Genomic DNA, 454538 nt, shown 5'->3' with positions numbered 1-454538 from the left:
TGCCGAGTCGCGCGCCGAGCAAGAGGCGATTGCGCGCGCGTTCCACGTCAGCCGGCTCGAGCGGCGTCTCCAGGAAGTCGGCGAAGGCCGCCTTCATTTCGCTTTCGAGCGCTTCTGGGGTTATACCTTCCGCGGCACCTGCCTCGAAAGTGAATCGGCCACCGAGCAGCCCACCCGTCCAGCTAGCACTGGCATAGGTGGCGATGCCCTTCTGCGAAACCAGCCGGTTGCGCAGGAAGCCGTACTCGCCATTGCCGAGCAGTTCTGCGGCGATGCTGAGGGCGCCATTGTCAGGTGACTGCGCCACCGGACCGCTGAAGCCGACCACCACGATCGGGCTCGGCACACGATCCTCGATCACCAGTTTGAGCCTGGCTTGCGTCGCCTCGGGCACTGCCGGCCGCGCCACGTCGGCGCCGCGCGGCACCCTGCCGAACGTGTCGGCAATCAGCGTCTTGGTTTCGTCGACCTCGAGGTCGCCGACCAGAACCAGCACGGCGTTGTTCGGTAGATAATAGCTGTTGAAGAAGCCGCGCACGTCGTCGAGCGTCGCGGCATCGAGGTCGGCCACCGAACCGATGACCATGCGGCTGTAGGGATGCGGCTGTGGAAACAGCCCTGACCAGAAGGCTTCCCAGCCGGAGGCGCCCGCTCTGTCGAGCACGTTCTGGCGCATCTCGTTCTTGACCACGGAGCGCTGCAGGTCGAGCTTGGCTTGCGATACCGAACGGCCGAGATTGGCCATGCGGTCAGCTTCCAGCGATAGGATCATCGGCAGCGACGACGACAGTCCGTCGACATAGTAGACGGTGCCGTCTTCCGTGGTCCAGGCGTTGATCTCATTGCCGAGCGCGGCGTGTGCACCGAACACGTTCGGCCATGCCGGCGTGCCGGAAAACATCAAATGCTCGAACAGGTGCGCGAAGCCCGAGCGGCCGGCCGGCTCGTTCATCGAGCCGACGCGGTACCGCAGGTTCATCACCACCTTCGGCGCGCGGTGATCCGGGACCAGCACCACCTGCAGCCCGTTGTCGAGCGCATAGGTGACAACAGGCTCAGCCTTGGCCTGCTCTGCCGCCGACGCGCTGCTCCAGAGCGCAAGCGCCACCGTGAATGCGAGGAAAATCCGCACCATCATCAAACCCCATCTCGATGGCCACGAAAACACGCGCCGCCAATATCGCCCAAGAATCGATCGAAAAGGACGCCCATCCCTTCCAGCCGCCGTAACCTATCGGAATCGATCGGCCGCCGATACGGCACGCTTGCAACAAGGTCTGGCTTTTTCGTGTCGGCATCCGTGGTCGAGGCGCTATCGAAGCTCCCGAAAATCGGCTCTGAGTCGCAACCCGAGTCCAACGGATTCGATTTTGTCAAATCGCGTTTGATGTCGGATTCGACTGCGAGTAGATTAGACCCGAATCAGCCGGTCCTGGGGGGCGCGGCGACCACCCAAAGTCTCACGTTCCGGAGTTTTCCCGGGGCCAGACGCGGACGGCTTCGCGTTCCCTAGAAGGATTCGGTTCGATCCGCGCGACCCTGCGCCATGCGTGTGCTTCGTAAACGTAAATGCGTATCCAAGTTCGGCTGCTGGTGACGCCAGCATCCGGGCACAAGAATAGATTCCGGCCAAGAAATACAACCCAAAGCCAAATGAGCAGTCCCGCCGCGCTTTTTCAATCCGACACATTAGGCTCGCGCCTGGCGTCTCGCGGCGATCTGACCAGCTTTTTCATGCACCTTGCCGCCGAGATCGGCGCCGACAGCTACATGCTCGTCGCCATCGTCCACGACCAGGATCGCAACGACGCGCGCATCGTCTCTTCCAACTGGATCTTCGACGCCATCGAACTCATCGGCAAACGGCTGATCGCCGGCCTTGCCCAGGGGCCGCTGACCGCCGCGCCCGGCATCCGCCCCAAGCCATTGGTGGCCGCCCAGGCGCCCGACGTCGGCGGACTGCTCACGAGCGAAGAGGCCCGCCTTCTCGACGTGCTCGGCCATGCGGAAGTCTATTCGCTGCGGCTGAATGTCGGTCGCCAGCGCCTGTTCGCACTGTTCTCGGCGGCCGCGGCAGGCAAGATCGACCAGCCGGCTTTGATGAAGGCCCAGTTGAAGTGCTGTTATGCGCTCTCCAACATACCGCAATTGATCGCCGCCGCCGCCATGCAGGATCCGCTGTCCGACCGCGAGCGCGAATGCCTGTTCTGGGTCTCCGAAGGCAAGACCACCGACGAGGTCGCGGTCATCCTTGGCGTCTCCTCGAACACCGTCAACAGCTACATCACCCACGCCATACAGAAATTCGCGGCCAGCAACCGCGCGATGGCCATCGCCACGGCGATCAGGAGTGGCATCATTTGAAACACGCGCACATCAAGGAGGCAGCGGAGGCCCTTTTCAGCGAGCAGCGCAATCCGTTCGGCGCCTTCTCGCTCGGCTCCGAAACGCATCACGCCGTCACCATTCCTGATGCCGTGCGCCGCTGCCGCTGGATTGCCGTCGACATCAATGCCTCGGCCTTCGGCCTGTTCTTCGTCAGCCCGTCACCGGAACGCGCCCGTCTCGTCCCCAACTTCGATTCCGACTATCCCGGCACGGCCGTCGCAACAAAATTCATCTCTGGCGCCAATGGCGAGGAGATCGTACGACACAGCCGCACCTCGACGGCGCCGCGCTGGTGGGTGGATGACGGCATGGCCGGCTCGGAAGCGGTCTTCCAGAACCTCACCTGGTCGGAGCAGATGGCGCCGCTGGCGCCAGGCTCCAACGGCATCGCCTTTCCCGTCCATGCCGATCGCGGCCATTGCGGGCTGGTCGTTTTCCTGGGATCGGAAATTGCCTTGCCGGAAGACGCGCTATACGAAATCCACGCCCGCTGTTTCTCGCTGTTTGCCGCCGTTGCCCGCATCCGTCCAAGCGATGCCGGCAGGATGCGGTCGATTTCCAAGCGCGAACTCGAATGCCTGAAGCTGACCGCCAACGGCAACACCAGCGAGGAGATCGCGCGGCTGCTCAAACTGTCGGTCCATACCGCCAACCAGTATCTAACCCAGTCCACCCAGAAGCTCAACGCGGTCAACCGCAACCAGGCGGTGGCCAAGGCGCTGCGGCTGGGACTGATAGAATAGCTGCTAAAATGCCAGCGGCTCGGTCTTGCGGATGCGCGCCTGCTCGATCACCGCCTCCAGCAAGGCCGTGTTGCGTTCCGGATCCTCGCCTGGCTTCTCGAACGACACATAGTTGACCACCACCGATGCCTTGTGTTCGCTGAGGGTCAACTGGAAATAGACGGTAACGCCGGGCGGCCTGAGTTCCAGATCAAGCACGATGCGCGGACTGCCGCTCCAATCGACATGCGCCTCGCCGCCATGGCCGAGCCGCAAGGTCCCCGGCAGGAAGAACAGCTCCACAGCTGAATCCACCAGATCCGCCAGGCAAGCGAAATGCTCAAGCCGGATGAAGGCGATGTAGTCGGCGACATCTATCAGCCGCAACTCGGCCACCACCTGCTCGATGGCGCTGGCGACGATGATCTCGCGGGAATTTGCGTGTGGCTGTCGGTTCATGGGGTCGGTCTGCGCTCAGCCTTTTTCGAGTAGACGATCCGCACCAGTTCGGCGACGGCCTGGTAGAATTGCGACGGGATCACACTATCGACCGAAACTTGCTTGTACATGGAGCGGGCGAGCGCCACGTCCTCGAAGACCGGGATGTTGTGCTCCCTGGCGATCTCGCGGATCTTGAGCGCCACCAGATCCTGCCCCTTGGCCAGCACCATGGGTGCGGCATCCTCGTCGCGGACATATTTCAGGGCGATGGAAAAGTGCGTCGGATTGGCGATAATCAGCGTGGCGCGCGGCACCGCCGTCATCATCCGCCGCCGCGCACGGTCGCGCGCCAGCGACCGTAGCCGCGACTTGACGATCGGGTCGCCTTCCGACTGCTTCAGCTCGTCCTTGACCTCCTGCTTGCTCATGCGCAGGTCCTGCCGCCAGTGGAAGCGCGACCAGACGAGATCGACGGCCGCGATCAGGCCCATGACGAAGACGATCGCCACCAGGATATCGACGGCGATACCTCTGATGACGAGACCGAAGGCGACCGGGTTGGTGATCATGCCGGTCAAGAGCTTGCGGTGGTCTTCCGACAGCGTGAAGACAAGCACGATGATGGCAAAGCCAAGCTTGCCCAGCGATTTGAGGAACTCGACGAAGCCCTGCACGCCGAACAGCCGGTTCCATCCTTTGGCTATCGAGATGCGAGAGAATTGCGGCCTGATCCGCTCGCCGACGAATTGCGGCATGTTCTGGAACACCGAGGCGCCGACGCCGGCGACGACCAGTAGCACCAACAGGCTGACGAGGGCGCGGCCGACCTCCATCATGACGGTCTTGTAGAGCGCGATGACGTCGGTCTCGGTGTCCATCGGCCAGGCTTCCGGCTTCTCCAGGAACATCGACAGGAACATACCGAGGTCGACGATGGCATCCTTGGCGTAGAAGACGGTGAACACCAGGATGGCGACGAAGGAGGCGAGGATCGCGGTTTCCCGCGAATGGGGCAGCTTGCCCTGTTCGACGGTGTCGCGGATCTTCTTTTCGGTCGCTTCTTCGGTTTTCGAGTCTTTGTCGACTGCCTCAGCCATTGTGCGCTCGATTGTTCAGCGTTAGGCAGCGACGTTCTGGGTTGCGGGGAGCTCGAAGGCTCCCTCGCGCGAAAGACGGATCGTCGTGACCGCGACGGTCTTGCGTGCCGTCATGATGTCGGCAAGGGCGATCCCTTCCGAGCCCTGTCCGAGTTCGGCTTCGATCATGCGCCGCGACCGCGCGCCGATCGCCGACAGTACCGATTCGGTCAGTCCGGGCGGCGCGCCGCGCAAGGCCAGCGTCACCAGTTCGGTCGACAGCCCGTCGAACAGAAGCACGCGTGCCTTCTGGGTGAGCAGCGGCAGGTCGTCGAAAGCAAACAGTCGGGACCTGACGCCGCCGAGATCGGGCGTGCCGGCCTCTTCCAGGTCCTGCATGACCTCTTCGAGTTGCGGCTTGTCCATCTCGTTGAGCAGACTGGCGACGCGCGCCTGTCCGGCGGAAATGTCCTTGCTCGAGGTTTGCGCCAGCACGCTGGTGCGCAGTTGGTTTTCGACGATCTTGGTGGCCGCTTCCGGAATGGTCACCATCGTCACCATGCGCTTGATGATCTCGCTGCGCATCGGCTTGGTCATGATCAGCAGCACATTCGCCGCTGCCTGGGGCGAAAGCCTGGACAACACCATGGCCGCGGTCTGCGGATGTTCGGCGGCCAGGAACGCACTTAGGCGCTCGGGTTCCAGCTTTTCCAGATCGGGCCAGATCGGCGGCGGTCCTTCCGGCGCGACTTCGAACCTCTTGTCGCCCATGATGGCGCTCATTTCTTCCGGCGACAGCGATTCATTGAGGATGGTGTCCATCCTGTCGGCGGAATCGAGCAACCCCGCGCCTTCTGTAAATTCGGCTTCGAATTCGGCGACGATGCGCTCGAGATCGCTCTGTGGAATGGTGCGCAGCAGACGGGCACCCTCGATCAACGCTTTCAGTTCTTCCTGCTTGAAGAATTTCAGCAGCCGGCTGGCCGACGGCTTGCCCATCGCCACCAGGATAGCGGCAGCCTTCTGCGGGCGCGTCAAGGTTACCGACGTCGTCATGCCGTCCGCCCCCGCCGCCGGTGACAATGCGCGCCGCCCATGCCTACGCGTCCTTCGTCGCTGCGATGATTTCGGTCAGCCTGATGCCGAAGCGCGATGGATCGCTCTCCAGCACTGTGATCTCGCCGCGTGCAATCTTGCGGCCGTTGACCACCACGTCGACAGGTTCGCCAATGCGGCGGTTCAGCGCCACCGTCGAACCCTTTTGCAGGGCCATCAACTCGGACACCGGCATCTCGGTGCTGCCAAGGATGATCTGCACATCGACGGGGATGGTCATGATGATGTTCGAATTGGCGCCGGAGGCGGTCCGAAAGGCCGCGTCCGGACGCTTCTCCTCTTCCTGGAGAACGCCGCGCAGTTCTTCGATCGCGCGGTCGAGCTGTTCGTCCGGTTGATCGAGATCGGCTTCCACGTTGGTCTTGGCCATGCATCGTCTCCAAAAAGCTCAAGCTCGCCCGGCGTCAGCCCGGCATAAGCCCGTCGATGAAGTCCTGTCCGGCATCGTAGGGATGCCGGATCCGGACGGTGTAATTCTGTCCAAGTTTGCCGAACTCACACACGAACAGCGTCTTGTCGCGCGCGCTCAGCCGTGCCTGCGTCTGCGCGGTCTCCTCGAATTCGATGACCTGGCCTGCCTCGAAGCTGGCGAGGTCGCCAAGCGTCAGCCGGGCCAGCGGCATGGTCGCTTCGAGCGTCACCGTCGAGCGCATCACCTCTTCCGAAAAACGCGCCCGCCAGTCGGAACTCACGCCGTCCTCGTTGGCATTGGCGGCAACGCCGCGGGTCGCAAGGAGAATGCGCTGCGGGATCATCACCGTGACCGTTCCGGTGTCGGTTGGCGTCGAGATGCCGAAGACGATGCGAACCGCAGCACCGTCGCGCAGCATGCGCCGCTTAGCCTCCATGCCCGAGATCGCCCGCGGCACCGGCAGCCGCAGTTCGAGCGACCGCCTGCCCGATCCGTTGAGTGCCTGGGCAACCTCCTGGAACACCATGGTCGCCACATCCGTCTCGATCTGCGACAGCTCGCGCTCGATCGGCGAAACCGCCAGATCCGGATCGCCTCCGAACAGCGCACAGACCATGACTGCGATCGCCGGCGAATCGATCACCAGCGTCATCGCATCCGAGGACGTCGGCGAGGCAATGATGGTCAAGGCAAATGTATCGCCGGCGTTTGCGCGCGCCTCGGGGACACGACTGACTTCGACCGCCCGCAGGTCGACGGTTACCGGAGCGCCAAGCTCGCCGGCCAGGCTCTTCTGCAGCAGCGGCACGGAGCGCTCGCCCATCGACCGGCCGGTTCCGATGACATGAGCAGCCTCGCCGCTGTCGCCGACCAGACGCTCGATGATCAGGGTACGGGTTTGCGACGGGCTGCCGGGGCTGGTCATGACGGCACGCGGCCCCGTCTTTTGTCATGCATGTGTCTGTTGTCGCGCATGGCTCAGGCCGCTTTCTTCTCGGCTGAGGCGGTGTTCATCGTGCTCTGCTCGACGGCGTCGATGGTCGGCCGCTCATAGGACGAAATGGTCTTGCGGCCGAATTCGATCGCCACCTGCGGCAGCGCGCCGTTCATGTAGGCCAGCAGCGTCTGCTTGACGATGATGTAGAGGCGGTTCTTTTTCTCGCGCACCGTCTTGATCTTGGTGGCGACCGGCCCGACCACCGAATAGGACAGGAAGATGCCGAGGAACGTTCCGACAAGGGCTGCGCCAATCAGGCCGCCGAGGATTTCCGGCGACTGGTCGAGCGCGCCCATCGCCTTGACCACGCCGAGCACAGCGGCGACGATGCCAAGCGCCGGCAAGCCGTCGCCCACCGCCACCAGCGCATGATAGGCCTTCATCTTGTCGGTCTTGATGGTTTGGATTTCTTCGTCCATCAGCGCCTCGATCTCGTGCGAGCGCGCATTGCCGATGATGATGATGCGGCAGTAGTCGCAGATGAAATGCGTCAGGTCATGGTTATGCAGCACGGTCGGGAACGCCTGGAAGATCGCCGATTCCTCCGGATTGTCGATATGCGCCTCGACCTCGCTGCGTGACTTGGACCGCAGCTCGCGCATCAGGCTGTGCAGCACGCCGAGCGTTTCGAGATAATCCTGTTCCTTCGGCACAGCCTGCTTGAACGCCTCGAGAATGCCTTTGCCGGTGTCCTTGACGGTCTTCATCGGGTTGGCGACGAGGAAGGTGCCAAGTGCCGCGCCGCAGATGATCACGGCTTCCCATGGCTGTATCAGCACCTCAAGATGCCCGCCCATGGCCATGAAGCCGCCGAGAACGCAGCCGAGCGTCACCACCAGTCCGATCAGAATGCCCACGCAAGGTCCTTCCGCATTTCACGTCAGCACCAACGGATAGTCCTCGTGCCTTGTGTGAGGCTTGAATCCGGCGCGTAGTGAAACCGATTCAGCTTCGCGCAAGGAAGTGGGCGTATTGTCCCGGGATAGCTTCGGCCGGAGGCGCGACAAAGTTGAACACCCTTACGAGTTACCAGCTCATCACCAAGGACATCACCAAGTCGCTTGACCAGGTCGAGGCGCAGCCGGTCGTGCAGCGCGATACCGACTATTATCTTGCCAACATCGGCAAGGTGAAAACCATCGACGACTTCGTCAAGGACAGCCGTCTGTTCAACTATGCCATGAAGGCCTATGGCCTGGGCGACATGGCCTATGCCAAGGCGTTCATGGTCAAGGCGCTGAAGGAAGGTATCGAGGCCGACGACAGCTTTGCCAACAAGCTCTCGGACAAGCGCTACGCCACCTTCGTCAAGGCGTTCAATTTCGAGGCCTATAGCGAGACCGCGACACTCTTTCCCGCCGCCCAGCAAGGCACCGTCGACAGCTACATGCGTCAGACGCTGGAAGAAAACGCCGGCAAGACCAATGAAGGCGTGCGGCTGGCACTCTATTTCGACCGCAAGGCGCCCGAGATCACCAGCTGGTATGACGTGCTGGCCGACACGGCACTTGCCAGCGTCGTTCGCACCGCGCTCGGCCTGCCGGATTCCTTCGCCTCCGCCGACATCGACAAGCAGGCGCAGTTGTTCGAACAGAAGCTCGACATCGCCGATTTCACCGATCCCGCCAAGCTGAGCAAATTCCTGACGCGCTTCACCAGCCTGTGGGAAGTCAATCATCCGACCTCGACCGCCCAGTCCTCGATCAGCGTGCTCTTCGCCCAACCGACCACGGTCGGCATATCGACCGATCTGATGATGGCCATGCAGAAACTGAGGTTCTGAGAACACCATGCAGGACAGCCTCTACGTCGCCCTTTCATCGCAGATCGCGCTCCAGCGCCGCCTCGACACCATCGCCGACAATGTCGCCAACGCCTCGACCATCGGCTTTCGCGCCACCGGCGTGAAATTCCAGGATGTCGTCTCCGGCACCGGACCCAGATCCGTGTCTTTCACATCGACGGGCAACACCTATCTTTCCGGCGCCCATGGCGCGATGACGCAGACCGGCAACCCGTTCGATTTCGCCATCCAGGGCGACGCCTGGTTCGCCATCGACACCCCGGCCGGCACCGTGATGACCCGAGACGGGCGTTTTTCGATGAACGAGAACGGCGAACTGATGTCGATCGAAGGCCATCCGGTGCTGGATTCCGGCGGCGCGCCAATCCAGCTCGATCCTCGCAACGGTCCGCCCAAGGCGGGAGCCGACGGCTCGCTGCGCCAGGGCGACCAGCTTGTCGGCGCCATCGGCCTCTACGATTTCGACCCGGGGCCGAATTTCGTCCGCTATGGCAATTCGGGCATCGTTCCGGCGCGTGCGCCCGAGCCGGTCACCGACCGCTCCGATGTCGGCGTCGCGCAAGGCTTTGTCGAAGAGTCGAACGTCAATCCGGTGCTGGAGATGACCCGCCTGATCATGGTTCAGCGTGCCTTCGAGAACACGGCGGCGCTGATGCGCCAGACCGATGCTTCCACCGACGACGCGATCAAGACGCTCGGCTCCAAGTAGCGGCATGTCCACCGGCCAGTCATCCATACGTGCGCTCGAAAGGCTGCCCGAAACAGCGCCGGAAGACCCGCTTGCAGCGCTGGAACGGATCTGGCGTCGTTTCGATGACGGGGAGACATTGCTGCGGCGCGGCGGCCGCGTCTGCGAAGTCTCGCCCACGCATTACAAGGTGCGCGGCCTTTCCGAAGTCGCCAGGCTGGGCGATCTCGTCGAGCAGCGGGGCCATGCTGGCACGCGCCGCGGCGAGATCGTCAAGATTGGTCGCGACGAGGTCGTCATCGCGCCTTTCGAACGCAGTGCCGATGCCGGCATCGGCGATGCCGTGTTCCGCCGCGGTCCGCTGACGGTGACGCCGCACGCCTCGTGGCGGGGGCGCGCCATCGACGCGCTCACCCGCGTGATCGACGGCGGTCCGCCCCTGATCAGGATCGAAGGCGCTGCGAGCGGCGATGGGACGACACCAGGTGCCATGTCGCGGCAGCGCGTCGGCACCGCGTTCATGACCGGCGTGCGGGTCATCGACATCTTCACCCCTCTCTGCCTTGGCCAGCGCCTCGGCGTTTTTGCCGGCTCGGGCGTCGGCAAGTCGACACTGCTCGCCATGCTGGCCGGCGCCGACGCCTTCGACACCGTCGTCGTGGCGCTGATCGGCGAACGCGGCCGCGAGGTGCGTGAATTCCTCGAGGACACGATCGGCGCCGAAAGCATGGCCAAGACTGTCGCTGTCGTTTCCACCAGCGACGAGAGCGCCATGATGCGCCGGCGTGCGCCTGATACCGCCATGCGCGTCGCCGAACATTTTCGCGACCAGGGTCACCGCGTGCTGCTGGTGCTCGATTCGATCACCCGTTTTGCCCATGCGCTGCGCGAGGTGGCGACGGGAACCGGCGAGCCGCCGGTCGCGCGCGGCTATCCCGCCTCTGTATTCACCGACCTGCCCAAGCTGCTGGAGCGTGCCGGACCCGGCGTCGAGGGCCCAGGGGTTAAAGGCCAGGGCTCGATCACCGCCATCATTTCGGTGCTGGTCGACGGCGACGACCACAATGACCCGGTGGCCGATTCGGTGCGCGGTATCCTCGACGGCCATGTCGTACTCGACCGGGCCATTGCCGAGCAGGGCCGCTATCCACCAGTCAATCCGCTGTCATCGATTTCCCGTCTTGCCGACAAGGCGTGGAGTGCCGAGCAGCGCATGCTGGTGACCAGGCTGAAGTCCATGATCTCGCGTTTTGAGGACACGCGCGACATCCGCCTGCTCGGCGCCTACCAGGGCGGCGCCGATGCCGAACTCGACATCGCTGTGCGCCAGGTGCCGCTCATCTACGAAGCGCTGACGCAGTCGCCGAAAGACCGCGCCTCGACCGACCCGTTCTCCGACCTCGCGCGTCATCTCAAGGGTAAGCAGAATGCCGACGCAGGAGACTGAGCTCCAGTATACCGAGCGCCTTTTGCGCGAGATGATCGCCGAGGCCACCGCGGCGGAAGAAGCCCGGGCTGGCGAAGCGAGAGTTGCCAAGGCAAAGGCCGCTCGCGCCAAGGCTGCCAAGATCGAGGCGGTTCTGGCCAGAGCAGCAAAGCCATTCTTACCGAGAGTGGCCCAGCCTGCGTTGCCCGAGCCTGCGTTGCCCGGGTCTGCTTTGCCCAGCCTGCCAGAGCCTGCCTTGCCGGGCGCTGCCAACCTTGCCTTGCCGGGCCGGGCCGGGCCATCCATGCCCAGCGTAGCCAAGCTTGCCTTGCTCAGTGCGCCCAAGGCTGCTTTGCGCGGTGTGACCAAGCTCGCATCGCGCAGCGTCGCCAAGCTGGCCTCACGCAGTGTAGCCAACCCTGCCTCGCGCAGCGTGACCAAGGCTACGTTACCCGGAGACGCCAAGCTGGCTTCTCGCAGAATAGTCGAACCTGCCTTGCTCGACGTCGGCAAGCCTCCATTGCCCCGTGCAGCCAGGCCCTCCCCTCCCATGCCCTCATCGCCGAGGGCTCCTCATGCCGAGCTTGTCGACGCGATCGCCGCCAGTCGTGACTCGCTTCTCGACGGGCTCTTTCCAGTCACCGAATGGCCGCAGCCGCCAAAGCCGCAATTTCCCAGGTTGGGCAAGAAAGTCGACCGTCGCAGCGATTTCGTCGTCGCCGCACTCGGCATCACGCTCGGCCTGATCTGTGCGCTGTTTCCCTGGTATATCTTCTTCAACCAGGACCAATTCGGCGTCCAGGCCATCAAATTCGGCGGCAGCGGCACCAATGATGGACGCACCGCCGGCCGCTCGCAAATGGAAAATGCAGGTGCGCCGCTGACGGCAAACGATGTCCCTGATGTTGATCTGTTCGCCACCGGGACGCTGCAGGATCCAACCGAGAACCCTCCAGGTCTCGATCAGCAGCCCTTCCCGACCGACGTCGAAGAAATCCGCGTGGTTCATGTCGCCAACGGCCGCGCCATGATCGAGGACGACGCCGGCCTGTGGGTCGTCCAGCGTGGCTCGAAGCTGCCGGATTCCAGCGTCGTCTCGTCGATCGAGCAGCGCGGCGGCAAATGGGTTCTGGTCACCAGCAACGACCAGGTGATCGAACTCTCCAAGTAGCGCCGCGCGCCGTCCGGCCCCGCGCAAGGCCCGCGCAAGACTGGCAGCCTAGTCTCTGGAACCTGCCCGGAGATTCCCATGGAGCCCGTCAACCTTTTCGATCTCGCCACCAAGCAGTCGCAATGGCTGGCCGTGCGCCAGTCCGCCATTGCCGGCAACATCGCCAACGTCAACACGCCGGGCTACACCGCCGGCGATGTCGAGCCATTTGAGAAGGTCCTCGACCGCACGGCCGTATCGCTGACCGCCACCCAGGCCGGACATCTCGGCAGCGCGGCCACCAATGCCGGCTTCACGATCAAGCCGGAGGAAACAACCGGTTCGATCATGCCGTCGAAGAACACGGTGGTGCTGGAAAACGAGCTGATGAAGGCCGGCGAAGTCCGCCGTTCCTTCGAGCTCAACACCGCGATCGTCAAGGCATTCCATTCGATGATGATGATGGCTGTGAAGAGCTGACCATGGACGCATTGACCGCAGCCCTCAAAGTCGCAGCATCCGGCCTCGGTGCCCAGTCGGAACGCTTGCGTGTGGTTTCAGAAAACCTCGCCAACGCCCAGTCGACCGGCAATTCGCCCGGCGCCGATCCGTATCGCCGCAAAACCATCAGCTTTGTCTCACAGCTCGACCGATCTTCCGGCGGGTCGCTGGTCGAGGTCGGCTCGATCGCCCGCGACCCGGCAGACTTCCCCGTCGAGTTCCAGCCCGGCAACGAAGCCGCCGACGACAAGGGTTACGTCAAGATGCCCAACGTCAATGTGCTGATCGAGATGGCCGACATGACTGAGGCCAATCGCTCCTACGAGGCCAACCTGCAGGTCATCAAGCAGGCCCGTGATCTGATTTCCATGACCATCGACCTGATGAGGAACCAGTGATGATAGGCGGCATTGGCGGCATCGGTGCACTTCAACTCAAATCTGAAATCGGCGGCGCCGATGCGGCCACGGGCCTGTTTCAGGGCGGCGCGGCACCATTGGCCGGCACCGACATCGGCACCACTTTTGCCGAAGCGCTGAGCCAGGCCGCCTCGAAGACAGTCGGCACCTTGCAGAACGCCGAACAAGTATCGCTTCAGGCACTCAAGGGCGACGCCGACACCCGCCAGGTCGTCGATGCGGTCATGAGCGCCCAGCAAGCCCTGCAGACCGCCGTCGCCATCCGCGACAAGGTCATTTCCGCGTATCTCGAAGTCAGCCGCATGGGCATCTGAGGAACCTTGCAATGAAAGCACTCGCCATCGCCGCCACCGGCATGAATGCCCAGCAGACCAATCTGGAAGTCATCGCCAACAACATCGCCAACATCAACACCACCGGCTACAAGCGCGCCCGCGCCGAATTCTCCGATCTGCTCTATCAGGTCGACCGCACGCAAGGTGTGCCCAACCGCTCCAACTCGTCGCTGGTGCCGGAAGGCGTCTCGATCGGCCTCGGCGTCAAGACCACGGCCGTCCGTAACGTCCACACCCAGGGCGAGTTGACCAGCACCGGCAACAGCTTCGACATGGCGCTGACAGGCAGGGGCTGGTTCCAGATCGAGGGCGCCGACGGCGGCACGCTCTACAGCCGCGCCGGTGCCTTCAACACCAACGCCACCGGCCAGTTGGTGACCGTCGACGGCGCCAATGTCATCCCGGCCATCACCGTGCCCGCCGATGCGATCGAAGTCATCGTCAACAAGACTGGCCAGGTCTTCGCCCGCATCGATGGCCAGACCGATCTTCAGCTTCTCGGTCAGCTTCAACTCGCCAACTTCGCCAATGAAGCGGGTCTCGCGCCGCTCGGCGACAATCTCTTCCAGGAAACGGCGGCTTCGGGCACTGCAAATGTCGGCGTGCCCGGCGATCCCGGCTTCGCCACCGTCCAGCAAGGCTATCTCGAAGCGTCCAACGTCGATCCGGTCAAGGAAATCACCGAGCTGATCTCGGCGCAGCGCGCTTATGAAATGAACTCCAAGGTCATCCAGGCCGCCGACGACATGGCCTCGGTCGTCTCCAAGAACATCAGGTAGTGAATGATGTTCATGCCGGTCTACTGCTCCGCACTCCGCCGCGCCGCGCTGATCCTCGCGTTGGTGGCCGGCGGCATGCCGGCTTTCGCTCAGGAGACCGCAAACCAGTCGGCCAACCAGATCGCCAGCAACCAAGCCACCGGCGAAGTCGTGCTGATCCCGAACCGGGTCATCTATCCCGGCGAGACGATCGAACCGGCGGCGCTGAAGCAGGTGACGCTCATTCCAGGCAAGCACAAGCCGGATGCCATGGCGACGCGCGCCGACGAACTTGACGGCAAGGTCGCCAAGCGCACGCTGCTGCCCGGCCGCTACATCCCGGTCGCCGCCATCCGCGAAGCCTGGCTGGTCGAACAGGGTTCGGCCGTACAGGTCTTTTTCATCGCCGGCTCCCTCACCATTTCGGCCACGGCGGTGACGCTGCAGCCGGGTGCGGCCGGCGATCTCGTCAAGGTCCGCAACATCGATAGCGGCAAGATTTTCTCGGGCACGGTGATGGCCGACGGCTCCATCAGGGTCAGCGCTTCATGATGCGCGGACTTGCTCTTGTGCTTGCGGCGGTTCTCGGCGTGCAGCCGGCGCTGTCTGACGGGCTTACCCCCAAGGCCAAGCGCGACCTCGCAGCCAGGAATGGCGGCGCGTTCAACGACCCGGAATACGACCCGGCAACCACCACCCGCATGTTCAGGGTATCGAACGGGCCAAGTTCGCTGCCGCCCGGTCAGGTCGCGGCGCGCATCAAGGACATCGCGCAACTGCAAAGCTCGCGCGACAACCAGCTCGTCGGCTACGGTCTGGTCATCGGACTGGCGGGGTCGGGCGACAGCCTGCGCAACTCGCCATTCACCGAACAGTCGATCCGCGCCATGCTCGAAAATCTCGGCATTGCCACCGAGGGCGGCAGCGCCCGCGCCAAGAACGTCGCCGCCGTCATCGTCACCGCCAACATGCCACCCTACGTCCAGTCGGGAGCCCGCATCGACATCGATGTCTCCTCGATGGGCGATGCCACATCGCTCGCCGGCGGCACGCTGGTGATGACGCCGCTGAAGGCGGCGGATGGCGAAATCTATGCCGTGGGGCAGGGATCGGTCATCGTTTCGGGCTTCACTGCCCAGGGTCAGGCCGAGCAGCTGACGCAAGGCGTGCCGACGGCCGGGCGGGTGCCGAACGGCGCTATCGTCGAACGGGCCGTGCAGGCCGAGTTCGAAGACCAGGCTTCCCTGACCTTGCAACTGCGCAATCCGGATTTCTCGACCGCCATTCGCATCGCCGACGCCGTCAACGACTACACCTCTCAGCGCTTCGGCATGCGCGTGGCGGCCGAGCGCGATGCGCGCACCGTACAGATCAGAAGACCGAAAAACGTTTCGGCCGCGCGCTTCTTTGCCGAGATCGAGAATCTGGTGGTCGAGTCGGACACACCGGCTCGCGTCGTCATCGACGAGCGCACCGGCACCATCGTCATCGGCAACGAGGTCAAGATCTCGAGGGTGGCCATCAGCCACGGCACGCTTACCGTGCGCATCACCGAACAGCCGAAAGTCGTCCAGCCGGAACCATTCTCCAAAGGCGAGACCGCGGTCGAACCCTTCACCACCATCGAGGCCACCCAGCCCGACGCCCGTGTCGCGGTGCTTGACGGACCGGACCTCGAGACACTTGTCTCCGGCCTCAACCGTCTCGGCGTCAAGCCAGACGGCATCATTGCCATCCTGCAAGGCATCAAGTCGGCCGGCGCCCTGCAGGCCGATCTGGTTCTCCAATAGGCCGTGCCGATGATCAATCTCTCCCAAGAACAACACCACAGCAACGCCAGGGCAGTCCTGGCGGCCTGCGCGCTGGCCGTCATGTTTGTTGCCAGCAGCCCGGCTCGCACGGAAGAGACGGTTCGACAGGTATTGCCGGAAGGGCCGCCGCCGTCAGCACCGCAGCAGCTGACGCGCCACAAGGCGCCGGACGAAAGCGAAATCCAGCGCTTCTGCTCCAACATTGCCGACGCCGCCCGCGACCGCCGCTATATCCTCCAGGCTGAGGAGATGAAGCAGCTGCAAGCCGGCATCGACCAGCGCATAAAGGCGTTGGAGGACAAGCGCGCCGAATACGAGCAATGGCTGAAACGGCGCGAAGTCTTCCTGGCGCGCGCCGAGGACGGCGTCGTCAAGATCTACGCCGGCATGAAACCCGATGCCGCCGCCGAGCGTCTAGCGATGGTCAATGTCGATCTCGCCGCCGCCATCCTGATGAAGCTCGACGCGCGCAAGGCCGGCGTCATTCTGAACGAAATGGACCAGAAGTCGGCAGCAGCGCTCACCGGCATCATGGCCAGCGCGGCCCGAAGGGTAGATCCGTCATGATCCGCAGAACGCTCATCCTGCTCGGCGTCGCCGCGCTGTCCGGCTGCGGAACCGATCTCAGGGAGGTCGGCAGGGAGCCGGCGCTGTCGCCGGTCGGCTCCGGCATCACGGGCAGCACCAATGCCCCCTACAGCTATCCCGAAGCACCGCCGGTGCCGGTGAAAAAATTCTCGCTGTGGGACGACCGCCAGAGCCGTCTCTTCACCGATCCGCGTGCACTGCGCGATGGCGACATCCTGACCGTCAGGATCAAGCTCAACGACAAGGCCAACTTCAAGAACCAGAATGACAGGAGCCGCACCGCCGGGCGCAAGCTCGGTTATGACGTCAATGTCGGTTGGGAAGGTGCCAGCACGAGCGGCAAGGGCGACGCCGGCTTGAGCTCCACCACCGAGACCAACGCGGACGGCGAGATCAAACGCTCTGAAAACCTGGAACTCAACGTCGCCGCCGTCGTCACCGAAGTGTTGCCCAATGGCAATTTGCTGATCAAGGGCTCGCAGGAAGTGCGCGTCAATTATGAGCTCCGGGTGCTCACCATCGCCGGCATGGTGCGACCGTCCGACATCGGCGCCGAGAACACGATCTCCTATGAACGCATAGCCGAGGCCCGCATCTCCTATGGCGGCCGCGGTCGCGTCAGCGAGGTACAGCAGCCGGCATACGGCCAGCAGATCCTCGATCAAGTCCTCCCCTTCTAGGACTGGAGAACGGCGCCGTGGCGAATGTCGAACAGGTCCAGCCCAAAAAAGGCCCCTCCCTTGTCATCCAGATGGCCATGCTTCTGGCGGTGACGGCCGCCGCGATCGGCATGGGCTGGGTGTCCGGCGGCTATCTGAAAGGAGCCGGAGGACCTGTATCGGTGCCGGCCGCGCCAGAGAACGAAGGCGCAGTTGAGCAGCACGACAGCACCGCCACGCACGAGCCGAGTGCAGGACCGACGCTTGTGGCGCTGGCGCCGATCACCACCAACCTGGCGTCGCCCGCCGGTATCTGGCTCAGGCTGGAGGCATCGGTTCTGTATGATGCGCCCCAACCGCCGACGGTTTCCGAGGAGATCCACCAGGATCTGCTGGCCCTGATCCGTACGCTGAAGATGCACCAGATCGAGGGCGCCAGCGGCTACCAGCATTTGAAAGCCGACATTGAGGAGCGCGCCGCAATCCGCAGCGGCGGCCACGCCAAACAGGTTCTCATCAGGACGTTGCTCGTAGAATGAGAAAGCTCCTCGTCGCCTCGGCGCTCGTCATCGCCGCCACATCTGTCGCCGGCGCCCAGCAACTGGATCTTGGCGGCATCGGCAGGGCCGACGGTACGACGGTCGGCTACATCATCCAGATGTTCGGTCTGCTCACCGTGCTTTCGGTGGCGCCGGGTCTGCTCATCATGGTGACGAGTTTCACCCGCTTCGTCATCGCCCTCTCCATCCTGCGCGCCGGCATCGGCCTGCAATCGACACCGGCCAACCTGATCCTCATCTCGCTGTCGCTGTTCATGACCTTCTACGTGATGGCGCCGACCTTCGACCAGGCGTGGAACACCGGCGTCAAACCACTGATGGACAACCAGATCAGCCAGACCGAGGCTTTCGACAAGATTTCGGACCCGTTTCGCACCTTCATGGTGCGCAATGTGCGCGACAAGGATTTCGACCTGTTCGCCGACCTCGCCCGCGAGCGGGGCCAGACCGTCTCGCGCGAGACTGTCGACCTGCGCATCCTGGTGCCCGCCTTCATGATCTCGGAGATCCGACGCGGCTTCGAAATCGGCTTCCTGATCGTGCTGCCTTTCCTCGTCATCGATCTGATCGTCGCTACCATCACCATGGCGATGGGTATGATGATGCTGCCGCCGACCGTCGTCTCGTTGCCGTTCAAGATCCTGTTCTTTGTCCTGATCGACGGCTGGAACCTTTTGGTCGGCAGTCTGGTGCGATCGTTCAACTGAACGGAAGCCGCCCTTGCGGTGTTTAGCTCAAGTTTTAGCCAATATATTTTCGATTAACCGTCCCGTTTAGCCCTTTGGTAGGGACTTGCCCGCATATTGCTCGCAGATGGCGGGTGATCGGGTCTCAGCGATCATTGGCATGATGCCGCACCGTCATACCGGAAAAGCCGGTATGTCAAAAAAACACGTGTAAAAATAAGGTACGAGTAGCCATGTCCAGTATCATGACCAACACCTCTGCGCTTACCGCTCTGCAGAGCCTCAACGCCACCAACAAATCCCTCGAAGCAACCCAGTCGCGTATCTCGACGGGCTACCGCGTTGCCGACGCTTCGGACAACGCCGCTTACTGGTCGATCGCCACCACGATGCGCTCCGACAACCAGGCGCTGTCCACCGTTTCGGACGCCCTCGGCCTCGGCGCCTCGAAGGTCGACACCGCCTACACCGGCATGAACAAGGCCATCGACACCGTCAATGCGATCAAGGTCAAGCTGGTCGCCGCCAATGGTGCATCGGCTGCCGACAAGGAAAAGATCGACATCGAAATCAAGGCGTTGCAAGGTCAGATGAAGAGCTACGCTGACTCCGCAACCTTCTCCGGCGCCAACTGGCTCTCGGTCGATACAACCACTGGCCACACCGCCGCAGGCACTTTCGACGACGTCAAGATCGTGTCGTCCTTCAACCGCAACGCGGCCGGCACGGTCTCGCTCGGCACCATCGACATCAAGGTTCAGGACATCAAGCTGTACGACGCCTTCGCCACCGCCACCGGCCTGAACGACGGCATCCTTGACGCGACCCGCCTGGGCACCACCGGTGCCCGTCAGGCGGCGGCTTCTGCCGCGGTCGCCGGCACTGACGCCGCGACCGATACGTATACGGTGTCGACGCTCTCGGTGAAGGGCTTCAGCGACGCCCAGATCACCAAGCAGTTGGGCGTTGTCGAAGCCGCTCTCAAGGAAATGACGACCGCCGCGACCAACCTCGGCGCGTCCAAGACCCGCATCGACGGCCAGAAGACCTTCACCTCGAGCCTGATGGACTCCATCGATCGCGGTGTCGGCCAGCTCGTCGACGCCGACATGAACAAGGAATCGACCCGCCTCCAGGCGCTGCAGGTCCAGCAGCAGCTCGGCATCCAGGCGCTGTCGATCGCCAACAGCTCGACGCAGACGATCCTGTCGCTCTTCCGCGGCTAATCGCCTACGCCTTAACGCGATCATTTCAACATCGGGCCGCGCCACCAGCGCGGCCCGATTTCTTTTGTGCAGACCGACGACCCGCAAACATTACCGCTTCCCTTTCACCAGGCGCTGCTTTTAAGAAGGCATTAACCATATCGCGCTACTCATGGTTAACCATTCGCTTATGACGGACAGACCAGTTGGTCGATTGGCATGACGCCACCGTCGAACAGGTTGACCGGGCATGTGCGAGGCATGCCAGCATTGAGAGGGGTGTATCTTGGCCAGCATCATGACGAACGCTTCGGCGTTGACCGCGCTTCAGAGCCTCAACGCTACCAACAAGTCGCTCGAGCAGACACAAGCCCGCATCTCGACCGGCTACCGCGTCTCCGAAGCCGCCGACAATGCCGCCTACTGGTCGATCGCCACAACGATGCGTTCCGATAACCAGGCGCTGTCGACCGTGCAGGATGCGCTCGGTCTCGGCGCCTCGAAGGTCGACACCGCCTACACGGCGATGAACAAGGCGATCGAGACGATCAATGCCATCAAGGTCAAGATCGTTGCCGCCACCGGCGCCTCGGACTCCGACAAGAGCAAGATCGATGTCGAGCTCAAGTCGCTGCAGGCCCAGCTCAAGAGCTATGCCGATGGCGCCACCTTCTCGGGCTCCAACTACCTCTCGGTCAATTCCACCGTCGCTTCAGGCAGCCCATCGGCCGGCGTCGCTATTGACGGCAAGATCGTCTCCGCCTTCAATCGCAACGCGGCCGGCACAGTCACCCTGGCGACGATCGATATCAAGGTCGACACGATCAAGCTCTACGATGCGGCGGCCACGACCAACACCACCAAGGGAATCCTGGAAGGCGTCCGGCTGGGCACCACCGGTCTGCGCGACAACACCGCGGTCACGCCGGCTGCCAACGCCGCCATTGCCGCGACCGATGGCTACGCAATCTCCACGCTTTCGGTCAAAGGCTACAGCGACGCCCAGATCGCCCAGATGCTGAAGGTCGTCGACACGGCCCTTGGCGAGATGACCGACGCCGCCACGGTGCTCGGCTCCGACAAGAAGCAGATCGATCTGCAGAAGACGTTCACCCAGAGCCTGATGGACTCCATCGACCGCGGTGTCGGCCAACTCGTCGACGCCGACATGAACAAGGAATCGACCCGGCTGCAGGCACTGCAGGTCCAGCAGCAGCTCGGCATCCAGGCGCTCTCCATCGCCAATGCCAATGCCCAGCAGGTGCTTGCCCTGTTCAAGAGCTAGCATACCGGCTGATCTTCCGATTTCGTCGAAAGGCCGCGCCTCGAGCGCGGCCTTTTCGTTTGTGCCTATCATCTTCGCACAAGCTTCGCGGTCTAGTGTTCCTGCGGAAAGTCATGCTGGGAGCGATTGAATCGTGCCGGAACAGATCCAGAGCATCATTTCAAATCTCCAGGGATTTGGCGTCAAGCGCCTCGCTATGCTGGCTGGCATCGCCGTGTTGGTGATGGCCGTCATCGGCATCGCCTCGGTCTATCTCAACCGCCCGGCCTACGACACGCTCTATGTCGGGCTTGAACGCTCCGACGTGAACCAGATCGGCCTCGTGCTCGGCGAGGCCGGCATCGGCTTCGACGTTGGCTCCGACGGAACCACCGTGCTGGTGGCGGCCGGCACCACTGCGCAGGCACGCATGCTGCTCGCCGAAAAGGGCCTGCCGACCAGCGCCAATGCCGGCTATGAACTGTTCGACAATGTCGGCTCGCTTGGCCTGACATCCTTCATGCAGCAGATCACCCGAGTACGCGCGCTCGAAGGCGAGATCGCCCGCACCATCCAGTCGATCGCCGGCATCAAGGCGGCGCGTGTCCACATCGTCATGTCCGAACGCGCCAATTTTCGCCGCGACGAACAGCAACCCTCCGCCTCGGTCGTCATCCGCTATTCCGGCATCGACGCCGAAAAGAGCGCCATGTCGATCCGCCATCTCGTCGCCGCCGCCGTTCCCGGCCTTGCGGCCGACAAGGTCACCGTGCTCGATTCCAACGGCAATCTCCTGGCTGCCGGCGACGACCCTTCCAACACCAGCGCCGCCCGCACGCTCGGCGTCGAGCAGACCGTCGAGGCGCAGATCGGCGACAACATCCGCCGCGCCTTGACCCCCTACCTCGGCCCCGACAATTTCCGCGCCAGCGTCAAGGCCGACGTCAACACCGACACCCGCCAGACCGAAGAGACGATCTTCGATCCGGAGTCCCGCGTCGAGCGGTCGGTGCAGTCGGTGCGCGCCAACGAGAACAACAACCAGAAGCAGGCGTCGACGCCGGCCAGCGTCGAGCAGAACCTGCCCGAGACCCAGACCACCAGCACCGACGGTCCGCAATCCTCCTCCCAGAACGACCGCAAGGAGGAGATCACCAACTACGAGATCAATTCGAAGAAGATCGCTACCGTCTCCAACGGCTATTCCGTCACCAAGATGTCGATCGCCGTCGTCGTCAACCAGCAGCGCCTGCTGACCATCCTCGGCAAGGACGCCACGCCGGAGCAGATTGCCAAGCGCGTCGCCGACATCCAGAAGATGGTGGCGTCGGCCACCGGCCTTGACGAAAAGCGCGGCGACGTCATCGATGTCTCGGCGGTCGAGTTCATCGACGGACTGGACGGCGAGCCGATCGAGCAGCCGGGCATGCTCGCTTCGATCGGAACACATGTCGGCACCCTCATCAATGCAGGGGCGTTCATCGTCGTGGTGTTCCTGGTGGCCTTCTTCGGTCTCAAGCCGATGGCGGCCGCGCTGACGGCGCAGGCCACCCCCGCCCTTGCCGGCCCGAGCTTCGACGACGTCCAACGCTCGTTGCCGACGCCCGAAGCCAGCGCCGCTTCCGAAGCATCTGCCGCTCCCGTCGGCGCCTTGCCCGGCGCTCGGCCGGGCCCCACCCCGCTTGACGATCTGCGCCAGAAGATCAGGCCCGCACCGCAGGAGCGTCTCGCTCGCATGGTCGACATCAATGAGGAGCGCACCGCGCAGATCCTGCGCAAATGGGCTGCCCAGGAAGTCGCGGGATAGACCATGCCGTCAGCAGCGCTTTTCGACCTCCTGCCGGATTTCGGCACGCGCGCCCAGCGCATCGGCCAGCCTCAGGCCGCAACCGAGCCCCAGCGCAAGCCGGATGCACCCACACCGCAGGCCGATATCGGTGCGCTGATCGCCGAAGCGATTGCCGATGCCGAAGCCGCCCTCGAGGCGCGCCTTGCGATTGCCCATGAAGCGGCGCTCGAGGCGGAGCGCCAGGCCAACGCCGACGAGGCGAAGGCCTTTCTCGAGAGCTTCGGCGGCGATGTCGGCAGAGCCGTCGCCGCGCGCGTCGACGCCATGGAGGCGCAGGTAACCGAACTTGTCAGCGCCACCGTTGCCCGCATCATCGGCGGCATCGTCAGCGACGATTTGCAGAAACGCTCGCTTGACGCTCTTGCCCGCACCATCCGCGAAGCCGTCGGTGACACCGAAGCGGTGCGCATAGGCGTTCGCGGGCCGCTGTCGCTGTTCGAAACCCTGAAGACCGCGCTCGGTCCCCGCGCCGCCAATCTCGACTTCGTCGAAGTGCCCGGCTTCGACCTCACTGTCGCCATCGACGAGGCCGTGTTCGAGACGCGCATCGCCGAATGGTCGGCTGCCCTGTCAGAGGCCCTGTCATGAGCATTGCCGACGCCGCAGAAGCCAGGCACGAGATCATCATCGTCCGGCGCAGCCATGACGACCACGACGAAGGTCACCATGGCGGTGTCTGGAAAATCGCCTTCGCCGATTTCATGACCGCCATGATGTGCTTCTTCCTCGTCATGTGGTTGATCAACGCTGCCAACGAGCAGACCAAGGCAGCCGTCGCCAGCTACTTCAATCCGGTCAAGCTGGTCGATCGCAATGCGAGCCGCAAGGGCCTGGAAGATCTCGGCGACGGCCCGAGCAAGGTTGCGCCCACGGCCGACGACCTGCATGACAAGACCAGCAAGTCCGGACAGGACGCTGCCGGCGCAGCGGGCTCCGCGGACAAGCAGCAGTCGAACCAGTCGGCGCCGAAAACGGATTTGTCCGACCAGCATCTTTTTGCCGATCCCTATGCGGTTCTTTCAGAGATCGCCACCGACACCGGCGTCATGCAGAACGTCAGCGAGAAGGGCGATGGCGGCGCGCAGAATGCCGGGCCGGCCAACGGCGCGTCGGGCGGCGAATCCTATCGCGATCCCTTCGCACCGGACTTCTGGTCGCAGCAGATGGCAGCCCCTGGCGCCGAGGCAAGTGCCGAACGCACCAAAATCGAAGGTGAACCGGTCAAGCCGGGCGACAAGGTCGCTCAGTCGCAAGTTCCTGAGGTGAAGGCCGTGCCGCCAGCACCGCCGGTGACGGCAGCACCACTCCAAACGCCGGCGGAATCCGTGCCGGACAAGGCGGCATCGAAGACGGCCTCAGCGGCAATAAAAGCCGAAGCCGCAGAAGCCCAAGCCGCAAAGGCCGAGATCGCAAAGGTCGAAGCTGCAAAGGCCGAAGGTGCAAAGGCGGAAGAAGCAGCCAAGTCCGACGCCGGGGAAAAGGCGCCGAGTGCCGCCGCCGTCAAGGCCGCGGCTGAGGTCAAGCAGCAATTGGCTGCTGCCTTCAAGCCCGGCGACAAGCTGCATGATGGCGTTTCGGTCGAGGCCACCGACAAGGGTGTCGTCATCTCCATCACCGACCAGCTCGATTTCGGCATGTTCGAGATCGGGTCGGCGCTGCCGCGCCGCGAACTGGTGCTGGCAATGGAAAAGATCGGCCGCATCGTCAACAGCCAGAAGGGCACCATCAGCATCAACGGCCATACCGACGCGCGACCGTTCCGCAGCGACACCTACGACAACTGGCGGCTGTCCACCGCCCGTGCCCATTCCGCCTACTATATGCTTGTCCGCGGCGGCGTCGACGAGCGCCGTATCACCGAGGTCGCAGGCTTCGCCGATCGCCGGCCGAAGGATGCAGCCAACCCCATGTCGGCCGCAAACCGCCGCATCGAAATCCTGATGTCGACCGACGGATGAGACCCACCGCCATCATCGGCCGCGCGATCGGCCTGTTGTTGCTGACCACCGGGCCGGCGGCCTTCGCGCAGGACGCCTTGCAGCCCTACCAGCTGGTCCGCTCGCTGCAGCTGGTCCAGGACAGCATCGCCTCCGGCGATCATGCCGCGCTGCCAATGCAGGCCAAGCTGCTCGAAATGACCGACAAGCGGCTCCGCGCGGCAGACGCCGAAGATTTCAAGGATCCAAAGAATTTTCGCGCCTTGCTTGTCTATGGCATGAGCGGCGGCAACCCCGTCACAGTCGCGGCGGCGGCATCGCGCGCCGAGACCGATCCGCAAAGCCTTGCCATCGCCAAGGGCATCATCAGCTATCTGAGCGGCCGGCCGGCCGAAGCGATAGAGACGCTGAAGCCGATCGATCCGATGACGCTGCCAAGCGACCTCGGGGCCTTCCTGGCCCTGGTCAAGGGCTCGCTGCTCACCACCGAGGAACCGGCCACGGCGCTCGAGCTGCTCGACGATGCCCGCCTGCTCAGCCCCGGCACGCTGGTCGAGGAAGCGGCATTGCGCCGTTCAGTCGGCATTGCCGCCGCGCAAGGGGACGCGGCGCGCTTCGCGCTCGCCTCCACCCAATATGTCGAGCGCTATCTCTATTCGCCCTATGCCAGCCAGTTCGCGGACTCCTTCGTCTCCGGAGTCATTGCCTTGCATATGGCAATCAGTGTCGACAAGCTCGCCGACATCACCTCGATGATGGATCCCGAGCGCGAAAAGGTCATCTATCTGCGCATTGCGCGCCGCGCCGCAATCGACGGGCTGACCGACCTTTCCGCCTTTGCCTCGACCAAGGCCGAACAAGGCCGGGACGGCATCCACAACGAGGACGATCCGCGTGCCTTGCTCTATTCCAGCCTTTCAACGGTGACGTCCAGCACCATCGACGACGTGCGCGCGAAGCTGGGCAAGATCGACCGCAGCAGGCTTTCGCAGGGCGACCGCGACTTGCTCGATGCCGCGCAGGCCATCGCCAGCGAAGTGATCGCACCGCCGGCAGCGCTTCCCGTCGAAAAGCCCGCCCCTCCCGTCGTCAAACAGGAGCCGGCGCCCGAGGCCGCCACCGCGGAAAAACCCGATGAAACCGGCCTGCCGCCAGTTGAAGGCGTGATGTCCGAGCAGCCGGCGGCCAGTGCATCCAGCGAGCGCTCCGCCGATGCGCCTGCCGCTTCCGCGCCGGACATGCCGGCCGCTGCCACTGCCGATGCGGCTTCTGTCGTGCCCGTGTCGGCGCCCGCGCCCATTGCCGGTCTCGACCCGACCGACCCCACCGACGCGGCCATGATCAAGGCGCGCCGCCAGCTCGATATGATCGACCAGATGCTTGGAGCAGCCCCGAAATGACCACCAGTGTTGGCCAGGCCCTTCCGGGATTTGCTCCCACGCGCGCGCCGTCGACGCAGAACGGAAAGAGCGAGGAGACAAGTTTCGACGACATGGTGCGTAGCGCCGAGAGCCCGTCCGGATCGGAAAGCCCGCAGGCAAAGGAAGCCGGCCTGCGTGACCCGCGATGGCCCAAGCGCGCCTCCGCCAGCTTTGGCAAGGGAGAGCCTGACGCTGGCCAGGTGGCTTCGCCGAAACTGCCCACCGGAAAAACCGCGAGGGACGATGCGGATACCGGTTCGGACAAGACATCTGTCGATGCCGAGGAGACCGGGCAAAGTGCAAAGGCAGCATCGCTTCACGATCATTTGCCATTGCTGATCGCATTGCACGACATGCGCCATTTCTCGGCATCGGCCAAGTCGGACGGAGGCAACACCGTCACGGACGAACAAGCATCGGATCCCGCGCTCAACGGCCAGCCTCGCTCTACGGAACAGCCGCCTTCACCCTCGAAAAAGTACCGCTCGGCATCCAGCGCGGATGCCGACGCCCTCGGGGCCTTGTCGCGATCCGAACGCGCCTTGGCTGCTGCAGCCCTTTCAGGGCAGAACCAGACGCGACAGGCCGTCGAGATCGAGCCTGTCTCCAAAGAGACCGTGCATCAGGATGATCTGGCCTCGCACCTGCTGAAGGATCAGCCGGCAGCCGATATTCCAGCGCCGGAAGGCAAGCGATCGGCGTCGGCGATGAAGGGCCTTGAAGCCGTCCAGGCTGCCATGCGGTCCGAATCCGGAAAGCAGGCGTCCGCCGGGCGCATCGAAATCGTCACCGAACAGAGTTTCCCTGCGCCGTCTCACAACTCGATGAGCCAGACCACATCCGCCGTGATTGACGCGATCGCCTCGGACGGCTTGAGGCAGGCTGCTTCGACGCCCTCTGCGGCCTCTCAAACGGCCAGCGCTGTTGCCGTTCCGACACACATATTGAAGATCGAGCTTCATCCGGCCGAACTCGGCATGGTCACGGCCAGCCTGCGGCTTGCCGGGGAACAGCTTTCGATTGAATTGAAGCCCGAAACCCATGAGGCCTACCGCCGTCTCACCACCGACAGCGAGGCCATCGTCAAGTCGCTGCGCGGCCTCGGCTTCGACGTCGACAAGGTCACCATCCTGCAACCCTCGATAGCAGTCCCTGCCCCGACCCGTGCCGATGCAGGTAGCTCCCTGCCGATGTCGACGGGTCGCGACCAGCCGTCCTTTCAGCCCGGGAATTCAAGTGGCAACAATGCCGGTTCCGGCGGACAGCAACCGGGAAGGAACCACAGCAATGACGCACAAGAGTTTGGCCGCCCGGCTTCACCCGCTCGCGACCGCGCTGGCGACGATATGTTTATCTAGCCTGGCCGTCGGCGCTGTGAGCGCCGCCACCAACCCTTGCGAACCGGAGATCCTGCGCGCCGCCGATCGCTACGGCGTGCCTGCCGGTATCCTCTATGCCGTCGGGCTGACCGAGACCGGCAACAAAGGAAGCCTCCAGCCAAACGCATTGAATATACAGGGAAAATCTGTCTTTCCAAGAAGTAGAAACGAAGCCTTGGCGACGTTCGAGACTGCCCGACGCGAGGGCAAGACGCTGATCGATCTCGGCTGCATGCAAATCAACCACCATTACCATGCCTCACATTTCCGCAGCGTAGGCGATATGCTCGATCCGCGTCAGAATGTCGACTACGCGGCCCGGTTCCTGGCCAGTCTGCATGCCCGTCATATGACCTGGTCGATGGCCGTCGCCCGCTACCATGCCGGTCCCGACAACGATCCCGCACAGAAGATCTATGTCTGCCGCGTCATCGCCAACATGGTCGCCACCGGCTTCGGTAAATGGACTTCGAACGCTCGGGCTTTCTGCAACCCATAGGTGTCCTAGCGTTTGCCGGCAACTAACCCTGCACGACCCTGTCAGCGCCCGAGATGTCATCTGCGCATGCGGTCGTCGACACATATGCGCAACCGCTGTTATTTCGGTTCTCAAAAAAACTCCCAAGAAAATAGCTACAAGAAATGACGGTTGTTCAGGATTCTCGCCACCGGTTACGGCTCTTCCCACGGGGCAAATGAGCTGATTCGGAGGGCGGGCCGATGATTGTAATCGTTGACGAGCGAGAGCTCGTAACTGAGGGATACAATTCACTTTTCGATCGTGAGGGCGTCGCCTGTGCAGGCTTCGCGCCCGGCGAGTTCGGCGAGTGGGTGACCTCGGCGGCTGACACCGATCTCAGGTCGGTCAGAGCCTTCCTCATCGGCGACTGCCGGGAAGGCGCCATCTCGCCTCGCCAGATCCGCGACCGAACCGGCGCACCGGTCATCGCGCTCAGCGAACAACACTCTCTGGAGAATACGCTTCGGCTGTTCGAGAGCGGCGTCGACGATGTCATTCGCAAGCCGGTTCACATCCGCGAGATCCTGGCCCGCATCACCGCCATCCGTCGCCGTGCCCATGAAGACGTGGCGTATACCGAGATCGGCGCCATGCGCATTTTCATGGACGGCCGCGATCCAGAGATCGACGGCCAGCCACTGCCTCTGCCGCGTCGCGAGCGCCGCATCCTCGAATATCTGGCCAGCAATCGCGGACGCCGCGTCACCAAGACCCAGGTCTTCAATGCCATCTATGGCATCTTCGACGAAGAGGTCGAGGAAAACGTCGTCGAGAGCCACATCAGCAAACTGCGCAAGAAGCTGCGCGAGAGGCTCGGCCACGATCCGATTGATTCCAAGCGCTTCCTCGGCTACCGGCTCGTCTATTGATGCCGACCTCCGCCAGCTTCGCGCAAGACAGAAAGCGTACCCTCACGGCCAGTGACATGAGCTTTGAGGAGACGTTTCGATGAGCCTCTACGGAATGATGCGGACCGGCGTTTCCGGCATGAACGCACAGGCAAACCGCCTGTCCGCCGTGGCCGACAACATCGCCAACTCCGACACCACGGGTTACAAGCGATCCTCAGCCGAATTTTCGACACTGGTCATGCCAACCGTCGGCGGCGCCTACAATTCCGGGGGCGTCACCACGACGATCCGCTCGGCGATCGGGACGCAGGGCGTGCTCCAGTACACCACCTCGGTTTCCGACCTGGCGGTCAATGGCGATGGCTTCTTTGTCGTCCAGGATCCGAGTGGAACGCCTTTTCTCACCCGCGCCGGCGCCTTCGTTCCCGACGCCCAGGGCAGGCTGGTCAATGCCGGTGGCTACCAGTTGATGGCATACAGCTACGCCAACGGCACGCCGGCCGCCACGGCCAACGGCTTCGAGGGACTTGAGCCCGTCCAGATATCCGACCAGGAAATGACCGCGACCCCCAGCACCGAGGGCAACTTCAACGGCAACCTGCCCGCCGGCGCGACCCCAGTCGCTGCAGGCAGCCTGCCCACGACCAACAGTGCCACGGCTCAATACACCTCGAAATCCTCGCTCGTCGCCTATGACAATCTAGGCAACAAGGTGCTGCTCGACGTCTATTTCACCAACACCGGCGCCGGCACCTGGCAGGTCGCGGTCTTCGATCAGTCCCAGGCCACCGCCGGCACGTCGTTCCCCTATACGGGCGGCGCCCTCGGATCGGCCAACCTGACCTTCGACACCACGACCGGCAAGATCACCGGCGCCGTCGACAGCGTTTCACTGACGGTGCCGAACGGCGCCAGCCTCAATCTCGACCTGTCCAAGCTCACCCAGCTCGGCACCGGCTTCACCGTTTCCGACGCTGAGGTCAACGGCAACGCGCCAAGCACCATCGAGAAGATCCAGATCGGCCAGGACGGCATCATCTACGCGCAGTACGAGGACGGCTCCACCAAGCCGCTCTACAAGATTCCGCTGGCCGATGTTCAGAGCCCTGACCGCCTCACCGCATTGCCGGGCAACGTCTATTCGCAAAGTTCGGACTCCGGCGCCGTGCGCATCGGCTTTGCCAATGAGGGCAAGCTCGGCAGCGTCGTCTCCGGCGCACTGGAAAATTCCAACGTCGATATCGCCGAGGAATTGACCAACATGATTGCGGCGCAGCGCAGCTACACCGCCAATTCGAAAGTATTCCAGACCGGTTCCGACCTCATGGATGTCCTTGTCAACCTGAAGAGATAAACGACGGGCACCAGCCCGTGAAAGACCCGCATGTCGCTGACCTCCGCATTGAGTATCGCCCAGTCGGCGCTTCTGACCACGTCGAAGCAGACCAGCATCGTTTCCCGCAACGTTGCCGATGCCTCCAATCCGGACTACGCCCGCCGCACGGCCGTCGTCACCAGCACGGCGCCCGGCGCGCGCTCGGTGGAGATTCAGCGCTCCACCAATGCCCTACTCTTCCGCCAGAACCTCAGCGCACTCTCGGCATGGAGCGGCCAGAGCACGCTTTACAGCGGCATGGATCGGCTGGGGCTTTCCGTAAACGGCGTCGACAACGCCTCCTCTCCTTCGACCGCGATCGGCAATCTGCAGCAGGCGTTGCAGCTCTATGCCACCTCGCCGTCCAACCAGAACCTCGGCGCCAGTGTCGTCGATGCCGCCAAGCAGGTCACGCGCTCGCTGAACGACGGCACCAAGGCGATCCAGGATTTCCGCACCCAGACCGACGGCCAGATCGCCACGGCGGTCGATGATCTCAACTCGCTGCTCAGCCAGTTCCAGGATGCCAACAAGGCCATCATCTCCGGAACGCGGTCCGGCAGCGATGTGTCCGATGCGCTCGACCAGCGTGACGCGCTGCTGAAGAAGATCTCGGAATACGTCCCCGTCTCGACCTTCACGCGCGGCGACAACGACATGGTCATCACCACCAAGGACGGCACGACGCTGTTCGAAACGGTGCCGCGCTCGGTGAGCTTTACGCCATCGCCCGGCTACACAGCCGGCGTTGCCGGCAACACCATCTACATCGACAATGTGCCGGTCTCCGCAGGCGCTGGCGGCAACGCCGCCGCCGACGGCAAGCTCGCCGGCCTGATCACATTGCGTGACGGCGTCGCTGCAACCATGCAAAGCCAGCTCGACGAGACCGCGCGCGGGCTGATCACCGCCTTTGCCGAGACCGCGCCGGCACTGCCCAATGCAGCCGGCCTGTTCACCTGGTCCGGCGCGCCCGCCGTGCCGCCGGCTGGCACGCTGGTCAACGGCCTTGCCGGCTCGATCAGCATCAACGCAGCGATGGATCCGAGCGTTGGCGGCAATCCGGCGCTGCTGCGCGACGGCGGCGCCAATGGTGCCGCCTATGTCGCCAACACCGGCGGCGGCGCGTCCTACGCAGACCTTTTGATCGGCTATGGCGACAAGCTCGACCAGCCGATAGCCTTCGATGTTTCCGCCGGCATCACCACCGCATCCAGCGTCGCCGACTACGCCGCCAATGCCATTGGCTGGTTCGAAGGCGTGCGCCAGCAGGCTTCGACCAACGCCGACACCAAGGAAGCGCTGGCCACGCGCACGGCCGAGGCGCTGTCCAACGACACCGGCGTCAATGTCGATCAGGAAATGTCGCTGCTGCTCGACCTCGAACACACCTACCAGGCCTCGGCCCGCATGATGAAAACCGTCGACGAGATGCTGGCGGCTCTGTTCAATGCCGTGGGATAATCCATGAAAGCGACATCCGTCTCCTCAGCCGCCATGTCAAACGCTCTGCGCTACTCGCAGATGCGCATGCAGAGCGACCTCGTCAAAGCCCAGAAAGAGGCGACGACGGGCACGGTCGCCGACGTCGGCCTGGCGCTTGGTGGACGCACCGCTCAGGCCGTGACCTTCTCGCGCGATCTCGACCGGCTGAATGTCATCATCGATTCCAACGCACTGGTTGCCGCGCGGCTTTCGTCGACCCAGAATTCGCTTGGCCAAATGACCAGCGTCGCGCAGAGTCTGCTCTCAAGCCTGACCAGCGCCGCTTCCGGCGACTCCTCGGCCAGCATCACGCAGTCCGCGGGCAAGACAGCAGTGCAACAGCTGACCTCGATCCTCAACACCAGCGTGAATGGCGAATACCTGTTTGCCGGCACCAACACCGACGTCAAGCCGATCGATGATTTCACCGCCGCCGGCTCACCTGCCAAGGCCGCATTCGACGCGTCCTTCGTCGCCTATTTCGGTTTCACGCAGAACGACCCGGCCGCGGCCAACATCACCGCCACCCAGATGAACAGCTTCATCACCGCCAATGTCGAACCGCAGTTCCTGGGTTCGGGCTGGCAGGGCACATGGTCCAATGCCACCGACCAGCAGATCGCCAGCCGCATCGCGCTCAACGACACCACCCAGACCTCGGTCAGCGCCAACGAGGACGGCGTTCGCAAGCTCGCCATGGCAGCCGCCATGGTCACCGGCCTGCTTTCCAGCAACATCAGCCAGGCGGCGAAGAATTCGGTCGTCACCCGTTCCGTAGCGCTGGTCGGCGAAGCGCTGGGCGGACTCGGCCAGCTGCAGTCGCAGACCGGCCTCGTCCAGAAACGCGTGTCCGACGCCAGCGACCGCATGAAGACGCAAGTCGATCTTTTCGAACGGCACATCCTCGATCTCGAAGGTGTCGACCCAGCCGAAGCCGCCACCCGCGTCGCCGATCTGACGACGCATATCGAGACGTCTTTCGCGCTGACAGCGCGCCTGCAGCAACTCAGCCTGTTGAATTACCTGACCTGACAACTCTGAAACGGAACGGTAGAGCCCCAACGATGTACCAATTCTCCTACGCCGACATCCAGACCGACTCCGTTGCCGACGCGAAGGACCGCGAGCGGCAGCTTTTGACCCGCTCGATCGACATGCTGTCTGCAGCGGCGGCCGTCGGCCACGACTCGATGGAGGCGATCGAGGCGCTGCACTTCACCAACCGCGTTTGGACCACCTTCGTCGAGGATCTCGGCTCAAGCGATAACGCCTTGCCGAAGGAACTGCGCGCCAACCTGATCTCCATCGGATTGTGGCTGCTGCGCGAGGCCGAGGACATCCGCCAGGGCCGCACGGACAATTTCGAAGGGCTGATCGAAGTGTCCCAGATCATCAGGGACGGCATTCAATGAGCAACACGCTGAAGATATCGCTGAAGCCGAACGAGAAAATCTACATCAACGGTGCCGTCATCCGCGTCGACCGCAAGGTCACCGTCGAACTGATGAACGACGTGCAGTTCCTGCTTGAAAGCCATGTGATCCAGCCCGAGGACGCATCGACGCCGCTCAAGCAGCTGTATTTCATTCTCCAGGTCATGCTGATGAACCCGCCTGGCGCCGCCGACGCGCGCGAGATGTTCCGCCGTTCGCTGCCCTTGCTGCTGGCAAGCTTCGCCGACGAACAGATTTGCGGCGCGCTGAAGCAGATCGACCGCATGGTCGGTGAGGATCATATCTACGAGGCGCTGAAGGCGATCCGCGCGCTCTATCCGCTCGAACGCCGCGCGCTTGGCGGCAATGACGATATTCCGGGTGCGCAGCGCCCGCTGGCTGTGGGAGCACGATACTGATGAACGTGGACATGACGACGACGATACCGACCGGCGCCAACCAGGCCAGCCAGTCGACCTCCAAGACAGCGGTCGACTACCAGTCGTTCCTGAAGCTGCTGATCGCCGAAATGAAGAACCAGGATCCGACCAAGCCGATGGATTCGACGCAATACGTTGCCCAGCTCGCCACCTTTTCGCAGGTCGAGCAATCGGTGCAGACGAACACCAAGCTTGACCAGATCATGCAGTCCTCGGCATTGTCGCAGGCGGATGCCCTGATCGGCCGTTCGATCACCTCCGCCGACGGCAAGACCACCGGCACGGTGGCATCGGTGCGACTCGCCAGCAGCGGCCTCATCGCGGTGCTGCAGAACGGGACGGAAGTCGCGGTCGGCCCGGGCGTCTCGGTCAAGGCGGCAAGCTAGGGCCGATCTCAAGCCAGGGTCCCATCCCATGAACGAGGCTGATGCTCTCGACATCGTCCAGTATGCGGTGTGGACGGTACTGACCGCTTCCGCCCCGGTGGTGCTGGTCGCCATGGTCGTCGGCATCGGCATCGCTCTGATCCAGGCCTTGACCCAGATCCAGGAAATCACGCTGACGTTCGTGCCGAAGATCGTCGCCATCATGCTGGTCGTGGCCCTGACCGGCCCGTTTATCGGCAGCCAGATATCGGCGTTCACCAACGTCATCTTCGAGCGCATCGAGAACGGCTTCTAGGCACCGGCCTTGGGCAGCGCTTGCGACCCACGGGGTTCCGGCTAGATTGTGCACCTTCGTGGCAAGGCGCTGCTCTGCCCGCGGCGCCATTTGTCCCGATGATTTCTTGGAATGCCATGAAGCAGGCAAGACCGACCGGCAGGCCATGTGCGGAATAGCTCTCGGCCGGCACACACGGCTTGCTGCGCGGTGGGTTTTTGCGCGATGCCATGAAATGGCCTGCGGCGTCCGTGGAAGATCTTGTCGATCTGGCGCGGCGGGATGAACCGTCATGGCTGCGGCTCGTCGGCATGGAGCCTTTCCTGCGCCTTCACGTCGGCGACGCTATGGGCCACCCCACCGAAGCGCTGCATGCGACCCGCAGAGACGCCCTGACGTGGACCAATGAGAACCTTGCGCTGGGCAAGAGACTGTCACGTCCTGACGTATTTTTGCCTTCGCTATCCTGTTGCTGGATCATGATCTTTTTCGAAGAGGGGTTCGCCCTTTGCGGCGCCGTGCTGTACTTGGAAGGGACGGTATGACGGTCGAGTGAGCAGACGAAACCAGCACGTGAAGGCGGACAGTATTTATGATCGATGACGAGCCGGCCAGCGAACGCGTCTCGGCGCTGGCACCGTTCAGGCACGGCATTTTCCGTGCCGTATGGTCGGCCAGCCTGGTGTCGAATTTCGGTGGCCTGATCCAGGGCGTCGGTGCTGCCTGGATGATGACCACCATCGCCACCTCGTCCTACCAGGTCGCGCTCGTCCAGGCGTCGACCACCTTGCCGATCATGCTGTTTGCGCTCCTCGCCGGCGCCATCGCCGACAGCTTCAACCGGCGCAAGGTGATGCTGGTCGCCCAGATCTTCATGCTGGTCGTCTCGGTGCTTCTGACCCTGTTCACCTGGTTTGGCCTGATAACGCCATGGACGCTGCTTGCCTTCACCTTCCTGATCGACAGCGGCACGGCTCTGAACAGCCCGTCGTGGCAGGCTTCGGTCGGCGATATGGTTCCGCGCCCCAAGCTGCCGGCGGCCGTCGCCCTCAACTCGCTCGGCTTCAACCTGACGCGCAGCGTCGGCCCGGCGATCGGCGGCATCATCGTTGCCGCAGCGGGCGCGGCCGCAGCCTTTGCCGCAAACGCGCTGAGCTATGTCGGCCTCATTATCGTGCTCGCCCGCTGGAAGCCGGACCTGCCGGCGTCGACACTGCCGCGCGAGACGCTGGGCGCGGCGATGGGCGCCGGCCTGCGCTACGTCGCCATGTCGCCCAATATCGGCAAGGTGCTGGTCAGGGGTGCGGCTTTCGGCTTCAGCGCCGGCGCGGTGCTGGCGCTGCTGCCGCTGGTCGCGCGCGACGTCGTTAGGGGTGACGCCTTGACCTACGGCATCATGCTCGGTGCTTTCGGCATCGGCGCGGTCGGCGGCGCGCTGATCAGCGTCCGGCTACGGCAGATCCTGTCCAGCGAGACGATGGTGCGCATGGCATTCGCCGGCTTCGCGCTCTGCGCCCTCAATGCCGCCATCAGTGACAATGCCTGGCTGACGTCGCTCGGACTGCTCGTCGGCGGCGCCTGCTGGGTGATCGCGCTGTCGCATTTCAACATCACGGTGCAGATGTCGACGCCGCGCTGGGTGGTCGGCCGGGTGCTTTCGGTCTACCAGACGGCGACCTTCGGCGGCATCGCGCTCGGCAGCTGGGTCTGGGGCGTCGTCGCCGACGCGCATGGCGCCGAGACCGCGCTGATCGCCGCCAGCATCGCGATGCTGGCCGGCGGCGCGATCGGCCTGCTGCTGCCTCTCCCACAACAGGCGGTGCTCAACCTCGATCCGCTCAACCGCTTCAAGGAACCGCATCTTGCGCTCGACCTCAAGCCGCGCAGCGGTCCCATCGCCATCATGATCGAGTACATCATCCGCGAAGAGGACGTGCCGGAGTTTCTCGCCACCATGGCCGAACGCGGCCGCATCCGCCGCCGTGACGGCGCCCGCAACTGGACACTGGCGCGCGACCTCGAAAATCCCGCAATATGGATCGAGCACTACCACACGCCGACATGGCTCGAATATATCCGCCACAACAGGCGGGCCACCCATGCCGACGCCGTCGTCAGCGAACGCGTGCGGGCGCTGCACAGTGGCGACGAGCCGCCGCGCGTGCGTCGCATGATCGAGCGCCCGACGACCGCCGGTACGGCACTCGTTCTGCCGAAAGGACCGATCGAGCACTGACGCTATCGGGGCGACTCTAACCTTCGCCCGACAGGTCCCGCCGCGCCTTGTCCAACTCCTCGGCATAGCGCCGCATCAGATGGCCCTCGGTCAACAGCCCGACGACGACCTGATCGGCGAAATCCTCGACCACCGCCAGTTCCTCGGCGCCGGCGCGCTGGAAGGTCTCGGCCGCGGACTGGACGTTCATGCTCGGCACCAGGACGGCATCCCTAAACTTCGCCAGCGATAGCACCGGCGTCTCGCCATCGGACTGGTCGCTGTGCAGTTCGGCGACGATCAGCACGCCCATATAGTGCTGCCCGGTATCCACCGCGATGACGCGCTGCGCTGAACCCAGCGGCACCCCCTTGCGAAAGTCCGCAAGCGTCTTCGAGGCGTCGATTGTGCGGACATCCTTTCGCATCATCGAGCCGACCGTCAGGCTGCGCATCCAGCCGACATCATGGGCGCTGCGGATCGTCTCGCCACGCAGGTGGAAACGCCATGTCGAGAAGGAATAACCGAAGGTTTCGCGCACCAGGATCGCCGCCATGATCGAGGCCGCCAGCACCACACCGGTGAGCGTCAGGTCGCGGGTCGATTCCAGCGCCAGGAACGTCATCGTCAGCGGACCGCCGACGACGCCGACGGCCAGCGAGGTCATGCCGACGACGGCAGCAACGGCGGGGTCGATGCCGGTCGCCGGCGAGACCAGGGCCATCACACCGGCGAACATCTTGCCGAGCAAGGCGCCGAGGAACAGCGAGGCGAAGAACAATCCGCCGCGAAAGCCGGAGCCGAGCGAGATTGCCGATGCCGCCAGCTTCAGCACAAAGACGCTTGCGACCACGGCCAGCCCGTAATTCATCGCGAACTCGCGGTGCAGTGCGCCATGACCGCTGGACAGTACCTGCGGCGTGACCAGCCCCAGCAGCCCGACGAGCACGCCACCGATGAAAGGACGCAGCGAGGCATCGATCGACAGCCGCGCGAAACCGCGCTCGATCAGGCTCACCAGATGCATGATGGCAATCGAGGCAGCACCGCCCAACAACCCGAGCAGCAGGAACGGCAGATACTGGCTGACAGTGAGTGCCGGCAGGCCGGAGAGCTCCAGCGGAAACGGAACCACGCCGAAGATTTCGGCGGTCAGCGAGGCGCAGATCGCGGCGGTCATGACCGGCGCAACATTGGCGACCGAATAGATGCCGATAACCAGCTCGAAGCCGTAGAAGGCGCCGGTCAGCGGCGCGTCGAAGGCAGCGGCGATCGCGCCGGCGGCACCGCAGCCGACCAGGATGCGGACATCGTTGCGGCGCAGCCTGAAGGCGCGCGCCAGCCGCGAGGCCAGTCCGGAACCGACCTGCGTATAGCCCGCCTCCAATCCGACCGAGGCGCCAAAGCCGCTCGAGATCATCGTCTGCCCGGCGATGATGAAGGTGTCGGTGAGTGACATGCGCCCGCCATAGAGCGCGTTGGCCTCGATTGGATCGACCGGGGTGCGGAATTTCCACTTTCGCAGCCAGATCACCGTCAGCCCGAGCAGGATGCCGCCGATCGCCGGTATCAGCGCCTGCACCGGGCTCTGCAGGGAAAACATTGCCGAAAGCCGGCCGCCGGGCTGAACGCCGAACAATAGCCCATGCATGCTCAGCACCAGCTGGCTCATGGCTGTGACGAGCACGCCAGCCATCACCCCGACGATACCAGCCAGAATGACCACGACGATGCCGCGCGCTTCGAGCAGCGGGATCGATCTGACGAGCACCGCGCGAAGCCGGCGGGCATAGACTTGCGGTTGGTTTCTGGAAGGCACCGGGGCGGCTCGCCGATATCCAAGGGAAGTGAAGCCTGATACGCCCGGCGACGGAGCATGGCAACCACGACGCCGGCAGTCCAAAGCAGCCATGTGGCGCGACCTGGCGACGAAAGCGAAAGGCCGCTGCCGATCAGATCGGCTTGGGCTCACCCGCCTCATAGAGCACGAGATTGCGGTCGCGGATGCCAAGCCCCGGCCAGCTTGCACGCCAGCTTTGAATATGTGCCGAGCGGAAATGCGCATCCAGCGCGACCCTGTCGCTCCAGACCTCGGTTACCCGAATGAGCCCCGGGTCGAGCACATCCTGCGCGTAGGAATATTCAATGCAGCCTGGCTCGGCGCGGCTGCCCAGAATCATCCGCTCCATCACCGGCTTTGCCTCCTCAAGCTTGTCCGGCGGCAAGCGGACGGTGCCAATGATCAACAGCATGGGGTTTCCTTTCGAAGGCTCGGGGCACGGTGCAGTAGCCAGTCTCCCACCCTCGCGCAAGCTTGGTCGCTTAGGCTCACCAGGCTGCCGCACGGGCAGGCTTGTGATTTGGGGAAGACATGGCGATCAGCGAAAGCATTCAGCCCGGCGCGGTTGCCAAGAACGGCCGCGACGTCTTCTTCGCGATCGGCATCGTCATCATCCTGGCCGTGCTGTTCCTGCCGATCCCGGCCTTCCTCATCGACATCGGCCTTGCCTTCTCGATCGCGCTGTCGGTGCTGATCCTGATGGTGGCGCTGTGGATCCAGAGGCCGCTCGACTTCTCCTCGTTCCCGACCGTCCTGCTCATCGCCACCATGCTCAGGCTATCGCTCAACATCGCCACCACGCGCATGATCCTGGCGCATGGCAATGAAGGCACCCACGCCGCCGGCTACGTCATCGCCGGTTTCTCCAAGCTGGTAATGGCGAGCGATTTCGTCATCGGCCTCATCGTCTTCATGATCCTGATCGTGGTCAACTTCATCGTCATCACCAAGGGCGCCACCCGCATCGCCGAGGTCGGCGCGCGCTTCACGCTCGATGCTATCCCGGGCAAGCAGATGTCGATCGACGCCGACCTGTCCGCCGGCATGATCGACGACAAGACGGCACAATTGCGTCGCCGCGAACTGGAGGAGGAATCGTCCTTCTTCGGCTCCATGGACGGTGCTTCGAAATTCGTGCGTGGCGACGCCATTGCCGGCCTCATCATCACCGCCATCAACATCGTCGGCGGCATCGCCATCGGCTATATCCGCCATGGCATGGGCATGGGCGAAGCCGCCGACGTGTTCATCAAGCTGTCGGTCGGCGACGGCCTCGTCACCCAGATCCCGGCGCTGATCGTCTCGCTCGCCGCCGGCCTGCTCGTCTCCAAGGGCGGCACCCGCGGCTCGACCAACCAGGCGGTGTTCGGCCAGCTCGGCGCCCACCCGCGCGCGCTCTACGTCGCGGCATCGCTGCTCGTCCTTCTTGGCCTGATGCCCGGCCTGCCGTTTTTTCCGTTCTTCGCGCTCGCCGGCGGCATGGCCGGCCTCGGCTACATCATCCCGATGCGCCACAACCGCGCCGTCGCCGCCGCCGAAGCGGTCAAGGACCAGGAGAAGGCCACCAAGGTCGAGGAGGAAAAGAACTCGGTCAAGGCCTCGCTCGCCACTGCCGAGATCGAACTTCTGATCGGCAAGCAGCTGTCGACAAGGCTGCTGGTGTCGCATCAGGAACTGGTCTTCCGCATGGCCAAGATGCGCAAGAAGTTTGCCACGCAATATGGCTTCGTCGTGCCGGAAGTGCGTGTCGCCGACGATTTCGCCATTCCGCCGAAAAGCTACCAGATCAAGGTGCACGGCACCGTCGTCGCCGAATACCAGATGCGCGTCGGCGAGATCATGGTGCTGCTCGGCACCCGCGACGTGCCCGACATGCCCGGCGAGGAGATCCGCGAGCCGGCCTTCGGCATGCGCGCCTTCTCGGTGCTCGAAACCTTCGCCGAGGATCTGAAGCGCGAGAACTTCACCTTTGCCGACAACATGTCGGTGCTGCTCACCCATCTCTCCGAAGTCATCCGCAACAACCTGCCTCAGCTTCTGTCCTACAAGGACATGAAGGCGCTGCTCGAACGCCAGGACCCGGAATACCGCAAGCTCGCCGACGAGATCTGCACCTCGCACATCTCCTATCCCGGCCTGCAGGCGGTGCTGAAGCTGCTGCTGGCCGAACGCGTCTCGATCCGCAACCTGCATTTGATCATCGAGGCCATCGCCGAGATCGCGCCGCACGTGCGTCGCACCGAGCAGATCGTCGAGCATGTCCGCATCCGCATGGCCCAGCAGATCTGCGGCGACCTCTCGGAGGGCGGCGTGCTCAAGGTGCTGCGCCTCGGCAACCGCTGGGACCTCGCCTTCCACCAGAGCCTCAAGCGCGACGCCAAGGGCGAGGTGCGCGAATTCGACATCGACCCACGCCAGCTGGAGGAGTTCGGCCAGGACGCGACCAAGGCGATCCGCAAGCATCTCGAAGCCGGTGAACGCTTCGTGCTGGTTACCGCGCCGGATGCGCGCCCCTATGTGCGCATGATCATCGAGCGCCTGTTCACCACGCTGCCGGTGCTCAGCCATGTCGAAATCGCCAAGGGCGTCGAGATCAAGGTGCTCGGGACCATATCGTGACCGCGCTGTCGCAAGGCGTCGTGATCGCCGCCTTCCTCGCCTTCTGCCGCATCGGCAGCTGCTTCATGCTGATGCCCGGCCTGTCCAGTGCCCGCGTGCCGGTTCAGGTCAGGCTGTTCGTGGCGATCGCCGCCACCGGCGGCCTGCTCACCTTCCTCTGGGACCGCATCTTTCCTTTCGTCGATCCGCGTCCGCAAATACTGGTGCCGATGATCATCTCGGAACTTCTGGTCGGCGGGCTGATCGGCGCCATGACCAGGCTCTACATGGAGGCGCTGCGCTTCATGGGCGCGGGCATCGCCACGATGATCGGCTATGGCGGCGCCGGCGGGCCGGCCATCGAAGAACCCGAGCCGCAGGCAGCACTTGCCGCCATCATCTCGTTTTCGGCACTGCTTTTGCTCTTCGTCTTCGATTTCGACCACGAGATCGTGCGCGCGCTCGTCGCCTCCTACACGGTCGCGCCGGTCAATATCTTCTTCAACCCGCAAGCGGCCCTCGTCGATGTCACCGACACGGTGTCGGACGCCTTCTTCCTGGTCATCCGCCTCGGCAGTCCGTTTGTCGCCTATGCCCTCCTCGTCAATCTGACCATCGGCTTCGTCAACAAGCTGACCCCGCAAATCCCGGTCTATTTCATCTCGCTGCCCTTCGTCATCGCCGGCGGGCTGATCATCTTCTACTTCGCCATAGGCACCTTGCTGTCGTTGTTCGCCAACGGCTTTGTCGATCTCACGCTGGCGCGATAGACAAGATGAGCACGCGCAAGGATCGCCTCAGGAAATTGGTACTGGTGCAGGAACAGCTGAAGGCGCTGCACGAGACCCGCCATGCGACGTTTCTATCCGCAGCCGCCACGGCTGAGGCCGAGGCCAGGCAACTGGTCGAGCATTTCGACGCGGCCGACTCGCTGGCAGGCCTGTTTCCCGACCTTTACCATCGCCGCATCGCCAATGCCGTCGTTCGCCAGGAGGCGAGCCTGGAAAGCGCCAGGCAGGAGGCCGGTCTGATCGCCACCGCCACCGCGCGCACCAACATGGTCGAACGCGCCTACAAGGACGTGCGCCGCCGCGACGACCGCGAACGCTCAGACCGCGACCGCCTCGACCTCATCACGCAGAAGCGGGAGCAGGAGTAATTCTGCTTTTGACCCCGGTTCTCTTTTCGACCTCACTATTTTCAGAACAAGATGCATGGGGATATATTGCGGGTACGTCCTTGGGCTACCGTTCATTGAAGGGGAGGTCATGACATGCAGGCAATGCCGATAGCTCATCAAGCAGAGCAACCTGCCGTTGGCTCCACATCCTCCATGACCGGCTATCCGGCCGCCGTCCTATGCTGGCTTCTTTCGGCTGGTGTGTATATCGCGGCCAAATGGGTTGCGCCTGAAATGCCGCCCTGGGGCCTCTGCTTCTGGCGGCTGACCCTGGCTTTCGCCATCCTGCTGCCGATCGTGCACCGGCATCATGACGCGATGATAGGGCTTCTACGATCCCGAGCCCTGGAGATCGTCGTCGTCGGGGCGATCGGCCTCACGCTGTGCCAAGGCATGATCTACCATGGCCTCAACGACACCGACGCGACCACGGCCGGCATCATCATGGCGCTATCTCCTGTCATGACGATGGTGCTCGCCCGTTTCGTGCTCGGCGAGCCCCTCGGGCTTTGGAAGTCGCTTGGCGCGCTGGTTGCGCTCGCCGGCATGATGGTCATCGTCGCGCACGGCAACCTGACGGCGCTGCTTCAACTCCGCTTCAACCCTGGCGAGTTGTGGATTGTTGGCAGCGCGTTCTGCTGGGGTCTTTACACGGTGCTTTTGCGCCGTTCCAAATTCGGCATCGAACTCCTGCCGATGGTCGTGCTCCTGCTTGGAGCCGGCGCGCTGGTCGCCTTGCCCTTCCACCTGTGGGAATTGTTCAACGACGAACGCTCGGCGATGAACGTCAATGGCTTCCTTGCACTCGCCTATGTGGCAGGCCCGGGTGGCGCCTTGATGTACTATCTCTACAACCGAAGCGTGGAAACACTCGGCGCGAGCAGGGCGAGCATGCTGCTCTATTTGCAAACAGTGTTCGTCGCCGTGCTCGCCTATTTGCTGCTCGGAGAGGGTTTGCACGACTACGATCTGGTCGGCGCTGCCTTTATCGTAGCCGGCATAGTGCTCGCCACTGTGCTCAAGCCGAAGCCGAGTCCTGCACGCGTCGCGTAGAAATCTGCCGCGCGACAGGATGAGGAATTGGCCATCCTGGAATGTCCGCCTCTGGCGCGTAGCAGACGAAAAGTCCCCATTCCGCCTCCCTCTCCCTCGCAAGCCTGCCACAAGCTTGTTGGGGCATTGTGCAGCCACGGAAACCCGGCAAAAGGCGGACTTTCTTGGCGATTTCTCCACCCAGCGACATCGTTCTTGACGTCGCCCGCGCCGTCGAGCCCGCGGGCATCGAGGCCGCCCGCGCCGCGCTGACGAAACGGGCTGGTGGCGCATCGGGCAGCTTTTCCGTCAACGACATCTCGCCGCTCTCACGCGCCACGGCGGACGCGGCCGAGCAGGCCGGGCCGGAAAAAAAGTTCCAGCGCTTCGAAGCGATGGTGCTGCAGACCTTCATCCAGAACATGCTGCCCAAGGACACCGAAGGCGTATACGGTAAGGGCCTGGCCGGCGACATGTGGAAATCGCAGCTTGCCGAGCGGCTGGCCGACGTCATGGCCGCACGCGGTGGCATCGGCATCGCCAAGTCGATGCTGGCCGACCATTATCTCGACGGCAAGCGAACGGTGCCGGTCGGGCCGGTTTCGGGCGGCCCGGAGAAGACCGAGAGCGACCAGCAGAGCCGATTGTCCACATCTCTCGTCCAGGAATTGCAGCGCAAGGCCGCGCGGTCGATGACCGGCGACGAGACGACAATCAAAACCGACATCAAAATCTAGACCAGGATTCTCATGGCCGACTATTCGGAATTCTCTTCCAACCTGCCGGCGCGGACGACAACGTCGGAAGCACCAATCCCGTTCGCGCGGCCTGGAAACCTTGCCGCCATCATTGGCCGCATCGAGGAAGCCGTCGAGGAAGAGACGGCCGGAATCCGCAACGATACCGGTTACGACCTCAAGGCGTCGAACACCCGCAAGAGCCGCTATCTCTATGAGCTGACCCGCGCCATGAAGGGCGGCAGCGAAGCCGAATTCCTCGAGCAGCATCGCGAAGGCCTGACACGCCTGCGCCAGAAGCTGGCGAAGAACGAGGCGGCGATCCTCGCGCACCTCAACGCGGTCAACGAGGTCGCCAATCTGTTGAAGAACGCCATCCAGCGCGCCGAAGCCGACGGCACCTATTCGGCCGGGGAATTCGGATGGGCCAGGGCATGATCCCGAATAGGATTGGCCCCAGCAGAACCGGGAATCTCCGGTGATCAAATTCATCGCGGCAGCGATCTGGATCTGCGCCGCCACGCTCGGTGCGGTGTTCTATTCGTTCCAGGCCGCCGGCGAGGCCGGCGTCGGCGAAACACCGAAGCCGATGCTGGGCGGTCTCGATTACGTCAAGACCGAAATGATTTCAGTGCCGCTGATCCGCGATTCCAAGATCGACGGCTATTTCCTGACCAAGCTCGTCTACACGGTCGAGCCCGACCAGATAAAGAAGCTGTCGATCCCGGCCGATGCACTGCTGACCGACCAGGTCTATTCCTATCTCTATTCCAATCCGCAGATCGACTTCACCAAGAAGGAAACGATCGACCTCGACGCCTTCCGCGCCGCCATCCGCGACACCATCAACACCCGCGTTGGCGCCGAACTGGTGCATGAGGTGCTGATCGATCAGGTCAACTTCCTGACCAAGGACGAGATCCGCGACAACGCCATGCGCCGCCGCAAGGATCCGGCCACGCCGGCAGCGGAAACGCCTGCGGCGCCCGCGGGGCATTGACCTGCCAATAGGCGGATTCACCCCGTGTGTGGGGCTCTGCCAATCATCGAGCTGCCAAAGTTGACGGCTTGCTCCAGTCGTCATCGGAAAAATGACGCAGGCAAACTGCGTTGACGTAAACGTCAACCCAAAGCTATATGCGCCAGCGACCGTGATCGCGAAGCGCCAATGCGCATCAACGCAACGAGACGAGGAGAACGGCCATGAGCGTTCAGGAGATTGCCGACAAGATGAGGTCGCGCGTGGCGAGCGCCGGGTTTGAGCATTCGGTGAAGTTCGACACCGGCAGCGACGGCGTCATCGTTATCGACGGTGCAACCGTATCGAACACCGACGCACCGACCGACTGCACCGTGAAGCTTTCGCTCGACGATCTGGACTCCCTGATCGCCGGCGACCTCAACCCGACCATGGCGTTCATGTCCGGCAAGATAAAGGTCGAAGGCGACATGACGGTCGCCATGGCGCTAAGCCAATTGCTCGGCTGACCCCATCCGCGGATAAGAGCAAAACGCCGCCCGATGGGCGGCGTTTTGTTTTTCAGGCTGCGAGCGACAGCTTCTGCGCCTTCAGCTTGCGCCCTGCAGCCCTTAGCGTGCCCTGCACGCCATCGAGCGCGCCACCGGCCAGTTCCAGCGCCAGCAAGCGGTGCCGCTCATAGGGGCCCGGCATGGCGAGCGAGCCGGTCTTTTCCGAAGAGAAGCCGAAGCGCTCGTAGTAAGGCGCATCGCCGACCAGCAGGATCGCGGCATGGCCGAGGCGTGCCGCCTCAGTGACCGCATGGCGCATCAGCGCCGAGCCGATGCCGGCGTTCTTGACCGCCGGATCGACAGCGAGCGGACCGAGCAGAAGCGCCGCCGGGCCGCCCTCGCCCAGCACCACGTCCCACAGCCTTGCGGTACCTGTCACAGTGCCCGACGCGTCGCGAACGACAAAGGCAAGGCCTTCGGAAGGCCGGCGGCCGCGCCGCAGTTTTTCCGATGACTTCTTCCGGCGCTTCGGCCCCATGGCACGATCGAGCAACGCCTCACGCGCTGCCACATCAGCAGCGGTCTCGGCGACGATGACAAAGGCCGGCGAGCGGCCCACGATTTCAACTGGCATTTCCATTTCCGCGATTCCTTCACGAGCGGAGAGTCCACAGGCGAGCCCGGGCAGGCGACTGGGCGCCCACCTGGGATGATCTGAAGGCCGAAGCCTTCAGATCACGTAGGATCGGAGAGGCTCGAAGCCGTTGAAGGCGACCGAAGCGTAGGTCGTCGTGTAGGCGCCGGTGCCCTCGATCAGCACCTCGTCGCCGATGGTCAGCGACAAGGGCAGCGGGTACGGCGTCTTCTCGTACATCACGTCGGCCGAATCGCAGGTCGGGCCAGCGAGCACGCAAGGCGCGGTCTCGGTGCCGTCATGCGCGGTGACGATCGGGTAGCGGATCGCCTCGTCCATCGTCTCGGCGAGACCGCCGAACTTGCCAATGTCGAGGAACACCCAGCGCACATTGTCGTTGGCGGCCTTCTTCGAGATCAGCACGACTTCCGACTTGATGACGCCGGCGTTGCCGACCATGCCGCGGCCCGGCTCGATGATGGTCTCGGGCAGCGCGTTGCCGAAGTGCTTGCGCAGCGCCGAGAAGATCGCCTGGCCATAGGCCTGTGCCACCGGCACGTCCTTCAGGTAGCGGGTCGGGAAGCCGCCGCCCATATTGACCATCTTCAACACGATGCCTTCGTCGGCGAGCGTCGCGAACACCTGCTTGGCGTCGCCGAGCGCGCGGTCCCAGGCGGTCAGGTCGGTCTGCTGCGAGCCGACATGGAACGACACGCCATGGGCATCGAGGCCCAGCACCTTGGCATGGCGCAGCACGTCGACCGCCATCGCCGGCACACAGCCGAACTTGCGCGACAGCGGCCATTCGGCGCCTTCACCGTCGGTCAGCACGCGGCAGAACACGCGGGCGCCGGGAGCGACACGGGCGATCTTTTCGACCTCCTCGACGCAGTCGACCGCGAACAGCCGGATGCCGAGCTGATAGGCGCGCGCGATGTCGCGCTCCTTCTTGATGGTGTTGCCGAAGGAGATGCGGTCCGCCGGCGCACCGGCGTCCATCGCCATCTCGACTTCGGCAACGGAAGCGGTGTCGAAGGACGAGCCCATCGCAGCAAGCAGGCGCAGGATTTCCGGCGCCGGGTTTGCTTTCACCGCATAGTAGATCTTGGAATCGGGAAGCGCCTTCTCGAAGGCGTGGAAATTGTCGCGCACGACATCGAGGTCGACGACGAGGCAAGGGCCGCTCGGACGTCGGGTGGCGAGGAAGTCAAGGATGCGCTGGGTAGCCATCGGGGTCTCTCCATCAGCGCCTTTCGGCGCGCACTAAGGCTGCGGACGCGGGCTGTCGGCCTCGCGAACACGCGGTGGACAAAGGCGGGACGGAAATCCATGGAACCAGCCGGTGGAGACCCCGGAACCATGAAGCGCCGTCTCGCGGCGGTGAACCTTGGCCTTGCCCGGCCTCGGTTCGCTTTGTCTGCCTTGGCTTGGATGGGAGACCCGTCCGCACTGCCGGCAATGAAGGTGTGCCTCTTCAGTAACCCCGGTCTTTGGACGACCGGCAGAACACCAGAAAGGCCCGCACCGTCGTTGCTTCAAGGTGTCCTCGGTCTGGCGGTTGGCCGCTAAACCGACTGGAGGGGTTGGCTCCAGTTACCTTACCGATATCCCTCACCATTCGAGGATCGGCGGACACCCACAGGCACGTGCGACTTTGGGCAAGCGCGATATAGGGTCGAAAGACTTCACAATCAATAAAAATCGTATCCCAGGTTGTAAAATTTGCGGCATCGAACAATGTTTGCACAACCGTATCCGGATATCGAACGATGACAGCGACTCACGGTCCGCTCAACGCTTTTCTCGACCTTGGCCAAGTGCCTGTTTCCAATGCGGAATTGGGACCGCTTGCTGGCATGCGGCTGGCCGTCAAGGATATCTATGACGTCGCCGGCTATCGCACCGGCTGCGGCAATCCAGGGAAGTTCGCCGAGAGCCCCGCCGCCGCGAAAACCGCGCCGGCCGTCCAGATGATTCTCGACGCCGGCGCGCGCTTCGTCGGCAAGACCCAGACCGACGAGCTTGCCTTCTCGCTGATGGGTCAGAACGCGCATTTTCCATTCCCGGTGAACCCGACAGCCCCCGATCGCGTTACCGGCGGCTCCTCGTCCGGATCGGCGGCAGCAGTGGCGGGCAAGCTGGCCGACATCGCCACTGGCTCGGACACCGGCGGCTCGATCCGCGCCCCGGCGAGCTTTTGCGGGCTGATTGGGCTCCGCACCACGCATGGCCGCATTTCGCTCGACGGCGCCATGAAGTTGGCGCCAAGCTTCGACACATTCGGCTGGTTCGCCGACGATACCGAGACCTACGAGACAGCAGGCAAGTTGCTGCTCGGCCGCGACCCCCATCAGCATCCCCTCAGGCGGCCGCTTTCGATCGGCTGGCTGGACGCGCTGGTCGCCGGTCCTGCCGAAGCTGCCGAATACGCTGGGATGAAGGCGCAGGCAGCGGCCGTTTTCGGCGAGCCGGCTCCGGCATCACTTTCCTTCACCTCCACTTCCGGCGAGCTCTACTGGTGCTTTCGCCGACTGCAGGCGCACGAAGCCTGGCAAGAGCACGGCGACTGGATCGAGAGTGGCGACCGCGATCTCGGGGCAGGCGTCGAGGAGCGCTTCGGCTTTGGCCGGGCGGTCGACGCGAGGACGGTACAGGCCGAGACGGTGCGTCGTCTGACCTTCCGCTCGGAACTGGCTGATCTGCTCGGCCAGGATGGTTTTCTCGTCTTGCCAACGGTCCCCGGTGCCGCACCGCTCATCGGCAGCACGCCGGAACAGTTGCAAACCTATCGCGAAAAGGCCCTCCACCTTTTGTGCCTTTCCGGCCTATCCGGCTTTCCGCAGATCACGCTGCCGCTCGGCCATGTCGACGGTGCGCCCTTCGGCCTTTCGCTGCTTGGCCCTTCCGGCAGTGACATCGCCCTGATACGGCTCGGCCGCAGACTACTCGACTCGGCACGAAAGGCCTGACGATGGACACTCTCACCCGCATGCGCGCCTTCATCGACGTGGTCGAGGCCGAGGGCTTTTCGGCCGCTGCGCGCAAGATCGGTCGCTCCAAGGCGCTGCTGTCGAAATACGTGCGCGAGCTGGAGGACGAGCTCGGTGCTCTGCTGTTGAACCGCACCACCCGGCAGTTCTCGATGACCGAAGCCGGCCACACCTATTACCGGCGCGCCTCCGAAATCGTGCGCGAGGTCGACAGCCTAGCCGATGCGGTGCGCGAATCCTCCGGCGACGTGCGCGGCCGGATCAAGCTTTCGGCGCCGCGCACCTTCGCCGATGCGCCGATCGGCCAGTCGCTGATCGACTTCGCCAAGCAGCATCCCGACATCGTGCTCGACATCCAGCTCGACGACCGCTTCGTCGACCTGGTCGAGGAAGGCTTCGACCTCGCGGTGCGCATTTCGCGGCTGGAAAACTCCTCGCTCATCGCCAGGCGTCTCGCGCCGTTTTCGGTGCGGCTGTGCGCCTCTCCCGAACTGATCGCCAAACACGGCATGCCGGTGCGGCCTCAAGACCTTGCCCGAATTCCCTGCATCGTCGACACCAACGGTCGTGGGCTGAACAACTGGCAGTTCAAGGGCGACGGCAGCGATACGGTGAGCGTTTCGGTGTCCGGTCCGATCGAGGTCAACAGCCCGATGGCGGCAAGAGCTGCCGCCGTGTCGGGGCTGGGGTTCACCATATTGCCGGATTTCATCGCTGCACCTGACCTCGAGACCGGCCGACTGGTGACCGCGCTGGATGATCGCATCCTGTCGGGGGCTGGCATTTTCGCCGTCTACCCGCATCGACGCTATCTGCCGGCAAAGGTCCGCGTTTTCGTCGATTTTCTGGTACAGTGGTTCAAGACGCGTGACGCCGCGTGACGCGCTTCAGCCCCGTTGCGGTCCCAATTTCGCCCCGTTTCTGGTAACTGTCGAAGCTTCTCCGAAGTCGATGGAATCGCGACCGAGAATGCACCTGAAACGACAAGCAATCATGCTGGCTTCGGCCATGGCGGCGACATTTGCCACTATCGAACCTGCCGAGGTGCATCCTCATGTCTTCGCCGAGGCCCGCCTCGACGTGATCCTCAGCCCGGATCACCAAAGTGTGAAAGCGCTGCGCCATCTCTGGCGCTTCGACGATTTGTTTTCCAGTACAGTGATGATGGAGTTCGACAAGAACTCCGACCTGAAGCTTGACGACAAGGAGCTGAAGGATGTCGCCGACACCGTCCATGCCTCGCTGGCGGAGTTCAACTATTTCCAGCTCGTCACCGTCAACGGCAAGGACGTGGCGATGACGCCGCCGCCGCATCTGATGGCCAATTTCGACAACGACCAGCTCATCATCCTGTTCGAATCCGAACCGAAAGAGCCGATCAAGTTGACCGGCAAGATCGATTTCGGCGTCTATGATCCGACCTTCTACACGGCGATCGATTTCACCGAAGATTCCAACATCACGGTCGAAGGCTTGCCGTCGACATGCACAAAAAAGGTCATTCGTCCCGATCCCGACGAGGCGATCGCCGAGAACCAGAAGACCCTGACGGAAGCCTTCTTCAACGATCCGACAGGCACCGACATGAGCAAGATCTTCGCCACCAAGCTTGAACTGAACTGCACGCCAGAAGGATAGATCCGGTGACGAAACCGTCCCTGCGTTTGGTACTGGCTCTTTTGGCCGCCGCTTATGTGATGACGCACTTCCTCGGCTCCGCCCACGCCCAGAGTTCGCTCGGCATCGGTACCAATGACGGCATGGCCCCCACGGCCAGCGGCCCGTTCGCCCACATTCTGATGTGGATCAATCTGCGACAGCAGGAATTCTACCGCGCGCTGGCAACCGCCATGAAAGCGATGCGCCAGGACGGCAGCAAGCTGTGGCTGCTCATCGGCCTGTCCTTCGCCTACGGCATTTTCCACGCCGCCGGCCCCGGCCACGGCAAGGCGGTGATCTCGTCCTACATGGTGGCCAACGAGGTGGCATTGCGGCGCGGCATCCTGCTGTCCTTCGTCTCGGCACTGCTGCAGGGGCTGACGGCAATCGTGGTCATGCTGCTGGCCTTTTTCGTCCTGCGCGGCACCACCATCTCGATGACCGATGCGGCATGGTTCCTCGAAATCATGAGCTATGTCTTCGTCACCCTGTTCGGCGCCTGGCTTTTGTGGCGCAAGGCCGGCCCCGCCATCCTGCGCCTGTTCGGTGCAAACCCCGCCTACAGCCTATCGGCCGCTCATGCCGGGCACTCGCACGCTGGCCATTCGCATACGGGCCATTCGCATTCTGGGCATGCTCACGCAACGCATTCCCACGCGCTTCACGCGCATGGCCATGATGAAGACGACCATGCGGCACATGACCATTCCCATGCACGCGACGATCACGGCGCGCATGATCACCACCACGATCATGCTGAGCACGATCACCACCATCATGGCCACGTCCATGCGGCGGGCGAGGTCTGCGACACCTGCGGGCACTCGCATGCGCCCGATCCGGCGCTGCTTTCCGGCGACCGCTTCGACTGGCCCACCGCCTGGTCGGCGGTGGCTGCCGTCGGCATCCGCCCCTGCTCCGGCGCGCTGATCGTGCTGAGCTTTGCCTTGCTCAACGGGCTGTGGTTCGGCGGCATCCTGTCGGTGCTGGCCATGTCGCTCGGCACGGCGATCACCGTCTCGGCCCTGGCGACAATTGCGGTAACGGCCAAGAACTGGGCGGTGTATTTCGCCGGCGATGGCCGCATGGGCAACCGCATCCACTCGATCGTCGAGATCGGCGGCGCGGCCTTCGTCTTCCTGTTCGGGCTGCTGCTGCTTTCGGCCAGTTTGACGACCGGTGCGGTGCTTTAACCGATTTTACCGCCCAGTTCATCCTCGATATGGGCGCGGATGATGTCGTCGAAGCTGGTTTCGGCGGCGAAGCCCAGATCCCTTGAGCGTCGTGCCTCGAACCGGGTCGGCCAGCCCCTGACGATCGCCCAGATCGTGTCGTCGGGCTCTTCGCGGATCAGCTTCACCGCCTTGGTGCCGGCAATGCGTTCAAGCGCCTCGATCTGCTCGCCGACCGTGACGGCGACGCCGGGCATCGTCAGATTGCGGCGCGGCCCGACGGCGCTGCCGTCGAGGCCCGCCGCATGGATCAAAAAGCTCACCGCCGAGCGCGGGCTGGCATGGGTGTGCACGACGGAGCGCGGCACCGGCAGTATCGCCTCCTGGCCGCTCAGCGGTTCGCGGATGATGCCGGAGAAGAAGCCCGAGGCCGCCTTGTTCGGCTTGCCTGGCCGCACACAGATGGTCGGCAGCCTGATGCCGATACCGTCGAAGAAGCCGCGCCTGGAATAGTCGGCGAGCAGCGCCTCACCCATCAGCTTCTGCGTGCCGTAGGAGGTCAGCGGCGTCGGGTGGAATTCATCCGGAATGATATCCGGGAATGGCGCGCCGAACACGGCGATGGACGAGGTGAAGACAATGCGCGGTGAAAACGCCGCCAGCCTGACGGCATCGAACAGCGCGCGGGTGCCGTCGAGATTGACGCGGTAGCCGAGATCGAAATTGGCCTCCGCCTCGCCCGACACCACGCCGGCGAGGTGGAAGACGACGTCGGGGCGCGAAGCCACCAGGCTTGCCGTAGCACCTGGTGCTGCGAGATCGCCGGTGTGGATGGAGACGCTCACGCCTTCCATCGCCGGTGCTTGCGGCGGCACGATATCGTGAAGGTCGAGCGCGGCGATCTTTCGTCCGCTCAGCGTTCCGTTCTTTGCCAGCCGGGCGATGAGCTTGCGGCCGACCATGCCTGCAGCACCGGTTATCAGAATACGCATGTCAGTCACCCTTTTTGCGCTGGTTGCGGCCCCGCAGCCAGAACACCATGAAAAACGCCAGCACGAAGGCGACGCCCACGATACCGGCAAGAACGGTTGAGACATTGCCGACAGCCAGCATCACGGTCGGCAGGTAGAACGCACCAACACCGAACAGCAGCAGGATCCAGAGTGCTGCGATCGCAGCATTCCTCGTGTCGCGATCCATCAATGTGTCCCGACGCGGCGCGAGCTCATCAAGTTCGTTAGCAAAGCCATGAAGTTCCCTGCGTCAGTGATAGTGGCCATGATGCGGAGCCGCATCGTGATCGTGATCGTGATCGTGATCGTGTTCGTCACGGCCGTCGGCGCACTGGCCGAATTCCGGTTCGACAGTGGCATGGCTGATGCCATGCTCGGCGGCAAGCCGTTTCTTGATGGCGCTGACCGCCGTATAGGCATCGACACCTTCGTTGAGGCAGGCGTGCAATGTCGCCATGTTGCTTGACCCGTCGATCGACCAGACGTGCATGTGATGCACCTCGCGTACGCCTTTCACAGTCCCCTCGATATCCTTGGCGATCAGGTCGCGGTCGAGGCTTGCCGGCACGCCTTCGAGCAGGACATGGGCGGCTTCGCGCATCAGTGACCATGCCGTGGACAGGATCAGCAGCGAGACCAGGACGGACAGGATCGGATCGATCGGCGTCCAGCCCGTCGCCAGGATGACCAGGGCAGCTACGATGGCCGCCGCCGAACCGAGCAGATCGCCGAGCACATGCAGGATGGCGCCGCGCATGTTCAGGCTGTCACGGTCGCCGCCATGCAGCACGAAGAAGGAGCCGATGTTCACCAGGAGACCCGCGATCGCAACCACCAGCATCGGTCCGCCGAGCACCGGCGCCGGCGTCAGCAGGCGCCCCCAGGCCTCGTAGACGATCCACAGCGCAATGGCGAAGATAGCGATGCCGTTGGTGTAGGCCACCAGGGTCTTGACCCGGCCAAAGCCATAGGTGAGCCGGCCGGTCGCCGGCCGGCCAGCCAGATGAAATGCATACCAGGCAAGGCCGAGCGCGATCGAATCGGCGAGCATGTGGCCGGCATCCGCCAGCAGCGCCAGCGACCCTGTGAGGAGGCCGCCAAGCGCTTCCACGACCATGAAGCCAGCGGTCAGGCAAGCTGCGATCAGCACCCGTTTCTTGTCGGTCGAGCCATGCGCATGGCCAGCGCCGTGGCTGTGCCCTTGCGCAGCATGATCGTGGCTATGTGCCATCCATGAGCTCCTGCTACGCGCCGAACTCAGCGCGGAAATCCTCGAGCCGCCGCTTCTGCCGGCCCTCGCCATCGAAATTGGCCGGATCGAGCCATGCCTCATAGGCTCTGCGCAGCGCCGGCCATTCCTTGTCGATGATCGAGTACCACGCCGTATCGCGGTTTTCACCTTTGACCACAAGATGCTGGCGGAAAATGCCTTCGAACTTGAAGCCGAACCGCTCCGCCGCGCGCTTCGACGGCTCATTGCGGTTGTTGCATTTCCATTCGTAACGGCGATAGCCAAGCTCATCGAAGGCGTATTTCGTGAACAGGAATTGCGCCTCGGTCGCTGCAGGTCTGCGCGAGATCAGCGGCCCCCAATAGATGTTGCCGATTTCGATGACGCCAAAGGTCGCATCGATGCGCATCAGTGTCTGGCGTCCGGCGATCTTGCCGCTGGCCTTGTCGATGACCGCGAAGAACAGCGGATCTTCGCTTGCTTCGGACTTTTCCAGCCATGGTTGGAGAGCCGCGCGGTTCTCCGGCACGGTGTCGAACAGCCAGCGAAACCGCGTGTCGCCGTCGGCGACGGCCGACGCTTCAAACAGGCCATCACCATGCTTTGCCGCGATCAGCGGTTCCAGCCGGACGTAGCGGCCTTCCAGCGCTTTGCGTTCGGGCCGTGGGCGCGGCTGCCAATTCTCGAGATTTTCCGACACGCAAAACTCCAATCCGTTTGACATTTGCGAGCAGACGCTCACAAAAACGCACGCCTAGGGAAAGAACCACACGGACGGGAAAAATGCTCCACACGATTTCGGCCTTCGACCGTCTCGGCGAGGAAAATGCCTTCGCCGTGCTGGCGCGCGCCACCGCACTTGCCCATGAGGGCCGCGATATCGTCAATCTCGGCATCGGCCAGCCCGACTTCAAGACGCCGCAGCACATCGTCGAGGCGGCGATCAAGGCGCTGCGCGACGGCCACCACGGTTACACGCCGGCCAACGGCCTGCTGGCGACGCGTGAAGCGGTGGTGCGCCGCACGCTGACCACCACCGGCGTCGAGGTGTCGCCTGAGGCGGTGATGATCCTGCCAGGCGGCAAGCCAACCATGTTCGCGGCGATCCTGATGTTCGGCGAACCAGGCGCCGAAATCCTCTATCCAGATCCCGGATTTCCGATCTACCGCTCGATGATCGAGTTCACCGGCGCTGCCCCTGTTCCAGTGCCGATGCGTGAGGCAAACGGCTTTGCCTTCTCGGCTGAGGAGACGCTGGCGCTAATCACGCCGAAGACCAGGCTCTTGATCCTCAACTCACCGGCCAATCCGACCGGCGGGGTGACGCCGCGAGCCGAGATCGAGAAGCTGGTCAAGGGACTGGAAGCACACCCGCACGTCGCCATCCTCTCCGACGAAATCTACGATGTGATGACCTATGACGGCGAGACGCATTGCTCGTTGCTTGGCTTCCCCGAAATCCGCGACCGGCTGATCGTGCTGAATGGCTGGTCGAAGACCTGGGCGATGACCGGCTGGCGCATGGGCTGGTCGATCTGGCCGAACGGCGACAAGGGCGCTCACCTCTACGACAAGGTGCGCAAGCTGGCGGTCAATTGCTGGTCCTGCGTCAACGCGCCGAGCCAGTATGCCGGCATCGCCGCCATCGACGGCCCGCAGGACGATGTCGACAAGATGATGCGCGCTTTCGATCGCCGCCGGAAGGTCGTGGTCGAGGGTTTGAATGCCTTGCCCGGCGTGTCCTGCATCACGCCGAAAGGCGCCTTCTATGCCTTTCCAAACGTCTCCAAAACTGGCTGGAAGGCCAAGAAATTGGCCTCGGCGCTGCTCGAGGATGCCGGCGTGGCGCTGATCGGCGGTCCAGATTTCGGCATTCTCGGCGAGGGTTACATCAGGCTTTCCTACGCCAACTCCGAGGAGAACATTTTGCGCGCGCTGGAGCGGATCGAGGCGTTTCTGGCGAAGTGACGCTCAGCTGTCCAGATAGGCTCTTGCAATCGATCGCAGTTCGTTCTGGTCGATCACTTCGCCATGTCCGCAACATGCGCGGCTGAACTCTATCTGCAAAAGCCGCTGCATGGTTTTCCGATAGGCCTGCACGTCCGAACCAGGAAGATCGTCGACCAATCGCCCGCGATAAATCGCATCGCCGGCCAGAAAGTCGCCGTTGCGTTCATCGAGAAGCCCGAGCGACCCCGGCGAATGACCCGGGAGATGAAGGACCAGAAACGACCTGTCTCCAGTCTCTATGGTGCAGCCTTCGTCCAGAATTCGAGACAATGGTGCCGGCCTGATCTGGAAACGCTGCGGCGACCATGCCTCCTGGGGTGACCTGCTGACGGCGTCGGGCTGCGCGCGAAAGAGGTGAGCCAATGTGTGCTCATCCGCCATGTCTTCGAAAAATGCCGACTCCTCGCGATGGCCAACTCTGGTCTCGAACTCGCTCAATGCGCCGACGTGATCGACATGGATGTGCGTTGCAATAGCCACGATCGGCTTGCCGGGCAAGAGGTCCAGCATCGGTCTGAGATGCACGAGACCCATGCCTCCGTCGATGACGAGATCGACGTCGCGCCCGCGAACATGAAAGACATTGCTTCTGAAATAGGGATGGACGTGCGGCTCCCATATCCGCGTGATGCCTTGTCCCAGAGCTTCGCGTGAAAACCAGTCGGAAGCCTCGCCTGTCGCGGTGAGCGACATCAGCGATGTCCCCGCGCAAGCATCCGCTCGATCTTCATCTGAAAGACCGTCAAAACCGAAACCATCGACATGTAGTAGATCAGCGCAGCGCCATACCATTCCAGGAAACGAAAGCTGGTGGCGATCGCGAACTGGGTGACGGTCATAAGTTCCTTCAAGGAGATCACTGTCGCCAGCGAAGTTGCCTTGAGCAAGGAAATGAACTCGTTGACCAGGGACGGCAGCGCGACGCGAAGCGCCTGCGGCAAGATGATCAAGAAGAATATCTGACCTCGGTGCAGGCCAAGAGCCGCCGCCCCTTCCGATTGTCCCTTGCCGACGGATGCGTAGGAACTGCGAAGGATCTCGGTCAGATAGGCAATCTGGATCAGCGTCAAGGCAAGAAACGCCGCGAGGAACGGAGTGAACCAGCTCGATCGGAAGACCGTCGAGATTTGCGGTAGCCCGTTCCACACGAAGAGCAGCACGAGCAGCGCCGGCGCACCGCGAAAAAGCCAGACAAAGGCGGCGATCAAGAGACGGACCCAGCGCCGCTTCGACGTCGCCAGCGCCGCTGTTGCCAGGGATATCGCCAGGGCGACAGACATCACGAGAAGCGAAAGGGTCAAGGTCAGCAAGGCCCCCTTGGCAAGGGGCCAGCCGAACAGTGCCGTCAGGAAGAGCTTGGTGTCGAACACGGCGGCCCTTCCCTCAATTGGTGTCGTGCTTGACGTCGGTGGCAGTGACCGGGAGGTTCCACTTCTTCAGCAGCGTCGCCATCTCGCCACTCGCCTGCATCGCTTCGATCGCCTTGACCAGTTGCTGGCGATCGTCGCCGCCTTTTCTCAGGTAGATTCCGTAGGTTTCACCGCCACCATAATTGTACGGAACTTGCAGCCGGCCCGGCATCTGCTGGATGCGGAATGCCGCCGTGGTGTCCTGGGTGATTGTTGCGGCAGCCCGACCGACCAGGATCTGCTCGATGACGCCAGAGGCTGAAGGATAGGTCTGTATCTCGGCTGGCGCCTTGCCGGCCTTCGTCAATTCGGCGTTCAGATCCGCGGCTGTCTTTTCGTAGTTGGTGCCGGCCTCGATCGCCAGCACCTTGCCGCTCAAATCCTGCGGGGTCTTGGTTGCCTCATCGTTGACAGCCGTCACCATGACGACGTTGGAGATGAAGTAGGGAACGGCATCGTAGGCCTTGAGCCGCTCGGCGGTGACCAGAATGCCGGAAGCCACGAGATCGCAGCGCTCGGCGCCGAGCGACGGCAACAGCCCCTTGAAATCGCCAACGACATATTTCGTGGTGGCGTTCCACTGCTTGGCGATCGCGTCGACGACATCGACCTCGAAACCGACAAGCTTCTCGTCACCCGGGTTCTCGTAATATTGCATGGGTGGGAAATCACCACCGGTACAGACATTCAGCACGCCGTCCCGGACCAGATTCGAATCCGTGGCCTGTGCCGTTGGCATGGCGATGGAAAGAGCCATCAGGACCGTTCCGCCAAAAGCGAATCTGGCTGCGGTAGAGATCGGCGCATGAAACATATCGAGGTCCCCTTGTTCTTTGTGACGGCCGGATGGCAGCGCGGAGAACGTTATGTTGCTAGTTTTCTTCAAACAAGCTAAATCTTTGAAGGAAGATCAGAGCAGTTTTTCTAAACTATTCGAGTCAAAATGAGCCTGCCATCCCTTCATTCGCTCCGTGCCTTCGAGAGCGTTTCGCGGTTGGGCAACATTGCCGCCGCAGCCGCCGAACTGCACGTGACGTCAGGCGCCATCAGCCAGCAATTGCGCGCGCTGCAGCTATCGCTCGGCCTCGACCTGTTCGAGAAACGCGGCCGCCGCCTCGTGCTGACGGACCGCGGGGCCGCGTTGCAGAAGAGCGTGGGTATAGCCATGCAGCAGATATCGGAATCGATCCGCGAAATATCGGCGGATGCTTACAGCACTGCCGCGAAGGCGACCCTGACCGTATCGGTGCCATCGGTTTTTGGAACGACCTGGCTAGCGGCGCGGATTTTTCGGTTTCTTGACGCGAACCCGGACATTCGCATGCGGATGCGCACGGCGGTGGACTTCGAAGAGGTGGACTGGCGGGAAATCGATGTCGCCATCGTCTATGGCAAACCGCCATGGACCGGATTCTGGTGGCGGTTACTGCATAGTATCTACGCGGCACCAGTGTGCAGCCCGCAACTGCTTCGCGGCCCAAACGGCATTCGCGAGCCGCGCGACGTGCTGCATCACCGCCTGCTCCACGAAGACGATGGCGACCAATGGAGGCGCTGGTTAACGGAAGCGCGTGTACCACACACCGTGGAGTCCGATATCTATTTCGACAACTTTGCCATGGTGCTTCAGGCCGCGCGGGACGGCCATGGCGTCGCCCTCACAAACGATATCATTTCGTTCAGGGACCTCGACGAGGGTCGTCTTGTTCGACCCTTGACGCTCGGTGTCGCGTCTACCCGAAGCTACTACTGCATATGCCATGAGGAAGGTTTGGCAAATCCGGCAATCGGCCGGTTCGTCGACTGGTTGGTCGACCAGGCGTCGAGACCGTCAGGCTGACGGCACAATCGCACCGCGCGCTTGGGTTATTCGATCGGCGCGAAAACCTTCGTCAACATCCCTACCCTCTGCCGACGAACGGCATCTTGGTCGCCATCACGGTCATGAACAGCACATTGGCGTCGAGCGGCAGGCTGGCCATGTGCACGACGGCATCGGCGATGCGCTGGACGTCCATCACCGCTTCGGCGGCGATGCTGCCGTTGGCCTGCGGCACGCCGACCGTCATCGCTTGGGCCATGTCGGTCAGCGCGTTGCCGATGTCGATCTGGCCGCAGGCAATGTCATAAGGCCTGCCGTCCAGCGCCAGCGTCTTTGTCAGCCCGGTGATGGCGTGCTTGGTCGCGGTGTAGGGTACCGAGCCCGGCCGTGGCGCATAGGCCGACACCGAGCCGTTGTTGATGATGCGGCCACCCATCGGCCGCTGCTTGCGCATGGTGCCGAAAGCGGCACGGGCACACAGGAACGAGCCGGTGAGATTGACCCCGACGATGTCGTTCCAGACCTCGACCGGGATCTCGTCGATCGGTGTCGACTTGTAGCTCATGCCCGCATTGTTGAAGAGCAGGTCGACGCGCCCGAAAGCCGCCACCACCGTCTCGAACATATCGTCGACCTGATCGGCCTTGCTGATGTCGCAGGCGACCGCCAATGCCTTGGCTTGCGTCGGCCCGGCTTCAGTGATCGCTGCATCCAGCACCGGCTTGCGGCGGCCGCAGAACACTGTGTTCCAGCCGTCCCTGAGCAACGCCGTGGCAACGCTTTTGCCGATACCCGTTCCGGCGCCGGTGACGATAGCGGTCTTCTCTGTGATGGCTGTCATCGCCGTCCTCCCTGATCATGGCTGGAAGACATCTGCCATCGCAAATGACGGCGACTATGGCAAGCCGGCCTAGAGCATGATCCCGAAAAGTGGAACCCGGTTTTCGGAAAAATCATGCTCAAACAGTGAGATAGAGCCCTATCCCGATTCCATCGGGATGGAACGGGCTCCAGGCTGGTGCCGACAAAAAGGGCGGTCATTGGCGACCGCCCTGATCTGAACCGGGCTTGGGAGGAGGATAGCCGGTCCGACTGTCTAGAATCATGCGCTTCCTCGGTTAACGAGACGTTAACTCGAAATGACGCCGGATTCTGGTCTCCTGGGTGCCGATGGGCTCTTTCGGCGCAGTCCCGGCCTTGGCCTTGCCTGACGCCGGCACCTTTGCCGCCGACACGGTCGCCTCGACATGGTCGACCAGCGCGTCCGGCAGCCCGAGGCGGCCGGCAAGCAGGTCGAGATAGCCGCGTTCGGCGCGTGTGTCGGGATCGATGGCGAGCCGCGACGCCGTGTAGAGCTCAAGCTTCTGCGCGTCGGTCTGGGCGCCGGCAACCAGCGTGTCCAGGTCGAGCGGGCTCTCCAGTTCCGACATCAGGAACTGCTCCGCTTCCGCGCCGATGCCTGCGACGCTGAGCTTGCCGGCAATCTTCTGGCGTTCCTCGTCGTCGACATGGCCGTCGGCCTTGGCCGCCGAAATCATCGCTCGCACCAGCGTCAACGTGAATTCGTCCTCGCCTTGCGGAGCCTGTGAGGGATGGAAGGCGGTATCGGCGGGCGGCGGCAACAGTTCCGGCTCGCCGGCAGCCGGCGTTTCGGCCGGCGCGTTGCCGCTCTTGTAGTTCTGGTAGGCCTTGTAGGCGAGGCCGCCGATCGCCGCCAGTCCGCCGAGCTTTACTGCGGTGCCGGTGACCTGGCGGCCGGCTCCTGTTCCAAGCAGCACTGCGGCCAGTGCACCGGCCGCAAGCGGATTGTCCTTGGCCATCTGTACGGCCTGCCCGGCCTTGTCGCGGACGGTGCCGCTGGTGCCGGGAATTTGCGAGCCGAGCAGATCGTCGAGAAGCTTCTTGGGGTCGAACATCTATGCCTCCAGAATTTTGCCCGCCAAACGGACAGGTTTCGAACGCCGAAGAGGTAGGGCCCGCACATTGACATTACAATGACGGGCGGGCGCTTTGCCGGCCGTGCCGGTAACGTCTCAAATTAAATCGACGTGTCGAAACCGGCCTCGGCGTCGAGTAAAGACTGACTGAATTGCCGCCACAGGAGGTGTCGCGATGAACGACGAAACAAGCCGTGAACCCGCGCGTGATCCTCAGGATCTGGAGCGCCTGCTGATTGCCCGACAGTGGGTGGGAGATGTCGACGGAATGGCGGCTCTTTTTGAGCCAGATGCCGTCGTCGATGGCGGTGAAGGCCAATTGACGCGTGGCCGGCAAGCCATCCGGGCGTTGTTTGCGGAGATCACCGCAACGGGCCGAAAATTTGCGTCCGGAGATCGGCGCCCGGCTGTCATCAATGGAGATTTGGCGCTGACCTCAACGAAGCTTCCCGATGGCACCATTACCACCGAGGTCGCGCGCCGGCAAAGCGACGAAACATGGCTTTGGGTTATCGATCGGTTCTCGGTTGCCTAGCCCAAAGCTAGCGTCCGATATGCGGGCCCCTGCCCTGCGCTTGTGCCAGCTCGACCTGGCGCTGGCGCTCTGCATAGCGGGCGCGATCCTCGTCCGAACGGGCATCGTAGCAATGCGGGCATGAGACGCCGGCGGCATATTTCGGCGACAGCCGATCCTGCCCTGTCAGCGGATGCCGGCAGGCGCGGCAGAGTTCGGCATCGCCCTCGGCCAGGCCGTGCGACACCGAAACGCGCTCGTCGAAGACGAAGCACTCGCCTTGCCAGAGGCTTTCCTCGGCCGGCACCTCTTCGAGATACTTCAGTATGCCGCCCCTCAAGTGAAACACATCCTGGAAGCCGAGCGACTTCACATAGGCCGTCGCCTTCTCGCAGCGTATGCCGCCGGTGCAGAACATGGCGACCTTGCGGCCGTCGAGTTCGCCGCGGTGCTGCTCTACCCAGGCCGGGAATTCGCGAAAGCTTGTGGTGTCGGGATCGACCGCGCACTTGAAGGTGCCGATCGACACTTCGTAGGCATTGCGCGTGTCGATGACGATGGTGTTTGCATCCGAGATCAGCGCGTTCCAGTCGGCTGGCGCGACATAGGTGCCGGCGCTTGTCGTAGGATCGATATCCCAAACGCCCATGGTGACGATCTCGCGCTTCAGCCGCACCTTCATGCGGTGGAACGGCATCTCCGCGGCACTGCTGTATTTGACCTCGAGGCCGGCGAGACCTTCGATGGACTCAAGGTGATCGATGAGTTGAGCAATGGCCTGCTCGCTGCCGGCAACCGTTCCGTTGATGCCCTCATGCGCCAGCAGCAGCGTGCCCTTGATGCTGCGTCCGCAGCAGAAAGCAGCGAGCGGCGCGCGCAGCGCCTCGAAGGTGTCGAGCCGAGCGAACCTGTAGAGCGCCGCAACGCGAAAAGGTTGATTGGACGAAGTCATCGCCAAAGCCACTAAACGCTTGCGAAAGCCGATTCAAGGCAAAGCCGGCGAGACAGTCTTTGCCTGGTTGCGTTGAGGTGCCGGTTTCTGGCCATACGTGACATCGCGACACGGCTCGTTTCGTGGACAGAAAAACTGCCTTCTGCTAATCGGTTGAATTGATCAATACCGGAGAGACAAAAATGCCCAGCAAGACCGAAAAGCTCCTGTCGCTCCTCAACGGCCAGCCGGTTATCCCGGTGCTGAAGATCGCCAATGTCACCGATGCCGTGCCGCTCGCCCGCGCTTTGGCCCGCGGCAGCCTGCCAGCGATCGAGATCACGCTGCGGACCGCCGATGCGCTGGAGGCGATCCGGCGGGTGGCCGGCGAGGTCGAGGACGCCATCGTTGGCGCCGGCACCATTCTCGACGCCAGCCAGTTCGACGAGGCGGCTGCGGCCGGCTCGAAATTCATTGTCAGCCCCGGTATCACCCGCGAGTTGCTGGCGGCGGCGAAGGACAGCGACGTTCCGTTGCTGCCCGGCGCCATCACACCCGGCGAGATCATGGCCGCCCGCGAAGCCGGCTTGCGTTTCCTGAAATTCTTCCCGGCCGAACAGTCGGGCGGCATCGCCTCGCTCAAGGCATTCGCCTCGCCGCTCGCCGATGTGAAATTCTGCCCGACCGGCGGCATCACCGGCAAGAACGCCGCCGACTATCTCAGCCTGCCCAACGTCATTTGCGTCGGTGGCTCCTGGGTGGCGCCGGACGACTTGGTCAAGGCAGGCAAGTGGGACGAGATCGAGGCACTTGCGCGGGCCGCGAGCAAACTCGGGAAGTAGGCGCTTTCGCAAGGCACGAAAAGGCCCGGTCGGCTTTTCGCTGACCGGTCTTGCTGCTTCGAATGCCATCAGTGGCAGACTTTGACCTTCTTGACGATCTTGTGGTGATGCCGCCATGTGGTGACCAGCTTGGTCCGGCAATGCTTTTTCATATGCATGTGATTGTCGGTTTTGACGACGATCGTTGCAGCCTGGGTCGGGGCGACGGCGGCAGAAGCCGTTGCCAATGCGATAACCGACGCCAATAGAATGTTCTTCATGGATATCCCCGTGTTTGAAGGTACCCACCGTAACCCGAAAAAGGGGTAGGTGTTCCTCCATCACGAGAAGTTTTGTCTTCCGTGATCTTGCAGGTTCGGGCCTGCGTCTGCGACGGCGATCGTTGATCGCCATTTGGTTCCCGCTCATGGGCTCGAACCACGATTCACGCCTTCAAAGGGCGCGTTTCACGTGATTCTCTCATTCGCCACCATTCGCATAAAGGCGTGAAATCCCTCGCTTTCTGGTTGACGCGTTCGCTGAAATACGTTGTCGTGCGCATGTGTATATTTGACGAATAGTAGACGAATGGTGCAGCGCAATGGCAAGAACGCTAGTCGAGTCTTCAATCACGACCAGGAATGCGCGCGCGGCCCTTGAAATCGGCATTCACTGGCGAGGGATCGATCCAGAGGTTCATCTTGGATATCGCAAAGGAAAGCGAGGCGGTGCTTGGTTGGTGCGCTGGCGCTGCGGGCGCGGATACAGGCAGAGCCCACTTGGAACCGCCGACGACGAGCTGCAGGCCGGAACCCTGAGCTACGAGGCCGCCCGGAAGGCCGCACGGGTGTTGGTCGAAGGGGCACGGATCGAAGTTGCCGCTACGGCCGGCAAACCCGCTCTAGATGTCCGCCACGTCGTCGAGGACCATATTTCCATGCGGGATGCGCGCGAGAGCAAGCGCGAGGGTCGAGCGGTCCGTTCTGACGCCAGCCGGCGGCTGGCGCGCCATATCTTGGGCCAGCCCGGGCGCGGAAAGCAGCTGCCAATCTTGCCGGCGCCACTCGCGTCGATATCTCTCTATTCGCTAAAGGAATCGGACCTTCTGGCGTGGCGCGAGGCGTTGCCGGTGGCGATGAAATTCGCGACCAGGCAGCGGCTCATCAATGACCTCAAATCGGCTCTGAACGGCGCGTATGCGACGCACCGAGAACGCCTCGATCCGATGCTGCCCGCAGTGATCAAGCATGGCCTGAAGCTCCAGCACGAAGATGACGAGCTCGCCCCGGTGGCGCGCGAAAACCAGATCCTTTCAGACGAGACTATCGGGCGATTGCTAACGGCCGCGCGCGATGTCGACCTAGAACAAGAGTGGGACGGTGATCTGTTTCGGTTGATGGTGATTCTTGCGGCGACCGGCGCTCGTTTTTCGCAAATTCAACGGATGCGGGTTGCAGACTGTCAGGCTGCAGGCGGGCGCCTTCTGGTCCCCTGTCAGCCGCAAGGGCCGCGGCGGAAAGACTGGTGTGATTCCTGTTCCTGTAGGCCATGATGTTTTCGATGCGCTGAAATCCGTGGCGACTGGACGCCACGACGACGCCAGACTTCTGGAGCGCTGGCATCATAGGCAGATCGCCGGCAGCATTTCATGGGAACGAGCGGAGCGCGGTGCTTGGCGATCGGCCAGCGAGTTGGCGAAGCCATGGCAGGCCATCCGTGACCGGGCAGAGCTTCCAGGCGTCATACCCTACGCATTTCGCCACAGCAGCATCGTGCGCGGGATCCGAGCCAATCTGCCCATTCGCTTGGTCGCCGCGTTACACGACACGTCGGTTCCTATGATCGAACGGCATTATGGCCGCTGGATCGTCGATGGCCTTGAGGAACTTGCGGCGCGGGCAGTCGTGCCGCTGGTCCCGTTGCAGCGAGCCGGTGCCAAGGTGATCTCGATCAAGGCCGGCTAGATCGACTGTCCTGCCCTTTCACAAGTATCGTATCGTAACCGAACCGGTTACTTTCGACGGTGGTGGCCATCTCGGCGACCGCTAACGAACAGTAGAAAATCTCAAATCGTTCAAAATAGGCCATGACAAAAAGGGGGGGTGGCGCTAGATTTTGCTGTAGGGCTTGAGTCGTGTGACCGAGGCCTGACCACCGAAACATGAGAATTGACGGCAAAAAGCGTCCTTCTTGGGCTAGCCGTCTGTTGAGCCGTGTCGAGCTAACGCTCGCCGCGGCTTTTTTGTTGCCGTGAAAGGGACGACGGTGAGAGCCCACTGAAACCCCAAGCCGTCGCGCCCATCGAGCCAACCTGCCAATCCGCTAGTCCCACTGAAGCGGTGACTTCGGACCACAATTCCTGATCTGACCCAGCCTCGTCGCACCCTGCGCCGGGGCTTTTTGTTGTTCCCTCAAGGCCGTGTCGAGCTGAGCGCTCGCGGCCTTTTCCGTTCCCCAGAAAGGGCACTACCATGCAACATGGCGACAGCCTTGCAACTCCGCGCGGCTACACGATTGAAGCGTTTTGCGCCGCCTTTGGCCTTGGGCGCACTTCCGCATTTGGTGAGATCAAGGGTGGGCGGCTGAAAGCCCGTAAAGTCGGCCGGCGCACTATCATCCTCGCCACCGATGCCGAGACCTGGGCAGCCTCTCTCCCCGAAAGAGCGGTCTAGGAGGCGGGAGGGCGCTATGATGTGGTCTCTGTCGATCTCCACGAGCGAAAAGAAGGGCCTCTACGCCTGGGCAAACACTGCTGCTCCCGCGAAGAGCCGAGACGCATGCGGGCTGTAATCGAATTCTGCGACGAGAAGGGTGTAACCCACCTCGGCACGCGCGACCTGGCGATGCACATCCCTTGTTCGAAGAGGGCCTTCCGCCGGGCCTTGGCCGGGCTCGAGCATCTCGGCCTCGTATCGCGGCTGCGCCGGCACGACAAGCGCGGCACGCGATATGTGATCCAGATTCTACCGATCACGGCCATGACGTCATGGGCGAACCTGGTGGACAGCGCTTCGAGATCGCGATGAGTGCTGCCGAGGGAAAGACCTACGCCGCAGTTCCTGCCCGTGCAATCGGCGACAAGCGACTATCTGCAGAGGATTGCCGAGTGCTTATGGTTGTTGCGATTCACGATCGGCTTGGAGCCAATGGTATCGGTTGTTATGCCGGCCATCCCCGGCTTGCCGACTTGGTCGGATGCCACGAAAAGAGCCTCTCACGCTCCCTGGCGTGGCTCAGGCAGTGCGGCTACATCGAGATCAGCAATCACCCACTGAACGGAAGGCAGCGTGTTTACCGTGTTCTCTACACCGAGTGGGACAACGACTATTTCCGCTCGAAGCCGGAGAAGGGTAGCAAATCTGCTACCCAAAAGTCGGGACCTAAGCAGGTAGCAGAATTGCTACCTAATACAGCGTGGAACGGTAACAGCCTCGTTGCGGGAAAGGTAGCAAGCGAGGACAAGAACTCAAAAGAAAATCAACATGTTAGCTCTGGCAATATATTCAGTGAAACTGAAATAGATCCCGTAAAACGGGAAATACATCCTGCCGAAGCAGCGAGGCTGCCAAGGGGCAGCATCTCGGATGCGGTCCCGGGAAAAAGCTTGGGAGCGATGCTGGGCATCATCGAACGCAAGTTGCAGCACGGGATGAATGGAGGCGAGGCCAAGCGCCAGCTGGCGTGGATAGACCGGCAGCTCGACAGCGGCAACATCACTCTCGACACCGATTATCAGCGGGCCATTCGGCTTCGGAACTCGCTCACGGGGCGCTCGGATGCAGCTTGAACTGGATTTGCGGGCCAAGCTCCTGGCGTTTCCCCTCTTGAGGCAGGCGGCCGAGGTCCGCCAAGTCGCACGCCGGCTGGACGCGATCCACGGCGTCGAGGCGGGAGCCTACTGGCGCAGCGTGGTGGAGGACCTCGATCGCCGACTGTCGAGTTTTGGCCTTGCTCGCGAGCAGATCGACATCGAGCTCTGGGCTTTCTTCGATGCCGTGCAGACCGAGTTGCTGCGCCAATGCGACGGCGGCTCGCCGCAGAAAGGGCTTACCAGGTGAACCAGGCTGAATTTATCCGCTACGCCCGCGAGCGGGCCATCCAGCGCCAGCGAGATGGCTTCGAGGAGCGTGTGGCCTCCAGGACGCCGGAGCAGAAGGCGCGTGTCCCGCAGCCTATGAGAGATTTTGCCAAGAGCACACTGCGGCGAAACAGGCAGAGGCAAATCGCCCGTACAGAGGTTTTCCGCACCCCCGGCCTTCACTCACTACCGGCGAAGGGCTCCGCGCGATCCCTGCGTTGAACTGATAGCATCGAGAGGGTTTCCAAACCCGTCAAATGTCGCTGGCCTCATTTCGAGGCGGTGGGCGCTTCGCAGAAAATGTTCCATGCCGGGAACAGTTTTCATTGCTGCTGGCGAGCCGGATCTGGGGCTGCATAAATTTATGAAGCCCCCACAGGCAGACACTTCGCAGCCTGAAACCGTTCCATGCCGGGAACGGTTTTCAGTCTGGTCACCAGCCGCGACCTCGAGCACCCATTCGGCAATGGTGGTCAACGGCGTTGACCACGCTGGCATTCATCACAACGCCGTACCAAGGCGTAAATTGAATGTTGGCGAACGCCAATGAACTAATGAAATCAATGCGTTAAGCCAAATTTCGTGCTAATAATGGTGCACCACCAATTTGCCTCGCGCGCGCCTGTGAGTGTCGCGAAATGTCGTGAAATTGGAGGAATGGTGATGGCGAAGCGCGGACGGAAACCGAAGCTCTCAATCGCGAGAGCAAAGCAAGCCCTTGAACAGGCCGGGGCTATACGAACGATCGCTGCCAAAAAGCTGAGCGTGCATCGGTCCACCCTTTGTTCATTCATGAACAAGCATCCAAGCCTTCAGGCATTCGCTGACGAGATTGAGGAAGTCCTGAAAGACGATGCCGAGAACCAGGTGGTCCTAGCGATCCGTGCCGGCGATATGACGACAATCAGATGGTACTTGGAATTGAAGGGCAAGGATCGCGGCTACGTGCGGCGCGTCGAGAGCACGGGCAAGGATGGCGGCCCGGTTGAGACGTTGCCGAAGATGGACCTGACCGTGCTGACCGACGAAGAGCTCGAAATCATGTTGAGGGCGGCCGAGCGGCGCGAAGCAAAAGAAGCCGAAGCCAAAGCCCACCTGAAAGCGGCTTAGAGGCCGAAAAAGATATCCGGAAGGAAACGATCATGACGTGCCGAATGCTGACCGAAGAATTGACAACGCCACCCGCTAGACCGCCAAAGGATCATCTCCCCCTTTGACGGTCTACCTGCTGCAGCCTGGCACCTGGCAGCCGCTTCATTTCGTGAGGTTGATCTGGACGCCAGGCTTGGCCGTGGCGCGCACCATCGTCGTGGGCGCCGAACGTTTCTTCACCGATACAGGCCACGGGTAAGCGGTTCGCGACCGCGGTGGCTACCATGCCGCCGTAGCTATGGCCAAGAAGGACGATGTCGTGAAGATCCTCGACTTCGATCACGGAGAGGATGTCCTTGATGTGGAGGTCGAGACCAAAATGCGAACCAGTCAGATGCGCCCGCTCCCCAAGACCAGTTGAGCGTGGGCGTCACCAGTTCATGTCCAAGGTCGTGCATCCGGCCGCGCATCTTTTGCCACGCCCAGCCCGCAGACCACGCGCCATGAACACAAGAACAGTGCTCATTCGCTCCTTCCTTGGTGGCGAGCGGCTGCCAGAATGACCGACACGATCACTATAGCATTTCACCCAAAGCCGCCCCAGACCGGATGTCCAAATCAGTGCCAGAAGCCGAATTGAGGAACCGGAAAGCGAAGCCCAAGTTGAATTTGCATGGTCCAGGATCGTAGATTGGGCCGGATAACGTTCGAGCAACACATGAGCACCTCCCCATCACTGATTGCCGAGTGGCCGTTATCGCCATCAGCGACGCTTGGGTCCGCGGTGCGCACGAAAGGGATCGAGCGCGAATTGCGCGCCCGCCTGCCGTGGGCGGTAAGGAAGTACGTCAAAGCCGAGACGGGTCGCATTGCATTACGCATGGGCGAAGACGACGCAGAAGAGTTCGATGCCGCCTCGGACAAGATCGCGAAGACGCTTGAAACCATTGAGGTGCTGCCGGTTCTGCCGCGCGAGGCAGAGGATGTCCTCACGATCTCTTCACGCGAGCGGCACAAGTGGCTCAAAGATGGTCGATTGCAAAGCATCGGCACGCGCACAGTGAAGATGCGGGGGCGGTCGAAGGCCGTCACCTTCCATGTCTTCGACCCGCGGCACATCGAAGACGTTCTCCACCGTGACCTGGCGACCGTCTGGAGAGATGAGGATGCGCAGGAGGTCGCCGAAAACAGGCGACGCGGTGCGGGCAAGGCCGCACTGACGCGTGCTGGAACGGGCAACGCCGCGATTGCCAGGAAGGTCCGGAAAGGAAGTGCTTCACAGCCAAAGTTGGAAGGCTGGGACGCGTTCGAAGAAATGGGATTGCTTCGCTAACATTGCGATAGTGAAGCGTGACGGATAGTGGGCCGGAAGCGGTCCGACCGGTTCTAGTAAGAACGCGGGAGAATGCAGACATTAAATCCGGTGGGTTCGAAGTCTCGAACTGACCCGATGCTGCCGGCTAAGGCGATGACGACGCTTTGCGCCAGGAGCTGCCATTCCCGGCGCTTCTCCAATGCTGACCTTCGCGCTACGCTTCCAACTCATAAGGCGGATCTAGCGATTGATGACGCCTTCGCGCCACGAGCGGCCACCGACTCAAACGTGAATATCGCGACCAGCCCCTTAGGGCAGCTAAGCCGCCCCTTTTCAAACCGTTGCTTACCTCCCTAACTGACATATTGCCTCGCTAGGCGACTGTAAGGTCGGACCGTGTCGGGCTCGCCCGCCGCGCCGCCGAAACCGGGCGCCCGCTATTTGTGCTGTGGCTCGACGCGCATTCGGACTTCCACACGCTCGAAACCACCGCCAGCGGCAATCTGCATGGTGTTCCGCTCGCTTACGCTAGCGGCCAGCCGGGTTTTAGCGGCTATTTTCCGGATCTACCCGTGGCGGTCGATCCCACGCGCATCGTAACCCTCGGTGACGGCCGCCTTACCAGGAGAGCGGCTATCGCTCCGGACGGTGCGACAGAGTCTCAAATTCCGGGACTAAAAGCCTATGATGGACCGGATACATACTGCCGCCAGTTGTGACGTTCCTTGAAGCCCAGGACCTCGCGGATCTTGCGATTGGAGAGCGGAGCCTCCGAGGCCTCCAATTTCCGGGAGAGGGGAGTATCGGGCGCCCATTTACGCAGGAATTCCGCCGTAGGCTCATATGCGGTGATTTCGTCGTTGACGGCATTGAATACCTGAAAGCCGAGACCGTCCCTACGGACGCCAAGATCGACGATCTGACCCAAATCGCGCGCGTCGATGTAGCTCCAGGCATTTCGTTTGCGCGATGGCGGATCAGCCAGAAAACCCGGGAAGCGCTCATACTCGTGCGGTTCGATGACATTGCCGATGCGCAAGGCGTAGATATCGGCGCCTGAGCGCATGGCAAAGGCGCGGGCGGTCTTCTCGTTGACGACCTTAGACAAGCCGTAGCTGTCCATCGGGTCGACGTCATAGTCTTCCTCGAGCGGGAAGGTCTTGTAATCCTTATCCCCTTCCGCGAAGCAGACACCATAGGTCGTCTCACTGGACGCGATGATGATCTTGCGGATGCCGAGCTTTGTCGCCGCCTCGATGACATTGTAGGTCGAAGCGACATTGGCCTGGAAGGTGACGTTGTCGGGGCGCAGCAACAAGGCGGGAATGGCGGCAAAATGCACGATAGCATCCACCGGTGCGGGCCCCTTGCCGGTGGTGAGCCCGCTGCTGTCGAAATGCATCGACAGCGCGTTGAAGGTCTGCCCGCTGTCGGTGAGATCGGTGATCAACGTCCTGACACCGGGATGGGCGAACGGTACCAGATCGAGGTTGAGTACGTCGTGGCCGCGCTCCAGCAAGTAGGGAATTGCGTGCCGGCCGGCCTTGCCGGTGCCGCCGGTAAAGATGATGCGCTTGCCTGGGGTATCGGATGCGGACATGCTGAGACTCCTTTGATGTTTATCGATGCGGTTGGCGTGCCGCCAAAGTCAGCGGCCACCCTCGATCTTGCGGTGGCGCTGGCTTATGCCGCCCGTTCCATAGGGATATTCCGACATTTCCGGTTTGCTCGCCGCGTTGAGTTTGGCAATGTTCTCGTCCGTCAGCCTCAGCTTGGCCGCACCGAGATTGTCGGCCAGTTGCTCTCGTGTCCGGGCCCCGAGAACAACCGACGTGACCGCTGGCTGTGCGGCGACCCATGCCAGCGCGACCTGCGCCATGCTCGCCCCAAGCGCTTTTGCGGTATCTTCCACCGCCCCAATCACGTTCCAGGTGATTGGCTTGGCGTTGCGGGCGTCGAACGCTTCCATGCCGCGTTTGGGATTTTCGCCAAGGCGCGTGGCGCCCGCCGGCATCTGGTCGCGCTTGTATTTGCCTGAGAGCCATCCGCCGCCCAGCGGCGACCACGGCAGAAGGCCTATACCGGCGTCGAGCGCGGCCGGTACAAGCTCATGCTCGATGTCGCGGACCAGCAGGCTGTACTGTGGTTGTAGCGTCACGGGTGGCGTGTAGCCATTGGCTTTGGCCAGCCACACCGCCTTGGTCAGATGCCAACCCAGGAAGTTCGAGAACCCGTAATAGGCGATCTTGCCGTTGCGGATCGAGTCGTCGAGAAAGCGCAGCGTCTCCTCCAGCGGCGTTAGCGCGTCCCAGGCGTGCATCTGGTAAAGATCAACCTGCTCGACGCCCAGGCGTTTGAGCGAGGCATCGAGCGCCGCCCCAAGATGCTTGCGCGACAGGCCGAGATCGTTCGGCCCCGCGCCCATGGGAAAACGACCCTTGGTGGCGATCACCAGATCCTTGGCGGTTCCTGGCTTGCTCTTGAGCCAACGGCCGATGATTTCCTCTGACACGCCGGCGCTGTAGACGTCGGCCGTATCGATGAAATTGCCGCCGGCCTCGACATAATCATCCATAAGCGCGAACGATGTGGCTTCGTCGGACTCGTGCCCAAAAGTCATGGTGCCGAGGCAATAGGCCGAGACGACGGCGCCACTATTGCCGAGCTTGCGATAGTCCATGTTCTTGCTCCTTCAGGGATCTCAATCGGGCCTATCGCGTTGCCGGCCCGATGCCATCGTCTTCTGGCCATCAGCGCGCTATGAAGGCGTTGTTTTGTTTGCTTTCGCCTTGTTCAGACGTTGCGTCCGTCAGCGACTGCCCGGTTCGGCACCGAGAATATCGCGCACCATCCGATCGTTCAGGCTGCCTTTGATTGAGCCCGCCAGAGGTCGACCCCGCCCTCGGTTGCGTACCCGTCGATTTTGCGGAGTTCTTCGGCATTGAATTCGAGATTCTCTAAAGCGCCGAGGGAATCATCGAGTTGGGCCACGTTGCGCGCGCCTACCAGCGCGCTTGTTATGCGCGTATCTCGCAAGGTCCACGCGATCGCCATCTGGGCAAGTGTCTGCCCGCGGTCGCTTGCGATCGCGTTCAGTCCGCGGACACGCTCTATGTTTGCATCACTCAGCAACTTTGTGTCGAATGAGCCGCCACGCGCTGCACGCGCGCCGTCTGGGACGCCATTCAGATACTTTGATGTCAACAACCCCTGAGCCAAAGGCGAAAATGCGATACAGCCGGCACCAAGCTCTTCCAGCGTATCGAGCAACCCGTCCTCAATCCAGCGATTCAGCATGGAGTAGGAGGGTTGGTGGATAAAGAGCGGAATTCCTTCCGCGCGCAGGACGCGCTCGGCTTCCCTGGTCCGATCTGGCCCATACGATGAAATGCCGACGTAGAGCGCCTTGCCTTGCCGCACCATCTGCACGAGCGCGGCGATGGTTTCTTCGAGCGGAACATCTAATGTCGGGCGGTGGGAATAGAAGATATCGACATATTCGACACCCATTCGCTTCAGGCTCTGTTCGAGCGATGCAAGCAGGTGCTTGCGGGATCCACCCGCGCCATAAGGCCCCGGCCACATATCCCAACCGGCTTTTGAGGAGATGATCATCTCGTCGCGGTGGCTCGAAAAATCCCTTTTGAGGACCAGTCCGAAATTCTCTTCCGCCGACCCGTATGGCGGGCCATAATTGTTCGCCAGGTCGAAATGAGTGACGCCCTTGTCGAAGGCACGCCGGATCACCGACCGGCCAGTCTCGAAGACATCTTGACCACCGAAGTTCTGCCACAGCCCCAACGAAATCGGCGGGAGCTTCAGCCCCGACCGACCACAGCGGCGGTAGGCAATCGCGTCGTATCTCTTGGCATCTGCAACGTACATTCAAGCCTCGTATTTGCATTGCATGCGCCATTCCGGTCCTTCGGCCGCGCAGCATTCGAGAGATTGAATAGCATCGTCGATTAATGAATCAATAGGTGATAGGTAATCGGATCAATGATCTGTGCTCATCGATGACCGCTCGATTGTCACCCATCTTCCGACCTCAGCCACTTCATTTCAGTGGATTGATATCGCGTATCACCTGAATGAGGGCACTGATCCCGAAGGGTAGTTGTCGGCGACTCGAGTAGTACATGGACAATGGTGGGCCGATTGAAGACCATTGCGGCAGTGCCACTTCCAGCCGTCCCGCCGCAAGGTGAGGGCTCGCGAGCTTTTCCAGGCAATAAAACAGACCAATACCGTCGATCGCAGCATTGATGGCGAAAGCCGACTCACTTGAGATGAGCGAGCCAGGAACGTCGATCTCGCGCCGATCGTCGCCGTGCTCGAATTCCCATTTGTAAATCTGCCCTCGCCCCGTGCGGATGCGGATACATTGATGAAAATGAAGATCGTCAGGCAATTCCGGCCGACCGTGGCGCTCGAAGTAAGCCGGTGCACCGACGACCACCCACTTGAGTGGTGGCGTCAATGGAATGGCGATCATGTCCTCCGGTATCGTGCCACCATATCTGAGACCGGCGTCGAAGCCTTCCGCTGTCACGTCGACGAAGTGATCGTCGACCGCAATCTCCAATTCAATGTTGGGGAAGCGCTGCACGAAGATCGGCAATGCCGGGCGCAGGAGTAAAGTCGACGCATCGCGCAGTACATTCAACCGCACACTACCGGCGGTCCCTTCGTGGTGCCCGTGCAGTTCTTCCAAGCCGGAATTGATAAGATCGAGGCCAGCACTCACTTTTTCGGCAAGCGCGCTTCCTGCCACTGTTGGAGCAACACTTCGGCTTGTACGGTTTAGCAGTCTTACACCAAGTCGCTCTTCAAGCGCTTTCACCCGGTGGCTGAGTGCTGATGCGGTTACGCCGAGATTGTCCGCCGCCTTTCTAAAACTGCGATACTGTACGATGAGCAGGAATATCGAAAGGTCGTACACTTCAGCGCGACTGAGCGGCATCACAACTCCCAATACTTAGATCGCCACGGCCTGAGCGTTGGTGCAGAGACAAAAAAATCACTGATGTGGCATCAAGCGGACGAGATCGAAATCCTCACGATCGATCCACTATGCTACAGAAAAATAACGCCGCCGCCGCGGGTGTGCCGGTCAGATCCTCAAACGACTCCACGAGCACCCGGGGCGTTTCCGGCGCGCCCGAACTGGCTGAGGGCCACCACCATGCCAATACAGATGCTCCTGCCGCGAGAAGGGCCACAAGGGCGGCCGGCAGCAGCAGTCGCGACGTCAACCGCCGAACCCGAGGTTCAGCGATAGCTGCAGAACCAACGGGCCCCCGTGGGTCTGGCAACACCGGTTGCGAGCGGAGCGAGAAGACAGGAACGTAGCCACCCTTAGGAATCGTGATGAGAATTGGGTCGGTGTGTCCGGACGTCAGATAATAACGCTCGAGCGCACGCCTGAGGTGGCCAGCCTCGATGCGGACGATCGGATCCGTCTGGGGGTCGAACGATTGACTGCGGCCGAACACTTCAACCGCAATCGAATAGGCCTTGATGCGATCGCCTCGTCCCGCCAATGTCTCCTCAACCACATGGCTGAGGAAGCGCGGCTTACGGCCAGTGGCATCGAAGTCCGTGCTGTAGAGGATCAGGGCAAGTTGGGCGCGACAAGCATCGGCGGGGAGCACATCCTCCCCAGGTGGCGACGTTTCCGCCTCGATCGCCATGTCTTGTTCCCCCGCAACCGCTTGTTGTTGTGCGGTTACATGCTTGTCCACGTAACTTACCTTCTGCTGCGGTCACTTTGCAATACGATTGCGTCAGGTCGATGAACTGGCGTCATGAACACAAACGACGGATGTCTGACAGGTACCAAGCGGTCTCGGCGGCAGTGCGCCGGTTCCCTCAGTTTGAACTGACGATCCATCGGCTGATGGACCGAAGTGAGAGCTTTCTCGACATTTGCGAGGAACTCGCGGATGCAGAGTACGCGCTTTCGAAGGTCGCCGAGCCCTCGCCGGCATTGTGCGCGGCCAGACGAACCGAATGGCAAGAACTCATAGACCGATTGGTCGGTGAGGTAGGAGCAGAATTGCTGAACAGCGATGCCGCCGTGAGATCGCGTCTGAATCCTTCGCCACCACGGTAAGCTGGCGGTCTTTCGGCGCACTAGGAGTCGGTGGCCCCATGATCTAGATGATCTGACTATCACACAGAAAGGTATTTCGGGGCAGGAGTACGCCTGCAAAACAACAAAGTCCAAGAAGAGCAAGGGCGGCTGGAATCTCACCCTATCGTGCGCCGGCGAGGGCGAAGAATACACAACCAACGCCACCTTCCTCTTGCTGAGGAACGGACGTCTCCGCCAAACCATCAAAGGTCAGGCAACGGAATTCCGGCGTTGCCGCAGCGCGTCTTCGGAAGTGCCGCCAAAAAAACTGACCGGAGCCAAGTTAGACACCCCGTGGGGTCGCCTCACGCCCAGACAATTCACCTTAAGATGCGTCGAGTGTTTCAACGAGGCTCAAGGTATGGGCCGCAGCATCGGAGGTTACTGTCCGGGCGATTGCGTCGAGATATTCTCCACACAGATGACCTGCGATAACCAAGGAAAATGCCGTGCGAACCCTTGACGGGTTACCCGGTCGCAAATGCGTCATGGGAAATCCTTCGTCCTATTATTGTTGTTGCTTGAATGAGGATCAGGCGGTCGGCGCGGCCGCCACTGACGCCAGCGAATTCAGGGTCGTCATGTCGTTTTCGGACAACTCGACACCAGCGGCGCCCATATTTTCTTCGAGGTGGGCGACCGAGGACGTACCGGGTATGGCGATTGTCGCCGTCGAGCGCTTCAGCACCCATGCCAAGGCTATCAGTCCCGGCGTTACGCCTTCGCGGGCGGCAATCGCCTTCAAAGGTTCGGCATCGCCGAACTCTCCGACCTTTTGCGGGTAGAACGGGATGAAGCCGATTGCCTCGCGCTCACAATACTCGAGCACCGCTTCGTACTTGCGCGTGGCAAGATTGAATTCGTTCTGCACTGTGGCGATGTCGACAACCGTGCGCGCCCTTTCGATCTCGTCGATGCTCACCTGAGACAGACCTACGTGGTGGATTTTACCCTCGTCGCGAAGCCGCGCGAGTACGCCCACCGTTTCTTCAATCGGGATATTCGGGTCGACCCGATGAAGCTGGTAAAGCTGGATCTGTTCAATGCCGAGGTCATGGAGGCTGCCTTCGACGCCTTGGCGAAGGTGCGACTCGCTGCCGTCGACCTCGATGCCCCAAGAGGTCGCGGTTGAGGGGCCGGTTTTCCTCATCCCCCCTTTCGTGGCGATGATGAGTCCCGCTGGATATGGCCGCAGAGTGTCGCGGATCAGGCGCTCATTGTCGCCAGGACCGTATGCAGCCGCCGTATCGATGAAATTGACTCCCAGTTCTACCACGCGGCGCAGAACCGCTTGAGCCGCCGGCACATCGGCTGGTGGTCCCCAGACGCCCGGCCCCGTGAGGCGCATTGCGCCAAAGCCGAGTCGGCGGACTCGTAAGTTTCCTCCGATCTGGAAATCGCCGATCCTGTTTATTGTGGTCATGGTGCAATCCTTCAAGCGAGCGTTTGTGAAAGGGACTGCAGCATCATATAAGTGCGTAGTGCACTACATGGTCAAGACATGCTGATTTCCGAATTTTGCCGTCGCACCGGTCTCGCCAGGGAAACGGTGCGTTACTACGTGCGGCTTGGGCTGCTGCAGCCGCAGGAGGGGCAGAAGGGCGGACGCCACCCCTATCTCATGTTCGGCGAAGCCGATGTGCATTCCGCCGATGTCATTCGCGTCGGCCAGGCGCTCGGTCTCTCACTGCGGGAGATCGGCGACTTACGAGAGGCGCGTCGCAAAGGCGAGCTGCCGATCGAGGACCGGCTGGCGATGATGAAGGATCAGCTCACCCGGCTAGAGGCGAAATCGGCCGAACTGGATAAACTCAAAGCTTATGTCCGGGCCAAGATTGCATGGCAGGAGGCCGGAGAAAGAGGAGAGGAGCCGTTGCTTAGTGATTTTGTGAACGCCACTGCTAGTGGTTAGAACCTGAAGCTTGGTACCGTGTGTAGGTCGGCTCGGGGTGGGGAGCGAGCGCCAACGTCCAGGCCAAATCCCACCCTAGGTCTTCCGGTCGATGCCCGTCACTTACGGATTGGGCGGGCTGAATTCCTGAACCACTTCGTACATGCCGGGATCAAACCGGGCGATAGAAAGCGCCGCTTCGAGAAATGGGCGCGGAGCCGGGTCCTGGCGCATGGCCTCGTAATCGGCGAGACTGCTCCAGCGGGCGTACATAGTGACCTTGGCACCGTCCGTGCTGCGGTGAAGTGTGGACGAGACGAAACCCGTCGCCTTGCTGACGATCTCTTCCGTAACCTGGGTCAATATATCGACAAGCCGCTGCTGATTAGCGGGATCGACATGGAAAACGTTGATGAAGACGATCATTTTCATCTTAAGACTTTGAAGCCAAGGGTGCGGGAGACTTAACCCGACCGCGACGCCGACGCAAACCGCTTCGAGTGCGAACTGGACCGAAACCGCACAGCAGCCTGGCAACTAGCATGGCCACGCCGCCCCCTCAGCGGACATTCTCAAACGCCGCCAAGGGTCGTCTCCTGCCATTTGCGTCGGGTACCAAGCGTCAGATTTTTACCACTAGGAGGCCTCACGTCTCATCTTAGCCGTGCGCAGGTCCAGAATTGCGTACTCAATCGTGATGGGGCGGGCGTTGCCGCGTGCTTAGTTGAAAGGCAGAAGTCCGCTGTTGGCGCGAAGTAGCCGTTAGCGCCTGGACGGCCGATGTCGGCTTTTGGTGGACGGCGATAGCTGATGGAATGACCGAGATACGGCGCAAAGCTGCCGTTGGGAACCTGTCGAATAACCACGAGGGAGCGACATTCGACTGGACTCCATACGGCAACGAAGCATTGGTGTTCCAGCGCTGCGGAAGAGCAGCGGATTAAGACCGAACATAACCTCCAGCCCGCCAGGACAGCGGGCTTCGGTCAGTACAAGCGCCGGAATGGGTCCGGGCTTCGAACTGACGGAGATTTGAAATGTCTATCCTCAACGCCATTGTGAAGGCCGACAATGCAGAAGCCGCTGACACGGCGTCCAGCGTCGACAACGGCACCCCAACCCAGAAGCTCCGCGCGAAATCGGGGCGCTGCCAGAACCGACATTGTCCTCAAGAAGCTGAAGTCGGCCAAAGGTGCTACAATCCAAACCCTGATGGATGCCACGGGATGGCAGGCGCATTCGGTGCGGGGTTTCCTCTCCGATACCGTCAAGAAGAAGCTCGCCCACGAAGTCCTCAGCGAAACCGGCAAGGACGGACAACGGCGATACCGTATTGCCGAGGCGAAGACCGCCGGTTGACCTTGATGCGCAAGAGACAGGATTTGGATAGTGAGATCACCGGGGTCGGCGATCTCACGCGTGATGACCTCACAGCAGCCTGGACAAAAACCTATGGCTGCCCGCCGCCCAAAGGAGTCAAACGTGGGTTGCTTGAGCGGCCGGCTGCCTGGCACCTCCAAGCCAAGCGATTAGGTGGCTTGACTTCGACCGTGGAGAAAACACTGGGGACATTCGTCCCGGATCGGCCGACCCGCAAACCAGCATTCGAGAACCTCGAAAAAAGCGCAAACACACCCCGACGGCCGCAATTTTGAACAAGCAAAAAAAGATCTCGTTGCTTAGGTTGAAGTTGGAACCGTTCGACACGGAGAGTCGATCAGCAGCGCAAGCGTCGACCAGGGACTGAGCAGAGACCTTATGCGGCATAGACTACCTCCGCGAGCACCCGGCAATTCGCGGCTGCTGGCGCCCCTGGCCGTCCTCCTGGCCGGCGGGATATTCACTGTCGACACAATCGATCCATTTTCTGGAGCTGTGTCGGTCCTCTATGTTGTCGTTCTCATGCTCGCAGCCGCCATCTTGCGCAGGCGTGGCATTCTCCTGTGTTCACTTGCCTGTGTAGCGCTCACTCTATTGAGCTTCTGGCTTGTTCATGGGGTCGAAATTAGTGGGGGCGCGCTCAGTCGCTGCCTCATGAGCATCGCGGCCATTGCCATCACCACCCTTCTTGTCCTTAAGAATCGGGCGGCCTCGACGGACTTGGCCGAAAAGGCCCAACTGCTCGATTTGACGCATGATGCGATTTTCGTACGCGGGATGGACGATCTTGTGACCTACTGGAATCGCGGTGCTGAAGCGATCTACGGCTGGCCGGCCGAAAACGCGCTCGGAATATCCACCCATCAGCTCTTGCAGACGGTTTTTCCAGCCGGCCTGGATGAGATCAATCGGGAGTTGCTGAGGTCCGACCGATGGGAAGGCGAACTCGAGCACACGAAGCGGGATGGATCCACTGTTGTCGTCTCCAGCCGCTGGTCGCTGAAGAAGGATGCCGACGGCAGACCGCTGTCGGTTCTTGAAACGAACACCGACATATCGCAGCGCAGGGAGGCCGAGGCCGAGGTCCTGAAGGCACAGGCCGAACTCACCCATATGACACGCCTCACCACATTGGGTGAATTGACGGCCTCGATCGCGCATGAGGTGAATCAGCCGCTTGCCGGCATCGTCTTGAACGGCGAGGCGTGCCTGCGGTGGGTCGATCGAGACCAGCCCGATCTGGATGAAGTCCGCAGCGCGGTCAGGCGCAGTATCGCAGACGCGCAGCGCGCCAGCGATATCGTCCGTCGAATTCGGTCGCTGTCCAAGAAGGGCGACATCGAGATGTCTCTTATCGACATGAACGAGATCGTCAACGACTCCCTCGTGCTGGTGCAGCGTGAACTGGTTACCAATCGCATCACCCTGAAACTGAGCCTGGCCAACCAGCGGCTGCCTGCACTTGGCGACCGTATCCAGCTTCAACAAGTCCTGATCAATCTCTTGGTCAACGGGATTCAGGCAATCACTTCTGGCGACAACGATTTGCGGGAAATTGTCGTCACGAGCTCGATCGATGAATCGAACCAAGCGAACGTCAGGGTCGAGGATTCGGGGACGGGTATCGATCCCGACAATGCGCGTCAGTTGTTCAAGGCCTTCTTTACCACCAAGGCGAACGGAATAGGTATGGGACTGTCGATCTGCCGGTCGATCGTTGAAGCACATGGAGGCCGTGTTTGGGTCGTGCCCAATCCGGGACGCGGCGCGATACTCCAATTTTCCCTGCCACGCGTCGAAAAGGATGCCGAGTCATGACCCAAGGCCCTGGCTCTACCTCCCAGCCACAATTCCACAACGGCACAGTACTTCCGACTGTCCTGGTTGTGGACGACGATCCGTTGTTGCGCGAAGCCTTGAGCAGTCTCTTCCGATCTGTTGGCATGCGTGCCCAGCTTTTCGGTTCTGCTCCCGAGTTGCTGAACGGCCAGCTTCCCGATGGTCCAAGCTGCCTTGTACTGGATATCCGGCTGCCGGAAGTGAGCGGACTCGAATTTCAAACGCAGTTGGCTAACGCTGGCATTCGCCTCCCGATCATTTTCATGACCGGACATGGCGACATTCCAATGTCGGTGAGAGCTATGAAAGCCGGCGCGGTCGATTTCCTCACCAAGCCATTTCGAGATCAGGATATTCTGGATGCGGTCAACGGTGCTCTGGATCGCGACAGGCAACGGCGAGAGCGAGACGGGGCTCTGTCGGAGCTCCAGACGCTTCTGCGCACCTTGACACCCCGTGAGCGTCAGGTGATGGCATTTGTCGCCACTGGGTTGATGAACAAGCAGATCGCCGGCGAGCTCCAACTCAGCGAGATCACCGTCAAAATCCACCGGGGTCGTCTGATGAAAAAAATGGGCGCCAGAACTCTAGCCGATCTGGTGAGAATGGCAGGCGCCCTCGGGATAGCTGCTCCCAAGAAATAGGGTTGTTACACCTCTGTATAACTTTCGTTTTGACGACCGAGGCGCAATATACCGTCTCGAAACGGTCGTTGAAACAGCAATGCTTGCGTCATCGGCAAGCACCAAGGAATAGTGCAATTGATCCGCAAAACAGTGATCGCGATCGTCGACGACGACGAATCCGTACGACTTGCAACTGCAGGCCTCGCTAGATCGTTAGGTTTCATCGCTTTTGCATTCGCATCGGCCGAGGATTTCCTGAGATCATCTAGCATGAAAGATACGTCGTGCTTGATCTGCGATATCCAGATGCCGGGAATGACAGGGCTGGAGTTGCAGGATCATCTGATCGCAGGTGGCCATCAGATACCGACCATTATGATCACAGCCTTCCCCGAAGAACGCGTCCGCAAGCGCGCTCTGGAGACAGGCGCTATCGGTTTCTTCGGCAAGCCGTTCGATAGCCACGCCATGATCAGCTGCATCGATTCTGTGCTTGGAAGACCTAACTTGCGCTAAATGCAGAGATCGTATGCACATCGAACAGATGCGCATGCTAATCAATACGGCGCACCGCAGATAGTACTTAAGTACGCGTGAATACATAGAGCACGCATAGCGGCAAGAAATGTGGAACCGAACAGAAGTAAATGTCGAACACCTATGGGCGTCGATAAATACCTGACCGCCTACGTGAATAAGGAGTGCTTCATGGCCCGCGCAACAACAACATTTTTGGCAAGCGAAGGTGGGCTTATCCGCTATCTCGAAAAGATCAAACATCTCCCTATGCTGACGCCAGAGCAGGAACAACAGCTGGCAAAACGCTGGCGCGAGCACAATGACCCGGAAGCCGCTCACCAACTGGTGGTGTCGCATCTTCGCCTCGTTGCCAAGATTGCGATGCGTTACCGCGGGTACGGACTGCCGATGTCGGAGGTAATTTCGGAAGGCAGCATCGGTCTAATCAAGGCGGTCGATCGCTTCGAACCGGAGCGCGGCCATCGTCTGGCGACCTATGCGATGTGGTGGATCAAGGCGTCCATTCGGGAATACGTCCTGCGCTCCTGGTCGCTGGTGAAGATGGGCGCGACGCCCAGCCAAAAAAAGCTGTTCTTCAATTTGCGGCGGCTCAAGGCTCGCATCTCGGCGATTGACGATGGTGACTTGCATCCAGATCAGGTGGAGCTGATCGCAAGCAACCTTGGCGTGACCGAGCAGGAAGTGGTTTATGTGAATCGCCGCATGAGCGGGGACACCTCGCTCAACGCACCCCTGCGGGGTCAGGAACAGGGCGAATGGCAGGATCTGCTGGTCGAGGGGGAGGACAACCAGGAGTACAAGCTCGTTCAGCTCGAGGAAGTCTCTAGCCGGCATAGGGCTCTGATGGACTCGCTTGGCGTGCTCAACGCACGCGAACGGCGCATCCTTGAGGCGCGGCGACTTGCGGATGATCGAAGGAGTTTGGGAGATCTGTCCTGCGAATTCGGCATTTCGCGCGAGCGCGTGCGCCAGATTGAGATGCGTGCCTTCGAAAAATTGCAAGATGCCGTGAAGGTGGTCTATGCGAAACGGGGCGAAGCCCGGGCGCTTTCAGCATGAGATTGAGACCGATTTTGACGAAGGCGCGGCGTCATTCTCCCAGGACCGGGGCCACTTTGGGCGACATGCATTAGGGCGATCTTGCGCCTCCTTCAGGCTGCAGAGATCGGCTTCCGATTCATCGTGAACTGCCGGAGCGCTTGCATCAAGGCGTGTAGTCCCAAGCCATCCCCGGGTGCTTGGGAGGACGAGCAGTTCCAGGAAAAGTGTGAAACGGTTTTCCCGTTCGGAATTGCGTCAAAGCAATGAGATAGAGCGGTTTCGCGTTTCCGTGAAACGACATCGGCGGGCGCCGCCATGTATCCACTCATTGACCCTGCAAGCTCAATGATCCGACCACCGGGTACCGCAACGCGGCGCGCTGCAGAAACTTTGCCGTCCATCTCACATCGCGATCGCTGCTTGCTCCTTAGGGTGTACTTGCCAGCACCGCCATGCAATCAACAAGTAACATCCGTACTTACAAGATATACCCGTATCAACCAAGCGTATTATACTGAGGAATATCTCCTGTATCTATATCACTGTTTCCTTCAGTAAATAAGGAACTTAAGCAGTAGGAGTGTACTATGAAAAGATCAACAACAATCTTGGCGACTATCGCTTTGGGCGCAATGCTGGCAACCGGCTCGGCCACGGTCTCGATGGCGCGCGGTGGCGGTCATGGCGGGGGAGGCTTTGACTTTGGCGGCGGCGGTCATGGCGAAAACATGGGCGGTGGCGGCTATGTCGGAGGCTTTGGCCGTGGCGACGGCGGAGACTTTGGCAGCCATCCCGTAACCGTTCGTGGTGGCAACCATTTCGGCGGTCATGAGTTCGGAAGGAGACACGGCCGTGGAAGTGATTTCTATGACGACGGCTACTGCGGTTACCCCTACCCATATTATGAATATCGCGGGCTTTTCCCATATTGCCCGTGATCACCGCAACCTCATCGAATCCGGGCTCCACAGCAGGTGGGGGCCGGGTTCGAACCCCGAAGGGTGACTGCACGTCTGCTAACGATTCCGGAAGCAGCAACTTTTAGGAGTTTATTGTGAGAAGATCAGCAACAATCCTGGCAACGTTCGTTTTGGGCGCAATGCTGGCGACCGGCTCGGCGACGGTCTCCATGGCGCGCAGCGGTGGTGATGGCCGTGCTACGGACCTTAGCGGCGGCAGTCACAAGCGTAAGCTGGACCACCAGCACGGCAGGGACTTTTTCAGCGATGGCGGATACGGCCATCAGCCTTGGCGGAATTACAATACCGATTCGGCGTACTGCTCATTTGATGCCGTAGACCCGAGCTACTACGGAGCCAACGGAATCTGGCACTCCTGCTTATGATCCGCCCTCGCCAATATGAACCTCTTGTGGTTTGGACCGAAGCAGTCCTGTTTCGGCAGTGGCGACGCGATCCGCTGAAGGTGTCGCATGCCTATTTGGTTCATCCGGCAGACCTGCTGACAACGCGGGCGTCCGAGACCGGCGGCACCAAAACAAACATCGACATGGTCATGTCGGTTTTCTTGCTCTTGAGGGTCCTCGAGCAATGACCGGTGGCTCGGGCCGCGCGCTCGGGTATGTTAACTCCCACCCGCCACCGAGCGCTTTGTACAGTTGGACGAGATTGATCGAGATGTTGGTCGTGCTCTGCGCGTGATCCTGTTCGGCCTGCAGCAGCGTGCGTGAAGTGTCTAGCACGGTGGTGAACTCGGTCACTCCGTCATTGTAGCGGTCACGGGCCAGCGACAAGGCTTGCCGCAAATGCTCGACCTGGCTGGCTAACCGGGCGCTGCGCTGCCGTTCGGTCCTGTAGGCGACGAGGCTATTGACAACCTCGTGCCAGGCTTCCAGCACCGTCCTGTGATAGGCGATCGCCGCCTCCACCTGCTGCGCCTTGCGAAGCTGCAATGTCGCCTTCAGCCGACCACCCTCGAAAATTGGTATCGAAATGCTCGGACCGAAACTGGTTGGGATCGCATGGGCCGTCAACTGGCTCGCGACCTTGAGGGCGTCGAAGCCCACCGACCCATTCAATTGGATGGATGGATAGAATTCAGCGACCGCCACTCCGATGTCGGCGGTGGCCGCGTGAAGCCGGGCTTCCGCGGCGCGGATATCCGGGCGCCGCCGCGCCAGCTCGGAGGGAATGCCGATCGGAACCCGGGCAGGCCTCGGCACCACTTGTTTCCCGGTGGCGAGTTCGACGCGCAGCGCATCCGGAGGCAGGCCGAGCAGAAAGCTCAAGGCGTTGATCTGCTGCGCTTCCTGCTGCTCCAGGCTGGGCAACTGGGCACGAACGGCTTCGACCTGCGCTGCGGCGTTCTCGACGTCCACACTGGTCGTCAAGCCCTGCTGCTGACGCGTTTGCGTCAGCTGCAAAATGTCCCGCTCGATCTTCAGATTGTCATTGGTGATCCTGATCAAGGTTTGCGTGCCGCGCAGCTGGATATAGTCGCGTGCGGTTTCGGCGAGGCTCGAGAGCAGCGCGTCGCGCCGCTGTTCCTCCGATGACTGAACTTGCGCATCCGCCCCTTCGACCTGACGGCGAACATGCCCCCAAAGATCGAGCTCCCATGATGCATCGAAACCGCTGGTAAACAAGTCGCTCGGCTTTGTGGAAGAAATGGTGCTGTTCGGCGAACCAAGCAAACCGTCGATCAGGGTGCCTTTGGCACTCACATCGCTAAGATTTTGATGTTGGTATCTGGCACTGCCGTTCAGGCCGGGCAGTTGGGCGGAGGCCACGGCACCGCGCTGAAAACGGCTTTCCGCGAGCCGAACGGTCGCAGTTTGCACATCGAGATTGGCGTCGGCAAGGCGCCGCACCAGCGAGGTAAGGGTCGCGTCGTGAAAGGCCTGCCACCAGGCGGGGACGACGGGCTCGTGAACCGTCGCGCTGCCTGCGGAACGCACCGTCGCAGCTGCCGAGCCGTTCGCAAACCAGCGATTTGGCAACGACGGATCCGGCTGGACGAAATCCGGGCCGACTGTGCAGGACGCCAGCGCGAACGTGAACGAAATCGCTGTTATGGTGCGTAATTCATGGCCCATGATCAATCCACGTGACGGGTGCCCACCCCGCCGGCAGCCTTCTTGCCGGAGAGCAGAAAGCAGAAGGGGACGGCGAAGAAGGCAGCGAGGGAAAAGAACAAAAAAACGTCCGAATAGGCGAGAACCGCAACTTGCGTTCGGAAGACCTGGTAGACCTCTCCAACCGCCAGCCCATGGACCGACCCCGCGGCATGGCCGGTCGCCAGCAACGAATGTTCGTATTGAGCCACCAGCGCATTGTAGGGTTGGTGAAAGGGCGAGGCCCATTCCGACAGATAGGACTGCTCAACCTGGCTCCGCCGGGTAACGAGCGCTGTCGCGGTGGAAATCCCGATCGACCCGGACACGTTGCGAGCCATCGAAAACAGGGCAGCCCCATCGCCGCTCAGCTCGCGTGGCAAGGTGAGATAGGTGATCGTGCTGATCGGCACGAACAGAAACGCGAGCGCGGCCGCCTGCCAGCTGCGCATCAGCACGAGTGTCGAGAAATCGATGTTCGGCGCCAGGTGGCTCGAGCAGAAGAGCGCACATCCCATCACGAAAAAGCCGGTAGCGACGACGAACCGCGCCTGGACGACGGTCATGAGGCGCCCGACCAGTGGAATGAGGATGATGACGACGATGCCGCCTGGCGAGAGAATGAGCCCTGCCCAAGTTGCGGTATAGCCAAGCACCTGCTGCGCGAGTTGTGGAATGACGACGGCGCTGGCGTAGAGGACGGCGCCGGTCACCCCGATCATTGCGCAGCCGGCAGCAAAATTCTTGTCCTTGAAAACGTCGAGATCGACGATCGGTTTCTTGGCAATAAGCAGCCAGCCGATCGCGCCGGTGATACCGAGGAAAGCGAGAACCGCCATGACCACGATGAAGGATGACCCGAACCAATTGTCGTCTTCGCCGCGGTCCATCATGATCTGCAGGCATCCTAGCCCGAGCGTGATGAGCGACAGGCCAATGTAGTCGAGCCCCCGTCGCCTCCTGTTTTTCACCCATGGCGGGTCCTCGACGAGAAGGAAGTTCACGAACACCGCGAGGATGCCGATAGGCACATTGATGAAGAAAATCCACCGCCAGGTCGTCTGATCGGTTATTAAGCCGCCGAGCGTTGGACCCAGGATCGGTGCCACGATCGTAGCGATCGCCGTGACGCCGAACGCGGCGGCGCGCCTGGCCGGCGGAAACGTATCCAGGATGATCGACTGCTGGTTCGGTTGCAGGCCGCCGCCGAAAAAACCCTGCATCAGGCGAAAGACGACCAGCTCACCGAGACTCGTCGCTATTCCGCACAGGAACGAGCAGACGGTGAACATCGCTATGCAGATCAGAAAATAGCGTTTGCGCCCTAAGAGATTGCTCAGCCAGCCGGAAATGGTCAGCACGATTCCGTTCGCCACCAGATAGGACGTGAGCGCCCAGGTCGCCTCGTCATTGCTCGCCGAGAGACTGCCCGCAATGTGCGGCAAGGCAACATTGACGATCGTCGTATCGAGGATTTCCATGAAGGCGGCAAGTGTCACCGAAATGGCGATCAGCCATGGATTGTAGCGCGGCTTCCAGTCCGTGCCGGCGTCGGCTGGAGGGTTGGTCATCGAACCGTCACCGTCGGAACCACCGATATCCCGAGAGGCAGCGGAACCTTGGGATCGAGCCCGCTGTCGATGACGATCTTGACCGGCACGCGTTGAACGATCTTTACGAAATTGCCGGTGGCGTTTTCGGGGGGAAAGGCGGTGAACTTCGAGCCGGATCCCATCTGCACACTGTCGACATGACCACGCAGATCGAGCCCGGGATAGCCATCCACGTCGATCTTCACGCTCTGGCCGGGCCGCAGACCGTCAAGCTGGTTTTCCTTGAAGTTGGCGGTGATCCAGACGTCCGGCGAAACGATTGAGAAAATCTGCTGCCCGGGCGTGACATAGTTGCCCATTTCCACGTTGCGCCGGGTTATCCAGCCATCCTGCGGCGCCGTCACGACCGTCCAGGAGAGGTTGAGCGCTGCTTGGTCAAGCTGCGCTTGAGCCTGCTCGACTTGCCCGGCCAGTTGGTCGACCTGCGCATCACTCTGGCCGATGTGCTGCTCGACCGGTGAACTTAGCTGAACCTGGGCTTCGGCTTGCATAGCTTGTGCCTTGCTCTGGCGCAGCGCGGCCAATGCCGCGTCGACCTCCTGCTGCGTCGTCGCGGCTTTCGGCAGACTGCTCTGCCGGTCATAATCGGCCTGAGCCTTGGTCAGATTGGCCTGTGCCGTCAGCAATTGGGCCTGGGCCTGTTGGTACAAAGCGGGGAAATTCTTGCGAGCGATTTCGGCCAAAAGCCGTTGCCCTGTAGCTTGCGCCTTGGCGCTGTCGAGCGCGCCCTGCGCCCGATTCTGCTCGCTCGTGTAGGAGCGCGGATCGATATGGATCAGCGGATCACCCTTGTGGACATATTGGTTGTCCGTCACGTCAAGCGACACGACGAGGCCCGAAACCTGCGGCGCGAGGGTGACAACCCGCCCATCGGTATAGGCGTCATCCGTGCTCACCAGGTTGAGGTTCGCATACCAGTAGTAGAATCCGCCGAGGGCAAGAACACTCAGGACAATGAAACCGACGATGAAGACAGCTGGCTTGCGCCCCCGGTGTCCTGTGTCTGAACCGTCTGGTCCGCGCGCGCGCTGCTCACTTTCGACAGCCGCCTTAAGCTTCTCCTCGGCGGGCGGCAGGCTACCAGACACTTGCTGGTCGGATACGCCTTCACCAGGGTGGCTATCGGCGGTTATGGAAATAGCGCAGTTCCGGACACGAGCATCGGTGACAAGCGATTTTGTGCCTGCCGCGATCTCGCGGATAGGGGCGCTCGCTGGCAGCACCTTGGACTCGCCATTGGCTGGGCGGAGTGGACTGATCCTGGCCGTCTGGGACATCGGGCGCCTCTTTCATGCGGACTGACTTGAGACGTTTTCCCGATGTTGTCGCTTTCGCCTGGCACGACCGCTGTCGGCACGCGGGACCCAGACAGGCCCTCGGCGGAAGCCGATTGCCATCCTGGAACCAGCGGTCACGAGCTAATGCTGAGGATCAATCCGCTATTCGGGTAGTTGGCTGTCTCTCCTTCAACGTACGTTAAAGGCCCATAGACCGCGCGATCCATCCCACGGAGGTATAGGAGAATGAAGTAGAAGTCTGAAAGGCTCATACATTGGTTTGCAATGAAGACCTGATCTTCGCCGATGCGTTTGCTCGGACGCGCCAGAATAATCCATAGCGAACAACAAAGTTTCTCTCAGACAGTGCCTCTGCACAACGTCACATGCTCTGGTTCGGCGTGCGAATGGGAAATCTAGTCGCCTTTAGGGAAGAGCGCTTCCCCTCCATCTGGCGCGGTGCAGCAAGGTCCGAACGGCTCCTGATCGCTCCTGATGAAACTGCGCAGATACGGCCCGTCACCGTCGCGCAGTTGACCGGATGAGAAGTCCTCGTCGATTCGGGTCTCAAGGCGGACGAAACCGTCGTGGTCGACGGACAGTACAGACTCGCGCAGGGTATCCGGTCCAAGTGCTGCACGCCACAGTCGCTCAGCAAGCCGACCTGCAAAGCGCGGTGCAGCAGGCGATCCCGTGAATATTTCGGCCCCCTCTATTCACCGGCCGATCGCGACAGGCCTGCTGATGGTGGGTCTGCTGCTGTGCGGGCTCGCGACCTACCAGCTTCTACCTGTCGCTTCCCTGCCGAACGTCCACTTTCCCACGATTCAGGTATCGGCGCAGCTGCCGGGGCCGATCCTGAGACGATGGCCTCCTCAGTGGCAACGCCGCTCGAGCAACAGATGAGCCAAATCCCCGGGGTGACCCAGCTGACTTCGGCCAGTGCGCTTGGCAGTGCGCAGATCACCGTTCAGTTCGACCTTAGCCGTAGCGTAGACAGCGCGGAGGTTGACGTGCTGTCGGCGATCAATGCCGTCAGCCCTTTCTGCCACTGGGCATCCCCTATCCGCCGACCATCCGCAAGGTCAATCCGGCGGATACGCCGATCCTGGTGCTTGCCCTGACATCCGATACGCTGCCACTGACGACGGTCGATGCCTATGCGGAAAACATCCTGCCGCCGAAAATCTCGCAAGTCTCGGGCGTCGGCCTCGTCGGCCTTGGCGGTCAGCAGAAGCCAGCGATCCGGGTGCAGATCAACCCGCAAGCGCTCGCCGCCCGCGGCATCGTGCTCGAAGATGTCCGCAACGTGCTCGGCGAGGCCAACGTCGATAGTGCGAAGGGTACGCTCAACAGCCCGCGTCAAACCTTCACGCTCAACACCAACGACCAGCTGCTCAAACCTGACCCTTACAATGATATCATCATTGCCTATCGCAATGGCTCCCCTGTCCGTATCCGTGACATCGGTACCGCGATCGACGGGCCTGAGAACCATTTTGTGGCAGGTTGGTTCGACAAGAAGCCCGCCATCCTGATGGCTATCCGGCGCCTGCCTGGTGCCAATGTGATCGAGACGGGTCGGCCGCATGCCCAGCCAGATATTGTGTCACCTCTCGGACGCTTGGCCGGAGTTGCCCTCGGGAGGACGAACTGGGACGTGGGACGTTGGGACCGAGCCCAGCGCGGGATTGGCTGGCAACAAGACGACCATTAGGCGGAAGTCCTTCGCTCATTATCCTCCAGTTGGTGTTGCGGATCGTCTCGTCGAAACATTCCGGGGAGCAGAAGTAGTACTGGTGAGGCAGTTTCACCTCACACGCGCAGCTCAGGCATTCCATTCTGTTGCTCCATCTCCGCCTCCCAGGCGGACCTGAAACGCATCGTACAGAAGCGTTTTGTGAAATTCCGAGATAATTGTGCGTCTTTTGAAAATCATCGACTCGCACCAGAGCAATTAGTCGCACCAAGAAAAGCATAACAAGCATGCATATGTTTTCCATCGACGTAAATCATCCACAAGTATGGGTGGATAATCTGTTTGTGCAGAGCAGTTATTGGGGAATGCTGTTGGACAAAGCGGCTAGCGGAGTTGCCGCCACTCGCAAGAGACCAGCGATTGCCCCGCCGGTCATTGACTTCACTGTGAAGCCGATCGGCGCAACGGGCGAAATTTGAATTGGGGCGCGTTTTCGAAAGACATCTCTTTGCTTGAGCGCAAGACTCCATAGGATTTTCAACGCATGGCACCCAGGAATTCGATCCGGCCGTCATGCCGGCGCGGCCGTCTCGGTGAGAGCCGGTTCGAATTCTTCGTCATGATGGTCGCGCCTCTCGGCTTTTTCGCCGTGCTTGTGGGCTCGAGCACGGATCTGGTCGCCAGATCGTTCGTGATTTGCTTCGTCATCTATTCCGATTTGTTGATCGCCTTGCTGTGGTTCACAGAGGAAGACGATGTCCCATCCACGCCCAGCGCAGGCTCTGCGGGTGAAGGGCCGAGAAGATAGTCCCCAACTCCCACCGCCGCCGGGATCGTCCCCGCCCTCTATTTTGAACGCCTGACGTGAAGGGTGAACTTGTCGGTAGGGCCTAGGCGACCGTCACCGCAAAGTCTCACGACTAGATGGAAACTCGCGTTGTCGAGACCGTCGCAGCATTGTTCGCTCGCCTTGACGATTGCCTTGCGCCTGGCTCGCGCGACAGCCTTCGTATCCCGATCAGGAGGTTGGCCCGTACGCCCTGGGGCGGCTCATCGGAGTGCGAAACGTCGCATGGCAGCCGCTGCCGCGGCGTCGCCCCCTCCGAGCGCAAGGACATTGCGGCGAGAACCTCTGTTTCCCTACTGTGCGGTGATCATTTCGCCGGCAAATGATGCATCTCCATGTGGTTTGAGCGCCGCCACTGATGCGGCGTGTCACCCATGAAACGTTTGAACACCGTGGTGAAGTGAGATTGCGTTTGGAATCCGACACTGAGCGCGACCTCAACGATCGAGGAATCATGCTGCAAGAGGAGTTCCCGTGCTCGTTCAATACGACGCCGCAACAAATATTCATGAGGACGAATGCCGGTCGACATGCGGAATTGGGCGGCGAAGTGCATCGGTGAGAGCCCCGCTAGCGTGGCGAGATCGCCAAGCGTGATCGGCTCTGCCAGGTTCGCATCGATGTATTCAAGGACGCACCTGACCCGCCATCCCTGCAAAGCTCCACAACTGCGTTTTGGCCGAAAGGGATGTGGGCGATGGCCATGGCCCAGAAGCCGTGCGGCGATCGCCAGTCCGACGACGCTAGCGTCGATTTCGCCACAATGCTCGTCCATCCCGTCGATTCTAAGCAGGGCGCGGGCCAATTCCTCCATCGCGGAGTCTGCCGGCGTGCGGAGGTCCAGAAACAGACATCGATCGGACCCCGCCTTATCGCAAAAAATTCCCAAACGACGCCGCAAATCGTCGTTGCCGATCCCGAGAAAGCGCACTGCCATTCCTTTCGGGAGCAGGCGCAGGACCGCATCCAGCAAATTGGCTTTTGTCGGGTGGTCGACCGAACCACCTTGTTCTCTTGAGTCCGACACTGAATAGTATCAGATTTACCTGTCTCATTGACGCAGTCTCCAAAAAAATGGAACGCACAGGTATATCTGGAGCATCGGCGCCCCACCTGTCGGTCGTGCTGGCGATTTTTGGACCGCTATGGATTTTAGATAATCAATTTCGGCTCTGAACGGCTATTCTACCGATGGCAATCGACCTATGCGAATGATTTGGCCTGGATATACCTAGGTATAGTATCTTCGGCCTCACCCGGAATTGTCACGGCAATCCGATGGACGTCCGGTGTGGCGTCTACAACGTCAAAGCACGATCTGTTTGTTGCGCAGTTCCACCGCATTCTGCGTCGCCAATGAAGGATCCCCCAAAATAGAGAACGCCGACGAAGACATGGTCATCAGGGCCAGCACAATCACGCTGGAGCGCGGATTTATCAGGCGGTTGGATGCTTTCCAGTGCAAGAGCGGCTAACTCCTCGCCTTTGTCCCACGTCGCTTGGCGTGAGATGATCTGATTGGCATTCTTTCGATTTATGGAGATAATCTCTTAAATCTAGTTTGAATGCGCTTGGTATAATATGGCAAACCTGTTGATGAACCTAGATGAATGCCGTCGGCATGAACAATAGCCGAATTGCCCATCGGAGTTTTGCCGAGCTGGGCAACAGAACGACATAATAGGTGACATCGACATGCGCAATTTTTTCATCGAGGCCGCTCTCGCGGCAATTCTTCTGTCCACCGCTGGCGCCGCCGCCGCAGGTTCGCTGCCGCCACAGGCGCAGCAGAAGTTCGACCTTGTCGTGCGAAAGGAAACCAGAAACCACGCGTCGTTGCCACGGCATCTCCAAGCACCCGCTGCCCGATCGACTGCGCCACCCCCAGCACAACTCAAGAGCGACTCCGACAAGTATCCCTCGGTCGATGGCCTTTTTTCGGGCATGGATGGGTTTTGACGAGAGATGCTGGCTTCTCGCAACGGTGATTGTGGTTGAGGCTGGTTGCTGGACAAGTGCCATCATTTCGAACGGGTTGCGTTCGGCGTTGCCATTTTACGCTTTGTTGGGCAGCGGCACCTTTTGCCGCTCTCCCGGTGCCGGCCTGCCATCTGGTCTAAGGCGTGGCGGTGAATCTATGCTGCCTTGCCTTGTGGACATGCGGCGCGCGCATATCAAGTCTTCACGGCATGCAGCTTGATGAAACCGAGCCACCACCATCGACAGCCGGCCAACCTCTTGGGAGACACAAGGAAAATGGGCCGATGACCCTGTCATCGGCCCAAAAACTCGCACGGTGAAAAACGCTCTCGGGGGGAAGAGCACCCTCACAATCGATCAGCGGGCGGGAGGGGGGCGGCCGACGGATCAATTTGGTACGAGTCGGAGCGCTGGCCATCATGTTGTAGAATGAGAGCGGGACACAACTGATCGCAACGCCGGCCCCAATCTAGTGCTTTTCGTCGACGACGCTTCTTCGTTATTGCCAAGTTTGCATCTTGGTTGCGGATTTCGCGCGTTTTTGTGGAGGCATCAAAACGCGTCTTTAAACCGGTCAAAAGCCCCGCTAGTTTTGTATGGGGCAAAACACCATGCCCGAGTTGGCAAACGCGCGATCTCTCTGGACGCGTTCCCAGAAGGGACCTGGGCCGCGTCCTTTTCGCTGGCTTCGCAATCGAATTGCCGTTCGTTCCTGAAAGTGCTTTTATCCTCGCGACTGGGCTTAGCTGGGACATTGCGGCACATGCCGGGTAGCCAAAACACGAGATTTTCCTTCGTTACGGTAACGCTCCGCAGAATGCGCCTAGGGCGGTGTTCCCCTTGTTCGATAGTCCAGGCGATGTCGGCGACGGGCCCATGCAACGCAAGGTCCGCCGTGTATCAAGAGACACAGCATTGACCGGTCGGTTGCTCACGGATGACCCAGTCGCGCGCGGCAATGGGCCGATCGTCCTCATCGTCGAGGACGACATTTCATTCCGCGAAGCCCTCAAGAGGCTTTTTCGCACGGTGGATCTGAACACAGAGGTCTTCGGATCAGCAGCGGAACTGCTGCAATACAAGCTCCCGGATGTTCCGGGCTGCCTCATACTCGACGTTCGGCTGCCAGGGGTGAGCGGTCTTGATATTCAAAGCGAACTTGCCAAAGCAAACATCCACATTCCAATCATTTTCATGACCGGTCATGGCGATATTCCGATGTCGGTGAGAGCAATGAAAGCCGGCGCCGTCGATTTCCTGACCAAGCCGTTTCGAGACCAGGACATCCTCGATGCTGTTGTCGCGGCGATCGATCGCGATCGACGCAGGCGTGAAAAGGACGGAGAGGTATCTGGTCTGCAAGCTCTCTTCAAGTCCCTGAGTCCGCGCGAGCGGGAGATCATGGCATTGGTTACGACTGGGCTCATGAACAAGCAGGTTGCGGCCGAGGTAGAGCTGAGCGAGATCACCGTGAAAATACATCGCGGCAACGTCATGAAAAAAATGGGTGCCAAGACTTTGGCTGATTTGGTGAGAATGGCCGAGGCTCTCCATCTACCCCGTACCAAACAATAAAACCTCTGTATGATTCGTGGTCAGCGCTGATTGGGCTAAGGTCGTAGACTCGCGACGAGGAGTCGTCGCATAATCTTCTTGAGAGGTCGTCAACTGTCCAGCGTTCCGATAATCTCAATCGTCGATGATGATGAATCCCTCAGGATGGCCACCGCAAAACTCGTGCGCCTTCATGGGTTTCTCGTCCATGCGTTTGCATCGGCTGAAGAGTTTCTGGAGTCTCCCTACGTCGGGGACACAGGCTGCGTTATCACGGACATCCGGATGCCAGGTATGAGTGGCGTTGACCTGCAGGCTCACCTGATCGCCCAAGGCATAAGAGTGCCTGTCATTTTCATTTCGGCTTTTCCTGAGGAGAGCAGCCGGAAACGAGCATTGGAAGCCGGGGCGGTCTGCTTCCTGACCAAGCCGTTCGACGGCAAAGCGCTGATCGACTGCCTATCCGGCGCTTTGCGGGAATCCGAGTAGTCGGATCAATGCGGTGCCGACACGAGAGCAAAGCTGGTCTCGACCGGCGGCAATACATCGACTTTCTGACCTCGACCCTGTTTGGCCTCCCGGTCTACAAAGTCTATGGCGGACTGATCGCCGACGGAATTTTCGAGCCGGCCGCGTTCGCAGCACCCCTAGGCTCCAAGGACATTCGGCTTACCCTGGCGGCAGCCGAGGACTTGCGCATGCCGATGCCGATCGCCAGCCTTCTTCGCGACCGGTTTCTTACCTTGTTGGCTAAAGGAGGCGACAAGCTCGACTGGGGAGCGATCGGCGGTCTTGCTGCCAAGGACGCCGGTATGAACTGACCGTTCGACTTGCGAGCCACAAGCACGATATCGTCGCAACTATCGGCTGCGAGTCCAATCCAAACCAAAGTATGAGCAGTTCAAACCAAAACTCTAGAGCCGCCTACTGACGTAGAATGGAGTAAATCATCACCGGCGCTTTACGCTGACATCAGACGGGATAGCCCGAAGGATGTGCGCCAAGCCATGTTGACGAACTCTGCCCCCAGCGACATCGATGTACTTGCGACTATGACCTTCTCGGGCAAAGCTCCGCGACTGGAGCAAACGGGCCCATTGTTGGAAGATTGGCGCGCTCCATTCAACGGCAGAAAGGCACAACGCGCCGACGACCTCGCGGCGTACGCGCAGTTCGGGCGGCGGACCGTCGAGGTGGCCGATTGCTGCGTCGAGATATCTTCTGCCAACGCCGCGAGTTGTCGCGCAGCGGTTTCGGATGGGATAATTGCTGAGGTAGTCCAAGCCGCAGGTCATGACAAAATCGAGTTTCGGTTTCGTGCGCCTATGCACTTGCTGGTGGTCTATGAACAGGGCGCGCGGCGAGACGGTGATAGCTTCGTCGAGGGCCTATCCCCATCGAAACTGCAGGATTTTGGCCGCAAGCTTACCTTCGTGCCCGCCGGCAGCGAGTACCTTGAATGGCATGAGCCGCGGACGTTTGCGCGTCTCATGTTCGTCTATTTTGATCCTGCCAAGCTGCAAGTCTCGCTCAACGCGGACACGGCAGATATGGCGCTCGCTGCGAAGCTTTTCTTTGAGGATGCAACGCTTCTGGGCACAGCCCTCAAACTGATGAATTCGCTGGAAAGCCCAAACCTGGAGAACCAGCGGTACCTGGAAGCGCTGGGTATCATCCTGGCTCATGAATTGATCCGTTTTCACAAAGGAAAGCCGAGAGCCGAGCCCCAGCCTCCAGGCGGACTCGCGGCTTGGCAGAAGCGGATAGTAACGGCGCATATCGACGCGCATTTGGGTGAACCGATACCGCTAGCCACTCTCGCGCGCCTTGCGCGGTTGAGTCCGTACTATTTCTGCCGCTCCTTCAAACTGTCATTTGGTGTGCCTCCGCATCGGTATCACACCAGCCGCCGAATCGAGCATGCCAAAAGTCTCCTCGCGACGCGCGCTCATTCGGTGACAGACATCGGATTGACTGTCGGATATAGCGAAACCAGCTCGTTCACGGCCGCTTTTCGAAAGGCGGCCGGTCTTACTCCGAGCGCTTATCAGCGGAGCCTCGCATAGGCCGTGGCCCACCCGGTTTGGCCGGAAATTGCGCAGTCCGAGAGCATACTTCGAGGTTGTTTTACCGCCGCCGAACTGGCGTTTTGTTTCCGGCGAGTCCAGTTGGATGTTTCAAGGGTCCGCAAGGCGGCGTGACGCCGGCGTTCATCACCCGACTGTCTCCATATGCATCATGCATCGCTAGCCGTGTCGCGTTCCAACATCGAGGATGGAGCGCCGGGCCATGCGAAGGTCTCCTCGACGGTTGCTGGCAAAGCGAGCCCGTTGATTGAGCCCTGAGGAAAAGGCGGATCTCGAAACTGAAGACTCCAGCGCGGGCCCGAAGCCCATCACCAGAAATACAGCCGGCTGCAAAGGCTGTCGCAAGCGCGGGACATGCAAGGAGACAGGCGCAGTCCGGACAGCCCGCCGACAGACCTCACAAGCAAGCCGACAGGACAATTCCGGCTACCAAATTACCCGCACGGCTCGACGAACTCGGCTGGGATAAATCCTGGCGTGACATCACCCGCCGCTGCATAGCGGCGGGTGCTGTAACAGGCGCCGACGCCTTCTGATTAACGCCGGTAGGGGCTCTGGAAGTGCTTCACGCCCAGAGGTGTCGGGTACTGGTGAAACGAGTCAATGCCGTCAAACCAACCCTTCTGGGCGAAGTCTCCGTAAGCGCTGCTGCCGTGACCGCCCTCGCTGCCGCTCTGGGCGGCAAAGGCTCCGGAGAGCGGAACGGTGATGATCATCGCGGCAAGCGCCGCCTTCAGAGTGATAGAACGCATGATTACATGTCCTTTTCGATGAGGAAGGCGGCTATTTGTCGACCGCGCATTCCGATTACAGGCTCTCGGGAACCGTCAAAACGAGACTTTCATCTCGTCCTTACAGTTCCCGGCCTTCATCGAATACCTAGTGTCGATCTGCAGAGATTTGTAATATATCAAGGTATGGTTTTGTGTATAAATAAGTATGGATGCCCAAGTGCGTCGATAACACTCGACTTCGCAAGCCGCACACACACAGCAAGCAGAGCGCAGCTTTTCGAACCCTGCGGCCGGTGCAGCATTTCGTAGAGAAATCACGTGCGCTGCTCGGTCTCGTCGATCAGACCTCAAGAAGGCTCGCCGTTGCTACGTCATGCTAGTCGTCGCAGGTATTATGCACCTCGCGCCTCGCCAACGTGAGACGCAGGTTATCGTCCCCCAACTCGGCTAGCATGCTCCGTGGCTCGACGTATTCGGCATCATTGTTGGCGATGCGCTGAGTCCGGGCAATTTGCCCGATGGATCGTAGTGTGGCGCAAAGGGCTTCAATCAACTTTGGCCACGTCAGCTGCTTGATCTGGAACCAACTGCACGTGGTAAGTCATGTCTTCGCACTTGAGCAGGTAGACGGTCTGGTTGGGGGCGGACTCAGCTTCAATGCGCTCCGCGGAGCTTGGATTTTTGCAAGGGGAGCCCTGGCTTCGCACCTGGTCGGCCACGATGGTCGCCACGGTGCCCTGGGCTGTCGCAGTCGCGACGGTGCCCCGAGCTGTGGCAGTCGCAACGGTACCGGCGAGACAGACCGATATGATAACGCCGGCGCTGGTGGATGGAATCCACAACAATCCTAGATTGCGCCCCATTTGCAGTCTCCTTTGTTATTTTCGGCCTTGTTGTTTTTCCGCCGCAAACTGCGACGGCCAACAGACCTTGGAATGGGTCTGGGTTGTAGACGATCAAATCGTGGTCGGCTTTGAACCGGGTGCAGCCATCGCCGCGCAGCCGCCCTATCCGATGAGTCCGACGATCATTTGCTTACTTCCCGAGGCGCCTTTCATCACGGTCGGCAGCAAGTACCGGCAGGTTTGTCGAAAGGCTTGGTCTCGGTTGCGGCGGCTGGTTACTTCTTGCGGTTATCAGCAGGGGTCGAATGCCCAGTCGAGCGCAGGATGCATGGATCAGGATTCTGCCTGTGTGCTGATGCCCTACCCCGCTCCGATTTTGCGGTCGTCGTGGCCAGTCACAAAGGTCCTTACCCGATAGGGCAACCGATTGGTGCGGATTGTTTGCCCGCGGAACTACAGCTTCAACTTCCGCCGTCGGCGCCCTCGCCAGCTGCGTCAGCCAGATCACGGGCGACATCGTGATGCGGCGGCAAGGCGAACTGAAACGTCGCACCATGCCCGGCATTACGCGAGGCCCACAATCTGCCCCCATGATTCTCCATGATCGAGCGGCAGATCGATAGCCCCATGCCCATGCCGCTGGGCTTGGTCGTGAAGAAGGGCTCGAAGATCTGCCTCACATTCGCCGGGTCGATGCCAACGCCGGCATCTTCGACCGCGACAAGCACCTGGCCGGCGTGGTCCAGTTGCGATCGGATTACCATCGCGTGTGACCGGTCGATGACGGGCGCCATCGCCTCCATGCCGTTGACGATCAGATTGATGATCACCTGCTGCAGCTGGACGCGGTCACCGAGCACGGCTGGCAGCTTCGGCGCCAGTTCCAGGCGCAGCGACACCCGACGGCTGAGCACTTCATGCTGCACCAGCGGGATCACCTCGCTGATCGCGTCGTTGATATCCAGTCCCACCTTCTGGGTTTCGGTCCTCTTGGAAAGCGCGCGAAGTCGATGGATGATCTCGCCCGCCCGCCTGCCATCGCTGATCATATCACGAAGAGTCTCACGGACCTCGGCCAGATCAGGCACCTCGCGGTCGAGCCACTGCAGACCGACCTCGCCATTGGTGACGATGGCAGCGAGCGGCTGGTTGACTTCATGGGCGATCGAGGCGGCCAGTTCGCCCAACGTCGTCACGCGTGTGACATGCGCCAGTTCCGCCTGCGACCGGTGCAAAGCCTCTTCTGCCCTCCTGGTTGCCGTGACGTCCGTTATCGCCCCGACAAACTCCACGTCCCCCGACGCGTTTTTCGTCGCGTGTGCCACGGCGTGGGCATGCCTCACGGAGCCATCCGGCATCAGCAAACGATATTCATGAGCGAAATCCTTCCCGTAGCGGACCGCACAGTCAACGGTCTGTCGTACGGCAGCGCGATCGTCCGGATGGGTACGTTGAACGACCATGTCTATGGTGACAGAAGGAGCCTTGTCGTATCCAAAGATCCGGAAAGTCTCGTCCGACCAGATGATCTCGCCGGTGGCGACGTCCCAGCCAAAGCTCCCGGTGCGGCTCAATCTCTGCGCTTCGGTCAAATAGGCTTCGCTTCGCCGCAGCGCCTCTTCCACTCGCTTACGTTCCGTGATGTCGTTGTTGGTCTCGAGGATCGCCAAAGGGCGTCCGCCATCATCCCGCTGCAGGGACCATCGACTTGCGACGACCAGCGGAGGCCTGTCTCGCCTCGCGTGGACGAGTTCTCCTTCCCAGCGGCCGGTGCGGAGCAACTCCGCGTTGATCTCTTCAAGCGGCGCTGGGAAGATCGTCTCCATGAGCTGGTGAGACACCCGGCCAATCGCCTGATCGCCCTGCCATCCGTAGAGTTCCGCCGCTCCCAGATTCCAGTATGTGATGACATCATTCATGTCGCGAACAAAGATCGTGTCGTGCGTCAGGTCCAGAAGTCGGGCACGCTCGCGCGACACGGCCGCTCCTGCTTGATTCTTCAAGGCGAGGAACGCCGTCGTTCCAGTCGCCAGGAGGCTGACGAGAAGCCTGACAAAGGGGTCACCGGTGTAGGAAGGACCGTGCTGCACCAAATAGCCCAGGATTGCCAGTACGGCGCATCCCAGCGATACGAGCAACACACCGCGCCAATGGAGAAAGTTGACCGACAGAAGCACGACAACAGCGTACAGCGCCGCTGTCGCATGCGGCCTGAGGACAAGGGTGTCGACTGTGAAAATCCCGATGGCAAGCAACCCGACAGCCACAGGAAAGAGGGTTGTGCTGACGGACGCAGGCGGAGACAGCATTTGAGCCATTGCAATCGTGCCTTTTTTGCCTGCGCAGCTCATGAGACTTCACGGCTGCTCCACGCTGGCGGGAAATCGACGCAGTGAGGTGCTGAGCACGGTCAAACTATCCTGGCGCCCCGTGAGAACTAAAACCATGGAGACGCAACGCTTGGCAATAGCAATGAAACCGGCATCCCTGGCAAAGGCCCGAAGAGGCGCGAGCGCCTTGGTCCCCTCAGTTCAGCCATCGGTGGGCATACTCGGCCTGCCGAACAGCTGGGCCAAGGGCGATCAGGGGATCAATCGCCGACAAGGCGAAGCGCAGGCTGGGCTCGTCGGTCAATCGTCCGTCCCTGATCTTGTCGGCGACGCTGCCTATACCGACCTGCGGAGCGAGAACGGGACGTGACTGGATGGCGCGCCGCGTTGGCCTGTGCCTAAGCGCGGACACCAGCGCTAAAGCCGCCGACAAGGAGACGACGAGCACCGCTTTGCCCGTGAACGCCGAGCGACCGAGAGGCCTCGACGCCCAGCCAAGCACGTTCTTGACAATGACATCCAAAAAGGGCCGGGTCTTCCAATTCGCACAGCATCCTGGCGTCCGGGCGGAAATCGCGGATCTCTCTCATACCAAGGTTTGAGCTTCCCAACCTGATCAGATACCCGAGTAAACCCTGGTAGAATGGAAGGCACCCCACTCCTACAGTAGTCTGCAAAGCTAACAGCAGGTGCAGACAAGTACACCCTTGGTACGAAGGTTGAATCAACCGCAGGGCTGGCTGAGAGATCAGCCTTCGTCCAAATTCGGAGGTCCCGATGTCCAACCAAGTTCAGTCGAAATCACGTTTTTCGTTGACGCGTATCAAAGCGCTGGGCGCGGCAGTCTCGCTGGTCGCCATCTCCGCGATGCCGGTGGCGGCCGCATCGCCAGCAGCCACGGCGAGCGGAATGCCCCCTTGCGCCCCTCGGCCAGAACTCCTGAAGCAACTTTCCAAACGATTCAACGAAGCGCCCGTTGCTCTCGGCCTGGCCAAGAACGGCTCGGTGATTGAAGTGCTGACCAGCGACGATGGCGAGACCTGGACGATTCTTATCAGCCAGCCGAACGGCCCAAGCTGTCTCGTCGCAGTTGGCGAAGGCTGGGAAGAATTGAAGCGTGTCGGTGCCAAAGGCGAGCGCGGCGCCTGATCGCCTGCACCGCGTGGATCGCAAAAGAAGGAACGCGAAGATGGTTGATATCTATTCCCGCGAAAGCGTACTGCAGCACAAGTCGCGGCCCGGCATCGTCCCAATAGGTCAAAAGCTTTGGCCAGAGCAGGCAGTTGACCTGGGATCGCACACAGTTGCCCGTAGGCTGTCGGACACGCACTCCGACCACGGGGCTCCGCTCGCGTTTCTGTCGCGGTTCATCGTTCTTCAGGCGATCGGCGTCGCCGGAATCGTCGGCCTGTGGGTCGCCGGCATTGCCAGCAAACCGTTCGCCGGCGACAACGCGTTTCTGTGCTGGTTCATCGCGGCCATCGGTGCCCTGGGCATACTGTGCGTCTTCCTTCGACGCTGGCGCGATGTCGATTGGCTGGCGACCCATGTGGTGCGGATCGGGCTGCTCGGAACCGTGGTTGGGCTCATCGTCGCCTTCTCCGCGGCGCGCGCTGGCGGCTCGGCCGACCCCAATGCGATCCGGCCGATGATAGCGTCGGTGATCGACGGCATGTATGTCGCGCTCTATGCGACGCTGCTGGGGATAGCCACGAACCTGTGGCTGAAGATCAATCTTCGCCTGCTGGGGAACTTCGATGGATGAGGAAACTCTCACTGTCTGGCTCGACACCGCTCTCCTGATGCTCGGCGGCTTCGTCCTCATGACGGTCCTCATGATGACGGTGATGAACCCGCCTGCCAAGGCGAGCGAAACCGAGGGCGTCACATCGCCCGGAAACGTGACCGTTGAGACGCAGTGGCCCGACAAGCTCGACGCCGATGTCGATCTGTGGGTCCAGGCGCCCGGCGATGTGCCGGTCGGCTACTCCAACAAGAGCGGCAGGGTATTCGATCTGCTGCGCGACGACCTGGGGATGGCGCAGGACATGACCGACTCCAACCATGAAGTCGGCTATTCGCGGGGAGCTCCCGCTGGCGAGTACGTCGTCAATGTTCACATGTATCGCGGCGTCAACGTCAAGTATCCCGTCCCGGTGAAGATAACTGTCAATGTGAAGCGCGATCCCACCAAGTCGTCAGTACCGCTGGCCACAACGAAGGTCGAATTGCGCAAGCCCAACCAGGAGCTTACCGCCGTGAGATTCCGACTCGATTCGACTGGCCAACTGGTGCCAGGCAGCATCAACAGCATCTTCAAACCCCTACGTGTGGCGGCCACCCAATGATGATCGCTCCCGCCATATTCGCCCTGCTGCTGGGCGCGTTCATCTTCGTCATCCTGCCGCATGCAGGCATTGCCCGCCGCATCCTCTCGGTAGGCATCTTCCTGGCGCTGATCACCGTCGTCTATGTCGGTGCCAGCGAGCTTCTTGGCCGTCCCAAGCCGCTGACGCTTGAGTGGCGCGACCCGACAAAAGCCCAGGTGGTGGGCGCCGTCCCGGTTGAGAACGAAGCCATCTACGTATGGCTAACCACAACGGGCTCGAGTGAGCCGCGCTTCTATGTGCTGCCATGGAGCCAGCAAGCCGCGCAACAACTGCAAGACGCGATGGGCAAGGCGGAGGCCGACGGTACTGGGGTTGAGATGAAGATGCAGAGCGCGGACGCAAGTCTCGATACCCGTGAGCCGATGTTCTACGCACTGCCGCAACCGGCCCTGCCGGTAAAGGACTATCAGAGCGGCGTAAGCCCCCTCGTCTATACGCAGCCGGGGTCGTGAAGCGAGTTTTCGCTTCCTATTCCCCTCCTGCGGCTTGGGAGGATAGCACGGTCGGCCTATTTTGTCCGCCGAAAGGCGCCACGACGGTTCCCAGCAGGGCGCCCTGATGCATACAACAAGGCGTGGAGGATAATCCTTTTGATACTTACAATTTGCCGCGGCGCATTCCTAGCTGTGATGTGGGCTGAGAACCGCCGGCGATGAACCGCTCACCGCGACGCGACGGGACCGGACGGCCCGCAGATGGAAGGCGAAGCAATCGCCCCCTTCCCCAGTAAGAAAGGAGGCGCAATCATGCGTTCTTTCAAGACTCTTGAGGCAGTAACACTCACCGCCCTTCTCGTCGCTGTTCCGTTCGCTGGCGCCTATGCCAACGAGACGCCGACCGCGATTGTCGATCAGGCGCAGGGTTTGGACCAAGGTATCGCTGACGCAAGGCAGCAGAACACGATAACGCCGGCCGAGGCGCAAAGGCTTCACATGCGGGCAATCCATATCACCCAAGCCGCCGAAAGAACGGCCGCCGAGGACCGTGGCACGATACCGGCTGCCCAATCTCGGCACTTGCTGCGCCGGCTCGATAATCTCGACCACACGCTCCAGGTCGATACCGGCAATGGCTTCGCCATCAACGACGACGATGCCGAAAGCGGAATTTATCCGAACTGAAGTCACCAGAGCCAGCGTGTCCAAAGAGGACGCACTGGCTCTGTGAGGATGCTTGTCGGGTGTAAGTCTGTCCTTTCCGCCTTGGACTTGGGCAATTTCTACGATCGCCAACCAAGTCCTGCGAACGTCGTCGAAGCCGCGGGACAGCAAGTCTGACGAACTCAGCACAAGCACACCACCGTGGAGCCGTTCGACCGAGGCAGCCACCGTCGAGCGCATTGTCGCGCTGCGGCGGCAACGCCTGACTGGTCAGCACATCGCGGTTGCCGTCGGTGTCTCGCCGGCCACCGTCAGCCGGGTGTTGAAGCGGGCTGGCCTGTCTCGGCTGAAGGATATCGAGTCGGCCGAACCGGTGCGCCCGCTACGAGCGGCGCACCCGGGCGAACTCATCCATCTCGATATCAGGACACTCGGCCGTTTCGAAGCGGTCGGTCATCGCATAACCGGCGACAAGACAATCCGCCATGCTCGTACGCAGTTTGGGGCAGCAACCATCGCAGCTGCAGCGGTGCCGGCAGGCAATGCAATGACGAAATCGGCCTCGCATAGCAAGTGGCCCAGACCGGTCAGTCGCAACTAGGGGTGGATGAGGTCACGCTTTCGGACAACCCGCGACTTGTGCTACCGTTTGCTTGTGGAGAGGGTCATCCTATGCCCCATCCTGCCAAGGCAGCGTCTACCAAGAATCCCGTCCTCGTGGCGGTCGGTCTGCCGGACGCACCGGTGCTGACCACACGCGCGGCTCGGGGAACAGGCATGGCGTTCCTCGAGCTCAATTGCGAACGTCGCAACGCCGGAATCACCCAGGCAGTGCGCGAAGACGCATTTTTGGTCGCCCTCCAATTAAAAAAAGCCGACGATTTCGACCTCTACGCAGATGGTCGGTTGATACTGCCGAAGGGGTTTGATACCGACGATATCGCAATCTTCGACTTAACGACAAATTTAGCTTCTGACCTACGAGACCCATTCCACGCCGTGGATTTCTACTTGCCACACAAAGCGCTTGTGGCCATGGCTGACGAAGGGGATATCCCGAGGCACATCCAGGAACTTCGTCATACAGTTGGTGGCACCGTTCGCGATCCGGTCGCCCGCGACTTGTTGTTGGCCATGCGCCCGGCCCTCGCAAGACCGGAGGAAGCTCCCGAACTATTCGTCGATCACGTCGCGATGGCGCTCTCGATTCACCTTACCCAGAAATACGGCAACGTCGCGCTATTGCCACGGCAATGGGGAGGCGGTCTGGCACCATGGCAAGAGCGTCGAGCCAAAGAGTTGATCGATGCGAACACCAAGGGCGGCCTCACGCTGAACGCCCTTGCGCAATCGTGTGAACTATCGAGAAGGCATTTCACGCGAGCGTTTCGTCAGTCGACCGGGATGGCACCTCATCAATGGTTGCAATACCGCCGGATAGAGAAAGCAAAGCACCTCCTCGAGAAATCCCCCGCTTCGCTCAGCGCTATCGCTTTGGAGTGTGGATTCGCAGACCAGAGCCACTTCTCTAGAGCATTTGCCCGGCTTTCTGGTCTTACGCCAAGGACATGGCGCCGAACCAGGCGAGAATAGTTTCGGCCCGATCGTTCCACGTTTGGCCGTCTCGTTCATGAACCAAATGGTCAACCCGTCCATAGCATAGCGGCTGCAAGTTTCTGAAATCTGCAAGGGGAACTCAAATGTCGAGTATGTTGACTTTGCTTGCCGCCGCCCCGCCCGACAACCATGAGCAGCCGGCCACGGTCGCCATCGAACACCTCCATGGTAAATGGGTTGTGCATTTCACTGTGGACGGCGAGGCCACTCAGTGTCTGTTTGATCTAGAGGTGCACGCCAAGAATTTTGCGGCCGGCCAACGGGTGCGGCTGGGGCTTCCTAGTGTGCCCGACGAACCTTAACCAGATCTCTTCCCGGAAGCCTACTTGTCGATGAGAGGCGCACGCATCCAGCGCATCAACGCAATTGGTACATCCTAAACCATGAAGACTGGCGATGCCGTTTGTAACCTTCACCGTCCGGCGCGGCCTCAGCGCCGCCGACAAGTCCTGCTTATCGGAGGCAATGTTGGAAGCCAGGTGGCCGCCGGCTATCACCGAGCCCGACCGCTTTCACCGCTTTCTCGAGGTCTGCCAGGATGACCTTCTGGTAGATCCCCGCTTCCCCGACTACGCAATGGGACAGAACCGATCGGTTCATGGTCGTTGAGGTAATCATCTTCAGAGGGAGGCCGGCAGGAACGGCCGCCACTATTGCGGACGAAGCGGTCAGACTATTCGGCGAGCGCCTGCACCTCGCGCCTCAGGACGTCCTGTTCATCTTCCACGAGGTGGAACCGAACCTCCCGCGCTTTCCTGCTGCGTCGATCGAACGAGAGGCGACGGCGGATGCCTGACAGCCCAATCGTGGCATAGCCGATCTCACCCATCTGCGCCGGCAAAAGCGCCCGTCTAAGGCAAAGAGCGGAGGTGCATAGCGCGCCGCCTTGACGTCATTGCGCGACTTCATTTGTCGGACCGCTTCGTCAAGCCGGCGGCCATGAGAAGCGCCCCACATTCCCGATCTCGTCCGGGGTTCGCGGCAGATTAGAGCAAGACCGATCCGTTGACGGCAACAACGGTCAAGCGCGCGGCTGACCCACACAGTTACACAGCCGATGCTTTCTACAGCATGCGGACCTGCGCAATTGGATTGCATCGGCGTAACCGAAAGGCGGTGAACGACTAGGCAACGTCGACATGTCGACATTCGGTGCACCACCGCTGTGCCCGCGCCAGACAGATTCTGGCAAGCCCGTACATAGATGGAAGAGAGATCATGATGAACAGACGTACTTTCTCAGCCGCCCTGGTTGCAGGCGCTGCTGCTTCGCTGATATCCACTCGTGGCAGGGCCGCAACTCCCGCTGCGCCGAAGGCGCGCAACGTCGTCCTCGTGCACGGGCTGTTCGCCGACGGGTCCTGTTGGTCCGAGGTGATCCCGCGCCTGCAGGCGGTGGGTCTCAACGTGACCTCCGTGCAGAATCCTCTGACGACCCTGCCTGAGGCCGTGGCATCAGCGCAGCGGGTTCTGGCGCGGCAGGACGGGCCGACGGTGTTGGTGGGACACTCGTTCTCCGGCATGATCGTCACCGAGGCCGGCATGAATCCGAACGTCTCCGCCCTTGTCTATGTCGCCGCGCGGGCGCCGGATGCGGGCGAAGATTACACGGCATTGGCCAAGACATTTCCGACGCCACCCGCGTCCGCCGGGATTGTCTTCGACGGCGATGAGGGGCGCCTCAGTGAAGCTGCGTTCTTGCGCGACTTCGCGGGCGATCTGCCTGTAGCGAAGGCGAAGGCCCTCTATGCGGTTCAGGAGCCGTTCCAAAAGGCTCTACTCACGGGCAAGACAACGCAGGCGGCGTGGCGGTCAAGGCCAAGTTTCTATGCCGTTTCGACGGAAGACCGGACGATCAATCCCGACCTGGAACGCTTCATGGCCAAGCGCATGGGCGCCAAGACCATTGAAATAGAGTCCAGCCATCTATCGCTGATCTCCCATCCCCGCGAGATCACCCAGCTGATCCTGAAAGCCGCGGGACGGCACCGAGCACCAGCCTGACATGTGCTTTCGCCACCTGGCCGCACAAAGATAAAGGGATGTAGGGCTGCATTCCCGTCAACTCGGCAGGATCGATATTGCCAATGCTCACCTGAAGGCGGCGATCCAGTTGATCACTACGAAGACTGCGGCCTGCCGAAGGCGCGCATGATCGGCGGCATCCTCGTTCTCATCGAGGCGGCAGATATCTGTCGACGCGTCGTCGCTCACGCAGACAGATGCGCACCGTCGCCCGGCAACATGTGACGCAAAACCATGAAACCATGACGCCCGATCCTGAAATGATAAAAGTGTGGAAGGGCAGGGGCCTGGTTCCATTTGCCAAACCGTGAGCCGCTCGACCGTGTGGCCATGCCTCTCAGCTAGCCTTCTCCCTCTCCCAACTAGGATTTTCGCCAATGCGTGCACAAGATGTTCTTCCCGACGGTGTCGACCAAATCCAATTTAATGGGGTTAGCGTGCGCAAGGGCTCTGTTGCGGCCTTCCTGGCCAACGCCAAGGTGCTGGCCGATGCGTCCGCCACCGCCGAGGCGCGCCTCGAGGCTGAGCGCGACATCACCGAGGCTATGCCGGCGCTATGCGCCGCCGGCTTGTTCGAAGTTCTGCAGCCGCGTGACGAAACAGTGCGCGCCTTCGTCGAGGCCCTCAAACCATCTCACTCCGAGTGATGTTCTTGAGGCTTTCGCCCCCCTCACCTCGCCACGAGACCAGGTACGGTAGTCGACATTCGGGAGCGTCCACTTCTGGACCCGTTCCCGACTTCCAGCGACGCCACTGTGGATGTCGGCTTCGCACATTCCTTGACTTTCCCGGCGCTTCTCCGAAGCACCGGCTGGAACATCCGGAAGCTTGTTTTGCAGCTTTCCGCCGCAGCGCCTCCGCCACCTGCGTCGGCCAGATCACGAGCGGACCTCTGGATGCGAAGGCAAGACGAACTGAAACGTCGCACCAGGCCCGGTATTGCGCGAGGCCCATAACCTCCCGCCGTGGTTCTCGATGATCGAGCGGCAGATCGACAACCCCATGCCCATTCCGCTAGGCTTGGTGGTGAAGAAGGCGTTGAAGAGCTGCTTCGCGTTTTCCGGGTCGATGCCGACGCCCGAGTCTTCGACCGCGACAAGCACCTTGCCGCTGTCGTCCAGTTGCGACCGGACGACCATCTGGCGCGCACGGTCGGTGACGGGCGCCATCGCCTCCATGCCGTTGACGATCAGATTGATGATCACCTGCTGCAGTTGGACGCGGTCACCGAGCACGGCCGGCAGCGTCGGCGCCAGTTCCACGCGCAGCGACACCCGATGGCTGAGCACTTCATGCTGCACCAGCGGAATCACCTCGCTGATCGCGCCGTTGATGTCCACCGCCACCTTCTGGGTCTCGGTCTTCCCGGCAAGGGCGCGAAGTCGCAGGATGATCTCGCTTGCCCGCCTCCCGTCGCTGATCATGGCACCAACGGCCTCCCGCACCTCGGCCAGGTCCGGCGTCTCACGGTTGAGCCACCGCAGGCCAACCTCGCCATTTGTGACGATGGCGGCGAGCGGCTGGTTGACTTCATGGGCGATCGACGCGGCCAACTCGCCCAGCGTCGTCACGCGTGTGACATGCGCCAGCTCCATCTGCGTCTTGTGCAGTGCTTCCTCTGCCTGCTCGGCGCGTATCGCCGCCGTTACGTCGCTACCGACGCCCCGATAGCCGAGGAAACGTCCTCCCGGATCAAAAACAGGCTTGCCGCTCCCGGCAATGTAGCGCGCCGAGCCGTCGTCGGCTGCAACCCGGAAGACAAAACCGCGAAACGGCCGGCGCGCCTCGAGGGTGGCAATGTGCTGACTCCACTTCTCCGGCTCCTCATCGAGGTCGGTAGCGACATCCCATCGCCTCAAGCCGATCCGGCCTGCGGCGCTTGTACCGATTCTGGCGATTTGCTCCGATAGATGGATGATACGATGGTCTGGTCCCGTCTCCCAAAGCCAATCGGAGGCTGTCTCGGCGTAATCGCGAAAGCGCTGCTCGCTCTCTCGAAGCGCATCCTCCGCCCGCTTGGTTGCGGTGACGTCCGTCACCGCACCAAAAAACTCGATGTTGCCCGATGCGTCCTTCACCGCGTGAGCCACGGCGTGGACATACCTCATTGAACCATCCGGCATCAGCAATCGATATTCATGATCGAAATCCTTGCCGTCTCTGGCCGCACGGTCGACGGTCTGTTGCACGGCAGCACGATCGTTCGGATGGGTACGCTGAACGACCATGTCGATGGTGGCCGAAGGAGCCTTGTCATATCCAAAGATTCTGAATGTCTCATCCGACCAGATGACCTCGCCGGTGGCGGCGCTCCAGCCGAAGCTGCCGGTGCGGCTCAATCTCTGTGCTTCAGCCAAATAGGCCTCGCTGCGTCGCAGTTCTTCCTCCGCTCGCTTGCGATCGGAATAGAGGCGGGCATTTTCCAGCGAAATCGCGGCTTGCGAGGCCAGCAACTCAAGCACCGCCACCCGGCTCGCCGTAAAGGCGTACGGTGTCAGATTGTTCTCAAGATAGAGTGCGCCGACGAGTTTCGTTTGTTTGACGACGGGCAGGCACAGCACGGACCTGGGATGCTTTTGCCGGACATACTCGTCGTCCGAATACAAGTTCCTGACCGAAGCGTCATCAAGAACCACGCTCTCCCGCGTCCGTATCACATAGTGGAGCACGGAGTCGGGGAGAGCCGAGGGAAGTACTGCTGCCTCTCGAACCGTGACCTCGACTCTGCCGTGGCCGGCGGTGGCCTCCGCCACGATCCGCGGCTCGTCGCCCCTGAGAAGGATGAGCAGTCCCCGCTCGGCACCCGCATGCTCGGCCGCAATCCTCATGAGAGTCTCGATGAGCTTGCCGAGTTCGATCTCACCCGACACCGCCTGCGAAGCCTTGACCACCGTATCGACATCCAGCTGCTCGACGGGCGTGCCTATGGTCGTGGTGGGAGATATAGGGACTGGTGCGTCGCGGAGATGCGGATGAAGCTGTTCGATTTGCCGCACCTTGCCATCAGCGCCCCACCGCATATAGCCGTAGCGGGCGTCCTGCAAATACACATGGGCAATCTTCTCGAACCCACGCACCGCGTAGAAGCGGGCGGCGAGTTCGTTGGCGAGCGCCTCATGGTGAATAAAGCCGTTGGCGCGGGCTGAGCTGATGGCCAGGTCGTAGAGGCGCATCGCGTCGACGTCTCGCCCCTCGAGGCGAGCAAGCTCGGCGCCGACCAGCGCAGCGCGGTTCTCGAAATTCTCCGGGCAATTTGTCGCCCAAAGCTGAAGTTGCCCGTGATGCGCAGCGACAGCGTCCAGGCGCTGCCGCTGCGGCTCACCTTCTGCCGCGGTATCGCAGGAGGCGGCTTGAGACAACGCGCCGTAGAAGTGATATTCTGCGACTTCGAGCGAGACCAAGGTCCACAACAGCTGTTTCGCCTTCGATGAGGCCTCAAGGGCCGACGCGTAGTCGCCGCCGAAGAAACGCGCCTGTAGCTTCCAGATCCAATACCAGCACTCGACAAGCGCCAGGTCCGGATTCTCCAAAAATCGGCGCTCGATCCGAAGCTCATCGAACTGCGCATCGTCGAAGGAGCCGAATGTTGTTGTCAGGCCGCGCAGCATCCGGATCAGCGCGCGTTGGGCGGACATGCAGTCAACGACAAGTCCGAACCGCATCTTCTGAGCGAACGCGAGGCCATGGTCAGCTTCGCGTTCCGCCTCGGCAAGCGGATCGCCCGCCGTAAGAAGGTTCGTGGTCAAGTCTTTGCCGCAGTAGGCGGCGTAGTTGAGATCGCCAATCTTGTTTGCCGCCTCAAACGCGCGGCGCACCAGATCGCGGCCAGCCCGGACATGTCTCGTCCAGGGCACCACGCTACCACCAAAGTCCATATAGGTCCTGGCTTGGAAACGCGTCAGTCCGCGTCCTTCGGTCAGGTCATAGCCGAGCTGACCAAAGCGATATACGGCGGATCGGTAGTCGCCGAAGTGCGGGCCGGCAAGCATGGAGAGCCATTCATAGGCGAGGCACGAAGCGTCACAGTTGCCGCGCTCGAGGCTGAGATTGACCGCACGGCAGGTGACCAGGGAAAGCAGGTTCGCATCCGTATAGAATGCGGGTGGCCCGATCTTGGCCAGAACGTCCAGCGTTGCGAGCGACGCCGGGTCGTTCATCAAAGGCAGATCGATTAGAGACTCGATCGTGCGACCCTCGAGCTGCAGCCAGATCCGTTCGTATTCGCGCCGCGCCTCCTCTTCCGTCGGATGCGGCGACCAGTCGATGCCAAGATGCCGGAGGCAGTCGAGGCCGACAGTAATGGCGCGGCTGCCCCGATCGAGGGTCGTGTACAGATCTACGCGCAAGCATGCGACCGTAGCTCGTTCCATCGTGTTTGCTGCGCGGCATGACAGCGCCGCCAGGCACCCCTCCGCCTCCGCCAGCGCGCCGGTCAGGAACTCGCATTCAGCCCGGTTGAGTTCGAGGTCGAAGCTGAGTTGGTAGCACCGTTCCCATCCATTTTCTGTCAGCAAAGCGCGACCGGTGGCAAAATACTGCAGGGCAGCGGCATAGGCAGTTGCCGCCTTGGCACGCTTGCCCGCCTTGAGGTTGAGCTCGGCGACTTGCTCGCGTTGCTCCGGCGAAGTGATCAGCGCCGCGCCTCGGTCAAACTGGTTCACGATGTCGAAGATGCTGTCTTCGAGCTCTTCCGCCAGACTCTGGGCCGCGAGCAATCGGCCAATCCGAAGATGAGCCATAGCGCGCTCGCCTTCCGCGATAAGCGCGTACGCCGCCTCCTGGATCCGGTCATGGAGGAAGGAGTAGGTGTTGTTTGAGCGCAAGAGGAGGCCAGCCCGGACGGCTTCCCAGAGTGCCGCGTGCGTCGCTTCCTCAGTCTCCCCGTGCACCAGAGCGAGCGTAGCCGACTCCGCTACATTCCCAAGGCAGGCCAGGTGTCCTAGTGCCTTCCGGGTCGCATGGGGCAGACGGCTCAGCTTCGCGGCCATGAGATCGGCGACGTTGTCGGTGAAGCCTTTGGCGCTGATACGCGGCAGGTCCCATGTCCAGGCCTCCGTGCCGGGATCGAACGCCATCAGCGCCTCCTCCGCCAAGGCCGTCAAGAACTGGATCGTGAAGAACGGATTGCCATCGGTCTTCTCGAACACCAGCCCAGCCAACGGGCGCGTACGCTCAGGCACCGTGTGCAGCGCATCTCCAAGCAGCCGCTTCACATCGTCCTGCTTGAGGGGAGCAAGCAGGATATCCTGCACCCGCCCCCCGGCTTCGCGAATCGTCGCCAGCATCCGTGCGAGCGGGTGCGAGGGACCTACCTCGTTGTCCCTATAGGCTCCGATAAGCAACAGGTGCCGCACGTCCGGGTGCGTGAGATGTTCGAGAAGGTCGAGCGTCGCGGTATCCAGCCATTGCAAATCATCGAGGAATAGCGCGAGCGGGTGCTCCGGCCGAGCAAACACGCCGAGGAAACGCCGGAACACCAGCTGGAACCGATTTTGCCGGTCTTGCGGCGGGAGGTCGGGAACCGGCGGCTGCTCGCCGATGATCAGGGCAAGCTCGGGGATCAGGTTGATCATGAGCTGGCCGTTCGGGCCAAGCGAGTCAAGCAATGCATTTCGCCAGCGATTCAGCTCGGCATCATCCATGCTGAGCAACTGATGCACGAGGCTGTGGAAGGCCTGTGCCAGCGTCGCATACGGAATGTCCCGCTTGTACTGGTCGAACTTGCCGGCTGCAAAGAGGCCACGCTGCAGGACCAGCACCTTGTGCAACTCGTTGACGATCGACGACTTGCCGATGCCGGCATAGCCCGACACCAGCACGAGCTCGGTTGTGCCTTCGCTTGCCACACGATCGAAGGCCGCAAGGAGGGCGTCGATCTCGGCCTCGCGTCCATACAGCCTTTCCGGGATCACCAACCGGTCCGACGCGTCATGCGCAGCGAGCGAAAACGATTCGACGCGGTGATGCGCTTCCCATGCCGAGAGACACCGCCGGAGATCGGTCTCGACGCCTGCCGCGGTCTGATAGCGATCCTCGGCGGTCTTGGCGAGCAGCTTCAAGACAATGGCCTCGACCGGGCCCGGGATTCCGCTCACCCGCTCGCTCGGCGGTGTCGGCCTCCGGGCAATGTGGCAGTGGACCCATCCCATCGGATCGGTGGCCGTGAACGGAAGCGCCCCGGTGAGCATCTCGTAAAACGTGACGCCGAGCGAATAGAGATCGCTGCGGGCATCGATCGATCGGTTCATACGGCCAGTCTGCTCGGGCGCCATGTAGGCAAGCGTCCCGGCAATAATTTCTGGCGGCGCGGGGGCCTGGCGCTCGCGCGGCAACCGGGACGCAATGCCGAAGCCGGTGAGGCGGACGTTGCCGGCGGCGTCGATGAGCGCATTCGCCGGCTTGATGTCCTTGTGGATGAGGCCATGCCGGTGAACTTGCCCAATTGCGGCCGCGAGCGGGATCGCGATGCGCAAGTACTGCGTCACATCCATCGGCTGGCCGAGCAGTTGATCGAGCGGCTGGCCGCCGGGGTCCTCGAGCACCAACGCCATGCGGCCGTCGTGGCGGGACAAGCCTACCGGCCGGACAGCCCAGTCGGCATCCAGTTCGGCCTTGAGGTCATGTTCATGTTCGAGCCGCTTGAGAGACTCAAGCGCGGAGTATTCCCCGATCGGCGCGACCAGCAGGATCGGGTCCAAGCCGTCTCCCGAGCCGCGGTAGAGTGTGAACTCGCCTCGCCGCAACACCGAGAATACATAGCCCGAAAGCTCCGTCAAAAGGGTGGCCTCCCGTCAGCCCCACTTTGGTACTCAGCACGCCCCTTTGGTACAAGGACTAGTTTTGCTCTTGTCCGTCAATCCATCACCCGAAGCCAAGCATGCATCGCCGAAACGATCGCGGTCACGGGAGGGCCTCTTTATGCGAGCGCAAGGTGGACTGAAACGTCGCGCCAAGCCCAGCATTGCACGAGGCCCGCAACGTCCCGCCATGGAGGGTCGCTGAACCCGAGGCCGGCTAACTTTGATGGGTCATCCCGAAAGCACGACATCGTCACACTCCGGTGGTCAACGAAAGTCCGAGATGGGTCCGCGACGCGACCTTCGCGCGTCACTCGCAAAGGTCCGGAAGTGTGAAGGGTTTCGGATGCCGGCCGTCTACGAGGCGTGCGGAACCCGGGGTGTGGAGGTCGCGGCTTTGATCTATGGGGATTTGACGTTTTCGCGTCGCGCAACTTGGCTGCGGCGATGCGCCTGGCGGATGAAACCGATCCCGCCGACGGACGAGCAAGGCTCGCCAAGGCCGCGCATGCCACGGTGTGGCCGGTGAAGAGCGGGCGATTTCGGCGTGGTGAGTTGCGAGGTTCGTAGCATCGGGCCAAGGCGCACGAAGCTGACCACCCGCCGACGATGAGATCTCTCGGCGAGCATGCGGTGCGGTGACGAGCGGTTCGCGGTCATGGCATTCCGGATGGCGGTGCTCGGGCATCATTGCCGCGCTCGAAGGTCTCAATGATGATCATGCGGCCGCCGCAGCACGGGCATGGCTGTGAATAAGCGCTGAAGCGTGACCCCGGAGGCAAATCGCACCAAACACTTGATATTGCCATAAATTCTGGAAGAAGAGGGGTCACGATCGGTGCCGATCGTGACCCCTCTGCGGTGCCACAATTATACAAATCAAGGCGTTGTACAATATTCGGAAGGGGTCATGCTTCGGCCCTGAATCACAGTGTAACGTCATGGAAGAGCGGCTGAAGTTCATCGCCCGGCTGCTGGACGGCGAGAAGATGGCCGTGCTCTGCCGGGATTTCGATATCTCGCGCAAGACCGGCTACAAGATCCTCACACGCTACACGACAGCGGCCTGGACGGACCGATCGCGCCGGACGGCCTGCGGAGATTGGCAACCACGTCGCTGGTGGTGCTCGCAATCCACCCGAGAATGCTCGGACGCGGGGGACAAAAGCCCATGCGGAAGAAGCGGCTCCAGAGGGATGGGGTGGGCTCGCCTATGCTCGCGGCCTTGACTGCCGCGATATCATTTCAATGGCCGCCTCCGCCATCGGGCTTCGGGAGTTGCGGGAGGCTCCTCAGCCGATGAGCGAAATGGCAGTCTCAAGGGCATGCTCGATGGCGCGGTTGGCCCCCTCGCCGTCGGGCATGGCTCGGGAGATTCCAATCGCGCCAACCATCATGGCAACGATGCTCCATGCGCGCCGTTCGCGATCCGCTTCGGCTCCGCCAAGGACAGTCGACACTTTGCCGATCAGTTCCTCCATCTTGAGTCTGTACGCCTCTCGAACCACCGGGCTGGCGCGCGCGACATCGGCGCTCAAGGTCGGCATGACGCAGCCCACGGCGGGATTCTCCCGATGGTAGGCGCTGATGTACTCAAAGAGCCATTTCCTGAGAAGTTCTCGCCGCTCAGCGACGCTTCCGGTGTAATAGACAAAGGGCTTGCCGAGGCAAGCCTCGATGACGCCCTCCAAAAGCGCCTCCTTGTTCGGGAAATTGGAATAGAAGGCGCCCGACGTCACCCCAGCCGCAGCCGCGAGGCCATCCACTCCGATCCCGTTGAATCCATTCGTCCTGAGCGCCTGCGCTCCTGCCTCCAGGATTGCTTCCCTGGCCTTCGCCTTTTGGTCTGGCGGATATCTCATTCCCAATCTCCGAATTGGCCTTGAATCATAAAATCACGATCGTTATATAACGATCGTTATCCTACGCCACAAGCGATCGCTGTGCAATCGCAGGGCTCAATCGAAAGGAACATGGCTATGACGTTTGAAACTGCGACGACCAAAGCGATCGATGTGAGCGGCACATCCTTCGTGTATCGGGAATTCGGCGAGAAGGGCGACGTGCCGGTTGTCCTCCTCCATCATCTGACGGCCGTGCTTGACGATTGGGACCCCAGAGTGGTCGATGGCCTAGCGGCCGAGCACCATGTGATCGCATTCGACAATCGTGGCGTGGGCGGGTCCGGCGGCTCTACACCGACCTCGGTCGAGGAGATGGCGCGTGACACGGTCGCCTTCATCCGCGCGCTTGGACTGAGCAAGGTTGATCTGTTGGGCTTCTCGCTGGGTGGCTTCATTGCCCAGGTTGTGGCGCAGGAACAGCCCGACCTCGTCCGCAAGATCATTATCGCCGGCGCCGGCCCTGCCGGCGGCGAAGGCATCTCGAATATGGGCGCTGTTCTACAGGACGCCGTCGCCAAGGCCGGCGCCTCTGGCAAACATCCGAAGCACTTTCTGTTCTTTTCCCAGACAAGCAACGGTCAAGCCGCCGCGAATGCCTTCCTCGCCCGTCTGAACGAGCGCAAGGAAGACCGCGATGCTCCGATGAGCAATGAGACGATTGGCGCACAGCTCACCGCTATTCATGCCTGGGGACGGGGCGATCCGTCCAAACTGAGGGAGATCCATCATCCTGTCCTCGTTGCCAACGGCGACGATGACGTCATGGCGCCGACGATCAATTCGTTCGAGTTGGCGCGTCGGCTCCCCAATGCACAGCTCAGCATTTTCCCCGACGCAAGCCACGGCGGCATCTTCCAATATCACGCTGTGTTCGTTCAGCAGGCTCTCGACTTCCTTCGCTAACAGGAATGGCCGAGGCGGCAAACCTGTTCGCCGCCTCGGCCGATCATCAACAAACGTCCATCGTAAAATCGCCGTTCAATCAGATTTGAGAAAACATGTCTCAGGACTCGCACGCACGCCACCCGTTCCTCGATGACCTGACGCCCGACGCGGAATTCACGGGCACTGTTCTGCGCCGACCTATTTCTGGTCGGGAGAACATCAAGAAGTTCATCGGAACCGTAGCCACGCTCTACAAATCCCAAACACCAGTCTTTCTCGAAACTATCGGGTCCCGCAGCTTTCTTCAGAATGAAGCTGTGCTCACCAACGGAATGTCGTTGACCGGAGTGGCCGTCATCGAACGCAACGCCGATGGCGGGGTCCACCACGTGTCGGTCACCATGCACCCTCTAGGCCCGGCGCTCTCGCTGTCCGGCCAGCTCGGCGCGCTCGTCAATAATGAGCTCGGCGAAGGTGTCCTCCTCTGAAATTTCCACGATCAAGCAACGGATGGAAATTGGGTTGATCAGCGTTCATCCGCACAGTTTTCGAAAGGAGCCAACGATGCCCACCGCTGAAATGACATTCAGGCCGATCACGATTGAACACGTCAGAATAACCTCCAAGCGCCCTTTCAAGCAGGTGCGCGCCGGCATTGAGGCCGATCTCCCCAAGCTCGACGCGAATATCAAAGTCATGTTGAGCAGCGGCGATCAGGAAGGCATCAAGAAGTATGAAGAACACGGACCCAAGCTCTTCATGTTTCTCGATCGCGACCACGGCGATCTCTTGGCGATTGTCGGGCGTAGCGCAACGCCGTCCAATACGAGATTGGGAATCCAATCACCGCCTCGAAGATGACACGACACAATCTAGGCGCAGCGCTCTATGCGCCGCTCCGCGTCGCACTTTTTGAAACCGAAGCCGGGGAGGTCGTATTCGAATACGACAAACCTTCCACGCTCTTCGGCCAGCTTGAAGACGAACGGATCACGGAAGTCGGGCTCTACCTCGACCGAGAACTGGAAGCCGCACTCATGAAGGCGGCCGGCTAAACGGCAGTGGGCGCGCTCTTCATGCGTTTGAGCGCGCCCAGCTACCGCATCGCGCGCTTGACGCCTCTCACGACGACTGCTGGCTTCTGGCCTCGCTTGGCGCGTACCCGAAATGCGCCTTGAAGGCTCGGCTGAGGGCCGCGTCCGAAGCATAGCCGCTTCGATAGGCCGCTTCTGGCGTCGTACCCTTCGGTGAGGATGTCGGTGAGAGCGGGTTCGATCGACACCTCAATCTTGAGGTCGGGATAGCGCGCATTCAGATCAATCCCGGATTCGTTATTGAACGATCGTTCCCGAACGACTATATGCCGCTCATGGCAAGACCGCGGGAATTCGATATGGACGATGCGCTTGATGGCGCGATCGACGTCTTCAGCGAGCATGGATTCGAGGGTAGCTCGGCACAGATGCTCGTCGATGCGATGGGGATCGGACGGCAAAGCCTCTACGCTGCGTTCGGCGGCAAGTGGCAGCTCTATTGCTCGGCGGTGCATCGCTATGGGCTGGACGAGTGTACGAGGCATTTCGGTGCGCTGCGAAGCCGCGCTCGGGGGATCGATGGCATAAATGCGATGTTGCAACGCGTCGTCGAGACCGCCGATCAGCCATGCCTTGGCGTCAACTCGACCTATGAGTTCGGCGTGTCACGCCCCGACCTTGAGAAGATCAAAACGCTCCTTGGCAAAGGCCTGCGTGGAGCCATCGTAGCCCGCGTTCACGACGCGCAACGCGAAGGCGATATCGCTCCGAGCCTCGACGCGGAAGTAACCGCCGATTTTCTGATCGCCAACATTGCCGGCATCCGGGTCGCGGGGCGCGGCGGCGCCGACCGCGCGGCGCTGGCCAGCCTGGCCGACATGGCGCTGAGGGCGCTGCGGTAGCGCCCCCTTTTTTTAACCAATTATGGAACGATCATTCAAGAAAGGAGCACATCAATGAGAGCGGTTGTGATGAACGGTACAGGCGGCCAGGAGATGCTGGAGTAATGCCGAGCGCAAAGAAGCTACTCGGCATCTAGTGCAACAATGACAAACAGGATGAAGACATGACCAAGACGATATTCATTACCGGCACCAGTAGCGGCCTGGGTAAATTAACGGCGCTCCATTTCGCAAAGCGAGGCTGGAACGTGGCGGCTACCATGCGGACGCCGGAAAAGGAAAGCGAGCTGTCCGCATATGACAACATCAAGATTTTCAAGCTGGATGTAACGGATGTCCAGCAAGTGCAGGTAGCGACGGAGCAAGCCATCGCTGCCTTCGGGAAGATCGACGTAGTGGTCAACAATGCCGGCGCTGGCTCCTACGGACCTCTGGAGTTCGCCGAAGAAAGTACGATTGATTGGCAGTTCGCGCTAAATGTACGCGGCCCCATCAACGTCATTCGTGGTTTCTTGCCGCACTTCCGCGCCAATAAAGGTGGCATGTTCATAAACATAAGCTCGTTCATGGGCGTATTGAGTGCGGTGCCCACCGGCTCCCTCTACAATATGTCGAAGTTTGCCCTCGAAGGCCTCACGGAGGGGCTTTATTACGAGTTGAAGCCGCTGAATATCGAACTGCGCCTCATCGAGCAGGGTGGTTCGAAGGGGAACAATTTCCTGAATAGTGTGGTGTTCAACACGCATCCCGAGATCAAGGATTACGACGATGTTGTCGGCAAGGTGAATGCCATGTTCTCCGGAGTGACCGAAGACGCGCTGGACGATCCGCAAACGATCGTCGATGAGATTCATGCCTTGGCGACTGGCGAAAGCCAGAAATTCAGGACGCTTTTGGGGCAGGCGGGTAACGACTTGATGGCGCTTCGTAATGCGGTTCCGATTGAGGAATATCTGGCAAAGATTGCTTTGAACTTCGCATAAGCGGAGTCCGCCTCCTGGAAAGCCCTCCCACAAATAAGGAGACCGCCGACCGGATCCTGTCAGGCGGCATCGAGCCGCTCGGACTGTTCGGCGAACGGTCGAGGACCTTATCCGGCTAGCTTGAAGCGCGGCCCCTAAAGCCTGCTAGTCCACCGCGGTGGGTAAATAGTCGGCGGCGCTCACCGGATGACGCATGCGGGCGACCGCGAACTCGATAAAGGCACGCAATTTGGGCAGCGTCTGGCTGCGACTTGGGTGGTAGAGCGAGAGGCCGGGCACATCTTCGCCAAAAGCATCGAGCGCGGTCTCAAGCGCCCCGGTATCCAGATAGGGCATCACGAGCGAACGCGGCAGGCGGAACAATCCAACACCGCGCAGTGCCGCCCTGATGCACGAATCAACATCATTGATCACCAGCGGGCCTGTGACCGCAATGGTGACAGGCCGCCCCCGAACGACAAATCGCCAGTGGTCCGCACCACTCGCATCGGTCCGATAAAGGATGCAGCGGAAGCCGTGCAGATCTTCGGGGCGCACCGGCCGCCCTTGCGCCTTGAATACACTCGGCGTGCCCACCACAACAAACCGCTCGGCCGGCGTCAGACGAATGGAGACCATATCCATTTCGACGAAATCGCCGAGCCGTATGCCGGCGTCATACCCTTCCGCGACGATATCGATAGGACGATCCTCGCCAGTGAGTTCGAGCTGGATCTGTGGGTGGGCTGCCAGAAAATCGGGCAGCAGGCGGTTGATCAGCAACGGCAGGGCCGCTCGCGGCGCGTTGATGCGCAGCTTTCCCCGCACGTCGTCGCCCAACCCGCCGGCAGCGTCGATGCCGGCGCTCAACATATCCGCGGCCGGCCGCGCGTGGGCAAGAAGCCGTTCGCCCGCCTCCGTCAGGTTTACGCTTCTGGTTGTCCGCACAAAAAGAGGTGAGCCGACCCGCGCCTCAAGGTTCCGAATTGCTTGGCTCACAGCGGAAGGCGTCACCCCAAGACGCGCGGCCGCGGCCCGAAACCCCCGCAGCTCGGCAACGGCCAGAAACATGACCACGCCGTCCATGCGCGCGCGATCTATTGTGAAGTCTGGCTGCACAGGTCGTACCAATATAGGGCGATTATCAAACAATCATGCTCCCGGTAGGAAGAAATCACAAGGCATCAAGCCCAGGAGCAAGTCCATGCGTTCATTCCACATCAACAGCTTTGGCGGACCGCGCAGCCTGATCATCAAAGAGAGCGAGATTCCGCAACCGGGCCGAGGTGAAGTGCTGGTCCGCGTCAGGGCGTCGTCGCTCAATTTCCGCGATCTGCCATTTTTGCCGGCCAGTATCAGCCGCCCGTTCCAATGGGCCGCGTGCCGCTGTCGGATGGCGCCGGCGAAATCGAGGCTATCGGTGAAGGCGTCAAGCGCTTCCGGGTCGGCGACAAGGTCGTCAATTCCTTCCTTCCCAACTGGTTTGGCGGAACGCTGAACACGCAACACGAGCAGTGGGTCGTCGATCACGACGGCTGGCTGACGGAATACAAGGTGGTCAACGCGGAGATCCTTGTTCCCATGCCATCGCACATGAGCTTCGAGGAAGGCGCTACGCTCTCCTGCGCCGCGGTGACGGCATGGTCGGCACTTGCTGGTGTTCGCGCCGGCGATGTGGTGCTCACTCAGGGCACCGGGGGCGTGTCACTGTTCGCCGTGCAGCTGGCCGTTGCGCTTGGCGCCAGGGTGATTTCGACGACCTCCAGCCATGAGAAGGCGCCGTTGCTTCGCCGGCTCGGTGCGCACGCCGTCATCGATTACAATGCGACGCCGGAGTGGGGTGACGCGGTCCGCGAACTCACCAACGGCCGCGGCGTCGATCGCGTTGTCGAAGTGGGCGGTCCCGCGACCCTGCCCCAGTCGATGAAGGCCTCCGCGGTTGGCGGGGAAATCTCCATCGTTGGCATCCTGGCCGGGTATGAAGGTGGCGTCGACTTCATGACCATGTTCATGAGCCGGGTCGGCTTTCGCGCGGTGACGGTTGGAAGCCGCCGGGATCTCGAGGACATGTGCCGGGCGATGGAGCAGCATGGCATCCGGCCGGTAATCGACAGCGTCCATGCGTTCGACGACGCCAAGGCGGCCATCACCCACTACGGCGCGCGCAACATCGTGGGCAAGGTCGTCATCCAGCACTGATCCCCTGCCGGACTCAAAGGAACGCGGACGAGGCATGAACAACCGCGTTGTCAGCCGCACAGGCCCTAGTCGGAGAAACGCGAATGGTCGCCTATGTCATCTATATCCGCGAGCAAACACATGATCAGAAGGAGCTGAATATCTACGCCAGCTCCGTAGGATCAGTGCTCGAAAGGTTCCCAATGCAGGTCCTTGCCGCAAATGGCAGGCTGGAGGTGTTGGAAGGGCCAGCACCCGAGGCCGTGACGATCGCCGGATTTCCAACAATCGACGCAGCTTTGGCCTGGTATCGCAGCCCGGACTATCAGGCTGTCGCGCAGCACCGCTTCAAGGGCGCGTCCTATCGAGGTTTTGTCGTCGAGGGTCTGTGACGGCAAAAGCGTCATCGTGTCGGGCGATCGGATCTCGGTCGCTTCGCCTACGATTGGCGTGGCGCCAGCGGTGGTTTCGATCCTCTTTCTAAACGCGGGCCGCATCGAGGGTGCGAAGCTCCAAGAGGGCATCGGCCAGCGTCCGCCCCCCCAACAGGCGCACCACCGACTCATCGACCTCATCGGTCAAGTTCCCAAAGAATCGTTCGACATTACGAGTGACGACGCATCGGTGGGGGATATCGCTCCGTCCGGTCCACAGCCTCTTGTCGCCCATGGTCGCCCTATAGATTTCGCCGAGCGTGATCGCGGCGGCGTCGACACTCAGGCTCACACCCCCGTCTCGTCCCATGGTCGAACGAACAAGGCCCGCCTGGATCAGCGGCACCAACAATCGCCTGACGAAGGTTGGATTGGAATCCACCCCCTCGGCCAACTCAGCGGAACTCAACGGTTCGACCTCTTCGGCCTGAGCCAGCGCCAGGCTGAGCATCATCTGCAAGGCGGTCGGGAAACGGACATCGATCATCATCTGCTCCTGGTCGGTCAAATATGTATCTTTTACTCTTGCATATCAAGTTCAAGATATGTATCTATCATGGGATCATATTTTCTCAAGGAGACCTTCAATGTCTGACGAACGTGAAATTCAAGAGGTGATGGCGCGATACGTCCGGGCGGCCGACTACCGAGACGGAGCGGCAATGAGCAAGATCTTCCTGCCCGAAGGCAAGACTGAGATTTTCTACAACAATGCAGGCACGGCTGAGCTTCTTGGCGAGTTGGTCGGGGCGAAAGCCATCGGCGACGGCGTTACCAATTTGATGAAGCCGCATCCGCCGCGGGGGTGGAGCCATCACATCACCTCTGACTCAATCATCGAAGTGAAAGGCGACACCGCGACGCTCGATGTCCATTTTGTGGTGTTCAACGTTGTCGGTAAGGAGAAGCCTGAAGGCGGCTGGCCGGCAGGGGCTTTTGGTGCGCAAGGAACCATCACCCCGATCGAGAGTGGCTACTACCGGCCGATCCTGAAGAAAGTCGATGGGCGCTGGATGATAGCGCACAACCGCATCTATCACGACATCCCGTACGCCTTCTAGGAGAAGTATATGAAGGGCGTTTCTTATAGCCGCTTTGGGGGATCGGAAGTCCTCCAATACGGTGATTTGCCAGAGCCTAAGCTGTCGCAGAACGCGGTGATCGTCCGGATGAAGGCCGCGGCCATCAATCCGGCCGATATCGCGTTGCAGGCCGGTTTTGGCGAGAGCCTGATGGAGACGTGGTTTCCGGTCGTACCCGGATGGGACATCGCCGGCATCGTCGAGCGTGTGGGAGCAGGCGTGGTCGAATTCCAACCGGGCGATGAAGTCATCGCCTATACGCATCAGGAAATCCTACACAGCGGCACCTATGCCGAGCTTGTGAGCGTTCCGGTGGAACGCTTATGGCGAAAGCCGAAGAACGTTCCCTGGGGCGAAGCGGCCGGGCTCCCGCTTGCTGGTATGACTGCCTATCGCGCGGTGATTGATACATTGCGCGCATCCGAGTCGGATATTGTTCTTGTGCTCGGTGCTTCAGGAGGCGTCGGCTCGCTGGCGACCCAGTTGGCAGTAATGTCAGGAGCTACCGTCATTGGAAGCGCCTCTGCCTCACGCCAAACCTATGTGAAATCGATCGGCGCGGAACCCGTCCAGTATGGTGACGACGTCGCTGAACAGATCAGAAAGCACGCTCCGGCCGGCGTGACGGCCATCGTGGATTGCGCCGGCCAAGGCGCATTGGCTAAGGCTATGTCTGCAGCGGCGCCAGGTGCGCGCGTCTGCTCCATAGCAGATGGCGGCTCCGGGGTAACGACAGTATTTGCCCGACCGGATACCGGGATTCTCTTGCGGCTAGTTGATCTGGTTGAAGCTGGCTCGCTCCGGGTAACGGTTGCCGCCTCATTTGCCTTGGCAGATGCCGCAATCGCCCAGGACGCCCTGAAGGCAAGGGCCTGCGGACCAGGAAAGATCGTCCTCGTTCCCGAGGCCGCCTGACGAGATCGGACGTCACGCGGAGCTAACATTGTGCGCACAGATCTAGAACTGGAGTAACCATGCAAATCGGTCTGATTGGCGCCGGCAAAATCGGCGCCTGCCTCGCACGAAAGTTCAAGGATGCGGGGCATAGCGTGCGGATCGCCAACTCCCGAGGCCCCGAGACCCTCGCCGACTTGGCAAAGGAAGTCGGCGCGATGGCAGTGTCAGTCGTCGATATCGCTAAGCAGTCGGACGTCCTGATCATCTCGGTGCCGATGAAAGCTATCCAGCAGTTGCCGGCTAATCTGTTCGATGGCGCGCGCCACGACCTTATCGTGGTCGACACGGCCAACTACGCTTCCTTTCGTGACGGGCGCATAGAGTCGTTGGAAAAGGGCGTGCCCGAGACGAAGTGGGTCGCCGAGCAGTTGGGACGACCGGTCGTCAAGGCATTCAACAGCATCTCGATTGACAGCCTCCGAAAGCGGGGGCGCCCCAAAGGCTCGCCGGAGCGCATCGCCCTGCCGGTCGCAGGCGACGACCAGCGGGCCAAGAGCGTTGTGATCGGCCTCATCGACGAGATCGGCTTCGACGGGATCGACGCCGGCGGTCTTGACGCGTCCTGGCGCCAACAGCTGGGCAGCCCCCTCTACTGCACAGACCTCAGCGCTTCCCAGTTGAAGGAGGTCATGCAGGACCTGACCGCCGACGACCACGCCAAGCTCGGCGAGCGCCGCGACATGGCACTGACGCGGTTGGCGGAGTTGCGCAACGGCCTTATCACAGGAGACGTCACACAGCTGATGCGCTCGCTCGCCAGCTTGCCGGGGAGTCTGCGATCCAAACTACTTCAACGCAGGACAAAGCCATGACGACCGCCATCACTTTGGAAGCGGCAGGGCGACGATCTATGCGATCGGTCGGAGTTCCACGGGAACGCTACTTCACGTTCATGTGATGTTCCAGCCCCGCGACTTGAAAAATCGGCATATGCCGATAATTAGCGGCATATGCCATGATTAACACAGAGAGGCTAGGGTGACCCATTCCATAAATTCGATGATTTCCGTGATGCTTCGGCTGTCGGCTCCCGGTCGACGCTATCTCCGGGTGCCGGCCGCGCTCCTTTTTCTCGTCGTGGTAGTCGCATCGGGCGGACACGCATCCGCCGCCGCAGACGAAACCGAGGCCCGCGCCCTCTTTAAGAGATTCGTAGCCGCGCAGAATGCGCACAACGCGGACGATGTGAGAGCCATGCTCTGGAATTCGCCCAGCATGCTCTTGTTTTCGCGAGGTGTGGAAACGAGGGGGGCCGAGGCGGTCGCCGACCAGTTCAAGGAATATTATGCAGGCACATGGCACCTCAAACCCGACATGTCGAATTTTCGCGTAGCCGCGATCTCCAACGATGTAATGCAGATTCTTGTCCCCATCGTTTTCACGCGAGGCCTTCCAGGCGAGCCGCCTCAGGACAGCACGTTTCTGATCAGCCAAACGTTCGTTCGCGAGGCAACCGGCTGGCATGTGGCTTCCATCCTGCCGATCGCAAACACCCAACTCAAATAGCCGCGGCACGCGTCCAGGCAATGGACACGCCAAACCACATTCCATGCGAAGGAGAACCTCCGATGACCAGCCAGAATGAACTTCGGGTCGAGCATCAAAATCATGCTCTGGGCCAGGCAGGTCCGGTCGTGACAAGGGCAAGATTTGTCAACGTCGATGGCGCGCGCGTCGCATACCGGGTCCAGGGACAGGGGCCGGCCATTGTGCTTGTGAATGGGACGGCTGCGCTCGATGTTCATTGGGGTCCTGTGATTGGAGAACTGGGCAAAACCCGGACTGTCGTCAGTCTGGACTATTCCGGCTCCGGAGACACCGTGGATGATGGCAGCGCCCTCACCCTTCAGAAGCTCGCGAACCAGGTAAGGGCAGTGGCAGAGGCATCTGGAGTTGGCCGGTTCGATGTGATCGGACATTCGCTCGGGGCGTCGGTTGCGGTCCAGCTTGCTACCACAGCGCCGGATCTCGTGCGCTCGCTCGTTCTGGTGGCCGGCTTTCCGTCGGGTGCTGAGCCACGATTGCGGCTCGAATTCGAGCTTTGGCTCGATCTTCTTCGAACCAACCGCACGGCATTCCTCCGACTGCTCCTGCTCACCGGGCTTACGCCCGCGTTCATCTCGAAACTGGGCGTCGGTGCAGTCGAAGACATGATCACAGGATACATGCCATTCGCGAACTGGGAGGGCATAGAACGTCAGGTGACCCTCGATATGGTGGCGGACATACGCGATCAATCCAGAATGGTGACCTGCCCGACGCTCGTGGTCACCTGTGCTCACGATCAAATCGTAACAACCACACCGGAGCTCGCAACCTACATCCCCGGATCGGCTTGCAGGGAAATCAATGCCGGGCACCTCGCGTACTTCGAAGGTGCTCACGAATTTCTCGCGGCGACCGAAGCGTTCTTGAGCGGCGAGCGCAGATGAAATCCGACTGAGCAAAGACCAACTTGGTGTTGAGCATCGAGAGAGGCGATGCCGACGCCACGTTGGCGACCTGGGTCACACCGTCCTCCTGGCTGGCGAGCTGCATCGTCCAAAAAGTCACCGGCGCCGTTGCAACGGTTCGCGTCAACTAACCCTTGCTGTTCCCCGGCTTGCGATTATGGTTGGCGAGTTTTCTGAGGCGGCAGGGGAAACAGCATTTGCCTCGTCGATCAACTCGATCGCACCTGCTTGGTCTGATCGCGGCCGCGGTATACCGGTCTGGCTCTTCGCGGCCTATCTGCTGGTCCAGTATGCTGTGCATGAGCGGTCCCGCTTCGAACAGGACGCTCGCCAAACGGCCCGGCAGGTTTCGCTCGTCGTCGAGGGCGAACTGGCCAATCTCCAAACGACTCTCAACGGCCTGTCGAAATCGCCTGGTCTGGCCAATGGCGATCTGGAGGCCTTTCGCAGGGAAGCGCTCAGCCTGGTCGAAGGGACGGACCGGATCATTGTCCTTCGCGATTCAGGTCGCAATCAACTGTTGAATACAGAGATCGGGCACGGTGCAGTTCTGCCGCCGGTCGAACCGATGCCGGCGAGGGATCTGGAGAAACTCAGGGCGTCTGGCACTTTTGTCAGCGATGTCTTCGCCGGCAAGGGTTCCAAAGATCAGCGCATCGCCGTTGCCATACGGGTGCCGGCGCCGACGGGCGAAGACCTGGTCCTTTCAATTTCTGTCCCAACCGCGCGCATACGCGATGTGATGATGCCTGCTGTGCCTGAGGGGTGGACGGTTGGTGTTGGCGATCACGATGGAAGTTACGTGGCACGTTCCAGGTCGCATGAAGAGATGACCGGCAAGCCCGGATTGCCCGAATATCTCGAAAAAATCGTTGGCCGCTCCGGCAGCTTCACGTCCCGCAACTTCGAGGGCACCACGCTGCTGGCGGGCTACTACCGATCCTCTTATTCCGATTGGTTCTATACCGCCAACGTGCCGCTTTCTCAGGTGCAGGCGCCGCTGTGGCGTTCGCTCGCGGCGATTTGCGGGATCGGCCTCCTCGCCCTTTTCGTGTCGGCAGCTCTTGCCTACGTCGTAGGCAAACACTTCACCGGGGCCGCTAGAGATCTGGCGGCTCGCGCTGATGCGCTGGGCCACGGCCGCCCGGTTGAACCAATGTCCACCTCCGTGGAAGAGTTCGCTACCATTGCGCAGGCGCTGGTTGACGCAGAGCGCGCCATGGGCCGAATCCTGCCGCCCAGCGGATCTGACGGGAACGTCGACTCGGGGGCCCATTGACGCCCGGCAGGTTTGGGCCGTGTATGGACGGCTCTCCGTTGGCAAGGGTTCTATTTGAGCGCTCTGCAGTTGCTGGTTGGTGCGGCCATGTATCCGACCTCACATGATGATTCTCCAGTCAATGTTTTTCCATGGGTGTAATCCGAGGTGAGCTCTCTTCCTGCAGGGCCTGCCTGCTAACCTCACATCCGGCGGGATGATATCCCAACCACTGTCCCGCATTCGGGACGGGAGAGCTCCAAAGGAACGGCACCACTCTGTGAAGACGGCACTGAAGCACCACGCCGGACAACGGCGACGTTCCCTCGGTCACCGGGCTGCTTTGCCGTCGCAGAGCTGCCCGATCTCGATAATTATTATACGGCGGGCTTCATGGTCGCTCCCTCGGGTACGACACCATCGACGGCAAAGCGCCACAGAGCGATCAGCAACTTGCGAGCGAGGGCGACCACTATGACCTTGCGGACGCGGCGGCCAGTAGAGCCGGTGCGTTCCCGGAACCAGGCGACCTGGGCAGCACCAGGCTGGTAGCGTTGCCAGAGCCAGGCCAGCTCCACCATCACCGTTCGAAGCCGCCGGTTCCCGGCCTTTCCGATCCCTTGCTCGCGTTCCACCCCACCACTGTTGTAAGGCGTCGCAGTAAGACCTGCATAAGATCCGAGCGCTTTGGCATTAGCGAAGCGACGGACGAAGGCCTCGCGGACCAATATTGTGGCACTCTGCACCCCTATACCGCGGAGACTGCACAGCTGCTGGATCATCCGACTGGCATCATCCGAAGCGGGCACCTCCGCTACCGCATCGCGGTCGTGTTCCAGCGTGGCGATCTGATCGAGAACGAGCTCCAGCCGGCTCAGTAACCGTTCGATCTTGGCGAGGGCGTGAGGGTGGCATTGGGTCACCCAGACCGGTACGAAGGTCGGCCAGACGCCGCCGGCGGTTTTTCAGGAGCGGGTTGTAATCCTCGACGCCGAGCGTCGCGAGGACAGCACCGATCCGGTTGGCAAGGCTGACACGTTCGGACACGAGCTCTGTTCGTTCGCGGACAGAGCGCCGTGCATCCTCATCGGCTTCGTCAGGGATCGGTACCATGGAGCAGACGCGCGGTTCGCCGCGAAGCCACGCCAGCAGCGTACGCAGCAGTAACTCGGCGTCGATCCCGTCCGACTTTGCGCGACGCATGCGACGATCGACGGGCACGCTGGAAGGCTGGATGACATGGACCTCCACGCCTTTGGCAATCAGCCATCTGGCAAGCCAGAACCCGGACCATCCAGCTTCGTAGGTCGCAACCACCCGATCTACCGGGTGGCCGGCAGCAGCAGCACGAGCACGATAGCCATCGATTGCGGACTGAAGAGCAAGCTTATCTGGCTCAATGGCACGCTTCGCCTTGGTCTGCGGCAGGCCGGGCACCTGGGCGGCCAAAACCCAGTTTTTGTTGCTTAGTTCGATAGCCAGCACGAGCGTACGATCGTATTGGACAACTTCTGCGCCGTTGAATGATTGCGACATGATCAGGCCTCCAGAGTTTGAAATGGCGCAGTCTAATCTGCCTGCGCCGCAAATCATGGGATCTGTAGGTGCGGCTCTTCATATGCCGCTGGCCATAATGCCATTCGCGCGGCTCAGGTCCCGATCGAAAGCTCGCACTCGAAGGTGCACGGCCCAGTTGGGTTCTCCTGATCCGGCGGTATCAACCGGCTTTGTGCATTAGCTCCTGTCCGCCCTTTCCAACCTCGTCGGCGTTCGCTCGCCTTGTCTCGTTCTATGCGATGACTGGCTCCCTGCAGCGCTCGCCGCTCGTCATCAACGCCCAGACCATCCGGGCGGTCTTGTTGGCGAGCGCAACCGCTGCAACCTTGGCCGTTCGCCGGGTCATCAGCTGCACGAGCCATGGCCGCCTAGTCCCGTTCCGCTCGGCATAACGGATAACCGCCATCGCGCCGACCACGAGCATCTGGCGCAAGTAACGATTGCCGGCTTTGGAGATGCTGCCGAGCTTCTCCTTGCCTCCGCTTGAGTTTTGCTTCGGCACGAGCCCGATCCAGGCCGAGAGGCAGCGCCCCGACTTGAAAGCGTGCGCATCGGCGATGGTCGCCACGAACGCACTCGCCAGCAACGGGCCCACGCCTGGTATCTCCATCAACCTGCGACCAAGCTCGGTCTCTCTCGCACTCGCCCGGATCCTTCGATCATTCTCGAGTATCTGCGCCTTCACGACCATGAGCTGCGCCTCGAGCATCTGCAGGCAGAGCCGTGCGTCAGCTGGCACCCTCGGGTCGTTCTCGTCGTTGATGACGGCAAGCAGCTGCTCGATCCCGCCCCGCCCGATCGGCGCCACGATACCGAACTCCGAGAGATGCGCCCGCAACGCGTTCGAAAGCTGGGTACGCTGGCGTTGAGCATCAAACGAACCCGGTGCAACATCATCACACTCTGCTGCTCGGGCGTCTTCACCGGCACGAAGCGCATGGTCGGCCGGGTCACGGCCTCGCAGATGGCCTCAGCATCGGCCGCATCGTTCTTCTGCCGCTTCAAGTAGGGCTTCACATACTGCGCAGGAAGCAGCCACACATCATGGCTTCGTGCAATCAGTTCTCTAGCCCAATAGTGCGAGGAGCTGCATGCCTCGATCCCGACTAGGCATCGGGGCAGATTCTCGAACAACCCCAGGACCCGCCCACGGGTCAGCTTCCTCCGGATGACAACCTCGCCAGCCGCATCCACACCGTGCACTTGAAAGACCGACTTCGCGATATCCAGACCAATCGTCGTAGCAATGCCCACGGCAGCTCTCCTCCAGCTCTAGCCCCGCGACTATAGCCGCGAGGGGGTGGAGAGCCGTCCACCGCATCAAAAGCGGACTGTCCGCTAAGGCTGAGTTCTGTCCATAAGCTGCCGTTTAGGACGAGCGAAAATCCGCTTGCATCCGCGCTCCTTGCCCTGAAGACTGGCCCTCAGAAAACGGCAGCGACAACTAGCTCGGCCTCAGCCCTCTGCTGATCCTCTAAGCGAGACGCCCGCCGCATGTGCGGATTGGATCATTGCTTGGATATTCCTCGCGACTCAGACATCGCCATGCTCACCGCCCGACTGGTCCACGCAGACCATTCGCTGGCTTTCCGTCCAAGCCGCTCGAGATTCTGTCAAGATCGGACAAAAGGGGGCAATTTCGGCCAATCCGATATCCGCGCCCGCGCGCTAAAATCGTGCGTAATGGCCGGACCAACCTCCCAACCGAGGACTTGGATCGAATATGATTGCAATCGGCAGTGACACGCTCAGTGCAAATGGGATTCGCCAGAACTTCATCGACGCCGGTGCCGGCGCGCCGGTCGTGCTCCTGCACGGCTTTACTGAAATCAACTACGCCTGGCGCAATCAGATCCCGGTGCCCGGCGAATTGTATCGCATCATCGCCCCGGACCTTCGTGGCTATGGCGAAACCGTCAAGCCTGCGGGCGGATATGACAAGCGCACCCTTGCGGGCTTCATCGCGGCGAATGAGGGATGGCGTGCCTGCGAAGCACCACCGCCATGAATATTCGGGAGCGCAAGACCCTGTGGCGTCGCTGAGGCAGGCAATCATCGAGGAGATCCCTCGGCTGCGCCGCTACGCGCGATCGCTGCTGCGCGACCGCGACGCGGCGGACGACCTCGTGCGGGATTGCTTGGAAAAGGCGCTGTCTCGTATCGAGAGTTGGAGATCGGGCGAATCGCCGCGACGCCGGTTGTTCACGATTATGCACCAACTCTTCGTCGAAGAGCTGCGTCGCACCAAGCGCCATGTCCATGCCGAAGCGCTGATGCCCGAGAAGATTGACGCGGTCGCCGCTCCGGCGCGGCAGTCCGATAAGATCGCCTCGGCCGAGGTGCTGTCGGCCCTGCAGCAGATTGCCCCAGAGCGACGCGCCGCGCTGACGCTGGTCGCTGTTGAGGGCCTTTCTTATGGCGACGCAGCGAATGTGCTTGGCATCGCGCTCGGCACGCTTGCGTCGCGGGTTGCAGGGGGAAGAGAGGAACTGAGATCGATTCTGGACGACGCCTCGCGTCGATGAGCACGGGGTCGAAGGGTCGATGAGCACGGGGTCGAAGGAATGAGCGGATGTCAGAGCACGACCAAGTTGGCTCCATCTTGATTATGACGTTGTTGCCTCAAACTCTGCCATGCAGCCTTCCGAAGTCCCGCATGCCGGAAAGCCCCAAAAGTCCAAGAAGCCGCAAGAACCTACAATAAAGATGGGAAGGACGCCCTTAATCAGAAGCCGTGCCGGACAGCCCAGCGCACTGTCGAGATGGAGCCATCAGTGACAAGCGAATTTTCCCTCCCCCTCTCCCGGCGGCAGGCCCTCGTGGCTGGGGCGACCGCATCTCTCGTCATGGCCGCGCCGTCCCTCGCCGCAACCAAAAAGCACCCAAACACGCCCAATGGAGCAGTTCCCATGACCGAAGAGTACGTAAAGACAAAAGACGGCGTCGACATATTCTACAAAGATTGGGGTCCGAAACACGCACAGCCAATCGTGTTTCATCATGGCTGGCCACTGTCTTCAGACGACTGGGACACCCAGATGCTGTTCTTCTTGGCAAACGGCTATCGCGTCATCGCCCACGACCGCCGCGGTCACGGCCGTTCCTCGCAGGTCAGCGAGGGTCACGACATGGATCACTACGCAGCCGACGCGGCTGCAGTGTTCGAGCATCTCAACCTCAAGAACGCCGTCCACATCGGACATTCGACAGGCGGAGGCGAAGTGGCCCGTTATGTCGCAAAATTCGGCGAGCCACAGGGCCGCGTGGCCAAGGCCGTCTTGGTGAGTGCTGTCCCACCGCTGATGCTGAAGACAGACGCCAATCCAGGTGGTCTGCCGATCGAAGTCTTCGATGGCCTACGCAAGGCCCTTGCGGACAACCGCAGCCAGTTCTTCATCGACCTGCCGACCGGGCCATTCTACGGCTTCAACCGTCCGAATGCGAAGACGTCGCAGGGGCTGATCCAGAACTGGTGGCGGCAGGGCATGATGGGCAGTGCGAAGGCCCATTATGAAGGGATCAAGGCATTTTCGGAAACGGACCAGACCGAAGACCTTAAAAGGATCAAGGTCCCTACGCTCGTGATGCACGGCGACGACGACCAGATCGTGCCGATCGACGATGCTGGCAAACTATCGGTCAAGCTCCTGAAAAACGGCACTATCAAAATTTATCCGGGCTATCCGCACGGCATGCTGTCGACCAACGCCGACACTATAAATCCGGATCTGCTTGCCTTTATAAAGAGCTAAGCCGACACCCTGCAAGAGACCGATTGAAGAGCAGGAAACGATCTTCCTGCGCATCCCACCGGCTTGAAACGGTACCACCAAAAAACTGCACGGTAGGTCCGTGAGTATTTCGAGAACCCAAGCCGAGAAGACGACCACCACGTCGAATCATTATTCCGGACCCAACTTCGTCTTCCCTCATGGCTACGCCCGTCTCGACTTCACCGATCTGTTCGCTTCCCCAGTCCGGAAGAGCCGGGCAAGTCGATCCCCGTCATGGACATACATCCTTCGGTCGGCGTGAACCCGCCGGGACATCAGCCCTCGCAAGGCATACCGGCGTCGCCGAAGCGGACTCTTCGACAATTATTTATACCCCGGCCGCCATCCGACGGTTGGGAACTGAAACGGAGGTAATTTCCATGAAAATCAAAACTGTTTGCTTGAGCGCCGTGGCGGCAACTGTACTCGCAGGCGCAGCACTTGCCGGCGCCCTTGATGAGCCGGCGATGATGGCGCCCTTCTTTACGGACACAACCATGAAAACCATGAAGCCCGATCCTGAAATGATGAAAGTGTGGAAGGGCATGTCCAAGAGCGACCAGGACAGCATGATGCAGTAATGTAACGATGCGGCGATGAGCAAGCCATACGCTCCATTCTGCGAAAAGCTTAGGGCGTTTGGTGGCGCCAACAAATAGCGCGCCTAAGAACGAGCGGCAGGAATGCGGGTTTGGTGCGCCGATCTCCGGCGGGATTGTTCCCTGGACGGACATGCAGGGAACAGTGCCCGCGGAGGCCGCGTAGCCGTTGCGGTTAGCACACTTGAACAGATGTTCCGCAAGCCTGACGGTACCTTACCGCGGCTGCGAGTACCGCATCCGCGAGCGGAGTGGGTGCTCCGCGCGGGCGGAGCTTACCGGAGTGGGAGCTGAGTGGGTCGTGCTACGGCCGACTGCGTATCCTCGCACGGATTAAAGCGAAGGGCTGGAACGGCCGATAAACGACATTGGTTGTGGTGTTCGCGAAGGTCTGGAGATGTGCTACCGCGACCTCCAGTGCGGTCGTCACAAACGTCCGCTTTTAGGCAGTGGCGCAGCCAACTTTGATGACCGACATGAGGCGCGAAGCAGCCGTTCATATAGATGGCCGTCACCTTCGGCCCTGTGTGGCGCTCTTGGCGGCCACTGGGTCCAGACACAAAGCTGTGCGAATGACGGGGCAAGGGGTCGCCACGCGAGCTTTTTGCGCCGACTTGACAGTGTCGGTCTTCTCCATCTTTGGCGACGTTGGCGAAGATATTCGGAGCCGCCGACGTCTGAAGCGCATCGAGAAGCGAAACGCGCAGCATCAGCGCGCCCCGCGGATCCTGAAGCGTCTGTCCCGTTTCGAATAGCGTCCGCAGACCGGCTTCCGGGTATCCGAACTCTCGGGTCTTCGGCTTCCGCCACCGCTGGGGAGTTTACAAGGAGCTTCGCGCGGTATGCGAGCGGGCCGGCATCCCCTACCTAGGCACACACCAACCAGGCCGCCACAGCTTCGCGACCGAGATGATCGTGAAGCACGGCGTGGACGTTGCAACAACGGCTCACAAAGGTCGGTGGAAGTCGAAGCAGTTGCTGATGTCCACTTATGTGCACGGCGCACGCGATCGAAGCGTCATTGATAGGGTATTCGGTGGAGGGCCTGTGGGGACTTAGACCCGACTGTCACCGTTCACCTAGCCAGCGACAGAAAGGATATTCCGCCGATCGCAAGGCATATGATCGAGCCGAGCACAGTAGCGATTGCGGTCCATCTCACAATCCCTCCAGCAAGGGCCCAACGCTTCGATTTAAGCGTGTCGCGGATGAAGGGCGCATCCCATGCAAACTCTTCGGCGGCGATCGATTCAGCAAAGAAGATTTGGCTGAAATAGGCCAACCCTGGGGCGATCACCGTGAGCAGCAGGCTTGAGAAAAGCCAATACAGAATCGAGTTGAAGGCGACCAAGTTCTCCGGATGGATTGCCAGACGAGTGTAGTTCGCACTGTAGAAGCCGAGAGCCGCGGCCACACCGCCAGCGGCAACAAGCGCCGGCGCTCGCATCGCTCCGTTCGAGAACGACAGGACCTGGGAGTTCGTATTCTCGAGCGTCGCTCGCCTTGCATCGTGTGCACGCTCAGCGGCGCGGATTCGCAGGTCGTACGCTTTTTCGGTCTCGGGCGGGGTCTGCGTGGTCTCCACGGGCAGTTTCCTTACCTATTCGCCGTCGACTTTACCGAAAAGCTCCTGCATCTGCTTGACCCAGCCATCACTAGGCGGCGGGATTGCCCTGCGAGCGATAAACATCCCGAAGATCGGCACACCAGGGAAGCGCGCAGCGAGCTTGATTTGCATGGCCCGATAATGCGTGCCAGCGGTGAGTACGTCGTCGAAAATCGCGATTGAGCTGACTGGCTTGCTGTTGGCCAGGGCTTCGTCGATTTCATAAATAGCGAGCAGGTCTTCGACGGTTGGCCTGTTGTTCGACTCGTGCGCGGCCGCATGCGAATTACTATGATGCACAAGCTCACGGACATCTGGCGGCGGCACCCTTAACAGCCTGGCGATCTGGGTTAGACGATCGTCATAGTCCGCATGACCAGGCGCCTTCGACGACGGGATTGGCACCAAAGTTCCGCTGTTTAGCCATTCGCATCGCGCTGGCGCATTTTCCAATGGCTTCGGCTTTGTATTTCCATCCGCCCTTAGTCAGTCGCTCGGAGGGCTTTTTCTTAAGGTTGTGGATAAGCTGGTTGGTATCGCTGAACTTGAAGCCGAGACCATTGGTGTGTTCAAAGGCGGTAAATTCGTACAGGAACATGCACATATCGTTGGCGGTCAGCCTGGTGTGATCGCCGCGGTTACTGTCATCGATTTCGCGATAGAAAACCTTAGTCAAGGTTGCCCCAGAGATCGTCCATCGAGCGCACTCGAATGGCACCTTGCGCCTCATAGTTGCTCGGCCATTTGAGGCCTTTTTGGAAGCACGAATCCAGGATAAAAAGCTTACGCTTCTGGTGCAGAGCCGCACGGGCTTGCGTCAAAGTGCCGGACGTGTCGCTCGCCTCAACAATGATCGTCGCCTCAGTCAGGGCGCTCATGGTGATGTTGCGCTCCGGGAAGAAAAGCCTGTTTTGTGGCACGTTTTGAGCGCCATATCGCAAGAAGGGGATCTGCGAGATCAGAAGGAACTCTCTCGCAATCCGGTCCTGGAGGTCGCGATTTTCCTTCGGGTAATAGGTGCCAAGGGGTGTCCCGATGACAGCGATCGTGCGGCCGCCATTTTCGATGGCCGCATCATGCGCCGTCCGATCAATGCCAGCAGCGAGGCCAGAGACAATTGTGAAGTTGTCCCGTCCATCCTCCCGCTTGCGTGCCGTCAGGGCAAACGCCAACTGCTTGGCGCGCTGCTTTCCTTCTTCGGAGGCCTCTCGAGCGCCAACGATGGCGATGCATCGTGTCTCGGTGAGCTCCCAGATGCCTTGAAAGTAGAGAAGTTCGATGGGGTATTTCGCGTCACGCAACTTCGCCGGGTAGTCGCCTGCATGGTGGATGCGAACGCCAAAGCGAGAAACGCCTTTGGCGCTGGCCTCGGAAAGGACTTTGCGGGCGCACTCTTCCGTTTGGGCCGGACGAACGAAATCCGAAGGCATTGCCGTCGGATCCTTGGCAAACTTGTCAGCGATGGTCTTGAACGTGGCGCCCTGCTCGAGCCACATCGCCTCGTAAGCGCCCAATTCGCGGCGAGGCGAGATCGGCGATGCTGCGGGCCCGAAGTCCTCTTTGCGCGCTAGATACATGTCGGTTCTCTCTCGTGTCATGCACCCTGATCTAGTTTTCAGCCTAGCTCAAGGGCGTTAAAGGAATGATCCCCATATGGTCGCGGCACGCCGCGAGGTCATAGGGGCGATTGTCGCGGCAACTATGTTCACTATATGTTCCGACTTCAAGAGGCCATAGATAACGCTTGTGCAGTTGCTGGAGCAGGCCGCCAAGGCCGGTCTTCACGAGCTCGACACGCCGCTATCGCCTCACCTCCATCTGTCGGCCGTCCAGGCCAGCTGAATTTTCAGCAGGGGGCCTGTGTACTGCTACCGCTCGGCGGCCGTGGAAGCGGCGGCGAGTCATTCGCCGAAATACGCTGGCGTTTATTAGATCGATATTTGACGATGTGCCTCATCCGGAAGCTAAGTTACTGAAATTGCTGGTTCCCGCTCATGGGCTCGAACCACGATTCACGCCTTCAAAGGGCGCTGTCCTACCATTAGACGAAGCGGGAGCAATGGCGATTGGTGGGTTAGCATCCCGGCACGCTGGAAGCCAGTGCTAAGCCAAAAGTAGAGCTGCTCGATAGCATGGGCAATGATTTGATGCGTTACAAAAAAGGCCGCGCGGTTGCCCGCGCGGCTTTTTTGCATTTGTCTCGCCAGGCCGTTACTTGGTCTGGAACCGCGCGACCGAAAGGAACTTGACGGCGTTGCCGGTGAACCGGTTGGCATCGGCCATCTGGTCGTCCGCGTGGAAGCCGGCAGTGTAGACCTCACTCGGCGCCATACGGACGAAATTATAGGCAAAGCGCGGTGCCGTCGTGGAGTCAGACACGGTGGCAACATATTCGCCGCTGTGGAGCGCCCAACGGGCGGCCTGCGGCGCGGCGGCGATCACCATCGGCTTCGGCCCCGGCTTCAAGTCGCGGGCTGTGGCTCTGGATTCCTTGCGCGTGGTCTTCACGCCTGCGCCGATCGCTGCAACCGGATCGGACCCGGCCGGGCGGGCGGCGATGGCCTCGCGCGGCGATGCGGCATCGACACCCGACGGGTCATTGAACGCCGAGCGCGGCGCGGACAGCGAGGCGACCTGATAACCGTCGGTCGCGCCGGCCTCAGCCTGTTCGAGAACGGCCTTGACCTCGTCCGGACGCTGCGACACTTCGTCCGGACGCTGCGACGGCAGTACCGAGAAGGCATCCGTAGCGGTCCGGCTGTGCGAGGCCGTATCGGCCAGCGCCAAGAGCACGTCCTTATCCTGCGGCGCCAGATCAGCCGGCAGCGAACGGTCGGGACGCGATGTCGGCAATGGAATGTTGTTGATCGCGACCTGCGCCGGATCGGCAACGCTGGCCGCATCGGTAACGGCGGCCGGACCAGCCATGCCGAACGGAACGTTGACCGGCGCATGCGCCGTCGCCACCGTCTGCTCGGTGGTGGCGGTGGCATCCGCCATGCCGAACGGAACATTTTCAGGTTGCTGGGCGCCGACATCGGTCTTCGGACGCGGTGCGAAATCAGGCAGCGGAATGCTGCGCGCCGGCAGCGCCGCGATGATCGTCGCCGGCGTCTCCTGTTGCGGCTCCGAATCGGCAGCGTTGTCGTCGTCGGCAAGCTGCGGAACGTTGGCCCGCTGCGCATCCTGCGGCGCCACGATGGCGATGCCCGGAAGATTGCTGCTCTTGGTCTTGGCGGTCGGCGCCGGCTTCGCGGCCCTCGGCTTGGGCGCGGGTGCTGCCGACGCGACATCGGCGCTGTCATCGACCTCGTCGTCACCCCCGCCAAAGAAAGCAGAGAGGAACCCGCCGGATTTCTTGGTGCTGCCGCCGGCGCTGGCCAGTTGGATGGCCGGAGACCCAGCGCCCTTGCGCGCCTTGTAGGAGGCGAGCGCCTGTCCATAGCCGGGCAGCGGCTTGCCGTCGCTTGGCACATGCAATGTCTTGCCATTGGGGAACACGCGCGCCAGTTCCTGGCGGCTGATGCCGGGCCAATGGCGCACATTGCCGACATCCATATGGACGAACGGCGAACCGGACGATGGATAGTAACCGACGCCGCCGCCCTGCATCTTGAGACCGATGTCGCGCAGCTTCTTCAGCGGGACGCCTGGAATATAGAAGTCCATCGCCCTGCCAAGCATATGCTGGCTCTTCTCGGCGACGCCCCTGCTGCGGCCGCGCAGCATCGAGTTCGTCGACGGCGAGCGATAGCCGCAGACGACCTGGATGTAGTCCGTGGCGCCGCTGGCCCGGTAGGCCTCCCAGACCAGATCCAGCAGACGCGGATCCATCTTGGTCGGCTCGTTGCGGCGCCAGTCGCGCAGGATGACGTTGATCTTTCTCAAACCCTCCGGCACGTAGCGGCCATTGCGCTTGTAGACGATCTCGGCCTTTTCGTGCGTGTGGAGGTGATAGAGCTTGAGCGAACGCGTGTCGGCGCTGGCGCCGGTCGCAGCTGCTGAAAGGAACCCGACAGCAATAATCACCGCTGCCAGCCATCTCGGCCAGACGCCCATGTGATAGTGCCGCCCGTTTGTATGTCGTTCGATTCTGTTCAAATCAAAAGGCCTTGCAGGCTGCCGTTTGTCCCCGGATTTGACCAAACGGATGCGTCGTTTTCACATCCGAATATCGATCCTAATGGTTAATCATCGCTTATTGAAGCCGAAATGCGGTAACACCGTGGCGATATCCCGTCAAAAATATTGCACAGGGTTTCTTGGTAAACTGCTGGTTTAGATCAGATTTCAGCCTTTTTCCGAAACACGATCTGTTACCGTCAGCCTCAATGCGTGAACGACGCGCTGTGTGCGGCCTCCCAGCCTGCCACATTCCAGCTTCAACGCCTGAAGCAAGGCCACACTATGGTCGGGAAAGCTGGCCCTGGCCTTGCGCGGTCAGGAAGCAAGCCGGTCGACGCGACCGGTTTCCGGGTCGATGCCGTATTCCTTGAGCTTCCTGTAGAGGGTGGAGCGGCCAATGCCAAGGCGCCGCGCAACCTCGCTCATCTGGCCGTTGTAATGGTCGATTGCCAGTTTGATCATTTCGAGTTCGACATCGGCAAGCGCGCGCACGTTGCCGCGCTCGTCCAACGCCCGCAGCGTGCCGAATCGCGGCTGCAGCCTGGCCGGAGGATCGAACTCGGCAGCAACGGCCGTGTCGGCGGTGGACAGAGCGCCGTTGTCGTGCGGCTGATTGCCCGAGGCCAAGCCGGGGTGCGGCAATGCGGCATAAGCATCAAGATTGATGGTGCCCTCGACCTGCGCCCGGATCTGCGGAAACTCCTCCGCGCTCAGCACGTCGCCTTCGGCAAGCACCGAGGCCCTGAAGACGGCGTTTTCCAGCTGCCTGATGTTTCCCGGCCAGTCATAGGCCTGCAGCATGGCGAGCGCCGCATCCGAAATGCCGAGCAAGGGGTGGCGACCACCGGCGGGCGCAACCTTCTCCATGAAGTGCTTGACCAGATAGGGAATGTCGTCGCGACGGTCGCGCAGCGGCGGCACGAAGATCGGGTAGACGTTCAGCCGGTAGAACAGATCCTCGCGGAACTTACCGTCCTTGACCTGCTGCAAAAGGTTGCGGTGCGTTGCCGAGATCAGCCTGATGTCGACCCTGACGGTCGAACGGCCGCCGACCGGATCGACCTCACCGTCCTGGACGGCGCGCAAAAGCTTGACCTGCACGTCGAGCGGCAGGTCGCCGATCTCGTCGAGGAACAGCGTACCCGAATGCGCCTCGACGAACTTGCCGGTGTGTTTTTCGGTGGCGCCGGTGAACGAACCCTTTTCATGGCCGAACAGGATCGATTCGACGAGATTGTCGGGGATGGCGCCGCAATTGACGGTGACGAATGGCTTTGAGCGACGATCACCGGTGCCCTGGATGGCACGCGCCACCAGTTCCTTGCCGACGCCCGACTCGCCCTCGATCAGGATGGGGATGTTGGAGGCTGCCGCCTTCTGGCCAAGACGGATCACCCGGTCCATCGCCGGGCTGTGCGTTATCATGTCCTTGAACGTCAGATGGCCGCCGCGCCGCCGCGACGTGCGCTTCACCTCGTCCTCGACCGCCTCGACCTTGAGCGCGTTGCCGATCGACGTCTGCAGCCGGTCGGGAGACGCCGGCTTGACGACGAAGTCGAAGGCGCCGTGGCGCATTGCCGAAACGACAGTCTCGATGCCGCCCTGCGCGGTCTGCACGATGACCGGGATATGGATGCCACGCTCGCGCATGGCTTTCAGCACGCCGATGCCGTCGAGGCCTGGCATGACAAGGTCGAGGATGACCGCCGACACATCGCGCCCGTTAGGCCCGTCGAGGGCCTCGAGACCCGCCTCGCCGCCATCGGCGACGATCGCGGTGTGGCCGAATTTCGTCACTGCCGCCTCGAGCAGCCTGCGCTGCACGGGATCGTCATCGACTATGAGTATGGAACCTGTCATGACTGTTTGAAATTACCCGCCCGATTGTATCCGCCCTATGGATCATCTTGGCACAGGGTTCTAAACAAGGTTTCAAAAAACCCGGTGAACGAATTCCTTAGGATTTGACCGGCTTCTCCTTTCCCCTTGATTCCGGAAGGTTATTGTTGATGCGCATGGTTCCTGGTCGGCAGCTTGCAGCGGCAGCGTCCGGTCAGGGCGCGGCGGAGCTTGGCGACCTGCCGGAATGGAACCTCGCCGATCTCTATTCCGGCATGGAGGCGCCCGAGCTGAAGCGCGACATCGCCAAGGCAGCCACTGACGCCACCGCCTTCGAGAATCGCTGGAAAGGCACACTGGCCGCCGAGGCCGGACGTGGCGACGCCGGCAAACTGGGCGAGGCGCTGGCCGCCTATGAGGCGCTGGAGGAACTGATTGGCCGCATCGTCTCCTATGCCGGTCTGGTCTATGCCGGCAATACTGCGGATCCGCAGCGCGCCAAGCTCTATGGCGACATTCAGGAGAAGATGACCGACGCAAGCGCGCATCTGCTGTTTTTCGCGCTCGAACTGAACCTGATCGACGATGCCGCCATCGAGACCGCGCTCGCCACCGATCCGGGCTTCGCCCACTACCGGCCATGGGTGCTCGATCTGCGCATGGACAAGCCCTATCAGCTCGAGGATCGGGTCGAGCAGCTTTTCCACGAAAAGTCGATTACCGGACGCGGTGCCTGGAACCGGCTGTTCGACGAGACGATGACCGATCTGCGCTTCGACATCGACGGCGAGGAGCTGGCGCTGGAGCCGGCGCTGAACCGCCTGCAGGACGCCGACGGCGAGGTGCGCCGCCGGGCTTCCGAGGCGCTGGCCGCAACCTTCCGCAAGAATTTGCGCACCTTCACGCTGATTACCAACACGCTGGCCAAGGACAAGGAGATTTCCGACCGCTGGCGCGGCTTCGAGGACATCGCCGATTCACGCCATCTCGCCAACCGCGTCGAGCGCAGCGTGGTGGATGCGCTGGCGTCAGCCGTTCGCGACGCCTATCCGCGCCTGTCGCACCGCTACTACCAGATGAAGGCGCGCTGGCTCGGCATGGAGGTGATGAACCATTGGGACCGCAACGCGCCGTTGCCCGAGACCCCGCAGGCGGTGATCGGCTGGGACGAGGCCAAGAACACGGTGCTGTCCGCCTACCAGCGCTTCTCGCCCGACATGGCTGAAATCGCCAGGGTCTTCTTCGACCGCAACTGGATCGACGCGCCGGTCAGGCCGGGCAAGTCCCCTGGCGCTTTCGCGCATCCGACCGTGCCATCGGCGCATCCCTATGTCCTGCTCAACTACATGGGCAAACCGCGCGATGTGATGACGCTGGCGCATGAGCTCGGCCACGGCGTGCATCAGGTGCTGGCCGGCGGCCAGGGCGCGCTGATGGCCTCGACGCCGCTGACGCTGGCCGAGACGGCATCCGTCTTCGGCGAGATGCTGACCTTCCGCTCGCTGCTCGACCAGACCACCGACAAGCGTGAGCGCAAGGCCATGCTCGCCCAGAAGGTCGAGGACATGATCAACACGGTCGTGCGCCAGATCGCCTTCTATGAATTCGAGCGCAAGGTGCATGCCGAGCGCAAGAATGGCGAGCTGACCTCCGACAAACTCGGCCAGTTCTGGCTGGAAGTGCAGGCGGAAAGCCTGGGACCGGCGATCAAGCTGCGCGAGGGCTACGAGGTCTTCTGGACCTACATCCCGCACTTCATCCACTCGCCTTTCTACGTCTATGCCTATGCCTTCGGCGATTGCCTGGTGAACTCGCTCTACGCCGTCTACCAGAATGCCGAACGCGGTTTTCAGGAGAAGTATTTCGAGATGCTGCGCGCCGGCGGCACCAAGCATCATTCGGAGCTTCTGGCGCCGTTCGGGCTTGACGCCACCGACCCCGCCTTCTGGCAGATCGGGCTTGGCGTGATCGGCGGCCTGATCGACGAGCTGGAAGCGCTCGACAATGACTTGACTGCTGGGATCAGCAGAACAGTTTAGCCGGAATGCATATTGGAACCGCTCTATTCTTGCCCTAAATATCTGTTCTTGAATAACTCTCCATGGCAATTTTCCGTTAGCTTTCCGTAAGCTGTATGGTAGCGTCCCGCCTGAAGCTCAGCCGGGCGCGCGGCTCAGGCCGGAACGATTTCGGCTGGTCGTGGCGGTTCGGCGAATGCGACAGCGGCCGTTGGCTATGGGCGGGAAAGCCGGTCACCGACAGTCGACAACAAGCCGGCTGTTCTGCGAACCGCCGAACCACCATCGAATGATCCATTCGCCAAGGCTATGACTTGAGGCCGCAGCGGACGGACCTGACTGGAGAGAGACAATGGGCACTTTTTTCTACATGCTCCTGGCGTTCCTTGTAGGTGTGTTGGTTGGCTGGTTTCTCTGGGGGCGTATGCGCGGCGAGCTTGACAGCCTGCGTGGTGACATGGATCGCACACGCAGCGAACGCGACAGGCTGCGCGCCGATTCCGACCGCCTGACCGGCGAGTTGGAAGCATGTGGCCGTACCCGCGCCGATCTCGAGCGTCGGCTGAGCGAAGCGCCAGCCGCAGCCGCCAAGCCCGGCCCGGCGAAGGCAGCCAGCCAGGCGCCGGCGGCTCTGACGTCGACACCCGCGGCAGCCAAATCTGCGCCTCCCAAGCCTGCGCCTGCCAAGCCTGCAGCGCCCAAGCCTGCAGCGCCCAAGCCTGCAGTGGCAAAGCCTGCAGCGGCCAAGCCCGCGCCCGCGAAACCCGCAGCAGCTAAGGCAGTAGCCGCGCCAAAGGTCGCGGCGCCCAAGGCAGCTGCGCCCAAGGCAAGTGCTGCACCGAAGAAGGCAGCGCCAGCGGCAAAGAAAGCCGCGCCAGCGACTGGCAAGGCTGACAATCTGCGCCGCCTGATCGGCATCGGCCCGGTCAACGAGAAACTGCTCAAGGGGCTGGGCTTCACAACCTACGCCCAGATCGCCGGCTGGACCGCCGCTGACGTCAAGCGGATCGAGGACGTCCTCAACTTCGATGGCCGTATCGCGCGCGAGCAGTGGATCGAGCAGGCTAAACTGCTGGCCGCCGGCAACGAGAAGGAATTCGCCCGCCTCTTCCCGACCGCGGGAACCGCCAGCAACACCTGATCTGCCTGCAGGCATCGAGCACATAGCAAACTGGCGGCGTCCGAGGCGCCGCCAGTTTGCTTTTGCCAAGACCGTCTTTGCGTCCTGCGACGCCGTTCCCTCGATTGCGCGGGGTCAAACCCCCATATAGAGCCATCGCTGTCGCCATCGACTGCAGCATCCGAGCCCCATGTCCCTACCCTCTGCAATTTTTCGCAATGATGAAAGCGGCCGTCAGCTCGTTTTCGACCGTCCGGCCGAAATCATTGCAGCATATGAGGCGGAGGATTTTTTCCCGGCACTGGAAGCCGCCCAGGCAGCATCCGATGCTGGCAAATGGCTGGCCGGCTATTTCTCCTACGAGGCCGGCTATTTGCTCGAGCCGAAACTTGTTCCGCTACTGCCCAGCGGGCGACGCGCACCGCTTGTTTGCCTGGGTGTCTTCGACGCTCCGGTCGAACAGGGCATGCGGCGCCGCGATGCGCCAGCCACCAACGGACCGATCTTTAACGCCAGGGCCGACTGGTCTTCAAAAGACTACGCGAGACGCTTTGCGCAGCTCCACGATCATATCCGCAAGGGCGACTGCTATCAGGGCAATCTGACCTTTCCGATCCATGCGCAGTGGTCTGGCGATCCGCTGGCCGCCTTCGACGCGCTGACCGAACGCCAGCCGGTGAAGTATGGCGCGCTGGTCGCGCTCGGCGACCCGATCGTCTTGTCGCGTTCGCCGGAACTGTTCTTCGAGATAGGCGTCGATGGCATGATCGAAACCCATCCGATGAAGGGCACCGCACCACGCGGCGCGACCAGGGCGGAGGACGCGCGGCTGAAAGCTTTTTTGCGCCACGACGAAAAGAACCAGGCCGAGAACCGGATGATAGTCGATCTCCTGCGCAACGACATCTCGCTGATCAGCGAGGTCGGCACATTGGAGGTGCCGGAGCTGTTCCGCATCGAGAGCTACCCGACCGTTCATCAGATGGTCAGCCGCGTGCGAGCCAAATTGCTGCCGGATCTCACCATCCGCCAGATCTTTGCGGCGCTGTTTCCATGCGGCTCGATCACCGGCGCGCCAAAAATCCGCGCCATGGAAATCCTGCGCGAGCTGGAAGGCACGCCGCGCGACGTCTATTGCGGCGCCATCGGCTGGATCGCACCCGACGGCACGATGCGCTTTTCGGTGGCAATCCGCACCATCTCGCTCTTTTCCAGCGGCGAAGCCGTCTACAATGTCGGCGGCGGCGTCGTCTTCGATTCGACGGCCGAGGAGGAGTACCAGGAGTGTCTGCTGAAAGCGCGCTTCGCGACGGGAACGCCGCCGATTTCGAACTGATCGAAACCATGCGCTGGGAACCGGGCTCCGGCTTCCTCCGCTTTGAGCGTCATCTCGCACGGCTCTATGGCTCTGCAGCGGAGCTCGGCTTCACCTGCGATCCGCAGAAGATCGGTGACGTGCTGGGCAACGCGGTCAGCGGCTCCAGCATTGCGTTGCGCACACGCCTCGTTTTGTCGCGCAACGGCAAGATGACGGCCGCCGCCCAGCCCTATGAGCCACTCGCCGCCAACAAGGTCTGGCGGCTGCAGCTGGCGCGGGTACGGCTGGACTCGAACGACACGCTGCTGCGCCACAAGACCAGTCGCCGGGAGACCTATCAGCGGGCTCGCGCCGAATATCTGATCAGCCAGGCCGACGAGGTGCTTCTGGCCAACGAGCGCGGCGAAATCTGCGAGGGTACGATATCCAACGTATTTGCCGATTTCGGTGACGGTGTGCTGACCACGCCCCGCCTCGATTGCGGCCTGCTGCCTGGCGTATTGCGCGGCGCATTGCTGGATGAAGGCCGCGCCGGCGAAGCGATCTACACCTTGGAAGGTCTGAAGTCGGCCAAGGCGCTTTTTGTCGGCAATTCGCTGCGCGGGTTGATCCCGGCAAAGCTGGCATGACGCAACCCGGGAGAATGCAATGCTCGTCGTTTCGCTGAACTACAGGGTGCCGCTGACCGAGATCGACCAACCGAATGACCGCAGTCGCATTGGACGCCTATGAAGAAGCATGAGTGTCCGCGCGCCCATCCATACGCCCTATGACGGCTCCTCGAAGCTGTTCACCATCGGGCTGAAGCCGCTCGACCCTGGCAGGTGGATCGAGGTCGACGAGCATCTCAAGTCCTATCTCGCCGAGAAGCGCCGGCGCTACGCCGAAATCCCCGACAGGGTCTTTGTCGAGGAGGAAGGCACGCGCGAGGCCCAACGCGAAGTGCTCGATTTGCTCGACGCACATCTGCTCGCAAATTTCCCTGAAATCTACCGGCGCTCGAGCTCAGGGATCGAGGTGATCGGCGCCACAGAGGGCATTGGCGGTCCTGTCGGTGGTTCCAGCGATGCGCCGCTCGTCGCGGCCTCATTGCTTGTCCAGGAAGACCTGATCCTGATGCGTCGCGACGAAAGCGGCTGGCGCCTGGTTGCCGGTTCGCTGTGCTTTCCCTCGTCATGGTCACTGATCGAAAAGTTCGGCCGCCCGCTGCAGCAGATCCACGCGCCGGTGCCGGGTTTCGGCCCGGCGACGCGTTTCGCCGATCTCATCAACCGCATGTTCGACGGCCTGCAGGGCCAGGCGGTCGAGCGCTACAATTGGTCGATCCAGGCCGACGACACGCTCTATCATCCGCTATCCAACATCGAGCGGATCGACCGCGCTACAAACCGCCCTACCCGATTTCCGGATGGTGACGTCAACGCTCATGCCTTCATCCGCGTCGAGCGGCAGACGTTACGGAAACTTCCTGTTTCGCGCGACATCCTGTTCACCATCCGCATCCATCTCGACCCGCTCAAGGTGCTGGCGCACCATCCCGACCGGGCAGCACTTGCAGCGTCCTTTGCCGCACAAATTCTGACGTTGGACGCGGCACAGCTTGACTACAAGGGCCTGACCGCCGACCGTGACAAACTGGCGGAAAGCCTGAAAATCATGGCTCGGGGGAACGATGAGTCATTGTCTTAGCAAACCGGTCGCACTCGTGGCCGCGCTGTTGGGCCTGTCGACAGCAGCACTGGCCGAGCCGGTGACTTACGCCGGCAAGATCGGACAAACCGACATCGTCGTCGAATTCACAGGCGATCCGTCGGCGCCGGATGGTCCACTCGCCGGCCGCTACTTCTACCGCTCGAAGGGTGTCGACATCCCGCTGCAGGCCAGGCCGCTGAAGGGGCGCCGTTTCGAATTGGCGGAGGAGGAAGCGTGCGGCGCCGAGAAATGCGGGGAAGGCCAGGCCGCACCGGTGGCCGCGATCTGGCGCCTCGCCTCTGCCGACAAGGGCAAGACATTGGAAGGCACCTGGATCGGGAAAAAGACACGGCCGTTGAAACTGACCCGCATTGCAGCCCGTGAGCAGACCGAGCCGCCCGCTTCGAGCCCGCTCGATCTCCATGATTTCACCGACATCAAATTCTCCGGCGACGATGCGCCGATCACCATGGAAGCATCGCCTTACGACTATCTGCGGCTGGATTTTGCCCCCCGGACTCTTGCCCCGAGGATTGGCGAGAAGACCGGCTGGCCGGATGCCTCCTTTAGCTATGTCGTCGATCCGCGCACCAGATTCGCCATGCCACGCATCGTTGAACTGTCGGGTGACACATCGGCCGAGGCAGCGAATGCCTTGCTCCACAACCGGCACCGGCATGCCAGCCTCGGCGCGTTGAGCTGCGCAGCGTTGCGCTATGCCGGCTTTCACGAGAACGGCCCGATCGACACCATGGATGACGGTTCGCTCGGCGGCTATGAGGACTCGACGTCGGAAGTCACTTCGCTGACCCCGCAACTGATGAGCTGGCGGGAGTCCGGCAGTCTGTTTTGCGGCGGGGCACACCCGACCAACTATTCGGAAGCCTATGTGATGGACGTGCGCCGCGGCGTCCTGCTCGGCCTTCAGGATATTTTTTCCGATACGGTCGACGGCAAACCCGGCCCCTCGCTCATCGCCTTCATCGCGGAAAGGCGCAAAAAACCAACCGATCAGACCCAGATCGATTTCGAAGCCGAATGCGGCACGAACGATCTGGTCGATGACTATCTGGCGGCCAGCCTGAAGCGCGACGGCGACAAGCAGCTTCTGGTCTTCCGGCTCCAGGGCCTGCCGCATGCCATCCAGGCCTGCGGCGACGATGTGCTGGAACTGCCGGTCTCCGAGGCACAGGATCTTTTCAAGCCGGAATTCGCAAGATTGGTCGGGCTATAGGTGCGATGACGCCAGGCATTTCCGGCTTTGCCCTTTATTGTGACAATGATCTATGGTTTGTCGCGCCGCGGCCAAGCGGCTGTTCCGGAGTGTTTTTTTTAAGGAGTATTCGATAGATGGCGAACGAAAACTGGCCCGTCTACGGTGAAATCACCGGCCCCGTCGTGATGATCGGCTTCGGCTCTATCGGACGGGGAACGCTGCCGCTGATCGAGCGCCATTTCAAGTTCGACAAATCGCGCATGACGGTCATCGACCCGCGCGACACCGACCGCAAGCTGCTCGATGAGCGCGGCGTCGCCTTCGTGCAGGAAGCCGTGACCAGGAAGAACTACAAGAAGCTGCTGACGCCGCTGCTGACCAATGGCGGTGGCCAGGGCTTTTGCGTCAACCTGTCGGTCGATACCGGCTCGGTGGATCTGATGCGGCTCTGCCGCAAGCTCGGCGTGCTTTACATCGACACCGTGGTCGAGCCATGGCTCGGCTTCTATTTCGATACCAAGGCCGACAACGCCAGCCGAACCAATTACGCGCTGCGTGAATCGCTGCTCGAGGAAAAGCATGACAACCCTGGCGGCGCGACGGCGATTTCGACCTGCGGTGCCAATCCGGGCATGATCTCGTGGTTCGTCAAGCAGGCGCTACTGAACCTCGCCACCGATCTTGGCCTCGAATTTTCCGAACCGGCCCAATCCGATCGCGAAGGCTGGGCCAAATTGATGAAGAAGGCCGGCGTCAAGGGCATTCATATCGCCGAGCGCGACACCCAGCGCACCAAGAAGCCGAAGCCGATGGACGTGTTCTGGAACACCTGGTCGGTCGAAGGCTTCATTTCGGAAGGGCTGCAGCCGGCCGAGCTCGGCTGGGGCACCCATGAGAAATGGATGCCGAAGAACGGCAAGAAACACAAGCATGGTTCGCAGGCCGCCATCTATCTGGAGCAGCCGGGCGCCAACACCCGTGTCCGCTCATGGTGCCCGACGCCAGGCCCGCAATACGGCTTCCTGGTGACGCACAACGAGGCGATCTCGATCGCCGATTTCTTCACCGTGCGCGGCAAGAAGGGCAAGGTTCACTACCGCCCGACCTGCCACTATGCCTACCACCCCTGCAATGACGCCGTGCTGTCGCTGCATGAGATGTTCGGCGCCGCCGGCAAGGCTCAACCGGTGCACCACGTGCTCGACGAAAACGAACTGGTCGACGGTGTCGACGAGCTCGGCGTGCTGCTCTACGGCCACGACAAGAACGCCTACTGGTATGGCTCGCAGCTGTCGCTGGCCGAGGCCCGCAAGCTGGCGCCCTATCAGAACGCCACCGGCATGCAGGTCACCTCGGCGGTGCTGGCCGGCATGGTCTGGGCACTGGAGAATCCTGAAGCCGGCATCGTCGAGGCCGACGAGATGGACTACAAGCGCTGCCTGGAAGTGCAGAGCCCCTATCTCGGTCCGGTCAAGGGCTACTATACCGACTGGACGCCGCTCGATAACCGCCCTGGCCTATTCCCCGAAGACCTCGACAAAAACGACCCGTGGCAATTCCGCAACATTCTTGTGCGATAGCGGTTCGGCCAGCATGCTTCACTGCCTTGCAATCGCCCGGAAATCGGGCGATTGAAGTTATGCGGACTAGAGCGACGTGCGTCCACTCAGACGTACAAAGCACGCTCTGGCACTTTGAATGGACGTATCGTGCTTTCTGAAATCGAAGCCGATTTTCGGGCCGTTGCGAGAGGAGAGGGTTTTCATATGATTATTGCGCGAAAAATTCTTTCGATGGGCGTGGCAGCGGCCCTTGCAACGATGCTTGCTGCCTGCACGACCGGCGGTCCCGACCAGCCGCCGATAGGGTCTGGCCAGAAAGGCGTCGAGGGCTCATGGATCGACGCGAAAGGCACTGGTCTGTCGACCTTCTCCAGCGGAAGCTTTACCACCGTCGCCACCGACACCGGCCAGAAACTGGCCGAAGGCAGCTACACCATGACCGGCGCGACTTCGGTCGAGATCAACGGCACCTCGCTGATCCGCCAGACGCCGGTCAGCTTCAACTGCCTGATGGTGTCCACCAGCCAGCTCAACTGCACCAGCGCGAGCGGCCAGAACTTCGTGCTGACAAGGCGCGTTTAAGCCGGCGCAGTTTCCATTTATTGAAGGCTATTGAAGGACGGCGGCCCTGCGCCGCCGTCCTTCCGATTTCTGCTTGCATCCACCAAAACAGGGTGTGAACATGGCCTGCGAGGGCTGTTACATTCCAGTCAAGCAAGAGCGTTAAACGCCTCTGGTCATATCATCCGGGAGACGAAGATGAAGAAGATCGCCGCCATTGCCGCTCTGTCGGCATCCGCGCTTGGCCTGTCGGCCGGAGCATCCTTTGCCGACTACACGCTCAACATCCTGCACATCAACGACTGGCACAGCCGCATCGAAGGCAACAACAAATACGAGTCGACATGCTCGGCCGAGGAGGAGACCAAGGGCGAGTGCATTGGCGGCGCGGGCCGTCTGATCACCGCGATCGCCCAGGAGCGCAAGAAGCTGGAAGGCCAGAACGTCCTGCTGCTCAGCGCCGGCGACAATTTCCAGGGCTCGCTGTTCTATACGACCTACAAGGGCAAGGTCGAAGGCGAGTTTCTCAACGAGATGAAATTCGACGCCATGGCACTCGGCAATCACGAGTTCGATGATGGCGAGACGGCGCTGGCGCCGTTCCTCGACATGATCAAGTTTCCCATTCTCGGCGCCAATGTGAAGGCCAACGCGCAATCCAAGCTTGGCGACCGGGTGAAACCGTCGATCGTGATCGAGGTCGGTGGCCAGAAGATCGGCATCATCGGCGCGGTCACCAACGACACGCCCGAGATCTCGGCCCCCGGGCCGAACATCACCATCGAGGACGACGTCAAGTCGATCACATCGGAAGTCGAGAAGCTGAAGGCGCAAGGCATCAACAAGATCATCGCGGTGACCCATATCGGCTACAAGCGTGAGCGCGACGTTATCGCCAAGATCCCCGGCATCGACGTGGTGGTTGGCGGTCACAGCCACTCGCTGCTGTCCAACACCGACCCGAAGGCGGAAGGCCCCTACCCGACGATGGTCGACAACCCCGACGGCTACAAGGTGCCGGTCGTCCAGGCGGCGTCCTATTCAAAATACCTTGGCGAGTTCAAGGTCGTGTTCGACGACAATGGCGTCGTCAAGCAGGCCAGCGGCGACCCGATCTTTCTCGACAAGTCGATCACGCCCGATCCTGCCGTGCTTGCCCGCATCAAGGAGCTTGGCGCACCGATCGAGACTTTAAAGAACAAGGAAGTCGCCGAGACCACCAAGGCGATCGATGGCAGCCGCGAAAACTGTCGCGCCCGCGAATGCGAGATGGGCAATCTCGTCTCCGATGCGATCCTCGACCGCGTCAAGGGCCAAGGTGTCGAGATCGTCATTTCGAATGGCGGCGGCCTGCGCGCCTCGATCGACCAGGGTACTGTCACCATGGGCGAGGTGCTGACCGTGCTGCCGTTCCAGAACACGCTGGCCACCTTCCAGATTTCCGGCAAGGATCTCGTCGCCGGGTTGGAAAGCGGCCTTAGCCAGCTCGAGGACGGCGCCGGACGCTTCCCGCAGGTCGCCGGGCTGAAATACGCCTTCGACAAATCGGTCGCGCCCAATGCAGGGCGCGTCAAATCGGTCGAGGTCATGGAAGGCGGTGCCTGGACCCCGCTCAATCCGGACAAGGACTATCTGGTCGCCACCAACAACTATGTCCGCCAGGGTGGCGACGGCTACAAGATCTTCGCCGATAAGGCCAAGAACGCCTATGACTACGGTCCGGGCCTCGAACAGGTGGTCGCCGACTATCTCGGCGCGCACAAGCCCTATACGCCCAAGCTCGACGGCCGCATCACCGAAATCGCCGCGACGGTTGCGGCAGCTCCGGCGGCCCCTGCCGCGGAACCGGCCAAGCCTGCCGAGCCGGCACCTGCGCCGGCAAAGCCGGCCGAGGCTGCACCGGCGGAGCCGGCCATGCCTGCATTGCCGGCAGACTCCGGCGATATCGCTACGACGCCGCCGACCGTCCCGGCTGAAGCCGCACCGGCCGCACCGGCGCCTGCCGAACCGGCAAAACCGGCCGAGCCTGCGGCTCCGGCTACTGAACCGGCAAAGCCAGCTGAGGCCGCGCCAGCCGAAGGCAGCCATGTGATCGCTGCCGGCGATACCTATTGGGATCTGGCTGAGAAGGCCTATGGCGACGGCACCAAATGGAAGGTGATCTCCGAGGCCAACAAGGGATATGAGCCGCGCCGGCTCCCCGTTGGCGCGACCTTGACCATTCCACCGAAGTAACCTCGCTTTGCGGCTGCGACCAGAAAACCCGTCTGGGAAACCGGGCGGGTTTTCTGCTTTCCAGATAAGGTGCGGCCAGACGCAGCATTGAAAACTGGCGCCGCATCGCTAGTTTCGCCGCGACATCGCTGGTTTCGCGTGGTGTCCGGAGAATTTTTATGACGCTTTCCACCCCTGTCGATCCCAAGGCCGCGAAGGCGCTCGGCCCGTTGCCTGCGGGACATCCACCGGTCAAGGCCGGCAAGATCGGCGTCATGCTGGTCAATCTCGGCACGCCAGACGGCACCGACTTCAAGCCGATGTGGCGCTATCTCAGGGAATTCCTGTCCGATCCGCGCGTCATCGAACTCAACAGGGCGATCTGGTATCCGATCCTCTATGGCCTGGTTCTCACCACAAGGCCGAAGAAGTCGGGCGCCAACTACGCCAGGATCTGGAACCGGGAGCGCAACGAGTCGCCGCTGCGCACCTTCACCCGTGCCCAGGGCGAAAAGCTGGGCCAGGCGCTGGGCGACCTGCCCGATGTCGTCGTCGAATGGGCGATGCGCTATGGCAATCCTTCGACCGAGAGCGTCGCCAAAAAACTGGTCGAGCAAGGCTGCGACCGCATCCTTTGCTTCCCGCTCTATCCGCAATATTCAGCGACGACGACGGCGACCGCCAACGATCAGCTGTTTCGCGCGCTGATGAAGATGCGGCGAGCCCCTGCCATCCGCAGCGTGCCGCCCTACTATGACGAGCCGGTCTATATCGAGGCGCTTGCCCGTTCGATCGAACGGCATCTGGCGAGCCTCGATTTCGAACCCGAGGTGGTCATCGCCTCCTATCACGGCATCCCAAAAACCTATTTCGAAAAGGGCGACCCCTATCACTGCCATTGCGTGAAGACGACGCGTCTGCTGCGCGAAAGCCTCGGCTGGAGCGACAAGAAACTGATCACCACCTTCCAGTCGCGCTTCGGCGCCCAGGAATGGCTGCAGCCCTACACCGACAAGACGGTCGAAAAACTCGGAAAGGACGGCGTGAAATCGATCGCCGTCGTCAATCCGGGCTTTTCCGTCGACTGCATCGAAACGCTGGACGAAATCGGCCGAGAGGCGGCCGAAACCTTCCATCATGCCGGCGGCGAGAAATTCGCGCACATCCCTTGCCTTAACGACAGCGCGGAAGGCATGGCAGTGATCGAGGCGATCGTGCGGCGCGAACTGTCTGGCTGGGTCTGAGGCTGCGACCCTGCGGCGATCGATCGCCCCACTGTTACGGCATTCTATGCACCGACAATCGGCGATCACCTGATTGTAACGTTATTGAAACACACCTAAGTGTTTGGTGAAGTCGGTTGCATGGAATCAACGCCATGGCCGGCATCTGAGGGAGAGCCAAATGGACTTCAGTGGTTTCGGCATTGCGATTGGTGCGCTTGCCTTTCTGGTATTGGTGCTTCTTATCAAAGGCATCAGGACAATCCCGCAAGGCTACAATTATACGGTGGAGCGCTTTGGCCGTTACACCAAGACACTGAGCCCAGGCCTCAACCTCATCGTGCCGTTCGTCGACCGTATCGGCGCCAAGATGAACATGATGGAGCAGGTGCTCGACGTTCCGAGCCAGGAAATCATCACCCGCGACAACGCTATCGTGGGTGTCGACGGCATCGCCTTCTACCAGATTCTCAATGCGGCGCAGGCCGCCTACCAGGTCGCCGGCCTGGAGAACGCCATCCTCAACCTGACGATGACCAACATCCGCACCGTCATGGGTTCGATGGACCTCGACGAACTGCTGTCCAACCGCGACGCCATCAACGAGCGCCTGCTGCGCGTCGTGGACGAAGCGGCCCACCCGTGGGGCATCAAGATCACCCGCGTCGAGATCAAGGACATCAACCCGCCGGCCAACCTCATCGAATCGATGGGCCGGCAGATGACGGCCGAACGCAACAAGCGCGCGCAGATCCTCGCCGCCGAAGGTCTCAAGCAATCGCAGATCCTCGAGGCAGAAGGCCGCAAGGAAGCTGCCTTCCGCGACGCCGAGGCGCGGGAACGTTCGGCCGAAGCCGAAGCCCGCGCCACGCAGGTTGTGTCGGAGGCGATCTCCAAGGGCGACGTGCAGGCGCTCAACTACTTCGTGGCGCTTAAATATACCGAAGCGCTGGGCAGGATCGGCACGGCCACCAACAGCAAGGTCGTGCTGATGCCGATGGAAGCCTCGTCGCTGATCGGCACGCTCGGCGGCATCGGCGAGATCGCCAAGGAGGTGTTCCGGAGCGAAGGCACGGCCGGCGCCGCCCGGCAGGCCGCCCGCCCGCCGGTGGTTCGCCCGAGCGACAACTGAGATCATGAGGTCATAGGAGTACACTCCCATGCTCGACCGCATCATTTCCGAACTTGGTCCGTGGAACTGGATGGTTCTGGGCTTCGTCCTCCTGGTGATGGAGGTCATTGCGCCAGGCATCTTCATGCTGTGGATCGGCATCGCCGCGCTGCTGATCGGCGTGGTTTCCCTGCTCATCTGGAACGCAAGCTTCTGGACCTGGGAAGTCCAGGTCCTCGCCTTTCTGGCGCTGTCGCTGGTCTCGGCCTTCGTGGGCAAGAAGCTCGTTGGCGGGCGCAATGACCCGACCGACCAGCCGCTGCTCAACCGGCGCGGCGCGCAAATGGTTGGCAAGATGGCCACACTTGCCGAACCGATCAAGGACGGCCGCGGCCGCATAAAGCTCGGCGACACGCTGTGGCGCGTCTCCGGTCCCGATCTGCCGGCCGGCACGCAGGTGCGCGTCACCGGCTCGGCCGACACCGATCTGGAACTGAGGGTCGAGGCAGTCTGATATATTCAGGCCGCGCCGATACGCAGCAGGTCATGGAGGTGGACGAGCCCGACCGGCCGTCCACCTTCGACCACCATCAGGCTGGTGATGGCTGAGTTGTTGATCGTCTGCAACGCCGTCGCCACCAGCGTGTCAGGTCCGGCCGTCTTCGGCTTTCTGGTCATCACCTGATCGACGCTCATCGCCAGCAGATCGTTACCGATATGGCGCCTGATGTCGCCGTCGGTGATGATACCGATCAGTGCGCCGTCCACGGCCGTTATCGCCACACAACCAAACCCCTTGCGCGACAATTCGAGGATCGCCTCGCGCATGCCGGTGCCCGAAGGCACCAGCGGCACCCTGTCACCGACATGCATGATGTCGCGGATCTGGGTCAGATTGGCGCCGAGCTGGCCACCCGGATGAAAGGTGCGAAAATGATCCGGCGTGAAACCGCGCGCTTCGAGCAGGGCGATGGCCAGCGCATCGCCGATCACCATCTGCAGCAGCGTCGATGTCGTCGGCGCAAGGCCGTGCGGGCAGGCTTCCGATGCGCGCGGCAGCAGAAGCACCACGTCCGCGGCCCGCGCCAGCGCCGAGGTCTCTCCGGCGGTGACAGCGATCAGCGGGATCGAGAAGCGCCTGGAGTAGGCGACGATGCCCATCAACTCCTTGCTCTCGCCAGACCACGACATGGCGATGATGGCGTCATCCCTGGCGATCATGCCGAGGTCGCCGTGATTGGCTTCTGCCGGGTGGACAAAGAAGGCCGGCGTCCCGGTCGAGGCGAGCGTCGCGGCGATCTTCGAGCCGATATGGCCGCTCTTGCCGACGCCGGTGACGATGACGCGGCCATCGATGCGCGACACGATATCGACGGCTCGCGCGAAGGGTTCGGCCAGTCCGTTTTCGAGCGCTGCGGCAAGTTCGGCGACACCGGCCTGCTCGGTTGCCACCGTCCTGAGCGCCGAGGCGATCGAAGCTTGCCTGTCCAGCCGCTTCTTTTCTGGGGATCCCGCATGCATGGCTGATGCGATTAGCGCTTTGCCGCTCGGCTGTCCAACAGAATTGCCCTGCAGCGTTTGTGGGACGACGACATGCAAGAAAACAAGAAACTTGAAGCACTCCTCATGAACCCCTTCGGAAGAAGCGCTTTCAGGGGTCTAAGAGCGGCCGCCTCAACCCTCCGTTAACCATCCCCATTTACGGTTCGGTAAGTATGGCGCGCTTGCGCCGCGCAAGCAGTGGTGACGATGTCGCGGGCCCAACCTGAAACAAGAAGAGGTCGAAAGGGCAAGGGCATCTGCGCTCTGCTGCTGGCGACCAGCGTCTTCGCATTGCTGCGACCAACGCTGCTTTGCGCCCAGGAGACCGAGTTGCGTGGCGGGGTTTCGGAATCGGCGATTCTGGCCGATCAGCAGCGCAAGAACAGACAGCTGAGCATCGCCGGGCCCCAGGGCCAGACGGCGCCGGCCAACGCAACTGCTGAGGACAATGCGCCGGCGGCCACTTATCTGCCCGCAAGTCCCGGCGCGGTGCCTGACGACACCAACGCGACAGCCGCGACCGGCAGTATTTTCGATCCGCCGGCGGCGACCGACGACACTTCTGCCGACGATCCGGCTCCGGTTAAGCCGCGCCGGCCGTCTGCCGCGAAGCAACGCGCCGCCGATGAAGACAAGGCCAAGACCAAGGCGGCCGACAAGAAGAAGGCAAGGAAAACCACCACCGCGACAGACACCGTGGCCACCTCGGGCGACACCGACTCCGACGAGGACACGACCAACCGCCGTGCCGTCACCATCGACAGCGCCGACAGACAAAAGCTTGATCCCGGCGCCGAACGCACCGGGAGCATCGAGGGCCAGGACAACAAGGCCGAGGACGATCCCTTCGCAGCGACCGGCATCAAGGTCGGCTCCTTCCTGATCAGGCCGACTCTCGACCAAGGCCTGACGGCGACGTCAAACGCAGATTCAAGCAGCGGCGGCACACCGGCACTATTGTCGGAAACGGCGTTGCGCTTCTCTGCCGCCTCCGACTGGCGGGAGAATTCGGCTGTCATCAACGGCTACGGCATCTTTCGCAACACCATATCCGGCGACGACATCCACGATGCCCAGGGGCGCATCGAAGGCACGTTCAACGTCGATCTCGACAATGAACTGCGCGCCATCGCCAAGCTCGGCTATGAGGCGGTGCCGGAATCGGCCTCCTCGCCAGACGCCATTGCTGGTGTCAGCTCACAGCCGCTGCGGCAGACCGTCAACGGCAGCCTCGGCATCGAGAAGGATGTCGGCAAGATGCGCTATGCGCTGACCGGTGCGGTCGAGCACGACTTCTATGGCGACGCCAAGCTTTCGGACGGCACCTCATTGTCGCAGAAGGATCGCGACTCCACGCTCTACACGGCGACCTTGCGGACCGGCTACGAAATCTCCCCCGCCATCACCCCCTTCACCGAAATCGAGGTCGGTCGCCGGGCCTATGATCTACGCTTCGACGGCGATGGCTACGAGCGCTCCTCGACGCGGCTCGGCGCGCGCGCCGGCGTCGAGCTCGACATGGGCGAGAAGCTGGCCGGCGAGTTCTCGGCCGGCTGGCTAAGGGAAGCGATCGACGACGACCGCCTGGAGCCGATTTCGGGTGCGACTGTGAACGCCGACCTCAAATGGTCGCCGGAACGCGGCACCACGATCGGCCTCACCGGCCAGACAACCGTTGAAGGCACGACCACCGCCGGGCAAAGCGGTGACATCCTGTATTCCGGCCGCCTCACCGGCGAGCGGCAAATCCGCGCCAACCTGACGGGTAACGCGGTTCTTGGCGCGGACTGGCGCGATTACATCGGCTCCAACGGCCATGATCTGACGCTGAGCGCCGAGGCCGGGCTGACATGGTGGCTCAACCGCTATATCGGGCTGACCACCCGCGCCAGAACCGAAAAGCTGACCAGCAATTTGCCGGGCCGCGACTACACGGCCAACAGCATCTTCCTCGGCCTGAAGCTGCAGCGCTGAAGTATCTCGCCCAAAAGCCCGCCTCGGGCTTGACCTGAGCCGGCACAGCGGTTTTGGGGACAACGAAAACAACGACCGAAGACACGCCCTTCAAACGCAGCGGTTTGGCAAACCGCTGACAGCTCGGAGCGTTAAAGCGCGACGCCTTGGCGCTCGGCGGGCTCGATCTCGTCGAGAAGCGTACGGATGACCCCGGCCATACTCTTGTTCATGTCGCTGCGCCACAGCGCGAAGGCCACATTGGCTTCGACGAAACCTTCCGGCGATCCGCAATCGAATGTACGCCCCTGGTAGTGGTAGCCATAGAAGGGCTGCAGCTTCTCCAGCTTCAGCATCGCGTCGGTGAGCTGGATCTCGTTGCCGGCGCCCTTTTCCTGGCCTTCGAGAATCCCAAAGATCTCCGGCTGCAGGATGTAGCGTCCATTGATGTAGAGATTGGACGGCGCCGTGCCGGTCTTCGGCTTCTCGACCATGCCGGTGATGCGGAAACCGTGATGCGTATCCTCACCGCGGCCGACGATGCCGTATTTGTGCGCCTCGGCCGGATCGCATTCCTGCACCGCAATGATGTTGTTGCCGGTCTCCTCATAGAGCTCGACCATGTCCCTCATGCAGCTTTTCTCCGATTGCATGATCATGTCAGGCAAAAGCAGGGCGAAGGGCTCGTCGCCGACAAGTTCGCGGGCGCACCAAACGGCGTGGCCAAGGCCGAGCGGCACCTGCTGGCGAGTAAAGCTGGTCTGTCCCGGTGCAGGCTGCAGCCGCTGCAGCCGGGCGAGCTGGTCGTCCTTGCCGCGCTGGGCGAGCGTATCGTAGAGCTCGAACTGGACGTCGAAATGGTCTTCGATGACCGCCTTGTTGCGGCCGGTGACGAAAATGAAATGTTCGATGCCGGCTTCGCGCGCCTCGTCGACCACATATTGGATGACGGGTCTGTCGACGACAGTCAGCATTTCCTTGGGAATGGCCTTGGTGGCCGGAAGAAACCGCGTGCCGAGACCGGCGACCGGGAAAACTGCCTTGCGAACTCTCTTCATGCTGTCAATTATCCGTTTGAGGGCCTGCTCCGCAATCCCGCCCGAGACATTTTCGCGCCGGAATCGAGGAATACGAACGGCTGGTGAGAACTTGTTGTGCTTAAAGCATCGACGCGTCTTTTCGTTCCCGACGACACCTATGGTAAACTAAATCCTAACCGGGTTCGGCGATTAATGATCTTCCTGAGATGAAGAAGGAGGAAAAGATGTCCGTTCGCAACGCCGCAAAGCGCTTCACAAGCGTCATGACGGCCGCCGGCCTCTCGCTCGCCTTGCTGATGCCTGCCGGGCCTGCTTTTGCCGATGCCGGTTTCAGGCAATGGGTCGCCGGCTTCCGCGCCGCGGCCGTGCAGAGCGGCGTTTCCGGCGCCCTCTACGACCAGGCTTTCAAGAACATCAGCGATCCCGACCCGGTGGTGTTGGAAAAGGCGCGTACTCAGCCCGAATTCACCGCTCCTGCCTGGGACTATTTCGACAACCGCGTCCATGACCAGTCGGTCGCCGTCGGCCAGCAGATGGCACGGAAGTGGAAGCCCTGGCTGGACAGGATCGAGGCGAGATTCGGCGTCGACCGCTATGTACTGCTGGCGATCTGGTCTATGGAATCGAACTATGGCGAGATCCTCAAGCGCGATGACGTCATGCGCAACGTCGTGCGTTCGCTGGCAACCCTTGCCTATGCCGACCAGAGACGGGCGAAGTTTGCCCGCACCCAGCTGATCGCCGCGCTCAAGATATTGCAGACCGGCGACATCGACGAAAGCCATTTGAGCGGCTCCTGGGCCGGTGCGATGGGCCACACCCAGTTCATCCCGACCAGCTACCAGGCCTATGCGGTCGACATGGACGGCAATGGCAAGCGCGACATCTGGAATTCGATTCCCGACGCGCTGGCGACAGCCGCCAATCTGCTGAAGAAGAATGGCTGGCAGGCCGGCAAAACCTGGGGCTATGAGGTCAGGCTTCCCGATGGCAAGAAGTTCCCCAGCGGATCGAAGTCGCTGTCGCAATGGCAGGCGCTGGGCGTCGTCAGGGCCAGCGGCAAACCGTTCAAGAGCGGCGCCGACAAGGCCACGTTGAAGGTACCGGACGGCCGTGGCGGGCCGGCTTTCCTGATGATCAAGAACTTTTCGGTCATCAAGCGCTACAACAATGCCGACAAATATGCGCTGGCCGTCGGCCTTCTTGCCGACGAGATCGCCGGCTATGGCGGTCTTGTACAGGACTGGAAACGGCCCTTCACCAAGCTTTCCTTCGAGGAAAGGCAGGAGCTTCAGAAGCGGCTTTCAGAGCATGGCCTCTACGACGGCAAGTTCGATGGCAAGATCGGCGATGGGTCGAAAACCGCCATCCTGGCCTTCCAGGCAAAGGCCGGCTTGACCCAGGACGGGTATCCGAGCATGGAAGTGCTCAACTGGCTCAGGAAAAAATAGAGCCGCCTAGGGATGGGAGAGGGTGATTGGGTTCGGTTGCGCGTATCCGGGTGATCGTTCGTCGCCTGCCGATCCTGCTTCTGGCCATTGCCGTACTGGCGGTCGGCGTCGCCAGCGCCTTTCACACGCCCGCCATTGCGCAGGAACAGCAGCCCCGCGGCTGGTCGTTGCGCGAGCTGTTGTTTCCGCGTCGTAGCGAGCGGATCGAACCGCCACTCGACATCCAGAAAGCAAAGCCGAGGCTCAAGGCAAGGAAACCCCGGGCTCCCCGCCCTCCCGCCGAACCCGAGATACCGATTGTCGAGAAGACACCGGATGCCCGCGTCGTCCTGGTGGTCGGCGATTTCATGGCAGCCGGCCTTGCCGAAGGCCTCGTTACCGCCTTTGCTGAAAATCCCGGCGTCAGGATCGTTGCACGCAGCAACGGCTCGTCCGGTTTCGTGCGAGATGATTTCTACAACTGGCCCGAACAGATCAAGTCGCTGATCGAGGCCGAGAAGCCGGCGGCCGTGGTCGTCATGCTGGGTTCCAACGACCGGCAGCAGATGCGGGTCAACGACGTGCGCGAACAGCCGCGATCCGAGAACTGGACCAAGGAATATGAGCGTCGGACCGATGCTCTGGGCAAAGCGGTTGCGTCAACCAAGGTGCCCTTCCTGTGGGTCGGCATGCCGGCTTTCCGGGTGTCGAAAATGACCTCCGACATGCTGGCCTTCAACGACATCTATCATTCGGCGGCCGAAACCAATGGCGGCGAATTCGTCGACGTCTGGGATGGATTCGTCGACGAGAACGGCGCCTTCGTCACCACCGGTCCCGATATCAACGGCCAGGCGGTGCGCCTGCGCTCCGATGACGGGATCAACGTGTCGAAGGCCGGCAAGCGCAAGCTCGCCTTCTATACAGAAAAGCCGCTGATGAAGATCCTGGGGCTGACAGCGCCCGGGGGCGTGGTGACGGCCTCTGCGCCGGCTGGCGCCCCCGTCGAGGTGCCGTCGCCCGTCGCCGCCCCTATCGTGGTCGACCGTACGGTGCCGATGTTGCTCAACGATCCGGCGCTTGACGGCGGCTCAGCGCTTCTCGGCGCCGCAGCTCCCGCGAAGACGGACGCAAATCTGCCGGGCGAAAAGCTCGTCATCGAAGGCAAGGCGTCCGATGCTTCACCGGGCCGCGCTGACGATTTTTCCTGGCCACCCAAGAACCAGCCTGCGACGGCAGCAGCCAGCGAAACGACGACGGCGATCAACCGTTAGTACTGCGAAGTTCCTCAGAGGCCGTTTCGAAACTCGCTCCTGTGAGTCATATGATGGCGTTTTCGAGAACCGGAGTGGAGCGTACATTTAAGTACGTGAGCACCGGAAGCGCAGAAAACGCCTTCAGATGACCGCAGGAGTAGAGTTTCCAAACGGGCTCAACGGGGCAGCACGCTCGATCCCATCAACGCCTCGTCGATCGAACGGGCCGCCTGGCGACCCTCACGGATCGCCCAGACGACCAGCGACTGGCCGCGACGCACGTCACCTGCAGCATAGAGCTTTTCGACACTGGTCTTGTAGTCGCGATCGTTGGCCTCGACATTCTTCGAACGCCGGCTGTCGGTGACGATCTTCATCTGGCCGTCCAATTCCCTAACCAGCCCTGCGGTGGTCGGCCCGGCAAAGCCGATGGCGATGAAGGCCAGATCGGCGCGGATGACGAATTCGGTGCCGGTGATCGGCTTGCGCTTGTCATCGACCTCACAGCATTTGACGCCGGTCAGCTGACCCTCTTCGCCGATGAATTCGAGCGTCGCCACCTGGAATTCGCGCTCGGCGCCTTCGGCCTGGGAGGACGAGGTGCGCATCTTGGTTGCCCAGTAGGGCCAGACCGAGAGCTTGTCTTCCTTTTCCGGCGGCTGCGGACGGATGTCGAGCTGGGTGACGCGCACCGCGCCCTGGCGAAAGGCCGTGCCGACGCAGTCGGAGGCGGTGTCGCCGCCGCCGACGACGACGACGTGCTGGCCACCGGCGACGATCGGGGCCGAATGCCACGCCACCGACTGGATCGGCTCACCGCCAACGCGCTTGTTCTGCTGCACCAGATACGGCATCGCATCATGCACGCCGCCGAGGTCGTCGCCGGGAATGCCGGCCGCGCGCGGTGTTTCCGAACCGCCGCAATAGAGCACCGCATCATATTCGGCGAGCAGTTCCGCCACCTTCTTGTCGACACCGACATTGACGCCGCAATGGAAGCTCACGCCCTCGCCCTGCATCTGCTCGATGCGCCGGTCGATATAATGCTTCTCGATCTTGAAGTCGGGGATGCCATAGCGCATCAGCCCGCCCGGCCGGCTCTCACGCTCATAGACATGGACGTCGTGGCCGGCGCGGCCCAGCTGCTGGGCGGCCGCCATTCCAGCCGGACCAGAGCCGATGATGGCGACGCGCTTGCCGGTCTTCTTCTCCGGCGGATAGGGCCGGATATGACCGGTTTCGTAGGCCTTGTCGGCGATCGCCTGCTCGACGGTCTTGATGGCGACCGGAATGTCCTCGAGGTTCAGCGTGCAAGCTTCCTCGCAAGGTGCGGGACAGATGCGGCCGGTGAATTCGGGAAAGTTGTTGGTCGAATGCAGGTTGCGGATCGCATTGTCCCAATCGCCATTGTAGACGAGGTCGTTCCAGTCGGGAATCTGGTTATGAATCGGACAGCCGGTCGGCCCATGGCAGAACGGGATGCCGCAATCCATGCAGCGTGCGGCCTGTTTCTCGACCTCCTTGTCCGACATCGGCAGCGTGAATTCACGGAAATGCCGGATGCGGTCGGAGGCGGGCTGGTACTTGTGCACCTGCCGGTCGATCTCGAGAAACCCTGTTACCTTACCCATAGTCCAGTCCCTGCTGTCCAGAAGGCGCGCCGCACCCGTTAACCTCATAAGGCAGCCATGGCAACCTTCCGTCCGAGGTCAGGATTGTTGAAGATGGCGTCGCCCGGAAGCCTGGCTTCCCGGCAGCGCCGGAAGTCTATTCCGCAGCCACGCCCATGCGCATGCGTTCCATCTCGATCAGCGCGCGGCGGTACTCGACCGGCATGATCTTCCGGAATTTCGGCCGGAAAGTCGTCCAGTCGTCAAGGATCTCGCGACCCCTGACCGAGCCCGTGTAGTGCACATGGTTCGAGATCAGCTGGTAGAGCCGCTCCTCGTCATGGCTGGTCATGTCGCCGGAAACGTCGACGCGACCCTTGTGGTCGAGGTCGCCGCCATGATGGAGCAGCCTTTCCATCAGATCGTCTTCTTCCGGAACCGGCTCCAGCTCGACCATCGCCATGTTGCAGCGCTCGGCGAAATCGCCCGCCTCGTCGAGCACATAGGCGACGCCGCCCGACATGCCGGCGGCGAAGTTGCGGCCGGTCTGGCCGATGACGACGACGATGCCGCCGGTCATGTACTCGCAGCCATGGTCGCCGACGCCTTCGACGACGGCGGCCACGCCCGAGTTGCGCACGGCGAAACGCTCCCCGGCGACACCGGCGAAATAGGCCTCGCCCTCGGTCGCGCCATAGAGCACCGTATTGCCGACGATGATGGATTCAGCCGCGACGATCTTTGCCTCTTCCGGCGGCCGGATGACGATGCGTCCGCCCGACAGGCCCTTGCCGACATAGTCGTTGCCGGCGCCGACGAGTTCGAACGAGATGCCGCGCGCCAGGAAGGCGCCGAAGGACTGACCGGCGGTGCCGGTAAGCTTGACCGAGATCGTGTCTTCGCGCAGGCCTTTGTGCTTGAAGCGCTTTGCCACTTCGCCCGACAGCATCGCGCCCGTCGAACGGTCGACATTGCGGATATCGACCTCGATCTTGACCGGCTGCTTGCTCTCGAGCGCCGGCTTGGCCAATTCGATCAGCTTGCGGTCGAGCACGTGGTCGATCGGATGCTTCTGCCGCTCGGTCCAGTGCACCGCTTCATGCGGCGCGTCGGGCTTGAAGAACATCTTGCCGAAATCGAGCCCGCGCGCCTTCCAGTGCTGGATCAGCTCGCGCTTTTCCAGCAGGTCGGTATCGCCGATGATCTGGTCGATATGGGTGTAGCCCATCTCGGCGAGCAGCGCCCTGACCTCTTCCGCCACGTAGAAGAAGAAGTTGATGACGTGCTCCGGTGTGCCCTTGAAGCGCTTGCGCAGCACCGGATCCTGCGTTGCGACGCCGACCGGGCAGGTGTTGAGATGGCACTTGCGCATCATGATGCAGCCGGCCGCGATCAGCGGCGCGGTCGAGAAGCCGAATTCGTCGGCGCCGAGCAGCGCGCCGATGATGACATCGCGGCCGGTACGCAGGCCGCCATCGACCTGCAAGGCGACACGCGAGCGCAGGCCGTTGAGCACCAGCGTCTGATGCGTCTCGGCAAGGCCCATTTCCCATGGGCTGCCGGCATGCTTGAGCGAGGTCAGCGGCGAAGCGCCGGTGCCGCCGTCATAGCCGGAAATGGTGATGTGGTCGGCGCGCGCCTTGGCGACCCCCGCCGCTACCGTGCCGACGCCGACTTCGGAGACCAGCTTGACCGAGACGTCGGCTGCCGGATTGACGTTCTTCAGATCGTAGATGAGCTGCGCCAGATCCTCGATCGAATAGATGTCGTGATGCGGCGGCGGCGAGATCAGTCCGACACCCGGCGTCGAATGCCTAACCTTGGCGATGGTCGCATCGACCTTGTGCCCGGGCAACTGGCCGCCCTCACCGGGCTTTGCACCCTGCGCGACCTTGATCTGCATCATGTCGGAATTGACCAGGTATTCCGCCGTCACGCCGAACCGCCCGGAAGCGACCTGCTTGATCGCCGAACGTTCGGGGTTCTTGCCGCCGCCTGGCAGCGGCAGATAGCGGTCGGCCTCTTCGCCGCCCTCGCCGGTGTTCGACTTGCCACCGATCTGGTTCATCGCCCGCGCCAGCGTCGTGTGCGCCTCCCTGGAGATCGAGCCGAAGGACATCGCCCCGGTCGAGAATCGCTTGACGATGTCGGCCGCCGGCATGACCTCGTCGAGCCCGACCGTCTTGCGGCCGGTCTCTTCCGCGGGCTTGATCCTGAACAAGCCGCGAATGGTTTGCGCCCGCGCCGTCTCGCTGTCGATCTGGGCGGAATAATCCTTGAAGGTTTCCCACGAACCCTGGCGCACGGCGTGCTGCAAGGTGGCGACTGCGTCGGGCGACCAGATATGCGCCTCGCCGCGCATGCGGAACAGGTATTCGCCACCGACTTCGAGGCTGTTACGCAGCACCGGGTCGTTGCCGAAACCGTCAGTGTGGCGGCTGAGCGTCTCGGCTGCGATCTCGTCCAGCCCGACGCCCTCGATCAGTGTCGCGGTGCCGGTGAAGTACTGCTGCACGAAATCGGTCTTCAGGCCGATGGCGTCGAAGATCTGCGCGCCGCAATAGGACTGGTAGGTCGAGATACCCATCTTGGACATCACCTTGAGGATGCCCTTGCCGATCGACTTGATGTAGCGCGAGACGACTTCGTAGGCGTCCACCTCCTTCGGCAGTTCCCCACGCTTGTGCATGTCGAGCAGCGTGTCGAAGGCAAGGTAAGGGTTGATCGCCTCGGCGCCGTAGCCGGCAAGGCAGCAGAAATGGTGCACTTCGCGCGGCTCGCCGGATTCGACGACGAGGCCGACCGAGGTGCGCAGTCCCTTGCGGATCAGGTGGTGGTGGACAGCCGCCGTCGCCAGCAGTGCCGGGATGGCGATGCGGTCCGGCCCGACCTGGCGATCCGACAGGATGATGATGTTGTAGCCACCGGCCACAGCCGCTTCCGAGCGCTCGCAGAGCCGGTCGATGGCGCCCTGCATGCCGCCGGCGCCCTCGTTCGAGCCATAGGTGATGTCGATCGTCTTGGTGTCGAAGCGGTCCTCGGTGTGGCCGATTGAGCGGATCTTTTCCAGATCGCCGTTGGTCAGGATCGGCTGGCGCACCTCAAGCCGCTTGCGGCGTGAACTGCCGACGAGGTCGAAGATGTTGGGCCGCGGCCCGATGAACGACACCAGGCTCATCACCAACTCCTCGCGGATCGGGTCGATCGGCGGGTTGGTGACCTGGGCGAAGTTCTGCTTGAAATAGGTGTAGAGCAGCTTCGACTTGTCCGACATGGCCGAGATCGGCGTGTCGGTGCCCATCGATCCCACGGCTTCCTGGCCGGTCGTCGCCATCGGCGACATCAACAGCTTGGTGTCTTCCTGGCTGTAGCCAAAGGCCTGCTGGCGATCGAGCAGGCTGACATCCTTGCGCAACGCGCGCGGCTCCACCGGCTTCAGGTCTTCCAGGATGAGTTGCGTGTTGGCGAGCCAGGTCTTGTAGGGATGCTTGGTGGCGATCTCCGACTTGATCTCCTCATCGGAAACGATGCGCCCCTTCTCCAGGTCGATCAGCAGCATGCGGCCGGGCTGTAGCCGCCACTTCTTGACGATCCTCTCCTCCGGCACCGGCAGCACGCCGGCTTCCGACGCCATGATGACGCGGTCATCGTCGGTGACGATATAGCGTGCCGGGCGCAGTCCATTGCGGTCGAGCGTGGCGCCGATCTGGCGGCCATCGGTGAAGACGACCGCTGCCGGTCCATCCCACGGCTCCATCAGCGCGGCATGGTATTCATAGAAAGCCTTGCGATCGGCATCCATGAGCTTGTTGCCGGCCCAGGCTTCCGGGATCAGCATCATCATGGCATGGCTGAGGCTATATCCGCCCTGGAATAGGAACTCGAGCGCATTGTCGAAGCAGGCGGTGTCCGACTGTCCCTCGTAGGAGATCGGCCAGAGCTTGGAGATGTTGTTGCCGAACAGTTCGGAATCGACGGACGCCTGACGCGCCGCCATCCAGTTGTTGTTGCCGCGCACCGTGTTGATCTCGCCATTGTGCGCGACCATGCGGTAGGGATGCGCTAGCTTCCACGACGGGAAGGTGTTGGTCGAGAAGCGCTGGTGGACGAGGATCAGCGCGGTCTCAAAACGCGGATCGGTCAGGTCCTTGTAGTAGGCACCGACCTGGTAGGCCAGGAACATGCCCTTGTAGACGATGGTGCGCGCCGACAGCGACACGCAATAGGAACCGATGTCCTTGTTGTCGTTCTCGGCGTAGATGCGGCCCGATATGACCTTGCGCAGCAAATAGAGCCTGGCCTCGTACTCCTCGTCGTCGGTAATGTCGGCTGTGCGACCGATGAATATCTGCCGATGGAACGGCTCGGACGCCACGATATCAGGAGCCTTCGACAGGGACGAGTTGTCGACGGGCACGTCACGGAACCCGATGAGCGGAAGCCCCTCGGACTGCGCCGATTCGGCGATGATGTCCTCGATATGGGAGCGCAGGGCGGCGTCCTGCGGCATGAACCAGTGTCCGACGCCGTACTGACCCGACGGCGGCAGTTCGATGCCCTGGGCTGCCATCTCCTCGCGGAAGAACCGGTCTGGAAGCTGCACCAGCACGCCGGCGCCATCGCCGATCAGCGGATCGGCGCCGACGGCACCGCGATGCGTCAGGTTTTCGAGTACGGCGAGCCCGTCCTTGACGATCTGGTGCGACTTCACGCCCTTCATGTTGACGATGAAGCCGACGCCGCAGGCATCATGTTCGTTGCGCGGATCGTAGAGGCCGTGTGCGGCAAAGCCGTTTTGGGTTCGGAACGGATTTTTGACGGCTGGCGCTTTCGTCTGCGCGGCCGGGCCGTTCGTCGCAGAGTGCGTCATGTCCGCCATCGTCTGTCCTCCATCCCCAGCCCTTTGGGCGCTGGTTTCCGTCGGGAAGCGCTTGGCTCCCCTTGATCCTTGCGGCACGTCTTGCGAAATTCTTGGGCCGAACCATGCAGCTTTCCGCATGCTTCGTATCTGGTATTCGTACAGGCCAGAGCCAGGCTGTCTACCTGTCGCTCGCGGCAACGGCCGGAGAGGCCAATGATACGCCAATCCAGCCTGTTTTGTGCGACTAAATAAGACAGCACTACTGTCCTAAATTTTTATGACAGAAATCTGGGACGCACACAAGACCGATTCGCAAAAATCTTGGGCACGCCGCGACAGAAAATTACGTGAGGCATGGTGAGAACGTAAGCTTCGGTCGCATCCCGATTTTGTAGTCGCTCCCTGGCTTCACCGCTTTTCCAACCGCTGGCCCTTGCGAGCGGCATGCGAAAACGGCCAAGGTTGTTGCGATTTTCCCAACACAGGCAGACGCATGTATTTCGCTTCCGACAATTGGGCAGGCGCCCATCCCAGTATCGCCGCAGGCCTGTCAGCCAATGCCGGCGGCTTTTCCACTGCTTACGGTGACGGCGTCCTCGATCAGGCCGTCTACAGCAGGTTCAACGAAATCTTCGAGCGCGAGGTCGCGGTGTTCTTCGTCGCCACCGGCACCGCTGCCAATTCGCTGTCGCTGACCGCCTACAACAAGCCTGGCGGCCTTTCCTTCTGCCACCGCGAATCGCATGTCATCGAGGACGAATGCGGCGCGCCGGAATATTTTTCCGGCGGATCGCGGCTCTGTGGTGTCGATGGCGCTCTGGGCAAGATCGATCCGAACAATCTGGAAAAGGCCGTTGGCCGCTTCGCCCCGGAAATCGTCCATTGGGGACGGCCAATGGCGATATCGATTACTCAGTCAACCGAGGTCGGCACCATCTACGCACTGGACGACATCGCGCGAATTTCGGCGATCGCCAGGCATCACAAGCTGGCGCTGCATATGGATGGCGCCCGCTTTGCCAACGCACTGGTCGCACTCGACACCACGCCGGCGGAAATGACCTGGAAGCGCGGCGTCGACATCGTCTCCTTCGGCGGCACCAAGAACGGCTGCTGGTGTGCCGAGGCTGTGGTGCTGTTCGATCTCGACCGCGCCAAGGAGCTGGCCTTCCTGCGCAAGCGGGCAGCACAGCTGTTTTCCAAGTCGCGCTTCATATCAGCGCAGTTCGATGCATATTTCAAAGATGGCTTGTGGCTGGACACGGCCCGCCACGCCAATACCATGGCCGCACGCCTGGCTGCAGCGATCGAGGATTCGGCAACGGCTAAGCTGGCTTGGCTGCCGCAGGCCAATGAGGTATTCGCGGTGATGAAAAAGACGGATGCCGAAAAGCTGCAATCGGCGGGCGCCGCTTTCTACGACTGGCACAAACCGCACGGCTTCGACGGCCATGTCGGCGACGACGAGTTGCTCTATCGTTTCGTCACCAGCTTTGCCACGACTTCAGATGAAGTCGATCGTTTTGGCCAGTTGATCGCCTGAGCTCCCCGAGATGACCAAACCGCCCCTCGGTTCAACCATGCGGCTGGTTCGCCCAGTGCCAAACGTGCTGGGCTTCTACGATGGCCGCATCGACGGCGTCCGCGCCTGGTCGGACGAGCCAAACTGGCTGGATGACGGTGCCTATGCCCTCGGCATCTGCACCTATGCTGTTGTCGATGGGTCGCAGGCGCTTGTCTACGACACGCATGTTTCGCTGCCCCACGCGCGCTATGTCAGGCAGACGCTCGAAGACATGGGCGTAAGCTCGATCCGGGTCGTGCTCAGCCACTGGCATGACGATCATATTGCCGGCAATGAGGTGTTTCAGGATTGCGAGATCATCGCCAACAAGCTCACCGCCTCGGCCTTGGCGAACAATCGGACCGAGATAGAAGGCGGCATTCCACCGATCCGGCCCCTCGTGCTGCCGAACAGGACCTTCGAAGGCAGTCTTGACCTCACCGTTGGATCGATCGCCGTCGAGCTGCGCCAGGTCGAAATCCACAGCCATGACGGCACGGTGCTGTTCATGCCCGGCACCGGCCTGCTCCTGGCGGGCGACACGCTGGAGGACCCGATCACCTATGTCAGCGAGCCGGATCGGCTGGCCGAACATTTGGTCGATCTCGGACGCATCGCCAACTGGCCGATAGACCGCATCCTGCCCAATCACGGCTCCCCGGCAGCGATTGAGGCAGGCTATGACAAAAGCCTCATCGCCGCAACGCAAGGATATGTCCAGAAACTGCTCCGCTGCCGGCACGAGCCCGATCTGGCGAGGCAGGATCTGAAAACCTTTGGCGCCGACATGTTCGCCACCGGTGCGGTCGGGTATTTCGCGCCATACGACGCCGTTCACCGGCAAAACGTCGAGGCCGTTATCGCAACCGGCACCGGCCAATAGAGGGCGCTTCTAGGCCAGGAAAGGCCGCGCCAAGAGCTCCAGGCCAAGCAGGATCAGGAAGATCAAGAACCAGCGGCGGAAGGTCGCCGGGCTGATCCGCTGCCGGAGCAATTGTCCCAGCCACATGCCGAGCAGCGCCGGTAACACCGCCAGCGACGACATGGCGATATGCTCGACCTGGAATGCGCCATGCGCCGCAAGGCCGGCCGCAAGCGCGATGGTCGACACCGTGAAGGAAAGGCCGAGCGCCTGGATCAGGTCATCCCGGCTCAATCCCAGCGCCTGGATGTAGGGAACGGCGGGAACCACGAACACCCCCGTACCGCCGGTCACGATGCCGGTGATGAAGCCGACGGCCGGCGACATCAGGTGCTCGGCGGCAGCCGGAACGGTCAACTGCCGCGCCAGCAAGGTGTAAGCAGCATAGATTGTCAGAGCGGCGCCAAGGCCGGCGGTCGTCCATTGGACGTTGTCGCTGGCCAGCAGCCATGAACCAGCCATTGTGCCGATGAGGATGCCGACCATCATCAGCCACAGCCGGCGCAGGATCGACGCAAAACTCGGGCCGGCGAACAACTGCCAGACATTGGTGACAAAGGACGGAACGATCAGCAGAGAGGCAGCCGTGACAGGCGGCATGATTGTGCCCAGCAGGCCCATCGCCAGTGTCGGCAAACCCATGCCGGTGATACCCTTGACGATGCCGGCCAGCAGGAAGGTGATGGCGATTGTGCCTGTCAGCGTCAAAGAAAAATCAGACATGCCCTTGATCCGTTCCGCGGACCGAAAACCTGGTTCAGCCGGGCGTGCCGCGAAAGGGCCAGTACCATGGGATGGGGGTGGCACAGACACCAGGGCAAACAAAAAGCGGCGCCACAAGGCGCCGCTTTCGTCTCGGGAGGAGACGGACTTAAATGCTGCGATTATGCAGCGGTCTTGGCCTCGATCTGCTTGGCCTTCGCCGAAGACACGGAAATCGCAATCTTGCGCGGCTTCAGCTCTTCGGGAATGTTGCGCTTGAGGTCGACGAACAGCAGACCGTTCTTCAGCGAAGCGCCGACGACTTCAACGTGGTCGGCAAGCTGGAAACGGCGCTCGAAGGCCCTTGAGGCAATGCCGCGATAGAGCAGTTCGGATCCTTCGCCGGTGCCCTCTTCCTTGCGCTCACCCTTGACGGTCAGCACATTGCGATGGGCTTCGATCGAGATTTCGTCGTCCGAGAAACCGGCGACGGCCATCGAGATGCGATAGGAATCCTCACCAGTACGCTCGATGTTGTAGGGCGGATAGGTCTGCGCGCCGTCGGGCTGCGCAAGCGAATCGAGCATGGTGAACAGCCGGTCAAAACCGACGGTCGAGCGATAGAGCGGGGAAAAATCAACGTGACGCATGAGGTGTTCTCCTGTTGAGCAACATGGTTTGCGTATGGCCGGTGCGAAACCCTCGAGCGGCGTTTCGGCTGGACCAGCGGCCCCGACATTGGCGACCGCATCCGACATTTGGGGAGCGGCTGAAAGCATTTCAAGATTTGCCTGCCAAACGGGTTCTGCCCTCGATGAACGGCAGATGAACCAAGGCTTCGGCGCACGTTCAGCTATGCGGCGCTAAAGTCTGTTCAAGACTAGGGAACAGGCGGCGCATGATGAGGCGCCGCGACGAGGCCGAACCGGGTGTAACGTCCCTTCCTCCCGGATCGACAGAGGCCGGAAGCACGCCGCAGGCTGCTTCCGGCCTTGCTCGTTGCCTGGCTCGCCCCTATCCACCCGAATTCCTTTGCTTTTGCCGCATTGGCGTCTATCACCGTGCCTGAGCCCGCAGCCCATGCAGGGCAACGACACACCAAACGCAGTGCCGAATGACGGACCTCTTTCACCAGACTCCAGGCAATCCGATCCCGGAAAACGCTGCCGGCGGCTTTTTCACCACGCGCGACCGCAAGAGGATTCGCTACGGCCTCTTTCCGGCGGTTGCCCGCCCCTTGAAAGGCACCGTCGTCCTCCTGACCGGCCGTAATGAGTGTATCGAGAAATATTTCGAAACCATCCGCAACCTCGCCGACCGGGGCTTCGGCATTGCCACCCTCGACTGGCGCGGCCAGGGCGATTCCGATCGGCTGATCCGCGACCGCCAGCGCGGCTACGTCCGCAGCTTCTACGACTACACCGGCGATCTGGAACAGTTCTTCGAAGAGATCGTGCTGCCCGATTGCCGTGGGCCGTACTACATCCTGGCCCATTCGACCGGAGCTGTAATCGCGCTGCTCGCCGCGCCCTCGATGGTGAACCGGGTGCGGCGCATGGTGATGATCGCGCCCTTCTTCACCGTACCTGACCTGCCGTTGTCGATAACAACGGTGCGCCGCGTCTGCTCGCTGTTGTGTCTTCTCGGCCTTGGCCGACTTTACGCGGCATGGGGTCCGCGACCGAGGGAAACGGCACCGTTTGCCACCAACAAGGTGACATCGGACCCGGAGCGGTATCGACGCAACACGCTGATCTACGAAACCTATCCGCAACTCGCGCTCGGCGGCCCGACGATCCGCTGGCTGAAAGCCGCAGCCGACGCGACCGAAATCGTCAGCGACCCGGATTTCATGGCCAGGATCCAGGTTCCCTTGCTGATGATCGCAGCCGGCGGCGATCAGGTCGTGTCGACCAAGGCCGTGGAGACCTACACCAGACATTTGCGTCTCGGCTCGCTGCTGACGATCGATGGCGCACGCCATGAGATCCTGCAGGAAGCCGACATCTACCGCGAGCAGCTCCTCGCCGCCTTCGATGCCTTCATCCCCGGAACCGACGACAACGCTTAAAGCAGTTCACGCTTGCCGCGCAAAATCCATGATCCAGTTGGTCTCCCATGACTTGCCGCCATCCGGTGAAAAGGCCTGCTCCCAGCGCGCCGATTCTGCCGTGATCAGCGACCAGAAGAAGCGAACCTGGATCGGGCGGCCCTCGAAGACGTCGTCGCACAGGAACGTGCCGACGCCTTCCTCGAAGGACCCGCGCATCGGCACATCGATGGTCGACGGGTTGCGGCCGTCGATCCACCAGATCGCCCATTGTCTCGTCGCCGCATCGAAAGTGCGCAGAGTGGCGGCGCGATAGCTGCCGCCGGGCAATTCAATGACATTGTCGTCGAAATTGCCGAGACCGCCAAGGATCGGCCGCACCTCGCACGTCCCGCCAAACGCATCCCAGTTGGTGTCGCCGGCAAGCCGCATGCGCAACCGTCGATGGCTGACATCCCAGCGACCGAAGAAGAAATCGAAATCAGCCCGGCCATCTGCCGCAGCACTGTCGGAACGGGTGGCTGTTGACTGCGTCGGCATGTGTAATCCTCCCTCTGATGACACCCTTCATAACGGAAGGCTCCTGACACCTTCCTGTCAGCAGGGTTGCGCAATCGTCAGAGGAGTTTGGCTACTGCGCCGGCGCGTCAGCCGCGCAGCGCCGCCATCGCCGCGGCATGAAGTTCCGGCGTCGCCGCGGCCACGATGTCGCCGCCCTTTTCCGCCGGTCCACCTTCGAAGGTGCTGACGACGCCGCCGGCCTTCTCGATGATCGGGATCAGCGCCACGATGTCATAGGGCTTCAATCCGGGATCGGCGACGATATCGACGCTGCCTGAAGCGATCATCGAAAAGGCATAGCAATCGGCGCCGTAGCGAACGAGTTGGACCTGCTTCTCGAATTCGTCAAAACGCTTGCGCGCGTCGCCCTTGAACAGCGCCGGCGTGGTGGTGAACAGCGTCGCCTCGGCGAGGTTCGTCGTCTTGCGCGTTGCCAGTCGTCGCGGCCCGCCCGGTCCCTCATAGTGGGAACCGGAAGCGTTGGCGTAGAAAAGCTCGCCGGTGAAAGGCTGCGACATCATGCCGGCAACGGCATCGCCGTCGACCGTCAGCCCGACCAACGTTCCCCACACCGGCAGACCGGAGATGAAGGCGCGCGTACCGTCGATCGGATCGATCACCCAGACATGCCTGCTGGAGATATTCTCGCTGCCATGCTCCTCGCCGAGAATGCCATGATCGGGGTATTCCGCTGATATAAGCGCCCGGATGGCCCGTTCGGCCTCGCGGTCGGCCTCGGTGACCGGATCGAAGCTGCCCGCCTCCTTGTTGGCGACCACCCCTTGCCGGCGGAAGCGCGGCAAGGTCTCGGCGGCGGCGGCATGCGCGATGCGCCGCATGAAATCGATGCTGATGTCCAACTGATTCTCCCGCGTTGCAGCATGCTGAACTGTCGTTTGCCGGTGGTTTTCCGCCAACACAAGGGGCGTGCAAAACTTTTGGGCACCGACAACTGTTGCTCGAATGTCACGCAAGCGTCATGGAAGTGCAATTTCCACATCACTGTGAATTAAAAAAGCCTGAAGATCGCTTGACATTTGTGCAGCGCACAATAGTTTTGTTCTCGGACAGGTTTTCCTGTCCATGCCCTCCTTGGGCGTTTCCTCCCTAGACTTCGACCGTGTCGTGCAAACGATGCGGTCTTTTTTTGCGCCCCAGCACGACACGCGATCCGGGCCGAGGCCCGGTGCTACTCGGCGGCGAGCGGCAGGTCGACAAAATGGTGATCGGGCATCGCCATCAGGTCGGCCGAAAATCGCGCCAGATCGTCGGCGAGTGCGTCGAAGCCGGCGGATTTCTGGAACGTCCGCTCGTTCATGTAGAGCCCCCGATTGACCTCGATCTGCAGCGCGTGGAGATGGCGCGCCGGCCGGCCGTAATGCTCGGTGATAAAACCTCCGGCATAGGGTTTGTTGTGGGCAACGGTGTAGCCCATGCCGGCGAGCAGGCCGATCGCCGTCTCGGTCAACGCCGCCGAGGCGGAAATGCCGAAACGGTCGCCGACGATGAAGTCCGGCCTCAATCCGTTGTCGCCGACCCTTATGCTCGCAGGCATCGAGTGGCAGTCTATCAGCACGGCATAGCCGAACCGTGCATGGGTTCTGGTCAACAGCCGCTTCAGCGTCTCATGATAGGGTTTGTAGACGGCTTCGATCCGCGCGATGGCCTCGGCCAGCGGCAAGCGGCCGGAATAGATATCGAGCCCCTCTCCCACCAGCTTGGGCACGGTGCCAAGCCCGCCGGCCACCCGCGCCGAACGGATGTTGCAGAAGGACGGCACCGGTTCGGCGAACATGCGTGGATCGAGTTCCCAGGGCTCGCGGTTGACGTCAAGATAGGCACGCGGGAAATTCGCCGCCAGCATCGGCGCGCCGAGCGGGACCGCACCGCCGAACAGTTCGTCGACGTAGCAATCCTCGGACCGGCGGATGGCGTTTCGGTCGAGCCGCGCCATGGCAAGGAAGCGGTCGGGATAGTAGCGGCCGCTGTGCGGCGAGTTGAAGAGGAAGGGAACGCGCTGCTCGGCGCCCGATCGGATTTCGAAGGGTGGAACGACCGAAAAATCCTCGGCTGCCGTCTTCAATTTGAACGAACCCGGAAACACCAGTGCATCATGACTGGAAAGTGCCACCTCGCTCGTCGCATGTCCAGCATTTCGGCATTCTGATCGCTTTACCAAATCGGATTTATGCTGCCATCGTTCACTTGATGTTTACCGTCACCTCCTCATATACAGGATGGTTAACGGGCGTGCCCCGCGACAATGTCGGGGTGGGTGATTCGGACGGGATATGATGGTACGCATTCTGCTGGCGGAAGACGATGACGACATGCGCCGGTTCCTCGTCAAGGCACTGGAGCGCGCCGGCTACCAGGTCAGCGATTTCGACAATGGCGCCAGCGCCTATGAGCGGCTGCGCGAAGAACCCTTCTCCCTGCTGTTGACCGATATCGTCATGCCGGAAATGGACGGCATCGAACTTGCTCGCCGTGCCACCGAGATCGATCCCGACCTCAAGGTGATGTTCATCACCGGCTTCGCCGCTGTTGCGCTGAACCCGGATTCCAAGGCGCCGAAAGACGCCAAGGTGCTGTCGAAGCCGTTCCATCTGCGCGATCTCGTCAACGAGGTCGAAAAGATGCTGCAGGCCGCCTGAAGCGCTTCTGACAGGATCCCGATGCGTCGTCGTTGGCGCGACAAAGCGAGCCTTTCTTTCCCTTTTCTGGCTATTGACGCGCTGGACCAAAAATGGTGTATGCGCGGCTTCGGATGGGCGTGTAGCTCAGCGGGAGAGCACTGCATTGACATTGCAGGGGTCACAGGTTCAATCCCTGTCACGCCCACCATCCAGACAATCCGGCATTTTGATTTGCATCGCATGTCGCCGCGGCTGATTGCGGAAACGCCGGTTACCGCTTCCAGAACATCCATTTCGGCTTTTTGCGTTTGCGCAGGCCCGTCGGCCTGATCGTCACCGGAAAACTGTTCGGGTCGCCGGCCTCGGCGAGAAATCGACGCCGCCATTCGTCATTTTGCGCGTTGCGCTGTGGTTTCAGATCCACATCTCCCGTCGGGGGCACGGGAGCGTCCAGGCCCAGCCGGGCGCCTATGTGTTGGCACGCGCTGTCGAAATCATCGCAGATGTCTTCGTGGAAGAGGCGAAGCGGCTCAGCCCCGGTTCTGGCGAAATAGGCTGCCCAGCGCCCGTTGCCGGCCGCAATCTTGGCAAGCGCGGCCTCAATCCCCAACGCCGAATACTCGGCATGCTTGCCTGCATTTCCGTCTCTGCCGCTCCACACCCCGTCCTGCATAGCCTTGTTCAGCGAAACAGCCTGACCGAGCAGGTCGCGTCTTTCAAGATGTACCCATAGCGGATCGGGAAACCACTCCGTGAGACGAATATCCTTTTGGAGCCTGTCGAAATGCTCCGGAAACAGCTTGATCGCCACGACGCCGTTGGCCGTTTTGCCCTTCTCTACAGCAAGCAGGCAACGATCCGTCGTCGTCACCTCTGGGCTGTCCCAATGACGGAAATACTCCGTCGGGTTGCCGAGGACGCCGGTGCTGGCCACCTTGCTGCAGAAGTGACTGCTCCCGCTCCGCGGCGTGCTCGCTATGATGAGCGTCTTGCGAGGTCGTTCCCAGCTTGCAGGCGGGCTGATCGGCATGTCTGGCAGATACCAACGAGACGTCGCGAAGTCTATCTGAGTGTGTGCCGGTCTTGAAAGACAAAAAGCCGTCCCGGCATGAACCGGGACGGGCAGAATTCGATCAGATCATTGGGGTTGCGGATCGGGCGTGTTCCCTTTGTCCTTGTCGCCGTTCCTGCCTTCCTTGCAAGGCACATCGCCAATGCTGCAGCATTTGCCGTTGTAAGTGACGTTCGGTTTCAGGTTGTCGCATTCTCTTGTGGTTGTCTTGAAGAAGCGCGTACCATCGGCCTGCTCGAAAGCCGCGGCCAGAACTTTCACAGAATCCCTTTTGAACTTGATGTCTACGGGCAGATTCCCTGGGACGTCGACAGGTTGGCGGCAGGCGAATTCAGGTTTTCAAAAAACACCAACCGACCAAGCGAACAGAATTCGGCACGATACGAAACGCTTATCCGTCGCCGCAAGAACCTTTACGTGATGAACAACAACGGCGCGCGCAACAAGGCGCTGGAGATCGCACGCGGGCGCGCGAAGTGGCTGATGCCCTGGGACGGAAACAGCTATCTGACGCCGTCGGCGTTCCAGCAGATTCGGGCGGCCATCGAAGCGAACCCTCATTTCCCATATGTCGTCGTGCCGATGGCGCGCATTGTCGACAACGCATTGCTGCTCGATGCGAATTACAATCCGCCGGCGAAGGAAGAGCCGCAGATCATATTTCGAAGCGACACGACCGAATTGTTCGACGAAGAGCATGGATATGGACGCCGGCCAAAGGTCGAAATGTTGTGGAGGCTTGGTATTCCGGGGCAATGGGACCAGTTCCGCGACGACCGGTGGGATTTCCCACGCCCGAAACCGGCATCGAATGCCGGGCTTTTCCAGAATGCCGGCTGGGTTGCACGCCTGGATTCAGGGCGCTCGCATCTGGAAATCGGCAAAGCTGGTTACAAAGCGCGCTCGATCAGTCGCGACGAAGCGATCGTCGACATGCTCGACCGCTGCGACGCCAAGGCAATTGCTGCCAGGCTAGATTCATCCCGCCTGGCTTTCTATGACGAAGACGCCCTGGTAGCCGCATCCAGAAACCGCGATACACCTCTTCGGCAGCATCTCAGGACGATCGCCAACCTGGCGCTCGCCCGCGGTCCGTTCAGCGTGGTGGACAAGACCGGCATGGCGCCAAGCGGTGATCCGCACGACTATTTCCAGCCGGCTCCCTATTGGTGGCCCGATCCCGGCAAGCCGGATGGCCTTCCCTATGTCGTGCGCGACGGCGAACGCGCGCCCGGCACCGCATTGTATGAAGCGGGCAGCGAAAGCTCCGATCGAACGCGCCTGCAACAGGTTCTGGACGACACCACCGTGCTTGCACTGGCGGCAACCGTACTGGGCGAGCAGCACTACGCCAGCCACGCCGCAAAGCTCATTCGAGCATGGTTCATCGACCCCAGGACAAGAATGAACCCGCATATGCACTACGCCCAGGTACGGTTCGGGCACAACAACAATGAAGGCAGCGGACAAGGTATCATCGAACTCAAGGATCTTTACTTCTTCCTCGATGCCGTTCGCCTTGTCGAACGAACGGATGCGCTGAACAAGCAGGACCGCGAGGCGTTCAGATCCTGGCTTGGTTCCTATTGCGCATGGCTGGACACCGCGCCGGCTGCGGCGACGGAATTTTACCGGCCCAACAACCATGGCGTATTTTACGATCTCCAGCGGGCATCGATCGCGGCGTTTCTGGGTGACAGCGCAGTCTTGGCCAAAGTCGGCCTCTACGCCAGGGAGAGACTGGCGGACCAGATCGCTACCGACGGCTCGCTGCCACAAGAGCTGTCTCGCACCCGTCCAAGGCACTACGTGATGTTTACCTTGCAGGGCTGGACGACACTGGCTCGCCTGCTGTCTTCGGTCGGAGACAATCTTTGGCAGCATCGAGCTTCCGGGGGACAAGGGCTGATTTCGGCGCTGCGCTGGCTGGCCGCGAACAAGGAAATGCGGGACACCATGCCGGTCGAGAAGATCGACCCGGATCGGATGTCGCCGCTGCTGTTCGACCTTGCACGTCATGATCTCGAAGGGACGGCGGTCCCCGACATCGAACCGGCGACGACCAAGCCCATCTTCCACCCGGACGAAGCCATCGCGCCGTTCTGGCCCTGGCGAAGGCCCTAGCCCACGCTTGGAGTCCGCAGCTTTGCCTTCGGCGTCAAGCCGGATGTCGAGGCTGACTGCCTGAATACCAACACACCTCTGGGCGCGTCGCGTCGAAACGGATTCAGGCTATGCGCTTTAAGTCATTGTTTTTATGCATGCCGTTGCCTCAAAACCGGGACCATTTTTTTGGGCGACATGCATTAGACGCCCGCCACGGCGCAGAGGCTCTTCATTCGGGCCACCGCCAGCTCCGGGTCGGCCAGCAACCCAGCCTGATCGGCAAGGCGGAAGACATCGGCATAGTGGCGGATGCCGCGCGCCGATTGCATGCCGCCGACCATCGAAAAATGCTCCTGATGGCCGTTCAGCCACGCCATGAAGACGATGCCGGCCTTGTAGTATTCGGTCGGCGCCTCGAAGATTTTCCGCGACAGCGGCACAGTCGGCGCCATCAGCGCGTCATAGCCGGCGCGGTCGCCGTCAGCCAGTTTCACGAGCGCTGCATTGGCGACCGGCGCAATGGCGTCGAAAATGCCGAGCAGCGCGTGCGAATGTCTTTCGCCGTCGCCGGCGATCAGTTCGGGGTAATTGAAGTCGTCACCAGTGAACATGACGACGCCGTCGGGAAGCCGGTTCCTGAGCGCGATCTCCTTGCCGGCATCGAGCAGCGATATCTTGATCCCATCCACCTTGCTGGCGTGGCGTTCGATGATGGCGACCACCGTGTCGAGCGCGGCGTCGAAATCATCGCTGCCCCAGTAGCCCTTCAATGCCGGGTCGAACATGTCGCCGAGCCAATGCAGGATGACCTTGCCGGATGTCTGCGACAGGATGCGGTCGTAGACGCTGATATAGTCGTCGGGGCCCTTGGCAACGGCCGCCAGCGCGCGGCTGGCCATCATGATCGTCTTGCCGCCCTGGCCTTCGATGAAACCGAACTGGTCTTCGTAGGCAGAGATGACATCGTCGATCGTCCTGGCGGTAGCAGGCGGCAGATGGTCGGTGCCGGCTCCCGAAGCAAGGTCGGCGCCTTCGACAGTGCGCGCCTCGGCGATCGAGCGGCGGATCAACTCCTTCGCATTTGACCAGTCGAAACCCATGCCACGCTGCGAGGTGTCCATCGCCTCGGCGATGCTGAAGCCGAGCCGCCACAGATGATGGCGAAAGGCCATCGTCTTGTCCCAATCGACTGCGGGCTTGGACCACGGATCGGTCATTTCAAGGGGATCGGCAACGACATGGGCTGCGGCATAGGCGATACGCGAAAACGGCGCGCCGATCGCCGGCTGCACCGGCTGACCGACAAGGTGATAGCGGGCGCGGGCACCGCCCTCCCCAGGCAAGGAAATGTCCATTGATCTCTCCCTTGGTCGCGCCCTATAAATGGAACGTTCCAATAAATCAAGAGCCTTTGTGGTTTTCACTTTCGGACCGAGCCGAATAATGCGCCGCAACACAAAACCCATCAATAGGGGCACATTATGCCAAAAAATTATCGATTTTTCGGATTCGGGAAAATGCATATTGACTCGAAACCGCCGCAGGGATTAGAACGTTCCAATAAATCGTCCAAGAAAATACCGGGAGGATGCATCTGGATGGCCAGCCGGCCCAAGTCGACGATACTCGACATCGCTCGCGAGGCGGGCGTGTCAAAGTCGACGGTGTCGCTCGTGCTGCAGGGCAGCGGGCTTATCCGGCCTGAAACCGCAAGCAAGGTTCGCAAGGCGATCGAGGATGTCGGCTATGTCTACAACCGCGGCGCCGCCAATCTGCGCAAGTCTCATTCCAACGTTATCGGCATGGTCATCAACGATCTCACCAACCCCTTTTTCGCCGAACTGGCGGTCGGCATGGAACGCGTCTTCCAGTCGGCCGGCATCGTGCCCTTCATCGCCAACACGGCTGAAAATCCAGTGCGCCAGGAAGAAGTGCTGAAATCGCTGATGGAGCAAGGCGTCGCCGGCCTGATCGTGTCGCCGGCGCGGGGCACGACGCCGGGCGCGTTCCGGCGCATCGAGGCGGCGGGCCTTCCCGTCGTCTTCGCCATGCGCCGTCTTCCCGAAAGCCGCATCCCGGTCATCGCGCCCGACAATCATCGCGGCGCCTGGCTCGCCACCGCCCATCTGATCGGCAAGGGGCATCGCCGGCTAGCCTTCTTCGGCGGCTCGTCCGACCTGGTTGTCTATCACGAGCGGCGGGGCGGTTTTCGCGAGGCCTGCGAGACGCTTGGCATCGCCGCAGCGGACACGTTGGTCGTCGAAGGCGAGACCAACCGCAGGGGCGGCATTGCCTGTCTGGAAACGGCTCTTGCGATGGCCGAGCCGCCGACTGCGGCGCTGTGCTTCAACGACGCCGTCGCCTTCGGCGCCATGCTGGCGCTGCGCAAGCGCGGGCTGGAGCCCGGCGCGGATTTTGCCGTCGTTGGCTTTGACGATGTTGCCGAGGCCGAGCACTACATGCCGGCTTTGACCAGCGTTGCCGTGGACTCTGCGGGCCTCGGCGAGCGCGCCGCCCATGTCATGCTGAAGATGATTCAGTCGCGCACCACGCGCGCCGAGGACCACATCGGCGCCGTCAACCTCGTGGTCAGGGACAGCTGCGGTCCCAATCGCGGTGCAGGAAGTCGTCGTGCGGGATTGGGAGACGCCGCATGAGCATCAGATGGGGATTGATCGGCGCCAGCACGATCGCATAAGCAATTCATGATCGGCGCCATCCGCGCTCAAGCCGATGGCGAGATCGCGGCGGTGATGAGCTCCAGCCCGGAGCGCGCCAATTCCTATGCCGGCGAAAACAACATTCCGCTCGCTGTCTCGACGCTCGACGGCCTGCTCAAATCAGACATCGACGCCGTGTACATCTCGACCACAAACGAATTGCATCTCGAACAGGCATTGGCCGCCATCAAGGCGGGAAAACATGTGCTGTGCGAAAAGCCGCTGGCGCTGACCAGCGCCGATGCGCGCAGGATGCTTGCTGCCGCGAAAGCCGCAGGGGTTGTGCTCGGCACCAACCATCACCTGCGCAATGCCGGATCGCATCGCGCCATGCGCGAGGCGATCGCCGCCGGCCGCATCGGCAAGCCGATCGCCGCGCGCGTCTTCCATTCCGTCTACCTGCCGGAAAACCTGCAGGGCTGGCGTATCACCAGGCCTGATGCCGGCGGTGGCGTGGTGCTTGACATCACAGTGCATGATGCCGACACGCTGCGCTTCGTGCTTGGCGACGATCCCTCGGAGATTTCGGCCTTCACGCAGACCGCGGGCATGGCCGGCGGCGGGCTGGAGGACGGCGTCATGTGCATCTGGCGCTTCAAATCGGGCGTCATTGCCCAGTCGCATGAAGGCTTCACCACCAAATTCGCCGGCACCGGCTTCGAGGTGCATGGCTCGGAAGGCTCGTTGATCGCCACCAATGTGATGACCCAGAAGCCGGTCGGCTCCGTGCTGCTGCGCACCGCAAAGGGCGAGGAGGAACTGAGCTTCGACCGCGAGAATCTCTATGCAAGGTCCCTTCGCCAGTTCCATGCGGCGATCCGTGGCGAAGGCCAGCCGTCCGCCACCGGTGAAGACGGCGTCTGGTCGCTGGCATCAGCCGAAGCGGCATTGCAGTCGGCGAAGTCCGGCAAAGCGGTGGCGATCGACACGAAACTCGGGAGCGCAATTTGAGCAAGGTCGTCTCAGCAGCGCAGGCCGCCAGCCTGATCAAGGACGGCATGGTCGTGTCCGTTTCATCGTCGAGCGGTCTCGGCTGCCCGGATGCGGTGCTCGCCGCCATCGGCGAACGCTTCGACGCCGAAGGTCATCCCAAGAACATCACGACGCTGCACCCGATCGCCGCCGGCGACATGTATGGCATTAGGGGTATCGATCATCTGGCCAAGCCCGGCCTGTTGAAGCGCACGCTGTGCGGCTCCTATCCCTCCGGCCCGTCATCCTCTGAGCCGCCACAGATCTGGAAGATGATCGGCGACAATTCGGTCGCCGCCTACAATGTCCCGTCCGGCATCCTGTTCGACATGCACCGCGAGGCCGCCGCCAAGCGGCCAGGCGTGCTGACCAAGGTCGGCCTCGACACCTTCGCCGATCCGCGCCACCAGGGCTGTGCCATGAATGCCGCCGCCAGCGAGCCAATCGTTTCGGTGCAGCAGTTCGACGGCGAGGAATGGCTCTATTTCCGCTCCATCGTACCGCATGTCTCGATCATCCGTGCCACATCAGCCGACGAGCGCGGCAACCTGACCTACGAGCATGAGGGCGCCTATCTCGGAGGCCTGGAGCAGGCACTGGCCGCCCGCAACAATGGCGGCGTCGTCATTGCGCAGGTCAAGCGCGTCGTCGAGAACGGCACGCTGAAGCCGCATGACGTGCGCGTGCCGGGCGTTCTGGTCGACCATATCGTCGTCGCGCCAGATCAGTTGCAGACGACGCTGACGCCTTACGACCCGGCGATCTCGGGTGAGATCTTCCGGCCGCTGTCGAGCTTCCGCAATGCCGAGATGAACGTGCAGAAGGTGATTGCCCGCCGCGTCGCCATGGAACTTCGCGACGGCATGGCCGTCAACATCGGCTTCGGCATCTCCGCCAACGTGCCGCGCATCCTTCTCGAAGAAGGCCAGCACGGCAAGGTCACGTGGGTGATCGAACAAGGCGCGGTCGGCGGTGTGCCGCTGCTCGACTTCAAGTTCGGCTGCTCGTCGAATGCCGACGCCTTCATGCCTTCGCCGCACCAGTTCATCTATTTTCAGGCCGGCGGCTTCGATGCTTCGCTGCTGTCCTTCCTGCAGATCGACCGCCACGGTTCTGTCAACGTGTCGAAGCTTTCGGCGCGGCCGCATGTCACCGCCGGCGCAGGCGGTTTCGTCGACATCACCGCGCGGGCAAAGAAGATTGTTTTCTCCGGTTTCTTCAATGCCGGCGCCAAGCTTTCGCTGGCTGACGGCGGCATCCGCATCGACGCCGAAGGCAAGGTCAAGAAGGTGGTCGGCGAGGTCGAACACATCTCCTTCTCGGGCAAGCGCGCGGTCGCTCAGGGCCAGGATATCACCTACGTCACCGAGCGCTGCGTGATGAAGCTGACGCCGGAAGGACTGGTCGTCACCGAACTGGCGCCGGGGATCGATCTTCAGCGCGATGTGCTGGCGCAGGCCGAGACTCCGCTCGGTGTCGCCAAGGACCTCAAGCTGACGCCGGCCGCCCTCTATCGGGATCAGCCGATCGGCCTGTCGCTTAATGGCGGCGCTTCACTTGGAGGCGGGCATGTCTGAGCGTCTCGTCACCTTTGAAACCGACGGCGCCATCGGCATCGTCACGCTGCGCCGCCCTGAGAAATTCAACGCCCTCGATATCCCGATGCTGCGGGCGCTTGAGACTGCGCTCGACGAAGCGGAGGCCGCGGACGGCGTCCGCGTCGTGCTGCTCCGCGGTGAAGGCAAGGGCTTCTGCGCCGGTGGCGATGTCGAGGCCTGGGCGCAAATGAGTGCTGCCGACTTCCAGGTGCAGTGGGTGCGCTATGGCCACCGCGTTTTCGACCGGCTGGCGCGTCTGCGGCAGCCGACAATCGCCGTGCTGTCGGGCCATGCGCTGGGCGGCGGCCTGGAACTGGCGGTCGCGTGCGACTTCCGCGTCGCTGAAGCACATGTGAAATTGGGTTTCCCGGAAACGTCGATCGGCGTCGTCCCCGGCTGGTCCGGAACGCAGCGCGCCGTGCGGCGCTTCGGTGCCCAGACGGTGCGCCGCCTGGCGCTCGGCGGAGAGGTCCTTGTGGCCGCCGATGCGCTTGCATTGGGCATTGTCGATCGGGTTGTCGAGACCGGCAAGGCGTTCGACGACGCCAAGGCCTGGGGCGAAAAAATCGCCGAGCGCGGTCCGCTCGCGAGCGAAGCCGCCAAGCTGATGATGGCGGTCGCCGAAGGCGAAGAGAGCGCTGCCGCCGTCGAGGCACTGGCCAGCGGCTTCATCGCGCTGACCGGCGATCTCAAGGCCGGCGTCGACGCATTCAAGGCCAAGCAGAAACCAGCGTTTTCAAGATCCTAGAGCGACGAGCGAGTACCATGAATTTGCCCCTCAACATCGCCATGCCGTCAGAGGCTGCCGCAGCGCCGACGACCTACAAGCTGCTGATCGACGGCAAGCATGTCGAAGCCCGCAACGGCCGGATGCTGGAGCGCAAGAGCCCAGGCCATGGCTTCACGGTCTCGCACTATGCCCAAGCCGGCGAGCCGGAAGTCGAGGCCGCGGTGGCTGCCGCGCACAAGGCCTTCGAGACCGGTCCGTGGCCGCGCATGAAGGCCGGCGAGCGCGCCGCCATCCTGCTCAAGACGGCCGACTTGATCGAGGGACGGCTGGACGAGATCGCCCGGCTCGATGCGCTGGAATCCGGCAAGCCGATCGCCCAGGCGCGCGGCGAGATCGGCGGCGCTGTCGACATCTGGCGCTATGCTGCATCCCTCGCCCGCACGCTCTCCGGCGACAGCTACGCCAACCTCGGCGACGCCATGCTGGGCGTCGTGCTGCGCGAACCGATTGGCGTCGTTTCGATCATCACGCCATGGAATTTCCCCTTCCTCATCGTCAGCCAGAAATTGCCCTTCGCACTCGCCGCCGGCTGCACGGCGGTGGTCAAGCCGAGCGAGATGACGTCGGCCTCGACTTTCGTGCTTGGCGATATCCTGATGCAGGCCGGCTTGCCGAAAGGCGTCGTCAACATCCTTGCCGGTCTGGGCGCCGACGTCGGCGCACCGATGGTCAGCCATCCGCTGGTCGAGATGGTGTCGTTCACCGGCTCCACCCGCGTCGGCAAGATGACCATGGCTGCGGCTGCAAATTCGCTGAAGAAAGTATCGATGGAACTCGGCGGCAAGAACGGCCAGATCGTCTTCCCGGATGCCGATCTCAAGGCGGCTGCCGACGCGGCGGTGTTCGGCGGTTTCTTCAACGCTGGCGAATGCTGCAACGCCGGCAGCCGGCTGATCGTCCATGAGGCGATCGCCGACGACTTTCTCGCGGCGGTCAAGGCGCTCACCGCCAAGGTGATTGTCGGCGATCCGCTCGACGACCGGACCAAGGTCGGTGCGATGATTTCCTCCGAGCATCTGGAAAAGGTGGCCGGCTTTGTCGCTGCGGCCGAAGGTGACGGCAGCCGGATTTACAGCGGCGGCAAGCAGTTGGCCTCGAGCGCCGGCCAGTATCTTGACCCGACCATCATTTCCGGCGTCACCGAAGACATGGCCATTGCGCGGGAAGAAGTGTTCGGGCCGGTGCTCTCGGTGCTGACTTTTGAATCGGTTGAAAAGGCGTTGCACATCGCCAACAACACGCCCTATGGTTTGTCGGCGGGTGTGTGGAGCGCCAGCATCGACACCTGCATGTCGGTGGCGCGGGGTGTGCGTTCGGGAACCGTTTGGGTGAATACGTTCATGGAAGGTTATCCCGAGCTGCCTTTCGGAGGCTACAAACAGTCCGGTCTCGGACGCGAACTCGGAAAACGCGCCGTCGAGGACTATACCGAGGAAAAGACAATCCAGTTTCATCGCGGCCAGCGCACCGGTTGGTGGGTCGGCTGAGTTTGGAAGAACCCCGGTGGGCATCCACCGGTCGTGTGACTGCAACAAGGGAGGTAGTACATGTTGCGCAAACTGCTTATCGGAACGGCTCTCGCATCGGGTCTTGTGTTCGCGGCCCATGCCGAGGACGTCAAGGAAGTCCAGATGCTGCATTGGTGGACGTCGGGCGGCGAAGCAGCCGCTCTGAACGTGCTCAAGGAAGATCTGTCCAAGGAAGGCTATGCCTGGAAGGACGTGCCGGTGGCTGGTGGTGGCGGTGACTCTGCCATGACCGCGCTGAAGGCGATGGTCGCGGCGGGCAATTACCCAACCGCCTCACAGATGCTCGGCTACACCGTGCTCGACTATGCCGCAGCCGGCGTGATGGGCGACCTGACCGAAACGGCCAAGAAGGAAGGCTGGGACAAGTCCGTTCCGGCGGCCCTGCAGAAGTTCTCCGTCTACGACGGCAAGTGGGTCGCGGCTCCGGTCAACGTCCACTCGGTCAACTGGCTGTGGATCAACAAGGCGGTGATGGACAAGATCGGCGGCACCGAGCCGAAGACCTTCGACGACTTCGTCGCGCTGCTCGACAAGGCCAAGGCGGCGGGTGTCATCCCGCTCGCGCTCGGCGGTCAGAACTGGCAGGAAGCCACGATGTTCGACTCGGTCGTGCTTTCGACCGGCGGGCCTGAGTTCTACAAGAAGGCCTTCAACGACCTCGACGAGGAATCGCTCAAGTCCGACACGATGAAGAAGTCGTTCGACAATCTCGCCAAGCTCGTCACCTATGTCGACCCGAACTTCTCGGGCCGCGACTGGAACCTCGCCACCGCCATGGTCATCAAGGGCGATGCCCTGGTGCAGGTCATGGGTGACTGGGCCAAGGGCGAGTTCAACGCCGCCAAGAAAACGCCGGGCACCGACTTCCTGTGCTACCGCTTCCCGGGCACCGACGGCTCAGTGGTCTACAACTCCGACATGTTCGGCATGTTCAACGTTCCGGACGACCGCAAGGCCGCCCAGGCCGCGTTGGCCACCGCCACACTGTCGAAGAGCTTCCAGTCGGCCTTCAACGTCGTCAAGGGTTCGGTTCCGGCCCGCACCGACGTGCCGGACACCGACTTCGACGCTTGCGGCAAGAAGGGCATCGCCGATCTGAAGGCCGCCAACGAAGGCGGCACGCTGTTCGGTTCGCTCGCACAGGGCTATGGTGCACCTCCGGCGGTCGCCAACGCTTACAAGGACGTCGTTTCGAAGTTCGTCCATGGTCAGATCAAGACCTCCGACGAAGCCGTGACCGAACTGGTCAAGGCGATCGACGACGCCAAGTAAGAACCGCGCACGAAGAGACCTTCCCCGCTCCGGCGGGGAAGGTTTCCAATCCGCTGACATGGTCGGCCTCGCGTCGATCAAAACCCCGTCTGCACGGGGCCGTTCTCCCGCCCGGCGGTGAAGGACGGACTGCCCGAACGGGAGGAGCTCATGAGTACGGTTGCGACAAGCCAGATCAAGCTGACACCGGAGCATAACGCCCGCCCTGGTGCCTCCATGCGTTCGCGCCTGCAGGACGCACTGCCGAAGATCGTGCTGGCGCCAAGCTTCGCGGCCACCGTCGTCTTCGTCTACGGCTTCATCCTGTGGACGATCTACCTGTCCTTCACCAACTCCAAGACTTTCCCGTCCTATGCGCTCACCGGGCCGCGCGCCTATCAGCGACTGTGGCGCTGGACCTTCGAGAGCGATCCCCCGTCGAGCTGGTACACATCGATCGTCAACATGGGCATTTTCGGCTTTCTCTACATCTTCATCTGCCTGGCGCTCGGCCTGTTCCTGGCGATCCTGCTCGACCAGAAGATCCGCGGCGAAGGCATGCTGAGGCCGATCTACCTCTACCCGATGGCGCTGTCCTTCATCGTCACCGGCGTCGCCTGGAAATGGTTCCTCGATCCCGGCCTCGGCCTTGAGCAGACAATGCATCAATGGGGCTGGACGAGCTTCCATTTCGACTGGATCAAGAACAAGGATTTCGTCATCTACACGGTGGTGATCGCCGGCGTCTGGCAGGCCTCCGGCTTCATCATGGCGATGTTCCTGGCCGGCCTGCGAGGCATTGACGGCGAGATCATGAAGGCGGCGCAAATCGACGGCGCCACCACCTTCCAGCTCTATCGCCGCATCGTCATCCCGCTGCTGAGGCCGGTGTTTCTCTCGGCCTTCATCGTGCTCGCGCACCTAGCCATCAAGTCCTACGATCTTGTCGTCGCGCTGACCAGCGGCGGACCGGGCGGCTCGGCCTGGCTGCCCTCCAACTTCATGTATGAGTACACCTTCAAGCGCAACGAGATGGCCGTGGGCTCTGCCAGCGCCGTGATCATGCTGATGGCCATCACCGCGATCATCGTGCCCTATCTCTATTCCGAACTCAGGGAGAAGCCGCGATGAGCGCCGTTGCCACTCCCGACCGCCAGAGCACCGGCGGCATCAGCACCAGGACCCTGAACCGCATCGTCATCTACGGGCTGCTGGCGCTGTTTGCGCTGTTCTACCTGATGCCGCTGTTCGTCATGCTGGTGACCTCGTTCAAGACAATGGACGAGATCCAGAACGGCAACATGCTGGCGCTGCCCAGGGCGCCGACGTTCGATCCATGGCTGAAGGCCTGGGGCGAGACCTGCGTCGGCCTGACCTGCGCCGGCATCAAGGGCTATTTCTGGAACTCCATCAAAATGGTGGTTCCGGCCGTACTGATCTCGACGCTGCTCGGCGCGCTCAACGGCTATGTGCTGACCAAATGGCGCTTCCGCGGCCACACGCTGGTGTTCGGGCTGATGCTGTTTGCCTGCTTCATCCCGTTCCAGTCGGTGCTGCTGCCGATGGCGACGATCCTCGGCAGCCTCGGCCGCTTCGGCGTGACGCTGCAAAACGCGACCGGCATGTCGTTCGGTCTCGGCAATCCGACGGTCAACCTCGTCTTCGTCCACGTCGTCTACGGCCTCGGCTTCACCACTTTGTTCTTCCGCAACTACTACGAGGCCTTCCCGACCGAACTGATCAAGGCGGCGCAGGTCGACGGCGCCAGCTTCTTCCAGATCTTCCGCCGCATCATGTTGCCGAATTCAATGCCGATCTTCGTCGTCACCGTCATCTACCAGTTCACCAACATCTGGAACGACTTCCTGTTCGCGTCGGCCTATGCCGGCACCGGCGATGCGATGCCGATGACGGTGGCGCTCAACAACGTCGTCAACACTTCGACCGGTGTCGTCGAGTACAACGTCAACATGGCGGCGGCGATGATCGCCGCCCTGCCAACCCTTCTCGTCTACGTCGTTGCCGGCCGCTACTTCGTGCGCGGCCTGATGGCGGGCGCGGTTAAAGGATAATCTGATGGCTTTTCTGGAAATTGATGGGCTGAGGAAGCGTTTCGGGACAGTCGAGATCCTGAAAGGCATCGATGTCGAACTCGAAAAAGGGGGCTTCCTCGTGTTGGTCGGTCCGTCCGGCTGCGGCAAGTCCACGCTGCTCAACACCATCGCCGGCCTGGAGACGATCACCTCGGGCGAAATCCGCGTCGAGGGGCGCCCGATCAACGATCTCCACCCATCCAAGCGCGACATCGCCATGGTGTTCCAGAGCTACGCGCTCTACCCGAACATGACGGTGGCCGGGAACATCTCCTTCGGCATGGAGATGCGCGGCGTGCCGGCCGAGGAGCGCCAGAAGGCGATCGACAAGGTCGCCAAGGTCTTGCAGATCGGCCACCTTTTGCAGCGCAAGCCAAGCCAGCTCTCCGGCGGCCAGCGCCAGCGCGTCGCCATGGGCCGAGCACTGGTGCGCGACCCCAAGCTGTTCCTGTTCGATGAGCCGCTGTCCAACCTCGACGCCAAGCTGCGCGTCGACATGCGCATCGAGATCAAGCGCCTGCACGCCACCACCGGCACCACCATCGTCTACGTCACCCACGACCAGATCGAGGCAATGACGCTGGCCACCAAGATCGCGGTGATGCGTGACGGCGAGGTACAGCAGTTCGGCACGCCGGCCGAAATCTACAACAACCCGACCAATCTTTTCGTCGCCGATTTCATGGGCTCGCCGGCAATGAACCTGATCCCGGCGACGATCGGCGCCAACGGCAATGCTCTGTCCGTCGTGCTTGAGCGCGAGACGCGCGAGCCGATCTCGCTGCCGATGGCCAATGCGCCGGCTGGCCTGTCGGCGTTCCAGGGCAAGAAGATCATCTTCGGCGTCCGCCCCGAGGCACTGACCGATCCGGAAGGCGCCGAGCGCAATGCCTCGAACATTGCCACTGCCGACTGTCATATCGAGGTCGTCGAACCGGCGGGGTCGGATACGTTCGCGGTCACCAATCTCGGCGGCAAGGGCGTGGTGGCGCGGCTGCGCGCCGACGCCAACATCCAGCCGGGCACAGTCACGCCGCTCGCCTTCAACCTGACCAAAGCAGTGTTCTTCGATCCGGCGACCGAGAACCGCATCCGCTGACGACGATGGCAAATCCGGACATCGTCATCATCGGCTCCGGTATCGGTGGCGCGACGATCGCCTCCGGCCTTGCCGGCAGCGGCGCCAACATCCTGATGCTGGAGCGCGGCGAGCCGTTGCCGGTGACGCCGCACGCGCGCGACACCCGCGCCATCTTCGTCGACGGCCACTATCGGCCGAAAGAGATGTGGCGCGAGGCCGGAGGTGCTGCCTTCAACCCCGGCAACTATTACTATGTCGGTGGCAATTCGAAATTCTATGGCGCGGTGCTGATCCGCTACCGCAAGGAAGATTTTGCCGCCATGGATCACCATGGCGGCGTCTCGCCGGCCTGGCCGTTTTCCTATGACGAGTTCGAGCCCTGGTATTCGAAGGCCGAACAGCTTTTTCGTGTGCGTGGCACGCTGGGCGAAGACCCGACCGAGCCGTTCCACTCTGTGCCTTATGCCTTCAAGGCGGTACCCGACGAGGCGTCCATCGCCCACGCCCGCGCCGAGCTCAAGAGCCTCGGCCTGCATCCGGCCTCGCTGCCGCTCGGCGTCGACATCGACGCCTGGCTGAAGGGCGGCAAGACAGGCTGGGATGCTTTCCCCAACACCGGCCAAGGCAAGGTCGACGCCCAATCGGGACCGCTGACGGCAGCGCTTACCGACACAAACATCCGGCTCGAAACCGGCGCTTATGTTGAATATCTCGAAGCTTCGTCCGACGGCAGGACTATTGCCGCAATCCACTATCGCCAGAACGGCGTCTTGAAGAAAGTCACGCCGAAGCTGGTGATCCTCTGCGCCGGCGCGGTCAATTCCGCCGTCATCCTGCTGCGCTCGCCCAACAGCAAGGGAGCTGGCAAGGGTCTCGCCAACCGCTCCGACCAGGTCGGCCGCAATTTCATGAACCACAATTCCAGCGCCATGCTGGCGATCGATCCGCGCCGCAGGAACAAGGCCGTCTACCAGAAGACGCTGATGCTCAACGACTACTATCTGTCCGACGGCAAGGGCGGCAAGCCGCTCGGCAACGTCCAGCTGCTCGGCAAGATCGACGGCAACATGCTGAGGGCCAATGTGAAGTACGCGCCGAAGTTCGCGCTCGATTTCATGGCCGGCCACGCCGTCGACTGGTACCTGATGTGCGAGGACCTGCCCGATCCCGAAAGCCGCATCATGGTCGACGGCAAGGACATCGTCATGCAGTGGCGGCGCTCCAACATGCAGTCGCTTGACGGGCTGACCAAGGTGATGCGCGAGAATTTCCGCGCCTGCGGCTATCCGATCGTCTTGTCGCGTCCCTTCGACAAGCGCACCCCCTCGCACCAGTGCGGCACGGTGAAGATGGGCGACGATCCGGCCACCTCACCGCTCGATCCGTTCTGCCGATCGTTCGATCACCAGAATCTGTTCGTCGTCGATGGCGGCTTCCTGCCGAATTCGGCAGCCGTCAACCCGGCACTGTCGATCGCAGCACAAGCGTTGCGCGTCGCCGACCACATCCGCCAAACGGAGCTTGCGGCGTGACCCGCCCGGCAGCAATCGTCACCGGCGGCGCGCGCGGCATTGGCCTTGCCTGCGCCGAGGCGCTTGCCGATGCCGGCTTCGACGTTCTTGTCGCCGACCTTGCCGACAGTGCCGCCGACGAGCTTTCTGCTGACATCACCGCCCGCGGCGCGAAATTCGCCTACGTCAGCTGCGACATCGCCAATCTCGACGGCCATGAAGCTGTGGTCGATGCCGCGATCAGCGCCTTCGGCCGCATCGACTCCCTGGTCAACAATGCCGGCGTCGGCGCTGTCGTGCGCGGCGACCTGCTGGACCTGAAGCCAGACAATTTCGACCGCACGCTCGGCATCAATCTGCGCGGCACCGTGTTCCTCAGCCAAGCCGTCGCCAAGGCGATGCTGACAGCGCCCGGCGATCGTCCGAAATCGATCATCACCATCACCTCGGTCAGCGCCGAAATGGCGTCGCCGGAACGGGCCGACTACTGCATTTCCAAGGCCGGGCTTTCGATGTGGGTGAAGAACCTGGCGCTGCGGCTGGCCCCTGAAAATATCGGCGTGTTCGAGGTGCGGCCGGGCATCATCCGCACCGACATGACTGCAGGCGTGACCGCCAAATACGACGCGCTGATCGATGGCGGGCTGGTGCCGGCAAAGCGTTGGGGCGAAACGTCTGACATCGGTGCCGTGGTGGCAACCCTGGCCGGCGGCAAGCTCGGCTTTTCGACCGGCTCTATCATCAATGTCGACGGTGCGCTCTCCGTACCGCGATTGTAAGTGGATGAGACCATGACCGACTATATCATCGTGGGCGCCGGCCCGGCCGGCTGCGTTCTGGCCAACCGGCTGAGCGAGGATCCATCGCATCAGGTGCTTCTGCTCGAGGCCGGAGGCAAGGACTGGCATCCCTATATCCATATGCCGGCTGGCTTCGCCAAGATGACCAAGGGTATCGCCTCCTGGGGCTGGTCGACAGTGCCGCAGAAGCATATGAAGGACCGCGTCTTCTGGTACACGCAGGCAAAGGTCGTCGGCGGCGGCTCTTCCATCAACGCCCAGATCTACACGCGCGGCAATGCCCACGACTACGACGCCTGGGAGAAGGAGGAGGGCCTCGCCGGCTGGGGTTATCGCGACGTACTGCCCTATTTCAAGCGGGCCGAGAACAACCAGCGCTACGCCAACGATTTCCATGGCGACCAGGGCCCGCTCGGCGTCTCCAACCCGATTTCGCCGCTGCCTATCTGTGAAGCCTATTTTCGCGCCGGCCAGGAGATGGGCATCCCCTTCAATCCGGACTTCAACGGCGCCAGCCAAGAAGGCGTCGGCTACTATCAATTGACCCAGAAAGACGCCCGGCGCTCCTCGGCCTCGGTCGCCTATCTCAAGCCGATCCGCGCCCGCAAGAACCTGGCCGTCAGGACCGATGTCCTGGTGACGCGCATTGTCGTCGAGAAGGGCCGCGCCATCGGCGTCGAAATCGTCGACAGGCCGGGCGGCGAGAAGAAAATCCTGCGCGCCGAGCGCGAGGTGATCGTGTCGTCCGGCGCCATCGGCTCGCCTAAGCTCTTGATGCAGTCGGGCATCGGCCCGGCCGACCACCTGAAATCGGTTGGTGTCACGCCGGTGCACGACCTGCCCGGCGTAGGCTCCAACATGCAGGACCATCTCGACCTTTTCGTCATCGCCGAATGCACCGGCGACCACACCTATGACAACTACGCCAAGCTGCACCGGACAATGTGGGCCGGCCTGCAATATCTGCTGCTGAAAAAAGGCCCGGTGGCCTCCAGCCTGTTCGAAACCGGCGGCTTCTGGTACGCGGACCCGACCGCTGCCTCACCCGATATCCAGTTCCATCTCGGCCTCGGCTCCGGCATCGAGGCCGGTGTCGAGAAGCTGAGAAACCCGGGCGTCACCTTGAACTCGGCTTTCCTGCGGCCGCGTTCGCGCGGTACGGTGCGGCTGAAGAGCGCCGATCCCGCCGACCATCCGCTGATCGATCCGAACTACTGGTCCGATCCTTACGACCGCGACATGTCGATCAAGGGTCTCAGGCTTGCACGCGAGATCATGCGGCAGAAGGCACTTCAACCCTACGTGATGCGAGAAGTGCTGCCCGGCCCCACCTTGGCCAGCGATGATGAACTGTTCGACTACGCCTGCCGCAGTTCCAAGACCGACCACCATCCTGTCGGCACCTGCCGCATGGGCCACGACGAAATGGCGGTTGTGACACCCGACCTCAGGCTGCGCGGGATCGAGGGCTTGCGCGTCTGCGACGCCTCGGTGATGCCACGCGTGCCGTCTTCCAACACCAATGCGCCGACGATCATGGTCGGCGAAAAGGGCGCCGATCTCGTCCTTGGTCGCGAGCCGTTGCCGCCGGCGGTATTCTCAGGCAATCAGGCAGCGTAAATCCTGGGGGTAGCCGAATGATCAGGCACTGTGTTTTCGCTCGATTTCGCAGAGATGTCGACGCCACCGAGCGCGCGGCGATCCATGCCGACCTCGAGGGGCTGCGCTGGGCGATCGACGGCATGAACAAGGTCGAGTTCAGCGCCAATGCCAGCCCCGAACCTTTTGCGCGCGGCTTCACGCACGGCTTCACCATCGACTTCCGCGATGCTGCCGCCCGCGACGCCTATCTGGTGCATGAGGCGCATCAGCGGGCCGGCGCCCGACTGGTCGCGGCACTCGAAGGTGGTACCGACGGGCTGATGGTGTTCGATCTCGAAATCTAGAACCAGTCGAGCGATGACACCGGTCACTCCCGCGCCTCTCGTCGCACCTTCCTGTCATTCCAGGCAGCGTTCGATCACATGAGCCACGCGAAAAAGTGACCACAGGTCTTCCGCAAACTGGCCGATAGTTCCTCACGTCCATGATGATGGAAGGAGGAACATTTTGCCCCTTAATTCGCAGCAGAAGAAAACCGTACTGGCGTCATTTCTGGGCTGGACCCTCGACGCCTTTGATTTCTTCCTGCTGACATTCCTGCTCACGGATATTGCAACTGAATTCCACGCTGATGTCCCGGCTGTCTCCAAGGCGCTGTTCCTGACGCTGGCGACGCGCTTCATCGGCGCGTTTTTCTTCGGCATGCTTGCCGACAAATACGGGCGCAAGCCGATCCTCATGCTCAACATCGTCAGTTACTCGGTGATTGGCGCATTGGCCGCCTTCTCGCCCAATCTTGGCATCTTCCTCGCGCTGCGCGCCCTGTTCGGCATCGCCATGGGCGGCGAATGGGGACTTGGCAGTTCACTGGCCATGGAATCCATTCCGCCCAGCGCCCGCGGCATGGTCTCGGGTATCCTGCAATGCGGATATCCGGCCGGCTACCTCTTGGCGGCGGTGGTCTATGGACTGCTCTACCAGCACACGATCGGTGGCTACACGATCGGCTGGCGGGCCATGTTCCTGCTCAGCTTCGTGCCGGCACTGATTGTCCTGTTCATCCGCTCGCATGTGCCGGAATCACCGGCCTTCGTCGACGCGCAGAAGGCAACCAGGCCGGGGCTTCTCGAAACGCTGCAAAAGCATTGGGGCGTCGCCCTCTATGCTGTCGTGCTCATGATGTTCTTCAATTTCTTCAGCCATGGCACGCAGGATCTCTATCCAACCTTTCTGAAGAAGCAGCACGGCTTTGACCCGCAGACAGTGAGCTGGATCACCATCGTTGCCAATATCGGCGCCATCGTTGGTGGCCTGGCGTTCGGTGCGCTTTCCGAGAAGATCGGTCGCGTCAATGCGATCACCTTGGCTTGCTTGATCGCCTTGCCGTCGATTCCGTTGTGGGCCTACAGCACCACACCTTTCATGCTCGCCATCGGCGCCTTCGTCATGCAGGTCGCGGTCCAGGGCGCATGGGGCGTTATCCCGGTGCACCTCAACGAGCTTTCGCCTGGCGCGGTGCGTGCGACCTTGCCCGGCTTCATCTACCAGGCCGGCAATCTCGCCGCCTCCTATGGCGGCCCCTATCAGGCAGGCATCGCTGAAGGCGCCGGCGGCAGTTACAGCTACGCGCTGGCGCTTTTTGCCGGCGTGGTCGCCGTCTGCATCATCGTCGTCATCCGCTTCAGCCCGGAAAGGCGCGGCCAGGTGATGACTGTGCTGGGCTGAAGTTCGGCAGCTAGCCAAGCCTGAGCGCTACGACTCCGGCGACGATGCTGAGCGCGGCGGCACCGCGCCAGCCCGTCATCCTTTCGCCCAGCGCGAACACCGAGATCATCATGGCGAACAGGATCGATGTTTCGCGCAGCGACGCCACCGATGCGATCGGCGCCTTGGTCATCGCCCACATCACGATCCAGTAGGCAGCGCCACTGAGCACGCCGGTGAACAGACCCGTCTTCCAGTCGCGCGCCAGCACCGGCAACGCCTTAGGGCCGCGAAAGACGAGGCACAGCACCAGCGCCCACGCGGCATCGCAGACGAACAGCCAGGCGGCATAGCTTGTTGCGGTGGCGGCCAGCCGCGCGCCGCTGCCGTCGGACAGCGTGTAGCTGGCGATGAAGATCGATGTGCCCAGCGCAAAGCCGACTGCGCGCAGGTTGAGCTTTTCCAGATGCGCGCCGCCACGAAACGACATCACCAGCGTGCCGGCCGACAACAGCAGAATGCCGAGAATGGCGAGCGGCGCCGGCACCTCCTTGACCACCACCATGCCGCCGAGGGCGGCAAGCAGTGGCGCGGTGCCGCGTGCCAGCGGATAGGTCTGGGCGAAGTCGCCGGCCTTGTAGGCGCCGATCAGGAACGTCCTGTAGCCCATGTGGAAGACCACCGAAGCGAGGATGAACGGCCACACCTCGGCTTTCGGTACCTCGACGAACGGCAAGGCCAGCAGTGCAGCAACACCCATGCCGAGCGTCATCAGCGTGATCGACAGGAAACGGTCGAGATGGACCTTGACCAGCGCGTTCCAGATCGCGTGCATGGCAGCGGCGGCTAGCACTGCGAAGAAGACAAAAAGCGTCATGCCGGCGTTTCCAGGTCGATGTCGACCCGCAGCGGAAAATGGTCCGAGGCGATTTCGCCGATGTCGGCGCTGACCGAGCGCACGCGCCCGGCAAACATGCCGCCGACAAAGCAATGGTCGAGCCGGCGCTTGGTCAATCTGCCGTCGATGGTCTTCACATGAGTGTGGAAATCCGTCGTCGGCTCGCAGGCAACGGCAGCAGCATCGACGAAACCGTCGAGATAGGCCGCGCCGTGATGATAGGGCGTGCTGCCGACGATGCGTTGGTATTCGGCGCTGCCCTGCTCCATGTTGAAATCGCCCATCCAGATCGCCGCCAGCGGGTTTTCCGGCTCGGCTTCGCCGTTGCTCCAGTTGCGGGCGGGCTCATCGTCGGCGCCGCTCCATGGGCCGCCATCGGACGGCGCCCGGCGATGCTGGCCTAAGAGATAGTCGATCTGTTCCAGCCGCTCCTCGGCGGCTATATGGGCGAGATGCAGCGACAGCACCCGCACCGGACCGGCCGGCGTACGGATCATGCATTCGAGTGCTGCATTGCGGGTGTTGAGCGGACGCAGCGTCCTACGCAGCGGCAGCGTATGCAGGCGCGACCAGACGATCGGCAGCTTCGACAGCACCATGGTGCCGAACTGCCGGCGCCGGTTGACGACAAGACCGTCGCGCTGTTCGCTGGCGTCCATGTCGAAGGCCGGACCATAGACCCAGTGATAGCCGGGCAGCAGCCGGGAAAGAAGTTCCGGCTGGTCGTCCTCATTGCTGCGCTGCCAGTGCCGTTCGACTTCCTGCAACGCGATGATATCGGCGCCGGCCACGATTCTGGCACAACGCGCGAGATCGTATCGGCCGTCGCTGCCGAACCCGTACTGGATGTTGTAGCTGACCAGCTTCATTGCTTATCCGGCTCAGTTTCGGTGAAGGCAGTAGCGGTTCGGCGATAGCGTTGCAATGTGCCGGGCGAATGACGGAACTGGGCCAGCCGCTAGGTCGTCAGCGGCTGGAACCGTCCGGCCGGAGAGGCGGCAAGTTCCGACCAGTCGATTTCCTCCTCCAGGCGATGATACGCTTCGTCGCCGATCGTTCCGTCGCGGCGTAGTTCTTCCAGCGCATCACGCTGGCTCTTGATGGCATAGAGACGCAACCGGTCGTATTCGGTCGCTGCCTCGGCATCCTCGGGATTTTCGGCGATCGTGCGCTGGGCGGTATATTGCTCGCGCACCGCAGCTGCGGCATTCGACGTCTTGCGGCTCAAGACATCCAGCGCCGCCTGCATGATGGCGACGCGCGCCTGCGCAACCTCACGGTCGATCGTTTCGTCCGGATCGAGATCAAGCCAGCGCAACAGCGGCTTCAGGCTCATGCCCTGCAGCACCAGCGTGCCGAGGACGACTGTGAAGGCGGCGAGCACGATCGGGTCGCGGCCGGGAAAGTCCTGCGGCAAGGCAAACGCCGCGACAAGGGTCACCAGGCCGCGCATACCGCACCAGCCGATGAGCACGCCGCCGCGTAAGGACGGAGCCTGCGCCTGGCGCTCCGCATCACCGAAGCGGGCTAGCCATCGAAGGATCACGCCGCAGCCCAGCACCCAGACAAGACGCGAAACGATGACGACGGCGAGAACCGCTGCGGCAAACACGAACGCTTCGGCTTGCCCCTGCCCGGCAAGCCGCTCGACGATCGAGCGCGCCTGAAGGCCCATCAGCACGAAGGCCAGCACGTTGAGCACGAACACCGCCGACTCCCAGACCGAATAGGTGCTGACGCGCCTTCTGGCCGACATGAGGCGCGGTCCCGTGCGCGCAATGGTCATGGCATAGACGACGATCGTGATGATGGCTGAAAGCCCCAGCCTGTCGGCCAGGATCCAGACCCCGAATGTCCCGGCGAATTGCACCACTGTACTGCTCGCCGCATCCCCGATACGAGTGAGCATCAGCAACGAGAGACGGCCAAGTACATAACCGGCAGCGAGGCTACCGACCGTCGATAGCAAGATCGTTGGCACGGCGTCGCGCAGAAGGACTGGGCCGAGTGCAGCCGTAACCGCGAAACGGTAGATCAGCAGCGCGGTGGCGTCGTTGAGCAGGCTCTCGCCTTGCAGGATGGCGGTGATGCGATGCGGCACCTTGAACTGTCCGAGCACCGCCGCGGCCGCGACGGCGTCGGGCGGCGCCACGATCGCGCCAAGGGCAATAGCCGCGGCGATCGGCAGGCCCGCCATTTTCCAGCCGACCAGCGCGACAGTCACGGTGGTGAAAATGACAGCGCCGAATGCCAGCAAGGCAAGCGGCAGTCGGTAGCGATTGAGATCGCGCAATGAGGTGTCATAGGCGGCATCGAGAAGCACCGGCGCGATGAACAGGGCAAGTGCCAGTTCCGGGTCGATCTCAATTGTCGGCGCGCCGGGCAGGAAGGCGATACCGGCGCCTGCCAATGCCAGCAAGGCTGGATAGGGAATCTGGATACGCCGCGACAAAGCCGTCAGCGCAACGGCGATCAGCAGGAGAACAAGGGTCAGTTCGAAAAGGGCCATACCCTATCGTAGCGGGACTATTGGCAGCGGCAAAGCCGCGGGATGCTGTTGATTGTCCACTATGCTCAGGCTGCCTGGCAGTATGCTTTGACCCGGTTGCCGGCGTATAAGCCTTGGTCATGATCCTCATCGGCCAATATGACTCGCCTTTTGTTCGCCGCGTCGGCATAGCGCTGACTTTGTACGGCCTGCCCTTCGAGCATCGACCGTGGTCCGCCTTCGGCGATGCCGACAAGATCCGTTCCTATAACCCGCTGATCCGTGTGCCGACACTGGTGCTGGACGACGGCGAGGTGCTGACGGAAAGCCATTTGATGCTCGATTATCTCGACAGTCTTGTCCTGGCCGAGCAAAGGATGTTTCCGACAAGCGAGCCCGCCCGCCATCAGGCGCTCAGGATCGCTGCCCTGGCCACGGGGCTCGGCGACAAGAGCGTCAGCCTGTTTTACGAAAAGCGCTTGCACGAGAAGGTCTCCGACCTTTGGGTCGGCCGCTGCCGGACGCAGATAGAGAGCGTCCTGGCCGCATTGGAAGCGGACCGCGCCGTGAGGCCCGGGACCTACTGGTTCGGTGACCGCATCGGCCATGCCGATGTCGCGGTTACCGCCGTGCTGCGTTTCCTCGGCGAAGCACATCCGGGCCTGGTTCCGCTGACCGGCTTTCCGGCGCTCGAGGCTCACGCCGCGCGGATGGAGGCCTTGCCCGTCTTTCAGGCGATCTCGCAGCCTTTCATCCCGCCGGCTTGAAGCAGGTCTTTGCCGCTGCCTTTAGTGCAGCACCAACATATCGCCGGAGGAGAACGAAATCTCGGCCTTTTCGCCGACGGCAGGCGGCGGGGTGGCCGGGCTGTTGAACGTGTCGAGCGAGACCGTGCTGCCGCCGATGCCGACGCGAACACGGATCACCGAGCCGAGGAAATGCACCTCTGATATTTCACCCGAAAGGCTGGAATCGCGGCCGGGCTGGCGGCCGAGCGAAATCGCTTCGGGCCGCAGCGCCAGCGACAGCGTGTCGCCGGACTTGGAACCGTTGAGCTTGCCCTTGAGCAGGACTTCCTCGCTGTTGACCCGCACCCTGCCCGAAGCGGCATCGGTGACGGTGCCTTCGAGCACGTTGAGCGTGCCGACGAAATTGGCGACGAACTTCGTCGCCGGCCGGTTGTAGATCTCGAACGGCGTGCCGACCTGCTCGGCCTTGCCGCCATACATGACGGCAATGCGGTCGGAGATCGACAGCGCCTCTTCCTGATCGTGAGTGACGAAGATGGTGGTGATGCCGAGCTTCTTCTGGATCGACCGGATTTCCTCGCGCAGCGACACGCGCACCTTGGCGTCGAGCGCCGACAGCGGTTCGTCGAGCAGCAAAAGCTTCGGCTTCGGCGCGATAGCACGCGCCAGCGCGATACGCTGCTGTTGACCGCCGGACAGCTGGTAGGGATAGCGGTCGCCCATCTGCGGCAGCTTGATGATATCGAGCATCTCGGCAACGCGCTTGTCGGCATCAGCCTTGGGCATGCCCGCCACCTTCAGCCCGAAGGCGATGTTCTGCGCCACCGTCAGGTTCGGGAACAGCGCATAGGCCTGGAACACCATGCCGACATTGCGCTGGTTCGGCTTCAGCCTTGTGATGTCCTTGCCAGCCACGACGATCTTGCCGGCGCTCGGCTCCTCGAAGCCGGCGACCATGCGCAGCACCGTCGTCTTGCCGCAGCCCGATGGTCCGAGGAAGGAGACGAATTCGCCTGGTTCCACGTCGAGGTTGAAATCCTGGACCACGGTGGTGGCGCCGAAGGATTTTCGCACGTGCTGGATGGAGAGGAACGGTTCGGCCATGGTTTTTTCTTTCGATCAGTTCGGGCGGTTCGCCGATCTCGGCGCGAAGCGGGACAGGATCTGGATCAGCGACATGCAGCCCCAGGTGATGGCGAAGGCGATGATGGCAAGGGCCGCCGGCTCATAGGCGCGGTTGGCACCGATGTTCTGCAGATAGGGGCCAAAGGCCGGCCGGTTGAGCAGGCTGGCCATGGTGAACTCGCCAATGACGATGGCGAAGGTGAGAAAGGCGCCCGACAGCACCGCGATCAGCACATTGGGCAGGATGACGCGGGTGATGATCGTACCCCAGCCGGCGCCCAGGATTTGGGCTGCTTCCGTCAGCGTGCGCACGTCGATGGTGCGAAGCCCGGTGTCGACGGCGCGATACATATAGGGCAGCGCCAATGTCGCATAGCCGATCACCAGCAGCAGGTCGGTACCCCGGTCACTCGCCAGGAAGGGCAGAGGCGAATTCGAGCCGTACATCCTGATGTAGCCGAAGACGATGACGATGGCTGGAATGACCAACGGCAACAGCGTGATGAACTCGACGATCGGCCGCAACTGCGGCAGTCGCAACCGGATCCAATACGCCGCCGGCACCACGATCAAGACGCCGAGAATGATGGTGAAGACGGCAGCAAGAACCGAATAGCCAAAGGTCGCCTGGAAGCGCGGATCGCCGAGCACGATCTGATAGGCGTCGAAGGAATAGACGCCGCGGCGCATGCGCATGGAAAATTCCACCGTCGCGATCAGCGGAATGAAGAAATAGGCGGCGCCGAGGATGAAGACGACCCAGGCCCAGAAACGTCCGGACTTCATTTGAGCCACCTCTCGGAACGGGTCCGGAACCAGATGTAGAAGACATTGGCTAGGCCGGTGATGACGATCATGCCGAAGGCGATCGCATAGCCCAGATGCGGGTTGTGCAGCACGTCACCGCGGATTTGCGCATAGAGCAGGATCGGTACGATGTTGAGCGACGAGCCGGTCAGCGCATAGGCGGTGGCGATGGCGCCGAAGGCATTGGCGAACAAAAGGATGACGGTGCCGAGAAAACTCGGCCAGATCACCGGAATGACCACCATGCGCCAATATTGCGCGGTGGTGGCGCCGAGCGTCGCCGCCGCTTCGCCCCATTCCTTCTTCAACCCGTCGATCGCCGGCGTGATGATGACCACCATCAGCGGGATCTGGAAATAGACATAGGTCAGCGTCAGGCCCCAGAAGGACAGGATGTTGAACCCGTGCGCATAGATGTTGAGACCGAATACGGTGTTCAGGATTACTGTGGCAAGGCCCAGCCTGCCGAGCGTGGCGAGGAAGGCGAAGGCCAGCGGCACGCCGGCGAAATTGGAGGCCACGCCGGAAAATGTCAACGTCGCTGAACGTATCCAGTCGGGCAGGCCGCCGCGCACGATGGCGATGGCAATTGCCAGACCGGCGAACGCGCCGATTAGCGCCGAGGCAAGGCTGACCTTGATCGATATCCAATAGGCGGCAACGATCGATGGCTGCGCCAAGGCGGCGATGTTTTCCAGCGTGAACTCGCCATCATTGTTCTGGAATGCGCCCAGCATCAGATAAAGTGTGGGCAGGATCAGGAACATGATGGCGAAGATGAAGAAAGGCGCAACGCCAAGCCATTGCGTCGGCAGTCGCAATGCGCGCGCCTCGCCTGGGGGCGCGGTCTTCCCAGCAATTGCCTGATCGGAAAGCGAGAGATCGGTCATGCGCCGGCTACCGTCCTGGAGGGAGTCCGGGCGGCCATGCAGCCGCCCGGATCGATTTCAAGTCTTACTTGACGTTGGCGCCGACAACGGCGTCCCAGTTCTTGCTGATGGCTTCCTTGGCCTTGCCCTGCTCGTCGAGCGTCGGGAACACTGCCGAGGCGTAGGATTCGGCCGGGGGCAGCTTGGCCAACACGTCCGCCGGGATCTTGCCGTTCTTGGCGAGATCGTTGAAGCGGATCGGGTGGCAATAGCCCTTCAGCCAGCCGATCTGGCCTTCGTCGGAATAGAGGTACTCCATCCAGAGCTTGGCTGCGTTCGGATGCGGCGCGTAGGCGCTGATCGCCTGCACGTAGACACCGGCGACAACGCCGGTCTTCGGCACCACGACGTCGACGGGCGGGTTGCCCTTCAGCGTGTCACGACCAGCGAGCGCATTGTAATCCCAGTTGATCAGGATAGGGGTCTGGCCCTGGGCGAGCGTCGCGGGCTTGCCGACGACCGGAACGAAATTGCCGGCGGCGTTGAGCTTCTTGAAGAAGTCGAGGCCAGCGGTGCCGGCAGCTTCACCAGCGGCGGCGCCCGACGACAGACCGGCGGCGTAAACCGCCTGGATGGCCTGGTTCGAGGCGCGCGGATCACCGGCAAGGGCTACCGAGTTGGCAAATTCCGGCTTCAGAAGATCGGCCCAGTCGGTTGGCGATTCCTTGACCAGATCCTTGTTCACCATCATCGACAGAACGCCGTAGTAGTCACCGTACCAGGCGCCATCGGCGTCCTTGGCGCTGTCCGGGATCGAGTCCCAGGTCGACACCTTGTAAGGCATCAACAGACCATCGGCCTTGGCTGTCGGGCCAAAGGACAGGCCGACGTCGATAACGTCGGGTGCCTGCGGGCCCTTGTTGTCCTTGTTGGCTTTGATCGCCTCGATCTCGTCGCCGGAGCCGGCATCGGGATTGAGCTCGTTGATGGTGATTTCCGGATACTTCGCCTTGAATCCGGCGATGACGTCGCCGTAGCCGCACCAGTCATGTGGCAGCGCGATGGTGGTGAGCTGGCCTTCCGCCTTGGCGGCGGCAACCAGTTCATCCAAGGACTGGGCCGACGAGATGGCAGAGGTCGCCATGAGGGCGACGGCCGATAGGGAAAGCATTTTCCCCGTGAATTTGAACATGTGTTCTCTCCGTTGAACTGACGCCGTTGGACGCCTGCGATCCGGTATCGTTTTCATGTGACAGCCAGATGAAAGCTTTATGAAACCGGCACCCCGCAGTACGAAAAAGTAAACTCTTTTTAACTTGATGTAGCAATCGCCTCGCGATTATTTTTCCGGCTAATGACTTTCTGCCTTGCCCTTCATCCCCTCCCCCTTGTTTTGTATCTCTTTTTTGGATCGATTTTTCCTCGGAAAACGCTTTCACACTGTACCAGCGATGGCGTTTTCCAGCAGCGTCAGCGCCGCCTTTTTGGTCAGCTTGACCGGGTTGCCGCCGGCGGTCGGATCGACCACCGCCATGTCGGCGATCAGGCCCTTGCGCTTCCTGTCCATGTCGAGGCCCTTGATCAGGCCCGGCAGCGCATGCGGCACCTTCAGCTCCTTGCGCAGCTTGATGACCGCCTTTGCAAAACCATCGAAGCCACCCTTGATGCCGCAATAGGCGGCGAGCCTTGCGATGCGCACCTCGATGGCGTCGCGGTTGAAGGCCAGCACATAGGGCATGAAAACGGCATTGGTCATGCCGTGATGAGTGTCGTAGAGCGCGCCGATCGGATGCGACAGCGAATGGATGGCGCCCAACCCCTTCTGGAAGGCCGCGGCCCCCATGGCGGCCGCGCTCATCATATGGGCGCGGGCGACGAGATCCTTGCCATTGGCATAGGCTTTCGGCAGGTTTTCAAAGACCAGCCGCACGCCTTCCACCGCGATGCCGTCGGCCATCGGATGATAGCCAGGCGCGCAATAGGCCTCGAGGCAATGGGCGAGCGCATCCATGCCGGTGCCAGCGGTGATGAAGCCTGGCATCCCGACCGAAAGTTCCGGATCGGCAATGACGATCGCCGGCAAAAGCTTTGGATGGAAGATGACCTTCTTGGTGTGCGTCGCCTCATTGGTGATGACGCCGGCGCGGCCGACTTCCGAGCCGGTGCCGGCCGTGGTCGGCACGGCGATGATCGGCGCGATCGCGTCCGAGTTGGCGCGCGTCCACCAATCGCCCACGTCCTCGAAATCCCAGACCGGCCGGGTCTGCCCGGCCTGGAAAGCGATCAGCTTGCCGAGGTCGAGCGCCGAGCCGCCGCCGAAGGCGATGACGCCGTCATGCTTGCCCTTCTTGAACACGGCGATGCCGGCGGTCAGATTGGAATCCACCGGGTTCGGCTTCACCTCGGAAAACACGCCATAGGGAACCTTGGCGTCGTCGAGGATCTTCAGGGTCGAGGCGACGACCGGCAGTTTGGCCAACCCCGGATCGGTGACGAACAGCGGCCGCTTGATGCCGGTTGCCTCCAGCACTTCAGGCAATTCCCTGATGCGCCCGGCGCCGAAACGCACGGTGGTGGGGTAGTTCCATTTGGAGATGAGCTTGGACATTTTTGTCTTTCGAAAAATCAGATGGTTTCACGCAGATGGTATGACTTCGACCGGGTCAGATTGTCGTAGCCGATGGCAGACAGTGCCGCCCCCTTGCCGGTGTCCTTGACGCCGGTCCAGACCAGCGCCGGATCGAGATAGTCGCAGCGGTTCATGAACACAGTGCCGGTTTCGACACGGTCGCCGATGGCGGCGGCATGGTCGGTGTCGCGCGTCCAGATCGAAGCCGTCAGCCCATAGGGGCTGTCGTTCATCAGCGCGATCGCCTCCTCGTCGTTGCGCACCTTCATGATGCCGACGATGGGGCCAAAACTTTCCTCGCGCATGACGCTCATCTGATGGTCGACCTGGGTCAGCACTTCCGGCGCCAGATAGGGCGAGCCTTGCTTGTCGTCGGCCACCTTCATGTTGATATGCGCCTTGGCACCTTTGCGCAGCGCTTCGGCCTTCTGCTCACGGATCAGGTCGGCGAAGCGCGCCTGCGCCATCGGCCCCATCGTCGTCGCTTGGTCGAGCGGGTTGCCGACGACATAGTTCTTCGTCTCGGCGATGAAGCCTTCGACGAACTCGTCATAGACCTTCTCGTGGACATAGACGCGCTCGATGCCGCAGCAGCACTGGCCCGAATTGAAGAAGGCGCCGTCGACCAGATTGGCAACAGCGTGGTCCATCTTGGCGTCGGGCAGGACATAGGCCGGATCCTTGCCGCCGAGTTCGAGGCCGAGCGTCAAGAAGGTGCCCGCCGCAGCCTTTTCGATGGCACGCCCCCCGCCGACCGAGCCGGTGAAGTTGACATGGTCGATCTTGCCTGAACCGAGCAGCTTTTCGGTCTGGCTATGGTTGAGCACGACATTCTGGAACACGCCCTTGGGCAGGCCTACCTTGTCGAACGCCTGCTGGAAGCGCTCGCCGACCAACAGCGTCTGCGCCGCATGTTTGAGGACAACGGCATTGCCGGCCATCAGCGCCGGCACGATGGTGTTGACGGCGGTCAGATAGGGATAGTTCCACGGCGCGATCACCATGACGACGCCAAGCGGATCCTTCTTCACGTAGCGGCGAAAGCCGTCCTTCGGGTTGGACGCAGGCATGGATCTGAGCGCCGCCTCGGCGATCTCGACCATGTAATTGGTGCGTTCCCTGACACCGCCGAACTCGCCGCCATAGCGCACCGGACGGCCCATCTGCCAGGCGATCTCCAGCACGATCTCGTCGGTCATCGCAACCAGCGCTTCCAGCATGGCAAGCATGTATTTGCCGCGTTCGACGATCGGTGTCTGCGCCCATTTCTCTTGCGCCGCCTTGGCGCGCTCGACCGCCGCGTTGATGGCCTGATCGGTGGCGATCGGCCGCTCGGCATAGATCGAACCATCGATGGGCGATTTTATTTTCACGGTTTCCAATTAACGTCTCCAGTTGTCTCTTCTCAGCAGGCGATGGCTCGAACGTGGCCCTGGGCGGCATAAGCCAGGATGGCCCGGTCTCGCGTTATGATCGTCAGATCGCGCTCTCTTGCAGTGGCAATGAGAATCCTGTCGATGGGATCGTTGTGCGCCGTGCCAGGCAGATAGGACGCAGCAGCGAGGATCCGTGGAGTAACTCCTTCCACTTCGACGGCGGCCGCGTGAACGAACTCATCGAACCAGCGCTCGGGAGTCTTTGTCGACGGCAACCTACCCTTGGAGACCAGCATTCCCATTTCCCATGCCGTCATGACAGACACGTTCAGCGTGCCGGACTGAGGAACCTTGCCGATGGCCTTGATTGCCGTATCGGCAATCGGCTCGTCCTGCGATATCCAGATGACCGCGCACGTATCCAGAAGAAGGTTTTCAGTCTTCATAGACTTTGTCCCAATCCGGATCGGCAGGCTCTGTCAGATCGACATCGGGAATGATCGTAAGCGTCCCCTTCATGCAGCCGAAGATCGGGTGGCGCGATGGCGTTCCGCTGATTTCGGCCTGCGCCGATTCACCAAAACCTTTCGACCCGCCCGGATGCCCCACGGCGCGTCGAAACACCAGATTTTCGCCGGCAATGTTGACCGACTCCGTTTGGAAGCCCGCAGCCAGCCATTCCTTCGTCATCGGATTGTTGCTGGGGTTGTTGCTCCACCAGGCCGGGTACTGCTTGGACGCAGGCAGCTTCTCGCCAAGCAGCTTCTCGATGTCGCCGAACGACATCGGAATCCGCTCGGCGGCCTGCGACATGAGATACGAACGCAAAGGCGAATACTTTCCCATTTTTCGCGCTCCCTGAAATCCTAACTTAGCCAGATTGCAGCTTTAGTTAGGTGCAGTCAACGCTAATTACAGCTTTAGTAGCGCTCAAAACCCCTGTGCAGTTCCCAATCCGTAATCCGGCGGTCGTATTCGAACTGCTCCCACTTGGCGGTGTGGACATAGTGTTCGAGCACGTCCTCACCGAGCGCCTGCTTGAGCATCTTCGACTTCGCCAGCGTTTCGGTGGCATCGCGCAGCGTCTTCGGGATCTCCGGCAGGCGCGACGCCTGATAGGCGTCGCCGACGAAGGGCTTCTGCAATTCCAGCTTTTCGTCGATGCCGGCAAGACCGGCCGCGATCAGTGCTGCGAAGGCGAGATACGGATTGAGGTCGGCGCCACCAATGCGACATTCCATGCGGATCCCCTTGGTGCCCTCGCCGCACAGGCGGAAGCCGGCAGTGCGGTTGTCCTCGCTCCACATGATCTTGGTCGGCGCGAACGTGCCGGCCTGGAAGCGCTTGTAGGAGTTGATGTAGGGCGCCAGGAACCAGGTGAATTCCTTGGCATATTTGAGCTGCCCCGCCGCCCATTGCTGGCCGAGCGTCGACAGCGTCCAGTCAGCCTTCTTGTCGAAGAACAGCGGCGTCTTGCCGTCGGCGCTCCACAGCGAATTGTGGATGTGGCTGGAATTGCCGGCGAGCCCGTAATTGTACTTGGACATGAAGGAGATCGCCTTGCCTTCGGACTCGGCGATTTCCTTGGCGCCGTTCTTCAGGATGACGTGGCGGTCGGCCATGTCGAGCGCCTCGGCATAGCGGACATTGATCTCTTCCTGGCCCGGCCCCCACTCGCCCTTGGAATTCTCGATCGGAATACCGGCCGCATCCATCTCGTTGCGTAGCCGGCGCATGACGCCTTCTTCCTTGGTGGTGATGCCGATCTGATAATCGCCGATATAGGGCGAAGCAGTGTCTAGGCCCTGCCAGTGCTTCTTGCGGGCGGAATCGTAGCTCTCGTTGAACAGATAGAATTCGAGTTCGGAGGCGAAATAGCCGATGTAGCCGCGCTCCTTCAGGCGCTTGACCTGCTTCCGCAGGATGGCGCGCGGCGAATGCGGCAGGTCGTCATGGGTGTGGTGGTCGAGCACGTCGCAGATCACCAATGCCGTCTTTTCCAGCCATGGAATGCGCCGCAGCGTCGCCAGATCCGGCTTCATGACGAAGTCGCCATAGCCCTTCGACCAGCTCGCCGCCTTGTAGCCGGGCACTGGTTCCATATCGATGTCGGCGGCCAGCAGATAATTGCAGCCATGCGTCTCGTCATGGGCGGAATCGACGAAATACTGTGCCAGGAATCGCTTTCCCGCGAGCCGGCCCTGCAAGTCGACGATGCAGGCCAGCACCGTGTCGATCTCACCGCTGGAGACCGCTTTCTTCAACTGATCGAACGAGAAATTTCCGGCCATTCTTTTGGCACTCCAGCGCTTGGTCTTTTGAATGAGTTAAACGGAACCCATGGCCGGCACGATGCCGGCCATGGCCAAGATGGTTGATGTCAGTGGCCGGTTTCGCCGACGGCCTGCTCCGCCGCCTTGATGGCTGCCTGGCGCGCCGCGATGATGTCGCCCAACGGCGGCCCCTGGAAGCGATTCCGCTCGAAGCCGAACCAGACGACAGCCGTCAGGATGAAGAAGCCGACGGTGATGTAGAGCGCCCAGTCGTTCGGGGGCTGGATGCCGATGATGAAGATCAGGATCATCGATATGATCGACAGCACGGCAAACAGCATGAAGATGCCGCGCCCCATGTTCCATGGGCCCATCTTGTCCCACTTCGGCGTTCCCCAGGCCAGCATGCCGAGCACGATCGGCACGGTGAAGGACAGGAACAGGAAGATGACGGTGCAGGACACCACGATGGTGTAGGCCGAGGTGCCGGCAACCGAAACCAGCGTCGAACCCCAGACGAACAGCACCGACAGGATGCATGCCGTCCAGATCGCCGCCACTGGCGTGCGATAGGTCGGGCTGACCTTGGCCAGCGCCGACGAACCCGGCAGGCCGCCGTCACGCGAGAAGGCGAAGATCATGCGCGAAGCGGAGGTGACGGTCGCGAGGCCGCAAAGCAGCTGAGCGACGAACACGACAAGATAGATGAACTCCTTGATGCCGGGGCTGACGCGCTGGTCGAAAGCCCAGAAGAACACGTTCCAGCCCTGCTTGGCCGCATCGTCCATGTTCGGGATCATCAGGATGAAGGCGGCGAGGAACAAATAGCCGAAGACGGCCGACCAGATTACCGACATGACCATCGCGCGCGGTACCGAGGAGGCTGCCTTGATGGTTTCCTCGGAGGTGTGCGCCGAGGCGTCATAGCCGGTGATCGTGTAGATCGGCAGCAAGAGGCCGAGTGCGAATACCCAGGCATTCGAGACGGACGGCCACACGCTTGCGCCGGCTTCGCCGGAGTAGTTCTTGAACGTGAAGAGACGGCTGAAATCCCAGGTCTCTGCAGAGGCGAGGCAGACGATGGCGATGAGGATCGAACCGAAGAAGATGAGGTAGCCCGAGAAGTCGGTCAGCTTCGCCGTCAGCTTGATGCCCAGATGGTTGATGAGCGCCTGGGCGCCGGTGATGATGATCAGGAAGATCATCTGGTTGGTCAGCGTGCCTTCAATACCGAGCGTTGGCCCGAAGGCGCCGATGAAGAACGTCCAGGTGCCGACATTGATGGCGCCGAGCACGGTGATCAGGCCGAGCAGGTTGAGCCATGCCGTCACCCAGCCGGTGCCGCGGTTGCCGAGTATCGAACCCCAGTGATAGAGGCCGCCCGCGGTCGGATAGGCCGAGCTGATCTGCGACATGGCCACCGCGAAGGTCAACGACACGAAACAGCCGACCAGCCAGCCGATGCCGATGCCGATGCCGCCGGCGCCGGAGGTTGCCTGTGCCAGCGAATTGATGCCGCCGGACAGGATGCAGATGATCGAGAATGAAACGGCGAAGTTCGAAAAGCGGCTGAGGCGCCGCTCCAGTTCCTGGGCATAGCCCATGCTGTGGAGGTGCTTTACGTCCTCCGCCTTGTCAACTTCAGTATAGCCCGGTGCTGCCATTTGGTGTCCCCTTTTGGTTCTTAGCTGGCCGATTGAACTGACTTTCCGACTACGCTTGATCTGGGGCTCTTGGCCTCCTCTGGCTCCAGATCAGAAAAAATGCCCGTGAGCAGATCCGCCCATTTCCGCTGCCCGGTTTCGCCGGAGATTTCATCATTGCGGATTTCGATCATCGCGCAAGGCAGGCCGCGCGAGCGTGCATGGCGTTCCAGCGTGAAGTAGACGCGGTCGGCCGGCGAATAGGGTTCGTTGACGCCGACAGTGACGCCGGCGAGCCGCCGTAGCGCAGCGATCAGCGGTGACGCCAGCCGGCGATCTTCATCATGAATGATGCCGATGTGCCAGGGCCGGATCTTGCCCTTGTAGACCGGCGTGAAGGAATGGACCGAAACCAGCCGCGTTTCCTGACCGCGGCCCAGCCGCGCATCGACGATATTTGCGATCGTGTCGTGGAAGGGCTGCCACGACAAAGCAATGCGCGCGGCGCGCTGCTTTTCCGACAGGCCGGCATTGCCCGGTATGACAGTGGTTTCGCTGACCGGCGGCACCAGATCGGGCGCGTCGAGTGGACGGTTGCAGTCGATGACAAGGCGCGAGATGCGGGTCTCGACCAGCGCCGCATCGAGCGCTTCGGCCATACGGCGGGCGACCGGCAACGCGCCGGGATCCCAGGCAATGTGGCGCGAAAGGGCCTCGGCGGGCAGACCGAGCGTTGCGAATTCCGGCGGCAGGAAGTTGGAGGCGTGGTCGCAGGTCAACACAAATGGGCTCGATCCCCCGGGGTTCGTCACCCCCACGGAATCTGACGATGCAAGGCTGGCGGGCCGTGCTGTCTCCATTGTCTGCCGTCCCCGGGGAGCGCTGTATCGTATGTTACGTATTTTGCCTCATTGCGTCCCTATGGATGATTTCATACAGTTTGACCGATTTTGTCAAATGCGATTTCGGCAAGACAGCCAGGGGTGGGGGAAAAGATGGTTTCCAGCATTGCCGAACTGATCTCGGACCGTATCGGCACGATGCCGGCAGGCGAGCGCCGCGCAGCCCAGACGCTGATCGCCAACTACCCGCTGATCGGCCTGAAGACGGTCGCCGAATTCTCGGCTGCAGCTGGTGTGTCCTCGCCGACGATCCTGCGTTTCGTCGCCCGGATCGGATTTCAGAACTATCCTGAGTTTCAATCGGCACTGCAGGACGAACTGGCGGCGCAATTGCAGTCGCCGGCATCGCGCACGCTCAATCCGCCGTCGCCGGGCGGCGGTACTGTGTCGCCGATGCTGGAGGCGACGCTCGACAACATGCGCGAGACGTTCAGGCACCTGTCCGACAAGCAGCTTGCCGACATCGCGGCCCGGCTTGCCGACCGGCGGGGCAAGACGTTCCTGATCGGCGGCCGTTTCACCGATCCGCTGGCGCGCTACATGGCCGCGCACCTCGCCATCGTCCAGCCCAACGTCTTCCACCTCGCCGGACAGGAAAGCATCTGGCGCGACCGATTGATCGACATGGGCAAGCGCGACGTGCTGGTGATCTTCGACATCAGACGCTACCAGGACAGCCTTGCCCGTTTTGCCGAGACTGCACACCAGCGCGGCGTGCAGATCGTGCTGTTCACCGACCAGTGGCTGTCGCCGATCGCCCGCTTCGCCCGCCATGTCATCGCCGGACGCACCGCCGTGCCCTCGGCCTGGGACTCTTCGGCAGCCCTTTTCGTCGTTGCCGAAACACTGATCGGCGCCGTCACGAGACAGCTCGAGGCCGACAGCGCCAAACGCATCCGTGAACTGGAAAGCTTGCGCTAGCGCATCGGACCCAAAAGTGGAAACCGGTTTGGGAAAATCCGTTGCTCAAGCAAAAAGAAAAAAGGGCGGTGGCGTTCAACTACGCCTTACCCAACCTTACATAGATTTAATGTGCATGAGAGCGGCAGAATTGCCATAAAGCCATGATATTGCCGTGGCTTCGCACATACCGGGTGCGTCGCTGCGTGTTTTTTGCTTGGGGAAACCGGTAGTTTGCCAACCGGAGTGCCGATGGCCGCCTGGAAACAGATCGTTTTTGCGCTGGTGATCCTGGTGGCGGCTGCTGCCGCCTGGGTTCGCTTCTTCCCCGGTGCGCCGGAGGTGCTGGCCCGCTGGGGCATCGACTGGGCCTATGCCTCCACGCCTGAAACACAGACAAGCGCGATCGGCACGACAAAGCAGGCAAGCGGCCGCAACGCAGCCGGGCAACCGGCAAATGTCGTCGCCTTGCCGGCCGGTACAGCCACCATCAACGACCGTCTGCAGGCAATCGGCACCGGCCGCGCCAATGCCTCGGTGACGGTCAATCCCTACAGTTCCGGCCGGCTCGTCGAATTCCTGGTCGAATCCGGCACCCGTGTCGAAAAGGGGCAAATCATCGCTACCCTCGATTCCGAGACCGAGGTGATCGCGCAGGATCGTGCCAAGCTCGTTGTACAGGACTCGCAGAACAAGCTCGACCGGGTGAGATCGCTGCAGGCTTCCAACGCCGCGACACCGGTCGCCGTCGCCGATGCCGAAGTCGTGCTGGCGGTCGCCAAACTGGTACTTCGCGATGCCGAACTTGCCCTGCAGCGGCGCTCGATCGCCGCGCCGATCGCCGGCACCGTCGGCATCCTGCCGATCGCCGCCGGCAACTATGTGACCAATGAGTCGGCGATCGCCACTCTCGATGACCGCTCCAGCATACTGGTCGATTTCCTGGTGCCTGAGCGTTTCGCCGCCGCCGTAAAGGTCGGGGCGCAATTGTCGGCGACGCCGATCGCCAATCCAAACAATGCTTACACGGGGACGATTTCGGCCATCGACAACCATATCGACGAAAAGAGCCGCACCCTGCTGGTCAAGGCAAAGATCGCCAATCCGGCCGATTCGCTGCGGGCCGGCATGTCCTTCCAGATCAGCATGAAATTCCCCGGCGATACCTATCCGGCCGTCAGTCCTCTGGCGATCCTGTGGGGCTCGGACGGCGCCTATATCTGGCAGATAGAGGACGGCAAGGCCAGGCGAGTTGCCGTGCGCATTATCCAGCGCAACACCGAGACCGTGCTGATCGATGCCCCGATCGACAGCGGCGACATGGTGGTGACCGAGGGCACCCAGAGCGTCAGCGAGGGCGGCGAGGTCCGCATCGCCGGCGAAGAACAGCGCGCCGCCGAAGCCGCCGGCTCATGACCGCCACCGTCAACACCGCCAGCGACACCGGCTTCACCGCGCTGTTCATCCGCAGGCCGGTGATGGCCTTCGTCCTGAACACGCTGATCGCGGTCGCCGGCCTTGCCGCCTTCTACGGCGTCGAGATCCGCGAACTGCCGGATGTCGACCGTCCTGTCATCACCGTTTCCACGGCCTTCGAGGGCGCCGCGGCCGAAACTGTCGACCGAGAACTGACCGACACGATAGAGGGCGCGGTCGCCCGCGTCTCCGGCGTCAAGTCGATCTCGTCCACCTCGTCCTTCGGCTCGAGCCGCGTCACCATCGAGTTCAATGACGGAGTCGACCTCAACGTCGCCGCCTCCGATGTGCGCGACGCCGTCGGCCGCATCGCCAACCAGATGCCGGACACGGCGGACGCACCACGCATCGTCAAGGCCGACGCCAATTCCGAGCCGGTGATGCGGCTGGCCGTCACCTCCGACACCATGTCGGTGCAGGACATGACGGTGATTGTCCAGGATCAGATCGAGGACGAACTTGCCGCCGTCCCCGGTGTTGCCGACGTCCAGGTCTCAGGCGACCGCGACAAGATCTTCCGCATCGACGTCAACCAGACCAAACTTGCCAGCCTGGGCTTTACCGTCGCCGATCTCAGGGCAGCGCTTGCCTCGGTCGCCTTCGATTCGCCGGCAGGCTCGATCACCACGACCAATCAGGACCTGATCGTGCGCACGACGGCGGACGTGACCACGCCCGACGAGTTCGAAAACATCATCATCGGCGGCACGACGCGCATCCGCGACGTCGCCACCGTCACGCTCGGCCCCGACATCGGCCAGACAACGCTGCGTTCGGACGGCAAGACCGGCATCGGCCTCGGCATCATTCGCCAGGCGGAATCGAACACACTGGATATTTCCACCGGTGTGACGGCCACAATCGCCAAGCTGCAGGAAAACCTGCCCAAGGGCATGTCGATCAAGATCACCAGCGACGATGCGGTCTTCGTCAACGGCGCCGTGCATGAAGTCGAAATCGCGCTCGGCCTTTCCGTTTCCATCGTGCTGATCGTCATCTACATTTTTCTCCTCGACTGGCGCGCGACGCTCATTCCGGCGCTTTCGATGCCGGTCGCCATGATCGGGACGATCGCCGCGATTTATCTCGCCGGCTTCTCGATCAACATCCTGACGCTGCTCGCCATGGTGCTGGCCACCGGTCTCGTCGTCGACGACGCGATCGTCGTGCTGGAGAACATCGTGCGACGACGTAACGAAGGCATGGGACCCCGCGCGGCCGCCGTGCTCGGCGCCAAGGAAGTGTTCTTCGCCGTCATCGCCACGACGCTGACTCTGGTCGCCGTCTTCGTGCCGATCTCCTTCCTGCCCGGCCAGACCGGCGGCCTGTTCCGCGAATTCGGTTTCGTGCTCGCAATGTCGGTGCTTTTGTCCTGCGTGGTGGCGCTGACCCTCTGCCCAATGCTGGCTTCACGCATGCTGTCAGACGCATCACTCCATCACGAAAGCGGCAGCGGCGTCGGCGCCCGCATCGGCGGTGCGCTCAATGCACTCTACCGGCGCTGCCTGCACATCTGCCTCGACGCGCCATGGATCGCGCTTCTGGTCGCGGTGTTGTTTGCGGCCACCGCCTTCACGCTGTTCGGCACCATACGCCAGGAACTGACGCCGACCGAAGACCGCGCCGTCGTGCTCCTGCGCATCAACGCGCCGCAAGGCGTCAGCCTCGACTACACGACGCAGCAGATGCAGAAGATCGAGAAACTGATCCAGCCGCTGCGCGATTCCGGCGAGATCCGCAGCACGTTCGAGAACGCCGGCCAGAACGGCTCCTACAACAGCGGCTTCATGGTGATGACGCTGGCGCCGTGGAACGAGCGCAGCCGCAGCCAGCAGCAGATCATGGCCGAGATCAGCCAGCTCACCAAACAGGTACCGAGCGTGCGCGTCTTCCCGGTACAGCCCAACAGCCTCGGCATCCGCGGCGCTGGCAACGGCCTGCAGTTCGCGCTGGTCGGCAACGACCGCAAGGCGCTCGGCGGTGCGGCGGTGAAGATCATTGCCGAGATGCAGAAGGATCCGCGCTTCCAGTTGCCGCGGCTCTCCGTAGATCCAACGCAGCCGCAACTGGCCGTCGCGATCGACCGCGAGCGCGCGTCCGATCTCGGCATGGATATTACCGGGCTAGCCAACACCATGCAGGCCATGCTTGACGGCAACGACGTCGTCGACGTCTATATCGCTGATCGCAGCTACGGAGTGAAGCTCGTCTCGACCACCAACCCGATCAACGATCCGACCGATCTGGAGAACATCTTTTTGAAGACCGCCGACGGCCGCTTCGTACCGATGTCGACCATCGCTACGCTGACCGAGCGCGCCGTGCCGCCATCTCTGACCCGCGAGCAGCAGCAGCCATCGGTAGCCATCACCTCCAACCTCGGCGGCGATTTCGCCCTCGGCGACGCACTGACCCGCGCAGAGGAAATCGCAACGCCGCTTCTGCCGCCAGGCAGCCGCATGCTGCCGCTGGCCGAGGCGGCGACGCTGGGGGAGACCAACAGTGCCATGATCACCATCTTCGGTTTCGCTCTGGTCATCATTCTCCTGGTGCTGGCTGCCCAGTTCGAGAGCTTCGTCAGCGCCGTCATCATCATGGCGACGGTGCCACTCGGCCTTGCCTGCGCGATCTTTGCCCTTTTGCTCAGCGGTACCAGCCTCAACGCCTACAGCCAGATCGGCCTGGTGCTTCTGGTCGGCGTCATGGCCAAGAACGGCATCCTGATCGTCGAATTCGCCAATCAGCTGCGTGACCGCGGTTTTGGCGTGCGCGAGGCGATCGAACAGGCCTCGATCATCCGCTTGCGGCCGGTGATGATGACGATGATCTGCACCGTGCTCGGCGGCGTGCCGCTGGTTCTGGCAAGCGGCGCAGGTGCGGAGGCGCGCATCGCGCTCGGCTGGGTCATCGTCGGCGGGCTCGGGCTCGCCACCGTCTCGACCCTGTTCCTGACCCCGGTCGCCTATCTCTTGCTCGGCCGCTTCGTCACGCCGAAGACACACGAGGAAGCGCGGCTGAAGCGCGAGCTCGAGGAAGCCGCCTACACCAATGTCGAGCCGGCGGAGTGATTAGCTTTCCTCGCCCCGTTTACGGGGAGAGGATGCCGGCAGGCAGGTGAGGGGCAGCGCCGGCTTCTCATAAGTTAGCGCCACCCCCCATCCGCCCTTCGGGCACCTTCTCCCCGTGAATGGCAGGGCAATCGCATATGGCGCTCCCCCTCTCCGTCTCGGCTTCGCCGAGCCACCTCTCCCCCACGTTGTGGGGGCGAGGAACCCAGGCTTTCCAAGGCCGCCACCTCGGCGGTTGGTGTTCCTCGCCCCCATGGAATGGGGGAGAGGTGGCCGCGCAGCGGCCGGAGAGGGGGCTGGCGCTGCCATATGCGATTGCCCTGCCGCAAACGGGGAGGAGGGAAGGTCTACGGCTTGATGAACACCTTGCCGTTGGGCTTGGCCAGTTCCGCTGGAACCTTCGTCATCGCTTCGGCCAGCGGCACAATCGCCGTCACGTCGGTCGACCAGCGGCCGTCCGAAAAACGCTTCTGCGCCTCCAGGATCGCCGGACCGCGGCGATCGCGGAACTGGCGCATCCACTCGCTCAGCCAGAAACCCTCAATATGCTTGTGCTGGAAGATCAGCTGGCCGGGCTCGCGGATGATTGTGGTGTCGGGATCGAGCCGCCCGTAGATGATCCAGCGCGAACGCTTCGGCATGACGTCGAAGATGACAGAGGCCAGCGGCCCGGTTACCGCATCGAGGAAGATGCGCGGCTGCTCGGCCTTGACCACCTCGCGCAGCGTCGCCTTGAAATCCGCTGCCTTTTCGTTGAGGACATGGGCGGCGCCGAGTTCCTTCAGCAACGGGATCTGATCGTCGCGACGCACCGTGACGATCGGCCGGAACCCCTCTTCCTTTGCGAGACCAATGATCAGCTTGCAAAGCTGGCTGGCGCCGGCGGTCATGATGAAGGCCTTCTCGCCTTCCTGCTTGACGATATCGAACATGGCGAGAGCGGTAAGCGGGTTGACGATCATCGCCGCACCATCCTCGTCGCGAACCGTATCGAGAAGCGGAATGCAGACCACCGCCTCGGCGACGGCGTATTCAGCCCACGAACCCCAGGTCGACACACCGGTGGCAAAGGCGACGCGTTTGCCGATCAGGTTTTTTGGGTAGGGCTCGTCACCGCTGGCGACGACGGTGCCAACACCCTCGAAACCGGCCGGCTGGCCCTTGGCGCGCGGCTGACCATACTGGCCCTTGATGAAGGCGATATCGGACGGATTGATCGAGGAGAGGCTGACCTTGATCAGCACCTGCGTCGGGCCGGGCGTCGGCACTGCGATCACGCCTGGCTGGAGATAGGGCTCCATCGCCTCCAGCACGCTGCTATTCGGGGTCTTGGTATAGCCGTCGCCGACCAGCAGCAACGCCTTCATCTCGGATGGGACAGCCATAGGAAAAACTCCGTGGTTCAAATTATCGGTGCCGACGACTGGCGAGCGCCGTCGCTCAGACTTTTTCCTGCGTGTATTTCTTAAGCTCGGTCCGCGCCACTTGCCGGCGATGCACAGCATCCGGCCCATCGGCCAACCGCAGCGTCCGCAGATGCGTCCACGAGCGCGCCAGCGGCGTATCCTGGCTGATGCCTTGCGCACCGAACATCTGCACCGCCTCGTCGGTCACCTTGAGCGCGACACGCGGCGCAATCACCTTGATCTGGCTGATCCAGGGGGCGGCGGCGCGCGCATCGCCCTGGTCGATCATCCACGCCGCCTTGAGGCAGAGCAGCCTGGCCATCTCGATCTCCATGCGGCATTCGGCGATGATGTCGAAATTGGCGCCGAGTTTGGCGAGAGGCTGGCCAAAGGCCTCGCGGCGGACGGAGCGTTGGCACAGCATCTCCAGCGCCATCTCGGCCTGGCCGATGGCGCGCATACAATGATGGATACGGCCAGGCCCGAGCCTCCCTTGCGCGATCTCGAAGCCCCTGCCCTCGCCGAGGATCAGGTTTCCCGCCGGTATCCGAACATTGTCGAATCGGAGATGCATATGGCCATGTGGCGCGTCGTCGTCGCCATAGACCTGCATGGCCCGCAGCTTCGTCACGCCTTTGCTGTCGGAAGGCACCAGGATCATCGAATGCCGGCGGTGCTGCGGTTCTCCGTCACCACCTGTCCTGACCATGACGATATAGATGGCGCAGCGCGGATCGCCGGCGCCCGATGCCCACCATTTCTCGCCGTTGAGCACATAGTGGTCACCCTGCCGCTCGCAGCGCATGGCAATGTTGGTGGCGTCGGAAGAGGCGACATCCGGCTCGGTCATCAGATAGGCCGAACGGATCTGTCCGTCGAGCAACGGCTCTAGCCATTCTTTCTTGTGTTCGGCCGAACCGTAGCGTTCCAGCACCTCCATGTTGCCGGTGTCCGGGGCAGAGCAGTTGAAGGTCTCGGCGCCGAGATGCGCCTTGCCCATCTCTTCGGCGAGGTAGGCGTATTCGACGGTGGAAAGGCCGTAGCCACGCTCGGAGCCGGTCAGCCAGAAATTCCACAGGCCGCGCTCTTTCGCGGTCTTCTTCAGCCCTTCGAGAATCTCGGTCTGGCGCGCCGTATAGACCCAACGGTCGCCGCCCTTGCCGATTTCGGCCAGGAATTTCTCGCCGAGCGGCATGATCTCGCCGCGCACCATCGCCGTGACGCGTGCATGGATCGGCTTCAGCCGCTCGGTCATGCCGAGATTCATCTCCGCCATGGCTCTCCACCCTTTCACGCACGCGCGGGCACTTTACCCGTGGCAAGGATGACCGTACTTCGGGTAGCCTTGTCAACGCGAACCATTTCGCCTGGACGGTGAGGCCAAAGGCGCGGAGAAAGTGCGATGAGCTATCTGGACGAGCTGTTTTCGGTGGCTGGCAAGACCGCGCTGGTCACCGGTGCGGCGACCGGCATCGGCCGCATGGCGGCGACCGCACTGGTCCGGGCCGGCGCCACAGTGATGATCGCCTCGCGCAAGGGCGACGACTGCGTCAAGGTCGCCGACGAATTGAACGGTCTTGGCGCATCTGGCCGGGCGGAAGGCTTTGCCGGCGACGTCTCCAGCGAGGCCGGTATCGCCGCCCTCGTCGCCGAGGTGAGGGCGCGGACCGAACGGTTGCACATCCTGGTCAACAATGCGGGCGTTTCCTGGGGCGCGCCGCTGGAGACGTTCCCCTATCCTGCCTGGGCGAAAGTGTTCGGCGTCAACGTCACCGCCGTCTTCCATTTGACGCGCGAGCTCCTGCCGCTGCTCGATGCCGCCGCCAGCGATGCCGATCCGGCCCGTGTGATCAATCTGGGTTCGGTGATGGGCACCCAGCCATTGGCCGACGACGCCTATTCATACACCGCCTCCAAGGCTGCGGTTCACCATCTAACGCGCACGCTGGCAATCGAGTTCGCCAGCCGCCGCATCACCGTCAACGCCTTTGCCCCCGGCCCTTTCCAGAGCCGGATGACCGCTTTCGCCACCGGCAGCGAGGAACAGGCCAAACATGTCGGCGGCCATGTTCCAATCGGCCGCATCGGCGCACCGGATGACATTGCCGGCGCAACCCTCTATTTGTGCAGCCGTGCAGGCAGCTATGTCACCGGTGCCATCCTGCCGATCGACGGCGGGCAGTCCGTGCAGCATGGGCTGACGCTGTTCAAGGAATGACAAGTCCGGCCGAAGAGCCGGTGTGTGAAGTGGAGGACATCAGCTTGGAACCGATCAGTCTCGATGTGCTTCTGGCCAGCGTCGGCAAGGAAGTTGGCGTCTCGCCATGGCGGGCGGTTACGCAGCGCATGATCGACCAGTTCGCCGACGCCACCGACGACCACCAGTTCATCCATTGCGATCCGGAGCGCGCCATGCGCGAGACGCCGTTTGGCGGCACCATCGCCCACGGCTTCCTGTCGCTTTCGCTGCTGTCGGCGATGACCTTCGAGACCATGCCGCCGCTTGAGAACAGCAAGATGGGCGTCAACCACGGCTTCGATTCGCTGCGCTTCATGGCGCCGGTGAAGACCGGCGCGCGCATCCGCACCCGCTTCGTGCTGGCCGACGTCAAGGTCAGGCCGTCGGGCTGGGTGCAGACGGCGCATGACGTGACCATCGAGATCGAGGGCTCGAAGAAGCCGGCGCTGACCGCGCGCTGGCTGACGCTGACGCTGATCGAGCGCCAGCCAGAGACCGCATGAGCGACGCGAACGCGCTCGACACGTCGGCGCTTGCGCTCGACCAAGCAGCCCTTGCGCCCTACCTCGAGGCGGAGATCCCTGGTTTTTCCGGGCTTCGCTCCATCGAAAAATTCAAATCCGGACAGTCGAACCCGACCTATTTGCTGGTGGCGGCAAGCGGCAATTATGTGCTGCGCGCCAAGCCGCCGGGCCAGTTGCTGAAGTCGGCGCATCAGGTCGACCGCGAATTCAGGGTGATGAGGGCGCTGTCCACGACTGCCGTGCCGGTGCCAGCCATGCTGCACCTTACCAGTGAAGAGTCGCCGATCGGACGCATGTTCTACGTAATGGATTTCATCGATGGTCGCATCTTCTGGGATCCGGCGCTGCCGGAGGCGTCAGGCAATGACGAACGCGCCGCCATCTACGATGCCATGAACGGCACGCTCGCCGCACTGCACGATGTCGATGTCGAAGCGGCGGGGCTCGGCGATTTCGGCAGGCCGGGCAGTTACTTCGAGCGGCAGCTGACGCGCTGGACCGGCCAGTACCGCGCCGCCGAAACCGACGCGGTGGCCGACATGGACCGGCTGATTGCCTGGCTGGAGACGCATATGCCGGCCGATGACGGCCTCGTCTCGCTGGTGCACGGCGACTACCGGCTGGACAACATGATCTTCGCGTCAGACCGGCCGCAGGTTCTGGCGGTGCTCGACTGGGAACTGTCGACGCTTGGCCACCCCTTCGCCGACATCGCCTATCAATGCATGCAGTGGCGGCTGCCGCACGCTTCGGGGTTTCGCGGCCTCGGCGGCATCGACCGCGCCGCCCTCGGCCTGCCTTCCGAGCAAGACTATGTCGCCGCCTATTGCTGGCGGCGCGGGCTGGACGGCATCGGCAACTGGAACTTCTTCCTCGCCTTCTCCTTCTTCCGGCTGGCGGCGATCTGCCAGGGCGTCTACAGGCGCGCTCTGGACGGCAACGCTTCCAATCCGGAAAAGGCAAAAACCTATGGCGAAGCTGTGAAGCTGCTCGCCGGCCTCGCGGTGAAACTGATCGACAAGGAGGCGTGATGGGCCGTTTTGACGGAGCTACGGTGCTGATCTCCGGTGCTGCCGGCGGCCTCGGTCGCGGCGCCGCCAAGGGCTTTGCCGCCGAAGGCGCGCGGCTGATCCTTTCCGACATCGACCATGCGGCGCTGGAAAGCCTCGCGGCCACGCTGGGCGCGCAAACGGCTGTCCTGGCCGGCAACATCGCCGATGAAGCGGTGTCGGAAGCACTGGTTGCGCTGGCCGTCAGCACATTCGGCCGGCTGGATGTCGCCGTCAACAATGCCGGCATCGTGCAGAGCTTCGCGCGCCTGCCGCAAGTGGCGTCGGATGAAGCACGCCGCGTCCTGGAGATCGACCTGCTTGGCGTCTTCTATGCGATGAAGCACCAGATCCCGCAGTTGGAGCGGCAGTTCAAGGCAACCGGCAAAGGCGGCGCCATCGTCAACATCGCCTCGGTTGCCGGGTTGGTCGGCGCGCCAAAACTCTCGGTCTATGCCGCCGCCAAGCATGGCGTCGTCGGGCTGACCAAATCGGCGGCGGCCGAATACGCCACCAAGGGCGTTCGCATCAACGCCATCTGCCCGGCTCACACAAGAACGGCGATGGTCGACGGCTTTGTGCGCATCTCCGGCGCACCGGAAGCCGAGGCGCTGGCCGAACTGACGCGCGGCGTGCCCATGAAGCGGGTCGGCGAAGTGGACGAGATCGTCACTGCCATGCTGTTTGCCGCCGACCCCGCCAATTCCTTCATGACCGGCCACGCGCTGGCGGTGGACGGCGGCGTCGGCGCGATCTGAAGCGTGATCGGTTCTGTTTCCAGACCGGCGAGCGAGCCTACGCGTAGGTGACGCCGGCTGGGCGAGAAACAGAATGCAGGCCAATCATCGTCTGGCGGCGTCGGTAGTGATGAGCTTCATGTGCCGGCCGACCTGCAGGGCGATGTAGACGACCACCGAGCAACCGATCGGGAACACGATCTCGTTGAGGCCGGTTGTGATCGCCCGCGGCAATTCAAGGGCGACGCCGTTCGCGGCGGCCGTCTCGATCGTCAGTATCGTGATACCGCCGCCGAACACCGCGCCCGTCAAGGCGCCTGTCAGCGCGAAATGTAGCAAACGGGGCTCGTCCTTCGACGCCAGCGAGGCCAGTACCCAGCCGAGCAGACAATATTCGATCGCCCGCAGCAGGCCCAGCGTGGTGAGGGAGAGGGTGGCCGGTTTTGTTGCCGCATCAAGAGCACTTACCATGACCTTTTGCGACCCCTTGGCGATGACCATCGCCAGCGGTGCCGAGATTGCGGCGATCAGGCCGCCGAGCGAGGGTCGCACCTTGGCGATCGCTGTGCCGAGGCTGACGCCGGCGCAGACGAAGAACGACCACGTCACGCCCTGCGCCAATTCGATCAGGACCTGGGTGGTGGCCGGGTGAGAACCTGCTGCAAGTCTGCCGGCCAGAATAAGGGCTTCCATGGCGAAGCCGAGTGCGATCGCCAACCATGCAACCATGACCACCCGCTTGAGCGCCAGCCTGGCGCCATGAGAAAGTGGATCCACGTCTGGCGTACTGGACGAAAGCTCGGCCATGGTCGTATCGACCTCCCCAAAAACAGAATTTTTTGCAGGGTATCAAAATAGCCTTCGTCTGTAACCGTCCAATGCTGCCTGTTTGTGCCCCGGTAACACTTTGCGTCAGACAAAACGGGCAAGACAACCCAGAAACGGCATACCCGGAAACCTCAAGCTGATCTTTGCGACACCTTGTGCGTGATCGGATCGGTTCTGTTGCCCGACCGGCGAGCGAGCCTACGCGGAGGTGACGCCGGCTGGGCGATGAACAGCATGCAGGCCGATCATGGTTTGGCGGTGTCGGTAGCGATGAACTTCATGTGCCGGCTGACCTGCAGGGCGATGTAGACAACCAGCGCGCAACCGATCGGAAACACGATCTCGTTGAGGCCCGTTGTGATAGCCTGTGGCAATGCCAGCGCAATATCCTTAGCAGCGGCAGTCTCGATCGTCAGCGCCGTGATCCCGCCGCCAAACACCGCGCCGACCAAAGCGCCTGCCAGCACGAAATGCAACGGGCGGGGTTTCTCCTTCGACGCCAGCGAGGCCAACATCCAGCCGAGCAGGCCATATTCGATTGCCCGCAGCACCCCCAGGGTGGTGAGCGACAGGATCGCGGGCTTTGCGGCTGCATCGAGCGCGCTCACCATGACCTTTTGCGTGCCCTTGGCGATGCCCATGGCCAGCGGCGCCGAGATCGCGGCAATCAAGCCGCCAAGCGAGGCTCGCACCTTGGCGATCGCCGTGCCGAGGCTGACGCCGGCGCAGACGAAGAACGACCACGTCACGCCTTGCGCCAATTCGATCAGAACCTGGGTCGTGGCCGGGTGTGAACCTGCCGCAAACCTGACAGTCAGGATCAACGCTTCCATGGTGAAGCCAAGTATGATTGCCAACCATGCCACCATGATGACCCGCCTGAGTGCAAGTCTTGCACCCAGAGAAAGTGTATTTGAATCCGGCTCGCCGGACAAAAGTTCAGTCACGGCCATATCGGCCTCCCAAAACAGGAAAATATTGCAGCGGAGCCGACTAGGCTCCATTTGTAACAGTTCGATGTTGCAGAACTTCTGTCGCAGTAACACGCGCAACCAACGTCGGAGCCAAATGTTCGCGAAGGGACGCGGACATTCGCAGCCCGGTGAAGTCGATTTTGAGGCCACCCTTGTCCGATTCCGTACAGCGTATATGATTTAGCCAGACACCAACAACCAAGGCAGAGAAATTGCCGCTGAGCGTCCAGAACCGCCGCGAGAAGCAAAAAGCCGAACTGCGCTCCGAACTTGTCGAAGCAGCGCACAAGCTTGTGCAGGAAGAAGGCTATGAAGGCCTCACCATCCGCAAGCTGGCCAAGCGCGTCGGCTATGCGCCAATGTCGGTCTATTCCTATTTCGCCGACAAGCAGGATATCCTGTTCGCACTGGCCGAGGATGCGTTCGAGACCTTGGCCAAGCGGATCGAGGCTCATCCGGCGGACGATCCGATCGAGGCGCTGCAGGCTGTCATGACGGAGTATGCCGCCTTCGGGCTCGGCAATCCCAACGAATACCGTACGGTGTTCATGACCGAGAAGACCAAGCTGCCGGAAGGCAGAAGCTACGAAGAGATGGAAGAGGGCAACCCGGCGATGAAAGTGCTCATCAGCCGAGTCGAGGCCTGCGTCGCCGCCGGCAAGCTCAAGGGCGATCCGCGCGCCATCGCCACCATGCTATGGGCGGTCGGCCATGGCACGATCTCATTGCTGATCACCTTTCCCTTCTATCCTTTCGGCGACCCGCAGGCTTTCGTGAAGCGGATGTGCGATTTCACGCTGGCCACGCTGATGACGCAGGACGTGCCGCCGCTGACCGAGACGCCGGTCAACTGCTGAGCCCCCTTTCTTTTCCGCATCTGTGACGGCGATCCCCTGGACGAACCGAGGCAATCATCATGCTTGTGCGCATGGCGTCCGCGACAATTCAGCCGTTCAAAAAAATTCTCCGTACATGTACGATTTCTGACTTGAAACCTGCAATTGGTGGGCGTATATGTACACCAGACCGTACATGTACGGAAAAGATTTGACCGTTGAACCCGGAGACAGACGATGAAAAAGACAATCCTCACTCTCGCTGCCGTACTGGCATTCTCGGGCGCCGCTTTTGCTGGCACGAACACGCCGGCCAAGCAGGCGCCAGCGGCAGCCTGCGTCGACACCAGGACCAATGTGAAGCTCGATTGCAGCGCGACCGGCTCGGTCGAAAAGACAGACGCCAAGGCCGGCTCGGCCGACAGCAAGGGCCCCCGGCTCGGCATCGAGATCAACCCGTGGATCGTGCCCAGTTCGTTCTGAGCTGATCGATCGGCTCAACCACCGAACGGCACAATATTAAGGGCGGCAGGATATCCTGACCGCCCATTTTCGTGGCCGTTTCAGTCCGGCCGCAGGAACCTGATGGAGCGTTACTTCTTGCGCTTCTTCATTCCCGCCACGACCTTGGGCTTGCCGGGTCTTGCCGGAGCGCCGGAAATGGACGTTGTGGTGATCGACACCGGATCGCTGGCCGGAAACGTATCTTCGAGACCTTCCTCAAGTTCCTCTTCGGCACTCACCTCGTGATGCCGCTCATGTTCCAGCGAACGCACGGCCGGCGTCTTTTTGACCGGTGACTTCGGCGCGGATTTCGACGGCATCGGCATTCTCCCTCGGCTGCTCACCCACAACGACAGCGCATGGCAAACGTTCCCGGTCAGGCCGCGGCGTCGACTGCCGCCTCCGACAGGAAAGTAAAGACATAATCGGAGAACGAGCGCCAGCATTCGACCCGGAAGGCGTCGGCAGCTGTGCGCAGCAGCACGATCTCGACCTTGCCCAGAATGGTGCGCGAGCACGCGCCCACCGGAAAAGCCTCGAGCGACAGATCCTGCGGGCAGCCGGCATTCACTGCGGCAGCGGCGGCCGGGCCGACGACCGATATGGCGATATTGCGATGCGAGACACCGACCGCCGAATGCAGCGCGGTCACCTCAGCACAATCGATGAGCGGGTCTTTCCCTCCCTCGTCGGCGACCAGCCATTCGTCGGGCCCAAGCCACAAGGCCGTGCGCCCGGCCTTTGTCGCCGATGTCTTCGGCTTCTGCGGCAGGCCCAGGCCCAGCGCTTTCGACAGCGCCGCGACAGAGGCTTCCGGCGCGCGCAGCGAAATGCGCTCCGCCGGCGGCAGCACTGCGAGCTTGACGCCGGTGGCGGAAAGCCCCTGACCAGCGAGCGCCGGGAAGCGTTCAACCGACGGCGTTGCGGCAGGAATTGTTTTCTTCGCAGCAGCCTTAGCCATTGAGGCGTCCTCCCGTCTCGTCGAAGAACACCATGCCGGTGACCTCAACCTCGATCACCCCGTTCGGCATCGGCACATAGAGCGTCTCGCCCATCCGGTCGCGGCCACCGGCGACCAGCGCCAGCGCGATCGAACGCCCGCAGTTTTCCGACCAGTAGCTCGACGTGACGTGGCCGATCATTTTCATCGGGATCGCCTGCTTCGGATCCTCAACGATCTGCGCACCCTCTTCCAGCACCACTTTCGGGTCCTTGGTCTTCAGGCCGACCAGCTGCTTGCGGCCCTTGGCGACCAGATCCGGGCGCGCCATGCCCCTGATACCGACGAAATCGGTCTTCTTCTTGCCGACCGCCCAGTCGAGACCGGCGTCGTTCGGCGTCACCGTGCCGTCCGTATCCTGGCCGACGATGATGTAGCCCTTTTCGGCGCGCAGCACGTGCATCGACTCGGTGCCATAGGCGGCAGCGCCATGCTTCTGGCCTTCGGCCCACAGTGCTTCCCAGACCGCCTGGCCGTAATCGGCCGGCACGTTGACCTCGAAGCCGCGCTCACCGGTGAACGACATGCGAAACAGCCGTGTCGGCACGCCGCAGATCTTGCCTTCGCGCACCGACATATGCGGCAGCGCCTCGTCCGACATGTCGATGCCTTCGACCAGCGGCGCGATGATGTCGCGCGACTTCGGTCCCTGCACGGCGATGACCGCCCACTGCTCGGTGATCGAGGTCAGCCAGACATTGAGATGCGGGAACTCGGTCTGGAGATAGTCCTCCATGTGGTTCATGACGCGCGGCGCGCCGCCGGTCGTCGTCGTCACATGGAAACGGTCGGGCGCCAGCCTGCCGACGACGCCATCGTCATAGATGAAACCGTCTTCGCGCAGCATGATGCCGTAGCGGCAGCGGCCCGGCTCGAGCTTCTCCCATGGGTTGGTGTAGAGCAGCTCCATGAACTTCGCCGCATCCGGCCCGACCACTTCGATCTTGCCCAGCGTCGAGGCGTCGAACAGGCCAGCGGTCTTGCGTACGGTCACACACTCACGGTCGACGGCAGCGTGCATGTCCTCGCCGCCCTTGGGGAAATACCAGGCACGCTTCCACTGGCCGACATCCTCGAACACCGCGCCTTGGGCCGCCGCCCACGGATGGATCGCCGTCTTGCGGGTCGGATCGAAAAGCGGACCCCGCGCGTGGCCGATGATCGCGCCGAACGTCACCGGCGTGTAGGGCGCCCGGAACGTCGTCAGGCCGACCTGAGGGATCGGCTTGCCCAGCGTCTCGGCGGCAATCGCCAGGCCGTGCATGTTGGAGGTCTTGCCCTGGTCGGTCGCCATGCCGTTGGTGGTGAAGCGCTTGACGTGCTCGATCGAGCGCATGCCCTCGTGCACGGCCTGGCGGATGTCCTTGGCGGTGACATCGTTCTGGAAATCAACAAAGGCCTTTACCGTCGAATCCGGCCCGGCGCCGGGCGCTGCACCCAGCATGCCGCGCGACCAGCTTTCGCTGGCGTCGACCTTCGGCTTCGTACCCTTGGAGGCTTTGGCGCCCACGTCTCTCGCTGCCTTGACGCCGGCCGCATAGGCCTCGTCGATCGTCGCCGACAGCCCGTCGGTGCCGTTGCAGGCGCCGACCGAGACGCAATCCTGCGCGTAGGTACCGGGCACGAAGCGCTTGGTCTCGTCGTTGAAGGCGACCTTGCCGCGCGACTGCGAGAAAAGATGCACCGACGGCGTCCAGCCGGCCGACATCAAGATCGCGTCGACCGGAATGGTGCGTTCGCCGCCGCCATTCTTCGGCTGCACGGTCATCGACGACACGCGCAATTTGCCGCCAGCGCGGATCACCGCGCGGCCGAAATTGACCTCGATGCCGAGCGCCCTCGCCTCGTCAATCACCGGTCCGGTCGGATTGTCGCGCAGGTCGACGATGGCCGCCACGTTGACGCCGGCCTTCTTCAGGTCGATCGCCGCCGCATAGGCGGAATCATTGGCCGTATAGACGCCGACATTCCTGCCGACGGCGACGCCGTATTGGTTGAGATAGGTGCGCGCCGCCGATGCCAACATGATGCCCGGCCGGTCATTGTCGGCAAAAACCATGTGGCGCTCGATGGCGCCTGTCGCCAAGACGACGCGCCTGGCGCGGACCTGCCATAGCCGCTCGCGCGGCAAATCGCGGCCGGGGTTTTGCAGATGGTCGCTGACGCGCTCGACCAGCCCAACGAAGTTCTGCGCGTAATAGCCGAAGGCCGTGGTGCGCGGCAGCACGCGGACATTGTCCATCGCGCTGAGTTTGGCTACAGCGGCCTGCGCCCAGGCATAACCATCCTGGCCGTCGATCTTCGCGCCACTTTCGAAACGCAGGCTGCCACCGAAATCCGCCTGTTCGTCGGCAAGGATGACACGCGCGCCGGTTTCGGCGGCGGCCAGTGCGGCGGCGATGCCGGCCGCACCGCCGCCCAGCACCAGCACATCGCAATGGGCAAAACGCGCCGAGTAGTGGTCGGGATCCGGCTTGTCTGGCGCAACGCCAAGACCCGCTGCAGCGCGGATTTTGGGCTCGTAGAGGGTCTTCCACGCCGCCTTCGGCCACATGAAGGTCTTGTAGTAGAAACCGGCGGAGAACAGGGGCGAGGCGATGTCGTTGACCGCGCCGACGTCGAAGGCCAGCGATGGCCAGCGGTTCTGCGACTGTGCCGTCAGCCCGTCATAGAGTTCCTGCACGGTGGCGCGGATGTTTGGCGTTTTGCGCGCTGCGTCGCGCTCGACCTGGACCAGCGCGTTGGGCTCTTCGGCACCGGCGGACAGAAAACCGCGCGGCCGGTGATATTTGAACGAACGGCCGACCAGATGGACGCCGTTGGCAAGCAGCGCCGAGGCCAGCGTGTCGCCCTCGACGCCGGCATAGGCCTGGCCGTCGAAGCTGAAGCGGGCGGTCTTGGCCTGCTTGAGGCGCCCGGCGCCGGGAATGCGGAACGCGCCGCTCATTTGGCAACTCCCGGCAGCTTCGCAGGCTTCGGCTCGCCGGCCTTGTAGGTCATGATGAACTTGTCGGTGATGGTGTCGCGCACGGCGTTGAAGAAACGCGCGCAGCCATGCATGTGCCGCCAGCGCTCATAGATGATGCCTTTGGGGTTGGAGCGAATGAAGAAGAACTTTTCGAAGTCGTCGTCGCTCTCGCCGGCCATGTTGGCCGAACGCGCAATATGCGCCTCGCCGGCGTTGCGGAACTCGAGTTCCGGGCGCTCTTCCTCGCAATAGGGGCAGCGGATGAGAAGCATGGTGATCGTTCCTACAATTCGCCGTGGCCGACGCGGGCGCCGGCGGGTTGATCGCAAAGCCTCTGGCCCAATGTCACGAAAGGTGCGACCTGCCGGATGCGTTCCTCGACGCTTGCCGCCGGGCGGAAAAGATCGCGATAGGCCATGTTGCCGATAGTGAGCAACATTGGATCGGTCGTCACGATCACGTGGCGCGGCTGGAATGTCTGGCCGTCCTCGAGATCGGCCGGTCTGTTTTCCAGAAAGGTGACCACTTTCTGGCCGCCGCTCCAAACGCAAGCCAGCATCCCGTCGTCTACGGAAAACGGCCATCCGGTCTCGTTTTCGGCGCGGCTGATCGGCTGCAGGCGCACCTCTTCGACCGACGGGACATGAAACATCCCCTGCTCGCCAGCGAGCACCAGCGGCATTGCGACAGCCATCTGCGCCATCATCAGTGCGCCACCGCCGCCGCCGCTGCCTCGTCGATCAGGCGGCCGGTGCGGAAGCGCTCGATGGTGAAGGGCGCGTTGATGGCGTGCGGATTGTCGTTGGCGATGGTGTGGGCAAAGACATGGCCCGAGCCCGGCGTCGCCTTGAAGCCGCCTGTGCCCCAGCCGCAATTGACGTACAGGCCGGCCACCGGCGTCTTGGCCAGGATCGGCGAGCGATCAGGCGTCACGTCGACAATGCCGCCCCATGAACGCAGCATCTTCATGCGCGTGAACATCGGGAACATCTCGCAGATGGCGTCGAGCGTGTGCTGGAGGATGTGCAGGCCGCCGGTCTGAGAATAGGAGACGTACTGGTCGGTGCCGGCGCCGATGACCAGTTCGCCCTTGTCGGACTGCGAGATATAGGCGTGCACCGTGTTCGACATCACCACGCAGGGGAATACCGGCTTGACCGGCTCCGACACCAGCGCCTGCAGCGGATAGCTTTCCAGCGGCATGCGCACGCCGGCCATGTTCATGATCACCGACGAATGGCCGGCGGCAACGACACCGACCTTCTTGGCGCCAATGAAGCCGCGCGTCGTGTCGACACCCACGACCGCGCCATTCGGCGCCCGCTTGACCCCGGTGACCTCGCAATTCTGGATGATGTGGACGCCGCGGGCCGAGGCGCCGCGCGCATAGCCCCAGGCAACGGCATCGTGACGGGCGGTGCCGCCGCGGCGCTGCAGGGCCGCACCCACCACCGGATAGCGCGCCTCCCTGGAGATGTTGAGCGGCGGGCAGAATTCCTTCGCCGCTTCCGGCGTCAGCCATTCGTTGTCGATGCCGTTCAGCCGGTTGGCATGGACGTGGCGCTTCAGCACCTGGATGTCGTGGACATTGTGGGCGAGCATCATGACGCCGCGCGGCGAATACATGACGTTGTAGTTGAGCTCCTGGCTCAGCCCGTCCCACAGCTTCAGTGCGTGGTCGTAAATGCCGGCGCTTTCGTCATAGAGATAGTTGGAGCGGATGATGGTGGTGTTGCGGCCGGTGTTGCCGCCGCCGAGCCAGCCCTTTTCCAGGACCGCGACATTGGTGATGCCGTGCACCGTGGCGAGATAGTAGGCAGTCGCCAGTCCATGGCCGCCGGCGCCGACGATGATGACGTCGTATTCCTTCTTCGGCTCTGGCGAGGACCACTGTTCCTCCCAGCCCTTGTGGCCGCGCATGGCCTCGCGGGCGATGGCGAATACCGAATATTTTTTCAACGTTCTAGCCTCGCGGATTGCGGCCGGGCATCCACTCAAGCCCCGGCGCGCGAGGTGTATCACTAGCGAAACAGCGCTGCCACCCTTGCGCTGTTTGCGACGGCGCTTGCCGTTTTGTGCCGCGACGAAAATGACGCATCCGGATCCTTCGCAGGTATCGGGTGGCCCGCGCCGCCCCAGCCTGCGATCAACATCCCAATTGCCGGCAAGGTCGGCGCGAAAAAAGGATGCAGAAAATGTTCGCACTCGCCAACAAGGTCGCCATCGTCACCGGCGCTAGCTCCGGCATCGGCCGCGCCACCGCAAAGCTCTTTGCCGAACAGGGCGCCAAGATCATCGTCGCTGCCCGTCGCCAGGCCGAACTTGACGCCCTCGTCGCCGAAATCGAGGATGCCGACGGCACCGCCATCGCCCTTGCCGGCGACGTCACCGAAGAAGCCTATGCAAAGGCCCTCGTCGAGTTGGCGGTCGGCAGGTTCGGCGGGCTCGATATCGCCTTCAACAATGTCGGCGCTGTCGGCGCGATGGGGCCGATTTCGGAACTGTCGCTCAAGGGCTGGCGCGAGACGCTCGACACCAACCTGACCAGCGCCTTCCTTGGCGCAAAGTATCAGGTGCCGGCGATGGTCGATCGCGGTGGCGGATCGCTGATCTTCACCTCTACGTTTGTCGGCAACACGGTCGGCATGCCAGGCATGACCAGCTATGCCGCAAGCAAGGCCGGGCTGATCGGACTGACGCAGGTGCTTGCCGCCGAATATGGCCCGAAGGGCGTGCGGGTCAATGCGCTGATGCCGGGCGGCACGGACACGCCTGCAAGCATCACCAACGCGCCGGATGCCGGACCTGAAGTGCTGGCTTTCGTCGAAGGTCTGCATGCGCTGAAGCGCATTGCGCGGCCAGAGGAGATCGCCCGCGCGGCGCTCTTTCTGGCGTCGGATGCGTCCAGCTTCACCACCGGATCGGCGCTGTTTGCCGACGGCGGCGTCTCGATCAACCGGACGTGAAGGATTTTCGATCGGTACACACGCTCGCAAGCGACAAATGTCACCAAACCGGCCTTGCTTTTTCAATTCGATTTGGTGATTCCGTGTCTGTTCGAAGACGGGCCGGAACCATGATGCTGATCAGAACCTATATCGCTGCGAGCGCAATCGAAGGTGTCGGCGTGTTCGCCGCCGAGCCGATCGGGAAAGGGGCGTCGATCTGGCGCCTCGACCCGGATTTCGACCGGCTGATCCCGATGGAAAAATATGAGGCAGCACACCCGCACCTCAAGGAATTGCTGGACAGATATGCCTATCCAAGCCCCGACCGGCCCGGTTTCATGGTCTATGAAGTCGACAATGGCCGCTTCATGAACCATGCCGACAGGCCGAACACGGATTTTTCGCACTATGGCGGGGCCACCGCGACCCGTGACATCGCGGCGGGCGAGGAAATCACCTGCGACTACGGCGAATTCTTCGAGGGTTTCGAGCAGCTTCACCTGGCCACGGCATAGAGCATCGGGCCCAAAAGTAGAAACCAGCCGCGGTTTGGCCGCCGCCCTTCATTTCGGCTGTGGACAGCGCGACGTGATTCTGCTATCAGCCGCCACAATTCGTGGTGTAAACCGCCGCGGAGGCTAGTGGCTATGGCCGCCTGCCTGTTGATATCAAACCCGAAAGACAGGATTGCCCGTGCAGGTACTCGTCCGCGACAACAATGTTGATCAGGCGCTTCGCGCGCTCAAGAAAAAGATGCAGCGCGAAGGCATTTTCCGCGAAATGAAGATGCGCGGACACTATGAGAAGCCCTCGGAGAAGCGCGCTCGTGAAAAGGCGGAAGCCGTGCGTCGCGCCCGCAAGCTGGCCCGCAAGCGCGCCCAGCGCGAAGGCCTGTTGCCGATGACACCGCGCCCGGTGGCGGCTGGTGCCGCCGGCGGCGCAGGTGGTGCTCCGCGCCCGCCGCGGTTCTAACGCCAATTTTTCGTCCTTTTCGAAGGATACTAGAGGTGGCGCGATGCGGAATCGCCGCCACCTTTTTGTTTAGGGCAACGTGCGTCCACGTGGACGCACAAAGTACGCTCTAAACATTGCGACAACTTCGACCCGGTTCGAAGGGGGAACGGACCTGACGGCGCGGCGGCAGTGAGGACAGAGCAGAGATGAACGTAATTTCCGTGGAGCGCAAAACCGCATTGTGTGGTTTCGCCCTGACGGCAGCCCTTCTTTCCGGGTTGGCGCTTGCCGGCTGCCAGACAGCCCCGACCGGCGAATTCAACAACATCGACAAGGCGCAAGGGTCGAGCGAGAACATCTCCTCGCTGTCGGACGTGATTCAGCGCAATCCGCAGGATCCGGAAGGCTACAATGTGCGCGGCTCTGCCTATGGTCGCGGCGGCCAGTATCAGGCGGCACTGAAGGACTTCAACACAGCCATCCAGCTCAATCCGAACTTCTATCAGGCCTATTCGAACCGTGCCCTCATCCAGCGCTTCCTCGGCAACCAGCAAGCCGCGCTTGCCGACTACAACCGCTCGATCCAGATCAATTCGAACTATGATGCCGCCTATATCGGCCGCGGCAATCTCTACCGCAAGGCCGGACGGACCCAGGAAGCCTTCAACGATTTCCAGAAGGCAATCCAACTCGACACGACCGATGCGCGCGCCTACCACAATCGCGGCCTGATCTATCAGAGCCAGGGCCAGCACGCCTTCGCCATCGAGGATTTCTCGACCGCCATCTCGCTGGCGCCGGACGCCGCCGAACCCTACAACGGCCGCGGCCTCTCCTATCTGGCGATGAACGACGAGGACAACGCCTTCGCCGACTTCAACATGGCCATCAAGCTCGACGGTAAGAACGCCGAGGCCTGGTCCAACCAGGCGTTGATCTACGAGCGGCGCGGCGACAAGGTCAAGGCGTCGAAGGCCTACCGCGAAGCGGTCCATCTCGACCCAACCTACCAGCCGGCTAAGGACGGCCTCTCACGCACCTCGGGCAGCGCCAGCTGACACCCTGCCGGGGTCAGCCATTGCGGATGTAGCCCATTCCCGCGGCAGAGCCGCAGGGAAATCGCAATCTTTGCATTTCCATGGCACGGTGCTGATCGAACTGCCGGACCAGGGCCCCTTGGACAAGGTCCGGTCGGCGTGGCGCCACTGAGCGATTGCGCTAAAACAACGACGGCCTTCACCACCCCACGTTAACCGTCAAAGGCAATGCGTTAACCCTTTGCCATGTTCGCGCCTAGTTTTCAGCGGAACGCTCCGGGCCATTCAACCGTTGTTGAAAGCAATTTGTGAAAGGACCACCCCATGATCAAGAACCTCGCCTGTGCCGCCGCCCTCGCCACCACGGTTCTCGCCGCCCCTGCCAGCGCCGGCAAGCTTGAACTCGGCGTGCTCGATTGCACCATCGATGGCGGCACCGGCTATGTCGTCGTTTCCAACAAGGGTGTCTCCTGCACCTTCCGTCCCCACCATGGCGGTCCGTCCGAAGCTTATACCGGGATGATTTCCAAGCTCGGCGTCGATGTCGGCAAGACCCACCAAGGCGAACTGATATGGGCTGTCTTCGCCGCAACCCGCAACCACGATGCCGGCGATCTTGCGGGCAGCTACTATGGCGTCAACGCCGAGGCCACCGTCGTGACCGGTGGCGGCGCCAACCTTCTGGTTGGCGGATTGGACAGCGCCTTCTCGCTGCAGCCCTTGAGCGTGCAGGCGCAGACCGGCGTCAACCTGGCAGTCGCCGTGACGTCGCTGGAGCTGATCCACTCGTTCAAATAAAGACCTAAGGTCTCTCTACGCGCGGCGCGGAACCGGATACTGTTTCCGCGCCGCATGATTTTTGGGGGGATCGCCTTGCATAAGACCATCATCGCCGCCGCCATGATCGCTACCGCCTTTGCGGGACAGGCTCACGCGCAGGATCAGGGCATCGAACTCGGTACGCTCGATTGCGCCATCGGCGGTGGCACCGGCTTCATCTTCGGATCAAGCAAGGATCTGAGCTGCACCTTCACCCCAGCCGACAAGAGCTTTGCGCCGGAAGCCTATTTCGGCGCCGTCAACAAATACGGCCTCGATATAGGCACGACCAAACAGACCGTCATGCAGTGGCTGGTGCTGACGCCGCTGAAAAACATCTATGCGCCGGGCGCGCTGGCCGGTGACTATGTCGGTGCCAGCGCCGAGGTGACGGCGGCGGTCGGCGCCGGCGCCAATCTGCTGGTCGGCGGCTCCTCGCAGGCCTTCACGCTGCAGCCGCTCAGCCTGCAGACGCAGACAGGCGTCAACATCGCCATCGGCGTCAGCCAGTTCCAGCTGCGCAGCTCGGCGAATTGATCCTCTCCATATCCGTAAAAAAAAGCGCTTGAGCTCAACCGCGGTTGAGGTTTTACAAGCCAATCCCGATGGAGCGCCATGTGTCCATTTGGACGCAATGAGCGCTCCAAAACTTGGAATCGGCACATGAGAAGTCGGGGGACAGGATGACAGAGATCAGCACAAACAGGGTCGACTGGCGCGCATTGTGGGCGAGCGGCGACCTGGCGCGCTTCTGCTTCATCAGCCTCGGCATCCTGCTTCACGCCACCAACGAAACGATGGTGGCGACGGTCATGCCGGCCATGGTTGGCGACCTCGCCGGCGTGCAACTGGTCGGTTGGTCGCTGGCGATCTACGAGCTTGGCGCCATCGTCGCCGGCGCCGCGGCCGGTCGACTGGTGAGCTATGTCGCGCTGCGCACCAACATGGTCGTCGCAGCCCTGCTCTACGCGACCGGTGCGCTGATCTGCGCCACGGCACCATCCATGCCCCTGTTTCTCACCGGCCGCCTGATCGAAGGGTTCGGCGGCGGCGCGCTGGTGTCGTTGGCTTTCGTCTCGGTCGAGCGGCTGTTCCCTCGCGCCATCTGGCCACAGCTTTTCGGCGTCATGTCGGCGATCTGGGGTGTTGCCGCCTTCAGCGGACCGCTGCTCGGCGCGATCATGACCGAATTGCTGTCCTGGCGCTGGGCCTTCGGCATCTTCACGCTGGGCGGCACAGCCATGGCGCTGGCGAGCTTCATCGTGCTCGACACATCAGAGGCGACCAGGCCGCAGGCAATCATCGGCACTGCACCACTCTTCCCCTTTGCCGCGCTCGGCTGTCTCGCCGTCAGCGTGCTGCTGATCGCCACGGCGGGCGTCGACATTGCCTTGCTGCGCTCGTCCCTGCTGCTGACTCTCGGCCTGATCGGCCTTGCGCTGTTCGTCTACATCGACGCCCTGAAGCCGCGCTCGCGGCTGTTTCCGTCGCAGCTGTTCTCATGGCGCTCGCCGGTCGGTGCCGGCATGACCTTGGTTGCCGCCCTTTCAGTGGCGACCTGCTCCTTTGGAGTCTACGGACCGCTGATCCTGACCAGCCTGCACGACATTCCGATCCTGACCACCGGCTACATCATCGCCGCTGAAGCGATCGCCTGGTCGACCCTGTCCATTCTCGTCGCCAACGCACCGCCGCAGCGCGAGCGGCTGATCATTGTCGGTGGCGCGGTGATGATCGCGACTGGCATCGCCGGCTTTGCCTACACGGTGCCCATGGGTTCAATTCCGCTGATCCTGTTGTGCGCGCTGCTGCAGGGTGGCGGCTTCGGAATCGCCTGGCCCTTCGTCACGCGCGCCATCGTCGCATCGGCGAGGACCGGCGAGCAGACCATCGCGTCGGCTGCCGTGCCGACGATGCAGCGCATCGGCTATGCAGTGGGTGCAGCACTGACCGGCATCGTTGCCAATGCCAGCGGCTTTTCCGAAGGCCTGAATCGCGAGGCGGCGGCCAACGTCGCTACCTGGCTGTTCCTCGCCTTCGTGCCGCTCGCCCTTGTCGGGTGCCTCGCGGCCTTGAGGATATCAGCACCGGCTGCCCGGCCGCAGGAAGCGACAGGCTAGTGTGCATGTCGCCCAAAAGTGGGTAGCGGTTTTGGGATAACGACATGCATAAAAACAAAGGCTTAAAAGTCAGACCACCACAGTCTTGAGGCGCTCGGCGATCAAGGCGGCAAGGCGCGCCGCCACCTCGTCCTTGCTCATCTCCGGCCATTCCCCGACGCCGGTCTTCGACACGATCCGCACCCGGTTGCGGTCGCCGCCCATCACGCCCGACGACCCGACGCCGCTGTCATGCGACACATCGTTGGCGACGATGAAGTCGGCGCCCTTCTTCCTGAGCTTGGCTTCGGCGTTGCCGACAAGGTCCTGCGTCTCGGCAGCGAAGCCGACGACCAGGCCGGGCCGCATCCTGTGATGACCGACGCCGGCGAGAATGTCGGGATTCTCGACCATCTGCAGCGCCGGCGGCCCCTCGCCCGCCACCTTCTTGATCTTCTCGCCGGCGGAATTGGCGGTGCGCCAGTCGGCGACAGCCGCGACGAACACCCCGGCATCCGCTGGCAGCAATCGTTCGACTGCCTCCTTCATCTCGGCCGCGGTTTCGACATGCAGTGTGGTCACACCGGCCGGATCGGCAATATTGACCGGGCCGGAGACAAGGCGCACATCGGCGCCAAGCCTTGCCAGTGCCGCCGCGATGGCATGGCCCTGCTTGCCGGATGAACGGTTGGCGATGTAGCGCACCGGGTCGATCGGCTCATGTGTCGGCCCCGAGGTGACGATGATCCTCCTGCCCGAAAGGGGCTTCGGCTTGGTATCGAACAGTGCCTCGATTGCCGCCGTGATCTCCAGCGGCTCGGCCATCCGGCCATCGCCCACCTCGTTGCTCTCGGCCATTTCGCCCTTGGCTGGGCCGATGAATGCGATGCCGTCCTTGGCCAGCGTCGCGCGGTTGCGCCGGGTCGCCGGATGAGCCCACATTCTGGGGTTCATCGCCGGCGCCATCAAAACCGGCTTGTCGGTGGCGATGAGCACGGTGGAGGCCAGGTCATTGGCATGGCCGTTGGCAAGCTTCGCCATCAGGTCGGCAGTCGCCGGCGCCACCACCAGCAGGTCGGCCTCGCGCGATAGGCGGATGTGACCGACATCGTGCTCGTCATTGCGGTCGAACAATTCGGTGAAGACATGGTCAGCGGAAAGCGCACCGACCGACAGCGTGGTGACGAATTCCTGCGCAGCAGCGGTCATCACCACCCGCACCGCAGCGCCCCGCTCGCGCAGCCGGCGGATCAGGTCCAACGCCTTGTAGGCGGCGATACCACCGCCGATGATCAGCAGGATGCGCTTGCCGGAGAGTGTGCCGTGCGGCGAGACCTTGCTCGATACGGGGGCAATTTGCATCGCCGGATCGCGTGAGCTCGACAGTTCGCGCAGCGTTTTCTCGATCTGGTCGATGCGGCCAACCGGGCCAAGCTGGCCTTCGACCGCGGCGCGGATCATCACCCTCGCCTGCTCTTCCATCGAGCGGTCGTTCTCTGCCGCCAGTTGGCGCAGCAGATCCTTGACCTCGTCATCGAGATTGCGAATGGTGATGCTTGCCATATGATTGCACTTCGTCCGACATTGCCGAGTGCAATGATAGCAATGCAATCAATTCAAGGCAAGAAATCAGAAAATTCGCCAGGCGATATAGAGCAGCGTCAGCGCGATCACCCACAGCGCCAGCCGTCCCGAGCGGGTGTAGCGCGCCTCGGCCTTGCCGATCGCACGTGCGGTTGTCTCGTCGAAGCGCAGCCCGTGCTCGGCCATCAGGTCGATCTCGCGCGACAGCCGCTCGGTACGGGCGGCAAGCTCCGGCGCCTGGCGAACCAGCGCCAGCATCGCCTTGGCGCCGTCGCGCACATCGACCAGCAGGCCGCGCGGGCCGAGATTGCCGGCGATCCAGTCGCCGACCACCGGCTCGGCCGTCTTCCACATGTTGAAGGCCGGGTCGAGCGTGCGGGCGACGCCTTCGACCACGACCATGGTCTTCTGCAGCAGGATCAATTCCGGCCGCGTCGCCATGTCGAAGAGTTCCGTGACCTCGAACAGAAGCGTCAGCAGCTTGGCCATCGAGATGGTCTCGGCCGGCTGGCCATGGATGGGCTCGCCGATGGCGCGGATCGCCTGCGCAAACGCCGCGACATTGTGCTGGCGCGGCACATAGCCGGCCTCGAAATGCACTTCGGCGACGCGCAGATAGTCGCGGGTGATGAAGCCGTAGAGAATCTCGGCGAGGAACCGGCGCTCCTTCTTGCCGAGCCGGCCGGCAATGCCGAGATCGACGGCGACGATGGTGCCGTCGGCCTCGACGAACAGGTTTCCCGGATGCATGTCGGCATGGAAGAAGCCGTCGCGCAGCGTGTGGCGCAGAAACGACTGGATGAGGTTGGCGGCGATCGCCTTGAGATCGTGGCCGGCGGCTGCAAGTCCGGCAATGTCGTTCATCTTGACGCCGTCGACCCACTCCATGGTCAGCACGTCGCGGCCGGTACGCTCCCAGTCGACCGACGGCACCCGAAAGCCGAGATCGTCCTTGGTGTTCTCGCCGAGTTCGGAAAGCGCTGCTGCTTCGAGCCGCAAATCCATCTCGATCTTGGTGGTCTGGGCGAGCGTCTCGGTCACCTCGACCGGCCGCAGGCGGCGCGACGACGGGATGTACTTCTCCTGCAGGCGGGCGGCGAGGAAATAGCTTTCGAGATCGTGGAAGAAGCGGCGACGCACACCCGGCCGGATGACCTTCACCGCCACCCGGGTGGCGACACCGTTCTGCAGGGTTTCGGCGGTGTGGACCTGGGCGATCGAGGCGGCGGCGACGGCATCACCGAACCCGACGTAGAGCTCGCCGACCTTGCGCCCGAGCGAGGCTTCGATCGCAGCCACGGCCTCGGCCTGCGGAAACGTATGCATCTTGTCTTGCAGCATGGCGAGGTCGAGCGCCATGTCGTTGCCGACGACATCGGGCCGCGTCGCCAGGAACTGGCCGAGCTTGACGTAGGACGGGCCGAGCCGGACAACCGCCTTGGCCAGCCGGTCGCCACGCTCATAGGCAAGCGCGCGGCGGCGGGTGAACATCCGGGCCACGCGCCAGCCGAATTTCGGCAGGCCGGAAAGTTCGTCGCCCGGCAAGGCGGCGATGACGCCCTCGCGGACCAGCACCCAGCCGGCCCGTGCGAGCCGAAAAGCAGCGCCGAAATTGCTCATGGCCGCACTTGCTCCGCCGATTTCCGAGACCGGCGCTGGGCACATCGAGTATGAAAAATATGGGCCAGCCTCAAAGCTTCCAGCCCGAATGAAGAGCGGCGATGCCGGCCGAATAGTTGCGGAAAGAGGCGCGATCGAAGCCCGCGCGGGTGATCATGGAAGCAAAATTCACCTGGTTGGGAAATTTGCGGATCGATTCGACCAGATAGGAATAGGGCTCGCCGTCGCCGGTGACCGCCTTGCCGATCCTGGGGATGGCGTTGAACGACCATGCTTCATAGAGCTTGTCGAGCAACGGCATGTCGACCTCGGAAAACTCAAGGCAGAGGAACCGCCCGCCGGGTTTCAGCACGCGATAGGCTTCTGAGAGCGCCACATCGATGCGCGGCACGTTGCGAATGCCGAAAGCGATGGTGTAGGCGTCGAACGTGGCATCTGCGAATGGCAGCTCCTCGGCATTGGCCTCGACGAAATCGGTGTTTGCCGACAGGCCTTTTTTCTCGGCCCGGTCGCGGCCAACGGCGAGCATCGAGCCGTTGATGTCGAGAACGGTGGCATGGGCATTGCCATGGCTCTTCTCGACGATGCGGAAGGCCACGTCGCCGGTGCCGCCGGCAACGTCGAGAACCTTCCAGCCCGGTCGCTTCGGCGGATTGAGCCATGTGACCATGGCGTCCTTCCAGAGCCGATGCAGGCCAGCCGACATCAGATCATTCATCAGATCGTAGCGGTTCGCCACCTTGTGGAAAACGTCGTTGACCAGGGACTGCTTGTCGCCTGCCCCTACATGCTTGAAACCATAGGAGGTTTCCATGCCGCCCGCGGCTGTGGTTCTTTCAACTGACATTATTTTGATCCGTCATAAAACCGGCGGGACCATAGCCGATCGATGGTGCGGGCGCTATTGTTTAAGGCGCGGTGTTCGGCCGCGCTTCCCGGTCGTGGAACCATGCCTATGGGGCCACGACCTGGACCGACCTGACGGGATGATTGAATGGCCTTGAAAGCGGAACTGCACTGCCACATCGAAGGGGCAGCGGCGCCCGAACTCGTCATCCGCCAGGCGCAGAAATACGGCAAGGACACCTCGCCCTATATTCAGAACGGCTCATTCGTCTGGCACGATTTCACGTCCTTCCTCGCCGCCTATGATTTCTCCTCCGACCTGTTCCGCTCCGAAGAGGACTATGCGCGGTTGGCCGATCACTATTTGACCAGTCTCGCCCGCGACGGCGCCATCTATTCCGAGGTCTTCACCTCGCCCGACCACGCCAAGAAGGCCGGCCTGTCGCCCAAGGCCTATACCGACGCACTCGGCGAGGGCATGGCGCGGGCCAAGGCCAAGACCGGCATCGAGGGACGCATGATCGTCACCGGCGTGCGCCATGTCGGCGTCGAATCGATCGAGCAGGCGGCGCGCTTCGCAGCCCGCTGCGGGCACCCGCTGGTGACCGGCTTCGGCGTTGCCGGCGACGAGCGCATGGGCGACTTCGAGGACTATGTCAGGGCCTTCGAGATCGCCCGCGAGGCTGGCCTCGGCATCACCATCCATGCCGGCGAACTGATGGGCTGGGAGAGCGTCAAGGCGGCACTCGACCATATCCGTCCTTCCCGCATCGGCCACGGCGTGCGCGCCATCGAGAACCCCGACCTTGTGCGGCGCATCGCCGACGAGGGCATCGTGCTCGAATGCTGCCCCGGCTCCAACATCGCGCTTGGGGTATTCGACAGTTTCGCCGATCACCCCTTTCCGGCATTGAAAGCAGCCGGCTGCAAGGTGACGCTCAACTCCGACGACCCGCCCTATTTCTGGACCTCGCTGAAGCGCGAATACGACATCGCCGCCGAGCATTTTGCGATGGACGACAAGGCGCTGGCCGCCGTCACCAGAACCGCCATCGAAGCCGCCTTCGTCGACAGGAAGACCAAAACCGCGCTTCTCGCCCGCCTCAACGGCGCCGCGCGCTGATTTCTCCCGACAAAACTGTGGCCGGCGCTGCGAGGCGGTTCCTTGGCCGGCGCATTGTCGCTAGGGTCGTTCGAGCAGCCGGAATTTCAGGAGAACACCCATGCAGGGCGTCACAGTCGTCGACCACCCGCTTGTCCAGCACAAGCTGACCATCATGCGCAAAAAGGAAACCTCGACCGCCGGCTTCCGGCGGTTGCTGCGCGAGATCTCGCTGCTGCTTGGCTACGAGGTTACCCGCAACCTCGAACTGACGACGACGACGATCGAAACGCCGATCGAAACCATGGAGGCACCGACGCTGGAAGGCAAGAAGCTGGTCTTTGCCTCGGTGCTGCGCGCCGGCAACGGCTTGCTCGAAGGCCTGCTCGATCTGGTGCCGGCGGCGCGCGTCGCCCATATCGGCCTCTACCGCGACCATGAAACGCTGGAAGCGGTCGAGTATTTCTTCAAGGCGCCGAGCGATCTTGCCGACCGGCTGGTGATCGTCGTCGATCCGATGCTGGCCACCGCCAATTCGGCGATCGCGGCGATCGACAAGCTGAAAGGGCGCGGCGCCACCAACATCCGCTTCCTGTGCCTGTTGGCGGCACCCGAGGGCATCGAGCGCTTCACCAAGGCGCATCCGGATGTTCCCGTCTTCACCGCCTCCATCGACCGCCAGCTCAACGAGAAAGGCTACATCATGCCCGGCCTCGGCGATGCCGGCGACCGCATGTATGGGACAAAATAATCGTGACGGCCGTTTACCGGTCGTTTACGCAAAGGCGCGGTTTCGGCGCGCGTTAAAGCGGCAAACACCATGTCGGGATTAGGGTCTGCGCTCACGAAGGCCGACCCATGCTGCGCACAGTTCTCGTCTTTTGCGTGATTGCCGGAACATCGGTACTGATCCCGATCGCCTATCAGTCGAATCCGCAAATGTTCGACGGCCTGCTGCAATCGGCAATTGGGGCCAAGCCTGCGACTGAGACGCAAGCCGAACTTCAGCTGGTCGCGGTCCCCGACAAGCCACCGATGGCGCAGCCGCTCGGCCGCAAGGTTCTGGTTGCAGCCGACGAGCGCGGGCACTTCACGACTTCGCTCAAGCTCAACGGCCGTCAGGTCGACGGCCTGATCGACACCGGCGCCACGCTGGTCGCCATCAACACGTCGACGGCACGCAGGATCGGCCTCTCGCTGAACCAGTCGGATTTCCGCCACGAGGTCAACACCGCCAACGGCGCGATCAAGGCGGCCGTGGTGACCATCGATCGTCTGCAGATCGGCAAGATCACGGTCGAGGACGTCCAGGCCGTCGTGCTCGACGACAAGGCGCTGCGCGCCAACCTGATCGGCATGAGCTTTCTGCAGCGGCTTCAAAAATACCAGGTCGAGAACGGCACGCTGCTGCTCGTCCAGTAGAAAGAACCTTTCCGGCTCCTGTTAACCGCGCGGCAGGATCCGCCGGATCACACTCTTGTCCGCTGGCGGCTTCGAGGCGCCGATCGCATAGGCCGAAAGCACGGCGGCAGCGGCCGCCTCTGCATCCGCCAGGGTGCGGGCATGGACCAGGGCCAGCGCCTCGCCGGCCCGCACCTCCGCACCAACCGGCAACAGCCTGGTGATGCCGACCGCATGGTCGATCCTGTCGTCAGGCCTCGTCCGCCCGCCACCAAGCCCGACGACCGCGAGCCCGATGTCGCGGGTGGCGATACCGGTGACAAAGCCGTTTTCGGGCGCCTTCACGGCAAACTCCACCGCCGCCTTCGGCAGGTATTTTTCCGGCTTCTCGACGAAGTCGGCGGGACCGCCAAGTGCCGCCACCATGCGCGCAAACATGGCGGCCGCGCGGCCACCGGCAAGCGTCTCGGCGGCGCGCCGCATGCCGTCCTGATTGGACGACACCAGCCCGGCGGATTGCAGCATCTCGGCGGCCAGAGCCAGCGTCACATCCTCCAGCCGCCGGTCGCGGTAACGGCCGGTGAGGAAGTCGACCGCATTGTGCACCTCGACCGCGTTGCCGGCAGCCGACGCCAGCGGCTCGTTCATGCCGGTTACCAACGCCGAGGCCTTCAGGCCGGCACCGTTGGCGACTTCCACCAGGCTGTTCGCCAGTGCCGTTGCGTCGCGCGATTTCTCCATGAAAGCGCCATTGCCGACCTTGACGTCGAGCACCAGCGACTGCAGGCCGGCGGCGAGCTTCTTCGACAGGATCGAGGCGGTGATCAGCGGTACCGATTCGACGGTTCCCGTCACATCGCGGATCGCATAGAGCCTGCGGTCGGCAGGCGCCAGATCGGCGGTCTGGCCGATGATGGCGCATCCGGTTTCGAGCACCGTCTTGCGAAAGCGCGCAATATCCGGCTGGCTGATATAGCCGGGGATCGCATCCATCTTGTCCAGCGTGCCGCCGGTATGGCCGAGACCCCGACCTGATATCATCGGCACATAGGCGCCGCAGGCGGCGACGATCGGCGCCAGCATCAGCGAGACATTGTCGCCGACGCCGCCTGTCGAGTGCTTGTCAGTGACCGGGCCGGGCAGGTCCGACCAGTCGAGCACATCGCCGGTATCGCGCATGGCAAGCGTCAGCGCCACAGCCTCGTCGCGGCTCATGCCGTTGAAGAAGACCGCCATGGCGAAGGCGCCGATCTGGCCGTCCGAGACGATGCCTGAGGTCAGGCCCTCGATGAAGCCGGCGATCTCCTGCGTCGACAGCTTCTGGCCGTCGCGCTTACGGCGGATGATTTCCTGAGGAAGCATCAGGCCGGGACCTTGCTCTCCGGCAGCCCGTCCTGGAACACACGCTGGAGGATCGTCGCCAGCCGCGCGCCGCCGATCGGCGCCATGTCCTTGGTTTCCTGGTGCGAAAGCTCCGCTCCGGTCATCCCTGCCGCGAGGTTGGTGACGACCGAACAGGCAGCGACACGCAGGCCGAGGAAGCGGGCGAGAATAACCTCCGGCACGGTCGACATGCCTACCGCATTGGCGCCCATGATGCGCGCCATGCGGATTTCGGCCGGTGTCTCGAAGCACGGCCCGGAAAACCACATGTAGACACCCTTGTGCAGCTTAGTGCTGGTCGCCTTCGCTGCCTTCTCGATCGCCGAGCGAATGCCGGCGTCATAGGCTTCGGTCAGGCCGACGAAACGGCGGTCGCTCGGCTCGCCGATCAGTGGATTGGACCCTGAGAAATTGATGTGGTCGGTGATCAGCATCACCGAGCCGGGACCCATGTCCGGGTCGACCGAACCGGCGGCATTGGTGAGGATCAGCTTGGTGATGCCGATGCCTGCCAGCACTTCCAGCGCCGGCCGCATCGCCGCAGCAACGCCATGCTCGTAATAGTGAGCACGGCCGGACAGCATCAGCACTGGCGTGCCGGCGAAAAGCCCCGCCACCACTTCGCCGGCGTGGCCTGTAACGCCGCTTCTGGGAAAGCCGGGCAAATCCGCATAGGAAATGCGGACCGCATCCTCGACCCGGTCGACAAGCCCACCAAGGCCCGAGCCCAACACCAGCGCGGTGGTCGGCGCCAGCCCGTCGAGCCGTTCAACGAGATGATCCAGCGCTTCCTTCATTTCAGCCAGCTCTTCATTTCAATATGTCACCTTTGAAACCGTATGGCAGCAAGTCAGCCATGGTGACAGTCTCGACCACGCCGGCATTGTCGCACAGGTATAGCTTCGTATCAGGCTGGCAGAACTCGGCCAGCCGTTGCCGGCAGCCGCCGCAGGGCGAGCATTTCGCCATGCGCTCGGCGATCACCGCGACCTCGGTGATCTTGCCGCCGCCGCCCATGATGTAGTTGCCGAGCGCCGTGGTTTCGGCGCACCAGCCTTCCGGAAAGGATGCGTTCTCGACATTGGCGCCGGCAAAGACCCGGCCGTCCTCGGTACGCAACGCAGCCCCGACCGGGAATTTCGAATAGGGCGCATAGGCCTTGGCCATGGCGGCTTGCGCCGCTTGGAACAAATCATGAGCCATTAAATCAGCGTTCCTTGACGTAGGGCACGCCGCCGGCGCGCGGCGGGATGGCCTTGCCGATGAAGCCGGCAAGCAGGATGACGGTAAGGATATAGGGCAGTGCCTGCATGAATTGTACCGGCACCTTGCCGATCAGCGGCAGCGGCGTGCCTTGCAGGCGGATCGCCAGCGCATCGAGGAAGCCGAACAACAGGCAGGCGAACATGGCGTTGACCGGCTTCCACTTGGCGAAGATCAGCGCCGCCAGCGCGATATAGCCCTTGCCGGCGGTCATGTCCTTCACGAAGCCGCCATTCTGCGCCATCGACAGGTAGGCGCCGGCAACACCGGTGAGCACGCCGGTGCAAATCAGCGCCCGGTAGCGCAGCCAGGCGACCGAGATGCCGGCCGTATCGACGGCGGCCGGGTTCTCGCCGACCGCGCGCAGGCGCAAACCGAAGCGCGTGCGAAACAGCACCCACCAGGTGAACGGCACCATCAGGAAGGCGAGATAGACCAGCACCGAGTGGCCGGACAGCAGCACCGAATAGATCTGACCGAGGATGGGCACGTCCTTGACGGCATCGGCGCCGGGCAAGGTGATCGCCTCGAACCGCTCGTTCGGCGCCAAAGCCGGGGTGCGCCCGCCTTGCTGGAACCAGTGCTGGCCCAGCATGATGGTCGATCCGGCAGCAATGAAATTGATCGCCACGCCGGAGACGATCTGGTTGCCGCGATGGGTGATCGAGGCAAAGCCGTGGATCAGCGCGAAGGCTACCGAGATCAGGACGGCCATGCCGAGGCCGATATAGGCGGAATGGAAGACCGAGGCGGCGGCGGCACCCGCGAACGCGCCGACCAGCATCTTGCCCTCGAGCCCGATGTCAAAAATGCCAGCGCGCTCCGAATAGAGTCCGGCCAGACAGGCAAGCAGCAGCGGCACCGACAGGCGGATGGTCGAGTCGAGTATCTGGATGACAGCGTTGAAGAGATCCATCTCAGGCACCCTTCCCCTTGGCCGCTTCCATGCCGACTGTTCTCGGGCTGATGGAAGCGAACAATGCCTGGATATAGGGCCGGAACATGTGCTCGAGCGCGCCGGCGAACAGGATGACCAGTCCCTGGATGATGACGATCATGTCGCGGCTGATGGCCGGCATCTCGAAGGCGAGTTCGGCACCGCCCTGGTAGAGCATGCCGAACAGGATCGCCGCCAGCACGATGCCGACCGGATGCAGGCGCCCCATCAGCGCCACCGCGATACCGACGAAACCGGCGCCGGAGACGAAATCGAGCGCGACATTGTGCTGGTCCCCCATCGTCGGATTGAGCGCCATCATGCCGGCCAGCGCGCCCGAAATCATCATGGCGATAATGATGATGCGGGTTTCCGAAATGCCGGCGTAGCGTGCCGCTTTCGGGCTGTGCCCGTAGGTGCGCATCTCGTAGCCGAGCTTGGTGCGCCAGATCAGCAGCCAGACCAGATAGGCCATGACCAGAGCCAGCAGGAAGGAGACGTTCAGCGGCGCCGAGCGTATCTTGGCGCCGAACAGTTCGATGACCCAGTTGAGCTTCGGCAACTGCGCGCCGTCGAGGAAGGTGCGCGTCTGCGGCGCCATCGAGCCGGCCGGCTTCAGCATGCCCACCAGCGCATAGACCATGACGCTGGCGGCGATGAAATTGAACATGATGGTGGTGATGACGATGTGCGAACCGCGCTTGGCCTGCAGGTAGGCCGGGATCAGCGCCCACAGCGCGCCCATCGCCGCGGCGGCGATGATCGCCAGCGGGAAGGTGAGCCACCACGGCAGCACGCTGTCGAAGGCCAGGCAGACGATGCCGATGCCGAGACCGGCAATATAGCCCTGACCTTCGCCACCGATGTTGAACAGGCCGCAATGCGCCGCAACCGCCACCGAAAGCCCGCTGAAGATGAAAGTGGTGGCGTAGAAAAGCGTAAACGCGATGCCTTGCCCCCTGCCGAAGGCGCCTTCGACCAGGATGACGGCGGCACGGAACGGATTTTCCCCAACCAGGATGACGACGAAGCCGGCAACGACGAAGGCAACGAACAGGTTGATCACAGGGATCAGCCCGTAGTCGGCCCAGCCCGGCAGCTTGGCATAAGGCGTGCTCATTGTGCGGCCTCCTGATGCTCGACGCCGGCCATCAGCAGGCCCAATTCGCCTTCGGTCGCCTCCGCGCCACGCTCGCCGACGATGCGGCCGGCAAACATCACCAGGATGCGGTCGGAGAGCGAGCGTATCTCGTCCAGTTCGACAGACACCACCAGCACGGCCTTGCCCTGATCCCGCATGGCGATGAGGCGCTTGTGGATGAATTCGATGGCGCCGACATCGACGCCGCGCGTCGGCTGGCCGACGATCAGCACGCCCGGATCCTGTTCCATTTCCCGCGCCAGCACGATCTTCTGCTGGTTGCCACCGGAAAAATTGGCGGTCTTGAGCCGGCAGTCCGCCGGGCGAATGTCGTATTTGGTGATCTTTTCCTTGGCATCGTCGCGGATGGCGTCGATGTTGAGGAACGGCCCCTTCAGATAGCGCTCGTCGTCGTGATAGCCGAGGATCGAATTCTCGTTCTCCTCGAAGGCCAGCACCAGCCCGACATGGTGACGGTCCTCCGGCACATGGGCAAGGCCGCGGTCGCGCAGTTCACCCGGATCGGCAGCGCCGGTCAGGTCGATCGGCTTGCCGTCGAGCATGACCGAGCCTGAAACGGCGCGTCTGATCCCGGAAATCGCCTCGAGCAGTTCGGATTGGCCGTTGCCGGCAACGCCGGCAATACCGACGATCTCGCCGGCACGTATGTCAAAGGAGATGTCGTCGACCATGGTGACGCCGCGTGAATCCTTCACCGTCAGGTTCTTGACCGCGAGCTTGACGCCGCCGGCTTCCGCCTCGCCCTTTTCCACTCTCAGCAACACACGCCGGCCGACCATCAGCTCGGCCAGTTCCTCGACGGTGGTCTTCCTGGTTTCCCGCGTCGCCACCATCGTGCCCTGGCGCATGACCGAGACGGTGTCGGTGATGGCCATGATCTCGCGCAGCTTGTGGGTGATCAGCACCACCGTCTTGCCCTGCTCCTTCAACTGCTTGAGGATGCGGAACAGATGGTCGGCCTCGGCCGGCGTGAGCACGCCCGTCGGCTCGTCGAGGATCAGGATCTCGGCGCCGCGATAGAGTGCCTTGAGGATTTCGACGCGCTGCTGCAGGCCAACCGGCAACTCCTCGATGATCGCATCGGGATCGACCTCGAGCCCGTATTCGCGCTCGAGACGCTCCAGTTCGGACCGCGCCTTGGCGATGCTCTTCTTCAGCAGCGCATCGCTTTCGGCGCCGAGAATGATGTTTTCCAGCACCGAGAAATTGTCGACCAGCATGAAATGCTGGTGCACCATGCCAATGCCGAGCGCGATCGCGTCGTTGGGTGTCTTGATCGACGCCGGCTTGCCGCCGACGTGAATTTCGCCGCTGTCGGCCTGGTAGAAGCCATAGAGGATCGACATCAGCGTCGACTTGCCGGCGCCGTTCTCGCCAACAATGCCGTGGATGGTGCCGCGGGCAATTTCCAGATTGATGTCGCGGTTGGCGCGCACGGCGCCAAAACTCTTGTTGATGCCGATAAGCTCGATTGCGGCTTGCGCCATGCAGCCTGTCCCACTCTTATTTTTTTATCGCTTGGTCAAAACGCCTAGCATGATGCTCTGCCCCTGCCAATTGGCCGAAGCAGTGTTCACTCTCGACAAATCCCTGCGCGCTTGTCAATTTCGAACATGGCGGGGATCTTCACATTCGCTAATATGGCGAATCCGAAAAGCGCATCGCCTTGAACTGCGCAAGACCGAGGATTCAAGATGATCATGCCTGCCGACCGGCTGACGACGCTGGAAATCCGCGCCACCGAGCAGGAGAAGACCATCGAGGAACTGTCGGGCCAGATCGCCGAACAATGGAAAGTGATCGAGCGCATGCAGCGCAAGCTCGATGCACTCGCCGACCGGTTCCTGGCGCTGGAGGACCAGGCAGCATCCGACGTGCCGGTGACCAAGCCGCCACATTGGTAAGACGGCCGGAGGGGAGCAAGTGATGGCCAGTGAAAGTGATCGCATCGCGCGGGCCGGCGACTATGTGCTCGGTCTGATGAACGACAGGGACCGCGAGCGTGCCGAGCGCGACCTGGAGATCGACTCCGACTTCCGCGACGCCGTCGTCCAGCTTGCCGAGCGCATGCATGTCTTCGATCGCGCCGGACCAGCGGGCGTGCAGCCCGACAATCGCTGGGAGCTGATCACCCAGCGCATCGCCGAATTGCCGCAGATGCGGATGGCCGGCCTCGACAGCAGCGATGTGAGACCCCCGGCAGTAATCCGCAGCCTCGACCAGCCACCTTACGGCGTCGGCCTGCACGCGCCCGGTGGCCGGCGCGGAACCATCATCGCCATCGGGCTGATTGCAGCCTTTGCGCTCGGTTATCTCGCGGGGAAGTTTTAGCTCCGCTATCCCAAAACAAAACCGCCGGGTTTTCACCCGGCGGTTCGAAATTTTGGCTAGCGTCGATCAATACGGGCAGGCGTTGTCCGACATGTAGTCGTGCACCTTCACGGTGCCCGCGATGATGTCGGCCTTGGCCTTTTCGACGGCTGCCTTCATGGCGTCGTCAACAAGCGCCTTGTTGTTGTCGTCCATGGCGTAGTCGACACCGCCTTCCTTGAGGCCGAGATCGTTGATGCCGCCGGTGAACTTGTCGTTCTTGGCGTCCATGAACGTGTTGTAGACGGCAACGTCGACGCGCTTGACCATGGAGGTCAGCACCTTGCCGGGCTGCAGGCCGTTCTGGTTGGAATCGACGCCGATGCCCAGCTTGCCTGCGTCGGCCGCTGCCTGAAGCACGCCGACACCGGTGCCGCCGGCTGCCGCGTAGACCACGTCGGCGCCCTGGTCGATCTGCGTCTTGGCGATCTCGCCACCCTTGGCCGGATCGTTCCAGGCCGCCGGCGTATCGCCGGTCATGTTCTGGATGACATCGGTCGCGCCGGCCGACTTGGCGCCGCCAACATAGCCACAGCCGAATTTGCGGATCAGCGGAATATCCATGCCGCCGATGAAGCCAACCTTCTTGGATTTGGAAGCCAACGCCGCCATCACGCCGACGAGGTATGACCCTTCCTGCTCCTTGTAGACGACGGAGCGGACATTGGGCTTGTCGACGACCATGTCGATGATGGCGAATTTGGTGTCGGGAAACTCCACGGCGATCTTGTCCAGCGCGTCCGCCCAGGAAAAGCCTGCCATGACGATCGGATTGCGGCCATCCTCGGCGAAACGGCGCAGCGCCTGTTCGCGCTGGGTGGCGTTGCTCACCTCGAATTCGACATAGGCGATGCCGGTTTCGGTCTTGAACTTTTCAGCGCCGTTATAGGACGCCTCGTTGAAGGATTTGTCGAACTTGCCGCCCAGATCATAGAGAATGGCGGGCTGAATGTCCGCGGCGAAAGCCGGAAGAACCATTGCAGTTGCGGCCAGAAGGCCGAGAACGATACGTTTCATGTGATCCACACCCTGTCGGTTACTTTTTCCGTTATGCACCGCCTGTCTGCCCGGTTCACCGGCAGGCATGCGACGTCAGCCAGGAGTGCACTCCCCTCCCGCTCCGGGCCAATCTGGCACGGCCCGAAACAAAATTCACGCGGAATTTTGACCCTTTGGAAAAGCGTGCCGCCGGGACGCGGCGCCACAACTCATTACTTTCGCCAAATGCATGTTCGCACCAAAGTGAACAGCGGTTTTGGGGTAATAATATGCACCCAAACAAGGAGTTGGAACGCGCCACATGAGCCCTCCAAACATGACGCGGCGTGAACTCAGGCGGAGGCAGCCGCGGGGATGGCACAGGCCGCGCCGGTGCCCTTCAAATTGCAATAGCCATGGGGGTTCTTCGCCAGATACTGCTGGTGATCTTCCTCGGCGAAGTAGAATTCGGGTGCTGCCGCGATCTCGGTGGTGATCTTGCCACGGCCGGCGCCACGCAAGGAGGCTTCGTAAGCGTCGCGTGACGCAATCGCCGCCCGATATTGCCCCTCACTGAGCGTGTAGATCGTCGAGCGGTAGGTGGTGCCGACATCGTTGCCCTGGCGCATGCCTTGTGTCGGGTCGTGGCTTTCCCAAGACAGCTTCAGAAGCTCCCCATAGGACACGATCTTCGGATCGTGGACGACACGCACGACCTCTGCGTGGCCTGTGAGGCCGGTGCAGGTTTCCTGGTAGGTGGGGTTGGGGGTGACGCCGCCGGCAAGGCCGACAGCGGTGACCCAGACAGCTTCGAGCTGCCAGAACAGCCGCTCCGCGCCCCAGAAGCAGCCGAGCCCGAACATCGCCGTCTCCAGCCCCTTGGGATAAGGCCCCTTGAGCGGCCGTTTCGAAACAAAGTGTTTGGATGCCGTCGGGATCGCCGGGCGCGGCCCGGCAACGCCTCGGAGGGCTTCGGCAAATTGAGCTTCTTGTTCAGTGTATCGCTGAGAAAGAACATGCGCGGTCTCCCTTTTGATCAAGTTCGGGGACGCAGGAAGGCCATCAACGAAAAATCGTCAGGTTGGCGCGAACCGTCCGGCAGGCCGCTGCCGCCTGTAGCCGATCGCGTAAAGCAGGAAGGCAAGCACCGCGAACACCGCAAAGCCGGGCTGATTGAGCACCCAGGCGATCACCCCATCCCACAGCAGCGGATTGATGTTGTCGCGGATATAGCTTTCGAAGGCGCTTCGCGTGTCCGGCGAGACGGCGAGCCAGCTGGTGTTGAGCGGGGTCATTACCAGCGCCGACGCTGCCACCGACCGCGTCGCATCCAGCACCGCCATGATGACGGAAACCGAAAGTGCCACCGCCGCCGCAAGACGAAAGATGAAACGTAACATCCAGACCCCTCCCCCGAGGATTTCCCCCTAGACCTGCCAAAGTCTGTACCGAGAGATAGTCTTTGCGTGCTTTGACCGCAATCGTGACACGCGAATTTGAACCTAAGCCGCCGGTTTCCTTTTTCGCCGGTTGACGCGCCAGACGGCGAACAGGCCACCGGCAATCGCCCCGACGACCAGGCCGGCCAGCCCGATGAACAGGGCAAAATAGCCGCAGGCGCCCTCGAAGCAGCTCATGTCGGTGGCGTCCGCAATCACCGAACCGGCGAAAAACCCTGCACAGGCGCCGATCACCGCACCCAGGATGATACCGAGCAGGGCGGCGATGATCGAGACCAGCACCGGCGGACTTTCGCTTTCCGGATTGGCATACACCGTCTCGGCAACCCGAGCCCCGGCGCAACAGATAGATGCAGAGCACGCCGAGGGCGATTTCAGCAGCGGTAACGGCCAGCCCCTGTGGCGAAAAGACGAAATCGGGCGTGACCAGCACATAGGCTTGCCGTGCCAGCAGCCATAGGATGGTGGCGACCTGCCAGATGGTGAAATGGCGCGGGAACCGCGCCGAACGGTTGAAAGCCAGGCCGAGCAGGTAAAGTCCCCACAGGATGGTGACGATGCTGGCCGCGACGCCGCCATAGACGAGATAGAAGACGCTCCCCGGCAGGCTGTGGTCGCCGATCAGCCGCCATGCCGAAATCAGGCCGTAGACCGACCAGGCCATGACGACGGCGAGCCAAGCCAGCGGCAGATAGGACAAGCCGCTGTCCGGCCGCCCGGCCGGCTGTGTATTGGTCGATGTCATGTTCCGGACGATGCCCCAAAGCCTTGCCGTCACTCGACAGGCGGCCGGCGGCGAAGTCAAGCACGGCAGGTTTTGCGACCCTGCCTGTGCACATCATTCGGCCATGATCACGTCAAAAGGGTCGCCGCATCGGCATGGCCAAAGAAGCGATTCCCGGCAACACGAATAGAATGCCGTTATGACTTGGCATTCGGCGCCGGATCGACTAGATGAGCCCCGCGCCTGTTGCTTTGACGGCGTGGGGAAAGGGTGTCCGCTGGTTGACGGCACCCGCGGTGCGGAGTTTTCGGACCGGAATTCCCAAAGGGAGATGCATCTCCCCAACCCGCGCGGCGAAACCGGCCGGCGCGAAATGCAACGACGGAGAGGTGGCCGAGTGGTTGAAGGCGCACGCCTGGAAAGTGTGTTTACGGGAGACCGTAACGCGGGTTCGAATCCCGCTCTCTCCGCCATATCATCAAAAAAATCAACAACTTATAGTGAATTTCAGAACTTACCCGCCAAAGAGCCCATCATGCAGGATGCTATTGATTTAGGCAGCATGCGACGGCATGAGACATCCGGCCGGGGCGCCATTCCCATCATAAGACGATATCTTTGACCCATCGAGATCACAATTCTGGCAAAGGCGATGAGCGACTACTAGGCTGGGGTGAATCTGGCCTTTCTGTGTAGCGCTGTTCTGTAAATCCTTTGCGGCCGCCTCGATCGACACCGCGCGCGCGTCTTCGATGAATTGCTTAATCGCCTCTTCGCTCATGCGGGTACCATGCCTTGCGACATGTTATGCTGCCGCACTTTCCGAAGGGGGACACGATGCTGATGCGCGTCTGCTGGTTGTTGATTGGGGTCGCAATTGGAGTTGCTGTGACTTTGGCGATCACAAGCCAAACTTGGCTGATCGCAAGCCTTGAATACAATCTGACCTGGGACCGGGGCCGAGATTGGGTTGGAGCTTTGTCCGGCTGGGCAGCATTCGTCGCAGCAGCGGCAAGCTTGCCCTATTTGATAGGACAGTGGCGCGAGGCCAAAAAGCAAACGAGATTCGTGATCGGCGACGAAGATCCAACCCTCGACGTCATCGAACATTTGAAAGACAAAAACACGCTTGTTATCAGAATAGTGAACTGGAATAGGCGGGCGATCTTCGTGAAGGACATTGCGGTCGCGTCCAAAACCAAACCCTCGAACATGACGGACCAGGCTGTCGTTTGGGACGCCAAGAACGAAGATGGTGATGTCGACGCGAAACTCCCCGTTCAGATCAAGGGCTGGGAAGATCGAGCGGCAAGGCCCGGCTTTGCGAGCCTCGATATCCTCCTGATTAGACAAGCAGCCGGTAGCGAGGAGAACTGGACGGCAGACAGCGTAGTGCCTTTCCCGCAGGATGCGAGCATAGTCGCGACCATTCAGCTGCTGGGCAACGCGCACCGCCTGCTTGAGCTCACCGCAAACGCGTTTCCTGCAAAAACGCCTTGATGCAGGCTCCAGCGCCCGGAGCGCGTTGTCGGATGCGCATGCCGATGTCATCAGTCGTCAAAGCCAAGGTCAACGACGTCTTCAGCAAGGAACCAGTCTTGTGCCAGTTCCCTTTTCGGTCGAATTGGACGAGATAGGAGGTGCGCCCACGATCGCGCCAAGCGCCAGCCCGCTGCTGGTGGACGGAACTACATTTCGACCCTTTCTGTCTGGCGCCTTCAGCCGAATTGCGCCTGCTCTTCAAAGATGTTGGCGAGCCGGGGTTCGCGGTGGTGCAAACTCGACCGACGCGCATATCTGGGGGTTCGAGTCGGAAGACCGCTACATCACGAGACCCACTATCGAAGAGGCATTCTTTTGCTATCGGAAGCACGCGGCTTAGTCCAAAACTCTCCGATTTGGATTTTGGCGTGTGTCGTCATGCTTTCCGCGCGGAAGCACTACGGAAGCACAAAAGATCGGACCAGTTTCGACGCACCCCTGTGGAAAAAATGCCATGGAACTCTACTCAACGATGACGCGGTGACCGATAGCTGCCCATTTCGGGGCGAATAGGATGCATCGAGGACGATGAAATGGGGGAACCTTCCTCGGGGCTGTGCTGGCAGGCTCCACCGATCCGGCCGCGCAGGTCATAGAGCGGGTGGCATGGACTTTCGAAGCCAATCCAGGTCTTCGCAGCCGGATCGAGAAATCCAAGCAGGTCGACACGAACCTCTTCGGAGAAGAAACTATCACATGGATGCCAGAAAACGGCGCATCAAGAACGTAGTCGTGAAAATCTCTCGCGGCCATGCTTACTACGAGATCAGGGAGCAGATGTTGAAGATGGATCGTTCCGCTGACCTTTCTGAATGACCAGGTTTTCGAAGACGTCTCGTGGCCGAACGGCAGGTGCCCCGAGGTGGGCAGCCGGATGATGACGCGAACAATCACAGGCGAGGATCTCGACGAAGATTGGGTCATCGTGCAGAAAGGAGTGTACCGCTATGCAGTCATGCAGACGGCCGGGATGCTCGTGCGGATCGTCATGAGGGAGTATCTGGCGGTCGAGATCGGCTGGGAATAAACGGCAGTCAATCCTCCTCAGAGTGGTAGGAACTTCGCAAAAGAGTGCTACAACGAGGACGGTGGCCGACGGGGGGAAGATGAGCGAAGAGAAAATTTCGGAGGCGGTAAATCCGCCCGTACTCGAGTTCGATCACAACGTAATCGAGCATCTTGGAATTCGCCTCTATCAAAATAAACCCGGGAGTGTTCTCGCCGAGATCGTCGCGAACTGCTGGGATGCAGACGCGGAGCATGTCTATATCACTACATCCGCCAGCGGTGCGACTTCCGAAGAAAGGTTTCTTGCTGTTGCCGATGATGGATTCGGAATGAACTTCGGGGCTATCCGCACGCGCTACCTAGTAATAGGAAAGCCGAAGCGCACGGGACCAAAGATGAAGTCTCCGGGCGGGCGCGGTCCCATGGGCCGCAAGGGCATCGGCAAGCTCGCGCCTTTCGGCATCGCACGATCAGTTGACGTGATTTCCTGTGCAGACGGCAAGATTAGTTGGTTCACACTGGACCTTGACGATCTAATAGCCGCAGGCCAGCAGGGCGGTGCTTATCCACCCAAATTCACCCTTGAAGACGAGGACCTGTCGGTATCGCTTTCAGCTGACACCCCAGCAGATGTCGTTGCTTTCGTCGATCGGGTTCGCGGATCTGAGAAGAAGACAGGGACGCTGATCAAGATGCGACGCTTGACGTCAAATCAGGATCTCGCGACCGAAGCGATGGAGATCGCCCTTGCTAGCAAGTTCACGGTCGTTCTCAACCGGGAGGACTTCGCGGTGACGATTAACGGGCAACCGATCGACAAGAACCGTGCGATTCCGGCATTTGAACTCCGCATTCCTGCGGAGGGCTACTCCACAGAAAGGCTTGCAGCCGGAGAGGTCAAATATTGGGTGGGGTTCGTCGGTTCTGCCGAGTGGGCGGCCGATGAAGCGGGGATTGGCGTTTTCGCTCATGGAAAGAGCGCTCAGGACAGGCCTTTCTTCTTCGGTGCCAAAGGGAAGGAGGTGTTTCAGCGCTACATGTACGGAGCCGTCGAAGCCGACTGGCTGGACGAGTTCGAGCGCGATCTCATTTCCACCGACCGTTCGAGCCTTGACTGGAGCAGCGAAGAGCTTGGCGAATTTCGTGAATGGCGTCGCCAGAAAGTCGGAAATTGGCTGGGCTCTTACGCGGCGCATCGCGCCGGGAAGCATGTTGCGGAGGTTAGGAGCAGGGCTGCCACGCGCCGAGCGGCACATCAGATTGCCGTCTACTCCCCGCATGAGAACGAGCAGATCGATCTGCTGGTAGCCGAAGCGACCAAGGAACTAGGAAAGAATCAGGGAGACGTAGCGGACGAACTTCTGGCGGCTGTCTCGCAGGCGTGGGTGAACCTGCCGACGCGAAGCCTTTTGAAAGATCTTTGGGCTGGTCTTGGGGAGGCACCGTCGGGGTCCGCGAGCTTCCTTGACGTGACTTCGAAGCTTCACCAGCATTCCGTTCCGGAAGCGATGGGCTTGGCCATGACCTTCGCCCAGAGAGCATACGCTCTCAGTCTTCTGCACCGCCTGGTGCACCAGAAGAGCGAGGAGAACCTGCAGGAACTGATCGAAAGTTTTCCATGGATTCTGCAGCCGCGGGGCGATCTCCTTACGGCTGATAGACATCTGAAAACGACAATAGAGCACTCCGCCCTGGATGACGCTACCAAGGACCGCGCGGGACGAGAAATTAAAGGGATGACCGAGCGCGAGCGGGCGGACTTCGTCTTCCTGACCGATGCCGCGAAGAAGACGATCCAGATTGTCGAGCTGAAGGCGCCTGCGCGCGAACTGACTGCGGAGAACGACAGGCAGCTGCGCGACTACCTAGACTTCACCCGAGCGTTTCATCCAACCGCTGTTTTGAGCGGACTTCTTGTCGGACATCCGGGAAATCCACCCATCCAGACAAACGACACGCGCATATCTATCCGCGGCTGGGACGAAATCCTGCTCGAGTGCCGGGCGACATATGTCGATTTGTTGGCTTCGATGCTAGAGCGCGCCGATCCCGCTGCGGGGGACACGCGGATGAAGCTGGTGATGGAGTTCGGTGGTGAGCCAGTCTGGGAGTTATTGAACCACATCGCAAAGAAGGACGAGAATCTTGCCGATCTGATGGAACGCTTCGACCATCTCAAAGAATCCGGCAAGGATAGCATCGACGACACAGGCATGCTGCAAATCGCCCAAGCATCCTAGATCACGAACCGGGACGGCATGGCGGCGACCGGCAAGCCCGCGAGGCTCGCGCGGGCAGCTCTGGAGCCAGCGCCCGGCCTCCCCGCAGGTGTCCGCTGCGGCCCCAGTTTCAGTCGCCCGTCGGGCTGTGCGTCGGGTTGCACGATCTGGAGGTCGACCTCGAACCGCTACGCCGTGCCGTCAGTTCCCGCGACTCGTCCGCCGGGGAGTCGCTGGATCAGGAAGGCGATTGAGGCCCGAGGAATTCCCGCAGCCGCCGGGTGAGGTCGTCGACGTGTTTCAATTCGCACTCCCAGATCACGAGCGCGCGCCACCCTGTGGCTTCGAGCGCGGCGAGGCTGGCAGCATCTCTCTCGACGTTCCTGGCGATCTTCGCTTTCCAGTAGGTGGCGTTGGTCTTCGGAACACGGGCACCGCGCTTGCAACTGTGTCCGTGCCACCAGCAGCCGCTCACGAATATGACTGCCCGGCGGCTTGGGAACACCAAGTCGGGCCTTCCCGGCAAGTCCTTGCGGTGAAGTCTAAAGCGATAGCCGAGTGTATGCGCGAGCCGACGGATGGTCATTTCGGGTTTTGTGTCCGTAGACCGGATTAGCGCCATCTGGCGGGAGCGGTCAGGATCAATTCCTAGGGTCATAGAAAAATCATGTTGAGCATGTTACCGATGAGAACAAAACGTAAACCATTTTCGCCCATCAGTATGTTAACATCACACGCGAATCGCGGGGAGATCATGCCGACATTCTTTGAGTTCTTCGCCGGAGGGGGCATGGCGCGCGCCGGGCTTGGCGACAAGTGGACATGTGCGTTCGCGAACGACTTCGACGTCAAAAAGGGCCTGACCTATCAAGTCAACTGGGGGACCGGCGGCGAGCTGACCGTCGGCGACATCCGGAAGGTGAAGGTCGACAAGCTTCCAGGCACAGCCGACTTGGCGTGGGGGTCATTCCCGTGCCAGGACCTGTCGCTCGCCGGAGGCGGGGCAGGCCTGAAGGGCGAGCGCAGCGGCACGTTCTATCCCTTCTGGGAGGTCATGCAGGCCCTGATCAAGGATGGACGCGGTCCGCGGATCGTCGCCTTGGAGAACGTAAACGGGACGCTGACGAGCCATGGCGGCGCCGACTTCGTGGCGATCGCCGAAACCTTCGCCAAGGCGGGTTATCGATACGGCGCCGTTGTGATCGATGCTAAGCTGTTCGTCCCCCAGAGCCGTCCGCGGTTGTTCGTGATCGGCGTTCGCAGCGACGTCGTCGTCGACGAGGCGATGCTGTCGCCGGAAGCCGTGGAGCCATTCCATACGCGCGGCCTGCAGCACGCGGTCGCGCGGATCCCGGCGAAGGCAAGGAAGAGCTGGCTCTGGTGGAACCTGCCGACTCCGCCGCTCCGTAACAGTTGCTTCGCTGACCTCGTCGAGGAGAATCCGTCGAGCGTCGAATGGCACACCGCGGAGCAGACCGCGCGGCTGATCGCCCAGATGACCCCGGTGAATCTCGCGAAGCTGGAAGCTGCTAAGCGCGCCGGCCGCCGCATGGTCGGGACTGTCTACAAGAGGACGAGGACGCAGGCGGACGGCAAGGCTGTTCGCGCTGAGGTCCGCTTCGACGACGTGGCGGGCTGCCTGCGCACGCCATCTGGCGGATCATCCCGGCAGACGATCATCGTGGTGGACGGCGACCGTGTGCGATCGCGCCTGATCAGCGCGAGGGAGACCGCGCGCCTGATGGGGCTGCCTGACGATTACAGGCTTCCCCGTGCTTACAATGAGGGCTACCACCTGATGGGGGACGGGGTGGCGGTTCCGGTAGTGCGCTGGCTGGCGCAGCACCTGTTCGAGCCTGTCCTCCAAGCTTCCGAAGGACGACATGGCCAAAGCCCCAGACAGCACGGCGGACGATACGAAAAAACCGCCGCTCGAAACGGACGAGCTGCGTAAGGCTATCCGGAAATTCTTTCGGGAGACGCTCTACGACGACCCCTCCGGCGTGAAGCGTCCGGTCGGTGGATACAAGTGGGGAGTCTATGCCTTCTATGACTACGACGGCGAGCCGATCTATGTAGGCCAGACCAAGGAAAAGCTGAGCGGCCGGGTCAGTCGGCACATGACGAACCAACGCACCGATGCTGTCGCCATGAGCGTGCTGGATCCTTTCGAGGTGGCCGAGATCGAGGTGTGGCCGCTGCCCCAGTTCGAAGGGGTCAACAAAAAGCATCCCGACTTCAACCACGCCAAGGCTTACCTCGACGCGCTCGAGCATCTCGTTTTCACCAGGCTGCGGGCCGAAAGCAAGTTCAAAGCGATCCTCAACGAGAAGGACCCGCCAGCACCAACCATCCCGATCAACGAGCCGCCGTCGATGAAAGGCTCGATCGTCTCCGACAAGGTGCTGGAGCTGCGGGGTCACCCCGACACGCGCCTCGCCCGGCGGGCGCTGATCGTCTCGAAACTGGCCCAGGTCATCAGCGAGCGCGAGGTCAAGATTGGCCTGCGGCGTGTCCTCCTCACCCAGTCAAAGCGGCTCTACTGGCTTGCGGATCGTCGCTTCCAGAGCCTTGGCGGCGAAAGCGAGGTCGAGGCAGGTCCCGAAGACGAAGAGGAATCAGACGACGGCGGCGATGAAGCCGAAGCGGGCCAGGACTGAGCTCTTAGTTCGCGGCGCTTTTCTTGATGTTGTAGTTTGGCTGCAGAGTGAACTGCCACAGAGGCAGCGCCTGATCCTTGAAGCCTTCGGGTATCCTCAGGGAGAAGACGTCGGGATCGTCCTGCACGTCCAAGGCCAGAATCGAGCTTTCTCCAACCGTCATCTCGCCGTATGCGCTGCTGACCATCGTGCTCAACGCACCGATTATCTGGAGGTCCTGGTCTTCCACGGGGCTTCTAGGGCTGAAACCGAAGCGCACCCCAACCACCTTCCCTTCGTCCATCATGGCGTGTGCGTACTGCTCCGGCCAGTTGCCGTGCCGCATCAGATAGAATGCGATTTCCTTGCCGTCACCGTCCGCGACTTCTTGGTTTCGGCAGTAGATTTTGATCCGCCTCGTAGTGAAGCGGACCTGGCCGCTGTCGTCCGGCACAAAGCATTCATCTGGATCTCCATGAAATTCGATGCGCAGGTCTGGCAAAGTAGCAATCGTGCGGTCGCCAAGGGTTGCCATCTCGTTCCGGGCCATCGCGTCAGCGAAGCCGATGACGAAGTGGTTTTTCGTCTCGCGGAACGCCGCCGACGGCAACAGCACCCAGACCCCGGGGTTTGAAAAGTACGCCGCGATTCTTAGAGGAAGGCCGTTTATCCCGGCGTATGCCTCCAATTTCCGGATGGATTTCTTGGGAATCTTGAATTCCGATTTGAAGTCCTTCATGTGGAAATTCTTGACCTCGATCAGATAGCTGGTGCCGTCTTTCAAGATCATGCGGTAGTCGGGTATCTCAACTTCGTCGCCATCGATGAACAGGCTTCCGCAGTCCTCCTGCTTAATCATCCGGCATTTCCCTAGCGCACCGGCTGCGTGAGCAAACAGTGCTTCCACGCGCTTTCCGTGGAGCAGTATCAAGTTCGTCTGAGAAGCTTTCAAGGATCGGCCGACCCGGCCAAGGAAGTCGTCGATATCGCCGTCAGCGTTGATCTTGTAGCCGCGGTCCCGGCCTATGGCCGTAAAAAGCTCTACTGGATCGAATTTCTCCGGATCGCGCTTCTTGCGCTTCATGTTGTGTGTTCCTTGCGGGGCGAGATTGCTCCCTTTCGTCGGACATTGCAAAGCCGATCCCGACCGCTTTTTGTCGGTTGCATAGCCCCGCCCGAATCTCCTCTCGAATGGGGTGGTTCACACGATAACGACAGGGGACAAGTTCACCGAGCGCGCACCCGCACGGGCTCGCAACACAGGCATCCACACCGACCGCATGCAGCAGATCTACGTGAAGGAGCGAATTCTTTACCGCCCGAATGAAGCCTTCCAAGGCCTAATGCTGAAAGGCTTAATTAGCTTGTCAGTCAGACGGCGTCGCTTGGTACCGAGGTATCAGAAAGGCGTGTCGTCGTCTTCATCCGCCTTCGCGGCTGCAACCGGGGTTTCCGAGATTTTTGCGGGTCTCTTCGGTTCGGCACCCCACGCCTTGATAATAGTTGATAGCGGAAATGGCGCGGGTTCCGTTCGCCACTCGTGGTAGGGAGCAGCAGTCTGGCTGAAAGGACCCGGATTCGGCCGGTCGAATTGCACGCGCGCTGGAATATGAAAAGCGCTTCCAAAAACGATCGCCTCGCCAGAGGCAAGGATTGTGACTTGATCGAGCAGCCTACGAGCCTGCATTGGAATGATCCGACGAAAATGGTCGATATCATCTGGGTTCTGAAGGCGATGGCTTATGAAATTGGCGCATTGGCTGATGATTGTCTGACTGATTTCGCTGGGTCGCTGGCTAGCGATAACAAGTGACAGGCCAAATTTCCTTCCTTCCTTGGCTATTCTTTCAAACGCGAGCCGCGAGAGGGTCTGCCCTCTTTCCTCGTCGGCGCGGGGAGGTCTCGCGTAGTTATGGGCTTCCTCGAGAACTAATAACCAGGGATGTTTGTAACGTCTCTCGGCGGGAAGATTTTCTCTCGCCTCCAAAAGAACACGGCCGATGATCGTGCAGGCATAGGGTAAAACTTCGTAACTCAGCATTGATAGATCAATAATCGAAACTCGCGGCCCCTTCCGCTTTCCAAGGCCTAGTTTGTCCAGCCAAATCGATAGGGAGGGAATGTTAGTGGCCTCGTTTTCATAGTTGAGGAATGATTGCCAGCGCGGGTCATCCAAACGAGCTTTCAGACGAAGTTTGAGGGTCGTAAGATGCGCCTCCACTCTTCCGACATCTTCCGGAGCCGTGGCGCTATCGAACAGCGTGGGATCGACAAGTCGACCACGCGGAATAAATCGAGGACTATCCGCTGTCGTTGCGCTCATCGTCGCGACGGCGACGTCGCCAGCAATTAAGGCCCTCAGATTGGCCAGGACAGTCTCCGCCGCAGCACGAATGTCAAATTCGTTCTCTGGTGAACTCCAATCCACGTCCTTGCCATCCGCCTTGTACTGAGCAGCATGAGGGAGAAGAGTTTCGCGCAGCTCGGTCATTCCATCGACCTGCCGCGCGCCCACGTAGTCCTTCAGAATTTTGAATTGTTGGCAGCATATCTTCTTATACGGCTTTTGCTGAACATCTAAGACCTGAAGTATGATCAAGACCTTGGAAACGGCATGCCGTAGCATGTTTGACCCCGTCACGAGCGCGCTGTCCTCGCCGCTGGCCTTCGCGATAGCCCACCAGTCTTTTAGCACGGGCTCCTGAGTTTGCTCCGATGCGCTCAACCAGGTGCAAACTTCGGACGCGTTCATGAACCAAAGCGGAATTCCGAACTCAGCTCCATTCAGATAAATCCGGTCCGGCGATCGAGGCGGGGATGCCGGCGGGAATGCCTTGCCGTACTCCCCGTTGATATCAAGGACAAAGACGTGCGGCTCGTCACCTTTGTCGCCAAGCGCTCGCATGGCCTTTTGTAAAAGACTTGAAACAGTGAATGACTTTCCAGAGCCGGTATTACCAACGATGGCGAGCGGCCGCGAAAATAGATCATTATAGGAGGCGCGCACCGCGCTATTGGGTTGTCCAGTAGGCCACCCAATTCGCAAATCGTAGTCGAAATCTTCGCCCCCATAATCCTCCGGCTTGTTGCAACGAGGTGGCGTTTCGAATACCGCCTGAAGGATTTCTGGGGAGCATATTTCGGCCGGGGTATCCAGCGTCGGCAGGATGGTTATGCCCGGGCTAAAGGCGCCGATTTTTTCGTTTTGTTGGATGGTGCCCAAGAGCTGAATACTCGCCGTCCTGCGCGGTTTTACGAGCTCCAGCGAAAGGTCGTCCCCGGATGTGGTATCAAAGGTCTCGCGCGCCTCTAGGTCGGTAATGATACCAATGACAAATTGCCCAGCCCCTAGACTAAAAGTCAAATAGGCGTTGATCGCCACGGCGATCTGAACGCCGTCAAGCGTAGCGCGAAGCGCGGATTTCGTTTCGGGCAAAAGTTCGACCTTCACCCGAAAGCCTTGCACCGCCACGATATGGCCGACAATCCGAGGGTTTTCCATCGTCACGTCGAGCCATTCGCCGGCTGATCGTCAGGACCATTCGACGCCTTGATCTGCTTCTCAAATCGACGAAGTCGCAAGAAATCGTCCAGCCATTGAACATCCGGCATGATCGCGCGCGCGAAATCATCGAACGTCGATTTTTGGTAGGCGCCTTTCTTGAAGGCGGACGCTGACGCCGTCAGCACAAACGCACGTTTGCCAAGCTCCTTGTATCCGCGGATGCGGGCGATTGTCGGGCTGTTGGGGTTGGGCTCAACCACGAGCAAAACCAGCGACGGATTCATGAGAGCCGTCTCAATAATCTTGGTGACGTGGTCGTCGCCAAACCCATATCCGAGTACCAGCACGAACGTCTGTGGCGCGCTCATCCGGATATGGAACGCGCGAAAGAGATGAGCAAATGGCATCGAAAGCGTCTGAGCGAATTTATTCGCGGTGGGCAGAACGCCAACCGACGGAATCTTGTCGCCAAGCTCCTCAATCATCTTGGCCTTGGCGATCGGATCGAGGGTAGCGTATTTCACATAGTCGCTTAGGTCGGGATGGCGAGCCCGCAGCTCATCACCGCGAACCTGCCAGTGAATCGACCCGTGAAGCTTGTAAAAATGCAGAAATTTGTCGAAGCGCCTGACCCTGCCCTCCGCTATCTCGCCGGGATAGTAGATGTCGAGCCCGTACACGGAGGGGTCAAACCGGGCGTCGGCGCGACCGGTGAATCCGTCAAAATACTGAATGCCGAGTAATTCGAGGGCCTGCTCAAAAAGCGTGTCGTAGTTCAGTGTGAAGAGATGGGCGCGGCCGAGATTGCTATCGCGGGCGACCAGCTTCGCCAGAAAGGCAAGTTGCGGCGCGATCGCTGTCGAACTCACGGGGCCCGTGCTGGGTAAGGTCAGGGCACATTCTGCGAAGATGACCTTGCCGGCCTCCTTAACAAGCCAAGCGAGTTCCAACACGCTCGGGCTAGCCTTCCCTTTCCATATTACTCCGCCAAAGGGGGACTGCGTGGCGGTTCCGATGTAACTTGCATTCACGAGATACGAGAGCCAATCCTCAAAGCCAGTTTTATCAGTGCTCTTATCCGCCGTGCGCGCGTCAATGATGACCTTGATGGTGGCTGGGCACTTCGCCATCGCCTTCACCGCCGCGAGGACGGCTTTTTCCAACTCGACCATTGTCTTTCCGCCCGACGAAACTGATGTGCCGGCGCCGGTAAGAACAACAAGATTTTCCATGCGAAGCCATTCGGCTATCAATGCCTGAAGTCTTTGACGGCTGTCTTTTGGTGATAGCCCGGAAAGAAGGTCGCTGACGGTGCCTTCCTCGGAAGGGCCGATCAGCTGGTATTCGCTTTCAGGTGCAGTCGGCAATTCGGACATAGTTGCGCCATGCTAGCACTCCCACGCTGTTCCGTACAAATGAAGTTCCGTCTTACTGATCGAGGAGGAAATGAGACTCTCCCGCGATGGGTCGGCCGCTCGGAACAGGTCTCAAACAGCGCCCCAAACCCGAGAGTTTTTGTGCCAAAGAGTTTTCCTCGATGGATTGTAGCGGATGACGGAAACTTTCTAACCCGTTGTAAATAGATGAAATATTTGGATGTTTGGGAGGCCCTGGCACCAAATGGAGAGACCGCTGCGGCAGGCCATCTCATTGATTTCACTAAGGAGGTTGGTTGCGGGACAGATTGAACCTGTGACTGTAAGGTTGTGAGCCTGACGTACTGCCCCCGCAACAAATGAAGGCACGGCATCACGCCTTCAGGCAGTTCTGTTCATTAGAGTTTATCGAAGACGGAACCCATTCGGGGACTGAAAAGTCGATCATAGGTTTTGAGCAGAAACCAATCAGTCATGCCCGCGACATAATCGCAGATGGTCCGGACGTCGTCTCCCGATTTTTGGAACGCCTCGTAGGCGTCTGCGGGAAGAAACGCCTTGGGTTCGGAATTGATCGCCTCAAATACCGACACAACCATCTTCTGGCCCTTGAATTCAAGGTGCTGAACATTCGCGCTTCGGATGACCTTGTCGACAACAGCATTTTTCAGTGCATCCAGCAGAACCCCATATCTTCGAGGCATAACGGCCCGGAAACGGAGAAGCGGTTCCGCGAACTCTGGCACCTCCTCAATTGTTACATTGGTCATGAAATGATGAACGAGGCGACCAATGTAGTGCTTTCTGCTCTTCCCGTCTGAGAAAAGCTTCTTCACAACCACTTCGTATACGTCATTCGCGAACTCTTTGGGGTACTTGGCTTTCAAGGATTCCAGGAACGCGGCGCATGCAGATTCCGGCACGAGTGCGCGAAATTCATGTTCCTTGATTAGTCCCAGGGCAATGGAATCCTCGAGGTCGTGGACGCCGTAGGCAATGTCGTCCGCTATATCCATGATGCTGCAATCGAACGATTTATGGATTGGCTTAGCATGCTCCCCGTTCGTCTCCTTAAGAGCTTGAAACCTCTCCCGGTCTGTCCGGCCTAAGGGCTCGAAAACCCAATCTACAACGTCGGTCTCGCTGTCGAGGAAACATTTTGGTGGCTTTGATTTTTTTCGATCGATAATCCTGATTGAGGTGGGCCGCTCATCCATCTCGGCCGGCTTCGCTGGATTGAAGACCGCGCTGTACGGCGCTGGATATTTGAGAAGTCCAAGCAGGCATCGACGCGAAAGATCGGATCCGTGGCGCTCGGAGAAGCTTTCAAGCCGGCTGACGATCCGAAGGGTGTGTCCATTTCCTTCAAAGCCTCCGTGCTCGCGCATGCAGTAATTGAGGGCGACCTCGCCTCCATGTCCGAAAGGCGGATGACCGAGGTCGTGGGCGAATCCAATGGCCTGTATTAGGCTTGCCGATGGCAGATGTCGGAAGGCGGCATGATCCGTGAGCAGCATTAACTGGCGGGCGATGCCGCCAGCGATTTGCGCGACTTCAAGAGAATGCGTCAGACGGGTTCGGTAAAAGTCACTGTCGCCCAGGTTAAGGATTTGGGTTTTGCCTTGAAGCCTACGAAACGATCCGGAATGGACGATACGAGAGTAGTCGATGTCTGAGGATAGCCGCGCGTCCTCCGGCTGCTTTTTCCACCCGCTTTGACGCGCGTCCCATGCTTCTTCCATATCGCACCCCTACACTCATTCCCCGAGGAGGCATACATTGCCACGCGCAAATCGAAAATAGCCTTGAACTGGCAATGCGTTCTCATCGCCTCACTCGACCACGCCAGCGTCATGGTGTTGTTTGCCCATTGCGCCCCGCTTACCGTCAATGCCGTAAAGCACCTTTGGGAGCGCAAGCCTCTCGCCCACGATACTGGGAACCGGCTGGCGACAGTGGTCAACCTCGACATCACAACACATTGGACGCCGACCGTCGGGATGTATCTCGGGCGCATCAACAAGGCACATATCCTCAACGCCGTGCGCGATGCTGCCGGCGAAGAGGCGGCAGAGAGGCTGTCGGATCTGAAAAAGCAGCCAATGGCGGAAGCCGCCGAGCAGTTGCTGGCCGGGACTGGATGGCTGCCTGCAGTCTTGCGGACCCCGGAACCTGCGGTGTTTGCTGAGCGGCAAGACGAGGAAGGCGTGGACGCCAGATCGGCGGACGTTGCTGAAGCGGAGCCGGAAGCCCCGGAGGCGGACACGACGAACGCTGCGCTCGCCGACAGCAGCTCCCTAGCCGAGGGGGCGAACCCGTCAACATCGCCGCCGAATAAGCGACGGCCGGAGCCACCGGGCGGTTCCGGCCAGCTTTCTGTTGGAGAATTTCCCGGCCGCGCCAATGGCGCACCCGGGGACCTCGACTTAAGAACGGCAGCAATGAGAAGCTGATGATCTTGGCATGAGACATCATCGCCCAACAGGACAGCGCGTTACCATCAGACGAGATGTATCATCATAAAATGGTCAGCCGTTGACCGAGTCCTTGAGAGCCTTTGCCGGCTGGAAGACGATCTTCTTCGATGCGGCGATCTTGATCGTGGCGCCAGTCGACGGATTGCGGCCATCACGTGCTGGTTTGTTCTGTACCTTGAACTTGCCGAAGCCATTGAGGCTGATTTCCTCGCCCTTGGCAGCGGCGTCCGCAATGCCCTTCAACACATCCTCGACCACGGATTTCGCTTGGGTTTTCGACAGGCCGTGCGCGTCTGCAAGGCGTTCGGCAATATCGATAGTGTTTACAGCCATCGTTTCCATCCCTTCTGAGTTGGTTCAACGATTGGCCTTATGGCACAGGCAATTCCACACTGTCATCGCGTCAAGGAACGAATCCGCTGCAAACCAACGCCAAAGCCGGCAATTTCTACCACTCTTATCGCGTCACGCAGCGCATCACCTTGGCATCAGACGCCCGGCGTGGAAGCAACCCTTTCCCAGCAATGCCTCAGCGTGCGTCAGACGGACTACCACTCCGTCAAGCTCGACGACCCCAGCTTCCCCGCTCCGATCTACCCGAGCCTGGTCGAGACCGACACAGCGGGCGACTTCTCGCTCATCTGGTCCCGCCGCACCGCAGAATGATCCATCTCAACACGAAGCCCCACCTCAAGGCGGGGCTTCGCCATGTTCAAGTCAGGCGCAGCCTAAGCCTCTGTCAGATGCAGCAGGTTACGCTTTGGCCCGCGCCTTGCGCGCCTTCTTCACCGGCGACTTGATTGCCGCCGCAGTGGTTCTCGCTGCCGCCGCACGCACGGCCGGTTTGCGTTTTTCCGCCGCGGCAGACGTGGGCGTCGCCGCCTTGCGCCCGAGCCCTATTGATTTCGCCAGAGCCGACCGGGTGGCCGCGTAGTTCGGCGCCACCATCGGATAGTCGGACGGCAGGTTCCATTTCTGCCGGTATTCGTCGGGGGTCAGGTTGAAGTGCTGAAGGTGCCGCTTGAGCGATTTGAATTTCTTTCCGTCTTCCAGACAGATGATGAAGTCAGGTGTCACCGATTTCTTGATCGAAACTGCCGGCTCCTGTTTTACCACAGGTTCTACCGCCGACGTGCCGATGCCATTCAGGGCGGCATGAATATCACCGATCAGCTTCGGCAACTCGCCAACCGGCACCGGATTGTTCGATACATAGGCGGCGACAATGTCAGCCGTTATCGACACGGTATCCAGTGCATTGTCTTGTTCGACAACAGTGGTCATATAATTTCCTTCTTGTGGAACGGATGAATTGAGCGACGTTTGATTTGAACGCCCCGCCAACAAGGCAAATAGTGCGTTTCTCCGTAAAATCTACGTCTCTTGCGCAACATGACAAGAGTAAGTTTCGCTTCTGTCATCCCATCGGCTGGATTGCCCTTGCCGATCTCATCTAAAGCAAGGAGCTTCCCTCGCTTTTCCGCCCGTCCCAGCTGTGCAGAGCAATGCCGCTGGCTCGCACCCTGGCTATAGAGTTGTATCAGCGCGCAGTGTGCATGATCGCATCTGTGGGGCGTGGGAAGTTTCGAGGGGAACACGATCTGGCGTTTGAAGTTTGCTCATAGGGCAGCGCCTGCTTTGACGAGCTTCGCCTACTCAAGCCTTGCGCCCTTCATCATCAAGATCAAGGCCTCGCGAGAGAAGATTGTCGCCGGTAGCGACGATGAATGCGAAAGCTTCCAGCGCAAGCGCTTGACTGCGGCGTCGGCGCTGGCGCACCGGCGGAGGTCTGCTGTCCCGGCTTCTTGCCGGCCGCTGCTTGCGCCAACTGTGGCTAAGTTCCCCGTCCCCTCCGCTCTTCAAGCCTTTCCGCATCGAACGCCTGCTTTCCCTTCGCGGCCCATAGGTCTCGCGCATGCTCGCCTTGATGGCTCTGCAGCTTGGCGGCGATCCAGAGCATCGCTCCGTAGATGATGGCGCGATCGTCATTGGTCAGTTCAACGATGCCTGCCTTGACGACGAGCCCGCCGAGTTCGATGAGATGTCGGGTGCGCTGGCGACGCTCGACCTGCCAGGTGCGCATGTCATGCCGAGCCCGTGCCGCTCGCCGGCGATTGTGGGCCGCCCGGTTGCGCTGGAGCGCTGCGAGGGTTGCGCTGAGATTCCCGAGCAGTTCGCCGGGAGCCGCTCTCGAAAAACATCACTCCACGCTTGGCCCATGCCTCACGCTTTGAGATGTCTTTCGTTTCTGCGATTGCGACCAGTGCGCCGGCCAGTTCGTCGGTGCTCAGCTGATCGGCGCCGGTGGCGATCACCAGCTCGCCAAGTTGCTGCACCTTTCGCGTTTTGAGTTCTCGCGCCTTGTCTTCCAGCGCCTTCAGTTCGGCGTCGAAGTCTCGTGGTTTGCGCATGGCTGTCTCCATTGATTGTCGATCTCTGGATGATAGGGGATCGTCCGCCGGAAGGCTTCAGGCTTGCCGAGACAGCCCGGGACGGGCTGGTCCATCCCGAGATTTTTTCGAGGGAGGGCGCGCTTATACGTCGTGCCGACGTACGCTTTGACGTGCAAATGATCCCGTCGCGATGGCGATCTTTCATCTTCACGTCAAGGTCATTGGCCGCAAGGCTGGCAGCAGCGCGTTGGCTTCTGCGGCCTACCGTTCGGCTTCGCGACTACGCGACGAACGGATCGAACGCACTCATGACTTCTCCGCCAAGCGCGGCGTCGTCCATTCCCAGGTGATGCTGCCGGAGGATGCACCGGAGGCCTGGCGCGACCGTGAGAGGCTTTGGAACGATGTCGAGGCGTTCGAGGTCCGGAAGGATGCCCAGCTTGCCCGCGAGGTGGAGTTTGCGCTCCCGCGTGAACTCAGCCAGGCGCAAGGCATCCAACTGGCGCGCGACTTTGTACAAGTCGAGTTTGTCAGCAAGGGCATGGTCGCCGATCTCAATGTGCATTGGGACAGGGCAGAGGATGGCAGCCCCAAACCGCACGCTCATGTCATGCTCACCATGCGGTCCGTGGACGAGAACGGTTTTGGTGCCAAGGTTCGAGACTGGAATGCTACCCAGCTGGTCGAGCGCTGGCGGGAGCGATGGGCGGAGCTGGCCAATGAGCGCCTGGCCGAACTCGACATCGACGCCCGCATCGATCATCGCAGCCTGGAAGCACAGGGCATCGCCCTGGAGCCGCAAACGCAGATTGGTGCACCAGCTCAACGCATCGAGGGCAGCGGCCTGGCTGCTGGCGACATTGAAGCAGATCGCGCCGAACTGCATCGCGAGATCGCGCGCAACAATGGCGCGCGCATCATTGCGGATCCATCCGTGGCGCTCGATGCCATCACGCATCAGCAATCGACCTTCACCCGAAAGGACATCGCGAAGTTCGCGCATCGGCACAGCGATGGCATCGAGCAGTTCAACCAGGTGATGAGCGCGATCGGCAACGCGCCCGATCTGGTCGAACTCGGCAAGGACGGACGCGGCGAAGACCGGCTCACCTCCCGACAGATGATCGAGACCGAACAGCGCCTTCACCGCGCTGCAGAACACATGACCGGGAAGGAGCGTCATGCGGTGAGTGATCAGGATCGAGAAGCCGCTCGCGCGCGCGCAGCGCAACGCGGGCTTGTTCTGTCAGGCGAGCAGGCCGAAGCGCTTGCGCATATCACGGACGGCCGCGGTCTTGATGTCGTTGTCGGGCTTGCCGGAACCGGCAAGAGCACCATGCTTGGCGTTGCGCGCCAGGCATGGGCGGCAGCGGGCTATGAGGTTCGAGGCGCCGCACTCTCCGGCATTGCCGCTGAAAATCTCGAGAGCGGTTCAGGAATTGCTTCGCGCACAATCGCCAGCTTGGAACACAGCTGGGAACAGGGTCGCGATCTTCTCACCGCGCGTGATGTCCTGGTGATCGACGAAGCCGGCATGGTCGGCACGCGCCAATTGGAGCGCGTGCTCTCCCATGCCGCAGGCGTCGGCGCAAAGGTTGTGCTGGTCGGCGATCCGCAGCAGTTGCAGGCGATCGAAGCCGGCGCCGCATTCCGTTCGATCCGCGAACGACATGGCGGCGTCGAGATCGGTCAGGTGCGCCGGCAGCGCGAGGACTGGCAGCGTGACGCCACGCGCAATCTGGCAATCGGCAGGATCGGTGCCGCGATCGGCGCCTATGACACGCAAGGCATGGTGCACCAGGCTGCCTCGCGCGATCAGGCGCGCATCGATCTGGTCGAGCGTTGGGATCGCGACAGGCAGGCAGAGCCAGAGGCAAGCCGGATCATTCTCACCCACACAAACGACGAAGTGCGTGCGCTCAACAAGGCAGCGCGCAAGCACATGCGGGCTGCTGGAGATCTCGGCGATGATGTTCACGTCGATGTCGAACGCGGTGCAAGGAACTTCGCCAGCGGCGACCGCATCATGTTCCTGCGCAACGAACGCGGGCTCGGCGTCAAGAACGGTACGTTGGGCATGATTGAAGACGTCAGCGGGCAGAGCATGACCGTGCGCACTGACGACGGCAGGTCGGTGAGCTTCGACCTGAAAGATTATACCCACTTTGACCACGGCTATGCCGCGACAATCCACAAAGCGCAGGGCATGACGGTTGACCGAACCCACGTCCTGGCGACGCCGGGTATGGATGCCCATGGGAGCTACGTTGCCCTGTCGCGGCATCGAGACGGGATGGACCTGCATTACAGCGGCGACGACTTCGCGACACGGGACCGGCTTGTCCGTACGCTGTCACGTGACCGCGCCAAGGACATGGCGTCGGACTACGAGCAGATCGATCCGGCGCAGAGCTATGCCGAGCGGCGCGGCATCACCTTTCGCGAGCGTGTCGCAGAGATCGTGCGCAAGGTCGTGCCTGAAAGGCTACGCAACATGTTCGACGGCCGGCGCCCTTCGGCAGATGGCGCGCCCGACTTCGACGCCATGCGCAGGCCGGAAAGAGAGGAAGTGCGCCTCGAACCCGCAGCGCCCGCCAGAGAGATCGCCGAGGACGGGCAAGCGGCGTTGCGGAAAGCCCGAACCGATGCGCTCGTGCGTCATGCCCGCGCCATTGACGCGATATTCAGCGACGAGGGCGCAGGAAACAAGGCCAGCCCGATGCGGTTGCGCGAATTGGCTGACGCCCGAAAAGCCTTCGACGAGGTGCGGCCCCATGGCTGGCGCGATGCCGAGGCGGCTTATGTCAAGAGCCCGGAACTTGTCGCCGAGGCCGCCGGCGGACGGATCAACCGCGCCATCCGCGCCCTCCAGCTTGAAACTGAAATCCGCACCGGACTGGACAACGATCCGGGCCGCCGCGCAGACCATTTCGTGGAGCGTTGGCACAAACTCGACCGGACCAGCCAGCACCAGTATCAGGCGGGTGACATGTCCGGCTACAAGGCCACGCGATCGGCGATGGGTGACATGGCCAAAAGCCTCGAGCGCGATCCGCAGCTTGAATCCATCCTCGCCAACCGCAAGCACGACCTTGGCATCAGCGTCGACTCTGGTCGGCGCCTTGGTGCGGAACTCGCATTCACCCACGGCATCGACCTCGGGCGGGGCCGGGGCATTGGACTCTAGACAGTCCTATCTGCCGCCGTCTCTATGCCGGGGTACGATGACGCGGAAAACCCTCTTGCGCGCTCGCAAATGTCTGCCCTCTCTTGATCAGGAGCAGTCAAAAACAACCAGCAGGAGGCAGTGCGTCCATGCGCGAACCAGACCGTATCATCCGCCTGAAAACCGTCGTCTCTCGGACAGGTCTGTCCCGGTCCACCATCTATCGCAAGATCGCCGACGGCACCTTCCCACGCCAGATCCAGATCAGTATCCACGGTGCAGGCTGGCATGAATCCGACATCAGTCGCTGGATCACCAATCCTGTTTCGTGGCGTCCGCAAGACGAGGATGACAAGTTTTGATGAGGGTGATGCACACTGCGCGGAAAGCTGGCCCTCATCGAGACGCAGCGGTCACGGCGGCAGGGTTACTGCCATGTCCGTCAGGAGCGCCGCCGAGGCGAGCGAAAACGGCAAACCAGAAACGATGGTCGGCCTCGCGCTCATCAAGATGGCTTGCTCAAGCAGGGCAACTTTGGAGCGAAGCGGCCGTGACGGGCTGCCTCCGATCCGGCTTTCTTCGAAGCAGGCTGCATCCTCACCGCCTATAAGGTCCGTCGGCTAACGATTGCCCGATCGATCGAGATCATCGCCGGATCGATATTTATGGTGGCGGGCGAGGTCATCCAGCACAGATCGGATATGCGGCCAGGGGAAATCGTCTGGATGTTCCCAGTGCTCACCGTCACGCAGGATGACCTTGAGCTTGGCCAAAATGCCTTCTATGGACGTGGCCGCTGTCTGCGGTAGATCATCCAGAAGCGCGCTTTCGGCTGTTTCCGATTGCCGGATAAGTTCGTCTGCTCTCGTATAGCCGATCTCAGCATCAGCAGCGTCCCAGCGCGCCTGGTGTGCCGCGAAATCCGCAAGCGCCCTGCCCCATTCGACTTCGTTTTCAGGAGAGTAGGCAACGTTCAGGCTCTCGATGGAATGGAGCGTCACGTCCCTACCATCGGCAAGCCGCACCCTGGCGCAGGGAAAGCCGATCGTCCTGGCGAGGTGTGTCTCCAACCGCTGCTGTTCGCGGCACAACGACAGTGTCTCATCGTGGATCTTTTGCCAGTTCCCACACAGACGAAGAGCAGGATCGGCCGCGCTGCTACCGTCCGTCAGTTCGGCGGCCCGAGACTTTCCATGGAAGGGCCATGCCGCCGCGGCCGTGGCCGTGCCCGCCAGCAAGCGCCGCCGGGTGACGAAAAACGCACTCATGCTATTGTCGGAATCAGCCATGATCCGAGCTCCTAACAGCTGGGTTGTGGTGAGGCCGCGTCGAGTGTTCGCGCATTCGGTGCGGCCGCTTTCTAAAAACGAAAGGATTATTGGTTTTTAGAAAGAAGATGTCAACGTTTTCCGAAAAGGCTTGCGATTTTCGGGAGTTATCACCAGTTTGCGGAATGGATTCTTCTCAATGTCGCGCCGCACGAGCGCTGTTGAAATGGACGCAAGAGGATCTCGCCGCCCGCTCCGGCGCGAGTGCTGTTACCATTCGCAATTTCGAGAACGACCGTTCTGTTCCTCAAACTGGAACGCGATACCTCCTCCAAAAAACGCTTGAGAATGCCGGCATCGAGTTCATCCCTGAAAATGGCGGTGGTGTCGGTGTGCGCTTGTCACGGCGTTCCGAAAGTACGTAGGAGCACGTTCTTGACCTGTGGACGTGATGCGAGTTCTTCAACTAGATCGCCTAACAGCGCACGTTTGCTATCCGAATGCAGCAAATCAACCAATTCGGCTGCGTCGCCGATTACGGCTTTGCGAACCGCGTTGCCAAAGCTCACGTCATAGAGCTTGGCGTTTTCCCGCCCTGCAAAAATGCGGCCCAATCGCTCATCATGGCGCGGCGCTTCTCAATCATGGTTTCACGCCGATATGCGGCCTCAACGTCGCTGTTGATGGCATGGGCGAGCGCAAATTCCCGCATGTCTCTTGGATAATCTGACAACTCCCCTGCCCAATCCGAAAACGTTGACCGCAGCCCATGGGGCACGGCTGGACGCCTCGAGTTCTTGTCGAGCCAGCCCGTGCGGCCCGCCTCGATCTCGTTTTCGTGCATCCGTCTCATGGTCGCACTCAACGTCATGTCGGAGAGCATGCCGCCGCGGATCGCCGGAAACACATATTCTGTGTCGGCGGTCGCGGCCTCTTTCATCGCAGTTAGGATTGTCATTGCCGCATCGGATAGCGCCACAACGTGCGGGCGCTTCATTTTCATTCGCGACGCCGGCACTGTCCACAATTTGTCGTTCCAATCGATTTCCGACCATTCCAAACCGCGCACTTCACCTGATCGCGCAGCGGTCAGTGTCGCGAATTCCAATGCCCGTGCACCCGTGCCTTCGCGTTTGCGCAATGCTGCGAACCACGTGGGCGCGTCTTTCAACTGAACGGCGGGCTGATTATCGACTGTCGCAACCTTGCTTGGCTTGGACAACATGGCATTGAGATTGCCCTTCCACTGTGCCGGATTGTCGCCCTCGCGGTGTCCGTGTGCCTTTGCCCAATCAAGCACGCGTTCGCAACGTTGCCGCAAACGCGTGGCCGTCTCCGTCTTGGTCGTCCAGATCGGCTTAAGGATTTCGACCATGTGATGTTTGGTGACTTCGGAAACGGCAAGATTGCCGATGACGGGCATTGCATACTTGTCCAGCGTGGATTGCCATTGCTTCCGATGCTTTTCGTTCCTGAATTCCGCCAGCGTGTCGGCAAGGAATTTGTCAACGGCATCGCGGAATGTGAGATGGCGCTTTGCGGCCTCGATCGCGGCTTTGCGACGCTCGCGCTTCTCTTGAAGCGGATTGATGCCGTTGCGGATTTTGTCTTTGGTCGCCCTCGCCCGCTCGCGGGCTTCGCCCAATGATACGTCATGCCCGCCAAGACCCATTTCGCAACGCCGGCCATTGACGTTTGTTGTGCGCAATAGCCATGACCGGCCGCTGCCCGGCGTGATTTGGAGCATGAGCCCGGCAACACCGCCCACAGCAAACACAGCGTTGCCCGGTGTGGTCGATCCGGGGTGTTTCAAGTTCTTGACGGCTAGTGCTGAAAGTTCCTTCGCGATCTTCGGCATTTCTCTATCCCATCATCTTACCCGCCAAAAATAATGGCATTGAATGATGCGGAGTGCAACGGCGCGAGACAGCAATTTTAGATTAAAGCATTGATATTGCCTTATGATTTTCATTGATTGAGACGACATGAGACAGCAATATGGCTGTCGCTCTCTCCGCCAGAATCTCTCTCTCCGCCAGAATCTCTGCTATCTATTTGTAATTACGATACTTTGTCAAAACGCTTCCCAGGCGTCCTACTGCCCGTCCTACTTTCGTTGCTGGCTAGAGCTACCCCTCGCCCCGCAGGATTACTCGTTGCGCATGGGAACCTTCATGCGAACGAAATGGGAACATATGGCTTGCGGGAGTCAAGTTCGCCGTCGTATCGTTGGCCCGCAGGCCTATGAGGGCTCGACAAACGAGTGAGGTAGATGAATGTCGCAGCTTGAGTATCATTATGAGACTATCGGCCGGGTGCTCAAGCACCTCATCGACCGAGGCCTTCGGAAAGTGGATCTCGATGGCTCGGACGCCAGGAATATCATACCGGAACAAGAGGGTAGGGAAGACGAATGGGATGTCGAAAATACCTTCGATAGCGTCATTCATTGGATGATAGACGAAGGACTGTTGCGGGCTAGCAGCATTCAACAGGACGAAGATTGTGACATATTCAACGGTGTTCAACTAACGTCGAAAGATTTAGCGGTAATTAAAAAGCAGCCGTCAGGCCAAGAACTCGACGGAAGTATCGAGGAGATACTGAAGGATGAAAAGAAGACCGCGCTTTCGGCAGATGTATATACCAAAATTGGCTCTCTCGTTGGTGGCGCAGCCGGCGGCTTCATACAAGCCATTGGCGGCGGATAGGTCGTTTCGCCTCTCTGCGCAAATAAAGCTGCAGATCGATTTATAACAGAATCAATGCGTTGGACTATTGGCGGAAAATGCAAAACGCACTTTTCCTGAGGTCGGTGTAGACAGCCAAAAATAGGTGGAGCGACGAATACATGGATTGACTGCCTTGCCGTACCCGCGCGATTGTGGCGGCGGGTAGAGGGGGGTCGTGATGGGAATTCTCATAGTTGCAGTTCTTATCGGGCTATTGCCGACGGCAATCGCCAGATCAAAGGGCAGATCGTTTGTCCTGTGGTGGATCTATGGAGCGGCACTTTTCATCGTTGCCTTGCCGCACGCGCTCTTAATGAGCTCGGATCAACGAGCAATTGAAGGCCGGGCTCTCTCGAGCGGGATGAAGAAATGCTCGCATCGCGCCGAACTCATCAAAAGCGAAGCGAAGGTTTACCGGTATTGCCACAACGCGGTGTAAAAGCGCGTGCGCGCGCACGGCGCCTAACTGCCTTGTCTGCATCAAACGGACGGCTCATGGATTTGACCTTTTCCGGGGCGCAAGGCGCAAAACTGGGGGCCAGGAAGTGAGCGACGAACGAAGACAAGAAAGCCGTGCTGCAGGCGCTCAGCAAGTCCACTGAACTTTGCCTTGATACGCCGCTGTACACGCTGGTTGAAGAAGTTGCTAGCGAAGACGAGACAGCTTTAGTCGCTCAACATTTGCGGTCTAAATTCATACAATTTGACTGCTATTGCATTCACTGCAGGAAGCAATCCACGTTCAAGACCTCACGATCGCTAAGTAATTACCAGGAATGGCTCAGGGCAAAGAACAATAGAGTTCTCGAAAATGAGGTATTTACTTTGCATATTCACTGCCAAAGAAATACAAGCCACATTTATAGCTATGTATTCGAACCATTTAATAAAGGCGTTAAGAAAATTGGCCAATATCCATCGATGGAAGATATCGCTTCCTCTGACATCGACCGATTTAGGCCAGTGCTTGAGAAGGAATATTTCTCAGAACTACATCGAGCTGGCGGCCTTGTAAGCCACGGGCTTGGCATAGCTGCATTCGTTTACCTGCGCCGCATTTTCGAGCGCCTCATCTACCAGCACCACCGAGAATTTTTAGCATCGCACGGCGAAATCGCAGGATTCGAGACCATGAGAATGGATGAGAAGATCGGCTCGCTGAAGGCGGTCTTGCCTTCGACACTGGTCGATACGAAGGCGGCCTACGGGATCCTGAGTTTGGGGCTGCATGAACTAAGTGAGCAGGCCTGTCTGAAATTCTATCCTGTGGTTCGCGCAGCGATCATTGCCATCCTGGAAGAGGACCTTCAGAACAGGGAGCGGGCCAAGGCGGCTGAGGCCCTTCGACAAGCGGTTGCACAGGCGGCGGGCGAGGCAAAAAGCACCAAGTGACACGTGCCGTTGCCGTGGACATTGGAACGAGCCACGCCGTTCGATATCAATTGCGAGGGACGGGGGGCCGATGCTAGCGGGCTTACCGACGTGGATTCAGTGGCTTCTAGGGGTAAGGCGAGTGACGCCCGATTGGAAACAGTATCAAGAGGAAGCAGCTGAATTCTTTCGGTCTCTCGGCTTGAAGGCATCAACTGACGTTAGGCTTGCAGGCGTCAGAACAGTCCACGATATCGACGTGCTGGTAACGATAGATGTGGCTGGGTTTGAGGTTAAATGGCTCGTTGAATGTAAACACTGGAAAACTGCAATCACCAAACTGCACGTATTGGGACTGCGGACGATCGTTATGGAATTGGGTGCTGACCGTGGAATAATTCTCTGTGAAGAGGGATTTCAAAGTGGAGCTGTGGAAGCCGCAAACCTTACGAACGTGCAGGTAACATCTCTTGCCTTGTTGAGAGTGTCCTCCAAAGACGCCATTTACGCGGCTCGCTTGCGGGAGCTGTTTGACCGCACTGAACGTTGTCGTGAGAGATATTGGGATATTCCCAAGGAAGTTCGTATCGCAAAAGGGCTTCGTTTCGATGTCGGTGACACCGGGGTTGGGGAGGATTATCTGTATTCGGGTGCTAGGATCGTCGATTTTGCCTCAGAAATAATTGCCAAGGCTCTTCGAGGTCAGTACCCGATACGAAATGATTCTATATTATTGCGAACAACGAATCCAAACCTTCCCGAGCGCCTAGATGGACCGCAAGAGGTCGTCGCGATGCTTGAGCCGCTTCTCACCAGACTCGAGGGTAAGCTGGACGCGGCCTGAGCCACTTCAGCGGAGCCGGCTTCTAGCAAAGCCCTGGTCGCGCGCCGTCCGTTGCGAATGGTGGGCTTGCAGAGTGATCTGAGGTTCGACCAGACAAGCCTTAGATGAGGGCACCCAATCGAGAGCAGCTTGGAGTTGCACGGCTGAAAAGAAGCCGGCGGCGAACGGCAAAGGCCAACCGCGTTTACTCCACCGCCCGCTGGTGGGCGTCCTCGAAGTCCGAGATCAGTATGCCCATCTAGTAGGACACATTATCAATATTGTACGCCAGGTAAGCATATTGCTAGATTTTGGCATCGATTTCGGAGCATTTTGCCGATTTATGGTAAGTTCTGCTGCCTCTATCTCACCGCTGGCCGCATAAAAGGCCCGCGCCAAGGGAGGGACCACCGGCGCGGGCCTGCTGATGTTTCCACCAGCCTGCGACGGAGCCAAGCAGGGCATCCGAAGCCGACCTCAACTATTGGAATCCGCTAACGTTCCCTCGCTGCTGTCGTTTCGGAGGAGCCTCACCAGAGCGCGTTTCGGCTGGCCGCCGTCCAACCGCGCTGCATGAATGTTGCCTATTCTGGCGGCGCAGCGATGATTTTTGCGCCATCGGATGAGGCGATTGCCTTCAAATCCACGAGAAAACGGCTCCAGGCCGGTATTTCCGGACTGGCATGCCCCTTGCTTCGTTGCTTGACGTGCAGAGCGTCTAGGGTTCCGGCCGTGTCGATTACGGCGCTGGTCCAAGAGACGCGACCGCCAGGGGGTGCATTGAGGCATCCGGCGGAACACGGCGGGCCAAAATCCCGGGAGAACCCTGCACGGGTTTGCTGGCGCGAACCTCTCCCGGATGCGCGCTCCGTGAACCCCCAACAGACGTCCGGACGCAAGCCGGATCGCAAACAGGGGTACGCAATGCTTCGCAAGCTGGCCGCAATCATCCTCGCCGCATCACTCAGCCTTCCCTTCGTCGCAACAGCGCAAGCGGCGCCGAAGAAAGACTTCAAGATCTGCTGGTCGATCTATGTCGGCTGGATGCCCTGGGGCTATCTCTCCGACAGCGGCATCATGAAGAAATGGGCCGACAAATACGGCATCAATGTCGAGATCACCCGCATCAACGACTATGTCGAAAGCATCAACCAGTACACCGCCGGCGGCTTTGACGGCTGCTCGATGACAAACATGGACGCCCTGTCGATCCCGGCCGGCGGTGGCGTCGACACGACCGCCTTGATCGTCGGCGACTTCTCCAATGGCAATGACGCCGTCATCCTCAAGGACAAGGCCGCGCTCAAGGACATTGCCGGCCAGAAGGTCAATCTCGTCGAGCTCTCGGTCTCGCACTATCTGCTGGCGCGCGCGCTGGAGACGGTGGGGCTGGCCGAGAAGGACATCACTGTAGTCAACACGTCCGACGCCGACATGGTCGCCGCCTACGGCACCGGCGACGTCACCTCCGTCGTCACCTGGAATCCGCTGGTCTCCGAAATCGTCGCCATGCCGGGCGCCCACAAGGTGTTCGATTCGGCGCAGATTCCCGGTGAGATCATCGACCTGATGGTCGTCAACACAGAGACGCTGAAGGACAATCCGGCATTGGGCAAGGCGCTGGTCGGCGCATGGTACGAAGCGATGGCGCTGATGACCTCGGGCACGCCCGAAGGCAAGGCGGCCAAGGAAGAGATGGCCAAGGCATCGGGTACGGATCTTGCCGGCTTCGACGCACAGCTGGCATCGACGGCGATGTTCTTCGAGCCAGCCAAGGCGGTGGACTTCACCAACGGCGCCGAACTGCCGAAGACTATGGATCTGGTTCGCAACTTCCTGTTCAGCCACGGCATCCTCGGCACCAATGCGCCGAGCGTCGACGTGATCGGCATGAGCTTCCCCGACGGCTCGACCCTGGGCGACGCCAAGAACGTCAAATTGCGTTTCGATCCGGCCTATATGGCCGAGGCAGCGGCGGGAACGCTGTAGGGCGGCGCGGCCATGCTGGCCAGAGGAAGCGGCACCATGAACGCTGTACCCGAGGGAGGCGCTGAACTCCCGCGCACCGCTCGGCGCAGGCCGCGGCTTCGCCTGATCAACGCGACGGTGTCGCGAGGCGGAGCCCTGTTCCTTGGCGCCCTGCCGTTTGCCGCCGTGGCGATCGCCTATCTCTTCGCGTCGGCGCAAAGACTGGCCCTCAACCCCAGCGACAAGCTGCTGCCCTCCCCGGCACAGATGTGGTCGGCTTTCCGGGATCTTGCCACGGTTCCGGACAAACGCTCCGGCGACCTGATCCTGTGGGCAGACACTTTTGCCAGCCTGGTCAGGCTGTTCGCAGGCGTCGGCGTGGCGACGCTCGCCGCACTTTGCCTCGGCGTCGCCATCGGTTTCATCCCGCGTATCAGGGCTTTTCTGCTGCCCTTTGTCACCGTTGTCTGCGTCATTCCGCCATTGGCGCTGCTGCCGATCCTGTTCATCGCACTTGGCCTCGGCGAAACGGCCAAGATCACCTTGATCGCGCTCGGTGTCGCCCCGGTCATGGTGCGCGACATCGCCAACCGGGTGATGGAGCTACCGCCGGAACTCGTCGCCAAGGCACAGACGCTCGGCGGCAACAGCTGGACCATGGTGCTGCGGCTGGTGCTGCCGCAAGTCACGCCGCGCCTCATCACCTGCGTGCGGTTGGCGCTTGGACCGGCGTGGCTGTTCCTGATCGCGGCGGAAGCCATCGCCTCGACCGAGGGGCTGGGCTACCGCATCTTCCTCGTCCGCCGCTATCTGTCGATGGACGTCATCCTTCCCTATGTCGCCTGGATCACGCTGCTTGCCGTCATCACCGACTGGCTTCTGGTGCAGCTCTCGCACGCCATCTCGCCCTGGGCTCATCCGGTGCAGAACAAATGAGCCGCATCGTCGTCCATGGACTGGAGAAGAGCTACGGCGATGTCCGCGTGCTGGAACGGGTCAACGTCACCGCCGAGACCGGCGAGTTCCTGTCGCTGGTCGGCGCCAGCGGCTGCGGGAAATCGACATTCCTGCGCATCCTGCTCGGTCAGGAGCAGCAAAGCAGCGGCGTGGTCATCGTTGGCGATCGGCCGATCGTGCCGCAGCCGACGCCGCAACGCGGCATCGTCTTCCAGCGCTATTCGGTGTTTCCGCATCTGACCGCCCTGCAGAACCTGCTTTTGGTCGAAGACTTTCGCTCGGGCGGGCCGTTAGGCCGCGTCTTCGGCGCTAGGCGCAGAAACGCCAGGCAAGAGGCCGAAACCATGCTGGAGCGCGTCGGTCTCGCCCATGCGCGCGACCTCTATCCGGCCTCGCTCTCGGGCGGCATGCAGCAGCGGCTGGCGATCGCCCAGACCTTGCTAGGCCGGCCGCAGATCCTGCTTCTCGACGAACCCTTCGGTGCACTCGATCCCGGCATTCGCGTCGAGATGCACGAGCTGCTCACCGAGCTCTGGACCGAACACGGCATGACCGTTGTCATGGTCACCCACGATATCGGCGAGGCCTTCAAGCTCGGCACTCGGGTGCTGGTCTTCGACAAGGTCCGCCATGACCCCCAGTTCCCGTCCGCCTACGGCGCGACGATCACCTACGACCTGAAGCTCGACCGCAAGAACCGGGCTTCCCCACAAGACGTGGCCAAAGTGGCCGCGATGGTCGGGACGACCCGACTGGACAGCGCAATCGCGGCGACGACGTCGTGAAGGAGGTTTTCATGCACAGAGACAGTCCAGAACGCCGGCATCGCCGCGCCGGGCTATTCGACCGCCAGCCACGCCAGCGTTTCCACCATCCGAACTTCGAGATCCGCGACATGCAGGGCTGGAAGTCGATCGAAGCGGAAGGAAGGCTGCCCGAGGACGGCTGGCGCAAGGAACAGAAATGGGCGCTGGATATGGGCCTGCCGGGATCGGATTCGATCATCGACAAGTCGATCCCGACATTCGCGCGCGGCGAGCTGCCGCATTTCGCCGGCATCAACACCTTCCTCAAGGCGCCCTATGTCGAGAACGTCCGCGATGTCGGCAGGTATGACGCGGCAGTCATGGGCATTCCTTTCGACAGCGGCACCACCTATCGGCCCGGAACCCGTTTCGGACCGCAAGGCATCCGCCGCATCTCGGCGCTCTACACGCCCTACAATTACGAGCTCGGTGTCGACCTGCGCGAGCAGATGACGTTGTGCGACGCCGGCGACGTCTTCACCATCCCGGCCAATCTCGAAAAGAGCTTCGACCAGATCACCAAGGGCGTCAGCCATGTCGCTTCGTCGGGTGCGCTGCCGATCATGCTGGGTGGCGACCATTCGATCGGGTTTCCGTGCGTGCGCGGCATTGCCGACGTGACCTCGAAGCGCATCGGAATCATCCATTTCGATCGCCACATCGACATCCAGGAAAAGGATCTCGACGAGCGCATGCACACGACGCCCTGGTACTGGGCGACCAACCTGCCGAACGTCTCGGCCACCAATCTGGTGCAGCTGGGTATCGGCGGCTGGCAGGTGCCCCGCTACGGCGTCGCCGAGGCAAGGAAGCGCGGCACCAACGTGCTGACGATTTCCGACATCGAACAGATGGGGCTGGAGAAGGCGGCGGAGATCGCGCTCGAACTGGCATGGAAGGATACCGATGCGGTCTACATCTCCTTCGATGTCGACAGCATCGATTGCGGTTTCGTGCCCGGCACCGGCTGGCCGGAGCCGGGCGGCTTCCTGCCGCGCGAAGCACTGAAGCTGCTCGGACTCGTCTCGGCGCCCGGCATCTGCGGACTGGAGGTGGTCGAGGTGTCGCCGCCCTACGACACCTCCGACATCACCGCGCTGTTCGGCGTGCGGGTTGTCGTCGAGGCGCTCGGCTCGATGGTCGCCCACGGCAATCTCGGCAAGCACAAATCCATCATCGACAAGCCGACGAGTTTTTGACCATGCACGATGATCATCATCACCACGGTCACGACCATAGCGACGGCCACCATCACGGGCCGAATGGCCACCATCACCATCCGCACCCTGTCGGCCACAACGGGCCGGCCGGCAAGCCGTTGCAATGGCAGACACCGCATCTGCCACACGATCATGCACCCCAACCCGCCGACCCCCGGGCGACGGATCTCGATCTCGTCGAAATCGCCTTTCTCGAAGGGTTTTCGCGAGCGCCCGATCCGTCCAGTTTCCTGCGCCTCGCCGGAATTCCGTTCGTCGGCGAAACCGCGGAAGGCGTGCGGCTGCATCTTCTGCGCGTCGAGACGCAGGACATGGTCGATGTCGGCGCCGTCATGCCGCTGATCGGCGGCGGCGGCGTGACCTATCACCCGCTGCCGGCGAAACTGACGTCGCACCGCCGCCGCCTGACCTTCGTCTACCATGACGGCACCGGGCAAAGGCCTCTCGACTTCGGCCAGGCGCGGCTTTTGGCCGACAGATCCGAAGCCGCGCAAATCGCCATGCCAGGATCCGGACAATGAGCCCCCCGGTGAGCAACAGTTTCGAACCGACCACACCCCTTTCAAACAGGTCCAGAACGATGAAAACAACACTTTCGATTCTCGGCAGGCTTGCCCCGGCAGCCGCCGCAATCCTCATGCCGTCCTTGGCTTTCGCCCATAGCGGCGGTTTTCATGTCCACGGCTTTCTGAGCGGCCTTGAACATCCGCTGGCTGGCATCGACCATCTGCTTGCGATGATGGCTGTCGGCGTCATCGCAGCACGAACCGGCGGGAGAGCCATCATCGTCGTGCCGTCGTGTTTTGTCGCTGCGATGATCGCCGGCGCCCTGCTCGGCATCGCCGGGATCGGCCTGCCCTCGCTGGAGTCCGGCATCGCTTTGTCGCTGGTGGTGTTCGGCGCCATGATGGCGCTCGCGCGACCTTTGCCGCTTGCTGTCGCCGCTTTGCTGACTGCCCTGTTCGGACTCTTCCACGGCAATGCCCACGGCCTCGAAATTACCGAGACGGCCAGCGGTATCGCCTACGCGATTGGCTTCGTGGTCGCCACTTCGGCCCTGCACGCGACCGGGGCGTTCGCTGCCCTGACGCTTCGGCGCTGGCCGGGAGCCATCCGCACGGCAGGGATCGGAACGTCGTTGGTCGGCGCAGCACTGGCGGCACAGGTCATCTGATCGCACCGCAAGGAACAGGAGGCGAAGGCATGATCAAGCGCCTGACCGTTTGGCAGCGCATTCGAAACATGCTGTACCAGATCCTGAAGATTCGGGCTGAGCGGCTCTGATCGCATCCGCTCGAGATCAAACCCGCGACCGGCTCCATGCCGGTCGCGGGCATCTCCGCGCGTAAGAGGCTCGCCTGGCATGAGCATTTTCGACAGATTTTCCCTGAAAGGACGTGTGGCGCTGATCACCGGAGGCGGGCGTGGGCTCGGCTTCGAGATCGCGCGCGCCTTCGCCGAAGCCGGCGCCCATGTGGTCGTGACCGGACGCACTGCTGCAACGCTCGACGGCGCCGTAACCGCTATCGCCAGCAGCGGCGGCAGTGGGCAGGCAATGGCCTTCGACATAGCAGACATCGAGGCGGGGCGCGCCGCGGTCGCGAATATCCGCAAGACCTGCGGCCGGCTCGATATCCTCGTCAACAATGTCGGCGCCCGCGACAGGAGGCCGCTCGCCGCCTTCGGCGACGACGAGATCCTTCACCTGATCCGGACGGATCTCCTTTCGGCGATCTCGCTGTCGCGCGAAGCCGCGGAAATCATGAAGGCGCAAGGCCATGGCCGGCTGATCGCGATCACCTCGATCGTTGGCGAGATGGCGCGTCCCGGCGATGCCATCTATCCCGCCGCCAAGCAGGGACTGACGGGCTTGATGCGCAGCATGGCCGTCGAGTATGGCGCACACGGGGTGACGAGCAACGCCATAGCTCCGGGCATGTTCGCGACCGAGACCAATGCTGCCTTGGCGGAAAACCCCGACATGCTCGCCTTCGCCCGCCAGCGGGTTCCGCTGCAGCGTTGGGGTCAGCCGCAGGAAATAGCGGGTGCGGCGCTTTTCCTTGCCAGCGATGCCGCATCCTTCGTCAACGGGCATGTCCTGACCGTCGACGGAGGAATGTCCGTACAGTTGTGACGATCGGAACCGGAACGAACCGGGCCTTGTCGTCTGGATGCTTGCCAAATCCCGGCGTGCCGCCCATACAACGGCACGAGTGATCGCTCCGCCCCGAGGGCCTGTCGTCCGCGCCCATTTTGCCAAGGATACTGTCCAATGTCTGCGACGCCGTGCCCTTGGTCGAAGCCGTGACGGATCCTCGATCAATATCCCTCGCAAGCCTGGGATGGACGGATTTTTTCGGCGATCAGCTTGAACCGCATGAAGCAAACCTCGTCCCAACGCGCATTGCCACGGTGCACCGCGATCGCCTGACCGGGCTATCCCAGACAGGGCAAACGGATCTGACACTGCCCGCACAAGCCAACACCGGCGACTACGCCGTTGGCGACTGGGTGCTTGTCGATCCCCATGGCCACCTGCTGCAGCGGCGTCTGACCCGCAAAACAGTGCTGGAACGCCGTACCCAAGGCGGCAGGACCCCGCAGCTGGCCGCGGCCAATGTCGACACGCTGTTCATCGTCACCTCATGCAATGCGGATTTCAACATCGCGCGGCTCGAGCGCTATCTGGCGCTAGCGAATGAGGCCGGAACGACGCCGGTGATCCTGCTGACCAAGGCCGATACCGTGGCCGACGCCGAGGCTTACGAAAAGCAGGCAGCCGCACTTCAGCGCGGATTGGCCGTGGTGACGTTGAACCCGCGCACATCAGACGCTGCAGCCGCCTTGGCCGCATGGTGCGGCGCGGGGCAGACGGTGGCGTTGGTCGGTTCCTCCGGCGTCGGCAAATCGACACTGGTCAACACGCTGGCCGGATCGGCGCAGCAATTGCCGCAACAGACCGCAGGCATTCGCGAACACGATGCCAAGGGACGCCACACCACCACCGCGCGATCGCTGCACGCCATAGCAGGCGGCGGCTGGGTAATCGATACGCCGGGAATGCGCACGTTGCAGGTCAGCGATGTGGCCTATGGCATCGACACGCTGTTTGCCGAAATCACCGAACTTGCCCCGCTGTGCAAGTTCCGCGACTGCACCCACGTCCACGAACCGGGCTGCGCGGTACAAGCTGCCCTGAAGGCTGGTACGCTGGATCCGGAACGTCTTGCGCGCTGGCGCAAACTGTCCGACGAAAACCAGAACAACACGCCGGTTCAGAGTGGGCCTCGTGGCAGCAAATCTCCCGGTGGTCGTGGAAAGAGGCGTTGAACGGCTAGGGTTTGGTCACGCCCCTTGGCTTCAGATCGGCGCCGTAGCAAAAACGCGCCCCGACTTCCGGACCAGAGTCGCAAACGGACGTAACAAATGGCAAAACGCAGCGCGGGATTGCTGATCTATCGTCGAAGCGATGGCGATGTCCGCGTGCTTCTGGTTCACCCCGGTGGACCGTTCTGGGCGAAGAAGGACGATGGCGCGTGGTCGATACCGAAGGGTCTCGTCGGCGAGAACGAGGACGAGTTGACGGCAGCGCAACGCGAGACCGAGGAAGAACTCGGCGTCAAGGTCGATGGTCCGTTCGCGCGCCTTGGCGATTACAGGCAACCGGGCGGAAAGATCGTCTCGGCCTGGTCTTTCGAGGCGCGTAGCGACATCGATGTGGCCACCATCAAGAGCAACAGCTTCACAATGGAATGGCCACCGAGGTCTTCCGGAGGTCGACAGAGCGGGCTGGTTCACCTTGCCCGAGGCCGCAGTCAAGATCCTTGCGGGGCAGCGCCCGATGCTGTCGGATTTCGCGGAGCAGCAGGGCGCCGGATGATTGCCGACGCAACCGATCTGCCGTCGCGGACTATCCCCCAAACCGCGCAGCCGTCCACGCCCCGCCCGCAGAGTTCGAGTCCACCGCCGCCGCGACGAACTTCACGCCGCGCGCGCCGTCGACGACATCGGGCACTTGCGCCGCACGGGCCGGATCGACCGTCCCGCCTGAGCGATGGGCGCGAATGATGTCAGCCGCGTCGCGATAGAAATTGGCGAAGGCCTCGATATAGCCTTCCGGGTGGGCTGCCGGCATGCGCGACACCCGGCGGCTTTCCTCGGACGATCCATGTCCGCCGCGCACCAGCGTGCGCGTCTCCTCGCCATAGCGCGAGAAGCGCAGTTCCTCCGGCCGCGTGCCCGACCATTCGAGCCCGGCCTTGTCGCCATAGATGCGGACGGAAAGATCGTTGTAGTGGCCGGGCGACGTCTGGCTGGCCAGGATCGTGCCACGCGCGCCGCCCGTCCAGCGCACCAGCACATGGGCGTTGTCGTCGAGCCGCCGTCCCGGCACGGCGGTGAACAGGTCGGCGGAGACCGCCTCGGCCTCACAGCCCGAAATGAAGCTCGCCAGGTTGAAGGCGTGCACGCCGATATCTGCCAGCACTGCGGATTGCCCGGCCCGTACCGGATCGGTGCGCCATTCCGCCTGCTTCTGGCCCTGCGCATCGATCGGCTGGGTCAGCCAGTCCTGGATGTAGGCAGCGTGCACGGAAACGATGCGGCCGAGTTCGCCGGCCGCCACCATCTCGCGCGCCTGGCGGACCATGGCGTAACCAGTGTTGTTGAGCGTCACCACGAACCGGCGGTTTTTCGCCCGCGCCAGTGCCACCAGCGCTTCGGCGTCGGTCAGTGTCGTCGACAGCGGCTTGTCGCAGATGACGTCGATGCCGGCTTCGAGGAAAGCGGTGGCGATCGGCGCATGCAGATGGTTGGGCGTGACGATGACGACGGCTTCGATGCCGTCGGGCCGGGCCGCCTCGGCCTGCGCCATCGCGCGGTAGTCGGCATAGCTGCGCTCGGGCGCGATGCCGATCTCGGCAGCCGAGGCGGCCGCATTTTCGGGGTCCGACGACAGCGCGCCGGCCATCAGTGCGATCTGGTCGTCGAGCCGCATCGCCAACCGGTGCACGGCGCCGATGAAGGCATTGCGGCCGCCTCCCACCATGCCGACCCGCAAGCGTGCGCGCATCGATCCGTCAGCGATTGCATGGACCATGATTTTTCAAACTCCTCCCGGACAGAAGCCCCAAGACGCCGCTAACATTTTCGAACACCTTTTCCAATTTCCATATTGTAAAACGATCGTACCGCGCTAGCCTGAAATCATGAGTGGGGCGCGCAAATCATCGGAACGGTCGATTGCCGACGAGGCGGCAACCCGCAAACGTGGCCGGTCGCTTGCCGCGCTCGGCTACACCAAGCCGCAAACCTATGAGGAACTGCGCGCGGTGCTGTCGTCCGGCACAGTGCATTTCCCCAAGCGGCTGCGGCAAGTCGCCATTTTCCTGTGGCAGCATCCGAGCGATGTCGCGCTCGGCACGATCGCGCAGGTTGCCGACCAGGCCGGCGTGCAGCCCTCGACGCTTGTTCGTTTTGCTCAAATCTTCGGCTATGCCGGCTTTTCCGATTTTCAGGGGCTGTTCAAGGACCACGTCAAAGGCTCCTGGCCGGAAGGCCGGGCGCGCGAGGGCCAGGAGCGGACCGAGCCCAATGCCAATCTGCATTTTCTCAACGGCATGGTCGCGGCATCGCAGACCTCGCTCGGCCGCATCGACAATGGCTTCGACATCGAAAGCTTCGAGAAGATGGTCGAGCTTTTGGCTGCAGCGGACCTGATCTATGTCATCGGCTCCAAACGCGCCTTTCCCGTCACCACCTACCTCTCGCTGACTTTGTCACAGCAGGGCGTCCGCAACGTGCTGGTCGACAATGTCGGCTCCACGGCGCTGGATCAGGTCGGCTGCATCGGCAAGCGTGACGCGGTGCTTGCGGTCTCCTTCAGCCCCTACAATTCGATCACCCCGGACCTCGTCGCCGTCGCCCATGAGCGAAAGGCGCGCATTGTCACCATCACCGACAGCACCTTCAGCCCGCTGGTCAAACTGTCGGACACCTGGCTGGAGGTCGTCGAGTCCGACTTTGCCGGCTTCCGTTCGCTGGCCGCGTCGCTGGCCGTCGGCATGGCCCTGGTCCATGGCGTCGCCGTGCGCCGCACGCAATGAGATCGCTTGGCACAATTGACTATGGAGAATTGGCATTCCATATTTAGAAAAATAGAAACTTTGTTCCGGGAGGAGGAATGGAGCTTCGCCTCGACAACAAGGTGGTGCTGGTCACCGGCGCCACGCAAGGCATTGGCCGGGCGATCGCAGAAACGCTTGCGCGTTCCGGTGCCGGCGGCCTGCTGGTCACTGGCCGCGAGCCGGTGCGCGGAGCCGAGGTCGCGGCAGCGCTTTCCGAGATCGGCGCGCCAACCATCTTCGTCGCCGCCGATCTGGCGGACCCCGCTACCCCCGCGCATTTGGTGGAGGCATGCATTTCCCGCTTCGGACGGATCGACGCGCTGGTCAACGCCGCCGGCCTGACCGATCGCGCCTCGTTTCTCGATGCCGGCCTAGACGACTGGTCCTCACTGTTCGCCGTCAACGCGCGGGCGCCGTTCTTCCTGATGCAGGCGGCCATCGCCGACATGGTCAAGCGCGGACAAGGCGGCGCCATCGTCAACATCCTGTCGATCAACGCGCATTGCGGCTCGCCGGAACTCGCCGTCTATTCGGCCACCAAGGGCGCGCTCGCCACGCTGACCCGCAACGCGGCCAACGCCCATCGCTTCGACCGCATCCGCGTCAATGGTATCAATGTCGGCTGGACCGACACGCCGGCCGAACGCATCATGCAATCCGAGACGCTTGCGCACGGTCCGGGCTGGATCGACGCCGCCAACGCCTCGCAGCCATTCGGCCGCCTGCTGGCGCCAGGTGAAGTGGCGAACCTCACCGTCTTTCTGCTGTCCGACGCCTCCGGACCGATGACCGGCTCCCTGATCGACCAGGAGCAATGGGTGATAGGGGCGAACCGGTGAACGCCGTATCCGGATCGCTCGAAGCGCTCAACCCGGAGATGATTATCCGGCTACCGGATTCGGTGCAGAAGCCGTTCTACGACCGGGGCGCCCTTGCTCCTGGGATGGCCCATATCGGCGTCGGCGCCTTCCATCGTTGCCATCAGGCCGAATATACCGACGATCTTCTCTCCCTCAGGTTCGATCGCTGGGGCGTGGTCGGCATCAACATTCGTCCCCCGCTTCTGTCGGAGACGCTAGGACGACAGGGCGGGCTCTACACGCGCCTCGTCCGCGAAGATAATCGTGTCGAGGCGCGCGCCATCGGCAGCATGGTCTCGGTCGTCGACAGCCAGGACAGTGCAGCACCAGCGCTCGACGTGCTGGCCTCGGCGGACATCGACGTCGTCACGCTGACCGTGACCGAGAAGGGCTATTGTCACATTCCGTCGAGCGGCGCGCTCGACTTCGATCATTCCGACATTGTCCATGACCTCGCCAATCCGCTCATACCGCGCAGCGTGCCCGGCATCCTGGCGCGGGCGCTCGAACTGCGCATGACCACGCACGGGCATCCGGTAACACTGCTCTCCTGCGACAACATCCCGACCAACGGCGTGATCCTGGCCAATGTGGTCCAGTCGATGGTCGAAAAGCGCGGCAATGGGCTGGCCGATTGGATCGCCGCCAACGTCGCCTTCCCCTCGGCCATGGTCGACCGCATCACGCCGGCGACCTCGCAGGCGGATATCGAGACCGTCGAGCAGCACTTCGGCTACCGCGATGCTGCCGTCGTGGTCGGCGAGCCGTTCCGGCAATGGGTGATCGAGCAGAAATTCGCCAGCCGCGTGCCGCGATGGGACCTGGTTGGGGCGAGCTTCGTCGACGACGTCACGCCGTTCGAACATCTCAAGATGCGGGTGCTCAACGGCGCCCAGACGACGCTGGCCACTCTGGGCGTGCTGGCCGGGCTCGAGCACACCTCGGATGTGATCGCCGACGCGCTACTCGCGACCTTCGTTCGCCGCATGCTGCTGGAAGAGACGCTGCCGACGCTGATGCCGGTGCCCGGCGTCTCCCCGGAGGCCTATGTCGAGCAGAGCCTTGGCCGCTTGCGCAACACGGCGATCCGCCATCGCAATCACCAGATCGCCACCGACGGCTCGCAGAAGATCGTGCAGCGTCTGCTTAACCCGATCCTCGACCGGCTGCGGCGCGGCGACAGCATCGCCCTGTTGTCGGTGCCTGTCGCCGGCTGGATGGCTTACCTGATCCTGGCCTCGGCGCGGTTTGGCGGGCGCTGGCCGGTGTCGGACCCCTATGCCGACAAGGTCGCCGGCATCGCCGACGCGACCGGCGACGACACCAAGGCTCTGGCGAGCGCGATCCTCGCCATCGACACCATTTTCGACCCGGAACTTGCCGCAAACAGGGATTTCCGCGCAGCAGTGACAGGCGCTCTCGACGGTCTGCTCTCGGCCGATCCTATGGGCCTTGTCAGACATATGGTGGAACCAGCGGCGGCCACACGGTTGAAGCTGCCGGCGCAATCGGCATAGTAGGAGGAAGGGAGGCAATATGAAGCTCGGACTGCTCACCGCACCATTTGCGGAGACCCCGCTTGGCGAGGTCTCCGACTGGGCAAGCGCGGCCGGCTTCGAGGCGCTGGAGATCGCCTGCTGGCCGAAATCCTCCGGTGAGAGCCGGCGTTATGCCGGCACCAGCCATATCGACGCCGCCTCGACCTCGGCGTCGCAGGCGAAGGAGATTGCTGCCGCGCTGGCGGAGAAGAAGCTGTCGATCTCAGGCCTCGGTTTCTATCCCAATCCGCTGCATCCCGATGCCGCCCATCGCCAAACCGTCATCGATCACCTGAAAAAGGTGATCGTGCTGGCGAGCCGGATGGGCGTGCCTTTGGTCAACACCTTCTGCGGCGGCGACGCCTCGAAAACGGTCGACGCCAACTGGGAGGAAGCGCTCAAGGTCTGGCCCGCCATCATCGCCCATGCGCGCGACAACGGCGTCAAGCTGAGTTTTGAGAACTGCCCGATGATCTTCAGCTATGACGAATGGCCGGGCGGCCACAACATCGCCTATTCGCCCTACATCTGGCGCCGCATCCTCGAAGCCTGGGGCGGCGATGTCGGGATGAATTTCGACCCGTCGCATCTGGTCTGGCAGATGATCGACCAGGCCCGCTTCATCAGAGAATTTGGGCCGCACATGCTGCATGCCCATGCCAAGGACCTGATGATCGACCGTGAGGGCCTCTATGAACGCGGCATCCTTTCCGCCGGCATCGGCTGGCAGGTTCCGCGCATGCCTGGGCTCGGCGATGTCGACTGGAACGTCATCTTCTCCGGCCTCTATCGGGCTGGCTACGATGGGCCCATCATCATCGAACACGAGGACCGGCGATTTGAAGGGAGTGACGACAAGGTGAAGCGAGGCTTTCTGCTGGCCCGCGATGTACTGCGCCCCTTCGTTAAGTGACGACTTCTGGACTGAAACAAGAAATCAATGTGGAGGAAGACTGAAATGAAAAATAGAAAATATCTGACGATGGTTCCGCTGCTTGCCGGCGCGGCCTTCATGGCTTCGGTGGGCGTCTCGTCCGCCGAGGGCAAATACACGATCGGCATTTCCAACACCGTGCAGGGCAATGGCTGGCGCGAGGAGATGATCTGCGCGATGAAGGCGCAGGCGCTGGCCTCCGGCGAGGTCACCAAGCTCAACATCGCCCACCGCAACACCGACGCGGCCGGTCAACTCGAGGACATCCGCAACCTGATCAGCGCCAAGGTCAACGCCATCGTCGTCAACCCGGCCGATCCGGCCGGCATCAAGGCTGGCCTGGAGGAGGCCACAAAGGCCGGCATCGTCGTCGTCGCGGTCGACCAGGCGGTCACCGAACCGTCAGCCTACATCATCTCCAACAACCAGGAACAATATGCCTATCTCGGCGCCAAATGGCTGTTCCAGCAGATCGGTGGCAAGGGCGACGTGGTCTATATGCGCGGTGCTGCAGGCGCTTCCGCCGACAGCGACCGCGACAAGGGCTTCAAGAAGGCACTTGCCGAATTCCCCGACGTGAAGGTCGCGCAGGAAGTGTTCACCGGCTGGCAGCAGGATCAGGGCAAGCAGCAGATCCTGTCCTTCATCGCCACGGGCACGCCCTTCAACGGCATCTGGACTTCTGGCATCGACAACGTGATCGTCGATGCGCTGGTCGAGTCGCAGGCGCCGCTGGTGCCGGTTGTCGGGGCCGACAATGCCGGCTTCGTCGGCCAGCTGAGCTCGGTCAAGGGTCTCGTTGGTGCTGCGGTCACCAACCCCGGCTCGATCGGCGGCGCCGGCGTCACGCTGGCACTGCAGATCCTCAACGGCAAGAAGCCGGCACAGCAGACCGTTCTGGTTGAGCCGCAGCTGTGGGAGAACGCCACCGAGGAAGGCAAGGCCAAGCTCAAGGCAGCGGCCGATCCGTCGCTCAGCCCGGAATGGCCGGTCTCGATCTCCATCCCGGAATGGACCACCTACACCAAGGAACAGATCGTCGCCTGCAAGGGCCCGGGCGAATAATCGCCTGATCTGCAATTGAAATGCGAGGACGGCGGGCGTTTGCCTGCCGTCCTTGCCGCGCAACTGAGAACCGCATGATTTGACAGCGAATCCGCTCCTGGACGCCACCGGCGTCGTTAAGAACTACGGCGCCGTGGCGGCGCTGCGCAATGCGTCGCTGTCCGTCCTGCCGGGCGAGGTTCACGCCCTCATGGGCGCCAACGGCGCCGGCAAATCGACGCTGGTGAAAATCCTGACCGGCGCCATCCGGGCGGACGCCGGGCGCATCCTGATCCGCGGCGAAGCCCGCGATGTGCGCTCGCCCGCCGATGCGCGCCGCGCCGGCCTGCTTCCTGTCTACCAGGAGCCGTCGCTGATCCCCGATCTGGACGTGCTATCCAACCTTCGGCTGACCGGTACGCCGGTCGAGCCGTTCCGCGCCTGGGTGCGCGAACTCGGCATCCCCGATCTCGACATACGCGACACCGCGCGCGACATTCCTTTGGCCGTGCTGCGCGTGCTCGATCTGGCGCGCGCTCTTGCCGTCGAGCCCGACGTTTTGCTGCTCGACGAGATGACCGCCGCCTTGCCGGCGAACCTTGCCGAAAAAGTGCTGGAAGTCGTGCGCCGCCAGGGTGACGCCGGCCGTTCGGTAATCTTCATTTCCCACCGCTTTGTCGAGATATCGGCGCTTTGTGACCGAGCCACCGTGCTGCGCGATGGCGAGACCGTCGGCGTCGTCGATATCGTACCGGGCGTCGAGGAGCAGATCGTCGAACTCATGCTTGGCGCGAGGATCGTCAAGACCCAGATGGCCGCGCGTACCGCGAGCCAGGCCGCTTCGACTGCGGCCAGCCGCCCGCGGCTGAGCGTCCACAACCTGCGTGTAGGCACCAAGCTCAATGATGTCTCGTTCGATCTCGCCGACGGCGAGGTGGCCGGTGTCGTAGCGCTTGAGGGACAAGGTCAGGACGAGCTGTTTGCCGCGCTCGCCGGCTCCATCCGGCCAGGCGGTGGAACGATCGAGGTCGACGGCCAGTCGGTCAAATTTGCCCACCCGATCGACGCTATCCGCACCGGCATCGCCTATGTCCCAGGCGACCGCGCCGAAGCGCTCGCCATGCAGCGCTCGGTGCGCGAGAACATTGCACTCCCCTTCAGCGCCGCCTTGCGCAACTGGGGCCCGATCAACATGCGCCAGGAACGCGCCAAGGTCGTCAGCGCCATCCAGCGGCTGCAGATCGACACCCGTGCCCAGGGCGAGGTGCAGCGCCTGTCCGGCGGCAACCAGCAGAAGGTGACGATCGCCCGCTGGATCGCCGCTGACGCGCGGACCATCCTGTGCTTCGACCCGACGCGCGGCATCGATGTCGGCACCAAGCAGGAGATCTACAAGCTGCTGCGCGAACTCGCCGATCAGGGCAAGTCGGTGCTGTTCTACACGTCTGAACTCGAAGAGGTGCAGCGTGTCTGCGACCGCGTCATCGTCATCTTCGGCGGCCGCGTCGTCGATATCTTCCCGGTGGAACTCGCCGACGAGCCGGCGCTGATGCGCGCCGCCTACGGTCTGCCGCGCGGCGCCAAAGCGGATGTCGGCATCCTTGCCGACCCGACGTCGAAAACCCCGGAGAACCCCTCGCAGACGCCGGGGGCGACGCCATGAGCTATCTGTTGCGCCGGCAGGGCTGGGTCGCCGGTCTGTTCGTTCTCTTCGTCGCACTCTTCATCATCACCAAGCTGATCCAGCCGGGCTATGGCAGCGGCGATTTCGGTTCGCTGGTGCGCGCGGTTTTGCCTTACGCTTTCGCCGTGGCCGCCCAGACCGTCGTCGTCATCGCCGGTGGCATCGACCTGTCGGTCGGCGCCATGATGGCGCTGACCAGCGTCACCGCCGCCTCGATGATGAATGGCGCCAGCGAGGAATACGCGCTTTTCGTGGTGCCGTTCGTGCTGGCCATGGGTTTCGTGCTCGGCGCCGTCAACGGCATCCTCATCGTCGTCACCCGCGTGCCCGACATCGTCGTCACGCTGGCCACCCTGTTCGTGCTGCAGGGGGCTGCCCTGCTCGTCCTCGATGCCCCCGGCGGCGCGGTCGCCGAATGGCTGAAGGCGACCATCGTCGGAACGGTGCCGATACCGGGCCTGCCCGACAACATCGACGCCTGGCTGCCGAAGGCGCTGCTGGTGCTGATCATATGCCTTTGCATCATCTGGATTCCGCTCAAGCGCTCAAAGCTCGGCCTTTCCATCTATGCCATCGGCAGCAGCGAACTGGCGGCGTTTCGCAGCGGCGTGCCTGTGGCGCGCACCCGCATCATTGCCTATGCGCTGTCGGGGCTGTTCGCCGCCATGGGCGGGCTGGCGCTGACTATGAGCACCGGCATCGGCGCGCCCATTCCCGGCCCTTACCTCTTGGCCAGCGTGGCGGCGGTGGTGCTGGGTGGTGTCGCACTCGGCGGCGGCAAGGGCGGCTTGCTCGGCCCGATCGTCGCGGTCTTCGTGCTGCGGCTGGTGCGCACCGACCTGACGCTGCTCGCCATCGACCCCAACGTCACCGCCATCATCGAGGGTGCCATCATGGTCGCCGTGGTGATGTTCGGCGCCTTCATCACCATGCGGAGCCGGCAATCATGAGCAGTGCCGCAACGAGCCCTCAAGCCATCCCTTTCGGCCGCCGCCTCAAGCGCTTCATGGCAGACCGGCCGCTCATCCCGCTGATCGTCCTGCTGGTCATCCTGGTGGTGATCCTGCAGATCTTGCGCCCCGGCATTGTCAACGAGCGCTGGCTCGCCAACACCGTCAAGTTCGCCATTCCGCTGGCCATCCTCGCCGGCTGCCAGACCATGACCATGCTGACCGGCGGCATCGACCTCTCGGTTGGAACGGTGGCGACGATGAGCGCCTTCATCATGGCGACGCAAGTCGTCCATCAGGACCCGGCGGTGGCATTCCTGCTGGCGATGATGCCGGCGGTGCTGATCGGCCTGATCAACGGCATCGGCGTCGGCGTCTTTCGCGTCCACCCGCTGATCATGACGCTCGGCACCAGCCTGATCGGCACCGGCTGCCTGCAGGTCTACCAGCGCACGGTCATTGCTTCGGGCGCCAAAATCCCGGACTTCCTTGCCTGGCTCGGCACCGGCCTGACCTACGGCGTGCCCAACGCGCTACTGCTGTTCGTGCCGCTGGCGGCGCTGATCGTCTTCACCCTAGGCCGTACCGGCTTCGGCCGCCTGCTCTATGCGGTCGGCGACAATGAGCGGGCAACGCGCCTGTCCGGCGTCCAGTACTGGCAGGTGATCACGGCGCTTTACGTCATCTCCAGCGTGCTCGCCGGCATCACCGGCCTGCTCTATGTCGGTCTGATCAAGGCCCCATCGCTGTCGCTCGCAGAACCGCTGGTGCTGCCTTCGGTGGCCGCCGCCGTCATCGGCGGCACCTCGATCTTCGGCGGCCGCGGCGGCTACACCGGCACCATCGTCGGCGCCCTCATCCTCACCGTGCTGACGACGCTGCTGACCATCCTGCAGATGCCGGAAGGCGCGCGACGCATCCTGTTCGGCCTGATCGTGCTGTTTGTGACGGCGGCCTATCTGAGGATTATCGAGGATCGGTAGTGTGCTAGGAGCGAACGGCTGCTTTTGAACCGAGGCTACCGCTATCCTCCAAACCTTGTCCGGCATTGGACACTGGAGTCATGCTCTACCAATGAAGCCCGCCTGTTATAGATCTTCCAGGACGTCTCTAACTATTTGTTCGCCATTTGAGGCCATTGCGCTTGCCGTGTCAGATCAATGCGATGGGCAAGAACGTCACGGCCCCGTGCAGATCGGCAACGGCTGCGGCGGCGGGGCCGGATGATCCTTCTTGTACTGAGCGATGATCGGCTCGAGGGTTTTTCTCGGCCAGAATTTCGGCGCGCCGATTTCCTTCAGGCAGGACGCGTTCCAATAGGCGCCTGCAGCCGAACCCTTCGCGACGGCGGCGATGTCGCGTGATTCAGGGTAGATATAGAGCGTCGTCGGGTTGCCCTTCACCATCGCGATGATCTGTTCTGCATCCGCCGGCGACCAGCTGGTGCAGCCATTGCTGCGGCCGCCGGCGTAGTCCACCAGCTTGCCGAACGGCACGTAGCCGTCATGGTCTGCGTAAGAGCTCTTCGGGCTTTTGCGAAGGCACATGCCCCTCAGCAGCCGCGCCGCGTGCCCGCCGATCACCCGCTGTCTGGCGTTCGCGGCTTCGCCTTCGCCGTCAAACTGTATGAAGGTGCGCAGCAAAACCGCGTCCTTTTTCGCCCCGGTGCGGTAATAGCCTTTGAACGAGGTTTTCGCCTCGCCGGTCATATAGGCGCCGCCGGCCGTCAATGACGAGTCCAGGGCATTGCCGAAGTTTTTCGCACACCGTTTTCCGTTGGCGAAATTCACGACGCCTTTCAAATTCCGGCCGCTGCCGTGGCCCGACGAAATCGCGCGAAACGACTGGTCGGCTTCGCAGATGACGTAGTAGCGGCGCCCCAGCACGCCATTGCCCAGGTCGCCGGGGCGCGTCGCATCCATGGCAAAGTAGCAGGGGTTCTTGACGGCGCCCTGGCTCACCTTTTTCAGGTAGAGCGCGCGCGCTCTCTCCAGCACCACTTGTGCGATTTGACCGTCGCCTTCGCCGACATGGGCCTGCAGCCAGGCCGGGACATCGGATCGTGCGGCAAAGGACCGAGCCGACGCCATCAGGGCGATGACGACGATGAGCAAGCCGAGGATGCTGGCGACACCCAGCGGAACAGATCTCAACCGCACCGGATCAATTCTCCCACCGAATCAGCAAGCGATCATAAAGCGCCTCGCGCCAATCCGCGAAACACATCTTGTTCAGCGCATCCGCTTGCATGAAGAACCGTGGCGGGGACTCGGCAAGGCCCGAAGCGGGACCGCTCCTCAAACAGCCAAGCTCCCCTGCTCCGCTTCCTCGGCATTGGGGTCGCCCGGTGCCGTTGCCCAGGCCAGTTCGACCAGCGTCACGGTGCGCCGGCCGGTGCCGTCTAGCTGACAGACGATCAGGCCCTGCTCCTCGATATAGGTCAGCAGACGCCGGGCGCGGCGCAGCGAGTGCGAGCCATAGGCGCGGGCAATCGCCGCGTCGCTCGGGCACGGCCAGCCCTCCTTCGCCGCCCGCGCAATCATCATGAACACACCTTGCATATCCTCGGGCAGAAGCGAGGCGCGGACCGAGACATCCTGCCACGCATCATCCCCTGCCATATCGGAGCCTAGCCCGGCGCGGGCGCGCGTCAGCAGGCGACGGAACTCCGGCAGGCCCGGCACGACCGAAGCGAGGCCCTCGATCCGGCAGCGGACCACGAATTCCTGATAAAGCACGCCGATGACACGGAACCCCGCGTCGGGCTCCGCCAACACGGCGCGCAGAATGCGGTCCATCCGCTCACGCCGTTCCGCCAGATCCTCGGCGCTGATCGGCTGCTCCACCACTTCGGGACGGATTTCCCGCGTCGCCGACTTCGCTGCCATCAGCTGGTCGAGCAGATCCGGCGACGACCGCCGTTGCGGCCGGACAGTCTCGGGCGGCGGGGCTGCCAGGATGATGGCGCGGGCGTCCTCGAGGGCTGCTTCCGGCAGCGGCATGAGGCGCGGGGTGCCGTTGCGCGGCTGGGTATCCGTTGGACCAATGCGCAGCCCCAGGGGACGGCGCGACAGCGCCGGGCCCAGCGCCATGAACTGCCCGCGCTCCAGATCGCGAAAAGCTTCCGCCTGGCGCCGCTCCATGCCGAGAAGATCGGCGGCGCGCGCCATGTCGATATCGAGAAAGGTTCGGCCCATGAGGAAATTGGACGCCTCGGCGGCGACGTTCTTGGCGAGCTTGGCCAGCCGCTGCGTGGCGATGATGCCGGCAAGCCCGCGCTTGCGGCCGCGGCACATCAAATTGGTCATGGCCCCGAGCGAGAGCTTGCGCGCCTCGTCCGACACCTCGCCGGCGACCGCCGGTGCGAACAATTGCGCCTCGTCCACCACCACCAGCATCGGGTACCAGTGGTCGCGGGCGACCTCGAACAGCCCGCCGAGGAAGGCGGCGGCGCGCCGCATCTGGTTCTCGGCGTCGAGCCCTTCGAGATTGAGCACGGTGGAGACGCGATGCAGGCGCGCCCGCTCGCCGGCGCTCTGCAGGCCGCGCTCGGTATGCTCCTCGGCATCGATCACCAAATGGCCGAAACGGTCGCCCAGCGAGACGAAGTCGCCCTCGGGGTCGATGATGGTCTGCTGCACCCAGGGCGCGCTCTGCTCCAAGAGCCGGCGCAAAAGATGCGATTTGCCGGAGCCGGAATTGCCCTGCACCAAAAGGCGGGTCGCCAGCAATTCCTCAAGATCCAGGGTCGCCGGGGCGCCTGCGGTCGTGTGTCCCATCTCGATCGCAACGGTCATGGTCGACTCAAGGCTCCTTCGCAGACGGGCTTATCAACCGGATCACAGCCCGTCGAGCGCCCATGGCCAACCGCGCCGTGTTGCGCACAGCTGGCTGACGGCGCTTCTGAGCACCCTGCAGATCGTCACCGCTGGCTGTCTCGGGAACATCAGTGATTGCTGAACAAATCTGGCGGCAGGGTGTCGCCAGTGACTCTGGTCGGACCACCATTTCGCTGGCGCTTGCTGCCGGTCGGCGTATCATTCTCACCGGAGAGGGTTCATGGCAGGAGGAGGCCAATGAACGTCGTGCCGAGGGTGGCTGTCGTTGACCTGACAGCCCAAGGACTTGTTACATCTGCGCTTTCAAAATTCCGTGCCGGCGACACCATATCGACTAGGGCCGCACTGGATGCCGTCCGCCGGATTGGTCCTGCTTGCACAGACAGCGACGACGACCTGGTCGAGCTGATCGTCATGACGGCAATTGGTAGGACCATGGGGGTCGTGTTCGACCACCGGTCCCGCTAGTCTATTTGGAACGAATACTCCAGAGCGCCGTTCTGCCCGGTAGAGTTGAGGAGTTTGCGTCAATGCGTGATGAACAATTCGATGTTTCCGTGACGATCGAGAGTGAGCCGATTGGAAGCCTCCTGACCGTGACAGGGACGGTCCAGGCCGCCTCGCTTCTGCTCGACAAATGGCCAGACGAGAGTCGCGGGCCGAAGTACCGGTCGGCCCTGAAAGCCCAGATGGATGCGATGGAGCAGCGGCGTGCGGTTGGCACGGCGCGACGCGCATTCACGGCGGCGGCCAGGGAGGCCAGCGTGTTCGTGAGCGAAGGCCAACCGAGCCGTTAGCCGCCCGCCGTCGTTGATGGACGCGTCGTTGGCCTTTCCCTCCTAGCTGCCCAAAGGATGCGGCATGTAGCCGACAAAGCCAGCTATCTTCCAGTGGCCGCCCACCTTCGTGCAGAAATAGAGCGTCTGCCATTTTAGCCTGTCGGCGCTGCCGTCGGCCTTGGCGACCGAACCATTGAACTTCTTGTGCAGCACGGCGCGATCGCCGTCGACATCGATGTCGCGCATGTTGGTGACGCGAAACAGCGCCTCGCGCAGCGGCTCGGCAAACTCTGTCGCCGCCGTTTCCTTCGCCTGGCGCAGCCACTCGTCGCGATAGGATTCGAGCGTCGGGAACTGTAGCCGCCAGGAGTCCGCGTCGCTGAGGAAATGGGCGTGCATGCCGAAGAAGCTTGCGGCAACGAAATCGTCCTCGACCATCGACCAGTCCTGGCCAAGGAACGCGTCGATGTCGCGACGCACCAACATCTCCCAAAGCGCATGACGATCGGCATCGCCGGCCGGAAACGGATTCTTGTCGTAGGTCATTTTTCTCTCTTGTCTGGGAATGCGTCCGGCCGCTTGGTGGTCAGGTCCGTGATCACCCGCCGGCGGCGCGCAAGATGCTGATGCTCTTGCAAGAAAGCAACATGCATTTCAAAAACCGTTGCTTCCCGACAAGGCCTCTATGAGGACCGTATCGTGAGGCGTAGAGGGTCCGGAAAAAACGGGATTGCAGGCGTCCCGCCACTTCAAAGGAGGCTTTTTCCTTGCCCAAACAGTGTTTTGGAACATCCCATGTCCCGCTGTCCCCGGCCGTCCGAGCCGGCGATTTCGTCTATGTCTCCGGCCAGGTTCCGGTCGGCAGCGATGGCTTGGTGGTCAAGGGCGGCATCGCCGAGCAGACCGAGCAGGTGCTTTCGAATGTGACGGCGGCACTTGCGCTGGCCGGCTGCACCATGGACGATGTGGTCAAGACCACGGTCTGGCTCGAAGACGCGCGCGATTTCGGCGCCTTCAATACTGTCTATGCCAGACATTTTCCTGAGAATCCGCCGGCCCGCACCACCGTCGAATCGCGGCTGATGATCGATATCAAGATCGAGGTCGAAGCCGTCGCCTACAGGCCGGTTTGACAGGACGATCGAACGGAGGCAGGCGCCGGCGGCACATGGTAGCCGAACGAGGCGGCGGACGATCTCAGCGAGACCGAACGCTTTGAACCTCACGCGCATCAAAACGCATGTGGACATCGCTGCCAGGCATTTCGGGCGTGGGTGATCTCCCCCCTCGAGGGGGAGATGTCGCGAAGGCGACAGAGGGGGTCGCCGCGCGTGAAGCGCCAACCTCCATCTGTCGCAAGAGGCCGAGCCCAGTCAGACCAACCCCCTCTGGCCTACCGGCGATCTCCCCCTCAAGGGGGAGATCGAACTTCACCGTCCTGCGTTGCTCGGCGCCCCATACACCGGCGTAGCAATACCTTCCATCCGCGCCTTGATCTGCAGCGCCACGAATTTCGAATAGAAACGTGACAGCGCCAAATTGCCGCCATGGAACCACAGCGCATCCTGCGCGGTCGGCTTCCACATGTTCCGCAACTCGCCTTGCCATGGCCCCGGATCGCCCTTCATGCCGGAGCCCAGACCCCAGCACGGGCCGACCTTGTCGGCGACCTCGCGCGAAACGATCCCCGCCACGGTCTCGTTCATCGACTGATAGCCGGTGCAGGAGATGATCGCGTCGGTCGCCAGTTCGGTGCCGTCGTCGAACAATATCCCTGTCGGCGTCAGCGATTTGATCGCCACCCCGCTGCGGATGCCGATCTCGCCATCGATGATCAGATCCGAAGCGCCGACATCGATGTAGAAACCCGAGCCGGTGCGGTAGGCCTTCATCAGCAGTCCGGTCTCGTCCTCGCCGAAATCAAGCGCGAAACCCGCGCCGCGCAGCCGGTCATAGAATGCCGCATCGCGCGCCTTGATGACTTCGTAGAGCGCTTGCTGGCCTTTCGGCAGCAGCGCGAACGGCATCGAGGCGACGATGATGTCGGCCTTCTCGGTGGTGATGCCGCGCGCCAGCGCCTTCTCGGAAAAGATCTCGAAGCCGACCTCCATCAGCGTATCCGATTTGACCACCGTCGTCGGCGACCGCTGGACCATGGTCACCTCAGCGCCGCTCTCCCACAGGTCGACGCAGACATCATGTCCCGAACTTGCCGCGCCGATGACGGAGACCTTCTTGCCGCGAAACTTCTCACCACTGGAATACTGGCTGGAATGCAGCAGTTCGCCCTGGAACAGGTCGGCGCCGGCCAGGTCGATCTGCCTGGGCGGGCCATAGGCGCCGGTCGCGAAGACGATGTGCTTCGGCTTCAGCGTGATGCGCTGGCCGACGCGATCCACCACGACCGTCCAGATTTTCTCGGCCTCGTCATAGGCGGCGCTGACGCATTTCGTGGCGACCCAGTAATTGAGCTCCATGACGCGCGTATACATTTCCAGCCAGTCGCCCATCTTGTCCTTGGGCGTGAACACCGGCCAGTTTTCCGGAAACGGAATGTAAGGCAGATGGTCGTACCAGACCGGATCGTGCAGCACGAGCGTGCGATAGCGCTTGCGCCAGGAATCGCCGGCCCGGGCATTTTTCTCGATGACGAGCGCGGGCACGCCCAGTTGCCGTAGCCGCGCGCCCAGCATGATGCCGCCCTGGCCGCCACCGATGACCAGGCAGTAGGGCTGCTCGCTGGCGCCGAGATCCCGCGTCTCTCGCGCCCTCGCCTCCGACCAGGTCTCGCGGTCCGGATCGGCCTTGTGGCGTACACCCAGAGGCCGCGCAGGACCCTTGCGCTCTTCAAATCCCTTGAGGTCGCTCATTGCCGTGAACAGCGTCCGGCATCGGCCGTCCTGCAAGCGCATTATGCCCTGGCCGTGGGCCGATGACGTCTCGAAGGTGAACCAGGCTTCCACCGTGCCTTCGTCTGAGGTCGCCTCGCCGGCGAGTTGCCATGCGGCCGGCTTTGTCGTCGCCAGCGTCGCGTCCAGCATATTCCTGATCGCCGCGCGGCCTTCCATGGTCTTGATGTTCCAGGTGAAGGTCAAGAGATCGCGCCAGTAGCAGTCCTCTACGAACAGGTTGGACACGGCCGCTGCGTCGCGCGCTTCGAGCGCGCGCGCAAACGAGGAAAGCCATGTCGCCGCCTGTTTCGATGGTGCCATATCGAGCATCTGTTCTTCCTTCATCTCCACGCCAAGCGCGACGAAAGGTGGTTTCGACAACCATCGAGGTTTTCTGAAGCCTGATCGGCCCATTTGGCAAGCCCCAAGGACACATATGACTTTTTGATATTTTTCCCTGTTCCTCTGTCTCGAATACAAATGCCGAGCCTTCTATTTTTCTCGAAGCAGCCAGGTTTTAACCGCTGCAGGCAGTCGCTCGTGACGGCGACCGCGAAAAAAGAAGGGAAATCCGATGTATCGTAGCCACGGACTTTATGTGCCCACCCATCGCCCGCTGCCAGTGTCGTCTGTGAAAGCCGACATCAAGGCAGCCATCCGCGATACCAGGGCACCATCAACCGCACCGTTCAGATTGACCAAGGCGCTGCTGACAATCGGCTTCCTGCTGACTGCCGCGGCGATCGCCGCCTCGCTTTCGTGATCCGATACCAAAAGAGAATAATCATGCCTAACCCCGTACGAACGTCGAATGCTCATCATCGCTTCGTCATCGGGCTCGATGGCGACGGCCATTGGATCGCCCGCGACGAACAGGGGCAGACAGGCGGCGTTTTCGCCGACAGGCTTTCCGCGATCCGTTTCGCGACCATGGAGAGCGACCACCAGGCCGGCGCGATACGATTCGCTCCCCGGTCCGCACGCCTCTCGCTGTTCAACTGAGCAGCCACCGGCCTGGACGAAGCCATCCAACCGCTGACGTCAGAATTCTTTCGGGCACATTGCGGTAGCCAATCATGGAAACCCCCGACCTCACCGATCTGAGCAGCCTGCTCGAGCGCTTGACGGATACGCGCAGGCTTCTCGACCACCAGTTGTGGGAAGCCGCACGCACCCTGTCCCTCGACAGATCGTGCCCCACTGGCCGGCGATTTGCCGACCTGGTCGAGGCCGGCGCCACGCTCGATGCCGCCATGTTGCTGGTCGCCAAGTCGAGCCCCGGCCGCTCAGTAACGAACGTCAGCAGCTCTGGAAGTCGCTGGACGTGCACCGTTCGACCGATGGCGGTTCTCCCCGGAACAGTGCCAAAGCGGTTCAGAACGGAACATACGGATTTGCCCGCCGCGGTTCTCGCCTCGCTGATTTCCTCATTTCTAGATGCAGATGAGAGCCCGCAAGCAGAAGGGCTGTCCAAACCGGCAAAAGGAAACTGTCCACCATGAAACCTGAACAAGCACGATTGCGCCTGCATGGCGCCATGACCGCACTGGTGACGCCATTCTCAAATGGAGAAGTCGACCTGCCCGGCCTGACGACCCTGCTGGAATGGCAGATCGAACAGGGGATCGACGGCCTGGTCCCTTGCGGCACCACCGGCGAGGCGCCGACCTTGTCCTGGGAAGAACGTCTCGACGTCCTTGCCCGGTGCGTGAAGGTCGCCAGCGGCAGGGTGCCGGTCATCGCCGGCACCGGCACCAACAACACCGAAGCGACGATCGCCTTTACCACCGCGGCGGAAGCTTTTGGCGCCGATGCCGCCCTGATCGTGACGCCGTACTACAACAGGCCGACGCAGGAAGGCATCTACCGCCATTTCGAGGCCATCGCCCGCAAGGTCAGGATTCCGATCATCGTCTACAATGTTCCGGCTCGCACCGGCGTCGACCTGTCCCGGGAAACGATCGAGCGCCTGGCGCAAATCCCGACCATTATCGGCATCAAGGACGCGACTGGCGATCTGAACCGGCCGTCATCGCTTGCCGCTGCTCTGGGAGACCGCTTCATCCAGTTCTCCGGCCATGATTCGACATCGTTCGGCTTCAACACGATGGGCGGCCGCGGCACGATTTCCGTGGTCTCCAACGTCGCGCCCCGCCTGTGCGTCGAAATGCACGATGCGTGCCGCGCCGGAGATCACCACAGTGCCAGGGCCATACATCATCGGCTGCGGCCGCTCATCGCGGCCCTGGAACTGGAGAGCAATCCAATCCCGGTGAAGTATGCATTGCACCTTGCCCCTTGGACTGAGTGCCGATGTTCGCTTGCCGCTGACGCCGGTGCAGCCGGAAACCGCCGGCGCCATCCGTGAAGCGATGCTGGTGCTGGCCGAGAACGACAGCAGCGTCTTCAATTCGAGACGGGCTGTCGTAAACGCCGGGCAATGGTGGGTCTAGTCGAATAGGGCGAAGGTTCCAAGGACACGCTATCAGCCTTTCTTCGCCCGCCCACTCTTCTCCTCCATGAGATAGACCAGCCCGGGCCGAACGATCCATTCGCCGGTGCACAGGCTCTCGACGTCGAAGCGTCCGTCGGCAGCGCGCGGCGCAACGCCCGCATAGCGGTAGCGATGTCCGCTGGCGTCGACGACGGTTTCCGCGATTGGCGCGCCTGCCAGATGGCCGATGGTTGCCCCTTCGGATCGAAGATTCGCCAGAATGAAATACTCGGTCGGCAGGCTGCGCCCAACCTTGGCACTGAGCTTGAACGGATTGAGGCTTTTGTTCATTGGGACCACCGGTCGCATTCGCGCGATCAGGTGTGCGTCACCTCTGGATCGGCCCGCGAACAGACCTGCGTCACATAGTCGGCAGCCACATATGAATTCGAGAGGACTGCGCGACCTAAATTATAAACGCCGCATAGGGGACGGCTACCCAAGGCCGCCGACTGCGCAAAACCTTTATAGGAATTTTATATCTTTCCCCGCCGCTCCGTCTCGAACCTTTATGGCGATCGGGTCCATATTCCAACACGAGCAAAACACTCCGGACGCTGTAGCTGGTCAAGCTACGGCGAGCCGTTCTTATGGAATCGCCAACCTGCTGACTGCAGGCGCGAATACAAACCAAAATAAGGAACATGCACGATGGACATCATCGTTCTCGGAATAGGGGTTTTGTTCTTCGCCCTGTTCTTCGCCTACGTCAAAGCTTGCGACATAATTTAATTGGAAGGCTCCGACAATGCTTGTCGACTATATCCTCGGTGGCGGTGTGACCTTGTTCCTTCTCGCCTACCTGACATACGCCCTCGTTCGCCCAGAACGCTTCTGATCGCCACTGGCGCAAGGCACGGAAAGCTACACCATGACAATCAACGGATGGATACAGATCCTCGTCTATTGCGGCATCGTCGTTTTGCTTGTGAAGCCGCTCGGCGGCTACATGCATCGCATCTTCAGCGGCGAGCGCACATTGCTGTCGCCGATTCTTGGCCCGCTTGAGCGCGGGCTCTATCGCATTTCGGGAACCAGCGAGCGCGAGGAGCAGCACTGGACCAGCTATGCGGCCGCCCTGCTGTTCTTCAACCTGGCCGGCTTTCTGGTGCTCTATTTCCTGCAGCGGCTGCAGGGGAGCCTGCCCTATAATCCCGCCGGCATGACCGCCGTCGAACCGGGGCTTGCCTTCAACACTGCCGCCAGCTTCATGAGCAACACCAACTGGCAGAACTACGGCGGCGAAAGCACGATGTCCTATCTCGTGCAGATGGCCGGCTTCACCGTCCAGAATTTCCTGTCCGCAGCGACCGGCATCGCCATCGCCATTGCGCTGATCCGCGGCTTCGCCCGGGCGTCGGGCAAATCGATCGGCAATTTCTGGGTCGATATGACCCGCAGCACCCTCTATCTGCTGCTGCCGCTCTGCATCGTGCTGACGCTGGTTTATGTCTGGCTCGGCATGCCGCAGACGCTCGGCGCCTATGTCAACGCAACCACCCTTGAAGGCGCGCAGCAGACGATCGCGGTCGGCCCTGTTGCCTCGCAGATCGCGATCAAGATGCTCGGCACCAATGGCGGTGGCTTCTTCAACGTCAACGCAGCACATCCTTTCGAGAACCCCGACGCGATCTCCAACCTGATCCAGATGGTGACGATCTTCGCCATCGGCGCAGCACTGACCAACGTTTTCGGCCGCATGATCGGCAACCAGCGCCAGGGCTGGGCGATCCTGGCCGCCATGGGCGTCATGTTCATCGCCGGCGTCATCGTCTGCTACTGGGCCGAAGCCGCCGGCAACCCGCTCGTCCATGCACTGGGTATCGACGGCGGCAACATGGAAGGTAAGGAGAGCCGCTTCGGCATCGCTCTGTCGGCGCTGTTCGCGGTCATCACCACCGCCGCATCCTGCGGAGCCGTCAATGCCATGCATGGCTCCTTCACCGCGCTTGGCGGCATGATCCCGATCATCAACATGCAGCTCGGCGAGGTCATCGTCGGCGGTGTCGGCGCCGGTCTCTACGGCATCCTGATGTACATCGTCGTCGCCGTCTTCGTCGCCGGACTGATGGTGGGCCGCACGCCCGAATATCTCGGCAAGAAGATCGAGGCCAAGGAGGTCAAGATGGCAATGCTGGCCATCCTTTGCCTGCCGCTGGCGATGCTGATCTTCACGGCAATAGCCGTCGTGCTGCCGACCGGTGTTGCCTCGATGGGCAATGCCGGTCCGCACGGCTTCTCCGAGGTTCTCTATGCCTATACCTCGGCAGCGGCCAACAATGGTTCGGCCTTTGGCGGCCTGACCGGCAATACGCCCTGGTACAACATCACCATTGGCATCGGCATGCTGATGGGTCGCTTCCTGGTGATCATCCCGGCTCTGGCAATCGCCGGCTCGCTGGTGGCGAAGAAGACGGTTCCGGCCTCCGCCGGCACCTTCCCAACCGATGGCCCGCTGTTCGTTGGGCTGCTCGTCGGCGTCATCCTGATCGTCGGCGGCCTGACTTTCTTCCCGGCTCTGGCCGTCGGACCGATCGTCGAACATCTGGCTGGTATCCATGGGCAGACATTCTGAAACCGTCCCTCCCTGGATCAACGTCATGTCCTGGTTCAAGAACATGCGTCGCAACGTTCGACCCCGGGCAGATCATGAGGGGGAGCCAACTCCCCCTCCCTTCCCGACCGTGTCCACATTCCTGGGCATTGCGGCAGTCATGATCGTGATCTGGCTGCTGGCCTACGGGCCGCCACACTTCTTTTCGGCATCCGATCGATCGGCGCCGTCCAACAACATCGACACTGGAGCCACCAAATGAGCCAGTCCAAATCCGCGAGCATCATGGATGCCCGCATCCTGCTGCCCGCCATCGGCGGCGCCTTCAAAAAACTGAACCCGCGCACGCTGATCAGGAACCCGGTGATGTTCGTCGTCGCCGTCGTCTCGGCGCTCACCACTGTTCTCTTCGTCAAGGACCTCGTCAGCGGCGGCGGCGATCTCAGCTTCTCGCTGCAGATCATCATCTGGCTGTGGTTCACGGTCCTCTTCGCCAACTTCGCCGAAGCGGTCGCCGAAGGCCGCGGCAAGGCGCAGGCCGACTCGCTGCGCAAGGCTCGCACCGAGACGCAGGCCAAGCTGCTGGCCGGCGAGGACCGGACAAAATTCAAGCTGGTGCCCGGCACAAGCCTTAAGGTCGGCGACGTCGTCCTGGTCGAGGCCGGCGACATCATCCCGTCGGACGGCGAGGTGGTCGAAGGCGTCGCCTCGGTCAACGAGGCGGCGATCACAGGCGAATCCGCACCTGTGATCCGCGAATCCGGCGGCGACCGTTCAGCGGTGACCGGCGGCACGCAGGTGCTGTCCGACTGGATCCGCGTCCGCATCACCGCTGCTTCCGGCCATACTTTCCTCGACCGCATGATCTCGCTGGTCGAAGGTGCCGAGCGCCAGAAGACCCCCAATGAGATCGCGCTCAACATCCTGCTCGTCGGCATGACCCTGATCTTCGTGCTGGCAACGGCGACCATCCCGAGCTTCGCCTCCTATTCGGGCGGCTATATCTCGGTGACCGTTCTCGTCGCCCTGTTCGTCACCCTGATCCCAACCACCATCGGTGCCCTGCTGTCGGCCATCGGCATTGCCGGCATGGACCGCCTGGTGCGCTTCAACGTGCTGGCCATGTCCGGCCGCGCCGTTGAAGCGGCAGGCGACGTCGACACGCTGCTGCTCGACAAGACCGGAACGATCACGCTCGGCAATCGCCAGGCGACGCAGTTTCGTCCGGTCAAGGGCGTCACCGAGCAGGAACTGGCCGATGCGGCACAGCTTGCGTCGCTTGCCGACGAGACGCCAGAGGGCCGCTCGATCGTCGTGCTAGCGAAGGAGAAATACGCCATCCGCGCTCGCGACATGGCAACGCTGCACGCCACGTTCGTGCCCTTCACCGCGCAAACCCGCATGAGCGGCGTCGACATCGATGGCTCGTCGGTGCGCAAGGGCGCCGTCGATTCAGTTCTCGCGCACGTCAACCAGTCGACCGTCGCCGCCCAGGGCACGCGCCCAAGCAGCGACGCCATCCGCGACCTGCAGGCGATCGCCGACGAGATCGCCAAATCCGGCGGCACGCCACTGGCGGTCGAGCGCGACGGACGCCTGCTCGGCGTCGTCCATCTCAAGGACATCGTCAAGGGCGGCATCAGCGAACGCTTCACCGAACTTCGCCGCATGGGCATTCGCACGGTGATGATCACCGGCGACAATCCAATGACGGCGGCGGCGATTGCGGCCGAAGCCGGCGTCGACGACTTCCTTGCCCAGGCAACGCCCGAGGACAAGCTGAAGCTCATCCGCGACGAACAGGCCAAGGGCAAGCTGGTCGCCATGTGCGGTGACGGCACCAACGATGCGCCGGCGCTCGCCCAGGCCGATGTCGGCGTCGCCATGAACACCGGCACGGTCGCCGCGCGGGAAGCCGGCAACATGATCGATCTCGACAGCGATCCGACCAAGCTGATCGAGATCGTCGAGATCGGCAAGGCCTTGCTGATGACGCGCGGTTCGCTGACGACCTTCTCCATCGCCAACGACGTGGCCAAGTATTTCGCCATCATCCCGGCAATGTTTGCCGTCTTCTACATCGCGCCGGGCCAAACCACCGGCCCGCTGCAGGCGCTCAACATCATGCATCTGGCAACGCCGCAGAGCGCCATTCTCTCGGCCATCATCTTCAACGCACTGATCATCATCGCGCTAATCCCGCTGTCGCTGAAAGGCGTCAAATATCGCGCCATCGGCGCCGGCGCGCTGCTCAGCCGCAACCTGCTTGTCTACGGCCTCGGCGGCATCATCGTTCCGTTCGTCGGCATCAAGGCGATCGACATGATCGTCACCGGCCTCGGCCTCGCATAAGGAACTACGCCCATGCTCAAACAAATCAGACCCGCGATCATCATGATCGTCTTCTTCACCCTGCTGACCGGCCTGATCTATCCGATCGGCATGACCGGCGTCGCCCAGGCCCTGTTTCCGCACCAGGCCAATGGTAGCCTGATCGAGAAGGACGGCAAGGTCATCGGTTCCGAACTGATCGGCCAGGGCTTCGCCAGCGACCACTATTTCCATGGCCGCCCGTCGGCTGCCGGTGACGGCTACAACGCCGCCGCCTCCAGCGGCACCAACCTCGGCCCGACCAACCCCAAGCTGATCGACCGCATCAAGGGTGACGCCGAAAAACTGAAGGCGGAAAATCCGAACCAGCCTGTTCCCATGGATCTGGTGACGACATCGGGCAGCGGTCTCGATCCGCATATCAGCCCTGAAGCCGCCTACTTCCAGGTTGCCAGGGTTGCCAAGGCCAGGGGTGTCGACGCGGCCAAGATCAAGGCTCTTGTCGACAGCAATGTCGAAGATAGGGAGCTCGGCTTCATGGGCGAGCCGGTGGTCAACGTGCTGGCGCTCAACCTTGCGCTGGACGCCGCGAAATAGTGAATGGTGCCGGCCGGGGATCGACAGTATCCCCGGCGCCATCCATGATCGAACCTGATGCCGGACGACAGCCGCAACGAAACCAGACCTTCTCCAGACGCGCTGCTTGATCATGCGGAGCGGGAGGCGCGCGGTCGCCTGCGGATATTTCTGGGCGCAGCCCCAGGCGTCGGCAAGACCTACGAGATGCTGATGTCGGGCCGCGCCAAGCTGGCCGATGGCACGGATGTGGTGATCGGCATCGTCGAGACCCACGGTCGCAAGGAAACCCAGGCGCTGGTCGAAGGCTATGAAGTCATCCCGCGCCAGAAGGTCGACTACAAGGGGCGCTTGCTGGACGAGATGGATATCGATGCCATTCTTGCCCGCCGCCCTGCTCTCGTGCTCGTCGACGAGCTCGCCCATACCAATGCGCCGGGCAGCCGCCATCCCAAACGCTATCTCGATGTTCAGGAAATCCTGACGCACGGCATCGACGTCTACACGACGCTCAACATCCAGCATGTCGAAAGCCTGAACGATGTCGTGGCGCAGATCACCCGTGTACGGGTTCGCGAGACGGTTCCCGATTCCATCATCGACCAGGCCGACGACATCGAAATCATCGATCTCACTCCCGACGACCTGATCAAGCGACTCGAGGAAGGCAAGGTCTACTTCCCCAACACCGCCCAGCGCGCGATCGAAAACTATTTCTCGCCAGGCAATCTGACCGCGCTCAGGGAACTGGCGCTACGGCGTACGGCCCAGCGCGTCGACGAGCAGTTGCTGACCCACATGCAGGCCCACGCTATCCCTGGGCCGTGGGCGGCGGGTGAAAGGGTTCTCGTCTGCGTCGACGCGCGTCCGGGTGGGGCCGCCCGCGTCCGCTATGCGCGCAGGCTGGCTGACCGGCTCCGCGCGCCCTGGACGGCGCTTAACGTCGATACCCCTCGCTCGGCCGCGATGTCCGAGGAGGACAAGGACCGGCTGGCGGCGCATCTGCGCCTTGCCGAGCAGCTCGGCGCCGAGGTGACGACCATTCCGGGTCAGAACATTGCGCAGGATATCGTCCGCCATGCGACGGCGAACAATTTTACCCACATCGTGATCGGCAGGCCGACCCGATCACGCTGGCGCGAATTGATCGAGGGCTCGCTCACCTACGATCTCATCCGCAATGCCGGCGACATCAGCGTCCATGTCATTTCGGGAACCGAGCGGGGCACAGAGGCAGCGTCGAGGAACGTCCGGGCGGCGACCGAGCAATGGCAGTTCCAGGTCTGGCCCTATCTCAAGGCCACGGCCTATGTCGCTGGCTCGCTCGCCTTCGCCGTCCTGCTCGACCAGTTTCTCGACGTTCGCAATCTCGCGATCATCTTTCTCATTGCCGTCCTGGCATCGGCGGTGACCGGCGGTCTCTGGCAGGCGCTTTACGCCTGTTTCGTTAGCGCCCTTGCCTTCAACTATTTTTTCCTCGAGCCACGCTACACGCTGACGATCAGGGATCCGGAGAGCATTGTTGCGCTTGGCGTGTTCCTCGTTGTCGCCGTCATCGCCAGCAATCTGACCGCGCGCGTGCAGCGTCAGGCTGTCGCCGCCCGCTCGCGGGCACGCGCCACCGAAGATATTTACCTCTTTTCAAAGAAGCTCGCCGGCGCCGGCACGCTCGACGACGTCCTGTGGGCCACCGCTTTCCAGATCGCCTCGATGCTGAAACTGCGGGTCGTGCTGCTTCTGCCCGAAAACGGCTCGATCACCGTCAAGGCCGGCTATCCGCCCGACGACACGCTGGCCGAGGCCGACATCGCAGCCGCCCGCTGGGCCTGGGAACACAACCGCGCCGCAGGTCGCGGCGCCGACACGCTTCCCGGCGCCAAGCGCCTCTATCTGCCCCTGCGAACCGGGCGCACCGCGATCGGCGTCGTCGGCCTCGACAACGACAAGCAGGGTCCGCTGCTGACGCCCGAGCAGCAGCGGCTGCTCGATGCGCTCGCCGACCAGGCCGCTGTCGCCATCGAGCGCATCCAGCTTGTCGCCGACGTCGACCGCGCCAAGCTCGCCGCCGAGGCGGACCGGCTGCGCTCCGCCCTGCTCACCTCGATTTCCCACGATCTGAAAACGCCGCTCGCCGCCATCATGGGCGCCGCCGGCACGCTCCGGGAATTCGCGGCCGCTCTTCCCGAACAGGACCGGGCGGAGCTTTTGTCGACCGTACTCGATGAATCGGAACGCCTGAATCGCTTCATCGCCAATCTGCTCGACATGACCAAGATCGAATCCGGCGCCATGGAGCCGAACTATGCCTTCCACTATGTCGGCGACATTGTCGGCTCCGCGCTGCGGCGAGCGAAGAAAATCATCGGCGAACACAAGACCGAAATAGAGATCCCCTCAGATCTACCGATGTTGCGGCTCGACCCTGTCCTGTTCGAGCAAGTGCTGTTCAATCTCCTCGACAATGCCGCAAAATACGCCCCCGCCGCTTCGACGATCCGGCTGCAGGGCTGGGCCGACAACGGTTCCGTCATCCTGCAGATCATGGACGAGGGACCGGGCATTCCCCCTGGCGATCTGGAGCGTGTATTCAATACGTTCTACCGGGTCCGCAAAGGCGACCAGATCCGCGCCGGCACCGGGCTTGGGCTGTCGATTTGCCGCGGTTTCATCGAGGCGATGGGCGGTACGATTTCGGCGGCAAACCGGACCGACCGCTCGGGTGCTGTGTTCACCATCCGGATGCCGGTTCCCGCGGAGATGCCCGATGTCGAAGACGCCAATGTGGATGATCTGGCATGACCAATTCAAACGTCAAGATATTGGTCGTCGATGACGAGCCGCCCATCCGCAAACTGCTGCGCGTCGGCCTCGGCAGCCAAGGCTACGCGATCAGCGAGGCACCCAACGCCAAGGCCGCGATCGAGCTCGTGGAGATGGAAAGGCCGGACCTGATCCTGCTCGATCTCGGCCTGCCCGGCATGAGTGGCCATGACCTTTTGCGCAAATGGCGCGACGATGGCCTCGACGTTCCCGTGGTCATCCTGTCCAGCCGCACCGACGAGGCCGGCATCGTCCAGGCTCTGGAACTCGGCGCCGACGACTATATCACCAAGCCATTCGGCATGAACGAACTGGTCGCACGCATCCGCGTGGCGCTCCGTCACAAATTCCAGCAGCAGGGCGAAAAGCCGGTGTTCCATACCGGCGATCTCACGGTCGACCTGGTCAAGCGCATCGTCAAGGTCGAGGGCAAGGAGATAAAGCTCTCGCCGAAGGAGTACGACATCCTGCGCATCCTAGTGCAGCACTCGGGCAAGGTGCTCACCCACCATTTTCTGCTGAAACAGGTCTGGGGCGATTCAACCGACGTGCAGTATCTCAGGGTCTACGTTCGGCAGCTCCGGCAAAAGATCGAGAAGACGCCCGACCAGCCGCGCTACATCACCACCGAAACCGGCGTCGGATATCGCCTGCGCGACGTCGAGTGACGGCCACGGCGACAGCGCCACCGAGCGAACTTGCCAAAATGCGGCCGCAACCATGGCACATCAGGACAAACGCACTATATGATTGGAGGGTTCTGTTTCCAGCGGGAACAAACGGATGTCACCGCTTCGCTTATCGACCGTTTTTGTGTTCGCACTGCTGGCATCGGCGACGATGCCGGGCGCGACCGCACCTGCCTCGGCGCAGGTTGCCAATCCCAGCAATAGCAAGGCGCTGCTCCCACGAAACGAACTGCGGGCGTTGCAGAACAAGCTGCAACGGCAACAATTCCAGCAGCAGCAGCAGCAATTCCGTGCCCAGGATCGCGAAATCGTAACCCCGCAGCCACTGGTGGTACCGCGTATGCGAAGCTGCCAGCTGCAGCCTTCGGGCAACGGTTTTGTGACCGTTTGCCGCTGACAAGCCGGCGTTTTCCATTTATTTAGCCGACTTATCTGCTTGGGATGCCGCTCGGCATCAAAGACAGTTTTGGGTTTTGCAACAGTGCGCTTCGCGTTATGGCACTGTTACGACTGGGTTTTCACGAATGGCAGCAACCAAGAAGAAAGCGGTACGCAAGGCAAAGAAGGGCGAAAGGATCCGCCAGGTCGCGGCTATTCCCTTTCGGCTGAGCGAGCATGGCGATATCGAGGTGATGCTGGTCACGTCACGCACGACCAGGCGGTTCATCGTGCCCAAGGGTTGGCCGATGAAGGGCAAGAGCGGGCGCAAGGCGGCCATGATCGAGGCGCAGGAAGAGGCTGGCGTCCTCGGCAAGATAATGAAGGAGCCAGCCGGGACCTATTCCTACTGGAAACGGCTGGAGAACCGCTTTGTTCGCGTCGATGTCATCGTCTTCCTGCTTGAGGTGACGGAGGAACTGGCCAACTGGCCGGAAGCCAAGAAACGGGAGCGGGCATGGCTGACGCCGATCGATGCGGCACTGCTCATCGATGAACCGGATCTTTCAACGCTTTTGAAAACCTTGAAGCGGCCGCAACCTGCACCGGACGATTTGATTTGAGGCAACGCCTCACCCGCTTTCATGGTCGGGTTCTGGAAAAGGTCGCACCGGGGTACCGGTATAGGCCCACAGCCATTCGCGCGGCAGCGGTCCCTTGTTGCGGTCGGTTTGCTGCGATTGTTCCCACGCATGCGCCAAGATGCCGACCGAGCGCGACAGGACAAAAAGGCCGCGCGTCAGCGGCGGCGGAAAGCCGAGCTCGCCATATATGACGGCGGTGGCGCCGTCGATGTTGAGCGGGATCTTCTTGCCTTTGCGTCGCGCGACCTCGGCCTCGATCGCCTCGGCGATGTCGGCGAAACGCCCGTTGACGATGCCGCGCGCGGCAAAGTCGCGGGTCACCTCGATCAGCCGCGGCGCGCGCGGATCGACGGGATGGAAGCGGTGGCCAAATCCCGGCACATAGCCTTTTTCCTCGGCGAAGAAGCGGTCGAGCCGCATCGATACGGCATCGCCCAGCGTCGCGCCCCGATCGAGCGCCACGGCGATGTCGCCATAGAAAGACAGCGCCTGTTCGCCGGCGCCGCCATGCACGTCGCCCAGCACATTGACGGCCGAGGCCATGGCGCTGTTGATGCCGACGCCACACGTGATGGCCATGCGGGCAATGGCGATCGACGGCGCCTGCGGCCCGTGGTCGACGGCAGCACCAAGCGCGATGCCGAGCAGCGCCGCCTGATCTTCGCTTGGCAATTCGCCACGCAGCATCAGCCAGATGACAGCCGGAAAGCTGACGCGGCCGATCAGATCCTGGATTTCGTAGCCGCGCAGCCGGATGACGCCGGGACGCATCTCGATGATATCGGTCTGCCACCATTCTTCACCACGCTCGCGGCCTGTCTTTTTCTCCCCGCCACTCATGCCTGTACCCTTGCGCGCGGCGGCAGGCTGGCAAAGACCTCGTCCATATGTTCGCCCAACGCCGGCGGCGGCAAGGTCGGCAATGGTGCTGCGCCATCGACCATGAACCCGCCGCGCACGACGGTCAGCGGCCGGTCCATGCCGGGCACACCCTGGAAACGAGCCGTCATGCCGCGCTCGATCACTTGGCGTTCCTTCAGCACCTGCGGGATCGTCAGCACCCGGCCCGCCGGCACGCCGGCGCGATTGAGCTTTTCTTCCCAGCTGGCTGCCGAGGCGCTCGCCAGGGCAGCCTCGATCAGCACCTTTAAGGCGGCGCGGTTGCGCTTGCGCGTCTCGCGCTCGGCAAAGCGCGAATCCTGCGCCAGTTCCGGCCGCCCGATCAACTGGCAGAGCATCACGAATTGCTCCTGCTTGTTGGCGGCGATGTTGAGCAGGCCGTCGCCGGTGTGAAACGCTCCGGAAGGTGCTGCGGTCATGTTCTCGTTGCCCATCGGCTGCGGATCGACGCCGGCGGTCAGATAGTTGGAGACCGGCCAGCCAAGTGCGGAGAGCGTGCATTCGAGCATCGACACGTCGAGGAAAGCGCCCTCGCCGCTCGTCTTCTGCTTCACCAGCGCGGCGGCGATGGCAAAAGCCCCGACCAGCCCACCCAGCGTATCGGCGACAGGATAACCGACCCGCAGCGGCGCGGTCTCCGGTGTGCCGGTGATGCTCATGATGCCCGAAAGTCCCTGGATGATCTGGTCGTATGCCGGATTGTCGCGCATCGGTCCGGTTTGTCCGAAGCCCGATATTGCGCAATAGACGAGGCCGGGCCGGACCTCTTTAAGCGTCTCATAGCCGAGACCCAGCCGGTCCATCACGCCAGGGCGGAAATTCTCGACCAACGCGTCGGCAGAGGCGACCAGATCGAGGAAACGCTCGCGATCGGCGTCCTTCTTGAGATCGAGCATCACCGATCGCTTGCCGGCGTTCTGCGCCAGGAACGAAGCGCCCATGGCGGCTTTGTTGAGCTCCGGCGAGGCGCCGAGCTGGCGCGCCAGATCGCCACCTTGCGGCGCCTCGACCTTGATCACATCGGCACCAAGTAACGCCAGCTGGTAGGCGCAGTAAGGGCCGGCCAGAACATTGGTCAGGTCGAGGACGCGAATGCCGGAAAGCAGATCGGTCATGACGTCACAAGCAGATCAGGCATCGCCAGGCACGTGCTCCGGTCCGCGCAAGCGCCTGTGCTGGATGTAGGCCCAGATGTGCGGCCCAGCCAGGCCGATCAAAGCCAGCGTCAGCAGCGCCAGCGACAGCTTGTGGGTGTAGAACACCGACCAGTCGCCATTCGAAATGGTCATCGCGCGGCGGAACTGCGTCTCGGCGAGTGGTCCGAGGATCATGCCGATGATGACAGGCGCTGTCGGGAAATCGAAGCGGCGCATGAGGAAGCCGGCAGCACCCAGCAGATAGAGGATGACGAGATCGATCGGCGATTGCGAGATGCCGTAGGTGCCGACCGTCGCGAACACCAGGATGCCGGCATAGAGCTGCGGCGCCGGGATCTTCAACAGCCGTACCCACAGTCCGATCAGCGGCAGGTTGAGAATGACGAGGATGACGTTGGCGATGAACAGGCTGGCGATAAGACCCCAGACGAGATCGGCCTGTGTTGTCAGCAGCAGTGGCCCCGGATTGATGCCGTAGCTCTGGAAGGCGGAAAGCATGATCGCCGCCGTCGCCGAGGTCGGCAATCCCAGCGTCAGCATCGGCACCAGCACGCCTGCGGCCGACGCATTGTTGGCGGCTTCCGGACCGGCAACGCCTTCGATGGCGCCGACCGTGCCGAACTCCTCCTTGTGCCTGGAGAGCTTTTTCTCGATCGCATAGGACAGGAAGGTCGGGATTTCGGCGCCGCCGGCCGGCATGGCGCCGATCGGGAAGCCGATCGCAGCACCCCGCAGCCATGCCTTCCACGAACGCCCCCACTCGGCGGCGGTCATGTAGAGCGACCCTTTGAGCGGCACGATCTCGTCCTTGCCGGCATAGCGGCGTGAAGCCATGTACAGCGTTTCGCCGACGGCGAAGAGGCCGACGGCGGCGATGATGACGTCGACACCATCGAGCAATTGGTTCATGCCGAAGGTGAAGCGCGGCTGCCCGGTCTGCAGGTCGACGCCGATCATGCCGATGACAAAGCCGATGAACAGGCTGGTCAGGCCGCGCACCGACGACGAGCCGAGCACCGCCGAAACCGTGATGAAGGCCAGCACCATCAGCGAAAAATATTCAGCCGGGCCGAAAGCCAGCGCGAACTTCACCACGACCGGCGCCAGGAAGGCGACACCCAGCGTGCCGATGGTACCGGCAACGAAGGAGCCGATTGCCGAAGTAGCCAATGCCGCGCCACCGCGGCCGGAACGGGCCATCTTGTTGCCCTCGAGCGCGGTGACGATGGTGGCGCTTTCGCCCGGTGTGTTGAGCAGGATCGATGTCGTCGAGCCGCCATACATGGCGCCGTAGTAGATGCCGGCAAACAGAATGAAGGACGCCTCCGGCGCCACCTGGTAGGTGATCGGCAAGAGCAGGGCGATGGTCAGCGCCGGCCCGAGGCCGGGCAGCACGCCGATTGCGGTGCCGAGCGTGGTGCCAAGCAGGCACCACATGAGATTGACTGGCGTGAAAGCGACCGAAAATCCGTGTGCAAGATGGCTGAGCGTTTCCATGGCGTCAGCCCCTCAACATGCTGATGATCGAATCGATGGCCGTATTCAGCTGGTTCTCGATGAAGCCGGCGCCGATGTTGACGCCAAGCGCCCGTGCAAAGCCGAAATAGGCCGCAAGTGCCAGGATCAGGCCGGTCAGCGCGTCACGCAGCGTGTGCCGGCTGCCAAAGCCGTAGCAGATGAGAACGAACATGATCACGGAAGCCGCGGTGAAGCCGAGCGGCTGGATCAGCACCAGGTTTGCGATCAGGCCGGCGACGACGAAGCCCATCGCCTTCCAGTCGGTCGGCGTTTCCTTTTCTTCCTCGGGCTGCCAGCCACCGCGTATTGCGGCGACGATGAGAAGCAGGGAAAGAACCACCATGCCTACCATGGTGAGGTAGGGGAAGACAGTCGGGCCAACCTTGGAGTAGAGCGGCGACACCGGGATCGCCAGGGTCTGCCAGGCTACCGCTCCGGCGCAGGCCAGAAGCCCGATGCCGATCAACAATTCGGGCATGGCAAGGCGCGACGGCGCCGCCTGCTGGTCGCTGGTGCTCATGATCGTCCTCCCAAGACGGCCGGCATCCCACGGCCGACCTCAACGTAGTTTCACCCCCGATGGATCATATGTCCATGCGGAGGTGAAAGTCTAAAAAGGGGTGGCGCTGGCCGCCCCTTCAAGACATCAGGCGAGGCCGAGATCCTTGAGGATGGCCCCGATGCGGGCGGTGTCGTCGGCAAGGAATTTGGCATAGTCGTCACCGGTGAGCAGGATTTGCGTCCAGTTGCGGTTCTTGCATTCGGTGGCCCAGGCCTCGCTCTTGGCCATGGTCTCGATCAGCGTGACCATTGCTGCCTTGTCGGCGTCGGAAACACCCGGCGGTGCGAAGACGCCGCGCCAATTGAACAGCTCGACATCGATGCCGGCTTCCTTCAGCGTCGGTGCGTCGATGCCGTCCTGGCGCTTGTCCGCGGAAATGGCCAGCAGGCGAAGCGCGCCCGCCTTGACTTGCTCGGAGAATTCGCCGAAGCCCGAGATGCCGGCCGCGACCTGGTTGCCGAGAAGCGCCGACAGCGCCTCGCCACCGCCCGCGAACGGGACATAGGAAAGGTTGGTTGCCGGAACACCGACCGTCTTTGCGATCAGGCCGAACAGGATGTGGTCCGAGCCGCCGGCCGAGCCGCCGGCCACCGGAACCTTGGTCGGATCGGCCTTGAGGGCCGCAACGAAATCGGCGGCCGTCTTGAACGGCGAGTCTGCCGGCACCACCAACGCCTCGAACTCGCCGGTGAGGCGGGCGATCGGCGTGACTTCCGAGAGGTTGTTGGCGGATTTGTTGGCAATGATGGCGCCAACCATGACCATGCCGGCAACCATCAACGAATTGCCCTTGCCGTTCCACTGGCTGATGAATTGCGGCAGACCGACCGTACCGCCGGCGCCGCCGACATTGGTGATCTGCGAGCCTGAGATCAGTTTTTCACTGCGCAGCACCTGGTCTATGGTGCGCCCTGTCTGGTCCCAGCCGCCGCCGGGCGCCGCCGGTACGAAGATCTGGATCTGCGGCGCGTCCTGCGCGAATGCCGGTGTGAGATGCAACGCCGCAAAACCGGCGGCGCCGGCCGCCGCGGTGCTCATTAAGAATTTGAAGAATTTGCGTCTGTTCAGCATGGGATTCCTCCAAATCACGACACCTCCTCCGGTGCCTGCCAGTAACGTAGCCTGAATTCAGACCCGCTCGACAAAAATTCATGCCGATTTCACGTCGTTCTGTCAACAGGAACGGCGTTCTTCTAGACAGAACAGGTTACATGCGGCACAATCCTTTCACTCAGCTCCGCCCGGCTGGGAATCGAAATGAAATCGTCAAGCAGATGACTGAAGCGCCAACCAAGCTTGCATCGACCGAAGGCGTTGCCGCGCTCGATCGCGCAATCGCCATTCTGGATGCCTTCGCCACCGCCGACCGGTCGCTCAGCCTTGCTGAAATCGCAGCGCGAACCGGTCTTTACAAGAGCACGATTCTGAGGCTGGCGAACTCGCTGCTGCGCGGCCAGTTGCTGGAACGTCTCGACGACGGCCGCTACCGTGTCGGCCCGGCCACCTTCAGGCTTGGCGCGCTTTACCAACGTTCGGTGGTGGCGGCAGACATCCTGCTGCCGATCATGCGCGACCTCGCTGATCGAAGCTGGGAAAGCGTTGCTTTCTATGTCCGCTCCGGCGATGTCCGCACCTGTCTCTATCGTGTCGAGTCGAAGCACCCCATCCGCTACACCATCCGGGAAGGCGATGTGCTGCCATTGTTTTCCGGTTCGGGTGGCCGCGTGCTGGCGGCGTTTTCCGGTCAGCAAGGTGAGCCATACGACACCATCCGCGCAACCTACCACTTTCTGTCGCTGGGTGACCGCGACCCCGAGACAGCGGGCGTATCGGCGCCGGTGTTCGGACCGGGGCGCACCTTGCTCGGGGCATTGACGCTTGCTGGCCCGAGCACCCGTGTCGACGCGGCCTTTCTCCAACGCATGACGCGACCCTTGCTGGAAGCGGCTGCCCGCGCCACCCGCGCTTTCGGCGAAGATGCTTCAGCGCTGGAACTTGCGAGCCTGAAGACAGATACAAGCTCGTAGAGGAATGTGGCGTAGCCGGCTCACCCGCCATGCCATATTGCAGACGTCACGAAGTGAGTGCGTTGCAAAAGCAATAAAATGCATAAGATTTTATCTAAAGATTATCTTTCAGACGCTGCGTAATATTCATTCTCAGAGAAATAATAATTTCAGAAACAAAATATTTGAAGAATTTAGTGGGCGTTAAGACCAACGTGCTAGTCGGTTTGCTGTTGCTGTTTACAGAGCAACACGAGGTAAAGGCATCGCCTTGGCCGACATCTGTATCCGTCGGCAGGCCAGTCACGGGGATCATGGCAATTTCCATGGAAGCTCAATGAAGCTTTCACCGACAGACACCAGCCCCCGCCTTCTCGGGCTCGTCTGGCCATTCATCATTGTCGTTCTTGTCCAGGCCCTGGTCGCCAGCGGCAGCCTTTACACCCTGTCGGCGGTTCGCGCCTATGTGGGTGGCGAGAGCCATTGGTCGAAGGGGCAGAAACACGCCATCTATTTTCTTAGTCTTTATGCCGATACCGGCAACGACGATTTTTTCGGCGAGTATCGCGCGGGCATCGCCGTTCCGCTCGCCGATCATTCGGCACGGCTTGCGCTTGAACAGGCGGAGCCCGATACGAATGCGGCGCGCATCGGCTTTCTGCTGGGCGGAAACCACCCCGATGACGTGACGGGGATGATCTGGCTGTTCCAGAATTTCCGTGGGGTGAGCTACCTCGACATGGCCATCCGGCATTGGACCGACGCCGACAGCATGATCCTCGCGATCGACCGGCTCGGCACCTCGATACACCAGGCGTTCAGGAAGGGGCCGGCGTCGCCGGCGCAAATCAGCGCCTGGAAGGAAGAGATTCGTCAGCTCGACCATCAAATCAGCCACTTCTCCAAAGCTTTTTCCGACAGTCTCGGCGAGGGATCCCGCTTCATCATGATGGCGCTCATGATGGCCAATCTCGCTACCGCCGCTTTGCTCATCCTGCTTGCCGTATGGCGCACACGCAAACTCCTGGCGCAGCGTCGGGCTTTTCAGAATGCTCTCAACGCCGAACGTGAGCGGGCCCAGATCACCCTGGCCTCTATCGGCCAGGCCGTCATCAGCACCGGAGCAGACGGACGCCTGGACTATATGAACGCCGTCGCGGAATGTCTGATGGCATGCCCGTTCAGTGCAGCCAGGGGCAAACCGGTCGCGTCGCTGTTCCGGCTTGTGGACAAGGACACCGGCGTCGAAGAACCCCGGTTGATGGAGCGCCTGCTGGCCGGCGAACCGTACGGCGCCAACGCCCGCCCGCAACTGCTGCGGCGCGCTGACGGCTCATTTGTTCCCGTCGCATTGACCGGTGCGCCACTGCTGGTTTCCGGCCATGTTGTCGGCGCGGTCCTCGCTTTCCACGACATGACGCGCGAACAGGATTACATCGAGCGGCTTTCATGGCAGGCGTCGCACGACGCGTTGACCGGGCTTGTCAACCGCCGCGACTTCGAAAGCCACCTGGAAAGGGCAATTGCGGAATTGCAATCCCGCCAGCATGCGTTGATGTATCTGGATCTCGACCAGTTCAAGCTTGTCAACGATACCTGTGGTCATGCCGCCGGCGATCAGTTGTTGCGGCAGATTTCCGTGTTGCTCGGCAACCCGCTGCGACCCGGCGACATCCTGGCCCGATTGGGCGGCGACGAATTCGGTGTTCTGCTCCTCGATTGCAAACCGGATCTCGCCGCCGACATCGCCGAACGGCTGCGTGCGACCGTGCAGGATCTGCATTTTGCTTGGGTCGGTCGGCCGTTCAACATCACCGTCAGCATCGGCATGGTCCAGATCACCAACGGCAAAATCACGATCGAGGAGACCCTGCAAGCCGCCGATGTCGCATGCTACATGGCCAAGGAAAAAGGCCGCAACCGGGTCCAACTGCACAGCGACGGCGATACGGCCTTGCGGGAGCGCTTCAGCGAGATGGCCTGGGTTCAGCGTCTGCACGCAGCGCTGGAAGAAAACCGCTTCAAGCTTCATGCCCAGGAAATCTGGCCATTGAACGACGCGGCTGCGGAAACCGGCGCCCATATCGAGATCCTGTTGCGGCTGACGGACGAGGACGGCCTCATCGTTTCGCCAGCCAGTTTCATTCCGGCAGCCGAGCGCTACGGCCTGATGCCTTTGATCGACCGTTGGGTGGTGCGCAACACCTTCGGCGTTCTGGCTGCACGCCTTGCCGATCCGCGAACCGCCCCAATCGCTACCTGCGCCATCAATCTTTCCGGAGCGAGCTTTGGCGACGAGACGTTCCTCGGTTTTCTGCGCGAACAGTTTCTCGCCTACGGCATTCCACCGAAAATGATCTGCCTGGAAATCACCGAGACCAGCGCCATAGCCGACCTCGCCAACGCCATCCGCTTCATTGCGGACCTACGCGAACTGGGTTGTCGCTTCGCCCTCGACGACTTCGGTTGCGGCATGTCGTCCTTTGCCTACCTGAAGCACCTACCTGTCGACTACCTCAAGATAGACGGCAGCTTCGTCAAGGACATGCTGGAGGATCGCATCGACCGTGCCATGGTCGAGATGATCCATCATATCGGCAAGGTGATGGGCAAGCGCACCATCGCCGAATTCGTCGAAAGCGAAGGCATTGTCGCTGCGTTGAAGGAAATCGGCGTCGACTATGCCCAGGGCTATGCGATCGCCCGGCCGCAACCCTTCGATGCTTCGACGAGGTTGTTGAATCCAGGCCCAACACCACCCGGTGGGGACGGCGATCTGTGGAGCGGCCTTGCGCGCAAGCTGCGCAAGGCCGGATGACTAGAGAAGCCCGACTTCGTCAGTTCAGCTTGACCAGAACCACGCGGCGGTTCTTGGCGCGGCCCGTTTCATCGTCGTTGCTGGCAACGGGCGCCATCATGCCGGCGCCGGCCGCGGTCAATCGCGCATCGTCGATGCCATATTTCGACACCAGCGCCGCCTTGACCGATTGCGCCCGCCGCGACGACAGGTCGAGATTATAGTCGAAGGCGCCTTGATTGTCGGTGTGGCCGACAACGATCACCGCCATCTTCGGTTCGTTCGCCAGAAGCGTCGAAATCTCCTTCAGCGTCGGTTCCGATTCCGGCTTGATATCCGCCTTGTCGGTGTCGAAGAAGATGCCGTACAGCGAGATGCTGCCTGTGGCAGTCAGCGAATCCGCCATCTTGGCTGCCTCGACCACCACCATCTTCTTGTCGCGCGCCTTGGGTTCCAGCACCTGGACCACGGCAGCGGTGCGGCCGTTGAGTTCCTTGCAATAGCCGTCGTCGATCATCGAATAGGCCTGCACGGTGACATAGGCATCGCCGCCGTCCTGCGGCACCTTGGCGGCGAAAAAGCGCTGATCGTTGATGCCCGAGGTCAACGCACAAGCGCCGTTGGAAAAGCTCGCGTCCTTGATGTCGCTTTCGTGGAAGAAATACATCATCAGGCTCATGTCGCCGCCGCCGCCGCTCGACGAACGGTCGCCGGCACCACCGCACTCTTCCTTCTTGCATTCGAACAGGATTTCACCGCCGGCCGCCTCGACCACATCCTGGTAGTTGCGCAGCACTTCGAGCGGCGAGCGCTCGGCCGGCAGCACATAGGCGATCCGGGTCAAGGCGCCTTCGATTTCGGCCTTCTTGTCCGGCGCGAACACACGGTTGTTCATCGTGTCACGCGCATCCGCATCGGCACTTGGCTTCAGCGGCGACAGCGGCACGCTGAAGTCGGTGTAGGCAAATTTCTCGTAGGAGACGATGAAGGAGCCTTCGTAACGCTTGGCCAGATGGTTGTCGGCGGCACCCTCGATATCGGCGGTCGGCACCGTCGCGTCGGCTGCCGCTAACCGCAGCGTCAGCGTGAGCACAAGTCCCGCCCAGAAAAGCTTTGCAATTGTCGCAGTGATTGCCTGCATCGTCTTGTTCCTCCCTCGCGTGATGCTCGACGCTAGCAGAACAGGCAAATTCAGTCGATGAAGCACTTCACACCCGCCGTTCCAGCAGGATCGTCGCTGCGTCGTGATAGGTAGTCCGCAGCAATTCCCTGTAGCCGCACTTTGCCGCGACTTTCAGCGAGCCGGTGTTTTCCGGATCGATGATGCAGACGGTTCTTGCGCGCTCGAACGTCTCGTCACCCCAGGCGAGAACCCGTCCGACGACTTCGCTGGCGAGCCCCCGACCGTGTGCGTGCGAAGCCAGCGCCCAGCCTGCTTCCGGAATGCCTTCGATCGACGGCTCCATGTCACGCTTCAGATCGTGAAAACCGGCCTCGCCGATGAAGCGGCCGCTCGCCTTTTCCTCGATTGCCCAGAAGCCGTAGCCCAGCAGCGACCACAGGCCGGAATGACGCAGGAAGCGCATCCAGCTTTCCTCTCGCGTCCGCGGCTTGCCGCCGATGAAGCGGGTGACCAAGGGATCGGCCCACATCACGACATAAGCGTCGAAATCGTCCAGTTGGTGCGGTCGCAGGATGGTTCGCGGCGTCTCGATGACCGGAGCCGACCTGGTTTGAAAAGCATTCATGAAGTGCCTCGTTTGCGATGTCTGGCGTTAGCGAACCGCCAAAAGGAGGCAAGGGCCAGCAAGGCGATATCGCCTGCCCATCGACCGGCACGGCGATGGTTCAGCCGTGCCAAACCATGTTCATGTAAATGCCGCTGCGTTGCAGCTCATCGAGCATCTGGTCGAGCCGCTTCTGCTTGGTTTCAGGGCGTTTGGCGCGGGCAATCCAGCCTAGGTAATCGTTCTTCTGATAATCCGGCCGAGCCTCATAGGCCAACATTAATCCCCGCTCTGCAAGAGCGGTTCGGATATCGTCGGGCATCGGATTGAGGGCGCGTTTCAGCCTGGTCATGCGCAAAAACCTAAGCTGTCAGGATCTGGCGTCAATGGCGCCGATTGCCGGGAGTTCCGGTATGGGAATCTCGTCGAACGATGCTACCTTTCGCAACTGACCGATTCAGCGGGGCCGATTCAAACGCTCGGGTTCGACACTGGCCGTCCGACGGGAGAAAAAGAGCATGGACACCACCGATCTTGTGCTGGCGATCGTCCATCATCTGCTGGTATTTTCACTGGCAGGCATCATAGGCGCCGAGTTTGTCCTGATCCGCAGCGAATTGCCTGCCGCGACGCTCAAGCGGCTTGCCGGCATTGATCGTCACTACGGCATCATCGCCACGCTGATCATCGTCGTCGGCATCGGCCGCGTCTTCTATGGCCTGAAGGGCTGGGAGTTCTACGTCTACAACTGGATGTTCTGGGCAAAGATGGCAGCCTTCGCCATTGTCGGCCTGTTGTCGATCATCCCGACCATCCGCTTCATCTCCTGGAACAGGCAGGCCGCCGCCAGCCCCGGCTTCCAGGTGCCGGCGGCGGAACTTGCATCCGTACGCAGCTATGTACGCGCCGAAGCGTTCATCTTCCTGCTAATCCCGGTGTTTGCGGCGGCGATGGCGCGCGGCTACGGCTACTAGAATAGATCGAAGGAAGGGCAGAGGGGTCCGCAGCCGGCATTCGCCAACGCACAGCCGCAGATTTCCACCATGCGCATCCGCGTCCACCCAGGCCCCAAACATCTTTCCACCCATCGATCGCGGTCAATTGCGGATAAATGCAGTTTGCCGTTTGAGTCCGATTGCAATCTGCTAGCTTGTAACAATAGTTGCTCCATCCACAGCCGGTGTGAGAGGAAGTCGGCGTAGTGGTTGGCGTTCATATCCTGGGAGGAGAACACGATGAGAAAGTTCGTTAATGCACTCGCTGCCGCCGCTGCCGTCACCCTTTATCCGTTCGCCGCGGACGCCCAAACCTATCCCGAACGAACCATCACCGTTGTGGTGCCGTTTTCGGCCGGCGGCCCGACCGACACGGTCACGCGCCTCGTCGCGGAAGCCATGTCGAAGGATCTCGGCCAACAGGTCATCGTCGAGAATGTCGGCGGCGCCGGCGGCACGCTGGGCGCGGGCCGCGTCGCCAACGCCGAGCCGGACGGTTATACGCTGCTCCTCCATCATATCGGCATGGCGACCAGCGCGACGCTCTACAGAAAGCTTGCATACGACACGCTGAACGCCTTCGAATATGTCGGCCTCGTCACCGAGGTGCCGATGGCCATCGTCGCCCGCAAGGACCTTGAGCCGACCGATCTGAAGGGGCTGGTCGAGTACGCCAAGGCCAATAAGGATACGGTCACGGTCGCCAATGCCGGCATAGGTGCGGCCTCGCACCTATGCGGCATGCTGTTCATGAGCGCCATCAAGACGCCGCTGGTCACCGTCCCCTACAAGGGCACCGGCCCGGCCATGACCGATCTTCTCGGCGGCCAGGTCGACATCATGTGCGACCAGACGACCAACACCACCAAGCAGATCCAGGGCGGCACGATCAAGGCCTACGCTGTCACCTCGCCGGAACGCCTTGATGTGTTGCCGGACGTCCCGACGGCGACGGAAGGCGGCCTTCCCGAGGTGCAGGTCGGCATCTGGCACGCCCTCTACGCCCCCAAGGGCACGCCGGCCGAAATCACCGAACGCCTGTCGAAATCGCTGCAGGTCGCGCTGAAGGACCAGAACGTCGCCGCCCGCTTCGCCGAACTCGGCACCAAGCCGTCGCCCGAGGCCGACGCGACGCCGGCCGCGCTGAAGGCCAAGCTGGAAAGCGAGATCGCGCGCTGGAAGCCAATCATCGAAGCCGCTGGCCAGTACGCCGACTGAGGATTTGAACGGGGCGCCACCAGCGCCCCGTTTTCGCTTCGGCCCCCGTTTTCGCATTGCAACGTCGCGCCCGCGGCGCGGGTCTGGGAGGAAAATCATGAAGCCTTTTGCAATCGACAGGACCAACGGCATATGCGCCGCGCTGTTCATCTTTTTTGGCGCATTTTTCGCGCTGCAGTCGCTCGGCCTCGAAATCGGCACCGCCTTCCGCATGGGGCCGGGCTATTTCCCGCTGGTCCTGGCGATCGTCCTGATCGCGCTTGGCGTCGTCATCCTCGTCCAGGCAGTGCGCTTCGAGAGCGAGCCGATCGGCCACATTGCGTGGCGCGGCATGCTGTTCATCCTTCCCGCTCCGATCTTCTTCGGCCTGACGGTGCGCGGCCTCGGCTTCATCCCGTCGATCTTCCTGACGGCGCTGATCGCATCATTTGCCAGCGCCCGCATGAAGCCGCTGACCGCGCTCGTGCTATCGGCCGGCCTGACGCTGTTTGCGTTCCTCGTCTTCAGCTACGCACTCGGCCTGCCGTTCCAGCGCTTCGGCCCTTGGCTGCCATTGTGAGGAGATGACCATGGAACTCCTCAGTAATTTGGCGCTCGGCTTCTCGACGGCTACAACGCCGGCAAATCTCGGTTTCTGCCTGATCGGCGTCCTTCTCGGCACACTGATCGGCGTCCTGCCAGGCATCGGCGCCACCGCAACCATCGCCATGCTGTTACCGATCACCTTCCAGATCGGCGACCCGGTTTCCTCGCTCATCATGCTCGCCGGCATCTACTATGGCGCGCAATATGGCGGCTCGACCACCGCCATTCTGATCAACATGCCTGGCGAATCCTCGTCGGCCGTCACCGCAATCGACGGCTACCAGATGGCCAAGAACGGCCGCGCCGGGGCAGCACTCGCGATCGCGGCAATAGGCTCGTTCTTTGCCGGCACGGTGTCGACCTTCCTCGTCGCCGTCTTTGCCCCCCCGCTGACGGCGATAGCGCTGGAATTCGGCGCGGCCGAGTATTTTTCGCTGATGATCGTCGGCCTCGTCTCGTCCATCGCGCTCGCCCACGGCTCGATCGTCAAGGCGCTGGCGATGGTCGTGCTCGGCCTGCTGCTCGGCATTGTCGGCACCGACATCTACACCGGCACGCCGCGCTTCACGCTCGGCATTCGCGAATATGCCGACGGGCTGAATTTCGTCGCGGTGGCGGTCGGCGTCTTTGGCGTCGCCGAGATCCTGCGCAACCTCGAAAACGAGCACGAGCGCTCGGTACTGATCAGCAAGGTCTCCGGCCTTATGCCGACCCGCGAGGACTTTCGGCGCATGGCGGCGCCCATCGTGCGCGGAACGATCATCGGTTCGGCGCTCGGCATCCTGCCGGGAGGCGGCGCGATCCTTGCAGCCTTTGCCTCCTACACGGTCGAAAAGCGCGTATCGAAACACCCGGAGGAATTCGGCAAGGGCGCCATCGAAGGCGTCGCTGGACCGGAATCAGCCAACAATGCCGGCGCGCAGACCTCCTTCATCCCGATGCTGACGCTCGGCATTCCGGCCAACCCGGTAATGGCGCTGATGATCGGCGCGATGATCATCCAGGGCATCGTGCCCGGCCCCAATGTCGCGACCGAACAGCCAGCGCTGTTTTGGGGCATCATCGCCTCGATGTGGATCGGCAATCTGATGCTGATCGTCCTGAACCTGCCGCTGATCGGGCTTTGGGTGAAGCTCCTGACGATCCCCTATTACGTGCTCTTCCCGATCATCATGGCGTTCTGCTCGATCGGCGTGTACAGCGTCAACACCAACGTCTACGACCTCTACGCCGTCGCCTTCTTCGGCATCCTCGGCTACCTCCTGACCAAGCTGCGCTGCGAACCCGCGCCGCTGCTGCTCGGCTTCGTGCTCGGCCCGTTGCTGGAGGAAAACCTGCGCCGCGCCATGATTCTCTCGCGCGGCGACCCGACCACCTTCGTGACGAGACCGATCAGCGCCGGCCTGCTCTTCGTCGCGCTCGCCGTGCTCGTCGTCGTCTTCCTGCCGGCGGTCAAGAAGAAGCGCGAAGAGGTGTTTGTGGAGGAGGATTAGAATCGAGCGGCGCGAGTTCGACCAGCGGCGCCGGCACATCGGTCGTCTTCTCCTGAGCCTTGCAGATGTCGGCAATGACGCAGGCCGGACAATCCGGCTTGCGCGCCTTGCAGACATAGCGGCCATGCAGGATCAGCCAGTGATGCGCGTGGCGCATGAACTCGTCCGGGATGATCCTCAACAGCCCTTGCTCGACCTGCTCCGGCGTCTTGCCGGGCGCCAGGCTCAGCCGGTTGCCGATGCGCAAGATATGGGTGTCGACCGCCATCGTGTGCTGGCCGAAGGCCATGTTGAGCACGACATTGGCGGTCTTGCGACCGACACCCGGCAGCTTGACCAGTTGATCCCTGTCGTCAGGCACCTCGCCGCCATGGTCGCGGATCAGCACTTCGGACAGCGCAATGGCGTTCTTTGCCTTGTTGCGCCAGAGCCCGATGGTTCTGATGTAGTCGCCAACCTTGACCTCGCCCAGCGCCAACATCTTTTGCGGCGTATCGGCAACCTGGAACAGCGCCCGTGTCGCCTTGTTGACGCCGGCATCGGTCGCCTGCGCCGAAAGCACCACCGCCACCAGCAACGTGAAGGCGTTGACATGTTCGAGCTCACCCTTCGGCTCCGGCCGCTGAACGGAAAACCGCCGGAAGATCTCGTGCACTTCGGCCGGGCTGTAGAGCGACCCGGGCCGCACCGGCCTGGGGCGCGGCTTGGCATTCGAGCCGTCGCGGCGACCGGGCGGCAACTCAATTTCTTGGGTGGGGCAATTTTTGGACTTGGGGCTCGTCATTCCCTTCCTATAATATCCCACCATGAGCGACACAAACGCCTCATTTCAGGCCGACGAACCATTCTTCCATGCGCTGCTGACACCGCATCGGTCGCTGGGCAAAACCGGCTTTGCCATCCTGATGGGGACGCTGTTGTTCGGCTGGGTGGTGACCGGCGCGTTTTTCCTGTCGCGCGGCGCCTGGCCGGTGTTCGGTTTCTTCGGCCTCGACGTGATTGCTGTCTACATCGCCTTCCGCGCCAACTATCGTGCCGCCCGCGCCCGCGAGGAGGTATCGGTCTCGCGCACCAGCCTCGACATCCGCAAGACGGCTCCGTCAGGCAAATCGGAAGCGCATCGCTTCAATCCGTTCTGGGCGCGCTTTTCGATCGCCCGCCACGCCGAGATCGGCATCACCAGAATGGCAGTGGAAGCCCAAGGGCAGAATGTGCCGATCGGGTCTTTCCTGGACCCGGACTCGCGCGAAAGTTTCGCCACCGCCTTTTCGAGGGCACTGGCGACCGCCAGAACGCGTTAGACCCGTCACTTCAAAACCGGAAGCGCAAGATCCTGCCGACTTTGCGCAATGCGGGAATGTGTCTCCAAAGCCCGATGAACAATTTCGCGGACCAGCCCATGTGAGCTGTGCGTTCAGCGCTGTAGGCCGAGATGTCATCGACAAACCGCAACTTCGGAACGACGCGCTCCAGGTCGTGCGGGTCGTCGATCGCCCAGTGGACCTCGGCGCCCGTCGCCCTGATAGTCGGGTTGAGGCGCAGCAGCTTCAGGCCGAAGCGGCTGTAAGCGTCGAACATCAGTTCGCCGCTGGCAAGATGCGAAACAAGGCGCGACAACAGGCGTGGCCCCTCCTCGGCCGGAAGATAGGGCGTCAGTCCTTCCATCACCACAACGGCAGGTCGGTTGTGCGGCACCTCGGCCAGCCAATCCGGTTCGGTTACCGATGATGCGACCAGGTGATAATGGTCCCGCGAAGTATAAAGCTTGCGCCTGAGTTCGATGACATCCGGATAGTCGATATCGAACCACTCTACGCCTTCGGGCGGATCGACGCGGAAGATGCGCGTATCGAGCCCGCAGCCGAGATGCAGCACGATGGCGCCGGGATTCCTGGCGATGAAATCTTGAACACGCACGTCGAACGTCTTGGCCCGGATCGCCAGGCCGATGCCGAGATTGGTGTCGACCTTGAGCCGTGAGAAATCATAGTCGATGGCGCGCACCGCCTCATCGGCGAAGCGATCCCCGAGCAGCGAATGCGGCAGCCGACTCTCCAGCGCCTTGCCGTAGAGCGTCATCAGCAAGGTCTCCCTTGCCCCGGTCAGGTTCACCTTTTCGCCGGCCATCGGCATCCCCTGCTTGGCCTGTGTCTGTGTGGGCCAGTGTCTATCTGGTTGCCGGCGGCAACAAGGCAAGTTTCGGGTGGTGGCAAAGGGCGGGAAGAACGATATTTGCAGTCAAGGAGATATTGCCATGAACGCCCAGATGACCATGAATGCCCAGATGAAACCGTCAGCCATCCTTCAGAACGACATCACGCCCGAAGGCAGCGACTACGAAGTCGTGCGTCGCGCGATCGAGAAGATCAGCCTGGACTATCGCGACCAACCCTCGCTTGAGACATTGGCCGAGGAAGTCGGCGAGACGCCGACCGGCCTGCAGAAACTGTTCACCCGTTGGGCTGGCTTATCGCCCAAGGGCTTCTTGCAGGCTGTTACGCTCGATCATGCGCGCAAACTGCTCGATTCCGGCATGCCGCTGCTCGAGGCTTCGTTCGAGGTTGGCATGTCCGGCCCCGGCCGGCTGCACGATCTCTTCGTCACCCACGAGGCGATGTCGCCGGGCGACTACAAGACGCGCGGCGCCGGCCTGACCATCCGCTACGGCTATCATATCTCGCCGTTCGGTATCGCCCTGATTATGGTCACCGACCGCGGACTGGCCGGCCTTGCCTTCAACGACGCCGGCGGCGAGCGCGCAGCCTTCGCCGACATGTCGGGCCGCTGGCCGAACGCAACCTATGTCGAGGACATGTCCGCCACCGCACCCTATGCCGCTCGTATCTTCGATCCGACGCTGTGGCGTGCCGATCAGCCGCTGCGCGTCGTCATGATCGGCACCGACTTCCAGCTCCGTGTCTGGGAAGCTCTGCTGCGCATCCCAATGGGCAAGGCCTGCACCTATTCTTCGATCGCCGCCCGCATCGGCGCGCCGTCAGCAAGCCGCGCGGTGGGTGCCGCAGTCGGCGCCAATCCGATGTCCTTCGTCGTGCCGTGTCATCGGGCTCTCGGCAAATCCGGCGCTCTCACCGGCTACCACTGGGGCTTGACGCGCAAGCGCGCCATCCTCGGCTGGGAAGCGGGGCAGATCACGTCCTGAAATGGTTGACATGGAGCAACACCGGCGAAAACCTTTCGCCGGTGTTTTTCATTTCATGCCGAAAATGACATCACCTTGCTGACCTGAGCGAATGGCGAAATGACAGAGCGCCTGCCGCATCAGCATGCTCTGGAAAGCAGCGGTCTTACAGGGTAGCTTCCCGCGTATTCAGCAGGAGGCATTCCTTGATTATCGTTGTCGGCTCGATCAACCTCGACCTTATCGCCAATGTCGACCGTTTGCCCGCACCCGGCGAGACGGTGCGCGGCTCCGGTTTCACCACCGCGCCCGGCGGCAAGGGCGCCAACCAGGCGCTGGCGGCCGCCCGTGCCGGCGCCAAGGTGCGCATGGTCGGCGCGGTCGGCAAGGATAACTTCGCCACCGAGGCGCTGGCGCTGCTGCGAGACGGCAAGATCGATCTGTCCGGCGTCGGCGAAAGCTTCGCCTCGACCGGCACGGCGCTGATCATGGTCGGCGCCGACGGCGAGAACGTGATCGCTGTGGTGCCTGGCGCCAACGACTCGGTTCTGCCGGGCGATCTTTCCAAGGCTTTCCCGGGGAAAGGCGATGTCGTGCTGCTGCAGCACGAAATCCCGCTGCAGACCATCGATGCCGCGCTCGACGCCGCACGCGCTGCAGGCGCGATCACCGTGCTCAACACCGCCCCGTTCCGCGGCGAGGCCGCCGCCCTCCTCGCCAAGGCCGACTATGTCGTCGCCAACGAAACCGAATTCGACCTCTACGGCGAAGCAATGTCGCTGAAGGGTCGGGACCGCCCGGCACGGATGCGCGATTTTGCCGGCAAGACCGGCCGCACCATCGTCGTCACGCTCGGCGGCGATGGCGTGCTGGCCGCGACACCGGACGATTTCCTGACCATTCCGGCGCTGAAGATCACCCCGGTCGACACGGTCGGCGCCGGCGATACGTTTTGCGGCTATTTCGCCGCCGGTCTGTCATCCGGCCTGCCGCTCGAGCAGGCGCTCACTCGCGCCGCCGCCGCCGGTTCGCTCGCCTGCCTGAAGCCGGGCGCCCAGCCGTCGATCCCGCTGGCGCGCGATGTCGATGCTGCTTTGCAGAAACCCGCCGACTAGAAGAAGCCATGCGTCCTGTAACCAAACATGCCGTGCCCCCCGCCGGCGATATCTGCCGCCTGTCCGCCGTGGACCTTGCCGACGCGATCAGGCGCCGTCACCTGTCCGTGCGCGAGGTGATGGTGGCATTCCTCGACCGGATTGAAGCGGTGAACCCGCTGGTCAACGCCATCGTCTCGCTGCACGAGCGTAGCGACATCCTGGACGAGGCCGACACGGCAGACGTCCATCTGGCGCAGGCGGGGCATGCCGGGCCGCTGTTTGGCCTGCCGATCGCCATCAAGGACCTGGCTCTGACCAAGGGCCTCACGACCACGTTCGGCTCGCCGATCTTTGCCGATTTCGTCCCGCAAGAAGATGATTTCTTCGTCGAACGCGTCCGCAAGGCCGGAGCCATCGTTATCGGCAAGACCAACGTTCCCGAATTCGGACTTGGCTCCAACACCTACAACACCGTGTTCGGCCCGACGCTCAACGCTTTCGATCCGGCCGTGACCGCCGGCGCGGCTCGAGCGGTGGAGCGGCCGTTGCACTCGCGCTCGACATGGTTCCCATCGCTGACGGCAGCGACTTTGGCGGCTCGCTGCGCAATCCGGCCGCCTACAACAATATCTATGGCTTTCGCCCATCCCAGGGACTTGTTCCCGGCGGCCCTGACCTAGATGTCTTCCATGCGCAGATGGGCGTCGATGGGCCGATGGGCCGGAGCGTTCGCGACATGGCGCTGCTGCTTGACCAGCAGGCCGGTCACCACCCCCGCGCACCGCTGTCGCATTACAAGCAAGGTTCGTTCCTCGAAGGGCTGGAAACGGCTGCGGCTGGCGGCCGCATCGCCTGGTTCGGCGATCTCGGCGGCCATCTGCCCATCGAACCCGGCATTTTGCAGCTGTGTGAGGCCGCGCTGGCCCGGCTCGCGGACGCATCGTTCGTCGCGAAGCCGCTGGTGCCGGATGTCGACTTCGAAGCGCTGTGGCAGGCCTTCGTGACGCTGCGCCAGGCGACCAGCGGCTGCGCGCTGAGAGCTCACTACGACGATCCCGCAAAGCGCAGGCTTCTGAAGCCGGAGGCGTTGTGGGAAGTGGAACAGGCGCAGCAGCTGACGGCACCGCAGGTTTACGCCGCCACCGTTCGACGCTCATCCTGGCATCGAACGCTGCTGTCGCTGTTCGACCGCTTCGACCTCATCGCGCTGCCGAGCGCGCAGGTCTTTCCCTTCGATGTCGCGACCCACTGGCCGCAGGAGGTCGCCGGCCGGACCATGGACAGCTACCACCGCTGGATGCAGGTCTCTGCCTTCGCCACGCTGGGCGGCTGTCCGGCGGTCAACGTGCCGGTCGGCTTCGACGCCAAGGGCAGGCCGATGGGCATGCAATTGATCGGGCCGCCGCGCGGCGACCTTGCCGTGCTGAAAGCGGCCGCCGCCTATGAAGCGATGCTGCCGTGGCAGGCCGGTGCCTGAACAGGCTGGCATTGTCAGCGACGTTTCCTGCGGCTTGCACCGGCGTCGCCGTCATGCATGATCGCGGTTCGCCCGCGCCGAATAAGCGCATTCAGTCGAGGGAACTCCCATGTCGCTGGAATTCTACGCCGCCTATCTTGTCGCTTGCCTCGTCATCATCCTGGTGCCCGGACCGACGGTGACGCTGATCATCGCCAACAGCATCCGCCACGGCTCGCGCGCCGGCCTTGCCAATGTCGCCGGCACCCAGGCCGGGCTCGCCATCATGATCGCCATTGTCGGCATCGGCCTGACGTCGCTGATCGCGGGCATGGGGCACTGGTTCGAATGGGTGAGGCTGATCGGCGCCGCCTATCTGATCTGGATGGGCGTGCAGATGTTCCGCTCGAAAGGCACGCTGAACGCCGACGGAACGGCGAGGAAGCCGCGCGGCGGCTTCTTCCTACAGGGCCTGCTGGTGGCGCTGAGCAACCCGAAGACGCTGGTGTTCTTCGGCGCCTTCTTCCCGCAATTCATTTCCGCGGAAGGCAACTACGCTCTGCAGATCGTGGTCATGGGCCTCACCGCGATGGTCTTTGCCGCCGTGTCGGATTCGACCTACGCGCTCGCCTCCGCCCGCGCCGGACGCCTGCTGTCGGCCAGCCGCGTCAAGCTGTTGTCGCGGATCAGCGGCAGCTTCCTGGTGGGTGGCGGCCTGTGGCTGGCATTTTCAAAGGCGAAATGAGAGCGCCCCTTCCCTCGCCCCCGTTTACGGCGGTCCGAAGGACGGGCGAAACGAGTGGCTCGCCCCGGCACGGATGGTCACGCAGCGACCGCGTGAGGGGCAGCTCCGCCGCCGCTCATCCCCTGCCGGGATCTTCTCCCCGCAAACGGGGAGAAGGAAGAGGCCCTAAAGCCGCCCAAGCCTCTCAACCAGCAATGCGAAAAACGCATCATGGTCGATGTCGCGCATCACCATGGCGTTCTTCGGCCGCTTGGTCACGCCCCACCAGTCGATGACGGTCATACCCATGGTAAGCTCGGAGGCGGTCTCCACGCTGACGTTGCAGTTGCGGCCCTTGAACAGCTCCGGCTTCAACAGATAGGCGATGACGCAAGGGTCGTGTAGCGGCCCGCCGTCCGTGCCGTATTTCTCTTCGTCGAAACGCTCGAAGAATTCGAGCATGTCGGCGGTGGCCGTGCCCACTTTGGTGCCGAGCTGGCGAAAGGTCTGCGTGCGCTTGGCCGTGGTCAGCGCCTTGTGGGTGACGTCGAGCGGCATCATGACGATGGGGATGTCGGATTTGAACACGACATCGGCGGCATGCGGGTCGACATAGATGTTGAACTCGGCGGTCGGCGTAACATTGCCGCCTTCGAAGAAGCCGCCGCCCATCAGCACGATTTCCTTGATACGCGACGCGATCTTCGGCTCGCGGATCAGCGCCAAGGCAATGTTGGTGAGCGGCCCTAGCGCGCAGAGCGTGATCGTGCCGCTCGGCTCATTCATCAGCGTTTCGACGATGAAATCGACCGCGTACTGATCCTGCAACGGCATCGTCGGTTCGGCCAGTTGCGGTCCGTTGAGGCCGGTCTTGCCATGCACTTCCTCGGCGGTGACGAGTTGACGCGCCAGCGGTCGGAGGGCGCCGGCATAGACCTTGATATCGGGCCGGCCGGCAAGTTCGCAGATCTTGCGTGCGTTCTTTTCGGTGAGCTTCAACGGCACGTTGCCGGCAACAGCTGATATGCCGACGATCTCCAGTTCGGCACTGCCGAGCGCCAGCAATATGGCGACGGCATCGTCCTGGCCGGGATCCGTGTCGATGATGATCTTTAGTGGTTGAGGCATTTCAATTCCTTGTCTGGGGAGTCTTTTTGGGCGGGTTTTTTTGACGGCTTGAACTTGGCCGCGGGGCGGACCATATCAAGACCACCGGGAAAGATGCCATGCGGGTCTTTCCACTTTATGTCGCTCTCGAGAGGACAGTGTAACATGAGCCGAATGACGCCCTTTTCCAGCCCGCTTCTTCTGGGTTTCGACGCTATGGAAAAGACCCTTGAGCGTCTGGCGAAGACCGGTGACAGCTATCCTCCCTACAACATCGAGCGCCTCAGCGGTGCCGACGGCAAGGCCGAAAGGCTGCGCATCACGCTCGCTGTTGCCGGGTTCGCGGAAAACGATCTCGATGTCACCACGGAGGAAAACCAGTTGGTCGTGCGCGGCCGTCAAAACGACGACACCGAGCGCGAATTCCTTCACCGCGGCATCGCCGCGCGCCAGTTCCAGCGCTGTTTCGTGCTGGCCGACGGCATGCGGGTGATCGCGGCGGAGCTGAAGAACGGCCTTCTGTCGATCGATCTCGATCGGCCGGAGTCGGAACGGCTGGTACGGAAAATAAACATATCGGTGAAAGACTGATCTTTACCGATGGCTCTCATGCGGGATGGCCTTGAGCGGCGTCTCGCGCCAAGGAGGCTTGAATGACCAGAACTGACGAAAATCTCGCCATGACCAGCGGCGAATTCGCCCATCTCGGCGAAGGCTCGGTCGCCTATCTCCGGAAAGTGTCGAGCGACGATCTGCGCGGGCGCTTCCCCGGCCTCGGTGAAATCGAACCCGGCATGGAGTTGTGGGCATTGTTTGCCGCCAACGGCCAGCCGATCCTGCTTTCCGATGCTCGCGACCGCGCATTGGCCGGTGCGATGGAAAACGACCTGACCACTGTCGCTATCCACTAAACCATGATCCCGAAAAGTGGGACCCGGTTTTCGGAGTAGATCATGGTCAAACAAGAACGACGGCTGTCCGGTTGAAAAGGATAGGGCCGCTCACCGCGGCCCTGGAAGTCCTGTCAAAATGTGATCTCAATCGAAAAAACTTCAGGCCGCGTGCGAGGCCTGCGTGTCCGACAACAGCGCGTGGATTGCCACGGCATCGCGCGTACCCCTGATCTTGGCCACCATGTCGGCATCGCGCAGCACCCGCGCGATGCGCGACAATGCCTTGAGGTGATCGGCACCGGCACCTTCCGGGGCCAGCAGCAGGAACACCAGATCGACCGGCTGATCGTCCAGCGCCTCGAAATCGACCGGCGTCTCCAGCCGGGCAAACACCCCGGCAATACGCTTCACCCCGGCCAGCTTGCCGTGCGGAATGGCGATGCCGTTGCCGACGCCGGTAGAGCCCAGCCGTTCGCGCTGCAGGATGGTGTCGAACACCTCCCGCTCCGGAATGCCTGAAATTGCCGCCGCCCTTTCGGACAGCAATTGCAGCAGCTGCTTCTTCGAGTTCGCCTTCAACGCCGGCATGATCGCCGGAACGTTGATAAGATCGCTCAGATCCATGCTTGAAAATCCCTTGTTCGCCTGCCGTCGCCAGTCCTCGCCCCTCGCGCGGCCGGCTCCTTATCCCTGTGCGACTTTGGTCGTGGACGGATCGATCCAGCCGATGTTTCCGTCCGGCCGGCGATAGACGATGTTGAGATGTTCGTTTCCGGCATTGCGGAAAACGAAAACCGGGCTGTCCTTGGTGTCGAGCTCGATAACGGCTGACGCGACCGACATGGTCTTTAGCGTCATGGTCGATTCGGCGACGATGGCCGGCGCGAAATTCTCCGGTATGTCCTCGTCGTCGTCGGCTAGCGGCGCCATCACCGTATAGGCGATGTCGGTGGGTTCGCCGTTGGTGTTGCCCGAATTGTGTGATTTCAGACGTCGCTTGTAGCGTCGAAGCCGGGTTTCGAGACGGTCGGCCGCGGCCTCGAAGGCCAGCGTCGGATCCTGGGCGTCGCCGGTTGCTTGCAGCGAAGCACCGGAATCGAGCCGGATCATGCAATCGGCCGAATAGCGCGACCCCGATTTGATGACCGTGACATGCCCCGAAAAGCCCCGATCGAAATATTTTCCGATCGCCTCGCCGACACGATCGGTGATGCGCGTACGGAACGCATCGCCGATATCCATATGTTTTCCCGATATGCGCAGTTTCATCTGAAAACTGACCTTCCTTGCTCAGGCTTCAAACTGGCCAGAGTTTATACTCGTGGTCCGTGCGCACAAGCTTTGCGGCGTCACTCGCGCCGATTTTAAATCCGAACTTTCCGGTTGATCACAAGCCGCCTTCTTGGCCGTCCCGTGGCCTATCGTGACGGACCATCCGCATGCGGACAATCTAGTGCGTCTCATGCGGGCGGGCTTCTAGCCACTTCATTGCGGCTTGTCAATGAAGCTCGCCAGCTGTGGAAATTCGGCTGCGGTTCAGCGCCCGGCGCTGGCCAGAGCACGTTTTTCGCGCCGCCGCTGCACCGACGAGGGAATGTTCATGCCCTCCCGGTACTTGGCGACCGTTCGCCGGGCGATGTCGACACCATTTTCCCGCAACATATCCACGATCGCGTCGTCGGAAAGCACGTCGACGGGTTTTTCCTCGTCGATCAACTGCTTGATCCGGTCGCGTACCGCTTCCGACGAATGCGCATCGCCACCGCCCGACGAAGCGATCGAGGCGGTGAAGAAATAGCGCAGTTCGAACACACCGCGCGGCGTCAGCATGTATTTGTTCGCCGTGACCCGGCTGACGGTCGATTCGTGCATGCCGATGGCATCGGCCACCGTGCGCAGGTTGAGCGGCCTGAGCTGACGCACGCCATGGACGAGAAAAGCATCCTGCTGGCGCACGATTTCCGAGGCAACCTTGAGGATGGTCTTCGCCCGCTGGTCGAGGCTGCGCGTCAGCCAGTTAGCATTTTGCAGGCATTCAGCCAGAAAATCCCTTTCCGTCTGGTTTTTCGCCTGGGGCGAAACCTGGGCGAAATAGATATGGTCGACCAGCACGCGCGGCAGCGTTTCGGCATTGAGCTCGACCGTCCAGCTGCCATCGTTTGCCGCCCGCACTTCGACATCGGCGACGATCGAGTCGCTGGTGCCGCCCGAAAACGCCGTCCCCGGTCGCGGATCGAGCGCCCGGATTTCGGCCAGCATGTCGAGAAGATCCTCCTCGTCGACTCCGCAAATCCGTTTCAGCGTCTGGAAATCGCGCCGCGCCAGGAGTTCAAGGTTGGCGATCAGCGCCTTCATGGCCGGATCGAACCGATCGCGCGCCACAAGCTGCAACAACAGGCATTCGGCGAGGTCGCGAGCAAAAAGGCCGACAGGCTCGAATGTCTGACAGACCGCCAGCACCTTAGCCACCGTGGTTGCGTCGGTGCCGAGACGGATCGCGATCTCCCCCGTATCGGCGCGCATATAGCCGGCCTCGTCGAGGCCATCGGCCAGTTCGCCAGCAATCAGGCGCTCCGCCGGATCGGCAAAGGCAAGCGCAATCTGCTCGCCGACATGCTCGCGCAGCGTGATGGCGGCGGCGGCCATGTCGCCAACGTCGAAGCCGTCGGACGAGGACGCTGAACTGTTGCCGGAAGCAGATTTCCATTGCGCCGTCAGGTCGGGACCGAGCCGCTCGCTCGTCCCGGGATCGTCGGGAAACAGGTTTTCCAGCGAAGAATCGAGCTTGTCCGAGATCGCCTCGGCGCTCCATTCTGTCTCAGCCTCGAACCAGTCGCCCTCGACGGCGGCTTCAGGTGAAGCGTCAGTCTTCTGCGCCTGATCGCTCGCGGCGTCGTCCTGGGGTTCGGCGCGCTCCAGAAGCGGATTGCGCTCGATCTCATCGTCGATGAAGTGTTCGAGCTCGATATGGGTGAGTTGCAGCAGCCGAATCGACTGCATCAGTTGCGGCGTCATCACCAGCGACTGGGATTGTCGTAGCTGTAATCTCGCCGCCAGGGCCATGGTTCGGTTTCAAACGCCTCGTCTACGCATCAGCACTGCCGGGAGGAACTTTCCCAGCCGGCCATAGAAACTGGCCCGGCTTTTGCTTGTCAAGGCGAAGACTAGCAAAAGCCGCTTACCGGAGCGTTATCTCAGGGAAAATTCGCTTAAAACAATCGAGAATTGCATGAAAATCATGCCGCAACATGGATTTTACGCTCAGAGCGTGAATCCTTCGCCGAGATAAAGTCTGCGCACGTCGGCATTGGCGACCACTTCATCTGCCCGGCCATGGGTAAGCACCTGGCCGGCATGGATGATGTAGGCGCGGTCGATGAGGCCGAGCGTTTCGCGGACATTATGATCGGTGATGAGCACGCCAATGCCGCGCGCGGTCAGGTGGCGCACAAGTTGCTGGATGTCGGCAACGGCGATCGGATCAATGCCGGCGAAAGGCTCGTCGAGCAGCATGTAGGCCGGCCGCGTCGCCAGCGCGCGCGCGATCTCGAGCCGTCGCCGCTCACCACCGGAAAGCGACATCGATGGCGATTTGCGCAGATGGCTGATGTGGAATTCTTCCAGCAGTTCGTCGAGGCTGCGCTCGCGTACCTTGCGGTCCTTTTCGACCACTTCCAGCACGGCGCGGATGTTCTGCTCGACATTGAGGCCGCGAAAAATCGAGGCTTCCTGCGGCAGATAACCAATGCCGAGGCGCGCGCGGCGATACATCGGCATCGAGGTGACGTCGAAACCGTCGATCTCGATCGTGCCTTCGTCGACCGGCACCAGACCAGTGACCATATAGAAACAGGTCGTCTTGCCGGCGCCATTGGGGCCAAGCAGCCCGACCGCTTCGCCGGCGCGCACGCCGATGGTCACGCCGCTGACGACCTTGCGGCCCTTGTAGCTCTTGGTCAGGCCCTTGGCGATCAAGGTGCCCTTGAACTTTGCCTGATCGACGGTGACCGTGCCCGGTGCCGCTGGTTTGCTGGCGGCCCGCCCTGGAAGACCCGCCATCAGCGACGATATGCCAGCCATTACTGCTTCGGCGCTCCGGACTTCGGCGGCGTCCATCGACATGACGACGCGCCCGCCACAGCCGTCGACCTGAGCCAGGCCGCTTTTCATCTGCACGGTGAGCTTGCAACCCTTAAGGACGTTGACGCCTTGCGACAGCACCACCTCCTTGCCGGATAGGACGAGCACTTCCGTTTTCATGTCGAAGGTACCGCGATCGCCTGTGGCGATCTGGTCGTCCGATTTGATATAGACCTTGTTGTCGACCTCAAGGTGGTCGATGTTGGCCGAGCCGGTCATCGCCGATGCGTTGGCGGCTGAGCCCTTGGCCGCGGCTTCGGGGTCCTTGACATAGTAGACCGTCATCTTGCCGGCCTTGAGCACCGTTGGCCCCTGTACGACCGTGACGTTGCCGGTGAATACGGCGACACTGTCCGCCTGGCGGACCTCGAGCTTGTCGCTTTCGATCTGGATGGGCTTGTCGCCAGACAATTGGAGCCCGGACTGGCTGGTCGCGCTGGATTGCGCCCAGGACGGAGCCAGGCCCAGCAACAGCAAGGCCGAAGCGGCTACGACAAGCCGTGTCGAACTACTGGGACGCATTCGATTCTCCGCTCTTTGCCTCTGCCGCCTTCAAGCTGGCGGGATCGATGTTGACGCGCACTCTGTTCTCGAAAACCAGGACCTTGCCATTGTCCTGGACCGACATCGAATCCGCCGTGATTCGCGACCCGCCACGGCTGACATCGACGGGATCATCCGTCTTCATAGTGCCTTTGCCCATGTCGAGAAAGATCGATTTGAACTTCGCCTCTAAGCCGTCGGTGGTCGTCACGGTGACATCGCTGGTCAGGTTCATCGTGTTGCCATCGCGGTTGTAGATGCCGCGCTTGGCGTTGACGGACGCCACATTGTCGGGCGCCAGCGGCAATTTGGCATTGATGCCCTCCAAATCGATGATGCCTTGCTTGCCGACGTCCTGTATGGCGCGCAAGGCTGTCAGCGAGTAGGGCAGCTTCTGCTTGGTGAATCCGTTGAGCTTGGGGTTGGCCATCACCAGCTTGCCGTCGGAAAAGGCGCTGCCATCGGCCTGCACCGCGATGGAAACAGGTGCGGCAAGGTAGGAGTAGACCGGAAAGGCAACGGCGACCAGGGCAGCCGCCAGCGGCACCGCAAACTTCAAGATGCGGACACGGCGCGAATGGCGCTGCGCAAGCCCGAAGGCGTCGAGCCGCGCGGCGCCTGGCACCGCAGGAGCCAACACCGCCTCGGTATTGGTCGGTTCGATCGGTCGCGCTAACATGACTGCTTTCTATAAACCCTAGCCGCCAGACACCGCCTATAGGTGGGATGCCGGCCCCCGCAAGCAAGCACAAGCGGAGGAAAACCGCAAAAATGTGACGGCTTCTGTTGTACAAGCGAAATTGAAGTCAACACAACTGTCCGCACTTCATACCAGATACGGGCGGGCGGCGTTAATTTTTCATGAAACGCCCGTTGCAGGCGTTGGCCGCCCGTTGTTTGGGGCAAGCCTGTCAGGAAACGGTAGCCGGGCGCAGATGGTTGCTTTAAAAGCATCTCTCCCACCGACTATGAGGCTGACTATGGCACTGAGAGCCGACGACCTGATCGACCGCCGCCGTTTGCGACGCAAGCTGACATTCTGGCGTGTTGCTGCATTCGCTATCGTAGCAGCAGGGCTGATCGCCCTTTCGGCATGGGTCTACGGTGACGACTTCGCAGGCGCAGGCGTCGACCACATCGCCAAGGTCAGGATCGAAGGCACCATCACCGAAGACGAGGAACTGATCAAACGGCTGGAAACCATCCGCCAGTCCTCGACGGTGAAAGGCGTGATCCTGTCTATCGATTCGCCCGGTGGCACCACGGTCGGTGGCGAATCTATCTACGAGGAGGTGCGCAAGCTCGCCGCCGACAAGCCGGTGGTGGCGCAGGTCGGCACGCTCGCCGCATCGGCGGGCTACATGATCGCAAGTGCTACCGACCATATCGTCGCCCGCAAATCCTCGATCGTCGGCTCGATCGGCGTGCTTATCCAGTATCCCGATGTCAGCGGCCTCATGGACAAGCTCGGCATCAAGCTCGAGGAAGTGAAATCCTCGCCGCTGAAAGCTTCGCCCTCACCCTTCAAGCCGACCAACGACGACGAGCGCGCCATGGTCCGCAAGCTCATTCTCGACAGCTACGACTGGTTCGTCGGCATCGTCGCCGAGCGCCGCAAGATGACTCAGGCACAGGCGCTGGCGCTCGCCGACGGTTCGATCTTCACCGGCCGGCAGGCGCTCACCAACCGGCTGATCGACGCTGTCGGCGGCGAGACTGAAGCGATCGACTGGCTGGCAACCAAGGGCGTCGATGCCAAGCTCAAGGTGGTGGAGTGGAAAGACACCGAAAAACGCGGCGGCTTCCTGTTCTCGAAGGCGATGGCGCAGAGCATCGGCAGTGCGCTCGGCCTGCCGGACGCCGGTGGCGACGTCATTCACGAACTTGGCGCCGACCGCTTGTTTCTTGACGGTCTCGTTTCCGTCTGGCACCCTTGATGGGTCGTATGGGACGATTAAAAAAGCAAATAAAATCATCCTCATAATTTGACTGCAGTGCTTTCACGGGGAACCTTTCTCATGATCAAATCCGAACTTGTGCAGATCATTGCCACGCGCAACCCGCATCTTTTCCTGCGCGACGTCGAAAACATCGTCGGCGCCATTTTCGACGAGATCACCGACGCCCTTGCCGAAGGCAACCGGGTCGAATTGCGTGGCTTTGGCGCTTTTTCGGTGAAAAACCGCCCCGCCCGCACCGGGCGCAATCCGCGCACCGGCGAATCCGTCGAGGTCGAGGAGAAATGGGTGCCGTTCTTCAAGACCGGTAAGGAGTTGCGTGAAAGGCTGAACGGCGGCAAATAGGCGCCGCGGGCGCAGGCGCCCACTGGCCTTTCGACAGGAAACCTTATGTTCAATCGCTTCATGCTCGTCGTGGTCTTCGTGCCGCTGGCCATCATCCTGGTTGCGCTTGCCGTTGCCAACCGCGAACTGGTTGCCTTCACGCTCGACCCGTTCAATCCCGGCAACCCGGCGCTGACGCTGAACCTGCCGCTTTTCATCTTCCTGTTCCTGGCGCTCGCCATCGGCATGATCGTCGGCAGCCTGGCGACCTGGGTCAAGCAGGGCCGCTACCGCAAGCTGGCGCGCCAGCGCGGCGTCGAGGCCGAGAACCTGCGGCAGGCGGTCAGCCGCGCGCCCGCCGCGCCGCAAGGCCCGTCCCAAGGGTCGGCCCAAGGATCGGCCTTGCCGAAGCCGACCAGTTGAACCGCCGGTCGGCGTTTTTCTCTCCACGGAGTTTTTCATGCTGACCATTTCGGCCGCCGAGGTCGACCATGCGCTGACCTTTCCCGGACTGGTCGAAACCTTGCGCGCAGCCTTTCGCGACGGCGCCGTGCAGCCTGTGCGGCATCATCATGCGGTCGAACGGCCCGACGGTGCTGCCTCGACGCTGCTTTTGATGCCGGCCTGGACCGACTTCAATGCCGCCGGCACCTCTGCCGGCGGCCATATAGGCGTCAAGATCGTCACCGTGTCGCCCGACAACAACGCTATCGGCAAACCCGCGGTCATGGGGCTCTACCTCTTGCTCGACGGCGCCACCGGCGAGCCTGAGGCCTTGATCGACGGCCAGCGGCTGACGCAGTGGCGCACCGCCTGCGCCTCGGCGCTGGCCGCCTCCTATCTGGCCCGCAAGGACGCCTCGCGGCTCCTTGTGGTTGGCGCCGGCGCGCTGTCGCCGTTCCTCGCCAAGGCGCATTCGGCTGTGCGACCGATCAAATCCATCCGCATCTGGAACCGCACGCCGGCCAATGCCGAAAAGGTTGCGGCGGAATTGCGCGCCGAAGGCTTTGCTGCAGAAGCCGCAAGCGATCTCGACGCCGAACTTGGTCAGGCCGACATCGTCTCGTCGGCGACCATCACCACTGCACCGCTGATCAGGGGCGCATTTTTGCATCCGGGAACCCATGTCGATCTGGTTGGCGGCTTCACGCCGACGATGCGCGAAAGCGACGACGATGCGATTGCGCGGGCCCGCGTCTATGTCGACACCCGCGCCGGCGCCACCAAAGAGGCGGGCGATATCGTCCAGCCGCTGGCCTCCGGCGTGCTGAAGGCGGAAGCCATCGTCGCCGACTTGCATGAACTCGCGCGTGGCCAGAAAGAGGGCCGTCAGAGCCCCGATGAGATCACGCTGTTCAAGTCGGTTGGCGCCGCCCTCGAGGACCTTGCCGCCGGCATTGCCGTCTACAAAGCACTCAAGCGGTAGGCTGTAGGGGAATAGGGCTCGCCTGACTTCGCATTGGAGCCTACTGCCCTAAACCGGCGGCCGCCTCGACCGGAGCACTGTGTTGCGCCATCGGTGCCCCTATGCCAAAAGCGGCCACCCGCTGCGGAGATTTTCTTGAAATCCTTTCGCGATCGAAACCGCGACAACCGCCCGCATCAACCCGCCAAAGGTCGGGCTGAACAGGCGCGGCCAGGCGAGACCGGCCAGACGGCAAGGTCGAAGCCGGACGACCGGTCCGAACCGAAAGCCGTGCCGCGCACCCTTTCGCGCCGCGACGGCGCCCTGCCCACTGAGCGCCTTCCGCTGATCCTCGAAGTGGCGCCTAATCAAGACTATGCGCTGCTCGACAGCGGGGCCGGAGAGAAGCTCGAACAATACGGCCCCTATCGCATCGTCCGGCCGGAGGGCCAGGCGATCTGGCAAAAGGCCTTGCCGGCAAAGGACTGGGAACGCGCCGATGCGATTTTCACCGGCGACACCGACGAGGAAGGCATCGGCCGTTGGCGTTTCCCGAAGACGCCGCTCGGCGAAACCTGGCCAATGAAGCATGACGGCATCGATTATCTCGGCCGCTTCACCTCGTTTCGCCATGTCGGCGTCTTCCCCGAACAGGCCTCGCACTGGGATCACATGGCCGGGCTGATCGCGGCGGCGAAGCGGCCGGTCAAGGTACTGAACCTGTTCGGCTACACCGGCCTTGCCTCGCTGGTGGCGGCCCGCGCAGGCGCCGAGGTCACCCATGTCGATGCGTCCAAGAAGGCAATCGGCTGGGCCCGCGAAAACCAGGAGATGGCCGGGCTGGGCAGCAAGCCGATCCGCTGGATCGTCGACGACGCCATGAAATTCGTCGAGCGCGAGGAGCGTCGCGGCAGCCGCTACGACATCATCCTGTTCGATCCGCCGGCCTATGGCCGCGGCCCCAAGGGCGAAGTCTGGCAGTTGTTCGAGGACCTGCCTGATCTGACCGACCTCTGCCGCGCGATCCTGACGCCGAAACCACTCGCCGTGGTGCTGACCGCCTATTCGATCCGCGCTTCCTTCTTCGCCATCCATGCCTTGCTGCGCGACACCTTTGCCGGCATGGGCGGCACGGTTGAATCGGGTGAACTGATCATCCGCGAGAAATCCGCCGGGCGGGCACTCTCCACATCCCTGTTTTCGCGCTGGGTGGCCTGAATGAACGAGCGGCACGCCGGTGCGCCGGGGCAGGTGAAGGAAGTCACCAGCCTCGCCAACCCGCTGATCAAGGACATCAAGGCGCTGGCGCTGAAGAAATTCCGCGACCAGCAGAATGCCTTCATGGCCGAGGGGCTGAAGCTGGTCATCGACGCGCTCGACCTCGGCTGGTCGATCAAGACACTGGTCTTCGCCAAGGCCGGGCGCGGCAATGCGGCGGTCGAAAAGGTGGCGGCACGCACGGTTGCTGCCGGCGGCACTGTGCTCGAAGTTTCGGAAAAGGTACTGGTCGCCATCACCCGGCGCGACAACCCGCAAATGGTGGTCGGCGTGTTTTCGCAGAGGCTCCTGCCGCTGAAGGAGATCCGCGCCAACGATGGCGATGTCTGGGTGGCGCTCGACCGGGTGCGTGATCCCGGCAATCTCGGCACCGTCATCCGCACCGTCGACGCCGTCGGCGCCAAGGGTGTCATTCTGATCGGCGAGACCACCGACCCTTTTTCCGTCGAGACCGTGCGCGCCACCATGGGTTCGATATTCGCCGTGCCGGTGACCAAGGCCACGCCGGAAGCCTTCCTCGCCTGGCGAAACAGCTTCTCAGGTCTCGTCGCCGGAACACATCTGAAGGGTGCGGTCGACTACCGCTCGGTCGATTTCTCCAGAGGCCCGGTGCTGTTGATGATGGGCAACGAGCAGCAGGGCCTGCCCGACAACCTGGCCGAGAGCTGCGACAGGCTGCTGCGCATTCCGCAGGCAGGCCGCGCCGATTCGCTCAACCTCGCCGTGGCCACCGGCGTCATGCTGTTCGAGATCCGGCGCGGCGCGCTGAAGCTGGAGGACGCCAAGCCATGAAATCATGGCCTCCCTACGTCCTGCTGACTGTGGCGGCAATTGCGCTCGACCAGTGGATAAAACATCTGGTCGAGACCAGCCTCGCCTTTCAGGAAAAACTCGACCTGGTGCCGTTCCTGGCGCTGTTTCGCACCTACAACACCGGCATTGCCTTCTCGATGTTTTCGTCCTTCGGCGACACCGGCCTGGTGGTCATCGCGGTCCTCGTCGTCGCTTTCGTGCTCTATCTCGCGACCCGCACGCCGCCCGGCCACGTGCTTGCCCGCACCGGCTTTGCGCTGATCATCGGCGGCGCGCTCGGCAATCTGATCGACCGCGCTGCCTATGGCCACGTCATCGACTACATATTGTTCCACACGCCGGTGTGGTCCTTCGCCGTCTTCAACCTCGCCGACGCCTTCATCTCGGTCGGCGCCGTGCTGGTCGTCTTCGACGAGCTCATCGGCTGGCGGCGCGAGGCGAAGCCGCAAGGTCCTGACGCTTGAACGCCCAATTCTCTTGAACGATTGACCACGCCGGGCTGTCGCCGCACAGTCCGCGCACTGCCAGACCGAGGAGAAAAAAGTGACCGAAACCTTCAAAGCCATCCTCGTTTCACGCGACGCCGAGAAAAAGCAGTCGGTTGCCGTGACCGACCTCACCGAAGCCGACCTGATGGAGGGCGACGTCACCGTCGCCATCGAGGCGACGACCATCAACTACAAGGATGGGCTGGCCATATCAGGCAAGGCGCCGGTGATCCGACGCTGGCCGCTGGTGCCCGGCATCGATTTCGCCGGCACTGTGATCTCGTCTTCCCATACCGATTGGCGCAAGGGTGACAAGGTCATATTGAACGGCTGGGGCGTCGGCGAAACGCATTTTGGCGCCTATGCCGGGCGCGCCCGCGTCAAAGGCGACTGGCTGGTGCCGCTGCCGGATGGCATGAGCGCGCATGACGCCATGGCGGTCGGCACGGCCGGCTACACGGCCATGCTTTGCGTCATCGCGCTGGAGCGGCACGGCATTGTGCCCGATCGCGGCCCGGTTGTGGTGACGGGTGCCGCCGGTGGCGTCGGGTCGGTCGCGGTCTCGATCCTGTCCAGCCTCGGCTTTCATGTCATCGCCTCCACCGGCCGCAATGCCGAAAGCCCCTATCTGATCGACCTGGGGGCTGCGGAAGTGATTTCGCGCGACGAGCTTGCCCAGCCGGCAAAGCCGCTCGCCAAGGAGCGCTGGGCCGGCGGCGTCGATGCGGTCGGCAGCCATACGCTGGCCAACGTGCTGTCGATGACCTCCTATGGCGGCGCGGTCGCCGCCTGCGGCCTAGCCGGCGGCATGGATCTGCCGTCGAGCGTCGCCCCGTTCATCCTGCGCGGCGTCTCATTGCTCGGCATCGATTCGGTGATGGCGCCCAAGGCCGTCCGCATCGAGGCGTGGCGCCGCATCGGCACCGATCTCGATCATCACAAGCTTGCCAGCCTGTCCACGACCATCGGCTTCGACGGCATCATCGCTGCCGCGCATGACATCGTCGACGGCAAGATCAGGGGCCGCGTGGTGGTGGATATGTAGGGCCCTAGGGGGTAAAGCAGCGCGATCGCTAAAATTCGAACGATCCCCCGCAGTCTTCCATAATCTCTGTCTGATAGGGATTTCGCATGATCGCGGAATCCGGCAGCAGAGAGAAGAACCATGCCGAAAGCGTCGACGGGCCGAGGCCCGAGATGCCGAAACGGCAGCTTGTCGTCGCGCCGCCGCTGGCGCCCGAACTGCCGGCTGGCAATGCCGAAGGTCTCCCCTTCCTGACGGTCGTCGCCAGTATCGTTCTGGCGGGACTGTCCAATCTCACCGGAGCGCCGATCTTCATCACCGTCGGCTTGCTGGCGACCGGCCTGGCCGGCCTCGTCATGCATCTGCGCGCCAAGCGCACCGAGCGCCGGACAGTGGCCCTGCTCGACGAAACCGCGGCCCGCAGCCGCGCCGAAATCGAGACGCTGGCCGACCGCATGTGGGAGATGCAGGAGAGCGAAGAGCGCTTCCGCGGGCTGATCGATGCGCTGGGCGACCTCGTCGTCCATCGCGACCGCGACGGCCACATCGTCTATGCCAACAAGGTTTTCGCTGGCCTTGTCGAAACTGATCAGCGCGACCTTGCCGGCAAGACCCTGGCCGACCTTGGCATCGACGTCGGCATCGTCCCCGATGCGGCTTTTTCGGATCACGAATGCCTGAGTTCCACTGACGTCGCCATCCGCACGCCGAGCGGCCCGCGCTGGTTTTCATGGATCGAACTGTCGGTGCGCGACAAGGACAGCGGCGCCGTTTCGCATCGCGCGATCGCCCGTGACATCACGGCTCGCAAGCGCGCCGAATCGTCACTGATCACCGCCCGCGAGCGAGCCGAATATGCAAGCCAGGCCAAATCGCGCTTCCTCGCCACCGTCAGCCATGAGATCCGCACGCCGATGAACGGCATCATGGGCATGGCCAAGCTTTTGGCCGACACCAATCTTTCGCCTGAACAGCGGACCTATGTCGGCGCCGTCTCGACCTCGGCCAGCGCACTGCTCGCCTTGATCGAGGATCTGCTCGATTATTCCAAAATCGAGGCAGGCCGGTTCGACCCGGAACCGCAGCCGACATCGCTGCGCGAGATCGCCGACAACATCATCGAACTCATGGCGGCTCGCGCTTTCGCCAAGAACATCGGCCTTGGCTGCCATGTCGAACCCGACGTGCCGCAGATGATCACCGCCGACCCGGGTCGGGTAAGGCAGGTGCTGCTCAACCTCATCGGCAACGCCATCAAGTTCACCGACACCGGTGGCGTGCTGGTGAGCGTCGCGCGGGCGCGCACCGAGACCATCGACCGCATATGCTTCACTGTTGCCGACACCGGTCCCGGCCTGCGCGAGGACGACATGGAGCGCATCTTCGAGGAATTCGAACAGTCCGACGGCACGTCGACCCGGGTGCATGGCGGCGCCGGTCTCGGTCTTGCCATCTCCAGACGCCTGGTGACCGCCATGGGCGGCACCATTTCGGTGTCGAGCCGGCTTGGCGAGGGATCTGAATTCGTCTTCGAAATCCCGGCCATAGCAGCCACCGAGGCACCGCAAAACCGCCAGAACGTTCTATCGGGCCGCCGCGCGGTGATCCTGTCGAAAAACGTCATCGAGGCCGAGGCCATCGCCCGCACCGTCCGCACCCATGGCGGCGTCGTCGACCTGGCTGCAACCCCGGCCCAGGCAGCGCCTTTCGCCACGGGCTGCGACGTGCTTCTGGTCGATGCAGCCATGGAAGACGCTGATGGAAGGCTGCTCAAGCGCCTGCGCCAGAGCGGCTTTGCCGATTGCGAGGCCATCACGCTGATCGCGCCGACCGACCGCGGCATGCTTGGCGAATTCCGCGCCAGCGGCTACGCCACCTTCCTGGCCAGGCCGGTGCGCGGCGAAACGCTGCTGCGCGTGCTTTTGACCAGCCATGCCCCCGTCCTCGCCCAGCCAAAGCCGGAAAAACATGGCCTCCCGTCCCTTCGTTCCCTTGGCCGCCGTCAACAGGGCCTGTCTGTGCTGATCGCCGAAGACAACGACATCAACGCCATGCTCGCCCGTGCCACGCTTGTGAAGGCCGGGCACCGCGTGAAAGTGGTCGGCAACGGCAAAGCCGCGGTCGAGGCCGTGACCGAGGCCGGGCTCAAGCACCGTTTCGACGTGGTGCTGATGGACCTGCATATGCCGGTCATGGACGGTCTGGATGCGATTGCCGCCATCCGCCGCCACGAGGAGGAAATGGCAGTGCCGCCGGTTCCGATCATGGTGCTTTCAGCCGACAGCCAGGAAAAGACCCGTCATACGGTGCTCGCCCATGGCGCCAGCGGCTTCGTCACCAAGCCGCTCGACCCCGACGCGCTGGTCCATGCGGTCGAGGCCCAGGTGGCCGCCTGAGCCTGTACAGGTACCATCTCCACACAGTAGCGTAGCCGGTTGACGGCAATACCCAGCCGACGAAGTATTGCCCGCCGGACCGTATCACGGTACTGTCACAATCCTGTTGCACCTACACCGTATCCCCGTGCCAAGAGGGATGGCTCGAAGGAGAATCACTCGTGCATACAGTTATGCCGGAATGTGACACTCGGCCGAACGCCAGCGGCGCACTGCTCGCCGGGCGCACTGTCGATTCCGTCATAAAAGGCGCATCGCTCGGCCGTATCGGCAACCTCGAGGTGCGGCTCGCCCGCAACGAGGCCGAGATCGCGGCCGCGCAGGAAGTGCGCTACCGGGTCTTTTATGACGAGCTTGGCGCCAGGAAAGGTCTGTTCCAGGCGCAGGACCGCCGTGACGCCGACCGGTTCGATCCGCTCTGCGACCATCTGCTTGTCTTCGATACTTCGCTTTCCGGCCCCGAACACCGCCGCATCGTCGGCACCTACCGCCTTCTGCGGCAGGAAATCGCGGCGACGGCAGGCGGGTTCTATTCCGAGGGTGAATTCGAGCTGACCAAGCTCATTGCCCGCCATCCCGGCCAGCGCTTCCTCGAACTCGGCCGCTCCTGTGTTTTGCCGGAATACCGCTCGAAGCGTACCATCGAGGCGCTGTGGCAAGGCATATGGGCCTATATCAAACACTACGAGATCGGTGTGATGACCGGCTGTGCCTCGTTCCCCGGCACCGTGCCGGCTGCACATGCCGAGGCGCTCACATATCTTGCCCACCATTGCCGGACCAACTCGGCCTGGGATGTGCGGGCGGTCAGCGGGCGTTATTGCTCGATGGATTTGATGCCTATCGAGGCGGTCAACGCCAAGGCGGCCATCGCTGCGATGCCGCCGCTGGTCAAGGGTTACCTGCGCGTCGGCGCCCGCATCGGTGACGGCTGCGTCATCGACCGCGAATTCTCGACCGTCGACGTGTTCGTGGTGATGCCGGTCAAGGAGATCGGCGCGCGCTACGTCAACTACTATGGCGGGGAAGCCCAGCGCTTCGCCGCCTGATCCTGTGGTGAACGACGACCTTTCCGGCGCTTTCCAAAAATTGCAGCTTGCGGCACGCGGCCTGCCGGACGTCGTCGAAACCACGTCCTATGGCACGCCGGCGCTGAAGGTCGGCAAGAAGCTGCTGACCAGGGTCAAGGATGCCGACACCATCGTCTTGATGTGCCCGCTCGACGAGAAGGAGATGCTGCTCGAGGCGGCACCCGACATCTATTTCGAGACCGACCACTACAAGGGTTGGCCGGCTATCCTCGTCAGGGTGCATGTGATCGCGCCCGACGAACTGCGCCACCGGCTTGAGCGCACCTTTGTGGCGCAGGCACCGAAGACGCTGCTCAAAGCCTGGCAAGCTGCTCGCTCGGGAAGATGATTTCTTAGGGAATGTCTTCCGGCCGCCGGCCGGGCCGGCTCTTGTAGGATGGAAACGACCAGCCGAATTTGAGCGCGCCGCCGCGTACCAGAAAAGCCGCTGCGAAGCCGACCAGGCCAGATGCGAGCGGCGGCAGCCCTGCGAGATCGCCTGTTGTGTAGAGGGCCGCACCTGCAAGCGCGGCGGTGACATAGATTTCCGGCCTGAGCAGCACCGATGGCTCCCCGGCCAGGAGATCGCGCAGAATGCCGCCGAATGTAGCTGTGAGCACGCCGGTGATGACCGACACGACCGGAGAGCCGGTGATGGCCAGCCCCTTGGCCGCGCCCATCACCGAAAAGGCGGCGAGCCCGATGGCATCGAGCCAGAGCAGCCATTTCCAGCGGGATTCGACGCGGTGCGCGCTGAAGAACACCACCACCGCAACCACCGCGCAGATCAGCACATAGCCGGAGTTGGCGACCCAGAAAACCGGCAGGTTGAGGATGACGTCGCGAAACGTGCCGCCACCGATGCCGGTGACGCTGGCCAGGAACAGGAAGCCGATAATGTCGAGCTGCTTGCGCGAGGCGGCAAGCGCACCGGTCGCGGCGAAGACCGCGACGCCGGCGTAGTCGAGAAGGTCGATCGGATTCATGGGGCTATGGCGGGAGTAAGGGAATAGGGCAGTAGGGAGATATGAATAGCACGAAGCCGTACAATTGGTACGGCTGCTCTATTTTCCTACTGCCCTACTCCCTTGTTCCCCTAACTCTCAAGCGTCCCTTTCGGCCTCGTCGTTGACCGGGCCGGGTTCGACAGGTGTTTCGCTCGCCACATGCTTGGGTCCGCCCTTGGCGACGCCGACCATGGCCGGCCGCAGCACGCGCTCACCGATCGAATAGCCCGGCTGCACCACCTGGACGACGGTGTTGGCCGGCACCTCCGGATTTGGCACCTCGAACATCGCCTGATGGAAATTCGGGTCGAATTTCTCGCCTTCCGGCTCAAGCTTCTTTACCCCGTGCCGCTCAAGCGCCGACAGCATGGCGCGCTCGGTGATCTCGACGCCGTCGATCAGCGCTTTGAACCCGGCGTCGCCCGATGCCTTGGCCTCGGCCGGGATGGCATCGAGTGCTCGGCGCAGATTGTCCGACACCGACAGCATGTCGCGGGCGAAATTGGCCACCGCATAGGCGCGCGCGTCATGCACGTCGCGGGCGGTGCGGCGCCGCAGATTTTCCATCTCGGCCGCAACGCGCAGCGCGCGGTCCTTCAGTTCGTCGTTTTCCTTCAGCAGCCGAACCAGCGCTTCATAGTCGCCGTCGACGCTGCCTTCCGTGCGCTCGGTCTCGGCCGTTTCGATATCCTCGGGCGCGCGTTCGTCTTTTGTCTGGTCGCTCATCGCCGTTTCCCGTCATTTTCGAATGGTTTGGATTTGCGCCCGATATCGAGGTTTGGCAGCCAAAAATCAAGGGGCAAGCGATACTGAAGGCTGCCGGTCGAGCTTTGACGGTGCGTTGCGAAGACCTTCGACATTAATTCAAATTTTACCGTATTCTCTGGCTTTGCTTGCCAACAGACCATGATGTGGGAACCATTCCAAGGCCGGAGGAGTTTCGAAGCCGACACAGGATTTTGAAATGATGACCCGCAACAATGGCGACAGGCGCGAAAGTCTTGCTGCCGACATCAAACGCCAGTTCAGCACCGAGGCAACAGCGCGCTTCCTGCGCACCTTGCCGGCATTCCGTACCGAGGCCGACATTCCCGACCATTTCAGGGAGCTGCTCGACAGACTGGACGGTGTCGAAGGCAGTTTGGCGGGCGGCAAACACCAGCAGTAGCAACGGACACGCGTCGCATCGCGCGACAATTACCCACAGTAATTTAGCGTGAGCTCCGCCTTGCGGCGATGGGGCGGTCCGTCTATGAATCCTGATGAACATGATTTCCCCTGAGACTGTCGCCAACAGCAAGCGCGCCTGGCTGAAAATTCTGGCGCGCTACAAGAAGCCTGACAGGCGGCGCAGTGCCGTCGAACTCGCCATCACCCTGATCCCCTTCGCCACGCTCTGGGCGCTCTCCTCGGCCGCCTATGCCTACGGTCACTGGTGGGGTTTGATCCTGATCGTCCCGGCGGCCGGCTTTCTGGTGCGGATTTTCATGATCCAGCACGATTGCGGTCATGGCTCCTTCTTCGCCAATCGCTATGCCGACGACTGGATCGGCCGCAGTCTGGGTGTGCTGACACTGACGCCCTACGATTGCTGGCGCCGTGCCCACGCCACCCATCACGCCAGCGCCGGCAATCTCGACGAGCGCGGCATGGGCGACATCAAGACGCTGACCGTCGCCGAATACCGGCAGATGTCCTGGCGAGGCCGCCTTGGCTATCGTCTCTATCGCCATCCGCTGGTGATGTTCGGCCTTGGGCCAATATGGCTTTTCATTTTTGAGCAGAGGCTGCCGGTCGGCATGATGCGGGGAGGTCTGACGCCTTGGGTGTCGTCCATGGCCACGAATGTCGCCATTGCGCTGGCTGCGGCGATCCTCATCTGGTTCGTCGGCCCGGGCGCCTTTCTGATCGTCCATCTGCCCATCGTCATCCTCGCCGGTTCGGCCGGCGTCTGGCTGTTCTATGTACAGCACCAGTTCGAGGAGACGGAATGGGCGAAGGATTCCGAATGGGAATTCCAGCATGCCGCGCTGCATGGATCGTCCTACTATGACCTGCCGCCGGTGCTGAACTGGTTCACCGGCAATATCGGCGTCCACCACGTCCACCATCTCTCCGCCAAGGTGCCGTGCTACCGGCTGCCGGAAGTGCTGAGGGACTATCCGGAACTGCGCGACATCGGCCGCGTCACGCTTCTCGACAGCCTGCGCTGCGTCAAGCTGGCGCTATGGGACGAGAACCGCAGGAAGCTGATTTCATTCCGCGAAGCGCGGATGGCCGCGTAGACGCACCGCCGCACCAGAGGTGCGGCGGGTTTCCCAAAAACCGTTCAAGCTGCCTTGCGCTCGTCGCGCAGGATTTCGCCATGGCGGATCTCGGTGCCAAGCACCTTCAGGCATTCGCGCATGAAGGCAGCGAGGCCCGGCCAGCCCTTGGCCGACACCAGATTGCCGTCGACATGGGCGCCGGTCGGCGCGACATCGATATAGATGCCACCCGCCAGCGTGACTTCCGGCTCGCAATACTGGAGCGCCGCGACTTCGCGGCCGCGCACCACGCCATCGACCGCAATCAGGATCTGCACGCCGTGGCAAATGGTGAAGATCGGCTTGCCGGTTTCGTGGAAATGCCGGACCAGCGCCTGCACGCGCTTGTCGATGCGTATGTATTCCGGCCCGCGCCCGCCGGCGGCGTAGACGGCATCGTATTCGGCCGGCTTCACCTCGGAAAACGTCTTGTTGAGGATGTAGTCGTGGCCGAGCTTTTCCGTATAGGTCTGGTGGCCTTCGAAGTCGTGCAGCGACGTCTTCAATATGTCACCCGCCTTCTTGTCGGGGCAGACGACATGGACCGTGTGGCCAACCGCATGCATGGCCTGTTCAAAGACGAAAATCTCGTATTCCTCGCTGAACTCGCCAACGAGCATTAATATCTTCTTGCCTGCCATTCCCGGTTCCTCCCGTGGCTTATTTATTTCGGATCACGAAATAATGGGCCTATCCTAAGGGCAAGACGGCGAAAGGAAAAGCGTGAATCGCACAATTGGTCGGACCAGATTGATTTGTCTGCCATAGCGGGTCGACCCAGCGCCTGCTCCTGAGGCGAACGCGGCCAGCCTTGGTCCGACCAACAGCGGTCAGGCAGCGGCCCGGATCATGTCCGCCGCCTTTTCAGCGATCATTATCGTCGGCGCATTGGTGTTGCCGCCAATCAGTGTCGGCATCACCGAAGCATCGACGACGCGCAGGGCCTGCAGCCCGCGTGCCCTGAGCTGCGGGTCGACCACGGCCATGTCGTCGATGCCCATCTTGCAGGTGCCAGCCGGGTGATAGATCGTGTCGGCGCGAGCCCTTATATGAGCCATCAGTTCAGCGTCGCTGGAGACGCCTGCGGTGTAGATTTCCCTATTGCGATATTTCGCCAGCGCCGGCGCTTCCAGGATGCCGCGCATCATCCTGACCCCCTTGAGCAGCAGGACGGCATCGCGTTCGTCGGAGAGAAAACGCGGGTCGATGCGTGGCGGCGCCAATGGGTCGGTTGTCGAAAGCCCGACCGCGCCGCGCGAATGCGGCCTGAGCACGCAGACGTGGCAGGAAAAGCCATACCCCATATGCAGCTTGCGGCCATGATCATCGACAATCGCGACGCAGAAGTGCAACTGCAGGTCGGGGCGGTCGATCGCCGGATCGGATTTGAGGAAGGCGCCGCCCTCCGCATAAGGCGTGGCGATCATGCCGCTACCATCCTTGCGCCAGCGCAGCATATGCCGCAGCAGGCCAGGTGTGCCGCGCAAACCTATGCCCATCATGTCGGCATCCCTCGACGTCCAGGCCATGACAAAATCGAGGTGATCCTGCAGGTTCTGCCCGACGCCGGGCAACTCATGGACGACCGGAATGCCATGCGCGGCAAGTTCGACCGCCGGACCGATGCCGGACAAAAGCAGAAGTTGCGGCGATCCGAAGGCGCCGCCACAAAGGATGACCTCGCGCTTGGCTTCCGCCACGGCTTCGCATTTCCCTGTGCGATAGCGCACGCCGGTGGCGCGCTTGCCGTCAAGGACGATGCCGGTGGCATGCGCCCCGGTGATGACAGTGAGGTTCGGTCGGCTCATGGCCGGATGCAGATAGGCGGCGGCGGCCGAACAGCGCTCGCCGTTGCGAGCCTCGCCCCAGAACTGCGTGACCTGGTAGAGCCCTGCCCCTTCCTGCTCCGGCCCGTTGAAATCGTCGTTGCGCCGGATCTGGCTTTCGCCGCAGGCCTCGACAAAGGCCCTGGCGATCGGGCGTGGCTCCTGCTGTTCGGCGACCCGCAACGGTCCGTCGCCGCCATGCAGGACGTCGGCGCCGCGCTGATTGCCTTCGGCACGCCGAAAATACGGCAGCACCTCGTCCCATGACCAGCCATCGCAACCGAGGCCGGCCCATTCGTCATAGTCGCCGCGGTGCCCACGCGTGTAGAGCATGGCATTGATGGCGCTGGAGCCGCCCAGCGCCTTGCCGCGCGGCTGGAAGCCCTTGCGCCCGCCAAGCCCTTCCTGCGGCACCGTCTGGAATGCCCAGTTGTTGATCCTCGGCCGGCCCGGCAGCAGTGCGATGATGCCCGCCGGCGCGCGGATGAGCAGATCCTTTCCCGTCCCACCGGCCTCGATCAGGCAGACCTTCTTCGACGGGTCTTCGGAGAGCCGCGCGGCCAGCGTGCAGCCGGCCGAGCCGCCGCCGGCGATGACATAGTCGTAGCGCATGATCTCCTCCCAGCTGTGCTAGGAGAAGCTCGATCGCAGCCATTGTAAAGATGCAGCGCGTTGCCGCCGCGTCAGCCGGTGCGTGCGCGCCGCCAGGAGTATTTCTGGCCTTTCGGCTCCGGCTTGGAGGTCGGCTGATAATAGAGCGGCAGCCCGCCGGAGTGCCCTTCCTCGAGCCGCTTCAAAAGCACGGGATGCGACACTTCGAACTCGTCGAAGCCAAGGCGCAGCATGTGCGGCAGCTGGTCGACGAGAACCTGGCCGGTGGCGCGCACCGCACCCTCGAAATGGTAGCGGCTGCGCAGCAACTCTCCCTTGGAGAACGAGCGACCGTCGCTGAAAGCCGGGAAGACCAGCGCCACAAGCGACAGCTGGTCGAGCAGGTCGGCGATCTTTTCCAGCTGGTCGCCTGGTTGAAGCGCAACGCCGATGCGCTCCTTCGCCGACAGGCGCACCTCCGGATCAAGGCCGAGAAACGCCTGCAGCGGCAGGATGAAGCGACCGTTGCCGGACAGCGCATCGGCAGTTTCGGCATGAGCCCACTCGTCCTCGCGGAAACCCTGCGGGGTCCAGAGGCGTGTCTCCGGTGTCGTCTGTTCAGTCATCAAAAATTCCTAAGCCCAAATGAATCCAGGGTGTGTTGAAACTCAGCTCAGGCCGAGCCGGAGTCGAGACGGCGCGAAGCGACCAAACTGGGTGGTTTCCGAGAACCGGAGCGGAGCGTACTTGAAGTACGTGAGCACCGGAAGCGCAGGACCCCGCCGTTTGCAGGCCGGCATCACCTGAATATCAACATACCCTAAAGCGATGCGTCGGTCAGCGACTTCTCCAGCCCCGACAAATGGATGCCGCACTCGGTCTTGGCGTGCCCCGCCCAACGGCCGCTGCGCGCATCCTCGCCCGGCTGCACCGGTTGCGTGCAGGGGAAGCAGCCGATCGACAGATAGCCATAGGCGACCAGCGGGTTTTCGCGCAGCGCATGCGCGCGCATGTAGTCGGCCTGGTCGGCGGTCGTCCAGCGTGCCAGCGGGTTGATGCGGATCCGCGAGCCGACCGCCTCGAAGATGGGAAGAGCTGCCCGTGTCGCCGCCTGGAAGCGCTTGCGACCGGTGAACCAGGCGCGGAACGGCTCGACGCCCCGCGCCAGGGGCTCGACCTTGCGGACATCGCAGCAGGCGTCGGTGTTGGTCTCGTTCAGATTGCCGGTCGGGTCGATACGCGAAAGTGCTGCCTCGTCGGGCGTGATCACCCGGATGTCGGTTAGCCCGAAATCGGCGACGAGCGCGTCACGATAGCCGAGCGTCTCCCCGAAATGCTTGCCGGTGTCGAGGAAGATGACCGGCAGCGACCGGTCGATCTCGGCGATCATGTGCAGCAGCACAGCTGAATCGGCACCGAATGACGAAACGGCGGCGATCTCGCCGTGAAAAAGTTCTCTGGCCGAGCGCTCGATGATCTCGAGTGGGTTCAGATGACCATAAAGCGCGTCGAGCCCCGCTGCTTGCGCAGCGATGCCGGCTTCGACGTCGACGATCCGGTCAAGCGGCCTTGGTTTCGCCAGCATAGAGCGCCTCCTTGAACGGCGCGGGACCGACACGGCGGTAGGCGTCGATGAATTTTTCCGACCGGTCGAGCCGAAGGCCGAGATAGGTTTCGACGATCTGCTCGATGGCGTCGGTGATTTCTTCCGAGCTGAAGCCGCGGCCGATGATCTCGCCGACCGAGGTGTTCTCGTCGGCGGAGCCGCCAAGCGTCACCTGATAGAGTTCGGCGCCCTTCTTCTCGACGCCCAAGATACCGATATGGCCGACATGATGGTGGCCGCAGGCATTGATGCAGCCGGAAATCTTCAGCTTCAGTTCGCCGATGTCGCGCTGCCGTTCCAGCGAGGCGAAGCGGAGCGAGATCTCCTGCGCAACGGGAATGGAGCGCGCCGTGGCCAGCGCGCAATAGTCGAGGCCCGGGCACGAAATGATGTCCGTGATCAGGTTGGAATTGGCCGTCGCCAGCCCGATGTCGACCAGCGCGTCGTAGACCGCCTTGAGGTCGGAGCGCGCGACATGCGGCAGGATCAGGTTCTGCTCATGGCTGACCCGCAGCTCGTCGAAGGCGTATTTTTCGGCGATCTCGGCGACCGCTTCCATCTGGCTGTCGGAAGCGTCGCCCGGCACCTCGCCAATGCCCTTCAGCGAGATCGTCACCGCCGCGTAGTCGGGATGGCGGTGGGTCACCACGTTCTGGTCGAGCCATTCCGAAAAACTCTTGGAATCGAGCCGTGCCAGCTTCACCGCCGCATCGCCCTCCGGCCGCTCAGCCAGTTGAGGTGGCGCGAAATAGGCATCGATGGCGCGGATGTCGGCTTCCGGCAGCTTCAGCTCGGCGTCCTTCAACTCCTGCCACTCGGCCTCGATCTGGCGGGTGATCTCCTCGACGCCGGTCTCGTGGACGAGGATCTTGATGCGCGCCTTGTACTTGTTGTCGCGGCGGCCATGGAGGTTGTAAACGCGCAGGATCGCCGTGCAGTAGGACAGAAGGTCGGCCTCGGGCAGAAAGTCGCGGATCTTCTTGGCAACCATCGGCGTGCGGCCCTGGCCGCCGCCGACATAGACGGCGAAACCCAGCTGGCCGGCCGCGTTCTTCTTCAAATGCAGGCCGATATCATGCGTCTGGATGGCTGCACGGTCGCGCTCGGCGCCAGTCACCGCGATCTTGAATTTCCGTGGCAGGAACGAGAATTCCGGATGCACCGACGACCACTGGCGCAGGATTTCCGCGTAGGGGCGCGGATCGGCGACCTCGTCGGCGGCAGCACCGGCAAAATGGTCGGCGGTGACATTGCGGATGCAGTTGCCGCTGGTCTGGATGGCATGCATCTCGACGCTTGCCAGGTCGGCCAGGATCGCCGGAATGTCCGACAGCGCCGGCCAATTGAACTGGATGTTCTGGCGCGTGGTGAAATGGCCGTAGCCCTTGTCGTATTTGCGGGCGATGTGGCCGAGCATACGCAACTGCTTGCCGTTCAGCGTGCCGTAGGGCACCGCGATGCGCAGCATGTAGGCGTGGAGCTGCAGATAGACGCCGTTCATCAGCCGCAGCGGCCGGAACTGGTCCTCGGTGATCTCACCGGCAAGCCGCCGCGCGACCTGATCGCTGAACTCGGCGACGCGGGCTTGGACAAAATCGTGATCGAACTCATCGTAACGGTACATGCTTCGTCTTTCAGGGCGCGTCCGCCCGCTTAAATCAAAGTCGTATCTATGCCGCCCGGACAGCTTCCGGACGGGCCTGTTTGCCGAGATCGCAGCGGATGGTCGGGCCGGCGGCACGGATCTTTTCGCGCAGCCGCACCGCCTCGACCACGCCGTCGACCAAGGTCACGTCGATCAGATTGACGTCGACAACCTCATTGTCGGCGTAGGCCTTGGCGCCGATCGCCTCCAGGCGGTCCTCGGCCGCCTTGTCATGGGCGATCTCGGCATTGCCGATCGTCTCGGCCCAGCCGCCATCGGCGTACCAGACGGCGATGCCGTCGGTGAGCCTGTTCGCGGTCAGCACTTTCATTGTTCGACTCCTTCGGTGGCCGCAACGGTCGCGCTTTCAAACCTGTGTGTCGCGAGCGGCTCTGAACGTTCAAAATTGGCGCCGGCAACCGCATCCCCGATGATGGTCATCACCGGGCCGGTCAGGTCGGCGCGCGCCTCCAGCGACGGCAGATCGGCGAGCGTGCCGTGGAAGCGGCGGCGGTTGGCGAGGCTGGCGTTCTCGACCACGGCTACCGCCGTATCCGGCGACAGGCCGGCCTCGATCAGCCGGCCGGCAACCTCTGCTGCGACCGAGCGGCCCATATAGACGGCGACCGTGGCGCCGGAGATGGCGAGCTTGGCCCAGTCGGGCAGCGAATTGCCCTTGAGGTCGTGGCCGGTGGTGAACACCATCGACGACGAAACGCCGCGCAGCGTCAGCGGCAGTTCGAAATCGGCGGCGGCGGCGAAGGCCGCGGTGACCCCCGGGACGACATCATAGGCGATGCCGGCATCGCGCAGCGCGGCCATTTCCTCGCCGGCGCGGCCGAACACCAGCGGATCGCCCGACTTCAGCCGCACGACGCGCTTGCCCTGCCTGCCGAGCTCGACCAGCAGTTCATTGATCTCGGCCTGGCTCTTGGAGTGGCAACCCTTGCGCTTGCCGACCGGCAGCCGCTCGGCGTCGCGGCGGCCCATGGCGACGATCGCCTCCGGCACCAGCGCGTCATAGACGATGACGTCGGCTTCCAGCAGCAAGCGGTGGGCGCGCAGCGTCAGCAAATCCTCGGCGCCGGGACCGGCGCCAACCAACGCAATGTGGCCCGCAGCTGGTGCGCTCGAAAGCAGCAGGCCCACAGCGGCATCATGCGCTTGCGAAAGCTCACCGGCCTCCACGGCGCGGGCCGGAGCACCGCCGAAGAAGTCGCTCCAGAAGCGACGGCGAACATTGCCTTTCGGCAGCAGCTTCTCGGCAGCAGCGCGGAACGAGGCGGCAAGCGTTGCCAGCGGGCCGAGCGAGGGCGACAGCATGCGGTCGATACGGCTGCGCAGCATCTGCGCCAGCACCGGACCGGCGCCTTCCGTACCGATGGCGATCGCGACCGGTGCGCGGTTGACCAGCGCCGGGGTAAAGAAATCACACAGTTCCGGCCGGTCGACGGCGTTGACCGGGATGCCCAGCCGGCGGGCGTCCCCGGCAACGCGACGGTCGAGCGCCTCGTTGCCGCTGGCTGCGAACACCATGACGGCGCCGTCGAGATGCCCGGCATCGTAGGCAGCAGCAATGTGGGTGGCGCCGCTTTGGGCGATGAATGTCAGAAGATCCGGCTCGGCGCTTTCCGCGATGATCCGCAGCACGGCGCTCGACTGGCCGAGCAGCCGCGCCTTGGCCAGCGCCTCTTCGCCGCCGCCGACGATGGCCACGGCTTCGCCCTCGACCCGCATGAAGACGGGGAAGGCGTTGAGCTTGGGATTGGCCTGCGGCATGACGAGCAGATTCCTGAACAATTCGGCAGTTTTACGCGCGGGCGCGAAAAACCTGAAGGAACCCACTCGCGCATCATTTGATGGGAGGCAATCGCTTTTCTGCAAGCCTCCCGGCCAAGAGAAAAATATTCCTCATCCGCTCATGGAGCGGATTCAAGCCGCTGTCGCAGACCTTGTTCTGCGGCTCTTCTAGCGACAAGCGCGCCGCCTCACAAAACAGTTTTTTCTAAATTCTACCAATTTAGTAGATTAAAGTCGCCCACCCTGCCGCCACATACGAGCGCAGTCAAATCGTCCTGGGAGAGGCTGCTGGCGCTTCAGAAGATCGGGGGGAACATACCTGCTTAGCCACGCGTTGGGCCTTACCGCAACAAACAATCTTCGGCGGGATTTTAACTCTCGAAAAGGAACGCGCGATGAGCAAAATCAACCTGAAAAATGGCCTCTGGATCATGGTGGCCGATGGCGAAAAAGCGCTGTTCCTCAAGAATGAGGGCGATGGCCTCTATCCGAACCTTCAGCTGGTGCAGGAGATGAAGCAGGACAATCCGGCCACGCGCGAGCAGGGCAGTGACAGCCCCGGCCGTCACAATGATGGCCCTTCGGCTCATCGCAGCGCGGGCGAGGACACCGACTGGCACCGGCTGGGCAAGGAACGCTTCGCCGACGAGGTAGCCGACCGGCTCTACAAGCTCGCCCACCACGGCATCTTTGACGAGATCGTACTGATCGCGCCACCCTCGATGCTCGGCACCATGCGCAAGAAGCTGCACAAGGAAGTCAGCGACAAGGTGCAGGCCGAAATTCCCAAGACCTTGACCAACCATGCCGTGATCGACATCGAGACCATGCTGCAGGCGGCTTGAAATAAAGTTCAGCCGACAATCCGGCATACACCATTCGGCGCGCGCAGCGATTGTACTGCGCGCGCCTTTCGTCTTTCAGCGCCTTTCGCTACCAATTTCCGCCATTGCGGGTTGCGTCGCCGACGTCCCCTCCACCATATTGCAAAGGTGGCGGCTTCGGGCCGCGTGCATCCGACATCACGGTTCTTGAAAGGCGCTCCATAGACAATGCCGCATGACACGCCCCTTATCGCCACCATCGTCGCCGGTCTGGGGCTGGCTTTCGTCTTCGGCGCCCTCGCCAACCGCTTCCGCATCCCGCCGCTGGTCGGCTACCTCGTCGCCGGCGTGCTGGTCGGACCGAACACGCCCGGCTTCGTCGCCGATGCCGGCCTCGCCAATGAATTAGCCGAGATCGGCGTCATCCTGCTGATGTTCGGCGTCGGCCTGCATTTCTCGCTGAAGGACCTGTTGTCCGTCCGCGCCATCGCCGTGCCCGGCGCCATAGTGCAGATCGGCTTTGCCACGGCGTTGGGTGCCGGGCTGTCCTGGATGCTCGGCTGGTCGATGGGCGCCGGGCTTGTCTTTGGCCTGGCACTTTCCGTCGCCTCGACCGTGGTGTTGTTGCGCGCCTTGCAGGAGCGGCGGCTGATCGAGACCGAACGTGGCCGCATCGCCGTCGGTTGGCTGATCGTCGAGGACCTGGCCATGGTGCTGGCGCTGGTGCTGCTGCCGGCACTTGCCGGCGTGCTCGGCGGCCAGGAGCCGGCGGACACGCATAGCAGCTTGCTGTCCTTACCGGCCAGCTACGGCATATGGGGCGTCGTCGGCATCACGCTGGCCAAGGTCGCCGCCTTCGTCGTCGTCATGCTGGTGGTCGGCCGCCGGGTCATTCCGTGGATCCTGCACTATGTCGCCCATACCGGTTCGCGCGAACTGTTCAGGCTGGCGGTGCTTGCCATCGCGCTCGGCGTTGCCTTCGGTGCGGCCAAGCTGTTCGGCGTGTCGCTGGCGCTGGGCGCCTTCTTCGCCGGCATGATCATGAGCGAATCCGAGCTTAGCCATCGCGCGGCCGAGGAATCGCTGCCGCTGCGCGATGCCTTCTCGGTGCTGTTCTTCGTCTCGGTCGGTATGCTGTTCGACCCGTTCAGCCTGGTCAACAATGGCTGGCCGATCCTGGCGACGCTGGCCATCATCGTTATCGGCAAATCGCTGGCGGCGTTCGTCATCGTCGTCGCCTTCCGTTATCCGCTCGCTACGGCACTGATGATTTCGGCCAGCCTCGCCCAGATCGGCGAATTCTCCTTCATCCTGGCCGAACTCGGCGTCGGACTGAAGCTGCTGCCCGAACAGGGCCGCGACCTCATCCTCGCCGGCGCCATCCTGTCGATCGTCCTCAATCCCCTGATGTTCCTGGCTCTCGACTGGATGAAGCCATGGCTGGAGGCGCGAGCCGCCAAGGCTGGACCCTCAGCTGAGTCAAGGCCGATCGGTCCGGCGACGGAACCCGGCCAGGTGGCTTCGGTTGCTGCCGTGGCTAAGGAGGATGGCCCGCCACCCCGGACAAGCCTTTCCGGTCATGCCATCCTGATCGGCTACGGTCGGGTCGGAAGCCTGGTTGGCGCTGCGCTGAAACAGGCCGCACTTCCCTTCATCGTCATCGAGGACGCCGACAAGACGCTGGCAAGGCTCAGGGCCGACGGCGTCGAAACCGTGTCCGGCAACGCGGCGAATGGCGACGTGTTTGCTGCCGCCAATCCCGAGGGCGCGAGCCGGCTGATCCTTGCCATTCCAAACGCCTTCGAGGCGGGGCAGATCGTGCTGCGCGCTCGCGCCGCCAATCCTGGGATCAACGTCATCGCCCGCGCCCATTCCGATGCCGAGGTCGAACACCTCAGGGGGCTTGGCGCCGACACCGTCATCATGGGCGAGCGCGAGATCGCCCGCGGCATCGTCGAAGAGGTGATGGGGAGCGGCTCCAGCGCTGGTGGCAAAGGCGACTGAAGAGCCGAAGTGCTCTCCGGTCTCCGCTTCGCTCGGGTCTTGCGGGGTGAATTCCGGCGATACCTCAATCTGGTCGACGAGTTCTCAGCGTGATCTTTGCCAAGGACACTGCTACGCTGCGGCATTGGTCCCAACCGGGCGCGCCGTAACGCCTGGACGGCCGCACACGCGCGCTGCACAATGAGGGGGTTCCATGAACACGATCAGCAAGCCGCGCGTGCTCGTCCTGGGGGCGGGCTTTGGTGGCCTTGAACTCAGCACCTTGTTGTCCGAGACGTTCGGCGACGGCGTCGATGTGACCTTGATCGACAAAAGCGATGCCTTCGTCTTCGGCTTTTCCAAGCTCGACGTGATGTTCGGCCACACCACGCTCGACGCAGTGCGCATGCCATACCGCAACTTCGCGAAATCGGGCGTGCGCCTTGTCAGGCAGACGATCACCGCGATCGATCCCGAAAGGCGGCGCGTCGCCACCGATGGTGGCGCCTACGAGGCCGATTTCCTGATCGTGGCTCTTGGCGCCGACTATGATTTTGACGCCACGCCGGGGCTGGCCGAGGCCAACGAATTCTACACGGTGACCGGGGCTGAGCGCCTGCGCGATGTGCTGCCCACCTTCACCGGGGGAAAGGCGCTGGTCGGGGTCTGCGGCGCGCCATACAAATGCCCGCCGGCGCCCAGCGAATGCGCCTTGATGCTGCACGACTATCTGGTCAATCGCGGTGTCCGCGAAGCCTGCGAGATCAGTTTCGTGCTGCCGCTGTCCAGCCCGGTGCCGCCTTCCCCGGAAACCTCGCGCGCGCTGGAGGCCGCCTTCGCCGAGCGCAGCATCACATTCATTCCGGGCCGCCGCATCGCCTCGATCGACAACACCCGCAAGGTCGCAACGCTCGATGACGGAGCCGAAATGCCCTTCGATCTGTTCCTTGGCGTCCCCAAGCATCGCGTGCCCGACGTGGTCATAGGCAGCGGCATGGCAGAGGGCGGCTGGATTCCGGTCAATCCGCGGACATTGGAAACCAGATATCCCGGTGTCTACGCAGTGGGTGACGGCGCCAACACCGGCACGCCGAAGGCCGGCGTGTTCGCCGAAGGCGCTGCACGCGCCGTCGCCAGCGACTTGATCGCCAGACTGCGCAACAGCGGCAAGGCGACGGAGTACAACGGTTTCGGCACCTGCTATATCGAATTCGGCGGCGGGCGCATCGGCAAGGTCGAAGTGGATTTCTTCTCTGGTCCAAAGCCGACCGGAACCTATCACGAGCCATCGGTCGCCCTGCGGGCGGACAAGGAGATTTTCGGCTCCAGCCGCCGCGCCCGCTGGTTCGGGATGTGACGCCCGAAAATCCCTGCTTCTGCCCCTTGGTGTAGCGAGAAGGCGGCTCGGTACACGTGCCTGCCGCCATTGATGTCGATTTCCGGACCGGTCACATAGGATGAAGGTCAATCAAGCGACGAATGCAGAGCCGCCATTCTGCGCGACACTGCTGAGATACTTTGCCGGGGGTTTCCCAAGCGCCTTCTTGAACATGGTGATGAAGGCCGTGACGGAGTCGTAACCGAGATCGCCCGAAACTTGCTGCACGCTCGCACCGGAGGCCAGCTCTCGTATTGCGACGATCAAGTGCAATTGCTGGCGCCAGCGGCCAAAGCTCAACCCTGTCTCCTTCACGACGAGACGGGCGAGACTGCTCTCGCTGAGCGCGACGCGGTCGGCCCACTCCGCCAAGGTGCTGCGGTCGGCAGGATCTTGCGCCAGCGCTTCGGCGATCCGCCGCAAGCGTGGCTCAGCCGAGATCGGCAGATGCAATTGCTGCACAGGCATGCGCGGCAGTTCGGCGAGCAGTATCCCTGCCAGGAGATCGCCTCTTGGCTCCTCCGGCGCACAATCCGACAGCTCGGTGATCAGTTCGCGCAGCAGTGGCGAGATCGAAAGCGTGCAGCACCGGTCCGGCAGATCGGCAGCTCCCGGCTCAATGTATACGAAGAAGATCCGGGCATTGGCGGTCGCGATATTGCTGTGTTCCATATCGCCGGGAATCCACACCCCGCAATGAGGCGGAACCATCCACAGGCCGCTTGGGACGCGGCATGTGACGCCGCCTCCAAGTGCGAAGACGAGTTGTCCCTTGCGGTGCTGATGGGCGGGCACCTCCGCCCTGGTGTCGGTGACGTCGACGCGCACCGCAATCGCCGGTGCGAGTACATCATCTACATCGAAATTGAGCCACGGGTAGCGAAGAGGCTGTCTCATGATTGACGACTTTTAGCGACTAAACGCCATGGTAGCTAAATTCTTTGCCCGGGGAAGTCGATAGGTTTCGGTTGCGCATAGTGATCCCGTTGATCCCGCGCGCCCATCGCCGACCGCCATCTCGATGGGTACTGGGCCAGCTTGCCGTGCTTTGCACGGCTAGGCAGGCATCCGCAACCGGCAGGAAAGTACGACCCATGCTCGCCCTCGTCATGTCTCCCGACAGCACCACTAGGCTGAGGCTCGCCGAGGTCGAGGACCCTCAGCCCTTCGCGAATGAGGCGCTCGTCTCGGTGCACGCAACCTCGTTGAACCGCGGCGAACTGCGCCTGCTCACCATACGTCCGGACGGCTGGATACCTGGCCAGGACATCGTTGGGGTTGTCGAACAGGCAGCAGCCGATGGTTCCGGGCCGGCCGTTGGCACCCGGGTTGTGGCTTTGGTCGACGAGGCCGGCTGGGCCGAACGTGTCGCCGTTCCAACCGACCGTCTCGCCGTCCTGCCGGATGACGTCAGCTTCGTTTCCGCCGCCACGCTTCCGGTCGCGGGCACGACGGCGCTAAGGACCTTGCGCCATGGCGGTGACCTGGCCGGCCAGCAGGTCCTGATCACAGGTGCAAGCGGTGCGGTCGGGCGTTTCCAGATCCAGATCGCCCGCGAGCAAGGCGCCTCGGTGACCGCAATCGCCGCCGCCCGGCATGCCGAGGATCTCCGCGGCCTTGGAGCCGAGCAGGTCGTCGAGTCGATCGAGTTGGCCAGTGGGCCGTTCTCACTGATCACCGAGTCGGTCGGTGGCGAAAGCCTGGCACACGCGATCGGACGTGTCTCGCCTGGCGGGACCATCGTCATGTTCGGTTCGAGCAGTGGCGAACTGACGCCCATTGGATTTCGCCAGTTCGTTCCGGGTCACGAGGGCGCGAGGCTTCAGACGTTCGCTTACTACACTTCCGGCTCAGGCATTGGCGCGGACATCGCCTCGCTGCTCACTAAGGTCACGGCTGGCCGGCTGGATACCCGCGTGTCCCTAACCGTGCCGTGGACAGACATCGCCCAAGCCCTTGAGGCACTGCGACAGCGCAGCTTCAGCGGCAAGGCTGTTCTCACCATGGCCGGATGAGCCGGCCATTTCGGTCAATGGCCCTGCGCTTGGCGCGGGCTGGAGATGATTGACGGTATTTGGCGATCGTTTTCCGTAACACGCAAACCAAAGCGCACGAGGACAGAAGGACTGCGTCGCGCTTAACAACAAGGTCAGGAGCCTGCAATGACGGTAAGAGAGGTTGTCAGAACATCCAGCGGCCAGGGGCTTCTCGTTTTTGGCATCCTGCTGATCGCATCGACGCTCCGCACGCCCATCACCAGTGTGGCGCCGATGCTGGGCATGATCCGCGAAAACAGCGGCATCAGCGCAGCCGAAGCAGGTGTGCTGACGACCCTTCCCTTGCTGGCGTTCGCGGCGATCTCACCCTTCGCGGCCGGCCTGGCGCGCCGATACGGCATCGAGAAGTCCTTGTTCGGCGCGCTGCTTGTTGTTGCGGCCGGTATTGCCCTGCGCTCGACGGGCCCCATCTGGGCGCTGTTCCTTGGAACCGGCACGCTTGGCGCCGGGATTGCCGTCGCTAACGTCCTGCTCCCAAGCCTGCTGAAGCGGGATTTTCCCAACCGGGTCGCCGGCCTGACCGGCGCCTATGCTATCGCGTCCGGGCTTGCGCAGGCACTCGCATCGACAGCGGCGATCCCGCTTGCTCAATTGCCCGGATCGAGTTGGCACCTCTCGCTTGCCTGCACGCTGATCTTTCCAGTCGCAGCCTTGATCGTCTGGGCTCCCCAGCTTCAGCTGTCTTCCGCCCCGGAGCGAGAGGCATCCTCCACGCATGACCGCGGACGCATCTGGCGCTCGGCCCTTGCGTGGCAAGTGACCGGATTTCTGGGCCTCACTTCACTGGTCTTCTACGTGATCGTCGGATGGTTGCCCTCGATCCTGGCAGAGGCCGGCTACCCGGTGGCTACCGCAGGCTCGCTGCATGGGCTGTCTCAACTGGCAATCGCGATCCCCGGCCTGCTCCTCGGTGCCGCCGTCAAGCGTATGAAGGACCAGCGGGCGCTCGCCGTGGGCGTGTCGCTGACCACCTGCCTTTCGCTGCTGGGCCTGTGGCAGCTTCCGGCCCTTGCAGCACTTTGGGTAGCGCTCTTTGGCTTCGGCGCGGGTGCCGCCTTCGTGCTTGGCCTTTCGTTCGTCAGCTTGAAGGCCTCGAATAGCCAGGAAGCGGCGGCGCTGTCGGGAATGGCGCAATGCCTGGGCTATTCGCTGGCCGCCGCGGGCCCGCCGCTAGCCGGTCTCACCCATGACGCGACCGGAACTTGGAGCTTTGCTCTGGCCGCCTGCGCCATCGCCACCTTGCTGATGGCAGTCCTGGGAAGCCTGGCGGGACGGGCAAAAACGATCTGACCGAATGCGTCAGCCGCTCACACGTGCTGGCCGCCATTGATATGGATTTCCGAGCCCGTCACATAGGACGCCTGCTGCGAGCACAGGAAGAAGATGATGTCGGCGACTTCGGCCGTGGTGCCTAACCGCCGCAGCGGGATCGTCTCGACGATCTTGGCCGTGCCCGGCGACAGGATCGCGGTGTCGATCTCGCCGGGTGCGATCGCATTGACGCGGATGCCGTGCGGGCCGAAATCATGCGCCATCTCGCGTGTCAGGGAGCCGAGCGCCGCCTTCGATGTCGCGTAAGCGGTGCCGGCAAAAGGATGCACGCGGCTGCCGGCGATAGAGGTGACGTTGACGATCGAGCCCTTCGCCGCCGCCAATTCCTTGAACAGGCCTCTGGCCAGCATGATCGGCGCGAAGAAATTGACCTGGAACACGTCGCGCCAGACATGCATCGGCGTGTCGATCGAGTTCATGCGGCTGTTGCCGTCCTTGAGCTTGGGCGAAATGCCGGCATTGTTGACAAGCGCATGCAACTGGCCGCCATGCGCTTCCAGCCGATGGCGGATTTCCGAAATGGCGATGCCGACATCTTCCTGATCGGCAAGATCGACCTTGATATGGTCTTCCGGGCCGGCCGGCCATGGACAGTCCTCAGCAAAAGCCTGGCGCGAGCAGGTGATGACGCGCCAGCCCTCGCGCGAAAAGCGTTTGACCGTGGCGTGGCCGATGCCGCGGCTGGCGCCGGTCAGCACGATCGTTTTTCTGCTATCGGTTTCAGCCATGTCGCGGTCTCCAGCGGGACATGTAGCGGAAGCCGGCTGCGGTGGCGAGGGGTTAACCGCCGGTGAGAATGTCGAGGATCGAAGTCTGCCGCTTCTTGACCGGGCCGCCGACATTGCCGGGCGGCACCGGGTGCTTGATCGATGCGGTGGCGCCGCCATCGCCCGGCATGTCAAAGCCCTCCGCATCGACCGTTTCGGCCGCTCGCGCGGCACGGGCCGGCGCAGGCGGCTTGGAAGGCGGTGCTGATCGACCAACAGACGCAGCCGGCACCGGCGCCGGTGTGTCGGACGGAATTTCGTCCTGAACGATGGTGTCGGCCGGCGTCGACTTCCAGGTTCCCGGCAATGGCCGCACCGGCACGCCTTCGTGTGCTGCGACCATGAACTCATGCCAGGCCTGCGCCGGCAGCGCGCCGCCGGTGACCTTCTTCATCGGGCTGCCGTCGTCATTGCCGAACCAGACGCCGGTGGTGAGATTGGCGGTATAGCCGACGAACCAGGCGTCGCGCGAATTCTGGCTGGTGCCGGTCTTGCCGGCCGACGGCCAGGCGAATGCCGCCTTCTTGGCCGTGCCGATCTCGACCGTGCCGGTCATCATCGAATTCATCATGCCGACGATCTCGGCCTTGACGACGCGCGGCGCGCTGCCGCCATTGTTGTCGTAGAGCACCTTGCCTTCGGTTGTCGTCACCCGGCGAATGAAGTGGATGTCCGGCTTGTAGCCGCCGTTGGCGAAGGGAACATAGGCCGAGGTCAATTCCAGCGGCGTCACTTCCGAGGTACCGAGCGCGATCGAGGTGTTTGCTATCAGGTCGGACTGGATGCCCATCCGGTGCGCCGCCTCGACCACCGCGTCAGGTCCGACTTCCATGGTCAGCTGTGCGGCGACCGAGTTCAACGATTTCGCCAGGGCGGTAGCCAGCGTCACCTTGCCGAAATATTTGCCGCCGTAATTGTCCGGCGTCCATTTACCGATCTTGATCGGCGCGTCGTTGCGCACGCTGTCGGGCGTGCGTCCGGCTTCCAGGGCCGCCATATAAACGAACGGCTTGAACGCCGAGCCCGGCTGCCGGCGGGCTTCCGAGGCGCGGTCGAACTGGCTGGTCGAATAGTCGTAGCCGCCGACCATGGCGCGCACGGCGCCGGAATTGTCGATCGACACCAGCACGCCCTGGCTGACATTGAGCTTCTTGCCGCTCTCGTCGATCAGACGGCGGATCGACTGTTCGGCGAGCTTCTGCAGCGTCAGGTCAACGGTGGTGTCGACGACGATGTCGCCGCGCACGTCGCCGATCAGATCGGGCAATTCTTCCATGATGGTGTCGGCGACATAGTTTTCCGAACCGGTCCAGTAGGACGGCGCGCGCGTCGCCGGCGCGCTCATCGCCATGGTCTGCTCCTTGGCGCTGATCTTGCCTTCGTCGCGCATGGCGGCAAGCACCAGCTGCGCGCGCTCCTCGGCCGCCTTGGGGTCGCGTGCCGGCGACAGCCGCGACGGCGCTTTTAAAAGGCCGGCCAGTAGGGCCGCCTCGGACAGGGTGACATCGCGCGCGCTCTTGCCGAAATAGCGGCGCGAAGCCGCTTCGACGCCATAGGCGCCGGAGCCGAAATAGACCCGGTTGAGGTACATTTCGAGGATCTGGTCCTTGGTGTGCTTGTGCTCCAGCCACAGCGCCAGCAGCACTTCCTGCACCTTGCGTTCCAGCGTGCGGTCGGGTGTCAGGAACAGGTTCTTGGCCAGCTGCTGGGTCAGCGTCGAGCCGCCTTGCGAAAAACGCCCGCCCAGAACATTGGTCACCATGGCGCGGGAAAGGCCGATCGGGTCGATGCCGAAATGCGAATAGAAGCGGCGGTCCTCGATGGCGATGACGGCCTCCGGGATGTAGGGCGACATTTCGTGCAGGCCGACGGCCTCGCCGCCGCTCATGCCGCGATTGGCCAGCAGCTTGCCATCGACCGAGACGATCTTGATGTTGGGGGCGCGGTCGGGAATGGCCCAGGTCGTGGCCGCCGGCATTTTCGCGCCGTAGTAGACGACGATGCCGGCAGTGGCGATGCCGCCCCAGATGGCCAGCACGAAGCACCAGTAGAACAACCGGCCGAGCACACCGAACAGGCCGCGCCGGCTTCGGCCGCGCCCGCCACGCGACGATCTTGCCTTGGATGATTTGCGCTTTGCGGAGGACTTGCGGTTGCCAGGCACGACGCGATCCTCCTCGCTCACCGAAAGACCGGCCGGGGATTTCGCCCGTGGCGATCCCTCGAAGCTGGGCTCGATGCGACTGTCTCTGCGGTTCGCCATGCGTTGCGCTGTCTGTCCCGATGCCTATGGCGCTCGGGTTGAAGAGTAGATGCGGCGGTTTAAAGGCGCGTTAAGTCGGAAAAAATTAAAGCGCTTTCTAATCAATCGCTTGTCTCTTCCGCGTTGCCGCGGCGTGGACGCCCCAGATTGATGTGCGTGGCCATCGACTGGGTATCTCTCGGAAGGCGCCGATTTTGCACTGACCCATGGCAGCCACAGTACCCACCGGCGTCGGCGCAATCGAGGCGATCGCCGGCAAACTGGGCGGAAGACAGTCCATCCGTGTGGAGGGTTGCCCGGTCATAGCTGGCGACTTTTCGAGTTACATGCTAGGAGGCCCGCCATGATCGGGAGACAGAAACGATGGGCTTGAAAACGTTTCTTGGGCTCAAAAAGGCGCCCCCGCCAAATCAGAACAGCATACTACCGCCAGAATGCGCGTCGTGGTTCGAGGGTAAGGACTTCACGAGCGACTGGTTGAGCAAGAAATTGCCGTTTTGGTTTGCCCCGTTGCGCCATATGCGGTCTGAGAAGGTCGCCGTTCTGGAGCTTGGTTCTTACGAAGGCCGGTCAGCCGTCGCCCTGCTCGAAATGTTTCCCTTGGGCCATGTGACATGCGTCGACATATTTGCCGCACCGGAGGTTGAACGCCGTTTTGATCTAAACACCAGTTCCTATCTGGATCGTTGCCGAAAGATCAAAGGGTCAGCCCTTGCCGTAATGGAAACCTTGGCGACCGAAGCCGCTCGATTCGACGTGATCTATCTCGACGCGGGCAAGCGACGTGATGATGTATTTCCACAAACCGCCCTCGCCTGGTCATTGTTAAAGATCGGCGGCACGATGATCTGGGACGATCTGCGATGGGGGATTACCAAAAAAGTAGCGGATCAGGCCAGGCCCGGCCCGGCGATCGAGCTATTCGCCCGCGTCTTTAAGGGCTGCATGACTGAACAGCACCGGGGCAATCAACTGATAGTCAGAAAGACGGCGCACTGGCCAGAGCGCTAGACGCCGCTGAATCTTCGGGACTGCGGTAACGCCTTCCAACGAAAACAATGGCTTAGTGTTAAAGGTGCGTTAAGTCTGGCGCAGAAGCTCCAGTGGCTGACCGGCCATCGATGCCAGCGGAAAGAAGGCCAGCGTCTGCTCCTGGCAGGTTACCGCCACAACATGGCCGGATCGGTCGATGTCGAGGCCTTTCGGGCCGCCTTCCTCGAGACTGGCCCTGCCGCGCTTGAAGGTTTCATCGTCGAGAACGGCAACAGATCGGGAAGGCGTATGGCGCCCATTCCAGCCTGTATCGCTGTCATAGATGTGCAGCATTGGACTGCCAGCGTCGGCGACAAGGATATGCCGGCCATCGCCCGTGAAGCGAAGGCCATGCGGATAATTGGCGTTTTCGAGGATTCCAGCGGGCTCGGTGTCCGGTCCGAGCGCCGCGGACATGCTGTAGATCTTCACGTCGTTGGTGCCATGGCTGCTGACGGCGACCCATTGGCCGTCATGGCTGAGGGCGATGCCGTCCGGAATATCGAGACCATGTTTGAGAAGGAGGTGGTTCTTTCGCGCGCGATAGCCCCATCGCCGGTCGACCACATGCCGGGTGACCTGGTTCCTGTAATTGTTGCAGACCAGCAGGCTGACCCGGCCACGCTGATCCTGTCTGGCGACGACCGAACCCGGTGTCTTGAGCTTGCAGAACAGACCGCCCTTTATCTGGCGAATGGGTGCAATTTCGCGGCTGCGGCCGGCCGGCTCTCCCCCCGGCAGAGAAAATATCGCAATCATCCCGTCGCGATTGGCGACAACCAGGGTTTGGTCATCGATGAAATCGAGGCCATGGATCTCCCCAATGCCTTCCGAAGTCAGCTCCATGAAATCATGGATGGTGACCTGGGGATCATCAGGCGCTGGCTCGACCTCAACCTTCAGGATCAGGCAGCGCTTTCGCGCAAATCCGGCAATTGCCAGCAGTCGGTTGTCCGGAGAAAAGCGCAGATCTTCTGTGCGCCCGATGGCTGAGAGCGCGGCTCGGACAGCCTCGCTGGCCTTGAACTCGATCCGAGGTATCACTTGAAGGTCTGACCTGAAGAGTCGAATGAAGGGTGGGCACCGGCGCGTTGGGAGCGCCGTGCCTGAGATGTTCAGTTCTGCTGGATCGAAATGCCCTTGTCGTCGATCTTGAGTTCCACGCCCTTCGGCTTGGTCTGCTCGCGATAGACGTAGATGCCAAGTGCAATGACCACGACCACGAGCGCGCCGATGACGACATAGAGGGTGTTCTGTTTCATGGCGCGCCCTTTTTCTTGTCGAGCCTCAAGCTCGCTTCATCACCTTGACCAGCACCAAAAGGATGACGGCGCCAATCGTGGCGTTGATGATGGCGGCGAGAATACCGCCGCCGATGGCGAATCCGAGCCTTGGGAAAAGCCAGCCGGCGATTAACGCACCAATGATGCCGACGACTATGTTGCCGATCAGGCCAAAGCCGAAGCCCGAGACGATGAGGCCGGCGAGCCAGCCGGCAATGGCACCGATGATGATGAAGACCAGAAGGCTTTCGATACCCATAGAGCATTCCTCCGAGCAAGAGGCGAACAGCGGAGCTGCAAACCCCGAATCAGCCTCGATTTCAACGGCTTCAGGCTATTCGAAAGCAATCGGTCCCGCCAGCGGCGGCATCATTCGTCGTCATCATCGCTGGTGGCAGGTCGCCAACTGGTCGGCTCGACCTTCTTCTGCGTATGGCTGTCGACATAGACCCACCAACCGTCGTCGCGATGTTGTGCGATGGATTCGTTCACGACGCCGTCACTGTCTTTCCATTGGACAGTGATCTTGGAGCCATCCGTTGGCGCGGTAGAGATTGGTTTGCGGTCTGCCATGTCATCCCTCTTGAGCAATTCCAGGAAAAGTGTGAGCGGTTTTCCGTCCGGAATTGCGCAAAAAACAAGTATTTGATCCGACAGAACGCAACGGATAGCGCCCTGGTTCCGGGCTAAGGCCATCAGCTGTGAGCGAAGATATCCTCTTCGCCCCAGCCCATCAGGTCGAGCTTGGCACGCGTCGGCAGGAAGCGGAAGCAGGCGTCGGCTTCCTTGGTCCGGTTCTCGCGCGCCAGCCGCGCCGCCAGCACATCGCGCAGCCGGTGCAGGTAAAGCACATCGGAAGCTGCATATTCGAGCTGTTCGGGCGACAGTGTCTCGGCCGCCCAGTCCGACGATTGCTGCACCTTCGACAGGCCGACACCAAGAAGTTCGTTGCAAATGTCCTTCAGCCCGTGCCGGTCGGTGTAGGTGCGGGTCAGCCGCGAGGCGATCTTGGTGCAGAATACCGGTTCGGCCGTGACGCCGAAGGCGTTGTAGAGCACGGCGATGTCAAAGCGGCCGAAATGGAAGAGCTTGGTTATGCCGCGGTTCCTGAGCAGGCTGACGAGGTTCGGCGCCTTCTTCTGGCCGGGCGCGATCTGGATGACGTCGGCTGTGCCATCGCCTGGCGAGATCTGCACCACGCACAGCCGGTCGCGATGCGGGTTCAGCCCCAGCGTTTCGGTGTCGATGGCCACTGCGCCGACGTTGTAATGCGCAAGGTCAGGCAGGTCATTTTTGTGAAAGTGGATTTCGCTCATCGTCTTCTCCGGTCGCGGCGCTACCCGTCCTCGCCGCGATCCGATGAAAAATCAACAGAAAGTTGAATTTCACCTATCCAGATCCATCTCAGCGCGTCAGCGCATTGAGAATGCGCGCCCAGGAGCGCTGCCCCTTGTGGAAGGAACTCAACTCGTATTTCTCGTTGGGCGAATGGATGCGGTCGTCGTCGAGGCCGAAGCCGACCAGCAGCGATTCGATACCGAGATAGGTCTGGAAATCGCCGACGACCGGGATCGAGCCGCCGCTTCCGGTCGTCACTGCCGGCTTCGGCCATTCATCCGACAGCGCATCCTTGGCCTTGGCCAGGAACGGCGAGTCATAGGAAAGCTGGATGGCCGGCGAGCCGCCATGCGGATGGAATTCGACCGAGCAATCGGCCGGGATGCGTTCCCTGACGAATTTCTGGAAAGCGGCACGGATCTTCTGAGGATTCTGCTTGTGGACGAGGCGGAAGGACACTTTTGCCGAAGCTTCCGCCGCGATCACCGTCTTGAAACCCTTGCCGGTGTAGCCGCCGATGATGCCGTTGAACTCGGCCGTCGGCCGTGCCCAGGTCAGTTCGAGCACCGAGCGGCCCTTTTCACCTGATGGAATCGACAGGCCGACAGGCCCGAGGAAGGTTTCGGCGGTCTCGCCAAGCGTTTCCCATGACTGCAGTACTTGCGAGGGCGTCTCCTCGACCCCGTCATAGAAACCCGGAATGGTGATGTGGCCATCCTTGTCGTGGATATCGGCCAGGATTTTCGCCAGGATGCGGATCGGGTTGGCGGCAGCACCGCCGTAGAGCCCGGAATGCAGGTCGCGGTCGGCGGCCTTCACAGTGATTTCCTCGCCGACCAGCCCGCGCAGCGCGACGCAGATCGACGGCGTATCGCGGTCCCACATGCCGGTGTCGCAGACCAGGGCGAAGTCGGCCCTGAGTTCGGCCGCGTTCGCTTCGAGGAACGGCTTCAGCGACGGCGAGCCGGACTCCTCCTCGCCTTCGAACAGGATGGTGATACGGCACGGCAGGCCGCCATGCTCCTGCTTCCAGGCGCGGCAGGCCTCAACGAAGGTCATCAACTGCCCCTTGTCGTCGGCCGAACCACGCCCGGTGATCACCTTGTGACCGGGCTCAATCTCCTTGACCGAAGGCGCGAACGGGTCGCTTTCCCAGAGCTCGATCGGATCGACGGGTTGCACGTCGTAATGGCCGTAAAACAGCACATGCGGCGAACCAGCAGGCCCTTCGTGATGAGCGACCACCATCGGATGTCCTGGCGTGTCGCGCACGCTGGCGTCGAAGCCGATCAGCTTGAGCTCCGCCACCAGCCATTCCGCCGCCTTGCGGCAGTCGGGGGCATAGGCCGGGTCGGTGGAAATCGACTTGATCGCGAGCAGGCCGAACAGCCGTTCCAGGCTCTGGTCGAGGTTTTTGTCGAGGCGGTCGAGGACGGGAGAAATTGCGGACATAATTGGCGGGCCTTTCGATTCTGAGCGGCAACCGCCTAGAGGGGTGAGACAGAAACGAAAAGCCCGCGATCGTTGGACCACGGGCCAAGAATGCTTGTCGAAAGGCAGAAAAATGCCGCCGTGGTGGAGGGGAACCACGGCGGCCTTTTACTCGAAACGATGCGGCAGCCCGGAGAGGGGGATAGGCTGCCGCAGGTGTCCGGTATAGGCGGGGGACGGGCCTTGCTCCGGACTTCGGCGAAAACTGCCGATGACGTTTATTTGTGTCTTCGAACGTGGCGATTCAAGGGCGTCAAAATTACACTTTTGTAACATACGCGTGAGCGGAACAGTCTGTCAGGGTGTTGCCGGAACCAGTGTTTGAAGCCGCCTTTGGCATGGACCGCGGCGCTGCGCCGCGCTATCCCTGCCGGCATGAAAAAAGGCGATCATCTCTTCCTTATCGACGGCTCCGGCTACATCTTCCGCGCCTATCATGCGCTGCCGCCGCTGACCCGCAAATCCGATGGCTTGCCGGTCGGGGCTGTTTCCGGCTTCTGCAACATGCTGTGGAAGCTGATGCTGGATGCCCGCAACACCGATGTCGGCGTGGTGCCGACGCATTTCGCGGTCATATTCGACTACTCGTCGAAAACCTTCCGCAATGACCTTTATCCCGAATACAAGGCCAACCGCTCGGCGCCGCCCGAAGACCTGATCCCGCAATTCGGCCTGATCCGCCAGGCGACCAAGGCCTTCAACCTGCCCTGCATCGAGATGGAAGGCTTCGAGGCCGACGACCTTATCGCCACCTATTGCCGGCTTGCCTGCGAAGCCGGCGGCGACACCACGATCATCTCCTCCGACAAGGACCTGATGCAGCTGGTTGGCCCGACGGTCGGCATGTACGACCCGATGAAGGACCGCCAGATCGGCGTTCCCGAAGTCATCGAGAAATGGGGCGTGCCGCCGGACAAGATGATCGACCTGCAGGCGCTGACCGGCGACTCGGTCGACAATGTGCCGGGCGTGCCCGGCATCGGGCCGAAAACCGCGGCGCAATTGCTCGAACAGTTCGGCGACCTCGACGCCCTGCTCGCTCGCGCGAGCGAGATCAAACAGGACAAGCGGCGGGAATCGATCATCGCCAATGCCGACAAGGCGCGCATTTCGCGCCAGTTGGTGACGCTGAAGGACGACGTGCCGGTGATCGATGGGCTCGAGGATTTCGTGCTGCATGAGCCTGACGGACCGAAGCTTATCGGTTTCCTCAAGACCATGGAGTTCACCTCGCTGACCCGCCGCGTGGCGGAAGCGACCGCAACCGAGGCCGGCGATATCCAGGCTGTCGCTGTCACTATCGAACGCGCCGATACGGCGCATGGTCCTGATGTCGGGTCGGGAATGCCCGTCGCCGAAAGCGCACCGCGCGCTGGGGCGGAAAGTGGGGACGTAGCGGCCTCCACACCCAGCGCGGAAGCGGCCAGGCAGGGCGACACCCCTTCCCTGCTCTCGGCCCTTCGGCTCGAGGCGGCAACCGCGAGCAGGATCGACACCAGTGCCTACGTCTCCATCCGTGACATCGCCACGCTGAAGGCCTGGATCGCCGAGGCGATGGAAGCCGGCATCGTCGCTTTCGACACCGAGACCACCTCACCCGATCCGATGCGGGCCGAGCTTGTCGGCTTCGCCATGGCCACCGCGCCCGGCCGCGCCGCCTATGTGCCGCTTGACCATAAAAGCGGAAACGGCGACCTGCTCGGCGGCGGATTGCTCGAAAACCAGATACCGGTCCGCGAGGCGCTGGCAGCGCTGAAGCCGTTGCTGGAAGACAAGTCCGTTCTCAAGATCGTGCAAGAGTTGAAGTCCGACCTCATCGTCATGAGCCGCCACGGCATCGATGTCGCGCCCTATGACGACACCATGCTGATTTCCTACGTGCTCGACGCCGGCACCGGCCACCACACCATGTCGGCTCTTTCCGAAAAATGGCTCGGCCATGCGACGACTCCGCTCAAGGAACTGGCCGGATCGGGAAAAAGCTTTGTCGGTTTCGACCAGGTCGATATCGACAAGGCAACCGCCTATGCCGCCGGACACGCAGACGTGACGCTCGGGCTCTGGCGGGTGCTGAAGCCGCGGCTCGCTGCCAAGGGCCTTGTGTCGGTCTATGAGCGGCTGGAGCGGCCGCTGGTGCCGGTGCTGGCGAGAATGGAGCAGCGCGGCATCTCCGTCGATCGGCAGATCCTGTCGCGGCTGTCCGGCGAACTCGCGCAGGGCGCGGCACGCCTGGAAGAGGAGATCTACCAGCTCATCGGCGAACGCATCAACATCGGCTCGCCAAAACAGCTCGGCGACATCTTGTTCGGACGCATGGGCCTGCCTGGTGGTTCGAAAACCAAGACCGGGCAATGGTCGACCTCGGCGCAGCTGCTGGAAGACCTCGCCGCCGAAGGGCACGAACTGCCGCGCAAGATCGTAGACTGGCGCCAGCTCACCAAGCTGAAATCGACCTATACCGACGCGCTGCCCGGCTTCATCCATCCCGACACCAAGCGCGTTCACACCTCATATGCGCTTGCCGCGACGACGACCGGCCGGCTGTCGTCCTCCGACCCAAATTTGCAGAACATCCCGGTGCGCACGGCTGAAGGGCGCAAGATCAGGACGGCTTTCATCGCCGACAAGGGCAACAAGCTGGTGTCGGCCGACTACAGCCAGATCGAGCTGCGCGTGCTCGCTCATGTCGCCGAGATCCCGCAGCTCAAACAGGCTTTTGCCGACGGCGCCGACATCCATGCCATCACCGCGTCGGAAATGTTCAACGTACCGGTCGAAGGCATGCCCGGGGAGATCCGCCGCCGCGCCAAGGCGATCAATTTCGGCATCATCTACGGCATTTCCGCCTTCGGTCTTGCCAACCAGCTGTCGATCCCGCGCGAGGAAGCCGGCGCCTACATCAAGAAGTACTTCGAACGCTTCCCCGGCATTCGCGATTACATCGAGGCAACCAAAGCCTATGCCCGCGAGCATGGCTTCGTCGAAACCATCTTCGGCCGCCGCATCCACTATCCCGAGATACGATCGTCAAACCCATCGATCCGCGCGTTCAACGAACGCGCCTCGATCAACGCAAGGCTGCAGGGCACCGCCGCCGACATCATCCGCCGCGCCATGGTGCACATGGAGGATGCGCTCGACAAGGCAGGGCTTTCCGCCCGCATGCTGCTGCAGGTGCATGACGAACTGATCTTCGAAACGGTGGAAGCGGAAGTCGAGGCGACGATACCTGTCGTGCGCCGTGTGATGGAGAACGCACCGATGCCGGCGGTTTCGATGTCGGTGCCGTTGCATGTCGACGCGCGGGCCGCCAACAACTGGGACGAGGCGCACTAAAGTGAGCGAAATGCTGCCGTTCCCCACGGCCACATTCCTCTCCTTCACGTTCGCATCCCTGCTGATTGAACTGACGCCGGGGCCGAGCATGACCTATCTGGCGCTGGTTTCGGCGAGCGACGGACGACGCGCCGGCTTCGCCACCGTGGCGGGCATCGCATTGGGCCTCGCGGTCATCGGCGGCGTCGCTGCCCTGGGAGTCGCCGAACTCATCCAGGCATCTTCCTTACTCTACGAGGGGTTGCGCTGGGCAGGCGTACTGTTCCTGCTCTATCTCGCCTGGGAGGGTTGGACCGCTGGAACCGATGTGGTTTCGAACAGTGGAAATCCGGGCGACAAATACTTCTGGCGCGGGTTTGTCACCAATCTCCTCAACCCGAAGGCGGCGATCTTCTATGTCGCCGTGCTGCCAACCTTCGTCGAGGCCGGGCGGCCGATACTTGCACAGACTGTGCTGCTCACCGTGACCTATGTGGCAGTCGCGACAGCGGTACATGGGATGATCGTCGCGCTGGCGGGAACGTTGGAACCGTTCCTCAACGATCCCCGACGGGAGCGGATCAGCCGGCGGCTGCTTTCCGGCTTGCTGGCGCTCGTTGCGCTCTGGTTCGCCTGGTCGACCGCACGGTAGGGTCTTTGGGATCTAAGCAGCTTCGGCCAGGCACTTCGCACACGTCCCCCGGAACTCGATCACCGCCCTCTTGGCGGCGAAGCCAGTGGAGCGCACCCATTCGTCCAGCCGGTGGCCGACATCATGGTCGGAGAATTCGGTCACTTGCCCGCATGTGTCGCAGATGGCGAAGGCGGTCATCGAATGGCTGTGGTCGTGCGGCTCGGCACAGGCGACGAAGGAATTGAGGCTTTCCAGCCGGTGCACGAAACCGGACTTCATCAGCGTGTCGAGCGCGCGATAGACCTGCAGCGGCGCGCGGAAGCCGCGCTCGCGAAGTTGGTCGAGCAAGGTATAGGCGCTGAGCGGCCCGCTGGCGGCCTCGAGTTTCTCGAGCACGCACAGCTGGTTCTTCGTCAGCACATCCCTTGCCACCATGATCCTGTTTCCAACCCTGCGCCGTTCGCACGTCATTTCTGCATGCGGATGGTCTCTGTCCCATCCAGATAGCGACAAACCGCGGGTTTTGCTACTGTTTCTGCCTGACAAAGACGATATCGCCGCCTTCATGGCCGGAGCGCTCGATCGGGCGGTATTGCGGCTCCTGGTCGGCATTGCCGACAACCAGCGGCAGGATATAGCCATCATAAAGCTCCCGTGCCGAAAAGGCATCATGGTCCATGTCCTCCAGCCCGGTCAGCAGCGCCTTGGCAAAGACAGAGTGCCCGCCGCCGCCCGTGTGCTCGACTGGCTCGTTGTTGCCCGACGAAATCAGGATACGGGTGCGCCGCTGGGCGAGCCGGAGCAGCGCGCGCTCACGGTCATCGTCGCCGATCTTTGGCGCCGTCTCGCCACCGCCGCGCAACAGCGCGCCGGAAAAGCAGGAATCGGAAATGATCACCACCTTGTTGGCCTGCATGCGCTGGATCGCTTCTGAAATCGTCGAGGCCGACAGATAGCTGATCGGCACACCGGCCTCGGCATCCACCGGAACCCAGAAAGCGATCGTGGTCTTTTCCTCATAGATGCCGTGACCGGCAAAGTAGATCAGCACCGTGTCCTTCTCACCGGCGACGAGGCCGATCTTGTAGAGCAGCGTCTCGATGTCGTGCCGGGTCGCATCCTTGAGGAACAGCGGAAAGCTGGCGCCACCAGGCATTTTCGCTTCGGTGACGAAACCGTATTTGCCGGTCAGCAGGGCAGCAAGCGCATCGGCATCTGCGAACGGCGTCCGCAGCATGTCGAAGCCGGTGCGGGCGCGGTCGTAGTCCTGGTTGGCGACAATGACGGCGTAGCGCGTGCCTTCGCCTTCAAGTGCCTGCCTGTCGCCCTCGAACAGGAATTCCAGCCGCTTCTCATGTGTCCGCCCGTCGGCGGTCAAGGCGACGATCTCGACGGTGTTGAGCCCGGCCTTCAGCTTGGCGTTGTAGGTAAAGCGGCTGTCGCGCTTGAGTTCGGCGATCTTGCCGTCAACCAGCACCGCCTTGGCCGGCGAAGACCAGTTGACCTGGCCTTCGATCTCGACCTCCGCCTTTTCCATCGCCGCGGCACCCCGCTTCGGCGTCGGCCTGAAGATGACGATCGGATCGACCTGCGGCAGGCTGAGCGAGCCGTTCAGGAACAGGGCGAACTCCGGGTCAGTGGATTCGACGCGGTATTGCTGGCGCGTGTTGCCTTCGGCCGCGGGCAGTTTCTTCAGGCTTTCCGCCATCGCCCGCACCGTCACGCTGTTCTCGTTCTGGATGACGTTGGCCAGACGGAAGGTGAAAACCCCATAGGTGGTTTTGGCGCCCTCTTCGCCGAAGGTGAATTCTATCGATTGCGAGTCACCGATACTGGCATAGAACACCGCCAACTGGCCGTGGTTCGGCTGCAACTGCGTAACGGCAATATAGTCGTTCGCGGGCGCCGAGGCGCTTTCATTGCCGGTATCGAGGCTCCATACCGTGCTGCCGCCAACCTTTTCCTGGAGGCCGGTGATGTCGGCCTCGGAGGCATAGCTCGTGTCGACGGTCACCGCCACATCGACCTGCCGGTTGCGCAGATTGGTGATGAAATCCGACATGTCATGCGCCGAGATCAACTCGACGACGCCGTCTTGCTGCTTGTTCAGGGCGAGGAACAGGCCGGCATTTTCGATCCAACCGATCGCCTGGGTCGATTTCCGGCCCTGATTGACCAGATCGGCTTGCCAGATGTCCTGGATCGAAATGTCCTTGAAGGGTTCGCGCACGTTTTGCGGGATGAGGCCGTCGACCAGATCGCGGCCGCGAACGGAATTGCCGCCAAAGTGGAGCAGCAGCCGGTCGCCGCAATTGACGCGTCCCAGCGTCCCCTTGAACATCTTGGCAAGCTCGGTTCGGCTGGCATAGCGGCCGATCATCAGGGCGACGTCGTCGTCGGCGACGCCGCGCGCGACAAGCGAGGTGTAGAGCAGCCTGACGTCATTGTCCGGCCCTTGCAGCAGAGGGAACGGATCGCCAGAATTGGTCGAGCCGATCAGCACGGCATGCATCCTGGAAGGAACCGAACGATCGCATTTCGGCGCTGCAATCGTCTCGGCCGCATAGTCGACGAGCGGCGTAACGGCGCCCGGTATATACGCCAGCAGATACTCAAAGTAGGTGTCCGCTGCTTCGATCGCCAAAGGAGCGGATTGTTCAGGCGCTTTGCTGACCGTTAGTCCAGAATAGGCGGATCCGGCCGGCGCGATTGCCGCGAGCGCCACCACAAACAGCGACACGATCAGCCATCGCCGGCTAATCCCATGTTTCCATGACAGCGACCGGCGCGACATGGTAACCTCCCACCCAAAACCCGTATCGCAACGATAGTGTTGATCGGGCATGATGGAAATGAGGCAAATGCCGATTGCGATCGGCGCGCAACATTCAAAATACTGACAAAATCCTCGGCGAGGGTTGCGGCGCTTGGAAATTCGATCGGGCTTGGGGAAGCGACATGATCAAACTGACACGACGGACGCTGCTTGTCGGCGCGTCCGCGCTGACGGCAGCCGGCACGCTATCGTTCCGAACCTTCGCCGCCTCGCGCACTTACCATGCGCTGCTGGTTGCCTGCACCGACTATCCGGCCCTGCCTAAGAAGAACTGGCTGATCGGGCCGAAAAACGATGCCGTTCTGGTGCGCGACTATCTCACGAAGAACACACCCGACCCGGTGAAGTTCACAGCGGAAAACATCACACTGCTCGCCAAGGATGTCGAAGGCGCCAACGGCCCGCCGACACATGCGACGATCCTGGCAGCGCTTGCCGATCTGGCCGCCAAGGTCCAGCGCGACGATTTCGTCTATCTGCATCTGTCCGGCCATGGCGCGCAACAGCCTGCGGCAAAGAAGGGCGACGAGTCCGATAACCTCGACGAGATTTTCCTCCCTTCCGACATCGACAAATGGGTCAACCGCGAAGAGGGCGTGCCGAATGCGCTTGTCGACAACGAGATCGGCGCGGCACTCGACGCCATCCGCGACAAGGGCGCCTTCATCTGGGTCGTGTTCGACTGCTGTCACTCCGGCACGGCGACGCGCGCCGCCGAGGTCGACGACGAGATGGAGCGCAAGCTCGAGTTCGCCGATCTGGTCGGTGGCGACGAGGCGGCCAGGGCCGCAGCCGTGAAGTCCTATGACGACATAACGGCCGGCGCATCGCGCGGCTTCGACGAGAATGGCGCCCGCAAGCCCGCCTTCAGCCTGGCGCCGACCGGTGCCGAGCCAATCACCAGAGGCAAGCTGGTCGCCTTCTATGCCGCACAGACGGTCGAGACGACGCCTGAGATGCCACTGCCCAAGGGCGTGGCCGACGCGCAGCGATTCGGTCTGTTCACCTTCACCATCCTGTCGAAGCTGGCCGAGAACCCCGACGTCACCTATCGCCAGCTCGGCCAGGCCGTGCTGCAGCAATATTCGGCCGACAGCCGCACACGGCCGACGCCGCTGTTCGAGGGCGAGCTCGACGCGCGCGTGTTCGGCACCGACAAAACCGACGCGGTCATGCAATGGCCTGTTGTCATCAAGGACGGCGAGGCGACGATCGGCGCCGGGCTGCTGCACCGCCTTACCCCCGGTAGCAAGCTCGCCATCCTGCCTTCGGCGCTGTCGCAGCTTTCCGATGCGCTCGGCTATCTGGAAGTGCAATCGGCAAAGAACCTGGAAAGCCGCGTCAAGCCGGTCGAATTCGACAACAAGCCGGCGCTGAAGCTGGCCGACATCCCGGCCAATGCCTATGCGCGGCTCGCCGAGCTCGCTGTCGACTACAAGCTCGCGGTGGCGCGGCCGGCACCAACCGACGGACTTGAGAAGGAGACGGCGCTGGTCAATTCGGTTCTCGACGAGTTGGCCGCCAAAGCGGGCAGCGGTTTCCAGATCGCGCTGGTCGAACCCGGCACGAGCGCCGACCTGCGGCTCGCCGTATTGCGCGAGAATGCCATCGCCGGCGCTGCTGCGGACGCGACCGACAAGCCAGCACTATGGTTCCTGCCGGCCTCGGGCGACATGACGCTGAAGGACGGCAGCAAGCCGCCCCTGATCATCATCCATCCGGACGACCGCGAGAAGCTGATCAGTGCTACGGCGAAGAACCTGACGACGATCTTCCGCGCCACCGGCCTGTCCAGGCTCGCCGCCGCTTCCGACTATCGACCGGAAGAGGTCAGCGTCGAATTCCAGATCAAGCGTCAGGGCAGCGACACGCTCGAGCCGCTCCAGGCCTCGACCGTGCCGCGCGTTTCCCCTGGAGACGAGGTGCATGTCATCGCCAACAATGGTTCGACGGATCTGGTCGATATCAACGTGCTCTATGTTGGCAGCGACTATTCGATCACCCATATCGTTGCCGAGCGCCTTGCGCCGCAAGCAGCGCTGAAGGAGGGCTTGCTCGCTTTCACGGACACCAGCTTCGGCATGGAGCGGATGATCGCCGTTCTGACCGAAGCGCCACCGCAGAGCGAGAAGGAGGATCTGGGCTTCCTGGCGCAGGACGGGGTGCCGTCGGCGACACGCGCGGCTGGTGGATCCGGCTTCTCCGGCATGCTGACCGACATCGGCATGGCGCCGGCGACACGCTCGGTGATGCGGCTTGCCGACAAGAGTGGCCCGAAGGGCGCGGTGATGATCTTCCCGATGGAGACGGTGCCGCGCGCCTGAGCAACCGGCATTGCCGTGACGACCGCTGCGCGGGCATGATATGTGAACATTCTCGGTCGCAGCGCCGTAGCGCGAAGCGACCGGACGCAACAGATGAGGACGTTCGTGAATATCCCAGTGCTTTCCTGGCGCGCAACAGTCGCCGGGCTTGTTGCCTGCCTGTTGGTCGCTAATGCCTCGGCGGACGAAGCCTGCGGCCTGTGCGCAAAGCAGATTGTCACCAATTCCGAGTTGGCAACCTGCTTTCTCGACCAGTACGACCAGATCGCCAAAACCGGCAACGGCGCCGTCGTGGTCGATCTCAGCAGCTGCGCCTCGCGCGGCGTTGTCGAGCCCTTGCCATCACCCAACAAGGCGCCTCCAGAGCCGGACGTGCAGTTCATGATTTCGCGCACGCAGCTTGATTGTCTGAAAAAGAAGCTGGAGGCGCCCGGCATCGTGCTGGATCCGTCCGCCACCATCGAACTGGACAGCTGCGGATGAAAAAACCGGGGGGCAACGCAACACAACAGGCGCTGACAGCGCAAGCGCCGGCACCGGCCAGGAAGCCGGTGACCCTGCCCGAGACCACCGAAGGTCTTCCGTGGCCGAGCGCCCACGAGATCAAGAAAGAATCCAACCCCTTCACCGATCCCGACTGGCGCATGTTTATCTATGCCTGGTCGGGGTTGGCTGTGCGCCTGGCGATCATTTTCACCTTGATGTTCTCGATCTTCCAGTTTCTCGCAAACCAGGACCAGAAGCGCGTCGAGCAAACGATGTCGCTGGTCGAGCTTTGGGAAAGCAAGGATTTCCAGCAAGCACAACGGGCACTCAAGGAGCGGCTGGCGGCGCTAAACGCCAAATACGACAATCTGCTCAGCGCCAATCCGACGCCGACCGAGGAACAGGTATTCAGGCAGCGCATCGGCATCGAGGCGATGACGGCAAGTGGCGGCGACATGCCGCTCGCCGATTTCAGCGACAATTTCGACCGCGTCGTCTATTTCCTCAACCGCCTCTCCATCTGCGTCGACGGCAAGCTGTGCTCGCGCGAGGTCGCCGACGCCTATTTCCGCGACTATGCCGTTTCCTTCTGGAGCTATTTTGCCGGCTACATCAGCAAGGAGCGCCAGGCCGGTTCTTCCAATTTTGCCGCGGCGATCGAGAGCTACGTGCGCCAGGGGCCGCCTCCGGCTCAGACGAAATAGCGCGGGACATCATGCCGGGCGGCTCACCTCTCATGCGCGCTCTCAGATGGCTGCTCATTGCCGGGGGTTTTGTCATGGCGTCGGCCGTTCACGCCGAAGACGCGCTGGATTTCCACCTCGATCTCAATACCGGCGGGCACAGTGCGCAAGTCACCGACCTTGCCTTCACGCCGGATGGCCAGAAACTGGTCTCTGCATCGAACGACAAGACCATCCGCATCTGGGACTGGCAAAGCGGGGTGAGCCTCCGCACCATCCGCGGTTATCAGGGCCAAGGCAGCGACGGCAAGATCTTTGCCGTCGCGGTGTCGCCGGACGGCCAGACGATCGCCGCCGGCGGTTATTTCGGCGCCAGTCTCGGTGACAAGCCGCCCTATGGCGATATCAGGCTGTTCGACATCGCCACCGGCAAGATCAAGGCCGTGTTGAAAGCCGCCGACTACGCGATATACGACCTCGCCTTCTCGGCGGACGGAAACACCCTGGCTGCCGGCGGCGCCGACGGCGTCGTCTATCTGTGGCGGCCCGACGACAGCTCCACCGCCGGCTGGATGCTAGACCGGAAACTCGACGCCGATTCCTGGCATGTCGACAAGCTGGCCTTCGCCGCTTCTGGAACGCGGCTGGCGGCGGTGACCACCGACAACGGTATCCGGCTCTGGGACCTCTCCAAGGGTGAGGAGATCGCGCTGCCCGCGGAGGCCGAGCCGCTGAGGGACATCAGCGTCATGGCGCTCGCCGTGTCGCAGGACGGCAGCCTGTTCGCCACCGGCAGCAGGGACGGGCTGGTCCAGCTCTGGCGCGCCGCCGATGGCACGCTCGTCCGCGCCATGCCGAAGCAGGATTTCCTCATCGGCTCGCTGACCTTTGCCTCGGGCGCGCGTCTGGTCGCTTCCTGCGCCTACCGCTGCGCCGACAAACATCGCTCGGTGGTCTGGAATACGGACAGCGGCGAAGCCGTGCTCGACTACCGCGACCATGACGGCACCGTTTTCGCCAGCACCGCCAATGCCGACGGCTCGCTGGTGGCGACCGCGGGCGGTACCCGCAACGCCATCCAGGTCTGGGACCCCGCGACCGGCGAGCGCAAGGCACTGCTGCAGGGAGTGGGCGAGCCGGTGACGGCGGTCGGCATCGATGCGGCGAACGGAATCATCGCCTGGGGCAATGCCAATCCATGTCCCGAGCGCGTGTCCTGTCCGGAACTGCAGGGCGCGCTCGACAGGATGCTGGCATTGCCAACGGCGGATCGTTTCTTCGACAGTCCGCAACCGGCGATCGAACAGGAAGCTTATGCGCGCGCGGCACTGGACGATGGCCAATGGTCGCTTCGAGTCGCACCAGGCGGCAAGGACGGGCTCGAAAATGCGGTGCTGGAAATCGCCAATGACGGCAAGCGGGTGCGCAGCATCGAGAACGACGCCACCAACGGCTTCGTCCACTCGGCCTACACGCTGATCGACAGCGGGCTTGGCCTGATCACCGGCGGCAATGACGGAACGCTGCTTGAATACAGGACCGCGACCGCGCGGGTATCCGGCGAATTCACCGGCCATACCGGCGAGATCCACGCCATGGCTGTTTCGGAAGAGGCCGGATTGTTGGTCACAGGCAGTGCCGACCAGACATTGCGGCTGTGGAATCTGAAGACGCACAGGCTGATCGTCTCGATGTTCTTTGCCGGCTCCGAATGGATCGCCTGGATGCCGCAGGGCTATTATTATTCTTCGGACGAAGGTGACAAGCTTATCGGCTGGCAGGTCAACCAGGGCCGCGATCGCGAAGGCCGCTTCATCAGCGCCGGACAGCTGAAGAAATATTTGTGGAGCCCGGAAATGGTGCGTCGTGCAATCGTCCTGCGCAACGCCGAGCAGGCGGTCGAGGAGATGCGGCCGGGCGTCGACCACGAACTGCAGAAACTGCTGCAGCGCAAGCCGCCGGATTTCGGCATCCGCCTTGCAGCGGACCAGAGCAATGTCCGCGACGGCTATGTCGCCGTCGAAATCACCGGCGCCAGGGAAGCCGTCGCCGACATTGCCGGTTTCTCGATCCTGTCGAACAGCCGCAATGTCGGTGATTTTACCGCACGCGCGGTCGATGGCGGCAAAAGCACCATCGTCGAAGTGCCGGTCGAGGACGGTGAAAACACCATCCGCATCACCGGCACCACCGAATTCGGCTACCTGACCGAGCGCAGCGTCACTGCACTGGCGAAGAAGGCTGAAAAGGTTGGGAACAAGGGCAAGCTCTATGTCGCAGTCATCGGCGTCGACAAATATCCTTTCCTCACCGACGCCTGCTCGGGCCGCGCCTGCGATCTGCGCTACCCGGTCGCCGACGCGACGGAATTCCTCAAGGTGATCACTCAGAAATCGGCGCCGCTGTTCTCGTCGATGGAATCGCTGGTGCTGGTCAACCGCGAGTCGCTGGACGAAGCGCCCGACAGCGGCAAAGACGTGTTCCGGGTCGCGAGCGCCGATAGCGTTCTGGAGCCTGACGCGGACACGATCGACGATCAGCTCGCCGATTTCCTCGACAGGCCGGGCGAGAACGACACCACCATCATCTTCGTCGCCGGCCATGGCATCAACATCGACGAGGACTATTATTTCATCCCCACCGACGGCCGCAAACAGGACGCCGAGCGGTGGAAGCGCTCCTCGCTGGTCGACTGGTCGAACATCCAGAAGTCGGTCGAGCGGGCCAAGGGCATGCGCTTCATGCTGCTCGACACCTGCCATGCCGCCAACGCCTTCAATCCGCGCCTGGAAAAGGACGCGCAGGACGCGCGCATCGTCGTCTTCTCGGCCACCGCCGCCAACAACACCGCTGCCGAGTTGCCCGAACTCGGACACGGCGTCTTCACCTATTCGATCCTCGATGGCCTGCGCGGTCGGGCCAAGACCTCAGATGGTGGCGTGACGCTGTTCGGTCTCGCCGACTATATCTCGCGCGAGGTCATGCGGCTCACCGCCTCGCGGCAGAAACCGTTCTACTATGTCGGCGGCGTGGAGAACATCGTCCTGGCCGAGCCATGAGGTTGAAGCTGCTGAGGCTTATGCCCGTCATCGCCCCCCTCTGTCCTGCCGGACATCTCCCCCTCGAGGGGGGAGATCGGCTTTCATTTCTGCTTTCGCCAATCTTCAACGTTGCAGGATGGGCGGCAAGTTCAAAGCCGCCACTCTCCCCCCTTGAGGGGGAGATGTCCGGCAGGACAGAGGGGGGTGTACAAGCGCATCGGACCGCAGCGAAACAGCTGGGCGCGATCGCTGCAATAGTGTTCCTCCTGCTTCTCCCTCTTCACGCCTTCGCGGCACCTGTCGCCTGCCCGCCGGGCAACGAAAACTTCGCCTCTTTTTATGAGGACGCGGCGCTGTTTCGTGACGCGATAGCCAAGGTGGCCGATATCGAACCCTCCAACCAGCGGCTGACCGGCATCACCGTGCCGCACCATCTGCTGGTGGCTGATCTTGTGGCGCTGGGTTTCCAGGCAGCGTCCGGCTTCCGCTACAAGCGCATCGTCATCCTGTCGCCGGACCATTTCCACAAGACACAAAAACCGTTCGCCACCACGATACGCGGCTTCGACACCGTGCTTGGCGAGGTCACGGTCGATGTCGAGGCAGTGCGGCGGCTGGAGACCGACGGCGACATGGTCGAAGACTCGTGCCTGTTCGCCAGGGAACACGGCGTGCAGGCCATGCTGCCCTTCCTGCATCACTATTTTCCCCAAGCGAAGGTCGTGCCGGTGGCGATGTCGGTCAAGGCACGCCGCGGTGACTGGGACAGGCTGGCGGAGGCCCTGAAAGCGACCGTCGACGACGAGACGCTGATCGTCGAATCGACTGACTTTTCGCACTATCTGCCCCAGCACGATGCGCGCCGCTTCGACCAGCAGACGCTGAACATCCTGGCCGCCGGCTCGCTGGACGGCATCGCGGCGCTGCGCCAGCCGGATCACGCCGATTCGGTCGGCGCGCTCTATATCCAGACCAAGCTGCAGCGGGCGCTGTTCGGGGCAGGGCCACTGGTCATCGCCAACGAGAATTCGCAAGCGCAAACCACGGACTATGTCGAGCGGACCACCAGCTACGTCGTGGCATTGTTCGGCGCCTTCGGACCCGGCTTCAACAATCCGGCCCGGACGAAAGACAAGATCTACTACTTCGCCGGCGACGTGAATTTCGGCCGCGCCATGAGGAAGGTCTTGCTCCGCGACGGCGTCGCTGATCGGATCGTTGAAAACATCCTGGCATTGACCGGATCGCGGCCGCTGATCGTCAACCTCGAAGGCGTCGTGCTGCCCAACGTGCCGGAAGCCATCGACGACATGACATTGGCGATGCCGCAGGGATTGGCGGTCGACATGCTGAAGAAACTCCATGTCGCCGGTGTCGGCCTCGCCAACAACCACGCCTTCGATCTCGGGCCATCGGGCTATGCCGAGACGCTGCGCGCGCTGGACGAGGCCGGCATCCCTCATTTCGGCCAGGGCGAGGCGCTGGCCCTTGCCGATCTCGACCTTGTCGGTCTGACCGACATCGACACCAACGGCTCGAAGAACACCGACCTGCTGACATCAGCTTTGCTCGACCGCCTGGTGGGCGGAAACGCCGAACGTCCGCTGGTCGCTTTCGTCCACTGGGGTCGTGAATACAAGACCGAACCGTCGGCGCGTGAAACCATGCTCGCCGACCAGATGCGACTGCGCGGTGTCTCGGCCATCGTCGGCAGCCATCCGCACGTGTCGAGCGAAGCGATCCTTTGGCTCGGCGGCGGCGACGTAGCGGAAGTCTATTCGCTGGGCAATTTCCTGTTCGACCAGAGCGCCGAGCGCTCGTCGGGATCGATGCTGGAATTGCGGGTCTTCGGCCAGGGTACGATCTTCGCCCGGCTCATCCCGCTGCCCAACTATTTCGAGATGGGCCGCCAATAGGAAGCGCAGGAACCTACCGTTTGCAGGCCGGCGTCAGCTGAATCTCAACATACCCTAACAGCCGGCCATCTCGCGCGGCAGGTAGCAGGCCGCCGGTTCGGTCTTGGTCAGAAACAGCGATTCCTTCGGCCGGAAATAGAAGAAGGTGACCGGCTTGCTCTCGCGCACGCTGCCATCGGTGAAGTGGGCAGCGATGCTGAAGCGATGGATGGACGACATCGACGACCACATCTTCAGCCGTGCCGTATAGGCGCTGATGTTCTTGTTGCCGCGCACCGGCATGGGAATGGCATAGTCCTGCTTGCCGATCTGGAATTCGATGTTCTGATAGCGCATCGCTTCCGGCGTGCCGCCGCCACCGTCGCCGCATTCGGCCATCGATTCCGGAATCTCGAATACAACCAGGGTCATCGACACGCGAAACGGCTCGCTCTGCTGCCAGACCTGGCCCTGATCATCCGTCCAGGAATAGTCGAACTTGCCGACGGCATTGACCGTCATTGCCTGGTTGAGGTTGCCGAGATAGTCGGCGACCTCACCGAACTTGATGTTGTTGGTGAGCTGGCTGCGGCAGACGTTGAGGGCATCGGCAGACTGGCAGGAAAACCGTCCGGTCTCGAGGCTCGCCGTATCGACCCCTGCCTCGGTAAGCGCGTCCTTGATCGACACGTCGGCGCCCTCGCCGACAGTGCCGATATCCTTGGTGAACATGCGGCTGGGCTCGCCGCTCGGGTTGCCCTCCTCGTCGAAGGTGGTGAACTGGAACGACATCTTCATGTCTTTCGCGTCGCCCCAGCCATTGTTGACGATCGAGAAATCGGGCCGGAAGCCGACACAGCCGAAATGCTCGATCAGCGATAGCATCGGCTTGCGATAGGCATCGCTGGCGGCAACCTTCATTTCGAGACTGTCGAGCTTGACCCTGGATTGGTCGGTCGTCTTGAGGTCAACCTCGGCGAAGGCCGGCGCTTGCTCCCAGTCCATGCCTTCGTAGACATTGCTGGTGGTGATCTGACCGGCGCCGTTCCAGCTGTTGTTGTATTCGTCCGAGGTGGGGTAGATCGCGATGTCTTCGTCGCGCACCAGATGCTGGTATTGCATGTCCGACTGCTGCGTCATGCGCTGGTCGACCGCCACGCCGATCTCGACCTTGTCGGCGGCGCCGCCGCCGGCCTGGGCCTTGAGCAGACCACCCACCCTTGCATCGGCCAGCACATCGGGACGCGAGCCGCCAATCTCCTTGCCCATCACCCATTCAGACTCGTAGACCGTGCCACCGGCAAGCCGGGTGCGCCCCTTGCCATTCTTCAAACCATCGACAAATGAGCCAGCAAAGATTTCGCCGGTCTTCGACAAGTAGCGTCCCTCGCCATTCGGCACGCCAGCGCGGAAATCACCCTCATAGCGATTGCCGTCGGCATCGATATGGATGCCGCTGCCGTCGAGTTCACCGGCAACCCAATGACCCTCGAGAACTTCACCCGAACGGAGCTCGAGCCGGCCAGCCCCGTTGGGCCGGCCATTCCTGATCTCGCCGAAATAGCTCGAATAGACGGTCTTGGGGTCGTAGCTCGCCGAGCCGCGCACCCGCCAGACCAGCCGGCCCTTGCCGTTGACGGCACCATCCTCGGCGATCGTCCGGTCCGGCGACTGGCCAGCCGCCGGTTCCCAGACGAAGTCGAGGTTTTTCTCCGGATGGAAGTCCCACACCCGCACGTTTCTACGTAGGACCGAGCGCGTTTCGCTCTGGTAGAGGATTTGCACCCGTTCGGCCCAGGCGCCGCTCAGCGGCGCATCGCCCTGATTGGCCAACGCCGGAAGATAGGTCAGCGCAGCCAGCATGGATGCGGCCGCCATCGCCCTGATCCCGAAGATCGTCCCTGCCCGCGCCATCGTCTCCAACCCCTTGGACGGCCTAGCGTAAGCGCCGATGCCAACGGGCGCAAGTGAGCAGCTCCGAACAAAAAGCCGGCGGCGGGAACGTCCCGCCGCCGGCTTTCTTGATTTTTGGTTTCTCGCCTTCTTTCGTGGCGAACTACCGTCAGGATTTATTTGTACAGGCTGTTGATCCACTGCACATTGACGGCATTCAAACGCACGGCGGTGTTCGCGTCGGGGCTTTCGGCCACGTTCACACCGGTGATGACCCGCTGCTTGGCGCCGTTGTCATAGGCATAGACCGAGCTGCCGCTCGATCCCGGAAACGTGTCGCAGTCGTACTGGAAATACTCCGCGGCGATGTGTTCGGCACGCACTTCGCAGGTCGCCTTCCACATCGTGCCCATCGGCTTGTCGCCGGGATAGCCGACGATGTTGGCGGTGAAGTCGCCAAGATCTTCATAATTGGCATAGCCCAGCCAGCCGAGGTTGGTCCCGACATCCTGCTTCAGCGTGACAATGCCAAGATCCCACAGGATGACCGAACCGTAGTAACCCTGATAGTTGTCGACGAAGCCCTGGAGGATATAGGCGCTTTCATAGGTGAAGGCGCCGAACGGTGCGTCGTCGGCCGTGTTGCCATTGAGGCCCGGCACGAACAGGATATCCTCAAGCCAGGCCTTGTCTTCGTGGCTGTAAAGACAATGCGCCGCGGTGAGCACCGTGCGTGGGCCGATCAGCGTCGCCGAGCAGCTTCCAAAGCCGGTCTTCGATTTGCCTTCGAGATAGCCGATCGCGGTGAACGGGTAGGTCTTGGTGTTCTTGATCTGCTCGCGATCATCCGTCCCGAACACCTGGCGGCCGGCTTCTTCGCCACCGGTCAGCCCGGTGTCGCCGGACTTCTGTCCGTCGGCTGGCGCATTCATTTCCTTGATGACAAGGCCCTTCAGCGTTTCGCTCGGGTCGATCTTGATGTCCTTGCCATCGGCGGAACGTCCGACGATGCCGTAGGACTTGACCGCCGTTGCCTCGTCGGTCAGCGGCGCTGCACGGCTGGCTTCGTCTTCGGTCAGTTTTGGCGGGGCGATCGGTTTGGCCCGGCCAGGCTTGTAGTCGCCCGATGTCACATCGCGCATGCTTTCGCCGTTGCCGGCATTCGCAGAGCCTGGATCGGCGGCGAAGGCGGGCATCGCCCACATTGCGGTGGAAAGCAATGCGGACGCAATGATGGTGTTTGTCAGTTTTGTCATGGTGAGACTCTCCCAAAAGTCAGCAAGGAGTGGATCAAAATACAGAAATATTGTCGAGATCGTGGTGGCGCCAAAAAATCAGTTTGGTTACTCATCCGCACCTGATCATTATCCCATGCGGCCAATCGGGACCCCGCCAAAACACCCGCTTCGATATACTGCCTAAAATATTCCAACATTGGCAATGACAAATCGCTTCCACGTAGCCCGTGGGGGGCTATAGGGTTTTGAGCGGGTTCTGCTCGCGGGCACGATTAGCAAAAGTGGCATTCGGTTTTATGACCGATCGCGCACGCCGATCCATTTGGTTGGCGCGTTCCGGTCACCGAACCGGTTCCACTTCAGCCGATCATGCGCCGGGCTGACCTGTCAGGGAACATTCGTCTCAGGAGGTTCAGGTGAAAATCATCCATCGGTTCAGGCCGATCGCAGCAGCACTGCTGTTCGGCATCGCGGCAGCCTTTCCGGCCATCGACACCATCCATGCGGCCGATGGCGCCGTCAGACCGGAAGCGGCGGTCTCGCCGATGAAACGCGTGGCCGAAGCCAGGGCAAAGGCCGCGGCCGAGAACCCCGACGGCGCCGATCGCGTCTACGGCGGCAAGGAGGCCGAGAAAGGCGCCTACCCGTTCCAGGTGGCGCTGCTGACCACCGACAGGCTGGATGCGAATCCGGCTTCGCAGGCGAACGCGCAATTCTGCGGCGGTAGCCTGATCGCGCCGCAATGGGTGCTGACGGCGGCGCACTGCCTCAACGACAAGGGCAGGCCGATTCCGCCGGACGTGGTCACCGTGCTGACTGGCGCCACCGATCTCAGCGAAGGCAAGCGCTACAAGGTGGTGGAGGTCATCGTCAACGAAAGCTACAGCGAGCAGACGCTGGACAACGACATCGGCCTGCTCCGGCTCGCCGAGCCGGCCGATGCGCCGACCATCAAGATCACCCGTGAGGCGACACCCGACACCGGCAAGACGACGGTGATCGGCTGGGGCAAGATGCAGGATGGCACTTTTCCCACGACGCTGATGGTGGCCGATCTCGATCTGGAGCCGAGCGCAACCTGCAACAGCGGCATCAAGGCCATCTATGCGCGTGACCTCAAGGCAGCGCTGAGCGATCTCTCACGCCGCATGCGCTATTCTGAAAAGGGTATCGAGGCGGCCGCCAACGCCATTGCCGCCGACATGTCCGATCCGTTGACCAACAACATGATCTGCGCCGGCACCGCCAGCGGCGAGCGTGATGCCTGCAATGGCGACAGCGGCGGGCCGCTGTTCATGACCGGCGCCGACGGTCCGGTACAGGTCGGCGTCGTCAGCTGGGGTGAAGGTCCTGCCGACGGCACTGCCGCCTGCGGCCACAAGAACGCCTTCGGCATCTACACGCGGTTGTCCAACTACACCGGCTGGATCGAGGAGAAGATGAAGACTCCGGCGCCCGCCGCGCCCAAGGCCGGCCTCGGTACACTTCAGAAGCCGGCCAAGCCCTGAATACTCCAAGCCACTGAAAACGGAAACGGCGGGAGCAATCCCGCCGTTTCCGTTTCGATGATTTGCCGGCTATGCGTTCGAGTGCACTCGGGCCCGCCTATTTCCGCGGCGGACCTTTGCGCTCCGCCGACGCCGCCCACAAATTGATGTCGGACTCGCGCGCGTAAGTATCGATCTCGGCGAGCTCGGCATCGCTGAAATCGAGCGTCTTCAGCGCACCGACGCAATCCTCGACCTGTTCCGGCCGGCTGGCGCCAATCAGTGCCGAGGTCACCCGGCCCTTGCGCAGCACCCACGCCAGCGCCATCTGCGCCAGCGTCTGGCCGCGGCGCCCGGCGATCGCGTTCAGCGCCTTGATGTTGGTTATGGTCTTCTCGTTGATGAACGCCTGGCGCAGCGACTTGCCCTGGCTGGCGCGGCTGCCTTGCGGAATCCCGCCGAGGTATTTGTCGGTCAGCATGCCTTGCGCCAGCGGCGAGAACACGATCGAGCCTACACCGAGCCCCTCCAGCGTATCGAGCAGGCCATCGTCCTCGACCCAGCGGTTAAGCATCGAATAGCTCGGCTGATGGATGACGCAAGGCGTACCGAGCTGCTTCAAGATATCGGCGGCCTCGCGCGTGCGCTGCGAATTGTAGGACGAGATGCCGGCGTAAAGTGCCTTGCCGGAACGCACCGCATGGTCGAGCGCGCTCATCGTCTCTTCCAGCGGCGTGTCGGGATCGAAGCGGTGCGAATAGAAGATATCGACATAGTCGAGCCCCATCCGCTTCAGGCTCTGGTCGAGGCTGGCCAGCACATATTTGCGCCCGCCCCATTCGCCATAGGGTCCCGGCCACATTTCGTAGCCAGCCTTGGTCGAGATGATCAGCTCGTCGCGGTAGCCGGCAAAGTCCGTCCGCAGGATCTCGCCGAAGGCCGTCTCCGAAGAGCCGGGCGGCGGGCCGTAATTGTTGGCGAGATCGAAATGCGTAATGCCGAGATCGAAGGCCTTGCGCGCGATCGCCTGCTTGGTCTTGTGCGGCGTGTCGTCGCCGAAATTGTGCCAAAGCCCGAGCGAGATCGCCGGTAGCTTCAGGCCAGATCGCCCGCATCTGTTGTAGACCATTTTCTCATAGCGGTTTTCAGCCGGCTGCCAGCGCATAGGTTCATATCCCGGGTTTGAAAGGAATCGACGCGAACGCGCCGATCCCCGTTTTATCTCATTTCTTCTTCGCCAACAGCCCTTTCGCATCCGTGACGCCAAGTGCGGCTGGTCGCTCGCACGTGGTCTGCATGGCAACGAACTTCCCGGTCTCGCCCGACCGCAACAGGCCGGTCATCACATCGACGGCGTGCAGCGCCAACTCCATCGAGCAACGGTGCGGCCGGCCTTCCGCTATCGCCAGCGCCATATCGGCCAGGCCGGCGGTGCGATAGTTGGCCATCATGCCGTTTGAATGCATCTCGTTGGGAACGCCGAACGGGTGCGGCCATTTCGGCGATTTCTTGACCGGCTTGGCCGCTTCGGTGAAGCGCACGTTGCCGCCGAAGAAGTTGGGGTCGGGCACGAACACCGTGCCTGCCTCGCCATAGAGCTCCATCGGCGCATGGCCGTGGCTCCAGACGTCCCAGCTGGTATTGAGCGTCACCACGGCGCCATTCTCGAATTCCATCAAGCCGTGGATTGTGGTTGGGGTGGCGACCGGAATTTTCTCACCCGCGCGCGGCTTCGATGAAATGGTGCGTTCCTTGGCCGGGATCGAGGCGAAGGCCGCGACCTGCTTAACCGGGCCGATCAGCTGTATCAGGTTGGTGATGTAGTAGGGTCCGATGTCGAGCACCGGGCCTGCGCCCGGCTGGAAGAAAAAGTCGGGGTTGGGATGCCAATGCTCCATGCCGTGGCTCATCACATGGCAAGTGCCGCTGGTGATGTTGCCGACGACGCCGGTGTCGATCAGATTGCGAACGAGCTGGTGCGCGCCGCCGAGGAAAGTGTCGGGCGCCGAGCCGATGCGCAGGCCCTTTTTCTCCGCTCGCTTCTTCAGGTCGAGCCCTTCCTTGATCGAAAGCACGAATGGCTTTTCCGAATAGACATGCTTGCCGGCGTCGAGGATCTGCTTCGACACCTCATAGTGAACCGCCGGAATGGTGAGGTTGACGATGATGTCGATGTCGTCCGCCTTGAGCAGCCCGTCGACCGTCTCGGCGCGCAGCTTGAACTCCTTCGCCCGCGCCTTCGCCGCATCCATGTTGATGTCGGCGCAGGCGCGCATCTCGATGCCGCGAAACAGCGGCGCCAACGAGAAATACGCCTTCGAGATGTTGCCGCAGCCGATGACGCCAATACCAAGTTTCTTTGCCATGCTGATTGCTCCTAGTAGGTCTTGGCGGCGGCGATCGAACGACGGGCGAAACGCTCGATGTCGTTGGGGTTGTCCTGTTCCATGACGTAGTATTTGGCGGCGCTGTTGGCGCGCAACGCCTTGATCAGGCCGGCCCAGTCGATCGTCCCGTGGCCGACATCCGACCAGCCGTCTTCATCCAGGCCCTCGCCGGGCTTGGCCATATCCTTGACGTGGACGGCAACGATGCTCTTGCCGTGCTTCTCGATCCACGGCAGCGGATCGACGCCGCCGCGCACAACCCAGGCCACGTCCATCTCCCAGCCGATGTCGGGTGCTGAAGACAGGATGTGGTCCTGCGGCACCGAGCCATCGGCGAGCTTCTTGAATTCGAAATCATGGTTGTGCCAGGCAAAGCCGTAGCCGGCCTTTTTTGCCGTATCACCGACCTTGGCCAGGCGGGCGCCGAAATCGCGCCAGCCGGCAGCGTCGGTCGGCCGCTGGTCGGGCATCAGATATGGGCAGATGAGCAGGGTGACGCCAAGCGCGTCGGCGATTTTGCGCACGCCGTCAAAATCCTTTTCGAGCGCATCGATCGAGAAATGCCCTGTCGGCATGGCGAGCCCGTTCTTGTCGAGTTCGGCGCGAAACGCCTTCGGATCGTCATAGACGCCGCCGAACCCTTCGACCTCCTTGTAGCCGAGTTTGCCAAGCGTCTTGAGCACACCCTCCCAGGGCTGGAAATTGCGGGCGCTGTAAAGTTGGAATGACCAGTTCATCGTCTCTGTCCGTTTCTTTGGAGATGGAGTCTTGGGAGTCAAATACGGTTGCCGGTTGCGGCGTCGAACAGCGAGGCACGCGCCGGATCGAAGCCGATCCGGATCGGATCGCCGTTGTGGAGCGTTTTTTCCGCCTCGACGCGGAAGGATAGATTGTGGCCACCGAGCTTCGTCCACACCAGCGTGTCCGAGCCCATCGGCTCGACGATCTCGACGGTTCCGTCAGTGGAGAACGGCATCGACCCGGCCGCCTCGCCGAGAGCGATGTGTTCGGGCCGTATGCCGAACACGCAAGGCCCGCCGCGACGGCCATTGTCGCCATCGAAGACATAGCGGTCGAGCGCGACTGAGACGCCGTCGGTCTTGAACACCGGACCGGCGCCGACCTGCAGCTCACCGTCCAGGAAATTCATCGCCGGCGAACCGAGGAACCCGGCAACGAAGCGGTTGACCGGCCGGTTGTAGATCGTCTGCGGCGCGTCGAGCTGCTGGATGACGCCGCCGCGCATGACCGCGATGCGGTCGGCCAGAGTCATCGCCTCGATCTGGTCGTGGGTGACGTAGATCATGGTGTTCCGCAGCTTGCGATGCAGCAGCTTTATCTCGACGCGCAGTTCCGCGCGCAGTTTGGCGTCGAGATTGGAGAGCGGCTCATCGAACAGGAAGACATCGACATCGCGCACCAGCGCCCGCCCGATCGCCACGCGCTGGCGCTGGCCGCCCGAAAGCGCGGCAGGCTTGCGCTGCAGCAGTGGCTCGATCTGCAGGATTTCGGCGGCCCGCGCGATTCGCTTGGCAATTTCGTCCCTGGGCGTGCCGGCGACCCGCAAGCCGAAGGACAGGTTCTTCTCCACCGTCATCTGTGGATAGAGCGCATAGGACTGGAACACCATGCCGATGCCGCGATCCTTGGGCTCTTCCCAGGTGACGTTCTTGCCCTTGATGAAGATGCGGCCTTCCGAAACGTCGAGCAGGCCGGCAATGCAGTTGAGCAAGGTCGACTTGCCACAACCGGACGGGCCGAGCAGCACGACGAATTCGCCCTCGGCGACATCGAGATTGAGCGTCTGCAGCACCGTCACCGCGCCGAAATTCAGCGACAGGTCCTGGATCGAAACGCTGGTACCGTTCTGCGCCATATCCACTAGCCTTTCACCGCGCCAGCGGCGATGCCGCGCACGAACCATCTTCCGGAGACGAAGTAGATGACCAGAGGCACCGCCGCCGTCAGGATGGTCGCCGCCATGTTGACATTGTACTCCCTCACGCCGGTCGTGGTGTTGACGATGTTGTTGAGCTGCACCGTCATTGGCCAGTTGGGTCGCCCGGCAAACACGACGCCGAACAGGAAGTCGTTCCAGATGCCGGTCACCTGCAGGATGACGGCGACGACAGTGATCGGCACCGACATCGGCAGCATGATGTAGAAAAAGATACGCCAAAAACCCGCACCGTCGACACGCGCTGCCTTGAACAGCTCAACCGGTATTGCCGCGTAGAAGTTGCGGAATAGCAGGGTCAGGATGGGCATTCCGAAGATCGTGTGCACGATGATGATGCCAGGCAGGGACGCGAAAAGTCCCACCGAACTCAACCCGATGATCAATGGATAGATCACGACCTGATAGGGCACGAAGGCGCCAAACACGAGCAACCCAAAGAGCACGTTGGCGCCCTTGTATGGCCAGAAGGTCAGCGCGTAGCCGTTGATAGACGCGCAGATGATCGAGATGACCACGCTTGGGAGGGTGATCTTCACCGAATTGTAAAAGCCTGGACTAAGGCCGTTGCAGTCGCGACCGGTGCAAGCATGGAGCCAGGCGTCGGCCCAGGGCTGAAAGGTCGGCTCGCCGGGAAGGTTGAAAAGATGTCCCAGCCTGATCTCCGGCATCCCCTTCAGCGATGTGACGATCATGATGTAGACCGGGATGAGGAAGAAGAGAGCCGCAACGACCAGGAAAGCATAAATGCCGATTCGGCCGGCCGATACCTGTCGCGGTTTCGGCCCGAAGGGCCCCACGCCAGCCTGACCCAGCGCGTCCTGGACAGGTTGAGTTGCGGTGATCTCACCGGCGGTCATGCGCCCACTTCCCGATTTCGCCGCCATAATACAATTCCGCCGAAAGCCAGCACGACCAGGACCGGCAGCAGCATCATCGTTGCCGCAGCCATACCTTGGCCAACGTTCTGCCGGACTGTGATGAGCTGGATGACGTAGACTGCCGGCATGGATGTGGCGATGCCAGGACCTCCGCCGGTCATGGCAATAACCAGGTCGTAGACACGCACGACGCTTACGCACTGGAGAACGAAGGCGGTGGCGAAAGCACCCTTCATCATGGGCGCCACGATGGAAAAGTGCGTGCGCCATGTTGGGATGCCGTCGACCCTTGCCGCTTTCCAGATTTCCTCGTCAACGCCGCGCAGACCGGCAAGCAGGATCGCCATTGTCACGCCCGAGCCCTGCCAGATGCCCGCCACGACCAGCGCGTATATCGCAGTCTCGGCATTGACCAGCGGGGCGAAGCTGAAGCTCGACCAGCCCCAGTTGCGGAGCGCTTCCTGCAGCCCGAGGTTGGGGTCGAGCGCCCATTGCCACACGAGTCCTGTGACGATCAGCGACATGGCGAAAGGATAAAGGAAGATCGAGCGGAACAGATCCTCCTGGCGGATGCGCTGGTCCATGAAAACGGCGAGCAGGTAGCCGAACACCATGTTGCAGGTGATGGACATCAGGCCGAAGAACCAGATGTTGTTGACCGAGACGAGCCAGCGGCTATCGGCCCAAAGGCGCCTGTACTGCGCCAGACCGACGAAATCATAGGTGGGGAAGAGCTTCGAACTGGTGAAAGACCACAGCACCGAGAAGCCGATGCCGATCACGAACACGCCGACGGCAACGAGAATCATCGGTATCGTCCCGATGACGGCGGGCAGGTGAAATCTGCGCCTCCAGCTCTTCTGCATCGTCCGTCTTTCTCCGCTTGCGCCGAAAGTCAGCGCTGTCCGAACCACCGGGCTCCGGACCGCCGCAGCTTCCCGTCCTGCGATTGTCAGCCCGTCGCCAGGAAAAGGACTTCCGGTCGGGTCGGAACGCGACAGGGGCGCCGCCGCAAGGGCGGCGCCCCTGGGTTCTGATCGGTTCCTAGTCGGAATTGCCGATGACAGTCGCGAACTTCGCAGTGGCGTCGTCAGCCGTCATGGAGTCGTCTGCGAAGAATTGCGCGACGAGCTCATTGATCTGCTGGTTCGTGTTCTCGGTGATGAACCGGTTCGTCGCAGTGACGATGTTGGCCGGATCTTCCACCGCTTTCAGGGACTTCTGCATGCATGGATCGGCCGACGACATGTCGACATCGCCACGCACGGGCATGGAACCCTTGGCGTTGTTGAAGGCGACCTGAACCTCCGGGCTGATAAGGAGCGCCGCAAGGCGCTTCTGCGCTGCTTCGACATCCGGATTGTCCTGCTTGAAGAAGAGGATGATGTCGCCGTCGGTGCTGACCACCGGCTTGTCCTCGTTCAGGCCGATCATGCAGCCGAAATCCTTGACTCCGGTCATGCCGGCGGCCGCGAACTCGCCCCGCGCCCAGTCGCCCATCACCTGAAGTCCGGCCTTGCCGGTGATCACCAGGTTGGTGGTGTCGTTCCAGTTGCGGTTGGCGTAGCCGTTGTCGGTGAACTGCTTCAACGCCCTGAGCTGCGTGAAGACGCCTTTCATCTCGGGGCCGCCGGCAATTTCGGCGCTCTTGTCGGTATACATCTTGTCGCGCTGGGCGACACCGAGAGCCGCGGTAACCATGTCCTGGAAGAGCAACTGGATCTGCCAGCCGTTTCCGTCGCCGCCGATGGCGAAGGGAATGAGGCCAGCCTCCTTGATCTTCGGCGCGGCCGCGATGAAATCGGCCAGGTTCTTCGGCTCTGGCACGCCCGCTTTCTCGAAGACCGGCTTGGAGTACCAGGCCCAGTAGTTGGAATGAATGTTGACCGGAACGCACCACCAGTGGCCGTCAACGAGGCAGGCGCTGCCGATCGCCTTCGGGCGAATGACCTCATCCCATTTGCCGGCGGTCGCGACGTCCGTGAGGTCGAGCAGCTTCCCGCCCGAAATCAGTTCCTCGTACTGCCGACCGGGATTGAACTGGGCGGCGCCGGGCGGGTCCCCGCCGAGCACGCGCTGCATCACGGTGGAGCGGGCGGTTTCGCCGAGAGCGATGGCGCTGTCCACCCACTTGTCGCCGTGGCCGTCATTGTCAAAGGCCTTTGCGAACTGCGAGACCGCCGCCGACTCGCCCTTCGACGTCCACCAGTGAATCACTTCAAGATCGGTCGCGGCCGCCGGACCGGCGAACTGCAGCGCGACCGTCGCTGCCAGCGCAGCGGTCATAAGTTGATATCGCATTTCGGTTCCTCCCAGAATCTGAAACGTTACAGATTTTCGATACGGCAATTGCGCCGGGTGCGCAACCCCTTGGATAAAGGCCGGCTGATATTTTTTCGAGCCGCGAACAAATTCACTCGGGCCTCACGAGCCTTGCTGCACCGCAATATGCGCAACTGCAATGCAAACCTGATACTGCAACGCATGAAAGCCGGCAAAAGGCCAATCGAGACGTCGCGTCCGCTGGTTTTCAGCGGTTTTTCCACAAAAAGACGCGCAGCGCCTTTCAAGCTCCTCGCATCGACTTGGAGCAACGGCGGTGGCAACCTGTAACGTTTCAGTATATTGAGGCTCCCATCCGGGGGAGAGTCGTGATGCGCCGCGATGCCGGTGATTGCCGGCATGGCCGGCGAATGCTATGCGCCTGACGGGGCGGGATGATGGACAGAGATCAAACGGGCAAGGACGACGAAGCGTCGGCACAAGAGCGACCGACGCTGAAGACGCTCGCCTTCATGACCGGGCTGGGCGTCACCACCGTGTCGCGTGCGCTCAAGGACGCGCCCGAGATTGGCGCCGAGACCAGGCGGCGTGTCCAGCTCGTCGCCAGGCAGATCGGCTACCGACCGAACCGAGCCGGTGTGCGCCTGCGGACCGGCAAGACCAATGTCGTCAGTCTCGTGCTCAACACCGAGCGGGAGATCATGAGCTTTGTCTCGGACATTATCTATGGCGTCTCGGAAGTCATCGCCGATACGCCCTATCACCTGATTGTCACGCCCTATTCGCGCTCGCAGGATCCCCTGGATCCCATACGCTATCTGGTGGAAACCGGTTCCGCCGACGGCATCATCATTTCGCGCACGCAGCCGAATGATCCGAGGGCCCGTTACCTGCTGGAACGCGGCATACCCTTTGCCACGCATGGCCGTACCGAAATGGGGTTGATCCACCCTTACCATGACTTCGACAATTACGCATTCGCGGCCGAGGCGGTGCGCCATTTGGCGGGCCTCGGCCGCCGCAGGCTCGCTCTTCTGACGCCGCCCGTCGGCCTGACCTATCACGGCCACACGGTGAACGGTTTTGCTGATGCGCTAAGCGAGGTCGGCGTCAGCGAGGTGCCGTTCAACACCGTTTCGATCGACCATTCGATCGAGCAGATCAGGATGCGGACGGCGCAATTGATGCAGCGCAAGGACCGACCCGACGGTTTCGTCAGCAGCGCCGCCGCCGCGACGCTCGCCATCGTCGCCGGCATCGAGGACGCCGGCCTCAAGCTCGGCCGTGATGTCGATGTCGTGTCGAAGCAGTCGTCGGACCTGCTGCATCTGTTCCGGCGCGAATTGCTGGTCGTCAACGAGAACTTCCGGCTGGCCGGCTCCGAGCTCGCCCGCTCGGTGCTCGGCTGGATCGGTGGCGCCGCCCCCGGTTCCTTGCAGTCGCTCAGCCTGCCTGGCGAGGTTGTCGCCTATCAAGGTTAGCCGGCAGCGCCGCTGCCCCAAGGCCCATGGAATGCGCCCGGCCCATCGATGCGCTCGAAGCCATGCGCGCCGAAGAAGTCGCGCTGCGCCTGGATCAGGTTCGAAGTGCCGCGGCCCTGACGATAGCTGTCGAAATAGGCGAGTGCGGATGACAGCGCCGGCACCGGGGCGCCGGCCTCCGATGCCCTTGCCACGACGCGCCGCAGCGACGGATGCGCCTCCTGCATCATGGCGATGAAGGCAGGCGCCATCAGAAGATTGGTGGAAGCGCTGCCCTTGCCGAAGGCCTCGGCCATGGTGTCCAGCATTTGCGAGCGGATGATGCAGCCGGCCCGCCAGATCTTGGCGATGGTCGGCATCGGCAGGTTCCAGTTGAATTCCTTCGACGCACCACTCATCACCGCGAAGCCTTGCGCGTAGGCGGCGATCTTGCCGGCGAACAGCGCCAGCTCCAGGTCTTTGAGCAGCGCGGCCTTGTCTCCGGCAATCTTGGTCACGCCGCTATTGCCGTAGGCCTTTTCGGCGGCCACGCGCTCGTCCTTGATCGACGACAGCACGCGCGCGGCTACCGCCGCCTCGATTGCTGTCGCCGGAATTCCCAGCTGCTGCGCCTCGATGACCGACCACTTGCCGGTGCCCTTCTGGCCGGCACGGTCTACGATGATGTCGACCATCGGCTTGCCGGTCTTCGGATCGTCGGCGGCAAGCACCTTGGCGGTGATCTCGATCAGATAGGAGTTGAGGCGACCCTTGTTCCAATCGGAAAAAACAGTGCCGATCTCCTTCGGCCCCATGCCAAGCCCGTCACGCAAGATGCCGTAGATTTCGCCAATCATCTGCATATCGGCATATTCGATGCCGTTGTGGATGGTCTTGACGAAATGACCGGCGCCGTCGGTGCCGAGCCACGCCGCACAGGGTTCGTCCTTGAACTTTGCGGAGATGGCGGTCAGCACCTTCTCGACGCGTTTCCAGGACTCTTCGGTGCCGCCGACCATGATCGACGGGCCGTGGCGTGCGCCCTCCTCGCCGCCGGACACGCCCATGCCGATGAAGGTGAGATCCGAGCCGGAAAGCTCTGAGAAGCGCCGCATCGTGTCGCGGAAATTGGCGTTGCCGGCATCGATGACGATGTCGTTGGCCGACAGCACGCCGCGCAGCGCCGCGATCTGTTCGTCGACCGGCTTGCCGGCCAGCACCATGATGATGATCGGGCGCGGCGGCCGTATCGCGGCGGCAAGCTCCTCCAGGCTGTAGCAGGGCACCACCATGTTCTTCAGCGCGCCGGCATTCTCGACAAACGCATCGGTCCGCGCCTTGGTGCGGTTGAAGACGGCGATGCGGTGCCCCTTCTCGGCAATGTTGAGCGCCAGGTTGGAGCCCATCGTGCCAAGGCCGATCAGGCCGATTTCGGCTTTTTCCATCGTTTCTTCCCTGCTTTCGGATCTTTTTGTTGAGGTCGCGATTTTGCCGGGATGATTGACGGGCCTTTCGGGCCGCGTCAACCGCCTCGCCAAATTGTGTTGCGGAGATTGCTCGCAGAGTTTTGCGAGGGGATCGGAATCCAGCCGTTACGGCCTGATGTCGATCGGCGCTTCGATCTTCACGATATCGAAGTCCGAGACCAGGATATCGATCCGCGCCGTCCATCGGCCGGAAACCGGAATGACAAGGTCGTCAACGCGCCAGGTGCCGTCGCCGGGCTTTGTCGCTGGACGCTTTAGCGGCTCGATGCCGGAATCAGGCTTTGACAGCACCAGCGTGACTTGTTTGGCGTCGAGCGGGCCAAAGTCGCCGGTCATGATGACGATGGTGGCGGCAACCGGTCCGGTATGGCCGGGCGTGATGCTGAGGTCGGCCATCGCCTTCGATGTGTGGATATGGATCGATGCCGGTTGCGCCGCGGCAATTGCCAGCGCGCGTGGCGGCGGCGTGAAGCGCCAGCCGGCGGTAACGCCGAAGATCGCCAGCACGATCAGCACTTCGATGCCGATCGAGCGGACCAGCCTCCGCTGCACCTCCGTCTCGCCCGCTTCGGCAGGGGCAGTGAGTTTCCAGCGGTTGATTGCGGCGAGCGTGAAGAGAAAGAGCAGCAGCGCCAGCTTGATCAGCAGCAGCCGGCCATAGGCGGTGTCGACCAGCGCTGCAGGCGTCTGCACCTGGATAACGGCCAGCACGATGCCGGCTGCTGCAAGCACCACCACGACATAGGTGATCGCTCGCGAGAACCGGCGCAGGAACGGTGCGGCCTCGGCCGGCTGTTGCCTCAGGGCAAGACCGAGCGGCAGCAGCGCGCCGGCCCAGAAGGCGATGCCGGCACCGTGCAGAAACACCATCGGCCACGTCAGCCATTGCGGTTCGGCAGCGCTGGCGTGCCCACTGGCGGCAAGGGCCGCACCGACACCGGCCAGACCGGCAAGGGCGAACAGTTTTGCATGTCGCCTGGGCCCGACCAGCGACAGCAGCCCAAGCCCCAGCGCCATCAGTGCGATCAGCACCGTCCAGCCGAAGCTGGTAGCGAGCGCGGTCTGCCAGATGTTCGGCTGCAACAGCCGGGCGAGCGGCGCGCCGAGAGCATCCAGCCCCTGCAAGCCAAGCGACAGCGGCGCCGCGACCAGTCCGCACAGGATTGCGGCAATGACCAAGTGCTGGCCGGAACGACCGCCCTGCGTCAGCCAGGCCAGTGCAAAGGCACCGCCGACGCCGAGAAAGAGGCCGATGTAGAGAAACACCTTGCCGATCCAGATCGCCGACCGGAGCCCCTGGTCGACGGCTTCCGACACAGCCGGCGCCTCGCTCGGTGCGCCGATGGAGAACAGCACCGAGCCGCCGACCGGATGGCCATCGGCGGAAATCACCCGCCAGCTCAGCACATGCGTGCCGGACTTCAGCACCTGCTGACTGTCGATTTCGATCGTCTGGTCACTGAGCCGAAATGCGGTCAGCGGGACCGGCGTGCCATCGGGCCGCACCAGGGTCAGCACCAGTGGCGACACCGGCTCGCTGAAGGTCAGCGAGAACTGCGACGGGCTCTGGGCCAGCACCGCACCATCGGCCGGGTCGGCCTTGAGGAGCGCCGCATGGGCGAAGGCCTGATTGGGAGCAGCGATGATGGCAAGCAGCATGAGCGCGGCCAGCATGCCAACGGCAAGCCGACCGGCACATTTGCCGGTCGTGCAGACCATCCGCAGGAAGGTTGTCGCGCTCATGTCACCGCCACAAGGACCGCGGCGCGCTCTTGAACAGAGCGCGCCGTCAACCAGATCACTTCTTCGGCAGCAACTTGATGCCGGGCGCCGGAAACTCCAGTGCCTCCTCGTCTTGACCGGCAGCCGGAATCTCGATCCAGCGTTCAGCGACGCCATCGCATTCCTGCACCACCGGAAAGTAGAGCATCTCACCGGCCGGCAGGTCCGCCGCCAGTGTCCCGCGGAACACGAACTCGTCGTAGAACTCGTCCGGCAGGCTGCCGCCGCTCCAGTCGACTTCCTTGACGCCCGATGTCACCGCCTGGCCGTAAAGCTGGTAGGATTTCTCGTATTTGCCCTGCTTGGCCTGCAGCGTCCAACCCGGCTTCGGCATCGGCTTCACCGAAATCACCCCTTCCGGGATCTGCACGCGCACGGCGGTCGTCGCCTTGCCGTCGCAGCCATGCGGCACGCGAAGGATCGCCTTGTAGGTCGAGCCGACCGCTGCCTCCTGTGTTTCGAGCGTGATGTGGGCGAAGGCTGTACCCGTCCCCAGGAAGAGAAACGCGCCGGCGGACAAAAGATATTTTTTCATGATGGTCTCACTTGAAATCTTGATTGGCAAAAATTGGTCAGTGGTTGTCTTCTTGAGGCGCCGGGCTGCCGATGGCCTGCACAGCGAATTCGACTTTCACCGCCCCAGCCTTGTCGAAGGTCAGCGTGGCCGCAAACATCTCACCTTGCTTGGGCGGCTGCTTCAAATCCATGAACATCAGGTGATAGCCGCCGGGGGCCAGAGCGACCTTGCCGCCGGCCGGAATTTCGAGACCGCCGGTGACCGGCCGCATGGTCATGACACCGTCCTTCACGCCCATCTCATGCAGTTCGGCCTTGGCCGAAATGTCGGAGGCAATAGACAAAAGACGATCCGACGAACTGCCGGTGTTGGTGATGGTCAAATAGCCGCCGGCCACCTTGGCGCCGGCCGGCGTGGCACGCGACCAGGGATGCTCGATCTTGATATCGCCGGCCTTGAACTCATGCGCGAAGACGCCTTGGGCGCTGACGAACAGAAGAGCAAGGGCGAATACGGCGATGGCGAGTTGCGCCTCTAAGCTTCGCAAAAAGGGATTGTTACGGCCGGGCGCAAACACGCGCGCGGCGGAAGGAAAGGAATTGGACATGGTGGCTCCATGAATACAGGCCGCGCCGTTGGCCGGTCGCGAGCGGCTTAGATTGTTGGATGAATGCGTCCGCAAAAGGTTCCGCGAAACGAACGGTTCAGGCCGTCACCGGCGGCGCGCGCGGGTTCGACGGAGAGCGGTCGCGGGGAAAATCGAGATGCCTGAACGCCGGCACGACAAAGGCGACGGCTTCGAATGAAAGGCTGCGGGGCAGTGCGTGGGCAGCGGGCGGTGGCACATAGGCGGCCGAGGCCATGTTGCAGCCAAGCAGGCAGCATGCCGGCATGTGTTGCCGATGCGGATCGCCGCCGGGAAGCTGGGCGGCACCCTCATGGGTGCAGATGACGTTACCGAAGGCGTCGAGTTGTGAAGCATTCGGCCCGATGCCGAAGGCGAAGGCGCCAAGCGCCGACTGGAGCAACAGCAAATAGGCCGCGGCGAACGCGACCGGCATGCTCCATCGTCTCCGCCGGATATTCAAAGACTTGCCTCTTCACGCAGCAACGGCAGATACCTAGCACGCGGCCGGTGGGCAGAAAATCGCCAAATCACCGCTGCGGCAACGCAGCGCGATCAGAGGCATTGCGTCCGCTGGCTTCGGGGATCGAGGTCAGCAGCGTGTGGCGCGCCGACTTCAGGTGCTTGCGACAGGCGGCATCGACCTTGCCGAGATCGCGCGATTTGAGCGCCTCAATATAGACCAGGTGCTCTGCGACCGCCACTTCGTTGCGCTCGCGCTCCTGAGCCTTGTTCCACTGGTAGTGATAGTGGAAGATCATGGCGATCACGTCGTAGAAATCGACGATGAAGCGGTTGAGCGATGCGCGGTGAATCAGCCGGTGAAAGCGCTCATCGAGCTCCGAGAATTCGTTGAAGCGCGTGGCAATCTCACCCGCCAGCACACGGTGCTCGTCTTCCAGGCGATCGAGATCGGCCCAGACCGGGCTGTCTTCCGGCAGGGCGGCAAAGGCAGCCGCCGAGCGCAATTCGAACATCTCGCGGATTTCGGTCAGTTCCAGCGCGAAGGCGCGGGTAAAGCCTTTCAGTACCCAGTGGCTGTTGCGACGCTTCTCGATCAGGCCGAAGCGGGAAAAGCGGATCAGGAATTCGCGAACGCTGGTGGTGCCGACGCCGATCTCGCGCGCCAGCTCGAGTTCGTTGATCTGCATGCCGGCCTCGGCGCCGCCGGCAAGCAGCCGCCGCATGAAGGAGCGCTCGATGATCTGCGCCAGCGTGTCGGTCTCTTCCTCAGGGAAAAAATCGTCCGGACGAGGCGCGCGCAAAACCGTCTTGGCACGCTTGTTCCAAGCGATCAGCCCTGTCTCTTCCATGCGCGCAAGAATGGTGCGGACGGTCGTGCGGCTGACGCCGAGCAGCGTGCCCAGCTCCGGCTCCGACGGCAGGCTCTTCGTTTCATCGAGCAGCCGCAGGCAGCGGTTGTAGGCGTCCTTGTAGACGTTGTTGCTCTTCGACATCCCCTGCCCCGTTGCGCGCCGGCGCTTGCAGCCAGCTTGAGCGCGATATGACAGATATTTCCTAGCGCATCACCCCGAAAATGGAATCGCCGCGGAAAGCATCATGCGCGATTCTAGCTTTGGTTGCAGCGCCGTTTGCGCCCAAAGACGCGCGACCCTCATGAAAAAACAATTGACGCAAAAATGTTTTTTCACGATAAAAGACATTATCCGTTAACAGGCGTGTGTCAATCCGCTCGCGCATCCCAGGAACACCCAGGAAACTGCCCGTGAACCCCTCAAACAGCATTCTTCTGTCTCCCGCCGACAATGTCGCGGTCGCCAATGGCCGCATCGAGATTGGCACCGTGCTGCCGGGTGGCGCCGTCGCCACTGCGTTGATCGAGCCTGGCCACAAAGTGGCGATCAAGTCGATTGCCGCCGGTTCCGCCGTGGTCAAATACGCCCAGGCGATCGGCCGCGCCACGCAGGACATCGCGCCGGGCGAGCATGTTCATTCGCACAATCTGGTCTTCGAATCCGGGCGCTTGCCGGTGGTGCCGCCGAGCGAAGCCGTGCACGAGACTGAAGCTGACCGCGCCCGCACCTTCATGGGCTATCGTCGTGCGGACGGCCGCGCCGGCACGCGCAACTTCATCGGCATCGTCGCCAGCGTCAATTGCTCGGCCACCGTCTGCCACGCCATTGCGGACCAGGCGAACCGCGACCTCCTGCCAAAATATCCCGGCATCGACGGCTTCGTTCCCATCGTCCACGGCCAGGGCTGCGGCATGAGCGGCACCGGCGACGGCATGATGGTGCTGCACCGCACGCTGGCTGGCTATGCCCGCCATCCGAATTTCGGCGGCGTGCTGATGGTTGGGCTTGGCTGCGAAGTCAACCAGCTTACCCTTTACGGCCAGAAGGGCGTCGCCGCGGGAAAACGCCATTTCAACATCCAGGACGCCGGCGGCTCACGCAAATCGGTCGAGAAGGCAATGCTGGTGCTGGCCGAAATCGCCGAGGAAGTCGGCCAACTGCAGCGTGAGCCGATCCCGGTCAGCGAGATCGTCGTTGGCCTGCAATGCGGCGGTTCCGACGGCATGTCCGGCATCACCGCCAATCCGGCGCTGGGCGCCGCCGTCGATATCCTCGCCGGTGTCGGTGGCATCGGCATCCTCTCCGAGACGACGGAAATCTACGGCGCCGAGCACCTGCTCGCCTATCGCGCCGCGACCCCGGAAATCGCCGCCAAGCTCGATGGCTTTGTGAAATGGTGGGAAGACCACGTCGCCAAGCACGGCGCCTCCATCGACAACAATCCCTCACCCGGCAACAAGCGCGGCGGCCTGACCACCATCCTGGAAAAGTCGCTGGGCGCGGTGGCCAAGGGCGGCCAGACGCCGCTCAACGGCGTCTTCGGCTATGCCGAGAAGGTCACCGGGCACGGGCTGGTGTTCATGGATACGCCCGGCTACGACCCGGTTTCGGCCACCGGCCAGGTTGCCGGCGGCGCCAATGTCATCGTCTTTACCACCGGGCGCGGCTCCTGCTTCGGCTGCCGGCCGACGCCGTCGATCAAGGTCGCCAGCAACTCGACCATGTATCACACCATGGAAGAGGACATGGACGTGAACTGCGGCGTCATCGCCTCGGGCGAAAAGACCATCGCCGGCATGGGCCGCGAGATCTTCGAACTGATCGTCGAGACGGCTTCGGGCCGCAAGACCAAGAGCGAGGCGTTCGGCTACGGCGACAACGAGTTCGTGCCCTGGCATCTCGGAGCGACTCTGTAGGCACCATCGACCAGAACATTTTTACGAACCGGCCAGCGGCCGGGAGGGGAGGATTTGGATGAAGAAACGCCGCATCGGCACGACTGCGCTTGAGGTCACCGAGGTCAGCTTCGGCGGCGCAGCACTCGGCGGTCTCTACCGGGCCTGTCCGCGCGAGGCAGCGATGGAGACGCTGCAGGCTGCCTGGGACGGCGGCTTGCGCTATTTCGATACCGCACCCTTCTACGGCTTCGGCCTGTCGGAACGCCGCTTCGGCGACTTCCTGCGCGACAAGCCGCGCGCTCGTCCTACGTTCTTTCCACCAAGGTCGGGCGGCTGTTTCGCCCCGTGCCGGAAGACCAGGTTCCCGACCACTCCTACGTCGATCCACTGCCCTTCGCGCTGGACTACGACTATTCCTATGACGGCATCATGCGCTCGGTCGAATTCTCCTATGCGCGGCTCGGCCTCAACCGGATCGATATCCTGTTCGTCCATGACATCGGCGTCTACACGCATGGTGTCGAGAAGACCAAGCTGCACTTCCGCGAGTTGATGGATGGCGGGCTGAAGGCGCTGGAGGAGTTGAAGTCGTCCGGCGTCATTTCCGCCTACGGTCTTGGCGTCAACGAAGTGCAGATCTGCCTCGATGTACTGCACCAGGCGCCGCTCGACTGCATCCTGCTGGCCAGCCGCTATTCACTGCTCGACCGCAGCGCCGAAGCTGAACTGCTGCCGCTTTGCCGCAAACAGCAGGCCTCGCTGATCATCGGCGGCGTCTTCAATTCCGGCATTCTGGCGACCGGTCCGGTGCAGGGCGCGCATTTCGACTATGCGCCGGCTACGCGCGACATTCTCGACCGTGTCGATGCGATGGAAAAGATCGCCGCCGAGGGCGGTTATCCACTGGCAGCGGCTGCGTTCCAGTTCCCCCTGCACGAGCCTGTGGTCGCCAGCGTGTTGACCGGCACGGCCAAACCCGCCAATTTGACGCGCAACCTCGAACTGCTCGACATCGAGGTGCCGGAAGCGGAACTCGCCAGATACGCGCCCTATATAATCGTGCAGAAACTTGGCTGATGCTGCGCGGCATCCATCAGCTTCGGGCTTGCCATCTGCCTGAGCACGTGACTGGAGGCATCACAATCCTGCGATCTCAAGAAAAGAATGTATATTCCATCTTGACTGATATCTGGAATTAATATTCCATATCTTTAGAGAAGATCGAGAACGATGGACGTGGCAATGAGGATCGGCAAGGATGTTTCGTCCGGTCGAGCCACGCATACTGGCACTAAACACCGCTTGCATCGACAGAACTGATGCACTATCAAAACGCGGCAAATGTTTTTTATTGATAAAGTTCTGTTTTGGCCGCGCCATCCGAACCGAACTTCCGCAACGTTCACCGGCGACCTAGGGAGGAAACCTAATGAAATTCGTGACCAGCATTCTCAACCGCCGCGCCGTCGTGGCACTCGCAGCCGCCTCGATGCTTGCCGGCGTGATGCATTCGGCGCCGGCTTCGGCGGCCGACGTGACCATCCCGATCATCGTCAAGGACACCACCTCTTTCTACTGGCAGATCGTTCTGGCCGGCGCCCGCAAGGCCGGCAAGGACCTCGGCGTCGACGTGCCGGAACTCGGCGCCCAGGCTGAAACCGACGTCAACGGCCAGGTCTCGATCCTCGAAAACGCCGTCGCCGGTAGCCCGGCCGCGATCGTCATCGCCCCGACAGAATTCAAGGCGCTCGGCAAGCCGATCGATGAGGCGGCCGCCAAGGTCAAGGTTATCGGCATCGACTCCGGCGCCGACTCCAAGGCCTTCACCTCGTTCCTGACCACCGACAATGTGCAGGGCGGACGCGTCGCTGCTGACGGTCTCGCGGCAGCCATCGGCGAAGCCAATGGCGGCAAGATCGAAGGCGACGTGGCGCTGATCACCAACGCGCCGGGCGCCGGTTCGCTGGAGCAGCGCAAGCAGGGCTTCACCGAGCAGCTGGCTGCGAAATATCCGGGCCTCAAGCTGGTCGCTGACAAATATGCCGACGGCCAGGCGACGACCGGTCTCAACATCGCGACCGACCTGATCACCGCCAACCCGAACCTCAAGGGTATCTTCGCTTCCAACCTGATCATGGCGCAAGGCGTCGGTCAGGCTGTCGCCGAGAACAACCTTGGCGGCAAGCTCGCGCTCGTCGGCTTCGACAGCGACGAGAACCTGATCAAGTTCCTCAATGACGGCGTCATCTCCGCGCTCGTCGTCCAGGATCCGTACCGGATGGGCTATGACGGCATCAAGACCGCACTTGCCGCCTCGAAGGGCGAAAAGGTCGAGGCCAATGTCGACACCGGCGCCAATCTGGTGACCAAGGCCAACATGAAGGATCCGAAGATCGACGCGCTGCTCAACCCGAAGCTCGACTGAGCATCGTCATAGGCGCATTGTCTCCGGGGCCTCGTTGCCCCGGAGACATCCGCGTAGGCTGCTTGGACTTACCCTGACGATGCGGCCCAGTCGCCAATCGTGAGACCAATCTGGGAGGATTGTCATGACGCCAACGGCGCAGGAACTGCACCCGGCCCCAACGCTGGAGCCCGGCAGGACGATCCTCGAACTGCACGGTCTGGAAAAGCGCTATCCCGGCACACATGCCCTGAAGCCGGTGAATCTCGCCTTCAAGGCCGGCGAAATCCACGCCATCGTCGGCGAAAACGGCGCCGGCAAATCAACCTTGATCAAACTCCTCACCGGCGTCATGCCGCGCACCTCCGGAGATGTCATCTGGGAGGGCAAGCGGGCACCACTGGCGACGCCGCATGAGGCGATGGCGCTCGGCATCAACGCCGTGCATCAGGAGGTCGTGCTCTGCCGCCACCTGACGGTCGCCGCCAATATGTTCCTCGGCGAGGAGGATTCCCGGTTCGGCATCCTGCAGCAGCGCGCCATGGTCAAGGAAGCGCAGAAGATCATCGACGATCTCGGCTTCGATCTGCCGGCGCATGTCGTGCTCGGCGACCTGACCATCGGCCAGCAGCAATTGATCGCCGCCGCCCGCGCCACGGTGCGCGGCACCAAATTTCTGATCTTCGACGAACCGACCGCCTATCTCACCCGCAAGGAGGCCGACCAGCTGTTCACGCTGATCCGCCGACTGAAGGGCGAAGGCGTCACCATCATCTACATCAGCCACCGCATGGAAGAGGTGTTCGAGCTCGCCGACCGCGTCTCGGTGCTGCGCGACGGGACACTGGTCGGCACCAGGAACATCCGTGAGACCAACGACGCCGAGCTGGTCAAGATGATGATCAACCGCTCGATCGAGCAGGTCTATCACAAGGAGCATTTTACCCCAGGCGCTACCATCGTCGAGGCAAGGAACCTGTCGGGCAAAGGCTTTGAGAATGTCTCGATGTCGGTGCGTTCCGGCGAGATCGTAGGGCTCTACGGTCTGATCGGCGCCGGGCGCAGCGAATTCGTCACCACGCTCTACGGCCGTCATCGCAAATCTGCCGGCCAGATCCTGTGGGAAGGCAAGCCGGTTCAGGTCAACTCCGAGCATGACGCGATCAAGCTCGGCATGGCGCTGGCGCCGGAAAGCCGCCGCGACCAGGGCCTGTGCCTCAATTTGCCGGTCGCCCTCAACCTCAACCTGCCGATCTACAAGCGCATCTCCAAAAACCTTTTGATTTCGAACACACAGGAAAAGGCTGAGGCCGATCGCCAGATCGCCGGCCTCAGGATCAAGACGCCGACGCGCGGTGCGCTGGCCTCCAGCCTGTCTGGCGGCAACCAGCAGAAGATCGTCATCGGCAAATGGCTGGCGCACGGCGCCAAGCTGTTCATCTTCGACGAGCCGACGGTCGGCGTCGATGTCGGCACCAAGGCCGAGATCTACCGCCTGTTCGGTGCGCTGTTGTCGAAGGGCGCCGGCATCATCCTGATCTCATCCTATCTGCCCGAGGTCTACGAACTCGCTGACACGCTGCATGTGTTCCGGCGCGGCAAGCTGGTAGCCACGCATGGGTTCCGCACCGCCAATCATGAGGACATTCTCACGCAGGCCCTCGCCGAGAAACAAGAAAAGCTGGGAGGACAGATATGAGCACCGAGGCGATTGCTGCCGAGAAACCGAAACGCAACTACAATGTCCTGTTCGGACTGACGCTTCTGGCGTTGCTGGTTGTGCTCTGGATCTTGCTTTCCGTTTCGACAACGAGCTTCGCCTCCGCCAACAACATCTCGAACCTGCTGCGGCAGGGCTCGATGATCGCGATCATGGCGGTCGGCCAGACCTTCGTCATCATCACTGGCGGTATCGACCTGTCGGTCGGGGCCGTGGTCGGCTTCGCCACCGTCATCGTCGCCATGATGATAAATGCCGGCTTCCCCATCTGGATCGCCATTCTGGTGACGCTTCTGGCCGGCGTCGCCATCGGCATTTTCCACGGCTTCGGCATCGTCAAGATGGGCTTGCCACCCTTCATCATCACGCTGGCGACGTTGACCTCGCTGCGCGGTATCGGCCTGCTGATGACCAACGGCAATTCGATCAACATCAAAAGCGACACCTTCACGGCGTTCTCGCGAAATTCCTTTATCGGCGTCCCCAACCTGTTCTGGATGGTGATCCTGGTCGGCATCCCCGCCTACATCTTCCTGCACCACAGCCGATGGGGCCGCTATCTCTTCTCGGTCGGCTCCAATGCCGAGGCTTCCCGCCTGTCCGGCGTCAATGTCCAGCGCACCATCTACATGGCCTATACGCTGTCGGGCCTGTGCGCGGCATTCGTCGGCGTGCTGCTGGCCGCGCGCATCGGCATCGGCAACCCGACCCAGGCCGAGGGCTGGGAACTGCAGGCCATCGCCTCGTCGGTGATCGGCGGCACCTCGCTGTTCGGCGCCGTCGGCTCTGTTCACGGGCCGCTGCTCGGCGCCTTCATCCTAGCCACCATCAACAACGGCGCCAACCTGCTCAACGTCAACTCGTTCTGGCAGCGCATCATCACCGGCGCATTGATCATCATCATCGTCTATTTTGACGGGCTGCGCCGCCGCGGCAAGTAGACCACCACAGGCAAGACCACCGGCCCCGGCGACAGCCAGGCCGGTGGCGCCATGAACCGACTGGATCGAAGCATGAAAGCCGTCGTCTGCCGTTCGCCCGGCGACCTTGTTGTGGAAGATCGCCCCGCACCTGGCGCACCACCCTCCGGCTGGGCGCTGGTGGCAGTCAGCCATGTCGGCATCTGCGGCACCGACTACCACATCTTCGAGGGCAAGCACCCGTTCCTCGCCTATCCGCGCATCATGGGCCATGAAGTGTCGGGAACCGTGATCGCGACCGGCGAAGGTGTCGACCTTGCGGTCGGTGAACCGGTCATCGTCAACCCCTATCTCGCCTGCGGCAAATGCATCGCCTGCCGGCAAGGCAAGCCGAACTGCTGCGTCAAGATCGAGGTGCTCGGCGTCCATCGCGACGGCGCCATGGGCGAGCAGATCCTGGTGCCGGCGCAGAATCTTTATCCGGCAAACGGCGTGTCGCTGGCGGATGCCGCCGCCGTCGAATTCCTGGCGATCGGAGCGCATGCGGTGCGCCGCGCCCATGCCCAGCCCGGCGCCCGCACGCTGGTCGTCGGCGCCGGGCCGATCGGGCTCGGCACAGCGCTGTTTGCCCGCATCGCCGGTCTCGACGTGACGCTGCTCGACATGAGCAGCGAAAGGCTGGGTTTTGCCGCAAGCGAACTCGACTTCACGACGCTTGATGCTTCACAGGCGACGGCGGCCGGCCTAGTGCGAGAGGCGACCGGCGGCGAAGGCTTCGACGTCGTCTTCGATGCCACCGGCAACACCCAGTCGGTCCAGTCGGCCTTTGCCCATGTCGCCCATGGCGGAACGCTGGTCCTGGTCAGCGTCGTCAAGGACGACATCGCCTTTTCGGATCCCGAATTCCACAAGCGCGAGATGGCGCTGATCGGCAGCCGCAACGCTCTTCGCGCCGATTTTGACCATGTCGCCGCTTCGATCCGCAACGGCGCGGTGCCACTGGCAAAACTCGTCACCCACCGCACGACGCTTGGCGATACGCCGCGCGACCTCGCCCGCTGGGCGCATGAGAAATCCGGCCTGATCAAGGCTGTGATCGAGGTGGGGTAAGACGTCCGGCACAAGATTCGACAGGTCGATAAATGCGGACTTTGGCAGATCGCATGCCTTGGCGACTGGCCGAAACATCCATCGCTTCGTCATCCTATGGCGGAGCAAGGAGCGAAGCGACGCGGCGCAGACCATAGGATCCATGCCGTGACTTCGAAGCGTTGCGTCGGTGCAGAATTCTGCTCCGCTGGGCTCTTCGCCCGAGATCGCGGCATGGATCCTTGGGTCTCCGCGACGGAGCTGCGCTCCTGCTTCGCCCAAGGATGACGAAGGCTAGTTGTCCGCCGACAGCTTCAGTTCCACCCGCTCCGCAGGAAACCGTGTCTCGGCGAACTGGATCGGCTGGCCGTCCGCCGTGACGTTGACGGCGACCGCAACCAGCACGATGGCTCCGGGCTGCAGATCGAGGTCGGCAAGGTCAGCAGCATCGGCATGCCGCGCCGACAGCACCGTCGATTGCCGGAGGTAATCGCTGACGCCGAAGCGTTTAAACGAAGCGGTCACCGATCCGGTTTCCGCCATGGCGACTTCAATGCCGGCGAAACGCCTCGCCTCGAACCAACTGGTGGCACGCGACACTGGCTGCCCGTCGGCTTCGCCGCGCGTCTCCAGGCGTATCACATCAGACCCTTTGCCAAGGCCCAACCCCTCGGCGACCCGCCGGCTGGCCGGCTCGACCGCCGACTCGAGCAGAACACTTCGGCGCTCGACCGCCTGCCCTTGCAGGCCTTCCGAAAAGCGTGTGCGGGCGCCGATCGGATAGGACAGCCGCTTGCGCGACAGCACGAAGGTGCCGCGCCCTTGCTCGGCCCTGAGCACGCCGTCCTGGACCAGCGCAGCGATGGCACTGCGCACCGTATGGCGGTTGACGCCATAGCGTTCGGCCAGAGCGACTTCCGGCGGCAGCGCGGCATTTTCGGCAAAGTCGCCGACGGCGATCGAATGCAGGATCTGGTCGGCGATCTGCCGCCACAGCGAAACGCCGCTGCGTCGCTCGATGCTGTTGGCCAATTGCTGCCCGACCATTTCGCCCCCGGATCTTTTCGCCAATGTCATCCACCCGTCATGGACACACGTTAGATAATAGGTATAATTTGTATAGATGTCTATATCACTAGACAAATTCAAGTGCGAAGGAAGTATCGATGCGAGGACAGGAAGCGCGCGATCAGGCTGAGCGCAAGGTCGTCATGGCAACGCTGGCGCAATCCACCGGCGACGACATCGTCCGCCTCTGGAACGAAGCGGGCCTGCCCTCGGAAGCGGAATTTCTGCGCGGTCCCGAAACCGGTCTGGTCACCGTGCGCGGCCGCATTGGCGGCGGCGGCGCGCCGTTCAATGTCGGCGAGGCGACGGTCACGCGCGCCACCGTGCGGCTTGCGTCGGGGCAGGTCGGTCATTGCTACGCGCTTGGCCGCGACAAGCAGAAGGCCAGGCTGGCGGCGATCGCCGATGCGCTCTGGCAGGATTCCGCGCATCGCGACGAGGTCCAGACCAAACTCATCGCCCCGTTGCAGGCGGCATTGGCCGAGGCGCGCGAAAAACGCCGGGCCGAGACGACGGCAACGAAGGTGGATTTCTTCACCATGGTGCGCGGAGAAGACTGATGGATATCGCAACACAGTCGATCGTTGGCGGCTTCGCCGATCCGGTGTTCAATGCCCAGAGCGTGTTCCGCGCCGTGATGGACGCCATGGCGCGGCCGGGCACCATGCAATCCCTGCCGGTCTTCGCCCGCCCACCGCTGCCATTGTCGGCAGGCTCCGGCGCTATTGCGCTAGCGCTCTGCGACAACGACACGCCGCTTTGGCTCGATCCGACCTTGCAGGCCTCCGCAGCGGTCAAATCCTGGCTTGGCTTCCACAGCGGCGCACCAGAGGCCAACACGCCGGCCGATGCGCATTTCGCCTTGATCGCGACGCCCGCCGAGATGATGTCGCTCGACGGCTTTTCACAAGGCACGCAGGACTATCCCGACCGCTCCACGACGCTGATCCTGCAGGTGAGCGATCTCGTCTCCGGCGCCCCGCTGTCGCTCGAAGGTCCCGGCATCGAAAGCACGGCGACCATCGCGCCGGCGCAGATGCCGCGGCATTTCGTCGAACAGTGGAGGCAGAACAATCAGCGCTTCCCACGCGGCGTCGACGTCATCCTCGCAACGCCGGACGGCATCGCTTGCCTGCCGCGCACCACGCGCATCAAGACGATGGAGACGTGAGATGTATGTCGCGGTAAAAGGTGGCGAAGCGGCAATTGCCAACGCTCACAAGCTGCTCGCCGACCGCCGGCGCGGCGACCGTTCGGTGCCGGCACTTCGCCTCGACCAGATCGTCGAGCAATTGGCGCTCGGCGTCGACCGAGTGATGAGCGAAGGCTCGCTCTATGACCGCGAGCTGGCGGCACTCGCCATCGTCCAGGCGCGCGGCGACATGATCGAGGCAATCTTCCTGGTGCGCGCCTACCGCACCACGCTGCCCCGCTTCGGCTACACCAGGGCGATCGACACCGCCGCAATGCTGGTCGAACGGCGCGTGTCGGCGACCTACAAGGACCTGCCCGGCGGCCAGCTGCTCGGCCCGACCTTCGACTACACCCACCGGCTGCTCGATCCTGACCTTGCCGCCGGCGGCGACGTTGCCGAACCGCAGCAGCGCGCAAGCGAGGCGGAAGCCATGCCGCGCGTTTCCGCGATCCTCGCCCGCGAAGGTCTGATCGAGCCCGATGGCGACATGCCGCAGGACCATGTTCCCGGCGACATAACCCGCGAGCCGTTGGAATTCCCGATGGCGCGCGACATTCGCCTGCAGGCGCTGTCGCGTGGCGATGAGGGTTTCTTGCTGGCACTCGGCTATTCCACCCAGCGCGGCTATGCCCGCAACCATCCCTTCGTCGGCGAGGTCCGCATCGGCGAGGTCGAGCTGGAACTCGACGTCCCGGAACTGCCCTTTGCCGTGCCGCTCGGCAGCGTCCGCGTCACCGAATGCCAGATGGTCAACCAGTTCAAGGGTTCAGCCAAGGCGCCGCCGCAATTCACCCGCGGCTACGGCCTGGTCTTCGGCCAGAGCGAACGCAAGGCGATGGCGATGGCACTGTGCGACCGGGCGCTTCGCGCAACCGAACTCGGCGAGGATGTCGGCGCTGCTGCTCAGGATGAGGAGTTTGTCATCTCGCATTCCGACAATGTTCAGGCGACCGGCTTCGTCGAACATCTGAAGCTGCCGCACTATGTCGACTTCCAGGCCGAGCTTGATCTGGTGCGCCGCATGCGCGCCGAGCACGACGCTCGCGAGAACATGGGCTCCTTGGAAGAAAAGAAGGAAGCCGCGGAATGAGCCTAGTCGCCCGACCCACCATGACCGCCGCCGCTGTCGTACAAATTGCCGCCATGCCCTCCGCTGCTGCCGCCAATGTTCTCGCCATGCGCGCCTTCCCTGGCTGCAGGAAGAACCATTCTTCGAAGGATAAGGCCGACCACACCGGCGAGCACCAGCAGCAGAATTCCGAGATGCATCCAACCGGTTTCGGTCATCCGATTTCGCCCCTGTTTCCGCGTCCTGGACGCCAATTAGATAGCACAATGTGGATGTGATCGCCATGACGGACATCGCCACCTACAACTTCGCCTATCTCGACGAGCAGACCAAGCGGATGATCCGCCGCGCGATCCTCAAGGGCATCGCCATCCCCGGCTATCAGGTGCCGTTCGCCTCGCGCGAAATGCCGATGCCCTATGGCTGGGGCACCGGCGGCGTCCAGGTCACCGCCTCGATCATCGGCCCCGACGACGTGCTGAAGGTCATCGACCAGGGCGCCGACGACACCACCAATGCGGTCTCGATCCGTGCCTTCTTCAAGAAGGTCGCCAATGTCGCCGTGACGACCGACACCGCCAGCGCCACCATCATCCAGACCCGCCACCGCATCCCCGAACATCCGCTGAGTGCCGGCCAAATTCTGGTCTATCAGGTGCCGATCCCCGAGCCGCTGCGCTTCCTCGAACCGCGTGAGACCGAAACGCGCAAAATGCATGCGCTGGAGGAATATGGCCTGATGCATGTGAAGCTCTACGAGGACATCGCCAGGCACGGCCGCATTGCCACCACCTACGCCTATCCGGTCAAGGTCGAGGGCCGTTACGTGATGGACCCGTCGCCGACGCCGAAATTCGACAATCCGAAGATGCATCAATCGCCGGCTTTGCAATTGTTCGGCGCGGGCCGCGAAAAGCGCATCTATGCGCTGCCGCCCTTCACCGATGTGGTCAGCCTCGACTTCGAGGACCATCCGTTCGAGGTGCAGACCTTCGACCAACCTTGCGCGCTGTGTGCGGCCGAGAATGTCTATCTCGACGAGGTCATTCTCGACGACCATGGCGGCCATATGTTCGTCTGCTCCGACACCGATCATTGCGAGAAACGCCGCGAAGAGGGGCACCGCGGCCATCTTGCGCCCGAGACCCCACTTGCCCCAGGAAACATGGAGCCGGCGCAATGACCGACGAACCGCTGCTGCGCGTTTCCGCGCTGTCCAAATTCTATGGCTCTCGCGTCGGCTGCGAGAACGTTACCTTCGACCTGTGGCCCGGCGAGGTGCTGGCGGTGGTCGGCGAATCCGGCTCCGGCAAGACGACGCTGCTCAACTGCCTGTCGACGCGGTTGCTGCCCAGTTCCGGCACCGCCAGCTACCGCATGCGCGATGGCCAGTTCCGCGAACTCTACCGCATGAGCGAGGCCGAGCGCCGCTTCCTAATGCGCACCGATTGGGGCTTTGTCCACCAGAACCCCGCCGATGGACTGCGCATGACGGTGTCGGCCGGCGCCAATGTCGGCGAACGGCTGATGGCGGTGGGCGACCGCCACTACGGCAAGATCCGCGCCACGGCGGTCGACTGGCTGTCGCGCGTCGAGATCGACGAGGACCGTATCGACGACGAACCGCGCGCCTTTTCCGGCGGCATGCGCCAGCGCCTGCAGATCGCCCGCAACCTCGTCACCGGGCCGCGGCTGGTGTTCATGGACGAGCCGACCGGCGGGCTCGATGTCTCGGTGCAGGCGCGCCTGCTCGACCTCTTGCGCGGACTGGTCACGGTTCTCGGCCTGGCGGCCATCGTCGTCACCCATGATCTCGCGGTGGCGCGTCTCTTGTCGCAGCGCATGATGGTGATGAAGGACGGTCGCGTCGTTGAAAGCGGCCTCACCGACCGCGTGCTCGACGATCCGCGTGCGCCCTACACGCAGTTGCTCGTTTCTTCCATCCTGCAGGTGTAACCATGCCGACGCCCCTCGTTGTCTCCGACGTCGCCAAGAGCTTCACCATGCATCTGCGCGACGGCATCAAACTACCGGTCGTCGCCGATGTCTCGTTCTCGATCAGGGCCGGCGAGTGCGCCGTGCTCGGCGGCCCGTCGGGCGCCGGCAAGAGCTCGATCCTGAAAATGCTCTACGGCAACTATGCCGTCGACGAAGGCCAGATCATCGTCCGGCATGACGCCGGGCTCATCGATCTGGCGATAGCCAGCCCGCGCACCGTGCTTGCAGTGCGCCGGCAAACCATCGGCTATGTCAGCCAGTTCCTACGCACCGTGCCGCGCGTCTCGGCGCTCGATGTCGTCGCCGAGCCGCTGGTCGAGCGCGGCGAGGAGCGCGAGGCAGCCAGAGGCAAGGCACGCGCTCTGCTGGCGCAGCTCAATCTTCCGGAGAAACTCTGGGCATTGCCGCCGGCGACCTTCTCCGGCGGCGAGCAGCAGCGCGTCAACATCGCGCGCGGTTTCATCACCGAGCACCCGATCCTGCTGCTCGACGAGCCGACCGCCTCGCTCGACGCCAGGAACCGCGACGTGGTGATTGCGCTGATCGCGGCCAAGAAGGCGGCGGGCGTCGCCCTGCTTGGCATCTTCCACGATCATGACGTGCGCGAGGCAGTGGCCGACCGCATCATCGACGTGACCGCCTTTGCCGCCGGAAAAATCGCCGCATGACCAGGAAATTGTCGGAGGCGCCGCTGGTCCACGCGACGGCGCAAGTCGAGAACTCGACGCTTGGCCGCTGGACCGAGATCGCCGACCGTAGCCGGGTTTCGGAGAGCATCCTCGGCGACTATTCCTACATGATGCAGGACTGTGCCGTCTGGTGCGCGACGATCGGCAGGTTTTCAAACATCGCCGCCAGTGTGCGCATCAACGCCACCAACCACCCGACCTGGCGGCCGACACTGCACCACTTCACCTATCGCGCATCAGACTATTGGGACGACGCCGAGCACGAAACAGAATTCTTCGCCCAGCGCCGCGCCAAACGCGTCACCATCGGCCACGACACCTGGCTCGGCCACGGCTCCACCATCCTGCCCGGCGTCACCGTCGGCGATGGCGCCGCAGTCGGCGCCGGCGCGGTGGTATCGAAGGATGTCGCGCCTTACACCATCGTCGGCGGCGTGCCGGCAAAGCCGATCCGCGAACGCTTCGACCGCCGCACCGCCGAACGCTACCAGGCGCTCGCCTGGTGGGACTGGGACCATGCCCGACTGCGCGCAGCGTTGGACGATTTCCGCGCGCTTTCGGCTGAGGCGTTCTTGGAAAAGCACGGCGGGTAGTTCGTCAACCCCAGGCACGGTTGCACCGCGTCTGTGGGCGGTAACAAAACTGACATCAATCCGACACCGCAGGTTCATGCCGTTGCGCTAGCGAGGGTATCAGACCTTCAACTGCGACTGGACTGGAACCTGCCTATGTCAGCGACGTCAGCCACGCTCGAAATCCGCGGCGTCTCCCGCCGATTTGGCAAGAACACCGCCGTCAGCGCCGTCGACCTGTCGATCCCGCAAGGTCAGATGGTCGGCATCATCGGTCGCTCGGGCGCCGGCAAATCGACCCTTCTTCGCATGATCAACCGTCTCATCGATCCCAGTCAGGGGTCGATTTTTTTTGACGGCGCCGAAGTCTCAAGCCTGCGCGGATCGCCGCTGCGTCGCTGGCAGCGCGACTGCGCCATGATCTTCCAGCAGTTCAACCTGGTGCCGCGCCTTGACGTGCTGACCAATGTGCTGCTCGGCCGGCTGAACCACCGCTCCACCATGTCGAACCTGCTCGGCATCTTCTCCCGCGAGGAAAGAGCCGAGGCGATAGCAGCGCTGGAGCGTCTCGACATCGCCCGCACCGCGCTGCAGCCCGCCGGTACCTTGTCCGGCGGCCAGCAGCAGCGCGTCGCCATCGCCCGCGCCTTGATGCAGCAGCCGAAGGTGATCCTCGCCGACGAGCCTATTGCCTCGCTCGACCCTCTCAATGCCAAGGTGGTGATGGATTCGCTGCAGGATATCAATTTGCGCGAAGGCATCACCGTCGTCACCAATCTGCACACGCTGGATACCGCGCGCACCTATTGCAACCGCATCATCGGCATGGCCGCCGGCAAGGTCGTGTTCGACGGCCCGCCCGAAGACCTCAACCGCGAGGCCGTGCGCATGGTCTACGGCGCCGACAGCAACGGCGACGAAATCTCCGAGGCCATCACCTCGACCAGCGTCATCATCAAGCAAAAAATCGCCGCATCCGCCGGTCCGCTTGAACCCGCATTCCCGGGGTACTGAGATCGGCCTGGATCGCCAGCCTGCGTCACAGGCACCTGTCAAAATTCGAACGCAGCCGGCGCGATGCCGGACCCAAAACAGGAGAGACACGAGATGTTTAGAAAGATACTTTTCGGTGCCGTTTCCATCATGGCCATGGCGATGGGCGCGGTCCAGGCACAGGACCTGAAGGAATTCCGCGTCGGCATTCTGGGCGGCGAGAACGAAGCCGACCGTCTGCGCAACTACCAGTGCTTCGCCGACCACATCAAGGAAGTCCTCGGTGTCGAGAAAGTTTCGCTGTTCCCGGCCGCCGACTACGACGGCGTCATCCAGGGTCTGCTCGGCGGCACGCTTGACTATGCCGAACTCGGCGCGTCCGCCTACGCAAAGGTCTATCTCGAAAACAAGGACGCGGTTCAGCCGATCCTGACGACGGTCCAGACCGACGGTTCGACCGGCTACCATTCGGTTATGGTCGCCCGTGCGGATTCAGGCATCAAGACACTCGCTGACATGAAGGGCAAGAAGCTCGGTTTCGCCGATCCCGATTCGACTTCTGGCTACCTGATCCCGGTCACGTCGCTGCCCAAGGACATCGGTATGGATGTGAAGAGCTATTTCGCGTCGACCGGCTTCGGCGGCGGCCATGAACAGCTGGTGCTTGAAGTTCTGAAGGGCACCTTCGATGCCGGCACCACCTGGGCCTCCGGCGTCGGCGACTTCAAGGACGGCTACAGCTCGGGCAATCTGCGCAAGATGGTCGACAAGGGCGTCCTCAAGATGGACGACCTCGTCGAATTGTGGCAGTCGCCACTGATCCCGAACGGCCCGCTGGTCATACGCACCTCGCTCGACGCCGGCACCAAGCAGAAGATCACCGATTTCCTGACCAAGCTTCCGCAAACCGATCCGGCTTGTTTCGCGGCGGTACAGGGCGGCGACTTCAAGGGCTATTCGCCGGTCACCCCGGAATTCTATCAGGCGATCATCGACGCTCGTAAGGCGAAGATCGGCTCGTAGGCCTAAAGGCACGACGCCGCCGGGGCCAAAGTGCCGCCGGCGGCGTTGCCGCGTCACGGGCCGGGGAACTATCGATGAGTGCGACCGACGTCTACCGCGCGCCTGCGCTCTCCACAGAAGCAGCCTTGGTCGAGCGGCACTGGCGCCACCTCGCCGCTCGCCGGCGCCTCTACACGATCGGAGGCCTGGTTTTCCTGTTGCTTGCGCTCTCGGGCTCGCTCTGGTTCGCCAACGAAACCAACGCCGGAAAGTTCTTCGACCGCCTTCCGCACATCGCCGACTTTTTCGTCGAATTGAAGCCGCGCGACTGGTTCGAACCGGTGCGCGCGCTGTTCGACCTGCCGTCGCCCTATGACGATGGCAGCCTCAAATTCGACTATCCCGAAGGCCGGGTCTACCTGACCCAAGGCATCTACATTCCGGAGTATTTCTACCGGATGATCGAGACACTGAACATTGCGCTGTTTTCGACGCTGGTCGGCTCCACCTTCGGTTTCCTGCTCTGCTTCTTGGCTGCCAGCAATATAACGGCCAGCCGCTGGCTCCGTTTCACAACGCGCCGCTTACTTGAAATTGTCCGCGCCTTTCCGGAAATCGTCATTGCCGGGTTTTTCCTGGCGATCTTCTCGCTTGGGCCCATTCCGGCGATCCTCGCGGTCAGCATCCACACGGTGGGCGCGCTCGGAAAAATGTTCTTCGAAGTGGTCGAGAATGCCGACATGAAGCCTGACGAAGGCTTGCGGGCCGTTGGCGCCAATTGGGTCGAACGGGTGTGGTTCGGCATCGTGCCTCAGGTTCTACCCAACTTCATGAGCTATTTCCTGCTCCGCTTTGAGATCAATGTGCGCGCTTCGACCATTCTCGGCGCCGTCGGCGCCGGCGGCATCGGCGAATCCCTGCGTCTTTCGATCAGCCGGGGCCATGAGGCCAAGACCATTGCCATCGTCTTTCTGCTGTTCTGCACGATTGTCGCCGTTGACCAGTTTTCGGCATGGCTGAGACAACGTCTTGTCGGCAGGCAGGCGTTCGCATACGGGCGCGGAGAGTAGCCCAATGAACGCCGACGCCATCAACGACATCGCCGCTCGCCATCCAGATGCGTTTCGGCGACCCTTATGGAAGCGCTATGCCGCCCCGTTCGGCCTCCTTCTGTGCATTCTCTACACCTTTTACTGCTGGTGGTTCTTCTCGATCGGCATCGTTCTCGAAAAGGCGAACTGGAACCTGGCCGGCGCCTATCTCGCCGACTGGGTGTCTTACGAAATCCGCCCGGACATCGAATTCAAGGACAATTATCTGACCATCGACTACTCCCGCTTCTCCAAACTGGGATCCAATCCAAATCCCGACTGGGTGATCAAGCAGATTGCTGCGATCGAGCGGCGGGTCGACGCCGCGCCAGCACCGACGATGACGACTGACAAGTCGTCGCAGGGTTCGTTCATGACGCCTGGCGCGCCAACCGCCGAGAACCCAGCCCCCTCGCCAGACAACTTGGTTCCGGCTGCGCCTAAAACGGTGCACGAAAAGGCCATCGTGGCGGCGACCGTCGTCCTTGGCAGCGGCCAGATTGCCATTACACCAAATCTTGTCACTGTGACGCGTGGCGCCGAAAGCGTCATCTTCGACATTGCCAAGGACAGCTCTGTCACGCCGCGCACACCGCTGCCTGACTGGATAGAGCAACGCAAGCCAGGTTCGACAGCCTATATCTCGTTCGGATTCTTGGGCCGTGCTGAAGTGCAGAATGACGAGGTGATCGCCTGGAGGCGGTTTTTCGGTTGGGCCAATTTTGTCTTTGACACGAATTCGCCATTCTGGGGAAAACCGTTCGGCGAGGTCGCTTCACTGATCGTCTCCGGTGAGCGCATCGACCCGTCGCGATCAAACGCAGCGCTTGCCTGGGACAACATCCTCTACAACGCCGAGTGGCAGCACGGCGACGTGTGGCTGAAGCTTCTGCAAACCATCGTCATGGCTTTTGTCGGCACGGTGCTGGCCTCGGTCGTCGCCTTTCCGCTCGCCTTCCTGGCTGCGCGCAACATCACGCCGAGTTGGATGGCCAACCAGGCGACAAAGCGCTTCTTCGATTTCCTGCGGTCTGTCGACATGCTGATCTGGGCGCTGTTCTTCACCCGCGGCTTCGGTCCGGGGCCGCTGGCCGGCATGTCGGCGATCTTCTTCACCGACACCGGAACCCTGGGCAAACTCTATTCCGAGGCGCTGGAAAACATCGACGACAAGCAGCGCGAGGGCATCCGCTCGGTGGGCGCCACGCCAACGATGGTGCAACGCTACGGCGTGCTGCCGCAGGTTCTGCCGGTGTTCCTTAGCCAATCCCTCTATTTTTGGGAATCGAACACGCGCTCGGCGACAATCATCGGCGCTGTCGGCGCCGGCGGCATCGGTCTGAAATTGTGGGAAGCCATGCGCACCAACACCAACTGGGCCAATGTTTTCTACATGGTTCTGTTGATCCTGCTTGTCGTTTTTGTTTTCGACAACATCTCCAACTATCTCCGCCGCAAACTGATGGGGACCGTCGGCAACGACGAGCGGCCGGAACGCGCCTCCGCCCGCCCGCTGCCGGCGGCTTAGACCACGATCCCGAAACGCGTCTCAGGCACCGGCCTTCTTCCACCCGTTTTTGATGTGCCTGTAGCCGTCGCGGTAGACAGCCTCGGGACTCTCGGAAAAATCGCGCCAGACCTTGGTGGCCGCCGCCAAATCCTTCAGCGAGCGGCCGAACGCCTCTATCGTCAGCCAGTCGTCATAGCCGCTCTTGCGAATGGCCGAGAACGTCTCCTTCCACGGAATATTGCCGCGCCCTGGCACGCCGCGGTTGTTTTCTGAAATGTGGATGTGGACGATGTTCTTTCGATTGCGCTTATAGGCGCCGACCGGATCGGCCTCCTCGATATTGGCGTGGAAGGTGTCATACATCGCCTTGATGTGCGGGCGGTCGATCGCATCGATATGCTCAGACAGATCGTCCATCGTATTCAGCAAATAGCATTCGAAGCGGTTGAGCGCCTCCAGCCCGATGGTGACTCCTCTCTTGCCGGCATGGTCACCAATTGTGCGCTGCGAGGCGACCGAGCGCTTTTTCTCGGCCGCCGTCGGCCCGGTGCCAGAGAAGGTACCAAGCGTCGAATGCAGCGGGCCGCTCAGCTTAATGGCGCCGAGCGCTTGGGCGCAGTCGATCGCCCATTTCATGTAGTCGATGCCGGCCTTGCGCACACTGGCATCCGACGAGATCAGGTTCATCGCCGGATCGCCCATGGCCGAGACGGCGGTGCGTTCCAGCCCGATGCGATCGAGCAGGTCGCCGAGCTTCTTGTAGTCGTCAGGCGTGCCTGAGAACACTGGTATCTCGACGCCGTCAAAACCGGTCGCCTTGATGTCCCTGAGCAACGGCTCGTGTTTCTTCGACACTGCCGTCGTCCACAAGAACATGCACATGCCGATTTTCATCGACGCCCCTCCCACTTTCGGCCTTACCGGGGTGCTGAGCTTCAGGTCAGGCCGAGCCGAAAATGGTAGTTTCTGAGAACCGGAGCGGAGCGTACTTTTCGTACGTGAGCACCGGAAGCGCAGGAAGCTGCCATTTGCAGGCCGGCATCACCTGAAGATCAGTACCCCGGTCAGAGCTTCGTCCACGCCCCATTCTTCTTCGACGACTTCACGCAGGCCTCGATGAATGCCATGCCTTCAACGCCGTCCTGGATGGTCGGGAAGACGACGTCCTTGCCCGGCTTGCCGCCTTTCTTGCGCGCCGCGCGGATGGCGCGGGCCGCTTCCTGGTAGATGTTGGCGAAGCCTTCGAGATAGCCTTCCGGATGGCCGGACGGAACGCGGCTGACGCGCCCCGCCACCGGCAGCGCGCCGGCGCCATTGCGGGTGAGCAGTTGCTTCGGCTGGCCGAACGGCGTGTACCAGAGATAGTTCGGATCGGCCTGCACCCATTCCAATCCACCCTTGGAGCCATAGATGCGCAGCTTGAGCCCATTCTCATGGCCGGGCGCCACCTGGCTGGCCCAGATCATGCCCTTGGCCGGGTGTATCCTGCCGACCGCCTTAAAGCGCAGCATCACATTGACATTGTCGTCGAGCAGCCGGCCCGGCACGAAGGCGTCGAGATCGGCCGACAGCGCATCGAGCTCCAGACCAGAGACGAAACGGGCAAGATTGTAGGCATGCGTGCCGATGTCGCCCAGCGCACCGCCCGCACCAGCCTGCTTGGGGTCGGAGCGCCACGCCGCCTGCTTCTGACCGGTGGCGGCAAGGTCCTCGGTCAGCCAGTCCTGCGGATATTCCGACTGCACGATGCGGATGTCGCCAAGCACACCCTTGGCCACCATCTCGCGCGCCTGACGGATCATCGGATAAGCGGTGTAGTTGTGGGTCAGCACGAACACCTTACCTGTCTTTTCGACCACAGCCGCCAGCTTCTTCGCTTCCGCCAGCGTCGTCGCCAGCGGCTTGTCGCAGATGACGTGGATACCGGCTTCGAGAAAGGCCTTCGCCGCCGGCACATGCACATTGTTCGGGGTGACGATGGCCACCGCCTCGATGCCATCGGGGCGCTTGGCTTCTGCCTTGGCCATCTCGGCGTAGGAGCCGTAGCTACGTGCGGGATCGAGCCCGAGTTCAGCGGCCGATGCCTTGGCGCGCTCGGGATTCGCCGACAGCGCACCGGCGACCAGCACGAAATCATTGTCCATGCGCGCCGCGATCCGGTGCACCGCGCCGATGAAGGCGCCTTGCCCGCCGCCGACCATGCCATAGCGGATCGGGCCGCCTCCCGTTTCCGACTTCGATGCGCCGACCATTTTTCGTCTCCCTCGTTGTTTCACCTCCCCCTTGAGGGGAGGTCGATCCGCGCAGCGGATCGGGTGGGGTCGTAGAAAGTAGAGCTCGGCATGAGCCGACCCCACCCGGCCCTTCGGGCCACCCTCCCCGAGGGGGAGGGAACCGCTTCAGATTCCCATCATGGCGCGCAGCACCTTTTTGTCGGTCGCGCCGCCGGCGAAATCGTCAAAGGCCTTTTCCGTCACCCTGATGATGTGGTGCTGGATGAAGGGCGCGCCTTCGGCAGCGCCATCCTCGGGATGCTTCAGGCAGCATTCCCATTCCAGCACCGCCCAGGAATCGTAGCCATATTGGGTGAGCTTGGAGAAGATGCCGCCGAAATCGACCTGCCCGTCGCCCAACGAACGGAAGCGCCCGGCCCGATTGGTCCAGCTCTGATAGCCGGAATAGACGCCTTGCCGTCCGGTCGGATTGAACTCGGCGTCCTTGACGTGGAAGGCCTTGATCCGCTCGTGATAGATGTCGATGAATTCGAGATAGTCGAGCTGCTGCAGCAGGAAGTGCGACGGGTCGTAGTTGATGTTGCAGCGCTTGTGGCCGCCGACGGCGTCGAGGAACATCTCGAAAGTCGCACCGTCGAACACATCCTCGCCCGGGTGGATCTCGTAGCCGACATCGACGCCATTGTCCTCATAGACATCGAGGATTGGCTTCCAGCGTTTGCCGAGTTCCGAAAACGCTTCTTCGATTAATCCGGCCGGCCGCTGCGGCCACGGATAAAGGTAAGGGAAGGCTAACGCTCCACAAAAGGAGACCGACGCCTTCAAGCCCAGATTCTTCGACGCCTTGGCGCCGAACTTCATCTGCTCGACCGCCCATTTCTGCCTGGCTTTCGGATTGTTGTGCACCGCAGGCGGGGCGAAGCCGTCGAACTGCGCGTCATAGGCCGGATGCACCGCCACCAATTGCCCCTGCAGATGCGTCGACAACTCGGTGATCTCGACGCCAGCCTCGGCACAGATGCCTTTGACCTCGTCACAATAGGCCTTGGAAGACGCCGCTTTCTTCAGGTCGAACAGCCGCGCATCCCAGGTCGGGATCTGCACGCCCTTGTAGCCCAGGCCAGCCGCCCATTTGGTAATCGACGCCAGCGAATTGAACGGCGCGGCGTCGCCCGCGAACTGCGCCAGAAACAGCCCGGGGCCCTTCATTGTCGTCGGCATCGGCATCCTCCCTCTCTCATGTCACGACCAAGCATAGCGCCGATTGGAAGCAGGGCCAGCCCGTTTGGTGTTTTCTCGCAGACACTTGTTTGTGTCGCCATTCTGGTATTACCAAACGTGGCCGCGCGGTCAAGCGGCGGGGTGCAACGCAGAAGGCCCGCCAGTCATCACAAACGATGAAAATACATTAACATATTCAATGGAATAACTGCCACCACGGGTTGCATCTCGCGACTTCTTGCCGTTCGGAGGAATTTGCTGTAGACCTGCCATCAGACCCAATTGGTCGAACCAGTTCGTCAAAAAACACTGGAACGCCCTGGGGAGGAATCATGCGGCGGACTCCTCTGGAGGGCGCCGTGGGAAACGTGACAGGCGAATTCTGGGAAGGATAGACCATGCATCTTTCGACGCACAACTGGATGCGGGCGGAGCCGTTGGAAACGACGCTGAAGCGCATCAAGAAATTCGGCTACGAGTCGATCGAGATTTCCGGCGAGCCCGAACAATACAAGACCAAGGAGACGCGCGCGCTCCTGAAGGAACACGGCATCCGCTGCTGGGGTGCGGTGACGCTGATGCTGGGTGAGCGCAATCTTGCCGCCAAGAACCAGGGCCAGCGCGAGCGCTCCGTGCAGTACGTCAAGGACGTGCTGACCATGGTCAGCGAACTCGACGGCGAGATCATCACGCTGGTTCCCGCGACTGTCGGCAAGGTGGTGCCTGACGGCACCGAGGAAGAGGAATGGAAATGGGTCGTCGACGCCACCCGGGAATGCTTCACCCACGCCAAGAAGGTCGGCGTCAAGATCGCGGTCGAGCCACTCAACCGCTTCGAGACCTATCTGTTCAACCGCGGCGCCCAGGCGCTGGCGCTGGCTGACGCGGTCAGCCCTGAATGCGGCGTCTGCCTCGACGCCTACCACATCCATATGGAAGAATTTAACGTCTATGACGCCATCCGCCAGGTCGGCAAGCGCCTGTTCGACTTCCATGTCGCCGACAACAACCGCTTCGCCGCCGGTCTCGGGCAGATCGACTGGCCGAAGATCATCGCGACGCTGAGGGAGGTCGGCTATGACGGCGCGCTGACCAACGAGTTCGTCGCCCCGGTCGATCGCACGCCGGCCGCACCCTATCCCGACATGGTCGAACGCAACCCGGTCGACATCTCGCCCGAGCAGCTGAAATTCATTCAGGACCATGGCTCCAGCGTGCTCACGGAGAAATTCTACACCGACCAGATGCGCATCAACGCCGAAACGCTGCTGCCGCTGATCAAGTAGCCGGTCCGACTGGGAATGAGCCCCTCCGCCTTCCAGCGGCAGGGCCGGGGAAGAACATGCGTATCAAGACCGTCCAGGCCTGGTGGGTTCGCATACCGATCGACGCGGCGCGTCAGCACCGCAGCGACTTCGGTCAGGTGACGACGTTCGACGCCGCCATCCTGCGCATCGAGACTGATGACGGGCTGGTCGGCTGGGGCGAAGGCAAGAACGCTGCCGGCAGTGCCGGCAGCTATGGCGCCCTGGTCCATATGCTCAACCATGAAGTCGGCCCGCAATTGATCGGCCGCGACCCGGCCGATATCGGCGTTATCTGGGAGATGTTCTACAATGGCGTGCGCCACGACACCGCGGCACGTGCCGGCCACGCCATGCCGCAACTGGCGCGGCGTGGCATGAACATCGCTGCCATCAGCGCCGTCGACATCGCGCTCTGGGATATATTGGGCAAATCGCTCGGGGTTCCGGTCTGGCGGCTGCTCGGTGGCCGCAAGCTTGACCGCATGCAGGCTTACGCCTCCGGCGGCTGGGCCGCCGCCGACGCCATCGGCGACCAGTTGAAGTCCTATATCGCCAAGGGCGGCTTCAAGGCGCTGAAGATGCGGATCGGCGCCATGGACGGCGCCCCGCACGTTTCCGCGGCCCGCGTGCGCGCCGCAAGACAGGCGCTCGGTCCCGATGTCGACCTCATGGTCGATGCGCATGGCACCTACACGGTGGCGGAAGCCAAGCGCTTCACCCACCTCGCCGGCGATCTCGATCTCGCCTGGTTTGAGGAACCGGTCATCGCCGACGACAAATCCGGCATGGCCGAAGTGCGCGCCTGCGGCTCCATCCCGATCGCCACCGGCGAGAGCGAGGCGACGCGCTATGCGTTCCGCGACCTCGCCGTGCTCAAGGCCGCCGACATCTTCCAGCCGGACCCGGCCTTTTGCGGCGGCATCAGTGAAGCCATGAAGATCGGCACCATCGCCAGCGCCTTCAATCTGCGCTTCGCACCGCATCTGTGGGCCGGCGCGCCTTGCTTCTTTGCCGGGCTGCATGTCTGCGCCGCTTCGCCGGCAAGCTTCACTGTCGAATATTCGCTCGGCGCCAACCCGATGATCCATGATCTTATCGAAGAGACTGTCGAAGCAAAGGACGGTATGATAGCGATCCCTGAAAAGCCCGGACTGGGATTCACCATTTCGGAGCGGTTCCTGGAGGCGCACGCGCAACGCAGCTGACGATGAAAGAAAAGAACCTTCTCGCGAAACTCGCCGCCTATCTGTTTTCCCACTCGGACAAGGAGACGGGCCGCACGCCGTCGGAGCGCGAACTGGCGGAGCATTTCGGCGTCAGCCGCGGCCAGATCCGCGAGGCGCTGGCCATTCTCGAAGCCATGCGCATCGTCGAGCGCCGCGCCAAATCCGGCATCTACATCGATACCAAGCAGGCCAGCGTCGAGGCGATGGCGCTGTTTGCGCGCGCCGGCCTGCCGCTCGATCCGGTGCAGATCTATGAGACGGTCGAATTGCGCAAGATCCACGAGATCAAGGCGGCCGAGCTCGCCTGTTCGCGCGCCACCGAAGAGAACTTCGAACGGCTGCGCGAAATCCTGAAAGCCTCGGAGCAGCGCATCGCAGCCGGCGAAGGGCTCGCCAAGGAGGACCGCGAGTTTCATCTGGAAATCGTGCGGGCGACCAAGAACGGCGTCTTCCACAACATCTGCAGCGTCTATTATCTAATGGGCGAGCAGCGCCTGCCGATTTACTTCAATGATCCCGAACGCAGCGTCCGCTCGCATGCCGAGCACGTCCAGATCTACGAGGCGCTGCTGCGCCGCGACGGCAATCTCGCCCAGGCGCTGATGAGCGCCCATCTGCAAGGCGCGGAAAGCTACTGGAAGGGCCTGATCGAAGGCCGTGAGGCAGAATCCAAAGCCCTGGCGCTCGAAAAGGCCTAGAGCAATTCCGGGAAAAGTGTGAAACGGTTTTCCGTCCGGAATTGCGACCAAAAAACGGGAGCTCCATGCCCAAAATCCTTTCGACGCACACGCTGCACCCGCGTGCCGCCGCCATGCTGGCTGGAGCCGGCAAGCTCGTCGTCGCCTCCGCCCTCGATGCCGGCACACTGGCCGCCGAAGCGAGCGACGCCGACATCATCATCGTCCGCGCCCCGCTCCCGCCGGCACTTTTCGAAGGTGCGACGAAGCTGAGGGCGGCGATCCGCCACGGCGCCGGGCTCGATATGGTGCCGATGGAGGCGGCCGCCGCCGCCGGCGTGCTGGTGGCCAACGTGCCGGCGGTCAACGCGCGATCGGTCGCCGAATACGTGATGTTCGCCGCCCTTGCGCTGCTTCGACGCTTCCGCATGGTCGACCGCGACCTGCGCGCGAAGGGCTGGCTCGCCGGCCGCGACCACACCATTTCTGCCAGCGAGCTCGCCGGCAAGACGATCGGCATTGTCGGCTTCGGTGCGATCGGTCAGGCGGTCAGCCATATCGCCGCGCACGGCTTCGGCCTGAACGTGGTGGCGACGACCCGCAGCATGCAGCCGGCGCCGGACAGGGTCGGCTTCCTGTCGATCGACGCGCTGGTCGAACAGAGCGACATCATCGTACTGTGCTGCCCGCTGACACCGGAGACGCGCGGCCTGATCGGCCGTGAACGCATCGCCCGCATGAAGCCGGATGCGCTGCTGATCAACATCTCGCGCGGGCCGGTGATCGATGACGACGCGCTGATCGATGCCTTGCAAAAGGGCCGTATCGGCGGGGCTGCGCTCGATGTCTTTGCGACGCAGCCGCTGCCTTCAAATCATCCCTATTTCGGCTTCGACAATGTCATTGTCACGCCGCACATGGCCGGCATCACCGAACAATCGATGCTGCGCATGGGTGTCGGCGCGGCAGGCGAGACCTTGCTGGTGCTGGCCAACAAGCTGCCGGTCAATTTGCGCAATCCCGAAGTGGTCGGGCACTACCGGCGGCGGTTCCCGGCCGACTGAAGACAATCGCGCTTTCGCCCCAATTCTTCGGCACGTTGAAAACCATGTCCAGTCTCCGCTTCGCATCTCTGGTTCTCGCCGCATGTCCGATCGCGGCCTTGCCCTCGCTCGCTGCGGCACAAAGCAGCGATTATGTCTTTTGCAGCAATGGGATTGTTTGCAGCATGGGCCCCTGCCCATCGGGAAATGCGCTCGATCTGGCCACCGGCAAGATCATCAAGGGCGTGGCGCTGAACACCACCGAATTGCCGCCGCTGAACCGGTCCGCACCTGACCTCTCCGACAGGCTCTATGCGGGAAAGCTCGTCGTCCGAGGATCTATCCAGCATCGCGGTGAAATGAGCGATCCGCCGATGCTGGTCATTACCAATATCGAACGCGCTTCCAAGAAAGGCGAGCGCAAGCGCTGCGCGGCGCGCTGAGCGCCCATCTGCAGTACACTGCCTGTCAGAACAGCCTTTCCACTTCAGCCGCTATGCGCAGCAGATGGTGGTCATGGCCATTGCGCGCCACCAGCATCAACCCGGCAGGCAATTTTATGTCAGGCATCGGCAGCGAGATCGCGCAGAGGTCGAATTGGTTGGCGACCTGTGTGTTGCGCAACAGCAGGCCTTCGGTGCGGTCGCGCAAATCGGCATCCTCTGTCACCGAAACGATGGTCGGCGCGGTCACCGGCGTGGTTGGCAGCGCCAGCACATCGACGGATGCCAACCGCTCGTCCATAGCGGCAGCCAGTGCTGCACGGCGGCGCATTGCCCTGATGTAGACCGGGGTCGGCAGCATTGCTGCCCGTGACAAAGGCCCGCTGACGTGCGGGTCGACCGGCACCGATGCCCCTGTCGCCAGCCAATCGGCATGGATTTCGGCCCCCTCCATCGCCGCGATCGAACCGCGTTTGGTGACAGCGCGAAGATCGGCGATGAGGTCGTCGATCGAAATATCCGTCAGCCGCGCGCCTGTCCGCTCGATCGTGACAAGGCTGCGCTCGAACGCAGCAGCAACTTCACTTTCGGTGTCTTCGAACAGACGACCTCGCGGGATGCCGATGCGAAGCCCGGCAAGTGAGAGCGGCGGCAGTGCTTTCACCTCCTCGCCAACCATCACCGCGTCGGCGGCAACGCACTGGGCGACGGTTCGGGCAAGCGGCCCAATCGAGTCCAGGGTGGCCGACAAAGGGAAGGCACCGGTGAGCGGCACACGCCGCGCCGTCGGCTTGAAGCCAACGACGCCGTTGAGCGATGCCGGAATGCGCACGGAACCGCCGGTGTCCGAGCCGATAGAAATATCGCTCGTGCCTTCGCCAACCGAAACGCCAGCGCCGGAGGACGAGCCGCCCGGAATGCGGCTGGCATCGAGAGCATTGCCGGGTGTGCCATAGTGCGGATTGACGCCGATCGCGGTGAAGGCGAATTCGGTCATGTTGGTCTTGCCGATGATCACCGCACCGGCCTGGCGCAGCCGGTGGACGATGACCGCATCCTGCGGCGCCGGCGGCGCGGTGCTGAGCATTCGCGAGCCGGCGATGGTCGGTTCGCCGGCGACGTCGAACAGGTCCTTGATCGAAACAATCGCCCCGTCGAGCGGCCCGAGCGTGGCGCCGGCCTTTCGCCGCGCATCGGCGCCATCCGCCGCCGCCCGCGCCACTTCCGGATAGAGCTTTGTGAACACGCTCTCATCGCCGGCGCGGGCGGCGAGACGCGAAAGCAGGATTTCCAGATGATCGCGGACTGATTGCATTTTCGGTGTCGGACTCCGGACGCCTGCAACGTCTTACAGGCAGCTGAGACATAGCCCGGCGGTGCCGGATTTGCACCCTGTCGGACCGAAGGAGGAGATCGGATGCTCTACAAAGGCAAATGCCATTGCGGCAAGATCGCGTTCGAGGTCGAAGGCGAGCTGCGTGGGGCCGTGCGATGCAATTGTTCGATCTGTTCGCGCAAGGGCGCGCTGCTATGGGCGGTGCCGCATGACAAATTGCGGCTGCTTGCCTGGGGCGACGATCTCAGCAAATACACTTTCGCCAACCAGGTCATCGCACACCGGTTCTGCCGGACCTGCGGCATCCATCCCTTCGCCGAGGATGTCGGCGAAGGGAGCGAACGGAACGCCTATGTCAATGTCCATTGCCTGGACCTCGACCTGGCCGCAGTGCCGATCTTCGACTTCGACGGTCGTGCAGTCTAAACCTACCGGTACCCCGTCGCATCGGCCGGTTTGCCGGCATCCTGAACCTCCGGAACATAGCGCCAGGCATCGGGCCGCGAGCCGTCGAGATCGGTGAAGCCATAGATCTGCGCCAAACCGCCGCTCGATAGCGATTGCCCATTCCAGCGCGAACGATCCGGGTCCGCCGCCAGTGCCGCCACTGCGCGGCCGAGGAAGCGCGGCGTCTCCGAGATGACGAAATGCGGCACCTTCGCTGTTGCATCGCGCCAGTTCTCCTCGGTGACGCCGAATGCCTCCAGCATCATTTCCGAGCGCAGCCAGCCGGGCGTCAGCGCCACCGAGGTGGCGCCATGCGCTGCGAGATCCTTGCCATGGGCCCAGGCCATGCGCGTCACCGATACTTTGGCGAGGTCATAGAATGGCGACAGCCGGTAGTGGTCGGCATTGTATTCGGCAGTGCCATCGGTGACTTCGATGAGCAGGCCGCCCGGACGCTCGATCAGAAGCGGAAGCGCGTGATGGGCGGTGATCAGATGCGTGTCGATGCCGAGCCGCAGCATGCGCAAGCCGTTCTGCAGGTTGTGCTCCCAGACCGACTTGTTCCATTCGAACAGTTTTTCGCCACCCCAGATATCGTTGACCAGGATATCGAGGTGACCTTGTTCGGCGCGGATGCGATCGACCAGCTTGCGCACGTCATCGGCAACCAGATGGTCGACCTGCACGGCGATGCCATTGCCGCCGTGCGCCGAGACCAGCTCCGCTGTCTCCTCGATGGTCTCCGGGCGCGCATATTCGGATTGATGCGTGCGCGTCGTTCGTCCAGTCACGTAGACGGTGGCGCCGGCGGCGCCCAATTCGACCGCAATTCCCCGTCCGGCACCGCGCGTTGCGCCGGCGACCAACGCGACTTTTCCATGAAGCGTCATTGCACTCTCCTGAACCAGATTCACTCGACAAGGGCTGGCTTTCGCCCGCACCATCGTATATAAATGATCATTCGTTTATAAATGGATGTCAAGATGCCTCGACCGAAAACGCAATCCGACGAAAATGTGCTGAAAGCCGCGCATCGGTTGATCCACGACCATGGTCCCGAGGCGCTCACTTTCGAGCGGCTGGCACAGACGTGCGGTCTCTCCGGCTCAACGCTGGTGCAGCGCTTCAAGAGCAAGGCCCGGCTGAAGCAGCTGACCTTGCTGCAGGCATGGGATCGGTTGGACGAGAAAACTGCAAGACTTGCGGCCGCTGTTGCGAGAACCCCCACCGGGGCAATCGAACTGCTGGTGGCGCTTTCGCGCGACTATGGCGGCATCGAGTCCTACGCCGAAGGCCTGCTTGTCCTACGTGAAGATCTACGCGACCCTGTTCTTCGGGCGCGCGGGGCATCATGGAAGATGTCGCTTTGCAGCGTCCTTGACGCTTGCTTCGCACAGACCGCCAATCGGCCGCCGAATATCGGGCTGCTAATGGCGTCGCATTGGCAAGGCTCGCTGCTTTGGTGGAGTTTCGACCCGCAGGTCGAGGTGGCCTCCTATGTCGAAGACAGCTTGAACCGCTTCGTGGCTGCAATCACCACGGCCCGAAAACCGTAACCGATTTTCGAGCCGTTGCGTCGAGACAAGGAGTGTCCGTTGTGGATCCAGATGGACCGCATCCGGATTGCTTTAGTCTGCGTTCCTCGGGCCAAGCAAGAACGCCACCAGCGCCGCCAGCAACGTCGCCATTCCGCAGTAGGCGAAGGCACTGGCAACGCCGGCATGGTCGACCAGCAGACCTCCGAAGACGGCGCCCAGGGCAATGGCCAGCTGGAAAGTGGCGACCATCAGTCCGCCGGCGCTTTCGGCCTGGTCGGGTGCGGCGCGCACCAGCCAGCTTTGCAGCCCTACCGGCACCGCGCCGAAGGCAAAGCCCCAGACCGCAACGGCGACAGCGGCGATCGAGGGCGAGGCTCCGAAAACGAGCATCGAGGCGGCGGCCAG

The 454538-nt window shown here is 62.1% G+C and carries 439 protein-coding genes, 3 tRNA genes, 13 pseudogenes and 1 riboswitch (2 of these 456 cut by a window edge); of the genes and pseudogenes, 273 read left to right on the top strand and 182 right to left on the bottom strand.

Annotated elements, in window-relative coordinates:
* Positions 1-1138: the start of a M16 family metallopeptidase gene (locus tag LHFGNBLO_RS15250; protein WP_258608640.1), read on the bottom strand. 1769 nt of this gene lie to the left of the window's left edge; the window shows 1138 of its 2907 coding nt (coding positions 1-1138); its start codon is at positions 1136-1138; its stop codon lies beyond the left edge, outside the window.
* A gap of 515 nt (positions 1139-1653) precedes the next feature.
* Here LHFGNBLO_RS15250 and LHFGNBLO_RS15245 point away from each other — a divergent pair.
* Together LHFGNBLO_RS15245 and LHFGNBLO_RS15240 are read left to right on the top strand one after the other, a co-directional pair.
* A complete protein-coding gene (locus tag LHFGNBLO_RS15245) occupies positions 1654-2364 on the top strand; it encodes a helix-turn-helix transcriptional regulator (RefSeq protein ID WP_258608639.1) in 711 nt (236 codons plus the stop codon).
* Positions 2361-3131 (top strand): helix-turn-helix transcriptional regulator, encoded by a 771-nt coding sequence (locus LHFGNBLO_RS15240; RefSeq protein WP_258608637.1) that lies wholly within the window; start codon positions 2361-2363, stop codon positions 3129-3131. The genes LHFGNBLO_RS15245 and LHFGNBLO_RS15240 overlap by 4 nt, the downstream gene beginning before the upstream one ends.
* A gap of 3 nt (positions 3132-3134) precedes the next feature.
* Here LHFGNBLO_RS15240 and LHFGNBLO_RS15235 read toward each other — a convergent pair whose 3' ends face one another.
* The 6 genes from LHFGNBLO_RS15235 to motA are packed head-to-tail and all read right to left on the bottom strand — an operon-like array spanning position 3135 to position 8009.
* Entirely contained in the window at positions 3135-3569 is a 435-nt protein-coding gene (locus tag LHFGNBLO_RS15235) for a hypothetical protein (protein ID WP_258608636.1), read from the bottom strand.
* On the bottom strand, positions 3566-4648 hold the full coding sequence (gene flhB / locus LHFGNBLO_RS15230) for a flagellar biosynthesis protein FlhB (protein WP_258608635.1): 1083 nt from the start codon (positions 4646-4648) through the stop codon (positions 3566-3568). Before flhB ends, LHFGNBLO_RS15235 begins: the two co-directional genes overlap by 4 nt.
* A 21-nt stretch (positions 4649-4669) precedes the next feature.
* Complete coding sequence (locus LHFGNBLO_RS15225; protein WP_258608633.1) at positions 4670-5683, bottom strand: flagellar motor switch protein FliG; 1014 nt, start codon at positions 5681-5683, stop codon at positions 4670-4672.
* A gap of 43 nt (positions 5684-5726) precedes the next feature.
* Positions 5727-6113, bottom strand: coding sequence for a flagellar motor switch protein FliN (fliN, locus tag LHFGNBLO_RS15220; RefSeq protein ID WP_258608632.1), 387 nt, complete (start codon positions 6111-6113; stop codon positions 5727-5729).
* A 34-nt stretch (positions 6114-6147) separates the two neighbouring features.
* The gene (locus tag LHFGNBLO_RS15215) at positions 6148-7080 is read right to left on the bottom strand and encodes a FliM/FliN family flagellar motor switch protein (protein ID WP_258608630.1); all 933 of its coding nucleotides are present in this window, start codon (positions 7078-7080) and stop codon (positions 6148-6150) included.
* Between the two features lie 53 nt (positions 7081-7133).
* Entirely contained in the window at positions 7134-8009 is an 876-nt protein-coding gene (gene motA / locus LHFGNBLO_RS15210) for a flagellar motor stator protein MotA (RefSeq protein WP_258608627.1), read from the bottom strand.
* Between the two features lie 152 nt (positions 8010-8161).
* On the opposite strand from motA, the gene LHFGNBLO_RS15205 reads away from it, so the two are divergent.
* The 32 genes from LHFGNBLO_RS15205 to LHFGNBLO_RS15050 all read left to right on the top strand — a co-directional run bounded on the left by LHFGNBLO_RS15205 (position 8162) and on the right by LHFGNBLO_RS15050 (position 36592).
* Entirely contained in the window at positions 8162-8935 is a 774-nt protein-coding gene (locus tag LHFGNBLO_RS15205) for a DUF1217 domain-containing protein (RefSeq protein ID WP_258608625.1), read from the top strand.
* Between the two features lie 7 nt (positions 8936-8942).
* Entirely contained in the window at positions 8943-9665 is a 723-nt protein-coding gene (gene flgF / locus LHFGNBLO_RS15200; protein WP_258608623.1) for a flagellar basal-body rod protein FlgF, read from the top strand.
* A 4-nt stretch (positions 9666-9669) separates the two neighbouring features.
* Positions 9670-11091, top strand: a complete 1422-nt coding sequence (gene fliI / locus LHFGNBLO_RS15195; RefSeq protein ID WP_258608621.1) for a flagellar protein export ATPase FliI — start codon at positions 9670-9672, stop codon at positions 11089-11091.
* Positions 11072-12241, top strand: coding sequence for a hypothetical protein (locus tag LHFGNBLO_RS15190; protein WP_258608620.1), 1170 nt, complete (start codon positions 11072-11074; stop codon positions 12239-12241). Before fliI ends, LHFGNBLO_RS15190 begins: the two co-directional genes overlap by 20 nt.
* A gap of 78 nt (positions 12242-12319) precedes the next feature.
* Positions 12320-12700 carry a flagellar basal body rod protein FlgB gene (flgB, locus tag LHFGNBLO_RS15185; protein ID WP_258608618.1) on the top strand — a complete coding sequence of 127 codons (381 nt, stop codon included), beginning with the start codon at positions 12320-12322 and terminating at the stop codon, positions 12698-12700.
* 2 nt (positions 12701-12702) lie between these two features.
* Positions 12703-13119, top strand: coding sequence for a flagellar basal body rod protein FlgC (flgC, locus tag LHFGNBLO_RS15180; RefSeq protein ID WP_258608616.1), 417 nt, complete (start codon positions 12703-12705; stop codon positions 13117-13119).
* Positions 13119-13454 (top strand): flagellar hook-basal body complex protein FliE, encoded by a 336-nt coding sequence (locus LHFGNBLO_RS15175; RefSeq protein ID WP_258608615.1) that lies wholly within the window; start codon positions 13119-13121, stop codon positions 13452-13454. Before flgC ends, LHFGNBLO_RS15175 begins: the two co-directional genes overlap by 1 nt.
* A gap of 11 nt (positions 13455-13465) precedes the next feature.
* Positions 13466-14254, top strand: coding sequence for a flagellar basal-body rod protein FlgG (gene flgG / locus LHFGNBLO_RS15170; protein WP_258608614.1), 789 nt, complete (start codon positions 13466-13468; stop codon positions 14252-14254).
* Between the two features lie 6 nt (positions 14255-14260).
* The gene (flgA, locus tag LHFGNBLO_RS15165) at positions 14261-14785 is read left to right on the top strand and encodes a flagellar basal body P-ring formation chaperone FlgA (protein ID WP_258609741.1); all 525 of its coding nucleotides are present in this window, start codon (positions 14261-14263) and stop codon (positions 14783-14785) included.
* On the top strand, positions 14782-16023 hold the full coding sequence (locus LHFGNBLO_RS15160; RefSeq protein WP_258608613.1) for a flagellar basal body P-ring protein FlgI: 1242 nt from the start codon (positions 14782-14784) through the stop codon (positions 16021-16023). The genes flgA and LHFGNBLO_RS15160 overlap by 4 nt, the downstream gene beginning before the upstream one ends.
* Positions 16024-16032: 9 nt before the next feature.
* Complete coding sequence (locus LHFGNBLO_RS15155) at positions 16033-16611, top strand: MotE family protein (protein WP_258608612.1); 579 nt, start codon at positions 16033-16035, stop codon at positions 16609-16611.
* Complete coding sequence (gene flgH, locus LHFGNBLO_RS15150; RefSeq protein ID WP_258608611.1) at positions 16608-17312, top strand: flagellar basal body L-ring protein FlgH; 705 nt, start codon at positions 16608-16610, stop codon at positions 17310-17312. The genes LHFGNBLO_RS15155 and flgH overlap by 4 nt, the downstream gene beginning before the upstream one ends.
* A 17-nt stretch (positions 17313-17329) precedes the next feature.
* Positions 17330-17830, top strand: a complete 501-nt coding sequence (fliL, locus tag LHFGNBLO_RS15145) for a flagellar basal body-associated protein FliL (protein WP_258608607.1) — start codon at positions 17330-17332, stop codon at positions 17828-17830.
* Entirely contained in the window at positions 17827-18558 is a 732-nt protein-coding gene (gene fliP, locus LHFGNBLO_RS15140) for a flagellar type III secretion system pore protein FliP (RefSeq protein WP_258608606.1), read from the top strand. Before fliL ends, fliP begins: the two co-directional genes overlap by 4 nt.
* 212 nt (positions 18559-18770) lie before the next feature.
* Entirely contained in the window at positions 18771-19763 is a 993-nt protein-coding gene (locus LHFGNBLO_RS15135) for a flagellin (protein WP_258608604.1), read from the top strand.
* A 265-nt stretch (positions 19764-20028) separates the two neighbouring features.
* Positions 20029-21027, top strand: coding sequence for a flagellin (locus tag LHFGNBLO_RS15130; protein ID WP_258608603.1), 999 nt, complete (start codon positions 20029-20031; stop codon positions 21025-21027).
* Positions 21028-21160: 133 nt separating this feature from the next.
* Entirely contained in the window at positions 21161-22813 is a 1653-nt protein-coding gene (gene fliF / locus LHFGNBLO_RS15125) for a flagellar basal-body MS-ring/collar protein FliF (RefSeq protein ID WP_258608602.1), read from the top strand.
* A 3-nt stretch (positions 22814-22816) separates the two neighbouring features.
* The gene (locus tag LHFGNBLO_RS15120; protein WP_258608601.1) at positions 22817-23443 is read left to right on the top strand and encodes a hypothetical protein; all 627 of its coding nucleotides are present in this window, start codon (positions 22817-22819) and stop codon (positions 23441-23443) included.
* The gene (locus LHFGNBLO_RS15115) at positions 23440-24813 is read left to right on the top strand and encodes a MotB family protein (RefSeq protein WP_258608600.1); all 1374 of its coding nucleotides are present in this window, start codon (positions 23440-23442) and stop codon (positions 24811-24813) included. Before LHFGNBLO_RS15120 ends, LHFGNBLO_RS15115 begins: the two co-directional genes overlap by 4 nt.
* Positions 24810-26192, top strand: a complete 1383-nt coding sequence (locus LHFGNBLO_RS15110; RefSeq protein ID WP_258608598.1) for a chemotaxis protein MotC — start codon at positions 24810-24812, stop codon at positions 26190-26192. Before LHFGNBLO_RS15115 ends, LHFGNBLO_RS15110 begins: the two co-directional genes overlap by 4 nt.
* Positions 26189-27571, top strand: a complete 1383-nt coding sequence (locus LHFGNBLO_RS15105) for a flagellar hook-length control protein FliK (RefSeq protein WP_258608597.1) — start codon at positions 26189-26191, stop codon at positions 27569-27571. The genes LHFGNBLO_RS15110 and LHFGNBLO_RS15105 overlap by 4 nt, the downstream gene beginning before the upstream one ends.
* On the top strand, positions 27501-28091 hold the full coding sequence (locus tag LHFGNBLO_RS15100) for a transglycosylase SLT domain-containing protein (protein WP_258608595.1): 591 nt from the start codon (positions 27501-27503) through the stop codon (positions 28089-28091). The genes LHFGNBLO_RS15105 and LHFGNBLO_RS15100 overlap by 71 nt, the downstream gene beginning before the upstream one ends.
* 221 nt (positions 28092-28312) lie before the next feature.
* Positions 28313-28981: a response regulator transcription factor gene (locus LHFGNBLO_RS15095; protein ID WP_258608594.1), complete on the top strand. Its 669-nt coding sequence runs from the start codon at positions 28313-28315 to the stop codon at positions 28979-28981.
* A gap of 79 nt (positions 28982-29060) precedes the next feature.
* Positions 29061-30317: a flagellar hook protein FlgE gene (locus tag LHFGNBLO_RS15090; RefSeq protein WP_258608593.1), complete on the top strand. Its 1257-nt coding sequence runs from the start codon at positions 29061-29063 to the stop codon at positions 30315-30317.
* Positions 30318-30347: 30 nt separating this feature from the next.
* Positions 30348-31802, top strand: coding sequence for a flagellar hook-associated protein FlgK (gene flgK / locus LHFGNBLO_RS15085; RefSeq protein ID WP_258608592.1), 1455 nt, complete (start codon positions 30348-30350; stop codon positions 31800-31802).
* A gap of 3 nt (positions 31803-31805) precedes the next feature.
* A complete protein-coding gene (locus tag LHFGNBLO_RS15080) occupies positions 31806-32855 on the top strand; it encodes a flagellar hook-associated family protein (RefSeq protein ID WP_258608591.1) in 1050 nt (349 codons plus the stop codon).
* Positions 32856-32887: 32 nt separating this feature from the next.
* Positions 32888-33235 (top strand): flagellar biosynthesis regulator FlaF, encoded by a 348-nt coding sequence (gene flaF / locus LHFGNBLO_RS15075; protein WP_258608590.1) that lies wholly within the window; start codon positions 32888-32890, stop codon positions 33233-33235.
* Positions 33232-33675, top strand: coding sequence for a flagellar biosynthesis repressor FlbT (gene flbT / locus LHFGNBLO_RS15070; protein WP_258608588.1), 444 nt, complete (start codon positions 33232-33234; stop codon positions 33673-33675). Before flaF ends, flbT begins: the two co-directional genes overlap by 4 nt.
* Positions 33675-34082, top strand: coding sequence for a flagellar hook assembly protein FlgD (gene flgD, locus LHFGNBLO_RS15065; RefSeq protein WP_258608586.1), 408 nt, complete (start codon positions 33675-33677; stop codon positions 34080-34082). The genes flbT and flgD overlap by 1 nt, the downstream gene beginning before the upstream one ends.
* A gap of 28 nt (positions 34083-34110) precedes the next feature.
* Positions 34111-34377, top strand: coding sequence for a flagellar biosynthesis protein FliQ (gene fliQ / locus LHFGNBLO_RS15060; protein WP_258608584.1), 267 nt, complete (start codon positions 34111-34113; stop codon positions 34375-34377).
* Positions 34378-34556: 179 nt separating this feature from the next.
* Positions 34557-34901, top strand: coding sequence for a hypothetical protein (locus tag LHFGNBLO_RS15055; RefSeq protein WP_258608582.1), 345 nt, complete (start codon positions 34557-34559; stop codon positions 34899-34901).
* 47 nt (positions 34902-34948) lie between these two features.
* On the top strand, positions 34949-36592 hold the full coding sequence (locus LHFGNBLO_RS15050; RefSeq protein ID WP_258608580.1) for an MFS transporter: 1644 nt from the start codon (positions 34949-34951) through the stop codon (positions 36590-36592).
* A 16-nt stretch (positions 36593-36608) separates the two neighbouring features.
* Here LHFGNBLO_RS15050 and LHFGNBLO_RS15045 read toward each other — a convergent pair whose 3' ends face one another.
* A complete protein-coding gene (locus LHFGNBLO_RS15045) occupies positions 36609-38390 on the bottom strand; it encodes a chloride channel protein (RefSeq protein WP_258608578.1) in 1782 nt (593 codons plus the stop codon).
* 133 nt (positions 38391-38523) lie between these two features.
* Positions 38524-38823, bottom strand: coding sequence for a putative quinol monooxygenase (locus tag LHFGNBLO_RS15040; RefSeq protein WP_258608576.1), 300 nt, complete (start codon positions 38821-38823; stop codon positions 38524-38526).
* Between the two features lie 119 nt (positions 38824-38942).
* On the opposite strand from LHFGNBLO_RS15040, the gene flhA reads away from it, so the two are divergent.
* The 8 genes from flhA (at position 38943) to LHFGNBLO_RS15000 (ending at position 45446) form a co-directional block, all read left to right on the top strand.
* Entirely contained in the window at positions 38943-41030 is a 2088-nt protein-coding gene (flhA, locus tag LHFGNBLO_RS15035; protein WP_258608575.1) for a flagellar biosynthesis protein FlhA, read from the top strand.
* Positions 41027-41779, top strand: coding sequence for a flagellar biosynthetic protein FliR (fliR, locus tag LHFGNBLO_RS15030; protein WP_258608574.1), 753 nt, complete (start codon positions 41027-41029; stop codon positions 41777-41779). The genes flhA and fliR overlap by 4 nt, the downstream gene beginning before the upstream one ends.
* 5 nt (positions 41780-41784) lie before the next feature.
* The gene (locus LHFGNBLO_RS15025; RefSeq protein WP_258608573.1) at positions 41785-42168 is read left to right on the top strand and encodes a hypothetical protein; all 384 of its coding nucleotides are present in this window, start codon (positions 41785-41787) and stop codon (positions 42166-42168) included.
* A gap of 114 nt (positions 42169-42282) precedes the next feature.
* The gene (locus LHFGNBLO_RS15020; RefSeq protein ID WP_258608572.1) at positions 42283-43242 is read left to right on the top strand and encodes a DMT family transporter; all 960 of its coding nucleotides are present in this window, start codon (positions 42283-42285) and stop codon (positions 43240-43242) included.
* 164 nt (positions 43243-43406) lie between these two features.
* Complete coding sequence (locus LHFGNBLO_RS15015; RefSeq protein ID WP_258608571.1) at positions 43407-43958, top strand: rod-binding protein; 552 nt, start codon at positions 43407-43409, stop codon at positions 43956-43958.
* Positions 43959-43970: 12 nt separating this feature from the next.
* Positions 43971-44396 (top strand): hypothetical protein, encoded by a 426-nt coding sequence (locus tag LHFGNBLO_RS15010; protein WP_258608570.1) that lies wholly within the window; start codon positions 43971-43973, stop codon positions 44394-44396.
* Between the two features lie 40 nt (positions 44397-44436).
* Positions 44437-44958, top strand: a complete 522-nt coding sequence (locus LHFGNBLO_RS15005) for a hypothetical protein (RefSeq protein ID WP_258608565.1) — start codon at positions 44437-44439, stop codon at positions 44956-44958.
* Between the two features lie 203 nt (positions 44959-45161).
* A complete protein-coding gene (locus tag LHFGNBLO_RS15000) occupies positions 45162-45446 on the top strand; it encodes an SCP2 sterol-binding domain-containing protein (protein WP_258608564.1) in 285 nt (94 codons plus the stop codon).
* Between the two features lie 52 nt (positions 45447-45498).
* Here LHFGNBLO_RS15000 and LHFGNBLO_RS14995 read toward each other — a convergent pair whose 3' ends face one another.
* Positions 45499-46068 (bottom strand): GNAT family N-acetyltransferase, encoded by a 570-nt coding sequence (locus tag LHFGNBLO_RS14995; protein WP_258608562.1) that lies wholly within the window; start codon positions 46066-46068, stop codon positions 45499-45501.
* Between the two features lie 90 nt (positions 46069-46158).
* The gene (gene odc2 / locus LHFGNBLO_RS14990) at positions 46159-47292 is read right to left on the bottom strand and encodes an ornithine/lysine decarboxylase (protein WP_258608560.1); all 1134 of its coding nucleotides are present in this window, start codon (positions 47290-47292) and stop codon (positions 46159-46161) included.
* 539 nt (positions 47293-47831) lie between these two features.
* On the opposite strand from odc2, the gene LHFGNBLO_RS14985 reads away from it, so the two are divergent.
* From LHFGNBLO_RS14985 to LHFGNBLO_RS14970, 4 genes are all read left to right on the top strand, one after another.
* A complete protein-coding gene (locus LHFGNBLO_RS14985) occupies positions 47832-49031 on the top strand; it encodes an amidase (RefSeq protein ID WP_258608554.1) in 1200 nt (399 codons plus the stop codon).
* A 2-nt stretch (positions 49032-49033) separates the two neighbouring features.
* A complete protein-coding gene (locus LHFGNBLO_RS14980) occupies positions 49034-49933 on the top strand; it encodes a LysR family transcriptional regulator (RefSeq protein ID WP_258608552.1) in 900 nt (299 codons plus the stop codon).
* 88 nt (positions 49934-50021) lie between these two features.
* Positions 50022-50690 carry a DUF1007 family protein gene (locus LHFGNBLO_RS14975; protein WP_258608550.1) on the top strand — a complete coding sequence of 223 codons (669 nt, stop codon included), beginning with the start codon at positions 50022-50024 and terminating at the stop codon, positions 50688-50690.
* Complete coding sequence (locus tag LHFGNBLO_RS14970) at positions 50687-51904, top strand: delayed-early response protein/equilibrative nucleoside transporter (protein WP_258609739.1); 1218 nt, start codon at positions 50687-50689, stop codon at positions 51902-51904. Before LHFGNBLO_RS14975 ends, LHFGNBLO_RS14970 begins: the two co-directional genes overlap by 4 nt.
* On the opposite strand, the gene denD is transcribed toward LHFGNBLO_RS14970, so the two are convergent.
* From denD to LHFGNBLO_RS14950, 4 genes are all read right to left on the bottom strand, one after another.
* Entirely contained in the window at positions 51901-52875 is a 975-nt protein-coding gene (gene denD, locus LHFGNBLO_RS14965) for a D-erythronate dehydrogenase (RefSeq protein ID WP_258608548.1), read from the bottom strand. The two genes, LHFGNBLO_RS14970 and denD, sit on opposite strands and share 4 nt — an antisense overlap.
* Before the next feature lies 1 nt (position 52876).
* The gene (locus tag LHFGNBLO_RS14960) at positions 52877-53083 is read right to left on the bottom strand and encodes a hypothetical protein (RefSeq protein WP_258608546.1); all 207 of its coding nucleotides are present in this window, start codon (positions 53081-53083) and stop codon (positions 52877-52879) included.
* A gap of 63 nt (positions 53084-53146) precedes the next feature.
* Positions 53147-54127 (bottom strand): cation diffusion facilitator family transporter, encoded by a 981-nt coding sequence (locus tag LHFGNBLO_RS14955; protein ID WP_258608544.1) that lies wholly within the window; start codon positions 54125-54127, stop codon positions 53147-53149.
* Positions 54128-54140: 13 nt separating this feature from the next.
* On the bottom strand, positions 54141-54827 hold the full coding sequence (locus tag LHFGNBLO_RS14950; RefSeq protein WP_258608542.1) for a GNAT family N-acetyltransferase: 687 nt from the start codon (positions 54825-54827) through the stop codon (positions 54141-54143).
* An 83-nt stretch (positions 54828-54910) separates the two neighbouring features.
* On the opposite strand from LHFGNBLO_RS14950, the gene LHFGNBLO_RS14945 reads away from it, so the two are divergent.
* Positions 54911-56095, top strand: coding sequence for a pyridoxal phosphate-dependent aminotransferase (locus LHFGNBLO_RS14945; RefSeq protein ID WP_258608540.1), 1185 nt, complete (start codon positions 54911-54913; stop codon positions 56093-56095).
* Between the two features lie 3 nt (positions 56096-56098).
* Here LHFGNBLO_RS14945 and LHFGNBLO_RS14940 read toward each other — a convergent pair whose 3' ends face one another.
* From LHFGNBLO_RS14940 to LHFGNBLO_RS14930, 3 genes are read right to left on the bottom strand one after another with little or no spacing between them, the layout of a single operon-like run.
* On the bottom strand, positions 56099-56830 hold the full coding sequence (locus LHFGNBLO_RS14940; RefSeq protein ID WP_258608538.1) for an MBL fold metallo-hydrolase: 732 nt from the start codon (positions 56828-56830) through the stop codon (positions 56099-56101).
* Positions 56830-57507, bottom strand: a complete 678-nt coding sequence (locus LHFGNBLO_RS14935; RefSeq protein ID WP_258608536.1) for an amino acid ABC transporter permease — start codon at positions 57505-57507, stop codon at positions 56830-56832. Before LHFGNBLO_RS14935 ends, LHFGNBLO_RS14940 begins: the two co-directional genes overlap by 1 nt.
* A 13-nt stretch (positions 57508-57520) precedes the next feature.
* Positions 57521-58303, bottom strand: a complete 783-nt coding sequence (locus tag LHFGNBLO_RS14930; RefSeq protein WP_258608535.1) for a transporter substrate-binding domain-containing protein — start codon at positions 58301-58303, stop codon at positions 57521-57523.
* Positions 58304-58489: 186 nt separating this feature from the next.
* Between LHFGNBLO_RS14930 and LHFGNBLO_RS14925 the strand changes: the two genes are divergently transcribed.
* A complete protein-coding gene (locus tag LHFGNBLO_RS14925) occupies positions 58490-59386 on the top strand; it encodes a LysR substrate-binding domain-containing protein (protein ID WP_258608533.1) in 897 nt (298 codons plus the stop codon).
* Positions 59387-59447: 61 nt separating this feature from the next.
* Here the strand turns inward: LHFGNBLO_RS14925 and LHFGNBLO_RS14920 are convergent, their stop codons facing one another.
* Together LHFGNBLO_RS14920 and LHFGNBLO_RS14915 are read right to left on the bottom strand one after the other, a co-directional pair.
* Complete coding sequence (locus LHFGNBLO_RS14920; RefSeq protein WP_258608531.1) at positions 59448-60209, bottom strand: SDR family oxidoreductase; 762 nt, start codon at positions 60207-60209, stop codon at positions 59448-59450.
* A gap of 277 nt (positions 60210-60486) precedes the next feature.
* The gene (locus tag LHFGNBLO_RS14915; RefSeq protein ID WP_258608529.1) at positions 60487-61284 is read right to left on the bottom strand and encodes a tellurite resistance TerB family protein; all 798 of its coding nucleotides are present in this window, start codon (positions 61282-61284) and stop codon (positions 60487-60489) included.
* A gap of 196 nt (positions 61285-61480) precedes the next feature.
* On the opposite strand from LHFGNBLO_RS14915, the gene LHFGNBLO_RS14910 reads away from it, so the two are divergent.
* Positions 61481-61840 (top strand): YybH family protein, encoded by a 360-nt coding sequence (locus LHFGNBLO_RS14910; protein WP_258608527.1) that lies wholly within the window; start codon positions 61481-61483, stop codon positions 61838-61840.
* Between the two features lie 7 nt (positions 61841-61847).
* Here LHFGNBLO_RS14910 and LHFGNBLO_RS14905 read toward each other — a convergent pair whose 3' ends face one another.
* A complete protein-coding gene (locus tag LHFGNBLO_RS14905) occupies positions 61848-62771 on the bottom strand; it encodes a rhodanese-related sulfurtransferase (RefSeq protein ID WP_413774686.1) in 924 nt (307 codons plus the stop codon).
* Positions 62772-62953: 182 nt separating this feature from the next.
* Between LHFGNBLO_RS14905 and LHFGNBLO_RS14900 the strand changes: the two genes are divergently transcribed.
* Positions 62954-63592, top strand: a complete 639-nt coding sequence (locus LHFGNBLO_RS14900; RefSeq protein ID WP_258608525.1) for a 2-dehydro-3-deoxy-phosphogluconate aldolase — start codon at positions 62954-62956, stop codon at positions 63590-63592.
* Between the two features lie 68 nt (positions 63593-63660).
* Here the strand turns inward: LHFGNBLO_RS14900 and LHFGNBLO_RS14895 are convergent, their stop codons facing one another.
* Positions 63661-63852, bottom strand: coding sequence for a hypothetical protein (locus tag LHFGNBLO_RS14895; protein WP_258608523.1), 192 nt, complete (start codon positions 63850-63852; stop codon positions 63661-63663).
* Positions 63853-64172: 320 nt separating this feature from the next.
* Between LHFGNBLO_RS14895 and LHFGNBLO_RS14890 the strand changes: the two genes are divergently transcribed.
* The 7 genes from LHFGNBLO_RS14890 (at position 64173) to LHFGNBLO_RS14860 (ending at position 68759) form a co-directional block, all read left to right on the top strand.
* Positions 64173-65123 (top strand): hypothetical protein, encoded by a 951-nt coding sequence (locus tag LHFGNBLO_RS14890; protein ID WP_258608521.1) that lies wholly within the window; start codon positions 64173-64175, stop codon positions 65121-65123.
* A 286-nt stretch (positions 65124-65409) separates the two neighbouring features.
* Complete coding sequence (locus LHFGNBLO_RS14885; RefSeq protein WP_258608519.1) at positions 65410-65535, top strand: hypothetical protein; 126 nt, start codon at positions 65410-65412, stop codon at positions 65533-65535.
* Positions 65536-66042: 507 nt separating this feature from the next.
* Positions 66043-66243 carry a DNA-binding protein gene (locus LHFGNBLO_RS14880; protein ID WP_258608517.1) on the top strand — a complete coding sequence of 67 codons (201 nt, stop codon included), beginning with the start codon at positions 66043-66045 and terminating at the stop codon, positions 66241-66243.
* Positions 66244-66348: 105 nt separating this feature from the next.
* Positions 66349-66597: a hypothetical protein gene (locus LHFGNBLO_RS14875; RefSeq protein ID WP_258608516.1), complete on the top strand. Its 249-nt coding sequence runs from the start codon at positions 66349-66351 to the stop codon at positions 66595-66597.
* Entirely contained in the window at positions 66558-67358 is an 801-nt protein-coding gene (locus tag LHFGNBLO_RS14870) for a helix-turn-helix domain-containing protein (RefSeq protein ID WP_258608514.1), read from the top strand. The genes LHFGNBLO_RS14875 and LHFGNBLO_RS14870 overlap by 40 nt, the downstream gene beginning before the upstream one ends.
* Positions 67348-67629, top strand: coding sequence for a DUF6074 family protein (locus LHFGNBLO_RS14865; protein WP_258608512.1), 282 nt, complete (start codon positions 67348-67350; stop codon positions 67627-67629). The genes LHFGNBLO_RS14870 and LHFGNBLO_RS14865 overlap by 11 nt, the downstream gene beginning before the upstream one ends.
* A 683-nt stretch (positions 67630-68312) precedes the next feature.
* On the top strand, positions 68313-68759 hold the full coding sequence (locus tag LHFGNBLO_RS14860; RefSeq protein ID WP_258608510.1) for a hypothetical protein: 447 nt from the start codon (positions 68313-68315) through the stop codon (positions 68757-68759).
* A gap of 91 nt (positions 68760-68850) precedes the next feature.
* Here LHFGNBLO_RS14860 and LHFGNBLO_RS33470 read toward each other — a convergent pair whose 3' ends face one another.
* Positions 68851-69084, bottom strand: coding sequence for an alpha/beta hydrolase (locus tag LHFGNBLO_RS33470; RefSeq protein ID WP_319944224.1), 234 nt, complete (start codon positions 69082-69084; stop codon positions 68851-68853).
* 375 nt (positions 69085-69459) lie between these two features.
* Here LHFGNBLO_RS33470 and LHFGNBLO_RS14850 point away from each other — a divergent pair, with 375 nt between their 5' ends.
* Both LHFGNBLO_RS14850 and LHFGNBLO_RS14845 read left to right on the top strand, forming a co-directional pair.
* Entirely contained in the window at positions 69460-70074 is a 615-nt protein-coding gene (locus tag LHFGNBLO_RS14850; RefSeq protein ID WP_258608508.1) for a hypothetical protein, read from the top strand.
* A 383-nt stretch (positions 70075-70457) separates the two neighbouring features.
* A pseudogene (locus LHFGNBLO_RS14845) lies at positions 70458-70664 on the top strand (arginase family protein); the annotation flags it as partial.
* A 74-nt stretch (positions 70665-70738) separates the two neighbouring features.
* Here the strand turns inward: LHFGNBLO_RS14845 and LHFGNBLO_RS14840 are convergent.
* The 6 genes and pseudogenes from LHFGNBLO_RS14840 to LHFGNBLO_RS14810 all read right to left on the bottom strand — a co-directional run bounded on the left by LHFGNBLO_RS14840 (position 70739) and on the right by LHFGNBLO_RS14810 (position 77615).
* Complete coding sequence (locus tag LHFGNBLO_RS14840; protein ID WP_258608506.1) at positions 70739-71656, bottom strand: NAD-dependent epimerase/dehydratase family protein; 918 nt, start codon at positions 71654-71656, stop codon at positions 70739-70741.
* Between the two features lie 48 nt (positions 71657-71704).
* Positions 71705-72736: an aldo/keto reductase gene (locus LHFGNBLO_RS14835; RefSeq protein WP_258601362.1), complete on the bottom strand. Its 1032-nt coding sequence runs from the start codon at positions 72734-72736 to the stop codon at positions 71705-71707.
* A 179-nt stretch (positions 72737-72915) separates the two neighbouring features.
* A complete protein-coding gene (mgrA, locus tag LHFGNBLO_RS14830; RefSeq protein WP_258608505.1) occupies positions 72916-73941 on the bottom strand; it encodes an L-glyceraldehyde 3-phosphate reductase in 1026 nt (341 codons plus the stop codon).
* 172 nt (positions 73942-74113) lie between these two features.
* Positions 74114-75019 (bottom strand): LysR family transcriptional regulator, encoded by a 906-nt coding sequence (locus tag LHFGNBLO_RS14825; RefSeq protein WP_258608503.1) that lies wholly within the window; start codon positions 75017-75019, stop codon positions 74114-74116.
* Positions 75020-75374: 355 nt separating this feature from the next.
* Positions 75375-75749, bottom strand: a pseudogene (locus tag LHFGNBLO_RS14820) (hypothetical protein); the annotation flags it as partial.
* 975 nt (positions 75750-76724) lie between these two features.
* Complete coding sequence (locus LHFGNBLO_RS14810; protein ID WP_258608500.1) at positions 76725-77615, bottom strand: aldo/keto reductase; 891 nt, start codon at positions 77613-77615, stop codon at positions 76725-76727.
* 78 nt (positions 77616-77693) lie between these two features.
* Between LHFGNBLO_RS14810 and LHFGNBLO_RS14805 the strand changes: the two genes are divergently transcribed.
* Positions 77694-78104 carry a MerR family transcriptional regulator gene (locus LHFGNBLO_RS14805; RefSeq protein WP_258608499.1) on the top strand — a complete coding sequence of 137 codons (411 nt, stop codon included), beginning with the start codon at positions 77694-77696 and terminating at the stop codon, positions 78102-78104.
* Positions 78105-78206: 102 nt separating this feature from the next.
* On the opposite strand, the gene LHFGNBLO_RS14800 is transcribed toward LHFGNBLO_RS14805, so the two are convergent.
* Positions 78207-78509, bottom strand: a complete 303-nt coding sequence (locus LHFGNBLO_RS14800) for an antibiotic biosynthesis monooxygenase family protein (protein ID WP_258608496.1) — start codon at positions 78507-78509, stop codon at positions 78207-78209.
* Positions 78510-79154: 645 nt separating this feature from the next.
* Here LHFGNBLO_RS14800 and LHFGNBLO_RS14795 point away from each other — a divergent pair.
* The 7 genes from LHFGNBLO_RS14795 to LHFGNBLO_RS14765 all read left to right on the top strand — a co-directional run bounded on the left by LHFGNBLO_RS14795 (position 79155) and on the right by LHFGNBLO_RS14765 (position 84447).
* Positions 79155-79442, top strand: a complete 288-nt coding sequence (locus LHFGNBLO_RS14795; protein WP_258608495.1) for a DUF3489 domain-containing protein — start codon at positions 79155-79157, stop codon at positions 79440-79442.
* A 5-nt stretch (positions 79443-79447) separates the two neighbouring features.
* Complete coding sequence (locus LHFGNBLO_RS14790) at positions 79448-79738, top strand: DUF2924 domain-containing protein (protein ID WP_258608493.1); 291 nt, start codon at positions 79448-79450, stop codon at positions 79736-79738.
* Between the two features lie 379 nt (positions 79739-80117).
* Positions 80118-81281 carry a sensor histidine kinase gene (locus LHFGNBLO_RS14785; protein ID WP_258608492.1) on the top strand — a complete coding sequence of 388 codons (1164 nt, stop codon included), beginning with the start codon at positions 80118-80120 and terminating at the stop codon, positions 81279-81281.
* Positions 81278-81946 carry a response regulator transcription factor gene (locus tag LHFGNBLO_RS14780; protein WP_258608491.1) on the top strand — a complete coding sequence of 223 codons (669 nt, stop codon included), beginning with the start codon at positions 81278-81280 and terminating at the stop codon, positions 81944-81946. Before LHFGNBLO_RS14785 ends, LHFGNBLO_RS14780 begins: the two co-directional genes overlap by 4 nt.
* Before the next feature lie 117 nt (positions 81947-82063).
* Positions 82064-82444 (top strand): response regulator transcription factor, encoded by a 381-nt coding sequence (locus LHFGNBLO_RS14775; protein WP_258608489.1) that lies wholly within the window; start codon positions 82064-82066, stop codon positions 82442-82444.
* Between the two features lie 192 nt (positions 82445-82636).
* On the top strand, positions 82637-83527 hold the full coding sequence (rpoH, locus tag LHFGNBLO_RS14770) for an RNA polymerase sigma factor RpoH (RefSeq protein WP_258608487.1): 891 nt from the start codon (positions 82637-82639) through the stop codon (positions 83525-83527).
* Positions 83528-84096: 569 nt separating this feature from the next.
* The gene (locus LHFGNBLO_RS14765) at positions 84097-84447 is read left to right on the top strand and encodes a hypothetical protein (protein ID WP_258608485.1); all 351 of its coding nucleotides are present in this window, start codon (positions 84097-84099) and stop codon (positions 84445-84447) included.
* A gap of 575 nt (positions 84448-85022) precedes the next feature.
* Here the strand turns inward: LHFGNBLO_RS14765 and LHFGNBLO_RS14760 are convergent.
* The 3 genes from LHFGNBLO_RS14760 to LHFGNBLO_RS14750 are packed head-to-tail and all read right to left on the bottom strand — an operon-like array spanning position 85023 to position 89472.
* Positions 85023-86564 carry an efflux transporter outer membrane subunit gene (locus LHFGNBLO_RS14760; protein ID WP_258608483.1) on the bottom strand — a complete coding sequence of 514 codons (1542 nt, stop codon included), beginning with the start codon at positions 86562-86564 and terminating at the stop codon, positions 85023-85025.
* A gap of 2 nt (positions 86565-86566) precedes the next feature.
* The gene (locus LHFGNBLO_RS14755; protein WP_258608481.1) at positions 86567-88153 is read right to left on the bottom strand and encodes a DHA2 family efflux MFS transporter permease subunit; all 1587 of its coding nucleotides are present in this window, start codon (positions 88151-88153) and stop codon (positions 86567-86569) included.
* Positions 88150-89472, bottom strand: coding sequence for an HlyD family secretion protein (locus LHFGNBLO_RS14750; RefSeq protein WP_258608478.1), 1323 nt, complete (start codon positions 89470-89472; stop codon positions 88150-88152). The genes LHFGNBLO_RS14755 and LHFGNBLO_RS14750 overlap by 4 nt, the downstream gene beginning before the upstream one ends.
* A gap of 744 nt (positions 89473-90216) precedes the next feature.
* Here LHFGNBLO_RS14750 and LHFGNBLO_RS14740 point away from each other — a divergent pair.
* Together LHFGNBLO_RS14740 and LHFGNBLO_RS14735 are read left to right on the top strand one after the other, a co-directional pair.
* Positions 90217-91189: pseudogene (locus LHFGNBLO_RS14740) on the top strand (efflux RND transporter permease subunit).
* A 269-nt stretch (positions 91190-91458) separates the two neighbouring features.
* Positions 91459-91650 (top strand): hypothetical protein, encoded by a 192-nt coding sequence (locus LHFGNBLO_RS14735; RefSeq protein ID WP_258608476.1) that lies wholly within the window; start codon positions 91459-91461, stop codon positions 91648-91650.
* 675 nt (positions 91651-92325) lie between these two features.
* Here the strand turns inward: LHFGNBLO_RS14735 and LHFGNBLO_RS14730 are convergent.
* A complete protein-coding gene (locus LHFGNBLO_RS14730; RefSeq protein ID WP_258608475.1) occupies positions 92326-93045 on the bottom strand; it encodes a helix-turn-helix domain-containing protein in 720 nt (239 codons plus the stop codon).
* A 279-nt stretch (positions 93046-93324) separates the two neighbouring features.
* Positions 93325-93483: a hypothetical protein gene (locus LHFGNBLO_RS14725; RefSeq protein WP_258608474.1), complete on the bottom strand. Its 159-nt coding sequence runs from the start codon at positions 93481-93483 to the stop codon at positions 93325-93327.
* 230 nt (positions 93484-93713) lie between these two features.
* On the opposite strand from LHFGNBLO_RS14725, the gene LHFGNBLO_RS14720 reads away from it, so the two are divergent.
* The 5 genes from LHFGNBLO_RS14720 (at position 93714) to LHFGNBLO_RS14700 (ending at position 97618) form a co-directional block, all read left to right on the top strand.
* Positions 93714-93977: a hypothetical protein gene (locus LHFGNBLO_RS14720; protein WP_258608472.1), complete on the top strand. Its 264-nt coding sequence runs from the start codon at positions 93714-93716 to the stop codon at positions 93975-93977.
* An 897-nt stretch (positions 93978-94874) separates the two neighbouring features.
* Positions 94875-95573 (top strand): response regulator transcription factor, encoded by a 699-nt coding sequence (locus LHFGNBLO_RS14715; protein WP_258608471.1) that lies wholly within the window; start codon positions 94875-94877, stop codon positions 95571-95573.
* A gap of 78 nt (positions 95574-95651) precedes the next feature.
* Positions 95652-96041: a response regulator transcription factor gene (locus tag LHFGNBLO_RS14710; RefSeq protein ID WP_413774685.1), complete on the top strand. Its 390-nt coding sequence runs from the start codon at positions 95652-95654 to the stop codon at positions 96039-96041.
* Positions 96042-96049: 8 nt separating this feature from the next.
* Positions 96050-96373 carry an NAD-binding protein gene (locus tag LHFGNBLO_RS14705; protein ID WP_258608468.1) on the top strand — a complete coding sequence of 108 codons (324 nt, stop codon included), beginning with the start codon at positions 96050-96052 and terminating at the stop codon, positions 96371-96373.
* Between the two features lie 186 nt (positions 96374-96559).
* Positions 96560-97618 carry a helix-turn-helix transcriptional regulator gene (locus LHFGNBLO_RS14700; protein ID WP_258608467.1) on the top strand — a complete coding sequence of 353 codons (1059 nt, stop codon included), beginning with the start codon at positions 96560-96562 and terminating at the stop codon, positions 97616-97618.
* 557 nt (positions 97619-98175) lie between these two features.
* Here LHFGNBLO_RS14700 and LHFGNBLO_RS14695 read toward each other — a convergent pair.
* The 4 genes from LHFGNBLO_RS14695 to LHFGNBLO_RS14675 all read right to left on the bottom strand — a co-directional run bounded on the left by LHFGNBLO_RS14695 (position 98176) and on the right by LHFGNBLO_RS14675 (position 102071).
* The gene (locus LHFGNBLO_RS14695; protein ID WP_258608465.1) at positions 98176-98391 is read right to left on the bottom strand and encodes a hypothetical protein; all 216 of its coding nucleotides are present in this window, start codon (positions 98389-98391) and stop codon (positions 98176-98178) included.
* Between the two features lie 527 nt (positions 98392-98918).
* Positions 98919-99236: a hypothetical protein gene (locus LHFGNBLO_RS14685; protein WP_258608464.1), complete on the bottom strand. Its 318-nt coding sequence runs from the start codon at positions 99234-99236 to the stop codon at positions 98919-98921.
* 443 nt (positions 99237-99679) lie between these two features.
* Entirely contained in the window at positions 99680-101569 is a 1890-nt protein-coding gene (locus tag LHFGNBLO_RS14680; protein ID WP_258608462.1) for an ATP-binding protein, read from the bottom strand.
* Positions 101570-101744: 175 nt separating this feature from the next.
* A complete protein-coding gene (locus LHFGNBLO_RS14675; protein ID WP_258608457.1) occupies positions 101745-102071 on the bottom strand; it encodes a hypothetical protein in 327 nt (108 codons plus the stop codon).
* Positions 102072-102325: 254 nt separating this feature from the next.
* Between LHFGNBLO_RS14675 and LHFGNBLO_RS14670 the strand changes: the two genes are divergently transcribed.
* From LHFGNBLO_RS14670 to LHFGNBLO_RS14625, 10 genes and pseudogenes are all read left to right on the top strand, one after another.
* On the top strand, positions 102326-102697 hold the full coding sequence (locus LHFGNBLO_RS14670) for a hypothetical protein (RefSeq protein ID WP_258608455.1): 372 nt from the start codon (positions 102326-102328) through the stop codon (positions 102695-102697).
* A gap of 40 nt (positions 102698-102737) precedes the next feature.
* Positions 102738-103313 carry a MotA/TolQ/ExbB proton channel family protein gene (locus LHFGNBLO_RS14665; RefSeq protein ID WP_258608454.1) on the top strand — a complete coding sequence of 192 codons (576 nt, stop codon included), beginning with the start codon at positions 102738-102740 and terminating at the stop codon, positions 103311-103313.
* Positions 103306-103896: a hypothetical protein gene (locus tag LHFGNBLO_RS14660; protein ID WP_258608452.1), complete on the top strand. Its 591-nt coding sequence runs from the start codon at positions 103306-103308 to the stop codon at positions 103894-103896. The genes LHFGNBLO_RS14665 and LHFGNBLO_RS14660 overlap by 8 nt, the downstream gene beginning before the upstream one ends.
* Positions 103893-104390, top strand: a complete 498-nt coding sequence (locus LHFGNBLO_RS14655) for a hypothetical protein (protein ID WP_258608451.1) — start codon at positions 103893-103895, stop codon at positions 104388-104390. Before LHFGNBLO_RS14660 ends, LHFGNBLO_RS14655 begins: the two co-directional genes overlap by 4 nt.
* Positions 104391-104633: 243 nt before the next feature.
* Positions 104634-105059 carry a hypothetical protein gene (locus LHFGNBLO_RS14650; protein WP_319944223.1) on the top strand — a complete coding sequence of 142 codons (426 nt, stop codon included), beginning with the start codon at positions 104634-104636 and terminating at the stop codon, positions 105057-105059.
* A 139-nt stretch (positions 105060-105198) separates the two neighbouring features.
* Positions 105199-105516: pseudogene (locus LHFGNBLO_RS14645) on the top strand (IS481 family transposase); the annotation flags it as partial.
* A 299-nt stretch (positions 105517-105815) separates the two neighbouring features.
* On the top strand, positions 105816-106631 hold the full coding sequence (locus LHFGNBLO_RS14640) for an AraC family transcriptional regulator (protein ID WP_258608450.1): 816 nt from the start codon (positions 105816-105818) through the stop codon (positions 106629-106631).
* A 107-nt stretch (positions 106632-106738) separates the two neighbouring features.
* Positions 106739-106957, top strand: a complete 219-nt coding sequence (locus LHFGNBLO_RS14635; protein ID WP_258608448.1) for a hypothetical protein — start codon at positions 106739-106741, stop codon at positions 106955-106957.
* Between the two features lie 296 nt (positions 106958-107253).
* Positions 107254-107451 (top strand): tautomerase family protein, encoded by a 198-nt coding sequence (locus tag LHFGNBLO_RS14630; RefSeq protein WP_258608447.1) that lies wholly within the window; start codon positions 107254-107256, stop codon positions 107449-107451.
* A 419-nt stretch (positions 107452-107870) separates the two neighbouring features.
* Complete coding sequence (locus tag LHFGNBLO_RS14625; protein WP_258609731.1) at positions 107871-108659, top strand: alpha/beta fold hydrolase; 789 nt, start codon at positions 107871-107873, stop codon at positions 108657-108659.
* An 87-nt stretch (positions 108660-108746) separates the two neighbouring features.
* Here the strand turns inward: LHFGNBLO_RS14625 and LHFGNBLO_RS14620 are convergent, their stop codons facing one another.
* Positions 108747-108869 carry a hypothetical protein gene (locus tag LHFGNBLO_RS14620; protein ID WP_258608446.1) on the bottom strand — a complete coding sequence of 41 codons (123 nt, stop codon included), beginning with the start codon at positions 108867-108869 and terminating at the stop codon, positions 108747-108749.
* A 248-nt stretch (positions 108870-109117) separates the two neighbouring features.
* Here LHFGNBLO_RS14620 and LHFGNBLO_RS14615 point away from each other — a divergent pair, with 248 nt between their 5' ends.
* The gene (locus LHFGNBLO_RS14615; protein ID WP_258608445.1) at positions 109118-109327 is read left to right on the top strand and encodes a hypothetical protein; all 210 of its coding nucleotides are present in this window, start codon (positions 109118-109120) and stop codon (positions 109325-109327) included.
* 231 nt (positions 109328-109558) lie between these two features.
* Here the strand turns inward: LHFGNBLO_RS14615 and LHFGNBLO_RS14610 are convergent, their stop codons facing one another.
* On the bottom strand, positions 109559-115378 hold the full coding sequence (locus LHFGNBLO_RS14610; protein WP_258608443.1) for an AAA family ATPase: 5820 nt from the start codon (positions 115376-115378) through the stop codon (positions 109559-109561).
* 1040 nt (positions 115379-116418) lie between these two features.
* On the opposite strand from LHFGNBLO_RS14610, the pseudogene LHFGNBLO_RS14605 reads away from it, so the two are divergent.
* Positions 116419-116565: pseudogene (locus tag LHFGNBLO_RS14605) on the top strand (helix-turn-helix domain-containing protein); the annotation flags it as partial.
* Positions 116566-116769: 204 nt separating this feature from the next.
* Here the strand turns inward: LHFGNBLO_RS14605 and LHFGNBLO_RS14600 are convergent.
* Positions 116770-117339 (bottom strand): TetR/AcrR family transcriptional regulator, encoded by a 570-nt coding sequence (locus LHFGNBLO_RS14600; RefSeq protein ID WP_258608442.1) that lies wholly within the window; start codon positions 117337-117339, stop codon positions 116770-116772.
* A gap of 111 nt (positions 117340-117450) precedes the next feature.
* On the opposite strand from LHFGNBLO_RS14600, the gene LHFGNBLO_RS14595 reads away from it, so the two are divergent.
* The 6 genes from LHFGNBLO_RS14595 to LHFGNBLO_RS14570 all read left to right on the top strand — a co-directional run bounded on the left by LHFGNBLO_RS14595 (position 117451) and on the right by LHFGNBLO_RS14570 (position 121185).
* Positions 117451-118284: an alpha/beta fold hydrolase gene (locus tag LHFGNBLO_RS14595; RefSeq protein ID WP_413774719.1), complete on the top strand. Its 834-nt coding sequence runs from the start codon at positions 117451-117453 to the stop codon at positions 118282-118284.
* Between the two features lie 95 nt (positions 118285-118379).
* On the top strand, positions 118380-118754 hold the full coding sequence (locus LHFGNBLO_RS14590) for a hypothetical protein (protein WP_258608440.1): 375 nt from the start codon (positions 118380-118382) through the stop codon (positions 118752-118754).
* Between the two features lie 76 nt (positions 118755-118830).
* Positions 118831-119127: a hypothetical protein gene (locus LHFGNBLO_RS14585; protein ID WP_258608439.1), complete on the top strand. Its 297-nt coding sequence runs from the start codon at positions 118831-118833 to the stop codon at positions 119125-119127.
* Positions 119124-119321 (top strand): hypothetical protein, encoded by a 198-nt coding sequence (locus tag LHFGNBLO_RS14580; protein ID WP_258608437.1) that lies wholly within the window; start codon positions 119124-119126, stop codon positions 119319-119321. Before LHFGNBLO_RS14585 ends, LHFGNBLO_RS14580 begins: the two co-directional genes overlap by 4 nt.
* Before the next feature lie 314 nt (positions 119322-119635).
* On the top strand, positions 119636-120202 hold the full coding sequence (locus LHFGNBLO_RS14575; protein ID WP_258608436.1) for a TetR/AcrR family transcriptional regulator: 567 nt from the start codon (positions 119636-119638) through the stop codon (positions 120200-120202).
* A 164-nt stretch (positions 120203-120366) separates the two neighbouring features.
* A complete protein-coding gene (locus LHFGNBLO_RS14570; RefSeq protein WP_258608434.1) occupies positions 120367-121185 on the top strand; it encodes an SDR family oxidoreductase in 819 nt (272 codons plus the stop codon).
* A gap of 144 nt (positions 121186-121329) precedes the next feature.
* Here the strand turns inward: LHFGNBLO_RS14570 and LHFGNBLO_RS14565 are convergent, their stop codons facing one another.
* Positions 121330-122316: a LysR family transcriptional regulator gene (locus LHFGNBLO_RS14565; protein WP_258608433.1), complete on the bottom strand. Its 987-nt coding sequence runs from the start codon at positions 122314-122316 to the stop codon at positions 121330-121332.
* Positions 122317-122535: 219 nt separating this feature from the next.
* Between LHFGNBLO_RS14565 and LHFGNBLO_RS14560 the strand changes: the two genes are divergently transcribed.
* Both LHFGNBLO_RS14560 and LHFGNBLO_RS14555 read left to right on the top strand, forming a co-directional pair.
* Complete coding sequence (locus LHFGNBLO_RS14560; protein WP_258608431.1) at positions 122536-123363, top strand: zinc-dependent alcohol dehydrogenase family protein; 828 nt, start codon at positions 122536-122538, stop codon at positions 123361-123363.
* Between the two features lie 83 nt (positions 123364-123446).
* Positions 123447-123734, top strand: a complete 288-nt coding sequence (locus LHFGNBLO_RS14555; protein WP_258608430.1) for a DUF1330 domain-containing protein — start codon at positions 123447-123449, stop codon at positions 123732-123734.
* Positions 123735-123822: 88 nt separating this feature from the next.
* Here the strand turns inward: LHFGNBLO_RS14555 and LHFGNBLO_RS14550 are convergent, their stop codons facing one another.
* Complete coding sequence (locus LHFGNBLO_RS14550; RefSeq protein ID WP_258608429.1) at positions 123823-124284, bottom strand: RrF2 family transcriptional regulator; 462 nt, start codon at positions 124282-124284, stop codon at positions 123823-123825.
* 37 nt (positions 124285-124321) lie between these two features.
* Between LHFGNBLO_RS14550 and LHFGNBLO_RS14545 the strand changes: the two genes are divergently transcribed.
* The 6 genes from LHFGNBLO_RS14545 to LHFGNBLO_RS14520 all read left to right on the top strand — a co-directional run bounded on the left by LHFGNBLO_RS14545 (position 124322) and on the right by LHFGNBLO_RS14520 (position 129547).
* Positions 124322-124837 carry a nuclear transport factor 2 family protein gene (locus LHFGNBLO_RS14545; RefSeq protein ID WP_319944222.1) on the top strand — a complete coding sequence of 172 codons (516 nt, stop codon included), beginning with the start codon at positions 124322-124324 and terminating at the stop codon, positions 124835-124837.
* Between the two features lie 9 nt (positions 124838-124846).
* Positions 124847-125773 carry an NADP-dependent oxidoreductase gene (locus LHFGNBLO_RS14540; protein WP_258608427.1) on the top strand — a complete coding sequence of 309 codons (927 nt, stop codon included), beginning with the start codon at positions 124847-124849 and terminating at the stop codon, positions 125771-125773.
* Positions 125774-125832: 59 nt separating this feature from the next.
* A complete protein-coding gene (locus LHFGNBLO_RS14535; RefSeq protein ID WP_258608426.1) occupies positions 125833-126627 on the top strand; it encodes an NADPH-dependent F420 reductase in 795 nt (264 codons plus the stop codon).
* A 166-nt stretch (positions 126628-126793) separates the two neighbouring features.
* Positions 126794-127321 carry a YybH family protein gene (locus LHFGNBLO_RS14530; RefSeq protein ID WP_258608425.1) on the top strand — a complete coding sequence of 176 codons (528 nt, stop codon included), beginning with the start codon at positions 126794-126796 and terminating at the stop codon, positions 127319-127321.
* A 62-nt stretch (positions 127322-127383) separates the two neighbouring features.
* A complete protein-coding gene (locus LHFGNBLO_RS14525; protein ID WP_258608423.1) occupies positions 127384-128247 on the top strand; it encodes an alpha/beta fold hydrolase in 864 nt (287 codons plus the stop codon).
* A gap of 178 nt (positions 128248-128425) precedes the next feature.
* Positions 128426-129547: a cache domain-containing protein gene (locus LHFGNBLO_RS14520; protein WP_258608421.1), complete on the top strand. Its 1122-nt coding sequence runs from the start codon at positions 128426-128428 to the stop codon at positions 129545-129547.
* A 356-nt stretch (positions 129548-129903) separates the two neighbouring features.
* Here LHFGNBLO_RS14520 and LHFGNBLO_RS14515 read toward each other — a convergent pair.
* Together LHFGNBLO_RS14515 and LHFGNBLO_RS14510 are read right to left on the bottom strand one after the other, a co-directional pair.
* Positions 129904-131062 (bottom strand): annotated as a pseudogene (locus tag LHFGNBLO_RS14515) (IS110 family transposase).
* A 253-nt stretch (positions 131063-131315) separates the two neighbouring features.
* Positions 131316-132337 (bottom strand): annotated as a pseudogene (locus LHFGNBLO_RS14510) (IS110 family transposase).
* 469 nt (positions 132338-132806) lie between these two features.
* Between LHFGNBLO_RS14510 and LHFGNBLO_RS14505 the strand changes: the two are divergent.
* From LHFGNBLO_RS14505 to LHFGNBLO_RS14490, 4 genes are all read left to right on the top strand, one after another.
* Positions 132807-133091, top strand: a complete 285-nt coding sequence (locus LHFGNBLO_RS14505) for an alpha/beta fold hydrolase (RefSeq protein ID WP_258608420.1) — start codon at positions 132807-132809, stop codon at positions 133089-133091.
* 22 nt (positions 133092-133113) lie between these two features.
* The gene (locus LHFGNBLO_RS14500) at positions 133114-133608 is read left to right on the top strand and encodes a sigma-70 family RNA polymerase sigma factor (protein WP_258609729.1); all 495 of its coding nucleotides are present in this window, start codon (positions 133114-133116) and stop codon (positions 133606-133608) included.
* Positions 133609-133845: 237 nt separating this feature from the next.
* Complete coding sequence (locus LHFGNBLO_RS14495) at positions 133846-134835, top strand: alpha/beta fold hydrolase (protein WP_258608419.1); 990 nt, start codon at positions 133846-133848, stop codon at positions 134833-134835.
* Positions 134836-135236: 401 nt separating this feature from the next.
* The gene (locus LHFGNBLO_RS14490; protein WP_258608417.1) at positions 135237-135437 is read left to right on the top strand and encodes a hypothetical protein; all 201 of its coding nucleotides are present in this window, start codon (positions 135237-135239) and stop codon (positions 135435-135437) included.
* Between the two features lie 1093 nt (positions 135438-136530).
* On the opposite strand, the gene LHFGNBLO_RS14485 is transcribed toward LHFGNBLO_RS14490, so the two are convergent.
* From LHFGNBLO_RS14485 to LHFGNBLO_RS14455, 7 genes are all read right to left on the bottom strand, one after another.
* The gene (locus LHFGNBLO_RS14485; protein WP_258608416.1) at positions 136531-137040 is read right to left on the bottom strand and encodes a hypothetical protein; all 510 of its coding nucleotides are present in this window, start codon (positions 137038-137040) and stop codon (positions 136531-136533) included.
* 15 nt (positions 137041-137055) lie between these two features.
* On the bottom strand, positions 137056-137388 hold the full coding sequence (locus LHFGNBLO_RS14480) for a hypothetical protein (RefSeq protein ID WP_258608415.1): 333 nt from the start codon (positions 137386-137388) through the stop codon (positions 137056-137058).
* Between the two features lie 34 nt (positions 137389-137422).
* Entirely contained in the window at positions 137423-137737 is a 315-nt protein-coding gene (locus LHFGNBLO_RS14475; RefSeq protein WP_258608413.1) for a hypothetical protein, read from the bottom strand.
* Positions 137730-138638, bottom strand: coding sequence for a DNA-processing protein DprA (locus LHFGNBLO_RS14470; RefSeq protein ID WP_258608412.1), 909 nt, complete (start codon positions 138636-138638; stop codon positions 137730-137732). Before LHFGNBLO_RS14470 ends, LHFGNBLO_RS14475 begins: the two co-directional genes overlap by 8 nt.
* A gap of 405 nt (positions 138639-139043) precedes the next feature.
* Positions 139044-139117: transfer RNA gene (locus LHFGNBLO_RS14465), tRNA-Gln, on the bottom strand.
* Between the two features lie 155 nt (positions 139118-139272).
* A complete protein-coding gene (locus LHFGNBLO_RS14460; RefSeq protein ID WP_258608410.1) occupies positions 139273-141120 on the bottom strand; it encodes a DUF882 domain-containing protein in 1848 nt (615 codons plus the stop codon).
* A 381-nt stretch (positions 141121-141501) separates the two neighbouring features.
* Complete coding sequence (locus LHFGNBLO_RS14455; RefSeq protein WP_258608409.1) at positions 141502-143046, bottom strand: sigma-54-dependent transcriptional regulator; 1545 nt, start codon at positions 143044-143046, stop codon at positions 141502-141504.
* 149 nt (positions 143047-143195) lie between these two features.
* Here LHFGNBLO_RS14455 and LHFGNBLO_RS14450 point away from each other — a divergent pair, with 149 nt between their 5' ends.
* From LHFGNBLO_RS14450 to LHFGNBLO_RS14395, 12 genes are all read left to right on the top strand, one after another.
* Positions 143196-145064, top strand: a complete 1869-nt coding sequence (locus tag LHFGNBLO_RS14450; protein ID WP_258608407.1) for a M3 family oligoendopeptidase — start codon at positions 143196-143198, stop codon at positions 145062-145064.
* A 331-nt stretch (positions 145065-145395) separates the two neighbouring features.
* The gene (locus LHFGNBLO_RS14445; RefSeq protein WP_258608405.1) at positions 145396-146184 is read left to right on the top strand and encodes a proton-conducting membrane transporter; all 789 of its coding nucleotides are present in this window, start codon (positions 145396-145398) and stop codon (positions 146182-146184) included.
* Between the two features lie 169 nt (positions 146185-146353).
* Positions 146354-147499, top strand: coding sequence for an aminodeoxychorismate synthase component I (locus tag LHFGNBLO_RS14440; RefSeq protein WP_258608402.1), 1146 nt, complete (start codon positions 146354-146356; stop codon positions 147497-147499).
* Complete coding sequence (locus LHFGNBLO_RS14435; RefSeq protein WP_258608401.1) at positions 147448-148110, top strand: aminotransferase class IV family protein; 663 nt, start codon at positions 147448-147450, stop codon at positions 148108-148110. Before LHFGNBLO_RS14440 ends, LHFGNBLO_RS14435 begins: the two co-directional genes overlap by 52 nt.
* A 109-nt stretch (positions 148111-148219) precedes the next feature.
* Complete coding sequence (locus LHFGNBLO_RS14430) at positions 148220-149170, top strand: heme-dependent oxidative N-demethylase family protein (protein WP_258608399.1); 951 nt, start codon at positions 148220-148222, stop codon at positions 149168-149170.
* A 16-nt stretch (positions 149171-149186) separates the two neighbouring features.
* A complete protein-coding gene (locus tag LHFGNBLO_RS14425) occupies positions 149187-150407 on the top strand; it encodes a hypothetical protein (RefSeq protein WP_258608397.1) in 1221 nt (406 codons plus the stop codon).
* 116 nt (positions 150408-150523) lie between these two features.
* Positions 150524-151969 (top strand): homospermidine synthase, encoded by a 1446-nt coding sequence (locus tag LHFGNBLO_RS14420; RefSeq protein ID WP_258608395.1) that lies wholly within the window; start codon positions 150524-150526, stop codon positions 151967-151969.
* A 186-nt stretch (positions 151970-152155) separates the two neighbouring features.
* Entirely contained in the window at positions 152156-152533 is a 378-nt protein-coding gene (locus LHFGNBLO_RS14415; RefSeq protein WP_258608394.1) for a hypothetical protein, read from the top strand.
* Positions 152534-152710: 177 nt separating this feature from the next.
* Positions 152711-154747, top strand: coding sequence for a 5'-nucleotidase C-terminal domain-containing protein (locus LHFGNBLO_RS14410; protein WP_258608388.1), 2037 nt, complete (start codon positions 152711-152713; stop codon positions 154745-154747).
* A gap of 158 nt (positions 154748-154905) precedes the next feature.
* Entirely contained in the window at positions 154906-155970 is a 1065-nt protein-coding gene (gene hemH, locus LHFGNBLO_RS14405; protein WP_258608386.1) for a ferrochelatase, read from the top strand.
* 160 nt (positions 155971-156130) lie between these two features.
* On the top strand, positions 156131-157081 hold the full coding sequence (locus tag LHFGNBLO_RS14400) for an SPFH domain-containing protein (RefSeq protein ID WP_258608384.1): 951 nt from the start codon (positions 156131-156133) through the stop codon (positions 157079-157081).
* Positions 157082-157109: 28 nt separating this feature from the next.
* A complete protein-coding gene (locus LHFGNBLO_RS14395; RefSeq protein ID WP_258608382.1) occupies positions 157110-157574 on the top strand; it encodes an NfeD family protein in 465 nt (154 codons plus the stop codon).
* Between the two features lie 5 nt (positions 157575-157579).
* Here LHFGNBLO_RS14395 and LHFGNBLO_RS14390 read toward each other — a convergent pair whose 3' ends face one another.
* Positions 157580-158581 carry a KpsF/GutQ family sugar-phosphate isomerase gene (locus LHFGNBLO_RS14390; RefSeq protein WP_258608380.1) on the bottom strand — a complete coding sequence of 334 codons (1002 nt, stop codon included), beginning with the start codon at positions 158579-158581 and terminating at the stop codon, positions 157580-157582.
* Positions 158582-158809: 228 nt separating this feature from the next.
* Between LHFGNBLO_RS14390 and LHFGNBLO_RS14385 the strand changes: the two genes are divergently transcribed.
* On the top strand, positions 158810-160576 hold the full coding sequence (locus LHFGNBLO_RS14385; protein WP_258608378.1) for an outer membrane beta-barrel protein: 1767 nt from the start codon (positions 158810-158812) through the stop codon (positions 160574-160576).
* Between the two features lie 131 nt (positions 160577-160707).
* On the opposite strand, the gene galU is transcribed toward LHFGNBLO_RS14385, so the two are convergent.
* Complete coding sequence (galU, locus tag LHFGNBLO_RS14380; protein ID WP_413774684.1) at positions 160708-161613, bottom strand: UTP--glucose-1-phosphate uridylyltransferase GalU; 906 nt, start codon at positions 161611-161613, stop codon at positions 160708-160710.
* A 206-nt stretch (positions 161614-161819) separates the two neighbouring features.
* Here galU and LHFGNBLO_RS14375 point away from each other — a divergent pair, with 206 nt between their 5' ends.
* Both LHFGNBLO_RS14375 and LHFGNBLO_RS14370 read left to right on the top strand, forming a co-directional pair.
* Positions 161820-163046 (top strand): lytic murein transglycosylase, encoded by a 1227-nt coding sequence (locus LHFGNBLO_RS14375; RefSeq protein ID WP_258608376.1) that lies wholly within the window; start codon positions 161820-161822, stop codon positions 163044-163046.
* Positions 163047-163072: 26 nt separating this feature from the next.
* Positions 163073-164299: a DUF459 domain-containing protein gene (locus LHFGNBLO_RS14370; RefSeq protein WP_258608374.1), complete on the top strand. Its 1227-nt coding sequence runs from the start codon at positions 163073-163075 to the stop codon at positions 164297-164299.
* A 158-nt stretch (positions 164300-164457) separates the two neighbouring features.
* On the opposite strand, the gene LHFGNBLO_RS14365 is transcribed toward LHFGNBLO_RS14370, so the two are convergent.
* Together LHFGNBLO_RS14365 and gltB are read right to left on the bottom strand one after the other, a co-directional pair.
* A complete protein-coding gene (locus tag LHFGNBLO_RS14365; RefSeq protein ID WP_258608372.1) occupies positions 164458-165912 on the bottom strand; it encodes a glutamate synthase subunit beta in 1455 nt (484 codons plus the stop codon).
* A 136-nt stretch (positions 165913-166048) separates the two neighbouring features.
* A complete protein-coding gene (gene gltB, locus LHFGNBLO_RS14360; RefSeq protein WP_258608371.1) occupies positions 166049-170770 on the bottom strand; it encodes a glutamate synthase large subunit in 4722 nt (1573 codons plus the stop codon).
* 475 nt (positions 170771-171245) lie between these two features.
* On the opposite strand from gltB, the gene LHFGNBLO_RS14355 reads away from it, so the two are divergent.
* The gene (locus tag LHFGNBLO_RS14355; protein WP_258608369.1) at positions 171246-172295 is read left to right on the top strand and encodes a threonine aldolase family protein; all 1050 of its coding nucleotides are present in this window, start codon (positions 171246-171248) and stop codon (positions 172293-172295) included.
* A gap of 10 nt (positions 172296-172305) precedes the next feature.
* Positions 172306-173199, top strand: a complete 894-nt coding sequence (locus LHFGNBLO_RS14350; RefSeq protein ID WP_258608367.1) for an MBL fold metallo-hydrolase — start codon at positions 172306-172308, stop codon at positions 173197-173199.
* A 9-nt stretch (positions 173200-173208) separates the two neighbouring features.
* Here the strand turns inward: LHFGNBLO_RS14350 and LHFGNBLO_RS14345 are convergent, their stop codons facing one another.
* Together LHFGNBLO_RS14345 and LHFGNBLO_RS14340 are read right to left on the bottom strand one after the other, a co-directional pair.
* Positions 173209-173961, bottom strand: a complete 753-nt coding sequence (locus LHFGNBLO_RS14345; RefSeq protein ID WP_258608365.1) for a sulfite exporter TauE/SafE family protein — start codon at positions 173959-173961, stop codon at positions 173209-173211.
* Positions 173962-174122: 161 nt separating this feature from the next.
* On the bottom strand, positions 174123-174590 hold the full coding sequence (locus tag LHFGNBLO_RS14340) for an Hsp20 family protein (protein ID WP_258608363.1): 468 nt from the start codon (positions 174588-174590) through the stop codon (positions 174123-174125).
* A gap of 464 nt (positions 174591-175054) precedes the next feature.
* Here LHFGNBLO_RS14340 and LHFGNBLO_RS14335 point away from each other — a divergent pair, with 464 nt between their 5' ends.
* Positions 175055-176011 (top strand): alpha/beta fold hydrolase, encoded by a 957-nt coding sequence (locus LHFGNBLO_RS14335; protein WP_258608360.1) that lies wholly within the window; start codon positions 175055-175057, stop codon positions 176009-176011.
* Positions 176012-176017: 6 nt separating this feature from the next.
* On the opposite strand, the gene LHFGNBLO_RS14330 is transcribed toward LHFGNBLO_RS14335, so the two are convergent.
* From LHFGNBLO_RS14330 to LHFGNBLO_RS14320, 3 genes are all read right to left on the bottom strand, one after another.
* On the bottom strand, positions 176018-176530 hold the full coding sequence (locus LHFGNBLO_RS14330) for a DUF1579 domain-containing protein (protein WP_258608357.1): 513 nt from the start codon (positions 176528-176530) through the stop codon (positions 176018-176020).
* A gap of 107 nt (positions 176531-176637) precedes the next feature.
* Positions 176638-177411: a histidinol-phosphatase gene (gene hisN, locus LHFGNBLO_RS14325; RefSeq protein ID WP_258608354.1), complete on the bottom strand. Its 774-nt coding sequence runs from the start codon at positions 177409-177411 to the stop codon at positions 176638-176640.
* A gap of 329 nt (positions 177412-177740) precedes the next feature.
* On the bottom strand, positions 177741-178682 hold the full coding sequence (locus tag LHFGNBLO_RS14320; RefSeq protein WP_258608352.1) for an N-formylglutamate amidohydrolase: 942 nt from the start codon (positions 178680-178682) through the stop codon (positions 177741-177743).
* Positions 178683-178845: 163 nt separating this feature from the next.
* On the opposite strand from LHFGNBLO_RS14320, the gene cpdR reads away from it, so the two are divergent.
* Together cpdR and LHFGNBLO_RS14310 are read left to right on the top strand one after the other, a co-directional pair.
* Positions 178846-179208 carry a cell cycle two-component system response regulator CpdR gene (gene cpdR, locus LHFGNBLO_RS14315; protein ID WP_258609725.1) on the top strand — a complete coding sequence of 121 codons (363 nt, stop codon included), beginning with the start codon at positions 178846-178848 and terminating at the stop codon, positions 179206-179208.
* Positions 179209-179323: 115 nt separating this feature from the next.
* Positions 179324-179398, top strand: a tRNA-Val gene (locus tag LHFGNBLO_RS14310).
* A 63-nt stretch (positions 179399-179461) separates the two neighbouring features.
* Here LHFGNBLO_RS14310 and LHFGNBLO_RS14305 read toward each other — a convergent pair.
* Positions 179462-180220, bottom strand: coding sequence for a Stf0 family sulfotransferase (locus LHFGNBLO_RS14305; RefSeq protein ID WP_258608350.1), 759 nt, complete (start codon positions 180218-180220; stop codon positions 179462-179464).
* Positions 180221-180328: 108 nt separating this feature from the next.
* Positions 180329-180523, bottom strand: coding sequence for a hypothetical protein (locus tag LHFGNBLO_RS14300; RefSeq protein WP_258608348.1), 195 nt, complete (start codon positions 180521-180523; stop codon positions 180329-180331).
* Between the two features lie 159 nt (positions 180524-180682).
* Here LHFGNBLO_RS14300 and LHFGNBLO_RS14295 point away from each other — a divergent pair, with 159 nt between their 5' ends.
* Complete coding sequence (locus LHFGNBLO_RS14295; RefSeq protein ID WP_258609723.1) at positions 180683-182386, top strand: alginate lyase family protein; 1704 nt, start codon at positions 180683-180685, stop codon at positions 182384-182386.
* Positions 182387-182568: 182 nt separating this feature from the next.
* On the opposite strand, the gene LHFGNBLO_RS14290 is transcribed toward LHFGNBLO_RS14295, so the two are convergent.
* Positions 182569-183723, bottom strand: a complete 1155-nt coding sequence (locus tag LHFGNBLO_RS14290; protein WP_258608346.1) for a dihydrodipicolinate synthase family protein — start codon at positions 183721-183723, stop codon at positions 182569-182571.
* 243 nt (positions 183724-183966) lie between these two features.
* On the opposite strand from LHFGNBLO_RS14290, the gene LHFGNBLO_RS14285 reads away from it, so the two are divergent.
* The 14 genes and pseudogenes from LHFGNBLO_RS14285 to LHFGNBLO_RS14220 all read left to right on the top strand — a co-directional run bounded on the left by LHFGNBLO_RS14285 (position 183967) and on the right by LHFGNBLO_RS14220 (position 200040).
* Positions 183967-185025, top strand: a complete 1059-nt coding sequence (locus LHFGNBLO_RS14285) for a LacI family DNA-binding transcriptional regulator (RefSeq protein ID WP_258608344.1) — start codon at positions 183967-183969, stop codon at positions 185023-185025.
* Positions 185022-186039 (top strand): annotated as a pseudogene (locus LHFGNBLO_RS14280) (Gfo/Idh/MocA family protein). The gene LHFGNBLO_RS14285 and the pseudogene LHFGNBLO_RS14280 overlap by 4 nt, the downstream one beginning before the upstream one ends.
* On the top strand, positions 186036-187637 hold the full coding sequence (locus LHFGNBLO_RS14275; protein WP_258608343.1) for an acyl CoA:acetate/3-ketoacid CoA transferase: 1602 nt from the start codon (positions 186036-186038) through the stop codon (positions 187635-187637). The pseudogene LHFGNBLO_RS14280 and the gene LHFGNBLO_RS14275 overlap by 4 nt, the downstream one beginning before the upstream one ends.
* Positions 187630-188406: an enoyl-CoA hydratase/isomerase family protein gene (locus LHFGNBLO_RS14270; protein ID WP_258608341.1), complete on the top strand. Its 777-nt coding sequence runs from the start codon at positions 187630-187632 to the stop codon at positions 188404-188406. The genes LHFGNBLO_RS14275 and LHFGNBLO_RS14270 overlap by 8 nt, the downstream gene beginning before the upstream one ends.
* A gap of 17 nt (positions 188407-188423) precedes the next feature.
* The gene (locus tag LHFGNBLO_RS14265; protein ID WP_258608340.1) at positions 188424-189935 is read left to right on the top strand and encodes an aldehyde dehydrogenase family protein; all 1512 of its coding nucleotides are present in this window, start codon (positions 188424-188426) and stop codon (positions 189933-189935) included.
* A 60-nt stretch (positions 189936-189995) separates the two neighbouring features.
* Positions 189996-191249, top strand: a complete 1254-nt coding sequence (locus tag LHFGNBLO_RS14260) for an ABC transporter substrate-binding protein (protein WP_258608338.1) — start codon at positions 189996-189998, stop codon at positions 191247-191249.
* A 150-nt stretch (positions 191250-191399) separates the two neighbouring features.
* A complete protein-coding gene (locus LHFGNBLO_RS14255; RefSeq protein WP_258608336.1) occupies positions 191400-192359 on the top strand; it encodes a carbohydrate ABC transporter permease in 960 nt (319 codons plus the stop codon).
* Positions 192356-193300, top strand: coding sequence for a carbohydrate ABC transporter permease (locus LHFGNBLO_RS14250; protein WP_258608334.1), 945 nt, complete (start codon positions 192356-192358; stop codon positions 193298-193300). Before LHFGNBLO_RS14255 ends, LHFGNBLO_RS14250 begins: the two co-directional genes overlap by 4 nt.
* A gap of 4 nt (positions 193301-193304) precedes the next feature.
* Positions 193305-194420 carry an ABC transporter ATP-binding protein gene (locus LHFGNBLO_RS14245; RefSeq protein ID WP_258608332.1) on the top strand — a complete coding sequence of 372 codons (1116 nt, stop codon included), beginning with the start codon at positions 193305-193307 and terminating at the stop codon, positions 194418-194420.
* A 5-nt stretch (positions 194421-194425) separates the two neighbouring features.
* Positions 194426-195934, top strand: coding sequence for a GMC oxidoreductase (locus LHFGNBLO_RS14240; protein WP_258608331.1), 1509 nt, complete (start codon positions 194426-194428; stop codon positions 195932-195934).
* Positions 195931-196692 (top strand): 3-ketoacyl-ACP reductase, encoded by a 762-nt coding sequence (locus LHFGNBLO_RS14235; protein WP_258608330.1) that lies wholly within the window; start codon positions 195931-195933, stop codon positions 196690-196692. The genes LHFGNBLO_RS14240 and LHFGNBLO_RS14235 overlap by 4 nt, the downstream gene beginning before the upstream one ends.
* Before the next feature lie 12 nt (positions 196693-196704).
* Complete coding sequence (locus LHFGNBLO_RS14230) at positions 196705-198333, top strand: GMC family oxidoreductase (RefSeq protein WP_258608329.1); 1629 nt, start codon at positions 196705-196707, stop codon at positions 198331-198333.
* A gap of 17 nt (positions 198334-198350) precedes the next feature.
* A complete protein-coding gene (locus LHFGNBLO_RS14225) occupies positions 198351-198659 on the top strand; it encodes a Dabb family protein (RefSeq protein ID WP_258608328.1) in 309 nt (102 codons plus the stop codon).
* A gap of 163 nt (positions 198660-198822) precedes the next feature.
* A complete protein-coding gene (locus tag LHFGNBLO_RS14220; protein WP_258608327.1) occupies positions 198823-200040 on the top strand; it encodes an MFS transporter in 1218 nt (405 codons plus the stop codon).
* Positions 200041-200050: 10 nt separating this feature from the next.
* On the opposite strand, the gene LHFGNBLO_RS14215 is transcribed toward LHFGNBLO_RS14220, so the two are convergent.
* From LHFGNBLO_RS14215 to LHFGNBLO_RS14205, 3 genes are all read right to left on the bottom strand, one after another.
* Positions 200051-200896, bottom strand: coding sequence for an EamA family transporter (locus LHFGNBLO_RS14215; protein ID WP_258608326.1), 846 nt, complete (start codon positions 200894-200896; stop codon positions 200051-200053).
* Positions 200893-201786, bottom strand: coding sequence for an endonuclease/exonuclease/phosphatase family protein (locus LHFGNBLO_RS14210; RefSeq protein ID WP_258608325.1), 894 nt, complete (start codon positions 201784-201786; stop codon positions 200893-200895). Before LHFGNBLO_RS14210 ends, LHFGNBLO_RS14215 begins: the two co-directional genes overlap by 4 nt.
* Positions 201787-201875: 89 nt before the next feature.
* Positions 201876-203426 (bottom strand): cation:proton antiporter, encoded by a 1551-nt coding sequence (locus LHFGNBLO_RS14205; protein WP_258608323.1) that lies wholly within the window; start codon positions 203424-203426, stop codon positions 201876-201878.
* Positions 203427-203545: 119 nt separating this feature from the next.
* Here LHFGNBLO_RS14205 and LHFGNBLO_RS14200 point away from each other — a divergent pair, with 119 nt between their 5' ends.
* Positions 203546-204172: a glutathione S-transferase family protein gene (locus tag LHFGNBLO_RS14200; RefSeq protein WP_258608321.1), complete on the top strand. Its 627-nt coding sequence runs from the start codon at positions 203546-203548 to the stop codon at positions 204170-204172.
* Between the two features lie 21 nt (positions 204173-204193).
* On the opposite strand, the gene LHFGNBLO_RS14195 is transcribed toward LHFGNBLO_RS14200, so the two are convergent.
* The 11 genes from LHFGNBLO_RS14195 to LHFGNBLO_RS14145 form a co-directional block, all read right to left on the bottom strand.
* Complete coding sequence (locus tag LHFGNBLO_RS14195; RefSeq protein ID WP_258608319.1) at positions 204194-205258, bottom strand: ABC transporter ATP-binding protein; 1065 nt, start codon at positions 205256-205258, stop codon at positions 204194-204196.
* Positions 205259-205273: 15 nt separating this feature from the next.
* Positions 205274-206065 carry an ABC transporter permease gene (locus LHFGNBLO_RS14190; RefSeq protein WP_258608317.1) on the bottom strand — a complete coding sequence of 264 codons (792 nt, stop codon included), beginning with the start codon at positions 206063-206065 and terminating at the stop codon, positions 205274-205276.
* Positions 206062-206976: an ABC transporter permease gene (locus LHFGNBLO_RS14185; RefSeq protein ID WP_258608315.1), complete on the bottom strand. Its 915-nt coding sequence runs from the start codon at positions 206974-206976 to the stop codon at positions 206062-206064. The genes LHFGNBLO_RS14190 and LHFGNBLO_RS14185 overlap by 4 nt, the downstream gene beginning before the upstream one ends.
* Positions 206977-207040: 64 nt before the next feature.
* Positions 207041-208147 carry an ABC transporter substrate-binding protein gene (locus LHFGNBLO_RS14180; protein ID WP_258608313.1) on the bottom strand — a complete coding sequence of 369 codons (1107 nt, stop codon included), beginning with the start codon at positions 208145-208147 and terminating at the stop codon, positions 207041-207043.
* 243 nt (positions 208148-208390) lie between these two features.
* Positions 208391-209563: an iron-containing alcohol dehydrogenase gene (locus LHFGNBLO_RS14175; RefSeq protein WP_258608311.1), complete on the bottom strand. Its 1173-nt coding sequence runs from the start codon at positions 209561-209563 to the stop codon at positions 208391-208393.
* 17 nt (positions 209564-209580) lie between these two features.
* Positions 209581-210966: an aldehyde dehydrogenase family protein gene (locus LHFGNBLO_RS14170; protein WP_258608310.1), complete on the bottom strand. Its 1386-nt coding sequence runs from the start codon at positions 210964-210966 to the stop codon at positions 209581-209583.
* Positions 210967-210989: 23 nt separating this feature from the next.
* On the bottom strand, positions 210990-211406 hold the full coding sequence (locus LHFGNBLO_RS14165) for a type II toxin-antitoxin system VapC family toxin (RefSeq protein WP_258608307.1): 417 nt from the start codon (positions 211404-211406) through the stop codon (positions 210990-210992).
* The gene (locus LHFGNBLO_RS14160; RefSeq protein WP_258608306.1) at positions 211396-211773 is read right to left on the bottom strand and encodes a hypothetical protein; all 378 of its coding nucleotides are present in this window, start codon (positions 211771-211773) and stop codon (positions 211396-211398) included. The genes LHFGNBLO_RS14165 and LHFGNBLO_RS14160 overlap by 11 nt, the downstream gene beginning before the upstream one ends.
* Before the next feature lie 107 nt (positions 211774-211880).
* A complete protein-coding gene (locus tag LHFGNBLO_RS14155; RefSeq protein ID WP_258608305.1) occupies positions 211881-213251 on the bottom strand; it encodes a glutamine synthetase family protein in 1371 nt (456 codons plus the stop codon).
* An 89-nt stretch (positions 213252-213340) separates the two neighbouring features.
* Complete coding sequence (locus LHFGNBLO_RS14150) at positions 213341-214897, bottom strand: amino acid permease (RefSeq protein ID WP_258608304.1); 1557 nt, start codon at positions 214895-214897, stop codon at positions 213341-213343.
* Between the two features lie 20 nt (positions 214898-214917).
* Positions 214918-215736 carry an N-formylglutamate amidohydrolase gene (locus LHFGNBLO_RS14145; RefSeq protein ID WP_258608303.1) on the bottom strand — a complete coding sequence of 273 codons (819 nt, stop codon included), beginning with the start codon at positions 215734-215736 and terminating at the stop codon, positions 214918-214920.
* 135 nt (positions 215737-215871) lie between these two features.
* Between LHFGNBLO_RS14145 and LHFGNBLO_RS14140 the strand changes: the two genes are divergently transcribed.
* From LHFGNBLO_RS14140 to LHFGNBLO_RS14130, 3 genes are all read left to right on the top strand, one after another.
* Complete coding sequence (locus LHFGNBLO_RS14140; protein ID WP_258608302.1) at positions 215872-216699, top strand: MurR/RpiR family transcriptional regulator; 828 nt, start codon at positions 215872-215874, stop codon at positions 216697-216699.
* 231 nt (positions 216700-216930) lie between these two features.
* Positions 216931-218094 (top strand): efflux RND transporter periplasmic adaptor subunit, encoded by a 1164-nt coding sequence (locus tag LHFGNBLO_RS14135; protein WP_258608301.1) that lies wholly within the window; start codon positions 216931-216933, stop codon positions 218092-218094.
* Positions 218091-221222, top strand: coding sequence for an efflux RND transporter permease subunit (locus tag LHFGNBLO_RS14130; RefSeq protein ID WP_258608300.1), 3132 nt, complete (start codon positions 218091-218093; stop codon positions 221220-221222). Before LHFGNBLO_RS14135 ends, LHFGNBLO_RS14130 begins: the two co-directional genes overlap by 4 nt.
* 347 nt (positions 221223-221569) lie before the next feature.
* Here LHFGNBLO_RS14130 and LHFGNBLO_RS14125 read toward each other — a convergent pair whose 3' ends face one another.
* Positions 221570-222607 carry a zinc-binding dehydrogenase gene (locus LHFGNBLO_RS14125; RefSeq protein WP_258608299.1) on the bottom strand — a complete coding sequence of 346 codons (1038 nt, stop codon included), beginning with the start codon at positions 222605-222607 and terminating at the stop codon, positions 221570-221572.
* A 55-nt stretch (positions 222608-222662) separates the two neighbouring features.
* Complete coding sequence (locus tag LHFGNBLO_RS14120; protein ID WP_258608297.1) at positions 222663-223904, bottom strand: acyl-CoA dehydrogenase family protein; 1242 nt, start codon at positions 223902-223904, stop codon at positions 222663-222665.
* A 126-nt stretch (positions 223905-224030) separates the two neighbouring features.
* Between LHFGNBLO_RS14120 and LHFGNBLO_RS14115 the strand changes: the two genes are divergently transcribed.
* The 4 genes from LHFGNBLO_RS14115 to LHFGNBLO_RS14100 are packed head-to-tail and all read left to right on the top strand — an operon-like array spanning position 224031 to position 227198.
* Positions 224031-224846 carry an SDR family oxidoreductase gene (locus tag LHFGNBLO_RS14115; RefSeq protein WP_258608286.1) on the top strand — a complete coding sequence of 272 codons (816 nt, stop codon included), beginning with the start codon at positions 224031-224033 and terminating at the stop codon, positions 224844-224846.
* Positions 224843-225370 (top strand): MaoC family dehydratase, encoded by a 528-nt coding sequence (locus tag LHFGNBLO_RS14110; protein WP_319944221.1) that lies wholly within the window; start codon positions 224843-224845, stop codon positions 225368-225370. The genes LHFGNBLO_RS14115 and LHFGNBLO_RS14110 overlap by 4 nt, the downstream gene beginning before the upstream one ends.
* Positions 225367-226422, top strand: a complete 1056-nt coding sequence (locus LHFGNBLO_RS14105) for a phosphotransferase family protein (RefSeq protein ID WP_258608282.1) — start codon at positions 225367-225369, stop codon at positions 226420-226422. The genes LHFGNBLO_RS14110 and LHFGNBLO_RS14105 overlap by 4 nt, the downstream gene beginning before the upstream one ends.
* Positions 226422-227198 (top strand): SDR family NAD(P)-dependent oxidoreductase, encoded by a 777-nt coding sequence (locus LHFGNBLO_RS14100; RefSeq protein ID WP_258608281.1) that lies wholly within the window; start codon positions 226422-226424, stop codon positions 227196-227198. Before LHFGNBLO_RS14105 ends, LHFGNBLO_RS14100 begins: the two co-directional genes overlap by 1 nt.
* 84 nt (positions 227199-227282) lie before the next feature.
* Here LHFGNBLO_RS14100 and LHFGNBLO_RS14095 read toward each other — a convergent pair whose 3' ends face one another.
* Both LHFGNBLO_RS14095 and LHFGNBLO_RS14090 read right to left on the bottom strand, forming a co-directional pair.
* A complete protein-coding gene (locus LHFGNBLO_RS14095) occupies positions 227283-227984 on the bottom strand; it encodes a hypothetical protein (protein WP_258608280.1) in 702 nt (233 codons plus the stop codon).
* 266 nt (positions 227985-228250) lie between these two features.
* Entirely contained in the window at positions 228251-229129 is an 879-nt protein-coding gene (locus tag LHFGNBLO_RS14090; protein WP_258608279.1) for a hypothetical protein, read from the bottom strand.
* A gap of 62 nt (positions 229130-229191) precedes the next feature.
* Between LHFGNBLO_RS14090 and LHFGNBLO_RS14085 the strand changes: the two genes are divergently transcribed.
* The gene (locus tag LHFGNBLO_RS14085) at positions 229192-229836 is read left to right on the top strand and encodes a TetR/AcrR family transcriptional regulator (protein ID WP_258608278.1); all 645 of its coding nucleotides are present in this window, start codon (positions 229192-229194) and stop codon (positions 229834-229836) included.
* Between the two features lie 216 nt (positions 229837-230052).
* A complete protein-coding gene (locus tag LHFGNBLO_RS14080; RefSeq protein ID WP_258608277.1) occupies positions 230053-230298 on the top strand; it encodes a DUF680 domain-containing protein in 246 nt (81 codons plus the stop codon).
* A 110-nt stretch (positions 230299-230408) separates the two neighbouring features.
* Here the strand turns inward: LHFGNBLO_RS14080 and LHFGNBLO_RS14075 are convergent, their stop codons facing one another.
* Genes LHFGNBLO_RS14075 through LHFGNBLO_RS14050 form a run of 6 tightly spaced genes read right to left on the bottom strand, consistent with a single transcriptional unit; the run spans position 230409 to position 236246 of the window.
* Entirely contained in the window at positions 230409-230639 is a 231-nt protein-coding gene (locus LHFGNBLO_RS14075; protein ID WP_258608276.1) for a hypothetical protein, read from the bottom strand.
* 56 nt (positions 230640-230695) lie between these two features.
* Positions 230696-231280, bottom strand: coding sequence for a sarcosine oxidase subunit gamma (locus tag LHFGNBLO_RS14070; protein WP_258608275.1), 585 nt, complete (start codon positions 231278-231280; stop codon positions 230696-230698).
* On the bottom strand, positions 231273-234266 hold the full coding sequence (locus tag LHFGNBLO_RS14065; RefSeq protein WP_258608273.1) for a sarcosine oxidase subunit alpha: 2994 nt from the start codon (positions 234264-234266) through the stop codon (positions 231273-231275). Before LHFGNBLO_RS14065 ends, LHFGNBLO_RS14070 begins: the two co-directional genes overlap by 8 nt.
* Positions 234263-234559 (bottom strand): sarcosine oxidase subunit delta, encoded by a 297-nt coding sequence (locus LHFGNBLO_RS14060; protein ID WP_258608271.1) that lies wholly within the window; start codon positions 234557-234559, stop codon positions 234263-234265. The genes LHFGNBLO_RS14065 and LHFGNBLO_RS14060 overlap by 4 nt, the downstream gene beginning before the upstream one ends.
* Before the next feature lie 11 nt (positions 234560-234570).
* The gene (locus LHFGNBLO_RS14055) at positions 234571-234993 is read right to left on the bottom strand and encodes a hypothetical protein (RefSeq protein ID WP_258608269.1); all 423 of its coding nucleotides are present in this window, start codon (positions 234991-234993) and stop codon (positions 234571-234573) included.
* Positions 234993-236246, bottom strand: a complete 1254-nt coding sequence (locus LHFGNBLO_RS14050; RefSeq protein WP_258608266.1) for a sarcosine oxidase subunit beta — start codon at positions 236244-236246, stop codon at positions 234993-234995. Before LHFGNBLO_RS14050 ends, LHFGNBLO_RS14055 begins: the two co-directional genes overlap by 1 nt.
* 236 nt (positions 236247-236482) lie before the next feature.
* Between LHFGNBLO_RS14050 and LHFGNBLO_RS14045 the strand changes: the two genes are divergently transcribed.
* From LHFGNBLO_RS14045 to LHFGNBLO_RS14015, 7 genes are all read left to right on the top strand, one after another.
* Positions 236483-237253, top strand: coding sequence for an SDR family oxidoreductase (locus LHFGNBLO_RS14045; RefSeq protein WP_258608263.1), 771 nt, complete (start codon positions 236483-236485; stop codon positions 237251-237253).
* A 110-nt stretch (positions 237254-237363) separates the two neighbouring features.
* Complete coding sequence (locus tag LHFGNBLO_RS14040) at positions 237364-237750, top strand: SET domain-containing protein (protein WP_258608261.1); 387 nt, start codon at positions 237364-237366, stop codon at positions 237748-237750.
* Positions 237751-237928: 178 nt separating this feature from the next.
* Positions 237929-238207, top strand: coding sequence for a 30S ribosomal protein S21 (gene rpsU, locus LHFGNBLO_RS14035; RefSeq protein ID WP_023810129.1), 279 nt, complete (start codon positions 237929-237931; stop codon positions 238205-238207).
* A 188-nt stretch (positions 238208-238395) separates the two neighbouring features.
* Positions 238396-239247 (top strand): tetratricopeptide repeat protein, encoded by an 852-nt coding sequence (locus LHFGNBLO_RS14030; protein WP_258608256.1) that lies wholly within the window; start codon positions 238396-238398, stop codon positions 239245-239247.
* Between the two features lie 303 nt (positions 239248-239550).
* Entirely contained in the window at positions 239551-240024 is a 474-nt protein-coding gene (locus LHFGNBLO_RS14025) for a DUF992 domain-containing protein (protein WP_258608255.1), read from the top strand.
* A 75-nt stretch (positions 240025-240099) separates the two neighbouring features.
* Complete coding sequence (locus LHFGNBLO_RS14020; protein ID WP_258608251.1) at positions 240100-240582, top strand: DUF992 domain-containing protein; 483 nt, start codon at positions 240100-240102, stop codon at positions 240580-240582.
* A 146-nt stretch (positions 240583-240728) separates the two neighbouring features.
* Positions 240729-242165, top strand: a complete 1437-nt coding sequence (locus LHFGNBLO_RS14015) for an MFS transporter (protein WP_258608250.1) — start codon at positions 240729-240731, stop codon at positions 242163-242165.
* 69 nt (positions 242166-242234) lie between these two features.
* Here LHFGNBLO_RS14015 and coaBC read toward each other — a convergent pair whose 3' ends face one another.
* The 3 genes from coaBC to ubiE form a co-directional block, all read right to left on the bottom strand.
* Positions 242235-243707, bottom strand: a complete 1473-nt coding sequence (gene coaBC / locus LHFGNBLO_RS14010; protein WP_258608249.1) for a bifunctional phosphopantothenoylcysteine decarboxylase/phosphopantothenate--cysteine ligase CoaBC — start codon at positions 243705-243707, stop codon at positions 242235-242237.
* Between the two features lie 66 nt (positions 243708-243773).
* Positions 243774-245348 carry a 2-polyprenylphenol 6-hydroxylase gene (ubiB, locus tag LHFGNBLO_RS14005; RefSeq protein WP_258608248.1) on the bottom strand — a complete coding sequence of 525 codons (1575 nt, stop codon included), beginning with the start codon at positions 245346-245348 and terminating at the stop codon, positions 243774-243776.
* A gap of 70 nt (positions 245349-245418) precedes the next feature.
* Positions 245419-246195, bottom strand: a complete 777-nt coding sequence (gene ubiE / locus LHFGNBLO_RS14000; protein WP_258608247.1) for a bifunctional demethylmenaquinone methyltransferase/2-methoxy-6-polyprenyl-1,4-benzoquinol methylase UbiE — start codon at positions 246193-246195, stop codon at positions 245419-245421.
* Between the two features lie 147 nt (positions 246196-246342).
* Here ubiE and LHFGNBLO_RS13995 point away from each other — a divergent pair, with 147 nt between their 5' ends.
* The 3 genes from LHFGNBLO_RS13995 (at position 246343) to LHFGNBLO_RS13985 (ending at position 248718) form a co-directional block, all read left to right on the top strand.
* Positions 246343-247317 carry an adenosine deaminase gene (locus LHFGNBLO_RS13995; protein ID WP_258608246.1) on the top strand — a complete coding sequence of 325 codons (975 nt, stop codon included), beginning with the start codon at positions 246343-246345 and terminating at the stop codon, positions 247315-247317.
* A 100-nt stretch (positions 247318-247417) separates the two neighbouring features.
* Complete coding sequence (gene upp, locus LHFGNBLO_RS13990; RefSeq protein ID WP_095084682.1) at positions 247418-248047, top strand: uracil phosphoribosyltransferase; 630 nt, start codon at positions 247418-247420, stop codon at positions 248045-248047.
* A gap of 107 nt (positions 248048-248154) precedes the next feature.
* Positions 248155-248718: a TIGR02281 family clan AA aspartic protease gene (locus LHFGNBLO_RS13985; RefSeq protein WP_258608244.1), complete on the top strand. Its 564-nt coding sequence runs from the start codon at positions 248155-248157 to the stop codon at positions 248716-248718.
* Positions 248719-248739: 21 nt separating this feature from the next.
* Here LHFGNBLO_RS13985 and deoA read toward each other — a convergent pair whose 3' ends face one another.
* From deoA to LHFGNBLO_RS13955, 6 genes are read right to left on the bottom strand one after another with little or no spacing between them, the layout of a single operon-like run.
* The gene (gene deoA / locus LHFGNBLO_RS13980) at positions 248740-250059 is read right to left on the bottom strand and encodes a thymidine phosphorylase (RefSeq protein ID WP_258608243.1); all 1320 of its coding nucleotides are present in this window, start codon (positions 250057-250059) and stop codon (positions 248740-248742) included.
* Positions 250059-250877: a purine-nucleoside phosphorylase gene (locus tag LHFGNBLO_RS13975; protein ID WP_258608242.1), complete on the bottom strand. Its 819-nt coding sequence runs from the start codon at positions 250875-250877 to the stop codon at positions 250059-250061. Before LHFGNBLO_RS13975 ends, deoA begins: the two co-directional genes overlap by 1 nt.
* 13 nt (positions 250878-250890) lie before the next feature.
* Complete coding sequence (gene cdd / locus LHFGNBLO_RS13970; RefSeq protein ID WP_258608241.1) at positions 250891-251283, bottom strand: cytidine deaminase; 393 nt, start codon at positions 251281-251283, stop codon at positions 250891-250893.
* Between the two features lie 4 nt (positions 251284-251287).
* Positions 251288-252259, bottom strand: a complete 972-nt coding sequence (locus tag LHFGNBLO_RS13965; RefSeq protein WP_258608240.1) for an ABC transporter permease — start codon at positions 252257-252259, stop codon at positions 251288-251290.
* A gap of 1 nt (position 252260) precedes the next feature.
* Positions 252261-253400 (bottom strand): ABC transporter permease, encoded by a 1140-nt coding sequence (locus LHFGNBLO_RS13960; RefSeq protein WP_258608239.1) that lies wholly within the window; start codon positions 253398-253400, stop codon positions 252261-252263.
* Positions 253397-254929, bottom strand: coding sequence for an ABC transporter ATP-binding protein (locus LHFGNBLO_RS13955; RefSeq protein WP_258608237.1), 1533 nt, complete (start codon positions 254927-254929; stop codon positions 253397-253399). Before LHFGNBLO_RS13955 ends, LHFGNBLO_RS13960 begins: the two co-directional genes overlap by 4 nt.
* A 207-nt stretch (positions 254930-255136) precedes the next feature.
* Between LHFGNBLO_RS13955 and LHFGNBLO_RS13950 the strand changes: the two genes are divergently transcribed.
* Both LHFGNBLO_RS13950 and LHFGNBLO_RS13945 read left to right on the top strand, forming a co-directional pair.
* Complete coding sequence (locus tag LHFGNBLO_RS13950; RefSeq protein WP_413774683.1) at positions 255137-255346, top strand: SlyX family protein; 210 nt, start codon at positions 255137-255139, stop codon at positions 255344-255346.
* Between the two features lie 22 nt (positions 255347-255368).
* Positions 255369-255773, top strand: coding sequence for a hypothetical protein (locus LHFGNBLO_RS13945; RefSeq protein WP_258608235.1), 405 nt, complete (start codon positions 255369-255371; stop codon positions 255771-255773).
* 66 nt (positions 255774-255839) lie between these two features.
* On the opposite strand, the gene LHFGNBLO_RS13940 is transcribed toward LHFGNBLO_RS13945, so the two are convergent.
* The 4 genes and pseudogenes from LHFGNBLO_RS13940 to LHFGNBLO_RS13925 form a co-directional block, all read right to left on the bottom strand.
* Positions 255840-256829, bottom strand: a complete 990-nt coding sequence (locus LHFGNBLO_RS13940; protein ID WP_258608234.1) for a BMP family lipoprotein — start codon at positions 256827-256829, stop codon at positions 255840-255842.
* A 314-nt stretch (positions 256830-257143) separates the two neighbouring features.
* A pseudogene (gene msrA, locus LHFGNBLO_RS13935) lies at positions 257144-257808 on the bottom strand (peptide-methionine (S)-S-oxide reductase MsrA).
* A 58-nt stretch (positions 257809-257866) separates the two neighbouring features.
* Positions 257867-258190: a hypothetical protein gene (locus LHFGNBLO_RS13930; RefSeq protein ID WP_258608232.1), complete on the bottom strand. Its 324-nt coding sequence runs from the start codon at positions 258188-258190 to the stop codon at positions 257867-257869.
* A 102-nt stretch (positions 258191-258292) separates the two neighbouring features.
* Positions 258293-258565: a hypothetical protein gene (locus tag LHFGNBLO_RS13925; protein ID WP_258608230.1), complete on the bottom strand. Its 273-nt coding sequence runs from the start codon at positions 258563-258565 to the stop codon at positions 258293-258295.
* Positions 258566-259357: 792 nt separating this feature from the next.
* Between LHFGNBLO_RS13925 and LHFGNBLO_RS13920 the strand changes: the two genes are divergently transcribed.
* The 4 genes from LHFGNBLO_RS13920 (at position 259358) to LHFGNBLO_RS13905 (ending at position 263764) form a co-directional block, all read left to right on the top strand.
* Positions 259358-259447 (top strand) — tRNA-Ser (locus tag LHFGNBLO_RS13920).
* Positions 259448-259811: 364 nt separating this feature from the next.
* Positions 259812-260474, top strand: coding sequence for a hypothetical protein (locus tag LHFGNBLO_RS13915; RefSeq protein ID WP_258608228.1), 663 nt, complete (start codon positions 259812-259814; stop codon positions 260472-260474).
* 916 nt (positions 260475-261390) lie between these two features.
* Positions 261391-261543, top strand: coding sequence for a hypothetical protein (locus LHFGNBLO_RS13910; RefSeq protein WP_258608226.1), 153 nt, complete (start codon positions 261391-261393; stop codon positions 261541-261543).
* A 79-nt stretch (positions 261544-261622) separates the two neighbouring features.
* Positions 261623-263764, top strand: a complete 2142-nt coding sequence (locus LHFGNBLO_RS13905) for an ATP-binding protein (RefSeq protein ID WP_258608224.1) — start codon at positions 261623-261625, stop codon at positions 263762-263764.
* 217 nt (positions 263765-263981) lie between these two features.
* Here LHFGNBLO_RS13905 and LHFGNBLO_RS13900 read toward each other — a convergent pair whose 3' ends face one another.
* Positions 263982-264401, bottom strand: coding sequence for a very short patch repair endonuclease (locus LHFGNBLO_RS13900; protein ID WP_258608222.1), 420 nt, complete (start codon positions 264399-264401; stop codon positions 263982-263984).
* Between the two features lie 96 nt (positions 264402-264497).
* On the opposite strand from LHFGNBLO_RS13900, the gene LHFGNBLO_RS13895 reads away from it, so the two are divergent.
* Positions 264498-265697 carry a DNA cytosine methyltransferase gene (locus LHFGNBLO_RS13895; protein WP_258608220.1) on the top strand — a complete coding sequence of 400 codons (1200 nt, stop codon included), beginning with the start codon at positions 264498-264500 and terminating at the stop codon, positions 265695-265697.
* Entirely contained in the window at positions 265627-266403 is a 777-nt protein-coding gene (locus tag LHFGNBLO_RS13890) for a GIY-YIG nuclease family protein (RefSeq protein ID WP_258608218.1), read from the top strand. Before LHFGNBLO_RS13895 ends, LHFGNBLO_RS13890 begins: the two co-directional genes overlap by 71 nt.
* Before the next feature lie 4 nt (positions 266404-266407).
* Here the strand turns inward: LHFGNBLO_RS13890 and LHFGNBLO_RS13885 are convergent, their stop codons facing one another.
* From LHFGNBLO_RS13885 to LHFGNBLO_RS13870, 4 genes are all read right to left on the bottom strand, one after another.
* Entirely contained in the window at positions 266408-267466 is a 1059-nt protein-coding gene (locus LHFGNBLO_RS13885) for a hypothetical protein (RefSeq protein ID WP_258608217.1), read from the bottom strand.
* A 315-nt stretch (positions 267467-267781) separates the two neighbouring features.
* Positions 267782-269884, bottom strand: a complete 2103-nt coding sequence (locus tag LHFGNBLO_RS13880) for an ATP-binding protein (RefSeq protein ID WP_258609719.1) — start codon at positions 269882-269884, stop codon at positions 267782-267784.
* A gap of 2 nt (positions 269885-269886) precedes the next feature.
* Positions 269887-271263: an SIR2 family protein gene (locus LHFGNBLO_RS13875; protein WP_258608215.1), complete on the bottom strand. Its 1377-nt coding sequence runs from the start codon at positions 271261-271263 to the stop codon at positions 269887-269889.
* A gap of 398 nt (positions 271264-271661) precedes the next feature.
* Complete coding sequence (locus LHFGNBLO_RS13870) at positions 271662-273005, bottom strand: anti-phage deoxyguanosine triphosphatase (protein WP_258608213.1); 1344 nt, start codon at positions 273003-273005, stop codon at positions 271662-271664.
* Positions 273006-273116: 111 nt separating this feature from the next.
* Here LHFGNBLO_RS13870 and LHFGNBLO_RS33655 point away from each other — a divergent pair, with 111 nt between their 5' ends.
* A complete protein-coding gene (locus tag LHFGNBLO_RS33655; RefSeq protein ID WP_413774682.1) occupies positions 273117-273716 on the top strand; it encodes a hypothetical protein in 600 nt (199 codons plus the stop codon).
* A 75-nt stretch (positions 273717-273791) separates the two neighbouring features.
* Here LHFGNBLO_RS33655 and LHFGNBLO_RS13860 read toward each other — a convergent pair whose 3' ends face one another.
* Complete coding sequence (locus tag LHFGNBLO_RS13860) at positions 273792-274073, bottom strand: HU family DNA-binding protein (RefSeq protein WP_258608211.1); 282 nt, start codon at positions 274071-274073, stop codon at positions 273792-273794.
* Positions 274074-274112: 39 nt separating this feature from the next.
* Here LHFGNBLO_RS13860 and LHFGNBLO_RS13855 point away from each other — a divergent pair, with 39 nt between their 5' ends.
* Positions 274113-274406 (top strand): DUF736 domain-containing protein, encoded by a 294-nt coding sequence (locus LHFGNBLO_RS13855; protein ID WP_258608209.1) that lies wholly within the window; start codon positions 274113-274115, stop codon positions 274404-274406.
* 87 nt (positions 274407-274493) lie between these two features.
* Here LHFGNBLO_RS13855 and LHFGNBLO_RS13850 read toward each other — a convergent pair whose 3' ends face one another.
* The 3 genes from LHFGNBLO_RS13850 to LHFGNBLO_RS13840 all read right to left on the bottom strand — a co-directional run bounded on the left by LHFGNBLO_RS13850 (position 274494) and on the right by LHFGNBLO_RS13840 (position 276151).
* Entirely contained in the window at positions 274494-275024 is a 531-nt protein-coding gene (locus LHFGNBLO_RS13850; protein WP_258609717.1) for a MucR family transcriptional regulator, read from the bottom strand.
* Between the two features lie 550 nt (positions 275025-275574).
* The gene (locus tag LHFGNBLO_RS13845; RefSeq protein WP_258608206.1) at positions 275575-275823 is read right to left on the bottom strand and encodes a conjugal transfer protein TraD; all 249 of its coding nucleotides are present in this window, start codon (positions 275821-275823) and stop codon (positions 275575-275577) included.
* 1 nt (position 275824) lies between these two features.
* Positions 275825-276151 carry a conjugal transfer protein TraD gene (locus tag LHFGNBLO_RS13840; protein WP_258609715.1) on the bottom strand — a complete coding sequence of 109 codons (327 nt, stop codon included), beginning with the start codon at positions 276149-276151 and terminating at the stop codon, positions 275825-275827.
* 172 nt (positions 276152-276323) lie between these two features.
* Between LHFGNBLO_RS13840 and traA the strand changes: the two genes are divergently transcribed.
* Positions 276324-279320 carry a Ti-type conjugative transfer relaxase TraA gene (traA, locus tag LHFGNBLO_RS13835; protein ID WP_258608204.1) on the top strand — a complete coding sequence of 999 codons (2997 nt, stop codon included), beginning with the start codon at positions 276324-276326 and terminating at the stop codon, positions 279318-279320.
* 128 nt (positions 279321-279448) lie between these two features.
* Complete coding sequence (locus LHFGNBLO_RS13830; RefSeq protein ID WP_027030983.1) at positions 279449-279661, top strand: helix-turn-helix transcriptional regulator; 213 nt, start codon at positions 279449-279451, stop codon at positions 279659-279661.
* Between the two features lie 258 nt (positions 279662-279919).
* Here LHFGNBLO_RS13830 and LHFGNBLO_RS13825 read toward each other — a convergent pair whose 3' ends face one another.
* Complete coding sequence (locus LHFGNBLO_RS13825; RefSeq protein ID WP_258608201.1) at positions 279920-280588, bottom strand: hypothetical protein; 669 nt, start codon at positions 280586-280588, stop codon at positions 279920-279922.
* Between the two features lie 107 nt (positions 280589-280695).
* On the opposite strand from LHFGNBLO_RS13825, the gene LHFGNBLO_RS13820 reads away from it, so the two are divergent.
* On the top strand, positions 280696-280992 hold the full coding sequence (locus tag LHFGNBLO_RS13820) for a helix-turn-helix domain-containing protein (RefSeq protein ID WP_224689369.1): 297 nt from the start codon (positions 280696-280698) through the stop codon (positions 280990-280992).
* A 140-nt stretch (positions 280993-281132) separates the two neighbouring features.
* On the opposite strand, the gene LHFGNBLO_RS13815 is transcribed toward LHFGNBLO_RS13820, so the two are convergent.
* Positions 281133-282425, bottom strand: coding sequence for a tyrosine-type recombinase/integrase (locus LHFGNBLO_RS13815; protein WP_258608199.1), 1293 nt, complete (start codon positions 282423-282425; stop codon positions 281133-281135).
* Positions 282426-282843: 418 nt separating this feature from the next.
* Between LHFGNBLO_RS13815 and LHFGNBLO_RS13810 the strand changes: the two genes are divergently transcribed.
* The 12 genes and pseudogenes from LHFGNBLO_RS13810 (at position 282844) to LHFGNBLO_RS13755 (ending at position 294324) form a co-directional block, all read left to right on the top strand.
* Complete coding sequence (locus tag LHFGNBLO_RS13810) at positions 282844-283278, top strand: hypothetical protein (RefSeq protein ID WP_258608197.1); 435 nt, start codon at positions 282844-282846, stop codon at positions 283276-283278.
* A 594-nt stretch (positions 283279-283872) separates the two neighbouring features.
* Positions 283873-284691, top strand: coding sequence for a hypothetical protein (locus LHFGNBLO_RS13805; RefSeq protein WP_258608195.1), 819 nt, complete (start codon positions 283873-283875; stop codon positions 284689-284691).
* Positions 284692-284812: 121 nt separating this feature from the next.
* Entirely contained in the window at positions 284813-285514 is a 702-nt protein-coding gene (locus LHFGNBLO_RS13800; protein ID WP_258608193.1) for a restriction endonuclease, read from the top strand.
* A gap of 686 nt (positions 285515-286200) precedes the next feature.
* A riboswitch (guanidine-I (ykkC/yxkD leader) is annotated at positions 286201-286317 on the top strand.
* Positions 286318-286417: 100 nt separating this feature from the next.
* A complete protein-coding gene (locus LHFGNBLO_RS13795; RefSeq protein ID WP_258608191.1) occupies positions 286418-287482 on the top strand; it encodes a putative urea ABC transporter substrate-binding protein in 1065 nt (354 codons plus the stop codon).
* Between the two features lie 36 nt (positions 287483-287518).
* The gene (locus LHFGNBLO_RS13790; RefSeq protein WP_258608190.1) at positions 287519-288397 is read left to right on the top strand and encodes an ABC transporter permease; all 879 of its coding nucleotides are present in this window, start codon (positions 287519-287521) and stop codon (positions 288395-288397) included.
* Entirely contained in the window at positions 288394-289203 is an 810-nt protein-coding gene (locus LHFGNBLO_RS13785; protein WP_258608189.1) for an ATP-binding cassette domain-containing protein, read from the top strand. Before LHFGNBLO_RS13790 ends, LHFGNBLO_RS13785 begins: the two co-directional genes overlap by 4 nt.
* 11 nt (positions 289204-289214) lie before the next feature.
* Positions 289215-290423 carry an agmatinase family protein gene (locus LHFGNBLO_RS13780; RefSeq protein WP_258608188.1) on the top strand — a complete coding sequence of 403 codons (1209 nt, stop codon included), beginning with the start codon at positions 289215-289217 and terminating at the stop codon, positions 290421-290423.
* A 2-nt stretch (positions 290424-290425) separates the two neighbouring features.
* Entirely contained in the window at positions 290426-290965 is a 540-nt protein-coding gene (locus LHFGNBLO_RS13775) for a hypothetical protein (RefSeq protein ID WP_258608186.1), read from the top strand.
* A gap of 59 nt (positions 290966-291024) precedes the next feature.
* Positions 291025-291618 carry a HupE/UreJ family protein gene (locus LHFGNBLO_RS13770; protein ID WP_258608184.1) on the top strand — a complete coding sequence of 198 codons (594 nt, stop codon included), beginning with the start codon at positions 291025-291027 and terminating at the stop codon, positions 291616-291618.
* A gap of 189 nt (positions 291619-291807) precedes the next feature.
* Complete coding sequence (locus LHFGNBLO_RS13765) at positions 291808-292578, top strand: SDR family oxidoreductase (protein ID WP_258608182.1); 771 nt, start codon at positions 291808-291810, stop codon at positions 292576-292578.
* A gap of 152 nt (positions 292579-292730) precedes the next feature.
* The gene (gene rsgA / locus LHFGNBLO_RS13760; RefSeq protein ID WP_258609714.1) at positions 292731-293774 is read left to right on the top strand and encodes a ribosome small subunit-dependent GTPase A; all 1044 of its coding nucleotides are present in this window, start codon (positions 292731-292733) and stop codon (positions 293772-293774) included.
* A 96-nt stretch (positions 293775-293870) separates the two neighbouring features.
* Positions 293871-294324: pseudogene (locus tag LHFGNBLO_RS13755) on the top strand (NUDIX domain-containing protein).
* Positions 294325-294354: 30 nt separating this feature from the next.
* Here LHFGNBLO_RS13755 and LHFGNBLO_RS13750 read toward each other — a convergent pair.
* Positions 294355-295542, bottom strand: a complete 1188-nt coding sequence (locus LHFGNBLO_RS13750; RefSeq protein ID WP_258608181.1) for a Gfo/Idh/MocA family protein — start codon at positions 295540-295542, stop codon at positions 294355-294357.
* 109 nt (positions 295543-295651) lie between these two features.
* Here LHFGNBLO_RS13750 and LHFGNBLO_RS13745 point away from each other — a divergent pair, with 109 nt between their 5' ends.
* The 8 genes from LHFGNBLO_RS13745 to LHFGNBLO_RS13710 all read left to right on the top strand — a co-directional run bounded on the left by LHFGNBLO_RS13745 (position 295652) and on the right by LHFGNBLO_RS13710 (position 304562).
* Positions 295652-296548, top strand: a complete 897-nt coding sequence (locus LHFGNBLO_RS13745) for a MurR/RpiR family transcriptional regulator (protein WP_258608179.1) — start codon at positions 295652-295654, stop codon at positions 296546-296548.
* 77 nt (positions 296549-296625) lie between these two features.
* Entirely contained in the window at positions 296626-297408 is a 783-nt protein-coding gene (locus tag LHFGNBLO_RS13740; RefSeq protein ID WP_258608177.1) for an SDR family oxidoreductase, read from the top strand.
* Positions 297409-297446: 38 nt separating this feature from the next.
* Positions 297447-298946: a mannitol dehydrogenase family protein gene (locus tag LHFGNBLO_RS13735; RefSeq protein WP_258609713.1), complete on the top strand. Its 1500-nt coding sequence runs from the start codon at positions 297447-297449 to the stop codon at positions 298944-298946.
* 19 nt (positions 298947-298965) lie between these two features.
* Positions 298966-299880: a sugar phosphate isomerase/epimerase family protein gene (locus LHFGNBLO_RS13730; RefSeq protein WP_258608175.1), complete on the top strand. Its 915-nt coding sequence runs from the start codon at positions 298966-298968 to the stop codon at positions 299878-299880.
* Positions 299881-299907: 27 nt separating this feature from the next.
* On the top strand, positions 299908-300966 hold the full coding sequence (locus LHFGNBLO_RS13725; RefSeq protein ID WP_319944220.1) for an ABC transporter substrate-binding protein: 1059 nt from the start codon (positions 299908-299910) through the stop codon (positions 300964-300966).
* Between the two features lie 79 nt (positions 300967-301045).
* Positions 301046-302608: a sugar ABC transporter ATP-binding protein gene (locus LHFGNBLO_RS13720; protein ID WP_258608171.1), complete on the top strand. Its 1563-nt coding sequence runs from the start codon at positions 301046-301048 to the stop codon at positions 302606-302608.
* A complete protein-coding gene (locus LHFGNBLO_RS13715; RefSeq protein WP_258608170.1) occupies positions 302605-303579 on the top strand; it encodes an ABC transporter permease in 975 nt (324 codons plus the stop codon). The genes LHFGNBLO_RS13720 and LHFGNBLO_RS13715 overlap by 4 nt, the downstream gene beginning before the upstream one ends.
* On the top strand, positions 303576-304562 hold the full coding sequence (locus LHFGNBLO_RS13710; RefSeq protein ID WP_258608168.1) for an ABC transporter permease: 987 nt from the start codon (positions 303576-303578) through the stop codon (positions 304560-304562). Before LHFGNBLO_RS13715 ends, LHFGNBLO_RS13710 begins: the two co-directional genes overlap by 4 nt.
* 195 nt (positions 304563-304757) lie before the next feature.
* On the opposite strand, the gene LHFGNBLO_RS13705 is transcribed toward LHFGNBLO_RS13710, so the two are convergent.
* Together LHFGNBLO_RS13705 and LHFGNBLO_RS13700 are read right to left on the bottom strand one after the other, a co-directional pair.
* On the bottom strand, positions 304758-305738 hold the full coding sequence (locus LHFGNBLO_RS13705; protein ID WP_258608166.1) for a murein L,D-transpeptidase catalytic domain family protein: 981 nt from the start codon (positions 305736-305738) through the stop codon (positions 304758-304760).
* Between the two features lie 138 nt (positions 305739-305876).
* Positions 305877-307376, bottom strand: a complete 1500-nt coding sequence (locus tag LHFGNBLO_RS13700; protein ID WP_258608164.1) for an ATP-binding protein — start codon at positions 307374-307376, stop codon at positions 305877-305879.
* A gap of 279 nt (positions 307377-307655) precedes the next feature.
* On the opposite strand from LHFGNBLO_RS13700, the gene LHFGNBLO_RS13695 reads away from it, so the two are divergent.
* Both LHFGNBLO_RS13695 and LHFGNBLO_RS13690 read left to right on the top strand, forming a co-directional pair.
* Positions 307656-307886, top strand: a complete 231-nt coding sequence (locus tag LHFGNBLO_RS13695) for a hypothetical protein (RefSeq protein WP_258608162.1) — start codon at positions 307656-307658, stop codon at positions 307884-307886.
* A 62-nt stretch (positions 307887-307948) separates the two neighbouring features.
* Entirely contained in the window at positions 307949-308215 is a 267-nt protein-coding gene (locus LHFGNBLO_RS13690) for a DUF982 domain-containing protein (RefSeq protein ID WP_258608160.1), read from the top strand.
* Positions 308216-308257: 42 nt separating this feature from the next.
* On the opposite strand, the gene LHFGNBLO_RS13685 is transcribed toward LHFGNBLO_RS13690, so the two are convergent.
* On the bottom strand, positions 308258-308743 hold the full coding sequence (locus tag LHFGNBLO_RS13685; protein ID WP_258608159.1) for a hypothetical protein: 486 nt from the start codon (positions 308741-308743) through the stop codon (positions 308258-308260).
* Between the two features lie 221 nt (positions 308744-308964).
* Between LHFGNBLO_RS13685 and LHFGNBLO_RS13680 the strand changes: the two genes are divergently transcribed.
* Positions 308965-309330 (top strand): RidA family protein, encoded by a 366-nt coding sequence (locus LHFGNBLO_RS13680; RefSeq protein WP_258608158.1) that lies wholly within the window; start codon positions 308965-308967, stop codon positions 309328-309330.
* Positions 309331-309627: 297 nt separating this feature from the next.
* Here LHFGNBLO_RS13680 and LHFGNBLO_RS13675 read toward each other — a convergent pair whose 3' ends face one another.
* A complete protein-coding gene (locus LHFGNBLO_RS13675; RefSeq protein WP_258609712.1) occupies positions 309628-311418 on the bottom strand; it encodes an NAD(P)/FAD-dependent oxidoreductase in 1791 nt (596 codons plus the stop codon).
* Between the two features lie 244 nt (positions 311419-311662).
* On the opposite strand from LHFGNBLO_RS13675, the gene LHFGNBLO_RS13670 reads away from it, so the two are divergent.
* The 4 genes from LHFGNBLO_RS13670 (at position 311663) to dapA (ending at position 313456) form a co-directional block, all read left to right on the top strand.
* A complete protein-coding gene (locus tag LHFGNBLO_RS13670; RefSeq protein WP_258608157.1) occupies positions 311663-311851 on the top strand; it encodes a hypothetical protein in 189 nt (62 codons plus the stop codon).
* A gap of 23 nt (positions 311852-311874) precedes the next feature.
* The gene (locus tag LHFGNBLO_RS13665; RefSeq protein ID WP_258608156.1) at positions 311875-312090 is read left to right on the top strand and encodes a hypothetical protein; all 216 of its coding nucleotides are present in this window, start codon (positions 311875-311877) and stop codon (positions 312088-312090) included.
* A gap of 74 nt (positions 312091-312164) precedes the next feature.
* On the top strand, positions 312165-312590 hold the full coding sequence (locus LHFGNBLO_RS13660; protein WP_258608155.1) for a hypothetical protein: 426 nt from the start codon (positions 312165-312167) through the stop codon (positions 312588-312590).
* On the top strand, positions 312587-313456 hold the full coding sequence (gene dapA / locus LHFGNBLO_RS13655) for a 4-hydroxy-tetrahydrodipicolinate synthase (RefSeq protein WP_258608154.1): 870 nt from the start codon (positions 312587-312589) through the stop codon (positions 313454-313456). Before LHFGNBLO_RS13660 ends, dapA begins: the two co-directional genes overlap by 4 nt.
* Before the next feature lie 117 nt (positions 313457-313573).
* Here the strand turns inward: dapA and LHFGNBLO_RS13650 are convergent, their stop codons facing one another.
* Positions 313574-313873: a hypothetical protein gene (locus LHFGNBLO_RS13650; protein ID WP_258608153.1), complete on the bottom strand. Its 300-nt coding sequence runs from the start codon at positions 313871-313873 to the stop codon at positions 313574-313576.
* 457 nt (positions 313874-314330) lie between these two features.
* Between LHFGNBLO_RS13650 and kdpF the strand changes: the two genes are divergently transcribed.
* The 9 genes from kdpF (at position 314331) to LHFGNBLO_RS13605 (ending at position 323553) form a co-directional block, all read left to right on the top strand.
* A complete protein-coding gene (kdpF, locus tag LHFGNBLO_RS13645) occupies positions 314331-314420 on the top strand; it encodes a K(+)-transporting ATPase subunit F (protein ID WP_081609884.1) in 90 nt (29 codons plus the stop codon).
* A gap of 33 nt (positions 314421-314453) precedes the next feature.
* Positions 314454-316157, top strand: coding sequence for a potassium-transporting ATPase subunit KdpA (kdpA, locus tag LHFGNBLO_RS13640; RefSeq protein WP_258608152.1), 1704 nt, complete (start codon positions 314454-314456; stop codon positions 316155-316157).
* A gap of 25 nt (positions 316158-316182) precedes the next feature.
* Positions 316183-316398, top strand: coding sequence for a hypothetical protein (locus LHFGNBLO_RS13635; RefSeq protein WP_258608151.1), 216 nt, complete (start codon positions 316183-316185; stop codon positions 316396-316398).
* The gene (kdpB, locus tag LHFGNBLO_RS13630) at positions 316395-318488 is read left to right on the top strand and encodes a potassium-transporting ATPase subunit KdpB (protein WP_258608150.1); all 2094 of its coding nucleotides are present in this window, start codon (positions 316395-316397) and stop codon (positions 318486-318488) included. The genes LHFGNBLO_RS13635 and kdpB overlap by 4 nt, the downstream gene beginning before the upstream one ends.
* Positions 318489-318500: 12 nt before the next feature.
* Positions 318501-319064, top strand: a complete 564-nt coding sequence (gene kdpC / locus LHFGNBLO_RS13625; protein WP_258608148.1) for a potassium-transporting ATPase subunit KdpC — start codon at positions 318501-318503, stop codon at positions 319062-319064.
* A gap of 57 nt (positions 319065-319121) precedes the next feature.
* Complete coding sequence (locus tag LHFGNBLO_RS13620; RefSeq protein WP_258608146.1) at positions 319122-321842, top strand: sensor histidine kinase; 2721 nt, start codon at positions 319122-319124, stop codon at positions 321840-321842.
* Complete coding sequence (locus tag LHFGNBLO_RS13615; RefSeq protein WP_258608143.1) at positions 321839-322531, top strand: response regulator transcription factor; 693 nt, start codon at positions 321839-321841, stop codon at positions 322529-322531. Before LHFGNBLO_RS13620 ends, LHFGNBLO_RS13615 begins: the two co-directional genes overlap by 4 nt.
* A gap of 115 nt (positions 322532-322646) precedes the next feature.
* Positions 322647-322949 (top strand): hypothetical protein, encoded by a 303-nt coding sequence (locus LHFGNBLO_RS13610; protein WP_258608141.1) that lies wholly within the window; start codon positions 322647-322649, stop codon positions 322947-322949.
* 127 nt (positions 322950-323076) lie between these two features.
* Positions 323077-323553: an NUDIX hydrolase gene (locus LHFGNBLO_RS13605; RefSeq protein ID WP_258608139.1), complete on the top strand. Its 477-nt coding sequence runs from the start codon at positions 323077-323079 to the stop codon at positions 323551-323553.
* Between the two features lie 9 nt (positions 323554-323562).
* Here LHFGNBLO_RS13605 and LHFGNBLO_RS13600 read toward each other — a convergent pair whose 3' ends face one another.
* The 5 genes from LHFGNBLO_RS13600 to LHFGNBLO_RS13580 all read right to left on the bottom strand — a co-directional run bounded on the left by LHFGNBLO_RS13600 (position 323563) and on the right by LHFGNBLO_RS13580 (position 328782).
* A complete protein-coding gene (locus tag LHFGNBLO_RS13600; RefSeq protein WP_258608137.1) occupies positions 323563-324414 on the bottom strand; it encodes a citryl-CoA lyase in 852 nt (283 codons plus the stop codon).
* Positions 324411-325589, bottom strand: a complete 1179-nt coding sequence (locus tag LHFGNBLO_RS13595) for a CaiB/BaiF CoA transferase family protein (protein ID WP_258608135.1) — start codon at positions 325587-325589, stop codon at positions 324411-324413. The genes LHFGNBLO_RS13600 and LHFGNBLO_RS13595 overlap by 4 nt, the downstream gene beginning before the upstream one ends.
* 15 nt (positions 325590-325604) lie before the next feature.
* Positions 325605-327128 (bottom strand): tripartite tricarboxylate transporter permease, encoded by a 1524-nt coding sequence (locus tag LHFGNBLO_RS13590; RefSeq protein WP_258608133.1) that lies wholly within the window; start codon positions 327126-327128, stop codon positions 325605-325607.
* 4 nt (positions 327129-327132) lie between these two features.
* Complete coding sequence (locus LHFGNBLO_RS13585) at positions 327133-327669, bottom strand: tripartite tricarboxylate transporter TctB family protein (protein ID WP_258608131.1); 537 nt, start codon at positions 327667-327669, stop codon at positions 327133-327135.
* A gap of 126 nt (positions 327670-327795) precedes the next feature.
* Positions 327796-328782 carry a Bug family tripartite tricarboxylate transporter substrate binding protein gene (locus tag LHFGNBLO_RS13580; RefSeq protein WP_258608129.1) on the bottom strand — a complete coding sequence of 329 codons (987 nt, stop codon included), beginning with the start codon at positions 328780-328782 and terminating at the stop codon, positions 327796-327798.
* 203 nt (positions 328783-328985) lie between these two features.
* Here LHFGNBLO_RS13580 and LHFGNBLO_RS13575 point away from each other — a divergent pair, with 203 nt between their 5' ends.
* A complete protein-coding gene (locus LHFGNBLO_RS13575; protein WP_258608123.1) occupies positions 328986-329738 on the top strand; it encodes an IclR family transcriptional regulator in 753 nt (250 codons plus the stop codon).
* 94 nt (positions 329739-329832) lie between these two features.
* On the opposite strand, the gene LHFGNBLO_RS13570 is transcribed toward LHFGNBLO_RS13575, so the two are convergent.
* Positions 329833-330045, bottom strand: coding sequence for a hypothetical protein (locus LHFGNBLO_RS13570; protein ID WP_258608120.1), 213 nt, complete (start codon positions 330043-330045; stop codon positions 329833-329835).
* 9 nt (positions 330046-330054) lie between these two features.
* Here LHFGNBLO_RS13570 and LHFGNBLO_RS13565 point away from each other — a divergent pair, with 9 nt between their 5' ends.
* Positions 330055-332535 (top strand): EAL domain-containing protein, encoded by a 2481-nt coding sequence (locus tag LHFGNBLO_RS13565; protein ID WP_258608117.1) that lies wholly within the window; start codon positions 330055-330057, stop codon positions 332533-332535.
* A gap of 19 nt (positions 332536-332554) precedes the next feature.
* Here LHFGNBLO_RS13565 and LHFGNBLO_RS13560 read toward each other — a convergent pair whose 3' ends face one another.
* The 3 genes from LHFGNBLO_RS13560 to LHFGNBLO_RS13550 all read right to left on the bottom strand — a co-directional run bounded on the left by LHFGNBLO_RS13560 (position 332555) and on the right by LHFGNBLO_RS13550 (position 334593).
* Positions 332555-333655: an OmpA family protein gene (locus LHFGNBLO_RS13560; protein WP_258608114.1), complete on the bottom strand. Its 1101-nt coding sequence runs from the start codon at positions 333653-333655 to the stop codon at positions 332555-332557.
* Positions 333656-333722: 67 nt separating this feature from the next.
* Positions 333723-334262, bottom strand: a complete 540-nt coding sequence (locus tag LHFGNBLO_RS13555; protein ID WP_258608112.1) for a GNAT family N-acetyltransferase — start codon at positions 334260-334262, stop codon at positions 333723-333725.
* 100 nt (positions 334263-334362) lie between these two features.
* Positions 334363-334593, bottom strand: a complete 231-nt coding sequence (locus LHFGNBLO_RS13550) for a YdeI/OmpD-associated family protein (RefSeq protein ID WP_258608110.1) — start codon at positions 334591-334593, stop codon at positions 334363-334365.
* 166 nt (positions 334594-334759) lie between these two features.
* Here LHFGNBLO_RS13550 and LHFGNBLO_RS13545 point away from each other — a divergent pair, with 166 nt between their 5' ends.
* From LHFGNBLO_RS13545 to LHFGNBLO_RS13530, 4 genes are all read left to right on the top strand, one after another.
* Positions 334760-335215, top strand: a complete 456-nt coding sequence (locus tag LHFGNBLO_RS13545; protein ID WP_258608108.1) for a DUF2214 family protein — start codon at positions 334760-334762, stop codon at positions 335213-335215.
* A gap of 261 nt (positions 335216-335476) precedes the next feature.
* Positions 335477-336454, top strand: a complete 978-nt coding sequence (locus LHFGNBLO_RS13540) for a tripartite tricarboxylate transporter substrate-binding protein (RefSeq protein WP_258608107.1) — start codon at positions 335477-335479, stop codon at positions 336452-336454.
* Positions 336455-336551: 97 nt separating this feature from the next.
* Positions 336552-337013, top strand: coding sequence for a tripartite tricarboxylate transporter TctB family protein (locus tag LHFGNBLO_RS13535; protein WP_258608099.1), 462 nt, complete (start codon positions 336552-336554; stop codon positions 337011-337013).
* Positions 337014-337023: 10 nt separating this feature from the next.
* The gene (locus tag LHFGNBLO_RS13530; protein WP_258608098.1) at positions 337024-338532 is read left to right on the top strand and encodes a tripartite tricarboxylate transporter permease; all 1509 of its coding nucleotides are present in this window, start codon (positions 337024-337026) and stop codon (positions 338530-338532) included.
* On the opposite strand, the gene nth is transcribed toward LHFGNBLO_RS13530, so the two are convergent.
* Positions 338492-339316 carry an endonuclease III gene (nth, locus tag LHFGNBLO_RS13525; RefSeq protein ID WP_258608096.1) on the bottom strand — a complete coding sequence of 275 codons (825 nt, stop codon included), beginning with the start codon at positions 339314-339316 and terminating at the stop codon, positions 338492-338494. The two genes, LHFGNBLO_RS13530 and nth, sit on opposite strands and share 41 nt — an antisense overlap.
* A 22-nt stretch (positions 339317-339338) precedes the next feature.
* Here nth and LHFGNBLO_RS13520 point away from each other — a divergent pair, with 22 nt between their 5' ends.
* Positions 339339-339833 (top strand): DUF2244 domain-containing protein, encoded by a 495-nt coding sequence (locus LHFGNBLO_RS13520; RefSeq protein WP_258608094.1) that lies wholly within the window; start codon positions 339339-339341, stop codon positions 339831-339833.
* Positions 339834-339843: 10 nt separating this feature from the next.
* Here the strand turns inward: LHFGNBLO_RS13520 and LHFGNBLO_RS13515 are convergent, their stop codons facing one another.
* The gene (locus tag LHFGNBLO_RS13515; RefSeq protein ID WP_258608091.1) at positions 339844-340659 is read right to left on the bottom strand and encodes a class I SAM-dependent methyltransferase; all 816 of its coding nucleotides are present in this window, start codon (positions 340657-340659) and stop codon (positions 339844-339846) included.
* 145 nt (positions 340660-340804) lie between these two features.
* Between LHFGNBLO_RS13515 and LHFGNBLO_RS13510 the strand changes: the two genes are divergently transcribed.
* The 4 genes and pseudogenes from LHFGNBLO_RS13510 to LHFGNBLO_RS13495 all read left to right on the top strand — a co-directional run bounded on the left by LHFGNBLO_RS13510 (position 340805) and on the right by LHFGNBLO_RS13495 (position 344969).
* A complete protein-coding gene (locus LHFGNBLO_RS13510; RefSeq protein WP_258609710.1) occupies positions 340805-341692 on the top strand; it encodes a methylated-DNA--[protein]-cysteine S-methyltransferase in 888 nt (295 codons plus the stop codon).
* Positions 341693-341877: 185 nt separating this feature from the next.
* On the top strand, positions 341878-342786 hold the full coding sequence (locus LHFGNBLO_RS13505; RefSeq protein ID WP_258608090.1) for a ribokinase: 909 nt from the start codon (positions 341878-341880) through the stop codon (positions 342784-342786).
* 8 nt (positions 342787-342794) lie between these two features.
* Positions 342795-344245: pseudogene (locus LHFGNBLO_RS13500) on the top strand (amidase).
* A gap of 109 nt (positions 344246-344354) precedes the next feature.
* A complete protein-coding gene (locus LHFGNBLO_RS13495; RefSeq protein ID WP_258608089.1) occupies positions 344355-344969 on the top strand; it encodes a LysE family translocator in 615 nt (204 codons plus the stop codon).
* Positions 344970-345134: 165 nt separating this feature from the next.
* On the opposite strand, the gene LHFGNBLO_RS13490 is transcribed toward LHFGNBLO_RS13495, so the two are convergent.
* On the bottom strand, positions 345135-346076 hold the full coding sequence (locus LHFGNBLO_RS13490; protein WP_258608088.1) for a nucleoside hydrolase: 942 nt from the start codon (positions 346074-346076) through the stop codon (positions 345135-345137).
* Positions 346077-346220: 144 nt separating this feature from the next.
* On the opposite strand from LHFGNBLO_RS13490, the gene LHFGNBLO_RS13485 reads away from it, so the two are divergent.
* Positions 346221-346646 (top strand): Hsp20 family protein, encoded by a 426-nt coding sequence (locus LHFGNBLO_RS13485; protein WP_258608087.1) that lies wholly within the window; start codon positions 346221-346223, stop codon positions 346644-346646.
* Positions 346647-346708: 62 nt separating this feature from the next.
* The gene (locus LHFGNBLO_RS13480) at positions 346709-346966 is read left to right on the top strand and encodes a DUF1150 family protein (RefSeq protein WP_258608086.1); all 258 of its coding nucleotides are present in this window, start codon (positions 346709-346711) and stop codon (positions 346964-346966) included.
* A gap of 141 nt (positions 346967-347107) precedes the next feature.
* On the opposite strand, the gene ptsN is transcribed toward LHFGNBLO_RS13480, so the two are convergent.
* The 6 genes and pseudogenes from ptsN to lptC form a co-directional block, all read right to left on the bottom strand.
* The gene (ptsN, locus tag LHFGNBLO_RS13475) at positions 347108-347572 is read right to left on the bottom strand and encodes a PTS IIA-like nitrogen regulatory protein PtsN (protein ID WP_258608085.1); all 465 of its coding nucleotides are present in this window, start codon (positions 347570-347572) and stop codon (positions 347108-347110) included.
* A gap of 60 nt (positions 347573-347632) precedes the next feature.
* Positions 347633-348217 carry a ribosome hibernation-promoting factor, HPF/YfiA family gene (hpf, locus tag LHFGNBLO_RS13470; protein WP_258608084.1) on the bottom strand — a complete coding sequence of 195 codons (585 nt, stop codon included), beginning with the start codon at positions 348215-348217 and terminating at the stop codon, positions 347633-347635.
* Positions 348218-348484: 267 nt separating this feature from the next.
* Positions 348485-350011 (bottom strand): RNA polymerase factor sigma-54, encoded by a 1527-nt coding sequence (rpoN, locus tag LHFGNBLO_RS13465; RefSeq protein WP_258608083.1) that lies wholly within the window; start codon positions 350009-350011, stop codon positions 348485-348487.
* A 198-nt stretch (positions 350012-350209) separates the two neighbouring features.
* Positions 350210-351028: an LPS export ABC transporter ATP-binding protein gene (gene lptB, locus LHFGNBLO_RS13460; protein ID WP_258609708.1), complete on the bottom strand. Its 819-nt coding sequence runs from the start codon at positions 351026-351028 to the stop codon at positions 350210-350212.
* Positions 351029-351118: 90 nt separating this feature from the next.
* Positions 351119-351610: pseudogene (locus tag LHFGNBLO_RS13455) on the bottom strand (LptA/OstA family protein); the annotation flags it as partial.
* On the bottom strand, positions 351597-352310 hold the full coding sequence (gene lptC, locus LHFGNBLO_RS13450) for an LPS export ABC transporter periplasmic protein LptC (RefSeq protein WP_258608082.1): 714 nt from the start codon (positions 352308-352310) through the stop codon (positions 351597-351599). The pseudogene LHFGNBLO_RS13455 and the gene lptC, both read right to left, overlap by 14 nt.
* A 301-nt stretch (positions 352311-352611) precedes the next feature.
* Here lptC and sppA point away from each other — a divergent pair, with 301 nt between their 5' ends.
* The 11 genes from sppA (at position 352612) to LHFGNBLO_RS13395 (ending at position 362736) form a co-directional block, all read left to right on the top strand.
* Positions 352612-353568: a signal peptide peptidase SppA gene (gene sppA / locus LHFGNBLO_RS13445; protein WP_258608080.1), complete on the top strand. Its 957-nt coding sequence runs from the start codon at positions 352612-352614 to the stop codon at positions 353566-353568.
* Positions 353569-353649: 81 nt separating this feature from the next.
* Positions 353650-353934 (top strand): integration host factor subunit beta, encoded by a 285-nt coding sequence (locus tag LHFGNBLO_RS13440; RefSeq protein WP_006200394.1) that lies wholly within the window; start codon positions 353650-353652, stop codon positions 353932-353934.
* Positions 353935-353979: 45 nt separating this feature from the next.
* Positions 353980-354336: a DUF1049 domain-containing protein gene (locus tag LHFGNBLO_RS13435; protein ID WP_258608078.1), complete on the top strand. Its 357-nt coding sequence runs from the start codon at positions 353980-353982 to the stop codon at positions 354334-354336.
* Positions 354337-354373: 37 nt separating this feature from the next.
* Entirely contained in the window at positions 354374-355339 is a 966-nt protein-coding gene (locus LHFGNBLO_RS13430; protein ID WP_258608068.1) for an ornithine cyclodeaminase family protein, read from the top strand.
* 135 nt (positions 355340-355474) lie between these two features.
* Positions 355475-356536 carry a class I SAM-dependent rRNA methyltransferase gene (locus LHFGNBLO_RS13425; RefSeq protein WP_258608066.1) on the top strand — a complete coding sequence of 354 codons (1062 nt, stop codon included), beginning with the start codon at positions 355475-355477 and terminating at the stop codon, positions 356534-356536.
* On the top strand, positions 356537-357388 hold the full coding sequence (locus tag LHFGNBLO_RS13420; RefSeq protein WP_258608064.1) for a TrmH family RNA methyltransferase: 852 nt from the start codon (positions 356537-356539) through the stop codon (positions 357386-357388).
* Positions 357385-357873 carry a signal peptidase II gene (lspA, locus tag LHFGNBLO_RS13415; RefSeq protein ID WP_258608061.1) on the top strand — a complete coding sequence of 163 codons (489 nt, stop codon included), beginning with the start codon at positions 357385-357387 and terminating at the stop codon, positions 357871-357873. Before LHFGNBLO_RS13420 ends, lspA begins: the two co-directional genes overlap by 4 nt.
* Positions 357874-357952: 79 nt before the next feature.
* A complete protein-coding gene (locus tag LHFGNBLO_RS13410; RefSeq protein ID WP_258608051.1) occupies positions 357953-358942 on the top strand; it encodes an MDR family oxidoreductase in 990 nt (329 codons plus the stop codon).
* An 86-nt stretch (positions 358943-359028) separates the two neighbouring features.
* Positions 359029-361317 (top strand): PAS domain-containing hybrid sensor histidine kinase/response regulator, encoded by a 2289-nt coding sequence (locus LHFGNBLO_RS13405; protein WP_258608049.1) that lies wholly within the window; start codon positions 359029-359031, stop codon positions 361315-361317.
* Between the two features lie 161 nt (positions 361318-361478).
* Complete coding sequence (locus LHFGNBLO_RS13400; protein WP_413774681.1) at positions 361479-362366, top strand: GNAT family N-acetyltransferase; 888 nt, start codon at positions 361479-361481, stop codon at positions 362364-362366.
* Between the two features lie 7 nt (positions 362367-362373).
* Positions 362374-362736 (top strand): MmcQ/YjbR family DNA-binding protein, encoded by a 363-nt coding sequence (locus tag LHFGNBLO_RS13395; protein ID WP_258608047.1) that lies wholly within the window; start codon positions 362374-362376, stop codon positions 362734-362736.
* Between the two features lie 4 nt (positions 362737-362740).
* On the opposite strand, the gene LHFGNBLO_RS13390 is transcribed toward LHFGNBLO_RS13395, so the two are convergent.
* Positions 362741-363373, bottom strand: a complete 633-nt coding sequence (locus LHFGNBLO_RS13390) for a trimeric intracellular cation channel family protein (RefSeq protein WP_258608045.1) — start codon at positions 363371-363373, stop codon at positions 362741-362743.
* 117 nt (positions 363374-363490) lie between these two features.
* Positions 363491-364120: a nucleotide exchange factor GrpE gene (gene grpE, locus LHFGNBLO_RS13385; RefSeq protein ID WP_258608043.1), complete on the bottom strand. Its 630-nt coding sequence runs from the start codon at positions 364118-364120 to the stop codon at positions 363491-363493.
* Positions 364121-364358: 238 nt separating this feature from the next.
* Here grpE and LHFGNBLO_RS13380 point away from each other — a divergent pair, with 238 nt between their 5' ends.
* Together LHFGNBLO_RS13380 and LHFGNBLO_RS13375 are read left to right on the top strand one after the other, a co-directional pair.
* Complete coding sequence (locus tag LHFGNBLO_RS13380) at positions 364359-364562, top strand: hypothetical protein (RefSeq protein ID WP_258608041.1); 204 nt, start codon at positions 364359-364361, stop codon at positions 364560-364562.
* A 94-nt stretch (positions 364563-364656) separates the two neighbouring features.
* Positions 364657-365679 carry a fatty acid desaturase gene (locus LHFGNBLO_RS13375; RefSeq protein ID WP_258608039.1) on the top strand — a complete coding sequence of 341 codons (1023 nt, stop codon included), beginning with the start codon at positions 364657-364659 and terminating at the stop codon, positions 365677-365679.
* Between the two features lie 44 nt (positions 365680-365723).
* Here LHFGNBLO_RS13375 and LHFGNBLO_RS13370 read toward each other — a convergent pair whose 3' ends face one another.
* The 7 genes from LHFGNBLO_RS13370 to cysG all read right to left on the bottom strand — a co-directional run bounded on the left by LHFGNBLO_RS13370 (position 365724) and on the right by cysG (position 373147).
* On the bottom strand, positions 365724-366341 hold the full coding sequence (locus LHFGNBLO_RS13370) for a DJ-1/PfpI family protein (RefSeq protein ID WP_258608037.1): 618 nt from the start codon (positions 366339-366341) through the stop codon (positions 365724-365726).
* Between the two features lie 189 nt (positions 366342-366530).
* Positions 366531-368138 (bottom strand): GMC family oxidoreductase, encoded by a 1608-nt coding sequence (locus tag LHFGNBLO_RS13365; protein WP_258608035.1) that lies wholly within the window; start codon positions 368136-368138, stop codon positions 366531-366533.
* Between the two features lie 71 nt (positions 368139-368209).
* A complete protein-coding gene (locus tag LHFGNBLO_RS13360) occupies positions 368210-368743 on the bottom strand; it encodes a DUF934 domain-containing protein (protein ID WP_258608033.1) in 534 nt (177 codons plus the stop codon).
* A 194-nt stretch (positions 368744-368937) separates the two neighbouring features.
* On the bottom strand, positions 368938-369702 hold the full coding sequence (locus LHFGNBLO_RS13355; protein WP_258608031.1) for a phosphoadenylyl-sulfate reductase: 765 nt from the start codon (positions 369700-369702) through the stop codon (positions 368938-368940).
* Complete coding sequence (locus LHFGNBLO_RS13350; RefSeq protein WP_258608029.1) at positions 369677-371347, bottom strand: nitrite/sulfite reductase; 1671 nt, start codon at positions 371345-371347, stop codon at positions 369677-369679. The genes LHFGNBLO_RS13355 and LHFGNBLO_RS13350 overlap by 26 nt, the downstream gene beginning before the upstream one ends.
* Before the next feature lie 46 nt (positions 371348-371393).
* Positions 371394-371699, bottom strand: a complete 306-nt coding sequence (locus LHFGNBLO_RS13345; RefSeq protein WP_258608026.1) for a DUF2849 domain-containing protein — start codon at positions 371697-371699, stop codon at positions 371394-371396.
* Positions 371696-373147, bottom strand: coding sequence for a siroheme synthase CysG (gene cysG / locus LHFGNBLO_RS13340; RefSeq protein ID WP_258608023.1), 1452 nt, complete (start codon positions 373145-373147; stop codon positions 371696-371698). The genes LHFGNBLO_RS13345 and cysG overlap by 4 nt, the downstream gene beginning before the upstream one ends.
* 416 nt (positions 373148-373563) lie before the next feature.
* On the opposite strand from cysG, the gene LHFGNBLO_RS13335 reads away from it, so the two are divergent.
* The 3 genes from LHFGNBLO_RS13335 to LHFGNBLO_RS13325 all read left to right on the top strand — a co-directional run bounded on the left by LHFGNBLO_RS13335 (position 373564) and on the right by LHFGNBLO_RS13325 (position 377332).
* Positions 373564-374013: a host attachment family protein gene (locus tag LHFGNBLO_RS13335; RefSeq protein ID WP_258608022.1), complete on the top strand. Its 450-nt coding sequence runs from the start codon at positions 373564-373566 to the stop codon at positions 374011-374013.
* A 207-nt stretch (positions 374014-374220) separates the two neighbouring features.
* Positions 374221-375996 (top strand): YbaL family putative K(+) efflux transporter, encoded by a 1776-nt coding sequence (ybaL, locus tag LHFGNBLO_RS13330; protein ID WP_258608020.1) that lies wholly within the window; start codon positions 374221-374223, stop codon positions 375994-375996.
* A gap of 193 nt (positions 375997-376189) precedes the next feature.
* Positions 376190-377332 carry an NAD(P)/FAD-dependent oxidoreductase gene (locus LHFGNBLO_RS13325; RefSeq protein ID WP_258608018.1) on the top strand — a complete coding sequence of 381 codons (1143 nt, stop codon included), beginning with the start codon at positions 376190-376192 and terminating at the stop codon, positions 377330-377332.
* Positions 377333-377443: 111 nt separating this feature from the next.
* On the opposite strand, the gene LHFGNBLO_RS13320 is transcribed toward LHFGNBLO_RS13325, so the two are convergent.
* Positions 377444-378250, bottom strand: a complete 807-nt coding sequence (locus tag LHFGNBLO_RS13320; RefSeq protein ID WP_258608016.1) for an AraC family transcriptional regulator — start codon at positions 378248-378250, stop codon at positions 377444-377446.
* 197 nt (positions 378251-378447) lie between these two features.
* On the opposite strand from LHFGNBLO_RS13320, the gene LHFGNBLO_RS13315 reads away from it, so the two are divergent.
* The gene (locus LHFGNBLO_RS13315) at positions 378448-379368 is read left to right on the top strand and encodes a zinc-binding dehydrogenase (RefSeq protein ID WP_258608014.1); all 921 of its coding nucleotides are present in this window, start codon (positions 378448-378450) and stop codon (positions 379366-379368) included.
* Positions 379369-379515: 147 nt separating this feature from the next.
* Entirely contained in the window at positions 379516-380700 is a 1185-nt protein-coding gene (locus LHFGNBLO_RS13310) for an MFS transporter (RefSeq protein ID WP_258608012.1), read from the top strand.
* A 17-nt stretch (positions 380701-380717) separates the two neighbouring features.
* Here LHFGNBLO_RS13310 and LHFGNBLO_RS13305 read toward each other — a convergent pair whose 3' ends face one another.
* On the bottom strand, positions 380718-381470 hold the full coding sequence (locus tag LHFGNBLO_RS13305) for an SDR family NAD(P)-dependent oxidoreductase (RefSeq protein ID WP_258608010.1): 753 nt from the start codon (positions 381468-381470) through the stop codon (positions 380718-380720).
* Between the two features lie 52 nt (positions 381471-381522).
* A complete protein-coding gene (locus LHFGNBLO_RS13300; RefSeq protein WP_258608008.1) occupies positions 381523-383772 on the bottom strand; it encodes a transglycosylase domain-containing protein in 2250 nt (749 codons plus the stop codon).
* A 363-nt stretch (positions 383773-384135) separates the two neighbouring features.
* On the opposite strand from LHFGNBLO_RS13300, the gene LHFGNBLO_RS13295 reads away from it, so the two are divergent.
* A complete protein-coding gene (locus LHFGNBLO_RS13295) occupies positions 384136-384783 on the top strand; it encodes a class I SAM-dependent methyltransferase (protein ID WP_258608006.1) in 648 nt (215 codons plus the stop codon).
* A 69-nt stretch (positions 384784-384852) separates the two neighbouring features.
* Here LHFGNBLO_RS13295 and LHFGNBLO_RS13290 read toward each other — a convergent pair whose 3' ends face one another.
* The 6 genes from LHFGNBLO_RS13290 to LHFGNBLO_RS13265 form a co-directional block, all read right to left on the bottom strand.
* The gene (locus LHFGNBLO_RS13290) at positions 384853-385848 is read right to left on the bottom strand and encodes a hypothetical protein (protein ID WP_258608003.1); all 996 of its coding nucleotides are present in this window, start codon (positions 385846-385848) and stop codon (positions 384853-384855) included.
* A gap of 71 nt (positions 385849-385919) precedes the next feature.
* On the bottom strand, positions 385920-386066 hold the full coding sequence (locus LHFGNBLO_RS13285; protein WP_258608001.1) for a hypothetical protein: 147 nt from the start codon (positions 386064-386066) through the stop codon (positions 385920-385922).
* Positions 386067-386091: 25 nt separating this feature from the next.
* Positions 386092-386346, bottom strand: a complete 255-nt coding sequence (locus LHFGNBLO_RS13280; RefSeq protein ID WP_258607999.1) for a GlsB/YeaQ/YmgE family stress response membrane protein — start codon at positions 386344-386346, stop codon at positions 386092-386094.
* Positions 386347-386456: 110 nt separating this feature from the next.
* Positions 386457-386660, bottom strand: a complete 204-nt coding sequence (locus tag LHFGNBLO_RS13275; protein ID WP_258607990.1) for a hypothetical protein — start codon at positions 386658-386660, stop codon at positions 386457-386459.
* Positions 386661-386782: 122 nt separating this feature from the next.
* Positions 386783-387403: a ribonuclease D gene (locus LHFGNBLO_RS13270; RefSeq protein WP_258607988.1), complete on the bottom strand. Its 621-nt coding sequence runs from the start codon at positions 387401-387403 to the stop codon at positions 386783-386785.
* 88 nt (positions 387404-387491) lie between these two features.
* On the bottom strand, positions 387492-388877 hold the full coding sequence (locus LHFGNBLO_RS13265; RefSeq protein ID WP_258607985.1) for a M20/M25/M40 family metallo-hydrolase: 1386 nt from the start codon (positions 388875-388877) through the stop codon (positions 387492-387494).
* A gap of 414 nt (positions 388878-389291) precedes the next feature.
* Here LHFGNBLO_RS13265 and polA point away from each other — a divergent pair, with 414 nt between their 5' ends.
* Both polA and LHFGNBLO_RS13255 read left to right on the top strand, forming a co-directional pair.
* Positions 389292-392252 carry a DNA polymerase I gene (gene polA, locus LHFGNBLO_RS13260; protein ID WP_258609704.1) on the top strand — a complete coding sequence of 987 codons (2961 nt, stop codon included), beginning with the start codon at positions 389292-389294 and terminating at the stop codon, positions 392250-392252.
* A gap of 10 nt (positions 392253-392262) precedes the next feature.
* Positions 392263-392883, top strand: a complete 621-nt coding sequence (locus LHFGNBLO_RS13255) for a LysE family translocator (RefSeq protein WP_258609702.1) — start codon at positions 392263-392265, stop codon at positions 392881-392883.
* A 12-nt stretch (positions 392884-392895) separates the two neighbouring features.
* Here LHFGNBLO_RS13255 and LHFGNBLO_RS13250 read toward each other — a convergent pair whose 3' ends face one another.
* Together LHFGNBLO_RS13250 and LHFGNBLO_RS13245 are read right to left on the bottom strand one after the other, a co-directional pair.
* Positions 392896-393300 (bottom strand): Fur family transcriptional regulator, encoded by a 405-nt coding sequence (locus LHFGNBLO_RS13250; RefSeq protein ID WP_258607982.1) that lies wholly within the window; start codon positions 393298-393300, stop codon positions 392896-392898.
* A 91-nt stretch (positions 393301-393391) separates the two neighbouring features.
* Positions 393392-395659 (bottom strand): caspase family protein, encoded by a 2268-nt coding sequence (locus LHFGNBLO_RS13245; protein ID WP_258607981.1) that lies wholly within the window; start codon positions 395657-395659, stop codon positions 393392-393394.
* A 164-nt stretch (positions 395660-395823) separates the two neighbouring features.
* On the opposite strand from LHFGNBLO_RS13245, the gene LHFGNBLO_RS13240 reads away from it, so the two are divergent.
* The 5 genes from LHFGNBLO_RS13240 (at position 395824) to amrB (ending at position 404151) form a co-directional block, all read left to right on the top strand.
* A complete protein-coding gene (locus LHFGNBLO_RS13240) occupies positions 395824-398025 on the top strand; it encodes a caspase family protein (protein WP_258607979.1) in 2202 nt (733 codons plus the stop codon).
* 105 nt (positions 398026-398130) lie between these two features.
* Positions 398131-398508 (top strand): hypothetical protein, encoded by a 378-nt coding sequence (locus tag LHFGNBLO_RS13235; RefSeq protein ID WP_258607977.1) that lies wholly within the window; start codon positions 398131-398133, stop codon positions 398506-398508.
* Entirely contained in the window at positions 398505-399215 is a 711-nt protein-coding gene (locus LHFGNBLO_RS13230; protein WP_258607975.1) for a hypothetical protein, read from the top strand. The genes LHFGNBLO_RS13235 and LHFGNBLO_RS13230 overlap by 4 nt, the downstream gene beginning before the upstream one ends.
* A gap of 32 nt (positions 399216-399247) precedes the next feature.
* Positions 399248-402253, top strand: coding sequence for a caspase family protein (locus LHFGNBLO_RS13225; protein WP_258607973.1), 3006 nt, complete (start codon positions 399248-399250; stop codon positions 402251-402253).
* Between the two features lie 164 nt (positions 402254-402417).
* Complete coding sequence (gene amrB / locus LHFGNBLO_RS13220) at positions 402418-404151, top strand: AmmeMemoRadiSam system protein B (protein WP_258607971.1); 1734 nt, start codon at positions 402418-402420, stop codon at positions 404149-404151.
* A gap of 54 nt (positions 404152-404205) precedes the next feature.
* Here amrB and LHFGNBLO_RS13215 read toward each other — a convergent pair whose 3' ends face one another.
* A complete protein-coding gene (locus LHFGNBLO_RS13215) occupies positions 404206-406008 on the bottom strand; it encodes an MORN repeat-containing protein (protein ID WP_258607969.1) in 1803 nt (600 codons plus the stop codon).
* Between the two features lie 191 nt (positions 406009-406199).
* Positions 406200-407279, bottom strand: a complete 1080-nt coding sequence (locus LHFGNBLO_RS13210; protein ID WP_258607967.1) for a trypsin-like serine peptidase — start codon at positions 407277-407279, stop codon at positions 406200-406202.
* A 398-nt stretch (positions 407280-407677) separates the two neighbouring features.
* Between LHFGNBLO_RS13210 and LHFGNBLO_RS13205 the strand changes: the two genes are divergently transcribed.
* Positions 407678-408769 carry a S1 family serine peptidase gene (locus LHFGNBLO_RS13205; RefSeq protein WP_258607965.1) on the top strand — a complete coding sequence of 364 codons (1092 nt, stop codon included), beginning with the start codon at positions 407678-407680 and terminating at the stop codon, positions 408767-408769.
* A 97-nt stretch (positions 408770-408866) separates the two neighbouring features.
* Here the strand turns inward: LHFGNBLO_RS13205 and mgrA (LHFGNBLO_RS13200) are convergent, their stop codons facing one another.
* The 8 genes from mgrA (LHFGNBLO_RS13200) to LHFGNBLO_RS13165 all read right to left on the bottom strand — a co-directional run bounded on the left by mgrA (LHFGNBLO_RS13200) (position 408867) and on the right by LHFGNBLO_RS13165 (position 416657).
* Positions 408867-409913 carry an L-glyceraldehyde 3-phosphate reductase gene (gene mgrA / locus LHFGNBLO_RS13200; protein WP_258607955.1) on the bottom strand — a complete coding sequence of 349 codons (1047 nt, stop codon included), beginning with the start codon at positions 409911-409913 and terminating at the stop codon, positions 408867-408869.
* A gap of 58 nt (positions 409914-409971) precedes the next feature.
* On the bottom strand, positions 409972-411114 hold the full coding sequence (locus tag LHFGNBLO_RS13195) for a Gfo/Idh/MocA family protein (protein ID WP_258607953.1): 1143 nt from the start codon (positions 411112-411114) through the stop codon (positions 409972-409974).
* 11 nt (positions 411115-411125) lie between these two features.
* Positions 411126-411872, bottom strand: a complete 747-nt coding sequence (locus LHFGNBLO_RS13190; protein ID WP_258607951.1) for a sugar phosphate isomerase/epimerase family protein — start codon at positions 411870-411872, stop codon at positions 411126-411128.
* A 38-nt stretch (positions 411873-411910) separates the two neighbouring features.
* Positions 411911-413011 carry an ABC transporter ATP-binding protein gene (locus LHFGNBLO_RS13185; RefSeq protein WP_258607950.1) on the bottom strand — a complete coding sequence of 367 codons (1101 nt, stop codon included), beginning with the start codon at positions 413009-413011 and terminating at the stop codon, positions 411911-411913.
* Between the two features lie 5 nt (positions 413012-413016).
* Complete coding sequence (locus LHFGNBLO_RS13180) at positions 413017-413952, bottom strand: carbohydrate ABC transporter permease (protein WP_258607948.1); 936 nt, start codon at positions 413950-413952, stop codon at positions 413017-413019.
* Positions 413949-414839, bottom strand: a complete 891-nt coding sequence (locus tag LHFGNBLO_RS13175) for a carbohydrate ABC transporter permease (RefSeq protein WP_258607946.1) — start codon at positions 414837-414839, stop codon at positions 413949-413951. Before LHFGNBLO_RS13175 ends, LHFGNBLO_RS13180 begins: the two co-directional genes overlap by 4 nt.
* A gap of 178 nt (positions 414840-415017) precedes the next feature.
* Positions 415018-416274 (bottom strand): ABC transporter substrate-binding protein, encoded by a 1257-nt coding sequence (locus tag LHFGNBLO_RS13170; protein WP_258607944.1) that lies wholly within the window; start codon positions 416272-416274, stop codon positions 415018-415020.
* A 26-nt stretch (positions 416275-416300) separates the two neighbouring features.
* Positions 416301-416657: a hypothetical protein gene (locus LHFGNBLO_RS13165; protein ID WP_258607941.1), complete on the bottom strand. Its 357-nt coding sequence runs from the start codon at positions 416655-416657 to the stop codon at positions 416301-416303.
* A gap of 36 nt (positions 416658-416693) precedes the next feature.
* On the opposite strand from LHFGNBLO_RS13165, the gene LHFGNBLO_RS13160 reads away from it, so the two are divergent.
* Positions 416694-417737 carry a LacI family DNA-binding transcriptional regulator gene (locus LHFGNBLO_RS13160; protein ID WP_258607939.1) on the top strand — a complete coding sequence of 348 codons (1044 nt, stop codon included), beginning with the start codon at positions 416694-416696 and terminating at the stop codon, positions 417735-417737.
* Here the strand turns inward: LHFGNBLO_RS13160 and gndA are convergent.
* The 7 genes from gndA to LHFGNBLO_RS13125 form a co-directional block, all read right to left on the bottom strand.
* Positions 417734-419161 carry an NADP-dependent phosphogluconate dehydrogenase gene (gene gndA, locus LHFGNBLO_RS13155; protein WP_258607937.1) on the bottom strand — a complete coding sequence of 476 codons (1428 nt, stop codon included), beginning with the start codon at positions 419159-419161 and terminating at the stop codon, positions 417734-417736. The genes LHFGNBLO_RS13160 and gndA overlap by 4 nt on opposite strands.
* Before the next feature lie 147 nt (positions 419162-419308).
* Positions 419309-420946, bottom strand: coding sequence for a copper resistance CopC/CopD family protein (locus tag LHFGNBLO_RS13150; RefSeq protein WP_258607935.1), 1638 nt, complete (start codon positions 420944-420946; stop codon positions 419309-419311).
* 55 nt (positions 420947-421001) lie between these two features.
* A complete protein-coding gene (locus LHFGNBLO_RS13145) occupies positions 421002-421520 on the bottom strand; it encodes a YcnI family protein (RefSeq protein ID WP_258607933.1) in 519 nt (172 codons plus the stop codon).
* Positions 421521-421557: 37 nt separating this feature from the next.
* Entirely contained in the window at positions 421558-422109 is a 552-nt protein-coding gene (locus LHFGNBLO_RS13140; RefSeq protein ID WP_258607930.1) for a copper chaperone PCu(A)C, read from the bottom strand.
* A gap of 97 nt (positions 422110-422206) precedes the next feature.
* The gene (locus LHFGNBLO_RS13135) at positions 422207-422563 is read right to left on the bottom strand and encodes a DUF2946 family protein (protein ID WP_258607928.1); all 357 of its coding nucleotides are present in this window, start codon (positions 422561-422563) and stop codon (positions 422207-422209) included.
* A 94-nt stretch (positions 422564-422657) separates the two neighbouring features.
* Positions 422658-423584, bottom strand: a complete 927-nt coding sequence (locus LHFGNBLO_RS13130) for a GntR family transcriptional regulator (RefSeq protein ID WP_258607926.1) — start codon at positions 423582-423584, stop codon at positions 422658-422660.
* Positions 423585-423645: 61 nt separating this feature from the next.
* Positions 423646-423873 carry a hypothetical protein gene (locus tag LHFGNBLO_RS13125; RefSeq protein ID WP_258607925.1) on the bottom strand — a complete coding sequence of 76 codons (228 nt, stop codon included), beginning with the start codon at positions 423871-423873 and terminating at the stop codon, positions 423646-423648.
* Here LHFGNBLO_RS13125 and LHFGNBLO_RS13120 point away from each other — a divergent pair.
* The 6 genes and pseudogenes from LHFGNBLO_RS13120 to LHFGNBLO_RS13095 all read left to right on the top strand — a co-directional run bounded on the left by LHFGNBLO_RS13120 (position 423854) and on the right by LHFGNBLO_RS13095 (position 431495).
* Positions 423854-425359 (top strand): UxaA family hydrolase, encoded by a 1506-nt coding sequence (locus LHFGNBLO_RS13120; protein ID WP_258607923.1) that lies wholly within the window; start codon positions 423854-423856, stop codon positions 425357-425359. The genes LHFGNBLO_RS13125 and LHFGNBLO_RS13120 overlap by 20 nt on opposite strands.
* A gap of 58 nt (positions 425360-425417) precedes the next feature.
* Positions 425418-426418 (top strand): annotated as a pseudogene (locus LHFGNBLO_RS13115) (aldo/keto reductase).
* Between the two features lie 352 nt (positions 426419-426770).
* Positions 426771-427766 (top strand): ABC transporter substrate-binding protein, encoded by a 996-nt coding sequence (locus LHFGNBLO_RS13110; protein ID WP_258607921.1) that lies wholly within the window; start codon positions 426771-426773, stop codon positions 427764-427766.
* 124 nt (positions 427767-427890) lie between these two features.
* The gene (locus LHFGNBLO_RS13105; protein WP_258607919.1) at positions 427891-429444 is read left to right on the top strand and encodes a sugar ABC transporter ATP-binding protein; all 1554 of its coding nucleotides are present in this window, start codon (positions 427891-427893) and stop codon (positions 429442-429444) included.
* Complete coding sequence (locus LHFGNBLO_RS13100; RefSeq protein ID WP_258607917.1) at positions 429441-430406, top strand: ABC transporter permease; 966 nt, start codon at positions 429441-429443, stop codon at positions 430404-430406. The genes LHFGNBLO_RS13105 and LHFGNBLO_RS13100 overlap by 4 nt, the downstream gene beginning before the upstream one ends.
* Positions 430407-430478: 72 nt before the next feature.
* Positions 430479-431495 (top strand): zinc-binding alcohol dehydrogenase family protein, encoded by a 1017-nt coding sequence (locus LHFGNBLO_RS13095; RefSeq protein ID WP_258607915.1) that lies wholly within the window; start codon positions 430479-430481, stop codon positions 431493-431495.
* Positions 431496-431768: 273 nt separating this feature from the next.
* Here the strand turns inward: LHFGNBLO_RS13095 and phnF are convergent, their stop codons facing one another.
* The gene (phnF, locus tag LHFGNBLO_RS13090; RefSeq protein WP_258609700.1) at positions 431769-432521 is read right to left on the bottom strand and encodes a phosphonate metabolism transcriptional regulator PhnF; all 753 of its coding nucleotides are present in this window, start codon (positions 432519-432521) and stop codon (positions 431769-431771) included.
* A gap of 119 nt (positions 432522-432640) precedes the next feature.
* On the opposite strand from phnF, the gene phnG reads away from it, so the two are divergent.
* The 3 genes from phnG to LHFGNBLO_RS13075 are packed head-to-tail and all read left to right on the top strand — an operon-like array spanning position 432641 to position 434827.
* Positions 432641-433102, top strand: a complete 462-nt coding sequence (gene phnG / locus LHFGNBLO_RS13085; protein ID WP_258607913.1) for a phosphonate C-P lyase system protein PhnG — start codon at positions 432641-432643, stop codon at positions 433100-433102.
* The gene (gene phnH, locus LHFGNBLO_RS13080; RefSeq protein ID WP_258607911.1) at positions 433102-433713 is read left to right on the top strand and encodes a phosphonate C-P lyase system protein PhnH; all 612 of its coding nucleotides are present in this window, start codon (positions 433102-433104) and stop codon (positions 433711-433713) included. The genes phnG and phnH overlap by 1 nt, the downstream gene beginning before the upstream one ends.
* Before the next feature lies 1 nt (position 433714).
* Positions 433715-434827, top strand: a complete 1113-nt coding sequence (locus LHFGNBLO_RS13075) for a carbon-phosphorus lyase complex subunit PhnI (RefSeq protein ID WP_258607901.1) — start codon at positions 433715-433717, stop codon at positions 434825-434827.
* A 2-nt stretch (positions 434828-434829) separates the two neighbouring features.
* Here the strand turns inward: LHFGNBLO_RS13075 and LHFGNBLO_RS13070 are convergent, their stop codons facing one another.
* Positions 434830-435024, bottom strand: a complete 195-nt coding sequence (locus LHFGNBLO_RS13070; protein ID WP_258607899.1) for a hypothetical protein — start codon at positions 435022-435024, stop codon at positions 434830-434832.
* A gap of 65 nt (positions 435025-435089) precedes the next feature.
* Here LHFGNBLO_RS13070 and LHFGNBLO_RS13065 point away from each other — a divergent pair, with 65 nt between their 5' ends.
* The 8 genes from LHFGNBLO_RS13065 to phnE (LHFGNBLO_RS13030) all read left to right on the top strand — a co-directional run bounded on the left by LHFGNBLO_RS13065 (position 435090) and on the right by phnE (LHFGNBLO_RS13030) (position 442679).
* On the top strand, positions 435090-435989 hold the full coding sequence (locus LHFGNBLO_RS13065; RefSeq protein WP_258607897.1) for an alpha-D-ribose 1-methylphosphonate 5-phosphate C-P-lyase PhnJ: 900 nt from the start codon (positions 435090-435092) through the stop codon (positions 435987-435989).
* Positions 435986-436762, top strand: coding sequence for a phosphonate C-P lyase system protein PhnK (phnK, locus tag LHFGNBLO_RS13060; protein ID WP_258607895.1), 777 nt, complete (start codon positions 435986-435988; stop codon positions 436760-436762). The genes LHFGNBLO_RS13065 and phnK overlap by 4 nt, the downstream gene beginning before the upstream one ends.
* Positions 436763-436764: 2 nt before the next feature.
* Complete coding sequence (gene phnL / locus LHFGNBLO_RS13055; RefSeq protein ID WP_258607893.1) at positions 436765-437472, top strand: phosphonate C-P lyase system protein PhnL; 708 nt, start codon at positions 436765-436767, stop codon at positions 437470-437472.
* Positions 437469-438086 carry a DapH/DapD/GlmU-related protein gene (locus LHFGNBLO_RS13050; protein ID WP_258607892.1) on the top strand — a complete coding sequence of 206 codons (618 nt, stop codon included), beginning with the start codon at positions 437469-437471 and terminating at the stop codon, positions 438084-438086. Before phnL ends, LHFGNBLO_RS13050 begins: the two co-directional genes overlap by 4 nt.
* Positions 438087-438221: 135 nt before the next feature.
* Positions 438222-439079, top strand: coding sequence for a phosphonate ABC transporter ATP-binding protein (gene phnC, locus LHFGNBLO_RS13045; protein ID WP_258607890.1), 858 nt, complete (start codon positions 438222-438224; stop codon positions 439077-439079).
* Positions 439080-439172: 93 nt separating this feature from the next.
* Positions 439173-440081, top strand: a complete 909-nt coding sequence (phnD, locus tag LHFGNBLO_RS13040; RefSeq protein ID WP_258607888.1) for a phosphonate ABC transporter substrate-binding protein — start codon at positions 439173-439175, stop codon at positions 440079-440081.
* Between the two features lie 74 nt (positions 440082-440155).
* A complete protein-coding gene (gene phnE, locus LHFGNBLO_RS13035) occupies positions 440156-441130 on the top strand; it encodes a phosphonate ABC transporter, permease protein PhnE (protein ID WP_258607878.1) in 975 nt (324 codons plus the stop codon).
* A 4-nt stretch (positions 441131-441134) separates the two neighbouring features.
* A complete protein-coding gene (phnE, locus tag LHFGNBLO_RS13030; protein ID WP_258607876.1) occupies positions 441135-442679 on the top strand; it encodes a phosphonate ABC transporter, permease protein PhnE in 1545 nt (514 codons plus the stop codon).
* A 21-nt stretch (positions 442680-442700) separates the two neighbouring features.
* Here the strand turns inward: phnE (LHFGNBLO_RS13030) and LHFGNBLO_RS13025 are convergent, their stop codons facing one another.
* The 3 genes from LHFGNBLO_RS13025 to LHFGNBLO_RS13015 all read right to left on the bottom strand — a co-directional run bounded on the left by LHFGNBLO_RS13025 (position 442701) and on the right by LHFGNBLO_RS13015 (position 446116).
* On the bottom strand, positions 442701-443555 hold the full coding sequence (locus tag LHFGNBLO_RS13025; protein ID WP_258607874.1) for a sugar phosphate isomerase/epimerase family protein: 855 nt from the start codon (positions 443553-443555) through the stop codon (positions 442701-442703).
* A gap of 170 nt (positions 443556-443725) precedes the next feature.
* On the bottom strand, positions 443726-444913 hold the full coding sequence (locus LHFGNBLO_RS13020) for a Gfo/Idh/MocA family protein (protein WP_258607872.1): 1188 nt from the start codon (positions 444911-444913) through the stop codon (positions 443726-443728).
* A 147-nt stretch (positions 444914-445060) separates the two neighbouring features.
* Complete coding sequence (locus LHFGNBLO_RS13015) at positions 445061-446116, bottom strand: sugar phosphate isomerase/epimerase family protein (protein ID WP_258607870.1); 1056 nt, start codon at positions 446114-446116, stop codon at positions 445061-445063.
* A gap of 398 nt (positions 446117-446514) precedes the next feature.
* On the opposite strand from LHFGNBLO_RS13015, the gene LHFGNBLO_RS13010 reads away from it, so the two are divergent.
* The 5 genes from LHFGNBLO_RS13010 to LHFGNBLO_RS12990 all read left to right on the top strand — a co-directional run bounded on the left by LHFGNBLO_RS13010 (position 446515) and on the right by LHFGNBLO_RS12990 (position 450812).
* Positions 446515-447402, top strand: a complete 888-nt coding sequence (locus LHFGNBLO_RS13010) for a sugar phosphate isomerase/epimerase family protein (RefSeq protein ID WP_258607869.1) — start codon at positions 446515-446517, stop codon at positions 447400-447402.
* A gap of 56 nt (positions 447403-447458) precedes the next feature.
* Positions 447459-448628, top strand: a complete 1170-nt coding sequence (locus LHFGNBLO_RS13005) for a mandelate racemase/muconate lactonizing enzyme family protein (protein WP_258607867.1) — start codon at positions 447459-447461, stop codon at positions 448626-448628.
* A gap of 2 nt (positions 448629-448630) precedes the next feature.
* Positions 448631-449347 (top strand): FadR/GntR family transcriptional regulator, encoded by a 717-nt coding sequence (locus LHFGNBLO_RS13000; RefSeq protein WP_258607865.1) that lies wholly within the window; start codon positions 448631-448633, stop codon positions 449345-449347.
* Positions 449348-449412: 65 nt separating this feature from the next.
* A complete protein-coding gene (locus LHFGNBLO_RS12995) occupies positions 449413-450390 on the top strand; it encodes an NAD(P)-dependent oxidoreductase (RefSeq protein WP_258607863.1) in 978 nt (325 codons plus the stop codon).
* Between the two features lie 164 nt (positions 450391-450554).
* Positions 450555-450812, top strand: coding sequence for a hypothetical protein (locus LHFGNBLO_RS12990; protein ID WP_258607861.1), 258 nt, complete (start codon positions 450555-450557; stop codon positions 450810-450812).
* Between the two features lie 25 nt (positions 450813-450837).
* On the opposite strand, the gene LHFGNBLO_RS12985 is transcribed toward LHFGNBLO_RS12990, so the two are convergent.
* Positions 450838-452127, bottom strand: a complete 1290-nt coding sequence (locus LHFGNBLO_RS12985) for an amidase (RefSeq protein ID WP_258607859.1) — start codon at positions 452125-452127, stop codon at positions 450838-450840.
* A gap of 102 nt (positions 452128-452229) precedes the next feature.
* Here LHFGNBLO_RS12985 and LHFGNBLO_RS12980 point away from each other — a divergent pair, with 102 nt between their 5' ends.
* Positions 452230-452574, top strand: a complete 345-nt coding sequence (locus LHFGNBLO_RS12980) for a GFA family protein (RefSeq protein WP_258607857.1) — start codon at positions 452230-452232, stop codon at positions 452572-452574.
* Between the two features lie 2 nt (positions 452575-452576).
* Here LHFGNBLO_RS12980 and LHFGNBLO_RS12975 read toward each other — a convergent pair whose 3' ends face one another.
* On the bottom strand, positions 452577-453485 hold the full coding sequence (locus LHFGNBLO_RS12975; RefSeq protein ID WP_258607855.1) for an SDR family oxidoreductase: 909 nt from the start codon (positions 453483-453485) through the stop codon (positions 452577-452579).
* Between the two features lie 93 nt (positions 453486-453578).
* Between LHFGNBLO_RS12975 and LHFGNBLO_RS12970 the strand changes: the two genes are divergently transcribed.
* Positions 453579-454151: a TetR/AcrR family transcriptional regulator gene (locus tag LHFGNBLO_RS12970; protein WP_258607853.1), complete on the top strand. Its 573-nt coding sequence runs from the start codon at positions 453579-453581 to the stop codon at positions 454149-454151.
* 72 nt (positions 454152-454223) lie between these two features.
* Here the strand turns inward: LHFGNBLO_RS12970 and LHFGNBLO_RS12965 are convergent, their stop codons facing one another.
* Positions 454224-454538 carry the 3' end of an MFS transporter gene (locus LHFGNBLO_RS12965; protein ID WP_258607851.1) on the bottom strand. It continues 900 nt past the right edge of the window, so 315 of the gene's 1215 nt are visible here — the last part of the coding sequence; its start codon lies beyond the right edge, outside the window; the stop codon is at positions 454224-454226.

The organism is Mesorhizobium sp. AR10 (genome assembly GCF_024746795.1).
Taxonomy (GTDB): Bacteria; Pseudomonadota; Alphaproteobacteria; order Rhizobiales; family Rhizobiaceae; genus Mesorhizobium.
This window is presented reverse-complemented; position numbering and strand designations above follow the sequence as displayed.

Bases quoted from the DNA above. Each gene is read 5' to 3' on its own strand.
- LHFGNBLO_RS15245 (WP_258608639.1), top strand. From the start codon at position 1,654: ATGAGCAGTCCCGCCGCGCTTTTTCAATCCGACACATTAGGCTCGCGC.
- LHFGNBLO_RS15235 (WP_258608636.1), bottom strand. From the start codon at position 3,569: ATGAACCGACAGCCACACGCAAATTCCCGCGAGATCATCGTCGCCAGC.
- flhB (WP_258608635.1), bottom strand. From the start codon at position 4,648: ATGGCTGAGGCAGTCGACAAAGACTCGAAAACCGAAGAAGCGACCGAA.
- LHFGNBLO_RS15225 (WP_258608633.1), bottom strand. From the start codon at position 5,683: ATGACGACGTCGGTAACCTTGACGCGCCCGCAGAAGGCTGCCGCTATC.
- fliN (WP_258608632.1), bottom strand. From the start codon at position 6,113: ATGGCCAAGACCAACGTGGAAGCCGATCTCGATCAACCGGACGAACAG.
- LHFGNBLO_RS15215 (WP_258608630.1), bottom strand. From the start codon at position 7,080: ATGACCAGCCCCGGCAGCCCGTCGCAAACCCGTACCCTGATCATCGAG.
- flgF (WP_258608623.1), top strand. From the start codon at position 8,943: ATGCAGGACAGCCTCTACGTCGCCCTTTCATCGCAGATCGCGCTCCAG.
- fliI (WP_258608621.1), top strand. From the start codon at position 9,670: ATGTCCACCGGCCAGTCATCCATACGTGCGCTCGAAAGGCTGCCCGAA.
- LHFGNBLO_RS15190 (WP_258608620.1), top strand. From the start codon at position 11,072: ATGCCGACGCAGGAGACTGAGCTCCAGTATACCGAGCGCCTTTTGCGC.
- flgB (WP_258608618.1), top strand. From the start codon at position 12,320: ATGGAGCCCGTCAACCTTTTCGATCTCGCCACCAAGCAGTCGCAATGG.
- flgC (WP_258608616.1), top strand. From the start codon at position 12,703: ATGGACGCATTGACCGCAGCCCTCAAAGTCGCAGCATCCGGCCTCGGT.
- LHFGNBLO_RS15175 (WP_258608615.1), top strand. From the start codon at position 13,119: ATGATAGGCGGCATTGGCGGCATCGGTGCACTTCAACTCAAATCTGAA.
- flgG (WP_258608614.1), top strand. From the start codon at position 13,466: ATGAAAGCACTCGCCATCGCCGCCACCGGCATGAATGCCCAGCAGACC.
- flgA (WP_258609741.1), top strand. From the start codon at position 14,261: ATGTTCATGCCGGTCTACTGCTCCGCACTCCGCCGCGCCGCGCTGATC.
- LHFGNBLO_RS15160 (WP_258608613.1), top strand. From the start codon at position 14,782: ATGATGCGCGGACTTGCTCTTGTGCTTGCGGCGGTTCTCGGCGTGCAG.
- LHFGNBLO_RS15155 (WP_258608612.1), top strand. From the start codon at position 16,033: ATGATCAATCTCTCCCAAGAACAACACCACAGCAACGCCAGGGCAGTC.
- flgH (WP_258608611.1), top strand. From the start codon at position 16,608: ATGATCCGCAGAACGCTCATCCTGCTCGGCGTCGCCGCGCTGTCCGGC.
- fliP (WP_258608606.1), top strand. From the start codon at position 17,827: ATGAGAAAGCTCCTCGTCGCCTCGGCGCTCGTCATCGCCGCCACATCT.
- LHFGNBLO_RS15135 (WP_258608604.1), top strand. From the start codon at position 18,771: ATGTCCAGTATCATGACCAACACCTCTGCGCTTACCGCTCTGCAGAGC.
- LHFGNBLO_RS15120 (WP_258608601.1), top strand. From the start codon at position 22,817: ATGCCGTCAGCAGCGCTTTTCGACCTCCTGCCGGATTTCGGCACGCGC.
- LHFGNBLO_RS15115 (WP_258608600.1), top strand. From the start codon at position 23,440: ATGAGCATTGCCGACGCCGCAGAAGCCAGGCACGAGATCATCATCGTC.
- LHFGNBLO_RS15110 (WP_258608598.1), top strand. From the start codon at position 24,810: ATGAGACCCACCGCCATCATCGGCCGCGCGATCGGCCTGTTGTTGCTG.
- LHFGNBLO_RS15105 (WP_258608597.1), top strand. From the start codon at position 26,189: ATGACCACCAGTGTTGGCCAGGCCCTTCCGGGATTTGCTCCCACGCGC.
- LHFGNBLO_RS15100 (WP_258608595.1), top strand. From the start codon at position 27,501: ATGACGCACAAGAGTTTGGCCGCCCGGCTTCACCCGCTCGCGACCGCG.
- LHFGNBLO_RS15095 (WP_258608594.1), top strand. From the start codon at position 28,313: ATGATTGTAATCGTTGACGAGCGAGAGCTCGTAACTGAGGGATACAAT.
- LHFGNBLO_RS15090 (WP_258608593.1), top strand. From the start codon at position 29,061: ATGAGCCTCTACGGAATGATGCGGACCGGCGTTTCCGGCATGAACGCA.
- flgK (WP_258608592.1), top strand. From the start codon at position 30,348: ATGTCGCTGACCTCCGCATTGAGTATCGCCCAGTCGGCGCTTCTGACC.
- LHFGNBLO_RS15080 (WP_258608591.1), top strand. From the start codon at position 31,806: ATGAAAGCGACATCCGTCTCCTCAGCCGCCATGTCAAACGCTCTGCGC.
- flaF (WP_258608590.1), top strand. From the start codon at position 32,888: ATGTACCAATTCTCCTACGCCGACATCCAGACCGACTCCGTTGCCGAC.
- flbT (WP_258608588.1), top strand. From the start codon at position 33,232: ATGAGCAACACGCTGAAGATATCGCTGAAGCCGAACGAGAAAATCTAC.
- flgD (WP_258608586.1), top strand. From the start codon at position 33,675: ATGAACGTGGACATGACGACGACGATACCGACCGGCGCCAACCAGGCC.
- fliQ (WP_258608584.1), top strand. From the start codon at position 34,111: ATGAACGAGGCTGATGCTCTCGACATCGTCCAGTATGCGGTGTGGACG.
- LHFGNBLO_RS15050 (WP_258608580.1), top strand. From the start codon at position 34,949: ATGATCGATGACGAGCCGGCCAGCGAACGCGTCTCGGCGCTGGCACCG.
- LHFGNBLO_RS15040 (WP_258608576.1), bottom strand. From the start codon at position 38,823: ATGCTGTTGATCATTGGCACCGTCCGCTTGCCGCCGGACAAGCTTGAG.
- flhA (WP_258608575.1), top strand. From the start codon at position 38,943: ATGGCGATCAGCGAAAGCATTCAGCCCGGCGCGGTTGCCAAGAACGGC.
- LHFGNBLO_RS15025 (WP_258608573.1), top strand. From the start codon at position 41,785: ATGAGCACGCGCAAGGATCGCCTCAGGAAATTGGTACTGGTGCAGGAA.
- LHFGNBLO_RS15020 (WP_258608572.1), top strand. From the start codon at position 42,283: ATGCAGGCAATGCCGATAGCTCATCAAGCAGAGCAACCTGCCGTTGGC.
- LHFGNBLO_RS15010 (WP_258608570.1), top strand. From the start codon at position 43,971: ATGGCCGACTATTCGGAATTCTCTTCCAACCTGCCGGCGCGGACGACA.
- LHFGNBLO_RS15000 (WP_258608564.1), top strand. From the start codon at position 45,162: ATGAGCGTTCAGGAGATTGCCGACAAGATGAGGTCGCGCGTGGCGAGC.
- LHFGNBLO_RS14995 (WP_258608562.1), bottom strand. From the start codon at position 46,068: ATGGAAATGCCAGTTGAAATCGTGGGCCGCTCGCCGGCCTTTGTCATC.
- odc2 (WP_258608560.1), bottom strand. From the start codon at position 47,292: ATGGCTACCCAGCGCATCCTTGACTTCCTCGCCACCCGACGTCCGAGC.
- LHFGNBLO_RS14985 (WP_258608554.1), top strand. From the start codon at position 47,832: ATGACAGCGACTCACGGTCCGCTCAACGCTTTTCTCGACCTTGGCCAA.
- LHFGNBLO_RS14980 (WP_258608552.1), top strand. From the start codon at position 49,034: ATGGACACTCTCACCCGCATGCGCGCCTTCATCGACGTGGTCGAGGCC.
- LHFGNBLO_RS14975 (WP_258608550.1), top strand. From the start codon at position 50,022: ATGCACCTGAAACGACAAGCAATCATGCTGGCTTCGGCCATGGCGGCG.
- denD (WP_258608548.1), bottom strand. From the start codon at position 52,875: ATGCGTATTCTGATAACCGGTGCTGCAGGCATGGTCGGCCGCAAGCTC.
- LHFGNBLO_RS14960 (WP_258608546.1), bottom strand. From the start codon at position 53,083: ATGGATCGCGACACGAGGAATGCTGCGATCGCAGCACTCTGGATCCTG.
- LHFGNBLO_RS14955 (WP_258608544.1), bottom strand. From the start codon at position 54,127: ATGGCACATAGCCACGATCATGCTGCGCAAGGGCACAGCCACGGCGCT.
- LHFGNBLO_RS14945 (WP_258608540.1), top strand. From the start codon at position 54,911: ATGCTCCACACGATTTCGGCCTTCGACCGTCTCGGCGAGGAAAATGCC.
- LHFGNBLO_RS14940 (WP_258608538.1), bottom strand. From the start codon at position 56,830: ATGTCGCTCACCGCGACAGGCGAGGCTTCCGACTGGTTTTCACGCGAA.
- LHFGNBLO_RS14930 (WP_258608535.1), bottom strand. From the start codon at position 58,303: ATGGCTCTTTCCATCGCCATGCCAACGGCACAGGCCACGGATTCGAAT.
- LHFGNBLO_RS14925 (WP_258608533.1), top strand. From the start codon at position 58,490: ATGAGCCTGCCATCCCTTCATTCGCTCCGTGCCTTCGAGAGCGTTTCG.
- LHFGNBLO_RS14920 (WP_258608531.1), bottom strand. From the start codon at position 60,209: ATGACAGCCATCACAGAGAAGACCGCTATCGTCACCGGCGCCGGAACG.
- LHFGNBLO_RS14915 (WP_258608529.1), bottom strand. From the start codon at position 61,284: ATGTTCGACCCCAAGAAGCTTCTCGACGATCTGCTCGGCTCGCAAATT.
- LHFGNBLO_RS14910 (WP_258608527.1), top strand. From the start codon at position 61,481: ATGAACGACGAAACAAGCCGTGAACCCGCGCGTGATCCTCAGGATCTG.
- LHFGNBLO_RS14905 (WP_413774686.1), bottom strand. From the start codon at position 62,771: ATGACTTCGTCCAATCAACCTTTTCGCGTTGCGGCGCTCTACAGGTTC.
- LHFGNBLO_RS14900 (WP_258608525.1), top strand. From the start codon at position 62,954: ATGCCCAGCAAGACCGAAAAGCTCCTGTCGCTCCTCAACGGCCAGCCG.
- LHFGNBLO_RS14895 (WP_258608523.1), bottom strand. From the start codon at position 63,852: ATGAAGAACATTCTATTGGCGTCGGTTATCGCATTGGCAACGGCTTCT.
- LHFGNBLO_RS14890 (WP_258608521.1), top strand. From the start codon at position 64,173: ATGGCAAGAACGCTAGTCGAGTCTTCAATCACGACCAGGAATGCGCGC.
- LHFGNBLO_RS14885 (WP_258608519.1), top strand. From the start codon at position 65,410: ATGATCGAACGGCATTATGGCCGCTGGATCGTCGATGGCCTTGAGGAA.
- LHFGNBLO_RS14880 (WP_258608517.1), top strand. From the start codon at position 66,043: ATGCAACATGGCGACAGCCTTGCAACTCCGCGCGGCTACACGATTGAA.
- LHFGNBLO_RS14875 (WP_258608516.1), top strand. From the start codon at position 66,349: ATGCGGGCTGTAATCGAATTCTGCGACGAGAAGGGTGTAACCCACCTC.
- LHFGNBLO_RS14870 (WP_258608514.1), top strand. From the start codon at position 66,558: ATGGGCGAACCTGGTGGACAGCGCTTCGAGATCGCGATGAGTGCTGCC.
- LHFGNBLO_RS14865 (WP_258608512.1), top strand. From the start codon at position 67,348: ATGCAGCTTGAACTGGATTTGCGGGCCAAGCTCCTGGCGTTTCCCCTC.
- LHFGNBLO_RS14860 (WP_258608510.1), top strand. From the start codon at position 68,313: ATGGCGAAGCGCGGACGGAAACCGAAGCTCTCAATCGCGAGAGCAAAG.
- LHFGNBLO_RS14850 (WP_258608508.1), top strand. From the start codon at position 69,460: ATGAGCACCTCCCCATCACTGATTGCCGAGTGGCCGTTATCGCCATCA.
- LHFGNBLO_RS14840 (WP_258608506.1), bottom strand. From the start codon at position 71,656: ATGTCCGCATCCGATACCCCAGGCAAGCGCATCATCTTTACCGGCGGC.
- LHFGNBLO_RS14835 (WP_258601362.1), bottom strand. From the start codon at position 72,736: ATGGACTATCGCAAGCTCGGCAATAGTGGCGCCGTCGTCTCGGCCTAT.
- mgrA (WP_258608505.1), bottom strand. From the start codon at position 73,941: ATGTACGTTGCAGATGCCAAGAGATACGACGCGATTGCCTACCGCCGC.
- LHFGNBLO_RS14825 (WP_258608503.1), bottom strand. From the start codon at position 75,019: ATGCCGCTCAGTCGCGCTGAAGTGTACGACCTTTCGATATTCCTGCTC.
- LHFGNBLO_RS14810 (WP_258608500.1), bottom strand. From the start codon at position 77,615: ATGACCACAATAAACAGGATCGGCGATTTCCAGATCGGAGGAAACTTA.
- LHFGNBLO_RS14805 (WP_258608499.1), top strand. From the start codon at position 77,694: ATGCTGATTTCCGAATTTTGCCGTCGCACCGGTCTCGCCAGGGAAACG.
- LHFGNBLO_RS14800 (WP_258608496.1), bottom strand. From the start codon at position 78,509: ATGATCGTCTTCATCAACGTTTTCCATGTCGATCCCGCTAATCAGCAG.
- LHFGNBLO_RS14795 (WP_258608495.1), top strand. From the start codon at position 79,155: ATGCAGAAGCCGCTGACACGGCGTCCAGCGTCGACAACGGCACCCCAA.
- LHFGNBLO_RS14790 (WP_258608493.1), top strand. From the start codon at position 79,448: ATGCGCAAGAGACAGGATTTGGATAGTGAGATCACCGGGGTCGGCGAT.
- LHFGNBLO_RS14785 (WP_258608492.1), top strand. From the start codon at position 80,118: ATGAGCATCGCGGCCATTGCCATCACCACCCTTCTTGTCCTTAAGAAT.
- LHFGNBLO_RS14780 (WP_258608491.1), top strand. From the start codon at position 81,278: ATGACCCAAGGCCCTGGCTCTACCTCCCAGCCACAATTCCACAACGGC.
- rpoH (WP_258608487.1), top strand. From the start codon at position 82,637: ATGGCCCGCGCAACAACAACATTTTTGGCAAGCGAAGGTGGGCTTATC.
- LHFGNBLO_RS14765 (WP_258608485.1), top strand. From the start codon at position 84,097: ATGAAAAGATCAACAACAATCTTGGCGACTATCGCTTTGGGCGCAATG.
- LHFGNBLO_RS14760 (WP_258608483.1), bottom strand. From the start codon at position 86,564: ATGGGCCATGAATTACGCACCATAACAGCGATTTCGTTCACGTTCGCG.
- LHFGNBLO_RS14755 (WP_258608481.1), bottom strand. From the start codon at position 88,153: ATGACCAACCCTCCAGCCGACGCCGGCACGGACTGGAAGCCGCGCTAC.
- LHFGNBLO_RS14750 (WP_258608478.1), bottom strand. From the start codon at position 89,472: ATGTCCCAGACGGCCAGGATCAGTCCACTCCGCCCAGCCAATGGCGAG.
- LHFGNBLO_RS14735 (WP_258608476.1), top strand. From the start codon at position 91,459: ATGCATATGTTTTCCATCGACGTAAATCATCCACAAGTATGGGTGGAT.
- LHFGNBLO_RS14720 (WP_258608472.1), top strand. From the start codon at position 93,714: ATGCGCAATTTTTTCATCGAGGCCGCTCTCGCGGCAATTCTTCTGTCC.
- LHFGNBLO_RS14715 (WP_258608471.1), top strand. From the start codon at position 94,875: ATGCAACGCAAGGTCCGCCGTGTATCAAGAGACACAGCATTGACCGGT.
- LHFGNBLO_RS14705 (WP_258608468.1), top strand. From the start codon at position 96,050: ATGCGGTGCCGACACGAGAGCAAAGCTGGTCTCGACCGGCGGCAATAC.
- LHFGNBLO_RS14700 (WP_258608467.1), top strand. From the start codon at position 96,560: ATGTTGACGAACTCTGCCCCCAGCGACATCGATGTACTTGCGACTATG.
- LHFGNBLO_RS14695 (WP_258608465.1), bottom strand. From the start codon at position 98,391: ATGCGTTCTATCACTCTGAAGGCGGCGCTTGCCGCGATGATCATCACC.
- LHFGNBLO_RS14685 (WP_258608464.1), bottom strand. From the start codon at position 99,236: ATGGGGCGCAATCTAGGATTGTTGTGGATTCCATCCACCAGCGCCGGC.
- LHFGNBLO_RS14680 (WP_258608462.1), bottom strand. From the start codon at position 101,569: ATGAGCTGCGCAGGCAAAAAAGGCACGATTGCAATGGCTCAAATGCTG.
- LHFGNBLO_RS14670 (WP_258608455.1), top strand. From the start codon at position 102,326: ATGTCCAACCAAGTTCAGTCGAAATCACGTTTTTCGTTGACGCGTATC.
- LHFGNBLO_RS14665 (WP_258608454.1), top strand. From the start codon at position 102,738: ATGGTTGATATCTATTCCCGCGAAAGCGTACTGCAGCACAAGTCGCGG.
- LHFGNBLO_RS14660 (WP_258608452.1), top strand. From the start codon at position 103,306: ATGGATGAGGAAACTCTCACTGTCTGGCTCGACACCGCTCTCCTGATG.
- LHFGNBLO_RS14655 (WP_258608451.1), top strand. From the start codon at position 103,893: ATGATGATCGCTCCCGCCATATTCGCCCTGCTGCTGGGCGCGTTCATC.
- LHFGNBLO_RS14650 (WP_319944223.1), top strand. From the start codon at position 104,634: ATGGAAGGCGAAGCAATCGCCCCCTTCCCCAGTAAGAAAGGAGGCGCA.
- LHFGNBLO_RS14640 (WP_258608450.1), top strand. From the start codon at position 105,816: ATGGCGTTCCTCGAGCTCAATTGCGAACGTCGCAACGCCGGAATCACC.
- LHFGNBLO_RS14635 (WP_258608448.1), top strand. From the start codon at position 106,739: ATGTCGAGTATGTTGACTTTGCTTGCCGCCGCCCCGCCCGACAACCAT.
- LHFGNBLO_RS14630 (WP_258608447.1), top strand. From the start codon at position 107,254: ATGGTCGTTGAGGTAATCATCTTCAGAGGGAGGCCGGCAGGAACGGCC.
- LHFGNBLO_RS14600 (WP_258608442.1), bottom strand. From the start codon at position 117,339: ATGAGATATCCGCCAGACCAAAAGGCGAAGGCCAGGGAAGCAATCCTG.
- LHFGNBLO_RS14595 (WP_413774719.1), top strand. From the start codon at position 117,451: ATGGCTATGACGTTTGAAACTGCGACGACCAAAGCGATCGATGTGAGC.
- LHFGNBLO_RS14590 (WP_258608440.1), top strand. From the start codon at position 118,380: ATGTCTCAGGACTCGCACGCACGCCACCCGTTCCTCGATGACCTGACG.
- LHFGNBLO_RS14585 (WP_258608439.1), top strand. From the start codon at position 118,831: ATGCCCACCGCTGAAATGACATTCAGGCCGATCACGATTGAACACGTC.
- LHFGNBLO_RS14580 (WP_258608437.1), top strand. From the start codon at position 119,124: ATGACACGACACAATCTAGGCGCAGCGCTCTATGCGCCGCTCCGCGTC.
- LHFGNBLO_RS14575 (WP_258608436.1), top strand. From the start codon at position 119,636: ATGGCAAGACCGCGGGAATTCGATATGGACGATGCGCTTGATGGCGCG.
- LHFGNBLO_RS14570 (WP_258608434.1), top strand. From the start codon at position 120,367: ATGACCAAGACGATATTCATTACCGGCACCAGTAGCGGCCTGGGTAAA.
- LHFGNBLO_RS14560 (WP_258608431.1), top strand. From the start codon at position 122,536: ATGGGCCGCGTGCCGCTGTCGGATGGCGCCGGCGAAATCGAGGCTATC.
- LHFGNBLO_RS14555 (WP_258608430.1), top strand. From the start codon at position 123,447: ATGGTCGCCTATGTCATCTATATCCGCGAGCAAACACATGATCAGAAG.
- LHFGNBLO_RS14545 (WP_319944222.1), top strand. From the start codon at position 124,322: ATGTATCTATCATGGGATCATATTTTCTCAAGGAGACCTTCAATGTCT.
- LHFGNBLO_RS14540 (WP_258608427.1), top strand. From the start codon at position 124,847: ATGAAGGGCGTTTCTTATAGCCGCTTTGGGGGATCGGAAGTCCTCCAA.
- LHFGNBLO_RS14535 (WP_258608426.1), top strand. From the start codon at position 125,833: ATGCAAATCGGTCTGATTGGCGCCGGCAAAATCGGCGCCTGCCTCGCA.
- LHFGNBLO_RS14525 (WP_258608423.1), top strand. From the start codon at position 127,384: ATGACCAGCCAGAATGAACTTCGGGTCGAGCATCAAAATCATGCTCTG.
- LHFGNBLO_RS14520 (WP_258608421.1), top strand. From the start codon at position 128,426: ATGGTTGGCGAGTTTTCTGAGGCGGCAGGGGAAACAGCATTTGCCTCG.
- LHFGNBLO_RS14505 (WP_258608420.1), top strand. From the start codon at position 132,807: ATGATTGCAATCGGCAGTGACACGCTCAGTGCAAATGGGATTCGCCAG.
- LHFGNBLO_RS14495 (WP_258608419.1), top strand. From the start codon at position 133,846: ATGGAGCCATCAGTGACAAGCGAATTTTCCCTCCCCCTCTCCCGGCGG.
- LHFGNBLO_RS14490 (WP_258608417.1), top strand. From the start codon at position 135,237: ATGAAAATCAAAACTGTTTGCTTGAGCGCCGTGGCGGCAACTGTACTC.
- LHFGNBLO_RS14470 (WP_258608412.1), bottom strand. From the start codon at position 138,638: ATGTATCTAGCGCGCAAAGAGGACTTCGGGCCCGCAGCATCGCCGATC.
- LHFGNBLO_RS14460 (WP_258608410.1), bottom strand. From the start codon at position 141,120: ATGGGCGTCTGGCCGAGATGGCTGGCAGCGGTGATTATTGCTGTCGGG.
- LHFGNBLO_RS14455 (WP_258608409.1), bottom strand. From the start codon at position 143,046: ATGACAGGTTCCATACTCATAGTCGATGACGATCCCGTGCAGCGCAGG.
- LHFGNBLO_RS14450 (WP_258608407.1), top strand. From the start codon at position 143,196: ATGCGCATGGTTCCTGGTCGGCAGCTTGCAGCGGCAGCGTCCGGTCAG.
- LHFGNBLO_RS14445 (WP_258608405.1), top strand. From the start codon at position 145,396: ATGGGCACTTTTTTCTACATGCTCCTGGCGTTCCTTGTAGGTGTGTTG.
- LHFGNBLO_RS14440 (WP_258608402.1), top strand. From the start codon at position 146,354: ATGTCCCTACCCTCTGCAATTTTTCGCAATGATGAAAGCGGCCGTCAG.
- LHFGNBLO_RS14430 (WP_258608399.1), top strand. From the start codon at position 148,220: ATGAGTGTCCGCGCGCCCATCCATACGCCCTATGACGGCTCCTCGAAG.
- LHFGNBLO_RS14420 (WP_258608395.1), top strand. From the start codon at position 150,524: ATGGCGAACGAAAACTGGCCCGTCTACGGTGAAATCACCGGCCCCGTC.
- LHFGNBLO_RS14415 (WP_258608394.1), top strand. From the start codon at position 152,156: ATGATTATTGCGCGAAAAATTCTTTCGATGGGCGTGGCAGCGGCCCTT.
- LHFGNBLO_RS14410 (WP_258608388.1), top strand. From the start codon at position 152,711: ATGAAGAAGATCGCCGCCATTGCCGCTCTGTCGGCATCCGCGCTTGGC.
- hemH (WP_258608386.1), top strand. From the start codon at position 154,906: ATGACGCTTTCCACCCCTGTCGATCCCAAGGCCGCGAAGGCGCTCGGC.
- LHFGNBLO_RS14400 (WP_258608384.1), top strand. From the start codon at position 156,131: ATGGACTTCAGTGGTTTCGGCATTGCGATTGGTGCGCTTGCCTTTCTG.
- LHFGNBLO_RS14395 (WP_258608382.1), top strand. From the start codon at position 157,110: ATGCTCGACCGCATCATTTCCGAACTTGGTCCGTGGAACTGGATGGTT.
- LHFGNBLO_RS14390 (WP_258608380.1), bottom strand. From the start codon at position 158,581: ATGCATGCGGGATCCCCAGAAAAGAAGCGGCTGGACAGGCAAGCTTCG.
- LHFGNBLO_RS14385 (WP_258608378.1), top strand. From the start codon at position 158,810: ATGTCGCGGGCCCAACCTGAAACAAGAAGAGGTCGAAAGGGCAAGGGC.
- galU (WP_413774684.1), bottom strand. From the start codon at position 161,613: ATGAAGAGAGTTCGCAAGGCAGTTTTCCCGGTCGCCGGTCTCGGCACG.
- LHFGNBLO_RS14375 (WP_258608376.1), top strand. From the start codon at position 161,820: ATGTCCGTTCGCAACGCCGCAAAGCGCTTCACAAGCGTCATGACGGCC.
- LHFGNBLO_RS14365 (WP_258608372.1), bottom strand. From the start codon at position 165,912: ATGGGTAAGGTAACAGGGTTTCTCGAGATCGACCGGCAGGTGCACAAG.
- gltB (WP_258608371.1), bottom strand. From the start codon at position 170,770: ATGGCGGACATGACGCACTCTGCGACGAACGGCCCGGCCGCGCAGACG.
- LHFGNBLO_RS14355 (WP_258608369.1), top strand. From the start codon at position 171,246: ATGTATTTCGCTTCCGACAATTGGGCAGGCGCCCATCCCAGTATCGCC.
- LHFGNBLO_RS14350 (WP_258608367.1), top strand. From the start codon at position 172,306: ATGACCAAACCGCCCCTCGGTTCAACCATGCGGCTGGTTCGCCCAGTG.
- LHFGNBLO_RS14345 (WP_258608365.1), bottom strand. From the start codon at position 173,961: ATGTCTGATTTTTCTTTGACGCTGACAGGCACAATCGCCATCACCTTC.
- LHFGNBLO_RS14340 (WP_258608363.1), bottom strand. From the start codon at position 174,590: ATGCGTCACGTTGATTTTTCCCCGCTCTATCGCTCGACCGTCGGTTTT.
- LHFGNBLO_RS14335 (WP_258608360.1), top strand. From the start codon at position 175,055: ATGACGGACCTCTTTCACCAGACTCCAGGCAATCCGATCCCGGAAAAC.
- LHFGNBLO_RS14330 (WP_258608357.1), bottom strand. From the start codon at position 176,530: ATGCCGACGCAGTCAACAGCCACCCGTTCCGACAGTGCTGCGGCAGAT.
- cpdR (WP_258609725.1), top strand. From the start codon at position 178,846: ATGGTACGCATTCTGCTGGCGGAAGACGATGACGACATGCGCCGGTTC.
- LHFGNBLO_RS14305 (WP_258608350.1), bottom strand. From the start codon at position 180,220: ATGCCGATCAGCCCGCCTGCAAGCTGGGAACGACCTCGCAAGACGCTC.
- LHFGNBLO_RS14295 (WP_258609723.1), top strand. From the start codon at position 180,683: ATGAACAACAACGGCGCGCGCAACAAGGCGCTGGAGATCGCACGCGGG.
- LHFGNBLO_RS14290 (WP_258608346.1), bottom strand. From the start codon at position 183,723: ATGGACATTTCCTTGCCTGGGGAGGGCGGTGCCCGCGCCCGCTATCAC.
- LHFGNBLO_RS14285 (WP_258608344.1), top strand. From the start codon at position 183,967: ATGGCCAGCCGGCCCAAGTCGACGATACTCGACATCGCTCGCGAGGCG.
- LHFGNBLO_RS14270 (WP_258608341.1), top strand. From the start codon at position 187,630: ATGTCTGAGCGTCTCGTCACCTTTGAAACCGACGGCGCCATCGGCATC.
- LHFGNBLO_RS14265 (WP_258608340.1), top strand. From the start codon at position 188,424: ATGAATTTGCCCCTCAACATCGCCATGCCGTCAGAGGCTGCCGCAGCG.
- LHFGNBLO_RS14260 (WP_258608338.1), top strand. From the start codon at position 189,996: ATGTTGCGCAAACTGCTTATCGGAACGGCTCTCGCATCGGGTCTTGTG.
- LHFGNBLO_RS14255 (WP_258608336.1), top strand. From the start codon at position 191,400: ATGAGTACGGTTGCGACAAGCCAGATCAAGCTGACACCGGAGCATAAC.
- LHFGNBLO_RS14250 (WP_258608334.1), top strand. From the start codon at position 192,356: ATGAGCGCCGTTGCCACTCCCGACCGCCAGAGCACCGGCGGCATCAGC.
- LHFGNBLO_RS14245 (WP_258608332.1), top strand. From the start codon at position 193,305: ATGGCTTTTCTGGAAATTGATGGGCTGAGGAAGCGTTTCGGGACAGTC.
- LHFGNBLO_RS14240 (WP_258608331.1), top strand. From the start codon at position 194,426: ATGGCAAATCCGGACATCGTCATCATCGGCTCCGGTATCGGTGGCGCG.
- LHFGNBLO_RS14230 (WP_258608329.1), top strand. From the start codon at position 196,705: ATGACCGACTATATCATCGTGGGCGCCGGCCCGGCCGGCTGCGTTCTG.
- LHFGNBLO_RS14225 (WP_258608328.1), top strand. From the start codon at position 198,351: ATGATCAGGCACTGTGTTTTCGCTCGATTTCGCAGAGATGTCGACGCC.
- LHFGNBLO_RS14215 (WP_258608326.1), bottom strand. From the start codon at position 200,896: ATGACGCTTTTTGTCTTCTTCGCAGTGCTAGCCGCCGCTGCCATGCAC.
- LHFGNBLO_RS14210 (WP_258608325.1), bottom strand. From the start codon at position 201,786: ATGAAGCTGGTCAGCTACAACATCCAGTACGGGTTCGGCAGCGACGGC.
- LHFGNBLO_RS14205 (WP_258608323.1), bottom strand. From the start codon at position 203,426: ATGGCCCTTTTCGAACTGACCCTTGTTCTCCTGCTGATCGCCGTTGCG.
- LHFGNBLO_RS14200 (WP_258608321.1), top strand. From the start codon at position 203,546: ATGATCCTCATCGGCCAATATGACTCGCCTTTTGTTCGCCGCGTCGGC.
- LHFGNBLO_RS14195 (WP_258608319.1), bottom strand. From the start codon at position 205,258: ATGGCCGAACCGTTCCTCTCCATCCAGCACGTGCGAAAATCCTTCGGC.
- LHFGNBLO_RS14190 (WP_258608317.1), bottom strand. From the start codon at position 206,065: ATGAAGTCCGGACGTTTCTGGGCCTGGGTCGTCTTCATCCTCGGCGCC.
- LHFGNBLO_RS14185 (WP_258608315.1), bottom strand. From the start codon at position 206,976: ATGACCGATCTCTCGCTTTCCGATCAGGCAATTGCTGGGAAGACCGCG.
- LHFGNBLO_RS14180 (WP_258608313.1), bottom strand. From the start codon at position 208,147: ATGTTCAAATTCACGGGGAAAATGCTTTCCCTATCGGCCGTCGCCCTC.
- LHFGNBLO_RS14175 (WP_258608311.1), bottom strand. From the start codon at position 209,563: ATGTCCAAGCTCATCTCCAAATGGAACTACCCCACCACCGTGCGTTTC.
- LHFGNBLO_RS14165 (WP_258608307.1), bottom strand. From the start codon at position 211,406: ATGAAGACTGAAAACCTTCTTCTGGATACGTGCGCGGTCATCTGGATA.
- LHFGNBLO_RS14160 (WP_258608306.1), bottom strand. From the start codon at position 211,773: ATGTCGCAGGCCGCCGAGCGGATTCCGATGTCGTTCGGCGACATCGAG.
- LHFGNBLO_RS14155 (WP_258608305.1), bottom strand. From the start codon at position 213,251: ATGGCCGGAAATTTCTCGTTCGATCAGTTGAAGAAAGCGGTCTCCAGC.
- LHFGNBLO_RS14150 (WP_258608304.1), bottom strand. From the start codon at position 214,897: ATGGCAGCACCGGGCTATACTGAAGTTGACAAGGCGGAGGACGTAAAG.
- LHFGNBLO_RS14145 (WP_258608303.1), bottom strand. From the start codon at position 215,736: ATGGAGACAGCACGGCCCGCCAGCCTTGCATCGTCAGATTCCGTGGGG.
- LHFGNBLO_RS14140 (WP_258608302.1), top strand. From the start codon at position 215,872: ATGGTTTCCAGCATTGCCGAACTGATCTCGGACCGTATCGGCACGATG.
- LHFGNBLO_RS14135 (WP_258608301.1), top strand. From the start codon at position 216,931: ATGGCCGCCTGGAAACAGATCGTTTTTGCGCTGGTGATCCTGGTGGCG.
- LHFGNBLO_RS14130 (WP_258608300.1), top strand. From the start codon at position 218,091: ATGACCGCCACCGTCAACACCGCCAGCGACACCGGCTTCACCGCGCTG.
- LHFGNBLO_RS14125 (WP_258608299.1), bottom strand. From the start codon at position 222,607: ATGGCTGTCCCATCCGAGATGAAGGCGTTGCTGCTGGTCGGCGACGGC.
- LHFGNBLO_RS14120 (WP_258608297.1), bottom strand. From the start codon at position 223,904: ATGGCGGAGATGAATCTCGGCATGACCGAGCGGCTGAAGCCGATCCAT.
- LHFGNBLO_RS14115 (WP_258608286.1), top strand. From the start codon at position 224,031: ATGAGCTATCTGGACGAGCTGTTTTCGGTGGCTGGCAAGACCGCGCTG.
- LHFGNBLO_RS14110 (WP_319944221.1), top strand. From the start codon at position 224,843: ATGACAAGTCCGGCCGAAGAGCCGGTGTGTGAAGTGGAGGACATCAGC.
- LHFGNBLO_RS14105 (WP_258608282.1), top strand. From the start codon at position 225,367: ATGAGCGACGCGAACGCGCTCGACACGTCGGCGCTTGCGCTCGACCAA.
- LHFGNBLO_RS14100 (WP_258608281.1), top strand. From the start codon at position 226,422: ATGGGCCGTTTTGACGGAGCTACGGTGCTGATCTCCGGTGCTGCCGGC.
- LHFGNBLO_RS14095 (WP_258608280.1), bottom strand. From the start codon at position 227,984: ATGGCCGAGCTTTCGTCCAGTACGCCAGACGTGGATCCACTTTCTCAT.
- LHFGNBLO_RS14080 (WP_258608277.1), top strand. From the start codon at position 230,053: ATGAAAAAGACAATCCTCACTCTCGCTGCCGTACTGGCATTCTCGGGC.
- LHFGNBLO_RS14075 (WP_258608276.1), bottom strand. From the start codon at position 230,639: ATGCCGTCGAAATCCGCGCCGAAGTCACCGGTCAAAAAGACGCCGGCC.
- LHFGNBLO_RS14070 (WP_258608275.1), bottom strand. From the start codon at position 231,280: ATGGCTAAGGCTGCTGCGAAGAAAACAATTCCTGCCGCAACGCCGTCG.
- LHFGNBLO_RS14065 (WP_258608273.1), bottom strand. From the start codon at position 234,266: ATGAGCGGCGCGTTCCGCATTCCCGGCGCCGGGCGCCTCAAGCAGGCC.
- LHFGNBLO_RS14060 (WP_258608271.1), bottom strand. From the start codon at position 234,559: ATGCTTCTCATCCGCTGCCCCTATTGCGAGGAAGAGCGCCCGGAACTC.
- LHFGNBLO_RS14055 (WP_258608269.1), bottom strand. From the start codon at position 234,993: ATGATGGCGCAGATGGCTGTCGCAATGCCGCTGGTGCTCGCTGGCGAG.
- LHFGNBLO_RS14045 (WP_258608263.1), top strand. From the start codon at position 236,483: ATGTTCGCACTCGCCAACAAGGTCGCCATCGTCACCGGCGCTAGCTCC.
- LHFGNBLO_RS14040 (WP_258608261.1), top strand. From the start codon at position 237,364: ATGATGCTGATCAGAACCTATATCGCTGCGAGCGCAATCGAAGGTGTC.
- LHFGNBLO_RS14030 (WP_258608256.1), top strand. From the start codon at position 238,396: ATGAACGTAATTTCCGTGGAGCGCAAAACCGCATTGTGTGGTTTCGCC.
- LHFGNBLO_RS14025 (WP_258608255.1), top strand. From the start codon at position 239,551: ATGATCAAGAACCTCGCCTGTGCCGCCGCCCTCGCCACCACGGTTCTC.
- LHFGNBLO_RS14015 (WP_258608250.1), top strand. From the start codon at position 240,729: ATGACAGAGATCAGCACAAACAGGGTCGACTGGCGCGCATTGTGGGCG.
- coaBC (WP_258608249.1), bottom strand. From the start codon at position 243,707: ATGGCAAGCATCACCATTCGCAATCTCGATGACGAGGTCAAGGATCTG.
- ubiB (WP_258608248.1), bottom strand. From the start codon at position 245,348: ATGAGCAATTTCGGCGCTGCTTTTCGGCTCGCACGGGCCGGCTGGGTG.
- ubiE (WP_258608247.1), bottom strand. From the start codon at position 246,195: ATGTCAGTTGAAAGAACCACAGCCGCGGGCGGCATGGAAACCTCCTAT.
- LHFGNBLO_RS13995 (WP_258608246.1), top strand. From the start codon at position 246,343: ATGGCCTTGAAAGCGGAACTGCACTGCCACATCGAAGGGGCAGCGGCG.
- upp (WP_095084682.1), top strand. From the start codon at position 247,418: ATGCAGGGCGTCACAGTCGTCGACCACCCGCTTGTCCAGCACAAGCTG.
- LHFGNBLO_RS13985 (WP_258608244.1), top strand. From the start codon at position 248,155: ATGCTGCGCACAGTTCTCGTCTTTTGCGTGATTGCCGGAACATCGGTA.
- deoA (WP_258608243.1), bottom strand. From the start codon at position 250,059: ATGCTTCCTCAGGAAATCATCCGCCGTAAGCGCGACGGCCAGAAGCTG.
- LHFGNBLO_RS13975 (WP_258608242.1), bottom strand. From the start codon at position 250,877: ATGAAGGAAGCGCTGGATCATCTCGTTGAACGGCTCGACGGGCTGGCG.
- cdd (WP_258608241.1), bottom strand. From the start codon at position 251,283: ATGGCTCATGATTTGTTCCAAGCGGCGCAAGCCGCCATGGCCAAGGCC.
- LHFGNBLO_RS13965 (WP_258608240.1), bottom strand. From the start codon at position 252,259: ATGGATCTCTTCAACGCTGTCATCCAGATACTCGACTCGACCATCCGC.
- LHFGNBLO_RS13960 (WP_258608239.1), bottom strand. From the start codon at position 253,400: ATGAGCACGCCTTATGCCAAGCTGCCGGGCTGGGCCGACTACGGGCTG.
- LHFGNBLO_RS13955 (WP_258608237.1), bottom strand. From the start codon at position 254,929: ATGGCGCAAGCCGCAATCGAGCTTATCGGCATCAACAAGAGTTTTGGC.
- LHFGNBLO_RS13950 (WP_413774683.1), top strand. From the start codon at position 255,137: ATGATCATGCCTGCCGACCGGCTGACGACGCTGGAAATCCGCGCCACC.
- LHFGNBLO_RS13945 (WP_258608235.1), top strand. From the start codon at position 255,369: ATGGCCAGTGAAAGTGATCGCATCGCGCGGGCCGGCGACTATGTGCTC.
- LHFGNBLO_RS13940 (WP_258608234.1), bottom strand. From the start codon at position 256,829: ATGAAACGTATCGTTCTCGGCCTTCTGGCCGCAACTGCAATGGTTCTT.
- LHFGNBLO_RS13930 (WP_258608232.1), bottom strand. From the start codon at position 258,190: ATGTTACGTTTCATCTTTCGTCTTGCGGCGGCGGTGGCACTTTCGGTT.
- LHFGNBLO_RS13915 (WP_258608228.1), top strand. From the start codon at position 259,812: ATGCTGATGCGCGTCTGCTGGTTGTTGATTGGGGTCGCAATTGGAGTT.
- LHFGNBLO_RS13910 (WP_258608226.1), top strand. From the start codon at position 261,391: ATGATGACGCGAACAATCACAGGCGAGGATCTCGACGAAGATTGGGTC.
- LHFGNBLO_RS13905 (WP_258608224.1), top strand. From the start codon at position 261,623: ATGAGCGAAGAGAAAATTTCGGAGGCGGTAAATCCGCCCGTACTCGAG.
- LHFGNBLO_RS13900 (WP_258608222.1), bottom strand. From the start codon at position 264,401: ATGACCCTAGGAATTGATCCTGACCGCTCCCGCCAGATGGCGCTAATC.
- LHFGNBLO_RS13895 (WP_258608220.1), top strand. From the start codon at position 264,498: ATGCCGACATTCTTTGAGTTCTTCGCCGGAGGGGGCATGGCGCGCGCC.
- LHFGNBLO_RS13890 (WP_258608218.1), top strand. From the start codon at position 265,627: ATGGCCAAAGCCCCAGACAGCACGGCGGACGATACGAAAAAACCGCCG.
- LHFGNBLO_RS13885 (WP_258608217.1), bottom strand. From the start codon at position 267,466: ATGAAGCGCAAGAAGCGCGATCCGGAGAAATTCGATCCAGTAGAGCTT.
- LHFGNBLO_RS13880 (WP_258609719.1), bottom strand. From the start codon at position 269,884: ATGGAAAACCCTCGGATTGTCGGCCATATCGTGGCGGTGCAAGGCTTT.
- LHFGNBLO_RS13875 (WP_258608215.1), bottom strand. From the start codon at position 271,263: ATGTCCGAATTGCCGACTGCACCTGAAAGCGAATACCAGCTGATCGGC.
- LHFGNBLO_RS13870 (WP_258608213.1), bottom strand. From the start codon at position 273,005: ATGGAAGAAGCATGGGACGCGCGTCAAAGCGGGTGGAAAAAGCAGCCG.
- LHFGNBLO_RS33655 (WP_413774682.1), top strand. From the start codon at position 273,117: ATGGTGTTGTTTGCCCATTGCGCCCCGCTTACCGTCAATGCCGTAAAG.
- LHFGNBLO_RS13860 (WP_258608211.1), bottom strand. From the start codon at position 274,073: ATGGCTGTAAACACTATCGATATTGCCGAACGCCTTGCAGACGCGCAC.
- LHFGNBLO_RS13855 (WP_258608209.1), top strand. From the start codon at position 274,113: ATGGCACAGGCAATTCCACACTGTCATCGCGTCAAGGAACGAATCCGC.
- LHFGNBLO_RS13850 (WP_258609717.1), bottom strand. From the start codon at position 275,024: ATGACCACTGTTGTCGAACAAGACAATGCACTGGATACCGTGTCGATA.
- LHFGNBLO_RS13845 (WP_258608206.1), bottom strand. From the start codon at position 275,823: ATGCGCACCTGGCAGGTCGAGCGTCGCCAGCGCACCCGACATCTCATC.
- LHFGNBLO_RS13840 (WP_258609715.1), bottom strand. From the start codon at position 276,151: ATGCGCAAACCACGAGACTTCGACGCCGAACTGAAGGCGCTGGAAGAC.
- traA (WP_258608204.1), top strand. From the start codon at position 276,324: ATGGCGATCTTTCATCTTCACGTCAAGGTCATTGGCCGCAAGGCTGGC.
- LHFGNBLO_RS13830 (WP_027030983.1), top strand. From the start codon at position 279,449: ATGCGCGAACCAGACCGTATCATCCGCCTGAAAACCGTCGTCTCTCGG.
- LHFGNBLO_RS13825 (WP_258608201.1), bottom strand. From the start codon at position 280,588: ATGGCTGATTCCGACAATAGCATGAGTGCGTTTTTCGTCACCCGGCGG.
- LHFGNBLO_RS13820 (WP_224689369.1), top strand. From the start codon at position 280,696: ATGTCAACGTTTTCCGAAAAGGCTTGCGATTTTCGGGAGTTATCACCA.
- LHFGNBLO_RS13815 (WP_258608199.1), bottom strand. From the start codon at position 282,425: ATGCCGAAGATCGCGAAGGAACTTTCAGCACTAGCCGTCAAGAACTTG.
- LHFGNBLO_RS13810 (WP_258608197.1), top strand. From the start codon at position 282,844: ATGTCGCAGCTTGAGTATCATTATGAGACTATCGGCCGGGTGCTCAAG.
- LHFGNBLO_RS13795 (WP_258608191.1), top strand. From the start codon at position 286,418: ATGCTTCGCAAGCTGGCCGCAATCATCCTCGCCGCATCACTCAGCCTT.
- LHFGNBLO_RS13790 (WP_258608190.1), top strand. From the start codon at position 287,519: ATGAACGCTGTACCCGAGGGAGGCGCTGAACTCCCGCGCACCGCTCGG.
- LHFGNBLO_RS13785 (WP_258608189.1), top strand. From the start codon at position 288,394: ATGAGCCGCATCGTCGTCCATGGACTGGAGAAGAGCTACGGCGATGTC.
- LHFGNBLO_RS13780 (WP_258608188.1), top strand. From the start codon at position 289,215: ATGCACAGAGACAGTCCAGAACGCCGGCATCGCCGCGCCGGGCTATTC.
- LHFGNBLO_RS13775 (WP_258608186.1), top strand. From the start codon at position 290,426: ATGCACGATGATCATCATCACCACGGTCACGACCATAGCGACGGCCAC.
- LHFGNBLO_RS13770 (WP_258608184.1), top strand. From the start codon at position 291,025: ATGAAAACAACACTTTCGATTCTCGGCAGGCTTGCCCCGGCAGCCGCC.
- LHFGNBLO_RS13765 (WP_258608182.1), top strand. From the start codon at position 291,808: ATGAGCATTTTCGACAGATTTTCCCTGAAAGGACGTGTGGCGCTGATC.
- LHFGNBLO_RS13750 (WP_258608181.1), bottom strand. From the start codon at position 295,542: ATGGTCCATGCAATCGCTGACGGATCGATGCGCGCACGCTTGCGGGTC.
- LHFGNBLO_RS13745 (WP_258608179.1), top strand. From the start codon at position 295,652: ATGAGTGGGGCGCGCAAATCATCGGAACGGTCGATTGCCGACGAGGCG.
- LHFGNBLO_RS13740 (WP_258608177.1), top strand. From the start codon at position 296,626: ATGGAGCTTCGCCTCGACAACAAGGTGGTGCTGGTCACCGGCGCCACG.
- LHFGNBLO_RS13735 (WP_258609713.1), top strand. From the start codon at position 297,447: ATGATTATCCGGCTACCGGATTCGGTGCAGAAGCCGTTCTACGACCGG.
- LHFGNBLO_RS13730 (WP_258608175.1), top strand. From the start codon at position 298,966: ATGAAGCTCGGACTGCTCACCGCACCATTTGCGGAGACCCCGCTTGGC.
- LHFGNBLO_RS13725 (WP_319944220.1), top strand. From the start codon at position 299,908: ATGTGGAGGAAGACTGAAATGAAAAATAGAAAATATCTGACGATGGTT.
- LHFGNBLO_RS13715 (WP_258608170.1), top strand. From the start codon at position 302,605: ATGAGCTATCTGTTGCGCCGGCAGGGCTGGGTCGCCGGTCTGTTCGTT.
- LHFGNBLO_RS13710 (WP_258608168.1), top strand. From the start codon at position 303,576: ATGAGCAGTGCCGCAACGAGCCCTCAAGCCATCCCTTTCGGCCGCCGC.
- LHFGNBLO_RS13700 (WP_258608164.1), bottom strand. From the start codon at position 307,376: ATGACCGTTGCGATCGAGATGGGACACACGACCGCAGGCGCCCCGGCG.
- LHFGNBLO_RS13695 (WP_258608162.1), top strand. From the start codon at position 307,656: ATGAACGTCGTGCCGAGGGTGGCTGTCGTTGACCTGACAGCCCAAGGA.
- LHFGNBLO_RS13690 (WP_258608160.1), top strand. From the start codon at position 307,949: ATGCGTGATGAACAATTCGATGTTTCCGTGACGATCGAGAGTGAGCCG.
- LHFGNBLO_RS13685 (WP_258608159.1), bottom strand. From the start codon at position 308,743: ATGACCTACGACAAGAATCCGTTTCCGGCCGGCGATGCCGATCGTCAT.
- LHFGNBLO_RS13675 (WP_258609712.1), bottom strand. From the start codon at position 311,418: ATGCTCGATATGGCACCATCGAAACAGGCGGCGACATGGCTTTCCTCG.
- LHFGNBLO_RS13670 (WP_258608157.1), top strand. From the start codon at position 311,663: ATGTATCGTAGCCACGGACTTTATGTGCCCACCCATCGCCCGCTGCCA.
- LHFGNBLO_RS13665 (WP_258608156.1), top strand. From the start codon at position 311,875: ATGCCTAACCCCGTACGAACGTCGAATGCTCATCATCGCTTCGTCATC.
- LHFGNBLO_RS13660 (WP_258608155.1), top strand. From the start codon at position 312,165: ATGGAAACCCCCGACCTCACCGATCTGAGCAGCCTGCTCGAGCGCTTG.
- dapA (WP_258608154.1), top strand. From the start codon at position 312,587: ATGAAACCTGAACAAGCACGATTGCGCCTGCATGGCGCCATGACCGCA.
- LHFGNBLO_RS13650 (WP_258608153.1), bottom strand. From the start codon at position 313,873: ATGAACAAAAGCCTCAATCCGTTCAAGCTCAGTGCCAAGGTTGGGCGC.
- kdpF (WP_081609884.1), top strand. From the start codon at position 314,331: ATGCTTGTCGACTATATCCTCGGTGGCGGTGTGACCTTGTTCCTTCTC.
- kdpA (WP_258608152.1), top strand. From the start codon at position 314,454: ATGACAATCAACGGATGGATACAGATCCTCGTCTATTGCGGCATCGTC.
- LHFGNBLO_RS13635 (WP_258608151.1), top strand. From the start codon at position 316,183: ATGTCCTGGTTCAAGAACATGCGTCGCAACGTTCGACCCCGGGCAGAT.
- kdpB (WP_258608150.1), top strand. From the start codon at position 316,395: ATGAGCCAGTCCAAATCCGCGAGCATCATGGATGCCCGCATCCTGCTG.
- kdpC (WP_258608148.1), top strand. From the start codon at position 318,501: ATGCTCAAACAAATCAGACCCGCGATCATCATGATCGTCTTCTTCACC.
- LHFGNBLO_RS13620 (WP_258608146.1), top strand. From the start codon at position 319,122: ATGCCGGACGACAGCCGCAACGAAACCAGACCTTCTCCAGACGCGCTG.
- LHFGNBLO_RS13615 (WP_258608143.1), top strand. From the start codon at position 321,839: ATGACCAATTCAAACGTCAAGATATTGGTCGTCGATGACGAGCCGCCC.
- LHFGNBLO_RS13610 (WP_258608141.1), top strand. From the start codon at position 322,647: ATGTCACCGCTTCGCTTATCGACCGTTTTTGTGTTCGCACTGCTGGCA.
- LHFGNBLO_RS13605 (WP_258608139.1), top strand. From the start codon at position 323,077: ATGGCAGCAACCAAGAAGAAAGCGGTACGCAAGGCAAAGAAGGGCGAA.
- LHFGNBLO_RS13600 (WP_258608137.1), bottom strand. From the start codon at position 324,414: ATGAGTGGCGGGGAGAAAAAGACAGGCCGCGAGCGTGGTGAAGAATGG.
- LHFGNBLO_RS13595 (WP_258608135.1), bottom strand. From the start codon at position 325,589: ATGACCGATCTGCTTTCCGGCATTCGCGTCCTCGACCTGACCAATGTT.
- LHFGNBLO_RS13590 (WP_258608133.1), bottom strand. From the start codon at position 327,128: ATGGAAACGCTCAGCCATCTTGCACACGGATTTTCGGTCGCTTTCACG.
- LHFGNBLO_RS13585 (WP_258608131.1), bottom strand. From the start codon at position 327,669: ATGAGCACCAGCGACCAGCAGGCGGCGCCGTCGCGCCTTGCCATGCCC.
- LHFGNBLO_RS13580 (WP_258608129.1), bottom strand. From the start codon at position 328,782: ATGCTGAACAGACGCAAATTCTTCAAATTCTTAATGAGCACCGCGGCG.
- LHFGNBLO_RS13575 (WP_258608123.1), top strand. From the start codon at position 328,986: ATGACTGAAGCGCCAACCAAGCTTGCATCGACCGAAGGCGTTGCCGCG.
- LHFGNBLO_RS13570 (WP_258608120.1), bottom strand. From the start codon at position 330,045: ATGGAAATTGCCATGATCCCCGTGACTGGCCTGCCGACGGATACAGAT.
- LHFGNBLO_RS13565 (WP_258608117.1), top strand. From the start codon at position 330,055: ATGAAGCTTTCACCGACAGACACCAGCCCCCGCCTTCTCGGGCTCGTC.
- LHFGNBLO_RS13560 (WP_258608114.1), bottom strand. From the start codon at position 333,655: ATGCAGGCAATCACTGCGACAATTGCAAAGCTTTTCTGGGCGGGACTT.
- LHFGNBLO_RS13555 (WP_258608112.1), bottom strand. From the start codon at position 334,262: ATGAATGCTTTTCAAACCAGGTCGGCTCCGGTCATCGAGACGCCGCGA.
- LHFGNBLO_RS13550 (WP_258608110.1), bottom strand. From the start codon at position 334,593: ATGACCAGGCTGAAACGCGCCCTCAATCCGATGCCCGACGATATCCGA.
- LHFGNBLO_RS13545 (WP_258608108.1), top strand. From the start codon at position 334,760: ATGGACACCACCGATCTTGTGCTGGCGATCGTCCATCATCTGCTGGTA.
- LHFGNBLO_RS13540 (WP_258608107.1), top strand. From the start codon at position 335,477: ATGAGAAAGTTCGTTAATGCACTCGCTGCCGCCGCTGCCGTCACCCTT.
- LHFGNBLO_RS13535 (WP_258608099.1), top strand. From the start codon at position 336,552: ATGAAGCCTTTTGCAATCGACAGGACCAACGGCATATGCGCCGCGCTG.
- LHFGNBLO_RS13530 (WP_258608098.1), top strand. From the start codon at position 337,024: ATGGAACTCCTCAGTAATTTGGCGCTCGGCTTCTCGACGGCTACAACG.
- nth (WP_258608096.1), bottom strand. From the start codon at position 339,316: ATGACGAGCCCCAAGTCCAAAAATTGCCCCACCCAAGAAATTGAGTTG.
- LHFGNBLO_RS13520 (WP_258608094.1), top strand. From the start codon at position 339,339: ATGAGCGACACAAACGCCTCATTTCAGGCCGACGAACCATTCTTCCAT.
- LHFGNBLO_RS13515 (WP_258608091.1), bottom strand. From the start codon at position 340,659: ATGGCCGGCGAAAAGGTGAACCTGACCGGGGCAAGGGAGACCTTGCTG.
- LHFGNBLO_RS13510 (WP_258609710.1), top strand. From the start codon at position 340,805: ATGAATGCCCAGATGAAACCGTCAGCCATCCTTCAGAACGACATCACG.
- LHFGNBLO_RS13495 (WP_258608089.1), top strand. From the start codon at position 344,355: ATGTCGCTGGAATTCTACGCCGCCTATCTTGTCGCTTGCCTCGTCATC.
- LHFGNBLO_RS13490 (WP_258608088.1), bottom strand. From the start codon at position 346,076: ATGCCTCAACCACTAAAGATCATCATCGACACGGATCCCGGCCAGGAC.
- LHFGNBLO_RS13485 (WP_258608087.1), top strand. From the start codon at position 346,221: ATGAGCCGAATGACGCCCTTTTCCAGCCCGCTTCTTCTGGGTTTCGAC.
- LHFGNBLO_RS13480 (WP_258608086.1), top strand. From the start codon at position 346,709: ATGACCAGAACTGACGAAAATCTCGCCATGACCAGCGGCGAATTCGCC.
- ptsN (WP_258608085.1), bottom strand. From the start codon at position 347,572: ATGGATCTGAGCGATCTTATCAACGTTCCGGCGATCATGCCGGCGTTG.
- hpf (WP_258608084.1), bottom strand. From the start codon at position 348,217: ATGAAACTGCGCATATCGGGAAAACATATGGATATCGGCGATGCGTTC.
- rpoN (WP_258608083.1), bottom strand. From the start codon at position 350,011: ATGGCCCTGGCGGCGAGATTACAGCTACGACAATCCCAGTCGCTGGTG.
- lptB (WP_258609708.1), bottom strand. From the start codon at position 351,028: ATGGCTGGCATATCGTCGCTGATGGCGGGTCTTCCAGGGCGGGCCGCC.
- lptC (WP_258608082.1), bottom strand. From the start codon at position 352,310: ATGTTAGCGCGACCGATCGAACCGACCAATACCGAGGCGGTGTTGGCT.
- sppA (WP_258608080.1), top strand. From the start codon at position 352,612: ATGGCACTGAGAGCCGACGACCTGATCGACCGCCGCCGTTTGCGACGC.
- LHFGNBLO_RS13440 (WP_006200394.1), top strand. From the start codon at position 353,650: ATGATCAAATCCGAACTTGTGCAGATCATTGCCACGCGCAACCCGCAT.
- LHFGNBLO_RS13435 (WP_258608078.1), top strand. From the start codon at position 353,980: ATGTTCAATCGCTTCATGCTCGTCGTGGTCTTCGTGCCGCTGGCCATC.
- LHFGNBLO_RS13430 (WP_258608068.1), top strand. From the start codon at position 354,374: ATGCTGACCATTTCGGCCGCCGAGGTCGACCATGCGCTGACCTTTCCC.
- LHFGNBLO_RS13420 (WP_258608064.1), top strand. From the start codon at position 356,537: ATGAACGAGCGGCACGCCGGTGCGCCGGGGCAGGTGAAGGAAGTCACC.
- lspA (WP_258608061.1), top strand. From the start codon at position 357,385: ATGAAATCATGGCCTCCCTACGTCCTGCTGACTGTGGCGGCAATTGCG.
- LHFGNBLO_RS13405 (WP_258608049.1), top strand. From the start codon at position 359,029: ATGATCGCGGAATCCGGCAGCAGAGAGAAGAACCATGCCGAAAGCGTC.
- LHFGNBLO_RS13390 (WP_258608045.1), bottom strand. From the start codon at position 363,373: ATGAATCCGATCGACCTTCTCGACTACGCCGGCGTCGCGGTCTTCGCC.
- grpE (WP_258608043.1), bottom strand. From the start codon at position 364,120: ATGAGCGACCAGACAAAAGACGAACGCGCGCCCGAGGATATCGAAACG.
- LHFGNBLO_RS13380 (WP_258608041.1), top strand. From the start codon at position 364,359: ATGATGACCCGCAACAATGGCGACAGGCGCGAAAGTCTTGCTGCCGAC.
- LHFGNBLO_RS13375 (WP_258608039.1), top strand. From the start codon at position 364,657: ATGAACATGATTTCCCCTGAGACTGTCGCCAACAGCAAGCGCGCCTGG.
- LHFGNBLO_RS13370 (WP_258608037.1), bottom strand. From the start codon at position 366,341: ATGGCAGGCAAGAAGATATTAATGCTCGTTGGCGAGTTCAGCGAGGAA.
- LHFGNBLO_RS13365 (WP_258608035.1), bottom strand. From the start codon at position 368,138: ATGCGCTACGACTATGTCATCGCCGGCGGCGGCTCGGCCGGCTGCACG.
- LHFGNBLO_RS13360 (WP_258608033.1), bottom strand. From the start codon at position 368,743: ATGACTGAACAGACGACACCGGAGACACGCCTCTGGACCCCGCAGGGT.
- LHFGNBLO_RS13355 (WP_258608031.1), bottom strand. From the start codon at position 369,702: ATGCTGGCGAAACCAAGGCCGCTTGACCGGATCGTCGACGTCGAAGCC.
- LHFGNBLO_RS13350 (WP_258608029.1), bottom strand. From the start codon at position 371,347: ATGTACCGTTACGATGAGTTCGATCACGATTTTGTCCAAGCCCGCGTC.
- LHFGNBLO_RS13345 (WP_258608026.1), bottom strand. From the start codon at position 371,699: ATGAAAGTGCTGACCGCGAACAGGCTCACCGACGGCATCGCCGTCTGG.
- cysG (WP_258608023.1), bottom strand. From the start codon at position 373,147: ATGCCGCAGGCCAATCCCAAGCTCAACGCCTTCCCCGTCTTCATGCGG.
- LHFGNBLO_RS13335 (WP_258608022.1), top strand. From the start codon at position 373,564: ATGAGCAAAATCAACCTGAAAAATGGCCTCTGGATCATGGTGGCCGAT.
- ybaL (WP_258608020.1), top strand. From the start codon at position 374,221: ATGCCGCATGACACGCCCCTTATCGCCACCATCGTCGCCGGTCTGGGG.
- LHFGNBLO_RS13325 (WP_258608018.1), top strand. From the start codon at position 376,190: ATGAACACGATCAGCAAGCCGCGCGTGCTCGTCCTGGGGGCGGGCTTT.
- LHFGNBLO_RS13320 (WP_258608016.1), bottom strand. From the start codon at position 378,250: ATGAGACAGCCTCTTCGCTACCCGTGGCTCAATTTCGATGTAGATGAT.
- LHFGNBLO_RS13315 (WP_258608014.1), top strand. From the start codon at position 378,448: ATGCTCGCCCTCGTCATGTCTCCCGACAGCACCACTAGGCTGAGGCTC.
- LHFGNBLO_RS13310 (WP_258608012.1), top strand. From the start codon at position 379,516: ATGACGGTAAGAGAGGTTGTCAGAACATCCAGCGGCCAGGGGCTTCTC.
- LHFGNBLO_RS13305 (WP_258608010.1), bottom strand. From the start codon at position 381,470: ATGGCTGAAACCGATAGCAGAAAAACGATCGTGCTGACCGGCGCCAGC.
- LHFGNBLO_RS13300 (WP_258608008.1), bottom strand. From the start codon at position 383,772: ATGGCGAACCGCAGAGACAGTCGCATCGAGCCCAGCTTCGAGGGATCG.
- LHFGNBLO_RS13295 (WP_258608006.1), top strand. From the start codon at position 384,136: ATGGGCTTGAAAACGTTTCTTGGGCTCAAAAAGGCGCCCCCGCCAAAT.
- LHFGNBLO_RS13285 (WP_258608001.1), bottom strand. From the start codon at position 386,066: ATGAAACAGAACACCCTCTATGTCGTCATCGGCGCGCTCGTGGTCGTG.
- LHFGNBLO_RS13280 (WP_258607999.1), bottom strand. From the start codon at position 386,346: ATGGGTATCGAAAGCCTTCTGGTCTTCATCATCATCGGTGCCATTGCC.
- LHFGNBLO_RS13275 (WP_258607990.1), bottom strand. From the start codon at position 386,660: ATGGCAGACCGCAAACCAATCTCTACCGCGCCAACGGATGGCTCCAAG.
- LHFGNBLO_RS13270 (WP_258607988.1), bottom strand. From the start codon at position 387,403: ATGAGCGAAATCCACTTTCACAAAAATGACCTGCCTGACCTTGCGCAT.
- LHFGNBLO_RS13265 (WP_258607985.1), bottom strand. From the start codon at position 388,877: ATGTCCGCAATTTCTCCCGTCCTCGACCGCCTCGACAAAAACCTCGAC.
- polA (WP_258609704.1), top strand. From the start codon at position 389,292: ATGAAAAAAGGCGATCATCTCTTCCTTATCGACGGCTCCGGCTACATC.
- LHFGNBLO_RS13255 (WP_258609702.1), top strand. From the start codon at position 392,263: ATGCTGCCGTTCCCCACGGCCACATTCCTCTCCTTCACGTTCGCATCC.
- LHFGNBLO_RS13250 (WP_258607982.1), bottom strand. From the start codon at position 393,300: ATGGTGGCAAGGGATGTGCTGACGAAGAACCAGCTGTGCGTGCTCGAG.
- LHFGNBLO_RS13245 (WP_258607981.1), bottom strand. From the start codon at position 395,659: ATGTCGCGCCGGTCGCTGTCATGGAAACATGGGATTAGCCGGCGATGG.
- LHFGNBLO_RS13240 (WP_258607979.1), top strand. From the start codon at position 395,824: ATGATCAAACTGACACGACGGACGCTGCTTGTCGGCGCGTCCGCGCTG.
- LHFGNBLO_RS13230 (WP_258607975.1), top strand. From the start codon at position 398,505: ATGAAAAAACCGGGGGGCAACGCAACACAACAGGCGCTGACAGCGCAA.
- LHFGNBLO_RS13225 (WP_258607973.1), top strand. From the start codon at position 399,248: ATGCGCGCTCTCAGATGGCTGCTCATTGCCGGGGGTTTTGTCATGGCG.
- amrB (WP_258607971.1), top strand. From the start codon at position 402,418: ATGTCCGGCAGGACAGAGGGGGGTGTACAAGCGCATCGGACCGCAGCG.
- LHFGNBLO_RS13215 (WP_258607969.1), bottom strand. From the start codon at position 406,008: ATGGCGGCCGCATCCATGCTGGCTGCGCTGACCTATCTTCCGGCGTTG.
- LHFGNBLO_RS13210 (WP_258607967.1), bottom strand. From the start codon at position 407,279: ATGACAAAACTGACAAACACCATCATTGCGTCCGCATTGCTTTCCACC.
- mgrA (WP_258607955.1), bottom strand. From the start codon at position 409,913: ATGCGCTGGCAGCCGGCTGAAAACCGCTATGAGAAAATGGTCTACAAC.
- LHFGNBLO_RS13195 (WP_258607953.1), bottom strand. From the start codon at position 411,114: ATGGCAAAGAAACTTGGTATTGGCGTCATCGGCTGCGGCAACATCTCG.
- LHFGNBLO_RS13190 (WP_258607951.1), bottom strand. From the start codon at position 411,872: ATGAACTGGTCATTCCAACTTTACAGCGCCCGCAATTTCCAGCCCTGG.
- LHFGNBLO_RS13185 (WP_258607950.1), bottom strand. From the start codon at position 413,011: ATGGCGCAGAACGGTACCAGCGTTTCGATCCAGGACCTGTCGCTGAAT.
- LHFGNBLO_RS13180 (WP_258607948.1), bottom strand. From the start codon at position 413,952: ATGACCGCCGGTGAGATCACCGCAACTCAACCTGTCCAGGACGCGCTG.
- LHFGNBLO_RS13175 (WP_258607946.1), bottom strand. From the start codon at position 414,839: ATGCAGAAGAGCTGGAGGCGCAGATTTCACCTGCCCGCCGTCATCGGG.
- LHFGNBLO_RS13170 (WP_258607944.1), bottom strand. From the start codon at position 416,274: ATGCGATATCAACTTATGACCGCTGCGCTGGCAGCGACGGTCGCGCTG.
- LHFGNBLO_RS13165 (WP_258607941.1), bottom strand. From the start codon at position 416,657: ATGCCGGCAATCACCGGCATCGCGGCGCATCACGACTCTCCCCCGGAT.
- LHFGNBLO_RS13160 (WP_258607939.1), top strand. From the start codon at position 416,694: ATGGACAGAGATCAAACGGGCAAGGACGACGAAGCGTCGGCACAAGAG.
- gndA (WP_258607937.1), bottom strand. From the start codon at position 419,161: ATGGAAAAAGCCGAAATCGGCCTGATCGGCCTTGGCACGATGGGCTCC.
- LHFGNBLO_RS13150 (WP_258607935.1), bottom strand. From the start codon at position 420,946: ATGAGCGCGACAACCTTCCTGCGGATGGTCTGCACGACCGGCAAATGT.
- LHFGNBLO_RS13145 (WP_258607933.1), bottom strand. From the start codon at position 421,520: ATGAAAAAATATCTTTTGTCCGCCGGCGCGTTTCTCTTCCTGGGGACG.
- LHFGNBLO_RS13140 (WP_258607930.1), bottom strand. From the start codon at position 422,109: ATGTCCAATTCCTTTCCTTCCGCCGCGCGCGTGTTTGCGCCCGGCCGT.
- LHFGNBLO_RS13135 (WP_258607928.1), bottom strand. From the start codon at position 422,563: ATGCCGGTCGCGTTCGCCGCGGCCTATTTGCTGTTGCTCCAGTCGGCG.
- LHFGNBLO_RS13130 (WP_258607926.1), bottom strand. From the start codon at position 423,584: ATGTCGAAGAGCAACAACGTCTACAAGGACGCCTACAACCGCTGCCTG.
- LHFGNBLO_RS13125 (WP_258607925.1), bottom strand. From the start codon at position 423,873: ATGCTGTTTGAGGGGTTCACGGGCAGTTTCCTGGGTGTTCCTGGGATG.
- LHFGNBLO_RS13110 (WP_258607921.1), top strand. From the start codon at position 426,771: ATGAAATTCGTGACCAGCATTCTCAACCGCCGCGCCGTCGTGGCACTC.
- LHFGNBLO_RS13105 (WP_258607919.1), top strand. From the start codon at position 427,891: ATGACGCCAACGGCGCAGGAACTGCACCCGGCCCCAACGCTGGAGCCC.
- LHFGNBLO_RS13100 (WP_258607917.1), top strand. From the start codon at position 429,441: ATGAGCACCGAGGCGATTGCTGCCGAGAAACCGAAACGCAACTACAAT.
- LHFGNBLO_RS13095 (WP_258607915.1), top strand. From the start codon at position 430,479: ATGAAAGCCGTCGTCTGCCGTTCGCCCGGCGACCTTGTTGTGGAAGAT.
- phnF (WP_258609700.1), bottom strand. From the start codon at position 432,521: ATGGTCGGGCAGCAATTGGCCAACAGCATCGAGCGACGCAGCGGCGTT.
- phnG (WP_258607913.1), top strand. From the start codon at position 432,641: ATGCGAGGACAGGAAGCGCGCGATCAGGCTGAGCGCAAGGTCGTCATG.
- phnH (WP_258607911.1), top strand. From the start codon at position 433,102: ATGGATATCGCAACACAGTCGATCGTTGGCGGCTTCGCCGATCCGGTG.
- LHFGNBLO_RS13075 (WP_258607901.1), top strand. From the start codon at position 433,715: ATGTATGTCGCGGTAAAAGGTGGCGAAGCGGCAATTGCCAACGCTCAC.
- LHFGNBLO_RS13070 (WP_258607899.1), bottom strand. From the start codon at position 435,024: ATGACCGAAACCGGTTGGATGCATCTCGGAATTCTGCTGCTGGTGCTC.
- LHFGNBLO_RS13065 (WP_258607897.1), top strand. From the start codon at position 435,090: ATGACGGACATCGCCACCTACAACTTCGCCTATCTCGACGAGCAGACC.
- phnK (WP_258607895.1), top strand. From the start codon at position 435,986: ATGACCGACGAACCGCTGCTGCGCGTTTCCGCGCTGTCCAAATTCTAT.
- phnL (WP_258607893.1), top strand. From the start codon at position 436,765: ATGCCGACGCCCCTCGTTGTCTCCGACGTCGCCAAGAGCTTCACCATG.
- LHFGNBLO_RS13050 (WP_258607892.1), top strand. From the start codon at position 437,469: ATGACCAGGAAATTGTCGGAGGCGCCGCTGGTCCACGCGACGGCGCAA.
- phnC (WP_258607890.1), top strand. From the start codon at position 438,222: ATGTCAGCGACGTCAGCCACGCTCGAAATCCGCGGCGTCTCCCGCCGA.
- phnD (WP_258607888.1), top strand. From the start codon at position 439,173: ATGTTTAGAAAGATACTTTTCGGTGCCGTTTCCATCATGGCCATGGCG.
- phnE (WP_258607878.1), top strand. From the start codon at position 440,156: ATGAGTGCGACCGACGTCTACCGCGCGCCTGCGCTCTCCACAGAAGCA.
- phnE (WP_258607876.1), top strand. From the start codon at position 441,135: ATGAACGCCGACGCCATCAACGACATCGCCGCTCGCCATCCAGATGCG.
- LHFGNBLO_RS13025 (WP_258607874.1), bottom strand. From the start codon at position 443,555: ATGAAAATCGGCATGTGCATGTTCTTGTGGACGACGGCAGTGTCGAAG.
- LHFGNBLO_RS13020 (WP_258607872.1), bottom strand. From the start codon at position 444,913: ATGGTCGGCGCATCGAAGTCGGAAACGGGAGGCGGCCCGATCCGCTAT.
- LHFGNBLO_RS13015 (WP_258607870.1), bottom strand. From the start codon at position 446,116: ATGCCGACGACAATGAAGGGCCCCGGGCTGTTTCTGGCGCAGTTCGCG.
- LHFGNBLO_RS13010 (WP_258607869.1), top strand. From the start codon at position 446,515: ATGCATCTTTCGACGCACAACTGGATGCGGGCGGAGCCGTTGGAAACG.
- LHFGNBLO_RS13005 (WP_258607867.1), top strand. From the start codon at position 447,459: ATGCGTATCAAGACCGTCCAGGCCTGGTGGGTTCGCATACCGATCGAC.
- LHFGNBLO_RS13000 (WP_258607865.1), top strand. From the start codon at position 448,631: ATGAAAGAAAAGAACCTTCTCGCGAAACTCGCCGCCTATCTGTTTTCC.
- LHFGNBLO_RS12995 (WP_258607863.1), top strand. From the start codon at position 449,413: ATGCCCAAAATCCTTTCGACGCACACGCTGCACCCGCGTGCCGCCGCC.
- LHFGNBLO_RS12990 (WP_258607861.1), top strand. From the start codon at position 450,555: ATGGGCCCCTGCCCATCGGGAAATGCGCTCGATCTGGCCACCGGCAAG.
- LHFGNBLO_RS12985 (WP_258607859.1), bottom strand. From the start codon at position 452,127: ATGCAATCAGTCCGCGATCATCTGGAAATCCTGCTTTCGCGTCTCGCC.
- LHFGNBLO_RS12980 (WP_258607857.1), top strand. From the start codon at position 452,230: ATGCTCTACAAAGGCAAATGCCATTGCGGCAAGATCGCGTTCGAGGTC.
- LHFGNBLO_RS12975 (WP_258607855.1), bottom strand. From the start codon at position 453,485: ATGACGCTTCATGGAAAAGTCGCGTTGGTCGCCGGCGCAACGCGCGGT.
- LHFGNBLO_RS12970 (WP_258607853.1), top strand. From the start codon at position 453,579: ATGCCTCGACCGAAAACGCAATCCGACGAAAATGTGCTGAAAGCCGCG.